Here is a 461373-nt window from a genome sequence, read left to right as displayed (position 1 = left end):
CAAAGTTTCCGGAGGAGCCATAGATGACCTTTAATTCACCCTTGTTTTCTTTCTGGAACTGATTCTGAATCTCAGAGAACGCATCTTTCATATTGGCAGCGACGACGACAAATGTCGCCTGAGCGTGTGTAAGCCCAGCAAAGAGAGAACAAGAAAGGATTAGTAGGATTTTACGAAGGCTCATGGAGTCAGCTGACGGATTTTGAAGAGCAAGGTGAGATTGATTTCAATAGTCAATATCTGTTCGATTAAAGTAGCTCGGGCTTTCAGATCGGCATCACCAATCAGTTGATTACGGTGGCATTGATATAACTTGAAAAACATATCCTCTGTAAGCCCAAATTGTTCCCAATCGAACATCATATTGAGTTGTGCTTCGCGAAGTGCCTTTTGGGCAGACCCTGAATCAGGATGGTTGGCCTGACTCAAGATGTGGTCTGAGTTTTGAAACAGAGTCATTTTGAGGTCCCCAAAGCGACGCTTGATGGCTTCATGCTGGGTCCGTTCTGCCTCATCCATATCGGCAAACAGTTGACGCGTAAATGCGTCAATCTCGCGGTACTTTGCTTCCAAGGTGTCGATCTTGGTGGAAGTTTGTAAATCATGTTCTTCTAAAAACATCGAATCGTCATCCGAGTTGCTTTACAAAGCGACCATCTTCCATCTCTGCCTTGGGTCTGACCCATAGCGTTTGGTTGCGCATCGCCTCATAGATATATACATCTTCGAGATTAGCTTCAATCTTACCCAGACCAATCACACGATAGAGTCCACCTGATTTCAAATGGATTAATTGATCGCCCGCCTGAAATTTCGCTGTGGTGTTCATCAGAAAATTATATGGATAGCCTATAAAATCCACACTTTACATGGAACTTAATAAAGGTTGGCAATGAATTTATTCACCCCCGTCACGCTTGGCTTACTCTCTCTTGAAAACCGAATCCTGATGGCACCCCTAACCCGGATGCGCGCGAGCGATGATGGGGTACCAGGACCATTGGCAGCCGAGTACTATGCGCAGCGTGCCTCTGCTGGCCTCATCATTAGTGAAGCAACGCAGATTTCGCCATTGGGTAAAGGCTATCCAGCAACCCCTGGAATTTATAGTGATGCGCAAGTGGCTGCATGGCGGACTGTGACCGATGCAGTGCATGCGCGGGGCGGCAAAATCGTTTTGCAGTTATGGCATGTTGGACGCATCTCTCACTCCTCACTTCATCCGGATGAAGGCTTGCCAGTCGCTCCCTCAGCAATACAGCCAGCAGGCAAGGTCTATACCGCATCTTGGTCCTTGGCCGAGTATGAAAAACCAAGAGCCTTAACGCTTGATGAAATTGAGAAACTAAAAGCTGACTATGTGCACGCTGCCCAGCAGGCTAAAGCCGCTGGATTTGATGGTGTGGAATTGCATGCAGCCAATGGTTATTTGTTAGACCAGTTTTTACAAGATCGTACCAATCGGCGTACCGATGTGTACGGTGGCTCGATTGCCAATCGCTGCAAGTTAGTGTTGGAAATACTAGAGGCCATCATTCCTATTTGGGGTAGTGGTCGTGTCGGAATTCGTTTATCGCCTTATGGCACATTCAACGATATTGCTGATTCCGATCCGAAAGGTTTATTTGCCTATTTGATTAACGCACTCAATCCATTCAATCTGTCGTATCTGCATTTGATTGAACCGCGCGCAACGACTGCAGGCGGCAATGATCAGCTGGTGGCTGATGCGCCTCGCACAGGTCAACTATTTCGTTCTTTATTTACCGGGAAGGTAGTATTGGCTGGCGGCTTTGACCAAGCTAGTGCTGAGAAAGCGATTGCCGATGGCGAGGCTGATGCGATTGCATTTGGCAGACTATTTATTGCGAACCCAGATTTACCAAAACGCTTTGAGTTAAACGCTCCATTAAATCCCTATCAGCGCGCCACGTTCTATGGTGGCAATGAAAAGGGTTATACCGATTATCCAGCGCTATAAGTCCATTCATTACAATGGATGGATTGATTCTTATATGCGAACACCCGAATAGTTATGGCTACCTATCAAACAGAGCGCGTACTCTCTGTCAAACACTGGAACGAAAGTTTATTTAGTTTTACAACCACCCGAAATCGTGGACTACGCTTTCGAAACGGCCATTTCTTAATGATCGGCCTTGAGGTGGATGGCAAGCCATTGGCTCGCGCCTATAGTGTGGTGAGTCCGAACTATGAGGAGCATTTGGAGTTCTTTAGTATCAAAGTACCCAATGGCCCATTAACTTCGCGACTACAGCACATTCAGGTAGGTGACCCTATTCTTGTGAGTGAGAAATCGGTTGGTACCTTGGTGATTGATGATCTTAACCCGGGAAAGCATTTGTATTTATTTAGTACGGGAACCGGCTTGGCTCCGTTTTTGAGCATTATTCGCGATCCAGATACCTATGAGCGGTTTGAGAAAATTGTTTTAGTTCATGGCGTACGCGTAGTGAGTGAGCTTGCCTATCAAGAGTACCTCACAAACGAATTACCCAATGATGAGTTTTTGGGCGAGTTGGTCCGCAATCAACTGATTTACTACCCCACCGTGACACGCGAGGCCTATTCGCATACGGGTCGATTAACTACCGCGATTGAATCTGGAAAACTATTTACCGATATTGGATTGCCCCCATTGGATCCCGCAGTGGATCGCGCCATGATCTGTGGCAGCCCGGGAATGCTGAAAGAAACCAGTGAGTTATTGGATCAACGGGGCTTTAAGGTCTCTCCATCCTCTGGAGAGTTGGGCGACTATGTCTTCGAGCGGGCTTTTGTCGAGAAGTAGTCCAAAAAAGAAGCCCCTTGCGGGGCTTAAATTCAAAGGAAATAAATCAGCCTCCATTTAAGAGCAAGGCTGTCAATTTCACTATACAGATTTATCAGTAATTAAAAACCCTAAGTTGGGCTCTGTGATTTTGGTGATAAACCACTAAAATTCAGTGATTATGCGCATTGAAGATACCGATCCAGCCCGTCATAACGCTATTGAGTACCCCATGGAGGTGGGTGCACCTAAATTTGCGCCGGTTCCCATTCGCGAGGAAAAAGATAAGGCCATCAATATCGCTCGGGCGCATGCTAATCAAGAATATGAACGCATCATGGAGCAAGCAGCCGTTTTGATGCGTCAAGCGAAAGCGCTACAAGCGCGTTTAGATGCAACCGAAATGGTTCATGCGGCTAAGTTTAGTTTCAGCCCGGTCTATGGCAAAAAATATTATTTGTATCAGGATGAAAGCGTCGGCTCTTATCGTTTGGTTCAAAACGCTCCAAGCGAGTGGAGTTGTGGTGTCCCAGCAGGCTGGTCCTTTTGCCAGGTCGTTCGTAAGTTGGGCGACAGCACTTGGGAAGTAGTGGAAGACTAAATCAACGGGGTGAGATATGAAAAAGTCGGATAGCCGTTGTTGCGGATCCGGTGTTTGCATTATTAATGACGCTGGAGAGTGCTGGTGTGGCCAAAAGTGGGATGGCGAAAAAATGGTACATATGCCATTAAATCTTGATGAGCCTCAAGACGAGGCCATGCAAGTCAAGCTTGCGAGTAAAAACGATCAGGCTTAATTAGTTCCCTTGACGCTTTTTATGCAGGTAGGAGATGGTCCGAAAGTGGGCATAGGCCATCACAATTGCCAAAATTGCAACGGAGTACTTCAGGGGAATCCGAAATAACATCTCCAAAACCAGCGCCAAGAAAAGTGCCCATGCCATCATGCTTAGGTACGAGATGGCAATAAAAAAATCCCGCAATTTTGATTGATCCAAAAGGCGTGAATAAACCATCCCAATGGGTATTAAGGCAATCAAAAGATACAAAACCATTCGCATGGGCGACCTCTCCTGTTGGGAAGAGTGTAAACAGTTTTTTCTTAAGATGAATTGTCGACGGGAAGTAAAACCCTTGCCGATTGATTCGGTTCTGATGGCTTGGACATCAAAGGGCAGTTCGTATCCAAGTCACAGCGGTTTTGGGCAGCGCAAACGGTAGCCGATTGCCTGGGATCTAAACGAGCACCCGTTTGCTCACAAAATAATATAAGTCGCATCTTTACCTCGAGTTGATCTCAGTCTAGCAAGAGATGAACAGGCCACTTTGCGCTAGATCAAAAAGTCAGATGGTTTTAGTAAAGTGAAGGTTTTATAACATTGAGATCTCTCCAATGCCAACATTAAGCTCCCTAACCGGCCCCTTTTCATTTATTGGGCTACTGATTCTATCGAATGTATTCATGACCTTTGCGTGGTATGCCCACTTGAAAGACTTAAGTGCCAAACCCTGGTGGATTGCTGTCTTTGTTAGTTGGGGAATCGCATTTTTTGAGTACGTTTTGCAAGTCCCTGCCAATCGAATCGGCTACGAGTATTTCTCTTTGGGCCAATTAAAAATAGCCCAAGAAGTGATTACCCTGAGCGTATTCATACCCTTTGCGATTTTTTATATGGGGGAGCCATTTAAGACCGATTACCTGTGGGCGGGGCTGTGTTTACTGGGCGCCGTGTATTTCATGTTCCGGGCTTAAGGGGTCGTTGGGTACTATTCCAATTCCTAAATCACTCTTATACTTATTTATCGATTACTGGAGGAGCCATGTTTTTAAAAACCATACTCAGTTGCGTTACCGTCGGAATCACCATTATTGGCTTATTAATATATTTTGATTCTCAAGATGCGACTGTATTTACCATCGGGATCATTAGTTACTTCCTGATTGCTTTATCCTCAAGCATCAAATGCAAGTGCTTGAATTCACTGCGTTCGTAATCAACCTCTTAGGAAAGAATATGAAGATTAAATTAGCAATGGGTGTAAGCGCAGTCCTTCTAGGATTGACTGCATGTGGCGGTGGCCCAAAGGTAATGACCGAGCGTATGCCCGAGTCTGGATTTTTGCCAAACTACAACGTGCTACAGGTGGTTGGTAATACACCTAAAGATATACGTGCTTGGCGCTATATCAAGCCAGGTATTCAAGCTTCGAGTTATACCGCCGTGATGATTGATCCGGTTTACTTAAATCAAACCGACTACACCAAAGAGATTACTCCTGAGGTGATTGCGCAAACCAAGAAAATTTTAGAAGAGGCGATGCGTCAAGCTGTACAAAGACGCTCCGATATTAAGTTAGTGGATAAGCCTGGACCGGGGGTAGCGCGCGTAGCCGTTGGTATCACTGGCGCTGAGTTATCTGCCGATGGTCTTAAGCCTTGGAACTTTACCCCGATTGGATTGGCTGCAAATGCAGCTGCATTTGCAACGGGGAATAATTCAAAAACGCCTGCTTTGGTGGTTGAAAATCGAGTGACCGATAGCCAAACCAAAGAATTTATTGCAGGCGGTATGGTTGCAGTGCAGGGTGAGCCATTCCGTCTCGGCTCAAGCTCAGTTGGTGCCTTTCAGGATATGACGCGGCGTATCGTCGTGTTTGCAATGGAGTCACCCTTAAAACCATTGCCTGGCTCTGCAATGAAGTAGTCGGGAGATCATTGATGCGTCCTTTCATCATTCAATGTTTGATTGTTTGCACCGGATTTCTATCCGGTGCAAGCCTTGCTCAACTACCACCCAGTAAGACGCAAGGGGATGCGACCTTCATCACAGGCGGTATTGGCAGTGATGAGTCAAGCGCAATGTTTGCCGCTGCCAAAAAGTGGTCACTACTCATCGAAATGTCGGAGATAGATGGTAGTGGGCGCGGCGTTTGGATTGCGGGTATTAATATCCGTGTGCTCAACTCGAAACAACAAACCATCTTAGAGACCGTATGCGATGGGCCCTTAATGCTTCTCAATGCCCTACCAGGGCAATACACCATTGAAGCAAGTTATCAAGGTAAATTACTGAAGCGCAGTGTGGTCCTCAAAGAAGGTGACTCACAAAAGCTAACCTTATTCTGGCGTCCTTAAGTCGCCCCTAAAATTGGGGGAAGGAGTTTAGTGAGGGTGGCCCGCTGACTCGTGGCTGATCCCGCTAGGGCAAAGCCGATAAGCTCAGATTGATCGTTATGAAAGAGCCCCTCCATTCCATTCTCTAACTCGTTGATCGACCATGAGCCAGAACTTCCTATCGGAGGAGGGGAAACGATTAAAGGTAATGCAGGCGTTTTGATCATCACCGGCATTGCTGGATAGACTAAGGATGCGTCTTGTCTGGCCAAAACCATTGCCAAGGTACGCGCAGCTTGCATGATTGGCATCACGTAAGGAAGAACCTGCCCCTCAACTTCTGCGCAATCACCCAAGCTATAGATATTCTGGATGCTAGTTTCTAGCTGACGATTCACAACAATTCCACGATGAACAAGAATTCCCGCTTCTTTAGCTAATTGAATCCTGGGGACCAGTCCTAAAGCTGATAACACTAAGTCTGCATGGATTATTTGACCATTCGTCAACATGACTTGAAGTTGATCACCATCGTGAGATACCGATTGAATACTAGTTCCTAAATGCCAAATAACATTAAGATCAGATAATTTTTGTTCTAACGCTTGCGCGATCAGCTTAGGTAATAGACGACTCAAAGCCTGATCCGCAAGATCAACTAATTCGACCTGATAACCACCCACTGCTAAATCGTTCGCAAACTCACAGCCAATTAATCCTGCGCCAAGAATCACAACTTTTTTCTTGCCATCGAGCCTTTTGCGAAATTCTGCATATTCATATAAATCATTGACCGACAAAATGGCTTCACTAGCGTCCCCATCGATCGGAACGCGGATCTGATCAGCACCAAGCGTAAGGACTAATTGGCTATAGCCAATATCAACTAATTGACCATCCTTAAGCGCTACAGAAATTTTTTGATGCGCCGGATCAATCTGCTTAACCGTTGCATGGGTATGAATAACAAGATTCAATTGCTCGGCCATTTTGGCTGCCGAGCTCGTGACGAGTTGCTCGGCAGATTTTTGACTAGCGATCGCAGTGGATAACATCGGCTTCGAATAAAAATCACCAGCCTCTTGGGTCACTAGAGTGATGGGGTGCTCCGCATTGATCTTGCGATACTCACGAATCAGCGTGTAGGCTGCTAGGCCACTACCAATAATAATGATGGGTTTTATCATACGATCTAGACTTTTCTTATGTTCTGTTAGAAAAAAGTATTGTGAATCACAACTGCATGGCCATCAAAAGCTAGTCATACATTACTGTGAAGTAATTCCTGAAATGATTGAATGGTCGTAATACCTTTGATCTGAGTTAGCTGTGGTGATTTGGGATCAATCACAAAAGCTCTATCAACCAACTTCAACATATTTAGATCGTTGAGATTGTCACCAATAGCCCAAACCTCTTTAAAACTAGGCTTGGATTTCTTGGTTAGGAAACGATTGGCCACATGACTCTTGCATGCCAGGGATCGGTCACCACTGGAATCTGGAAGAAAATCGGAGTTGATGCGTAATTGGCCAGTACAAATGTCGTTTTGGAAGTGGAGGACATGGGCGATTGCAAAGTCAGCAAAGATGCGGCGCCTCATAATTTCAGCGGCAATGAAATAGCTATCAGAAACAATCCCCACCATGAATCCTTGACGTTTCATTTCATTGACTAATTCAATGACCCCCTGACGAATGGGTAATCCCATCGCCACTTTTTCAAATTGATTACGGTGCGTGAACTTGAAAATCTCCGCTATTTTTTGACTGCGCGTCTCCGAATCATCTCGGGGGTTATCCAACAAAGCATTAAGGGTTTCAAGGGTGTTAGTAAATTTTGCCAAATCTACGACAAAGCGATTGGGAGTAATCGTGCCATCCATATCCAGAAGTAGCACCTTGTCACGATTTTTTTGACGCGAGATGATGAAATCAAAGGAAGCCGATGCTTGCCGTTGTATTTCATACATTTCACTAATTTGCTCGACATGTAGACGCCCAGCCTCTTTTGAATAGTAATGAATGACCCTAGCAACTTCATTGGCCATATACGTTAAATCATGTAACGGCTGACTCTCATGCTCTAGGGATCCAATATCCACCTCCGTGATACGCGCCCCTTTCTGAAAGGCTCCCAATAGAAGGCCAATGTCAACTCCGTAGCCATTTTCAAAGTGCAAGTTCTTTAGTAGACTTGCCTTAGCAGCAATAATGCCACCGAGCGGTTGGTTAATGTGGGCAAGTTCTGGAAAGAAAACTTTTAACATGGGTTTTGCTGTTAGCTCGGTGACCCGCCCCCCACCCCTACCGAACTTGGCTTTTACAAAATCGGCCCGATCTTTTTGCAGCGGTTCGAGCATTGCAGAAATTAGATTGTCATTCAGATCTTTTAAGTCACCATCAAGATAAAGAATGTATTCATGCTGGGCAAGCATCAGGCCATCATGCATTGATGCACCTTTACCTAGCATGGAACTACGAATCACTTGGGCTCCAGACCGCTTCGCTAGTTCAGCAGTTTGATCAATGGAGCTATCGTCAACCACAATGACCTCTTTGGTTAACTTATCTTTAAGAGCAAAAGTAATGACTGAAGAAATTTGTCTCTCTTCATTGAGTGCAGGAATAATGACACTCAATGAAAATGTATTGGGTTTGCTCGACTCTTTCTTATGGTCAGACTGGCTCAGTTTTGCTGGAAACAGACGTTCGCTTTGAACGCGAAGGTAGTGCTTGAATTGTCTCCATAGTCGCGTTAAGAAAATAAACATATTTTCTCCTGCTGATTTTTGGAAAGACAGTATACCGACATCTGTTGTCAATTACGCTTGACCGCGGATTAAAATCCAGAATGTATTGCTAAGTAAATGAATTTACTTAGATTTAAATTTCTTAAAGAGCTCTTTTAGAAAAATCCATAGAGCGGGTAAGCCAGGAATAATGATCATCGCTAGTGCCACGATCGAAAAATTACTCTTCACCCACGGATGCTCGCCAATCAAATAACCTAGTCCCGTTAAGCCACAGACCCAAATGATGCCCCCAATGATGTTATAGAAGATAAATACGGGGTAGCGCATCTGAGCAACACCTGCTACAAAAGGTGCAAACGTTCTGACAAACGGTAGGAAGCGACCGATCACGATCGTGATGGGTCCATATTTTTCATAAAAGGCATGCGCTTCATTGAACGCTTTCTTATTAAACCAACGAGAGTTTTCCCACGAGAAGACTTTATGACCCACAAACCGACCAACCGAGTAATTGACCGCATCGCCCAAAATAGCGGCACTGGTGAGTAAGATCATGAGTACCGGCAAACTCAAATCACCTGCAGCGGTCAGTGCTCCAGCAACAAATAATAGGGAGTCACCGGGGAGGAATGGCATGACCACCAAACCAGTCTCGATGAAAATAATTGCAAAAAGGAGAACATAAATCCAGGTACCCCACTCACTGGCAATCAGCGCAAGGTTTTTATCTAGATTGAGAAATAAATCGATGAGGTAGGAAAAGTCCAAGATCAGCCTTTAAGTATTGCTGGGATTGTAATGATATTGGTAGTAGCTTAAAAAGCTCTAGAATGTCGGCATGCAATATATTGTCATCGCCATCCAAGTCGCTCTCGCGCTTTGGTTGATTTTTAACGTTTATCAGTTTGGGGTTGCTTATCGTGATTGGCGAAATGATCCCAACCCCGATTACACATTTTTAGCCTTTTTGCTCGAACGCCTTGGTGCCCTGGGGAATTCCTTTGTCCAGGCTTTTGTGTACACCACACTCGCAATTGGGGCGGGCTACTTAATTTATGAATTTATTGCGATGCTAATGGAGTAGAACCAAGGTACGGTATCAGACCATCAAGATCGAAGCCAATATAAGTAGGCGCATGGCCAATCTTCTCAAACGGCAATTGGTAGCGATTGACCCAATAGGTATCGAAGCCAAACCAATTGGCGCCAATGATGTCCCAGGCATTGCACGACACAAATAAGATTTGATCTTTTGGGATTGGGTAATGATTCAGAACCAGTTGGTAACTACTGGGTGTAATTTTGAATTGACGGGCCTCTTCAATCGATATCACTCGGTCAAGGAATTGATCCAAGCCGCTTGACTGGTTTGCCCAAGACAGCATTTGAGGATTACCGTTTGAGAGAATGCACGTTTTAATACCCGTTGTTTTTATCTTTTCAAGAACCGCAGCAGACTCTGGAAAGGAATCAAGTTGAGCGTATTGCTTAAGAAGAGCTGATTCGTTCTCTGGGCTCAGGTCAAGTTTTAATTGGGCACAAGAAAAATGCAAGGCTGCAATTGTCAGATCCCAAAAGGATTGGTAATGTTGACTACCTAACGGATTGGGGTCTGCCAATGAAATGAGGCGCGTATATTCAAGTTGTTTATCGCGCCACAGCAGTGAAAGCGCTTTACCTTGACCAGGAAATAGCTTTTCAGCAAGTATGCCGATGGAATACACATCAAATAAGGTTCCATAGGCATCAAACGCAATTAGCTGATATCGCATCTTAAATAAAGCGGAAGGCAATAATCGCAACGAGGGTTGGCGGTAGTGCTGCAACAAAGAGGTAGAGAGCACTAATTGCGCCATCTTCAAAACTGGGTCGCAAAATGGAGTACCCAGCAGGATTGGGCGCGTTTGCGATCACGGTTAAGCCGCCGCCTGTAACTGCGCCAGCTACCAAGGCATATTTAAACTCATCGGATAAACCATCTACCAATGATCCAAGATAGGTCAGGGCTGCATTATCCGTAATGGCCGTGAGAGCGGTTGCGCCGTAGTAGACCGTATCAGCATCTAAATTAGCTAGCAGGGGCTGTAACCACCATTTTTGCTGCCCCCCAAGAACCACGAGGCCTGCCAAGAAAAACGCCACCATCAAACTCTCTCTGAAAATAAGTTTGTTTTGATAGCGCGCGTACGCTGTGGTGTAGCCAATAAAGAAGAGGAAAAGACCCATGAAAATAACTGAATGGTGTACAAAGACAACCACACCCAGTAAAAAGAGAAGATGGATCAGAATGACGCTAAACGGAATCTGATCAACCCCCTTGCCGGTGGGATTAGTCTCGATTTGTTCTAGCTGACGATAAAACAGGAGGCAAACAATCGTTGAATTGACAGCAACGGCTAGAGAAGAACGCCATCCAAATTCGTGAAGCATAAAAACAATATCCCAATTCCATTTGGCAGCAACCATCAAGATTGGAGGGGCGGCATAGGGAGTTAAGGTGCCGCCAATCGAAATATTGACAAATAAAACCCCTAATGCGGCATACATTAATTTTGGGGATATCTTCTTAGAGAAATAGTGATCCCTCAGTAATAAAGCAGCAACCGTCATGGCTGCTGGTTCAGTAATAAAAGAGCCCAAGAGAGGAACGAGAGACAGGGTGACCCAAAAGAAAGAAACTGATTTTTTGATTGGGATTAGTGCCGCAACGTGCGTTACTAGAAACAAGCAAAATTCCAAGACCGGTTTACTGGCAGCAATTACCATGATCACAAAGACAAACAAAGGCTCGGTAAAGTTCAAACTCTCTAAGTATTGAATGGTTGCCTGATTGCCGCTATAGAAGAAAAAGAAAGTGACCAGTACCATGGCCCAAAAACCAAAGACTGCCTCCACTTCGCCCAACAAATGCCAAACCCCCGCATGATTCGGTTGCTTATGTGCAAGATGCTCAAAAAATTTTGTTGAGAAGGTGTGGATGACTGCCAAAGCAAAAATTGCTGTACTAACAATATTGATTAGGGTTGGCGCCGTCGACATAGTTGTTTCCTAGTAGTTGACTAAAACAATCAGTAATATCCGCAATACCATCATTGTATTGATATCGAAATCTATAGTCATCATAATGAAATAACTCTTTATCGTTGATTTACATCGAGGAATCGAGATGATGGAATCTGGTAATCGTTCAAAAAAGCCTTCGATTTCGTATAGCCTAGTACAAAATTTGCGTCAGCAGTTGATGCGTATTTTGCCTTTTTCACAAATGGCAGAGGAAGACGTTGATTTTTTTCTTCGCTACTCAGTGGAATCGTACTTTGCTCCACAAGAAGTTATTCTTTCACCTGCTGATGGCGTTCCGAAAGCCTTGTATTTAATACGGCAAGGACGGGTATCCGGTCGGCGTTTGATACCTGGCTTTGAAGAAACTGGATTTGAGTTAGATCCTGGTGATCTGCTGGCAGTGAGTGCCTGTTACGCAGGGCTTCCAAGCACGGTGAAGTACTTTGCTATCGATGATTGTTTTTGTTTAGCCTTGCCATTAGAGCGCATGCATGAGCTTGCTAAGCGTTCCAAGTCTTTCAGCGACTTCTTAAATAACCGCATCTTGAAGCTTCTCGAGGAATCAAGAACGGCTTTGCGTAATAGTTTTGCATCTCAAGCATTAACCGAGCAATCCCTCGAGAGTCCATTACGGGATCTTCCTTTAAAGAAGCCAATCTCTGTTCGTCCAAATACTTTGTTGCAAGATGCGTTGCAGTTGATTCATGACAAAAAGGTAGGCTCCGTTTTGGTGGTCGACGAAGACGGGGGTATTGTTGGTATCTTGACCCGATACGATGTCTTAAGTCGCGTAACCCTCGCTCAAGTTCCTCTAAACACGCCTATTGAACAGGTCATGTCGCGATCCGTTAAAACTTTGTCGATTGACGATACCGCGGAGACTGCTGGTCTTACGATGTCGCGTTATCACATTCGCCATTTACCAGTGTTACGGGGCAAGGAACTGGTCGGAATCATTTCTGAACGCGATTTATTCTCTTTACAACGTTTATCGCTTAATAACATTAGCAGCGCGATTCGGTCGGCTGAGGATGTAGACACCTTAAAAGAATGTGCAAGCAATATTCGTAAATTTGCTCGTAATCTTTTGGGTCAGGGAGTGCAGGCAAGACAATTAACTGCTCTCATTAGTCATTTGAATGATGTGCTGACCGCACAACTTATTGCTATCTTTGCTAAACGGCATCATTTGAATTTAGAGAGTTTTGCCTGGATCTCACTGGGCTCTGAGGGGCGCAGTGAGCAAACGATTGCCACTGATCAAGACAATGCATTGATTTTTATGGACAGTGAAGGTTCTCATAAGGGCCACTATTTATCTTTTGCGAAGGATGTCAATCAAGCGCTTGACGCATGCGGCTACCCCTTGTGCAAGGGAAATATCATGGCGAGTAATCCAGAACTTTGCATTAGTCAACACGAGTGGCTGGAGCGTTTTGCACGCTGGATTGAGCAGGGTAATCCTCAGGATCTTCTTAATGCCAGTATCTTTTTTGACTTTAGGGCGCTTGCTGGGAATGAGTCTTTGCTAGAGCCATTACGCGACTACGTTATGAGGCGTGCCGAGGGTACGCCACGATTTATCAAATTATTAGTTGAAAACTCATTGCAATGGAAAGTGCCATTCAATTGGTTTGGTAGTTTAGAAACCAAAGACCTGGATGGTAAGCAAATCATCGATATCAAGATGCAAGGCACCGCAATCGTAGTTGATTGTGCCCGTATTTATTCGCTAGCCAATGGTATTAGTGCTGTGAATACACGCGAGCGATTAGCGGCGATTGGCCGTGCATTAAATCTGGATGAGGCCGAAAGCCTTGCATGGATTGCTGCGTTTGAGTATTTACAGACCTTACGGCTTGCTGCACAAATTGATGGTCATGCGATTGGTGGCAATCCCAACGCGGTCGATGTTGACAAATTGAATGCAGTCGATAAAACAATTTTACGGGAGTCTCTCTCCGAGGTCCGTAATCTACAGCAACGACTCGAACTCGATTATGTTCGCTAATCTATTAGCCCGTTTTGGAATTGGCCAATCCAGAATTGAACCCAGTCGTTGGGTGGTGTTGGATGTTGAGACGACGGGTTTGGATCCCAGTCGTGATCGCTTGCTTGCGATCGCGGCTATTGCAATTCAGGTTGGACCGGGCTTCACAAAGCCCACGATTGTGATTGGGGATAGTTTTGAAGCAGTCTTAAAACAAGATTTAGCGTCCAATAAAGACAATATTTTGGTTCACCATATTGGCGTAGGCGCACAAACAGCTGGAAGACCACCGGTTGAAGTATTGGAGGAGTTTCGACAATGGGTGGGAAGCTCCCCCTTGCTTGCATTTCATGCTCCGTTTGATGAGGGCATGATAACCCGCGCCTACAAGCGATTTGGTTTATCACCGCTGATAAATGATTGGATTGATATTGAACCGTTGGCTGCGGTATCAGGCATTCATCCGAAAGCACGAGCCTTAGATGACTGGTTGCAGTTTTTTGGTATTGAATGCAGCGTTCGCCATCAGGCTGCGGCGGACACACTTGCCACATGTGAATTACTTTTATGTCTCTGGAATTCGATTAAGCGAGAGGCTGATAACCTAACAGAACTGAAAGCCCTTGCGAAGAATGGCACTTGGATTCCTAGGTCGTAAAGAAAAGTTGACATACATAGAGTTAACCCTAAGTAACAAGAACTCTAGTTTGCGCAAATTAGGGTAAGCACCAATTTGGGTGTTTGGGTACCCCAACCATAATCCATTCTTGTTTTTGACTAAGTTTTATAAGGTTTTCGTGCTGTTATTTCTGAACATTGCTCAACTACTTCTTTACATTGGTGGCCTTGCCTTAATTGGGCAAGGATTGCTATTTGTTCTTTCTGGCCAAAAACGTGATTCAAATCTGTTTTATCAACTTTTTCAGATTATCAATAAGCCATGGACAGCGATGGCTCGTTTTGTAGCCCCAAAGCAAATTGCAGATCATCAAATTCCTTTTGTAGCTTTTTGCATTATTGGAGTTCTGTACATAGCGGTGACATTAGCAAAGATTGAGCATTGTGTAAGCATAGGCGTCCAGTTATGTCAGTGAAACGTGATTTTCGTTGGTATTTGCTTCGTTTTTATGCGGCCTCTTTTCTTGTGTTGGGCTTAAAGCGTAAGGCAATCGATACGTTTGAGGAGATGTTATCCCAGTATCCGAACGATCCTTACGTACTCTCTAGTTTGGCTTACTTGAAGACTCAAGATGGAGACAAGTTTGGTGCAATTGAAATGTACAAAAAAGTAGTACAGCGATCTGATGCTCCCGCCTATTCTTGGTACAACCTTGCTTATTTGCAAGAGGAAGTCGGTCAAATTGAAGATGCCGAATTTAGTTTTCGCAAGGCCTTAGCCCTTGACGAATCCATGGATCTTGCCTGGTATGGATTAGGACTTACCCTAATTCAGCAACATCGTTTTGATGAAGCCATCAAAGCTTTGAAGAAAAATACCCAGCTTCAACCCATGAGCCCCTATGGATGGTATCAATTAGCAAGGGTTTACGTGGATCGCCAAGAGCCCGAAGAAGCAGTAAAAATCATCAAGCATTTAAAAGAATTTGAACCGAAATTTGCTAAGCAGTTGGAACGGGAGACTGGTTTGACTGCTTAGCCTAATGAAGTAGTTGTTTGAAGTTTAAAGATGTTTTTGATAACCTAAGGAGAAACTGTTATGCAATTAACAGAATCGCACAAACAATATTGGTCTAAGAACCTACGAATAACAGCTATCCTGCTATTCATATGGTTCGTAGTGACTTATGTTGTTGGCTATAACGCACGTTCACTCGACTTTAATTTTTTTGGGTGGCCATTTAGTTTTTGGGTAGGAGCGCAGGGCGCATTGGTCATTTATGTTGCGATCATTGGCTACTATGCACATTACATGAATAATCTCGATCATGAATATGATTGCGCTGAAGTGGAGGAAGACTAATCATGGCCGGAATGACACCTGATACAGGCGGAAGTGTTTTTGGTGGCGGTGGAAGTAGTGCCGCTTTTAAGAAACAACTCAATAAAGTCTACGCTTGGTACGCTGGCGGTTTTGTTGCTTTCTGCGTAATCGTCGCAATTTTGGAGCAAATGGGCCTGACGAGAGAGTGGGTTGGATATCTCTTTTTAGGCGCAACCGTTTTGCTGTATGCGGGCATTGGTGTAATGAGTCGTACCAATGATGCTGCAGAATACTATGTCGCTGGTCGACGCGTGCCAGCTGTTTATAACGGTATGGCAACTGGCGCAGACTGGATGTCGGCGGCGTCGTTTATCGGTATGGCTGGTACTCTGTACCTCACAGGCTATGGTGGTCTTGCGTTCATCATGGGTTGGACCGGTGGATATTGCTTAGTGGCATTGTTCCTTGCGCCCTACTTACGTAAGTTTGGTCAATTTACGATCCCTGATTTCTTGGGCGCGCGCTATGATGGTAATCTACCTCGCTTTTTAGGAATTTTTGCTGCCATTTTGTGTTCCTTTACCTATGTAGTAGCTCAAATTTACGGTGTAGGACTAATTACAACCCGTCTGGCTGGTGTACCTTTTGAGATTGGTATTTTCATGGGTCTAGCCGGTATTTTGGTTTGCTCATTCTTAGGTGGTATGCGTGCGGTGACTTGGACACAGGTTGCTCAGTACATCATCTTGATTATTACTTACATGATTCCTGTGGTTTGGTTATCAGTGAAGCAAACTAACTTCCCCATACCGCAGCTAGTCTATGGTTACCAACTTGAAAAAGTCACAGCCAAAGAGTCTGAGTTAATTAAGGATCCTAAGGAGCTTGAGGTTCGAGCAATTTATAAGGCTCGTGCTGATGCTCTCGCTGAGAAACTGAAGGATGTTCCTGCTGCATTGGCTGCCGATAAAGCAGCTGCTGAGAAGAAAGTGGCTGATCTCAAAGCAGCAAATGCACCTGCGGCTGATATTGCTGCTGCTGAAAAAGCTCTCGCTGCTGTTCCAAAAGATGATGCAGCAGCCAAAAAAGCATGGACAGCTGGAAAGGCAGCAAACGATCGTTTGGCCGGACCGTTGAATGGAATGCCCAGACATGCTGCGCAGTTTGCTGGCGATCCAAATGGAGATGAGAAAGCTCGTGCTGCATTTGATACATCGCGCCGTAACTTCTTAGCACTGATCTTCTGCTTGATGGTGGGTACAGCTGCCTTGCCACACATTCTGATGCGTTTTTACACCACACCATCGGTGAGGCAGGCACGTCAATCGGTTACCTGGTCACTTTTCTTCATCTTCTTGCTGTACTTCACTGCTCCAGCTCTCGCAGTCTTGGTGAAATATGAAATCTTTACTGCGGTGGTTGGGACACCATTCTCCAACCTACCAGTTTGGATTGATGCTTGGAATAAGGTTGATCCTGCATTATTGTCAGTGGTAGATGTGAACAAAGATGGCATTTTGCAGCTTGGCGAGATGAAGATTGGTGGAGACATTATTGTGCTGGCAACCCCAGCTATTGGTGGCTTACCTTACGTAATCTCCGGCATGGTGGCAGCGGGCGGTTTAGCTGCAGCGCTGTCAACTGCTGATGGATTGCTCTTGACGATTGCCAATGCTTTGTCTCATGACTTGTACTACAAGATGATTGATCCTAACGCTCCGACCGCTCGTCGCGTGATGATTTCTAAGATCTTGCTATTAGTTGTGGCCTTGGCTGCTGCTTACGTAGCCTCCCAAAAACCGGCTGATATTTTGTTCTTAGTCGGTGCAGCATTCTCCTTTGCCGCTGCTGCGTTCTTCCCAGCCTTAACTCTGGGTATTTTCTGGAAGCGTGCGACTAAGGCGGGCGCATGCCTTGGAATCATTTTGGGCCTAGGTGTCACGTTCTATTACATGGCTACTACTCAGCCTTGGTTACGCGGAGTCTTTGGCGTCACCTCGCCGGTAGAGCTGTGGTGGGGTATTCAGCCAATTTCTGCAGGTATTTTTGGCGTACCCCTTGGCTTTGCAGTGATTATCTTGGTGAGCTTGGTAACCCCAGCTCCACGTAAAGATATTCAGGAGTTAGTCGATCACGTGCGTTACCCAACGCTGCGTGGTGATACGCTCAATACACAGGCAAACTAATTTAGCTTGCTGGAGTCAGAAACCCGCTCCTCGGAGCGGGTTTTTTTATTCCTCTTTGTGAAAAATTGGGTTTGTGCAAGGGTCACAAAACTCCTCTATGCTAAGTGGCATGAATTGGACTCCTATTCGTATCTTTTGCCTGGTGCTGACCCTCTTGGGGCCAGGCTGGCTATTTGCGAGTACCACTAGCGGAAAATCACCGGTTTATCGCTATATTGAGACTGCCAGCCTGCAAGGTCAGGGAAGACTCACATTTTGGGGTTTTGATGTCTACGATGCTCGCTATTACGTAGCTGATCCCAAGGGTCAAAACGGGTTTGCCTTGGAAATTCATTACATTCGATCGTTTAAGGGCGCTGATCTCGCTAAGCGCACGATCGATGAAATGACTCGCTTGGGCGTTTCTGAAAAGCAGCGAATGATTTGGTTGCAAAGTCTTGAGAAAATTTTTCCTGACATTGCTTCGGGGGACACCTTAATTGGTATTCACTTGCCCGATCGGGGTACTATGTTTTTACACAACGGCAAACCCGTTGGCGATGTTCCTGGCGACGCATTTGCGAAAGCCTTTTTTGGCATCTGGCTTGATGAACGAACTAGTGTGCCAAAGTTACGTTCTGCACTGATTGCCAGTCGTTGTCCACCCGCTTTAATTGCTGCAAACTGCCCTAATCCTTAATTCTTCCTTTGGTGCCCACTATGTTCACTAGACTCAAGCGTCTAACAACCATTTTTTTGGTTTCTCTCCTATCGATAGGGGTAATGTCGTGCTCCAGTCCAAGCGTGCAAATCTATAGCAAGGAGCAGCCAAAGCTCGATTTAGCGACTTACTTTAACGGTGAAATTGATGCGTATGGCATCTTTACCGATCGAAGTGGCGAAGTCGTTAAGCGCTTTAAGGTTCTGATTAAAGCGAAATGGGAAATGAAAGATGGGAAGCGCGTCGGTACCTTGGACGAAGATTTTGTTTACTCGGATGGCACCAAGCAAAAACGGATTTGGACGCTCACCGAGGTGGCCCCCGGCCGTTACAGTGGCACGGCCAGCGACGTGATTGGTGAAGCAGTGGGTGAATTAGCGGGTAATGCGCTCAACTGGCGCTACACCTTGGCTTTGCCAGTGGATGGGAAAATTTACCATGTGCAATTTAATGATTGGATGTACCTGATGGATGATAAGGTCATGCTCAATAAAGCCGAAATGAGTAAGTTCGGAATTTATTTGGGTGAAGTCACTTTAGCTTTCTATAAACGCTAGATTAATTAGTGTGAATCTGGCAATTACAAGGACTACTTGGCGCAAGATCTGGAATTTTGTTTTATTCCAGATTGGTTGGTTTGCTTGCATCCTAGGCGCTGCACATCAGCAACTTAGTTTGGCGATTACGATTGCACTCATTTGCATCGGGGTTTATCTCTGGTTGCATCAGAATGCACGCAGCGAGCATGAGTTGCTTCTCAAAGTCTTCATTTATGGCCTGATTGCGGACACAATTTTGGTTCAGCTCGGGTGGATTCGGTTTGAATCCGATGTTCCATTCGCGGCCATTTCACCGGTCTGGATGTGGGCGCTATGGCTGGTCTTTGCTACCACCCTGAAAGAGTCGATGTCTTGGCTACAAGGTAAAAACGGTTTAGCTGCGATTTTGGGGGCTATTGCGGGACCGCTATGTTACGAAGCGGGGGTGCGCCTCGGCGCCGCCAACTGGCCAAGCCCAGAGGATCGGGTTTTTGCATTGATTTACTTGGCGGTGGTTTGGGCGATTGCAATGCCAGTATTTCTATATTTTGCCAAAGAAAAATAATATTTGTATATAAATCAATACTTTATAAGTAAATAAGTACTTACTTAACTCAACATCAAGCTAATCATGCAAATAAATCAGAAATGCCTACTTGCAAACAATACTGTTTTTATATACAGTAACCGTACAGTATGAATTTCAGCAATTAAGCAAGTAAAACCGAACCGATATCTAGAAAAGGATGGCCATGGACGACAAGAAAAAATCAGCCTCATCAGAGTTTGCAGGGATGAGTGGCGAGAAGCAAAAAGCACTAACGGCTGCCTTGGCCCAAATTGAAAAGCAGTTTGGTAAAGGCTCGATCATGCGTCTTGGCGATGCTGAAATTAATCAAGATATTCAAGTGGTGTCGAGTGGCTCATTGGGCCTCGATATCGCCCTAGGCGTCGGTGGTCTCGCCCGTGGCCGTGTGATTGAAATCTATGGTCCAGAGTCCTCCGGTAAAACGACATTAACTTTGCATGCTGTGGCCGAAATGCAAAAGCTCGGTGGTACGTGCGCATTCATCGATGCCGAACATGCGCTTGATGTCCAGTACGCCGCTAAATTGGGTGTGGATGTCAATAATCTACTAATTTCTCAACCCGACACCGGTGAGCAGGCATTGGAAATTGCCGATGCGTTGGTGCGTTCAGGCTCGATTGATTTAATCGTGATTGATTCGGTGGCAGCCTTAGTTCCAAAGGCCGAGATTGAGGGCGACATGGGTGATTCATTGCCAGGCCTGCAGGCACGACTGATGAGCCAAGCCTTGCGTAAGTTAACTGGCACCATTAAGCGTACTAATTCCATGGTGATATTCATTAACCAAATTCGGATGAAGATTGGTGTGATGTTTGGCTCGCCAGAAACTACGACTGGCGGTAATGCACTCAAGTTCTATGCCTCAATGCGTCTTGATATTCGTAGGATTGGTAGCATCAAGAAGGGGGATGATGTGATCGGTAACGAGACCCGTGTGAAGGTGGTAAAGAATAAAGTCTCGCCACCATTCCGCGAAGCGATCTTTGACATCATGTATGGTTCAGGCATCTCCCGTGAAGGCGAAATTATCGATATGGGCGTTGAGGCTGAGATTGTTGAAAAGTCAGGTGCTTGGTATAGCTATAACGGCGATCGCATCGGCCAAGGTAAAGATAATGTGCGCGAGTTCTTAAAAGAGAATCCTGAGATTGCAAAAGAGATCGAAGCTAAGATTCGACAAAAGCTTGGCGTAAAGAGCGGCGGTACCCTCATTAGCGAGACCTTGGATGATGAGGAGATTGAATCCGCGAGCGCGTAATGCCAGGATTGAATCATGCTTCTAAACAAAGCCCGAGTCTCAAAGCTCGGGCTTTGCGTCTTTTATCCCGACGTGAATACAGCCGTCATGAACTTGCCCAAAAGTTACTGCGTTCATACGGTCAAGCAGAAGAGAATCCACCTGCTGACCTTGAAGAACAAATTAACCAGGTTTTGAATGACTTTGAGGTTCAGGGCTGGTTATCCGATGAACGGTATGCGCAGGCCCTCGTGCGACGGCGCAGTCAGCGCTACGGTTTGCGCCGCGTAGCCGATGAATTGCAGCGGGCTGGAATTGCGCCGGGTATGATTTCAGAGCTGAGTCATGAGCTTAGCTCCTCTGAATTTGAGCGTGCTCAGGCCTTATGGGCTCGTAAATTTGGTGAAATTTCCTCCGACCCAAAGGAGCGCGCCAAGCAGTACCGATTCTTGGTTTCAAAAGGCTTTCATCCAGAGCTTGTCGGCCGACTGATTAGCGGTCGGACCCCCTCGAAATAGCTAATTTGGTGCAGTGAAAATGTTAGACTTATGGGTCTTTTGAGGGCGTATTAAGCCTTTTTTGCCTTGATTTGGGTCAATGACCCAAGGGCCCTATCAAGGAAAATAGCTTTTGACGCTGGCGTTGAAATTTAATCATTCCAGGAGTTGCTATGAAAATTCATGAGTACCAAGGCAAGGAGATTCTGCGCCAATTTAATGTACCGGTACCCAATGGTATTCCAGCGTTTAGTGTTGATGAGGCCATCGAAGCAGCGAAAAAATTAGGTGGACCAGTTTGGGTGGTGAAGGCGCAGATTCATGCGGGCGGTCGTGGTAAAGGTGGTGGCGTGAAAGTAGCCAAGAGCATGGATGAGGTCAAGCAATACGCCAGTGCAATCTTGGGCATGCAACTAAAAACCCATCAGACTGGCCCCGAAGGACAAAAAGTGCGGCGCCTCTTAGTCGAGGATGGCGCTGACATTAAAAAAGAGTACTACCTCGGAATTTTGACCGACCGTGCCACCCAGAAGGTGGTTGTTATGGCCTCGAGCGAGGGTGGCATGGATATCGAAGAGGTAGCTGCAAAGACTCCTGAGAAAATCATTAAAGTATTTGTTGATCCCTTAACTGGTTTAACCGATGCGCAGTGCGATCAGCTGAGTAAAGGTATTGGGGTTCCGGAAGGTTCGCAAGCCCAAGCGCGTGAGGTATTGAAGAATCTCTACAAAACCTACTGGGATACGGACGCATCTCTGGTGGAAATTAATCCACTCATTTTGGAGGGCAACGGCAAGATTAAGGCTCTCGATGCAAAATTTAATTTTGATTCAAATGCGCTGTATCGCCATCCTGAAATCGTGGCCTATCGTGATGTGGATGAAGAGGATGCTGCAGAAATTGAAGCATCTAAATTTGATCTTGCCTATATTTCCTTAGATGGCAATATTGGTTGCTTGGTCAATGGCGCAGGTTTGGCAATGGCTACGATGGATACGATCAAACTATTTGGTGGTCAGCCAGCCAACTTTTTGGATGTGGGCGGTGGCGCAACTGCAGAGAAAGTGACCGAAGCCTTCAAGATCATGCTCAAGAACAAGAGCGTGAAAGCGATTTTGGTCAATATTTTTGGTGGCATCATGCGTTGCGATGTGATTGCCGATGGCGTAGTAACTGCGTGTAAGGCAGTGAATTTATCTGTTCCTTTGGTGGTTCGGATGAAGGGTACCAATGAAGAGTTAGGCAAGAAAATCTTGGCCGACTCGGGATTGCCCATCATCAGTGCTGATTCCATGGCCGAAGCGGCAACGAAAGTTGTGGCGGCCGTTCAAGGCAAGTAAGCGACCATCTAATTTGAGGAAATCACTATGTCAATCTTGATTAATAAAAACACACGCGTTATCACTCAGGGGATTACCGGTAAGACCGGTCAGTTTCATACGGAGAAGTGCCAGGAATACGCCAATGGTAAGAATTGTTTTGTGGCTGGCGTCAATCCCAAAAAAGCTGGTGAGTCAATTTTCGGGATTCCAATTTTCGGAACGGTTAAGGATGCAGCCAAAGAAACCGGTGCCACTGTCTCGGTGATCTATGTTCCACCCCCAGGGGCTGCCGCAGCGATTTGGGAAGCTGTTGAAGCAGATCTCGATTTAGTCATTTGCATCACCGAGGGAATTCCGGTTCGCGACATGCTTGAGGTTCGCAACAAGATGCTGCAAAAAGAAGCCAAGGGCGGCAAAAAGACTTTGTTGTTAGGCCCTAATTGCCCCGGTTTGATTACTCCCGAGGAAATCAAGATCGGCATCATGCCCGGTCATATTCACCGTAAAGGCCGGATTGGCGTTGTCAGTCGTTCCGGTACCCTGACGTATGAAGCCGTGGGGCAGTTATCTGCGATTGGTCTTGGCCAGTCAAGTGCGGTTGGCATTGGTGGAGATCCCATCAATGGCTTAAAGCACATCGATGTAATGAAATTGTTTAATGAAGACCCCGAGACAGATGCGGTCATTATGATCGGTGAAATTGGTGGTCCTGATGAGGTTGAGGCAGCACGTTGGTGCAAGACCAATATGAAAAAGCCAGTTGTTGGCTTTATTGCGGGCGTGACAGCGCCTCCAGGTAAGCGTATGGGTCATGCTGGTGCGTTGATTTCCGGTGGTGCCGATACCGCGGATGCCAAATTAGCGGTGATGGAAGAGTGTGGCTTTAAGGTCACCAAAAACCCCTCTGAGATGGCCGTCCTATTAAAAGGAATGTTGTAATTTAATACTATAAAGAGGATTTCATATGGATTTCACAGCATTCACTGATGCAAGTTTTTGGGCGGCCCTAGGATCAATCATGATCGTCAATATTTTGCTCTCAGGTGACAATGCAGTGGTTATTGCACTTGCATCACGAAATTTGCCCCCCCATCAACAAAAGAAAGCCATTTTTTGGGGGAGTGCTGCTGCAATCATTATGCGCGTTGTATTAACGATTACCGCAGTTAAATTGCTAACTCTACCGTACTTAAAATTAGTAGGCGGTATCTTATTGGTTTATATCGGCGTGCAATTGCTCGCAGATAGTGATGGCGATGAGGACATGAAGGCTGAGTCTAGTATTTGGTCAGCAATTCGAACTATTTTGATTGCCGACCTGGTAATGAGTCTTGATAATGTACTTGCCGTTGCCGCTGCTGCTCAGAGTGGCCCAGAAGAAACGAGGATGCTCTTGTTGATCATCGGACTAGCCTTATCCATACCATTAATTATTTTTGGCAGCAGTATGCTTTTAAAGTTGATGGATCGTTTTCCGATCATCATTACCTTTGGTGCGGGCCTACTTGGATGGCTTGCAGGGGGCATGATTGTGGATGATCCTGCCATCACTGAAAGTTTGCAAGCAATGTTTGGTGATATTCGATTGCTTGCTGAAATTATCGGCGTTACTATTGTGATTGCGCTTGGAATATATCTTAAAAGAAAAAACAGTCATCAATCTGAATAAGCTGCTTCACTTATCTTAAAAAGCTGGCATCAAAAACCAGCTTTTCTTACGGATGAGCATAGAGCTTTATAAAAAAATCCTGCGATGATTACTCTTTTAGAGAGGAAGATGATGAACGAACAGCATAATGATCAAGCAGGGTTTACATTAATTGAAGTGATGGTTGTGGTTGCAATCGTTGGTATTTTAGTGGCTGTGGCAGTTCCTCAATACCAGGATTATATTGCGCGTGGGAGAGTGGTAGAAGGATTGAATCTTGCATCGGCAGCTAAATTAGCCGTTACAGAAAGTTATGCCACGAAAGGTCCAAATTTGATGGATCAGTCAACCAGAGAGGCGTTTATTTTTAATCCCACCCAAAGCGTTAAAGAAATCGAGATTCTGCCTGATGGCACTATCGCAATTGATTATCAGAGTTCTGTTGCCGCCAATGGAAAAAATACCTTATATTTAATTCCAACTAACGAGCCTGATATCGGCAACCCTAGAAGTATCGATTTATCCCAATCCGGCATCAGTCAAACTTGGTCAGGTGGCTGGTCTTGTCGATCTGACAAGACTACCTTAGCTGCAAAACTTCTGCCTGCAGAATGCCGCTTGGCAAAACCTTAAGAATTTCATCTTTCAATTTTGCCCACATGATCTTCGATTAATGTGGGCGCCTCTTTTCGTACAAAATCCATAAATGCCCTAGAGACTGACGAGGTTTGTTTGCCGACGGGGTATACGAATTGCCACTGTTTTTCGATAGGGAAGCCTTGAACATTAAGGATGGAGAGTCGTGGCTCAAAGGTGTCTAGTCCTAGCGTGTATTGGGACAAAATGGAAATACCGAGCCCTGCAAGAATAGCTTGTTTGATGGCCTCATTGGTTGATAGTTCCATTTGAACATGAGGCTCTAGTCCATGATGATCAAACGCTTCATAAGCCACCATTCGAGTTCCAGAACCCGGCTCACGCATAATAAATTTCTCATTTTTTAATTGCTCAATAGAAATTTTTTTCTCGTGAGCTAGGGGGTGATCTTCGCGAGCAAAAACAACCATTGGATTCGGAAGAATCGGTTGTGTGACAATTTCAAAATCATCAGGCGGATTTGAGAATACATAGAGATCATCCTCATTTCGCGAGAGCCGATCAATTAAGGTATTGCGATTATGAATTTGAAGGCTAACTTCAATTGCGGGATGAAGTTTTACAAATTCGGCTAATAAACGGGGTACAAAATACTTACCAGTTGTGCTTACCGCTAAACGAAGACGTCCATGCTCTAAACCACGCAGATCAGAGAGGGACTCCTCAATATTACTTAGGGTTGTAAAAAGCAATTGACAGCCGTTATAGAGGTTTTCTCCAGCTGGTGTAAGGTAAATTCTTTTACCAATTTGCTCAAAAAGAGGGATTTGCAGGTTGTCAGCTAGTTTTTTTATCTGGGCAGATACGGTGGGTTGAGCTAAATGCAGCTCATCTGCTGCTTTTGTGAAGCTTGAAAGTCTGGCCACCGCTTCAAAAACGGCCAATTGAGGAAGCATTCCATGGCGGAGATAGCGTTTAATCGATGAATTGAGCATAACCTCTGTACCTTTTCAGGGTAAACAAAGGTCTTGCTCTGGTATTAGATAGGCTATCTAAAAAATACCCTCAGTAGGCCGGGGTACAAAATACCCGAAATGACGACCTAAAGACAAAGGACAGAATGTCCAGGAGCTACTCCCACTTTGCGATAAGTTGTTATTAAATCACAAATTTTTAGTATTTACAAGGAATAGTTCATTTATAAACATAATGGTAACCATTCCTTTTTGATTTAATAAATCATTAATTGTAATCATGAACATTATTAAAAACCATTATTCAAATAGAAAGAGGCTCGTAATAATGTTGAGAGAAATTAAAAATGAAAGGGTAATTTGTGGAACTATTTTCAGCTGAGTTTTTTTCGGCCCTACTGGCAATCATAGTCATTGATTTGGTTCTGGCTGGAGACAATGCGATTGTGATCGCGATGGCTGCGCGTAACCTGCCGGCTCATTTACAAAAGAAAGCAGTTGTTTGGGGTGCTGTTGGAGCGATTGTGGTTCGTAGTGCGATGACACTGGTTGTTGTTTGGTTACTAAAAATACCGGGACTCTTACTGATTGGCGGAGCTTTACTCGTTTGGATTGCATATGGACTACTAAAGCCAAAAGACGAGGATGAGAACCATGGAGAGGGTTCCTCATCTTTTTGGGGTGCTATGAAAACAATCATTATTGCCGATGCAGTAATGGGTGTAGATAACGTTTTAGCTGTTGCCGGTGCCTCGCATGGCAGCTATTTGTTAGTTGTTTTGGGCCTACTCATTAGTATTCCAATCGTCATTTGGGGTTCAACGTTTATTTTGCGATTACTAGAGCGCTATCAATCAATCATCTACATTGGCGCCGCAGTCCTTGCATTTACTGCAGCAAAAATGATGATGAGTGAGCCATTAATTAAAGATCTACCTGTTTTTGCAAATAACTTGTTTACATATTTAGTTTATTTGCTGGTTATTGGGGGAGTCTTGACCGCCGGATTTATCAAAAATCAAATGCATTTAGAAGCAAAAATACAAGAGCGTGCAGTACAAGACAAAGAGGCGTTTTTAATTTCTTCGCCTCAAAACACTTCAAGTCATGGAGGCTCATCAATGAAACGTATTCTTTTGCCAGTTGACGGAAGTAAAAATTCTGAATTTGCAGTCCGTCACGTTGTGAATCAGTTTATTCAGAATTCAGCGATGGAAATTCATTTAATTAATATTCAACCAAAACTGCCACGTCATATCGGTCGTTTTTTAAGTAAACAGAATGTTCAAGAATGGAACCAACAAAAGTCAAATCTTGCGCTTGCAAATGTCCGCAGGATTCTTGAATCACACGCTATTCCACATAGTGTCATCAGTAAAACTGGCGACCGCGCTAAGATTATTGCCGATGAAGCTCGTCGATTGCGTTGTGACCAAATTGTGTTGGGTACTGCTCGGAAGAACTCGTTTACACGAATGTTAGAAAATTCAACCACTAACAAATTGATTGAAATTACAAATATTCCAATTGAGGTAGTGTCTGGAGAGTCAGTATCACCCTTTGAGCGGTGGGGAATTCCCACTGCTGGAGCTGGAATTATCGCTACTTTGCTTGGGGTTATTCTCGACTAGATTGTTTTAAATGCGGTATATAAGTGGCCCTACTTGTTAGGGCCATTTTTTTTTGGATGGTTACTCAATCAATTTTGAGGCGATACTTTTAAATCGTTGCGGTGAAAAATCTGTTAAAGTTCGACGTAAATTAAATAAACTAAAAAAATTCGTAGTCAATATTTTTTCACCTAATTAGTTTGCAGATATTATCGCGAATGAACCTTATCGTTGCTTAATTTGTTGACATAAAAACTTAAAGCTAAAAGAGCAAATATGGAATTCTTAACACTAATTGATTGGTCTATTGTTATTCAAATTATCATTATTGACCTTCTTTTGGGGGGAGATAATGCGCTAATTATTGCCTTAGCATGTCGCAATCTACATCCTGACCAGCGCAAAAAAGGAATTATTTATGGTACCGCTGGGGCTATCATTCTTCGCGTGATTTTGGTTGCATTTGCAGTTACGTTATTACAAATTCCTTTTCTAAAACTAGTTGGCGCTATTTTGCTAATCTGGATTGGCTACAAACTCATTGCTCAGCAAGATGAAAATCAACATACTTTACAAGGGCCCAATCAACTATTTGCGGCAATCAAAACGATTATCGTGGCCGATATTGTGATGAGTCTTGATAACGTTCTGGCTATTGCTGGGGCTGCTGGACAGGTTAATAATCCGTCTCATCAAGTTGGATATGTCATTTTTGGCCTAGTTGTGTCTGTGCCTATCATTATTGCAGGCAGCAAAATGGTTTTATTTTTAATTGACCGCTTTCCATTTATCGTTACTGCCGGTGCTGGTTTATTGGGCTGGATTGCGGGAGGAATGATCGTTACAGATCCTGGTTTGATTAAGTATTTTGGTGAAGGCATTGCTAATTATGAAATTATCGCCGAAATTATTTCAGCAATTATTGTGATGGGGTCTGGAGAATTTGTTAAGCGATGGCATAAAAAAGCGAATCCGGCTTAATGGTCCACAAGACTCAGAAAATTAATTTAGTAGAAAAGATTTTAATTGGAGAAATACTTACTATCTAGTAAAAGCATCATGCTCTTTACTAAAGCAGCTGCTTAGCTCGCCTTCCAATCCCCCGATTTACCACCGCTTTTTTCAAGTAACTTAATGTCGCTCATGACCATGCCACGGTCTACGGCTTTACACATGTCATAGATAGTGAGGAGGGCAATTTGGGTGGCGGTGAGCGCTTCCATTTCAACGCCGGTGGGTCCGGTGGTCTCGGCTCTAGCTTGACAATAAATCGTGTGGCTGGATGGATCAGATTGAAACTCAATACTGACGTGGGTGAGTGCTATGGGGTGGCAGAGGGGGATCAGATCAGCGGTTTTCTTGGCCGCCTGTATTCCAGCGATTCGGGCAATGCCAAGGACATCTCCCTTTTTATGACCGCCCGACTCAATGAGTTGATAGGTGTTAGGATTCATTTGAATCCGGCCAGTCGCGATCGCTACCCGGTGGGTAGAGGCTTTATCGCCAATATCGACCATATGCGCTTGGCCACTGGAATCAAAATGCGTCAGTTTGTTCATATAAGAGGTTTTACCATATAGGCATGAGGAAGCAAACAAAACGAATCATTGCTTTGTTCTTAAGCGGGGTCTTAAGCGTCTCTTCCTTCGCCCAACAATCTGGGGTATCGGTCACCCAAGACAATGCAGCAAAGGAGAACCTTGGGCGCGTAATTCAGTCACCGGAAGCGCGCTCAGCCAATTTACCCTCCCGAAATACTTTGCAATCGCAACCCACTTTGGTCTTACCAGATATGGGTGATCCTGGCGGTGATGCCCTCAGTCCGCTTGATGAGCGTAAGATCGGCGAGCAGATCATGCGAGAGATTCGTAGGGATCGGGATTTTTCCAATGATTGGCCCATTTATGATTACCTCAATTCGATGGAGCGGCGTCTCATGCAAGCTGCAAAACGCTTGCAACTCGGTGGAGCGAATGCGCAAGGTAGTGCCGCATATGACTATGAGGTATTTGCAGTGAAGGATCCATCGATTAATGCATTTGCATTACCCGGTGGATTTATTGGATTTCATACAGGGCTTTTAATTACTGCGGAAACCGATTCAGAGGTCGCCTCGGTGATGGGTCATGAGATTGGTCATGTATTGCAACGCCACTTGGCGCGCTCTCTAGAACGTCAGGGTACGAACTCCATCATCGCGTTGGCTGGCATTGTGCTTGGAGCATTGGCCGCGGCTAGTAATCCCGGTGCTGCTGCCGGCCTAATTACGGGTGGCCAAGCGCTTGCGATTCAGAATCAACTCTCGTACTCGCGGGATGCGGAGCGCGAGGCTGATCGTATTGGTTTTCAGATCTTACAAGCAAGTGGTTACGATGTGAATGGCGCACCCGCATTCTTTCAGCGTTTACAAAAGGCTTACGGAATCATGGATAGTGGTGTGCCAGGATATTTGCGCACCCATCCCTTAACCACCGACCGAATTGCCGATATGCAAGATCGGGCAAGGACCGTCGCACAAAATCGAGTGCCCAGTGCGCTCGAGTTTTATCTCATTAAAGCTCGCGCTCGCGTCGAGCAAAGTGGGAGTACCAGCGGCTTATTTGATCTGCGTAATTTATTTGAGAGTTTGAGCAAACAAGCCGCCCCCGAAAAGCAAATGGAAGGTTTCTATGGTTTAGCTTTGGTTGCCCAGCGCCAGGGGCGCTTTGATCAGGCTGAAGGTTTTTTACAAAAGGCTCGGGCTGTGGCACAAAATGTCTTAGCTCCTGGCTCACCAGTTCAGCGTCAGAGTTTATCGTTTGATTACACGGCATCTGAGTTAGCGCTTGCTCGAGGTAAGCCAGAGGAGGCTTTGCAGTATGCCCAAAATGCGGCCAAGATGGATCCCTTCTCATTCTCTGCAGCCGTGGCGACAGTCAACGCGGAACTACGTTTGGGGCGGGTTAATGAGGCCATCACCTTGTTGCGCGCGAAGACCAAAGCACAGCCGAACGAGACGATCTGGTGGGATTTATTAGCGCGTGCGTATGACCAAGACAAAAAGATTGGTTTGCGGCATTACGCCCTTGCCGAAAAATTTGCAACTGAAGGAGCTTGGCCATCGGCGATTGAACAGCTCAAGATTGCACGCTCGGCCGCCGGCAATGATTTTTATCTGGGGTCCGTGATTGATGCGCGATTGCGCGTGTTTCAGAATCAGTATCGCGAAGAACAAAAAGAGCAAAAAAAGAGCTAGTGCAGTTCGTGCTGATCGCTCGGAAACTCAAAGTCATCATCGTGGGAACGACTGGCATGTAAATGGGCAATGCGCCAGCCTTTGCCGTCTTGCATGAGGACCAAGGTGATATTGATCATAAAGTCGGCTTCAATTTGGTTATTTTTAAAATAGACTGCTTCCGTTGAATCAAACACTGCAGCGCTCACAGTAATGTGTTCAATACAAGCGATCGGTTCTAAATAGAGGGGCCTTGCGAGCATGCGCTCCAGCCCTGCACGAATCTCCGCATGACCGCTTAAGCGGTTGCCCTCTGGTAGCACGCACGTAATCGAGTCGTCATCGAGCCATAAGGCAAGTGCTCCTTCGACATCCCCTTGCCGCAGGGTCTCACGCCAGGCATCAATCACCTCATCGGGATTCTGAAAAAGTTGTGCAAAGCGCGGCATAAGTTATTTATTGGGTCTTTAATGGTGTAAGCATACTGTAGACGCGTTGCGAATCGATCTGATTGAGGCAATTGAGATGCTCCAGTGGGCAGGTGCGTTGATAGCAGGGGCTGCAGTCTAATCCGAGCCAAATGATTTGGGCATTTTGGGATAAGGGCGGCGTATGCTCGGGATTACTTGAACCAAAAATAGCAATTTGTGGAATCGAAAGGGCTGCGCCAATATGCATGAGACCCGAGTCGTTGCTAATGAGGAATGTGCACTGTGCAATGAGTGCCATCGATTGGTCTAAGCGAATCGCACCGCACCAATTATGGATGCGATCAGATCGATTGGCAGCTTGCAGAATTTCTTGCCCAAGCGCATGATCGGCTTGGCTGCCAAGAATGATAATTTTCGCATCTAGATTGCCTTCCAAGATCTGATTCGCTAATTGCGCAAAGTGACTTGTTGGCCAGCGTTTTGCCGAGCCGTATTCGGCGCCAGGGGCAAAACCATAAAGAGGCGCGCCACCGATCTGATCGATTTTTTCTCTTGCCCATTGCGCAAGAGTTGGATCAATGCTTAATTTTGGTAATGGTAGATTTTGAGGATTGCTTGTTTGGTCTAGCGCGCCACCCAATAATCTTGCATAGTGTTCCATCATGGGCGTACGCGCTTGACGTGATGGGTTGGGTAAAGAGTGATTGATTAATCCAAACCGAAATTCGCCCTGGTAGCCAATCCGTTTTGGGATGCCTGCAAGCCATGGGATGAGTGCCGACTTCATGCTATTTGGTAATACAAATGCCATCTCATAACCTTGCTTCTTTAGTTCACGGGCGATTGATCGTCGTAAACTCCACTGCAGGGCACCATGCTGAAAATCACGCTCGATGATTGTTTCAACTACAGGACAGGCGCGATAGATAGGCCCTACCCATGGGGTGCACAGGACATCAATGCTGCAATTGGGAAACTTGGTATGAATGAGCGTGATGAGCGGCAAAGACATAACCGCATCCCCAATCCAATGGGGGGCGATAACGAGGATGCGTGGCATAGCGAAGCCCCGTTTCGGAGCGATATTAGTGGCCGTGGGGTTCGGTGCCAGGAATCAAGTGGTATTCAGTGCCGCAATAGGGGCATTTCACCTGACCGGTAGCCAGAATATCCAGGAAAACGCGCGGGTGATAGTTCCAGGCTGGGGTATCTTTCGTTGGGCAATGCAGTGGTAAGTCATTGCCGTGAACCATAACCGCATTTAATTCGTTTAAATCACTCATAGCAATCTAAATTAGACAGTGGTTAACCAAGCGCGATAACGGTCGTTACGACCATATACCGTATCGAAAAATACATCCTGAATTTGTTTGGTGATCGGACCGCGTTTGCCATCGCCAATGGTTCGGTCATCCAACTCCCGAATGGGAGTAACTTCAGCGGCGGTGCCGGTGAAGAAGGCTTCATCTGCTGAGTACACCTCGTCACGGGTGATGCGTTTTTCTCGAACCTCCAACCCTAAGTCTTTGGCAATGCGGATGATCGAGTCTCGGGTAATGCCATCAAGACAGGATGCGAGATCAGGGGTGAAGACGATGCCATTGCGTACCATGAACATGTTCTCGCCTGAACCCTCAGAGACGTAGCCTTCGGTATCCAATAGAAGGGCCTCATCGTAGCCATTGGCAGCCACCTCTTGATGTGCCAGGATTGAATTAATGTAGTAACCCGAGGCCTTTGCACGAACCAGAGAGGAATTTACGAAGTGGCGGGTAAAGGATGAGGTTTTGACCCGAATCCCTTTGTTAATGCCATCTTCGCCAAGGTAAGCACCCCATTGCCATGCTGCAATTGCCGTATGTACTTTATTGCCGGTTGGCGAAATACCTAATTTTTCTGAGCCAATAAAAATAATGGGGCGGATATAGCATGAGGCTAATTTGTTATCGCGCACGACTTGAAGAATGGCCTGTGCAATTTGCTCTTCGCTGTAATCGATTTTCATCTGAAAAATCTTTAGGCCGTTAAAGAGGCGCTTGACATGCTCGGCCAAGCGAAATACTGCCGTGCCATTTTCGGTCTTGTAGGCACGAATACCCTCAAAGATGCCCATGCCGTAGTGAAGGCTATGCGTTAGTACATGAATATTGGCATCCCGCCAGGGGACCATCTTGCCATCGAACCAAATAACTCCATCGCGGTCAGACATCGACATCATTAGCACCTTTATGTTGTGGCGGGCTTGCGGATTATTTATGCAATTTAGCCCTAAAGCCTTATTGTAGAGCAGAGGAATCGCTTGGTCTGCCGCCCAATTAGCCGGGCTTTCTATAATCAGCTCAACTATGGATTTCGCTCGCCTGACTGCTAAATTACCTTACTCGGGTTGGAGCCAGCAACAGCAATCCGCTTGGCGTGACGGATTGAAAACCATGTCACGCTCGGCTCTTGCCATTTTTAGTTGGGCCTTGGTGACCGGTCTCGCGATGGGTAAATCGGCCCTGACAACCGAGCAGGCACTGGCGATGAGTTTATTTGTCTTTGCGGGCTCTGCTCAGCTCGCCGCCCTTCCGCTCATTGGGGCTGGTTTTTCTGTCTTTACGATTTTGATTACTGCATTCATCGTGAACTTGCGTTTTGTGATTTTTAGCATCGGCGTGCAAGCCCACTTTTCTCATTTACCCGCTTGGCGCAGAGCCATCTTGGGGTATTTCACAGCGGATTTTGGGTATTTGATGTACACCAGCCGTTTTCCCGAAGTGCAAGCGGTGACCGAGCGTAAGAACGATTCCTATTACCGCACTTACTTCATGTACGGGCTTGCCACCGGCAATTGGGGCATTTGGCAAGCTGGTTCGATTCTAGGTATCTTAGGCGCGAGTCAAATCCCGGATGATTGGGGGCTGGAGTTTGCCGGGACCTTGGCCTTAATTGCGGTGATTGTCCCAATGCTGGATCACCGGGCAGCCCGCTGGGCGGGGATTGTTGCCGCGATGGTTGCCATCCTGACTTATAGCTTGCCGCTCAAGCTGAATTTGACCGTTGCCATTTTGGCAGCGATCGTGGTTGGGATCTTGGCCGACCGCTCACCCAAGGCAATGCGATGAGGCCAGACTCCTTAGGCTCTTTTGAGATCGCCTTACTGATTGGGGGCATGGCCCTCGTGACCCTTTTAACCCGGGCTTTCTTTGTGTTCTTGGGGGCGCGCGTTCAGGTGCCCGAGTTAGTTCTGCGAGCGATTCGCTATGCACCCTTAGCGGCGATTGTGGGTATTGTTGCGCCTGAGCTGCTTTTACCCCCAGGAGCTGTCGAAATTAGTCAAATGGACTGGAAATCCCCCAATCTTTGGGGTGGATTAGCAGGCTTCACAGCCTATTTCTGGACTCGTCAGATGCTACCAACCCTTATTTTGGGTATGACCGTGTTTAGTTTGGCACGTTACTGGCTCTAAAATGGAAGTCTCACTTCAAATACTCTAATTTCTCCAAATTCAACAGTCTATGTCCACCACCTTACTTCATGTAAAGCGCCTTAGTGATCTCGCAACATCTGGTCTGCTTAAAGGTAAGCGGGTATTCATCCGTGCGGATTTGAACGTGCCTCAAGACGAGGCTGGCAACATTACCGAAGATACGCGAATTCGGGCATCGATCCCAGCGATTCAGATGTGTTTGGATGGCGGGGCGGCAGTGATGGTGACCTCTCATTTGGGTCGGCCTAGCGAGGGGGTATTTAAGGCGGAAGATAGTTTGGCGCCAATTGCCCATCGCATTGCGGAGATCCTAAATCGCAAGGTTCCATTAATTAGCAATTGGGTTGACGGTGGGTTTGAATTAAACCCGGGTGACCTGGTCCTTTTGGAAAACTGTCGGGTCAATGTCGGCGAGAAAAAGAATGCGGATGATTTAGCCAAAAAAATGGCTGCCTTGTGCGATGTCTATGTTAACGACGCTTTTGGCACGGCGCATCGTGCGGAAGCCACGACGCATGGCATTGCCCGGTTTGCCAAAGTCGCATGCGCCGGACCTCTGATGGCTGCTGAGCTCGATGCCTTGAGTCGGGCTTTAGCAGAACCTAGAAGGCCCCTGGTTGCCATTGTGGCGGGCTCCAAGGTATCGACTAAATTAACCATTCTGAAGTCGCTTGCCGAGAAAGTCGATGAATTAATTGTTGGCGGTGGCATTGCCAACACCTTTTTATTAGCTAAAGGCATCAATATTGGTAAGTCACTGGCTGAGCCAGATTTAGTGAATGAAGCTAAAGAAATTATTGCGCTGATGGAAAAGCGTGGGGCGCGCGTCCCAATTCCTGAAGACGTGGTAGTTGCCAACGAGTTATCCCCACTGGCTAGGGCTAATCGGGTGCCAGTTGATGAAGTGGCGCCAGACGACATGATTTTGGATGTTGGTCCCAAAACAGCCGCACAACTATCGATGATGTTGGCGCATGCCGGCACGATTGTTTGGAATGGACCTCTAGGTGTTTTTGAAATCGATCAGTTTGGAGGTGGTACCAAAATGATTGCAGCAGCCATTGCCCACTCGCCAGCATTCTCGATTGCTGGTGGCGGGGATACCTTGGCCGCCATTGCGAAGTACGGCATCGAGAATCAAGTGGACTACATTTCAACCGGAGGCGGGGCGTTCTTAGAGTTTCTTGAGGGCAAAACCCTGCCTGCATTTGCCGTGCTTGCAGAGCGCGCGAAGGAGTAATCATGCAACGAGCTACCAAAATTATTGCCACGCTGGGGCCGGCGTCCGAGAAGCCTGAGGTCTTGCGCGACATGATTCGTGCGGGGCTCAATGTGGTTCGTCTTAATTTCTCACACGGAACCGTCGCCGATCATCAGGCGCGCTATGACCTCGTACGTCAGATATCCAAAGAGCTTGATCGTGAAGTGGGCATTATGGCCGATTTGCAGGGCCCGAAGATTCGGGTGGGCAAGTTCGAGAACGGAAAAGTCATTCTAAAAGAAGGTGCTCGCTTCATCCTGGATATCAATTGTGAGCTTGGCAATGAAGAGCGAGTGGGGTTGGACTATAAAAATTTACCGAATGATGTAGAGGCGGGCGATCGACTTTTACTCAATGACGGTTTGATTGTCTTGGTAGTCGACCAAGTCAAGGGCGGAGAAATTTACACCCGTGTTGAGAGTGGCGGCCCCCTATCAAATAACAAAGGCATTAACCGTGCTGGCGGTGGCTTGACAGCACCTGCTCTCACCGAGAAAGATATTGCTGATTTAGATGCTGCGATTTCCATGGGAATTGATTTCTTAGCCATTAGTTTTCCCAAGGATGGGGCCGATATGGCTTACGCTCGCAAGTTAGCCGATGCCGCAAGTACGAAACATGGCAAAGGCAAAGCCCGCCTGATTGCAAAAGTTGAGCGTGCCGAGGCAATCGTTACTGAAGCCCTGCAAAGCATTATTGATGAGAGCGACGGCATTATGGTGGCGCGGGGTGATTTGGCAATCGAAGTTGGTAATCCAGCAGTACCTGCATTGCAAAAGCGCATGATTCGGATGGCCTTGGATTCCAATAAATTTACGATCACTGCGACCCAAATGATGGAGTCGATGATTAGTGCTCCAGTACCCACTCGTGCCGAGGTGAGCGACGTAGCGAATGCAGTGTTGGATGGTACTGATGCTGTGATGCTCTCAGCAGAATCAGCCACCGGTCAGTTCCCAGTGAAAACCATTGAGCAGATGGCCGCTATTTGCATCGAAGCAGAAAAATCCGAAGTGGTTCACTTGGATACGGACTTCTTGGACCAGCGCTTTGAACGGATTGATCAAGCGATTGCCCTGGGTGCACTCTTTACGGCGCACCATCTCAATGCCACTGCTATCGCCGCTTTGACTGACTCTGGCTCAACGCCAATTTGGATGAGTCGACATAACATTCGAGTGCCCATATTTGCCCTGACCAGTCGCGTGGAAACGCAGCGCGCCTTAAGTACCTATCGCAACGTCAGGCCTTATAGTATCGGCAAAGGAGCTGATCGAGAAGCTGCCTTGCTTCAGGTTGAGGAGCGCTTAAAGAAGTTGGGGGTTGTGAAGTCAGGTGACACAATTGTTTTAACGATTGGTGAGCCAATGGATCAGCCTGGCGGCACGAATACTTTGAAAATTATTAAAGTACGTTAATCATGAATGCCTTACATACCACTTCGATTTCCTCGCTGCCATTAGTTTCGCGAGGTAAAGTGCGCGACGTTTATGCAATCGATCAGGATCGTTTATTAATGATTACGACTGATCGTATCTCCGCATTCGACGTGGTGATGCAAGAAGCCATTCCTGAGAAGGGTGTTGTGCTCAATCAAATGAGTAATTTTTGGTTTGCTCATTTAGCCCATGTCATCCCCAATCACTTGACTGGTATTGATCCTGCCACTGTTGTGAGTGCAGCCGAGGTGGATCAAGTGCGGGCTCGGGCTGTGGTTGCCAAGCGTTTGACGCCCATCTTGGTTGAAGCGGTTGTTAGAGGGTATTTGGCAGGTAGTGGCTGGAAAGACTATCAAGAGACGGGTTCAGTTTGTGGTATTGCCTTACCAAAAGGCATGCAAAATGCGCAAGCTCTACCAGAGCCTATTTTTACTCCTGCCGCCAAAGCGGAGATGGGTCATCACGACGAAAACATTTCTTATGCGGAGGTTGAGCGCCGCATTGGGGTTGAGTTAGCCAAAAAGATCAAAGACACCAGTATTCGGTTGTATACCGAAGCGGCAGACTACGCGCGTCGGCGCGGAATCATTATTGCGGATACAAAATTTGAGTTTGGTTTAGATGCAGAAGGACAGTTGGTGTTAATGGATGAGATCCTAACGGCTGACTCTTCACGGTTTTGGCCCGCCGACACCTATCAAGTCGGCTCCAATCCACCCTCGTTTGATAAGCAATTTTTGCGCGATTGGCTCGAGTCGGTCAGGATTGAAGGCCAGCCTTGGAATAAAGCTGCGCCTGCCCCTCATTTACCCGATGCGATTATTGGTAAAACCGCAGAAAAATATCGTGAGGCCTGGCAACGCCTAACCCAGTAATGGGTACCTAGATCCCCATAAAGACTGCGATAATACAACTTTAAGATTCTTGGAGTATTCATGACGAGTCCGGTCATCGTAGGCGTAGTAATGGGATCTAATTCCGATTGGGATACGATGCAGCACGCAGTCCAAATGCTTGAGCATTTTGGGATTGCTTATGAAAAACAAGTGCTGTCCGCCCATCGCATGCCCGATGAAATGTTTGCCTACGCTGAATCTGCGCAGGCGCGGGGCTTGCGCGCCATCATTGCTGGAGCAGGCGGGGCGGCTCATTTACCCGGCATGCTGGCATCCAAAACGATTGTGCCGGTGTGGGGCGTGCCCGTTCCCAGCAAATATTTGCGAGGAGAGGATTCCTTGTATTCGATCGCGCAGATGCCCAAAGGCATTCCAGTAGCAACGTTTGCGATTGGTGAGGCAGGTGCAGCAAACGCAGCCTTGCATATCGTTGGCATGCTAGCGCATTCGGATCCGGAGCTAGCAAAAAAATTGCTCGCGTTTCGTGCGGAGCAAACCCAAGCTGCCCGCGCAATGAAGTTACCTTAAGTTGCGCAATCCAAACGCATGATGAGTTCATCGCATAGTTCTAATTTGAAGCATCAATCGGCAATTCTTCCACCGGCATGGCTTGGTATTTTGGGTGGCGGTCAGTTGGGTCGCATGTTTGTGCACGAGGCGCAATCCCTGGGCTATAAGGTCTGTGTTTTGGATCCTGATCCCTTGAGCCCGGGAGGCGCTGTTGCTGAAAAGCATTTTTGCGCTAATTACGATGATGCAAATGCATTGCAAGAAATGGCTGCACTTTGCGCAACCATTAGTACTGAGTTTGAAAACGTTCCCGCTAAGACCCTGGATTATTTTGAAGAACAAGGAATCTTTGTGGCGCCCCGTGGCGCTTGTGTTTCGATTGCGCAAGACCGAATTGTAGAAAAGCAGTTTTTGGAACAATGCCAAGGTCTCTCCGGGATTGGTCCAGCTCCTTATGCAGTGATTCGTTCAGAAAGTGATCTTGCCCAGCTACCCGATCATTTATTTCCAGGGATCTTAAAGACATCGCGCTTGGGTTATGACGGCAAGGGACAGGTCACTGTTCATCAACATCATGATTTAGCGAAGGCTTGGCAGGATTTAGGGAGCGTGGCTTGCGTACTTGAAAAACGGATGCCACTGGCACTTGAAGTTTCAGCATTGGTGGTGCGCGGTCACGATGGACAATCTGTTGCGTATCCGATTTCGGAGAACGTGCATCGAAACGGGATTTTGCACACTAGCACTGTTCCATCCCCATCCCTTCAAACGAGCTTAGTACCTAAAATCATTCGCGCTAGTCAGTTGATTGCAGAAAGAATGGGTTACGTCGGCGTTTTGTGTGTGGAATATTTTGTGTTAGATGATCAAACAGTGATCGTTAACGAGATTGCACCAAGGCCCCACAATTCAGGGCATTACACCATGGATGCTTGTGTAACCAGTCAATTTGAGCAACAAGTACGAGCCATGGCGCGCCTACCCTTAGGGGATGTGCGTCTGTTAACGAATGTTTCCATGCTGAATATTTTGGGCGATGCGTGGTTTAGTTCTGGGACGGCGCAAGAACCCGCCTGGAATCAAGTGCTCGATCACCCCAGTGCTAAATTGCATTTGTATGGCAAGGCAAGTCCCAAGCATGGGCGCAAGATGGGTCATATTAATTGCTTAGGTCATACCATTGAGGAAGCAAAGCAGGCCTGTGCTGAGGTTGCCAACCATTTAGGGATTGATCCTTAAATTTGGTAATGACCAAGCCGAATTCGTCCTTAATCGATTGTGCTCTTGATGCAATTCGGACCGGGAAGCTCGTAGCCATCCCTACTGAGACCGTATATGGTTTAGGTGCTGATGCGACTAATCGTGATGCAATCCAAAAAATTTACCAACTCAAGGGCAGGCCCACCAATCACCCCTTGATTGTTCATGTTCAGGCGCCACCGACTAACAGCGAAGACCTTGAAAAAGAGTGGCTAACCATCTTAAGCCCCTGGACTCGGCACATTCCGGAGAGCGCACTTATTTTGATCAAGCACTTTTGGCCCGGACCTCTAACTTTGGTCTTTGAAAAAAGTAAATCGGTTTTGGATTCTGTAACTGGAGGACAGGCTACCGTGGCCATCCGTTCACCGGCTCACCCACTAACCCAAGAGCTATTGCGTCGTTTTGGGGGCGGTATTGCCGCACCATCTGCTAATCGTTATGGGCGCATCTCACCAACGTCGGCTGGCGACGTTGCTGCTGAGTTTCCAAATAATCCAGATCTATTGATTTTAGATGGCGGGTCTTGTGAGCATGGAATTGAGTCAACCATTTTGGATGTCTCTGGCGAAGGACCGCCTCAATTACTTCGTCCAGGATCAATTAGTCCATCCATGATTAGGGCAAGCACCGGAATTGATGTGGTGAGTGGCAGAAGTGCAGCGAGTCAGCCCCGAGTATCAGGTACTCATTTGGCTCACTACGCCCCCCATACTGCACTCTATCTCTATTCAGAATCTGGCATTGCATCGCAACTCGATTCCTTGATTCGTGAAGCACCTGAAGCTAAATTTGCTGTGCTTGTTTGGGAACAAGAGCATTCACACCATGAGGCTCTACTCAAAGCCTATTTGAATCATCTAACGTTTATAGCGCTTGCGATGGATCCCACATTACTTGCAAAGCAACTCTATCGCCTCTTAAGAGATCTTGATCAAGGCCAATACCAAGCCATTTTTATCCCAAGCCTCCCAAAGACCGAGGCGTGGGATGCGGTACGCGATCGGCTTCAGCGCGCATCTTTTGGATCTGGACCGTCCTCTAGCAACCACGTGAGCAGTTGATCATGCACCTCTTGCCCTCGATTGGCTTTGGGGTCATTGATGAACGAGGTTACCGCATAGATTCGACCCGATTTACTGAAGACATAGCCAGAGATAGTGCGCACATTGTTTAGAGAGCCTGTTTTGATGCGGGCCTCTGGTTTTTTCTTGAGGTGTAAAAATTTACGCAGTTGAGTAATCAAGCGATTTCGCATGGTTCCCTCGGATCCTGCGGCCGGTAAGGTAGCGGTAAAGGTCTCAGCGATTGGTAAGTTTTGGGCCGAAATCAAGAGGCTATTCAGATTTCGTGCGGAGATGGCTTCGTTACGGGATAGGCCCGAACCATTCTCAATCACGAGCTCCGGAAAATCCAATCCGCGCTGGTTCAGCCAAGCTTGCACCACACCTTTGGCCGATTCAATATCAGCAGGCTTACCAATTTTTTCAAGGGCGAGCGTCAAAAAAACCTGTCGGGCCATTACATTGTTTGAGAACTTATTAATATCTTTCGCAGCCTCCAAAAGGCTTAAACCTTCAACACTTAATAGGGGGCGGGCATACACAGGAACCGATCCAGCTTGGCCGCGAGGTGGTCGAACCCAAAGCCCCCCCGCTTCTTCCCACGCCGCTGTAAATCCCAGGGTTAAAAAGGTATCGGGATCAAACTTGACAACATTGAATGTAACGCCTTGACAGTTCTGAGCTAGCTCGCCAGTAAAAATAGCTTGCCACTGGATTGCCGATTTATTCTTTACTTGGGAACTTGCAAGCTCCAATGGGTTGGGAACCATCTCAAGGCGGAGATTACGCTTTGCCCCATCGCATGGAGCCGAGCTCATCAAAATATCATTTTGGATCGAAAGGCGGGCTAACTTCGGGGTATAACTAATCTGAAAGCCATCACCATTTTTATTTGGATTAATTTGAAAGGAGAGGGTGCGAAAGGCATACAACAACGGATCTGGTGGAACGTTATAGGCACGTAAGGTTTCGCCATCAATCGTGACCTCTTCCATCACTTGCTTGGCATACGCGCTTCGGTCAAAGACTAAATTGCCATCAATGCGTTGGATACCAAGAGCACGCAATTGTTTCGTTAAACGATCAAGCTCCTCCGGAATCCATTTGGGATCGCCATGGCCTACAAAATAGATGTTTCCTTTTAAGGTTCCATTTTTGATCGCACCATCGGTGAGAAGTTCGGTTTTCCATCGGTACTTTGGCCCCAAAATATCGAGGGCAACCAAGGTGGTGAGTAATTTAATAGTCGAGGCTGGGTTCATGGCCACTTCATCCCGCCAGTTCAAGATCGTGCGGGACTCGGGTTTTGGATTGGCTGACGAGGGGATTTCGCTGACCGCAATGCTGATCGAATCTTTTGGGATCCCACTGCGTTTAATGGCCTGTTCAATGCCCATGGGCAGTGATGATTGCGCTGCAGCACTATGACCAAATAATGGGGTGAGGCAAAAAAGTGCTAGTACTAACCCTAGATCCCGAGTTAAAAAAATACGACTTAGCCGACTAAAGTTCATAAATCCCATTATTTTTTTACTTTGTCTAAAAGTATTTACAGATTTTCTACATATCTTTGCTAGGATAAACGTGGAGATCCAGTTTAGCCAATTCATGGCAATCCGCTTCTCGACAAATAACACCCAATTAAAGGAAATTGATCATGACAAAAGCAGACTTAGTGGATGTGATTGCAGATGGAGCGGATTTAAGTAAAACCAAAGCAGAGGAGGTTCTTAATTTAGCTCTCGATGCGATCAAGGCGAGCGTTGCCAAAGGAAATACGATGCAATTGGTGGGCTTTGGAAGCTTTTCCTTGGGTTCACGCGCAGCCCGAATGGGGCGTAACCCAAAGACCGGCGAACCAATCAAGATTGCAGCCTCTAAGACGGTCAAATTTTCTGCTGGCAAGTCCTTTAAAGACGCAGTGAATAAACGCTAACCCTGATGCTAAAAGACCTAGATCAACGGATGAGCTTGTTTGGATTATCGAGGCGCGTTGATCTGTTTGTCTAGGCGATGATTGCTAGCAGTAAGACTTTCTTGGAAGGATTGCAGAAGTACCGATAGCTCAGCCTCTGATTTTTCTAAATGAACGCATTGGTCATAAAGTAATTGATCTTCACTGAGTAATGCTCCCCCTTTGATTTTATGAATCAAGCTCATTAGTGAGCTACGATCAACCTTCTCTTGAAGCAACTGCAGTGATTCGAGTTGAACTTTATATATCTCCTCCAGAATCAAGTGATTCATTGGTAGAGACGCGTCTGATAGGTTAATCGGTGTTCTGGTGGGACGTTGATGTAAATGTTTTAATAGTGCAGACTCAAGGCACTCTAAGCGGATTGGTTTAATCAGAACGCCATTCATACCTGATTGCATCAGTTTGTCCTGCGAGGTCTGAGCATAAATATCCGCTGTAATACCAATAATCACAATATCGTGATAACCCATCGATCGAATGGTGCGAGCTAAATCCGTACCATGCATTCCAGGCATTGAGTGATCTGTGAGGATCATGTCATAGGAATCCTCATGCAGACATTCGAGCGCTTCGGTAGCATTGGCGCACTGATCAACTTGAATACCAAGAGTTTGCAATTGCAAATAAAGGATATGTCGGCTAGCTGGATGATCCTCAACAATCAGCGCACGACGATTTTTAAGCAAAGGGTGGCCTGATAAATTCTGGGAGCGTTGCACGTTTTCAATCGGGTGACAGGTTCTAGAAAACGCCACGACAAAATGAATACTCGTTCCCAAATTGGGTGCGCTCTCTATGATCAATTGGCTCTGCATTAATCCAATGAGATGATTGGTAATGCTCAGTCCAAGCCCAGTGCCCGAGCCAGACTCGCTGTTCGTTGACAGGTGGGAACGAGCTTGCTCAAAGGGCATCTGTACCCGCTCAATGTCCTCTTTCGTCATTCCAATGCCTTGGTCAATCACCCGAAACTCCAACAATTGGCCTGCATGGTCATTGGCCAATATCCGAACTTCAAAAAATACGAGGCCGTGCTCGGTAAATTTAATCGCATTACTCAGGAGATTGTGAAGAATTTGACGAATACGCAAGGGATCAAGCAGTAATACATCGGCAATATTCGGATCAATAAAGCTCGCTAGATGAAGCCCTTTATTCTTGGCATATCCAAAGAAAGTTTGATTAATTTCAGAAAGAATTTGCTTTAAATCGACTGGCTCATGCTCAACGGTAAATTTACCCGCTTCAATTTTTGCCATGTCGAGTACTTGATTGAGCATTCCTAATAACGAAGCCGCCGACACGTGGGCACTTTGCAATAACTCGCGTTGATGCTGATTTAATGAACTATTTTTTAGTAACAGTTCCTGAGCACCAATGACCGCATTCATCGGTGTACGAATTTCATGGCTAACCGTTGCCAAAAATGCAGATTTAGCATCACTGGCATCTTTTGCTTCTTGAGCAATGCTTAATAGGTCGGATTCTGTTCGGAATTGCCTCTTACGTTGCCAAATATGGTGGCCAACCAGAAATGCAATGAATGCAAAAGAGCTAGCAATACCAAACCAGAGCCAGTTTGATCGATACCCCGATCGATTGGATGTTAAGGATGGCATCGCTAATAGTTCACCCATGAAAAAAGGATCCGCTTCATGTAGTGATTTTTGAACAATTGAGTTTAGGATGCGATCTTGCTCTGCAATCAGCCAGCGATAAGCAAATGGTTGGTGGCCTAAAGGCCGAATTTGTATTTTTTGAAGATTGAGTTGTTCGCTAAGATGCATCGCCATGCGTAGTGGCATCACTGCAAAGTGCGCCTCCCCAGCCAATAACTGTTGAGCGATCAATTCTGGTGAATTGATAAGGCGCGCTTCTTTTATTGGCTCCGAGAAGTCATAGCCACGATCAAAAAAGATGGTCTTTTCAATCCTGGGGTTCGTTGAGGATGTGATGTTAGATTGCATTGCTATCATCACATCGTGTCCCCAAAAAATTGGTTCTGTAAGTCGGCCAAGAACTGCTGATTCTAGTTGCCGATTGGGATCAATCACAAGGCTTACTTCGCCATTACGAATTTGATGAATGCCAGCCTCATCAGAGCTGCGCCACTTTGGTGAAAATTCGAGGCCTGAACAATCTTTTAACTTTGATAGTAGTTTGGGATAAATGCCGCCATCCCAGTAGGGGCGATACTTCTCATGAATGCTAAATTGAACGATTGGATGGGCTTTGATCCATTCTTGTTCTGCTTGGGTAAATTGGGGAAAGCCTCCTTGGGCGTGAGCGCATTGGAAGCAAAGCGCGATGCTTAGACCGAATAGCCACCCTAACAAAGAATGCATCGCGCTTCGCCCCAATCTTAGCCTTCAATAATGTGGTTATTACGGCAAAACAGAACTAGATCAGCGATATTGGAAATCCCTAACTTATCAAATAAACGATGCTTGTAAGTTGCAACCGTTTTGCTGCTGATATTGAGGTGGTCCGATATTTCTGCATTGGATTTTCCTTTACCCAGGTATTTCATGACTTGTAATTCTCGGTCAGAAATAGACGCCATCTTTTCGCTATCGGATAGGGCTGCATGGCCATTGCGTCCTGTTGAAAAGAAGGTGTAACCTTGTGAAACGGCAACGCAAGCTGCCAAAATAATATTGGCGCTAGCTGTTTTGTTCACAAAGCCATGGGCACCTAAAGAGCGTACTCGTCCTCCATACACTTGCTCGTCGAGGCTCGATAGGATTAGGATCCGAATGTTGGGGTAAGAGATTCCAATTTTTCGGATGACATCAAAGCCATCGGTTTTGGGCATATCCAAATCAAGAATCACAATGTCGGGTTGGACATTTTTTAAAACACTGAGGCACTCTTCGCCGCTTTGGGCTTGGGCCACCACTTCAAACGGCACTTGGTTTAACAGCATGGATTTCAGTGCCATCAACATGGCGGGATGATCATCAATCAACATCACTTTATTACGCATTACAGGTCTCCTTGTGGTTAAAGTTATTTTGATGTTTGAATAGAAAAAAGTGCCTTACCAATTCGACTATCTTGAATATGAATAATTTGATGCCGATTTACGGGTGAGAGCATGAGGCTGCCATAGCAATAATCGATACCGAGTTGATAAGCAAGTTCGTTATCACGGACAAAAGTTACGTTACTGAAATAGGTTTTGCAAGACCACTTCTTAAATAAGTGGATTTGGTCAATCAGTTGCGCGCCAGTCGACGAGTTCGTCTCGCGGATGTGCGACACATCAAAATGAACAGCCTCAAACTGAAATTGGCTAATTAATTTGATGGTATTGGGATTTCCATCAAACTGAAGAGCATGAAATAACACTCCCAAGCGCCTTAGCTTTGTGATGGCCGAAATTAATTCGTTATCGATCTCTTGATGATGTGTAAAGCCGATATTAATCAGGCCAATGGGTAGCCTTGAATTTAAGATCAGATCGCATAGTCCATCAACACATGATGCAATCTTTAGATCAGATACATTGATTGGAAGAATGAGAGGGATGATGCGATTGCTGCATTGCCAGTAATGAATAGCATCAATTCCTTCCATGCAGAGGCGCAATACCTCGGATGATCTGGCTGTTAATAGGGGCCGAAATAAAACCCCCTTAAGGGCGCTTCCCGAGCGATTGAAGATTGGTTCAAAATCAATCCCCCGATATGTGAATTCATCAACGGAGTTTCTTGGGAGACGATCAGTAAATTGTTCTTGATCTCTCGGGCTTTCCCAATATGGCTGTTCAATGTCACGCAATTCACGGAAGGGCTTGTTCTTCCATGCCATCACCAAGTTATAAAGCCGTGATTTAGGGCTCATGCTTTTCTCCAATTGAATATCAACGAGTCTATGCATGCCAACTGTTTTAAGTAAGGGCATAAAGATGATTTATGTGTAAGAAATTTCCTACGGCTGCCCGACGATGGTATGCATCATCCAAAACCCATTTTGGGGTTGAGCGGGCAGGCTCTTGAAAACAGCGAATGAAGACCTATATAATCAGCACTCACTACACGAGAGTGCTAATAGCGATTATAAATTATTTCATTTAATTGAAAATATTTATATAAATCAAACATTTAGCGCAATGTGCAGAGATAATGAGGCAGTATATTTTATTAGTTAATACTTACTAACATAGGAGAGGGAATGAATTTACGTCCTTTACACGATCGCGTGATTATTAAGCGCTTAGATCAAGAAACAAAAACCGCCTCTGGAATCGTGATTCCAGATAACGCAGCAGAAAAGCCTGATCAGGGCGAGGTATTGGCCGTTGGCCCCGGCAAGCGGGATGACAGTGGCAAATTAAATGCCCCCGATGTCAAAGTTGGCGATCGCGTTCTATTTGGAAAGTATGCGGGTCAAACCGTAAAAGTTGATGGCGACGAGCTTCTTGTCATGCGTGAAGAAGACATCATGGCCGTTGTTCAGAAGTAATTAGGCAACTAGAAAGGAATTTAATCATGGCAGCAAAAGATGTAGTGTTTGGCGATAACGCCCGCGTCAAGATGGTTGAGGGTGTCAACATCCTCGCAAATGCAGTCAAAGTAACCCTTGGACCCAAGGGTCGTAATGTGGTGATCGAGCGCTCATTTGGCGGCCCAACCATCACCAAAGACGGCGTTTCAGTGGCTAAAGAAATCGAGCTCAAAGACAAGCTCCAGAACATGGGCGCTCAGATGGTTAAGGAAGTTGCTTCCAAGACCGCTGATATCGCAGGTGACGGTACAACAACTGCAACCGTATTGGCTCAGTCGATCGTACGTGAAGGTATGAAGTATGTAGTTGCTGGCCATAATCCAATGGATCTCAAGCGGGGTATCGATAAAGCCGTAACCGCCGCGATTGAAGAGCTCAAAAAAATCAGCAAGCCTTGCACTACCACCAAAGAAATTGCACAAGTTGGTTCGATTTCAGCCAATAGCGACGAGAGCATTGGTAAGCGTATCGCTGAAGCGATGGAAAAGGTTGGCAAAGAGGGTGTGATTACCGTTGAAGATGGTAAGTCTCTTGAAGACGAGTTAGAAGTAGTAGAGGGTATGCAGTTTGACCGCGGCTACTTGTCCCCATACTTTATTAATCAGCCTGAGAAGCAAACCGCTGTACTAGAGAGCCCTTATATTCTCTTGTTTGATAAGAAGATCAGCAATATCCGTGATCTTTTGCCAGTTCTCGAGCAAGTTGCTAAGTCAGGTCGTCCATTGATGATTGTTGCTGAAGATGTTGAAGGCGAAGCCTTGGCAACCTTAGTAGTGAACAACATTCGTGGCATCTTAAAGACCTGTGCCGTGAAGGCTCCTGGTTTTGGTGATCGTCGCAAAGCCATGTTGGAAGATATTGCAATCTTGACCGGTGGCCAAGTGATTGCTGAGGAAGTTGGTCTGACCCTCGAGAAGACCACTCTTGAGCATCTTGGACAAGCCAAGCGTGTTGAGATTGGCAAAGAGAACACCACCATCATTGATGGTGCAGGGGATGCGAAATCGATCGAAGCCCGCGTTAAAAATATTCGCGTTCAGATCGATGAGGCTACCAGCGACTATGACCGTGAGAAATTACAAGAGCGTGTTGCTAAGTTGGCTGGTGGTGTTGCTGTGATCCGCGTCGGTGCCGCAACTGAAGTAGAAATGAAAGAGAAGAAAGCGCGTGTTGATGATGCATTGCATGCAACTCGTGCTGCCGTTGAAGAGGGGATTGTTCCTGGCGGCGGCGTAGCACTGATTCGTGCGAAGCAGGGCATTGCTGGTCTCAAGGGCGACAATCCCGATCAAAATGCTGGTATCAGCATCGTGTTGCGTGCGATGGAAGAGCCACTGCGTATCATCGTTTCCAATGCGGGTGACGAAGCTAGCGTAGTGGTGAATTCAGTTGCAGCCGGTAAAGGTAATCATGGTTACAACGCTGCCACGGGCGAGTATGGTGACTTAGTTGCTCAAGGTGTGATTGACCCAACCAAGGTAACTAAAACCGCGTTAGTAAACGCTGCATCGGTTGCTGCACTATTGCTAACCACTGACTGCGCAATTGCAGAGTCTCCAAAAGAGGAAGCAGCTGGCGGCGGTATGCCAGGCGGTATGGGTGGTATGGGCGGTATGGGTGGTATGGATGGAATGATGTAATTCAGATTTCGGTCCAAAACAAAGGGCAGCCAAGGCTGCCCTTTTTAATCTGAGGAGCAGTTAACTCATGATTCCAATTTGCCAGGGCACGAATTCATGGTCACCTAATCCTAGTTTCTCGCTCTTTGTTTTTTCGCCAGAGGCAATCTTAAGGAATAGCTGGAAAATTTGTTGCCCCATTTCTTGTACCGAAATATTGCCATCTAAAATTTCGCCACAATTGATATCCATATCCTCTTCCAGACGGTTGAACATAGGTGAGTTAGTCGCCAACTTGATGCAAGGCGCTGGCTTGGATCCAAACATAGAACCTCTTCCAGTTGTAAAGGCAATTAGATTTGCCCCGCCAGCTATTTGACCTGTTGCTGAAACGGGATCAAAACCTGGTGTATCCATAAAAACAAAACCTTTGGTAATGACGGGCTCAGCATATTTATAAACGTTCATTAACGGGCCCGTTCCACCTTTCATAGAAGATCCAAGAGATTTTTCAAAAATATTAGCTAACCCACCAATTTGGTTGCCTGGACTGACATTGCCATTAATTTGGACATCTCGATTAACTGAGTACTCATCTTTCCACCAACGAATACGTTCAATTAGTTTTTCACCAACTTCTTTTGATACTGCTCTACGTGTTAACGTATGCTCAACCCCATATATTTCGGGTGTTTCTGAAAGAATTCCAGTGCCTCCATGTCTAACTAAAATATCAACTGCAGCGCCCAAAGCAGGATTTGCAGTAATGGACGAGAATCCATCAGAGCCGCCACACTGCAAGCCAACACATAAATGACTTGCTGAAACGGCTGATCGTGTAGATAAATTCGCTACCGGAAGTAGATCTTTGACCGCTGAGATTCCTGCCTCAATCGTTTTTCGAGTCCCGCCAGTCTCTTGCATGATGAGCGTATGTAAACGCGAGTTTGGATTTAGACCTTCTTGCTCCAAGAGACCTTTTAGTTGATTGCGTTCACAGCCTAGACCAATGATTAGAGCTGCCGCAAGGTTTGGATGTCGCGCATAACCAGCCATGGTTCTTCTCAACAGTTGCATTGGTTCGCCAGTCATTTCCATGCCGCATCCAATGGAGTGAGAAAACGCAACCACACCATCTACATTTGGATATTCGGCCAGCTTCTCCGGGGTGAAGTACTCTGCAATCTTTTTAACAACTGTAGCCGAGCAATTTACTGTAGAGAGGATGCCAATGTAATTTCGGGTACCAACTTTTCCATCTTCTCGGACGATTCCTTTAAAAGTTGCTCTTTCTCCATCTGGAATAAAGTCAACCGGCTTGTATGCACTTGCATGAGCATAGTCTCTATCAAACTCTTTAAACTCAGTATTATGTGAGTGCACCATTGAACCAGCCTCGATATCCGAAGCTGCGAACCCGACAATTACGTTGTATTTAAGAATAGGTTCGCCCTTAGATATCTTACGAGCCGCAATTTTATAACCCGCAGGTACTTGACTGCGAATAGTAAATTGTTCATCAGGAACGCTCATGCCAATTGAGGCATCAATTCTCGCAACAACGACGTTGTCACTTGGGTGAAGTCGAATAACGGGCCCAATCACCCTTTTATTTGAGAGTTCAATCATGGTGCAATCCTAATAATCTCTAAATTAATCAGCTGTAGCACCAGACTTCTTAACAATCGGCGCCCATTTGGCAATTTCAGATTTTATGTAATCGCCTAGTTGATCTGGTGTACTAGTAATAACGTCAAATCCTTTTGAGTTAAGTTGAGACTTAATTTCAGGATTGTTTAATACCGAAATCAAACTTGAATTTAACTTATTGACGATATCTTTCGGAGTGCCAGCAGGGGCTACCATGGCATAAACAAGTTCAACTTCAAATTTAGGAAGCGTTTCCGAAATTGCTGGAATTTCAGGAGCATTTGATGACCGCTTCAAGCTGGTAACGCCGATCGCTGTAAGTTTTCCGCTTTTTACATAAGGTAAAGCGGCTGGAGTCCCCACCATTGCCGTCTGGATTTGGCCACCCAGAACATCTGTAAGGGCTGGCGCTGCACCTTTATAAGGGACATGTACTAGGTTAATGCCAGCTTGAACATTAAATAATTCACCCCCTAAATGTAAAGGTGTTCCAGTACCAGAGGATCCAAAGTTAACCTTACCTGGATTTGCCTTTGCATAAGAAATTAACTCGGTAACATTTTTAGCTGGCACACTAGGATTTGCTACTAACATCAGTGATGATGAAGCAACTAACGATATCGGTGCAAAATCTTTAATAGTATTGTAATTAAGTTTTTTGTAGAGAGATTCATTAATTGCCTGAGTGCCAACCATCATCAAAAATAATGTGTAGCCATCTGCTTTTGACTTTGCTACAAAGTCTGCAGCCAGATTGGTTCCTGCTCCTGGTTTGTTATCAATAATGATTGGCTGACCAAGCGATTCTCCCAATTTTTGACTAAAGCCTCTTGCTAAAACATCCGATGGTCCTCCTGCAGCAAAAGGAATAATTAATTTAATAGGTTGATTTGGATAAGTTTGAGCTTGTGAAATAGGTGATAAAAACACCCCAATCGCAGATAATGCAAGAATAAATTTACGCATAACATCTCCTTTTTTTATGATTTAATAAATATACTGATGAAAATTGTTCAAGCACAGATATACCCCTTATCAATTCCGTTGATTGACCCTATCAAAATGTCTGGGGAGACAATTAACGAAGCAAAAACAGTAGTCTTGCGTCTTATCGACGACAGTGGCTTTATCGGCTGGGGGGAGGCTTCAGTCGCGCCTCTTATGACAGGCGAAACTTTGGACAGCTTATTGGGTAATCTTCGATATTTACTGTTAAGAGTGCGAGATTTAGACTGGAAGAACCCGTGCGAGTTCAACGAATTATTTAATCGCGTTTTGTATGGAAACTCATCAGTTAAATCGTGCTTACAAATGGCACTACTGGATTTACATACAAAACATAAAGAAATACCTTTATGGAAATATCTTCGGGAATTATTTGATAAGCCTAGTTTAGAAAATCCCCCCATGCTACCGATTCTTCGGATGATAGGAGGGAGTCCAGAAAAAGAGCTTGCAGATGCCGCAATCCTTCGAAAAGAAGGGTATCGACATTGGAAAATTAAGGTCGGGCTTCTTCCCATAGAAAGTGATATTGACCGGGTTGAGGCATTGTGCTCAGTATTGCAGGGCGATGTTGTCTCGGTCGACGCTAATGGCGCTATGAATTTAGATAATGCAGTTAGATTCTGTACATCTGATAAAACTAAATTGCTTGCATTTGCTGAACAGCTGATTTCAGCTAAATCTTCAGTATGTGAATTTCGAGAGCTAAAAAAACAATCCAAGATACCGATTGGGCTAGATGAGTCAATCCATGGTGTTAATGAAATCGAGCGATTTATTGAGCTAAAAAGCTTTGATGGAGCAAGCTTAAAGCTAATTAAGACGGGCGGACTAATTGAGAGCATGGAATGTGCACAATTATTAGAAAAAAATGGGTTAAAAGTTAATCTAGCCTGCAAAGTGGCTGAAACATCAATAAGCGCTGCGGCAACTGCCGCTCTCGGCTTTGCTATGGGAAATATTCCTTGGGGCTTTAGCATGTCAAATCAATATCTCAGGTTTGATGTGTGCGAACAACCATTGAAGGCCAATCAAGGATTTCTTAATATTGAGCAATTAATTCCACTGGGAATAGGGATTGCTCCTGAGGACGAGATATTAGGCGCTTCCTTAGTCAAGGGGTATTCAATCATTTCATGTTGAGGACGTCAAATGCAGCTTTAAGCCTCTTCCCATAAGAGTCTGTAACTTCCTGAATCTCTTCCTTGGTCCATTTCTTAAAACCTTCCCCCGCTTTCATTCCCGTTTTCCCTTCATCCATTAATTTTTGTAACTTTTTCGAAAGGGTGCTGGTATTTGTTAATGACGGGTAAATTTCTTTTGCAGCATTTGCCATCCCATCCCACCCTGAAATTTCTTTTTGTGTCATTGGACCAACAGCAGCGTATCGAAATCCAAAACTAAACCGCACTGCATCATCAATATCAGCCGGGCTTGCAATCCCAGTTTCTACTAAAAAGAGGGCTTCACGCATTAATGCGTGTTGTATGCGATTAGCTAAAAATCCAGGGATATCTTTTTTAACTAGAACCGGTCTTTTTTCAATGCTACGGTATAACTCCATTATCTGATGCGCGAATTTCTCATCTGATTTTTCTCCGAGCACAATCTCAACCAGAGGAACAATTTCTGCAGGCATGAAGTAGTGGGCTCCAAGCATTCTGTTTGCTGTAGTAAGCCCAGCACTGATTTTGGTAATTGGAAATCCAGAGCTATTACTGCCGATTGGAATGTCAATCGGCACTATTTGATCAAGTTTTCTAAACAATTCTTGCTTGAGGATTAGGTTTTCAGATATCGTTTCAATGATCCATTGGGCCTCATCCCAGTTATCCCAGTTTTCGAAATTGTGAGCAATCTGAAGCTTTTTAATTTCATCAAATTGTTTATTGGCGTATTCCCGGCAAAAACCAAGTTTTTTAGCAAGCTCCATCGACTTATTTAGGCAGAATTCGGCCTTTTCTTTGCTTCTGCCAAGAATAACAATCGGAATGCCTTGCGAGATAAACCCCGCCGCGATTCCAGAGGCCATTGTGCCGGTACCAATTACAACTACAGACTTCATTTAAATTCCTCTTATACGTACAAGTTATAAATCTTTCTTATATATGACCTACCTTTATCATTAGCTTATCATTAATTATGATTAAATATGGCATATAAGGTGAATCTTATAATTTAAACTTGTACGTATAACTATGACTAGGAGTAATTAAATGTCGATGCACAACCCATTTCAGCCTGTAGAAAAGATAAAAACCGAAGTATTTATGTCGATGCCGGCAAAATTTCGCAAGAAATCTCGCACTAGCTGGTCTGATCCAAATCGACAAAATTCTGAAGTTGAATGTTTTCTTGAAGGGCCATCCTTTGATCGAGAAGGAAATTTATGGTTTGTGGATATTCCATTTGGCAGAATTTTTAGAATTACCCCTAAGGGAGATTGGGAGCTAATTACGCAATATGATGGATGGCCCAATGGTTTGAAGTTTCATAAAGATGGTCGTGCATTCATATGCGACTATAAAAAAGGCCTTCTGGTTATGGATCCCAAAACCGGTCAGTTGGAAACGGTCTTAGGCTCAATGTTTAGTGAGGCATTCAAAGGTTTAAATGATTTACATTTTGCTGCTAATGGCGATTTGTACTTTACCGATCAAGGGCAAACGGGGATTGCTGACCCCTCTGGAAGGGTATTTCGATTACGTGCAAATGGGCAACTAGATCGATTAGTACTTAATATTCCTAGCCCAAACGGGATTACTCTAAATACACAAGAAAAACATGTATTTGTTGCCGCCACGCGATCGCAGCAAATTTGGCGCTTACCATTAATGGCAGACGGTTCCATTTCAAAAACTGGAGTAGCTGTTCAGTTAACGGGAGGTGTTGCTGGGCCGGATGGAATCGAGATGGACTCTGAAAATGGATTACTTGTTTGTCATCTGGGTATTGGAATATGGCGCTTTGATAGCAATATGTTGCCAACACACCTAATCTATTCCGAAAATCCCCATCACCACCATTTGGCAAACCTTTGTTTTGGCGGTGAGGACGGTAAAGATTTATATATTACTGAGTCTCTATCCGGTGATATTTTGAAAGCTAGATTGCCTATTGCAGGAAAAAAATTATTTGGCCTAAGCTAATTTGAAAAGTCGCACGCCTTTATACCAATCTTTGGCAGCTTTGTTATCCCAGCGAATCCGCGAGGGTATTTGGCCTGTTGGCTCAAACTTACCCTCCGAAACTGTCTTATGTAGGACTTTTAATGCGAGTCGACATACTTTGCGTCATGCACTGCAAACGATAGAGTCAAGCGGGTTAATCCTCAGGCGTCAGGGTGCGCCAACTCAAGTGATTTCTAGAAATATTCCTAGAAAATTTACACAAAGCTTTAATTCTCCTGTTGATATATTGCGATACCCTAGTGATACATATCGCACGAATTTGGTTGAGGAATTCATTGAGCTTGATCAATTCCAAAGTAAGCTTGTGGGAGCTCCAATAGGCTCATCCTGGTATCACATTGGCGGAGTTAGAAAGCAAAAGGGATCTAATCAGATTATCGCTTGGACTGATATTTACATTCTTCCACAATTTGCATCGTTAACAAGCGATCCAGATCACTCACATTCCATGGTTTTTGAGCAGATTGAAAATAAATATGGAACCAAAATAGATCGAGCCGAGGTAGACGTATATGCAACCAGCGTTACAGCCGATAAAGCAAAGCACTTAAAAATTAAGGCAAGGGACCCATGTCTAGTCATTGTTCGTCGATATTACAACGCTGATGATGAATTATTTGAGTCAACCATTACTCACCATCCTCAAAATTTGTATACCTACAGTATGGTATTCAAAGGCGGTCGAAATGGAGAGAGTGCATGACCAGTATTTTAATTTCCGTATCTCAGGCAGAATTATTTATTAAAAAAAATTTCGTTGCTGTTGGGATGCCTGAGGTAGACGCTGAGTTGGTTGCCAAACTCATGATCCAGTCTGATTTGGCTGGCGCAGATGGGCATGGAATTTTTCGATTGCCTTCATATATAAAGCGAATAAAAGCTGGTGGAATTAATTTGCATCCAAAAATTCGCTTTGATAGAGAGCATGGCGCAACTGGTTTGTTAAATGGTGATAATGCCATGGGGCATTTAGTAATGGCAAAAGCAGTTGAAAAGGCGATTGAAAAAGCAAAAGAATATGGTGTTTGTTGGATCGGAAGTCATCATGGTAATCATTCGGGCGCAGCATCTGTTTATGTTCGCATGTTGGCTGAAGTAGGGTTGGTTGGAATTTATATGGCAGTTGGAAATGCCAACCACATGGCTCCTTGGGGAGGTATAGATTTATTACTTTCTACAAATCCAATTGCCATTGCAGTGCCGGCAAACCCTATTGTTTTACTAGATATCGCCACAACAGTTGCGGCATACGGTAAGGTTAAGTTAGCAGCACAAAAAGGAGAATTGCTTCCAGATGGCTGGATGATTGATAAGGGTGGAAATTCATTAACCAATCCGGCAGATGCTGAAAATGGATCGCTTTTACCAATTGGTGGTCATAAGGGTTATGGGCTAGCTTTAATGATTAGCCTTCTCGCAGGATCACTTAATGGAGCGGCTGTTGGAAAAGACACTATTAATTTCAATGTACATCATGATTTGGTTACAAATACTGGACAGGCCTTAATAGCTCTTGATCCAAGCGTATTTGGCAATCGGGAGGAATTTATTCAGCGTGTATCAACTGTAGTTAAGGATATTAAGAGTTCAAACAAATTACCTGGAGTTAATGAAATTCGAATTCCAGGTGAGGGGGCTAGTCAATTAATGAAAAAAAGAATGGAGCACGGAGTTCCAATCTCTAAAGAATTATTACTCGCATTAAATGTTTGTGCAGCAGAGGTGGGTGTTTCACCAATAAATAATGGTAATTAATAAGTAGTTTATAAGCTAAGGAGACTAAAAGTGAATTGGATTAGATTAGGTCGTATACAAAATATTGTTGGATTAATTTCAATGTTGGTGATTGGGCAAGCCATCGCGGCCTATCCAGATAAGCCAATCAAGATGATGATTGGATTCGCGCCTGGTAGTGCTACCGATATTGTTGGCAGAATTATTGCGAATGATTTAAGTAACGCACTCAAGCAACCAGTTGTTGTTGAAAATCGTGGCGGGGCGGCGGGAACAATTGCTGCTGATGTGGTTGCAAAAAGTGCGCCTGACGGATATACAATCTTATTTGCGCAAAATGGTTTAGCTATCAATGTTGCAGCAAATCCAAAATTACCCTTTAATGGGCAGAAGGATTTAGTTCCAGTGGTGGGTGTGGCGGCCACTCCCCATATTCTCATTGTTAACAATAGTTCTAAGGCAAAAAGTGTCGCCGACTTGATTGATTTGCTTAAGGCCAATCCTGGAAAAATGAGTTTTGCGTCCTCCGGCATGGGAAATTCAGATCATATGGCTGGAGAATTATTTTTATCAAGCACTGGCTTACGTGCAATCCATGTGCCCTATAAGGGAGGATCTCCAGCAGTAACAGATCTAATTGGGGGTCAAATTGATTTCTATTTTGCAGGGATGCCCGTGGGGTTACCTCTTTATAAGGGTGACAAAGTCAGGGCGCTTGCTGTAACAAGTAAGAATCGATTTTCTGGTGCTCCCGAGCTACCGACATTGCAAGAAGCAGGGGTAAAGGGCTATGAAATGACCTTATGGCAAGGCGTGTTCGTACCTGCAGGTACCCCAAAGGAGGTCATATCAACTCTTAACTCTACTATTTTGAAAATGTTAGAAACACCGGAGGTGAAAGAGCGATTTATCAAGGCCGGAGTTCAGATTGCCCCTATGAATACTCAACAATTCACTGAGCTATATAACTTTGATATTTCACGTTGGAAAGCTGTGATTGAAAAAGCAAAAATTCAATTAAATTAGTTTTTATCTTCCAATAAAAAAACGGGGCATATGCCCCGTTTTTAATAAGTAATAATGATCAATCCACCGCCTTGACCATATCCTCAACCACCTTCTTAGCATCACCAAAGACCATCATGGTTTTGTCCATGTAGAAGAGTTCGTTGTCTTTTTATAAGGCTTCTAGGGCGATTTATAGGTTTTCGTCAATTCCCTTAGATTGTTTATCAAGTCTATATTTAACCACTAATTTGGATTTAATTGGACAAGAAATGGACAGAAAATGGACAGAACTCCTGTCCTATCTCGCCTGATAGGGGGGGTAGGGTAAGATGTTGAAATCTTATTTATGGATACCGCTTCCCCTTACAAAAACTGCTTTAGAAAAGTCTACTTGCTTTTGAGCAAAATCCCTTTCCGGAAAAAGTTATAAATCCCAGATTGTCAGCGGGTGTGTAAATATCAAAAGAGCCATTAAATCTATTTAGTGATCCAGAAATAATTTTGTCCCCGTAGTAAGACCTTGTATTTGGGTTGGGGAACTTTAATAATCCCGAAAAGTTAATCCCACTATCGGATATCTTTGTTGGAGGATACACAGCATCAATTTGTCCAAGACCGGATATCTGAATTCGATTGTCTTGTAGTACTGTAACATTTACATTAAATGTTTTTGTTCCTTCAAAGCCAAAAAGAGGAATAACTCTACTCTCAAGTGAAGTTAATTCAACAATGCAATTAAGCGTTGTCTGGGCGCCTAAATTAGTGCTTAGAAAAAACAGTGCAAAGGTAAGTAAATTAATTAAGGACTTCAACTCTTTGCCACCCTTTTGCCAGTCTCGGAGTATTTGGTTACTTAAATATTAATATAAAGACAACCAATCCTAATACAGCATAAAAACCAGCAAAGATCTTGACATTCTTAATTAGCTCTTTCTTCTCAACTTTCTTGTATTTCCACAGATAGTAAGTATGAATAATCGGGGCGAGAAGAATGACAGTAAACTCAATAAGTAGCTCGATCTTTACTCCCGTCATCTTTGATGTACATCGCTTTTACTTATTTGTATTACTTTTGGGGCATGAAACTCTAAGCTCTTTACGATTAAAACCTCCAACTTCGGAAATAGTTCTATAGCCATTAGGACATATTTCATTAGCTTTTTGATAACAAATATTCCAACCAGTTGCAGCTCCACAGCCAATTAAAAACTCGCTTTCGCCATCAACCCTTTTAATTTCTTGAGAGGTTGTACAACCAACTAATAGAAATAGCAATGACAACAGTAAATATAATTTCTTCATTTCTTAGGCATCCTCCCGCCAGCCTTTAAACATTCATCCAAAGTCTTGTAAGGTGTGAAATTCTTTGTTTGATCATAGTATGTCGTATTTGGGGCATGACAAATGCCAGAATTACTCATTTTTACGGGTTTCCCCTGAGCAAATAACCCTGTAGATATAAGGATAGTAGCGAAAAAGGCTATAGCTTTAGATTTCATAAGTATTAGGCTAACATAAGAAAAAAAGGAAGTATTAAATGAGCTTAGCAACGCTAATGTATTTCTGCGGAATAGTTTCTTTAATCCTTGCACCGTTTACAGGAATTACTGTTGTGACTGCAGCAGCCTTTTTTGTCATTGGCTGGATTTTTGATCAAATTAGATAATTGATAATTAAATGAACTTCCTTAAACAAATCTTTTCAAATGATTCAAAAAAAAGTGTCGAGCAGAAATCAATTGAAAGAATGCAAGCCATAGCGAAGCAACTCAGAAAAAGAAAGGGTGGTGCAGTTTCATTATGTTATGAGTTTGTTGACTTGTGTAAGCAAAGCGCATCTTATGCAGAATTAGGAATATTAATTGAGTCTGAAATAGAAATTAAAAAGTTAGATGTTTTGGTTGCAGCGATTGTCTCTTTGAATATTTATAAAGATATCGAAGATGAACAAAAAGAATTAGTTTATGAAATGGCAAAGTTTTCTTACATCAAGGCGTCTTTAATACTTGACGATGATGAAATGAAAGAGGTCTTATTGGCGCCAGCAGATCAATTTCATAATTACAAAGAAGAAAGATTTAAAAAAGCTGAAGAAGCATGGAATCATTTACAAAATTCCGAGGAATTTCTCAGGCTATTTAGGTATTAGTAAATGGACATGGAATGAAATTAATTAAAGATGTTTTTGATGATTACCTAGTAACCTATAACTTAAATAATAGGGTTGCAAAGAATATAAATTCGTCCTCACAACTTGCTCTAAAAGTAGGTATTCCAAGTTTTTTTGAGTCGATAGTACGATCTTCGCAATTTCCAGTTGACCGATATAAGTTTCAAGGCTCATATGGCAATACTGGAATGACCCATACACCTTGGGTTGCTACTTTTGACACCAGAATCACAACATCAGCTCAAAATGGTTTTGATATTGTTCTCCTTTTTGCGAAAGACATGCAAAGTTGTGTACTTTCTTTGAATCAGGGTTACAAGGCGTTTACAGAGGAATTTAAAAAACATAGTCTCGCTCTTAAAAAGATTAAAGAGACTGCTGAAAAGGCAAGAGCATATTTAGAGCCAATTGCGGGGGCAACATATGGACCAATTGATCTAAAAGCAGAAACAGCAAATTCAAAGGGATATGAGTTGGGAGCAATAGCTAGTTTCGTTTATCCAGCATCCTCTTTACCAACTGAAGAGAAATTCGCAGAGGACTATAAAAAACTTCTTAATGCCTATCAAGAATTATTTAATTTGGCAGGACCAAACTTGATGTCGCTTCAGGCGTTGACTGATTCAGAATTTCAAAAAGAGCTAGAAGAAGAGCTGATAACTGAAGAAGAGACCAATCAGGAAGAGAGTATGGGACCGGAGAAAAAGCCATCTCCATTGCCATCGGTTGTAGGGGTCAAATACAAAAGAGATATTAAAAAGTCAAAAAAAGCTCTAAAGAACTCGAATTTTAATTGTGAGTACAACATTTCACACCAAAGTTTCATTTCTGGATTAACAGGGAAGATGTATGTAGAGGCTCATCATCTTATCCCAATGTCTGAGCAAGGAAAGTATGAAAATAGTTTGGATATTGTTGCCAATATCGTTGCCCTGTGTCCCAACTGTCATCGTCTAGTTCATCATGGAACTTTTAACGAAAAGTCTAAATTAATTGAAGTTGTTTATTCTATGAGACATGATTTATTAATTAAAAAGGGTATTGATATTTCCCTTAGTGACTTACTAAAAATATACAAAGTAACGGTTGAAGAAACTGATTAGAAAATAGCAATTCGACATGAACATAGCAGATGATGCTGAGGTATTAACTCCTTAAATATGCCTATGTTTTTAGCCTGATTTTTATCGACAATTCATCACATTTGTCTCTTGCTGTAAAAACTTAGTTTTGCAACTACTATAAAGACAACATCAATCTTATAGTTTTATGTAGCCTTTATAGGCTAAGTTATCTAAGTAGTAATTATTCTTATTATTTATACATTGAATAAAACTATAAAGACAACATAGTTGATGTTTATGTCGTCTTTATAGTTAATACTAAGTTATATCTCTATGTATATGTCTATATAGGAATGATTTCTATATAAATTATTACTACTTAGTTAAAAGCATCTTCATAGACTATATAGTCTATATAGGGGAGGGTAGCTTTAATTTACATTAGGGTGCTTTGTCGTCACATACATCGGTAATTGTCGAAATTAAACACAATTCGACATGAACATACCTTTGCATACTTACCCCTTAATTAGTCGTTTTTAGGTGTGTTTTTTGCCTGACTTTCTAAAGAAATTCCGGGGAAAAGACTCATCCCCAGATTTCCCTATTTGCTTTTCCTAAGTTTTGAAAAAAGAGGAGCAATATTCTTGTGATGAAGTGCATTCTCTTTTGCGCTGTTTCGCTCAAGATTACAAATCCGATTATCAGATTTAATCCCATTAATATGATTCACTTGATTACGGGCATTTCCATACCTATCAGAATCTGATGGTTCGAGCCAAGTGTCGGCAATTAAAATGTGACTCCAACATGAGATTAATTTCCCGTTAACTGTAAGCGTAGTTTTCATATAACCTGACTTTTGCTTACACTGTTTTAGCTTCTTAAATATTCGTCTCTTGGATGAATATATTTCGCCATGAGGATCGCAATAATAGCCTTGATATATTGGATGCTCCATCACTAGTATGTCGGAGCCATCAAAGCATATTAGTTTGGAATTAATGCGAGTATTTAGCTCCTTAATTTGCGCTCTCATTGTTGACTCCCGATACCGGATTCGCTATTTCTTCTATTGATCGCAGTTCTAACAGACTGGAAGTTCAGCTGCAATCTGTCGCCAATCTTTCTCCAAGACATGCCTTGAGATTTCAATTGAATTGCTTCATCAACTAATTCATCAGAAATCTTCTTGGGTTTGGATGGTCTTGATTCGCATGTCCAATCAGGATTCTTTTTTAAGTTATTCAGACTGTTTTGGTGGATTTTCCTCGGTCTATTGTCTTTTCCTCTACCTTTTCTAGGCTCTAAGAATTCCAAAAGTTCTTTGTTTGAGAATCTAATTGGGCGATCATGGGATTTGATTGCCCCGGAGCTAAGGCTGTCAGAGCTGTTTTCAGCATTTCGTATGAAATTAGCTTTAAATGGATTCTTGTAATTGCTCTGAATTCCAATTGCGTCAAAGTATTGAACATCATCGATTATTTCAACAATATTCTTAATTCGAGGTTTACTAAGGTCGATAAGATGTAAAAATGCGAAAGAGGGTGATGGCTTACAGATGTATAGATAAGGATGATTATTAGTCATTTGGATTCCTAGGTCGTAATGGGTTCACAAAGAAAACTATGAACGGCCTACGCTAGGAATCTGTAGTCAGGTCATTACCCTGATGTGTTCGCCTATGTTGGTTGCCCTTAAGGGCATTGCATAACCTCAACCTGTAGCAGCAGGTGTGTGCCAGTTTCTAGCACATTAATAATTTATTAGGCATCTTCAACTTTGTCAAGTTATTCATGCAATGAGTTATCTTTTTACAACAGTAGACAAAGCGGTAGTTAGTATTTTGAACGAGCTTATATGACTAATTTAGCTATTAGAAGATTTCAATTAAGCCAATAGCTTTTAAGATATTTACTAATCTATCTTCTTGATGGCGAATACCCCGTCCTATTGCCGCTGTTGTCAAAGAAGTTCGTTACCCCGCTGGGAGAGGTAGTCTCATATCCGATTCGGTTTCCTCGATTGTCATAAATCCCATTGTTCGAGTTGAAATTCAACGGGGAATTATCAAAGTTCAATGGAGAGTTCTTGAAATTCAACGGAGAATTATCGAAATTCAACGGTGAGTTATTGAAATTAAGTGGTGAATCATTGAAATTCGATGATGGATATCCCTGTGCTAATAGGTTGGCTGATCCGAGAATAAGAAAGCTGAGCAGAATTGAACGCATGCTGCACTCCTAAAGTATGTTGATTAATCTTCTGATTTCCTAAGGTTGTTATAGACAATAAAGCGTATCAAATCATCCGTTACTTTTTGGAGTTTCCTAAGGTAATCAAGCGTTTCGTTGATGTTTGAATATTTGCCGATTGATATATCCATTCCCGAGTTTCTAGACCCGAACATAGTTCCCATATCAACCCAGAAGTCACCGCTTTTGCGAACTCTTGCGTCTAAAGTCACATAGGCTTGAATATCAGGGAAAAACGCTGATTCTTTAAGGGAAGCCGTTATTGGGTCTAAAGGCTCAGGCTTGGGGAATGAATAGCAACCATTTGATTTATCTGGATTTATTGCAAACTGACTGGGTATATCGGACATATGAACCTCCTGTTAGGTTCACCTATAGCAAATTTAAATATGGAAAGTCAATAGCCTCAGTCTTTAAGTATGATGAATTTAAAGATTAAGTAATAACAAAATATGGACACAGAAAACAAGATGAGGTTAATTACCCAATCTGGAAGTTCTTTTTTGCGCTGGCTTGAGTATTGATGTGTATGACCGTGTTCTTTTGTGGCCTTTTCTTTCTCAAATTCATAATTCTCATACTTTTTTGGTTCGAAATAGTTTTCATCTTTTTTGATTGAGCTACCTAAAATTGAGTAAGCCTCATTAATTTCTTTCATTAATTCCGTATATTTGGCTTTTAATTCAGGAGATGCCTTGTCGGGATGATATTTCTGAGCCAAAGCCTTATATGCAGCACGAATTACGACCTCATCAGCTTCTTTACTAACTCCTAAAATTGAGTAATAGTCCTTCATAGGTCTTTTGTACAGTAAAAATCCCTGTGTAACAGATTTAGAACAGCAATGTCAATACTTTATTTCCTGCCCCGACTGTTCCTTAACTCAAATTCAACTGCCTCTTTAAACTGCTTGCTTAGCCTCTCTTTATCTTTGATGCGTTGCACTACTTCACGACCAGTAATCACTGATTGGTCACTTAGCAGCTCAGTCAAGGTCTTTTTAGGAATCTTGGTTTTCTTCTGCAACTCCCTCATACATCCTCGCACCACCACCAGTCCTTTTCGTCTCTTACATACTCAATTTCGGAGTCAAGTAGAGTTTTCTTTGATTCTCTGGATTGGAGTTGATCTAAATGCTTTTGATCATCCTTTAGCTTATGTTTAACAGGGCGATAAAGAGGTCTTCCAAGAATTTCAACATCACTCATAGAGCTTAATGATCCTTGTCGTTTGATCCACGGCTGCCAAAAATGATGATCAGTAATGTAGCTATTCCGACGCCTGAGAATATGAGTCCAAGCGTTACGTTAGTAATTTCCATGAATTTATCCTTTACTTAGTTATTGTTGATGGTCTAGATTAGCACTGTTGAGGGCGATTAGCTAAGCTACCGCCTTCTACGCTTCTTCCATGTATAGGTTTCACCATTTGGAAACTTGCCGTCTAGAATGCCATCTGCACCAAATTTCCCGACAGCCTCCATTCCATCAAACTCAATTCTGACAAATTCACCCAATTCTTTCGCCCAAGACATGGCTTGATCGAGGGTTTCAAACTTGTGGATTTCTGAGTTATGCTTTACGGTAATCATTTCATTTAGGCAATCTTATCTAACTTTCTTGCAATATCCTCAGCTCTTGGATGGTAATAGCGTTTAAGCATCGCAAGGCTTCGATGACCCGTTACTGAAGACAGCTCAATTAAGTTAGGTAGTTTCTCGGCAAGACTGGTTATTGCCATATGGCGTAAGTCGTGAAAATGAAAGTCATTAATATTTGCTTTAGTTCTTGCTCTTTCAATCGCTGCTGAGAGGGTGCAGTTAGTAATTTGAAAGACTTTCCCATTAATATTTCTTGGGAGATCTTTTAATATTTCAACTGCTTCGGAAGACAGCGGGACAGTTCTGCTATCACCATTCTTTGTTATAGGGACATATGCAGTTTTCTTATTGAGGTCAATATCAGTCCATTTCAAAGCCAATAGTTCCCCACGCCTCATCGCAGTAGCAAGGGCTAATTTAACTATTGGGAGAATCCAGTGATTTGCATTTTTAACTCTCGGTTTCAGGGCTTCATATAGCCTGCTTAGCTCTTCATTCGTTAGGATGCGACTTCTTCCCTTGGTGCTGGGCGGCTTTTTTACTAGCGGGATAGGATTATTAATATTGATGCCCCATTCCCTTCTGGCGTGATTAATGATGGAAGAGAAGTAACTCAGCTCCCGAATAACCGTACCATTACAGACTATCTTTAGTCGTTCATCTCGATATTCCGCTACTTTCATCGGCGTTAGATTTGCCATCGATTGTTTGGCAATTGGATGCCTTGCCAGAGCTTTTAGGCGATATGTATCCTCTCGCATGCTGCGAGTTTTGAGAGTTACCTCTTGGATGTATCGTTCGATGACTTCGCTAAACAGGGTACGCTCAGCCAAAACTAAATTGGTATAGCAACCCTTATCCATTTCGGATTCGAGCTGCCTTGCCCATTTTTCTGCATCTTGTTTATTTGAGAAGGACTTAGCGACTGCTTGTTGTCCTTTGCGGGTGATTCGGGCTTGCCATTTACCGTTACGGTTACGAATCGATGCCATTTTTCCTCTCCAGTTGGACAGGAATTGGACAAGCCCTTTTAAATCTCCCTTACAGCCTTATAACTATTGGTCTAGCTGTCTTAATCCACCGCTTTGACCATGTCCTCCACGACCTTCTTGGCATCACCAAAGACCATCATGGTTTTGTCCATATAGAAGAGTTCGTTGTCGAGGCCGGCGTAGCCAGCTGCCATCGAGCGCTTGTTGACGATGATGGTTTTGGCTTTGAACGCTTCCAAAATGGGCATACCGAAGATCGGGCTACCGGGCGTGCGTGCTGCGGGATTTACTACGTCATTGGCACCCAAAACGAGAACCACGTCAGCTTGTCCAAAGTCGCTGTTAATGTCTTCCATCTCAAAAACTTGATCGTAAGGAACTTCGGCCTCGGCTAATAGTACGTTCATGTGGCCTGGCATACGACCGGCAACAGGGTGGATCGCGTACTTAACCGTTACACCATGATGAATTAACTTCTCGGTGAGCTCTTTAAGCGCATGTTGCGCACGCGCTACCGCCAGACCATACCCTGGAACAATGATCACCGTATCGGCATTGGTCATCAAGAATGCAGCATCCTCTGCGGAACCCGTTTTGTAGTTCTTGGGGCCACCATCATCACCCCCAGCAGCGGCTTCAGCACCAAAACCGCCGAGTAAAACAGCAGTAATTGAGCGATTCATGGCCTTACACATGATGTAAGACAGAATTGCACCGGAGGAGCCAACGCAAGCACCCGCAATGATTAACACAGGGTTGTTGAGGGTAAAGCCAATACCAGCTGCCGCCCAACCAGAATAGCTGTTGAGCATGGATACCACCACCGGCATATCGGCGCCACCAATCGGAATAATCAAGGTGATACCGAGTACCAGAGCAATTGCACACATGATCAAGAATGCAGCGTGACTATCGGTGAGGAAGTATGCAACGCCAGCAGCGACCATCAAGATCGCCATGATCAAGTTGAGCAAATGCTGCCCTGAAAAGCTCACTGGTTTACCGCTGACCTTGCCGGAGAGTTTTCCAAATGCAATGATGGACGCTGTAAAGGTAATTGCTCCAATGAATGCACCAATAAACAACTCAATTTTTTGAGCACCACTATGGGTTTGGGCAGGATTAAAGACTGCAGCAATCGCAATCAATACCGCTGATAAACCTACAAAGGAGTGCATTAAAGCGACAAGCTCAGGCATCTTGGTCATTTGCACGCGTTGTGCTGCAATCGAGCCAATGATGGCGCCCGCGATGATTGCTCCCCCAATTAACCAATAAACCGGCTTAAAGCTTGGAATTAAGAAGGTGGTAACAACCGCAAGTGCCATCCCAACCATTCCATAGACATTGCCTTGACGCGAGGTGGTTGGGGACGAGAGTCCTTTGAGTGCCAAAATAAATAGCACGGACGAAATAAGATAAGAAATGGCTGTGAAGTTTGACATGATGTGCTCTCTTATTAGTGACCAGCCGATTCGTTTTTCGGAGCTTTTTTCTTGAACATCTCAAGCATTCGCCGAGTGACCATAAAACCACCAAAGATATTGATAGACGCTAGGAAAATAGCTAACGCTCCAATCACACTGGTTAGAGTAATTTCATCGCCATTGATGACTTCCGTTTGCAACATCGCGCCAACAATGATGATCCCTGAAATGGCATTCGTGACCGACATCAGCGGGGTATGCAAAGCAGGTGTGACATTCCACACCACGTGGTAGCCAACAAAAATAGCCAACACAAAAACTGTGATGTTTTGGACGGTTAATAGACTTTGAATAGCAGCAGCATCCATTTTGGTTCCCTCAATAATTAATTAGTGCGAATGGCTTGGCCATCACGGCACATCAAGCAGGCGGCAACAATATCGTCATCGGCTGCAGCTGGAATGGCAAGTTGCCCTTCCTTGTTAATGATGAGCTTCATGAAATCAAGCAAATTTCTGGCATAGAGGGCTGAGGCGTCGGCAGCCACCATGCTTGGTAAATTGGTATAACCAACGATCTTTACGCCGTTGTGATTGATTACCTGGTCTGCACGAGTCAGTGGACAGTTCCCCGAACCGTTCTCACCGCGCCCAGCGGCAATATCGATCACCACAGAGCCAGCTTTCATCTTCTCAACGGTATCGGTATGCAAGAGAACAGGGGGTTTACGTCCAGGAATTAAGGCGGTGGTAATCACAATATCAGCTTGTGCGGCACGCTCAGCCACGAGTGCTGCTTGACGCTTCATCCATGCCTCTGGCATGGGGCGGGCATAACCACCAACCCCTTGAGCAATCTCGCGTTCCTCATCGGTTTCATAGGGCACATCGACAAATTTGGCGCCCAGGGATTCAATTTGTTCTTTGGCAGCGGGGCGGACGTCAGAGGCCTCAATCACTGAGCCAAGACGCTTAGCGGTCGCAATGGCCTGTAATCCGGCTACTCCAGCACCTAAGATTAGGATGCGGGCAGCTTTTACGGTTCCCGCAGCGGTCATCAGCATGGGCATAAAGCGCTGATACTCATTTGCGGCCAACATCACAGCCTTGTAACCAGCAATATTGGCTTGGGAGGACAGGACATCCATACTCTGGGCACGAGTGGTCCGCGGTGCGGCCTCAAGGGCGAAAGCAGTGATTCCCTGAGCTGCCATGGCAGAAATTCCTGCATTATCAAAGGGATCGAGCATGCCAATCAGGACGGATCCCGCCTTGATCTGCTTTAGCTCATCGGTCTGGGGAGCACGAACCTTAAGAACAATCTCACAGGCAAATGCGTCGGCTGCAGAGCCAATACTGGCCCCAACGGCCTCATAGGCGCTATCGGGAAGGCTGGCGCCAACCCCTGCACTTGATTGAATAATGACTTGATGACCCTGGCTAATTAGCTTTTTAACGGTCTCAGCGGTCGCGGCAACCCGGGTCTCTCCGGGTCTGGTTTCCAGCGGCACTCCAATGCGCATGGCGTATCTCCAAAAGCAAGAATTTTTAAAAAAGGAACCATTTTAATTAATTAGCCATGCCTTGTGAGCTAGCCCGCCCAGTCTCCTGTATATCCCTTTGGCCAGAGCTTGACCGAGACTTTTACAATATGTGAGCTTGAAACAATTCCTGTATTTTCGCACTTTTTAATGGTTTCCCCTAATATTTCTATTTTTCATCCATGATCGCCACAGAATTCCAAAAAATTACACCCTCTGGCAGACCAAAGGTGGTGGTAGGCATGTCTGGGGGCGTTGATTCCTCGGTGGCCGCCTGGTTACTGAAAGAACAGGGCTACGAAGTGGTTGGCCTCTTCATGAAAAACTGGGAAGACGACGATCAGGATGAGTATTGTTCCGCACGACAAGATTGGATCGATGTTGTATCTGTCGCCGATCTCTTGGGGATCGATGTTGAAGCAGTGAACTTTGCCCAAGAGTATCGTGAACGTGTGTTTGCTGATTTTTTGAGAGAGTACGCAGCAGGTCGCACACCAAATCCCGATGTGCTTTGCAATGCTGAGATTAAATTCAAAGCGTTTTTAGATCACGCGATGCATTTGGGGGCTGACTTGATTGCTACTGGGCACTACGCCAGAGTTGAGCACCATACAGACCGTGTGCAATTACTGAAAGCTCGGGATCTCACAAAAGATCAGAGTTACTTCTTGCATCGTTTAACGCAAGCCCAATTATCCAAAGTGCTGTTCCCACTTGGCGACATCACTAAAAAAGAGGTTCGAGAGATTGCTGCAGATTTGGGTTTGCCCAACGCTCGTAAGAAAGATTCAACGGGGATTTGTTTTATTGGCGAGCGCCCATTTCGAGAATTTTTAAACCGCTATTTACCCATAGCTCCAGGCCCGATTTTGAGTGTCGATGGCAAGCAATTGGGCGAGCATATGGGCTTGGCATTCTTTACATTGGGGCAGCGCAAAGGAATTGGTTTGGGTGGGAGCCAAGACGGAACCGGTGATGCTTGGTACGTGGCCCGTAAAGACGTTACCAATAACACGCTCTATGTTGCACAAGGTCACGATCATCCTTGGCTGCTGAGTGAAACCTTGGCTGCGATGGATGCTTCATGGATCTCAGGGCATGAACCGCCGCTAGGTCAATACAGCGCAAAAACTCGTTATCGGCAAGAGGACGCACTCTGTGCAATCACTGCCGAACAAGGGGATTCCTTCGAGTTGCAATTCGAGGCAGCTCAGTGGGCGGTGACGCCAGGCCAGTCCGCCGTTCTCTATCAGGGCGATGTTTGCTTGGGCGGCGGAATTATCGTTCGCTAAGGATTACTGCGCTGGTGGTGCAGTTTTTTTGAACGAGGTACGATTCGATAGTTGTGCAAAATGCGCGGCAAGGTTTGGGTATTGAGTTTTCCAGTTAAGCTCAGGAAAGCGCAATTCAAACCAGCCAAGCGCACAGCCCAAGGCAATGTCGGCAAGGCTAAATTGATTGCCATGGCACCATTTTGAGTGCCCTAAACTCTTTGACATGGTCTCCATGCCCTGATGCACTTTATGCATTTGTCGCTCAAGCCACTTTTCGCTTTGCTCGCCATCATTTCGGAAGGTTTTTTCTAGACGCGCCAAAATACCGGCATCAATCACGCCATCGGCTAACGCTTCCCAGGTTTTAACCGCAGCACGCTCGCGCCCAGTCGCAGGAATCAGCCTACCCACGGGACTTAAGGTATCAATGTATTCAGCAATCACCCGCGAATCAAACATAGCCCCACCATCGTCCATGAGTAAGCATGGAACCTTGCTAAGTGGGTTGAATTCCGCAATGGAGGTGTCCGAATCCCAAACGTTTTCAAGTACGAGCTCGGCATCAATCTTTTTTTCTGCCATGACGATGCGTACCTTGCGAACAAAAGGGCTAGTTAGGGATCCAATAATTTTCATAAGGGCGAAGTATAGCAATCTATGAGGTCGGCCATAAACCCATTAAAATCAAGTTTTGATTACTTTGCAACGAGAACCCCTTGTCCACCCTATCTTCATTAACAGCACTATCGCCACTCGATGGCCGGTATGCAAAAAAACTCGATGCCCTGCGTCCTTGGCTATCTGAGGCAGCTTTCATGCAACAACGGGTGGTTGTCGAGATCCAATGGCTTTTGGCCCTGAGCGAGGCAAAGTTAGCCAATATTCCAAAGATTGATGCAGCTGATGAGGCTTTTCTCTTAAAACTAGCCAGTGATTTTTCAGAAGCAGATGCCCAGCGCATCAAAGATATCGAGGCAATTACCAACCACGATGTCAAGGCGGTTGAGTATTGGTTAAAAGAAAAAGTTGCGAAACGTCCAAAATTACTAAAGGCTAGCGAGTTCATCCACTTTGCATGCACATCGGAAGATATTAACAACACCTCGCATGGCCTGATGTTGCGAGGCGCGCGTGATCATGTATTGATCCCACAACTGCGTTTAATTTTGAAGGCCTTAAATGAGCTTGCAGTGCGGCATGCCACCATACCAATGCTCTCTCGAACCCATGGTCAACCTGCCTCGCCAACCACCTTGGGTAAAGAAATTGCCAATATGGCAAAACGCCTTGAGCGAGCGATACAAGCGATTGGCAATGTTGCACTGCTTGGCAAGATGAATGGCGCGGTTGGTAACTACAACGCTCATCTAGCAGCGTATCCAGAGTTTGACTGGGAGCAGTTTGCTAGAGGGGTTGTTGAAAAGCGACTTGGTTTGGAATTTAATCCCTATACGATTCAGATTGAGCCCCACGATGGTATGGCCGAGTTATTTGACGCGATTGCTCGTGCCAATACGATTTTGCTCGATATCGATCGTGATTTTTGGGCTTACATTGCGCTTGGCTACTTTAAGCAAAAAACGAAGGCAGGGGAGATTGGTTCTTCGACCATGCCGCACAAAGTCAATCCAATTGATTTTGAGAACTCCGAAGGTAATCTTGGGATTGCGAATGCACTCCTGCGTCACTTAGCTGAAAAACTGCCGATTTCACGCTGGCAGCGCGATCTGACCGACTCTACCGTTTTGCGTAATTTGGGCCCAGCATTTGGTCATAGCGTATTGGCCTATGACAGTGCCTTACGCGGACTCTCTAAATTAGAGGTCAATGTTGCGGCGATTGCATCGGATTTGAATGATTGTTGGGAAGTTCTCGCTGAGCCCATCCAAACGGTCATGCGCCGTTATGGGATTGAGAACCCGTATGAGCAATTAAAGGATTTAACCCGAGGCAAGGCGATTACACGCGATGTGCTGCAGCGTTTTATTAAGACCCTTGCAATTCCTGAGCCAGAGAAGAAGCGCTTGCTGAAAATGACCCCCGCTTCTTACACGGGCAAGGCCGCAGAGCTGGCATTGCGATTGAAGCCAAGTAAGCGTTGAGTCGATCCAATCGCCCGGCTGCGCATTACCCCTTTGGTCTCTATTTTTTGTATGAGGCAGTTTGGCATCTCTTAATACCCGTTGTCATTGGTCGGCTCTTGTGGCGCAGTCGTCACCATCAGGGTTATCGTCAGCATATTGCTGAGCGCTTTGGATTCTATGGGGCTAAGAAATTACAACCCCAGCCGGTATGGATTCATGCGGTCTCGGTTGGTGAAACGCATGCCACCCAAGCCTTAATCGAGACACTGCTCCATGAAGGCCACCCCATTCTTTTAACGCACATGACTCCCACGGGGCGTGAGGCGGGTAGAGCACTCTATTGGAAAGCGATTCAACAAGGTCGACTTGCGCAAGTCTATTTACCCTACGATATTTGTTGGGCGATTGAGCGTTTCCTCACCCATTTTCAGCCCCGACTGGGACTATTTATGGAAACCGAGGCATGGCCCGGCTTTGTATTACGGACGCGTCAACTAGGGATGCCCCTCTTTCTGATCAACGCCCGCCTATCCGAGCGTAGCTTTAAGCGTGTTCAGAGTTTTGGCAGAGCGGGGCAGGTACTGTTTCAGTCCTTTGCAGGTATTTTGGCCCAGTCAGCCCATGATGCAGAGCGTTATCACGCGCTTGGTGTCGAGAATGTCCAGATCGTTGGGAATATGAAGTTCGATATCGCCAGCCAACCTGAAACACTCGTCTTAGGAAAGCATTGGAAAAACGCTCTTCAAGCTCAGGGGCGCATAGTAGTTTGTGCAGCCAGCACCCGAGCTGGCGAAGAGGGAATGATTCTGGATGCCTGGAAGCATATTCTGAAGACCAACATTTGGTCCCATCCACCATTGCTGATTATGGTACCTCGCCATCCAGATCGCTTCTCTGAGGTAGCTGATCTTATTTATCAATCAGGATTAACCTTTGAGCGCCGCTCTGGATTTAGTGATCCGCGCTCCAGTGAAGAAATGGATCCGTCCTTGCATTGGGCAAAGATTGACGTTTTGCTTGGCGACTCCATGGGTGAGATGGCAGCTTACTATGCCGCCACTGATTTTGTGGTGATGGGCGGTAGTCTTTTGCCAACTGGCGGACAAAATTTAATTGAAGCGTGCGCAAACGGTTGCCCAGTGATTTTGGGCCCACATACCTATAATTTTCAGAAGGCTAGTGAAGACGCCATTGCTTGCGGCGCTGCCATCAGAGTAGCTGGCGATTCAGACACAGCGTTAACGGATGCCTTAGCAAAAGCGATTGAAAATCTTCTACTGAACACAGTGGAGCGAAAAGAGCGTGCCAATCAAGCACTTGATTTTGCTGCGGAACACCAAGGCGCAACCAAGCGAATCTTAGAGCAACTTAGACCTGCGCTCCAAAGTTAGGATCCTCGGGGCGATTATTTTCATTCGGCTTACGATCGGCCTTGATAAGGTCTTCGCGTTTGATACCAAGCCACATCGCAATAGCGGCAGCGACAAATACCGATGAGTAGATTCCAAACAAGATACCGATCGTAAGAGCAAGCGCAAAATAAAATAAAGTTGGCCCACCAAAAATTAGCATCGCGACCACCATCATCTCGGTACTGCCGTGGGTGATGACAGTACGGCTAATCGTACTGGTGATGGCGTTATCAATAATCTCGCGGGGACTCATTTTGCGCTGTTTACGAAAGTTCTCTCGGATTCGGTCAAAGATCACCACGGACTCGTTCACGGAGTAACCCAGAACAGCTAGCACTGCAGCCAATACGGAGAGCGAGAACTCCCACTGAAAGAAGGCAAAGAATCCCAGAATGATCACCACATCATGCAGGTTCGCCAAAATGCCAGCGACAGCAAATTTCCACTCAAAACGAAATGCAAGGTAAATCATGATGCCGATCACCACAAAGATGAGGGCCTTCACTCCATCAACAGCAAGCTCTTTGCCAACTTGAGGCCCTACGTATTCAACGCGCTGTAGCTTCGCCCCAGAATTATTCGCTTCGAGTACTTGCATGACCGCGCTGCTTTGCTGCGCGGACGGAATAACTTGACCGGTTTGATCACGTTGCAGAGGCAAACGAATCATGATGTCGCGTGAGCTACCAAAGTTTTGTACTTGGGTATCGGTGTATCCAACTTTGGCAATCTGATCACGGATTGAGTCAAGTGGGGCAGTTTGGGGATAGGTAATCTCCATCACGGTCCCACCAGTAAACTCAATTGAGAGATGCAAGCCCTTTTGCCAAATAAAAAAGATCGCCGCTAAAAATGTAATGAATGAAAATGCATTGAGCAGCAATGCATGGCGCATGAAGGGAATATCTTTGCGGATTCGGAAAAATTCCATGACTTATTTCCCCTGTGGCCGCCAGACTTGGCCAATCGAAATAGACTGCAATTTCTTTTGACGCCCATACCAAAAGTTGACCACGCCGCGCGCAAAGAAGACTGCTGAAAACATTGAGGTCAGAATACCGAGGCAATGGACAACTGCAAAACCTTTAACAGGGCCAGATCCAAAGGCAAGCAATGCAATACCAGCAATCAGCGTGGTGATATTGGAGTCCAAGATCGTGGCCCAGGCTTTATCAAAACCAATCGCAATGGCCGTCTGCGGAGCAGCACCATTCCGAAGCTCTTCACGGATCCGCTCATTGATGAGAACGTTTGAGTCAATTGCCATACCAATTGCTAATGCCATTGCCGCAATACCTGGTAAGGTGAGTGTGGCTTGTAGCATAGACAGCAAGGAAATCAAAAGAACTAAATTAACCCCAAGCGCAATGACTGAGAATGTGCCAAAGAGCATGTAATAGGCAATCATGAAAATGGCAATGGCTGCAAAGCCATAAATGAGGGAGGTAAAGCCCTTCTCAATATTCTCAAGACCTAGGCTCGGGCCAATGGTGCGTTCTTCAATAATTTCCATTGGGGCAGCCAAAGATCCTGCGCGAAGTAATAGAGCAAGATCATTCGCACTCTCAGTAGTGGGTTGCCCAGTAATTTGGAACTTCGAGCCAAACTCACCTTGAATCGTCGCAATGGTGAGCACCTCACCCTTACCCTTTTCAAACAGAATCATGCCCATTGGTTTACCAATGTTCTCACGCGTTACTTCTTGCATGACTCGTCCGCCAGCGGCATCCAGCGAGATATTGACGGAGGGGCGTTGGTTTTGATCAAAGCCAGCACTTGCATCGGTAATGCGATCGCCTGTGAAAATCACGGATTTTTTAAAGACGCCAAGACGATTTTCACCAAAACGAAATACATCGGTACCTGGTGGTGGGGTCTCATTGAGACCAATCGTTGAAGCGACTGGGTCGGCTAGGCGTGATTCAAGGGTTGCGGTACGACCAATAATATCTTTGGCGCGCGCAGTATCTTGAACGCCTGGAAGTTGCACCACGATGCGCTCGGCCCCTTGTTGTTGAATCACCGGCTCTTTGACCGCTAATTCATTGACGCGTTTATTGAGGGTAATGATGTTTTGTTTGACGGCATTTTCTTGAACTTCTTTCAGTGCACTAGCCTTAAATCGCCCAACCAGTTTGGCGCCATCGGCTGATTTCTCCAGAAGCCACTCTAGATCAGCTTGAGGGCCTGCTAGTGCCGCGCGGGCAGCATCTGCTTCTGTAGTCGATCCAAAGCGAATCGTAATGGCGTCGCCTGCGCGCTCAATGCCTTGATGACGAATCCCTTTATCACGCAGTTGTCCACGAATATCAGTCGCCAAGGAAGTCAGTTTCTTCTGGACTGCTCCTTGCATATCGACTTGCAATAAGAAATACACGCCACCACGAAGGTCCAGACCCAAAGGCATAGGAAGAGCATTAATTGAGCTAAGCCAATTGGGTGTATTGGAGAGAAGATTGAGCGCCACAATATAGTTGGGCTCTTTGGGATCCACATTGAGCTTCTGATTAATTAAATCCCGTGCTTTGAGCTGTGTATCGGTATTTTCAAAGCGAATCTTGATGCTACCGACATTCCCAGTGCGCTCAAAGAAAATCCCCGTGTTTTGAATACTTGACTCGTTCAGCAGTGATTCAATCCGAGATTGGGTAGTGAGATCGACCTTTATCGTGGGTTTGGCTGCGGAGATTTGAACTGCGGGTGCCTCACCAAAGATATTGGGTAAGGCATACAAAAAACCAATGACGAGAGCTACCCCAATAACAAGGTATTTCCAAAGGGGGTAGCGATTCATAGTGCTGGCTTAGTGGGCGCCAATACGGCACCCTGATTTATTAAACGGATTTAATCGTACCTTTGGGTAGAACGCTCGTTACCGCATTCTTTTGCATCTGGACTTCGGTACCTGGTATGAGCTCAAGCGTTACATACTGATCTTTGACGGCAGTGACTTTCCCCAAAATACCACCAGCAGTAATGACCTCATCGCCAGCGGCTAGTGCCTCGAGCATCGCTTTAGTCTCTTTCTGCCGCTTCATCTGTGGACGAATCATGATGAAGTAAAGCACCACGAACATGAGAATTAGGGGAATAAAACTCATCAATCCACCAGCATCTCCGCCGGCAGCGGGCGCGCTTTGCGCAAAAGCATTGCTAATCAACATCTTGGAGCCTCCAATTAATTACGACACGTAAGCCGCAATTCTAAACCGACTGGCTGTCGACTGGGATTTTGAGGCTTCCCCTAAAGCCTTAGTCTTGGTGGGGCTCAATTCCGCGTTGGCGTTGGCGATGGAACTGAACTTTGAATTGCGAGAAAGCCCCCTCTTTGAGGGCAGAGCGAATGCCTTCCATGAGCTCGAGGTAGTAATGAAGATTATGGATCGTATTTAACTGAGCCCCGAGGATTTCATTGGCTTTTTGGAGATGATGCAGATATGAGCGGGTAAAGTGCCGGCAGGTATAGCAGGCACATTGCATATCAATCGGTCGATCATCGTCACGGTAGCCGGCATTGCGAAGTTTGAGATCCCCAAAGCGGGTAAATAGCCAACCGTTTCGGGCGTTCCGCGTTGGCATCACGCAATCAAACATATCAATGCCCATGCTGACCCCAAGAACCAAATCTTCAGGGGTTCCAACCCCCATTAAGTAATGCGGTAAGTGTTTGGGTAGGCGCGGACCCGTATGGCTCAAGATGCGTTCAAATTCTGGCTTGGGTTCGCCAACCGATAGACCCCCAATTGCGATACCATCAAAGCCCTGATTGGCTACGCCGGCGAGTGACTCATCGCGAAGTTTTTCATACATGCCGCCCTGCACAATTCCAAATAGGGCATTACCAGTTTCTAATTCACGAAAGCGCTTGATCGAGCGCTCGCCCCACCGCAGTGACAGTTGCAGCGATTCGCTTGCAGATTTTTCGGAAGTCGGCTGTCCTTGAGTTTCATAGGGCGTGCATTCATCAAATTGCATTGCAATATCGCTGTTCAGCGTCGCCTGAATCTCCATGGACACCTCTGGCGACATAAATAATTTATCGCCATTAATCGGCGAAGAGAAGGTGACGCCATCCTCGGTAATTTTGCGAAGAGCGCCCAAGCTAAATACCTGAAAGCCTCCGGAGTCCGTTAGGATCGGCTTATCCCAGCCCATAAATCGGTGCAGGCCGCGATGTTTACGAATGACATCCAAGCCAGGACGCAGCCATAAGTGAAAGGTATTGCCCAAAATAATTTGGGCTTGCATTTCGTGTAGGTCACGAGGGGTGACGGCTTTCACAGTGCCATAGGTACCCACTGGCATAAAAATAGGGGTTTGAACCTCACCATGGGGCAGGCGCATTTTCCCAAGACGCGCGTGGCTATCGGTGTCGTTCTTGATGCAGGTGAATTCGAGTGGGCTCATACCCGCATTGTCTCAGGTTCGCCGCAGGAACATCGCATCACCATAGCTAAAGAAACGGTAGCGCTCGCGAATAGCATGTGCATAGGCGTAGCGAATCGCATCGACTCCAGCAAAGGCACTAACAAGCATGAGAAGTGTTGACTTTGGTAAATGAAAATTCGTGATGAGTGCGTCGACGATTTTGAACTCAAAGCCAGGCGTAATAAATAAATTCGTTTCACCTTCAAGTTGACCGGTGATGGCATAACTTTCAAGTGTTCGAATGCTTGTAGTGCCCACAGCAATCACCTTGCCCTGATTTTGTTTAGTCCGTTCAATTGCCTCGATCGTATTTTTCGGGATCGAGTACCACTCATAGTGCATTTGATGGAGCGTCAAGTCTTCATGCCGTACCGGAGTAAATGTCCCCGCGCCAACATGTAAAGTAATTGCTACTTGTTGTACCCCATGATCGCGCAGACGATTGAGTAAGTCCTCATCAAAATGTAAGCCGGCAGTTGGTGCTGCAACCGCTCCAGGTTTTTGAGCCATCACCGTTTGGTATCGATTCGCATCTTCCTCATCGGGTGTGTGGCTGATGTATGGGGGCAGGGGAAGCTCGCCATAACGCTCTAAGATAGCCATCGCATGATCGGGAAACATGATTTCGTAAAAATCACTATTACCACCAATGTTGACTCGACCATTCACTATGAGCGTTGGGGCATCATCGGCCGCGATGGAATCGGAATGGGCACGCAGTCTAATTTTGCCTCCATGTTTTGGAACCTTGGACGCCCGAATCTGAGCAATCGCTTGATTGGGCCCCGTGATTCGCTCAATCAAAACCTCAACCTGTCCACCGGTTTCCTTTTGGCCAAACAGGCGGGCCGGAATAACTCGGGTGTCATTAAAAATAAGGAGATCATTAGGGCCAATTAATTGGACAATATCGGTAAATGAACGATCAATGCACTCAGGTCTTCCATCCGCAGAATGCGCCAGTTCTAAAAGCCGGCTGGCCGACCGTTGCGGAAGCGGGTGCTGGGCGATCAGCTCAGGCGGGAGGTCGTAGTTGAAGTCGGATAATTGCATGGCATTACTATCGGTGTTGGGATTCTAACCATGAGAGCCAAGTCCAACACAAAAGCACCTAAAACACCGAGCCGTGAGGGGTCTCCTAATTTACTCGAGAAAATGGGGCTGACTACGCCTGCCGCATTGGCTCTTCATCTGCCTATTCGTTACGAGGATGAAACTAAGCTGTGGACGATTGACGAGGCCTGTGCATCTTCATTCCAAGGTCCCGTTCAAACCCAAGGGCGAGTGATTCGTAGTCAGGTGGTTTATCGACCCCGTCGGCAACTGTTGGTTACGATCGAGGACGATGCGGGTATCTTAAATCTGCGTTGGTTAAATTTTTACCCCAGTCAACAAAAGCAAATGGCAGTTGGGGTGCATGTACGGGTTCGGGGTGATATCCGGGATGGTTATTTCGGTCCTGAGATGGTGCACCCGACGGTGCGCGTGGTATCGCCTGATGCGCCCTTACCTAAAAGCCTAACCCCGGTGTACTCGGTGGTTGCGGGAGTGAGTCAGGCCAAAATTCGGAAGGCAGTACTCCATGCCTTGAAGGATCCCGGCTTGGAAGTGTGGTTGGCAAAAACAATTCCGCAGAGTGCTTTAAGTCCTGCTGCACAAAGCGTGATGCACTGGAGTCTGCGCGATTCCATCCATTATCTACACCAGCCACCAGTGGATGCCGATACGCAATCCATCATCGAACGAACCCATCCTGCTTGGCGTCGGGTACAGCTGGAAGAACTTCTTGCGCAGCAAATTTCTCTAAAGCAAGCGCATGCCAGTCGCAGAGCGCGCCCCGCACCGCCAAAACAATCGAACTCGCCTAAGGAATTAAAAAACCTTCCCTTACAACTGATGCGCTCCTTGGCATTCGAGCTGACTAATGCACAGCAACGAGTATGGTCGGAGATTACCCATGATCTATCCGAACCATTTCCCATGAATCGTCTTTTGCAAGGTGATGTTGGGAGTGGCAAAACGATCGTCGCAGCTCTCGCTAGTGCGCAAATGGTGGAGCGCTCGTTTCAGGCGGCCATTATGGCGCCTACGGAAATTTTGGCAGAACAACATTACTGGAAATTTAAAGAGTGGTTTGAGCCGCTTGGTGTTTGTGTGGTTTGGTTATCGGGTGGCATGAAAGGGAAAGAAAAAAAACACGCACAGGAAATGATTGCATCGGGCAAGGCTCAAATCATTGTGGGAACGCATGCGCTTATTCAGGACGCTGTTCAATTTGCTGCCCTGGGATTGGCGGTGATTGATGAGCAACATCGTTTTGGGGTTCGTCAACGCCTGGAGATCAGCCAACGCATCGGCTCAGAAACCTACTACTGTCACCAACTGATGATGTCTGCCACCCCGATCCCACGAACTTTAGCAATGACCTATTACGCCGATCTGGATGTCTCGGTCATTGACGAGTTACCACCCGGACGACAAGCAATTACCACCAAATTAGTTAAAGACGGCAGACGCCACGAGGTGATTGAGGGTTTGAAACAGTGGTTGCAAAAGGGCCTTCAGGCCTATTGGGTTTGCCCGCTGATTGAAGAGTCAGAAGCCTTGCAATTGCAAACAGCAGTTGCTAGTCATGCGGAGTTATCTGAACATTTATCCGAATACAAGTTGGCTTTAATTCATGGGCGTCTGAAGGCAGATGAGAAGGCGACCATTATGGCTGCCTTTAAAGCGGGTCAGATTGATGTATTGGTGGCAACTACGGTGATTGAGGTGGGGGTGGATGTTCCCAATGCCGCACTGATGGTGATTGAACATGCCGAACGCTTTGGTTATGCGCAGATCCATCAATTGCGAGGTCGTGTTGGTAGGGGCTCCAATCAATCGGCCTGCATCTTAATGTACTCCGAGCCCCTATCCTTGGCCGCCAAAGAGCGTTTACAGACTCTACGTGAGGTTTCTGATGGATTTGTGATTGCGGAACGCGATCTTGCTTTGCGTGGCCCTGGCGAGCTTTTGGGAGCCAGGCAGTCAGGAGAGGCTATGTTGCGCTTTGTTGATTTGCAGCGCGATGCCTGGTTAATTCAGGTTGCACAAGAGCTCGCCGAGCATTGGTTGCGCTCATACCCGGAGCTAGTCGAGGCGCATCTGGGACGCTGGCTAGGTTCGCGCACAGATTTTCTAAAGGCTTGATAATACGCACATGACCTTAACCGAACTTCGTTACATCGTTGCAGTTGCTCGTGAGCGCCATTTTGGACGGGCCGCCGAAGCCTGTCATGTATCGCAACCCACTTTGTCGGTTGCCATTAAAAAGTTAGAAGAAGAATTGCAAACCCAAATATTTGAGCGCACCAGTTCAGACGTGGCTCTCACAACCCTTGGTGCTGTGATTATTCAGCAGGCCCAACGGGTACTCGAGGAAGCCAACGCACTCAAGCATCTTGCAAAACATGGGCAGGATCCCCTATCTGGACCGTTGCGACTGGGTGCAATTTATACCGTCGCCCCTTATTTACTACCTAGTCTCGTTCGTGTGGCGCGCGACACCTTGCCGAAGGCCCCATTATTTTTAGAAGAAAACTTTACGGTCCGCTTGATTGAGATGTTGCGTCAAGGAGAGCTTGACTGCGCCATTTTGGCAGATCCATTTCCAAGTGCTGGCCTCGATTTTGTTGATCTCTATGAAGAACCCTTCTTAGTGGCGATCCCCAAGGGGCATGAATGGTCAGACCGAAAATCGATTGGCCAAAAAGAACTGAAAGAACAAAATACCTTGCTATTGGGTGCCGGGCACTGCTTTCGGGATCATGTGCTGGGTGTTTGCCCCGAACTCAATCGATTTGGCACAGGCCTAACTCTTGGAGAGCATCGTAGTTTTGAGGGATCCTCGTTAGAGACCATCCGACAAATGGTCGCCGGCGGAATCGGAATCACGGTCTTGCCGCGCACCTCAGTCAGCAATCCAAATGATCGCGATGGATTGATCCTCTATATCCCATTTGAATCACCTGAGCCAACGCGGCGCGTTAGTTTGGTCTGGCGAAAAGGCTATCCTCGGGTTGAGGCCATGAAGGCGATTGCTCGGACCATTCGAGCGTGCGATTTACCTGGAGCGAGGCTGCTCTGATCTCTGGGCGCTTGCAGTCGTATATCCAGCTGGTGCGCTTGGATAAGCCCATCGGTATTCTTTTACTCCTGTGGCCAACGCTTTGGGGCCTTTGGATTGCGAGCAATGGCTTTCCAAATCCAACCGTCTTATTAATCTTTTGTTTGGGAACGATCCTCATGCGAAGCGCCGGTTGCGCGATCAATGACTATGCTGATCGTCATTTTGATAAGCACGTAGAACGTACACAGCATCGCCCACTCACCAGTGGAAAAATATCCAAGTACGAGGCAGTTGTAATTGCCCTGATCTTGGCATTGATCTCATTTGGATTAATTCAGCCTTTCAATGGCTTGACCAAGCAGCTGTCGGTTGTGGCAGTTCTATTGGCAGCTATTTACCCCTTTACGAAACGCTTCTTTTCAATCCCTCAAGCAATCCTCGGCCTGGCATTTGGTTTTGGCATTCCCATGGCGTTTGCGGCAGTACAAAATGACGTACCACTGGAAGCCTGGATTTTATTTGCTGGTAATGTTTTTTGGGCGATTGCTTACGATACTGCCTATGCCATGGTCGATCGTGATGATGATGTACGCCTGGGACTAAAAACGTCTGCCATTACCTTTGGACGGTTTGATGTAACCGCAATCTCGATTTGCTATGGACTCTTGTTGGTCTCTCAAATTTGGGTGGCCGAAATGATTAAGCTAAGTTCTTGGTTCTATGTGGGTTGGTTCTTAGCGCTCGGTTGTGCTATCTATGAACTGCGACTGGTTGCCACTCGGCAACGCGAAGCATGCTTTAAGGCCTTCTTACATAACAACTGGTTGGGGGCCGCGCTCTTTTTTGGAATTGTGCTTGGGCTAGCGCTGCGCTCCTAGCCTAGGATTGCCCAAATTCTTTTGCCATGGCCGCTCCACGTTTTTGAGCGGCAAGTAGGGCGTCTTGCAAAATCGCTGCCCACCGCTGCTGATCAAGCACCTCGAGTGCAGCGGCAGTGGTTCCTCCTTTGGACGTCACTTTTTGACGCAGGCTCATGGGGGATTCTGAAGATTGGAGAGCCAGAGCAGTAGAGCCCATTAACGTTTGATAAGCCAATTCACGAGCGATCTCTGCAGTAAGCCCCATTTTTTCTCCGCCGGCTTGAAGGGCCTCCAAGAAGGCAAATACATATGCCGGGCCACTACCCGATAAGGCGGTCACCGCATCCATTTGGGATTCATTAGGCACCCAAATGACTTTACCAACAGCAGAGCCAATCGTTTGAGCGGATTGCCGTTGCTGCTCACTGACGCAAGCGGGTGCAAATAAACCGGTAATTCCTTGATTAATCAGGGCAGGGGTATTAGGCATAGCCCGGATGCATGCGGAGTATTCAAGCCAGCGTGACATATCAGCAATTTGGATTCCAGCTGCAATGCTGAGGATCGCAGGACCATGAGCAACGGCTTGCAAATGCTTGCTAAGTTCAGTGGCTGCGGTCTTAAAGTCTTGGGGCTTGATGGCTAAAACAATGATGTGTGCTGACTCAATCTTCTGACGCGCATTAGCCACAGCTGAATAGGTAGGAATCAAAAAATCATTCTCGAGAAGCTTGGCAGTTTGTGCTTGAGGTTCAATTGCGCAGATGGACTTTGGGTCGGCGCCTTGCTGCAAGAGGCCACCAATAATCGCTCTGGCCATATTGCCACCACCAATAAATACGGTATTCATCGGTTGGATATTCTTCATGACTCTATCTTAGCGCTTAGTTTGCGCTCCCCAAAAATTGCACTACCAACGCGCACCATCGTGGCACCCTCAGCAATCGCTGCCTCAAGATCATCGGACATTCCCATAGAAAGGGTATCAAAGTCTTCAAAACCAGCGACTTTTCCTGTTTGCATCCGAATATCCTCAAACAAGTGCCGCATCGCTGCAAAAGTTTCACGCTGCTCGATCTCGCTGGCACTCGGAGCTGGGATAGCCATTAATCCCCGCAATACTAAGCCTGGAAGTGAAGCTACGACCCTACACAGCTGTAAGGCTTCATTTGGCATCACACCCGACTTACTCTCTTCTTGACTGATATTGACTTGAACGCATGCCTGAAGAGGCCCTAGACGACTATGGGCTTGTCGTTGATCTGAGAGGCGTTGCGCAATTTTCTCGCGATCAATAGTATGGATCCAATCAAAGTGTTCGGCGATATCCGATGTTTTATTACTTTGCAGCGGACCAATAAAATGCCACTCCAGCCATGGACGCAGTTGCTCGAGTCGTTGAATCTTCTCGACTGCCTCCTGGACATAATTTTCACCAAAGGCTTTTTGACCGGCGTGCATCGCTTCCTCAATCGCACTCGTCGGAAACGTTTTGCTAACAGCAATTAATTCAATTGATTCTGGATCGCGACCGTAGTGTTCAGCAGCCGCATCGATGCGATGCCGAACAGTCATCAGGCGATCCGTAATTCGACTCATGGGTTTTTTGGCAATAATTGATCGATGATTTCAATCCAATGACGCACAGGCAGATCATCTTGATGCAAATGACTAATGCAGCCAATATTGCCAGAGACGATGGTCTTCGCTCCTGATTGCGCGCAGGCAGCCTCAAGATTTTGTAGTTTCTGAGCCCGTAATTGCTCAGAAAGATTGGCTTGCAAAATCGAGTATGTACCCGCGGAGCCACAGCATAGATGACTATCAGCACACAAATGAACTGAAATTCCTAGGCTCTCGAGAAGGCCCTCAACTTTTCCACGGATTTGTTGACCATGCTGCAATGTGCATGGGGGGTGGTAAACCACGCCAGGCTTTGGATTTGAGCCGATTTGATGAATGAATGCGTCTTTAAACTCAGGTAAGAGCTCCGAAATATCTTTACATAGTTGCGAGACGCGCTCCGCTTTCTTTGCATAGACAGGATCGTTCGCTAACAAATGACCATAGTCTTTGACCATGACGCCGCAGCCCGATGCATTTATCACAATCGCTTCTGCAGAATCCTTGCCATTCTCAATGAATGGCCACCATGCATCGATATTACGTTTCGCATCCGCTAGACCGCCCACTTGGTCGTTGAGGTGATACCGTAGTGCACCACAGCAACCCGCTTTGGGGGCGCTGATTAACTGAACACCTAGAGCATTAAATACACGCAGCGTAGCGAAGTTGATGTTGGGCAGCATGCCAGGTTGGACGCAGCCATCGAGCATTAACATTTTGCGAGCGTGCTGTTGATTGGGTCTTGGACCTGCTGGCAAGCCATTGGGTACCTTACGAGCAAGGGAGGTTGGCATCAGTGGCCGCATGATGCGACCGATACGCATCGCTGAATCAAACAAAGGTTTATTCGTTAATCCTTCTTTTAACAGCCAACGCGTCAACTTCTGCATAACCGGGCGTGATGCTGTCTTTTCTTCAGCCCACTTGCGGCCAATATCAACTAACTTGCCATACTCGACACCGCTTGGGCAGGTACTTTCGCAATTTCGACAGGTTAAACAACGATCCAAATGGGTTCTAGTCTTTTCCGTGGGAGCCTGACCCTCAGCCATTTGTTTGATCAAATAAATGCGACCACGAGGCCCATCTAACTCGTCACCTAATAGTTGATAGGTTGGGCAGGTTGCGGTACAAAAACCGCAGTGCACACATTTGCCTAATATACGTTTTGCTTCAATACCGTCCGCGGTATTGATGAACTCAGGGGCTAATTTTGTTTCCATACTTAAGGTAAACGCCCGGTTGTAAATACACCAAAGGGATCAAAGGAGTGCCGTAACCGTTTTTGTACGGCCTCTAAACCAGCGGTTAGAGGATTGGAATCGAACCGAGTAAAGCGTTCGAATGCGTGGGTACTTAATGATCGAAAGCAGGTTAAATGTCCGCCATGCTGGATCGCTAGTTTCTGTAACACGTTCGCTGTTGATTGATTGGCAGGACCTTGGATCCAACGCTCTTGTCCATGCCACTCCATGATAATTTGTGGTAAACAATCCTTAGGCAACTCAAGAACTGGGCAGTTGGCTGGCAAGGAGAGTCGCCAAAGCGCATGGTCATTTGGCATCTGGTTAAACCAAGCAAGTCGCTGTTCACGAAGATCGCGCCAAAATAGATCGGCCTCTGAATCATCAAGTGCGGTAGCGCCCAGTCGATCTTGCATCATTTGACTGGCAGAGGTGACCGCTGCCATGGCCCCCGCTAAACGAATGGTTAACTCACCCTCATCACGTGCATCACCAATCCAAGCGCTGGCATTGAGGGGTAAAGGTTGCCCTGCCCATTGATTGAGTATTTTTAATGCATCACTAGCACCCATCCTGCAGCGAAGACTCGCAGTTGCAGCAGGCTTTGGCAGTACTTTTACGGAGGCCTCTAAAAGTAGAGCAAGTGTTCCTAGTGAGCCAGGCAGAAGGCGCGAGACATCGTAACCAGCAACATTTTTCATGACCTTGCCGCCAAAGGAAAGGTCTTCACCGCGACCATCCATCAATCGGGTTCCCAAAACAAAGTCCCGTAAATTTCCAGCACTAATACGAGCAGGACCAGCTAGGCCTGCAGCAATCACCCCCCCAAAGGTTGCATCGTCACCAAAGTGAGGCGGCTCAAACGGCAGGATCTGATTCTTTTTGGCCAAGGTTGACTCGATTTCAGCAATTGGTGTACCAGCACATGCCGTGATCACCAACTCTTCGGGTTGGTAGTCCAATATTCCCTGATACGATGTCGTGCTCAAAATGGGAGATTGGCTTGGGTTGCCGTACCATGATTTTGTATTGCCACCTTGAATCGATAACACCTGATTCTGTTTACCAGCCTCAATAATTTGCTCACGAAACTGCGAGAGTACTGTTTCGTTCATGCCTAGAAGCGCTCCAGTTCGGGGTGGGGTAATACACCACCACTGACGCGCATCCGTCCATATTCGGCACAGCGATTGAGCGTTGGAATGGCTTTATCAGGATTTAAAAGACGATCTGGATCAAATGCTGCTTTAACACCCCAAAAACGCTCACGCTCCTGTTCGCCAAATTGAACGCACATTGAATTAATTTTCTCGATCCCTACACCATGCTCACCAGTAATGGTGCCCCCGAGTTCAACGCAGGCCTCAAGGATTTCGGTACCAAATTCTTCCGCCCGGTGCCATTCATCTGGATCGGCACCATTAAACAAAATGAGGGGATGCATATTGCCATCTCCTGCATGAAAGACATTGAGACAGCCCAAACCATATTTGGCCTCCATGCCTTTGATACGCTTGAGTAGAGTTGCAATATGGCGCCTTGGAATGGTTCCATCCATGCAGTAATAATCCGCTGCAATCCGCCCAGCGGCGGGGAAGGCATTCTTGCGCCCACTCCAAAAGCGCAAACGCTCCGCTTCACTTTCAGAGACTTGAATGCGACTAGCCCCTTGCTTTTCTAGCACGGCATTCATGCGTGCAATTTCTTCTTCGACCTCTTCGGGGGTTCCATCCGATTCGCACAATAAGATTGCTTCTGCGTTGAGGTCATAGCCGGCGTGTACAAATTCTTCAACGGCGCGCGTCGTTGGTTTATCCATCATTTCTAAACCAGCTGGAATAATCCCCGCAGCAATGATGGCGGCGACTGCATTGCCACCCTTTTCAATATCATCAAAGCTGGCCATAATGACACGCGCTAATTTTGGTTTGGGTACAAGCTTTACCGTAATTTCAGTGACAATGCCAAGCATTCCCTCGCTACCAATCAATACAGCGAGTAAATCCAATCCTGGTGAATCAGGTGCCATGCTGCCAAATTCCACCACATCACCATTCATGAGGACGGCGCGGACACGCAAAACATTGTGAAGCGTCAGACCATACTTCAAGCAGTGCACTCCACCTGAATTCTCATTCACATTTCCGCCAATCGAACAAGCAATCTGCGACGATGGATCGGGTGCGTAGTACAAGCCGTGCTTTGCAACCGCTTCTGAGATTGCAAGGTTTCGGACGCCTGGCTGCACGACTGCAGTGCGTGTAAAGGGATCGACCTGCAAGATCTTTTTAAACTTGGCTAAGGATAAAACCAACCCTTGCTCAAGCGGCATTGCGCCGCCCGAGAGACCGGTGCCCGAGCCGCGGGGTACCACAGGAACCCCCAGGGTTTTACAGGCCTTAAGGATCTTGACCACTTGGTCCTCATTCTCTGGAAGTGCCACTGCTAGGGGCATTTTGCGATAGGCCGCCAAGCCATCGCATTCATAGGGAATGGTGTCCTCGGGATGCCAAAGCAAGGCATCTTCTCCTAAAAATGGCCGTAAGGCATCGACCAAAATAGCCTGTTTAGCTTGCAGAGATTGGATTTCAGCAGAAGAAGCGGGGGCATTCATTCGTCTATTTTAGCCATTTACCTATAATCTGTTCATGGGAAATCGACTATCAAAAATTGCAACCCGAACTGGTGATGCCGGTATGACTGGCCTTGGTGACGGTAGCCGAGTTGAAAAAGATCATTTACGCATCTGTGCGATGGGGGATGTGGATGAGCTCAACTCCCAAATTGGGGTTTTGATGACCGAAGATCTCCCTCCATCAATTGCTTCTGATCTTCAGGCATTACTCCTGCGAGTCCAGCATGATTTATTTGATTTGGGTGGAGAGCTTTGTATTCCTAATTACACCCTATTAAAAATTGAGCAAGTCGAACAGCTCGATACTTGGTTAGCTCACTACAACGCCAATCTGCCTCCGCTAAAAGAATTTATCTTGCCAGGAGGAAGCCGTGCAGCGGCACAAGCGCATGTCTGTCGAACGGTTTGTCGACGTGCTGAACGCTCCATTGTTAAATTAGGTTGGGTCGATCCAATAGCTGATTCCCCACGTCAATACGTTAATCGTTTATCCGATCTTCTCTTTGTGCTTGCCCGAGTTTTAAACCAGGCTACTGGTGGTCAAGACGTGCTGTGGAAGAATCAAAACAAAGCACAAGACAACTAGAAAGAAAAAACGCGGCTTGAAGCCGCGTTCCTAATAAATAAAACATAACTAGGCGCGCCGCCGCTTGCGAACGGCTTGGGCAAGACGTTCAAGCACCTTCACAGAATCATCCCAGTTAATGCAGGCATCGGTAATACTCTTGCCATATTCCAGCTGTTTTGGATCATCCTTGCCAGGTGTGAACTTCTGAGCGCCGGCGTTTAGATGGCTTTCAATCATCACCCCAAAAATTTTACGGGATCCACGCTCGATTTGTTCAGCAACATTATTAGCAACATCGATTTGCCGTTGATGCTGTTTACTTGAATTGGCATGCGATAGATCAACCATCAAAGAGGCTGGTAACTTTGCAGCTTCTAGTTCAGCACACGCTGCCTCAACATACGTTGCTTCGTAATTGGGTTCTTTGCCACCGCGCAGAATCACGTGACAGTCTTTATTACCCTTAGTTTCAACGATTGCAACCTGACCATTTTTATGCACCGATAAAAAATGATGTGGCCGATGCGCTGCTTGAATCGCATCGGTCGCAATTTTGATATTGCCATCAGTGCCATTTTTAAATCCGATTGGCGCAGATAGTCCAGAACTCAGTTCGCGATGCACTTGACTCTCTGTCGTTCTGGCGCCGATTGCACCCCAGGAAATTAGATCGGCAATGTATTGAGGCGAGATCACATCCAGGAACTCACTACCGGCTGGCATGCCCAAGCGATTAATTTCCATGAGCACTTGGCGCGCAATACGCAGACCTTCTTCAATCTTAAAACTCTCATCGAGATAGGGGTCGTTGATGAGTCCCTTCCAGCCAACCGTCGTGCGGGGTTTCTCGAAATAGACGCGCATGACAATTTCTAGATCATCCGCTAAGCGAGTGCGCTCTTTCATAAGACGCTGGCAATACTCTAATGCTGCGGAAGGATCATGGATTGAGCAAGGGCCAATAATTACTAAGAGGCGATCATCTTTGCCATGAATTAGGTTCCGTATTTTGTCCCGAGTACGCCCGATTAATTTTTCAGTTGGAGTACCTACGATTGGAAAAAACCGAATCAAATGCTCAGGGGGCGGTAAAACAGTAATGTTACCGACACGTTGATCATCGGTCGCAGAGGTTTTATCTAAGCTTGCGTACCAGTTTTCTTGGGGGGTATGGGGTTTTGTACTCATACCCTCTATTCTAAAGCCTGATAGAAGTCAATGCGCTCTAATAGAAGCGTATGCAAATCAAGCTGTGCCCCCAACGGTCATTTCATCAATGCGCAAGGTTGGCTGACCCACGCCAACCGGGACACTTTGTCCCTCTTTGCCACATACGCCCACTCCACTATCTAGACGAAGGTCATTACCGATCATGCTCACTTGCTTTAAGGATTCTGGGCCATTACCAATAATGGTCGCCCCTTTGACAGGGTATTGGATCTTGCCCTTTTCCACCCAATAGGCCACCGAGGCAGAGAATACAAATTTGCCACTCGTGATATCGACCTGTCCACCCCCAAAGTTCACGGCATAGAGACCACGATCAATACTGGCCACAATTTCTTCTGGATCATAGTGACCGGATAGCATGTAGGTGTTCGTCATGCGGGGTAGGGGCAGTGAGGCAAAGCTCTCACGCCGTCCATTGCCTGTCAGCGGCATTCCCATCAAGCGCGCATTAAGACTGTCTTGAATGTAGCCTTTTAAAACACCATCTTCAATCAGGGTGGTGCACTGCGTGGGCGTGCCCTCATCATCCATATTGAGTGAGCCGCGTCGTCCACTGAGTGTTCCATCATCAACCACCGTGACACCCTTGGCAGCCACCCGCTGACCAATGCGTCCAGAAAACGCAGAGGATCCTTTACGATTAAAGTCCCCTTCGAGGCCGTGACCAATGGCTTCGTGAAGCAGTACGCCAGGCCAGCCCGGGCCCATGACAACGGTCATTGGACCAGCAGGTGCTGGACGTGAATCAAGATTCAGAAGAGCTTGATCAACCGCTTCATCGACCCACTGATCGATGCGCTGGGTATCAAAAAAACCGTAGTCGGCACGTGCTCCACCGCCGGCAGAGCCCGACTCTCGGCGACCGTTTTGCTCAGCAATGACATGGATGGAGACGCGCACGAGCGGTCGAATATCGGCGGCTAATAAGCCATTCGAGCGGGCCACCATGACAACATCAAATTCACCCGCAAGGCTAGCCATGACTTGGATGATGCGTGGGTCACGGGCCTTCGCGCGCTGCTCAATCCCCTCTAAGAGCGCAATCTTTTCTGGAGGCGTTAATGAGTCCAAAGGGTTGAGGGCACTGTATAGAGCTGGGTTGGTGTGCGTCGATGCCGAGAGCGGGGCGCGGACGTTGACTTTGCCACCCTTGGCGCCAATCACTCGAGTAGCATGCGCCGCCTTTAATAAAGCCTCAGAGCTAATCACATCCGAGTAGGCAAATGCTGTTTTATCGCCTGAGATCGCGCGAATACCAACACCTTGATCAATATTGAAACTACCGGATTTGACAATCCCTTCTTCTAAACTCCATTGCTCACTGCGCGTGTGTTGAAAATACAAATCCGCATCATCTAAGCGATGTGCATGCATCACCCCAAACAGTTGATCAAGGTCAGAAGGACTCAGGCCATTAGGCTTTAGTAAAAAAGAATGGGCAATATCGAGAGCCTCTTGCGGGCTTGCTGATGTTGCAATATGTGGGATAGCAAGTGAGTTCATGGTAGTTTTCAGACAAGCTTACGATGTTTTAGGGCGGGCAGCCTAGAGCGCACCTCCGCGAGTACAGTTAAGTCTAGCTCGCCGAGCACGCAGCCTTCTCCAGTGGCAAGTTCAGAGACGATCTTGCCCCAAGGGTCGACCAGCATGGATTGACCCCAAGTGCGGCGTTGATTTTGATGAAGGCCACCTTGGGCGGATGCCAGAAAATAGCATTGGTTTTCAATGGCCCGGGCGCGCAGCAAAATCTCCCAATGGTCCTTGCCGGTCGTATGCGTAAATGCAGCTGGAATTACCTGGCAGTCAACCTCGACTTGCTGTCGATATAACTCTGGGAAACGAAGGTCATAGCAAATGCTTAAACCAAACACCCACTCATTACCCTCATGCAAAATGCGAACTGTTATGGTTTGATTACCCGCTTCAATCGTTTCAGATTCTTGGTAGCGCTCATGCGACGTCTGAAAACCAAATAGATGAATCTTGTCATAACGAGCAATGCACTGACCCTCTGGATTAAATACTAAGCTTGCATTTAGAACCTTGAGTGGATCGCTTGCCTCGAGCGGGATGGTGCCAGCAATCAAAAAGACGTGATACTTTTGCGCAAAGCCTTGAAGCGCATCTTGAATGGGACCATGGCCAAAGGGCTCACGCACTTTGACTTTATCGGTATCGGCAAGACCCATTAGGCAAAAATATTCAGGCAGCGCAATGACTACCGCACCCTGGTCAGATGCATTTTTGATTAGTCGTTCAGCCGTGCGCAGATTGTCTGCCAAATTCGCAGATGAAATCATCTGAATTGCTGCCACCGTTAATTTATTTGCCATACCACTGAATACTAAAGCTTTAGTCGCTAATTGGCAGGTGCTGGAGTGCTTGGGGCAGGTTTTGTCTGGGTTGGAGGCATCTTTTGCTCGCGTAGCAGATTTCGAGAGCGAATGGTCTCGAGCACCTTTGGATCTAAAGGCTGGCCATTTTGGTCCAGTGGGATTACATCAGGCTTATCCCAGCTTCCCTGCACTAGGTAATCGGTCTGGAGTGTGCGATTTAATTGATTGCTAATTAAGTACTGACCAATGAGGGCGCTCGCTCCAATGATTGGATTGACTGCAAAGAGAGCAAGAGCACCAGCGGTTGCATCAATGGTTGGGAAGATGGTAATTCGTAAATCTTGGGTTTGCTTGGGAATATTCACGAGACCACTGGTGGCAACGCGAGCTTGATTGAGTTGCATCGTGAAATTCTGCGTTCGGGCAATACCGTTGCGCAAAATAAAGTCACCGGAAAGAGTGTTGAAGGCGGTTCCCGAGGTCACTACATTGCCAAGGCTGCCTTGAATGTCAAAGGTTGCGAATTTTAATAAGCTTTGCAAACTAAACACCCCAATAATTTTGGCAAAACCCGAGTCCACCTGAAGTAAGCGACCATTTTCTAGATTGATCTTCACATTGCCAGCCAGAGTATCAAAGGAAGGATCATAGGGAGGGCCGCTCCAATCCAATTTGGCATTGATTGTTCCCTTCCCACCTTCAACTGCTTTGGGATTGCCCCAATAGGCAACCACGGTTCCCAGATCCTTAACCTGTGATGTCGTATCGATGATGACGCGCTCATTATTGCCTTGGGCATCGCTTGTCCATTCGCCAGTGACCGTAGATGACGAACTTGGATTGTTAATTTTGAGACTCTCAATCGTGATGCGGTTTGTGCTATTTCGTGTCTTAATTGCGATCGCACCCGGTTTGTATTGATTGAAATTAAAGTCATCAATACTTAAATCAAGCTCAGGAATTGCAGTGAGCGATATCTCCTTGTCAGATGACGCTCTTGAATTCACCGGATTTGGTAATTTTGGAGGAATGTGCAAACGAAGCAATTTACCTTTTAAAAGATCGGCTTTTTCTCTCTCTTGATACTGAACATCGCCCTCAAGGTTGGGGGACTTTAAATTGACCTGCCATGCATTGCCCCCTAATTTGGCGCTTACAGCAAGATTGGGCCATGCGCGATTCATGGCAATCGCTTGATTGATGCGCGCTGTAAACACCTGAAGGCCATCAGCGTTATTCGTGGAGCCGGCCATGTTGGCAGCATCGGGTTTGCTATTTACTCCATCGTTTGAAAATAACAGGCGGTGCCAAGCATCAATATTGAGATCGTTTGCTTGCACATTGAGACCCAAACCACGTTCAGGGATGATGGCCGCAGCCCCCATCCCAATTCCTTGCGCAACAATGCCGTCTGCACCTTGTTTTCCTTGTAGCGTGATTGTTTTCCCAATTTGTGCTGACCATTGAGCGATTCGTTTGGGCGCCCCCTCACTAGCGTTCGACTGATATCGAAAAACCCCATTTAGTTTGTTTCCCTTCTTGATGCTTAGAGGTTCCGGAAGGGTGGTGCTTAGACCATTGAAATCTAAGTCGAGATTGAGATCCGTTGTGTTGCTGGTAATACCCAGCTTCCCTTTAAATCCAGCCTTACCATCCAATGCTTTCAAGAGTTGCAGAGATTGACGACCCACTTGATTGGCGTAGTGACGTTCAAGGCGGTCAAGATCAATTGTGCCATTGAGATCGTAGAGATCTTGTTTGGTTTGAGATTGCACCGTGCTTTGTCGAATGTTGACAGTGCCTCCAAAGAATTCAGCGCTTACCTGCTCAAAGCGGGGCAAGTCTTCGGTGATGCGAACAGTCCCTCGTACCTGATTAAATGGGGCAAGATCAGACCAAATGACGACATTGTTATCTAAGCTCAGTAAAGCGTTTAATTTGAGGTCATCCGTGTTTTGAAGAGGCAAAAGCATCTCTAAATCAAGTTTTGCGGGCCCCGATAATTTCAGACTTTTTGCTAATTCTGGACGAGTGAGAAGAACCGGTGTTGTTCTAAGATAGTCCATCATTTGATTGATCGGGCCCGTAATGTTTCCTTTGAGATTGAGGACAGGCTTTGCGCTAGAAACATTTGGAATTTCTGCATTGACATTTTGAATTTGCAGACCTTGGTAGCGAGCATCCTTGATGGCCACCATCAGTTTGGCTTGCTGCATAGAAACAACACCATTTACTTCCGTGAATTCAGGCCAAGCGCCTTTTGCAGATGGGAATAGAGGGGCTGGTCGAAAAACCGTTTGAGAAATCGGTAGATTTAATGCGAATTCGCCGGTGCCTGGAACATCATAAGGTGCCAAATTGGGATCCCCCTTCATTCTGAGGCGCCCGTTGCTAATGTCTCCAGCAATAAATGCTTTTTCAATATAGCTGCGTGCATCTTTTGACATTTCTGCAGGGAGATAGCGGTAGATTGTTTGCGCCTTTCCTCTAGGAAACTGAATATTGAGATCCAAAGTATCAGGCGCCTTCTCTTTGCCAATTAGGTAATTGCCATTCGCAATTAATGCGATATCCGGATTGTTGACCGAGAGCTGATCAAACCCAATTTGCCATTGCTTATTTTTTAATGACCAATTTAGTATTCCACTTGCGCTATCGAACTGCAAACGCGGCTCTGCTAAAAAATCAGCAATCACTAACCCTAAATTTTTTGAGTTCAGTTTGATGCTGCCTTGGTTTTGATTGGTGGTAATCGTGCCGCTTAAATTGGCAATGCTTGGGATAGTGTCCCGGTAAGCTTTGATGCCTACCTGATTAAGGGTGCCGGTAATGCTAAATTTCGGCCCTTGGCCGCTTAAGAGCCCACCAATCAGGGGAATATTGGATTTTGGTTCAGCCCAGGTGATTTCGACATCGATCAGATCACCACGCGGTTCGGTTTGCTCTAAGACCTGACGGATTCGATTGGGAATGGGCAGATTCATCGCAAACAGACTGAGGTTCTCAAGACTAATTTTTGCCGAGGAGAACGCAAACTTTTCCAGCTCGCCATCACGCTTGGGAGCCTGCCAGCCAATCGTCATGGGCGCCAGAGATTCCATCGGGGTTCCGGGCTTTTGATTCTTATTTAACCAGGCAAAGCGTTGTACGCCCAGCGAAATAAACTTCCCTGATGTGAATTGCTTTGCTTCCATTTCTAGGCGTCCAAATTCAAGCGCCTGATTGCTTTTTGATTGTTGAAAAACGGGCTGCTCGATCGCAAGTTTGAACTGTCCGCCATCAGGGATGCCCTTATTTAGGGCAATCGATCCCGAGGAGCTCAAAACTCCGCTTAGCTGTTTAAAGGGAATCTCAAAATCCCGGCTAAATTGCCCAAGATCAAGTTGCTCAACTTTCCACTGAAAGTCACCAATCCAATCCCGCCAATAGCCTGCTTGCCCGCCGAGACGATGAGAAAATTTTCCGAAGAGAGTTAGGGTGCCTTGATGCCATGGACTATCAATAGCGGCATCAAGTTCATGCTGCCGAATTCCATTTCGTAGTTGCATGGACTCGATGCGTAGATCTGCGGCATCTGCTTTGGACTTTGAGAAATCCTTCCAAAGAATATTGATATTAGAAATCTTTAAATCATCTTGTTTAAATAGCCAATTTTCGAGATGGAAATCATCGCTGCCATCACCCGCAAGAATGCCAGCCACATACAAACGTTTTTGCGAGTCACGTGTCACTTGAATTACTGCATCACTAGCGTGTAATTTCGTGAAATAGGGTTTGAGGTGATAAAACGATGACCAACTGAGTTCCCCTCGGATCTCAGCAATCTTCAGATGTGGTTTATTTGAGATGGCAGACGGATTACGTTTGGCATCAACCACAAATTCTAGGTCGCGAATATCAAAGACTGGACGGATCCCTTGCCAGTAGACATTGAGTTCATTGATTTTGACCTCAACGCCAATGCGCTGTGATAGTAACTTTTCGACAGCCGGTTTTGAGGTTTCAAGTTGCGGCCAAATGATGAATCGGATCACCAGATGCCCAAGAATCATGAGTCCGACTGTAATGAGAGCCAAAATTGCCAGACGGCGCGACCAACGTGACCATGAGGTGGCGTCGGGCCGCATCCTGAGGAGGTCTTTGAGGCGTAACGGATACTTTTTTTCGGTCATTGTTAGCCATTATCCGACACCCTCAATTGATTGGGCTAGTAGCGATTAAGATAAGGTATGGTTTCCAATCAAGACGCCCTTTCTTTTCTGGAGAAAAACTCCGTCTATGCAAATCGCTGGCTAAGTGCCCACGCGGATTGGCGCGCTTGGCTAGAGGAGCGCATACATACGCCGGTCGATGCCACGCAAATCGATGAGCTGCTCCTACCAATCAGCCAGGCTCTCGATCGTCAGGAGTTGGATGAGGCAGCACTTATGAGTGAGCTGCGGCTGGTTCGTCAACAGTTGATGCTTTGGATTGGTTGCCGAGACCTTAATGGACTGGCCCCTTTATTAGAGGTGACCCAGGCGCTCAGCTATTTTGCGGAGCAAGTACTTGGGCTAGTCGTGCGTTATCTTCGTACGGATCTCCAAGAGCGGTTTGGCCTACCTTGGGCTTGGACCGAAAACTACGAGCTGCCACTCATAATTGTGGGGATGGGGAAATTGGGTGGTCGAGAACTCAATCTTTCCTCGGATATTGATCTGATCTTCTTATACGAGGAAGAAGGCGAGACCCACTATGGGGCAAGCTCGATTTCAAACCACGAGTGGTTTACGAAGCTAGGCCGGCGCCTCATCAAAATGATTTCTGAGCATGATGCCCATGGATTTGTGTTCCGGGTGGATATGCGCTTACGACCTAATGGGGATTCTGGGCCCTTGGTTTGCAGTCTAGAAATGCTCGAAGAGTATTTGTTTGTGCAAGGGCGTGAATGGGAGCGTTACGCGTGGATTAAAGGCCGCATGATTTATCCGCCCATATCGCACCCTGATTATGTTCGATGCGAGAAGGGGCTTGAGCAAATTATTCGGCCATTTGTTTATCGTCGCCATTTGGATTACGGTGTGATTGCAGCCATTCGGGAGTTGCACGCGCAAATTCAGCGAGAGGCGGATAAGCGGAGTAATCAACGCAGCGGTCGATCACGCGATATTAAGTTAGGTCGGGGTGGAATCCGTGAAATTGAGTTTTTAGCCCAGATGTTTCAATTAATGCGCGGTGGTACCGATCCGCGCTTACGAATTCGTCCAACCCTTGAGGTCTTAGATCGACTGCAAGAGGGTGGACTGATGAGCGCAGAAGAAATTGAAGCGCTCAAATCTGCTTATGTGTTTCTGAGGCGTTTAGAGCATCGCATCCAGATTTGGGAAGACCAGCAGACCCATTATTTACCTGAGCAGGATGATGCGAGAGCGCAGTTGGCGCAAGCCATAGCTGGACCGAACCAAGAAGGGCGTCTCGAAGAGTTTATGCAAACGCTCACCGAGCATCAAAATCAGGTGGCACGTTATTTTGAAAAGGCGTTTGCCTTGGACGAAAGCGCCCGTTTGCAAATTGATGCAAACGACGCAACCTGGCAACCCAATGCTGCTTTATTTCCGAAGGCCAATGAGCGGTGGAGTGCCTGGCAGGAAAGCTCCCGCGCCAAATCACTGCCAGAGAAAAGTCGACTCACGATACGAAGTTTATTAAAAAAGGCCGCGAACGATATCGAGGCTGACCATCCAGACGATGCGGATCAAACCCTCTTGCGATTTTTTGATCTCCTGGAAGCGATTTGTCGTCGCAGCGCCTATCTATCGATTTTGGCTGAGAACTCCAATGCTTTGCAAAAAGTATTGATGCTCCTCAATGCCTCGCAATGGGCTGCTCAATATTTAGCAAGGCACCCTCATTTATTGGACGATCTGTTATCGGCCAATGCGCAATCTGAGTTGATTCATGATCCTGAGAGCTATTGGTGCAAAGTAAAGGCAAATCTTGATCTGCGTTTGGATGACGCCCTTGCGGATGGGGCGAGCCCAGATCATGCCATGGATATCCTGCGGGTAACGCATCACACCGAAACTTTTTTAATTCTTCTAGCTGATTTAGGAATTGGTGCTCCTGAAGGTCTGAGTACTGAGCGGGTGAGTGATCGCTTATCCGCGCTGGCCGATTTGATACTGCAGGCAACCTATGAACGCGTTTGGCCAGCGGTTGCGGAGAAGTTTGGTCTCAGTCCTCAACATCTACCACCATTTGCAGTGATTGCCTATGGCAAGTTGGGAGGAAAAGAGTTGGGCTATGCCTCCGATCTCGACCTAGTCTTTTTGTATGACGCATCGCCGACGGACTATGCAGCTCAGGAGATTTATTCGGTGTTAGGTAAGCGCATGATTAATTGGCTAACGACCTTAACTGCTGCCGGCACTCTATTTGAAATTGATACGCGCCTGCGCCCTAATGGAGCCGCAGGATTTTTGGTGACCAGCCTTGACTCTTTTCGACGCTATCAATTACGCGAAGGCGATAATGCTGCCTGGATTTGGGAGCATCAAGCCATTTCTCGGGCGCGGTTTGCTGCGGGCGATCCAAAGGTAGGAGCTCAATTTGAAGAGATACGCAAAGAAGTTCTCGCCCACGAACGAAATCATTCCGATCTCAAACATGAAATTATTGAGATGCGCCATAAGGTCCATGCCGGCCATCCCAATCCATCGACTGATTTTGATCTCAAGCACGATCCCGGTGGTATGGTGGATATTGAATTCATCGTTCAGTATTTAGTTTTGGCTTACGCTCGCAGGCACCCTGACTTATTGGGCAACTTAGGCAATATTGCCCTTTTAGGGATTGCCGCAAAACACCAGTTGATCTCTGAGATGGATGCGCTTGAAATCGGGAATGCTTACCGTATGTTCCGGGCCCAACAACATCGATTACGTCTGGACGGAGCTGAAAAAATTCGGGTATCCATCCATGAGCACCCTGATTTTGCCAAAGCAAGGGCGTGTGTGACAAAACTTTGGGAGCTAGTCTTTGGCGCTCCCTCGCAACCGGCTTAATTGATTTTAGGTTTGTCCTAGTAATTCTCTGGCGTGTCGCCGCGTGGTGTCAGTAATCGTTGTGCCACCGAGCATCCGAGCGATTTCTTCAATGCGTTCTTGACGACCTAAACTCTTTACATCGGAATGGGTTTTGCCATCCAATGCTTCTTTGCGAACCTTGAAATGATGATCGCCTTGAGCGGCCACTTGGGCTAGATGGGTGACACACAGGATTTGGTGGGACTGACCCAGTTGCCTCAAAAGTTCGCCAACCGTCTGTGCCACTGCTCCACCAATACCTGAATCTACTTCATCAAAGATCAGGGTTGGGGTAAAGCTCGCCTTACTGGTAATGACGCTAATGGCTAAGCTAATTCGTGCTAACTCTCCCCCAGAAGCAACCTTGGCTAGAGGTTTTGGGGTGCTGCCGCTATGAGCAGCGATCAGAAACTCAATTTGATCGATTCCATGACGACTGGCTTCGCTTGGGCTGACAAGGACCTGCAGCTGACCCCCTGCCATTGCGAGGTGTTGCATCGCATCGCTAACGGCTTGGCTAAGCTCTGCGGCTGCCTGATGACGACGCTTTGATAATTCCTTAGCAAGTTTTAGAAATTCAGCCTCTTGAACCTTGAATTTTTGACGCAAAGAATCGATATCTTGTGCTGCCGTGAACGCCGCCAATTTTTCTTGAGAGCTGCTCCAAAGTTCTGGTAATTGCTCGGGATTAACTTTGTATTTGCGAGCCGCGGTATGGAGGGCCTGCATTCGGGCTTCGAGCTCTGCAAGGCGATCTGGATCTAAATCCATTTTTTGTCGGTATCGATTTAATCCATGAATCGCCTCGTCAATCTGAATTTGAGCGTGACTGAGGCTTTCATTAATCTCATTCAAATTGGGATCATGCTTTACTAAATCATCAATCGCATGCTGCACCCGATGAAGTTGCGACTCAATGGAATGCTCAGCATCACTTAGGCCATCAATCGCGAGCTCAACCCCTTGAATAATCTTGGCAGCATTGGCCAGTCGAGCATGCGCTGTTTGGATTTCTCCCCATTCGTTTGCTTGTGGTGCAATTTCATTGAGTTCATCAAGTTGCCATTGAAGACGCTCTTGCTCGCGCTGTAAATCAGCGCCCGCTGCTTCGGCTTGTTGCAATTGCTTGGCGGTGGCATTCATGGATTGATAGGTTTGCGCCACAATTGCTGCTTGGTCTTGAAGATTGGCGTGTCGATCGAGGAGCTCGCGTTGTGCACCGGTCTTGAGAAGGAGTTGATGGGCGTGTTGCCCATGAATATCAACAAGACGTTCACCCAGTTCGCGTAATTGATTTAATGAGGCCGCGCCACCATTGATGTAGGCCTTGCTGCGACCCGAATGATCCATGCTGCGTTTAATCACAATGCGATGGTCGTCCTCAAGCGGGAAGTCCGCCGCGCGCAGCCATTCAGCAATTTCCTCCTGTAGACTCTCTTCGACCTGAAAAATAGCAGCGATCTCTGCGCGTTGGCAGCCCTCACGAATTTGACTGGTATCGGCACGCTCGCCCAGGGCGAGGGCGAGGGCATCGAGCAAAATTGATTTACCTGCGCCAGTCTCGCCAGTTAAAACACTAAAACCCGAGCCAAAATCAAGTTCGAGGTGATCCACAATCACAAAATCACGCAATGCTAATGATTGAAGCATGTTGATTTGCCCAGATTAAAACGTGGAAGGATACTCGTTCCAGTGCAACTTTTCTCTTAGGGTTTGGTAGTCACTGTGCCCCAGTGGGTGTAGGAGGGAGATGGATTTGTTCGAGCGCTTTACCTCAACCCGATCACCGATTTGTAATTTGGTTAATGATTGCATATCAAAGTTCACAATCACCTCTCGCCCGCCGGCAACTTCGATGGTAATTTGAGATTCTTGAGCCAATACGATGGGTCGATTGGAGAGGGCATGGGGAGCGATTGGTACCAGCACAATGCCTGGAACTCGGGGATGCAAAATGGGACCACCTGCTGAGAGGGCGTATGCGGTTGAGCCGGTTGGGGTGGACACAATTAGGCCATCGGAGCGCTGGTTGTACATGAAGGAGCCGTTGACATGCACCTTTAGCTCCACCATCCCTGAGAGTCCTGAACGATTCACGACAACATCGTTTAAAGCTAAACCCCGATGAATCTCTTGATCGTTACGCCATACAGTAGCCTCTAGAAGCGATCGTTCATCGATTTCATAATGGCCATCAATGATGGGCGGTAGGACCGTTTTGGCATCCTCAAACGGGATGTCGGTCATGTAACCCAAGCGCCCCATATTGATTCCCAAGAGTGGCACCCCCGTCCCGGCAATTTGACGACCAATGCCGAGCATGGTGCCATCACCCCCCAAAATAACCGCCAAATCGGTGGATTTCTGGAAATCCTGGAGTTGGATGATCTGCAAATTGGTCTTCGGCAAATGGGTGGCCGTGGACGCTTCAATGCTGAGCTCGCAGCCATGATTGGTGAGGATTTGGGCTAATTCGTGTAAATGCTGCCCAATACCGTCTGCTTGGTGCTTACCCACGAGGGTTACGCGCCTAAACTTCTTCTGCAGGGGTGTGCTTGATGGGCTTAACATATGACGATTAAACCATAGGCATAAAATTACTCCAATCATGGATGATCGCTCAAAAGTTCTGCTTAAAACCTTAATCGAGAGATATATTGAAGAAGGCCAGCCAGTAGGCTCGCGGACCCTGTCACGCTTTTCAGGATTGGATCTCTCGGCAGCGACGATTCGGAATGTGATGGCCGATCTTGAGGACCTTGGTTTGGTGACCAGTCCTCATACCTCGGCCGGACGCATTCCAACCCCTCGGGGCTACCGTTTGTTTGTCGACACAATGTTGACCATTCGGCCTCTAGAGGAGGTGGCCTCTAAACAGGTTGAGCAATCCCTATATCCCGATGCTCCCCAAAAGGTGATAAGTTCTGCAGCCCAGCTGTTATCTAATCTGACGCATTTTGCTGGCGTGGTCATGACCCCGAAGCGCTCTCAGATCTTTAAGCACATTGAGTTTTTGCGCCTTGGTGAAGGCAAGATTTTGTTAATTTTGGTGACCCCCGAAGGGGATGTGCAAAATCGCATCTTGCCGACCAATCAAGATTACAGTCCCGCACAGCTGACCGAGGCAAGTAATTTCATTAATGCTCATTTTTCAGGAAAGAGTTTTTCGGAGGTCCGCAGTCGCTTACGAGCAGAGCTGGATCATTTGCGTGGCGACATTGCTGGATTAATGGCACTTGCCCTCGAGAATGGTGTGAGCGATACAGGTTTAAATCACCCCGATATGGTGATTTCTGGAGAGCGCCACTTATTGGATGTGGGTGAGCTGAGCTCCAATCTAAGCAAATTGCGCAAAATGTTCGATATGTTGGAGCAAAAATCCCTGCTCATGCAATTATTGGACGTATCAAGCCATGCCGATGGCATTCAGATCTTCATTGGTGGCGAAAGTGAGCTATTGCCCTATGAGGATTTGGCGGTGATCAGTGCTCCGTATAGTGTGGATGGACAAGTAGTGGGAACACTCGGCGTGATTGGGCCCACTCGAATGGCGTATGATCGCGTGATTCCGATTGTGGATATCACCTCGAAGCTATTAAGCGGGGCCCTGAGCTCCCCTTAATGATTGGATCACTTTGAAAACGAACCCTCATTTAAGAACCTCCCGAACTGGCGTTTTGTTGATTAATCTGGGCACCCCAGAGGCGCCCACGCGCGCGGCGGTGAAAACCTACTTAAAGCAATTTTTGTCGGACCCTCGGGTGGTTGAAATTCCGCGCTTGATATGGTGGTTCATTTTGCATGGAATTATTTTGCCGATTCGCAGCGGCGCCTCGGCCAAGAAATACGCCTCGATTTGGCTAAAAGAGGGTTCTCCCTTGCTGGTTTATTCGCAGGCGCAGGCTCAAGGATTGCGGGATCGCTTCGCGGGCAAGGATTCCAATGTGATCGTGGATCTGGCGATGCGTTACGGTAAACCATCTATTCCTGAAGTGCTCAAACGTTTTCAGGAGGCAAATGTTGAGCGTCTATTGGTACTGCCTTTGTACCCTCAATATTCAGCGACCACGAGCGCCTCTAGTTTTGATGAGGTGTTCTCGGTCCTTAAAACATGGCGCAATCAACCCGAACTCCGAATCGTGAAGCATTACCATGATCACGGCTCTTACATTGAGTCGCTACGTCAGCAGATTGAGGCGTATTGGGCGCAACATGGTCGACCCGATTTTTCAAAGGGCGCCAAACTCATTATGTCTTTTCATGGCCTGCCCAAACGAAATTTGATGCAAGGCGATCCCTATCATTGCGAATGTTTGAAATCAGGCCGCTTGCTAGGAGAGGCACTGGGTTTGGAGCCAGCCCATTACCGAGTGACCTTTCAGTCCCGCTTTGGTCGCGCTGAATGGTTAAAGCCTTACACCGCTTTAACCATTGAGGAACTTGGGAAGGCAGGCTGCCCGCAAATGGATATTGTTTGTCCTGGTTTCCCGGCAGACTGTTTAGAGACTTTGGAAGAAATTGCCATGGAGGGTCAGGAGATTTTTCATGAGCATGGTGGCGAAGAGTATCGTTACATCCCATGTTTGAATGACGATACTAATTTCATTTCAGCTTTACACACAATTGCTTTAGAGCATATGCATGGCTGGTCAAAAGAGCTTGAGTCCCCTGTAGTTTTGGAGGTACGCAATCAGCGTGCGCAGGTAGCAGAAGCCGCGATTACTACTGGATAACGCTAGCCCCTTGAAATGGGTGATCATGAACCCCATATAAAATGCAGAAAACAAGGCGGAACGACTATGAGTGATCACAAATCTGAGCAGCAAGTAGCTGATAACACAACATCCGAAGTGAACGAACAGCCTCCCCTGAGCATCGAAGAGGAGCTAGCAGAACTCAAGACCAAGCTTGCTGAAATGCAAGATAACTTCTTGCGTGCCAAGGCGGAGGGCGAGAATATTCGGCGTCGCGCTGCTGAAGACATTGCAAAAGCCCACAAATTTGCCATAGAAAATTTTGCCGAGCACTTGATTCCAGTCAGCGATAGCTTATATGCCGCTTTAGCCACCGAGGCTGGCGATGCAAAAGCCTTTAAGGAGGGTCTTGAGATCACCTTAAAGCAACTCATTGCCGCCTTCGAAAAAGGCCGCTTGGTTGAGATTAACCCTGAGCCTGGCGCTAAGTTTGACCCGCACCAGCATCAAGCAATTTCTATGGTCCCATCAGACCAAGAGCCCAACACAGTGGTCTCGGTCTTGCAAAGAGGCTTTTTGATCGCCGATAGAGTATTAAGACCAGCATTGGTCACTGTTAGCCAAGCAAAATAAGTTAGGGCCAATCATTTCAAGGACTTAGAGCCCTTGAAATTACCGAACTTGCCCCCATCTAGTCATTATTCGAAACAACGCCTTACCATCATTTGGAGCCATTATGGGAAAAATTATTGGAATTGACCTAGGAACAACTAACTCCTGCGTCGCAGTTATTGAGAACAACGCCCCGAAAGTCATTGAAAATGCCGAGGGCGCTAGAACCACTCCATCCATCATTGCGTATATGGAAGACGGAGAGGTATTGGTTGGTGCGCCCGCTAAGCGACAGTCAGTCACTAACCCTAAAAATACCATCTATGCCGTCAAGCGCTTAATAGGACGCAAATTTACTGATGCAGAAGTGCAAAAAGATATTGGCCTAATGCCTTACAGCATCATTGCCGCAGACAATGGCGATGCATGGGTATCGGTGCGCGACAAGAAAATTGCCCCTCAGCAGGTATCAGCCGAAGTCTTGCGCAAAATGAAAAAGACTGCCGAAGATTATTTGGGCGAAGAGGTCACCGAGGCCGTGATTACGGTGCCTGCTTACTTTAATGATAGTCAGCGTCAAGCCACGAAAGATGCTGGTCGGATTGCTGGTTTGGAAGTCAAGCGCATCATTAATGAGCCTACCGCTGCTGCTCTAGCATTTGGATTGGATAAGCAAGACAAGACCGATCGCAAGATCGCTGTTTATGACTTGGGCGGTGGCACCTTCGACGTTTCAATTATTGAAATCGCGAATGTGGATGGAGAAAAACAGTTTGAAGTGTTATCAACCAATGGGGATACTTTTTTAGGCGGTGAAGACTTTGACCAGCGCATCATTGATTGGATCATTGCCGAGTTCAAGAAAGAACAGGGCGTTGATTTGAGTAAAGATGTCTTGGCATTGCAGCGCCTAAAAGATGCTGCTGAGAAAGCTAAGATTGAGCTGTCTTCCTCCCAGCAAACCGAAATCAACTTGCCTTATGTAACGGCCGACGCAAGTGGTCCGAAGCATTTGAACCTGAAGTTGACTCGCTCTAAATTGGAGTCTTTGGTTGAAGAGTTGATTACTCGTACCATGGGTCCATGCCAAGTGGCGATGAAAGATGCAGGGGTTTCTGCAGCAGATATTGATGATGTCATCCTAGTGGGTGGCCAAACTCGTATGCCGAAGGTACAAGAGCAAGTTAAGGCCATCTTTGGTAAAGAGCCCCGCAAAGACGTGAATCCCGATGAGGCGGTTGCGGTTGGTGCCGCGATTCAGGGATCGGTATTGGCCGGTGATCGTAAGGATGTCTTGTTACTTGATGTCACACCGCTATCGTTGGGTATTGAGACCTTGGGTGGTGTGATGACCAAGATGATCCCCAAAAATACGACGATTCCGACCAAGCACGCCCAAGTGTTTTCAACGGCTGAAGACAATCAGCCAGCGGTGACTATCAAGTGCTTCCAGGGTGAGCGTGAGATGGCCAGTGCTAATAAATTGCTTGGCGAGTTTAATTTGGAAGGTATTCCGCCATCACCCCGTGGCTTGCCACAAATTGAGGTGACCTTTGATATCGATGCCAACGGAATCTTGCACGTCACTGCTAAAGACAAAGCGTCTGGCAAAGAGAACAAGATCACCATCAAGGCAAACTCAGGCCTCTCTGAGGATGAGATTCAGCGGATGGTGAAGGATGCCGAAGCCAATGCTGAGGAAGATCGTAAATTGCTTGAGCTGGTCACCGTCCGAAATGCAGCCGATGCCTTAGCGCACTCGACCAAGAAAGCGCTTAATGAACATGGCGCAAGTCTGGACGCTTCTGAGAAGAGTGCAATTGAAGCGGCATTGAAAGAGTTAGAAGAAGCCATCAAGGGAAGTGATAAAGCAGCGATTGAGTCTAAAACGGAAGCATTGGCAAAGGCCAGTCAGAAGCTTGGCGAGAAAGCCTATGCTGCCGAGCAAGCAAAGGCTAACCCAGGCGCTGCTAATCCAGCAGGTGAGGCGAAAGCCAATAATGACGCTGAAGTAGTCGACGCTGACTTTAAGGAAGTGGATGACAAGAAGTAATTCTTAAAAAAGAATGATGCAAATTGGTGAGTCGGCCTTGTGCCGACTTCGCCTTTTGGGCCAAGAATAAGGAATGGGTTGTGGCAACTGGTAAACGTGATTTTTATGAAGTGCTAGGGGTTGGTAAAAATGCCAGCGATGAGGAGCTTAAAAAGGCTTATCGCAAATTAGCCATGAAATACCATCCTGATCGCAACCCTGATAATCCATCTGCCGAGGCAAAGTTCAAAGAGGCCAAGGAAGCCTACGAGACACTGGCGGACCCCCAAAAGCGCAATGCGTACGATCAGTACGGCCATGCTGGCGTTGACCCTAGCATGGGTGGATTTGGAGGCACTGCAGGGGGTTTTGCTGACGCCTTTGGCGATATCTTTGGCGATATCTTTGGTCAAGGAAGAAGTTCTGGTCCTCAGGTTTATAAGGGCGCCGACCTGCGCTACAACATGGAGATTACCCTCGAGCAAGCCGCTGAGGGTTACACCACCCAAATTCGAGTACCCAGCTGGAGTAATTGCAAAACCTGTAGCGGTTCTGGTGCTGAGCCAGGTTCAAAGATTGAGGAATGCCCAACCTGTGATGGCCGCGGTCAAGTCCGGATCGCTCAAGGCTTTTTCTCAATGCAACAAACGTGTCCAAAGTGTCGTGGGACTGGCCAATACATACCGAAGCCTTGTAAGACCTGCCATGGCAGCGGCAAGCTTAAAGAGCAAAAGACGCTTGAAATTAAGATCCCGGCCGGTATCGATGACGGTATGCGGGTGCGCTCCGTTGGTAATGGCGAGCCTGGGATTAACGGTGGTCCTTCGGGCGATCTCTACGTCGAAGTGCATGTCAAAGAGCACCCTGTATTTGAGCGCGATGGCAGCGATTTGCATATTCAAATGCCTGTTTCATTTGCGACCGCCACCTTGGGTGGTGATATTGAAGTCCCAACACTTGGTGGCAGAGTTGAGCTGACGATCCCTGAGGGAACTCAAACCGGCAAAACCTTCCGTCTGCGCGGCAAAGGAATTAAACAGTTGCGTTCTTCCCTATTGGGCGATTTGTATGTGCATGTCTTGCTTGAAACCCCAGTGAAGTTATCGGAGGAACAAAAATCATTGCTCTCTCAATTTGATGAGTCACTTCGAAGCGGTGGTAAAAAACACAGCCCCCAGCAAGAGGGTTGGTTTGATCGAATGAAGAGTTTTTTTAATTAAGAGGCAAAGCAGTGCTCAGGTCCGGGAAATTTTCCGGACTTGACTTCACGAACATAGGCTTTAATCGCCGCCTCAATCGAGTTGCTGCCGGCCATAAAGTCTTTCACAAACTTTGGCGCTTTTCCAGGACTAATTCCGAGTAGATCTGGCAGTACTAAAACTTGTCCGGAGCAATTTGGCCCTGCTCCAATCCCAATCGTCGGAATGTGGAGTGATTGGGTAATTTTTTCTCCGAGCGCCGATGGGATCGCCTCTAAGACAAGCATTTGAGCGCCTGCGGCTTGGCAGGCATGGGCTTGTTCAAACATCAGAGCGCTGGCATCTTTTGACTTGCCTTGGACTTTATAACCACCCAGCAAGTGCACAGACTGAGGTAATAGCCCCAGGTGAGCGCAAACTGGAACACTGCGCTCGACTAAAAATTGAATGATATCGACCTGCCAACCGCCACCTTCAAGCTTCACCATGTCAGCGCCAGCGCGCATCAGCTCAGCGGCGGATTCCAGTGCTTGCACGGGATCTCCATAGCTTGCAAATGGTAGATCGGCAATCAAGAATGCATGGTGATTGGCACGGGCAACGCATTGCGTGTGATAGGCCATTTCCTCAACGGTGACCGGAGTAGTGCTGCTGTGACCTTGGATCACATTGCCAAGCGAGTCTCCAATCAGAATCACTTCAACTCCACAGCGATTGAGAAGGGCACTCATGGTGGAATCGTATGCAGTAAGAACCGCAATTTTCTCGCCATCGGCATGCATGGCCAATAACTTCGTGATCGTGATTGGCTTATCGCCTTGTAAATAACTCATAAAGCAATTTTAAGCCTAATGCAGCTGTTGGTCGCAATCGCAGTGTTTGCAAGTGATGCGGGTGATGCGTTGGTGCGCAATATTCGGTAAAAGATTTTTTAAGGGGCCGTGGTTGGGTAAGAAAAAATCGGGGCAGATTTCAAGTAAAGGAAGGATCACAAATGAGCGTTCGGCAATGCGTGGGTGGGGAATGGTGAGCTCAGAGTGATTTTGCTCGATGCCTTCATAAAACAAAATATCGAGATCAAGGGTTCGGGGCGCATTCGCATAAGGACGTTCGCGACCAAACTGATGCTCGATCGATTGGCAGACATACAAAAGTCCATAGGGATTGAGTTCAGTATCAATTTCGACAACCGCATTGATGTAATCACCACCTACAGCATTCACAGGCGCACTTTGATAAAAGCAGCTTTTGTTAACGATATGAATTTGAATATGCTGCGCAAGGCAGACAATTGCATCGGTGATGCTCTGCCGAGCATCGCCAATGTTGCCACCAAATCCAATAAAGGCCTGCGCCATGAGTTCCCTACTAAGAATATGCGCTTACTTTACTGAAAATTAGTTAACTTTGCTTGGCGTCATTTGGTCCAGAATCAGGGGGAGCATTCAGGTTTAGCTTTGGCTTTTTTGGCCTGCGGCGCCTGTTCCTATTTGGGTTAGCTGGGGTTTTGCCAGAGGCCAAATCGTCAAGCTTGGCGCTTGCCAGCAAGGCTTCTCGTTCGGGTAAATCCGCATGATAAAAGTCTGTCCACCATTGCCCAAGGCTGGGTTTGCAGTACCCTGTTTGGCTGCGTAGAAGCATGAAGTCGTAGCCAGCCCGAAAGCGCGGAACCTCCAGCAGTCGCTCGGGGTAGCGCCCCACTCGTTTTTCAAAACGCGGTTGCATGGTCCAGATATCCCGCATATCACCCTCATGGCGGCGTTGAATGGTGATGCCGGTATGTGATGGGGCAACAACCGTATCAATTGCAGCATGGAGCGCTGCTACCGCTGGCATCCCAGTATTTCGAAGTACTTGCCACTCCTTCTCCAGATCAGGCCAAAGCAGGGCTGCAAACAGAAAACCCGGGGAAACCGATTTGCCCATTTGAATTCGTTCATCGGTATTGCGTAGGGCCTGTTCAATAAATTGAGCGGCTTGCGCATCTTCCAGTGCACGATCCATAAATGGCAAAAGCCCATGGTGCAAGTTTGCATGACGCAATGCCTGGATTCCAGCCCAAGCATGCCCCGACATGAGTAATTTCAAAATCTCATCGAATAGGCGAGCGCTTGGCACGTCATGGATTAATTGGCTAAGCTCATGAATCGGTGCGAGAGTCTTAGGTTCAATCTGGAAGCCTGTTTTTGCGGCAAAGCGAATCGCTCGCAACATACGGACCGGATCTTCACGGTAACGCTTTGTTGGGTTTCCGATCATACGAATCGTTTTAGAGCGGATATCCTCCATGCCACCGTGATAATCGAGCACCGTTTCTGTGCTGGGGTCGTAATACATTGCATTGATCGTAAAGTCACGGCGGGCAGCGTCTTCGGCATGCGTGCCCCAAACGTTGTCACGCAGAATGCGACCGCTCTCGGCAATATGCTCGCCCACGCTTTCTAATACGGCTCGAAAGGTAGAGACTTCAATGATTTCAGGACGCTCTTTACCAAAATAAGTGACATGCACAATCTGAAAGCGACGCCCAATCAAGCGTGAGCGCCTAAATAATTTTTGGACTTGTTCGGGGGTGGCATTCGTTGCCACATCAAAGTCCTTTGGGGCGATCCCCAAAACAAGATCACGAACTGCCCCACCCACGATATAAGCTTTATAGCCTCCCTGCTGTAGGGTATGAGTGACCTTGACCGCATTTTTTGAAAGCAAGGCAGGATCGATGCGATGGGTTTTCTTAGAAACCTTATGAGCTACTAGGGTGGCCCCAGATTGATCCGACTTTGGACGGGGGCCTCGACGCAATAAGCGATCGATGAATTTAGTGATCATGAGGATGCGCCAGAATCAATTTAATCAAATAGTTCTAAGATTGGCCAATTCCGCTTCTCGGCTTCTGTACGCAAGCGCGCATCTGGATTGGTAGCCACTGGATTCGTTACTTTTTCCAATAATGGCAAATCATTCATGGAGTCAGAGTAAAAGAAGCTTTGCTCAATGGATTCCAAACGCAATCCCAAGCCAGTTAACCAATCATTGACTCGAGTAATTTTTCCTTCTTTAAAGCTCGGAATTCCTGCAATGCTACCCGTGAAGTTCGCGCCCGGTTGATTATTCTCAGTCGCCGGTTCAGTAGCAACCAGATGTTCAATTCCAAAGGCGTTCACAATTGGGCGCGTAACAAAACTATTGGTGGCGGTTACTACGCAACACAAATCACCTGCTTCGAGATGCCGTTGTACAAGGGCAATAGCTTGCGGATGCAGACGTCCATCGATCTTCTCTTGCATAAATGCACGATGCCAGCCTTCCAATTGCGCACGTGGATTGTCAGCCAAGGGCCTTAAGGCAAAACGTAAGAATGCATCAATATCGAGCTTACCAATTTTGTAATCGGCATAAAACTGATCGTTGGCTTTAGCGTATTGCTCCCCATCGACAACACCTAAGCGCACCAGAAACTGCCCCCACTCGTAATCGCTGTCAAACGGTAAGAGGGTGTGATCCAAATCAAATAGGGCTAAACGAGTCATGGTGTATGTCCGGATATTTGTAAGAGCTCACGAACCAAGGGTAGGGTAATGGCGCGCTTGGTCTCCAAAGAATAGGCATCGAGTGCATCGAGTAATGCCATCAAACTTGGCATATCCCGATAGAAATGATGAATTAACCAAGGCAAAACCTCGTTGGATAAGATCAGACCCCGCTCTTTTGCAGCGCGCGACAGTGCCTCGATCTTCTCTGAATCAGATAGCGGATGAACTTCAAAGATTAGTCCCCAGCCAAGACGGGTGCGCAAGTCTTCTCGTAATTCCAATTGTGCAGGGGGCGCATGCCCAGATAGATACACAAACGAGTGTGGTGAGGCATGTACGAAATTGAGTAAGCGAAAAAGACTCGCTTGTTGATGCGTATCCAGTCGATCTATATCATCCAAGGTCATGATGATGGGTGCGGAGCTCACAGCAGCAGCAAGTTTGTGCTCAGCATTAACCCAGCCACTCGGTTCATTGGGGGATAGTTGAATCAAACCCACTTGATGTTGCTCAGCTTGGTTTGCCATAGCACTTAATAGATGAGAGCATCCAGCACCATCGGTCCCCCACCAATAAAACCAGCGCCCTTCAATCGAGTGAGAGGTGGTTTTAGGTGATGAGCTCCAACGAGCGATGGACTGATTCAGTGAATCAATCAGCGCTTCATTACCATTTGGTAAAAAATTGTGCAGTGAAGGCTTGGGGGCTTGATTGATATCGAGCGCAAATTGACGGGGCAGTGCGGATGAGGCCATTACTTTTGATACCAGCTACTTTGGGCGTATTGCGACCATGCAAAGCGGATTAATACCAATACAACCGCGCTAGCTGGGAGGGCAAGTAACACACCAAAAAATCCAAATAACTTAGCGAAGATTAGTAAGGCAAATAAAACCGCCACTGGGTGTAACCCAATTCGTTCGCCTACTAAACGGGGGGTTAGGAAAAACCCCTCGAGCACTTGGCCGATCCCAAACACGACCAACACAATCACGAGTTCAGGCCCAAGCCCGAATTGCAAAACGACCGATAGGACTGCCAGAATCAGACCTAGTGCAATTCCAATATAAGGAATCACAATCACCAAAGCAGTAAATACGCCAAGACCAAGCGCTCCATGCATGCCCGTCAAACTCAATCCAGCGCTGTAGAAAACCGCCATAATCAAAATCACCAGCATTTGCCCGCGCAGGTACTGCGATAGTAACAAGTCGGTTTCTAGTGCCAGTCTGAGCGCAGTATCTTGATAGCGAATGGGAAGTAGTTGCTTGAGTAATTCAAAGAAGTGCTGCCAATCAATCAGTAGATAAAAAAGGACGAAGAGAATCAACACAATATTGACGAGGCCGCCAAGCACAGAGCTACCAGAAGCCAAGATGGTCTCAAAACTCGTACTCAATATTTGGTTGGCGTTTGCAGAGAAATGGGCGGTCAATTTTTGGGTAATCGCATCCCGCAAGGCAAGCCAATCGATCTCAATATTGAGGCTGAGTAATTTGGGCCCCAGCCACGTTTGTAGACTTTGAAGCCAAATGGGTAGCTGTGCCTTAATGAGGGGGATTTCATAGCGCAGTAGATTGATCAGTAGTAATAGGATGATCAGGAAGACGCCAAGCCCGAAAAGCATACCGATACTGCTGGCAAAGGTTTTGCCAAGGCCTAGATTCTGAAGACGCAGAACTAGCGGCCTCAGAATGTAAGCCAAAATAAATGCAAATAGAAAAGGGGTAAAAATTTCAGCCATAGGCCTTCATACTCTAGAATTCAGAGATTCTAACGATGTAAATGACTGATCTGCAGGATTTACCCTTTTTTGAAGACCCATCTATGAATAATCCATCAAAAACCCCAGGCTTGTCTTACCGCGACGCGGGTGTTGATATCGACGCTGGGGATGCCCTGGTTGACCGCATTAAGCCGTTGGCAAAAAAGACAATGCGCGAGGGCGTTTTAGCTGGAATCGGAGGGTTTGGGGCCTTATTTGAGGTACCCAAACGCTACAAAGAGCCCATTTTGGTATCGGGCACTGACGGTGTTGGCACCAAACTAAAGCTTGCTTTTGAGTGGAATGCCCATGAGACGATTGGCCAAGATTTGGTAGCAATGAGCGTCAATGACATTTTGGTTCAAGGCGCCGAATCCCTTTTTTTTCTGGATTACTTCGCCTGCGGCAAGTTATCGGTTGATACAGCAACAACCGTAATCGCCGGAATTGCCAAGGGTTGCGAGTTGGCTGGCTGCGCCTTAATTGGGGGTGAAACTGCTGAGATGCCGGGCATGTATCCGCCGGGTGAATACGATTTGGCAGGCTTTGCGGTTGGTGTGGTTGAGAAATCCAAAATTATTGATGGCTCCAGTATTCGGCCGGGCGACGCGATCATTGGAATTGCGTCTAGTGGTGCGCATTCAAATGGCTATTCCTTAATTCGCAAGATCATTGAGCGAGCTGGCGCAAAACCGAGCGAGACGATTGAAGGTAAGACCTTGCAAGAATTAGTTATGGCACCCACTCAAATCTACGTGAAGCAACTTTTAAATGTGATGTCGCATCATCCCTTAAAGGGATTGGCGCATATTACCGGCGGCGGCTTGGTTGATAACATCCCACGCGTATTACCGGAGAACACCCAGGCGGTACTGCGACGTGATTCATGGACGATGCCACCGCTGTTTCGCTGGTTGCAAATGAAAGGCGGCGTTGCTGATGCGGAGATGGTACGTGTTTTCAATTGCGGCATTGGGATGGTGGTGGTCGTCAATCAACAAGAAGCCAAGGCTGTGATTACTAGCATTGAACAGCAAGGTCTAAACGCGTGGTTGTTAGGCGATATCACTCAGCGTCCACAAGGAGCGCCACAAACGATTCTTATTTAAAGGACGCTTGGAGAGTGGCCATCGCCACTGATTTTGCGGCTTGAAGTTCTTCTGAGTTAAATGGGTCAAACGCATGCCGCTGCATCGCTCTTAGCCAAGTCACCTGACGTTTACTAAGCTGTCGTGTGGCGGCGTATGCTTTTTGCTTCATCGTCGGGTAATCTACCTTGCCCTCTAAGTATTCCCACGCTTGGCGATAGCCCACTGAGCGAATTGCTGGCAAATTGGTATGCAAGTCGCCGCGCTCAAATAAGGTGCGCACCTCCTCGATGAAATTATTTTCCAGCATTTGATCAAAGCGCTCTTCGAGACGGACATGCAGAGCTTGGCGGTTGCTAGGCTCTAGAGAAATTACCTCAACATCGTGTTCGAGATGCTCCGAGTCGCGCCCTGTCGCACTTGGCGACTCTTCAAATAACTGGGATAAGGGCTGGCCTGTTAATGCATAGACCTCGAGTGCTCGCTGAATGCGTTGGCTATCGTTGGGCTGTAGTCGACTGGCAGTGATTGGGTCAATTTGAGCAAGCTTGGTATGCATGCCAGGCCAACCCAGTAAGGCAGCTTCCTCATCGAGTTGCCTGCGGGTTTGTGGATCTGCAGGCGGCAGTTTTGAGAACCCATAGACCCAGGCTCGCCAGTACAGCATGGTTCCACCCACTATCAATGGGATATGTCCCCGCACCTGGATCTCTTCAATTAATTGTTTTGCATCGCTGGCAAAATGAGCCGCCGAATAACTCTCGCTCGGATCACGAATATCAATCAAATGATGTACAACCTCGGCTTGCTCATTGGGGGTGGGCTTCGCTGTCCCGATATTCATTCCCCGATACACCAGGGCGGAGTCCATGCTGACGATCTCGATGTTCTGATGCTGCTGGCGACACTCCCTAGCCAACTCAAGCGCTAAATTACTTTTACCGACCCCAGTGGGGCCCACAATGGATAAAACCTTCGCCGGCATCCGCTCTGCTGAAATTAATGTTGACGCACTTGATGCTCAAGCGTGGCGATATGCTCCCGTATTTCATCGGCATCTGTGGCGTTGGGAACCTCGGTGAGGTATTGCTGCATATCATCGATGGCAGGGCGCAAATACTCTAATTGCGCATAGATTAAGCCGCGATCCCGAATCTCCTCTACGGCATCAGGCAAGAGGATCACAAGCCGCTGTTGAACCCCCAACAAGCGCTCCCAACGCTCATGTTCGGTATAAATGAGTTTCAGGTTACGCAAAAAGCGCGAGACGATCTCGCGGCAACTAGAAACTCGTAAAAAAATATTAAGCGGGAGTTGTAACTCGCCAACGTATCCCCGTGCCTCTAAATACGGATCGAGCATCTCTTGAAGTTCGTGCTTCGATAGGGATGCGCCAGTGAGCGGATCCATAATGATCTCGCCTTGCGGCAAGGAAACGCGCAACATGAAGTGATTGGGAAACGACACCCCACGGATTTTTAATCCAATCTGATTACCCAGCTCCATCATTAAGATCGCCAATGAAATCGGAATACCTCGACGACTTTGCAAAACATGATGCAGATAGGAGTTCTCGGGGGCATAAAAATCATTGGGGTTGGGACCAAATCCAAGCTCGGTATAAAAGAAATGCTTGAGTTGTTGGAGTCGCTGCACCGCAGAAGCATCAGCAGAAATTCGTTTTTTGAGTCGATCACCTAGCTGATCAATCTCATCGAGGGTATGCTGAACATCCAAATCAGGAAACGCATGCTGGGCTACCGCAATGCATGCCTCCGTTAGAGGAAAATGCTCGTCCTCAGCAACTAGGGTGGCAAAGTAGTCAAGTTGTTGAGTTGGCATATTTCCTATTTTGCATGACGCAGAAAATTTTGCCAGCGCAAACCGATGATCCACAGGCTAGCAAAATAAATGATTGCTGCGGCACCCAACCAAAGACCAAGAAGACCTATCCGAATCAAGGGGTTGACTTGTAAGGCAAGCCAATCGTGTGCCTGTGCACCATAAAAAAGCACCACACTCAGTGGTAATAAGCCAACAAGCAGTTGGCTAAAATATTTAAACCAGCCGACCGCGCTCGGAAGGGCGCCACGTCGACGTAGCCCAAGCCATAACAAAGCTGCATTTAAACAGGCTCCAAGACCAACGGATAGCGCAAGGCCAGCATGGGCAAAGAGTGGCACGAGCCCAATATTCGCGAGCTGGGTAAATACCAAGACCACCAATGCAATTTTGACGGGAGTACGAATATCCTGACGCGAGTAAAACCCTGGGGCTAAGATCTTGACCAAAATGAGACCAATCAGACCTACACCATAGGCAGCTAGTGCTTGCCGAGTCATTTCCACATCCATCGCATTAAATTGCCCGTAATGGTATAGAACAGCTGAGATTGGTGTGCCAAATATAAACAAAGCGATCGCGCAGGGCGCTGCCAGTAAAAAGGTTAGGCGCAAGCCCCAAATCAACAACTCTCCAGCCTGCGCAGTATCTTGGGCGGCATTTGCTTTGCTAAGGCTTGGTAATAAAACAGTTCCAAGCGCAACCCCCAGCAGAGCGGTCGGAAACTCCATGAGGCGATCGGCATACGAGAGCCATGAAACGCTACCGGTTTGCAAATGCGAGGCAATATTCGTATTGATGATCAGGGAAATTTGCGCAACGGAGACTGCAAATACAGCTGGCACCATGAGTTTTAAGACGCGGCGTGCATCGGGGTTTTGCCAAGCGGATTTGATTTTTCGGGGGAGCAGGCCGATTCGAGGCAATAATCCGAGTCGCATTAAAGCCGGAATCTGGATCACTAGCTGCAAGATGCCCCCAATCATGACCCCAATGCTTAGGGCATAAATCGGTTGTTCTAGGGTGGGCGCTATGAAAAGGGCGCCACCGATCAAGGAAAGATTAAGGAGTACGGGCGTGAAGGCGGGTACCGCAAAGCGTCCAAAAGTATTTAGGATGCCGGCCGATAACGAAACCATGGAAATTAGACCAATGTAGGGGAACATGACGCGCGTCATGAAGACAGTGGTCTCAAAGGCGGCCCCATCCCTAAGGCCCGCTGCAATGATAAAAACGAGGATCGGTGCTGCTAAGACCCCAATCATGACCGTGAGACTGAGGGCCCAAAACAGAATGGTGGCAATTGCGTCGATTAATGCTCGGGTCTGATCTTTTTCTCCCCGATTGGAGATTTCGCCCAGGATTGGCACAAATGCCTGCGAAAAGGCCCCTTCCGCAAAGAGTCGCCGCAAGAGATTGGGGAGCCTGAAAGCTACATTAAAGGCATCGGTCCACTCCGAGGCGCCAAAGCTTCTAGCGATCAAGGTTTCCCGAATCAATCCCGTAATGCGGGAAATCATGGTCAGGGAGCTTACCTTCGCTGCGGCAGAGAGGAGGTTCATGGCCTGATTTTCCCTTATTTAGGGGGAGGGGTGGGCATTTTGGGGTCTTTAAGGTAGAATGTTAGGTTTTCGAGATTGAATATTTGATCTCATGTAACGCTAATGAATTTAGCCCCGCTTTCTTTAAGGGACTGATTTCATTCTAATTATTTGTTTAGATAGGTTAATTGAATGGCTAATACTGCACAAGCTCGCAAGCGCGCTCGTCAATCTGTGAAGCTCAACGCTCACAACGCTAGTTTGCGTTCCAAACTCCGCACTTCCATTAAGGCAGTTCGCAAAGCGATTGAAGCTGGCGATAAAGATGCTGCAAAGAAAGTATTTGTTGCTACGCAATCGACCATCGATAAGATTACCGATAAAAAGATTGCCCATAAAAATACGGCTGCGCGCCAGAAGTCACGACTATCTGCTGCGATTAAAGCAATGGCCTAATTTTTTAGGCCTGTTGCGGGCCTAAGGAAGTACCGATTTTCTGACCCGCTCTCGTGTTGAGCGGGTTTTTGTTTAGTGGAGCGTTCTTTTGCACAATAAGCCGCATAACACTTCGATCTCATCAAGTACTCCATTTGCAGAGTTGGGGAATGGCCAATCACTCGCCAAGCCACAATCGCCTAACGTGCTCAGACATTACCTGCAATTTTCTGACTTTAGTCGTGATGAGTATGAGTACCTATTTGGCCGTGCCGCTTGGTTAAAGGAGCGGTTTAAGCGCTACGAGACATGGCACCCATTGCATGATCGTACTCTGGCCATGATCTTTGAAAAACACTCCACCCGCACCCGCCTCTCTTTTGAGGCAGGCGTTCATCAGTTGGGCGGTCATGCGGTTTACATGAACACTCGCGATACTCAGTTGGGTCGGGGTGAGCCGATCGAGGACGCCGCACAAGTGATCTCGCGGATGACCGACATCATCATGATTCGGACCTTTGAGCAAGAGACGATTGAGCGCTTTGCTGCCAACTCGCGTGTTCCCGTCATGAATGGTTTAACCAATCAGTATCATCCTTGCCAAGTATTAGCCGATATATTTACTTATGTCGAGGCACGCGGACCAATTCAGGGGAAAACCGTGGCATGGGTTGGTGATGCAAACAATATGGCGTATACCTGGATTCAGGCAGCTGAAAAACTGGATTTTGAATTCCGTTTCTCTGCCCCCGAGGGATATCAGTTGGAACGCTCCCGCCTGCAACCATCGGCCTTCAATCATCTCGTGGTCTGTGCGGATCCAAAGGATGCGTGCAAGGGTGCCGATTTAGTAAGCACTGATGTGTGGACCAGCATGGGATATGAGGCGGAGAACGCAACGCGGATGGCAGCATTCAAGAACTGGATGGTGACCGAGCAGTTAATGGCATTGGCCCATCCCGATGCGCTCTTTATGCACTGCTTACCTGCGCATCGCGGCGAAGAGGTTAGTGCGGGAGTAATTGATGGCCCCCAGAGTGTGGTTTGGGAGGAGGCTGAGAACCGGCTGCATGTCCAAAAAGCTCTGATGGAATTCTTGCTCTGCGGGCGCTTATAAAATCAAACTTCATCATTGCAGTGATTGCTTAACTTATTGAGATCGTAAACACTATGTCCGAAATTAAAAAAGCCGTCCTAGCCTATTCTGGTGGCCTTGATACCAGTGTGATTCTGAAGTGGCTTCAAGATACCTATGGCTGTGAGATCGTTACTTTCACTGCTGACTTGGGCCAAGGTGAGGAACTCGAGCCTGCCCGTGCCAAGGCGCTCAAATTCGGAATTAAGCCCGAGCACATCTTTATTGATGATCTGCGTGAAGAGTTTGTGCGTGACTTTGTGTTTCCGATGTTTCGGGCAAACACGATTTACGAGGGTGAGTATTTACTGGGAACGTCGATCGCTCGCCCCCTAATTGCAAAACGTCAAATTGAGATTGCGCGCCAGGTGGGGGCGGATGCAGTGTCCCACGGCGCTACCGGTAAGGGGAACGATCAAGTACGTTTTGAACTTGGTTACTACGCCCTTGAGCCTGGAATCAAAGTCATTGCTCCCTGGCGTGAGTGGGATTTGCTTTCCCGAGAAAAACTTCTGGCCTATGCAGAAAAACATGGCATCCCTGTGGAGATGAAACACAAACAAGGGGGCGCCCCTTATTCCATGGATGCCAACTTATTACATATCAGCTTTGAAGGAAGACATCTCGAGGATCCAAATGCGGAAGCGGAAGAGGCGATGTGGCGCTGGACTGTTTCCCCAGAGAAGGCCCCTGATCAAGCGCAGGTGATTGAAATCGAATTTAAGCAAGGCGACCCAGTCGCGATCAATGGAAAGTCTTTAAAGCCCCACGAGCTGCTGGCCGAGTTAAATCGTTTGGGTGGTGCGCACGGCATTGGTCGACTGGATCTGGTCGAGAATCGCTTTGTTGGAATGAAAAGCCGGGGTTGCTACGAGACCCCTGGCGGAACTATTTTGCTCAAAGCGCATCGTGCGATTGAAAGCATTACCTTAGACCGTGAAGTCGCTCATCTCAAAGATGATCTGATGCCACGCTATGCCGCGCTGATTTATAACGGCTATTGGTGGTCGCCTGAGCGCTTAGCATTGCAGACCCTAATTGACCATACTCAAAAGACTGTGAACGGGGTTGTGCGTCTCAAGTTGTACAAAGGTTCGGTTTCTGTATTGGCACGCGATTCAGCCAATACTTTATTTGATCAAAATATTGCAACGTTTGATGATGATGGTGGCGCATATAACCAAGCCGACGCCGGTGGCTTTATTAAACTTAATGCATTGCGGATGCGGATTGCTGAAATCGCAAAACGCAAACGTGCAAAATAATCACTAAATTACGGAAGAATTGATATGCAGTTCGATGGCGTTTCAGTTGGCAAAAAAGCAAATGTGTATTTTGACGGGAAGTGCGTATCGCATACGGTCACACTACCCGATGGGGTCCGAAAATCGGTTGGAGTGATCCTGCCCAGCACCTTGCGCTTTGATCTCAGTACCAAAGAGGTGATGGAAGTCGTTGAGGGCACAGCATATGTCAGCATCAATGGTCAGGCGGAGCAGACCTTTGCTGCTGGGCAATCATGGACCGTTGAGGCTGGCGGTTATTTTGTGATCCGAGCGGAGCAACCAGTGCACTACGTATGTCACTTTGGCTAGTTGCTAGCGTTTTGGCAGACCTGTAATCACCGTGCCGGGCCCAAGGGCACGTTGCGCAAACCACTTTTGATTCATTTCTAGGGCGAACCGAACCGGTGCTCGGGGGCAGTGGTTATTCTGGGTTTCAGGCTCCATATCAGAGAGATTCACAATCTTGCCATCATCGTCAATAAACGCGATGGTCAGCGACAACTTCGTATTACGCATCCAAAAGCAATGAATGGCTTTTTCTGGAAAAACAAAGAGCATTCCAGCATTAGTAGGCATAAACGTTCGGTACATTAAGCCAGTTTGCCGTGCTGCTGGAGTGTCAGCGAGTTCGGCCTCAATTCGGTGCATTCCGGCCTTGAGCTCAATGATTGGCAGGGAGGAGCCTTGGGCAACGGAATTTTCTGTGAGGATGCATAAAAAACAGGCCGCCAGAATGGTCAAGTATTTTTGGATCATAGGGCTCGGGGAATTAAAATAGTACATTTTCAGGAATAGGCAGTTTTGCCTCATGTGAAAATACCATATTCGTTAAACGGAGAAAGGCATCATGTACAAGCACATTAAAGTCCCAGCCGGTGAAAAAATTACGGTTAATCCAGATTTTTCAATCAATGTTCCTAATAACCCCATTATTCCGTTTATCGAGGGGGATGGTACTGGGATGGACATCACTCCAGTGATGATCAAGGTGGTCGACGCCGCAGTTGAGAAGGCTTATGGTGGTAAGCGCAAGATTTCTTGGATGGAGGTCTATGCTGGAGAAAAATCGACCAAGGTTTATGGCCCAGATGTTTGGATGCCTGATGAGACCCTCGATGCGGTCAAAGAATACGTTGTATCCATTAAAGGTCCCTTGACAACCCCGGTTGGTGGTGGCATTCGTTCTTTGAACGTTGCATTACGTCAATCCCTTGATTTGTATGTTTGCTTGCGTCCAGTGCGTTATTTCAAAGGGGTGCCCTCTCCCGTGCGTGAGCCCGAGAAGACCGATATGGTGATCTTTCGCGAGAACTCCGAAGATATCTATGCGGGTATTGAATGGGAAGCCGGCACCGAAGGTGCTAAAAAGATGGTGGATTTCTTGATTAAAGAAATGGGCGTAAAGAAGATTCGTTTCCCAGAGTCCTCCAGCATTGGTATTAAGCCCGTATCACGTGAGGGTACACAGCGTTTAGTTCGCAAAGCCTTCCAGTACGCCATCGATAATGACAAACCTTCGGTAACCTTGGTGCACAAGGGTAACATCATGAAATTTACCGAAGGGGGTTTCCGTGATTGGGGCTACGAGCTCGCCATGAAAGAGTTCGGAGCACAACTCATCGATGGTGGCCCATGGTGTAAATTTAAGAACCCCAAAACCGGCAAAGACATCATTGTGAAAGACGTGATTGCCGACGCCTTTTTGCAGCAGATCTTGTTACGCCCCAATGAGTACAGTGTGATTGCGACCTTAAATCTCAATGGCGACTATATTTCGGACGCACTCGCTGCTCAGGTGGGCGGAATTGGTATTGCTCCAGGCGCCAATATGTCCGATAGCATCGCAATGTTTGAGGCAACCCACGGCACAGCTCCCAAATACGCTGGTAAAGATTACGTCAATCCTGGCTCCGAGATCTTGTCTGCCGAGATGATGCTGCGTCATTTAGGCTGGACCGAAGCGGCTGATCTGATTATCTCTTCGATGGAAAAAGCCATTCTTTCGAAGAAGGTAACTTATGACTTTGCGCGCTTATTGCCAGGCTCGACTCAAGTTTCATGCTCGGGCTTTGGTCAGGTCATGATTGACAATATGTAATTCGCAGGAACTCCAAAAGAAAAACCCCAGGTTGAAGCCCGGGGTTTTTACTTGGGATCAGCTAGTGATCAGGCAGCTTGAATATTAGTTGCCTGTTTACCTTTTGGGCCTTGAGTAATGTCAAACGTTACTTTTTGACCTTCTTTGAGGGTTTTAAAGCCACTCATCGTGATTGCACTGAAGTGTGCAAACAACTCTTCTTCACCATCATCCGGTTTAATAAAACCGAAACCTTTTGCATCATTAAACCACTTAACAACTCCGGTCGCCATGCGAACTCCATTACAAAAATCTAAAGACAACCGTGAAGAGGGGAAATACCTTTTGATCAGTCTTACTCCGCAACACGCCTAATGCAGGTAAATCTCAAACGAGAAAAACACCACAGGGTTGATTGTTTGCCCTTTTTGAGGGGGTGTCAAGGAAATATGACTCAATATCATTAGGAAAAACCCTTTTTTTTCATAAAAACGGCCCAATATTACAAATATGCTTTGATTTTGAAGGGTTTTCGTCTGATGAAAACCTGATTTACGTGGATTTATTGCAGAGTTTTGCGGTGTGGTTAGAATGTTTCTCATGAGTCGTAATTCCAAAACACCCCCCGGAGGAAACCCAGTTACCCCATTTAAGGAAGACACGGTTTTGTTGGAGCGGCAGGCCGAAAAGGTCAAGGTACCCGCCATGTACAAAGTGATGTTGTTAAACGACGACTACACGCCGATGGAATTTGTGGTGATGGTGATTCAGGAATACTTTAATAAAGATCAAGAAACAGCAACTCGCATCATGCTGCAAGTGCATTTGGCAGGAAAAGGCGTCTGCGGTATCTATACCCGCGATGTGGCTTCGACCAAGGTCCATCAAGTCATAGAACGTTCCCGTGAAGCGGGTCACCCATTGCAGTGCACTATGGAGGAAGCATGATTGCTCAAGAACTAGAAGTAAGTTTGCATATGGCTTTTGTGGACGCTCGCGCAGCGCGCCACGAGTTCATTACGGTTGAGCACTTGCTATCCGCTTTATTGGATAACGCTACCTCGGTCGAGGTTCTGAAGGCCTGTGCAGTCAATATCGCTGAGTTGCGCTCCCAGCTGAAAAATTTCATTAATGACAATACCCCGGTGGTTCCTGGAACCGAAGAGGTTGATACCCAACCAACGCTTGGATTCCAGAGGGTGATCCAGCGCGCCATCATGCATGTGCAGTCGACCTCGAATGGCAAAAAAGAGGTGACTGGCGCGAATGTGTTGGTAGCTATTTTTGGCGAGAAAGATTCGCATGCAGTGTATTTCTTGCAACAGCAAGGGGTAACCCGCTTGGACGTGGTGAACTTTATCAGTCACGGTGTTCGTAAAGACAACACGGAACCCGCAAAAGCAGCTGAGGCGAGTCCTGATACTGAGGAGGCTGCAAGCAGTGGCAAAGAAAGTCCTCTCGATCAATTTACCCAAAACCTCAATGCTATGGCGCGTCAGGGCAAGATTGATCCATTAATTGGTCGTGAGGGCGAGGTCGAGCGCGTTATTCAGGTTTTATGCCGTAGGCGTAAAAATAATCCTCTTTTGGTTGGTGAGGCTGGCGTCGGTAAGACCGCGATCGCGGAGGGCCTGGCCTGGAGAATCACGAAGGGCGAGGTTCCAGAGATTTTGGCAAACGCGACCGTTTACTCCTTGGATATGGGCGCATTGCTGGCGGGGACAAAATACCGTGGTGATTTTGAGCAGCGACTTAAAAGCGTCCTGAAGTCATTAAAAGACAATCCACATGGCATCCTCTTTATTGATGAGATTCATACCTTGATTGGTGCCGGTGCTGCCTCTGGCGGAACCTTGGATGCGAGCAATCTGTTAAAGCCAGCACTATCGAGTGGCACGCTCAAATGCATTGGGGCAACCACCTTTACTGAGTACCGTGGCATCTTCGAAAAGGATGCAGCCCTATCGCGCCGCTTCCAAAAAGTTGATGTGGTAGAGCCCACCGTGGATCAAACGGTGCAAATTCTGCGTGGCTTGAAGTCACGCTTTGAGGAGCACCATGGTGTCAAGTACGCTGCCGCCGCACTCGTAGCCGCTGCTGAATTGTCTGCTCGTTACATTAATGATCGGCATTTGCCCGATAAGGCGATTGATGTGATTGATGAGGCAGGTGCCGCTCAGCGCATTCTCCCCAAATCAAAGCAGAAGAAAACCATTAACCGCCAAGAGATTGAAGAAATTGTGGCAAAGATTGCGCGTATCCCACCGCAATCGGTATCGGTCGATGATCGCAGCAAGCTACAAACCTTGGATCGCGATATTAAGAGCGTCGTCTTCGGTCAAGACCCGGCAATTGAGGCCCTTGCGAGCGCGATCAAGATGACTCGTGCTGGCTTAGGGAAGGTTGATCGACCGATTGGCTCCTTCCTATTTTCGGGCCCCACCGGGGTTGGCAAGACCGAGGTTGCGAAACAGTTAGCCTTCATCATGGGTATTGAGCTGCTCCGCTTTGATATGTCGGAATACATGGAGCGTCACGCGGTAAGCCGTTTGATTGGCGCACCTCCTGGTTACGTTGGTTTTGATCAAGGCGGCTTGTTAACCGAAGCCGTTTCAAAGAAACCGCATTGCGTTTTATTGCTCGACGAAATTGAGAAGGCGCATCCCGATATTTTCAATATCCTCTTGCAGGTGATGGATCATGGCACCCTGACGGATAACAACGGGCGGAAGACGGATTTTCGTAATGTCATCATCATCATGACCACCAATGCGGGTGCGGAAGCGATGCAAAAGTCGACCATGGGCTTTACCAATGCACGTGAGCAGGGTGATGAAATGGCAGACATCAAGAAGTTCTTCACCCCGGAGTTCAGAAACCGCTTAGATGCGATCGTGTCCTTTAAGGCTTTGGATGAGTCCATCATTATGCGCGTGGTGGATAAGTTCCTCATGCAGCTCGAGGAGCAATTGCATGAGAAAAAAGTCGATGCGGTCTTTAGCCCCGCCTTACGTTCTTATTTGGCTAAGCATGGTTTTGATCCGCTCATGGGTGCGCGACCGATGCAGCGAATTATTCAGGATACGGTGCGTAAAGCCTTGGCCGATGAATTGCTCTTTGGACGCTTAGCCCATGGTGGTTCGGTGCTGGTGGATATTGATGAGGATGGTAAGGTGCAGCTTCAGATTCAGTCCTCGAATCAGCCGCCGAGCAAATCGAGCAAGGCGAGTATCGAGCCAGTCGAAGAAATCTAAAGAAGTCCCTGGGCGCGGAGTTATCCGCGTCCAGTGCTCCCAAAGCCACCCGTACCCCGGGTACTACTCTCGAATTCACTAACCACTTTGAGTTCCACTTGAAGCACTGGAACGATTACGAGCTGCGCTAAACGCTCCATCGGTTCTAACCGAAACGCGGTAGAGCCTCGGTTCCAAGCACTCACCATCAATTGACCTTGGTAATCCGAATCAATTAATCCGACCAGGTTGCCCAACACAATCCCGTGTTTATGACCCAGTCCTGAGCGCGGCAGAATCATCGCAGCATAGCGGGGATCTTCAATATAAATTGCCAGACCTGTTGGAATGAGCTCAGTTTGACCTGGTACAAGCTCGATTGCCTGGTCAATGCAGGCCCGCAAATCCAATCCAGCACTGCCTGGGGTGCCATAGCTAGGCATTTGAGAGCGCATCCGCTCATCGAGGATTTTGACTTGAAGAACTTGCACGATTGATAGTCCTATTTAAGGTAAGCGGGAGCCAACGATGGCAATGAGTTTTCTGGCAAGTTCTAACTTGCTGGCACGTCCTAGGTTTTTACTGCCTTTTTCATCAACCACGAGGATCTCGTTGGTATCGAGACCAAAGGTCGTGGGGCCGATATTTCCCACAATCATTGGAATGCCCTTGCGAATTCGCTTCTCTTTGGAGTGTTTACCTAAACGATCAGTTTCAGCGGCAAAGCCAACACAGTATGGTTTTGATTTGCGCTTAGCCAACTTGGCCATATCGAGCAAGATGTCGGGGTTCGAACGAAACTCTAAATGCAGCCCAGACTGCTCTTGACGCTTTATCTTCTGAGGAGCGTGATTGGCAATTGTCCAGTCGGCAACGGCAGCAACCGCAAAAAATACATCGCAATTTGCAGAGGCGAGCGTGGCACGATGCATCTCTTCGCCCGTGATCACATTCGTCCGCTTAATTTTTCCGGTGCTTTGCAAAGGAGTGGGCAAATCACAAGGCCCGGCGATCAGGTGAACTTCTGCACCCGCTTCAACAGCCGCTTGGGCAATCGCAAATCCCATTTTCCCGGAGCTGAGATTGGTAATACCACGGACTGGGTCGATGGCCTCAAATGTTGGACCGGCTGTAATGAGTACCCGCTTTCCACTTAAAACTTGTGGCTGAAAAAATGCAACTAGTTGCTCACATAACTCGGAGGGCTCCAGCATCCGACCCATACCAACTTCTCCGCAGGCCTGGTCACCACTACCAGGGCCAAGAATGGTGACACCATCGTCTTGAAGTCGCTTGAGACTGCGTTGGGTCGCTGGATGGGCCCACATTTGTAGATTCATGGCGGGCGCAATCAAAAGAGGGCAATCGCGTGCTAGGCACATGGTCGTTAGCAGATCGTCCGCCAAGCCCAACGATAGTTTTGCCATGAGATCGGCGCTAGCAGGGGCAATCAGAATTGCATCAGCCTTACGGGATAGCTCAATGTGCGCCATGTTATTGCTAATCCGTGGATCCCATTGGCTACTAAAAACTGGTTTGCCGCTAAGCGCTTGCATGGTGACGGGCGTAATGAATTGCATGGCGGATTCTGACATCACAACCTGAACTTCGGCACCCTCTTGAATGAGCGCGCGTACCAATTCAGCGGATTTATACGCCGCAATTCCACCAGAGATTCCTAAAACAATTTTTTTGTTTGCTAACGAGGCCATGCGCGGGTTCCAAATCGATTTGACTTTAGGGGCGGTCTTTAATGGCCCGTCGTATTTCATTGATAACAATTAATGTAGCACCAATTGAGATCGCACTATCAGCAATATTGAAGGCTGGCCAGTGCCAACCGTCATAGTGCACATCAATAAAATCAACCACAGCGCCGTACAGTAAGCGATCTAGAACATTCCCGATGGCTCCACCAAGGATCAGGGAAAGGGCAAGGCAAAACGGACGATCGTGCGTATTTTTTTGTAAGAGCCAGATAATCACAACGGCAGCAACAATCCCAATGACGGTAAAGAACCAGCGTTGCCAACCATCTGCCTGAGACAGGAAAGAGAAGGCAGCACCCGGGTTATAAATTAAGAACCAGTTCAGAAAATCAGTGACCTTGATCGCCTGAGCCATCGGCAGGCTCATTTGGGCCCACCACTTGGTGATTTGATCAGCAATCAATACCCCAAGGGCTAGCAGTACATACCATTTACTTGAGCTTTCTTGGGAGGATGCTCGAGCCATGTTTATGCAAACAGACGAAGTTCACCGGCGCCATCGAGATTGCTAATGCAGCGTCCACAGAGATCGGGATGGTTTGGATGGGATCCAGTATCAGCTGTGTGATGCCAGCAACGCGCACATTTTTGGTAGGCGCTTGGCCTCACTGTGATCTGAATATTGCCATCGGTGGATTTTGCGATCTCCGCTTTTGAGGTAATCGTTACAAAGCGAAGATCCGAAGCAATCGATTGCAGTAACTCAAAATCAGTCGCACCCACTTGGATCAGCAACTCAGCTTGCAAGGAAGATCCAATCTTCCCGGCTTCACGTTCAAGCTCGATGGCTTTCGTAATGTCAGAGCGGATTTCACGAATGCGTTGCCATTTAGCAAGCAAGGATTGGGCGTCCTTAATTTCAGGAAAGGATCCAAATTCTTCGGTGAAGATCGATACGCTGTCGGTTGACTTGGCAAAGTGTGGGTAGCATTTCCAAGCCTCTTCAGCCGTGAAACTCAGGAAGGGCGATAGCCACTTAAGTAAGTGTTGGCTAATATGAAATAAGGCGTTTTGAGCAGAGCGTCGTCCGACCGAATTTGCAGGCATGGTGTAGAGACGATCTTTCAGAATATCTAAATAGAAGCCACCCAAATCCTCAGAACAAAACGCCAATATTTTTGAGACCGCTGGATGAAATTCATAATCACGGTAATGTGTTTCGATGGTGTTTTGTAAGTCAGCTGCCAGTGCAACGCTATAGCGATCGATCTCTAGCCAATCGGAGGCAGGTAGATGGTGCACCTGAGGATCAAAATCTGCGAGGTTTGCTAATAGAAAACGTAAGGTATTGCGAATGCGTCGATAGCTTTCAACAACCCGTTTCAAAATCTCATCGGAGATCGACATCTCTCCCGAGTAGTCTGTCGAGGCAACCCACAAGCGAATAATTTCAGCACCTAGTTTGTCAGCCACTTCTTGAGGCGCAATCACATTGCCCACTGACTTACTCATTTTGCGACCTTGACCATCCACCGTAAAGCCATGGGTTAAGAGGGCACGATACGGGGGTTTGCCATCGAGCATGGCACCCGTTAAGAGTGATGAATGAAACCAACCGCGATGTTGATCGGAGCCCTCTAAATAAAGATCTGCCCAACGACCTTCTGTACCCTCAGATTCCTGGCGATATAGTGCGTTGCGATGTGAGCCGCGCATGACATGCCAATGGGTTGTACCTGAGTCAAACCACACATCCAGCGTGTCACGATTTTTCTCATAGGCGCTTGCCTCGTCACCCAGCAAACTTTCAACCGTTAGATTCTGCCAAGCTTCAATCCCGTTTTTTTCAACCAATTGAGCGACTTGCTCAAGCAGTTCTGGAGTGCGGGGATGGGGCTCACCCGTTTCCTTATGAATCAAGAAAGCCATGGGCACACCCCATTGCCGTTGGCGGGAAAGAGTCCAATCGGGACGGTTGGCAATCATGCTGTGTAAGCGTTGTTTACCCCAGGCCGGATAAAAATGCGTACTCTCAACTCCCGCCAAGGCGGTTTCTCGCAATGAGGCCTTCTCGCCAGCTGGTTTCTTATCCATGCTCGCAAACCATTGCGAGGTCGCACGGTAGACGATCGGAGTCTTGTGTCGCCAGCAATGCATATACGAGTGTGTGTAGGACTTACTCTTCAGAAGGCTGCCGGCCTCACCAAGCGCTTTCACAATGTTTGGATTAGCTTTCCAAATATGTTGACCAGCAAAGAGCGGCAAAGAGGAGGCATACACACCATCGCCCATGACTGGATTGATGATGTCGTGATCAACTAAGCCGTGGGCCTTGCAGGATTTGAAGTCATCTTCACCATAGGCTGGCGCGCAATGCACTAGGCCTGTTCCCGTATCGAGTGTGACGTAATCAGCGCAGTAAATTGGAGCTAAGCGTTTGTATCCAGGGTCTAAATTAGCCAAGGGATGCCAAAAGGAAATTCCCTCAAGCGCCTTTCCCTTACAACTTGCTATAACCTTTCCCTCGAGACCATATTGCTCCAAGCAATCCTTCACACGATCTTTGGCCAGTAGTAGCAAGCGCTGATCGGTTTCAACTAGCGCATATTCAAGATCGGGGTGAACGTTTAAGGCTTGATTCGCTGGTAAGGTCCATGGGGTTGTGGTCCAAATCACTGCCATACCCGGTTTATTGGGTAGTTCTTTGAGACCAAATGCATTGGCAAGTTTTGCATTCTGATTGGAATCAAAGGCAAAACCAACATCAACCGCCGGATCCGTTTTATCTTGATATTCCACTTCTGCTTCGGCTAGGGCTGAGCCGCAATCAAAGCACCAGTTCACTGGTTTTAATCCACGAAAGACGTACCCCTTTTTCCAGATCTCACCAAGCGCACGAATCTCATCAGCCTCATTTTGAAAATCCATGGTGAGGTAGGGCTGATCCCACTCACCAAGAACCCCTAAGCGTTGAAAATCTTTTTTCTGCTTTGCAACTTGAGCCTGCGCATATTCACGAGCTTTGGCTTGTACCTCAGCAGTAGGTAGGTTTTTGCCAAATTGTTTTTCAATTTGAATCTCAATGGGCATGCCATGGCAATCCCAGCCTGGCACATAGACGGCGTCAAAACCCATTAACCAACGGGACTTGACGATCATATCTTTCAGAATTTTATTGACCGCATGACCAATATGAATATCGCCGTTGGCGTAGGGAGGGCCATCGTGCAAGATAAAACTTGGCTGGCCAGCGTGAGCCTTGCGAATCGCCTCATAGACCTTATTGCGTTGCCACTCTTCCACCCATTTGGGTTCTCGCTTGGGTAAATCACCGCGCATGGGAAAGCTGGTCTCAAGCAAATTGACCGGGTAGTTTGGAGATTTATCAGACATACGAATTTTTCTTTAGAAAGTATTGACGAGCCTTTTGGGCATCATCTCGAATAGCAGCTTGTAGGGTGGTTAGGTCCGGGTATTTTCGTTCTTCATGCAGTCGAGCTAGTAATTCTACGCAAACCACTTGACCATAGATGGATCGGTTGAAATCAAAGATGTGGGTTTCTAAAAGAACCTGACCGGTACTCTCGACGGATGGCCGCACTCCTAAGCTCGAGACTGCAGGTAAAGGCTTTTCCCCCAAGCCATGCACTTGACTCACAAAAATACCGCTCGTCACCGGTTTGGCATGCGGATGACGTGCGCAAACCGCTAAATTGATGGTAGGAAATCCGAGCGTGCGTCCCAGTTGCTTTCCATACAACACGTGACCCGAAATTGAAAAAGGGCGGCCGAGTAGTTCTGTGGCACGCTGCATATCACCCTGATCAAGAGCTTGTCTTAGTAGTGAAGACGAGATTCGCTCTTCGCTCTCGAGAATGCTTGGGATGCGACTAACTTCAAAACCATACTGCTTACCGGCGGCCACCAAGCTATCAAAATTACCAGCGCGTTTGGCGCCGTAACAGAAATCATCACCAATTAGCAACCATTTGGTATTCAGTTTTCGAATCAATATCTCACGCACAAATTCAGTGGGACTGAGTTGGGAGAAGGGTTGATTAAATTCTTCAATTGCAATCGAATCGACAGCATATTGACCTAAGGCCATCAATTTGTCGCGCAGATTCTGGATTCGGGGCGGCGCATCGTGCGGTGAAAAAAATTCTCGCGGGTGGGGTTCAAAGGTGAGTACGCAGGGGCTCAAATGACGCGCGCGCGCACCCTCCACCAACTGATGCAGTAGTGCTTGATGGCCGCGATGCACGCCATCAAAGTTACCTATGGTTAGGGCGCATGGTGCTTGGGTCGGGGCGGGCTTCAGTCTTCGAAATACCTTCACAGTTCGCTTTCAGGCTAGCCTTGAATTATATTGTTGGTCATGCATTCAATCGTTTCTTTAATTTCAGGGCGTGGCTCTAATTTCGAGGCAATTTACAAGGCCGCAAAAGCAAAATCATGGGATGTGCGATTTAGTGGCTTAATTGCCAATCAGCCCGAGGCCAAGGGACTCGAATTTGCAAAGTCGGTTGGCATTCCCACCGCGGTGATTCATCACCGGAGCTATTTAAGCCGGGAGGCCTTTGACGAGGCATTGATGCAGCAAATTGATGCCTTTGGTGCAGATCTCGTTGTTTTGGCTGGTTTTATGAGGATCCTAACCCCAGGGTTCATTGGGCACTATGAGGGGCGCATGATGAACATCCACCCCTCCTTATTGCCACGTTTTCCTGGTTTGCATACCCATGAACGGGCCTTGGAGGCCGGGGATCGGGTGCACGGTGCCACGGTCCATTTTGTCAGCGCTGGCGTAGATGAGGGCCCCATTATTTGTCAAAGTGAGGTCCCTGTTCTACCTACCGATACACCAAGCGAGTTGGCTGCGCGGGTTTTAAAGACGGAGCATCAAATTTATCCATTAGCGGTTGAGTGGTTTATTGAGGGGCGTTTACAGATTGCGGGTAATCGAGTGAGTGTTGACCCACCTGAGTTACAGTACATTCCTTTTCCATAAGAACGGCGAGTTCATGACGCGATTCTCCTCTAACACTTCAAAGCAGATTTCGAAAGAAAAGAAGTATGCAAAGAGTAAGGATGCCAAAGCGCCTGTATTGATTAATCCCCAAGGACAAAAAAATTACTCGCATGCAAAGGCATTACCGCAGCACGTTTTGCATCTCGAACAGTTGCTCCCCGAATTATTGCAATTTAATCAGCCTGCTGATCGGGTTGTTAGTCGTTACTTTCGGGCGCATCCTAAATTAGGTAATCGGGATCGTGCCTTAATCGCTGAGGCTGCGTTTTCTGTATTGCGCCGCAAGCAGGAGTTTTCTCAATTTGCAGCCAGTGGCTCTGGTTCCTTAGCTCGCCGCTTAGCCTTGCTGGGCCTGGTTTCAGCCTTATCCGAAGGGGGGCTTGGGACCGCAAATCGGCTAGAGAGCGCACTCGCTGATTTGGCCTTTGTTGTCCAAAAGGAGGAGTATGAATGGCTCAGTCGTTTTGGCCAAGTTGATCGTGATGCGCTGGGGCGATTGGTAAAACATAATTTGCCGGAATGGCTTTGGAACACGATGGTTCAGTCTTTTGGTGAGGAAGAGGCTGGTCGTTTGGCTGAGTCTCTTATGAAGCCGGCGCCACTGGATTTGCGTGTGAACACTTTAAAGACCTCGCGCGATCAATTACTGATGCAAATGAATCAAAGTGCGAATCGGTTTGAGGCCCACCCAACACCTTACTCTCAAGAGGGAATTCGTATTTTTGGGAAACCTGCTTTACAAAGCTCGACCTGGATGAAAGACGGCTTGTTTGAGGTCCAGGATGAGGGTAGCCAAATCTTGTGTCACTTGCTCGATCCCAAGCGGGGAGAAATGGTGGTTGATTTTTGTGCTGGAGCCGGTGGCAAGACTTTGGCCCTGGGTGCGATGATGCGCAATACCGGCCGCCTTTATGCATTTGATACCTCAGAGCGACGCTTAGCCAACTTAAAACCGCGCTTAGCGCGAAGCGGCCTATCCAATGTGCATCCCATGTGGATTGATAGTGAGAGAGACCCCAGAATTAAGCGCCTTGCAGGAAAAATTGATCGGGTCTTAGTGGATGCTCCTTGCAGTGGATTGGGGACCTTGCGACGCAATCCCGACCTCAAGTGGCGCCAAACGCCAACCGAGATCGCCAAATTAGCTCCTACCCAACTATCTATTTTGGAGTCGGCAGCCCGTTTGCTAAAGCCAGGGGGGCGACTGGTTTATGCCACCTGCAGCCTCTTAGATCAAGAAAATCAAGAGCTTGTGAACCTTTTCCTCGAAAAACATCCCGATTTTGAGCTTTTATCCGCTAAAGAGGTCCTCGGGCATCATTTTTTACATGATGGAATTCCGATTGGCACCAGTAAGGACAAGCCTTGGTGGCAACTTTTGCCTTCTAGGCATGGAACCGACGGATTCTTTGGGGCAATTTTGCAGCGAAAGCCTTAAAATTGAGGGTTAGAAGCATGATCGCAGTTAATCAGGGAGATTTATTTGGAGATGAGCGCCATTTCTAGTTTGCACGATGGATTGATCCAGTGGTTGGCCCACGGTTATTTGGACTGGGCTTGGTGGCAGATCGTGATCTTTACCCTGGTCATGACCCACATTACGATTGCCAGTGTTACGATTTTTTTACATCGTTGCCAGGCGCATCGAGCACTCGATCTTCATGCCATTCCCTCTCATTTCTTCCGGTTTTGGTTATGGCTCACTACTGGAATGGTAACTAAGGAGTGGGCCTCGGTTCACCGTAAACATCATGCGAAGTGCGAGTCCGTTGAAGATCCACATAGCCCGCAAGTTTTAGGAATCGATACTGTTCTTTTGCGCGGTGCAGAGCTTTACAAAGTCGAGGCAGCAAAGAAAGAGACACTGGAAAAATTTGGTCACGGTACTCCCGATGACTGGATTGAGCACAATCTCTATTCGCGCTTTACATGGCAAGGCGTTGGCCTGATGCTCATCATCGATTTATTTTTATTTGGTGCGATTGGCGCAACCGTTTGGGCTGTGCAAATGCTCTGGATCCCCATTACTGCCGCAGGCGTCATTAATGGAATCGGCCACTATTGGGGATATCGGAACTACGACTGTGAGGATGCATCAACCAATATCGTGCCTTGGGGTATCCTGATTGGTGGAGAAGAACTTCATAACAATCACCATACGTATGCAACGAGCGCCAAGTTATCGAATAAATGGTACGAGTTTGATATTGGCTGGGTTTACATATGCGCCTTGCGCTCACTCGGTTTGGCAAAGGTGAAAAAAGTCCCTCCCAAGCCCGTTCTTTCTGAAGTGCGTCCTGCGGATGATAAAACCTTAGAGGCTATTATTGCTAATCGCTACGAGATCATGGCGCGTTATAGCAAGACCCTAAAGCAGTGCATTGCAAATGAGTTTCAGCACATGCAGGAATTTGCATCGCACCTGAAGGATGCGCGCGATTGGCTTTATAAGGATGAAGCTAAATTGACAGTGCGTGAGAAAGAAAAACTCGAAGAACTTATGAAAACCAATTCTCAGTTGCGCAAGATGATTGAGATGCGTCGTGAGCTGCATGCAATTTGGGGGCGCTCAAACGCCACTCGTGAGCAATTGCTGGGACAGCTGCGTTCATGGTGTAATCGGGCCGAAGAGGCTGGTCCACACTCCCTCAAGGAATTTTCGCTTCGCTTGCGGCGCTACTCTAATCCAGCCTAATAAAAAACCCGTTCATATGAACGGGTTTTTAGTTTTGACGTTAAGACGAATTACTTAATCTTAGTTTCTTTATAAGCAACGTGCTTACGAGCTTTTGGATCAAACTTCATGATCTCCATTTTCTCGGGTTTGGTGCGTTTGTTTTTAGTGGTAGTGTAAAAGTGACCAGTACCTGCGGTCGACTCTAACTTGATTTTCTCGCGTGCGCCTTTAGCCATTACTCAGTCCTTAAACTTGTCCGCGGGCACGAAGATCTGCCAAAACAGAATCAATACCATTCTTGTCAATTAAACGAAGTCCGGCGTTGGTTAAGCGTAAGCTAACCCAACGATTTTCAGACTCAACCCAGAAACGACGATTTTGCAAATTAGGCAAAAAGCGACGCTTTGTTTTGTTGTTTGCATGGGAAACATTGTTGCCGACCATCGGCTTTTTCCCAGTGACTTGGCAAACTTTTGCCATGACACACTCCTTCAGTACGAAAAACATCGATTGTAGCAGGCATCTGGTCTTTGGCGCTAGAGTTTCCTCACTATTCCGACTGGATCACGGCAAAAAGTTAGTAAACACTCTCATTTATAGGCCTTTCTATTAAACCTGCATCCGAAAATGAGAAAAAACCATGCTTTGCCACGATGCAATGGTCCAGGAGCGCAATATTGACCCAGCGGAGTGCTTGCCTTAGTTCGTGGGTAATGGCCTCATCATTGGGGCTGGGAAGTGGGTTGCCCCCAGGGTGGTTGTGGGCAATCACCAGGGCGCTAGCATTTCGATTAAGACATTCTTTAATGATTTCTCTGGGGTAAATGGCGGTTTGATCAATCGATCCCCGAAAGAGCTCTTGGCACTCGATGAGGCGATTGCTGTTGTCTAAATACAGACAAAGAAATACCTCGTGCTCCAGTCTGGCAATTTTGGTTTGTAAAAACTCCCTGACTTGGGTTGAGGATGAGAATATCGCTTGTTGAGAGAGGCTTTCATGAAGGCAGCGTTTCACCAGCTCATAAGCGGCCTTGATTTGAGCCCATTTTGACGGCCCTATCCCATGGCAGCGGTAAATATCAGAAACAGGTGCGTTCACGAGGCCTTGCATCCCTCCGAATTGACTGAGCAAATCTTGTGCCAATGAAACAGCGCTTTTACCTTTAACCCCAGACCGCAGAAAAATAGCTAAGAGCTCAGCATCAGATAGGGAGGCGGCGCCTTGGCGGATTAATTTCTCACGGGGCTGTTGTGCTTTTGGCCATTGCGAGATTGGGTGATTCTGTGTCTCTCTGGCTACAATGGCAGCATGAGTGAGCCTACCGTTTCCCCCGATTCTTTCTTGACCATCAACTATCGATTGACCCTCCCTGGCGGGGAGGATTACATCAACACCTTCGACGATCGGCCGGCGACGATGCAATTGGGTACGGGTCAATTCGCCCCCTGTTTTGAGAGGGTTTTACTTGGCGCGAAAGTTGGTGAAATGCGCTCGGCTGTTCTAAGCCCGCAAGATGCGTTTGGGGAGCACAAGCCCGAGCTCATCCAGTGGGTGGGTATGGATGTATTGTTAGCCAATACCGATGAAGTTCCAGAATTTGCCCCGGGCGATATGATTGAATTTAATGCGCCTAGCGGTGCACAATATGCAGGTGTACTGCAATCCATTAATGAGGAGGGTGCGTGGTTTGATTTCAACCACCCTCTCGCAGGTAAGCAGTTAAGTTTTGAAGCAGAAATTATTGCCATTTTGTAATCAAGATCCATGCAAAGTAATCCTTTACCGTCTGAAAGTGCTGAAATACTCTTGGCGCAGCCCAGGGGATTTTGTGCCGGCGTCGATCGAGCGATCAACATCGTGAACGAGGCTCTCAGTCGTTTTGGTGCACCGATTTATGTGCGTCATGAAATCGTGCATAACAAATATGTGGTTGATGAATTGCGTGCGAAGGGTGCCATATTTGTTGACGAGATCGATGAAATTCCGCGTGGAGCGATAGTGATCTACAGTGCCCACGGGGTTTCCCAGCAGGTTCGCCAAGACGCTGCCGAGCGAGGCTTGCAAGTGTATGACGCAACCTGCCCCTTGGTGACCAAAGTGCATGTTGAAGTGGTGAAGTTGTGCAAAGATGGGTTTACGGTATTCATGATTGGTCATGCTGGCCACCCAGAAGTTGAGGGAACCATGGGACAGGTTGATAGTGGAATTGTTTTGATTGAAAACCTGACCGATGTAGAAAAACTCAATTTTTCTGCTGATGAGCGTTTAGCATTTGTGACCCAAACGACTCTTTCGGTGGATGAAACGAAAGAAATTGTGAATGCACTCACCAAAAAATTCCCCAAAATTATTCAACCAAAAAAGCAGGATATTTGTTACGCTACTCAAAATCGACAAGATGCCGTGAAATTCATGGCGCCCCAAGTTCAATTGGTGATTGTCGTGGGAAGTAAGGCGAGCTCGAATTCTAATCGTCTGCGCGAATTGGCTGAAAAATTAGGCGTACCGGCCTACATGGTTGATGCGCCCGATCAGCTTCGCCCCGAATGGTTTGAAGGTAAGAAGCGTGTTGGTTTAACCGCAGGTGCATCTGCACCAGAGAGTCTCGCGCAAGCGATCGTGGCTCGTATTCAAGAGTTTGGTCCACGTCACATTCGATCTTTGGATGGGGTTGTGGAGGATGTAACCTTCTCTTTACCAAAAAACCTGACGCATCCTGTTTAATCTCTATTCATTCACTTGGAGGATTTGCCCATGAAACCATATCAAAGGGTGTTTTCATATAGCGTACTTTCGCTTACAACAGTTGGATTATTAGCAGCTTGTGGAGGCAAGGCCAATGATGGCGACGTGAAGATTGGTCATGTGGCTCCACTGACTGGATCCATTGCGCATATGGGTAAGCAAAATGAAAACGGTGCAGTTTTGGCGGTTGAGGAAATCAACAAGGCGGGGCTAACCATCAATGGTAAGAAGGTGGTGCTAAAGCTAGTTCCGGAGGATGATGCCGCGGATCCCAAGACCGCTACTCAAGTTGCTCAAAAATTAGTTGATGCGAAAGTCGTAGCAGTGGTGGGTCACTTAAACTCTGGGACCACGATTCCTGCATCAAAGATTTACCATGATGCTGGCATTGCCCAAATTTCTCCATCGGCAACTAATCCTGAATATACCAAGCAGGGCTTCAAAACCGCTTTTCGTTTGGTGGCGACCGATGCGCAACAGGGCCCAGCTTTGGCCGATTATGTGGCCAAGAATTTAAAAGCAAAAGTGGTGGCAATCATTGATGATTCGACCCAATATGGCAAGGGCCTTGCTGACGAGTTTGAGAAAACGGTCAAAGCAGCTGGTATTAAAGTATTGCCCCGCGAGGCGACCAATGACAAGGCAACTGACTTTAAGGCCATTCTCACTAAAGTGAAGGCCGGTAAGCCTGATGTCATCATGTATGGCGGAATGGATGCCACGGGTGGCCCCTTAGCTAAGCAGGCCAAGGAGTTGGGGATCAAAGCCAAAATTGTGGGTGGCGACGGAATTTGTACCGATAAATTAGCCGAACTGGCTGGTGACGCAATTAACAACGTGGTTTGCTCAGAAGCAGCTATGGCTCTTGCAAAAATGGAAGCGGGCCCAGAGTTCCAGAAGAAATATAAAGAGCGCTTCAATATCGATGTCGATATCTATGCACCATTTTCCTATGATGCGGTTTATGTAATTGTGGATGCGATGAAACGGGCTAACTCAGTTGAGTCAGCGAAGATCCTGGCTGCTATGCCGCAAACGCAAATCAAGGGTTTGATTGGTAACATTGCTTTTGATGGTAAAGGCGATCTCAAAGAGAGTGTTATCACGCTGTACGATTACAAGGACAAGAAGAAGTCAGTCCTCGATATTATTAAGATCCAATAAGACAATAAGCACCCACTGCGGTGCTTATTTTTTATAGGCTGACTGTTGATGGATATTCTGCTGCAGCAGATTTTGAATGGCCTAGTACTGGGCAGTATCTATGCTTTGATTGCATTGGGCTACTCCATGGTCTATGGGATCTTGGGAATCATTAATTTTGCCCATGGCGAAGTTCTCATGATCGGAGCCATGGTATCGCTCACCCTGATTACGCTGATTACGCAATTACCACTGGGTTTGCCACCATGGGTAGTATTGGTTCTAGTTTTATTGATGACCATGGCCGTGTGCGCCATGGTCAGCTATTTGATTGAGCGTTTTGCCTATCGGCCGTTGCGCCATGCACCTCGTTTGGCACCATTGATTTCTGCGATTGGCGTCTCGGTTTTATTACAAACTTTGGCCATGATGATCTGGTCACGCAATCCCATGACCTATCCACAGCTATTGCCCTCAACACCTATCGATGTCTTTGGTTTAGGGGCAACCATTACGGGTAAGGAAATTGTGATTATTATTACGTCCTTTTCGGTCATGGCTTTATTGCTCTTGATTGTCCAAAAGACCAAGCTCGGACGGGCGATGCGCGCAACTGCTGAGCAACCGAATGTGGCTGCACTAATGGGCGTTAATCCCAACCAGGTCATTTCGATCACGTTTATGTTGGGGGGTGCACTTGCGGCCCTTGCTGGGATCATGATGGCAACTAATTACGGCAATGTGCATTTCTCAATGGGATTTATTCCTGGATTAAAAGCCTTTACGGCTGCAGTGCTGGGAGGCATCGGCAATATTCAGGGGGCGATGTTAGGTGGACTCTTACTTGGTCTGATCGAGGCAATTGGGGCTGGATACATTAGCGATTGGACTGGAGGTCTCTTAGGGTCTAACTATCAAGATATTTTTGCCTTCATGGTTTTAATCTTAGTGTTGGTATTTAGGCCTCGCGGTTTATTGGGTGAGCGAGTATCGGATCGTGCTTAAACAACTTTTTTATCGCACATCTCGTCGTGATCAACAACGATTTTGGGTTGTCAGTGCGATCATATTATTAGCGCTACCATGGATTGTGGGCTCGGTTGGCGGCAACTACTGGGTTCGCGTTTTGGATTTTGCCTTGCTGTACATCGTTCTCGCATTAGGCCTCAATGTGGTGATTGGTTTTGCGGGCTTACTTGATTTGGGCTACATCGCTTTTTATGCAGTAGGCGCCTATAGTTATGCTTTGCTGGCCTCGCCCCATCTCACCACCCAATTTCCTGCGATTGCCGCACTTTTTCCTGCAGGACTTCATTTTCCATTGTGGGGCGCACTCATCCTCTCTTTTGGCCTAGCTGCGATCTTTGGAGTGCTTCTAGGATTTCCAACGTTAAAGTTACGCGGCGATTATTTGGCGATTGTGACCTTAGGGTTTGGGGAAATTATTCGGATCTTCTTAAATAATCTGGATCGCCCCCTTAATTTGACAAATGGGCCTAAGGGGATTGGCAACATTGATCCAATTGACCTCTTTGGTATCAAGCTCTCAAAGCCAATCAGCATCTGGGGCCTAGAGATTCCTTCGCTGTATTTACTCTTCTATTTTTTCTTAATCCTTGCCGTACTGGTTGCTTTGGTTTGCTCACGTCTAGAGCATTCCCGCATTGGTCGCGCATGGGTAGCGATTCGTGAGGATGAGATCGCCGCGGAAGCAATGGGCATTGAGACTCGTAATATGAAATTACTGGCATTTGCGATTGGCGCAAGTTTTGCAGGTGCCGCAGGGGTATTATTTGCCGCCTTTCAGGGCTTTGTGTCGCCTGAGTCGTTCACCCTATGGGAATCCATTGTGGTTCTAGCCATGGTGGTGATGGGCGGTATGGGGCATATTCCCGGGGTGATTCTTGGGGCAATCTTACTCGCTGTTTTCCCTGAACTCTTGCGTAGCATCGCTGCCCCCATTCAGCAGTTTCTCTTTGGATCGGTCCTCGTCGATACCGAAATTATTCGTCAGTTACTGTATGGCTTAGCGCTGATCCTCATCATGCTCTATCGACCCAATGGCATTTGGCAAAAACCGGACACCTTGAAAGCCTCAAACGGATGAGCGATCTTTTAACGATTTCTGGAGTATCGAAGCGCTTTGGAGGCATTCAGGCGCTTGATGATGTGGGCATTCGTGTGCGCGCTGGAGCAATTGGAGGACTGATTGGTCCCAATGGAGCTGGCAAGACCACTTTCTTTAATGTCATCACCGGCTTATATCCGGCCGATCAGGGAACATTTGAGCTCCAGGGCCGGCCGTATTCTCCCCATTCAGTATCTCAGGTCACCCAAGCAGGTATTGCTAGAACCTTTCAGAACATTCGCTTATTTAAAGAGATGACTGCACTAGAGAACGTCATGGTGGGATGCCATTGCCGCTCCTCGATTGGGATGTGGGGCGCTATCTTGGGTACGCAATCCAATCGCCGTGAAGAGCGCGCTATCCGTGAAAAATCACTTGCCTTGCTCGCGTATGTTGGCTTGCAAGACTACACGCGGCATAAGGCTAAAAATTTATCCTACGGCTACCAACGACGTCTTGAAATTGCGCGCGCCTTAGCTACTGAACCGATTTTATTGGCTCTTGATGAACCGGCAGCCGGGATGAATGCAAGCGAGAAGCTGGAACTAAAAGAATTAATCCTAAAGATCCGAGCTGATGGCAAAACTATTTTGCTCATTGAGCACGATGTGCATCTCGTAATGAGTCTTTGTGATCATTTGACGGTGCTTGATTATGGCAAGGTGATTGCCGATGGATTGCCCGATGCGGTACGCAGTCATCCAGAGGTGATCCGAGCTTACTTGGGCGGGGCGGCAGCATGAGCACAACACCTCTTTTAGAGCTCAAGCATCTAAAGTTGTCGTATGGAGGAATTGCCGCCGTTAAAGGGATTGATTTTTATATTAACGCTGGAGAGTTGGTTACCTTGATCGGCGCAAATGGTGCGGGCAAAACAACGACGCTAAAAGTAATCGCTGGCCTTCTCAAGCCAAGCGCCGGATCGATTCAATTCTTAGGGCACGCCATAGGGGGGCGGCCGGCCTATGAGTTGGCCGAGCTTGGGATTGGATTGGTGCCAGAAGGCCGGGGGGTGTTCGCCAGAATGACCATTTTGGAGAACCTGCAAATGGGTGCGTACATCCGCCAGGGTTCTCAATTGTCGGAGAGTATTGACCGCGACATTGAGGTAGTACTGGCAACCTTTCCGCGCCTGCGCGAACGTTTGTCGCAATTGGCTGGCACCCTCTCTGGTGGTGAGCAGCAAATGGTAGCGATGGCTCGGGCCATGATGGCTAAGCCAAAGCTTCTCTTATTGGATGAGCCCTCGATGGGGCTGGCACCACTGATGGTAGAAACCATTTTTGAGGTGATTCAAAAGCTCAATCAGCAGGGCATGACGATTTTGCTCGTCGAGCAAAATGCCCGCTTGGCCTTATCCATGGCAGACCGAGCGTATGTGATGGAGAGTGGAGCGATTACCTTATCGGGATCAGCCGATCAGTTATTCAATGACGACCGGGTCCGTGAAGCGTATTTGGGTGTGGATATAAAAACTAAAGAGGCCAAAGAGACTTAAGTCAGTTTCTTTAGCAAGACCCGCAAGGTAGCACACATCGTGAGGATTTCCTCTTCGGTGACATTGAGTGCAGGCATAAAGCGCAGTAGATCGGGTCTAGGCGAATTAATCAGTAAGCCCTCGGGCTCGTAATCTCTTGCAAGCTCGACCAAGGAGGGGCCGATATCTTTACCGAGCATGAGAGCCCGAAGAAGACCTTTGCCACGCTCGCCTTTTAGCCCGAACTCAGAGCAAAGTTTCAGTAATTCACTTTGCAGGAATGCTCCTTTTTGAATCACTGAGTCCAAAAAGCCAGGAGCTAAGAGTTGTTCAATCACACTAATCCCGACCGCAGTCATCAAAGCATTGCCGTTGTAGGTACCACCTTGGTCGCCAGGCACAAAGCAGGCGACTGCATCGGTGCATAAAAGGGCCGCGAGTGGCACGCCTCCACCAATTCCTTTACCAAGGGTCATGATGTCGGGCTCAATCCCAAAGTGTTGGTAGGCAAACAATTTACCGGTTCTTCCAAAACCAGCCTGCACTTCATCAACGATGAGCAATAGATTGCGTTCTTTAGTGAGCTGGCGCAGTTCTTTCATGAAGGCATCATCAGCAGGAATGACGCCACCTTCACCCTGGACAGGCTCAAGCATGACGGCAACCGTTTGATCGGTGATGCAGCGCTTAACCGATTCAATATCATTGAGATCAGCCTTCGGAAAGCCTGGCACTTGGGGGGCAAAGAGAGTATCCCAGCCCGGCTTGCCCGATGCACTCATCGTTGCTAAGGTCCGCCCATGAAAACTATGATCAAAGGTAATAATTTCATAAGCACCGCCTTTGTGGATTTGCCCCCACTTTCTGGCAAGCTTAATAGCGCCCTCATTGGCTTCGGCGCCACTATTAGCAAAAAATACTTTGTTAAAGCAGCTATGGCTCGTCAGTAAATCGGATAACCGAATCATCGGTTCGTTATAGAACGCTGGACTAGGGTTAATTAATTTCTGAGCTTGCTCATTTAACGCAGCAACAATGCCAGGATTGCAGTGCCCCAAGCAATTCACGGCCCATCCTTGGAGGAAGTCCAAGTAGCGCTTGCCATTTTGATCAACCAACCACGAACCCTTACCCTCCATCATGATGATGTCGGGCCGCTTGGTGATATACATCACCGAATGGGCATCAACAGGACGGGGATCAGAAAGTTGATTCATAGCACAATCATACAAAAGATCGGTGTAAAAAGGGAATTCAGCCCAAAGATCATGGAATTAGGCATGCGCTAGATCAGCTTCGCTGGTAAACGAGTCAGCATAAAACTCATCCTCGGGCAGGCCGCATTGCTCTACAAAATCCGTTTGGGCCGATTGAATCACAATCGGGGCACCACAGGCATAGACTTGGAATGCACTGAGATCTGGGAAGTCTGCCATTACAGCGTGATGAACAAAGCCTGTCCGGCCGGTCCAGTGATCCTCAGGTAAGGCGTCGGCAATAACCGGAATGTAATGGAAGCGAGGCAGGGTGCTAGCAAACTCCTGGCAAAGAGTATCCATGTAGAGATCTTTGGGGCGTCGACCGCCCCAGTAGAAATAGATCTCACGATCAATTTTCTTTTCACGCATGTGTAGCAGAATGGATTTGATCGGCGCAAAGCCCGTACCGGATGCTAAGAAAATAATTGGTTTCTGAGTGTCTTCACGCAAGAAAAAACTTCCTTGGGGACCTTCAAAACGCAAGATATCTTTTTCTTTGATTGATTTTCCATCCGCCCCTTGACCAAAGAGGGGGTCAGTAAAGAGACCGCCTGGCAGATGGCGAATATGCAACTCAATGGGGCCCTCTTGATGCGGCGCGCTGGCAATCGAATACGCACGACGCTTATTGTCTTTAAGTAAAAACTCCAGATACTGACCGGCTAAAAATTGAAAACGTTCACTTGCAGGCAGTTGCAGTTGCAGAATTGCAACATCATTGCTTGGATATGTAATCACCTGAATCCGACAGGGTACTTTGCGCACAGGAATATCCCCTCCGCCCTGGATTTCGCGAACATCAATCAGCACATTGGATTTTGGGTGGGCACAGCACAAAAGGGTCGCCCCCGCGGTTTCGTCGAGGGCGCTCAGGGCACTTTGGCTGTGGTCTCCATGCTCCATTCGGCCTTCGAGCACTTTTCCCTTGCATGAGCCACAGGCGCCATTTTTGCAGCCATAGGGTAGTTGAACGCCCTGGCGGATGGCCGCTTCCAGAACAGTCTCATCCTCTTCCACTGTGAATGTTCTGCCACTCTTTTTTAGTTCCACCTGGTACTGCAATTCCACTTCTCCCAATAAATCATTACGATGTTAATTCTATGATGTCCAAATCCAGCCAATTTCGTCGTCCCCGTATCCTCATCATTGGATGCGGTGATATCGGTATTCGGGTTGCGCAGCAACTGCAAGGACATACGCTCGCTCAATCGCAAAGTCGACCCAAGATCTTCGCATTAAGCAGCAGTCCTGAGCGCTTTGCCGAGCTTCGAAAGCATGGCATCACACCCATTAAGGGAAATCTTGACCACTCTGAGACTTTATGGCGAATTGCCCATTTAGCAACAACGGTCATTCATCTAGCTCCACCAGCGCAAGATGGTGAGTTCGATCAACGCACCCGCAATTTAATACAAATTTTATCCCAGCAGGGGCGTTCTGTCAGACGTCTGGTCTACATCAGTACGACCGGAGTGTACGGCAATTGCAATGGTGATTTTGTCGACGAGACTAGTCAACTACAACCTACCAGTCTGCGGGCGAAGCGACGCGTTGATGCAGAGCAAACACTCCGTTATTGGGCAGCTTCACAAGGTGTTGCATTAACCATTTTGCGTGTGCCTGGAATTTATGGACCCAATCGCTTACCGATCGAGCGCTTAAAAAACAACACCCCTGCTTTGCAAGAGCCATTTGATGCGTATTCGAACCATATTCATGCGGACGATCTTGCTCGGCTCATCTGCGCGGCCTTATTTATCGGTAAACCGCAACGCGTGATTAATGCATGCGATGGTAGTGAGCAAAAAATGGGCGATTATTTTGATGAGGTTGCCAGCGCATTGCATTTGCCAAAGCCCCAGCGATTGCCGCCCGATGAAGTGCGTGCTCGGGTGGGCCCCATGATGTGGTCATTCATGGCTGAGTCACGGCGAGTGCGTAATCAACGAATAGGGGAACTAAAGCGTCCCCTGAAATACCCTCGGGTCAAGGACTATTTAAAAACCTTGTAATTATTTCCAGCTGTCTTTTAGACCAACGCTGCGATTAAAGACTAACTTTCCTGGTACGCTATCTTTGCGATCAACCACAAAGTAGCCATGCCGCTCAAATTGAAAGCGATCTTCAGGCTCGGCGCTCTGCATACTGGGTTCCACATAGGCCTGAATCACCTTTTTGGAATCCGGATTGATAAAGCTCAGAAAATCATTATCACCGCTATCGGGGTGTGGATCGGTAAATAAATGCTCGTATAAACGAACCTCAACGGGTACAGCTTCTTTAGCATTAATCCAGTGTATGTTCCCCTTCACCTTGTAATTATTAGAGTCCGGTGTACCACTTTTGCTATCAGGGAAATAGCGAGCATGAACCTCAGTGACCTTACCTTGGTTATCGAGTTTGACGCCAGTACACTCGATGACAAAGCCATGACGTAAGCGTACGCGCCCACCAGCAACTCCATCCTTGGGTGGGAAAAGACGGAAAAACCCTTTTTCTGGATTCATCTGAAAATCATCGGCTTCAATCCACAGCTCACGCCCAAAATGAAACTCGCGTTTGCCCCATTCGGGATGATGTGGATGCTTGGGAGCCGAACAGGGTTCTTTTGCGGCATCATCATAGTTTTCAATTACGAGTTTTAGTGGAGCTAAGACTGCGCTGGCGCGAGGAGCCCGCGCATCTAAATCATCGCGTAAGGCTTGCTCGAGAACACTCATATCAATCCAGCTATCGGCTTTGGATACGCCAATTCGCTCACAAAATAAACGAATACTTTCTGGCGTATAACCGCGACGGCGGATTCCGACGATGGTGGGCATGCGAGGATCGTCCCAGCCGTCAACGCGTTCTTCCTCGACGAGTTGCAGGAGTTTACGCTTACTCGTAATGGTGTACGTGAGATTGAGTCTGGCAAATTCGTATTGATGGGGTAAGGGACCGCCAAATACTCCGCACTCTTTCAGACTGTTGAGAATCCAATCATAGAGCGGACGATTGTTTTCAAATTCGAGAGTGCAAATTGAGTGTGAAACATTCTCAAGCGCATCTGAAATACAGTGAGTAAAGTCGTACAAAGGGTAAATGCACCACTGATCGCCGGTGCGATGATGATGAGCATGACGAATACGATAAATGACTGGGTCACGCATCACGATATTGGGGTGAGTCATATCAATCTTTAGACGCACCACATGACTGCCATCGGGGAACTCACCGGCACGCATTTTCTCTAAAAGCGCGATGTTCTCGTCAGCCGAGCGATCTCGATAGGGGCTATTAACGCCCGGCGTAGAAAAGTTACCGCGATTTTGATGAATTTCCTCTGCGCTTTGACTGTCGACATAGGCTTTGCCATGGCGCATCAAGATTTGCGCAAACTCATAAAGGCGCTCGAAGTAATCACTGGCGTAATACAAATGTTCGACGCCTTTGTGGTGCCAATCAAACCCCAGCCAACGCACCGCATCTAAGATGCTGTCGACATACTCCACATCCTCTTTGGTGGGATTGGTATCGTCAAGTCGCATATGGCAGCGGCCACCCGAAGGCAGTGAATCATAGTCTCTCGCTAGGCCATAGTTGAGGCAAATACTTTTGGCGTGGCCAATATGCAAGTAGCCGTTAGGCTCTGGTGGAAAGCGGGTGACTACGGCCGGTAGGGGCTTACCATTTGCATCAACGCGATTGGCATAGATACCTTTAGCCAAATCATGATCAATGATTTGCCGTAAGAAGTTAGAGGGCTCAACCGGGTTTGCAGATTGCGTAGACATCCCAGTATTGTAGAGAAGACCGCTTGACTAGTTCTGGATGTCAAAAAATAAGGCCCGCAACAGCGGGCCAGATAAATAAACAAAGTAAATTTTAGGAAAGTCCTATAACTCCTCAGTAAATACTTCTTCACGACTCTTTTTAATCGCTGGAAGAGTAACAATTATCAGTAAAAGAGCAGCTGCAATCAAGAGGCTCAAAGAGAGCGGCCGAGTGACGAAGGTTGTAAAGTCGCCACGAGATAGTAGGAGCGCGCGACGGAAATTTTCTTCCATCATGGGACCCAATACAAAACCCAATAACAGTGGTGCCGGCTCGCAACCAAATTTAAAGAACATATAGCCAATGATTCCAAAACTTGCGGTCACAAAAATATCAAATATCGAGTTATTAACTGTATAGACCCCGATACAGCAGAAGACCAAGATCGCTGGGTAGAGCATGCGATACGGAACCTTCAAAAGCTTGACCCAAATACCAATTAGAGGGAGGTTGAGGAGGATCAGCATAATATTGCCGATCCACATGGATGCAATCAGACCCCAAAATAGGGTCGGATTGCTCGTCATTACCTGAGGGCCTGGTTGAATGTTATGGATAGTCATAGCGCCAACCATGAGGGCCATCACGGCATTGGGTGGAATACCAAGTGTTAATAAAGGGATAAATGAAGTTTGTGCTGCAGCATTATTTGCAGCTTCTGGTCCAGCAACGCCTTCAATCGCCCCTTTGCCAAATTCATCGCTGTGCTTTGACGCTTTTTTCTCAACGGTATATGCGCCAAACGCAGCTAGGGCAGCTCCACCACCAGGCAGAATACCGAGTAATGAGCCAATCGTAGTACCTCGCAAAATCGATGGAACCATTCGTTTGATATCCGACCATGCAGGAATTAGACTTGTTACTTTATTTAGAAAGGATTCGTCCGCACCCTTTTTCTCTAAGTTGAGCATGATTTCAGCAAAGCCAAAAACACCCATTGCAACTGAAACGAAACCGATACCATCGGTTAGCTGAGGAATGTCAAAGGAGTAACGTGCAACGCCTGAGTTCACGTCGGTACCAATGAGGCCAAGCAGCAGGCCTAATAAAATCATGCCAACCGCTTTAACTAGAGAGCCAGAGGCTAAGACCACAGCGCCAATTAATCCAAGAACCATCAGAGAAAAGTATTCAGCAGGACCAAATTTAAATGCAACTTCCGCAAGGGGTGCGGCAAAACCTGCCAAAATTAAAGTAGCGACACAGCCAGCAAAAAATGAACCCATGCCCGCAGTAAACAGAGCAACTCCTCCGCGTCCGCGTTTAGCCATTTGGTAGCCATCAATCGCGGTTACCACTGAGGATGTTTCCCCAGGGATGTTGAGTAAGATCGCCGTTGTTGATCCTCCATATTGCGAACCATAGTAAATACCGGCCAACATAATGAGCGCAGCAATTGGAGGTAGGGCATAGGTTGCTGGCAAAAGCATAGCGATCGTCGCAATCGGGCCAAGACCAGGTAAGACACCAATTAGAGTACCAAGCAAGCAACCGATGAAGCAGTACATGAGATTCTGCATCGTAAATGCAGTCTCGAAGCCCAATGAAAGATTATTTATTAATTCCATTTGTTATTCCGTTCAATCGGTTATTCGAGAAAGGTTGGGAGTAAAGGAAATTGCAGGTTTAATCCCTGTACAAATGCAAGATATGTAAAAGTCACTAAGAAAATTGCATTTAGTACCGTACTTTTCCAAGTAAATTCATGGCTCGCGCTAGCAGAAACGAGTACCAAAATAAAAATAGATAACATAAAACCGAGCGTTGGCAATAGCAATCCATAAAGGGCTACCGATCCTGCAATCCAAATCACAATTTTCCAATTCCAAGTACCGATATCCTCTTTCGTATTTTTGGATGACATTGATTTCAAAATAATGAAAAAGCCGAGAGCGGTTAGTAGTGCCCCAAGCCAAAATGGAAAGTAACCTGGACCCATTTTGGCAGCAGTACCCATTTTGTAATTCAAGGCATTAAGCGCAAAAAATAAACCAAAGACCATGTACATGATCCCAGCGCCAAAATCCTTTTTATTACGAATATTCAAAATTTGTCTCCTTTGTAGCAATTGCTGCCTTTTCGTAAAGGGCTATTTTTAGTCGATTTGTGATTGTAAGGGATTGAGTATGGGCATCTTTAAGGGTTTGCCCTAATTCTGTGCCAATGCGATAATTCTGCGGATGAAAGTCTCCGAAATCCGCCAAGCCTTCCTCGATTATTTTGCCTCCAAGGGTCACCAAATCGTGGCCTCCAGCCCTGTGGTTCCAGGGGATGACCCCACCTTGCTATTTACGAATGCTGGGATGAATCAATTTAAAGATGTCTTTTTGGGGTTTGATAAGCGACCCTATCAGCGGGCAACTACGGCTCAAAAGTGCATTCGTGCTGGCGGCAAACATAATGATCTTGATAACGTCGGATATACCGCTCGTCACCATACCTTCTTTGAGATGCTCGGTAATTTCTCGTTTGGGGATTATTTCAAAGAGGATGCGATTGAATTTGCTTGGGAGCTCCTAACCCAAGTTTTCAAATTACCCAAAGATAAGTTATGGGTCACCGTCTATGCCGAGGATGATGAAGCCTATGATATTTGGGCAAAAAAAATTGGCGTACCGAAAGAGCGTATCGTGCGCATTGGCGATAACAAGGGCGCACGTTATGCATCAGACAATTTTTGGATGATGGGTGACACTGGACCCTGTGGGCCATGCACTGAAATCTTTTATGACCATGGTCCAGAAATTGCTGGTGGCCCACCGGGTAGCCCGGATGAGGATGGCGATCGTTTCATTGAGATCTGGAATAACGTCTTCATGCAATTTAATCGCGATGAGGCCGGTGAGATGCATCCCTTGCCCAAGCCCAGTGTCGATACTGGTATGGGCTTGGAGCGGATTGCTGCTGTTTTGCAGCATGTGCACTCCAACTATGAAATCGATTTATTTGTTCATCTTCTGCAAGCGGCAAAGGACGCGGTTGATCGCGCCGGGGCAAATGGTTGTGATCTAGACAGCCCATCGCTGAAAGTGATTGCAGATCACATTCGCGCTTGCAGTTTTATTGTGGTCGATGGAGTCATTCCTGGAAACGCAGGGCGTGGATATGTATTGCGGCGCATTGCGCGGCGTGCTATCCGTCATGGGTATAAGTTGGGTGCAAGGCAAGCTTTCTTTCATCAGTTAGTACCCGCCCTGGTCGCTGAAATGGGCGATGCATATCCAGAGTTGCGCCAAGCGCAAGCGCGGGTCATGGATGTGCTCAAACAAGAAGAGGAACGTTTTTTCCAGACCATTGCCAATGGTATGGAGATCCTAGAAGCTGCGCTTCAAAATAACCAAAAAGTCTTAGATGGAGAAACCGCGTTTCGTCTGCACGATACATTTGGGTTCCCCCTTGATCTCACGGCTGATGTTTGTCGGGAGCGCGGAGTCAGTGTCGATTCAGCTGGCTTTGAGGCGGCCATGCAACGCCAACGTGATCAAGCACGGGCTGCCGGTAAATTTAAGATGGCTCAGGGCTTAGATTATCGGGGTGAACCCACTCAATTCTTGGGATACGAGCAAGTATTGATTGAGGATGCTCGCATCACCGCTTTGTATCGTGATGGTAGCCCAGTCGACTCGATTCGGCCGGGCGAAAGTGCAGTCGTGGTCCTCAATCGCACCCCGTTTTATGCGGAGTCTGGTGGTCAAGTCGGCGATCGTGGCGAGTTACGAACTGAGCAATCGCAATTCATCGTAGCGGATACCTTTAAGATCCAGGCCGATGTGTTTGGACATCAAGGCGAGCTTCAAGAAGGCGAGTTAAAGCTTGGGGATGTGGTTGAGGCGCGTGTGGATACGGGCTTGCGTGCCAAAACGATGCGCAATCACAGCGCGACCCATTTACTACACAAAGCTTTACGCGAGGTCCTTGGTGATCATGTTCAACAGAAGGGCTCCTTGGTCGATGCGGAGAAGACTCGATTCGATTTCACGCATACTGCCCCCATAACAAAAGCAGAGATCACTCGCATTGAGCAGATGGTCAATCATGAGATTTTGACCAATACAGCAACCACTGCCAATGTGATGGCTCTGGAGGATGCACAAAAGACTGGAGCCATGATGCTCTTTGGCGAAAAGTATGGTGAGCGTGTGCGCGTACTGGAAATTGGTTCATCTAAAGAGTTATGCGGCGGAACCCATGTCAAGAGAACAGGTGATATTGGCAGCTTTAAGATTATTTCTGAGGGCGGAGTGGCCGCTGGTATTCGTCGGATTGAAGCGGTGACCGGTACAAACGTAATGGATTTTGTTCACGGTCTTGAATCGAAGATGCAAGAGGCAGCACAATTATTAAAGACGGCTCCTCATGATCTGCCGCAACGTGTTAGCCAGCTGCAAGATCAACTCAAACATGTCGAGCGCGAGCTGGAGCGTATAAACGCTAAATTAGCCGCTAGCCAAGGTGAGGATTTGATTAACCAGGCAAAAGATTTACAAGGTATCAAAGTTTTGGCCGCTCAATTAGATTCAGCGGATGCCAAGGTATTGCGCGACACGATGGATGCCTTGAAAGCGAAATTAAAGTCAGCCGCGATTGTTTTGGCCGCGGTTCACGATGGCAAGGTAAGCCTCATTGCTGGGGTGACCAGTGATGCGACCAATCGGATCAAAGCGGGCGAACTCGTGAATTTTGTGGCCCAGCAAGTAGGCGGTAAGGGTGGCGGTAAGCCCGAAATGGCCATGGCTGGTGGTAGCGATCCCAGCGGTTTAAGTCAAGCGCTCGCTGCTGTCGATGCATGGGTTGCCGAGCGGATTTAGTGATTCGTCGCTAAAATGGTGTGAATTAGGAGAATGAAATGAGTGAAGCAAGCTCGATTGTGGTTCATCGCGAAGTGGACGCCATTGGCATGAACTGCCCTTTGCCTATTTTGCGTACCAAGAAAACTCTCGCAGAAATGCAAACCGGTGAGGTCTTAAAACTCAAGGCAACTGATTCGGGCGCGACGCATGATATTCCTGCCTTTTGTAAGCAAACCGGTAATGAACTCATCGCCACAGATAATGAGGGCGACACAATGGTGTTTTACGTCAAGCGACGTTAAGACGACCGAGTACTTCGACTCAGCATTTTTCTAGTAGCCTCGATTACTTGACTGGGCTCCAGCAGGTCAAGGCATTCACTTTTGCTATTGGCCGTATCAAAGCAGCCTGCCTTTCGGCAGGGAACACAATCGCCCGGACCTTGCAAGATACATACCTTGCCTACAATTTGGGTTCGATCCCGAAGTTGATAAGGGCGCTCACCAATAAAGTCATTGGGCCACGGGCCAAAATTAGTGGGTGGTGTGGGTCCAAATAAAGCAATCGTTGGGATTTCGCAGGCGGCGGCAAGATGCGTTACTGATGTATCGACACCGATATATAAAGCCGCACCATCTATCAAGGTTTTAACTTGGGGCAAGTTGAGCTGCCCTTTACTATCAACAACCGATGGTACGGCCTCGCGGTCGAGCAAGGAAAGAATATCTCGGTTGAGGGAGAGATCCTGCTCTGCAGGCGATGCACTCAAGACCACTTGATATTTTTGGGCGACAAGCTCTTTAATCAATTGAGCCCAATACGCCAAAGGCCAGCGCTTATAGCCATTGAGCGGACCTGGATGCATAACCACATACGGATGACATAGTTGGCTTTGTATTACCGGGGTAAGGACTTGGCCGATGGGAGGAGTCACCGAGATTGGATTTGCAAAAAGGTCGAGACCCTTGGCGCGGTAGAAGGGCTCGAGAAGCTTGAGTTTTTCAATAATGACGTGCTGATCAAAATAATCGACGGGAACTGAGTGCATGCAGACAAAGCGCTTCCATGCACTTTTTTGTCGGCTCTTTGGAGTATCTTGCACCACCACGCCAACTCGGCGAAGCGCTGCGAGTGAACCGAAAAAATAGGCTCGATCACTAGGCTGGGTGATGATCGCTAGATCGTAACGTTGGAACAAACGGTTAAAGAGTTTGAGATATTCCCAGGGATTGGGATGCTCGGAGGTTTCAATCAGTTCACGAACTTCCGGATTGCCCCTGAGCATATCGAGCTTACCGCGATAACCCAAGAAATCAAATTGAGCCTTAGGCCAAATTCGGCGAGCCGCTTGGATTAGGGGTGTGGTGACCAGTACATCACCAATTTGTCGCGTGGCGATAAAAAGAACTCGGCTTGGATCGTTCATACCTTGATACCAGCCTTGGCCATGATTTTTTCACGGACTCGCTGTGCATTCTCAGCAGCCTTGGACTGATCAGAGATTCGGTGAAACAGATGAAATACTTCGGTTGACCATGCACCAGATTGACGTCGAATGCCAGCTTGTTGCAAACGAAAGACAAAATCAGCATCTTCGTGACCCCAGCCAGTCATAGACTCATCAAAACCACCAATTGCCAGTGCATCCTCTTTCCAGCATGCCATATTGCAACCTTTAATGCGGCGCCAAACAAATTTCTGATAAATGCGCCATGCACCCGAACCCAATTTCAGCACGATGGGCCAGAACTTATTAATTCCACCATTTAAGCGATAGCTAATTAAATTGCTTTTGAAGGCTGCGAAGTTCCACTGTGGCCAACTTAGGATCTTTTGGGTTAATGATTCGCTAAGAAGTACGCGACTGCCAGTCACCATTATTCGCGGCTTGGCAAGCTGACGGTGACGCTTTACAAAATCAGGTTGCACAATGCAATCACCATCTAAGAATATGAGGTATTCACCTTGGGCGGCCCGGATGGCCTGATTAAGAATCATCGTTTTCCGGAACCCTTGATCCTCTTGCCACATATGTTGAATCGAGTGCTTGGAGCGCTCCTTCATTGAATGAATTAGCGTTGCGGTCTCTGGTTTTGAGCCATCGTCGGCGATGATGATCTCAAAGTTTCGATCGGTTTGAGTTTCTAATGATTCGAGACAAAAACGCAAAGCCTCAGGCCAGTTATAGGTGGCAAGTAGGATTGAGATTTTGAACATAAACGATCTTAGACCTTTGGGTTATGGGTTCGGGCCATTTGATGGAGTCGCCAAAGTTTCATGTAGCGATAATACGTGCCTTGCGCATTGGAGCATGCCAAGGAAAAGCCTTGAGGGCCATCTAAAAATCCAGCCCGTAAGAAATACGTTCGAATAAATGACCAGGCTCCATGCAAGATGGCTTTGATTGGACTCCCTGTTTTGCCTTTGGCAAATGCCTGTTGGGCGGAGTCGGTGGAATAGCGCTCCATTTTTGCTCTAACCTGCTCGGCGTTCATGAAACTGTAATGAAGCATCTGATGCTTAAGTTTGAGAACTGGCCCCTGTGGGATTAAACGTTCATGCACCAAATCAGAGGAGAACCGAGCCGTCCCTCGCTTAAAAAGGCGGTCAACGTAGTCGGGCGTCCAGCCGGAATGACGCATAAAGCGTCCGCAGTACCACGATAGGCGTGGGATGGCATAGCAATTGGCTTGCGGTTGACTAAGAACCGTTTTGATCTCCGCACGTAGTTCGGGGGTCAGGCGCTCATCGGCATCAAGCGATAGGACCCAATCGGAGTTTGCTAAGTCAAGAGCTCGGTTTTTTTGGGGGCCAAAGCCGGGCCAATCGTCGGGGGAGCTGATTAGCGCCCCATGGGCTTTGGCAATCTCCAGGGTTTTGTCAGTGCTTTGGGTGTCTACCACTACAATTTGGTCAGCCAGCCCGTCTAAGGAGGTTAAACAATCCCCAAGATTGGCTTCCTCGTTCCGAGTGATGAGTATGACTGATAAGGTGGGCATAATTCATTATATGAATGCTTCAGACCGTCAAGCCCTAAATCGATTAATTGGCTATTTGCGCCCCCATATCCGCCTAATTGTTGGCTCTTTATTGGCCATGGCGCTGGTTGCAGCCTCGGAGACCTCTATCCCGGCTCTGATGAAGCCCCTTTTGGACGATGGCTTTTCAGGAAAGATGAATGATCAACTATGGTTGGTCCCAGTCTTCCTGGTGGGCCTGGCTATTGTGCGCAGCGGGGCCCAATTTCTCTCTAACTATCTGCTAACCAAGGTCATTAGCAATATTTTGTTGAAGCTGCGTGAACAAATGTTTGCCAGACTTTTGCGCGCTAAGACCGAGTATTACCAAAAAACCACGGCCTCGAACTTAATTAATGCGGTGGTCTTTGAGGTCAATAATGTCCTATCGATTATGGGCGGTATGTTGATCAGTCTTGTGCGCGATCTACTCACCGTCATTGGCTTGATGGGGTATTTGTTGTATTTGAACTGGCGCTTAACCTTGGTGGTCTTTGTGATTTTCCCGATCATTGCCTATTTGATGAGTAAGATCAATAAGCGCTTGCGTAGCCTCAATCGTCAACAGCAGAGTATGACTAGTGAGTTAGCGTATGTAGTTGAGGAGGCCGCAGCCGGTCATAAGATAGTAAAGGTGCATGGCGGTGAAGACTATGAGATGCGCCGTTTTATGGAGAAAGCCGAGCAATTACGCAAGTTCACACTCAAGGCAGCGGTTGCTGGCGGATTAAATCAGCCCATTACCCAATTAGTTGCCTCGATGGCTTTATCAGTAGTCCTAGTCATTGCCATCATACAATCAGCGAGCCAGGGCGTGACGGTTGGTAGTTTTGCGGCGTTTATTACCGCGATGCTGTTAATTGTTTCCCCGCTCAAGCACTTGGCCGACATTAACCAGCCTTTGCAACGGGGACTTACTGCTGCCGAGATGATTTTCCAGTTGATTGATCAGCCGATTGAGGAGGAGAAGACACAAACATCGAATCTCAAGCGGCTTGAGAAGGCGAAGGGTGAAATTACGTTTGAAGATCTTTCGTTCTCGTACAACCAGGACGAGGGTCGAAAAGATGCCTTACGTAACATCAATCTCACGGTTAAGCCTGGCGAGGTGATTGCCTTTGTAGGACCCTCAGGCGGCGGCAAATCAACGCTGGTTAATTTGTTGCCGCGTTTTTATCAGCCCAAATCCGGTCGGATTGTGCTCGATCAAATTCCAATTGAGGAGATTGTATTAACTGATTTACGCAAACAAATCGCCTTTGTCAGCCAAGATGTCATTCTATTTAATGACACGATTGCAGCGAATGTTGCATACGGCTCGAGCACCGGTGATGATATTGATCGTGGTCGCGTGATTGAGGCATTAGAGGCAGCTAATTTGTCTAATTTACTGTCTGAGCTACCTGATGGCATTGATACGCAGATTGGGGATAATGGCAATCGCTTATCCGGGGGCCAGCGTCAACGCCTAGCGATTGCGCGTGCGATTTACAAAGATGCACCCATCCTGATTTTGGATGAGGCTACGTCAGCCCTCGATTCAGAGTCTGAGCGGCAAGTCCAGGAGGCGCTTGATCGGCTCATGGCCGGTAGAACCACTCTGGTCATTGCGCATCGGTTATCAACCATCGAGCATGCTGATAAGATTGCAGTGCTCGACCATGGTGAAATCGTGGAATACGGCCCACATCGGGAGCTCATTGCTAAGAATGGCTTGTATGCCGGTTTGCATCGTTTGCAGTTTAGCGAAGCAGGCTAAGAAGGCGAATTAATTTAGGACAATATCGTATTGTTCTTGCCGAAATCCAGCTTCAGCCTGGAGTCGAATCGGCTTTTGAATAAAGTCACCTAGCATGGCTAAGAACTGATTTTCTTCCTCAAGAAATAAATCAATCACATCGGGTGAGGCAACAATGCGGAACTCTTTGGGATTAAATTGGCGGTGTTCACGCACAATCTCGCGCAAGATTTCATAGCAAATTGTCTGCGGTGTTTTCGTTTCCCCCTTGCCATTGCAAGACGAGCAGGGTTCGCACAAAATATGGGACAAGGACTCGCGCGTACGTTTGCGTGTCATCTCAATCAGTCCCAGTGATGAGAAATCATTCACATTCGTGCGCACATGATCATGCGCTAAATTCTTCTTGAGCTCGCCAAGAACTGCTTCTTGATGGTCGCTTTGTGTCATGTCAATAAAATCAATGATGATGATGCCGCCTAGATTTCGTAAGCGCAATTGACGGGCAATCGCTTGAGCAGCCTCTAGATTAGTTTTAAACACGGTGTCGTCTAAATTACGAGCCCCAACAAAACTTCCGGTATTGACATCAATGGTGGTCATCGATTCGGTTTGATCGATCATCAGATAGCCACCTGACTTGAGATCGACGCGTCGACCTAAGGCTTTATTAATCTCAGAATCAATATCAAAAAGGTCAAAGAGGGCGCGCTCACCCCGATAGAGTGTTAACTTGGAACTCAGTTGTGGCATAAACGTCTGTGCAAACTGAGTCAGACGTTCAAAGTTCTCGGCCGAATCAATCCGAATCTGGCTAGTCTCGGGGCCAGCCATGTCTCGCAATACCCGCTCGGCTAAATTGAGGTCTTGATGAAGAAGCGCGGGGGCCGCCTTTTCTTTGGCGCGTTGCGCAATTTGTTGCCAGGTGGCGCGAAGGTACTTCAGGTCAGAAATCAAGGTTTCATCGCTCACATGTTCGGCACTGGTGCGAACAATGATGTCGCCGGATTCATCTGCAGGAATCAGACCTTTCAGACGGTTTTTGAGTGCTTCGCGTTCCTCGGGATTTTCAATCTTTTGTGAGATGCCAATATGAATCTCTTGACCTAATGGCCGATGAATTTGTGGCAAATAGACCAAATTACGTCCCGCAATACTAATTTGGCGGGTGAGTCTGGCTCCTTTTGTTCCGAGGGGGTCTTTAAGTACTTGCACCAAGAGTGTCTGTCCTTCGAACAATACTTTTTCAATCTGACCACCAGTTTGCTGTTCGCCCAAATCATTAAAGTGAATGAATGCAGCACGTTCTAAACCAATATCAATAAAGGCTGATTGCATCCCAGGTAAGACCCGGGCCACCTTCGCCAAATAAATATTGCCCACAATTCCACGCTGGCGCGTACGTTCAATATGGAGTTCTTGAACGGCATTTTGCTCAATTAAAGCAACGCGTGTTTCTTGTGGGGTAATATTGATGAGGATTTCTTGAGTCATGATTGGGTTAAACCAAAACGTACATCTGCTACTCGTAGTAGTTGGGCAGTTTCAAATAAGGGAAGCCCCATGATACCGCTATAGCTTCCAGAAATCTCCTCAATAAACGTAGCGGCCATCCCCTGAATGCCATAGGCACCCGCCTTCCCAAATGCTTCACCGCTGCTGACATAGCGTTCAATTTGCTCATGGCTTAATGTCGTAAACCGTATCCTTGACTTTTGTAATACGCAGACCGGGATGCTTGTGGGCTCAGGGGTGATGGCAAGGGCTGTGTAAACCCAATGCGTCTGACCGCTCAAGACGTGCAATATCCGCATCGCGTCTTCTTGATCGTGCGGCTTTCCAAGGATTTCGTGATCGGGCGAGCCTGGAAGGCTTACGGTGGTGTCGGTGCAAAGTATTGGCGCCCAGGGAAGCTCAATTCCTGCTTTACGGCCTTGATGCCAACGCTTGAGAGCAGCGCTACTTTTAGCAATGGTTACGCGTTGTGTATAGTCTGCGGCGCTTTCGTTTGCAAGAGCGAGCTCTAAAGACTCAGCGTCCTCATCAGGCGTTGGAAGCAGTAACTGAAAGTCAACCCCAATCTGGGCGAGTAACTCCTGGCGACGCGGGCTTTGCGAGGCGAGGTAAATAAAGTCATACTTCATGTTAAATAATTTCCCATTTACTCACGATGATAGGGGTGGCCTTGCAGGATGGTCCAGGCACGATAGAGTTGTTCGATCAGCACTAGGCGAGCAAAGGCGTGTGGCAAGGTAAGGCTCGATAGTTTCCAGGTCAGACCACCATTTGTTTTGAGGCTCGGGTCAAGCCCATTTGCTCCGCCGATCAAGAACGCAACATCTTGACCATTTGCCCGCCAATTCTGGAGATGATCCGCAATCGCTTGGGTCCGCAGATCGATGCCATGCTCATCTAATGCAATGACGACCGCACCCTTCGGAATTGCTGCAATGATTTTGCTCGCTTCTTTAGCAGGATTAATATCCGGCTTTAGTTCTTTAAGCTCAATAACGCAGTCGCTGGGCATGCGTTTTTGGTATTCCTGGCATGCCATAGACACCCAGTCTGGCATTTTGTGACCAACCGCAATAATCCAAAGACGCATGACTTATTCGTCGCCAGCGTCTTCACTGGCTTTGACGAGCTTCTTGGTGCCGGACAGTTTGACCCGAACCGGTTTGTCACCCCAGATTCCTTCGAGTTGGTAGTAGGCTCTAAGCATGGGCTGCAGGATATGAACCACAATATCGCCGCAATCCACTAGAACCCATTCACCCGTCTCCAGGCCCTCGATTGAGATCACTTCACCCCCTTTTTCAAGAACCTTTTCTTTGACCGAGAGAGCTAAAGAACGGGTCTGGCGATTGCTGCTGCCAGTGGCAATGATCACGCGATCAAAAAGTTCGCTGAGTTTGCTGCTGTCATAGACACGAATATCTTGTGCTTTGACATCCTCGAGGGCGTCAATGATGGTGCGCTGTAGTTTTTTAATATCCATATGAGTGTCAGGGCTCATCTTACCTTGGATTGGTAGAGGCCTTTTTCTAAAATAATGCTCCAGACCGATTCTGGCAACCATTGTTGAATGGCATCAGCATCAGGATGCTGTGCCAGCAGAGGTCGCAGGCTGCTCGATGCTAAGTCAATGGAGAGCTCCTCATCTAAATAAATGAGTCCGCAGGATTGTTGACTAAGTTCTTGAGCATGCGTGGTTTGATGATCTTGATAATGAGCCAACAGGGGCGGATGGTCCTGTAATTGGATCGCAATCCGATACGGCGGGCGACTCGCTACCGCTAAATGGATGTAATGCAGTAAGTCGCGCCAATCATTCCAGGTGTAAAGCTGCAAAAAACTATCGGCACCCATGAGCCAAATTAAAGCGGTTTGCTCACCATAGAGCTGTCGTAGCGCTTTGGCGCTATCAATCGTATAGCTTGGCCCAGCGCGATCAATCTCCATGGTGTTGACAGTTACTTGAGTGCTTAGACCATCTTTTAGGAGATGGTCTTTTAGAACATTAGCCGCTGCCAGGGTCATGGCATAGCGATCAACCGCTGGAGTAATGTGCGCCCCTTTTTGCCATGGTTCACCGCTGGGTAACCACATGAGCTCATCGAGCTTTAGACGTTTAGCGAAATGCGCGGCAAGACGAATGTGGCCCCAATGTGGTGGGTCAAATGTGCCCCCTAGGATGCCGATGGTTTTATTCAAGAATAATTCGCCTTAAACCTCAGATAGCCAATCGCGTGGCTTGAGATAGCGGTCATAGAGGCGAGCTTCTGGAGTTCCTGGTTCGGGCTGCCAGTTGTATTTCCAGGTAACAACGGGTGGCATGGACATCAGGATGGATTCCGAGCGCCCACCCGATTGAAGACCAAAGATAGTTCCTCGATCAAAGATCAGGTTGTATTCTACATAGCGACCCCGACGGTATTCCTGAAAATCACGTTCTGCCTGCGTGTAGGGCTCTTGGTAGCGGCGCTTGAGAATTGGTAAATACGCCTCGATAAATGCATCTCCTACGGAGCGCATCATGGCAAAACTTGTCTCAAACCCTAGCTCATTGAAATCATCAAAGAAAATACCGCCAATGCCACGCGGCTCGTCCCGATGCTTGAGATAAAAATACTCATCGCACCATTTCTTAAAGCGTGGATAGAATTCGGCGCCAAATGGATCAAGAGCGTCTTTAGCGGTTTGATGAAAATGCTTACAGTCTTCATCCACACCGTAGTAGGGCGTTAGATCAAAGCCACCGCCAAACCACCAAACTGGATCTTCATTAGGCGCTTGGGCAATAAAGCAACGCACATTCATATGGGTTGTGGGTGCCTTGGGATTGCGGGGATGAAATACTAAGGAAACGCCCATTGCCTCAAAGGTACGCCCAGCAATCTCAGGACGATTTTGGGTAGCCGCTGGCGGTAATTGATTGCCGCTCACGTGCGAGAACCCGACACCCCCTTTTTCAAGGATGTTGCCATTCTCTAAAATGCAGGTTCGTCCTGAGCCCTGCAACTTACTGTCTTTAGGCTTTTCCCAGGCATCTATGACAAACGATTTGCCATCGACCTCGCTAGTTGCACTAGTAATGCGGTCTTGCAAGTCTAATAAATAATGTTTAACGGCCTGAGTATCAATTGTTGCTGCCATTCAATGTCCTTCACTTATTCTTACTTAATAGCACGGAAGCCAATATCGCTGCGGTACTGCATTCCATCAAAATGAATCTGATCAATCGCAGAATACGCCCTTTGTTGTGCTCCTTTGACCGTATCTGCTAGACCAACAACGCACAATACTCGGCCTCCTGAGGTGTGAAGCTCACCATCGTGGATTTTGGTGCCCGCATGAAAGGTTATTTGGTCATTGGTTTGTGCGGGGATTCCAGTAATTGCGTCACCTGTTTTTGGATTTTCTGGGTAGTTGGCAGCTGCCAACACTACTCCAAGGGCAATGCGCCGATCCCAAGTTAGTTCGACTTCATTTAGTTTGCCATCGATTGCTTTATCTAAAGCAAGCACCAAATCGCTCTCAAGACGCGCCATGATCGGTTGGGTTTCAGGATCGCCCATGCGGCAATTGAACTCTAGGGTTTTAATTTGACCATTAGGCTGGATCATGAGACCAGCATAAAGAAAGCCAGTGTAGGGAATTCCGTCGGCACGCATACCCTCTACGGTCGGCATGATCACCTCACGCATGGCGCGTGCATGTACTTCGGGGGTCACTACTGGGGCCGGTGAGTAGGCACCCATGCCACCAGTATTGGGACCTTGGTCGCCATCGAGTAAACGCTTATGGTCTTGGCTACTGGCCAGTGGCAAGACATTTTTGCCATCGACCAGCACAATGAAGCTTGCTTCCTCGCCCGTAATAAATTCCTCAATCACAACCCGTGCACCCGCATTGCCAAGCTTGTTGTCTGAGAGCATCATGTCAACTGCCATATGCGCTTCAGGCAAACTCATGGCAACCACCACCCCTTTACCGGCAGCTAGACCGTCGGCTTTGATCACAATCGGCGCACCTTTTTGATCAATGTAGTCATGTGCTGCTACAGCATTGGTAAAGGTTTGATAATCGGCCGTTGGAATACCATGGCGCTTCATGAATGCTTTGGAGAAGTCTTTGGAGGATTCTAGTTGTGCTGCTAATTGGGTTGGACCAAAAATCCGCAAGCCCTGATTGCGAAAGACATCCACAATTCCGGCAGCTAATGGTGCCTCAGGACCAACGACGGTTAAGCCAATTTGCTCACGTTTCGCAAAGGCGGCAAGCTCCTCAAGATCGGAGATGGGTAAATTTTCAATACCTGCATTTTTTTGATTCGCTGTGCCTCCATTGCCAGGGGCTACGAATACTTTTTGTACTTTTGGTGAGCGAGCGAGTTTCCAAGCCAAGGCATGTTCACGACCGCCTGAGCCAATTAATAAAATTTTCATGATGAGCTTTCTCGTAAGGCCCTAAAGGGTAGCATTGGTATAGACCGCTTGGACATCATCTAAATTCTCGAGTACGTCCAATAGTTTTTGCATCGATTCGGTTTGCTCTTGATTGAGATCGACCTCGGTCGAGGGCCGCATCGTCACCTCGGCTAACTCGGGTTTTAAACCTGCCGCCTCTAAGGCATTACGAATATTTGTGAACTCAAAGGGATCCGTAATGACCTCGAGTGATCCATCCTCATGCGTGATCACATCTTCCGCACCGGCTTCAAGCGCTAACTCGAGTAGTTGCTCTTCATTGGTTCCAGGAGCAAAGAGCAGTTGTCCGCAGTGTTTAAATAAAAAAGCAACGGAGCCTTCTGTGCCCATATTGCCCCCGTGTTTTGAAAAGGCATGGCGGACCTCGGCAACGGTGCGCGTGCGATTGTCCGTCATCGCATCCACAATCACTGCAGCGCCATTAATACCGTAACCCTCATAGCGAATCTCTTCGTAGTCAACGCCATCGGCAGCACCTGTTCCGCGCGCAATCGCACGTTGCACATTGTCGTTGGGCATGTTGGCATCTTTGGCTTTGTCGATTGCGAGGCGCAGACGCGGATTGGCGCTCAGATCACCTCCACCCAAGCGGGCAGCAACGGTAATCTCTTTAATGAGTTTGGTCCAAATCTTGCCACGCTTTTCGTCCTGGCGACCCTTACGGTGTTGAATATTGGCCCATTTTGAATGACCCGCCATGGTGGCAATCCCTCTTTGATGAATGAATAAATTTCGGCTTAGAACCGTAATTTTAGGCAAAATACGGGCTTGGCTTAAAAAATGACATCCCAAACATCGATTTCGATGATTTTGGAACAAGAACATTTAGGAGAAACCACATGTCAGTTACGCACACAAAAGCGATTCGGATCGATGAAGTTGGACCGCCCGAGGTCATGAAATACGTTGATGTTTCACTGGGTGAACCAGGGCCCGGAGAGGTTTTGATTGCACAAAAAGCGTGTGGCTTGAACTACATTGATATTTATTTCCGATCGGGCTACTATCCCCAGCCACTGCCAGGCGGTATTGGCATGGAAGCATCGGGCATTATTGAGAAAGTGGGCCCTGGTGTGACACATCTCAAGGCAGGCGATCGCGTTGCCTATGCAGGTAGACCAACAGGAGCCTATGCACAAGCTCGCATCATGCCTGCAGAGACAATTGTGCGGTTACCCGATGCGATCTCATTTGAGACCGGTGCAGGGATGATGCTGCAAGGCCTCACAGTGCAGTACCTTCTAAACGATACCTATAAAGTGCAGCGCGGTGACACGGTTTTATTTCATGCGATTGCTGGGGGTGTTGGCTTAATCGCTCTGCAATGGCTAAAGGCGATTGGTGCTACCGTGATTGGTACGGTAGGAAGCTCTGAGAAAGCGGCGCTCGCTAAATCCTACGGCTGCGATCATGTGATTCAATATCGCACCGAAGATTTTGTAACACGCGTGAAAGAGATTACCAATGGTAAAGGTGTGGCGGTTGCCTATGATGCAGTCGGTAAAGATACGTTCATGAAGACTTTGGACTGCATCGCCCCACGTGGCATGGCAGTGAGCTTTGGTAATGCCTCCGGATCGGTTCCACCGATCGATTTAGCAGTCTTGTCGAGTAAGGGATCCCTGAAGTTAACCCGACCTACTCTAATGACCTACGTGCACAATCGCTCATTGTTAGAGCCAATGGCCAAGGATTTATTTGAGCGCGTGACTCAGGGGCAAATTAAGATTGAGATTAAGCAACAATACCCACTGGCAGACGCTGTGCAAGCACACCGTGATCTGGAGGGACGTAAGACCACTGGCACGACGATCTTGATCCCTTAATCAGTCGATTTATGTGTTTTGGGTGTGAGGCGATGAGATTGGTTAAAATCATCGCTTCAATCATGATTGTTAACGATCCAACGTTAACGAACTTGCCTCGGTGATGGAATTGGTAGACGTGCCGGACTCAAAATCCGGTGCCGCAAGGCGTGTCGGTTCGAGTCCGACCCGAGGCACCATCAAATTTGATAATCGCTTGATTCGCTCGACATGGCCTGTTCCACAATTTTGCGTGTCAGCGTGGGTGAGAACAGCTCAATAAAGGTGAAGATAAACGAGCGCAGGTAAGCGCCTTGTTTGATGCCGATGTGCGTGACATTGGTGCCAAAGATATGTCCCACGGAGATGGATTTCAGTTGCCGATCGCGTTCGGGATCTAAGGCAACCCCCGCCACAATCCCAACTCCCATGCCATTCTCGACATAGGTTTTGATCACATCCGCATCAATTGCTTCCAAAATAATGTCCGGGGTTAGATTACGTTGAGCAAATGCCGCATCGATTTTGCTGCGCCCAGAGAATGCTTTCGCATAGGTGATGAGTGGATATTTGATTAAGAGCTCTAGGGTGATGGACTCATGATTGAGTAAGGGGTGGCCAGATGGCACTACGACTGCATGCTGCCATTGGTGACTCGGTAGGGCTAAGACCCCGGGAGTATTGGCAAGTCCCTCGGTGGCAATAGCTAGATCAGCACGATCCTCGAGTAGCATTTGAGCAATTTGACTGGGGTTGCCCTGCAATAGGCTAACGCGCACTTTCGGAAAGCGCTTCGTAAACTCACTCAAGACCTTAGGCAAAGCATAGCGGGCTTGGGTGTGGGTTGTAGCAATCACAAAGCTACCTTGATCTTGATTGGCGTAATCATTACCAACCCGTTTTAAGGTCTCCGCTTCCTCTAATAAGCGTTCAATCGAGACTAAGATGCGCTTGCCAGGTTCGGTTAACGAGCGAATTCGTTTGCCATGACGTCGAAAGATTTCAACGCCTAACTCATCTTCAAGTTCAATGATTGCTTTGGAGACGCCTGGCTGGGAAGTAAAGAGTGCCTTTGCAGCTGCAGTCAGATTAAAGTTCTGACGGACCACTTCACGAACAAAACGCAGTTGATGCAGGTTCATTCGAACATATCCTTAGGCACGGGATACCCACTTTAGAGCCGCAATCGCTAAGATTAAATATAGCAATGGTGGAAAGATTGCTGTAAACAAGGCGGGCAGTGCACCAAGCAAGCCAACGCTCGAGAACAAGGTATTAAATAGTTGAAAACTCATACCCAGCATGATGCCACCAAAGACCTTAATACCAACGCTTCCAGCCCGAACTTTCATGAACGCAAAGGGTAGGGCGAGTGCGAGCATCACAAAGATGATGAAGGGGTAAACGATTTTTTTCCAAAAGGCAATCGCGTGCCGCTGCGCATCTTGTTTGTTCTCTTGGAGGTGCAAGATAAATTGCCCCAAACTCATGATCGACATCTTCTCAGGGCTGATTAGCAGAACATTGAGGATCTGCGGGGTGACTTGCGATTCCAAACTTAGCTTCGGAATACTTTTGGTTTGGGCGGTGTAGACCGCATCTAAGGGATCGCTACTGCGTTTCTCAATAAATCGGGTTTCTGAAACGTCATTGAGTTCCCAAATACCCTCATTATTGAAGCGACCAGACGCAGCGCTACGAATCGAGAGAAGGCGATAGTTGGGATCAAACTCATACATCCGGATTTGCCGAATTTGATCATCTTGATCAATCGAGCCCACATTGACATACCGTACACCAGCCTTAACGGGTCCCGCACCATCCTGATCGCGTAATTGATCTTTGAGCCAAACGCCCGATCGAAATTGGGAGCTAAAGGTCGAGCCCAACGCGTCCATTCGAATCCGCTCCGAGAGCCTCTCACTGTATGGGCCCAAGCCCTCACTGATCGCTAGGGTCAATAGCACGATTGGTAAGGAGATTTTGGCCAGCGTGAAGAGGCTGCGTTTGATATCTAATCCCGCCACCCGGAAGATGGTGAACTCCGACTGACTGGCCATCATGGCAAACACATAAATACTGCCAATTAAGCCGGCGATCGGAATAATTTCAACCATACGGCTTGGTGCCTTGAGGAGCACATGGAGAAGAGCTAAAGGCAAGGTGTATTTGGAGTTGACCGACCCCAGTTCACTCAGAATGTCAAAAAATAGGAAGAGTGCTAGAAGGGCGAAGAGAATGAAGCCAAAGCTCGCATAGATTTGCTTCGCAAAGTAGCGTTCGTAAATTTTGGGGAAGAGCCAACTCATTTGCTTTGCCAGGCCCTTGGAAGTTGACGTTGCCACCATTTTAAGGATGGATTAATGCGATTGCGAATCAAAACAAAGGCTAAGCCAAATGCAAGTACATGAATCGGCCATAAGCCAATGAAGAAGTCGACACGTCCTTGCGCAACATAATTTTGGCTGAGATTTAATAAATTGCTGTACATCAGATAAATCAGGACGGCATAAAACATAGCTGTGTAGTTACCTAAGCGGGGATTGACATAGGCTAAGGGAATGGCAATCAAGACCAAACCAAGGGCCATGATGGGTAAGCCGATGCGCCAAAGCAGTTCACCAAAGTTAGCCCGCAGGATATTGGGATCGGTTTCTTGCATCAGCTCAATCACATTTTTTTCTCGATCACGCGGCGGCGGTTTACTGACCTCTTTGCTTAAGATCTTGGTCTCGTATTCATCAAACTCTAAGATTCTGAAATTGGCTTGGGTCGGCTGGCCTTCATAACGACGGCCTTTTAAGAGAACTACGTTTTTGTCACCGTTGGGCGTATTCTCGATATAGCCAGTAGCAGCCACCGCAACACTTAACTTTTGATTGCGCGTATCAGCTACAAAGATATTCTTAACTTCTCCTTTATCGACATCAATTTCTTCAATAAAAAAGACTCGCTCAGCTTTAGCCGATTCTTTAAATTGACCTGCTGCAACCATGGACACATCATCACGCTGTTGGAAGCGTTGACTAATCACGCTCGATTCGCGATTTGCCCATGGCCAAACAAAAGCGGCCAATACAGCAATGATGATGATGAGTGGAATCGCAAATCGCAGGATCGGGCCGATTAAATTTGTAATGCTCAGTCCACTAGCAAACCACACGATCATTTCGGAGTCTTTGTACCAACGGACCAAAACAATTAAAACGGCAATAAATAGTGAGACAGTTAATAGAACCGCAAAATAACCGAGGGTGGCTAGAGCGATTAGCACTACGGCATCTTCAGGATTAACCGAACCACTAGCCGCAAATCCCAAAATCCGGATCACGAGGGTGGTAATCATGATGGTGACCAAGACCAAAAACACAGCACCTGTGGTCATGCTGAGTTCGCGGCGGAGGGCTTGTTCAAAAATCATGGTGGCTGGGTCTAATTCTGCGACTTTAATTCGGTCGGTGGATAATGTAAAAAAACCCCTAATGGTGAAAGACGATGACGATTCAATTTAGCACGAAAGTTCTTGCCGATATCGATTTTAAAAGCCCCAAAGGCGCCGCTGCGGTTTGTGGCTTAACCAGCGATTGTTTGGTCTTGGCGTATCGCGCCGCGGAGCTCTCCCAGCTTCAGGCACTTGATGACCTCCTCGGGGGGGCAATTTCAGAGGCGCGCTCCGTGGGTGATCTCGATGGAAAAGCCGGCGCATGCACCTTGTTGCGCTCCACACGCGCCTGGGCCTTGAGTAAGGTGAAGCTCAAACGTGTTTTATTGGTGGGCCTTGGTGATAAAGAGTCTTTAGGGGATTTTGCCAAGATTGCGCGCTCCGCTCTCAAGGTATTGAGTGGCGGCTCGATTCAGTCAGTGCTTTGGCATACACCCAGCTTTAATAGTAAGCAAAAAGCCAATCAGAGTCCTAATGCAATTGCGGAGAGGATTCGTGTACTAGCCCAAATTGTGGGTGATCAAGTTTATCGATTTGGGGCTCGACAAGAACAATATAAGACCAAGCCGCAAGAAAAGGCTGACACCCTTGAGCACTTCACCTTGCTCGCGAATGTCAAGCAAGCTGCGCTCGTGAAAACAGCGATTCATGAAGGATCGGCTTTGGTTGAGGGAATGAACCTCACTAAAGATTTGGGCAACTTGCCACCTAATGTTTGTACTCCAACGTTTTTGGCACAAACTGCACTGAACCTCCCCAAGAAAACAAAGTTAAAGGTGCAGGTTTTCAATCAACAGCAAATTGAAGCGCTAGGCATGGGTTCATTTTTAGCAGTTGCTAAGGGTTCAGAGACCCCCCCACAATTCATCATCATGCGTCATGAGGGTGGGAAAGCGAATGAGGATCCGATCGTTTTGGTTGGTAAAGGCATTACTTTTGATACAGGCGGTATTTCGTTGAAGCCTGGCGAAGCAATGGACGAAATGAAGTACGACATGTGTGGTGCGGCATCGGTATTTGGCACCATGTATGCCGTATCTCTGTTGGGATTAAAAAAGAATGTGATTGGTGTAGTGCCAACCTGTGAGAACATGCCTTCAGGTCGCGCAACGCGTCCAGGTGATATTGTGAAGAGCATGTCGGGGCAGACCATCGAGGTTTTAAATACGGATGCCGAGGGTCGTCTTATTCTGTGTGATGCGCTCACGTATGTAGAGCGCTTTAAGCCTAAAGCTGTCATCGATGTAGCGACTTTGACAGGTGCTTGCATCATTGCATTGGGCCATGTGCACAGCGGTTTGTTCTCTGATGACGAGACCTTGGTGAAAGCTTTAAATAAGGCTGGTCATCAATCCTTAGATACGGTATGGCGCTTGCCTCTCGACGCGGCTTACCATGAGCAGTTGAAGTCAAACTTTGCGGATCTAGCTAATATTGGGGGGCGTCCTGCCGGGAGTGTGACCGCAGCTTGTTTCCTCTCACGCTTTGCTGAAAAATTCCGATGGGCCCATCTGGATATTGCTGGAACTGCATGGAAGAGTGGGGCGGCCAAAGGGGCAACAGGGAGACCCGTTCCGCTATTACTAAATTTCTTGCTCGATCAATAAGCACCCATTAATAGCGCGAATGGCCAGAATTGATTTTCATAGTCATGTCTCGGACAAATTACAGTATTGCTGTCGTTTAAGTCGCAAGATTCTGGCCAGCTCTCATCCCCAGGGGTTGCCACGCACGATCGTAATTACAGGGAGCGAGCAAGATCTCAAGGGGCTCGATGACTTATTGTGGACCTTTAGTAAAACCGATTTTTTGCCACATGCCTGGTTGCATCAAGAGGGTGCTCACGAAACTCCGATCTTGTTAGTCCATCGCTTATCCGAACTTGAGAACCAGGTATTGGCTCATCAGGATGTCTTAATTTATTTGCACCCCGAAGCCCCGCAAGATCTTGATACCTTGCTAGAACGCTTTCCTCGATGGATCGAAGTGGTTACCACGCAAGAGAATGAACTCAAGGCAGGGCGCGAGCGCTTTAAGGGTTATCGCGCCTTAGGCCATGAGCTTCACCATTTTGATCAAAGTAAGGCGGCGGCCTAATGTTGGTGCATCCCCAAATTGATCCGGTTGCCCTGCAAATAGGCCCGTTGGCGATCCATTGGTATGGCCTCATGTATCTATTTGCATTTGCCCAATTTTTATTACTGGGACGACTGCGCGTTCGCCAAGAACCATATCAATCGATGCGTTGGACTTTTAAAGATGTTGAGGACATTCTGTTTTGGGGTGTAGTGGGCGTGATTGTTGGGGGGCGCTTGGGGTATGTGTTCTTTTATATGCCCAGTTTTTATCTACAAAATCCAATCGCTATTTTTAAGCTATGGGAAGGGGGAATGTCCTTTCACGGTGGTTTATTAGGAGTCTTGATTGCTCTGGCATGGTTTGCAAAGCGTCGCCAGCTTTCTTATTTTGTAATTACGGATTTTGTGGCGCCACTCGTGCCACTGGGCCTTGCTTTTGGACGCCTCGGAAACTTCATTAATGGAGAACTGTGGGGGCGTCCCAGCGATTGGCCATGGGCGATGGTGTTTCCGATGGCAGACCAAGTGGCTCGCCATCCTTCACAGTTGTATCAGTTTGCTGGTGAAGGTCTTTTCCTAGCCTTGGTATTGTGGCTCTATGCAAGTCGGCCAAAACGAATGGGCCAAGTATCAGGCCTCTTTTTGCTTGGATACGGAGCACTTCGTTTTCTGGCAGAGTTTGCTCGAGAGCCCGATGCGTTTTTAGGATTACTCGGCTTGGGACTATCCATGGGTCAGTGGCTGTCGATACCCATGATTGGTTTAGGAATTTACTTAATGCTGCGAACGCCACGTCAATAAACCCTTTTGGCTGAATGATTTAAGCCCTCGTTACAAAATCTGGTTATGCTGTCAGCATGCTAGAGAAAATTGCCCAAACCCGTTATTTATCCCGAGCGACCAGTGCGGTTCGTCAGCTTGTCTCTGAGCGGGGTGAATCAAATGCTGTGAGCATGGCCTTGGATGTGATTTCAAGTTACCGCAAGCTCAATGCCGATCATCGTTCTAAATTTTTTATGATGCTGGTTGAACAATTCAATATTGATGCAGAGCAACTGACGAAGGCTGCTCAAAGTTTTGCAGCAGACCCAAATGCAAGAAATTACATTCGCCTGCAGAAGATTTCTGAATCCCCACGCCAAGAGCTGTTAAGACGTCTCAATCGAGCTCCTGGAGGCACCGCTGCAGTGGTTGAAATGCGTCGCGATCTTTTGACCCTGTTGAATAAGAAACCGGAGTTAATGAGCCTAGACTACGACATGCGGCATCTCTTGTCGTCTTGGTTTAATCCTGGGTTTTTGAAGATGCACCGTGTTGACTGGAAGTCACCGGCAGAGATTTTGGAGAAGATTATTGCCCATGAGGCCGTCCACGCCATTGATGGCTGGGATGATCTGCGCCGGCGTTTGCAGCCCGATCGACGTTGTTTTGCTTTTTTCCACCCCCAGCTGCCTGATGAGCCCTTGATCTTTGTGGAAGTTGCTCTGCTTCCCGAGATACCAATTGCCATCATGCCCTTGGTGGATAAGAAATCGATCCCTGTGGAACAAACCAACCAATTCAAGGTGGCCGCGTTCTACTCGATTAGCAACTGTGAGTCTGGACTCCGCGGTGTATCAATGGGCAACTTTTTAATTAAGCGGGTTGCTGAGCAACTGCATGCAGAGTTCCCGGGATTAAAAACCTTTGTGACCCTGTCCCCGATTCCGGGTCTCATGGAGTGGATTACCGACGGAGCGCATTTAGGTGACCTGCCAAGCCCTGAAAAAATGAAGCCAGCAATTCGGAAGGCCCGCGATGATGCACTAGAACTTTTGAAACTAAATGGAAGCAATTGGATGGATAAGCTCGGCAAGGCCTGGCATCCGGATCACTGCAGCGAGAAAGAAAAGGCCGCCATGATGGCCTTAGCTGCAATTTATCTGACAGTGGTCACCCCAAGCCGGGATGGCAACCCGGTAGCTAAATTCCATTTGGGTAATGGCGCCAAGCTACATCAAATTAACTGGGCGGGGGATTTGTCCAAGAACGGTTTACGCCAATCTGCAGGTTTAATGGTCAATTATCTGTATGATCTGTCGAGCGTTGAAGAAAATCATGAGCGCTTTGTCAATGGAGAAATTATTCATTCTCGCTCCGTTGGCAAGCTCATGAGTGCTTGAGTCCCGCAAGTCCTATATAAGACTTTTAGGGGTTTTGCCCGAGATTTAGAAGTTCGATTTAGAATGATGTTCGCAATCGTTTTGCCCTTTATAAGAATTGAAGAGGAGACCAATAATGGTATTAATTCAGAAGAAAAAAATAGCGAGCCTCGTGCTCAGCTTATTAGCAGTGGTGGGCTTATCAAGCACCGCTCATGCACAAGAGTGGCCAGCAAAAACCGTCACATTTTTGAACCCATTCCCAGCCGGTGGTGGAACGGACGCATTTGCCCGTCCCTTGGCCGCTCAGTTAACCGAGCAATTGGGCAAACAATTCATTATTGATAACCGCGGTGGTGCAGGCGGTACGGTCGGTGCATCGGTGGCAGCGAAAGCTGCACCAGATGGCTATACCTGGTTCATCGGCGCATCGCATCATACGATTGCTCCTTCCATGTACAAAAACTTGGACTATGACATTCAAAAGAGTTTCATTCCTGTTGCACTGCTAGCGAGTGTTCCACAGGTATTGGTGGTCAACCCTAATCGTGTGAGTGCTCGTAACTTAAAAGACTTCATTGCGCTCATGAAGAAGAACCCTGGTAAATATAACTTTGCTAGCGCAGGCAGCGGTACCGTGCATCACCTTGCTGGCGAGCTATTTAAGATACAGTCAGGCACCTTCATTGTTCATATTCCTTACCGTGGCGCAGGTCCAGCCATGAGCGATCTCCTTGCCGGTCAGGTTGATTTGGAATTCGACGGTTTGGGAACATCCGCTCCGCAAATTAATGCGGGTAAGTTGTTTGCGATCGCCGTTGCTTCCGATAAACGCAATCCAGCGATTCCAAACGTACCAACGTTTGTAGAGGCTGGCTTGCCTGACTATCGTGTATCGACTTGGTACGGCATGTTTGCTCCTGCTGGAACACCAAAACCAATCGTTGACAAGATGACTGCTGAAGTTCAAAAGGCCCTGAATTCACCAAAGTTGAAAGCGATTTGGGCTCAAAACGGTGCGGATAACCCAAATCTTTACGGCGAGGCATTTGGTAAGCAAGTTGCTTCCGACGTAACCCGTTGGGCTGAGGTTGTTAAGAAATCAGGCGCTAAGCTCGATTAATTTTGTACTTGTAGTTAAGGGTTTTGAGTGAACTTATACGCATTATTAGAGTCTGGCTTTCCTAAAAATCGCGAAGACTGTGCACTAGAAACCCATGAAGGACTGTACTACTCGTGGCGCGATCTTGATCGCGCCACGGCTATGATGGCAAATCTTCTCAAGAGCTTGAACCTACCTCAAGGCTCACGGGTTGCTGTCCAAGTTGAAAAATCCCCAGAAGCACTTTTTCTATACCTTGCTACCTTGCGTGCTGGGTATGTTTATTTGCCCCTGAACACGGCGTATCAAGAATCTGAGATTCAATATTTTCTTGAGAATGCAGAACCAGCAGTTGTTGTTTGTAGTTCCAAGAACTTCTCCTGGATCTCGAAAATTGCATTCAAGAGTGGTACCCAAAATGTATTTACTCTCGATGAGAATCGGACCGGTTCTCTTTTGGATCGCGCCGCTCAATATTCCGATCAATTTAAGACCGTTACAAAGACCGAAGACGATCTAGCCGCTATTTTGTACACCTCGGGCACAACAGGGCGTAGCAAGGGCGCCATGCTCACGCACGGTAATCTTGGTAGCAATGCCCAAGTGTTAAAAGAGTTCTGGGGCTGGAAAAAAGGTGACATCCTTTTACATGCCCTGCCCATTTTCCATGTGCACGGTTTATTTGTTGCTGCCCATGGTGCATTATTAAATGGCAGCAAAATGATTTGGCTGCCTCGTTTAGATACTGCGCAACTCATCAAGCACCTGCCGCGCTCAACGGTCATGATGGGCGTGCCGACATTCTATGTGCGCTTATTGCTCGACCCTAACTTTAACCAGAGCGTTTGTAAAAACATGCGTCTCTTTGTTTCAGGCTCCGCACCTTTGTTAACCGAGACCTTTAATAATTTCCAGAAGGTATCAGGACATACCATTCTTGAGCGCTATGGCATGAGTGAGACTGTCATGTTGGTCTCCAATCCGTACAAAGGTGCCAGAGTCGGGGGATCCGTTGGGGTGCCCTTACCAGGCGTTGAGGTCCGGGTCGTGAATGAATCTGGTTCGCTTTGTGGTGTCAATGAGATCGGCGCCATTGAAGTGCGCGGCCCAAATATATTTAAGGGCTACTGGCGCATGCCCGAGAAGACCGCTGAGGAGTTCACTAAAGACGGTTGGTTTAAAACCGGTGATGTAGGCCGCTGGGGTGGTGAAACCAGTGCTGGCAAGGTGCCTAACCACTATCTTTGCATCGTAGGTCGTAATAAGGATTTGATTATCTCTGGCGGCTACAACGTGTATCCAAAAGAGATCGAGAGTTTTATTGATGACATGGATGGGGTTGAAGAAAGTGCAGTGATTGGGATTCCGCACAAAGACTTTGGTGAGGCAGTCATGGCAGTTGTGGTTCCAAAGCCCGGAGCCAAACTTAACAATCAATCGATGATCGATGCACTCAAATCAAAGATTGCAAACTTCAAAGTTCCCAAGCGAATTGAAATTGTTGAGGACTTGCCTCGGAATGCAATGGGTAAGGTACAGAAGAACGTGTTGCGCCAGCAGTACAGTCATTAAGCGCTAAGCGCTTTATGGGCCTCATTGAACATAAAGAGCGCCAAGAACATCAGCATTACCCCAAAGACTCGCTTGAGCTGAACGACATTGAGTTTGCGAGCTAATTTTGCACCTAGTGGGGCGGTAAAAATACTGGTTGCTACGATGCAGGCCACGGCTGGTAGATAGATAAAACCAAAGGAGCCTACTGGTAAGTCAGGTCGATCAAAGCTACCAAAGACATACCCCAGGGTTGAGGCAAGTGCAATCGGAAATCCCAGCCCCGAGGAGGTTGCCATTGCAACATGAGGGCTCACGTTGCACCAAATCATGAACGGTACGGTGACAAAGGCGCCACCAGCACCCAGTAAGCTCGATAGTCCTCCAGAGAAGGCGCCATAGGAAAACAGGCCAACCTTACCAGGCAGTTCGCGTTCGGGCTTGGGCTTTTTGTTAATGAACATCTGAATCGAGGTGTACACAATAAAGACTGCAAAGAAGAGGGAAAGCCAGCCAGTATTGAATGCTTCAAACAGTTCACTACCCCCCAAAAAACTCCCAACAATAATTCCTGGGGTGAACCCTGCGACCAACTTCCAGTCAATTGAACCATGGCGATGATGCGCCCGAATGGCTGAGAGTGAGGTAAACAAAATGGTGGTCATCCCAGTCGCAATGGCCATATGAACAATGATGTCTTGGCTAAAGCCCTGGTGATTAAAGACAATGATCATGAAGGGAACCAAAATCATCCCCCCGCCGATTCCTAGCAGGCCTGCTAGGAACCCTGCACAGGCTCCGCAAACTAGCAGGATTGCGATATCAGTCAGAAACATAAAAGGATCCCCGCCTTGGTCGCTAGACCGTCATCCTGAACCCTAAAGTTCAAGGTGGCACGGTAGCAATACTTCGGGTGCATCAAATGACTCAGGGAGTATCGGACAAGCCCACACTGTAAATCGACCAGACGCTCGCGCCCATACTGCAATACCCGTTCCGTATGCTTACGCATCGGTTCAAGGAACTATTGGCCTTGGCGCACCAGGCAGGGAAAGTGTTTTGATCAGGGAATCGACTTGCTGTTCAAGTGCATTGACTTCCTGTTCAATCAAAGTCAGTTGTTCGGGATCAACCTTGGGGGCATTGGCTGCTTGTGCCAAAGATTGCTGAGCCTGAATCAGGTCACCCGCTAATTTAATAGCTGCCATCATGGCTGCCCGTTCAATACTCTTATTACCACTGGCGAGTGCCAACTTAATTTGTTCATCCACTAAGGAGCAAGCCTCACGCAGCAATGGCTCATGATCGCTTGACGTAGCAAGCATGATTTTGTGGCCAGCAAGACTTACTTCAATGCGTTGTTGGGTCATGGTCTTTATCAATGATTGCGTTATCACCCAGCAGGTTCATTTGACGAGAATCGCTTTGCTCTGGCAGGCGCTTTAGGATGTGCTCAATGCGCTTTTGGGCATCCTCAATTTTTGACTCAAGGGCAACGCGGTCGTTTCGTAATGCCTCAACGGAGGCATTCACCATTTTTAACTTCTCAGAAAGGCGTCGGAGCGTTTGCTCGATGGAATCTTGTGACATAGACAAGATCGTATCAGAACTAGGCCAATTTCTTCTTAGAGGTTCCAGTCACCAGATAGAACGCCAGCGAGGCAATCGCAACGTAGCAGAGGGTGAAGAATAAATTACCAAGGAAATAGGTTCCAAACAGTTCAGCAAATCCCGCAAGCGATGCATTGCTCTTTTGCAGATAAAAGGCCCCACTCGAGATTAGCTCGCAAATGGCAACACCACCAATTAGAGCTACAACAAACTGACCAATTTTGAAGCCTTGTTGTTCGTAGTGTTGCCGTAACCACCGACCAGCTAGCCAAAGTGCTAAATACGCAGGAATTAAAGCTGCGTAGGCAGCATTAAAGAGGTAATTACCCATCGCCAAGTAGTCGATCGCAAAAGCCTGAGCTAAAACGATCAGAAAAAGAATGGGGCTTAATAAAAAACCAAGCATGAAGGCAATAGCCCAAGTGGCATCTGGCAGGCTCATCATGGAGGCCATATGCTGCCCTCGCGTAGCCCACAAAATCAAGGAAAAAACGACTGCAATCCCTACGGTCTGTTTGGTCGAAAGATTAAACATGTTTCCTCCTTGAATAATGAGCCTATTTTAGACCTAAATTAGCACAAATCCCTTATTTCATAGCGTACCGAACCCCGATGAAAAGGTTCGAACCAGGGGTATTAAATCCATAGGACAACTGGTAATCCTTATTGAAGATATTGTTCCAACGACCAAAGACCGACCAGTCCTTCGCAAACTCGTAATTGCCATACAGGTTGAAGATGGCATAGCCGCCCATATAACCCGAGTTACCGGAGTTATAGCGACCACCTTGGAAAGTTCCCTCGGCACCCATATTCACTTTCCGATAGCGGTACTCTGCACCAAGGTTTCCAAATTGACGAGCACGTTTTGCTAGCAGAAATCCCGTAGTCTGATCAATTGGGTTTTGTTGATCATAAGATGCCTTTAAACGAAGACTTGATAACTTTGCAATGCCGCCAACCGACACACCAGAGATTTTTGCAACACCAGCGTTTCCAGCGCAACCATAGTTTGGACCATTGAGTTGTGCAATCGTGCATGGGGGAGCGGTAGTGGTGTACTGAATGAGGTTGGTGATAGTGCTATTAAAGCCAACTAAATGAAGATCTAATTTGCTGGATTCATAGTGCAGACCAATCTCGGTATTTTTACTCTTTTCCGCTTGCAAATTTGTATTACCGTAATCTGGAAAATACAAATCATTAAATGAAGGCGCCTTAAAGCCGGTGCCGTAATTAATATTGCCCCGAATTTGTTTGGAGAAAAAGTAACCATACGATGCGCTACCGGTTGTTTGTGGTCCATAGCCAGTAATGCTGTCATTGCGAAGCGCTAGGTTTGCTAAGTGAGATCCGCGCTTGAGTTGATAAGAGCCTGCCACCGTATTAGTATTTTGGTTTTGACTGACAATTCCACCATCATTCGAATACCCGTTTAAAGTTTTTCGCTCAGCAACGAGTTGCAATAAATCGCTGCCAATTTTGATATCGTTTTGCCAGGAATAAATCATCTGTTTTGTTTTATAAACAGGATTTCCGGTACTGTAGAGATTCTGTGAGTAATCATTGGATTGGGAGACTTGAAGCATGCTTTTCCAGTCTTTGTTGATTTGATTATTCGAAAACAAAGAAAAGATCCCCAAATTACTAATTTGGCTCCCAATCCCACCTCCATAAAAACTAGAGACAGGGTATTGATTGTCGAGTCGCGACGCTAAAAACTGAAATCCAAATTCTTGGCCACGATCCCATTCCTGAGCAATACGACCGGCGCCCCCACTCTTTGTATAGCCGGTTCGATTCATATTCAAACCATTGCCACAAAAATTTCCATTTAATGTCGCTCGTGACTGAGTATTGGGATTGCAAACGTTATTTGCTGCAACGGACGTAAATCCAGTAGAAATTTCTTGGGATCCACTAAGGGCATAACTTGTTGTCCTGGTATCTCCAAAGGAACCATAAAGGCTGGCATCCGTAATACTCGTGCCATAACTGCCATACCCTGTTGAGGCATTCGCCTGAAACGGCCCCGTTCCCTTTTTAGTGAATATTTGTATTACGCCACCAATAGCGTCAGAGCCGTACAGGCTACTCTGCGGTCCAAAAATGATTTCAATTCGATCAATGATGCCTAGAGGAATTGCTTGTAACGAAAATCCACCTGTTCCCGCGGCTTGACTGCGAACTCCATCAACTAATAAGAGCGCTTGATTCGAGTTTGATCCTCGCAAAAATACGCTTGCTGCTGATCCGGGGCCACCAATAGTAGAAATCTCCACCCCCCTTTGCCGCTGTAATAGCTCCACCAGACTGGTTTGTCCGGCATCAGCGATTTCTTCTGGGCCGATGTAGACGTAGTCAGCTAGCACATCGTTGGCTCGCGTGGGGGTGCGAGTTGCAGTGACAATCACCGGATCCATTGCATTATTGGCTGTGCTCACTGAGACATTGCCACTTTGAGCGAAGACAGTTTGGTTACTAAAAACGATGGTTGATGCTAGGGTAAGGATGGATAGGCGCCAACGATTGTTGACCCTCCAAGGGTTACGGCAAGGCTGCATGACAAATCCCAAGTTGTAATGCCTGCCAACCTCCCCGTTAGCGGGCGATACAGAATGCGGAATAGGGATGAGCGTCAATGAGGGCGAACAAGGACCCTTTATTGGCGCGCGAAGGTCCCCGTTCACGAAATTCCACCTGTCTTGGCCGGTATCCGGGCTGGTGAACTTTAGATTTGGCCTTCCCATGCATTGATACACAGTGGCTTATCAAACCATAGCGCTAAACAACTAGCGCATTCACTTACCGTTGCGGGGGCAGCACACGTTTGGGTAGTGTTTCCCGTTTAACCCAGATGTCATACATATGGGCACCACGACAACCTAATATTACCCTATTTGTGACTAGGAATAACCCGAATATCTGATATCGGAAGGCTTACAATGAGTGGTTCGAGTAAATATTTCAATGACCATACTAGACAGACACCCAGAGAAAAATCTAATTCGCTTACAGCTTAGCCAAAATATTGTTTTGCGCAATCTAGATCCGGGCAGCATGGCTGAATTAGAGAGCTCCTTAGAGATCTCGGATCTTAAGAAATCCGAGATCTTATTGCGCCAAGGTAACTATCAAATGGAGCAGTACTTTGTCCTTGATGGCATCTTAAAGCGTATTGTTTCTAGTGCCGATGCAAAAGAAATGATCTTGCGATTTGCCATTGAGAAAGATATTGAAACTAGTTATGCCGCTTGGCGCCTGCAGCGCGCAGCCCCATACAGCATTGCTTCAGTTACCAAGGCGAGGGTGGCACGCATGCCTCTTAAAAAATGGGCTGAGTTTTTAGAGAATCATCCAAAGTTGAAAGAGAGTTTTGAGTTTGAGGTGATGCGTCTCATGAGTGAAATCATGGCCCACACGATCACCTTGCATATGCTCGATGCCCCGGGTCGGGTCGAACGATTTTTGCGGAAGTATGAAAACTTGTTCGATGTCTTGCCCAAGAAAGAATTGGCCGCCTATCTGAATCTTTCGCCCGAAACTCTAAGTCGTCTAAAGAGCAAACACAAAGAGCTATTTATATAAAATAAAAGGGTTATTTCACGGATTGAGTAGGCTCTAACCCTAGGTTTTTATTGGATTTTAGGGGAAATTGACGAAAGTCAATGCTGAACCTATCCATGAGTCCTAAGATTTGTCTCAGTTCAACTGAAACCCTTTTATGGAGGCGATGTTGAATTCAATCAATCCCACGGAGAGAGACAACGTTATGTTGACAGCTACGAAAGAGCATTCTGCCAATGTCGCTGCAGAAGAGACCCCATTAACCGACGGTTTCCATTTGGTGATCGATGCCCTTAAGGCTAACGATATCGACACCATTTTTGGACTAGTTGGTATTCCAATTACCGATTTAGCGCGCTTGGCTCAAGCTGAAGGTATGCGCTTTATTGGATTTCGCCACGAACAGCATGCAGGGAATGCTGCAGCGATTGCCGGTTACATGACCCAAAAACCTGGTATTTGCTTAACCGTATCAGCGCCTGGATTCTTAAATGGTTTGACTGCTCTAGCAAATGCAACCACCAACTGCTTTCCCATGATCTTGATTTCTGGATCAAGCGAGCGTGAGATTGTGGACTTGCAGCAGGGTGACTATGAAGAGATGGATCAGTTAAATGCTGCTAAGCCCTATGCCAAAGCCTCCTACCGGATTAATAAGGCAGAAGACATTGCCATTGGTGTCGCGCGTGCGATTCGTGCTGCGGTATCGGGGCGTCCAGGCGGCGTGTACCTTGACCTACCTGCACAGTTGCTAGGGCAAAGTATTCCAGCTCAAAAAGGAAAAGAATCGTTATTCCGTGTGATCGACGCAGCACCAAAGCAAATTCCTGCTCCAGACGCCATCAAGCGTGCGATCGATGTTTTGAAAAACGCCAAGCGGCCTTTGATTCTGTTGGGTAAAGGCGCTGCTTATGCACAAGCTGATCAAGAGATCAAAGATTTGGTTGAGAAATCAGGCATTCCTTATTTGCCAATGTCGATGGCAAAAGGTTTATTACCCGATACCCATCCACAGTGCGCATCCGCAGCGCGTTCATTTGTATTGGCAGAAGCCGATGCCGTGATGTTGGTTGGCGCCCGCTTAAATTGGTTATTGGCTCACGGTAAAGGTAAAACCTGGGGCAATCATTTGAAGAAATTTATTCAGATTGATATTGCAGCAACTGAAATTGATAGCAACGTTCCAATTGCAGCCCCTGTCATTGGTGATGTTGGCTCCTGTGTGACCGAGATCTTGAAGCAAATTGGCAGCGTTCCCAAGCCCAGTGCTGAGTGGATGAATGCGATCAATGAGAAAAAAGATAAGAACATTGCCAAGATGGAGGAGACGCTCTCCAAGAATCCTTCCCCAATGAACTTTCACAGTGCATTGCGTGCCATTCGTGAGGTGGTGAAGGCTAATCCTGATGTCAATATCGTGAACGAAGGCGCCAATACCCTTGACTATGCTCGCAGCATCGTCAATATGTACAAGCCACGTAAGCGTTTTGATTCCGGAACTTGGGGCATCATGGGCATTGGTATGGGCTACGCCATCGGCGCAGCGGTTGTTAGCAAGCAGCCGGTGATTGCGATCGAGGGCGATAGCGCGTTTGGCTTTAGTGGCATGGAGCTCGAAACCATCTGCCGTTATAACTTGCCAATCATTACCGTGGTATTTAATAACAACGGTGTTTACCGTGGTACCGATGTGAACCCCACGGGTGGTGCCGATGTTGCTCCAACTGTGTTTGTGAAGAATGCCCGTTACGACAAGATGATGGAGGCGTTTGGTGGCGTTGGATACAACGTTACTACTCCCGAGGAGTTGACTGATGCATTGAACAAGTCACTCGCCTCTGGTAAGCCTACTGTTATTAATGCCGTGATTGACGAAACTGCCGGAACTGAGAGTGGTCGTTTAACCAATCTCAACCCAGCTTCTACTGCAACCAAGAAGTAATCATTAATTGATATAAAGAGTCCAAAGGAGATTCAAGATGAGTAAACCACTAGACGGAATTCGGATTATCGATTTCACCCACGTACAAGCAGGTCCTGCTTGCACCCAATTGCTCGGCTTTTATGGTGCCGACGTGATTAAAGTAGAGCGTCCTGGTTCAGGCGACGTGACCCGTAGTCAGTTGCGTGACATTCCGGATGCCGATGCCTTGTATTTCACGATGCTCAATGGCAATAAGCGTTCTTTAACCTTGGATACCAAAACTCCTGAGGGCAAAGAAGTGCTCGAGAAGTTGATCAAGGTTTCTGATGTGATGGTTGAGAACTTTGGCCCAGGCGCCTTAGATCGCATGGGATTCTCATGGGATCGCATTATGGAATTGAATCCCAAGATGATCTTGGCTTCCGTAAAAGGTTTCTCAGACGGTCACTCGTACGAGGATCTAAAAGTGTATGAGAACGTTGCTCAGTGCGCTGGCGGTGCAGCATCGACCACCGGTTTCTGGGATGGTCCTCCCACCGTATCTGCGGCTGCATTGGGCGACAGCAATACCGGTATGCACTTGGCAATTGGTATCTTGACCGCCCTGATGCACCGTCAAAAGACTGGCAAAGGCCAGAAAGTGGCTTGCTCGATGCAAGATGCTGTATTGAACCTCTGCCGTGTGAAGTTGCGTGATCAACAGCGTTTGGATCGTGTTGGCTACCTCGAAGAGTATCCACAGTATCCCCATGGCAAGTTTAGTGATGTCGTACCCCGTGGCGGTAACGCCGGTGGTGGTGGTCAGCCTGGCTGGGTCTTAAAGTGCAAAGGTTGGGAAACCGATCCAAATGCCTACATCTATTTCACGATTCAAGGTCACGCTTGGGAGCCAATTACCAAGGCTCTTGGCAAACCAGAGTGGGCAACTGATCCAGCCTATATGACTGCGCAAGCACGTCAAGACAAGATTTTTGACATCTTCGCAACCATCGAAGATTGGCTCAAAGACAAGACCAAGTACGAAGCCGTTGATATCTTGCGCAAGTTTGATATTCCATGTGCACCCGTACTCTCGATGAAAGAGATTGCCGAGTCACCTGATTTGCGTGCCAGCGGTTCCATCGTGGAAGTGGATCATAAAGTCCGCGGCAAGTACCTCACGATTGGTAGCCCCATTAAGTTCTCCGATCTGGAGATTGAAGTGAAGCCATCCCCAGTATTGGGTGAGCACACCGATGAAGTTCTATCGGATCTTGGCTACAGCAAAGACCAAATTGCTCAGTTGCATGCGGCAAAAGCGGTTTAATCGGATTAGCTGTTAAGCAATGGCGCCTGCGGGCGCCATTTGTTTTTCAGAGGAGGCAGAAACATGAAGTATGAAGTTGACCTTGATCAGCTGATTCAGGTGATTGGTGATGCTGTTGTGGTGTCCGATGTGGCAGGCAAAATCACGTTATGGAATCGCGCTGCCGAAGAGATGTTTGGATATACCGCCGCAGAGGTATTAGGACGAAACCTTGACATCATTACCCCTGAGCGATTCAGAGCGCGTCATTGGGATGGTTATCACCATTCCATGGAAACGGGCACTACGAAATACGGGAAGCAGACCCTGCGAGTACCGGCTATTCACAAAGATGGCCATACCTTGTCGATCGCATTTACGGTTGCCATGCTCCATGATGAAGACCGTCAAGTGAGCGGTGTCGTTGCGGTAATTCGAGATGAAACCGCTCGATTCTTGGAAGAAAAAGAGCTTAAAAAGCGCCTGCTCGAGCTGGAATCCAAGCCAGAGGCTTGATCCAACGGCTGCCTCGGATTGGGTCTGGATCATCATTTTTAGCCAATACCAGCACTGGTAAAATGGCTTTCATCATATTTTCATACTTTTTAGGACTTTTTTATGGCTAAAGCACTTGAGGGGATTAAGGTCCTCGACTTTACGCACGTTCAATCTGGGCCGACGTGCACCCAGCTACTCGCTTGGTTTGGAGCGGATGTCATCAAGGTGGAGCGCTCGGGCGAGGGCGATGCAACACGTAATCAACTCCAAGATATACCCGATGCCGATAGCTTGTATTTCACGATGCTCAATCACAACAAGCGCTCCATTACCGTGAATACCAAAACACCAGAAGGTAAAGATATTCTGGAGCGTCTGATTAAGCAGTGTGATGTCCTGGTTGAAAACTTTGCACCGGGCGCCCTCGATCGAATGGGATTTACTTGGCAACGTATTCAAGAACTCAACCCCCGCATGATCATGGCCTCGATTAAGGGATTTGGACCTGGGCCTTACGAAGATTGCAAGGTGTATGAGAACGTTGCGCAATGCGCTGGCGGGTCTGCATCAACCACAGGCTTTGATGATGGCCCCCCGATGGTAACGGGTGCACAGATTGGTGATAGCGGCACTGGTTTGCATTTGGCGCTTGGTATTGTGACCGCGCTTTATCATCGTACCCACTCTGGAAAGGGGCAAAAGGTCGATGCCGCCATGCAAGACGCGGTTCTCAATCTCTGCCGCGTCAAACTTCGTGACCAACAGCGCTTGGATCGTAATGGCACGATGCAAGAGTATCCACAGTTTCCTAACGGTAAGTTTGGTGATGCGGTTCCCCGTGCTGGTAATGCTTCTGGCGGTGGCCAGCCTGGCTGGATTCTAAAGTGCAAGGGTTGGGAAACCGATCCTAATTCCTATATCTATATTGTGGTTCAGGCTGCAGTGTGGGAAGCGATTTGTAAAGTGATTGGACGTGAAGATTGGCTTACTGACACCGATTACGCATCTCCTATGGCTCGTTTGCCGCGTCTCATGAGCATCTTTGCAGAGATTGAGAAATGGACCATGACCAAGACAAAGTTTGAGGTCATGAATACGCTCAATCAGTACGATGTGCCTTGTGGCCCAATTCTCTCCATGAAAGAGATTGCTGAAGAACCTGCCTTGCGTGCCACTGGTACGGTGGTGGAAGTCGATCACCCCATTCGTGGCAAGTATTTAACCGTTGGTAACCCGATCAAATTGTCCGATAGCCCTACCGAGGTTACCCGTTCACCACTATTGGGTGAGCACACCGATGAGATCTTGCAAGAACTTGGCTTTAATATCGATGATCTAATTGATTTACGACATAAGAAAGTCATCTAATGCGCGTTGCACTCATTGGCAGTCAGGATTTTGGTAAAGCCGCACTAGAGGCTTTTCTGGAGCGTGGAGATGAGGTGGTGGCAGTGTTCTGTCCACCCGATAATCCGAAGGCCACCAAGGCCGAGATCCTAAAAGAAACCGCTTTGGCTCGGGGCCTCAATATGCTCCAGTTTCCAAGTCTCAAAGGGCCCGAGGCTGCCAATGCGATGCGCGACAGCAAAGCGGATATTTGTGTGATGGCCTATGTATTGCAATTTGTACCGCAGGATTTAGTGAAGATCCCACGCTTTGGCACGATTCAGTATCACCCATCGCTATTGCCAAGATACCGTGGTCCTAGCGCCATCGGTTGGTCGATTGCATTGGGTGAGACCAAAACTGGATTAACCATCTTTAGGCCTTCCGATGGTTTAGATGAAGGCGAAATCATTTTGCAAAAGGAAGTACCAATTGGTCCAGATGACACCCTGGGTCAGGTGTACTTTAATCACCTCTTCCCATTGGGGATCAAGGCATTACTGGAGGCCGCTGACCTCGTAGCTGTCGGTAAGCATCAAGAAATGGTGCAAGATGAGTCGCAAGCGAACTACGAAGGGTGGTTTGATCAAGCCGCCGCTCGGATTCATTGGTCCAATCATGTGAGCCAAATCTATAACTTGATTCGGGCATGTAACCCAGCCCCAGGTGCATGGACTGCGCTCAACGGTGAGAAGGTTCAGATCTATGACGTGCGTAAGCATGTCACCCCGACCTTCGGATCGGTTAAAGGGAAACCTGGCGAAGTGGTTGAGATAAGCCCAGACTCATTTAAGGTCGCTTGCCATGGCGGGCAGATTGAGGTTCTGAAAGCCAAAGCAGGAAAAGGTTCTAAAGTTTCTGGTGCTGAGTGTGCCAGTGCGGCTGGTATTCAAGTTGGCCAGTTCTTTGACGCTTAAACCTTAGATCTCGAGATTATCAATCAGGCGGGTCTTGCCAAGTTTGGCAGCCGCCAAAATGACCAACTCTTTCTTCGCCAGTAAATCATCGTTGCTGGGCGCTAATAAATCAGTGCGCTTACGAATCGCGATGTAGTCGGGCTGCCAGCCGCGTTGTGTCAAAGTGTCTGCAGTCTTTTTCTCAAGCTCACGCAGGGATTCATCTAGAGGCTGACCGGCGCGATGAATGGCATCCAAAACATCTAGCCGAAGTTGTTGCAGACTGGCTTGCAAATGAGGGGCCTCCGCACGCTCGGTATCATTTAGATAGGCATTGCGCGAGGATAGCGCTAGCCCATCATCAGCGCGAATGGTTTCGCCTGCCACAATCTCAACGGGCAAAGCAAATTGATGGGCCATCTGCCGAATAATCATTAATTGCTGATAGTCCTTTTTCCCAAAGATCGCAACGCGTGGCTGTACGCATGAGAATAATTTCAAGACAACGGTACAAACCCCTTTAAAGAATCCCGGACGGAACTCGCCTTCCAAAATATCGCCCAATTGCTTGGGTGGATCAACCCGGTATTCCTGTGGCTCGGGATACAAGACCTTCTCAGTAGGGGCAAAGAGTACATAAACCCCTTCCTTCTCAAGCTTCTCGGCATCCGCCTCTAGAGTGCGCGGGTATTGATCAAAATCTTCATGAGGACCAAATTGCAGGCGATTCACAAAAATACTGGCAATTACTGGATCACCGTGCTGCCTTGCAATGCGCATTAAGGAGAGATGCCCTTCATGCAAATTACCCATGGTAGGCACAAAAGAGGCACGATTTTGGCCGCGCAACTGGTCGCGCAGTTCTTGAATATCGGTAACGATCTTCATGCGCTTGGGGTATAGGCCAGTCGGACGTATATGGGCGCGTAGGGCTCGGCTTGCGTGATTTCAATGAGGGATTCACGGGAGAGTTCAAGCATCGCAATGAAGTTCACCACAATCACTGGCACACCATTGCCTGACCGAATCGCATCCTCAAAGAGTTCGCTGAACTCGACAAAGCGGGTGTTTTGTAGGCGCCGCAAGATGCGCGTCATAAAGTCGCGAACCGATAACTGCTCGCGTGTAATGGTGTGGTGTTGATTGAGTTTGGCTCGATGTAATACGTCCCGCCAGGCCATTTGTAAATCCTCAAGGTTGACCTCGGGCCATGTGACTGCAACGCTGGTATCGACATAGCCATGAGCCACCTGAAAGTCACGACCCACCTGGGGTATGCGATCAAGCTCTTGAGCAGCCAATTTCATGCGCTCGTATTCCAGTAAGCGCCGCACCAGCTCGGCACGCGGATCTTCGACTTCTTCATCACTGTCTGCTTTTTTCATGGGCAAGAGCATGCGCGATTTAATCTCAATGAGCATCGCTGCCATTAGCAGATACTCGGCCGCCAGTTCAAGATTGTGATGACGGATTTGGTCGATATAACTGAGGTACTGCTGCGTGACCTCGGCCATTGGAATATCGAGGACATTGAAATTCTGTTTACGAATTAGATACAGCAGCAAATCCAGTGGACCCTCAAAGGCTTCTAGAAAAACCTCCAGAGCATCTGGCGGAATATATAAATCATTTGGTAACTGAAACAGCGGTTCGCCATACAGCTTGGCAAAGGCAGAGCTTAAGCCATCAATTTTTTCTTCTGATGGACCATTGGGGAGCGACTCGAGCTCCTCAGTCATTGCCATACACGTAAGCGCGTTGCTTGACTTTAGCCAGTTGGTTACGGCGGATCTCATCAGGACTCAATGCGGGCTTATCCCACAGAAGAGCACGACCTTCACGCTGCGCTTGTTCCAGTTGGGGATTTTGAGACTTGAGTTTTTCTAAAAACAAGGTCGCTTGAGATTTATATTTCTTCATAAAATCAATAACTTACATAATAAAATGAATTACAACACCCTTCATTATTAACGATTTTTAAGGGCGTCTCAGCGATTTAATTCGAGAAGCGTATCCACCTGTGTCGGCTCGACCCGGGTCATTAAATGGCGATAGGGTTGAATTGCAGAATTACTCTTTAATGATTTGCCGATATCCTGCCATTGCATTGGTGGAATGGACAAAAATTCTTCAACTTGAGTAACAAGATTTGGTAAGACAGGCTTTAAGTACAAACTCAAACGCCGAAAGGATTCTAGGATGACACTGCACACTTCATGTAGTTTGTTTGACCCTTGGGGATCCTTAGCAAGTTCCCAGGGCTTGTTTTCATCGACGTAGGCATTGACCAGGTCTGCGAGCTCCATAATTTGGCGTACCGCTTTTGCAAATTCGCGAGTTTCATATAGATCAGCAATCGAGTCACTCGCATTGGCAATCGATTCCAGTAATGGATGGGCCATCGCCGCATCGATGACTCGACCCTCAAAGCGCTTGACTAAAAATCCAGCGGTACGACTAGCAATGTTGATGTACTTTCCCAAGAGGTCGCTATTCACGCGTGCCACAAAATCGTGAAGGTTCAGATCAAGATCTTCCATAGTCGCATTTAACTTGGTCGCAAAGTAGTAGCGGAACCACTCTGGGTTCAGGCCCGCCTCAATCACACTGTTTGCAGATATGAGCGTACCGCGCGATTTACTCATCTTCTCGCCATCCACGGTTAAGAATCCGTGAGCATAAACATTGGTGGGTGTGCGATAGCCAGAAAAGTGCAAGGTCGCAGGCCAAAAGAGCGTATGAAAATACAAAATGTCTTTACCGATGAAGTGGTATTGCTCAGTCGTGCTATCAGGCTTGACCCAGTTTGCAAAATCAAGGCCTCGTTCCTTGCAATACTTTAGGAAGCTCGCGTAATAGCCAATGGGAGCATCAAGCCAGACATAAAAATATTTACCGGGCGCGTCGGGGATTTCAAAGCCAAAGTAGGGCGCGTCACGCGAGATATCCCAGTCCCCAAGTTTGCTATCACCCTCGGTACCCACCCACTCTTTCATCTTGTTCTTGGCTTCACTCTGAAGCGGGGTTTTCACCTGAGTCCAATCGCGTAAGAATGCTTCGCAGCGTGGATCCGAGAGCTTGAAAAAATAATGATCCGAGACTTTACGAACCGGCGTGGCGCCACTCACTACAGAGTATGGATTTTTGAGATCGGTGGGTGCATAGGTGGCACCACACTTTTCACACGAGTCACCATACTGATCAGCCGCTCCACATTTAGGGCAATTACCTTTAATGAAGCGATCTGGTAAAAACATTTCTTTGACAGGATCATAGGCTTGTTCAATGGACCGTTTTTCAATTAGTCCGGCATCCCGCAGCTTCAGATAAATATCCCGAGACAACTGCTCATTTTCAGGACTATCGGTGGTGTAGTAATGATCAAAGGAGATGAGAAAGTGATCGAAATCCCGCTTGTGTTCATGCCACACCTTATCGATCAGTTCTTTCGGGGTAATTCCTTCTTTTTCAGCTCGTAGCATGATCGGAGTACCGTGGGTATCGTCGGCACCGACGTAATGCACCTCATGGCCACGCATTCTTTGGAACCGAACCCAGATATCCGTTTGTACGTATTCCACGAGATGCCCAATATGGATCTGGCCATTGGCGTAGGGTAGGGCGGAGGTAACGAGCAGTTGACGCATATCAATCATTTTTATTAAACATTGATTTTAGACTGCGGTTAAAGTGTATGGTGAGATACCGCGGGGTATCGATGATGGCCAAGGATCAATCTGCTCATGAGTAGGACTTCACAATCAACTATTGCAATGACCAATGCCTCGGTACCGGTGGTTCATGAGGTAACGATTATCGATGAGTTAGGGCGTCAGAAAACAACCTTTATTCCAGGGGAGCGCTCGCTCACGATCTACTTAGATAAGCGCGAAGTAGTGACCCTCATGACCTTGGGTTCTGCCCCCGAGGCCTTGGTCTTGGGTTATTTACGCAACCAACGATTGGTGGAATCGGCTGAGGATATTGAGAGTATTCAGGTCGATTGGGACACCGATTCGGTGGCGGTCAAGACCCGCCGAAGCACCGTCGATATTGATGCGATTACCAGTAAGCGGGTGGTAACCACGGGCTGTGGTCAAGGAACCATGTTCGGTGGACTGATGGAGGACATGGCTCAAATTCGGCTGCCAGAGGGCCCCAAGCTTCACCAAGCGGCGATTGTGGATCTATTAGAGCAAATCCGGGCTCACGAAACCATTTACAAAAAAGCCGGCTCTGTACATGCCTGCGCCGTCTTTGAGCGCGCGGGAGACGATCGGGTCAGACTCTTGCATCTGATTGAGGATGTGGGGCGACACAATGCGGTTGATTCTATTTCAGGCTTACTCTGGTTGGCTAAGCGCCATGGTGAGGAACTCATCTTCTTTACGACCGGGCGCCTAACCTCTGAGATGGTGATCAAAGGGGCTCAGATGGGCATTCCCTTTCTGCTCACCCGTTCCGGAGTCACGCAGATGGGTTTGGAGTTGGCTAAAAAGACCCATTTAACCTTGCTCTCGCGCTGCTCCGGTAAGCACTTTGAGATTTACAACGCCCCGGAGCGTGTGGTTTTTCAGACACCTTAGACCTGAAAGCAGGGCTTTGTGCCCACTTGGGCGCGAAAGTCTTACAATCCCGCCATGACTATTAAATCTGACCATTGGATCCGCCGGATGGCCGAAGGGGGCATGATCAGCCCCTTTGAGCCTGGCCAAATTCGGACGAACGCCGCAGGGCAAAAAATTGTGAGTTATGGCACATCAAGTTATGGCTATGATATTCGATGCGCAAATGAGTTCAAGATCTTCACGAATATCAACAGCACGATTGTGGATCCGAAGCAATTTGATGAAAAATCATTTGTGGATTTCAAGGGTGATGTCTGTATCATCCCCCCCAATTCCTTTGCCTTGGCAAGAACGGTGGAGTATTTCAAGATCCCTCGCAATGTATTAACCATATGCGTAGGCAAGAGTACCTATGCGCGTTGCGGAATCATCGTTAACGTCACGCCATTTGAACCTGAGTGGGAAGGTTATGTCACCCTGGAGTTTTCGAATACCACTCCATTACCAGCCAAAATTTATGCTGGCGAGGGCTGTGCTCAAGTCCTTTTCTTTGAGAGCGATGAAGTATGCGGCACCTCTTACAAAGATCGTGGCGGTAAGTACCAAGGCCAACACGGCGTTACCCTACCCAAAACCTAAGCCATCATGAAATTTCGTTTCCCGATCATCATCATTGATGAAGACTTTCGCTCCGAGAACATTTCGGGTTCTGGTATTCGTGACCTTGCAGTTGCGATTGAGAAGGAGGGAATTGAGGTGATTGGTCTTACCAGTTATGGGGATCTCACTTCATTTGCGCAGCAAGCCTCACGGGCATCCTGCTTCATTTTATCGATTGACGATGAAGAATTTGATGCTGTTATCGACTCTGAAGACAGTGATCTACCAGCAATTACTAATTTGCGCTCTTTTGTCGTCGAAGTGCGTAAGCGCAATGAAGATATTCCGATCTTTTTGTATGGTGAGACCCGTACCTCGCGCCATATTCCGAACGATATTTTGCGTGAGCTGCATGGCTTCATTCATATGAATGAAGATACGCCGGAGTTCGTGGCGCGCCACATCATTCGTGAGGCGAAGGTCTATCTTGATTCTTTAGCGCCCCCATTCTTTCGGGCGCTCACCCACTATGCCTCTGAGGGTTCGTATTCATGGCATTGCCCAGGTCATTCCGGAGGCGTTGCCTTTTTGAAGAGCCCTGTTGGTCGCATGTTCCATCAATTTTTTGGTGAGAACATGCTGCGTGCCGACGTGTGCAATGCAGTGGAAGAGTTAGGCCAGCTCTTAGATCACACCGGACCCGTGGTGGCGAGTGAGCGCAATGCTGCACGTATCTTCAATGCAGACCATTTGTTTTTTGTCACCAATGGTACGTCGACCTCGAACAAAATTGTTTGGCACTCGACGGTGGCGCCAGGCGACGTAGTTCTAGTTGATCGCAATTGCCATAAATCCGTGATTCATTCGATCATGATGATGGGTGCGATCCCAGTCTTCTTGATGCCCACCCGTAATCACCTTGGCATTATTGGGCCGATTCCAAAGGAAGAGTTTGAGTGGGCCAATATCCAGAAAAAGATTGCGGCCAACCCCTTTATCAAAGATAAAAATGTTGTGCCACGGGTCTTAACGATTACTCAAAGCACCTATGACGGAATTGTCTATAACGTTGAGATGATTAAGTCGATGCTCGATGGTAAGGTCGACAGCTTGCATTTTGATGAAGCGTGGTTGCCACACGCCGCTTTCCATCCTTTTTATCAGGACATGCATGCGATTGGTCAGCATCGTAAGCGTCCGCAAAAGAGTTTATTGTTCTCAACCCAATCAACCCATAAATTACTCGCTGGCTTATCGCAAGCCTCGCAAGTCTTAGTGCAGGATGCGCAGGAGCGTAAGCTTGATCGAGATTGCTTTAACGAGGCCTACTTGATGCATACCTCGACCAGTCCGCAGTACGCGATTATTGCCTCATGCGATGTATCGGCAGCCATGATGGAGTCCCCTGGCGGTACCACCTTGGTTGAAGAGTCGATTGCGGAAGCCTTGGATTTTCGGCGTGCGATGCGTAAAGTAGATGAGGAATTTGGCTCTGACTGGTGGTTTAAGGTTTGGGGTCCAGATCATTTGGCTGAAGAAGGTATTGGAACGCGTGACGATTGGATTTTGGAGCCTAATGCGTATTGGCATGACTTTGGTCCTTTGGCCAAGAACTTTAATATGCTTGATCCGATCAAGGCAACGGTGGTGACGCCAGGTTTAGATATTGAAGGTAACTTTGGTGAGATTGGTATTCCGGCCAGTATTGTGACCAAATACTTAGCTGAGCATGGTGTGATCGTTGAAAAGACCGGGCTCTATTCCTTCTTCATCATGTTCACGATTGGTATTACCAAAGGACGTTGGAATACTCTGGTAACCGAGTTGCAACAGTTCAAGGATCACTTTGATAAGAACCAACCTCTGTGGAAGGTACTGCCTGAGTTTGTCGCCAAGCATCCCCGGTATGAACGGGTTGGGTTGCAAGAGATTTCTGCGCAAATCCATTCTTTTTATAAGAGCCGCGATGTAGCCCGGATGACTACCGAGATGTACCTCTCAAATATGGAGCCTGCGATGGTCCCTGGCGATGCCTGGAGCAAGATGGCGCATAAAGACATTGATCGAGTACCGATTGATGAGCTTGAGGGTCGCATCACCGCTATGCTGGTGACACCATATCCCCCGGGCATTCCGCTGCTGATTCCAGGCGAGCGCTTTAATAAAGCGATTGTGAATTACTTACGCTTTGCTCGTGACTTTAATCAGCAATTCCCAGGTTTTGAAACCGATATCCACGGCCTGGTTAAAAATGCCGATGGCAATAATGGTTACTACGTCGACTGCGTGCGCGCTTAAACGATTAATTACTTCTTTTTCAGAGCCGTGCGGGCGCGTTTGATCGCTGCAATGACCTGTTTGGGGGCGGTACCTCCCACATGATTGCGGGAATTGACTGAGCCTTTGGGGGTTAAGACCGCAAATACCTCCTGGGTAATTAATTTGGACTTCGGGCTTAATCCGCAAGCCTTAATGAGCTCGGCCAGGGTGAGATCGCTTAAGGCGCAATCTTTCTCGACGCAATGTTTGACCGCATGGGCAACTGCCTCATGCGCATCCCGAAAGGGTAAGCCTTGCTTAACCAAGTAATCGGCCAGATCCGTGGCAGTTGCAAAGCCCTCTTCTGCTGCATATTCCATGGCAGCCTGCTGAACCTTGATGTGCGGCACCATGTCCGCAAAAATTTGGATCGTTTGACTAACCGTATCGACGGCATCGAAGAGCGGCTCTTTATCTTCCTGATTGTCCTTGTTATAGGCAAGGGGCTGCCCTTTCATGAGTGTGAGAAGAGCAATCAAATCCCCATTCACCCGCCCGGTCTTACCACGAGCTAATTCTGGGACATCGGGATTTTTTTTCTGCGGCATGATGGAACTGCCGGTACAAAACCGGTCTGGCAAATCAATAAAACCAAAGCGGGGACTGAGCCACAAAATCAACTCCTCAGACAGTCTTGAGACATGCATCATGAGGATTGCAGCGCTTGCGCAAAACTCAATTGCAAAATCACGATCCGATACTGCGTCGAGGGAGTTTTGGCAGACTCCATCAAAACCCAGTGTTTTGGCAACGCGTGCCCGATCAATCGGGTAGCTGGTGCCAGCTAAGGCAGCAGCACCTAAGGGTAATTGGTTCACTCGCATGCGGCAATCGGCTAAGCGCTGGGAATCCCGGGTAAACATCTCATAGTAGGCCAGCAGATGATGTCCGAATGTGACGGGTTGAGCCACTTGCAGATGGGTGTGACCCGGCATGATGGTGTTGGCGTGTTGCTCCGCCAGGTTTAGGAATGCCGCGCGTAGACGTGTGAGGTCCACCAGAATCAAATCAATTTCACTTCTGAGCCATAAACGAATATCGGTGGCAACTTGATCATTACGTGAGCGGCCAGTATGCAGACGTTTACCTGCATCTCCAATCAATTTGGTAAGCCTGGCTTCAATATTGAGGTGAACATCTTCAAGGGCTAATTGCCACTCAAAGCGTCCAGACACAATTTCTTTTTCGATCTGCGCCATGCCCTTTTGGATGGCCATGAAATCAGCCTTCGAAATGATTTTCTGGGCAGCCAGCATCTCGGCGTGGGCCAATGATCCGGCAATATCCACTAGGGCTAGGCGCTGGTCGAAGGCCAGTGAGGAAGTGTAGTGCTGAACCAGGGAATCGACGGGTTCCGCAAAGCGGCCAGACCACGCTTTGGATTTGTTGGCTAAAGAATTTTTGGATGAGCTCATAAACACAGTATATTGTGTGTCGTAACAGTTTATTTTAATTCTGAAGTTGCCCTATGAGCCCAACGCGTTTAGTTATTGCCTCTCGTGAGAGTAGGCTTGCCATGTGGCAAGCCGAACATGTTCAAGCATGCCTTAAAAAGTTGTACCCCAGCTGCGAGGTCATCATTCTGGGGATGACCACCAAAGGCGATCAAATCTTAGATCGCGCCCTCTCCAAGGTGGGAGGAAAGGGCCTCTTTGTGAAGGAGCTAGAAACTGCCCTGGAGGATGGTCGCGCTGATCTTGCCGTGCACTCACTAAAAGACGTGCCGATGGTCATGCCAGAGGGCTTTGATCTGTCCTGCATCATGGTGCGCGAGGACGCGCGCGATGCTTTGGTATCCAATGACTATGCCAGCTTGGCTGAGTTGCCCGCAGGAGCAGTGGTCGGTACCTCAAGCCTGCGACGTGAAGCGATTATTCGGAGTCAATATCCTCATTTACGCGTTGAGCCATTGCGCGGTAATTTAGACACGCGCATGGCTAAACTTGACCGCGGTGAGTACCAAGCCATCATTTTGGCTGCTGCAGGCTTAAAGCGCCTGGGGATGGGTGCGCGCATTAAAGCTTTATTACCCTATGATCCCCACACCCCAGCGGCAGGCCAAGGGGCATTAGGTATTGAAACCTTGAGCGCACGCCCTGATGTGAAAGCTTGGCTAGCGCCTTTAAATGATTTACCAACTGCCCTTGCAGTAACCGCTGAGCGGGCGGTATCGCGTAAGTTGGGCGGCTCGTGTGAGGTGCCTCTGGCGGCACATGCACAATGGCAAAGTCCTCAAGAGCTCTCGATGCGTTCGTATGTAGCTAGCACTGATGGTCGGCAAATTTGTTTGGCATCTGGCTCGCGTGCGATCAGCAATTATCAAGAGGCGGAAGCGTTTGGCCTGGCGATTGCCGATGATCTGATTGCGAAGGGGGCGGCAGCCTTATTGCCGCACTAAATCCGTGAAGGCGTTTGAACCGGCGATCATCGTAACCCGACCGACCGGTCAAGCACGTCGCTTAACTGAACTAATCGAAGCAGCTACGCAGGCAGTTTATCCATCGGTGCGGATGGTGAGTCTTCCGTTACTGACGATTATTCCAAAAAATGATTTAGCGCTCTTAACGCAATTACGCACAGCCTTACACCGCGCAACACTAATCGTTTTTGTGAGCCCCAATGCGATTGAGTGCGCCATGCGAGCCGTTGATGATGCTAACTCGTCTTGGGAGCAATTAGTGAGCCCTGGGGTAAAGATTGGGGTGGTGGGGCAGAGCAGTCAAGAGGCACTGATCCGGCACGGCCTAACTAAAGAGTGCATCTTGGTTCCCGCCCAGAACGAATCGGATTCTGATGGTCTATGGAAGGTACTCCGAACCAACATCACCGACTGGTCCAAGGAATCCGTTTTGATCATTAAGGGTGAGGGAGGTCGTGAGACCCTGATCGAGCAACTTCGTTCAGTTAGCGCTGGGCTTGAGATTCTATCGATCTACTTGCGTGTTCCGTTAGATCTTGCAAGCCCAATGTGGCAGTCGTGCGCTGAACTTGATCTACGGCATACCTTATGGACCTTGACATCCTCTGAGGCGGTGCGGCATTTGGGTGAGCGCTGTAAGGAGGTCAACCGAATTCCAAGACTTGCGATTGAGAATAGCTCGGCCTTATGCAGTCATGCCAATATCGCAAACGCGGCACAGCAGATTGGTTTTAAAAATATCTCGGTTTGTGAGCCGCGGGACGAGTCGATTAGTCAGTCTGCTGCAGCTTGGCTAGCAGAGCAGGTAAAAAGATTTCCATGACTAGTAAAGGATGGCCATTGAGTTGGTAGAGTGTACGTCTGGCCCAAACGCGTTTGGGCAGATCTGCATAACGGCGCTGGCAGACTTTCCACTCTGGATGATGGTGGTCCAAACGAACAATTTGCCGAATGGGGCGAAAGCGTCCCTTGAGAACTTTGGCAAATAAAACGGCACCCAAGGGTTTATGACCCAATTTCAGAATCGTATGGTTGCTGCCAATCGAACTTGTGATGGGCAATACGCTCCGCGCCATCACAATCGGCTCACCCTGATCGCACAGCAAAATCTCACGAATCCGCGAGCGATTGATCGGGCGTCGAAAGAATTTCTTTTCGGATGCGACTAAATTTTGTTTGCAATCAGCAAGGATCTGTAATTCCAGGTGACGATCTTCGGGGTAGAGAAGCGCCTTCTCGAGTTTGCGTGTGAGCGAGCCGGTATCCCTTAACCATTCTTGTAGTGCCAATGGAGCACCTAAAGGTGCTCCATGGTTAAGTTGATGCCAGGTCGATGGGGAGCGAGACTTCCGCCACAACATACAAGGCGCTAATTAATGCTGACGTGTGCTATTTTGGAATGAGCCTGTACGGGAGCCAAAGCGCGGCCCTGAACTTTTGCGAGCCTGTCCCCCAAACTTGGGTTTACTGCGTTTAGCAGCCCCAGGGCGATGATTGGGTTTATGTGAGCTTGGTTTTTGTTGAGGCTCAAGACCTGCAATTTCTGCAGCAGCCATGGGTTGCTGGGTAAATCGCTCAATGGCTCTGATTTTCACGCGGTCACGATGCTCGGCCAATGTGATGGCAATGCCATTGCGTCCGGCACGACCCGTACGACCGATACGGTGGGTATAGTCTTCGGGTTTCATGGGAAGACCAAAATTGATCACGTGGCTAATCCGGGGCACGTCAATCCCACGCGCAGCCACATCAGTGGCGACCAAAATCCGGGTTTGACCTTTGCGTAATGAATCGAGGCGACGGTTGCGAACGGCCTGTGGCATCGCGCCATGCAAGGCGCTCGCTTGATAGCCATTGGCACGCAAGGTGTCAGCAATCTTTTCGCTTTCCACTTGGGTGCTCGCGAAGACAACTGCTTGATCGAGCTCGGGGTCGGAGAGCAGGTGCTCCAACAGACGATGTTTGTGCGCCATGTTGTCAGCCCAATGTAGTTTTTGGGCGATGTTGGCATGCGCTTCACCGGCATGGGCAAGCTCGATCCGCTTAGCATCTTTAGTTAGATTTGAGGCAAGGCTCATGATGCGTGGTGCGAACGTTGCTGAGAACATCAGGGTTTGAGAACGGCCTTTGCAACGCTCATCGATTGCCTCAAGATCTTCAGCAAAGCCAAGATCAAGCATGCGATCGGCCTCGTCGACGACCAGGCACTCAACTTGATCTAGGCGAATGGCACGCGAGTTAAATAAATCTAGCAAGCGACCCGGGGTGGCTACTACTAAGCTCGCACCCTTAATGGCTTGGATTTGTTTGCCATAGGGCATACCGCCCATGATGGTGGCAATCCGTAGGCTCTTAATACCGCGTGCCAGATTAATTGCATCGGTGGCAACTTGTTGAGCGAGTTCGCGGGTTGGGCACAAAACCAAGATCTTGGGCTGAGCGCGACCAGGCACAGGGCTACCATGGGGGTTGGCAAGAACGAGTTGATGAAGGAGTGGCAATAAAAAGGCAGCGGTTTTACCGCTTCCTGTTTGGCTGCTCACCAATAAATCACCGCCCTCGAGGGCCGCAGGAATAACCTGTGCTTGGACGGGGGTGGCTTGGGTATAGCCGAGCGCCTCAATGTTCTTGAGTAAAGGCGCCGCTAAGTTCAGTGAAGCAAATGAATGATTCGTAATTTCAGCAGAATGTGACATGCAATACCCATCCTCTTACAGGATGGTCTCCGGTTGTGCGCCATGTTTATGTAAAGGCGCGATGGTCAAGGGCATCGACCATCAGACAAGCGGCAGCGGGGTAAAAACCAAAACGCTGAAAAATGTGAATTGCTGGGGACGATGTTTCAAAAAGCCCTCCATTATGACACGTTTCCTGTTTATGATCTAGTCATGCTGGATTGGATGAATTTGACGCATGTGGGCGTCGTGCAGTTGCCGACCTATATTTTGGGCACCATTGCGATTGTTTTATTACCGGGCCCAAACTCCCTTTATGTCCTGACAGCCTCTTCCAAGCTGGGCTGGAGGGCCGGAGCGTGGGCATCATGCGGCATTGTGGTGGGCGATTCGATTCTGATGGTGGCCATTGTTTTAGGGGCCGCATCGCTCTTACAAAACTCTCCTGGCCTCTTTATGGCATTACGCTGGCTGGGGGCGATTTACTTACTATGGCTAGCTTCGGGCCTGATCCGAGCCGCTTGGAGTCGTTTGCAAAAGATTTCCCCACAAAATAGTTCGCAAACAAGCTCCATGCGACTCATGCAAATGCATCCATTTGTGGCTGCGCTTGGCTTATCCCTTACTAATCCCAAAGCCATTTTTTTCTTCATCTCCTTCTTTACCCAGTTTGTGGATCCACAGTTTGCCAATCCGGCCCTGAGTTTTTTATACCTCGCCATCATCTTGCAGGTGATTAGCATCACCTACTTAGGCGTATTGATTTGGCTTGGTGAAACTCTGGCTTATCGCATTGAGCGTCATCCACAATGGACAGCCGTGCTCTGGTTTGGGGTTGGCATCTTGTTTATCTATTTTGCGTTACGCTTACTCATGGGTAATTAAGATCACGAATGATTGGAGAGTATTTGTGGCAACGATGACGGAGAAAGCAATATTGGGTGGCGGGTGTTTCTGGTGCCTTGAGGCGGTCTATCAGCGGGTTCAGGGCGTTACGCATGTGATCTCGGGATATGCTGGTGGCCATGTTGCCAATCCAAGTTACGAGGCAGTCTGTTCAGAGTCAACGGGTCATGCCGAGGTTGTTCAAATTGAGTTTGATCCCACCATCATTTCGTATCGGCAGTTGCTAGAAATCTTTTTTGTGATTCATGATCCAACCACATTGAACTACCAGGGCAATGATGTAGGCACGCAATATCGCTCCGTGATTTATGCACTTAACGAGCAGCAATTACAAATCGCCAATGAGCTAGTTAAAGAGCTTGAGGAGCAAAGACACTTCTCTGATCCGATTGTTACCGAAGTGATCATGGCTCCTATTTTTTATCCCGCGGAGGATTATCACCAGAACTACTACCGCAATCACCCATTTCAAGGGTATTGCATGGCGGTCGTTGGACCCAAGGTCAGTAAGTTTAAAAAGACCTTCTCTTCTTTACTTAAAGATTGAGTAAATCCATTCTAAGGCGCTAGGCGACTAATGCGCCATGCCTCTTGAGCCTTGGTATACAAAATACGATCGTGCAAACGGGAGGGGCGACCTTGCCAAAATTCGATCTTCTCAGGCTTTAAACGATATCCCCCCCATTGGACTGGTCGCGGGGGGTTCTCTCCAAATTGTTCTTTAAACCGTAACTCTTCTTGTTCTAAAAAAGCACGACTTTCAATCTCTCGGCTTTGGGGTGAAGCCCAGGCGCCTATACGAGAGGCCGGGGGGCGTTGAAAAAAGTAATCATCACTCTCAGCCGCACTCAGTTTGGAGACAATCCCATTAATCCGTACTTGGCGTTCTAGCTCGTGCCAATGAAAGAGGAGTGCCGCTTGCGGGCGATCGGCGAGCTCTCGCCCTTTTTGGCTATCGTAATTCGTAAAGAAACAAAAATCGCCTTGGCTGATTCCTTTTAACAAAACCACCCTGGCAGACGGCGTACCTGATGCATCGGCTGTAGCAAGCACCATCGCATTAGGCTCTGGACACTCTGCCTGACTTGCTTGCTCAAACCAGCTTTCAAATAGGCTGATCGGATCTCCCGGCACCTCATGTTCCGAAAGTTGCCCTGCGGTATAGTTTTTCCGTAAATCGGCTAGGTTTTTACTGATTGAGCTCATGGATTGAGTATAAAGAGAGCCTATGGCAAACGAAAGAGTAGTTGACGATACCGCCTGTGAAGCTAATTCAACCGCAGATCGACGATTTGCAGGGGTTGCTCGCCTGTACGGCGAGGATGCGTTTACCGCTTTTGGTCGCACCACCGTTGTAGTGATTGGTTTGGGCGGGGTTGGCTCGTGGGCTGCTGAGGCCTTGGCGCGTTCCGCTGTTGGGCATGTGGTCTTAGTAGATTTTGATCACATTGCCCCAAGTAATATTAATCGTCAGTTGCATGCCATTGAGGGAAGTTTTGGGAAGGCCAAGGTGTTGGCCATGGCTGAGCGTCTTCAAGCAATTAATCCAAATATTTCGATCACTATGCACGATGTGTTTGCAGAGCCAGCCAATTTGGAGCAGATCGTTCCAATAGGCTCATTGGTATTAGATGCTTGCGATGATGTATCGGCGAAGGTAGCGCTTGCTAGTTTTTGTAAAAGTCAGCAGATTCCATTGGTGATGTGTGGAGCGGCAGGCGGCAAGGTTGACCCCACCCGAATTCAGATTGCCGACTTATCTAAAACTACCCAAGACCCTTTGTTAGCCAAAATCAGAGCCCAATTGCGTAAAAACCACTCATTTAGTAGGGATTTGAAGAAATCCATGGGAATTCAGGCCGTTTACTCATCCGAAGCCAGGAGGGGCGCAGCCGGTGGGGGTTTGGAATGCTCCGGATATGGCTCCGGGGTTACCGTCACTGCAGGGTTTGGATTTGCAGCCGCCGCAGCTTGCCTTGCCCAAATAGCCAACTTGCAAGCTTAATATTTTTGCTAAACTCCTGATTTACTTGAAATGATGTTCAGGTAATTGGTTTGTCAACCCTTTGTTTTTTAGAAGCGTTAATGAACTAACCTAATGAAAGCCATTCGTAGCTACATTGGTTTTCTTAGGCTGTTGTATTTCCGTAGGAGACTACGTTTATTAATTTTTACTTTGGAGTTTTACATGAAAAAGATCGTTGCTATGTTAGTTGCTGGTTTGTTCTCTGCTGGTGTTTTCGCTCAAGCTGCTCCAGCTGCTAAGAAAGATGACAAGAAAGACGCTAAGCCAGCTGCTGCTGCTCCTGCTGCTAAGCCAGCTGACAAGAAGTAATCCTTTTTGTCTCATAGAACCCCAGCTTGCTGGGGTTTTTTTTATCCAAAATTTGCCCAGATTGACTAGGGCTATCCCTGTAAGAATTTGTTGATTTTTCTGTAAGCAATTACTTTTATTATTGCAATATGCGTTGATTATTCAGCGGTTTCTCAAAATTGCTTAATTATTAATTTCATTCTTGATACTTCTATAGTTTTCAAGCACTAGTTTCAATCGTGTTCGCTCCATAGACTTTCATGCGGTGGCGTTGTGCCACCGTCATCATGAAAGGAGTTCCCTTGGAGAAGAATGAAGAAGGCCTAAAGCGCCATCTCAAAGTCAGACACATTCGCTTAATGGCTTTGGGTTCGACAATTGGTGTCGGATTATTTTTAGGATCTGCCACCGCAATTCAAATTGCAGGACCATCTATCTTGCTTGCCTATTTCTTGGCTGGCATGGTTGCATTTGTGGTTTTGCGAACCTTAGGTGAAATGGCTGTCCATGAACCGGTGACGGGATCATTTGCCACTTATGCCAATACCTATGTCAATCCCTTAGCTGGATATATGGTGGGTTGGGGATACTGGACCTACTGGGTGGTAGTGGCCATTGCAGAAGTTACGGCAGTTGGTATCTATATGGGTGTTTGGTTCCCAGACATACCGCAATGGATTTGGGCGCTATCGTCCATCATCCTCATGGGGCTCATTAATCTGATTGCTGTCAAAGTATTTGGTGAGTTTGAGTTTTGGTTTGCGCTCATCAAAATTATGGCGATTGTGCTGATGATTGCTCTGGGCTGCTCGGTCATCTTCTTTGGGTTTACCAATGATTGGGTACCGATGGGGCTAAGTAATCTTTGGCAGCATGGCGGATTCTTTCCTAACGGCTTTAGCGGATTTTTGCTCTCCTTGCATATGGTGCTGTTTGCCTATGTCGGCATTGAAATGATCGGCTTATCTGCGGGTGAGGCACAAAATCCAAAACAGACGATTCCGATGGCAATAGATTCGCTCATCTGGCGCATTCTGATTTTTTATCTGGGCGCACTGATGGTGATCTTAGCTATCTTTCCTTGGAATGAAGTCGGTCAACAAGGTAGTCCATTTGTGGCCATGTTTGAGCGCATTGGCTTGCGTGAGGCTGCAGGTATTATTAATTTCGTAGTCATTACCGCAGCCTTATCAGCCTGTAACGCTGGTGTATTTAGTGGCGGACGCTTGCTATACGCCCTGTCGGCTAATGGGTATGCACCAAAGCCTTTTGTAAAGTTATCCAACAGCGGTGTTCCGCATCGCGCTGTGATCGGAACGGTTTGCGTACCTATGGTGGGTGTCGTGTTGAACTATTTTGTCCCTGAGAAGGCATTCCATTACATGATGGCAGCCGTTACTTTTGTGGGCCTTATGGTTTGGATTTCCATTCTGTATACCCACTATCGTTTTCGGGCCAGCCTTAGCAAGGACCAACTTGCCCAACTATCGTATCGCGCTCCATGGTGGCCGTATTCCAGCTGGTTTGCCTTGGCCTTCATCGCGCTTGTCATTGTTTTGATGAGTTTTCATGAGGATGCACGTATGGCACTCATTGTGGGCCCGATCTTATTAACCATTTATTTGATCCTGTATTTCGTATTGGGGATTGATAAAAAACATGTACTTCAATTAGGAGAGCAAAAATGATTATTGGTATTCCAAAAGAAATTAAAAACAATGAGTTTCGAGTTGGCTTAACACCCAGTCTAGTCCATGGCCTTACCCGCCAGGGCCACGCGGTATTGGTCGAAAAAAATGCCGGTGCTCACATTGGGTTTATGAATGAGCAGTACCAAGCAGCGGGAGCAACGCTCATCGAAAATGCGCAAACAGTCTTTGCAGATGCTGAGTTGATTGTGAAAGTGAAAGAGCCGCAGCCACAGGAGTGTGCCATGCTTCACGAGGATCAAACCCTCTTTACCTATTTACATTTAGCCCCCGATCCAGTCCAGACACAAGCATTAATCGAGTCCAAAGCCATTTGCATTGCGTATGAGACGGTGACCTCATCGAGCGGTGCATTGCCACTGTTGGCGCCCATGAGTGAGGTGGCTGGGCGGATGTCCATTCAGGCGGGTGCGGCGCATTTGGAGAAATCCAAAGGAGGCTCTGGATTATTGTTGGGGGGCATTCCTGGGGTTGCTGCTGCAAAGATATTGATCTTGGGTGCAGGTGTTGTAGGACGTCATGCCTTACAAATTGCAGTTGGTATGGGCGCGCACGTGAGCATCATGGATCGCGACTTGGATCGATTGCGGCAGATTGATGCGCTCTACGGTAATCGGGTACAAACCTTATTCTCTGATCAACAGAGCATTGAGAATGCAGTTAGGGATAGTGATTTGGTGATTGGTGCAGTGTTGCTGCCAGGTGGCTCAGCTCCCAAATTAGTGACCAAGGACATGATCCGGCAGATGCGAGCCGGATCTGTTTTGGTCGATGTAGCGATTGACCAAGGCGGTTGCTTTGAGACCTCACGACCCACCACCCATGCAGAGCCTACTTATGTTGAGCATGGAGTGATTCATTATTGTGTGGCCAATATGCCGGGTGCTGTTGCTCGAACATCGACAATTGGTTTAACCAATGCGACCTATCCTTTCATTGAACAGATTGCCAACCTTGGGGTAATGGAGGCACTGCGCCTGAACTCACACTTGAGGAATGGGTTAAGCGTCTATCAAGGACAACTCACTTCTGCACCAGTCGCTCGGGCGCAGAAGCGGTCGTACGTCTCAGCAGATGAGGCTTTACTGCGCCCCGATTTAGTCGAGGTCTGTGACTAAGGAGGCGAGTGTTTCATGGGGGAGGGTTTCGACATGCATGGGGTATCCCTTGTGGTCGCAACCCACCATCATTTGAGCGCCGGCCTTTAGTGCCTCTTTCATGGCAGGTGTTAATGGAATGCGCAGGAAGTGCACGGCCGAGGTTTTCTCGGTCGTTGCTCGCTCTAAATCCTCGTCGGCAATCGCGTAGACCCGTGGCTGACCTTCAACTTCAATAAAGATCTGATCTTCAACGCCAACCAGCTTAGCAAGTGCTACGCGTCGATCGGCTTCATTAGGGTACTCAATCATCATGGTGATCTTGAAGTCTGAACCACTGGGTACCATTGGGTTGTAGGCATCTAATTCATCTTGAATGCCTTCGTCTTCAAAGGTTTTCTCAACGCGTAACATCTCTTGAATCTGGTAACGCATTAGGAACTCGTTTTCAAAAATCAGTGTGAGATGCTCGCCCAAGTGAACGGTGCGCAGTTTGCGTTCCGCAATGGCGCGCGCTCTCATTTCAGGGCGTGCTTTGTGATAAGCCTCCAGGCTTAATAAACTATTGCGAGTAATTTTTCCCATTTCAATTGATCCTGTTGTCATGATTTAGAGTCCGTATGCTTTGGCCATGAGAGTGAGTGGATGCGCCATGGCGGTCTTCGGCAAACCCAGTTCATCCATCCCTTGGGCAATATGGTGCCCAGCGAGCTGGCAGTCGGAGCTAATATAGTTCGGTGATTCTTCAGCCATGCTGCGGAACACTGGACGTCCAATCTTCATTGCCATCGCATGAAACTCTTTCTTTACCCCCCATGTTCCTGAGTGGCCTGAGCAGCGCTCAACCACATTCACTTCAGTCCCTGGAATAAGTTTCAATGCTTCAGCGGTCTTCTGGCCGACATTTTGTACGCGCGAATGGCAGGCAACGTGATAGCTGACATGGCCTAATTCTTCTTTGAAGTCTTGATTTAAGAGACCATCTTTGCTGCGAGCAATAAAGTACTCAAAAGGATCCCACATGGCATCTTTAACTACTTGCACATCGGCATCATCCGGGAACATTAATGGCAGTTCTTGTTTGAACATTAAGGTGCAGGAAGGAATTGGAGTCACGATGGCGTAGCCTTCACGCGCCAATTTGGCAAGTTTAGGAATGTTCTTTTCCTTGTTTTCCTTCACGGACTCAAGGTCACCCAATTCGAGTTTAGGCATGCCACAGCAGGCCTCTTTATCAACCAGCGCATATGGAATCTGATTGTGATTCAGAATCTTGATGAGGTCTTGACCAATACCAGGCTCGTTGTAGTTGATGTAGCAGGTTGCATAGATGGCTACCTTGCCAGGGGTCCGTTGACCATCTTTAACCGGAAATGCTGCCGATGCCTTCGCCAATTGTGGGAAGGTCTTAGCAGCATACTCAGGAACCCATGCTTTCTTATCAACGCCCAGGGCGCCTTCCATCATTAATCGAGTAACACCTAAATTATTGACGGCATTGACTGCTTGGGTCACGATTGGAATGCCTGCAAATTGACCTAGCTTGTCTGTGGATGAGAGCAGCTTGTCACGGAAAGTCGTTTTACCCTCTTTGAAGGCGACCGCTTTGGCGCGCAACATTAAGTGTGGGAAATCAATATTCCATGGGTGAGGTGGGGTATAGGGACATTTGGTCATATAACATACGTCGCACAGATAGCACTGATCAACCACCTTTTGATAATCTGCTTTCGCTACTCCCTCAACTTCACCTTCTTCGGTCGCATCGACAAGATCAAAAAGGGTGGGGAATGAGCCGCACAGGTTCACGCAGCGACGGCAACCATGGCAAAGATCGAACACCCGCTCCATCTCGGCTTCAAGCTTTTCGGTGTTGTAGAAGTCTGGATTCGTCCAGTCCAAGGGGTGTCTGGTTGGGGCTTCGAGATTACCTTCGCGTAAAGTCATGGGATTGCTTTCGAGGAAAAATTAAGATGAACGCAGTTTAGGGTTTTTTCCTATGATAGCCAAATTGTATTAATTAAAAATATTGATAGTTTTTATTTAAATTACTGATTTATATGGATTTTTATGGATTATTGATTTCCACTGGCGTCGTTGCCCTGGCGGAAATCGGGGACAAGACCCAGCTTTTATCGTTGATGCTCGCTGCGCGCTACCCTAAACATGCTTGGCCGATTATTTGGGGGATCTTGCTCGCAACCTTAGTTAATCATGCCCTGGCCGCCTATGTGGGGCATTGGGTTGCCGGGCTACTTAGCCCTGATTTACTCCGTTGGATTCTGGGAATTGGATTTTTAGCCCTTGGTGCTTGGCTACTGGTCCCCGATAAGCTCGATGAAGACCAAGCAGCAAAACCAGCAAAAGGAGCTTGGGCAATTTTTGTTTTGACCACTACTCTATTTTTCATTGCCGAGATGGGTGATAAAACCCAAATCGCCACAATTGCTCTGGGTGCGAAGTACGACAGTGTTGTGTCCGTAACTATCGGAACCACACTTGGCATGATGCTGGCAAATGCCCCGGCAGTTTGGCTTGGCAAACAATTTACTAAGCGCTTACCAATTACGTGGGTGCATCGCATTGCGGCTATGATTTTCATTCTGCTTGGAATGGTGACCCTAGTTTGGGGCGGGGATCTCGCGTAAGCGTCAAGTCAAGATCCAACTAAAATCATTTCATGCGAACTGATTCTGCAAAGCGCTTTTTGCGCCTTCATTACAAAGCCCCGGATTATCAATTTGGCCAAGTAGAACTCGATATTGAGTTAATGCCCCAACGTACCCTCGTGCATAGTCGCATTGAGGTGATCCCGAGTGAGGTAACGCAAACTACTAAAGACGAGCTTCCCCTCATCTTGGATGGCGAAGATCTTGAGTTCATTAGCCTGCGTATCAATGGCGAGACGCATCGTCATTTGGAGTTAACGCCCGGTCGCATGGTGATTCATAGCCTACCTAATCGAGGTAAGCAAAATTTTGTGATTGAAATCAAAACCGCATGCATTCCCGAGAAAAACACCTCATTGATGGGGCTATATGTTTCGCGCGGCAATTTCTTTACGCAGTGCGAAGCAGAAGGTTTTCGCAAAATCACGTATTTCCAGGATCGCCCCGATGTAATGGCACGCTACCGAGTGACCTTGCGAGCACTCAAAGCAGATTACCCAGTCTTGCTCTCGAATGGTAATTTGATTGCCAAAGAGGATTTGGCTGATGGTTGGCATAGCGCCATCTGGGAAGATCCATTTCCAAAGCCTTCCTATTTATTTGCCTTAGTGGCTGGCAAATTGGTTTGCTTAGAGGATGTCATTACGTCTTGTAGTGGTCATAAAAAACTGTTGCAAATTTGGGTTGAGTCCCGCGACCTCCATAAAACCCATCACGCGATGGACTCGCTAAAGCGATCAATTGTCTGGGATGAGAAACGCTTTGGGCTAGAGCTTGATTTAGAGCGTTTCATGATTGTGGCCGTAAGTGATTTCAATATGGGGGCGATGGAGAACAAGGGTCTCAATATCTTTAATACCAAATTTGTACTTGCGGATGCGCAAACGGCGACGGATACCGATTTTGCCAACGTAGAGAGCGTGGTAGCGCACGAGTATTTTCATAATTGGACGGGTAACCGGGTCACTTGTCGGGATTGGTTTCAGTTGTCGCTGAAAGAAGGTTTAACGGTCTTTCGGGATCAAGAGTTTTCAGCCGATCAAATGGGCACAGAGTCTGGCAGGGCCGTTAAACGCATTGATGACGTGCGTTTATTGCGCCAGTTGCAGTTTCCTGAGGATGCGGGACCCATGGCCCATCCGATTCGTCCTGACGAATATCAAGAAATCAATAATTTCTATACGGTTACTGTCTATGAGAAGGGCGCCGAAGTGGTGCGCATGTATCAAACGATGCTCGGCGTCGATGGCTTTCGTCGCGGTATGGATTTGTATTTCAGGCGTCATGACGGTATGGCGGTCACCTGCGATGAGTTCATCGCCGCGATGGCAGACGCCAATGGGCGCGATCTCAGTCAGTTTAAAAATTGGTACAGCCAATCGGGCACCCCACGGGTTCAAGTCAAGGAGCAATTTGATTCGCGCAAGCACGAGTACCGCTTGACCCTCAAGCAATCTTGCCCGCCGACTCCCGGGCAAAAGACAAAAAAGCCATTTCATATTCCATTGAAAGCCAGTTTGTTATTTGAACCAGGTACATCCATCAGTTCAAAAGAAGCTCAGTATTTTGGTCAAGAGGTATTGCTGGAGCTGACCCAGCCAGAGCAAACCTGGGCGGTAAAGCATATTCCTGCTAAACCCGTGCTGTCGATCAATCGGGATTTCTCGGCACCGATTGTGCTGGAGCATGAGCAAAGTGAGGCGGAGTTGCTTGCTCTCATGGCCAATGAAACAGATTCCTTTAACCGCTGGGAGGCTGTGCAAAAGTTAGCCCAGCAATTGATCTTGACAGACCGAGAGCCAGATCAGCGATTGCAAGAGGGCTACCGTGGATTGCTGGTTGATCCGCAACTGGACCCAGCATTTAAGCAACTTCTCTTTACTCTGCCAGCTGAAACTTATTTGTATGAGCAGGTTCAATCGGTTGATCCTCAGAAATTACATTGGGCGCGTAGAGGTTTTAAGTCAACTCTAGCAAATGCGCTGAAATCCGATTGGGAAAGAATCTATCGATCACTTCAAACCTCGGTCAAATACAGTCCAGATGCGAGGAGTATGGGTCGGCGCGCTCTCAAAAATGATGCGCTCACGATGCTTTTGGAAACCAAGGACGCTCAGTGGTATGAGGTGGCTGAAGAACAGTACGAGCTAGCGAACAACATGACCGATCGCTTTGCAGCATTACAGGCCCTTGTATTCGCTCACGCACCGCAGGCTGAGAATGCCTTAGCGGATTTTTATCAGCGCTTTGCCGATGATCCGCTCGTAGTTGATAAGTGGTTTGCTTTGCAAGCCACTCGACCTCCACAAACCAAGAGTCAGTCGGTGCTTGATCACATTCAGGCGCTTATGCGTCATTCTGCATTCCAGATGAATAACCCCAATCGGGTGCGTAGCCTCATTCATGCCTTTTGTTTGAGTAACCCAGGTGGATTTCATGGAGCCGAGGGCGTGACGTATGCCTTTTGGGCACAGCAGGTCATTGCACTTGATGAGATCAATCCTCAGGTAGCGGCACGACTCGCCCGCGGTTTGGACCGCTGGCGGCAGTTTGCACCGCGTTATCAAAGACCGATGAAAGTGGCACTGGAGACCGTAGCAGCAGCTAACCGCCTTTCTCCTGATGTTCGCGAGGTTGTCACCAAAGCATTGGTAATGCATACATCCTAGCTCCCGATCAAGGCATTGATTTTGCTAGGATAAAATTACAGGCTTCATGTAACCTTTTTCTCAAGGTTTATGCCGGAATAGCTCAGTTGGTAGAGCAGCGCATTCGTAATGCGAAGGTCGTAGGTTCGATTCCTATTTCCGGCACCAAGTTGCCCCTCAAATAAATGCCTAAAGTACGGGTTTTCACTAGTCAGTACGGGTTTTACTTATGTGAAAATTTTCGTTTGTTGATGTCTGTCAATTTTTGTCTAAAACTTTTATTGAAGAATTAGTCATCAAAGTTGCTACATGACAAAACTAATACTTTGAAAAACTTTTTGGAGGAGCAGCCATGCGTTTGAAATTCAAGTCAACAGTACTAAGTGTTGCCCTAATTGCCGGTTTTGCAGCTGCAACTACTGCACAAGCTCAGGCGAAATGGGAGCCAACTAAGCCAGTAGAATTTATTATCCCAGCAGGTCCCGGAGGCGGCGCCGATCAAATGGCACGGATGATTCAGGGAATTATTTCTAAAAATAATCTGATGAAGCAGTCGGTTATTCCTGTAAACAAGGGTGCGGGAGCTGGTGCGGAAGGTTTCTTGGCAATTAAAGAGGCTAAAGGTGACCCAAATAAAATTATCATCACCCTCTCCAATTTATTTACTACCCCCCTTGCAACTGGTGTGCCATTTAGCTGGAAAGAAATGACCCCAGTTGCCATGTTGGCACTTGACCAGTTCGTATTGTGGACTAACGCTGAAAAGCCATATAAATCTGCTAAGGAATATATTGATGCAGCAAAAGCAGCTGGTGCTGGCAAGTTCAAGATGGGTGGAACTGGTTCTAAGCAAGAGGACCAGATTATCACCGTAGCGCTTGAGAAAGCAACCGGCGCGAAGTTCACGTATGTTCCATTCGCAGGCGGTGGCGCAGTAGCAGTTCAGTTGGTTGGTAATCATATTGATTCATCGGTTAATAATCCAATTGAAGCTGTTGCTCAGTGGCGTGCTGGTAAGTTACGCGCTCAATGTGTGTTTGATACTGAGCGCATGCCATACAAGGAAAAAATCACCCCTACCCAATCGTGGAATGATGTTCCAACCTGTAAAGAGGTTGGTGTGAACACGGATTACGTCATGTTGCGCGGTATTTTTATGCCACCTGGTGTGACGCAAGCACAAGTCGATTTTTACATCGACCTGTTCAATAAAGTGCGTGCAACACCTGAGTGGAAGAAGTTTATGGCTGATGGAGCCTTTAATCAGACATTTATGACCGGTAAAGACTTTAATTCTTGGTTGGAAAAAAATGCCGCTCTCCATGCTCAGCTGATGAAGGAAGCTGGATTCCTGGCTAAGTAATTTGTTTGTTACTAAATAAGACCTCTGAACGGGGTCTTATTTTTTTAAGTTTGAATTAATTTTTATATAGAGCAAAGTATGTCTGATCACTCAAATCAAAATTCTGTAATTAGTATGCGATCGATGGAAATCATCATTGCCCTTTTATTTTTAGTCATCGGCTTTGTGGTGATGACTGGAAGTCTTAAATTGGGGGCAAAGTGGGGAAGTGATGGCCCAGAGTCCGGCTATTTTCCCTTCTATATCAGTCTAATTATTTTGGTTTCAAGTTCGATCACGTTATTCCAAGCATTTAAAAATAAAGAGCAGGCTGAAGAGGCTTTCGTTGATAAAGAGCCTTTACGCCAAGTTCTCTCAGTTTTAATTCCTGCAGCTTTATACGTCCTTGGCGTTCAATTAATTGGTATTTATGTAGCTTCAGCCCTTTACATCGCTATTTTTATGGTTTGGCTCGGCAAATACGCGCTCTGGAAAGCTGCTGCAGTTGGTTTGGGAGTCAGTGTCGCCTTATTCATGATGTTTGAATATTGGTTCCAAATACCATTGCCCCATGGATCCTTAATTAATCCACTGGCTATATTCGGATTGCAGTAATACAAGACAAAAATCAATAACGATAAAGATTTAATACTAAGGAGCTGACGTTGGAAGAAATTAACGCCCTATTTGGAGGCTTTGCTGTTGCGATGTCGCCATTCAATATTTTGTTGATGCTTGTTGGCGTCACCCTAGGCGTCATCATTGGCGTATTACCAGGGCTTGGCGGAGCAAATGGAATCGCAATTTTGTTACCTCTCACCTTCACGATGCCCCCAACTTCAGCGATTATTATGCTCTCCTGTATTTATTGGGGAGCTCTATTTGGTGGCGCAATCACGTCCGTCCTTTTTAATATTCCGGGTGAGCCCTGGTCCGTAGCAACCACCTTTGATGGCTACCCTATGGCCCAAGATGGCAAAGCTGGTGAGGCCTTAACCGGCGCATTCACCTCCTCTTTCGTTGGCGCATTCTTCGCAATCATTATGATTACCTTCTTGGCCCCACTAGTTGCCAAGTTCGCATTGCAGTTCGGACCCCCTGAGTTTTTTGCTGTCTATTTATTAACTTTCTGCAGCTTTGTGGGCATGAACAAGGGCTCACCCTTCAAAGTCATTTCTGCCATGATGCTTGGTTTTGCATTAGCTTCTGTCGGTATGGACACCGTTACTGGACAGCTAAGGCTAACATTTGGCTCAACTGAACTAATGCGCGGTTTTGATTTCTTGATTGCAGTAATTGGTTTATTCGGAATTGGTGAGATTTTGCAGTCCATGGAGGAGGGGCTTTCATTTTCCGGTAAGAGTGCCAAGATTCGTGCAAAAGTTGTTTTTGAAACATGGGCAAAGTTGCCAAAATATTGGGCAACATCCCTGCGTAGCTGTTTAATTGGTTGCTGGATGGGTATTACCCCTGGTGGAGCGACACCTGCCTCATTTATGAGTTATGGGGTAGCGAAGCAAATGTCTAAGAACAAAGACAAGTTTGGTAAGGGCGAGATGGAAGGTATTGTTGCCCCCGAAACAGCGGCGCATGCCGCTGGAACAGCGGCCCTTCTGCCCATGCTCTCTCTGGGTATCCCGGGTTCACCTACTGCCGCAGTTCTGTTGGGCGGTCTCCTCATTTGGGGTTTACAACCAGGCCCACTTTTATTTGTAGAGAAGCCAGATTTTGTTTGGGGCTTAATTGCTAGTATGTATTTGGGTAATATTGCCGGTTTGTTTGTAGTATTAACCTGTGTACCAATTTTCGCCTCAATTTTAAGAATCCCATTCTCAATCATCGCTCCAGTGATCATTGTGGTTTGTGCAGTTGGTGCATTTACAGTTCATAACGCGATGTTTGATGTATGGCTCATGTTAGGTTTTGGTGTACTGGGTTATCTCTTTAAGAAACTTGACTATCCGATGGCGCCGATGGTTCTCGCCTTAGTGTTGGGTGATCGCGCCGAAGACTCTTTCCGTCAAGCGATGCTAATCTCTCAAGGTAATTTGAACGTGTTCTTCTCAAACTACCTGGTTGGTAGCATCACCTTACTTGCAATCATCCTCTTGTTCTGGCCTTTAATTTCAAAATTAAGGCAGAAGAAAGCTTAAATTTTGAGCTTGATTCAAATAAAAAGGGGGCGCAAGCCCCCTTTCTTTATCCAAAGGTATTCTGGATAAAATAGCGATATGCATTTTCCCCATCAAAAATTGATTCACTGGCTATGCGCTATTGCCTTTTCATGGAGCGTTATTACTCCGTCGATGGCGCAAGCCTTTTTCCATTCGGCCAATACAAATTTTCTGACCATGGAACTGTGTGTGGTGGATGGTTCCAAGCAAACCGTTAATTTAGATACCGAAGCGCCGACTACGATGGCCAGCGACTGTCCCTACTGTGTCGTGCAATCAATGGCGCCACTGAACCTACTAACCAATCTTGGATTTGCAAGCCCTGCAATACCTATTTTGACTCCCAGTCTCTATTTGGAGTCTCCCAAAACTCTCTTTGCGTGGGTCAAACTCCCCTCTCAGGGGCCGCCTTCAAACTATTGCATCTGATTTCATCGGCAGGGGTTTGATTCGCCCCCTCATGTAATGCAGTTTTCATTTGAAGGATTCAGTATGAGCATCAACTTTTTACAAGCAGTGACAGCAAGCGCCTTGATCGCATTCTCAGGCTACTCTTTGGCACATAACGATATGAAGAATCCTGAGTATCGACTTGGACAACTCAAGATTGAGTACCCTTATGCGCGTGCGACGGCCCCTGGGCAAAAAGCTGCTGGCGGATTTATGAAGATTGAAAACAAAGGGGCTGCCGATCAATTGATTGCAGCAAGCTCTCCTGTGGCTGGCGAGATGCAATTGCATACTATGGCAATGGATGGCAACGTCATGAAAATGCGCGAGGTGAAGGCGATTGATGTACCGGCTAATGGCTCCGTGGACCTTAAGCCAGGTGGTTTGCATCTGATGTTTATGGATATCAAGACCCCATTAAAAGCAGGCGAAGCGGTCCCCGTTAAATTGAAGTTCCAGAAGGCCGGTGAAGTTGAAATCAAAGTCCCCGTGCGTGATATGAGCTCGGGTTCGGGCCACCTGAAGCACTAGTCAGACTCCCGGTCATACAGCCTGTCTCGCCGTGAGCGGTTCAGGCTGTATCGAGCGAAGTTCATTAATCTAGATTTCGGTCGGTAACAGCCCCTTTGCTGGCAGAGCTCGCTAAACGGGCATATTTGGCCAATAAACCGCGCGTATAACGGGATTTTGGCTGTTTCCAGGCGGCGCGCCGTTTGGCAATCACCTCGTCTGGCACATTGAGCTGGATTAGTAGCTTGTGCGCATCGATTGTGACCGAGTCACCCTCTTCAATGAGGGCAATCGTGCCGCCCACAAAGGCTTCAGGAGCTACGTGACCGACGACCATTCCCCAGGTACCGCCTGAGAAGCGCCCATCGGTAATCAGTCCGACGGTCTCACCAAGCCCCTGACCGACGAGAGCGGAAGTGGGAGCTAACATTTCTCGCATGCCGGGACCGCCTTTGGGGCCCTCATACCGAATCACGACCACATCACCATGTTTAATTTCCTGGGCCATGATGGCGGCCATCGCCTCGTCTTCGGAGTTAAATACTCGCGCAGGACCAGTAATCGATGGATTCTTGAGGCCGGTAATTTTTGCAACGCAACCCTCGGGCGAGATGTTGCCTTTGAGGATGGCGAGGTGACCTTGAGCATAAATCGGGTTATCTAAGGTCCGAATGACCTTCTGATCAGTTCGAGGTTTAGATGGAACATCCTTTAGAGTCTCTGCAATCGTTTTGCCAGTGATAGTCATGCAATCACCGTGGAGTAAGCCGCCATCTAGCAAAATCTTCATGACCTGAGGAATGCCCCCCGCTAAATGCAGATCGGGTGCCAAATAGGTACCCGAGGGTTTCATATCAGCAATCACAGGGACGCGTTTACGGATTCGCTCAAAGTCATCGATGGTCCAATCAATTTCCGCTGCGCTTGCAATTGCCAAGAAGTGCAAGACGGCATTGGTCGAACCACCCACAGCCATGATGACGCTCACCGCATTCTCAAGAGATTTTTTGGTAATGATGTCGCGCGGCCGAATATTATTTTTGATCGCTTGAACCAATACGCGAGCTGATTCGGCGGCGCTATCGACCTTTTCTTGATCAACATTGGACATGGTTGAGGAGTGGGGCAGACTCATCCCTAGGGCTTCAAACGAGGAGCTCATGGTATTGGCGGTATACATGCCACCACAGGAACCACTGCTTGGACAAGCATTTTGCTCAACGCCCTTGAGGTCCTCCTCGGTTAAGCGTCCGGAGGTAAATTCACCAACGGCCTCAAAGGCAGAAACGATATTGAGTTCTTTACCTTTGTAATGACCTGCTTTGATCGTGCCGCCGTATACATAGATTCCAGGGACGTTGGTGCGCGCTAGCGCAATCATGCCGCCTGGCATGTTTTTGTCACAGCCGCCAATGACCACCACGCCGTCTTGCCAAAGACCGTTGACACAAACCTCAATACTGTCCGCAATCACCTCGCGTGAAACAAGGGAGTATTTCATGCCCTCGGTGCCCATGCCGATGCCGTCAGAAACCGTGGGCGTACCAAATACTTGGGCCTTAGCGCCTGCTTTCTCTAAGGCATCGATTGCGGCATCGGCTAACTTTTGGAGACCGCTATTGCACGGTGTAATGGTGGAATGGCCATTGGCCACGCCCACCATCGGTTTCACAAAATCTTCCTCTTTGTAGCCCATCGCGTAGTACATCGATCGATTGGGTGCACGCGCAACCCCTTCGGTCACCATGCGGGAACGCTCATTCATACGTTTTGGGGCTTGTTTTTGGTCTGCCATTGATTCGATCTCCGCGATTAAATTGCCATCATTTCAAAGCTATCTTTTCCTGCGCCACAATCGGGGCAGGCCCAGTCGGCAGGGACATCGTCCCATTTAGTGCCAGGTGCAATGCCGTCCTCGGGCCGACCCGCTGATTCGTCATAAATAAAACCGCAAACAATGCAAAGATAGGTTCTCATAGAATTGTGATTCACTGATTGGGATAGAAAGGATATTTTAGGGATCTCCGGCAAAATTAGCCTCATGGCTAATAGCCAGCTCGGTTACGGGGCGTTACATTGTTGATCTATAAGTAATTTCAAGGTAATGATAAGCGATGACGCGATTAACCGGCACCATCTATCTCATCGATGATGACAACTCGATGAGGGATTCATTGGCGCGGATGCTGCGCGATGTTGGCTACATCGTTCAAGATTTTGAGAGTGCCACCTCGTTTTTACAAAATTCATTACCGGTTGCGCCCGCTGTGATTGTGCTTGATATGCAAATGCCGGATCTTAATGGTCTGGATCTGATGGAGCGATTGGAGAAGTTGGGTCGTAAAACCCCTATCGTATTCTTAAGTGGCCAAAGCCATCCCCAGCAGATCGTCAAAGGTCTTAAAAAGGGTGCGCTGGATTTTCTGTTTAAGCCCTTCAATATTGATGAGCTCTTGCAGGCTATCGATCAAGCCCTTGATTACGACCAGAAACAGCTCAAGCGTAATTTAAAAGATGGGGAAATTAAGCGTAACTTTAATACGCTGACTCCTCGAGAAAAAGAGGTGTGCACTTTGCTCGTGGAAGGCCTCAGGAATAAAGAAATTGCCGAACGCCTGGGTACGACCGATGCCACGATCAAGGTTCACAAAGCCAGGGTCATGGAAAAGATGCAAGCCCACTCCCTGCAGGATTTGGTGAAATTCTATTTGGAGGCTAATCTGGCCAAGTAAATATTAGCCTTGAAGTAAATAGCCAAATATGGGAATTTATGTAATATTTGCTATATAAATAGAATTTACGCTAAAAATATAAGGTATTGATTCTAATAAAAATAATAATAAAAATTAAATAAAAAGCGAGACGCATTTGGTGATGAATAAACGTGTTCCAGATGTTCGGGGAGGAGTACTCAAAAAGGCTCGCGAAGCCAAGGGACTCACTGTCTCTGAATTGGCGAGCAAGGTCTGCTTTTCTGTTAAACAAATTGAGCAGCTTGAAAATGGTGAGAAGAGCCATTTCTATTCACTAGCGATTAAAGCCAATGCCGCAAAACGTGTCGCCGATGAGCTAGGCATCAGTCATGAAGAGGTATTTGATTTTGGACCTGACTTGGTTGAGGCAGCAAAGGCTTCCCAAGAAAGCGTGATTGAAGCTGCAAAGGCATCTTCAAGACCTGAAGCGAAACCAAATGCTACTGAGGTTGTAGAGAAAAAAGAATCCCAGCAGAAACCTGCAGCAGTAAAAAAGAATGCCGAACAAAGAGTAGAGCAACTGGAGCGATTTGAAGAAACTCCTCCACCGGTCATTCAAAAAAATCGCAGTCTTTATTACTTTGGTGGCGCTGCCGTAGTTGCTGCGATTGCAATCGTGATTCTCAATATGAATGAGCCGCAGCCTATCAAGCCAACTGAGATTGCCAAGCTGCCATCGGAAACAATTTCAGCAGAGCCAAAAAAGGAGGAGGCGGCAAAACCCAACCCGACCGCTATTGCGCTCGCTCCTCAGCTTAATACTTCACAGGCAATCGATAGTTGCCCATCTGAAGATCCCGCCTCTAAAAGTTACCGCACGTCTTCTGCATCAAAGCCTGGCAATATGGTTCATGTGCAAAGCCGAAGTGCGCAAACAATCTGCGTAAAAGATGCAAGTGGCAAACTTGAGAAAAAGAGCTTAGAAGCAGGAGGCTCGTATTCCTTTTATGGAAAAGCCCCCTTTGTGGTCATGACCTCTAGCTTAGGTCAAACAGATCTATTTTTTCAGGGGTACAAAGTCAAAATTGATAATCTCAACTCCAAGAGCATTATCTTAGAGGAAGTGTCGTTTTAAACCGCAGCGTCGTCTACTTCGCCAGTCCGAATCCGAATGGCTTGCTCAACTGGGCTGACAAAAATTTTGCCATCACCAATTTTGCCAGTGCGCGCTGCTTTGATGATGGACTCGGTGACAGTTTCAACCAGGTTATCCGCCACGACCACTTCAACTTTTACCTTGGGTAAAAAATCGACCACGTATTCAGCGCCACGATAGAGTTCGGTATGACCCTTTTGACGACCAAAGCCTTTCACTTCGGTAACGGTGAGGCCTGTTACACCAACTTCGGCAAGTGCCTCGCGAACTTCATCAAGTTTGAAGGGTTTAATGATGGATGTGATTAGTTTCATAGTGTCTCCTTAGACTCAATCATACTCAAGGACGATGACTTACTCATTTCCCCATCTTTTTTAGGGCTAGAGTTTGGCGCCTGATGTAATCGGGTAGCGCCAATCACGTCCGAAAGCGCGTGCAGTGATGCGCACGCCTGGGGGTGCCTGACGACGCTTGTATTCATTGATTTGAATGAGGCGTGTAATTTTTTGCACTGCCGCAGAATCGTAGCCTGCTGCAATGATCTGCGCGCTGGATTGGTTCTGCTCCATATAACGCGCCAAGATCGCATCCAGAATTTCGTAAGGGGGGAGACTATCTTGATCGGTTTGATTGGGGCGTAATTCTGCGGATGGTGCGCGCGTCAGAATCCGCTCAGGGATCACTGGCCTGATTTGATTGCGATAGCGACACAATTGATAGACCAAAGTCTTGGCAATATCTTTAATCACCGCAAAGCCGCCGGCCATATCGCCGTAGAGGGTGCAATAGCCAACGGCCATCTCACTCTTATTGCCCGTGGTGAGAACCAAGCGACCGGTTTTATTAGAGAGGGCCATCAAGATGGTGCCGCGCACCCGTGCCTGAATATTTTCTTCCGTGGTGTCGCTCGGTAAATTGGCAAACTGGACTCGTAATGCATCTTCAAAAGCCTTTACCGGCTCCTGAATTGAAATCTCATCGTATTGCACGCCTAGATTGGATGCCAACTCACGGGCATCCAGCCAGGAAATTTCAGCGGTGTAAGGCGATGGCATCATAACTGCGCGCACTTGATCTGACCCGAGTGCGTCAACCGCAATGGCTAGCACTAAAGCAGAATCTACGCCACCCGACAAACCAAGAATGACTCCTGGAAAACGGTTTTTGCGAACATAATCACGCGTTCCCATCACGAGTGCGGCATACACTTGTGCTTCGAGCGTTAATGCAGGAGCAATCGCACCTCGTTGTGGTTCGCTTCCTACAGGCTCAATAAATCCGACTCCCTCCTGAAACTGCGACATGGCAAAAACCAGCTCGCCGTGAGAGTTCACAGCACAGGATCCACCATCAAAAACGAGTTCGTCTTGCCCGCCCACCATATTGAGATAGAGGATGGGTAAACCGCAGGTCTGACTTTGCTGTTTCAGTAGTTCGTAGCGTGTATGTTCTTTTTGCAGATGATAGGGCGAGGCATTGAGTACCACCAGCATTTGCGCCCCCGCATCCTTGGCTAGACGCGCTGGTTTTGAATGCCAAATGTCTTCACATAACAAAACGCCCAGTTTTAAACCATGATGCTCAAAAACGCAGGCATTTTCACCTGCCACAAAATAACGCTTCTCATCAAACACTTCGTGATTGGGTAATTCGTGTTTGAAGTAAGTAGTAATCACTTTGCCATTCGTAATTACTGATGCTGCATTACGCAGGCCGGCATCGGATTCGCAGGGGTGACCCACAATTACCGTTAATCCACGCAACTCTTGAAGTTGTTCGCACAGAGACTGAAGGACAGTCCGCGTTTCTTGAATAAATCCGGGGCGCAGTAATAGATCTTCTGGAGGGTAGCCAGTTAAAGAGAGCTCAGGTGTTAAAAGGAGACTGGCTCCATGTTGATGGGCAACGTGCGCCGCCTGAAAAATTGCCTGTGCATTAGCAGCGCAATCCCCTAAAAGAGGATTGAGTTGCGCCATTGCAATCCGCATGGGGGAATGAGTGCGCTGACTCATAACCTACACCATGCACGATTCATGCTTATGCCTTCTCTTTCTGATAGCGGGCCATGCCATCGGTAATCTCTTTGTGGGCATCGGCAATCGAGCCCCAACCTTTGACCTTGACCCACTTCCCTTTTTCCAGGTCTTTGTAATGCTCAAAAAAATGCTGAATCTGATTCAAACGCATTTGGTTGATGTCCTCGGAGCTCTCCCAATGGCTATAGATCGACAAAATGCGATCCTCGGGAACGGCTAATAACTTGGCGTCATCACCAGCTTCATCGTTCATCTGTAAAACACCCAGCGCACGGCAGCTGACCACCACGCCAGGGATCAACGGAAAGGGTGTAATCACCAAGACATCGACTGGATCGCCGTCCCCTGCAATGGTCTTGGGGATGTAGCCATAATTGCAGGGATAGTGCATCGCAGTACCCATAAAGCGGTCCACAAAGATCGCCCCGGTTTCCTTATCGACCTCGTATTTGATGGGGTCGGCGTTCATGGGGATTTCAATAATGACGTTAAAGTTCTCGGGAACCCGTTTTCCTGGGGTAACGTTATCAAGACTCATACATGCTCCAAATTAAATAAAAAACGGTCTGCTTAGTAGATACCCTGATCTTAGCAAAGTGGCAAATCACTAAATCTGTTGGATACTTTTGAAAGCGATTAAGTTGCTATTTTAAGCCTGCAAACAAATCGCTAGATTGTCGTATCAAAATTACATTGAATCCTCAACCAAGTAGGAGTGATTTAGCATGAGTGATGTGACTGTAGGTCTGTATTTTGCCTTAGCATGTGGTGTGATTGCCGTGGTCTACGGCTTTGTGATGCGCACCTGGATCTTGAAGCAAGACACGGGTAATGCCCGCATGGTCGAGATTGCGGAAGCGATTCAGCAGGGTGCGGCTGCTTATCTGGCGCGCCAATATAAAACGATTGCGATTGTGGGTGTGGTGTTGACCATCCTGATGGCGGTCTTCCTCGATTTGGCAACCGCGATCGGATTTGTGATCGGCGCTGTGTTATCGGGCGCCTGCGGATTCATTGGCATGAACGTCTCGGTGCGCGCGAATGTGCGTACTGCGCAAGCAGCCACTCAAGGCATGAACCAAGCATTGAATGTCGCTTTCAAAGGCGGCGCCATTACCGGCATGCTTGTAGTCGGTTTGGGTCTTCTTGGGGTCGGAGTGTTTTTCATGCTACTGGTTTCAATGGGTGGTGGTCAGGATCTCTCGGATGTGTTGCATCCCTTAATTGGTTTAGCCTTTGGCTCTTCCTTAATTTCGATCTTTGCGCGTCTCGGTGGCGGCATCTTTACCAAGGGCGCAGACGTCGGTGCTGACTTGGTGGGTAAAGTCGAAGCCGGTATTCCAGAAGATGACCCACGCAATCCCGCAGTGATTGCCGATAACGTGGGTGATAACGTAGGCGATTGTGCTGGAATGGCAGCCGACTTATTTGAGACCTATGCAGTGACCTTAATTGCAACCATGGTCTTGGGTGCACTCATGGTGATGAATGCCCCAGTTGCAGCGGTGGTATACCCATTGGTCCTTGGCGGCATTTCGATCATTGCCTCGATCATTGGCTGCTCGTTTGTTAAAGCAAGCCCTGGTATGAAAAATGTCATGCCTGCTTTGTACAAAGGCTTAATCATCTCAGGCGTCATCTCATTAGTGGGTTTCTACTTTGTCACAAAGTGGATTATTCCTGACGATGCCTTAGGGATTCCAGGTAGTCAGTGGCGCTTATTTGGTTCGTCGATTGTTGGTCTATTGCTCACCGCTGGCTTGGTCTGGATTACGGAGTACTACACCGGTACCGATTACAAACCGGTCAAACACATTGCCGAAGCCTCCACCAAGGGTCATGGCACCAACATCATTGCGGGCTTGGGTGTATCGATGCGCTCGACTGCATACCCAGTCATCTTTGTTTGCATTGCGATCTTTGCTGCGTATTACCTAGCAGGTCTTTACGGTATTGCAGTAGCCGCAACCGCTATGCTCTCACTTGCAGGGATTGTGGTGGCCCTCGATGCCTATGGTCCAATTACCGACAATGCTGGTGGCATTGCTGAGATGGCAGGTTTACCCGACTCGGTACGTGATATTACTGACCCATTAGATGCGGTGGGTAACACCACCAAAGCGGTGACCAAAGGTTACGCGATTGGCTCAGCGGGTCTCGCATCCTTGGTGCTATTCGCGGACTACACCCATGCCCTAGAGGAGATTGGTCAGCAAGTGACCTTTGATCTCTCCAATCACATGGTGATCATTGGCCTCTTTATTGGCGGCTTGATTCCTTACCTCTTCGGTGCCATGGCCATGGAGGCAGTAGGCCGTTGCGCCGGTGCTGTGGTTGAGGAAGTGCGTCGTCAGTTCAGAGACATCCCCGGCATTATGGAAGGAACTTCAAAGCCAGAGTACGGCAAGGCGGTGGACATGCTCACCTCGGCAGCGATTAAGGAAATGATTATTCCTTCGCTCTTACCAGTAGTGGTCCCCATTCTGGTGGGCCTCTTCTTAGGACCTGCCGCATTGGGTGGCCTCTTGATGGGTACGATTATTACGGGACTCTTTGTGGCAATCTCCATGTGTACCGGAGGTGGCGCTTGGGATAACGCCAAGAAATACATTGAAGAGGGTAACTATGGCGGCAAAGGTTCGGAAGCCCACAAGGCTGCCGTGACGGGCGATACCGTAGGTGACCCCTACAAAGATACTGCGGGCCCAGCAGTCAACCCACTTATTAAGATCATTAATATCGTGGCACTATTGATCGTACCGCTCTTACCGGTGGTTCGTTAATAGGAGCTCACCAAGACGAAGAACCCAGATTCATTCTGGGTTTTTTGTTTGACAATAGTAGTTCATTGAACTACCATAGGCAATGGACTTCGAATGGGATCAATTAAAAAGCGATGATTGTTATATTCAAAGAGGATTTGATTTTGAGGCTGTTATAGATGTCTTTCGGGATCCCTGTCGACTGGTAGAAACAGATGATAGGTGGGATTACGGTGAGGACCGTTTTCGATTAATCGGAAAGTTAGATGAAAAGTGTTTTGTTGTTATATTCACTCATCGATTGAATGTTATTCGAATCATTTCTGCCCGAAGAGCAAATGCTAGAGAGGTAAGAAAGTATGAAAAAAGTTCGAGTTAGTATTGATCTTAATGCGCCACGAAAAAAGGTTCGAGGGCGAATTAATCGAAAATTAATTGATGCAACAACCGAGATTGATATTGCGCGGCATAAAAAAAGTGATGATGCCATGGCAATGCGTGATGCTGGAAAATATGCGGCACGCGTTAGAAAGAAAATGGGCTTGTCCCAGCTAGAGTTTTCTCAAAAAATTGGGGTGCCACTCGAAACAATCCGCAATTGGGAGCAAGGCAAGCGCGCGCCTACGGGAGCTGCTCGAGCACTTTTGCGGATACTGGATCGCTCCCCCGAGTTGGCTTTAATTGCTTTAACGGCTTAACTGTCAAGGCCCTCTAAATAACGCTGCGCATCGAGCGCTGCCATACACCCCGTGCCTGCACTGGTAATGGCTTGACGATAGATGTGATCTTGGACATCACCAGCTGCAAAGACACCGGGGATATTGGTTGCCGTGGCATTGCCCTCTAAGCCCGAGTGCGTTTTGATGTAGCCATTGCTCATGTCAAGCTGACCTACAAATAAGTCAGTATTGGGTTTATGACCAATCGCAATGAAGGCGCCCGATACCGCAATTTCTTCCATGCTGCCATCCTGTTTTTTGATACGCACGCCCGTAACCCCTTTTTCATCACCCAAGACTTCATCGAGGGTGGCGTTGAGTTTGAGTTCGACCTTACCTTCAGCCACTTTCGCCATCAAGCGATCGTTCAGAATCGGCTCAGCACGGAACTTATCGCGGCGATGAATGACTGTCACTTTTCGGGCAATACCGGTGAGGTAAAGCGCTTCCTCAACGGCCGTATTACCGCCACCGACTACGCACACATCTTGACCCTTGTAAAAGAAGCCATCACAGGTTGCACAACCCGATACACCCCGACCCATGAACGCCTCCTCACTGGGGAGCCCAAGATATTGAGCAGAGGCACCAGTGGAGATAATGAGCGCATCACAGGTGTAAGTGCCTGAGTCGCCAACTAACCGAATCGGCTTTTCGGTGAGAGCCGCCGTATGAATATGATCAAAAATGATCTCGGTATTAAAGTGCTCGGCATGCTTTAAGAAACGATCCATGAGTTCAGGTCCCTGAACGCCATTGGGGTCTGCTGGCCAGTTTTCCACATCGGTGGTGGTCATGAGCTGGCCACCTTGGGCGAGCCCAGTAATTAAGGTGGGCTTGAGGTTGGCGCGGGCGGCATAGACCGCTGCGGTGTAGCCAGCTGGGCCGGAACCCAGGATCAGAACTTTGGAGTGTTTGGTCGTTGTCGTCATCCCTAAATTATAGAGTTCGAAGGCCAAGGCTTGTTTACAATCGGATGAACATGGCCCGTAGCTCGCTTCCACCCATTAAAACCCCGCTGCCTCCTGAGGGCGGCACTGGCAAGATGTCTCGCTTAATCGCTGAAGTGCGCTGGATGTTGATGCTTGCTATCTGCCTTGGCTTATTTGCGGTTCTGATCACCTACACCAAATCCGATCCGGCCTGGTCGCACGCTAGTTTTGAGGTTCCTAAAAATATTGGTGGGCGTATTGGGGCTTGGACCGCTGATTTGATGCTCTACATTTTTGGCGTCTCGGCATTTTGGTGGGTCGTATTATTTGGTCGGCGCGTGTATCAGGGTTGGCGTGAGCTGTGGAGCGTGCCATTACCGGTTGATCCAGAGGCTAGGCCAGAGTCCTTTTGGTCCCGTTGGTTCGGCTTTGCCTTGACCCTCACCTGCAGCATGGGACTTGAGTCGATTCGGATGCATTCCTTGCAATGGGAGCTGCCTAGACCCCCCGGCGGCATCTTGGGTGAGGTGATTGGGGACCCACTGCAAATGGCTTTTGGCTTTACGGGCGCCACTCTGATTCTGATCTTTGGCTTAGCAGCCGGACTTTCCCTCTTTTTGCATTTCTCGTGGCTCACGCTTTCTGAGCAAGTGGGACGATTTATTGAACTAAGTATTCGTCGTTTGCGCGAGAAGCGCGAAGAGCAAGAGGATCAAAAGATTGGCGAGCAAGCTGCGGTTGAGCGTGAAGAGCACGTCGAGGAAGTGCGGATTCGGGAAGAGGTCGCACCCAAGGTACAAATCTTTAATCAACCCTTAAAGATTGTGAAGAGCGAGCGAGTTGAGCGCGAGAAGCAACAACCGCTCTTTGTAGAAATCCCGGACTCGGAGTTGCCGCCACTCTCACTCTTAGATCCTGTTCCTGAGGCAAAAGAAACGATTTCGGCAGAGACCTTGGAGTTCACCTCCCGCTTGATTGAGCGTAAGCTCGATGATTTTGGGGTGCAAGCCAAGGTGATTGCCGCCTACCCAGGACCAGTAGTGACGCGTTATGAGATCGAGCCTGCTGTGGGTGTGAAGGGTAGTCAAATCGTAAACCTTTCACGTGATCTATCACGCTCACTCGGCGTGGTCAGTTTGCGGGTCGTCGAAACCATTCCCGGCAAGACCTGCATGGCGCTTGAGCTACCAAATCCGACGCGACAGTCAGTCTATCTATCGGAGATTTTGACCTCCCAAGTCTATAACGATAACCACTCCTTACTGACCTTGGCATTAGGCAAGGATATTTCGGGTAGCCCGATGGTTGCTGATTTGGTGAAGATGCCACATTGCTTGGTGGCAGGTACTACAGGCGCTGGTAAGTCGGTCGGAATCAACGCCATGATTTTGTCGATTCTCTTTAAAGCCAAACCGGATGAAGTGCGACTCATCATGATCGATCCGAAGATGCTGGAGATGTCGGTCTATGAGAAAGTGCCTCATCTATTGTGTCCCGTGGTGACCGACATGAAGCAAGCCTATAACGCCCTTAATTGGGCAGTTAATGAGATGGAGCGGCGCTACAAACTCATGAGTAAGTTTGGTGTACGTAACTTGGCAGGCTTTAATAAGAAGATCATGGAGGCCGAAGCCAAGGGCGAGAAGCTGACCAATCCATTTAGTCTTACCCCTGAGGATCCAGAGCCACTCTATAAGGCACCAATTATTGTGGTGATCATTGATGAGTTAGCAGATCTCATGATGGTCTCGGGTAAGAAGATTGAAGAGTTGATTGCGCGGATTGCGCAAAAGGCCCGTGCTGCCGGTATTCATTTGGTGTTGGCAACCCAACGCCCGAGCGTGGATGTCATCACGGGTCTAATTAAAGCAAATATTCCAACGCGGATTTCCTTCCAGGTAAGCAGCAAGGTTGATAGTCGCACCATCCTAGACCAACAAGGCGCCGAGACCTTATTGGGCATGGGTGATATGTTGTACATGCCACCGGGGACTGGATTACCGATCCGGGTGCACGGCGCATTCGTATCCGACGATGAAGTGCATCGTGTGGTTTCGTGGCTCAAAGAGAAGGGCGAAGCCAATTACATCGAGGGCGTCCTCGAGGGGGCCGATGAGTCCACCATGGACGCCTTAAATGGTGGCGGTAATGGCGGTGGCGAAGCCGACCCTCTCTACGATCAAGCTGTTGCTATCGTCCTTGAGAACAAGCGTGCTTCGATCTCTCTAGTGCAGCGGCATTTGCGCATTGGTTATAACCGCGCCGCGCGTCTCTTGGAGGATATGGAAAAAGCGGGCCTAGTCTCGAAGATGGGCGGCAATGGTAATCGTGAGATTCTGGTTCGCCCCAGCGAATAAGTCATCAAATCCTAAACAATGAAGCGTTTTATTTTCTGTTTCGCCGTCGCAGCATTGGCTATTCCAAATGCGATTCATGCACAACCGGCCGTACCATCTGGTATTGAACAACTGAAGCAGTTTGTAAAGACCGTGCGCTCTGCCCAAGGTGAGTTTGTGCAGCAACAAATGCGCATCCCTAAGCCGAATGAGCCACAAGATAAACCGAAAATGATTCGGCAAACCTCAGGGCAATTTATTTTTCAGCGTCCGGGGCGCTTTGTATGGGATACCCAAAAGCCGTATGAGCAAAAACTCATCATGGATGGTAAGCAACTCTTAATGTGGGATAAAGACCTCAACCAATTAACCATCCGATCAGCCAATCAGGCCTTAGCCGCCTCGCCTGCCGCCATCCTGTTTGGGGATGCCGCTCTTGATCAGCAGTTTGATTTAGAGGAAGCAGGCACCAAAACCAATTTGCAGTGGGTGAATCTCAAGCCCAAATCCAAACCTGGGCAGGGCGATCTACCCTATACTCAAATCGCGATTGGTATGGGCTCTGGATTACCCAAGGCCTTGGAGTTGACCGACGGATTTGGCAGTATGGTGCTCGTGATTTTTAATCAGATGCAAATCAATCCCGGTGTGGATGCTAGCCGCTTTCAATTTAAGCCTCCGCAGGGCGCCGAGGTCTTGCGACTAAACTAATGGCTTGAACCCGAAGGAATCGTATGCTGGACCCCCAACTGCTTCGTAAAGATTTAGAGAGCGTCAAGGCACGCTTGGCCACCCGCAAGTTCGAGTTGGATACCAACTTGTTTACCCAGCTTGAGAATGAGCGCAAACAGCTTCAAGCAGGTACTGAAGAGTTGCAAGCCAAACGCAATCAATTAGCCAAAGCGATTGGTATGAAAAAAGGTAAGGGCGAGAATGCGGATGCGGAACTTGCTGAGTCGGCGAGTGTTAACCAAGCTCTTGAGAAAAACTCTACTCGTTTATCGACCTTACAAGATCAAATCAAAGACTTGATGCTCAACATCCCGAACTTACCGGATGAGAGCGTGCCGGTTGGCATGACGGCCGAAGAAAATAAAGAGATGAAGGTTTGGGGAAAACCAACAGAATTTGATTTCACCCCCAAGGATCACGTCGATCTAGGCGCTCCTATTGGGCTAGATTTTGATGCGGCATCCAAAATTAGTGGCGCGCGTTTTGTGGTTCTCAAAGGCAACGCGGCGAAGTTGCATCGGGCGCTCGCGCAGTTCATGCTGGATGTACACACCGAGCAACATGGCTATCAAGAGGTTTATGCGCCGTATATGGTGAGCGCGCAAGCGATGCAGGGAACTGGACAGTTACCCAAGTTTGAAGCCGATCTATTTAAAGTACCGCGCAAGATGGGCGGTGAGCATCCGGATGATGGTGGCGAGCGGACTGAAAACTTTTATCTGATTCCGACTGCAGAAGTGCCGGTGACTAACTTAGTGCGTGACGCGATTATTAACGCGGATCAGCTACCACTCAAATATGTGGCCCATACCCCATGCTTTCGCTCGGAAGCAGGCAGTTATGGGCGCGATGTGCGCGGGATGATTCGGCAGCATCAATTTGACAAGGTCGAGTTAGTTCACATCAGCCATCCCGAGAAATCGATGCAGGCTTTGGAAGATTTGACTGCGCATGCGGAAAAAATTCTGGAGCTCTTGGAATTGCCATACCGACGCATGCTCTTATGCACTGGTGATATGGGCTTTGGAAGCACCAAGACCTATGATCTTGAAGTCTGGATCCCATCACAAAATGCGTATCGGGAAATTAGCTCGTGCTCCAACATGGGCGACTTTCAAGCTAGGCGCATGCAAGCACGCTATAAAGTCGGTCAGAGCAAACCCGAGCTACTTCACACTCTAAACGGCTCGGGTCTTGCAGTAGGCCGAACTGGCGTAGCACTGCTGGAAAACTATCAGCAAGCCGATGGCAGTATTCGGATCCCGAAGGTATTACAACCCTATATGGGCGGTTTAGAGGTGATTCGCTCGCTATAATTGAGCCATCGAGTATCGGAGAGGTGGCAGAGTGGTTGAATGTACCTGACTCGAAATCAGGCGTAGGTGCAAGCCTACCGTGGGTTCGAATCCCACCCTCTCCGCCAGTATCCTGAAAGCCTCGCATGCTTCTATTGATTACCTTCATATTCAATACACTAATTGCACTGTTGGCGATCGTATTTCATTATGAGATTTTGTACAAACTAAACAGAGCCATGCCGGCGATTAAGCATATTCATGCTCGCTATAAGGTATTAATTGCAGTTGGTGTGATTTTTATTGCACACATCATTGAGATTTGGATTTTTGCACTCGCTTATTACCTCATGCTGAAATTCCCCAATCTTGGAAGTGTGATTGGGGCCGCCTCTGATCATGGCTTGCTACTCGATAGTGCGTATTTATCGTTTGTCACATATACCACTGTGGGGTACGGTGACATTGTGGTGGACGGTTATCTTCGCTATCTAACCGGAATTGAAGCGCTCACCGGCCTGATCCTGATTACCTGGTCCGCATCTTTTCTATTTATAGAAATGCAAAAGTATTGGGGCTCACGCGAGCCAAAGTAATTTCAGTGCACTGCCTTCGAAATCACCTTCCCAAAAACCGAATAAAATAACGACATAGGGAGATTACTATGACTATTTTCTGGAGCTTACTGGGTATTTTTGCCACCATTGGCGGCATCATTGCGTATGTGACCACTCAAAATGTGATGTTCTTTGCGATTGGCTTTCTGATTCTGTTTTATCAAGCTTGGTTTCGTTCTAAAGATGAGGACGATATTAAAAAATACTTTTAAGTTGGTTCAAGTATCATTTTGATATGGTCAATACCGGCCTCGTTAAATACGGGGCCGATTGCCTTAAAGCCGTGGCGTTGATAAAAGTCAAGAGCAGTTGTCTGAGCGTGCAAAAAGAATTGCTTTATTCCTTCTTGACGGCCATAAGACACTAAAGTCTTTAGTAGTTCACTTCCAAGACCCAGACCGCGATACTCTTTCAGTATCGCTAAACGCCCAATCTTGCCATTCCTCAGTAAGCGACCGGTTGCAATCGCTTTGCTATGATCGAGTACAACAGCATGCCAGGCAGTTGGATCATCTTCATCGAGTTCCAGCTCCTCAGGAACCTGTTGTTCATTCACAAATACAGTAAGTCGAATCGGATAGGCTAAATGCCTTGCTTCCTCCCAGCGCATGATCATCATTTCTTGCATGAATAAATCATAAACTGCTATCGTTATGGCCTATGATTCGTATTACTGAGCTCCGCCTGCCAATTGATCATGCGCCAGAAACGCTTGAGGCAGAAATTCTGAAGAAGCTTGCCATTGCACCCAAAGATCTCGTGCGGTTTGAGGTCTTTAAGCGCAGTTACGATGCCCGTAAAAATAGTGCGCTGACCTTTAGCTACACCCTCGATGCATCGGTTCGGGATGAGGTCAGCGTTCTTAAAAAACATGCACATGACCCCCATGTGCGACCCAGCCCTGATACGTCGTATCACTTTGTTGTTCAGCAAAGTCATAACCAGTCAACAAAATCCCCATTGCGACCCGTTGTGATCGGCTTTGGCCCCTGTGGGATTTTTGCGGCACTCCTTTTGGCGCAAATGGGATTTAAACCGATTGTGCTTGAGCGTGGTAAAGCGGTGCGCGAGCGTACGCAAGATACCTGGGGGTTGTGGCGTAAAAAGATTTTGAACCCAGAATCCAATGTGCAGTTTGGTGAGGGTGGGGCAGGCACCTTTTCGGATGGTAAGTTGTGGAGCCAAGTGAAGGATCCCAAGTTCTATGGCCGTAAAGTTTTACAGGAGTTTGTGACAGCTGGCGCTCCCGAAGAAATTCTGTATGTCTCCAAACCCCACATTGGTACCTTTCGACTGGTGGGCATGGTGGAGAAGATCCGCCAAGAGATTATTGATCTGGGTGGTGAAGTGCGCTTTGGTCAAAAGGTGGTGGGCTTTGATATTAATGATCACGTCCTCAGAGGTTTGAAGTTGGAAAGCGGTGAGTATCTGGCGGCCGATCACGTCGTCCTCGCCCTGGGTCATAGTGCCCGCGATACCTTCCAAGAGCTCTTTGATGCAGGCGTCTATATGGAAGCCAAACCGTTCTCGGTGGGTTTTCGGATTGAGCATCCACAATCCGTGATTGATCGAGCGCGCTTAGGACCGCATGCTGGTCATCCACTCATTGGCGCAGCGGATTACAAGCTAGTGCATCACGCCAAGAACGGACGCTCGGTTTATAGCTTTTGCATGTGCCCAGGAGGAACGGTAGTGGCGGCAACCTCGGAACCTAATCGGGTGGTCACCAACGGCATGAGTCAGTATTCGCGCAATGAGCGCAATGCCAATGCGGGGATTGTGGTGGGGATCGATCCGAGTGATTATCCCGGTGGGCCGCTCGCCGGAATTGATTTTCAGCGGGAGTTGGAGTCCAGAGCTTTTATTCTCGGTGGATCCACCTATGAAGCGCCCGGACAGTTAGTGGGTGATTTCTTAAAAGGCAAGTCATCCACGGAATTTGGAAGCGTAATTCCATCCTATAAGCCCGGCGTGCATCTCACCGACCTCGCTACAAGCCTACCGAGCTATGCAATCGAGGCGATTCGGGAGGCGATTCCAGCGTTTGAGAAAAAGATCAAAGGTTTTGCGATGGCCGATGCAGTTCTTACCGGTGTAGAGACACGCACCTCATCACCCTTACAAATTAAACGTGGGCCTAACTATCAAAGTATTAATACTAAAGGCCTCTATCCAGCCGGTGAGGGTGCTGGGTATGCCGGTGGAATTATGTCCGCCGGAATTGATGGCATTAAAGTCGCTGAAGCCATTGCGCTCGATCTCGTGAGCGCCTGATTAGATTTCAATATTATCGAGTACGGAATCCGTGAGGTGACTGGTATCGCCCCAGCGCTCAATCGACCAGCTATTACCATCATGGACGATCCAATTGAGTGAGGTATTGGGAACCACGGCGACACGCTCCGCATCTAAGGTTTGCCCTGTGACGATGCGGTAGATCATATCGAGTGAGCCACCATGACTCACTGCCAAAATTTGTTCGCACGTATGTTTCATTAATAAATGATCGAGCATACGCTTCATCCGATCATGAAACTGCACAATGCTCTCACCGCCACCAAGATCAAAGTCTAAATCACGTGCTAGATGACGCTGCCACAATTCAGGTTCGAGCTGGGGTGCATCAGTAAGGAGCAGTCCTTGTAGTTTCCCCACATGGCGCTCGCGCAAATCAGCATGCATAGTAATTTCCATAGAGTGCGGCTGTGCAATTGTCTTAGCAGTATGAAAAGCGCGCTCTAAATCACTTGAGTAGATGTAATCAAAGCGATGACCGGTTCGTAGGAGGGCTTTGGCTAAGCGCTCAGCCTGCATGACACCGTGGGCATTGAGGGGGATGTCAGTATGACCTTGCATGCGTTTCTCAACATTCCAGTCGGTTTCCCCATGACGAACAAAACAGATTTTGGTCAGTTGCCTCATATGGTCAATTGTATTGCTCTCACCGTTTAGGTAGAAAAATCAGTATTGAGGAGGGTAAATTCAACTAATATAGTAAAAATATCTAAATCAACATTAGAGGCGATGATTTCGTGATCTGGCTACGACTAATCCTAAGCACGGTTTTATTGAATGCCGGTATTTGTTGGGCCCAGCCAAATACAACAGCATCCATTCGTTTGCAATTAGCATGGTCGCATCAAAGCCAGTTTGCTGGCGTCTATGTAGCCCAAATTCGTAAGCACTTTGAAAACGAAGGACTAGATGTGATTACATTTCCTGGGGGATCAGGCATTAATCCCCTACTAGAGCTTCAAAATGGTAATGCTGATGTGGCGATCTCCTGGTTTAACAACGCCTTTGAGCTCTCCAAGCCCGGTCAGCGCATTACTAATATTGCACAGTTGTTTTCAGGATCGGCGCTCAATATTATTTGCCGAATCAGTGCGGGCGTTTATGTGCCGAAGGACGTTCAGGGTAAACGTATTGGAGTCTGGGGTGTAGGGGATCAAGAGATCCTCTATGAACTTCTAGATCAACTCAGTATTCCAAGAAATTCAGTCGAAGTCGTAATGCAACGCTCCAATGGCGAGGATTTAATTGATGGGAATGTGGCGTGTGCGACTGCCATGTCCTACAACGAGTATTGGAAAATTTTGCACTCTGGCATACCAAGTGCAGATTTGGTGGTGGTGGATCCTCAAAAATATGGCACCACTAATATTGAAGACGGTTTATATGTGATGAGCGACCGCCTCGAAGACCCCATCTTTCGAGAGCAAATGGTTCGTCTAATTCGGGCACTACGCAAGGGGTGGTCTGAAGCCCGCATCGCCCCAACGCTTGCCGCCCAATCGGTGCAAAAAATTGCTCCCCATTTGGATCCTGCCCAACAGTTGCACATGTTACAAGTGGTATTAGATTTAATTCCCAAAGAGAACAAACAGTTTGGCTTATTTAACCTCGCCTATTTTGATAAGAGTGTGCGTCGCTTAAGTGCTGTGTCTAAAAATTCGGATTTAGATCCTCGTTCACTGTGGACGCATCAAATATGGAATCAAGTACAAAAAGAAGACGGCCGAAAACTACCGCTCACGGAGGCGACTCGCTTTTATGTCACAGAGATTGTGAAGTCCACTTGGTTTAAGTTACTCATTTATTTATCCGCATTTACTTTTGCCCTATCGGGAACCTTAGAAGGTATGAACCGCAACTACGATCTGTGGGGGCGGTTGGTGTTGGCCTTCCTTTCGGGCCTTGGCGGTGGAACCTTAAGAGACATCATTATTGGGGGTGAGCGCTTAGATTTCTTTTACGTGCGAGACGTCGTCTTCCCCACCGGTATTTTACTGATTGTTCTTACTGCTAGTCTCATTGGATTGCGTTATCGTGATTTTCATCATACCGAGACATTCAAGACTGTTAAAAAATACACCGACGTGATTGGCTTTGCCGGTTTAGCCACCTTGGGTGCGATGCTGGCTCTTGCTGCAGGAATGGCTTGGTTTTGGGCACCGATTTGTGCAGCGCTCTCCTGCGCTGGCGGGGGAGTCTTGCGAGATGTGTTGGTCAATCAAGAGCCGCATACCTTTAAAGGAGTGATTTATGAGGAAGCGGCAGTAGTAGGTGGTTTGGTACTCACTGGGGGACTCTTTATCGCCAATTACTATGAATCAAGCCCAATACCGGTTGTGCTGACTGTGGGGTTGACATTTATCTTCTTGGTTAGTCTACGACTAGCCATTTATCGTTATAAGCTACAGTACCCAGAGATCCTTGGGGGACCCAAAAAAACCAACTAAGCCTAGACTAAGCCAAAACTAAGCCTACTGAACGACTGACGGATTGTTTTAATGCGTAGATTTAATGCTTACATCTCAGTCTGATAAATGAGTCCTGCATGCTCACGAAGAGCATGAAACTCAATTTGTTCCCAGCGTTGCTGCGCAACATCGAGTTCGGACTTGTGAGCCGCTAAGAAGACCGAGGCGCCCACCACATCTTCAGCCATACGGTGACTGTTCTCGGTAATGAACTTCTTGAGCGCGACCGGATCCTCGGAAGTTACCCACCTTGCCATGGTGTAGCGCGCGGGTAATAGCCTCACCTCAGCGCCATATTCGGATTGCAAGCGATGTGCCACTACCTCGAACTGCAATTGCCCAAAAGCGCCCAAGAGCATCGTGCCGCCACTCATGGGGCGAAACACTTGAATCGCACCTTCCTCGCCGAGTTGTAAGAGTCCTGTGCGTAGTTGTTTATTTCGCATGGGATCCGCTGCCTCAACCATGCGAAAGATCTCCGGGGCAAAAAACGGTAGACCTGTAAATTGCAGCTCCTCGCCTTCGGTGAGCGTATCACCTAAATGCAAGAGTCCATGATTGGGTAAACCAATAATGTCACCGGGAAACGCTTCATCCAAGATATCGCGCCGCTGCGATAAAAACGAGAGGGCATTGTTCGTCCGAATCTCTTTACCATTGCGCACAATCTTGAGTTTCATGCCACGCTCAAAGTGACCCGAGCAAATGCGTAAAAATGCGACGCGATCGCGGTGTGCGGGATCCATATTGGCTTGGATCTTAAACACCACGGCCGTAAATTTTTTCTCATGCGGATCGACTTGGCGCTGCACGGCCTTGCGTGAACCAGGCCCAGGAGCTAAATCCACCAAGGTGTTCAAGATCTCACGCACACCAAAGTTATTAATCGCAGATCCAAAGAAGACCGGGGATTGCTTACCTGCCAAAAATGCCTCACGATCAAAAGCGGGCATAGCATTTTTGACAAGATCTACTTCAGCCAATGCTTCCTCTAGATCGGTACCAAAGCGCTCTTTAAGCATGGGATCATCTAAAGACACGATGAGGTTCGAGTCTTCGGTAATGCGATCCTCACCGGCTTTAAAGAGGCGCATTTGATTATTGATGATATCGATCACACCGGCAAACGATTTACCCATACCGACGGGCCAAGTAAAGGGGACTACCGCCATACCGAGTGCCGCTTCAATCTCATCCATCAGATCGAGTGGCTTTTTGACCTCACGATCGAGCTTATTGATAAAGGTTACTAAAGGGGTGTTCCGGGCGCGACACACATCAATTAGACGTCTGGTTTGCGGTTCCACACCGTTGGCTGCATCAATCACCATGAGGGCCGAGTCGACGGCCGTTAAGACCCGATAGGTATCTTCGGAGAAGTCTTGGTGACCTGGGGTATCTAAGAGATTAATGATGGCATTGCGGTATTCCATCTGCATCACCGAGCTTGCAACCGAGATACCACGTTGCTTCTCAATTTCCATCCAGTCGGAGGTCGCATGACGACTGGCTTTGCGGGCCTTCACGCTGCCCGCGATTTGAATCGCACCTGCATAAAGGAGTAATTTTTCAGTGAGTGTGGTCTTACCCGCATCGGGGTGCGAGATGATGGCAAAGCTTCGGCGGCGTGCAACCTCATCCAAGGTGGATAAGGTCGATGATGAATCGGGGGAGTTAATGGAAACACCTCAGGAAAAGCATCATTATAAGACGCTTAGACGAATAAACCGTTGATAATGATGGGTTATGGCACTGATTACTCTGACGGACGCCAAGCTAGCGTTTGGTCATCACCCCCTTCTAGACCGCACCAACTTTGCACTCGAAGAAAGTGAGCGTGTGGGTCTCATTGGGCGCAATGGCACCGGCAAATCCTCCTTACTAAAGATCCTTGCTGGAATTGAAAAGCTCGATGACGGTCTCATTCAAGTACAACAGGAACTACGCATTGCCTATGTGGCCCAAGAACCAATCTTAAATACGAAGAGCACAATTTTTGAGGCAGCTTCCGAAGGTTTGGCCAACATCAAGCAAATCCGATCTGAGTATGAAACGCTTGCGCAAGCGGATTGGAATGAAGCCAATCAAGAGCGCTTAGATGCCCTGCAATCCCAGCTCGATGCCACGCATGGCTGGAACTGGGAGCAGCGCGTCTCTGAAATCCTCAACCGTTTGCATCTCAATGCTGATCAAACCATTGGCACTCTCTCAGGGGGCACCAAAAAACGGGTAGCGCTCGCACAAGCCTTAGTTACTCAACCGGATGTGCTGTTACTGGATGAGCCCACCAATCACTTGGACTTGGATTCGATTACGTGGCTTGAAGGGCTTCTGAACGAGTACGCTGGGTCGATTGTCTTTATTACCCATGACCGCAGCTTCTTAGATCAAGTTGCAACCCGCATTGTGGAGCTCGATCGCGGGGTGCTACGCAGTTACCCCGGAAACTACAGTCGCTATGAGTTTGTCAAAGACGAAGAACTTAATGCCGAGGCACTTGCCAACGCACGAGCCGATAAATTACTAGCCCAAGAAGAGGTTTGGGTGCGCAAAGGGGTGGAAGCCAGACGCACTCGCAGTGTCGGGCGCGTGGCGCGTCTTGAGAAACTTCGAGAGATGCGAGCAGAGCGGCGCAATGCCATGGGCCAGGTGAAGCTCTCGATTGCCTCTGGTGAGCGTAGTGGAAAAATTGTTGCTGATTTAGTTACCATCTCCAAGTCCTACGAAAAACTGATTGTCAGAAACTTCACCGCCACCATTTTGCGCGGCGATAAGGTGGGCATCTTGGGGCCGAACGGCGCGGGTAAAACGACCCTACTGAAATTAATCCTCGGTGAGATTGCCCCCGATACCGGAGTCGCTAAATTAGGTACGCGTATTGAGGTGGCGTACTTTGATCAGATGCGCGAGAGCCTCAATTTAGAGGCGACGCTCGAAGACTTCATTAGCCCTGGCAGTGAATGGGTGGAGATTGGCAATCAGCGCAAGCACGTGAAGAGCTATTTAGGAGACTTCCTCTTTGCACCCGAGCGCACCAACTCACCCATCAAAACCCTCTCGGGTGGTGAGCGCAATCGCTTGTTACTCGCAAGACTCTTTGCCAGACCTGCGAATGTCTTGGTGCTTGATGAACCTACTAATGATCTCGATATTGATACGCTCGATCTCTTAGAACAACTCTTGCAAGACTATCAAGGCACTGTCTTTTTGGTCAGTCATGATCGAACCTTCTTAGACAATGTGGTCACCAGCATGATTGCCTACGAACGCGATGCGATGTGGCGTGAGTACGAGGGCGGATACGAAGATTACAAGGTGCAGAAAGAACGATCTAATACTTCAACTGTAAATAATCAAACAAAAGTGATTGAAAATAAGCCAAGCGTCAAATCATCAAATGCAATCAACGCACCTAAATCAAAGTTGAGTAGCAAAGAAAAAATCGAGTTAGAAAAACTACCCACTCAAATCGAGATTCTTGAACAAGAGCAAATGGGGTTAAGCGAGCAAATGGCAAATCCAGCGCTCTACAAGGGGGATCCAAGTATAAGCATTGCACTCAAGGAGCAAGCTCTCGCGATTGATACCCAGCTTAAAGTGTTGATGGCGCGCTGGGAGCAGTTATTGGAGCGGGAATTAGGCTAAACCGTTTCTGAGCGACTAATTAGGAACAAACTTCGTATCCTATTGAAAAAATTGAACTTTTTAAATTAGAATCCGAAGAATTTAAGGACTTTGAATGTTTGATCAGTCGCACCAATTGAGGGATGGATACGTTTCGAAAATACCCAAAAAGGCTTTAGAATCAACGCTTCACTACGGCGAACTATGACCATTTACCATCGCATTCTTTCCATTGTTGTTCTCGGTTGTGGGCTCCTGGGGTCAAGCCTCGTGATGGCACAACCCAATCAGCCCCCCGTTGATGCTGGCGCCTTGCAGCAGGGCCTTGAGCGGCAGTTACCCATGCCTTCTCCATTGCAGCTTCCCCAGCCTGCACCAGAGCCTGTAAAGCCAAGGGATCCTAAGGCTCAAGAAGTACGGGTCGATGTAAAACGTTTTGTGCTTGAAGGTATCAAAACCATTCCTGAAGAAAAAGTGCAGGCCATTCTGAAACCGTACCTCAACAAATCATTAACATTTGATGAGCTGCAAAAGGTATGTGACGTAATCGTGGATTTCTACCGACAAAACGGATTACTCGTGCAAGCCACCTTGCCACCGCAGCGCATTGCCGATGGTGTGGTTCGTATTGCCATTACTGAAGCGAAGTTAAGTGATGTGATTGTTGATACCACTAAGGGCACTACGCGTTTTAGTAAAGATAGCGTGCGTGCCTATATTACTGATGCGAATCCAATTGGTTCGCCACTCAATACCCAAGCGATTGAGCGAGCCTCTTTGATTCTGAATGAAACACCCGGTGTGATCGTCGAGAGCAAATTAGAGCCTGGTCAAAACCCGGGAGATACCGCCTTGCGCATGGACTTGGCCGATGGCCCACTCATACAGGGAAAGGCCGAGGCGAACAACTACGGTAGCCGCAGCACTGGCCAGAACCAAGGGATTGTGGCCTTTAACCTGAACAACCCCACGGGGATTGGTGATCAGGCTTCGGTCAATGGCATTTATTCCGAGGGCTCGCAATACATTCAGGGTGCATATTCATTACCAGTGACGCACACTGGTTTGCGTCTTGGTGCATCGGGCACTTACCTAAATTATAAAAACGTCAGTAATTACGGCTATCCCAATGGTGGATATGGTGATGCCTGGACCGCGGGTGTGAATTTAGCCTATCCACTGATTAGACGCCAAGGCACCAATGTGAACACGACCTTAGGTTATGACATCAAAAGTTACATGAACAAAAGTTTTCTGACCAATGCCGTGATTAGTGCGTATGACATCAAAAACATTACTTTTGGAATTTCTGGTAACCACTACGATGGGTTTGGTGGTGGGGCTATTAGTGCCGGCTCACTTGGTTTCGTGATTGGTAATTTAGCGATCTCACCCACCAGTGGCCAAGGCTATGGCTCCAATACGCCCACATCCTTTACGAAGATCACATTTTCCGCAAACCGGAATCAGCAACTCGGTAGCGCAACTGGAACTACTTTGTATGTTGGCATCTCTGGGCAAGTGGCATCGGTCAATCTGAACTCTGCAGAGCAATTTTATTTGGGTGGTCCTTATGGGGTACGCGCCTATCCGGTCGCCCAAGGGGGTGGCTCACAAGGGGGCTTGGGCACGATTGAGCTACGCCAGCAATTACCGTACAACGTATTGGGATCCGTTTTTTTTGATGCGGGCGTCGTCCAGCAATACAAAAATACCCCAGCCGGCAATTGGCAGGGGGCCACCAACGCGAATAACACCTATTGGCTAAAAGGCGCTGGATTTGGCGCCAAATGGAACTATGAGGGCTGGAACCTGGGCGCCATGGTGGCTTGGCAGGTCGGCCAGAACCCCCTCTATACCTATACCGGCCAAAAAGTGGCGGTCGATGGCACCACCACCAACCCCCGTGGCTGGGTCACCGCCAGCTACCAGTTCTAAAGTCCCCAAATGCGGTCAATCCGGACCTTTTTTCTGGTCTTTTTAGGCTGGTTTTTACCCGGTTTTGCACTCGCTCAAACCGCCTTCGAGCGCTGGACCCTGGAGTCAAAAGAAACCATCACCGAGGCATACACCACGAGTGAATCGAACACAACATTCGGAATTTTTTGCTCAGCGAATCAATGCATGTTTTATCTGCATCAACCCACAGCATGCTTACCGAATCAACGCTATCCCGCACTGGTTCGCAATCAAATTCAAGCGCAAGCTATCACCATGAAGTGCACACTTGTGGGTAATAAATTGTTCCTGATTTTGGAGCCATTTAATACGCTTTTGCAAGCAACGCAAATTGGCGAACAAATTAGTTTTGCTGTTTCGCTACAGTCAAGTGAATTCATCACGGCGCGTTTTAGTTTGTCAGGAGCTCGTCAAGCAGTGACGCAAGCCTTGCAAATTTCATCCCAAAAAGCGGTGCCAAAATTAGCGCCTCCTGTTCAACCTGCACCACCAAAAATACCGCAGCCGGTTCGACCCAATGCGAAAGATTCGGTTACATAAAACAACTCGTTTCTTCACAAAAAATAGCGTCAATTTTTGCCAATAATGAGGAGTAAAAATCGGTGCTTTTGATGCTTAATTTGCTTAAATTTTAAGCAGCTTTGATGGACTCGTTTTTACCCCTTTTTACAGAAATCAGTCTCATCTAAAAATCTCATAAATTCGCCCAAACCTGATATTGTAAGGCTTGGCGCTTACCCTCCTACTGGGATGGCTTTTTTCGTCGTATTTCTGTTAACCTGGTGGCCTAGTCCTAGAAGCTAGCAAGCCATATCCAGCTTAGTTTTACGGACAAAATTCACTGAGTTTTTTTAATCAAATTAATGATCAAAAAGTACGAATTATTTGAAGATAAATGTTGTAACTTTTCTGATGGAGACGTATCACTTTTCTCTGCGTAACGCGAGAGAGGCCTTCCTCTTTTTTTCTTCAAATAGTAGTCATTCATTCTCAGTAACAAATTTCACTTCATCGATTTCGATTTCCAAAAAACTCCAAAAAGAAATTTTTGTTGTTTTCTTAATCGGCTCACAAACGCATTTTGCGATCGCGCAAAATAATCCAAATACACTTCCCACCGGCGGAAAAGTTGTCGCTGGATCGGCAACGATTTCGCAAACATCGAATGCTACTTCGGCAACGATGAACATCAATCAAACTTCGCAACGCGCAGTGGTGAATTGGGACTCGTTTAATGTCGGCAGCAATGCGCAGGTGAACTTTAATCAACCGAACAGTAGTGCAGTTATTCTCAATCGCGTCAGCACTGGTGCGAGCCCATCCGTGATCGATGGTGCACTTAAAGCCAACGGTCAAGTGGTCTTGGTCAACCCCAACGGCGTAACCTTTGGTAAGGGTGCTCAAATCAATGCGGCCGGAGTGGTCGCCACCACCATGGATATGGCCAATAAGGACTTTATGGAGGGTAAATCCACCTATGCTGGCAATGGCAAGGGAAAAGTCCATAACCAAGGCACCATTAGTACCAATGACCCCAATGGCTATATAGCTCTCCTGGCGCCCGAGGTCCGTAACGAAGGCTATTTATTGGCCCAAAAAGGTCCCAATAACGCCATTGCCATGGCCGCGGGCGAGCAAATTACCCTGGATTTTCGGGGGGATCGCTTAATGCGGGTGTCCGTGGACATCCCTACCTATAACGCCTTGATCGAGAACAGGCGGGTGGTCGAGACGAAGGGCGGCTTAATCATTGTTGCCGCCGGATCTGCCAGAAACCTGATGAATTCGGTTATAAACAATAAAGGAGTCATTACTTCTAGTAATATGGTTGATAACGGCGGTGTGATCGAACTCGTCGCCGCCAACGTCACGCAAGCGGGCAGAGTCAGCGCTAATGGCAAGGGCGAGAACAGCACCGGTGGTCAGATCAATATCGTGGGTGAAAACATCACGCTTGCCGCTAATTCAGTAACCTCGGCAACCGGCAAAGCCGGTGGTGGTCAAATTGAAATCGGTGTAGGCAAAACGATTGCCACAAACACCACGAGCGCACCACAAGTACAAATCCAAACACAGTTAGCGAGTGCCGCTGCGAATAATGCAACAAACAATATTGCAAGCAACACTGCGAACACCACTGCAGTTGCATCTTCCTCTGTAACTGCAACTACAGCAGTAACACAATCACAAACACAAACACAAACATCACGCTTAGATCAACTCCAAGCAGCAGCGCTTGCAAAAGCACAAGCGAGTAGTGATGCCAAGCAAATTGCCAAGACCGTGACGATTGAAAGCGGTGCACGTGTTAATGCATCGGCAACCAACACCGGCAATGGTGGCTCGATTGTGATTTGGAGTGAAACCAAAACTGCCGTGGCTGGACTCTTACAAGCACTCGGTGGTAAGAATGGTGGTAACGGTGGCTTTATTGAAACCAGTTCTAAAGGTGAAGTGCTCTTAGGTAAAACCTTTACTGTTCAAACCAATGCAGCCAAAGGTCAAGCTGGTCGTTGGCTCTTAGACCCGATTGATCTCACGATTGATCGCACGGCCGCGAATGTCATTTCTGCCGCACTTACCAACAACAACGTGAGCATTGCCGTGAACGGCAATACCTGCCCAAGCTTAGGCAGCTGTACCCAAAACGGCTCTGGTAGCTTAACGCTCGCCAGTGGCGCAGACATTCTCAAAGAAGGTACAACACTCACGACATTAACGCTTACTGCATCCGGTATCTTTAATCTCAATGCCAACATCAGTGGTGCAAACCTAAACGTCATCATCAATAGCTCGATTGCATACCTGAACGTAGGCACAAGTATTGATGTCAATCAAGTGACCGTACAAGCACAAACGATTTATGCCAATGGCAATATCACTGCACGAGGTGCAAGTAATAGCAGCAACAGCATTCGTGCGGCGATTGAGCTCTTAGCGCAAGCGCTGTATATCTCGGGGCGTTTATCTACTACACAAACGAACACCAATACATCAAGCAATACCACATCGACTGCACTCACCATCAATGGTACTGTCGTGCGGCGTGAAGATCTACCGCAATACCTCACCCAACAAAACAACACATTCGATCTCAATGAGATTGTGTATGCCACGATTGCTGCGAATGATGCGAATATCACCAACACACACAGCAATGTGATTGATTTGTTCGCAACACAACACATTACTGTGACAAGTAGTGCAGAGATTCGTGCGAATGGCACAACTGGTGGTGCAATTAATTTTTCTGCACCACAAATTAACACCCAAAATGGGTCTTTAATACAGGCGCATGGCAATAATGGGCCGGGTGGCGTGATTGCATTTACCGGAAATCAAATCAACTTAGCGGGAACCACAACTGCCAATGGAAGCAGTGGAGGTTCTGTTGCCATTTCTGCCGATAGTGCAACACTTGATACTGCAACATTGATCCAAACCAATGGGGGTGCGGGTCCCGGCGGCACGATTAATGTCGATATTGAGAATCATTTGCAAATCAACAGTGCCCAATTACAAGCCAATGGCACCACCGATGGTGGATCTATTCGTGTTTTGAGTCGTGCGGGCAATATTAATCTCTACGACTCACTCATCCAAACGAATGGCGGCAGTGGTCGTGGAGGCACGATTGAAATTTCTGCAAATTCAAGCCATCTAAATTTTGATAGCACCATTTACTCAATCGGTGCAACTGTTGGCGGAACAGTTCAATTAACCGCAAAACATATTCTTCTTGATTCGAATTCAATTATTGATGCCACTGGTGACTTTGGCGGCGGCTCTGTATTAGTAGGCGGTGATTGGCAGGGCGCTGGTAGTGTATTTCAAGCGACAACAGTCACCATGAATCGCGGCGCATTGATTGATGCGAGTGCTGTTATTGATGGCAATGGCGGTAAAGTAGTTTTGTGGAGCGATATCCACAATCAAAACGCACTAACAAAAGTTGATGGCAGCATTTTTGCTAAGGGCGGTACAACTGGTGGTAATGGTGGTCAAGTTGAAACCTCCAGCCGATTCTTACAACTTGGTAATCATGTTTTAGTATCCACCAAAGCAGTAAATGGTATTAATGGTGAGTGGCTGCTTGATCCTGAACATTTATGGATTAGAGACCCAAGTTGGTCTGGTTATAACTATACGACTTCCGGAACCACGACGTATACAGCCCTGACAGCAAATCCACTAGCACCAATAATTGTTTCTGGGGCAGATACTAGAGATCGGGGTCCAACGGTCGACGGCGTTTTCTATCCAGGCGTTACCGTCCTTAGAACGGATACCATCGTTACTGCACTCAGTTCAGGAAACGTAAGAGTGGTTGCGACAGGACTTATTGATGTAGGGGCTTGGCAAGGGTCTGGGATTAGTAACTATTACATCAACTCCACTACGACTAATAAACTGACGCTTGAAGCGGGCACATCAATTTACTTTTATGGTACTGGAAATAAGTCAATCAACTTACCGAATGGAACCCTTGAGTTACTAGCAGGAACTACCATTGGGCAAGCTACAGCAGCTGATGGCAGCATTAATGCTAAAAATCTAATTTTAGGCAAATGCGGTACTTGTTCAGGTAATCCCTCTGCAACGCTTAACAATTCAAGTAATGAGATTGTCAACCTTACTTTAACTAATGCGTCGGGGACTATTGTTACTAACCAGTCTTTGACACTAAATGCAAGTTCGATCAGCGGCGATACATTGATTCGTACCTATGCTGCTGCTAAAGACATTACAGTGAATGGCGCTCTGACCTCCAGTGGAAATGGCACCACCCTATCTCTCTTTGCCTCACGGAATGTATTAATCAAAAACACGATTAGTGGTTCAAGTGGTAATGCTTTAAACGTCAATTTGTATTCGAATGTTGACAAAACAAGTCTTGGAGCTGTCAATATTGAGAGCGGGGATCACATCACCACCTTTGGCGGTAACATCACGATTCGAGGTGGCGCTGACGATCCGAGTGGTACTTGCGCGGCGACCTATTCCTGCGCGAATGGTTATGCCATCGGAAACAATAATCCACTAGCCTCAATGGGAATTTCTATTGCTTCTGCAACATTGAATGCCGGCGGTGGAAATATTACTTTGTTCGGTCGCGGTAACTCCACGGCGGGCACCGCCGGCGATGGGATTAAAACCTTTGGCGCGACCATATCAACTTCAGGCACGGGAACAATTTCAATTACGGGTCTTGGAACCGGTGGCTGGAATGGCGTTATTTTTGTACCAAGCGGAACAACGGGTACAACTATTTCGGGCGGTACTGGTGCCATTACGATTTCAGGCACTCCTGCATCTGGGAACACTACATTATTTTCGGGAATTCGTTTTGATGCCTATTCCACGTTAACTACGAGTGGTGACTTAACCCTTACAGGAACCAATAATGCGGTAAGCGGCAACTATCCGGCTGTATCAATTGGTTACGATTTATACGATGGCGCTGTTCTTGCAACAGCGGCAAGGCGCGTATTACTGACAGTGGGTGGTAATTTAACCGTCAATGCGACGGGTGGCACGCGGGGTTTTGTGATTGCCGGTAATTCGACCCGAGTGACGGTGACGGGCAATATCACGATTACTGCCACCTCGACTTTAGGAGCAACGATGTGGCTCATTGGTACGCCCCAACTAACCACATCAGCTGGTACCGTGAGCATTACTGCAACGGCAAGCAGTTCGGGTACTTATGGTCTTTATCAAGATGCCAGCAGTGTTATTTCCAGTTCCGGAAATGCTACGCTCAACGTCACCGGTAACTCCTATGAGGGTCTTTATCTTGAATCGAATGCTATTTTGCGCTCGACCAATGGAACCCTAAGCGTTACCGCCACATCAAGCTCGCAAAAGGGTATTTATCTTGGCACAAGCAGCACTTTATCGGGGTATGGCAATTCCACCATTAGCTCCACGGGAGCGGCTTACGGAATGTATCTCGATACCAGCAGTATTTTGCGCTCCACCAACGGCACATTAACGGTGACTTCCACCGCTTCGGTGACCGGAGGTTATGGCCTGGAGACAAGAAACAGCAGTCAAATCACTGCGAGCGGTAATTTATCGATTACCGCAATAGCCTATGACAGCTGGGCATTTGTGTTGCGTGCCAGTAATTTAATTGAGTCAACGGGAGGGACTCTCTCGATTACTGCGCGATCATCTACTTCCAGTGGTGGTGGTTTGTATATGGAGGGCAGCACAATCTTGCGCTCCTCAGGCGATTTGTCGATCTATGCCAATCAAGCCCCGTCGCAAGCCAATGGCGCTCTTTACTTCAATGGTAGTTCGTCGATCATTCGCTCGACTGCGGGGAATGTGAATCTAAATGTGATTGGTTCACGAGCAATGTGGTTTATCAATTCCACACCGTTAATTCAGGCGTACAACGATTTAGTGATCAATGGGGTGGGTACTGGCGGGACCTATGTTCATACTGCGGGTAGCTGTAGCGCCTCATGCGGTTGGATATCGGATACCGGAAATATCATAGCAAACTTCATTAGTGATAATGCCAGTGGCTGGAATCATTATGCGCTCTATGTGCGCGCCCCGATTATTGCTAATGGTACGGGTGCTGGTAAGGGGAATGTGACACTGGTTGGTGTCGGTCCTTGGGGTGGAATTAGTTTTGATAACAACAATGGTTACATCAGCGCCCAGGGTAATGCAAATGTGATTGGCTATGGCGGAGCTTCAGGAGGCCAGGGGATTTATGTCACTTCGGCTGGACCGACATTAACAAATGCAAGCGGTGGCACGATTCGCTCAGTCACTGGAAATGTAACCTTATCAGGCTATAGCGCCAATGAGGTCGGAGTGTATTTAGATAGCGACAGTATTAATATTGTTGCGACAGCGGGTAATATTGTTCTACAGGGCGCCTCACTGTCTACGAATTCTGGGGACGCATATACAAGTGCCAATACGGCTATTAGCACGGCGCGCACAAATATTTCTTCGGCGATTACGGGAGCGGCTAATCCGCTGACTGCATCGCCCAGTGGTTATGCTACAGCGAATGCGGCTATGGAAGCTTCTGGGAAGTTGTGGGGGATTTACTTTACTGGCGGTAATCTCTTGGCGGTCAATAATCCATCGACCGTTTTAACTGAAACGGCGCCAACTAGCGGTGGTAGTGTCAGTATGAGCGGTGCCGTCCTGTACGCGGGCTATGGCAGTACCAGTGCTTCGGATTCGGGGGCTGGAGTGGCCATTTTTGATGGCGCCAATATTCACTCATACGGTGCTGTGAGCATCACGGGGGACGCTGCACCCGCTGGTCTAAATTCAAGCTTTGGCGCTAATCATGGAATTAATATTTGGTCAACTACCACGACGATTCGCAGCTACAACAGCTCGGTGAGCCTCACCGGATATGCCAATGGACGGTATACAGCTGCAAACTTTACGACGAATTTAATTGCTGCTGGTATTTACGTTTACAGTGATCACAACACAATTCGCGCCAGAACCAACGTCACCTTAAGCGGAATTAATTTACCGGGAATTGGCGTCTGGCTCGATTCTGCGGGCAGCGGTTCAAATGGAATGACGGCAGATACTGGTGATATTACGATTCAAGGGATTAATAACAATACAACTTGGTTTGCCGTTTATGCTCGTCAATCTTTAACGGCCACTACAGGAAATATTACTGTTAGTGGTGCGGGAATTAACGGCATTAGTTTTGATACTTCGCAAAGTGGCGTACTAGCAGCTGGTAATGTTAATTTAATTGGTTATGCAACAACCCAGCATGGCGTTTACCTCAGTGCTGGGGTGACCGACACCATTCGTTCGACTGCTGGAAGTATTGTAGTTTCTGCTTATACCGGTGCAAGTAGTACGAGTTACTACGGTTACTATCAAAATTCAACGACAACCATTCGTGCGAGTCAAAATATTACTTTCCAGGGCGCCGCACTAGATGCCGCATCTTCTGGTTCCGGAATCATTATTAATGCCGCTACCGCAGCAACTCCTGTTTATGCCGCTGCAAATTCTTCGACCGGTGTGACTGGGCCAAGCGCAACCCGCGCTATTTATTCGGATGGCGCTATTACAGCCACGAGTGGCTATGTGCAATTTGCCGGGAATACCTCGGTGGCTGGTTTGGTTACTACGGGAGCGGGCGTGGCATTTAATGGTAATGCCACCTATAGCTTGACTAATGCTTCAAATGTGATTGGAACCATTGCGGCTAGTGTTGGTTCTGGATCATTTAGTCTAAGTTACTCCAATAATTTAAGCATCGGCACGGTCGGTTCAATTTCAGGAATCACCGCGGGAACTGTGACCTTGACACAAAATGCTGCTGATGGATCTGCCAATGTCACCACCATTAACGCAGCGATTAGTGCTAATTCTGGAGTTACCGTGAGTGGCGGTCAAATTGTGATTGGTGCTTTGGGCAGTGTTGCCACAACCACCGGAACGTTGACCTTACAGCCAGGGGCGAATAACGCGCTAGAAATTTTTGCACCAGGAACCGTGATTTCAACTACGTCGGGGGCAATTAGACTGGGTGGAAATGGCACCACCAACTCAAAGGGAACCTACTTTGCGGCCGCAGGGGCATCGCAAACAGTCTCCTCGACGGGCGGTAATATTAATTTTTATGGCGATATCTTAATTGCTAATGCTTCTGGCTTGACAGTCTCAACCACAGGATCGGGAACGATTACTTTTGGTGGGCGGGTTGACTCCGGTGACACCTATACCGCTATGGGAGTAGCGAGTTCGTGGAGCAATGCAATTAATGGTGCAACTTCAGCAGATCTGGGAACCAGCGTTGGCGGTACATTTTTAGCCACCCCAACTTCAGCACTTCAAAATGCATTATTAACCTATGGAACGGCTTCTCGAGGCGTTTCTGCCATGTATTGGATTGGCGCTAGAAAGTTGTGCAGTACGGCTGCTCAATGCACTGGCTCATTAACCAACGTGGTTGCAACGCCAGGTTCCACCACCGGAAATATTTGGGCTTGGGTGGTTGGACCTGCCGCTAATAATTCCAACGGGTATACCCATTTTTTCACACAGGGCACCGGCGCCGTATCCGGTTTCTATACCAATTGGTTCCCAGGCGAGCCCAATGGTACTAATTACGGAGAATACGTCGCCCAGATTCGGTCTGATGCTACTGGAACTTGGAACGACTTACCCAATGCCTATAGTAATGTTTATTACATTCAACAGACCAATAAAGCACTCGCATCTCTAAGCGTAACCACTGGCAGTGGATTGATTCAAATGAATGGTGCTGTGGGCAGTTTAAAACCGCTGTCTGGTTTAACTGTTAACGGCTCACTCACTCTTGGTAGCAGCGCCGATCGGATCGTAACGGCTGGCAATCAAACGGTGACAGGCACGCTAACGACCGGGGCAACTACTACGATTTTGGATTCACAAGGTAATGCAGCTAATGGCAGCACCATTGGTATTCCGGCTACTGCAGGAAATGGCACGATTAGTCTTGGAACGCTAAGTTCTAGCGCCCGTAATGTAACGATTTACACCGGTACAGCGACACTCGCTCTACCTAGCGTCACTGCGGCAGCACTTACGATTAATAGTGCAAATACCACCAGCTCTGCAGTGACGCAGACTGCCGCTTGGACCGTGAGCGGCACCCTAACTTTTGCCGGTAATGCCGCGGGTGTTTTAACTCTTTCAAATACTTCGAATGCCATTACGGGAACGGTAGCGGTGAATTCCGGTACCTTAGCCATTAGTGCCGATGCCAACTTAAGCGCAGCCCCTGCATCTGCTACGGCTGGTCTTCTTACGCTTAATGGTGGCACTTTAAAAACGACAACCAGCTTTACGCTTCACGCCAATCGCGGCATCAGCATTGGATCCTCAGGGGGGACCATTTCGACCGATAGCGACACCACCCTAACCTATGGCGGCATCATGGCAGGGTCGGGCAACTTTACAAAATCTGGTGCCGGCACCTTGACGCTTTCTGGCAATAGCACCTATAGCGGTGCCGCAACCATTAGTACCGGCACCCTACGGTTTGCTCCCTCGTCTGGATTTACCATGATTTTGAGTGGTAATTTTGCAAATAACGCAAACGTTGAGTACGAGGGAGCCAATACTTCTTCGCTATTTTTAGATGGCGCAATCTCTGGATCGGGAACATGGTTAATTAACAGCGCTAGTAGCAGTACGACAACATTTACTAATCGGTTTATTTTTAGAGGCAGCACCACAACATCAGGCCAAGTCACTGTCACCAATTATGGCAATTTCTGGCTTGAGGGTTCTTCAATTAATAGCACTTCGGCGATTTACCTAAACGGTACAGATACCTACCTGCGTCTCTATGGAGCAGCCGGAGTGACGATTCGAGCGGGCACTGTTACCGGAAACGGCACGATTGATTTTGCATCCGGCGGAGGTGGTAAAGCTCTTAGTCTGTCCTTGGGTAATGACAATGGCACTGGTTCTTTTAGTGGCGCAATTGCTAATTCAGCTACCACTGACGGCCCAACGGTACTGAGCCTAATAAAGGAGGGCTCTGGCACCTTAACGCTCTCCGGTACCAATACCTATACAGGTAGCACCACCGTTAATGCCGGAACCTTAGCGATTACCAATGCATCCGCTTTGGGAACAACTGCTGCTGGCACTACCATTGCAAGTGGTGCCACACTCGATATCCGTAATATCAGTGTAGGCGCTGAAGCATTCACCATTAATGGTGGCACCTTACTCACAAGTACGGGCACCAGTAGTCTTTCTGGAACTGTAGCTTTAGGTGGAAACAGCACCGTTACTGTGGATGGTACGCAACTCACATTGAGCGGAGTGATCTCCGGTAGTAACAACTTGACGAAATCCGGAACTGGTCTTTTGATCCTTAGTAACACCAATACTTACAGTGGTAGCACCACCGTTAATGCCGGAACCTTAGCGATTACCAATGCATCCGCTCTAGGAACAACTGCCGCTGGTACTACGATTGCGAGTGGCGCCACACTCGATATCCGTAATGTCAGTGTAGGGGCTGAAGCGTTCACCATTAATGGTGGCACTTTACTCACAAGCACTGGCACCAGTAGTCTTTCTGGAACTGTAGCTTTAGGTGGAAACAGCACCGTTACTGTGGATGGTACGCAACTCACGTTGAGCGGAGTGATCTCCGGTAGCAATAATCTGACCAAATCCGGAACTGGTCTTTTGGTCCTCTCTGGTACCAATTCCTATAGTGGCAACACAGTGATCAGTGCGGGCACTCTTCAAATTAGCGGCTCTGGTCAACTGGGGTCCGGAGCTTACTCCGGCTTAATCACAAATAATGGCACACTTTTGTATTCATCAAGTGCTGATCAGATTCTGTCGGGCGCCATCAGTGGGACGGGCGCCTTAACCAAAGACACAGATTCAAGTTCAACGCTGACACTATCGGGCCTCAATACCTATAGTGGTACAACGACGATTTCTACGGGGTATTTAGCATTAGGTGCGAACAACGCACTTTCTTCCGCGAGTGATTTGGTGCTCAATGGCACCCTCAATCTTGCTGGTTATTCGGCAACAGTTGGATCGCTATCAGGCACTGGGACCATCACCAACGCTCTAAATATTTCTATGAGCAGTTTGATTTGGTATTTTGACGCTGGTAATCAGCAATCATATTCAGGCTCTGGCAGTACATGGACTAATTTGAGTAGTGCTGGATCCAATGGCACGATTTCTGGTACCCCTCTCTATAACGCTTCGAATAAGACGATCACTTTCTCGGGCGATGATTTTGTAACGGTAGGCGGAACTGGTCTTTCAAATTTTGCCAATGGTATGACGGTATTTGCAAAAGCTAATCTGGGGGCTGTAAACGATTGGGAACGAATTATTGATATTGGCAATGCCAATCAAAGTAACAATATTCTCTTGGCACGCGCTGGTACATCAGATAATTTAGCGTTCCAGGTGTATAACGGTGTTAATCAGCCGCCGAGCATGAACTACTACATTAATAATGGAGTAGTTAATGATTCGCTTGCAACTTATGCTGCCACACTAACCTCTGCTGGAGCGCCTGCCGCGTTCGTGAACGGTACATCAGGCGGATCGATTGTAGGTGGGGCTAATACAGTACCGACTAATATTGCCAGAAGCTCAAACTTTATTGGAAAAAGTAATTGGTCGGCCGATTCTCTATTAATAGGTGAGGTCGGAGCCGTCTTACTCTATGCTAGACCGTTATCCGCTGCACAAATTTCTGCGTTGAATACCGAAGTCAATCGTACGATTTCAGCATCTACGCTGACAGTTGGTACTTCGTCGAGCACCACTTTTTCAGGCGTCATTAATCATGCGGTCGCTGAAATTGCAATTGTTAAGCAAGGCTCTGGCACCTTAACGCTCTCCGGTACCAATACCTATACAGGTAGCACCACCGTTAATGCCGGAACCTTAGCGATTACCAATGCATCCGCTTTGGGAACAACTGCTGCTGGCACTACCATTGCAAGTGGTGCCACACTCGATATCCGTAATATCAGTGTAGGCGCTGAAGCATTCACCATTAATGGTGGCACCTTACTCACAAGTACGGGCACCAGTAGTCTTTCTGGAACTGTAGCTTTAGGTGGAAACAGCACCGTTACTGTGGATGGTACGCAACTCACATTGAGCGGAGTGATCTCCGGTAGTAACAACTTGACGAAATCCGGAACTGGTCTTTTGATCCTTAGTAACACCAATACTTACAGTGGCGGCACCACCATCAGCGCCGGTACTCTCAGAATAAACTCGGCTACCGCGCTTGGTAATTCCAGTGGCGCCGTATCGATTACTGCAGGCGCAGCACTGGATCTCAATGGTCAAACCATGACCAATACCAATGCGTTAACTGTTAATGGCACTGGTATTAGTGATGCTGGAGCAATTACCAACTCAAGTTCTTCAACTGGAACGTATGCTGGCGCAGTTAGCTTAGGAAGCGCATCAGTAATCGGAAGTACTACTGGAGCAATCACAATCGCAGGCGCAATTTCTGATAGTAGTAATTTCGGCTTGGGTTTCGTTGGTAATCAAGCGATTACGCTTAGCAATACAAGCAATACTCTTGCCACGATTGCATCGGGATCCTCCCTGGGCGCCTTAACGATTGTGAACGCTGCAAACCTAAGTATCGGATCAGTCACTGCAAATAGTGTTACCTACAATGGAATTAATTCTACGGGCATAATTTCAATTCAAACAACGCGTGATTTAACTATTTCTCAGAATGTAGTAACAACGAGCACATCAGCAGTTGCAGCCACCCCAGCATTATTGCTAGCAGCCGGAAGTGCCGATGGTGTTGGTAATGTCACATACAACATCAAATTGAGTGGTTCACCAATCCTCACGGTTGGTTCTGGCGGCATCGCCAACCTGTATTCAGGTGGTACAGATGAAAGCACTGGCTTATCAACCTACATCGATACCAGGACACCTAAGTCATATACCTATAGTGCGACCTTATCAACACAACCAAGTAGTGCTGGATACAACGTGATTTACCGTGGTAGCCCGCCTGTGATTTACCTCACGATTGTGGATGGGCAAAGCGGTACCTACGGAACGGCCAGCGCTCTAAGTTTCTGGTACTCCTCAAGCCCAACCCTTTATGGTGAGAGCTATGTACCAAGCTCTCTTTCTGCCTACAATACTGTTCAAACCTTTACAGCAGGGCAAAGCTCTATTTCGCTCACTGGCAGTTTAAGTGGCACGATTGCCATTAGTACTGCGCTGACAGCGACCACGAGTGCGAATACCTATAGCCTGACCTTAACACCAACACTTGCTCTTTCAGGTTCAACTACATCATTCCAGGCTGGCACAGCAAAGAACTTTACTGTCAATCCTAAAGCCTTGAACATTAGCATCACCAAGGCGTACGATGGAACCAATAGTTATACCAATGCCCATTCCTACACCTTAACGGGAATGGCCAATAGTGAGAGTGCGCCTACGATTAGTTCGGGATCAGCCACCATTAATACGGTCAATGTAACGAATACACCCGTTACCTCGTTTGATAGCAATACGTTTGCGTTAAGTAATAGTAACTACACCTTAACAGGTGGTTCGGTCAGCGCTGCCATTACCCAACTTGCCTCGGTAACGTACACGGGCGCAAGCGGTGGACTCTGGTCCTCGGGTGCGAACTGGACGGTGACCGGCGGTGTAGCGACCGGGGCTAGACCGACCTTGGGTAACGTCGCCACGGTAGTCATTCCCAGTGGTGCATCGGTGACTTACAGTGATGCAATGGCTGGCTTGGCACCAACCAGTGCAACTGCGATTACCAATAATGGATTAGTTACCTTCACAAACACCAGTGCGGTCACCTTGCCCAGCGCGATTTCTGGGACTGGGCAAGTCACACTATCTAATAGCGCACCTTTAATTTTGAGTGGTAGCAATTCGTATAGCGGCGCTACCACGATTAATGCTGGCTCGACCTTAAGGGCAGGAAGCGCCGATGCACTCTCTAGTAGTTCCGCGTATGTGGTCGACGGTACCTTAGATCTAGCAGGCTACTCTGTATCTGCTGGATCAATTGCAGGGGCGAGTGGTGGCGTGATTACTAGTTCTGCTGCCGGCACGCCAACCTTAACCGCAGGTGGTGATAATTCCAGTACCATCTTCTCGGGAGTCATTCAAGATGGATCGGCAAGCAGTGTGGCGCTCACCAAAGCAGGAACTGGTGTTTTCACACTTGCTAATGCGAATACCTACAGTGGCCTTACCACCATTAACGCGGGTACGCTAAAAATTACCGATGCTGCTGGCCTGGGCTCTACGACTGGTGCCACGACCATTAACTCAAGTGGTGTGTTGGATTTACATAATGTGGCGGTGGGCGCCGAGGCCGTTACACTGGCGGGCGGCACGCTCAAGGATGTCACGAGTAGCCTCGCGGGAAACATTACCCTAACTGCTAACAGCACTATTAGCGCGACCAATGCCGATGACACACTCACCCTAAGCGGGGTTATTTCCGGTGATTTTGGGATTACCAAATCCGGTTTGGGTCTCGTGGTTCTTACCAATGCAAATACCTACACGGGTGCCACCACCATTAGCACGGGCACATTGAGTCTTTCGGGTAGTGGCTCCATTACCGACTCTTCAGTGGTGACCGCAACAGGCACCTTCGATATCAGCGGTACAACTACTGGCGCAAGTATTAAGAGCTTAGCTGGTGCTGGCTTAGTTACTCTCGGTGCTAAATCATTATCACTTACAGCAGCTAACAGCGATAGCTTTAGCGGTTCGGTGAGTGGCTCGGGCGGTAGTCTCACTTTAGTATCCGGTACCCAAACCCTCTCTGGTACTAGCACCTACACAGGGGGCACCACCATTAATGGCGGTACCCTGATTGTGACCGGTGCTTCTGCGTTAGGGTCTTCCGCTGCAGCACTTACCATGAGCGCAAGTGGTGTTTTGGATCTTCGTGCAGCACTCACTGTCGGTAGCTTGACCATGGCCTCAGGCAATACTGTGATTAATACCTCCGGCGCCTCGAGTCTCATAGTAAGTGGTGCGGCGACTCTGGGAAGCGCAATCACAACGTCGGGATCGCAAACCTACAGTGGCGCTGTGACCTTGATTACAAACTCCAGTCTCAATACAACAGCGAGCTTGATTAGTTTTGGCTTAACGCTCGATGGCGCCTATACATTGAATACTAGCAATGGCAGTGGGTCAATAACGCTTGGTGCAGTAGGGGCGACAACGCCACTGACTGGACTCAGTCTTGCTGGAACCGGGGCCAATACCCTCAATGGGGATCTGGTGGTTGCAGGCAATGTGGATTTGAGAGGCACTTCACGGTCTTCGACTTTCTCGGCGGACCGCACCATCACTACGAGTTCTGCTAACGGAAACCTCACGCTTGGACTTGTCAATAGCGCATTTGGCCTTACCATTGCTTCGGGAAGTGGAGCGATTAACAGTTTGGCAATTGGTACCTCTACACCACTTGCGTATGTCACATTCACTGGAACGGGCTCCAACACAATTGGCGGCAATATCAGCAGTACGGGAGCCATTGATTTAGGTAGTGTCCGAACCAGTAACGTGGGTGCAAGTTACACAATTAGTGCTGGCGGAGACTTAACTGCAGGACTAATGAATCTGACAGCAGGCTCAACTCTGACCTTAGATGCAAGTGCTGGCAATATTGCTGTAACTAGCATTACGGGACCGGGCTCAGGAAGTAATGCCAATGTAACCTTTAGTAACAGCGGTAACGTGACCGTGAGTGGTGACATCACCACGCGCATTGGTACTTTATGGCTTAATAAAACTGCGGGTAGTGTGAGCTTTGCTGGATCCTTGCAAATCTCGCAACTAAAGACCGATGCAAGTTCAAGCTACAACATTAGTATCACCGGTTCGACAAACTCCATTACGAGTTTCTCTACAAGCACGCCCTTTGAAACCAGTGGTACGCTCACCATTGGTGACTCAGCCAGCGACACCTTTACATATGCCGGTGGTTCATTTGCACTAACATCGCCTTCGTCCTTGAGTTTGGGCGGTACCATCACAACCAGCACGAGTTCAGCGGGAGCAGGTAGCATCACTCTAGGAAGTTCTACCCCCGTTACCCTGAATGCAGATTTAACGCTTAATAGCAGCGCTAGTAATGGCGCAATCACTATTGCAAGGGTAATTGCCGGTGGCGGAAAAGGACTTACTTTAAATTCTGGAACTGGCACCATCTCAATTACCGCAGCTTTATCTGGAATGGGTGACCTGACTTTTATTGGTAATGAGATAAATTGGAGCGCCTCGATTGCGGGAACGGGCAGCTTAAGCCTAAAGCCAACTACGGCTACTTATGTTATCAATGTCGGCGATGTAAGTGATGCTGGCGCAAGTACATTAGATATTCTGACTAGTGAGATTGCGCTGTTAGGCAGTACTTTCAGCAGTGTGACGATTGGTGGCAGCTCTCAAGTTGGCGATATTGCAATAGTCGGTAATTCAACTTTTGTTAACACCACTACACTACAAACCTCTGGCGGAACGTATCTCTCTGCAAATATTTCTGCTACTGGATCTGCCAACATAACTATATCTGGAGCACTCTATATTTCTGGAGGCGATCGCTCAATTACAACAGATACTGGAAATCTTTCTCTTTCAACTGTAGATAGTTATGGCACGAGTGCTGGTGGAAATACTACGGCAACCATCACATCTACCGGTACATGGACTGTACCAACTGGTGTAACTAGTGTCACTATGTATGCTCTTGGGGGCGGGGGCGGTGGCTCAGGTGATGCTGCGGGTGGCGGCGGTGGTGGTGGGGCCGCAATTAGAACAATAACGGTTAGTGCAGGTCAGGTTGCAACCGTTACTATTGGTTCGGGTGGCTCGGGAACTACTGGCGGCAGTGCTAATAACGGCGGTAATACATCCATAGTGCTTAATGGAACAACCATCACTGGCGGCGGAGGCAGGGGTGCGGTTGGCGGAACCGGTGGTGCTGGTGGTATAGGATCGGGAGGAACCACGAACTTATCTGGCGGTACTGGTTCTAACTTTAGTGGTGGTAGCAGTGTGAATGGCAATCCAGGGGCTAGCTCTGGAGCTTATGGTTCTGCCGGTGGTGGCGGGGGTATGAAAGATGGCGGAACATCAAGTAACTTTACCCTTGGCGGCGCGAGTGGCGGTGGCATTGCTGGAGCAGGTGGTAATGGCGCACCACAGTATCCAACGAGCTCAGTCGGTCAAAATGGCGCAAATTATGGCGGCGGCGGCGGCGGCGGCGGTAACTATTCTGGTAGGGGTGGAAATGGTGCAGCAGGCGTAGCCACCATAACGTATTCAAGCAGTACTTTGGCTAATTACGGTTTGACCCTCACTACTGGCAGCGGTGTAATTAGTGTTGGTAACGTTGGCACCTCTCAGGCACTTAGTACTTTTATTACATCATCTGGTGGAACCACGAGTCTCGCTGGCAGTACTGTAACTACAGTAGGAGCGCAAACCTTTAACAACGCTGTGACTCTAGCTGCTAATACTAGCTTTGCTACCACTAATAGCGCTATTGTATTTGGTGGAACAGTTAATAGCGCTACAGCAACACCACGCAATTTAAGTGCTAACGTAGGTAGCTCAAACATTACCTTCACTGGTGCTATTGGTGGTGCTCAAGGCCTGGGAAATATCGATTTAACTAGTACGGGTATTACAACGATTAGTAGCACAATCAATTCAAGTGCGCTCACCCAGAATTCTTCTACGGGCACAACAAAAATAAACGGCGGCAGCATTACAACATCTGGCGCACAAGCCTTTGGCAATGCGGTTACCCTTGGCGCTGCAACAACACTATCAACTACAAATAGCAATATTACATTTAGTAGCACTCTAAATAGTGATACTTCCTCTAAAGACTTAACAATAAACGCTGGCTCTGGAGCAATTAGCTTTGGCGGTGTAGTAGGGGGCTCCATTGCTCTATCCTCACTAAACCTGACTACTAGTCATACCACTGGGATTACGCTAAGTAGTAGCATCACTACTTCAGGCGCTCAGGCTTATAACGGTAATGTAGTTCTGACTGCAAACACAACTTTAGCAACGACTAATAGTGACATAAGCTTTAGTGGCACACTTAATGGCAATACTGCTGGTAGAGCGCTGACGATTACTGCCGGTACTGGTGAGATAAGCTTCACTGGAGCAGTCGGCGGTACTCATGCCCTAGGCGCAACTGCAATTACAGCGGCAAGCGCAAGAAATAGCTCAACCTGGGTAGGTAACAACACTTTAGCCATTACTGCTAATGCCGTAGTTAATGGTGCTATTTCGGGCATCACAACATTTAGTGCCTCTGGAACTACGAGTCTTGCGGCCGACATCACCACCACCGGTACCCAAACCTATACCGGTGCAGTAACCTTAGCCGCTAATGCAACGTTGGCAACCACCAATAGCGCGATATCGTTTAGTAGTACGGTCAATAGCGATAGCAGTACCCCACGTAATCTCACCGCCAATGTCGGCTCTAGCAACATCACCTTCACCGGTGCGGTGGGCGGTGCACAAGGCCTAGGAAACATCTCCTTAACCAGCACCGGCACCACCACCTTTAGTTCCACCGTCGCCGCTAGTACGGTGGTACAAAACTCCAGCAGTGGTACCACTGCGCTTAATGGTGGCTCGATTAGTACCAGTGGCGTACAAACTTTTGGAAATGCCGTCACTTTAGGTGCAGCCACCACGCTAACTAGCTCGGCTTCGGGCAACATCACCTTCTCCTCGACTGTCAATGGCGCTTACGCCTTAACCGTGAACACCTCCGGTGCCACCGTATTTGCCAGCACCGTAGGAGCCACCACCAATCTCACCTCGATTACCACCGATGCGGGTGGTACGGTCTCCTTCGGTGGCAACATCACCACCAGTGGGGCACAAACCTATAACGATGCCGCATCACTCACAGCGGCTACTACCTTATCGGCTTCTGCGATCACCACCGGCTCGACTCTGGCCGCAAGTACTTTTGCTCTTACGCTCACTACCGATGCGGTTGCTCTGGGAGGCAATGTCAGTGGTAGTGGCGCTTTGGTCATTCAACCGAAGACAGCAACGACCACGATTGGCTTGGGTACCTCCGCCAGTGGTAGCTTGCACCTCAGTGATACCGAGCTTGCTTATTTGCAAGACGGCTTCTCGTCCATCACCTTGGGTAGTGCAAGTGGTACCGGTGCAATGGCTTATACCCTCGCAGGCAGTTACACCTTTACCGATCCGCTCACCATCCGTAGTAGCTCAGGCACCATCACTGCCACGAGCACGCTTAACACCGGCACTAACAGCTTAACAATTAGCAGTGGTGGAGCAGTCACCTTAGCGGCCATTACCTCCGGCACCTTAGCGGTCACCGGCACGGGTATTACCCTCAATGGTGATATCACCACGAGTGGTACGCAAACCTATACCGGCGCAGTGACCTTAGGCGCTTCGATTACTGCCGCATCCACGGGCGCATCTTCTACTGGAAACAATATCTCGTTTAGTAGTACGGTCAATGGCGCTAGAGCACTTACCATTACCGCCGGCACCGGCAGCATCACCTTGAGTAGCACGGTGGGTAATAGCACTGCACTAACTAGCCTTGAAACTACCTCAACGCATGCTTCTGGTACGACCATCAACGGCAATATCACTACTACGGGTACGCAAACGTATACGGGTAATTTAACGCTAGGTGCGAATGCTACTTTGACAACAACCAATAATGATGTGCTATTTGGTAGCACGATTAATGGCGCACGCGCACTTACGATCACTGCGGGTGCAGGCAGTATCACCTTCAGTAGTACAGTCGGTAATAGCACTGCATTAACTAGCATAGCCACCACCTCCACCCACGCCGCGGGCACTACCATCACTGGCAACATCACCACCACCGGTACCCAAACCTATACCGGTGCAGTAACCTTAGCCGCTAATGCAACGTTGGCAACCACCAATAGCGCGATATCGTTTAGTAGTACGGTCAATAGCGATAGCAGTACCCCACGTAATCTCACCGCCAATGTCGGCTCTAGCAACATCACCTTCACCGGTGCGGTGGGCGGTGCACAAGGCCTAGGAAACATCTCCTTAACCAGCACCGGCACCACCACCTTTAGTTCCACCGTCGCCGCTAGTACGGTGGTACAAAACTCCAGCAGTGGTACCACTGCGCTTAATGGTGGCTCGATTAGTACCAGTGGCGTACAAACTTTTGGAAATGCCGTCACTTTAGGTGCAGCCACCACGCTAACTAGCTCGGCTTCGGGCAACATCACCTTCTCCTCGACTGTCAATGGCGCTTACGCCTTAACCGTGAACACCTCCGGTGCCACCGTATTTGCCAGCACCGTAGGAGCCACCACCAATCTCACCTCGATTACCACCGATGCGGGTGGTACGGTCTCCTTCGGTGGCAACATCACCACCAGTGGGGCACAAACCTATAACGATGCCGCATCACTCACAGCGGCTACTACCTTATCGGCTTCTGCGATCACCACCGGCTCGACTCTGGCCGCAAGTACTTTTGCTCTTACGCTCACTACCGATGCGGTTGCTCTGGGAGGCAATGTCAGTGGTAGTGGCGCTTTGGTCATTCAACCGAAGACAGCAACGACCACGATTGGCTTGGGTACCTCCGCCAGTGGTAGCTTGCACCTCAGTGATACCGAGCTTGCTTATTTGCAAGACGGCTTCTCGTCCATCACCTTGGGTAGTGCAAGTGGTACCGGTGCAATGGCTTATACCCTCGCAGGCAGTTACACCTTTACCGATCCGCTCACCATCCGTAGTAGCTCAGGCACCATCACTGCCACGAGCACGCTTAACACCGGCACTAACAGCTTAACAATTAGCAGTGGTGGAGCAGTCACCTTAGCGGCCATTACCTCCGGCACCTTAGCGGTCACCGGCACGGGTATTACCCTCAATGGTGATATCACCACGAGTGGTACGCAAACCTATACCGGCGCAGTGACCTTAGGCGCTTCGATTACTGCCGCATCCACGGGCGCATCTTCTACTGGAAACAATATCTCGTTTAGTAGTACGGTCAATGGCGCTAGAGCACTTACCATTACCGCCGGCACCGGCAGCATCACCTTGAGTAGCACGGTGGGTAATAGCACTGCACTAACTAGCCTTGAAACTACCTCAACGCATGCTTCTGGTACGACCATCAACGGCAATATCACTACTACGGGTACGCAAACGTATACGGGTAATTTAACTATTAGCAATGCAGTGACTCTATCGGCCACTAACTCAAGCATTCAGATTACTGGTACTGTTAATGCAGATACTTCCGTATCGGGTGATCCTACTGCCACTTTCTATACTGGATTAAGTGGTACTGGTACCGCTAATACGTATACCGGTCAAAAACCAGCGGGTACTTATGTGAGTGGTAATAGTTGCGATATGTGCGCATGGGGGGTTAATGATGCAGTTCAGTCCGTAAGCGTTGGTGCTGGATCGGTAATGACGATGTATCAGCATGGTGGTTTGGGTGGCTGGTCCCAAGTTTTTGATAATTCAGCAGGTGCTAGCGCAACCTTATACAACTTACCATACGGCAGTGCTCGTGCAAACGATGCAAGTAGTTTTACATTATCGGGTGGCGGCACAGCTAAATCCTTAACAGTTACGGCTGGCTCTGGACAAATTATTTTTGGTAGTACCATCGGGGCGACAAATGCTTTTGCTACTTTAGCCACCACCTCCACCCACGCCGCGGGCACTACCATCACTGGCAACATCACCACCACCGGTACCCAAACCTATACCGGTGCAGTAACCTTAGCCGCTAATGCAACGTTGGCAACCACCAATAGCGCGATATCGTTTAGTAGTACGGTCAATAGCGATAGCAGTACCCCACGTAATCTCACCGCCAATGTCGGCTCTAGCAACATCACCTTCACCGGTGCGGTGGGCGGTGCACAAGGCCTAGGAAACATCTCCTTAACCAGCACCGGCACCACCACCTTTAGTTCCACCGTCGCCGCTAGTACGGTGGTACAAAACTCCAGCAGTGGTACCACTGCGCTTAATGGTGGCTCGATTAGTACCAGTGGCGTACAAACTTTTGGAAATGCCGTCACTTTAGGTGCAGCCACCACGCTAACTAGCTCGGCTTCGGGCAACATCACCTTCTCCTCGACTGTCAATGGCGCTTACGCCTTAACCGTGAACACCTCCGGTGCCACCGTATTTGCCAGCACCGTAGGAGCCACCACCAATCTCACCTCGATTACCACCGATGCGGGTGGTACGGTCTCCTTCGGTGGCAACATCACCACCAGTGGGGCACAAACCTATAACGATGCCGCATCACTCACAGCGGCTACTACCTTATCGGCTTCTGCGATCACCACCGGCTCGACTCTGGCCGCAAGTACTTTTGCTCTTACGCTCACTACCGATGCGGTTGCTCTGGGAGGCAATGTCAGTGGTAGTGGCGCTTTGGTCATTCAACCGAAGACAGCAACGACCACGATTGGCTTGGGTACCTCCGCCAGTGGTAGCTTGCACCTCAGTGATACCGAGCTTGCTTATTTGCAAGACGGCTTCTCGTCCATCACCTTGGGTAGTGCAAGTGGTACCGGTGCAATGGCTTATACCCTCGCAGGCAGTTACACCTTTACCGATCCGCTCACCATCCGTAGTAGCTCAGGCACCATCACTGCCACGAGCACGCTTAACACCGGCACTAACAGCTTAACAATTAGCAGTGGTGGAGCAGTCACCTTAGCGGCCATTACCTCCGGCACCTTAGCGGTCACCGGCACGGGTATTACCCTCAATGGTGATATCACCACGAGTGGTACGCAAACCTATACCGGCGCAGTGACCTTAGGCGCTTCGATTACTGCCGCATCCACGGGCGCATCTTCTACTGGAAACAATATCTCGTTTAGTAGTACGGTGAATGGGACGAGTGCCAACACCCAGGGACTTACTCTTAATAGCGGCTCTTCTGGAACGATCGCCATCAGCAGTAGTGTTGGAGCCAGCACATCCTTATCGTCCTTAACGATCACGAATTCTGGTGGCACCACGTTTACTGGAAGTGTTACCACGGGGACGAGCGTTGTGATTACAAACAGCTCGTCGGCTACCTTAGTCACGTTTAATGACAACCTCACAACCGCGACATTCACCGTGAGTGGTACTGCTAACACCTACAACGTTCGTCTCATTGGCGCTACGAATACAGTTACCAACGCTGTTACTTTTGCCAATACTGGAACCTTGGTTTTGGGTGATGCGGCAAGCGACAGTTTCACCTTTAGCGGTGGTATTACTGCCACGGCGCCAAGCAGCATTACCTTAGCCGGAAGCTTTACCAGCGGTAATACCTGGAGTGTTGGTGATAGCAATACAGGCGTGACCTTAGCAGCTAATACGTCGATTACTACCGCTGCAGCAAATGCAAATTTAACCTTAGGCGGTGCGGTGACGGGCGCCACTTACACACTGACCCTCAATGCTGGTACAGCCACTATCACATTTGGTAGTTCGGCCTCAGGCTTAGGCAATACCTCGTTAACAGCGAATGAAATTAATCTCTCCGGCAGCTTTGCAGGTAGCGGAACACTCACGATCGTGCCTGCCACACTATCGCGGGATATTTATTTAGGTTCTGCCGATAACACAACCAATACCTCCGTTCTAAACTTAACCACAACCGAACTGGGGTATTTAGCAGACGGATTCTTGGCGATTACGATTGGTGGTGCTAGCTATACAGGTAATTACAGCTCACAAGCCAACTTAAGCTTTAAAGATCCGGTTACGTTCACCTCATCAGGAACCTTTACCTTAAGTCATAACCTTGCTGCTGCCTCTTCAACCAACGCAGCATTTACGATCAATGGACCGCTGACTTGGAACGGCGGGGACATTACAACCAGTTCTGGCTTGATTAGCCTCAACGGTAATATTACTTTGGGTGGTTCGGGTACCCGGACAGTTTCAAGTACCAGTGGGGTTGTAACTGTCGGAGATTCCATAAGCGATACAGTCACAGGAAACACTACTAATCTGACGATTAATAGTGGGAGTGCAGTCACCACAATAAATGCTGCTTTGAATGATATTGGCGCATTGGGATTGGGCACCAGCTCACAAACGGGAGCGATTACAAGTAATGGAGTCATTAGCGCACAAAGCCTAACAACCGGTAGCACAGCTTATAACTTAGTCTTTAATACAGGAACGGGTGGAACAACGACCATTGGAACCTCAGGATCTAATTCCTACAGTTTGGTCTTTAATAATACGGGCACCGTGACACTTAATGATGCAGCGGCAGATAGTTTTGTAGTTTTAGGTTCCCTGACAATATCAGCACCAAGTGCTGTTAATCTCAGCGGTACTATTTTGACAGCCAACGCCATTACTATTGGCAGTGCGATAACATTAGTTTCAAACACAACGCTCAATACGACAGCGAGCAATACCGGCATCAGTGGTGATGGAGTGGGCGCCAACATCACAGTCTCTGCTACTGTGGCCACCTCTAATAGTAGTACCTTAACCGTTTCTGCCAAAGCTGGAGCAATTTCATTTACCAACACCGTTGGTGGTAGTGGTGTGAATGGCGGCTTTGTCCTAGATGGTAATCAATATTTATATCTGGATTATGCAGAGCCAACAACAGCCATTACCCGAGAAATTACTTTCTCATCTACTACGCCAGGTAATTACATTATTTTTGTAGTTCAAAATGGTGTTAATTGTGGTGGCGGTTGCGATCGTCAAATCGGTATTAATAGTTCAGATAGCACTATTTACACTCGGGTTTGGAGCAATCAAGTAAGTTATTTCTCCTATGCCTCTAGCGGTATTAATCCATTTGACGGCAATACACATCGCCTGGTCTTTACCTTGGGCACCAATGGAGGGACCAAAATTTACCTAGATGGTGTCTTAATTGGTACTAATACGTTTACAAGCTCTGCATTTAATTGGAATAACAAAGTCTTTATTGGTGGAGGTCAAGTAGAGGACAGGGCAAGTTCTTCTTTTGTTGGCACGATTAGTGGCTATAAAATGTGGAATAGTGAGGCTAGTGCAGTATCAATTCTTTCCTCAGGTGTAACTCTTGCAAGCCCAATCTTAAATATTGCTTCCAGTGCAGGGTCGGCCGTTAATACCGGATCTAATTCTGCAGCAGTTAATTTATCGTCTGGGGTGACTCAAACGGCTGGTACCAGTGGTGCAATCTCGAGCCTGACTGTAAGCAATACACAATCTGGAGCCGTTTCATTTTCGGGTAATACAACTATTACAAGTTTTAACTCAGGATCGGGTTCTTACAACTTGTCATTGGTGGGCGCTAACACCACGATTACAAATGCCACAACCTTTAGCAATACTGGTACCTTAACGCTTGGAAATTTAGCCACCAATACATTGACATTCTCAGGCGGCTTTACTGCAACAGTTCCTAGCTCAATTAATATTGCTGGAACCATTACCAGTAATGGAACAACGTCAATTGGTGATGGCGATAGCGCAATTACCTTAACTGCGGCCACCACGATTAATACTTCGGGTGGTGCGGTCGGTTCGCGTAACCTTACTTTGGGCGGCGCGGTCTCGGGTGGGACCCAATCCTTAACACTCACCTCAGGTACTGGGGTCTTGAGTACTGCAGCGATAGGGGACGCCTTCGCAGGATTAGGCACAATCACCATCACCGCAGATGAATTTAATCCGACCGCATCTATTTACGGACGTGATGCGGCAATGATTGTGCGCCCTTATACCGCTGGTAATACGATGGTACTTGGAGATTTGGATAGTACCAACAACAATTCCGATAGCAAGCTCGATCTTACGGTGACTGAATTGGGTTACCTCAATACGTTTGGGTATCTCAATGGAACATTTAGTGGGGTCACCTTCGGCTCATCGACGACGGGAGCAATTAGTACCGTATCGAACCTTTCTTTTAGAAGTCCCGTGACCTTTGATACCAATGGCACTGCAGCTGTATATTTGGGCGGCAATCTAACAGGTACCGATACATCATCGTTTGCATTTAGTGATAAGGTAGTCATCACCGCTACAACTGTTACAGTACAAACAGCTGATCAGGCAGTTACTTTTAATAGTACCCTTGACGGCACAACCCAATATGGTCAGAGCTTAACCCTAAGTGTTGGTTCGGGAAGCGTCACCTTTAATGGTGCAATTGGCAGTACATACGATTTGAATATCTTTACCTTAGAGGGTACCGGAACATATACGATTAATGCCCCAGTGAATACGGCATCGATCAATACTGGAGTTGGCGGTACGACGGTAATTGATACGCCAACGGTTGCAACGGTTGGCTCTCAAAGCTATAACAATGCCTTATTAATTAAGCAAAATACTACAATTTCAACAACCGATTCGGCCATCACTTTCGGTTCTACAGTTAACACACACTCGCTCGCCACCACGCCAACGCTCACGATTAATTCTGGTTCAGCGACTACGACCTTTAATGGCGCTGTTGGTGGCGTGAAAGTACTGGGTACGACCTCAGTAACCGCCAGCTCCGTAGTAACCGGGGCGGGTGGCACGATTGCGATGGGCGCAAGTGCACTCTCAATTACCACTGATGCAATTAGTCTCGGTGCCAATATTTCAGGTAGCAATACGCTCACGATTGCGCCGAAAACGGCTGCCACGACTATTGGTTTAGCGGGTGCTGCGGGAACCCTAAATCTCACCACCACCGAACTGGACTTTATTCAAAATGGCTTCTCGGCCATCACGATTGGTAGTGCGAGCGTGACGGGCAAGCTCACCGTTGGTGCCTACACCTTTAATGATTCACTTACACTAATTAATGGCGGCGCCACTTCAAACGGTGGCATGCAATTTACAGGCGCTATTTCCGTGCAAGGTGGGGTTGGCGGTACCACAAATACCTTGACCCTTCATTCGCGCGGTACCGTCACCCAAGATAGCGGTGCCAGTATCACGGCGTATGGCTTAGAACTCTTGGGCGCTGGCGCTATCTACACCTTAACGGATAGTGCGAACGCCATTACCACCTTGGCCGGTAGCACCGGTACCGTATCGTTTACCGAGAACTCGGGCTTTGCGATTGGCACCGTCAATACCGTAGGTCTTACCACCAGCGGCAATCTGACATTGAGTAGCACTGGCACCGTCACACAAAGTCAAGCCATTAGTGCGAACGGTCTCGAACTCCTAGGTACGGGCGGAACTTACACCCTCACCAACACCAGTAACGCAATTACTACCTTAGCAGGTAATACGGGAGTGATCTCCTTTACCGAGAACTCGGGCTTTGCGATTGGCACCGTCAACACCGTAGGTCTCACCACTACTGGTAACTTGACTTTAAGCAGCACGGGTAGCGTCACACAAAGCCAAGCCATTAGTGCTGCGGGTCTCGAACTCTTAGGTACCGGTGGAACTTACACACTGACCAATACTAGTAACGCCATTACCACCTTGGCCGGAAGCACCGGTACCGTATCGTTTACCGAGAACTCGGGCTTTGCGATTGGCACCGTCAATACCCCAGGACTGACCACCACTGGTAACCTGACCCTAAATAGCACTGGTACCGTCACACAAAGCCAAGCTATTGGTGCGAGTGGTCTCGAACTCTTAGGTACGGGCGGAACTTACACACTGACCAACACCAGTAACGCCATTACCACCTTAGCAGCCAACACCGGCGAAATAACGTTTACCGAAAACTCAGGCTATACGGTAGGGGTTGTCAATACCACTGGCATAACCACTGCTGGTAATGTGAGCTTGAGCAGTACCGGTGGCATCACGATTAGCAAGAACATCACCTCCGGTGTAGGTACTCAGACTTATACCGGCCCCATCACGCTATCGACTGGAAGCATCACACTCACTGCGACCAATGCGAACATTACCTTGAGTGGCTCGACCACTACCATCAATGGGGCACAGGCTCTCACGATTAATGCCGGATCGGGGACGGTTCAAATTGATGGGGTGATAGGCGCAACTACACGACCACTATCGTTAAGTATTCCCGGTAGTGGCTCGATTATTTTGAACGCCAACATTTCAACGACTGGCGATCAAACTTATAACGGACCTGTTCAGTTAAATAGCAATGTAACGTTAACCACCAGTGGCGCAACCTCTACGACCTATGACTATTCATCCTCGGTGCAAGAAATCACCATTAGTGGCAGTTCATTTACCGTGACTTTAGTCGGTGCCGCCGGGGGTAAGGGTGGCAATGATGGCAATGTTGGAATGAATACGGGCGTTGCTGGTTCTTACACAGCCACGGTCACGGTTGATCCAGGAACCGTAATTCAGATTGCACCCGGTGCTGGTGGCAGCAGCGGTGGTTCATGCTCCAGTTCCTCGTGTGCTGGTGCTGGTGGAACCAATGCGCTGGGAATTGGTAGCGGCGGTTCAGGCGGTGGTGCAGGACCCTCTGGCTCCTCGGGTGGCGGTGGTGGTGGTGGTGCAGCCTCAGTGGTTCGAATTGGCAATACGGGAACGAAATATATTTTTGCCGGTGGTGCAGGTGGTGGTGCTGGGGCGAATAATACAGGAGGCGACGGTGAAACCGCCGGAGCAGATGCCGGAAATTATTTAAGTGCTGGAACCTATAACGGTCAAATTGGCCCAGGCGCGGGACAAACTTCCTCCTACACTATTACTAGTTGCTGTTACGACGGTGGTGGAAGTGGTGGTGGTGGTGGTGGATTACAAGGTGGTGCAACCTCATTTGGTTCTAGACCCTCTGGTGAATGGCGAGGCTTAGGGGGTAATCGAGGCAGTAATGGTGTTACGACTGGAGTTGTCGTGAGCGGTATCACCGATACAACCACCACGGTAACGAATGGTGCACCGGGCACGATCATTATTTCATTGCCCAATGGAAATATTACGTTCAATAGCACGGTCAATAGTGATAGTGGACAGACTCGAAATCTAACCGTGAACTCCAGTTCCTCGAACATCACCTTTACGGGCGCAGTCGGTGGTGCTCAAGGACTTGGCAATATCTCCCTAACTAGTACCGGAACTACTACGTTCACCAGCACGGTCAATGCGGCGAGCGTTGTACAAAATGGCGCATCGGGAACCACCGTCCTCAATGGAGGAAGTGTTAGCACCACGGGAGGCGTACAAACCTATGGCAACAATGTCACCTTGGGTGCGGATACAGCGATCGCAGCGAGCACCGCCACGTTTAATGGCACGGTCTCCGGGGCTTATGCCTTAGCGATTACTGGTAATGCGGTATTCGGGAATGCGGATGCGGATACGGTATCCCTCACAGGTACGGCTAAAAATCTCTCCATCAGTGGCACGACCACGATTAACACCAATGCAATCACGACTTCGGGTTCACAAACCTATAGCGGTGCTCTGACCATTGGTACCAACACCACGCTCACGGCGAGTAATGCCGATATTACTTTTAGCTCAACCGTCAATAGCGCAACAAGCACTGCCAAAACCTTCACAGTAGATGCGGGTTCAGGAACAGTCAGCATGAACGGCGCCGTTGGTGGTACGAATATTTTGAGCACCACCTCCATTACCGCCAGCTCCGTAGTAACCGGGTCGGGTGGCACGATTGCGATGGGAGCGAGTGCACTCTCAATCACCGCTGATGCAATTAGTGTGGGCGCCAATATATCGGGAACTAACACTCTTACCATTGCTCCAAGAACCGCATCAACCACCATCGGTTTGGCGGGCGGAGCAGGTGATCTAAATCTCGATACAACCGAGCTCAACTTGATTCAAGATGGCTTCTCAGCCATCACCATTGGTAGTGCTGCTGCCACTGGCAAGATCACAGTGGGTGCTTATACCTTTAAAGATTCCTTAACCCTGATAAATGGTGGCGCGACTTCCAATGGCGGTATGCAATTTACCGGAGCAGTTTCTGTCCTGGGGGGCACTAGTGGCACTACTAATAACTTAACTCTCAATACCCGCGGCAGTGTTACCCAAGATAGCGGGGCGAACTTGACCGCCGCTAGCCTCGAACTCTTAGGCACTGGTGGAACCTACACCCTCACCAATACTGGTAATGCAATTACCACTTTAGCGGGCAATACCGGCACCGTATCGTTTACTGAGAATGGTGATTTTGCGATTGGCACCGTCAATACCGTAGGTCTTACCACCAGCGGCAATCTGACATTAAGTACTGCCGGAACAATTACGCAGAGTCAAAATATTTCTGCGAATGGGTTACGCTTACTAGGAACGGGAACGCATACTCTAAGCCGAACAAGTAATTCTATTAGTACCTTAGCGGCCGATACTGGTGTCTTAACGTTTGCCCAAAATACAGCGTACACCGTGGGCACCGTGACTACCGTGGGTATCACCACTACCGGTAATTTAACTCTGAGTGGTACGGCTGGCTACACCATCGCACAAAACATCGCATCGGGCGGCACGCAAACCTACACCGGCCCGATTACCCTGTCTACAGGAGCCATTACTCTGACGGCGAGCGATACCACCATTACCTTTAGCGGTTCGACCACCACCATTAATGGCGCACAAGCGCTCACCATTAATCCTGGTTCTGGAGCGATTAGTTTTGGTGGTGTTGTGGGCGGTACCACTGCCATTAGTTCCCTTACCTTACAGGGAACGGGGGTCAATACCTTACCGAGCGCAATCACCGCAACTGGTGCGATTAATCTGAAAGGTACATCACGAACCAATACCCTGGTTGCGGCCACAACGCTAACCAGTAATTCGGCTGGAACCATTACATTGGGTGATACCAATGGCGCCTTTGCGTTTAGCATTTCTAACGGGGCAGGTATCATTGATTTGGCGAATGTGGGTAACAGTACAAGCCTTGCTAGCCTGACCTTATTGGGTACCGGTATTAATCAGTTGCGTGGCAGTCTGACTACCACCGGCGCGATTGACTTAAAGGGCGCATCACGCTCCACCCAACTGTTCTTTAGCCCAACGATTACCACCACCAATGCCAATGTCACGACGGGCACGATTGATGGTGGTACCGGAACAGCGGCTGGTACTTACTCATTAACCATTGCCAACGGTTCTGGCACCATTACGCTTGGAAATGTTGGTGGCACGATCGCGCTCTATGAATTAACCCTTACCGGCACAGGCAACACGGTGGTGGGAAGTATCGATACCACCTATCGCTATAACTTGGGTGCTAGCCGTGGCTTGACACTTAGCGCTGATACCACCTACATCAATCCATCGGATGCCGTTGTTCTTGGAAACATTACTCTGGCCGATGGTGTGACGATCACCCTGGGGAATGGTGGACCCGCAACCATTACGATTAATTCGATTGCAGGTACTGCTGGCGGTACCGCATCGTACGTCGTGATTAATTCAATAAGCACGGTTGGAATCACCACCACGATCGGGACTGACATTGGGTCGATCACGATTACCAATTCAGGTGGTACGACCTTTAGTGGGGCAGTGAGTGCCGCCTCCTTCATTATTACGAGTACTACGGCCGGTAATGCAGTCACCTTCTCGGGCAACCTAACTCTAAGCACTGGCATGACCGTCGGTGCTGGCTCTGCTGCATATAACGTTGTACTCAATGGTTCAAGTAATAGCATCGCCGGTGCAACCACACTTGCTAATACCGGTACGGTGACCCTAGGCAATGGTGGTGATACGACTGCGTTTACTGGCGGTGTTACCGCAACGGCACCAAGTCGTATTTTCCTTGGCGGCACGGTCAGTGCTGCTGGCACCAGTGTGATTAACCTAGACGTACCGATTACTGCTAATTCAAACACGACGGTGGGTGGAACCTCCACCGGCACCATCACCCTAGGCGCCACTACGCTCGCTGATGGTGTGACCCTCACCATTGGTACGGGCATTGCCAACGCGATTAGCCTCTCCTCAATTGCGGGTACTGCAGATGGTACGAGTTCGAACCTGACGATTAATACCACCGGTGCTGTCACCGTCTCGAGCACGATTGGCACCGATATTGGTACGCTTACCATTACCAACTCGGGTGGCACTTCGTTGAGTGGTTCGGTAAGTGTCGCAACACTTACCATCACTAGTACTTCCGCTACAAACACCATCACCTTCAGTGACAACCTCACCGTTGGCACCGGCATGACCGTCGGTGCTGGCTCTGCGGCTTACAACATCGCACTCAATGGTTCAAGTAATAGCATCGCCGGTGCAACCACCTTTGCCAATACCGGTACAGTGACCTTGGGTAATGGCGGTGATACCACTGCGTTTACTGGCGGCGTCACCGCCACGGCTCCTAGTGCAATTACTGTGAACGGTACAGTGAGTGCAGCCGGTACTGGCGTCATTACCTTGGGTGATAGCAATACGGCACTGACCATCGGTGGTACCTCCACCATTGGCGGTACTTCGACCGGTCAAATTACCACCGGTGCGATTAATCTCAATAACAATCTGACGATCGGCGCTGGTGCTGCCACGCCGATTAGCCTCACCACGGTCACTGGACCATCGAGTGGTAGTGCAAACCTCACCATTAACACTACGGGCGCAGTCACTGTCAGTGGTGCCGTTGGTACCAACATCGGCACACTCACCATTACCAACTCGGGTGGCACCACCTTTAGTAGTACTGTTGGCGCCACCACCGTCACCTTGACCGACACCACCGGTGCGATCACCTTCAATGGTGCACTCACCGCGACCACCCTGAACACCAATAGTGCAGGGTACAACCTGGCGCTCAACGCTACCACCGGCACGATCACCAATGCGGTGACCTTCAGTAACACCGGCACCTTAACCTTAGGTGCGAGTGGTGGCACCTTAGCCTTCACCGGTGGTTTAACAGCGACCGCACCAAGTTCAAGAACACTCAAAGGAACCATTAGTAGCACCAATGGGGCCATGAGCTTTGGTTCCATTACCTTAGGTGCTGCGACGACGCTCAATACGAATGCCACCACCAACGTCGCCGATCTCACCATCGGTGCAGTGACTGGTGCAACATATAACCTCACCTTAGTAACTGGCGGTGTAGCTGGCGCAGAAATTAGTGGCTCGTCGGTCTCTGATGTGGGAACGCTCACCATCACCAACTCGGGTGGTACGACTTTTAGCAGTACGGTGAGTGCCACCACCGTCACGCTCACCAACACTGTTGGTACGATTGCGTTCAATGGTGCATTGACTGCCACCACACTCAATACTGCTGCTCAAGCGTATAACGTAGCGCTCAATGCCACGAGCGGTACGATCACCAATGCGGTGACCTTTAGTAATACCGGCACCTTAACCTTAGGTGCGAGTGGGGGAACCTTAGTCTTTAGTTACGGCGTCACGGCCATCGCACCAAGTACCAAGTATTTATCGGGAACGATTTCGATTACCTACGGTACCAGCGCGCTCAATTTGGGCACGACCCCAGTGAGTGTTTTGGCCAATACGGCATTGGGAGGGGGATCCACCGGCACCATCACCCTAGGCGCCACTACGCTCGCTGATGGTGTGACCCTCACCATTGGTACGGGCATTGCCAACGCGATTAGCCTCTCCTCAATTGCGGGTACTGCAGATGGTACGAGTTCGAACCTGACGATTAATACCACCGGTGCTGTCACCGTCTCGAGCACGATTGGCACCGATATTGGTACGCTTACCATTACCAACTCGGGTGGCACTTCGTTGAGTGGTTCGGTAAGTGTCGCAACACTTACCATCACTAGTACTTCCGCTACAAACACCATCACCTTCAGTGACAACCTCACCGTTGGCACCGGCATGACCGTCGGTGCTGGCTCTGCGGCTTACAACATCGCACTCAATGGTTCAAGTAATAGCATCGCCGGTGCAACCACCTTTGCCAATACCGGTACAGTGACCTTGGGTAATGGCGGTGATACCACTGCGTTTACTGGCGGCGTCACCGCCACGGCTCCTAGTGCAATTACTGTGAACGGTACAGTGAGTGCAGCCGGTACTGGCGTCATTACCTTGGGTGATAGCAATACGGCACTGACCATCGGTGGTACCTCCACCATTGGCGGTACTTCGACCGGTCAAATTACCACCGGTGCGATTAATCTCAATAACAATCTGACGATCGGCGCTGGTGCTGCCACGCCGATTAGCCTCACCACGGTCACTGGACCATCGAGTGGTAGTGCAAACCTCACCATTAACACTACGGGCGCAGTCACTGTCAGTGGTGCCGTTGGTACCAACATCGGCACACTCACCATTACCAACTCGGGCGGCACCACCTTCAGTAGTACTGTTGGTGCCACTACCGTGACCCTGACCGACACCACCGGTGCGATCACCTTCAATGGTGCACTCACCGCGACCACCCTGAACACCAATAGTGCAGGGTACAACCTCGCACTCAACGCTACCACCGGCACGATCACCAATGCGGTGACCTTCAGCAACACTGGTACGTTGACGCTCGGCGCGAGTGGGGGCACCTTAGCCTTCACTGGTGGTTTAACAGCGACCGCACCAAGTGCACGCACCATTAGTGGCACTATTAGTAGTAGCAATGCGGCGATGAGCTTCGGTGCGATTACCTTAGGTGCTGCGACGACGCTCAATACCAATGCCACTACCAACGTCGCTGATCTCACCATCGGTGCAATTACAGGTGCCACCAATAACCTGACACTCGTCACTGGTGGCGTAGCGGGCGCAGAAATTACTGGCTCATCGGTCTCTGGTGTGGGTACGCTCACCATTACCCACTCCGGTGGCACAACCTTTAGCGGTGCCGTAAATGCAACGACGGTAACGCTTACTAATACTGTTGGCACGATCGCATTTAATGGTGCGTTGACTGCATCCACACTCAATACCGCAGCCCAAGCGTATAACGTAGCGCTCAATGGCACGAGTGGCACGATCACCAATGCGGTCACCTTTAGCAACACCGGTACCTTAACGCTGGGTGCGAGTGGGGGGACGCTCAGTTTTGGTGCTGCTTTAATTGCTACTGCACCATCGGCTATCACGCTGGCCGGAACCATCAATACCGATAGTGCGGCAGTTTCCATTGGTGCAACGGCGGTCACCACGACCTTAGCAGCGAACACCATGATCAATACCTATGCCAACTCAGGGGCTGGTGCAGCGATTACGATCCATGGACCTATTCAAGGAACTACCGCTGGGGTTGAGACGCTTACCCTTAAATCCAAAGGTGGAGTGATCACGCTCTCTGGTGTGATCGGGTCTTCCACCCGAATTGGTGCTCTTACAGTGGGAGACGGTAGTCAGACTGGAACCATTACGGTCAATGGCACCATCGTTGCGCAAGCCTTGATCGTTGGTGCAAGTAGCGGTTCCAATGCTTTTGCCATTACGCTAAACAATATTGCCTCAGCAGTTGGTGCTACAACTATTACAACAACTGCCACGTTCTACAACACGGGCACGATTCGTTTGGGTGACTTTGCGACAGATACCTTTAGTTTTGTGGGTGGCCTATCGATCGCCAATGCCTCTGCGGTCACGATTAAGGCCCAGACAATTTCAGCTACTGCCAGTGAGTTGTTTATCAATGTGCCAGTACGCTTTGAGGTAAGCACAACACTAAGCCCCACCACGGGCCGAATTACCTTAGGGGCGGTGACCTTGGATGATGGCGCCACCTTGACGCTTGGCGCTGGCGCGGCCACACCCATGACCTTAAGCTCGATTTCTGGAACCGCCGCTGGTGCTAAATCGCACATCACGATCAATACGAGCGATGTGGTTACTTTGAGTGGCAGCATTGGCACGGATATTGGTACCCTCACCATCACTAACTCTGGCGGCATTACCTTTGGTGGTTCGGTCGGCGGGGCTGGTGATCGCATCTCAACGCTTGCATTGACCACGAGCTCCGGCACTATTGAATTTAGCAATAACCTCTATGCCGGCGCTATGAGTAACGCTGGCGGCACGGCTAATATTAAGTTCTTTGGTTCGGTGACCGATGTGACGAGTGCTGTGACTCTGAGTACCACCGGTGATGTGTACTTTGGCGATAGCACGAGCGATACCTTAACCTTCTCACGCGGTATTACACATACCACGGGGAATAATATTCTTGCGGGTACCTTCACTGCGGGCGATCCCACACAATGTACTAGTAGCGTGAACTGCTCGTTCAATATGGGCGGAACAACAAGCTTCCTCAATCAAACCAGCACCTTTGATTTTGGTACCTCATCGATCACGCTCAATAATGTGATCTTGGGTGACGGTGTCACACTCAATTTAGGCGGTGGTAATTCGGGGGCGATTACGGTGGCCTCGATTACGGGCACAGCGGGTGGATTGCCTTCAAATGTTGTAATTAATACGACAGGTGCAGTAAGCATTACCGGGGCGATTGGCACCGATATTGGCACTCTCACTCTGACCAATTCCGGTGGCGGAACCTTCGGTGGCAATGTCACCGTCACGAGTGGCGTCGTGATCAGCGCAACCACTGGAACGGTTGCCTTTAATGGTGTATTAAGTACACCATCCTTAAGCGTTGCTGCGGGAAGCTACAACCTTGCATTAAATGCAAGTGATACAAGCGTAACCAACGCGGTGGTATTTAACAATACCGGGACACTCGCCTTGGGCGCATCCGGTGGCACACAAACCTATGCCGGTGGAATAACTGCAACGAGTCCATCGGCCACGACCTTAAAGGGAACGATTAACAGCACCAATAGCCCGATGACCTTCGGTGCTGTTACCTTGGGCGCAAATACCGTTCTTAACACCAATGCAAGCGCTGATACAGCCGGCATTACCTTGGGTGCAGTCACTGGCTCATCCTATAACTTAACCCTGTCAACTGGAAGTAGTGCGGCAGGCGCAAGTGTGACTGGTACCAGCTTCTCGGGCACTGGAGCCTTAGCCCTTGAGAACATTGGTGGTACAACGAGCTTTACAGGAGGCATCACTGCACAAGCTCTGACTGTGGCAAGTAGCGTTAATAATCTTGAGTTATTAGGAGCTACTGGCACGATTACGGATACGGTGACCTTTGGTAACACTGGTGCGCTGACATTGGGAGCAAGCGGTGGTTCGCAAACTTACAGCAATGGTTTGACAGCAGTCGCACCTTCGGGCATCACCGTCAATGGCAGTCTCGTACTGGGCGGAACCAGTTCGCTGGGTGATAGTAATACCGCGATCACCTTGGGTAGTGCTGCGACTCTCAGTGTGAACACTGGCGGCACACTCACCATTGCAGGCGCAGTGGGTGGCAGTGACAAAAATCTGACCATCGGTGGTGCGGGCAACACCACGATTAGTTCAAGTATTGCCACCGGCAGCGGTACCTTGACTAAGTCGGGTGACGGTACCTTAACCTTGAGTGCGAACAACAGCTTTACCGGAGCAACCACCATTAATGGCGGTATCGTGGTGATTCATGCTGATGCTGCACTCGGTACGATTAGTACGTTGAATGCGGCTGCGATCACACTCAACAATGGCGCTTTACAAGCCAGCGAAACATTTACCTTAGATAGCAATCGTGGCATTACGCTGGGAACTTCTGGTGGCGGACTCGCGGCAAGTGCGACAAAGACCTTAACCTACGGCGGCGTGATTACTGGTAACAATCCGCTCACGATCAATGGCGCCGGTCAAACGGGCACCGTGATCTTAACGGGCACCAATGGCGCGAGTACGATCACCATTGGTGGCGGTACTTTACAAGTAGGCAATGGTGGCAGTACCAACTCCTTGGGCACGGGTGCGATTACGAATAATGGCAACCTCGTCTTTAATTTAGCGGGCGCACAAACCATTAGTCGCGCGATTTCTGGAACGGGTACGGTGGAGTTTGCTGGATCTGGAACCTATACCCTGTCGGGTACGAACTCCTATCAAGGCTTAACGACGCTCACATCGGGCACGCTCATCGTAACCAATGCTTCTGCCTTAGGTTCCAGCGGCCAAGGCATTACCGTGAATGGTGGCATCTTGGATCTGCAGGCGGATGTTGGTGCAGAGCCGATTATTCTCAATGGCGGATCGCTTGCGACCTCCTCGGGGTCGGGCGCATTCTCGGGAGCCTTAACGCTTTCAACGAATACCACCTTTGATGTGGCGAGCGGTACCTTGACAATCTCTGGCGTGATTAGTGAAACGGGTGGTAGTCGCTCCGTCACCAAAACGGGTAGTGGTATCTTAGTGCTAACGAACGCCAACACCTACTCGGGCGGCACCATCGTATCCGCGGGTACTTTGCAAGCGGGCGATAACTCAACGGGATCGCCTGTCACCAGCGGTCCATTTGGAACGGGCCTCATTACCGTTTCCGGTGGCGGTGCAATTGATCTCTATGGCAAGACGATTGGTAATGCACTCAACTTATCGGGTAGTTATGGTGCCATTGGTGCGCTTACCAATTCCGTAACGAGCGCAGAGGGTGTGGCTAGTGGCACGGTGACCTTAGCCGCCAACGCCTCAGTCGGTGGCGCTGGCAACATTCTCATGAGTGGCGCGTTAACGGGTTCGGCTAACTTGACGCTCATCGGCTCTGCCACTGTGACCCTGAGCGCTGCAAACGATAGCTCTTTCTCGGGTGCAATCACAGTCGATAGCGGAGTGCTCTCGGTGGGCGCTGATACCAACCTCGGTGCTAGTGCCGGTCGCCTTACCTTAAACGGTGGCGCACTTTTAGCGAATGCAAGTTTCACCTTGCATGCCAATCGTGCACTCACGTTGACCGCTGCGAGTGGCTTGCAAGCGGCTTCTGGAGAGACGCTCACCTACTTAGGTGATATTACGGGTGGTACTTATGCCCTCACTATCAACGGCAACAGTCAAACTGGCACCGTAGTGCTTGGGGGCAATAACACCTATGGCAACACCATCTTAAGTAGTGGCACAGTACGCATCGCTGCAAACACCGCACTAGGTAGCACCGGTACGATCTCATTTGCTGGCGGTACCTTGCAATACACCGCAAGCTACACCGCTGATCACTCGGCACGCTTTAGTAATGCGGCCAATCAAGCCTATGCGATTGATACCAATGGTGAGACTGTGACCTTAGCTACTGCGCTCACCAGTTCCGGCGGCACCTTGGTGAAAACCGGTACCGGCAACTTAATCTTTGCCGCCGATCAAACCTATACCGGCAGCACCACCATTAGTGCTGGAACGCTCACATTGGGTGCGGGCGGTACTGTTGGCTCTGTGGCCGGTCATATTGTGAACAATTCAGTGTTGCAATTGAACCGCTCGGATAGCCAAACGTATACAGGCAATATCAGTGGCACCGGTTCTGTGAGCAAACTCGGTAGCAATACGCTCACCTTAACCGGTAGCCAAACCTATTCAGGAGCCACGACAATTAGTGGTGGTGCACTCATTATTCGTAACAATGCCCCAAGCTTATCCACCAGTACGTATTCGGGTTCAGGTAGTCTCACAATTGAACCAGTCGGTACCAGCTTCAGTGGCACCCTGACCGTCAGTGGCATCACCTTTGATAGTACCTTGGCGGGCGTAACCCTCGGTAAGAGTTCGAATACCTCGAACCTGACCCTCTCGAGCGCCATCAATATTACCGGTCCAGTGACGCTCTATGGCGACACCATTACCGTTAACAGTGCCATTAGCACTCAGAGTTCGAATGCCATTAATGTAGTGGCTGCCACAACCGTTGATTTGACCTCCGGTGCAAGTCTCACTAGTAGCAGTGGAGCGATTAACGTCACGGGTGGCACGGGATACATCTATATTCGCAGTGGCTCTGGCGATATAGCAAGTTCGACCAACGGCACGATTACCTTCACAGCTGCGCCCAATGGTAATTTATCGAACGACCATCTGAAGTTTGCTAATCGCGGTGTGACCGCCCCCAACATCACAGTTTCAGTAGGACCCTGGAACGTTCTCTTGGGACTTAAATACGACGATACAGTCGGTTTGTACTTGAGCGATCTGCGTAATTTACGTGCGAGCAATACCTTGACCTACGGTTGCCTAAGCGATTGTGGTGAAAACAGTTTTATGCAAGTCACTCATAACATCGCGATTGCGGCGACCGACGTGCTTGGCAACTTGACCCTCGCACACTCGACGATCTATATGTACAGTGGCACATCGATTACCTTGGGTACGGGTAAGGTACTGACCTTCCAAACGAATAAGGCGACATCAACCAGTACGATGGAAGGTAGCATTGGCGGTGCGACTTCACTCGCAAAAACAGGCCCAGGTACTTTACGTATCGACACCAATAACGCCTACACTGGAACCACAACCATTAGTGCTGGCACCTTGCAAATCAGTAACGCCAGCACCACCGGCACCTTAGGCAGTGGCGCTGTTACCAATAACGGTACCTTGACCTTCAATCGCAGCAATGCGATGACGGTAGCCAATGCGATTAGTGGTAGCGGTAGTGTGGTGCAGGCTGGTACCGACACCGTGACCTTGACCGCAGATAACAGTTACGGTACCACCACGATTAACAGTGGCGCTACCCTCCAAATCGGCAACGCCAGTACCACCGGTACCTTAGGCAGTGGCGCCGTTACCAATAACGGTACCTTGACCTTCAATCGCAGCAATGCCATGACGGTAGCGAACGCGATCGGTGGTACAGGTGCCGTCAATCAAACCGGTAGTGGTAGCACCACCTTCTCGGTCGCCAATACCTATACGGGACTCACCACCGTGAGCGCGGGTACTTTAGTCGTTACCCATGACAACGCCTTGGGTGGTACGGGAACCGGTACCACCGTGAGTGGCGGTATCTTGGATCTCCAAGCCAACATCGGGTCTGAGCCGATTACCCTCAGTGGCGGTGCCTTACAAACCACCGCCGGTACGGGTGCGATTGCTGGCACCATCACCCTCAGTAGTGATAGCACCATCACTGCTGATGGTACCTTAACCCTCTCGGGTGCCATCGGTGGTGCGTATAGCCTCACCAAAGCCGGTAGCGGTACTTTGAACCTCACCGGTGCCAATACCTACAGCGGTGGCAGCACCACCATCAATGCCGGTACGGTGGTTGTGAGTGGTTCCGGTAGCTTAGGTGCCAGCACGAACAATCTCACCTTGAGTGGCACGGCATCGCTGGATCTACAAAAGAGCCTCACGGTGGCGAATCTGGTGCTCGCTAGTGGCAACACCATCACCAATAGCACTGGTACATCAAGCCTCACGGTCAATGGCACATCGAGCCTAGCCGGCACGATCACCACGAGTGGTGATCAAACCTATACCGGTGCAAGCACCTTACTGGCGAACACCAGCCTCATCTCCAATAGTGGTGCTGGCAATGGCACGATTACCTTTAGTAGTACGGTCAACAGTAATAGTGGCAACAACTACAGCCTCACTACCACTACCGGTACTGGTAGCACCACCTTCAGTAGTACGGTAGGTGCTACCCAAGCTCTAGCAAGCCTCACCACCAGTGGTGCGACATCGCTCGCTGGTAATGTGACCACCACGGGTGTTCAAAACTACGGCGGCAATCTCACACTCACTGGAGCAGACATCAACCTTAACACCACCAATAGTGCGGTGACGGTGGGGGGTAATGTGATTGCCACACTTGCTTCATCTGGAACGGTTTCAGTGACTTTGTATGATGGTTTAAATCAAACCGGTAATACCTATGTCTTTACTGGTGCTGGCAGTTACGACTACAACCCATACTTTGATCGTCCTGTATCTGGAATTGTTTGGAATGATCGCGCTCAGTCCATCAGGGTATCGAATGGCTCAGCAACCGTGTGGGAGCATCAAGTTACCGTAGGTCGTAGTGAAACCTTTACGAGCGGTTCATTTAATATCTCTTCGGGTATTGGTGGGGTGAGCTCAATCGTGTTAACGGGTGGCTCAGCGACATATGGCAATTTAGGTATCCAAACAGGTTCTGGTGCGATCACCATGAGCGGTACGGTTGCGAATGTTGCAACACTTACCATGAACTCGTCGAGCACCTCTAACCAAATCGTTGGGGCAATTAGTGGCAGCACCAATGTGGTCAACAATGGTACTGGTACCGTAACCCTCACAGGCGTGAACACCTATACCGGCACTACCACCATTAACGCCGGTAGAGTCGTTCTCTCGGGCAGCGGTGTCTTGCCCACGGGTGGTAATGTCACGATTGCGGGTGGTGAATTGGATTTGGGTACAACCAACCTCAACGCGGGTAACCTCACGATTAGTGCCGGTGAAATCCTAAGCACCTCGGGCGTATTAACGGGTACCGCCTTCACCATTAACAACAACGTAGCTAATCCAATCACAATTGGCGCCATCTTGGCAGGCACATCCGCAACCCTCACAAAATCGGGAGCAGGCACGCTCACGCTTACCAATATCAATACTTTTGATGGCGCCACCACCATCAGTGATGGTACTTTAGCGCTGTCGGGATCGGGAAGTATTGCAAGCTCGAGTGGCCTCACCAATAACGCCAACTTTGACATTAGTGCGAGCACATCCGGCGCCACTGTGACGAGTATTGCGGGATCCGGTACCACTACGCTCGGTAGCAAGGTTCTGACTATTGCTAGTGCAAGTGGATCACTCAGCGGTGTGGTCAGTGGTAGTGGCGGCATCGTGCTTACTGCTGGAACACAAACCTTGGCGGCTAACAATACCTATACCGGTGGTACCACTGTTAATGGCGGAACGCTCAAGGCTGGAGTTAGCAGTGTGATGAGTGGTGGCTCGATTAGCACCAGCGCGTTTGGTACCGGTGCAATTACGATTGCTAGTGACGCCACTTTAGATTTAGCAGGGTATACCGTTGCGAATAATCTCAACTTGATTGGTACTGGCACCAGTGCCACGGTTGGCGCACTCACCAGCACCAGCGGCACGACCGGTGTGGCAAGCGGTAGCCTCACATTCACGGGGCATACGTCCTTGGGCGGTACCCACGACTTCACGATTAGTGGCGCAATTGGTGATGGTGGCAATGCGTACAACTTGAATAAAGTGGGCGCAAATACTGTAACTCTCACGAATACCAATACGTATACCGGTAGCACTACGATTACTGCAGGTACTCTGAGCATCAGTGGCAGTGGCTCGATCACCAACAGTACGGTCAATAACAATGCAAACTTCGATATCAGTGGTGCGAGTGGCTCGGGCATTACGGTGATTAGTCTGACTGGCAATAGCGCAGGCACTGTTGCCTTGGGCGCAAAAACCTTAACCCTGAGCAATGCTGCCGGAACATTTGCTGGCGCAATTGACGGTACTGGTGGTGCTCTCGTGATTACTTCAGGCACTGAATTATTTACTGGAACCAATACCTACACCGGTACCACCACCATCAATAGTGGCGCTACATTACAAATCGGCAACGCCAGCACCACCGGCACCTTAGGCAGTGGCGCCGTTACCAATAACGGTACCTTGACCTTTAATCGTAGCAATGCCATGACGGTAGCGAACGCGATTAGCGGTAGCGGTAGTGTGGTGCAGGCTGGTACTAATACCGTGACTCTGACCGCAGATAATAGCTATGGCACCACCACGATTAATAGTGGCGCTACCTTGCAAATCAGTAACGCCAGCACCACCGGCACCTTAGGCAGTGGCGCTGTTACCAATAACGGTACCTTGACCTTCAATCGCAGCAATGCGATGACGGTAGCCAATGCGATTAGTGGTAGCGGTAGTGTGGTGCAGGCTGGTACCGACACCGTGACCTTGACCGCAGATAACAGTTACGGTACCACCACGATTAACAGTGGCGCTACCCTCCAAATCGGCAACGCCAGTACCACCGGTACCTTAGGCAGTGGCGCCGTTACCAATAACGGTACCTTGACCTTCAATCGCAGCAATGCCATGACGGTAGCGAACGCGATCGGTGGTACAGGTGCCGTCAATCAAACCGGTAGTGGTAGCACCACCTTCTCGGTCGCCAATACCTATACGGGACTCACCACCGTGAGCGCGGGTACTTTAGTCGTTACCCATGACAACGCCTTGGGTGGTACGGGAACCGGTACCACCGTGAGTGGCGGTATCTTGGATCTCCAAGCCAACATCGGGTCTGAGCCGATTACCCTCAGTGGCGGTGCCTTACAAACCACCGCCGGTACGGGTGCGATTGCTGGCACCATCACCCTCAGTAGTGATAGCACCATCACTGCTGATGGTACCTTAACCCTCTCGGGTGCCATCGGTGGTGCGTATAGCCTCACCAAAGCCGGTAGCGGTACTTTGAACCTCACCGGTGCCAATACCTACAGCGGTGGCAGCACCACCATCAATGCCGGTACGGTGGTTGTGAGTGGTTCCGGTAGCTTAGGTGCCAGCACGAACAATCTCACCTTGAGTGGCACGGCATCGCTGGATCTACAAAAGAGCCTCACGGTGGCGAATCTGGTGCTCGCTAGTGGCAACACCATCACCAATAGCACTGGTACATCAAGCCTCACGGTCAATGGCACATCGAGCCTAGCCGGCACGATCACCACGAGTGGTGATCAAACCTATACCGGTGCAAGCACCTTACTGGCGAACACCAGCCTCATCTCCAATAGTGGTGCTGGCAATGGCACGATTACCTTTAGTAGTACGGTCAACAGTAATAGTGGCAACAACTACAGCCTCACTACCACTACCGGTACTGGTAGCACCACCTTCAGTAGTACGGTAGGTGCTACCCAAGCTCTAGCAAGCCTCACCACCAGTGGTGCGACATCGCTCGCTGGTAATGTGACCACGACGGGAGTACAGAGTTATGGGGGCGAAGTTTCTGTGACGGGTGACGCTAGCTTGCAAACCTCGAATTCCGACATTAACTTTAATAGCAATTTAGTTTTGAGTGCGAGTCTCACAGTCAACGCTGGAACAGCTAATGTAAATGTTTTAGGTAATATTTCTAAGGGAAGTGGTGTGGTGGCCAGCCAGGCTTCATACGAGGCTGAGGTATTAAGCAGTAATCCGTTAGTGTTCATACCGCTCACCGATGCAATTAATTCGAGCACAGCAACCAACTTAGGAACTTTAGGCGGCAACGGTACTTATTTCATTGAGAGTTCCGCAGGTGGCCCAGGAAGAACAGCCGGATTGTTTGCTGATACCACTGCGATGTATGTGCCTGGATCGAGTTACTTAACTTATCCGAATCAGGCGACATTAAATCCGGGTTCAGGCTCATTCACGATGGTTGCCTGGGTGAAGAACAATGCCGGCGGTAATGGCATGATCATGAATAAAGAAAATCAATACGAGATTGCAATCCAAGGTAATCGTATTGAGTGGGCTATTGCAAACTCCAGCCCAGGCTGGGCTTGGATTAACGCCAATAACTATTTACCGGCCACTGGTTCATGGACACAGATCGTCTTGACGAGCAATGGTTCGCAACTTAATGTGTATGCCAATGGATCGGCGATCCAAACAAACTATCCAATATCTGGAGCGGTATCCACAGGGGCTGGTGCAGCACTGATGGTGGGTAATAGGACCTATGGCCCACAATACTTTAATGGCGGTATTAGTAATGTGGCTTACTACAATACAGTTCTCACGCCAGCGACAATATTGAGTCAGTATCAGGCTGCAACCAGTGGCGTTAATGTGAGTGCAAGTTTATCCGTGACTAGCGCAACACTAAATATCAGCGGATCGGTTTCGAATCTGGCAACACTGTCGGTCACCACTACCAGCGCCTCCAGTAGCGTAGCTGGTGTAATTTCAGGAACGGGTGGTGTTGCCAAAACCGGTACCGGCACCTTAATCCTCTCCGGCAACAACACCTACACCGGTACTACCACCATTGATGCGGGTACCTTAAGTGTCACCGGTACCTTATCGGATAGCACGGCCGTGACAGTCGCCAGTGGCGCCACGTATAACGTCGCCGCCAATGACACCATCGCTTCCTTGGCTGGCGCTGGTGCTGTTAACCTCAATACCTCCTTCACCCTCACCACCGGTGATAGTAATAGCACTACCTATAGCGGTGTGATGAGTGGGGCGGGTAACCTCGTGAAGGTCGGTAGCGGTACCTTGACCCTCTCGGGCAACAACACCTACACCGGTACAACGACGATTAATGCCGGTACGGTCGTAGTGACCCACAACAATGGTTTAGGTAGCACCGCTGGCGGTACCACCATTGCCAGTGGTGCAACACTCGATCTGCAGAATGTAGCCGTCGGTGCGGAAGCAATAACCTTAAGTGGTGGCACTCTCAAAGATGTCACTAGCTCCCTAGCTGGTAATGTCACCTTAACCGCCGATAGTACGATTAGTGCTACTAATGTTGGTGATCAGTTCACCTTAAGTGGCGTAATCTCAGGACCTTACAGCATCACCAAGGGTGGTTTAGGAACCGTGATCTTCAGCGGCAACAACACCTACACCGGTACTACCACCATTGATGCGGGTACCTTAAGTGTCACCGGTACCTTATCGGATAGCACGGCCGTGACAGTCGCCAGTGGCGCCACGTATAACGTCGCCGCCAATGACACCATCGCTTCCTTGGCTGGCGCTGGTGCTGTTAACCTCAATACCTCCTTCACCCTCACCACCGGTGATAGTAATAGCACTACCTATAGCGGTGTGATGAGTGGGGCGGGTAACCTCGTGAAAGTCGGTAACGGCACCTTCACCTTGAGTGGCACCAACACCTACACCGGTACCACCACCATTAATGCCGGTACTTTAGTGGTTGGTGCAGATACCAACCTAGGTACCGCACCTGGATCGGCGACCACGGGTCAACTAGTTCTCAATGGCGGTACCTTAAATACCACCGCTAGCTTTACGCTCAATGCCAACCGCGGTATTACCCTTGGTAGCTCGGGCGGCACCATCGACACCAATAGTGCCACCACCTTAACGTATGGCGGCATCATGGCCGGTACTGGAGCCCTCACTAAAGCAGGCACCGGCACCTTAATCCTATCCGGCAACAACACCTACACCGGTACTACCACCATTGATGCGGGTACCTTAAGTGTCACCGGTACCTTATCGGATAGCACGGCCGTGACAGTCGCCAGTGGCGCCACGTATAACGTCGCCGCCAATGACACCATCGCTTCCTTGGCTGGCGCTGGTGCTGTTAACCTCAATACCTCCTTCACCCTCACCACCGGTGATAGTAATAGCACTACCTATAGCGGTGTGATGAGTGGGGCGGGTAACCTCGTGAAAGTCGGTAACGGCACCTTCACCTTGAGTGGCACCAACACCTACACCGGTACCACCACCATTAATGCCGGTACTTTAGTCATTACCAGCACTGGCACCCTTGGTGCGGCGACAAGCAACCTCACCATGAGTGGTAATTCGATCTTAGATTTGCAAACGGCAGTAACAATCAATAATCTTGTGATGGCCTCTGGCAACACGATTACCAATAGCGCCGGCAGCTCAAGCTTAACCGTCAATGGCACCTCCACCTTAGCTGGTGCGGTTATCACGAGCGGTAATCAAACCTACACTGGTGCAACAACCTTGGGGGCTAACACCACGCTCAACTCCAGTGCTGGAAATGGCACGATTACCTTTAGTGGTACAGTCAATAGCAACAGTGGTAATAACTATAGCCTGACCACCACCACTGGCACTGGCAGTACTACCTTCAGCAGCACTGTAGGTGCCACCCAAGCCCTCTTGAGTCTTACCACCAGTGGTGATGCTTCCTTAGATGGCAATATCACCACCATCAGTACACAGAATTATGGCGGCAATCTCACCCTTACTGGAACAGATATCAATCTCAATACCACTAATAGTGCAGTCACAATCAGTGGTGGGGTGAGTGCTAGCAATGGTACAACCACGACTTATTTAACTGGCGGTACCACATGGACAACCACTCAAAATGGTAGCAATCCATACACTATTAATAGTATTAACTTAGGCCAAAGTTGGACGTATCAAGCCGATTATCTCGTTGGCGCTATGTCTGGTGATGGATTGAATACGATCCTCTCGTATGGTGATTACAGAGACGGTGTCTTAGTTCGTACGCAAGGAAGGGGTGACAGCCTCTATCTAAAGGGTACTAACTATGGTGCGATCGATTTATTTGGTAATGGCAACAGCGGAACTGCTGGTATCTATCGAACAGTAAAAGTCACATATACAAACCCGAGCGGTATTGGAACACTAAGCGTCTTTACCGATAATGTTCTCAAAGCCAGCATGAGCGTTGCTGGAAACTTATCGCCCGCAAATCAAACTTTGTATATTGGCCGCGCAATTCACGCCTGGGGTGAAGGATTAAATGCCACCATTAAAAATATTAGTATTACTGGTGGCGCAACTGGCTCTGCACTCACCATTAATAGCGGAACTGGTATAGCCCTTATAAATGGTGCCGTCTCAAATCTCACCACCTTATCTGTGAATTCAGCATCCGCAACCAATGAGGTTGTTGGTGTGATTAGTGGCTCTACTAATCTTGTGAAAGCAGGCACCGGCACCTTAATCCTATCCGGCAACAACACCTACACCGGTACTACCACCATTGATGCGGGTACCTTAAGTGTCACCGGTACCTTATCGGATAGCACGGCCGTGACAGTCGCCAGTGGCGCCACGTATAACGTCGCCGCCAATGACACCATCGCTTCCTTGGCTGGCGCTGGAAATGTCAACCTCAATAGCTTCACCCTCACCACCGGTGATAGTAATAGCACTACCTATAGCGGTGTGATGAGTGGGGCGGGTAACCTCGTGAAAGTCGGTAACGGCACCTTCACCTTGAGTGGCAACAACACCTACACCGGTACTACCACCATTGATGCGGGTACCTTAAGTGTCACCGGTACCTTATCGGATAGCACGGCCGTGACAGTCGCCAGTGGCGCCACGTATAACGTCGCCGCCAATGACACCATCGCTTCCTTGGCTGGCGCTGGTGCTGTTAACCTCAATACCTCCTTCACCCTCACCACCGGTGATAGTAATAGCACTACCTATAGCGGTGTGATGAGTGGGGCGGGTAACCTCGTGAAAGTCGGTAACGGCACCTTCACCTTGAGTGGCACCAACACCTACACCGGTACCACCACCATTAATGCCGGTACTTTAGTGGTTGGTGCAGATACCAACCTAGGTACCGCACCTGGATCGGCGACCACGGGTCAACTAGTTCTCAATGGCGGTACCTTAAATACCACCGCTAGCTTTACGCTCAATGCCAACCGCGGTATTACCCTTGGTAGCTCGGGCGGCACCATCGACACCAATAGTGCCACCACCTTAACGTATGGCGGCATCATGGCCGGTACTGGAGCCCTCACTAAAGCAGGCACCGGCACCTTAATCCTATCCGGCAACAACACCTACACCGGTACTACCACCATTGATGCGGGTACCTTAAGTGTCACCGGTACCTTATCGGATAGCACGGCCGTGACAGTCGCCAGTGGCGCCACGTATAACGTCGCCGCCAATGACACCATCGCTTCCTTGGCTGGCGCTGGTGCTGTTAACCTCAATACCTCCTTCACCCTCACCACCGGTGATAGTAATAGCACTACCTATAGCGGTGTGATGAGTGGGGCGGGTAACCTCGTGAAAGTCGGTAACGGCACCTTCACCTTGAGTGGCACCAACACCTACACCGGTACCACCACCATTAATGCCGGTACTTTAGTGGTTGGTGCAGATACCAACCTAGGTACCGCACCTGGATCGGCGACCACGGGTCAACTAGTTCTCAATGGCGGTACCTTAAATACCACCGCTAGCTTTACGCTCAATGCCAACCGCGGTATTACCCTTGGTAGCTCGGGCGGCACCATCGACACCAATAGTGCCACCACCTTAACGTATGGCGGCATCATGGCCGGTACTGGAGCCCTCACTAAAGCAGGCACCGGCACCTTAATCCTATCCGGCAACAACACCTACACCGGTACTACCACCATTGATGCGGGTACCTTAAGTGTCACCGGTACCTTATCGGATAGCACGGCCGTGACAGTTGCGAGTGGTGCAACGTATAACGTCAATACTGCTGACAGTATCGCTGCTTTGTTGGGCGCTGGAACGGTAGCACTTAATGCCAACTTAACGATTGGTGGTACCAATTTAGATAGCAATTTCACAGGACCCTTGGGCGGCACTGGATCACTCATTAAGACAGGCTCCGGTGAGTTGACCTTGTCGGGTGCGAATACCTATTCGGGTAATACCGTGATCAATAATTCTGTCTTGAATCTTGGTAATGCCGATGCCTTAGGTAGTGGACTCTTGGTAATCGATGCTGGTCAGCTCAAACTGGCGGATGGCGTAACGCTCACCTCATTGCGGGTGAGTGGTTCGATCCGTATTCGCAAGGATATCCGCACCACTGGAGCCCAACTCTATGACGGCAATGTAGTAATTGATCCGGAGACTGGTTCGACGATTTCGCTCACGAGCTCGAATGCCAACATTACTTTTAATGGATTATTAGACGGCACTGCGAAAGTAACGTCTAGTAACTTGACGGTGAGTGCGGGTACCGGAACCGTCACGCTGGGCGATAGCGTGGGTTCGATTAATCCTTTAGGTCGATTGGAGGTGCGTGCTGGTCAAATTATCATCAAGGGCGATGTGCTTACGCTCTTGCAGCAACTTTATTTTGGTGATGTCACGATTAGTGATAATGGTCGTGAAGGATTCTTGTACGACTCGTTTACAAGAAATACGAAGCCGGTTGAACAGTTCCGTATGATTTCACGGGTGAAGACACGCACCTTTATGTCGATGGATCCTCTTGTTGAATTTAATAATAAGGTCGATGGCGATGCCAAAGATGTTTACTCGCTCTTAGTAGCCTCGATCTTTAATGGTTTTGCAGAAACTGATGCGGATCCAAATTACCCAATTGTCAGCTTTAATGGGGCTGTAGGATCGATTAATCCCTTCTACTCGGCTAACATTCAGACTTTGCAATTTAGAGATCGCTTAAGCACCAGCTTGGACATTGGCGGCATTATTAATGTCACCAGCGGTGTACAAACCGCTACTGATCAAAACTACAGTACCGATCGCATGAATATTGTGGCTGATTCCACAACGCTCGCAACCACCTTTAAATCATCGCAAACGGGAATGATTAACTTTGATATATCGCAGGTTGGCGGACAATTTAATGTGAATGGCACGGGTCGCATGATCATTGATGGCGAAACAAACTTTACAGGCTCTGGCATTGGATTAACCGGAGTGAGCTTCCCGGTACAAGAGGCTCGTGCCGCTGCCGCTGCCGCAGCAGCCGCTAATAAGAGTGCCTTAACAACCACCTTAAAGGTTAATAAACTGTTCAGACTCAATGAGGATACTGGGACAACAGGCGAAGTGGTAGTTGCCATGGATGAATCTGTTCAAGTGAGAGATCAGCTGGCCAATGGTGAAGAGTGCGAAGAAGGGTCGACACAACTCGCTTGTGCGCGATAATCGATCTCATACAATTGAGAGATTTCTAGATGAAACAATTCATACGCTTGCTTTGCTTTGTGGGCCTTACTAGCTATTCCTTTTTAATAAACGCTCAGAATAAGAGTGAATTAGCCTTTGTTGCTTCTGTTAATAGCACCCCGATTTCACAACAACTCTTTGACATGGCACTTAAAAATGCCATCGAACGGGGTGCTAAAGATTCGCCCGAACTGCGGCAAGCTATTAAGGAGGAGCTCATTAATCGCGAGCTCCTAGTCCAAGAAGCCAAGAAAGAGGGTCTTGAGAAATCCCCTGAATTCATTACACAGGTCGATCAATTTGAGCAAACTCTCTTATTGCAACTCTATATTGATCAACACTTTCAAAAAAATCCCATCACGGACGAGCAATTAAAAACTGAGTATGAGCGCCAAAAGAAATTAATTGGGGATACGGGGGGCGAAGTGCAGTACCGCTTTAGCCAGATTGTGACTGCTAAAGAGAGCGAAGCGATGCTACTCATGAGTCGCTTACAAAAGGGCGATTCCTTTGCCCAGTTGGCGCGCGAGTTCTCAGCCGATGCAGCCACAAAAAAAGAGGGGGGTAGTGTGGGGTGGGTTAATGCTTCGCAGATGAATGCGAATGTTTTACAAACTCTGCGCCTTCTCAATAAAAACGAGTTTGCCAAAAAGCCCATTCAGATTGGGAGCGCCTGGGTGATTGTGCGCTTGGATGATAAGCGTGCCATGAAGATCCCGACCCTTGAAGAATCCAAACCCCAATTGCGTCAAGCGATTGTGCAGCAGTATTTGACGGAGACCGTGCGGCGCTTGCGTCAAAACGCCAAAATTGTGATGTAAGGGTGGTATGAGTTTTCAGTTTCAGACTCGCCTTGGACTGGGCACCTGGCAAATGGGTGAGGGCGCTCGCTCTGAAGCCCAAGAAATTGCCGCAATTGCATCAGCCATTGAGATGGGCTATCAACTCATTGATACTGCCGAGATGTATGGTTCCGGTCAAGCCGAAATCCTCATTGGCAAAGCCTTGCAACGCGTCGGTAAAAGCGTACGCGACCATCTCCAAATCGTGAGTAAGGTTTTGCCTAGCAATGCGAGTACCAAAGGCACCATCACCGCTTGCGAACGTTCGATCCAGCGCATGGACTGCGAGTATCTGGACTGCTATCTCTTGCATTGGCAAGGCTCTTATCCCTATGAGGCGACACTCGAGGGATTCATCAAACTTCAAGAGCGAGGCCTGATTCGTAGTTATGGCATCAGTAATTTTGATACGCCTGATCTACGTGATTGGCTCGCAGCGGAACGTAATGTGGGCAGTTCCTACCAAACCGTATGTAACCAAGTCTATTACGCCTTGAATGCCCGAGGGGTTGAATACGACCTCATTCCACTCATGCAGGAAAAGAATATTGCATTAATGGCCTATTCGCCCTTGGGTGCTGGAGCTCTGATGCGCCATCCCAAATTGATCGTACTGGCAACAGAAGTGGGTTTGACCCCAGCCCAAGTTGCGCTTGCGTGGATCTTGCGCCAACCCCATGCGGTGGCGATTCCGAAAACGATACACCCCGAACGCCTGAAAGAAAATTTAGCAGCTTCTAAATTGGTGCTCGATGCTGCTGTATTGCAAGCACTTGATCAAATTTTTGCCCCACCCATTCAGAAAAAACCGCTAATGGTAATTTAAGGGGTAGTGGGATTACCCAGCGCGCTGCATGGCAGGATTTTCGAAGACGCCTTCCAGGCGATCTTCGAGTTCTTCGCTGGCTTGCTTCATCGCAGCGCGCATCTCATCATCAGGCTGCCAGTAATTGCGATTGGATGCTTCCATGAGACGATTGGCCATGCGGGCAGACGCGGTGGGATTGAGTTGCGCTAAGCGCTCACGCATCTTCGGATCCAGAATAAACGTCTGGGTGAGTTGCTTATAGACCCAGGGTTGCACTTGCCCCGTTGTCGCGGACCAACCCATGGTATTGGTGATGTGAACCTCAATCTGCCGCACACCCTCGTAGCCGTGTTTCAACATCCCCTCAAACCACTTAGGATTGAGCATGCGCGTGCGGGTCTCGAGCGACACTTGCTCGGAGAGCGTTCTCACCACCCCTTCGCCTTGGGTTTGATCCCCGATATACACTGGGATCTCTTCACCGCCCTTAGCGCGTTTCACGGCCTTGGTAATACCGCCTAAGGTATCAAAGTAGTTATCGATGGTAGTCACCCCGAGTTCCATCGACTCCAAGTTCTGATAACTCATGCTGACATCGGCTAAGACGCTCTTCAGAAGTGCGTTATTGCAAACCGGTTTACCGGATTTGCCATAGGCAAAGCCCTTGCGGCGCATATAGGTCTCGGCAAGTTCATCGTCCTCTTCCCACACGCTGTGCTCCACCAAGTGGTTCACATTTGCCCCATAGGTACCATCGGCATTGCCATAGACCCGCAGTGATGCAGTTTCAAGATCGCAGCCGTGTTCTTGCATATAAGCGAGCGCGTGTTTGCGAACAAAGTTTTGTTCGATCGGCTCATCCGCAGCAGCTGCGAGATATGCTGCTTCAGCCAAGAGCTTAATTTGTAAGGGCATCAGATCGCGAAAGATCCCTGAGAGAGTAATGACCACATCAATACGTGGGCGTCCGAGTTCTGCGAGTGGAATGAGGGTAGCGCCCGCAAGTCGTCCATAACCATCAAAGCGCGGTAGTGCTCCTAAGAGGGCTAAGGCCTGACCAATTTGCCCACCTTCGGATTTGAGGTTGTCGCTGCCCCACAGCACTAAGGCGATGGATTCAGGGAGGGCTTGGGCATCATCGATATGCCGTTGCAAAATTTTCTGGGCTTGCTTGGCGCCATCTTTGACTGCAAAGGCACTTGGAATGCGGAAGGGATCAAAGCCGTGTAGATTGCGCCCTGAGGGGAGAACCTCGGGGTTACGCATTACATCGCCACCGGGTGCAGGACGAATAAAGCGACCATCAAGCGCTTTGAGAATACTTGGGATCTCGGTCTCTTCTTGGATCTGCTGATCCCAGTGTTGGAGTTTCTCCAAGATCGCAATTGCTTCTTCCCGAGCGAGCTCTTGAAGATCTTTATTTTTATTCACGATGGTTTGAATGGGCTTGCCTTGCACCAATTGCGTAATCGCTGAATTGGGTAAGGTTTGACTAAACGAACCAATTGCCATGGCACTCAGTAAATCGACACGCTCGGATTCACTGGGGGTGGAGCCAACCACATGCATGCCATGCGGGATTAAGGTGTACTCTAATTCCAAAATCTGCTCATAGAGCTTAGTAATATGCTGTTGGGTAAAGTCGGCGTTTTGCACATCCCATAGCGGTTCCGCCTGACACAAATCCATCTGTGCTGCCTGCGCCTGAATGAGAGCCGCTAAGTCATGATCCTCTTCTTCGCCACGTTGCTCGGGCGAGAGACCTCGCCAGCGCTCAATCGAGGTTTTGAGATCGGCAAGTCCTGCATAAATCCCTGCCTGGGTCACCGGTGGTGTGAGGTAACTAATGAGTGTGGCACCTGCGCGGCGTTTGGCCAGTGCGCCTTCGGAAGGATTGTTTGATGCATAGAGATAAAAGTTGGGCAGATCGCTAATCAAGCGATCGGGCCAGCACGAACCACTCATACCTGCTTGCTTGCCCGGCATAAACTCAAGCGCACCGTGGGTGCCAAAATGCAGAACCGCATTCGCCGCAAAGTCTTCCCGCAAGTAACGATAAAACGCAGAGAACGCATGCGTTGGCGCAAAGCCTTTTTCAAAGAGAAGGCGCATCGGATCACCCTCAAACCCAAAGCCCGGTTGCACGGTCACTAAGACATTGCCGTATTGTTTACCCAAAATAAAAATCCCCGAGCCATTACTCCATTGCTTACCGGGAGCCGGTCCCCACTGCGCTTCAATCTCGCCAAGCCAACGCTCACGTTTGACATGATCATCCGCGCTAATGATGGTGTGCACATTGGCTTCGGCCCCATATTGCTGAGCGTTGCCTTCAATAATTTCTTTACGTAAGGCTTCTGGAGTTTCTGGTACGGTCAGTGTGTAACCATCGGCTTTGAGTCCCAACATGGTTTGGTGCAAAGATTCAAAAACGTTGAGGTAAGCGGCGGTACCGGTATGCCCTGCATTCGGTGGGAAGTTAAAAATGACGAGACCCACTTTGCGATTGGCTTTGTCCGAGTTGCGCAGATCCACCAGCTTGGCAGTACGTGCAGCTAACATCGCAGTGCGCTCAACACAGGTGAACATGTCTTGCGGGTTATGGTCTTCGGTAAAGGTGCAGCGTTGATGGCAACCCGTGCAGGTCGTGCCTGCCGCACCAGGTCGACCGCCATACACCATCGGCTGGGTTGCACCATCCAACTCTGGAATCGCCACCATGATGGTGCTCTCGACTGGCATCAAACCACGATCGGAGCCGCCCCATTGGGTAAGTGTTTGGAACTCCACGGGGTGGGCTGCGATGTAAGGCACATCAAGCGTAGCAAGCACTTCCTCAGCTGCTTTGGCATCGTTGTACGCTGGGCCACCAACTAAGGAGAAGCCGGTCAGTGAGATCACCGCATCGACCGTCACCTGATTGTTTTTCATGAAATAGGTATCAATGGCAGGGCGCGCATCAAGACCCGCAGCAAAAGCGGGCACCACTTGCAAGCCATGGGCTTCTAATGCAGCAATCACGGGATCGTAGTGACCACTGTTGCCAGAAACTAAATAGGAGCGCAGTAATAAAAGACCAACCCGACCACGACGTTTGTTATCGGAGATTACTTTAGGAAGGTCAGAGAGTTTTTCACTCAGACGATTTTTCATGCGCGGGTGATAGACACCCAGATCGGGATACTCCACGGGATCGGTGGGCTTTGCCAAACCACGCAGGACTTCCCGCGGACCGGAGGCGTAACGGTTGATGAGGTAACTAAAGAGATTGAATAAGTTTTCTTCCGAACCACCCAACCAATACTGCAGGGTTAAAAAATACACCCGCACGTCTTGTGCCGTCCCCGGAATCCATTTGAGGATTTGCGGAATGAGTCGCAATACCTTCATTTGTTTGGCGCCCGAACTGGTTTGCTTCTCGCCCTCGGTCTTGGGTTTGGGGCGCAGTTTCTTGAGGATTGCCATCGGCCCACTGGCGGGCTTACTCATATCAAGCTTACCAATCTTGGTGAGCTTCACCACATCCCCAGCTGACATAGCGCAGACCAGCGCATCGCAATCGTCGCGCCTCGCTTTTAAAGCTTCAAACACTGGAAGGTAGTGATCTTCCATGAATAACATGGTGGCGAGCACAATATCGCCATGGGCAATGTCGTGCACTGCCTTCTCAATTAACTCAGGATTGCCGGTAAATTCACTAGCGGCATGAATCTGTAATGACAGACCTGGAATGACTCGTTGAAGCTGAAATTGGGCGCGTCGTGCCGCACTATTTAAGTGCGTGTCCATGGTCACCAATACCAAACGAATGGGAACGGCTTCCTTCTTGGACTTGGATTGAACGGCCATAGCTGCCTAACTCGGGTGGGACTCCTCTTTTTATATTGAATTGTGCTAAATGTGTCAACTTATATTGACACTTAGTTCTGTATTACCCATTAAAACTAGGGTTAACCCTTAAAAGTAAACATTCATGGCTTGATACCCCTGAAGGATCTATAAAGAAACTGTACGCAACGACGCAAAAAATAGGCCTGATTTTCAGTGCAGCTTGGCTAGCCTAAATGGAAGCGCCACAGATAGAAAATCGGAGAACGCATGCCTCTAAGGCGATATGCAGGCCTCATTAAGGAAAAATTATTTTCCAAAAGTGAGGAGCAACAAAAGGTCAACCCCCAAAGGGCTGAATGGGATGCCTGTGCAGAAGATAACCTAAGTCATTCTCACGATCAGCGCGTCAAGCAATTAGCGGTCGATATTGGAAATCAGCCATTAAGTCTCAAAGCAGGTCCGCAGGAACATCTGGATTGGTTGATGCAAACCATTGAGACCAATGTGATCCCACGTCTATTGGTGGCTCACAGCAGTGCGATTGAGGCCAATCGTTCACCGCTGATGAATGTTCGACTCAATGATCCCCTACGGGTTGATGAGCTTACGCAGTTAGTATTGCGTGACGATGCAACGAAAGCCGCTGAGTTCGTGCAAGCTCTCTACGAACAAGGTGTGCCCCTTGATGAAATCTACCTTCGTTTATTAGCTCCAGTCGCGAGACGTTTAGGCGTGATGTGGGTGGAGGACAGCGCTAGCTTTACTCAAGTGACTACTGGTATTTGGCGTATCAAGCAATTGATTTATGACTTTAGTCCGCTCTTTCAGGAGTTCGCGCGCACCGACGATCAAGCACCACATGCGGTATTGGTTCCATTGCCCGGATCGCAGCATACCTTAGGACTCTTTATGGTTTCAGAGTTTTTTCGAAGAGCCGGATGGAAGGTGTGGGGTGAGTTAGCGGCAACGCAAGCCGATATCGTTGTTGCCGTGAAGACGCAGCATGTCGATTTAGTTGGGCTCTCAGTCAGTACCGAGGATCAACTACCGGCCTTACATCGGTTTATCAACTTACTCAAAGCCGAATCGCTGAATCCAACGATTGGGGTGATGGTAGGCGGCCCCATTTTTAATGCAAGACCCGAGCTCAAACAGGAAGTGCAGGCCGATATTGTGGGCTTGGATGCGGAGGAAGCCCTAGCGCAAGCCGAGTTTTTCTTGCAGAAATCAAAGCACTAATTAATCCGCATCACACCATAACTTACCACCGGTCGCCCAGTCTTCTTTCTTCACATCGGTGATGATGATGTCGACCGATCCAGGGCTGCATCCTAAGGTCTCACAGGTGACGCGGGTTACTTCGGCAACAAAGTTGCGCTTTTGCTCGACCGTTCGTCCTTCAAACATTTGCACATTAAATGTGGGCATATAGGTTCCTTATTCGTTATTTAGTTAATTAATCTTTATAGCTCTCATCAAAGCGATCGAGCATTCGCAGTAGCGCAGGCCATTCGAGTATTCCTTCTTCAGCACCGCTGTCATGTAATTCATCGGCAGCTTTTTGGATCACACTTTGCTTGGGTAGATGCAATTGTGGACTCGATAGAGCAGCAATTTGAATCTCGCAGGCTTTAATTAGAGTGGCCATCACCATATAGGCCTCACCGATCGTACGACCTACGGTGAGTGTTCCGTGGTTACGCAATAGCATGGCAGGGTGTTTACCGAGGGATTGAGTAAGGCGTTTTCCTTCCGATTCGGTGAGTGCAACCCCTTCGTACTCATGGTAACCAAGATGCCCCATAAAGCGCATGGCATGCTGCGAGAGTGGTAATAAACCATTCTCCTGGGCTGATACTGCAATCCCAGCGGTGTTATGCAGATGCATCACACAGTTCGCATTAGGACGGGCGCGATGCACTGCTCCATGGATTGCAAAGCCCGTAGGATTGACGCGGTAAGGTGAGTTAGGATCCACAATCTCGCCCTTAGTATTGACCTTGACCAAATTAGATGCGGTGATTTCATCAAACTGGTAGCCAAAGGGATTGATGAGGTAATGATTGGGCTCGCCGGGAACGGTCGCTGAGATGTGGGTATAAATGAGATCATCCCAGCCCTCAAATGCACATAAGCGGTAACAGGCCGCTAAATCAATCCGCGTTAGCCGCTCGGCAGGACTCACATTTATTCTCCGCCGTGTTGATCGGGCTTACTCGGAAATTTATTAGAGGCATAGCGAACGAGTGCATTGGCGAGCGCTAAGACCAAAATGGTTAAGCCCATTAGCAAGATGCCCATATCCGCCTCATGCTTCGTACCAACCAGATCAATAATGAGGCGCGTGACTGCGGTAATGGCAATGTAGATCAAGAAACGTACAGGCATGTGATTGGTCTTAAAGTAAATTCCGACCATCGCACCAATTTCTAAATAAATAAAGAGAAGGAGTAAATCTTGGACCGAAGCATAGGGCTTTTGCATCATTTCAAAGAAACTCATCCCAGCTGCCCAAACCGTAGCCGCCCCGATTGCAAATAAGGCAATTCGATGAAATAAAGAAACAAAGAGATTGCCCGTGGGAATGAGCCAAGACTCAATCCGATGCTCCACGTTTTTAATGTCTTTTGGCTTGTTATCGCTCATCGTTTTCCTCAATTGGACTCATTGCCCGTTAGATGCCTTATATTTAACCTTAATTTAGCAATAAATCGTTAAAGTTTATTGAAGGAGCGGTTGCATGACCCGTAATTACCCATTCTCAGCCATTGTGGGCCAAGAGGATATGAAACTCGCCATTTTGGTGGCCGCACTCGAACCGAGCGTGGGGGGTGTCTTGGTGATGGGTGATCGAGGGACTGGTAAATCGACGGCAGTTCGTGGACTGGCAGCATTGCTACCAATGATGACCGTTGTCAAAGACTGTGCGTATGGCTGTGACCCCAAAGCCATGGCAGGTCTCTGTCCTATTTGTGGTGCGGGAGCAAAAGCTAAGCCCAAAACGGAGCAGCGCCCCGTCCCGGTCATTGATCTTCCTTTGGGCGCGACCGAGGACCGGGTGCTGGGTGCGTTGGATATTGAAAAAGCCCTAACACTTGGTGAGAAGGCCTTTGAGCCCGGCTTGTTGGCAAAAGCCAATCGTGGATTTTTGTATATCGATGAGGTTAATCTGTTAGACGATCACTTGGTTGATCTACTCATTGATGTCGCAGCCTCGGGACAGAATGTGGTGGAGCGTGAGGGTTTAAGTGTGCGCCATCCCGCCCGATTTGTATTGGTGGGCAGCGGCAATCCCGAGGAGGGCGAGTTGCGCCCCCAACTCTTAGATCGCTTTGGTCTAGCCGTTGAAGTCAAAACTCCAACGGATATGCCCAGCCGTGTCGAGATCATTAAACGACGCGATGCCTTTGAGCGTAACCCCGAGGCCTTCATGAAGATCTGGGATCAAGAAGATGCGAAGATTCGGGTGATGATGGCAAGTGCGCGTAAGAAACTCGCGAGTGTGAAAGTTGATGACAAATTACTACACGATGCGAGTACGCTCTGCGCCCATCTGGGTACCGATGGCCTACGCGGCGAGCTCACGCTCTTGCGCGCCTCGCGTGCAGTTGCTGCGCTCGATGGAAAGAATAAAGTCACGCGCGATCATCTCAAGCGCATTGCAGTACCCGCACTCCAGCATCGCTTACGTCGCAATCCTCTCGACGAATCGAGCTCAGCAACGCGTGTGCAACGGGCACTTGATGAGTTGTTTTCCTAAAGCATGAACCCTTACTGGTTGACCTGTTTACAGGTTGCACAGTTAATCACACTTGCGCCCCATGTGTTTGGTGGGGTGATCGTACACGCACGCTCAGGATCTGTCCGAGAGCGGTGGTTACAAACACTTGAGCAACTTGCACGCCATCATGGTTTAGTAACACCCATACGAAAGATCCCCAGCGGTATCTCGGACGAGAACTTACTCGGTGGCTTGGATATTGAGGCTACCATCATTTCTGGTAAGCCAATCTTTCGACCGGGGCTCTTAAGTCACTGCGATCAAAGTCTCGTGATTCTGCCAATGGCTGAACGCCTCGAAGCAGGAACAGTAGCCCGTATTGCGACTGCCCTCGATCATGGCGCCATTCAGGTTGAGCGTGATGGACATGGAGAACGCATCGCATGCGCCATGGGTGTAGTTGCCCTTGATGAAAGTATTGAAGAGGACGAGAGTGTGAATCCAAAATTGATCGAGCGCTGCGCGTTTTATATTAATTTAGATTCAATCGCATGGCATGACCTACCAGACGTCAAACTCGATGCGGAGTTCATTGATCTCGATCGCACATCGATTCAAGAGCGGGCTGAACAAATCATGCTCAGTGATGAGCAATACGCCGCCCTCGTCGGAATTGCGGCGCAGTTAGGCATTATTTCCTTGCGTGCGGTGCAATTTACAGTCAGAACTGCGCGGTACTTGGCAGCCATGGATCTCGAGTGGCATGAGAGAGAGCCCAGCCAAGAACATCTTGAGCGCGCGGTGACCCTGGTGTTATTGCCAAGAGCAACCCAATTACCCAATGCGACCGACGAGACTCAAGCTGAGGATGAGCCCAATCCTGAACCAACTCCTGAACAAAACGAGGAAGCGAATTCAGAAGAGACTCAATCTCAGAATCAAGAGACTGAAGTTCTTGAAGATCAAGTATTAGATGCGGCGCAAGCAGCGATCCCTCGTGAGCTGCTTGATCGACTCACTCAACTCGCGTTGGTACGACAAAAAAATCATTCTGCTGGCAAGGCAGGTACCAGCCAATTAAGCAGTCAACGCGGTCGACCAATGGGTTCAAAGCCTGGTATGCCCTCTGGCAATCAACGACTGAGTTTGATGGACACCCTGCGCGCCGCAGTACCCTGGCAGCGGATTCGTCAAGCCCAACTTAAGAGTAGTCAGAATCCGTATCAGCCAAAAATTCTCATTCGCAAGGATGATCTACGCGTCAAGCGCTATCGACAACGCAATCAAACACTCACAACCTTTGTGGTTGATGCTTCTGGGTCTTCGGCGATTAATCGACTAGCCGAAGCAAAGGGTGCGGTTGAGTTGTTGTTAGCGGAGTGCTATGTGCGACGCGATCAGGTGGCACTGATTAGTTTTCGGGGAAGCGAAGCAGAACTTTTGCTAAGCCCAACTCGTTCCTTGGTCAGAGCGAAGCGCTCTTTAGCATCACTACCCGGTGGTGGCGGCACACCACTAGCCCTTGCGATTGATACGGCCTTTGCACTGGCGAAGGGATCGCTCAAAAAAGGGATGACCCCCACTTTGGTATTCCTAACCGATGGCCGCGCCAATATTGCACGTGATGGCACACCGGGGCGAACTCAAGCGCAAATCGATGCGGAGCAATCCGCTAAATTAGCATCGCAGATGAAGGTACGCAGTTTATGGATTGATACCTCGCCGCAAGCGCGCGAGGAGGGTCAACAGATTGCCCGACTGATTGGTTCGTACTATTTACCTCTACCGCATGCGCGCGCACACGAACTCTCGCAAGCGGTTTTAGGTGTCCTGCACACCTGAATCCAATTACTTCTTAAGCGCTCTTAGTTCACTCAAGATTAAATCAGCGGTCTTGGTCGTTTCCACTTCGTGCATGATATGACCGCCTGACCAATGGATCACGGTTGATTTCGGAAAGTATTGCTTGATGATTTTCTTCAAGCCATTTTCTGGAACCCACTGATCGCTCTCACCAATCACCCAAATTAACTTGCTTGGAAGGTTTGCACCTGCTTTGAGTACTTGATCAATATTGGCTGAAGCCATAAAGTTCATGGCGCCGCGCACATGCTCAGGGGATTGAAACAGGCGTCGATAGTAGTTGCGATTTGTTTCAGGCAAATTGGTATTGGTGGAATCTAGTAATCGATCGGTCATGCCTGAGAGCGGTGCAAGCTTTGCCAGAATCGATGCCAGAGTAGCCGATTTAGTGACTGGTCCCAACATGGGTCCAAAAAATTGGGTGTAGCTCGGCGGCGGCGGAATCAGTGAGGGATTGAGACCAATAATGACTTGTGGTTTAGTGGGTGCCAGATTAGCAAAGGCGAGTGCTAGGGGAGCGCCAGCAGAATGACCAACGACCATGGTTGGCCATGCCATTTTGAGTTCGCCAATCAATGCAATCAAATTACTTGCGATCTGCTCGAGTCGTAAGGAATCCACTGAAGCTCCCAGAGTAAAGGCGTGCCCTGGTAAATCGACGCTAAGAACTTGCGCCTCTTGATTGAGTAAAGGCGTGAGCTCGCCCCAAGAGTGTGTGGAGGAACCGGTGCCATGCAGTAACAAAATTACCGGCCCTTTGCCTGAGATTTGGGCATGCCAGGTGAGATCGCCCACGGTGACGGAGCGGCTAATTTGGCGGTTTGGCCAGTCGTAGGGAATGCGATTAATGGAGCTCATTAGGGTTTTCCCTAGATATGATTGATTGACCCTCTTGCATTAGCTGACTATATTCATCATCATGATAAGTGTAAAAAAATATTTACACTTTTTTACCCGTATTGCGACCCGATTAACTCTGAAAGCCGGTCATGAGCTCAAAAATCAGCCCCAGTCACGCGATGCAGCAGCGTATTGAAAAGGGCTTGCATCAAGCGCTTGCCATCGCAGAGTCTAAGACAGCCCCACAAAATTTACAAAGGGCTTTGCATCATGCGGTATTCCCAGGTGGAGCACGGATTCGGCCGCAACTATGTTTAGCGGTCGCCGCCGCCTGCGGGGATGATGATCCGGATTTATCGATTGCGGCCGCAGGCGCGATTGAACTTTTGCATTGCGCATCACTAGTGCACGATGACTTACCCTGTTTTGATAATGCGATGGTGCGTCGTGGGCAGCCATCCGTACACGCTGCATTTGGTGAACGCATTGCCGTGCTTACGGGTGATGCGCTGATTGTGTTGGCATTTCAGTACATGGCTTCGTGCAGCATGCGCTCACCACTGCGCTTAGCACCACTTCTAAAAACGATCGCTGCCTCGGTGGGTGCGCCGCACGGGATTGTGTCGGGTCAAGCCTGGGAGTGCGAATCCAAAGTCCAACTGTCGCAATACCAAAAAGAAAAAACCGGTTCACTCTTTGAGGCTGCAACCGCAGCAGGCGCGCAAGCCGCAGGAGCGGATGCTGATACTTGGAAACCACTCGGTGAGTGGTTGGGTGAAGCCTATCAAGTGGCCGATGACATTCGCGATGTATTAGCTGATCAAGCAACGATGGGTAAACCACAAGGCCAAGATTTAGCCCATGATCGACCAAGCTCTGCGCGAGATCTTGGATTGGTGGGCGCAGTTCAGCATTTTGATGAGTTGGTATACAAAGCAATTCATTCGATACCGTCGTGTAAAGGCGAGAAGATGCTACGCGCTCTGGTCGCAAAAGAGGCAGAACGCTTGATTCCCGAAGCATGGTTTATCAATACGAGTCGACCGCTGCATCACCATGCCACTGTCTGAGCGTGTGTCCGAAGACACGCAAACCCATCACCGCTCATTGAAAGACACCTTCGCCGATTGGCGAAATAGTGTCATTGCCTCACCCCGATTTCAGCGCTGGGCTGCGCGCTTTCCATTGACACGCTGGGTCGTGCGGCGTCAAGCCTCTGCACTCTTTGATGTAATGGCGGGCTTTGTGTACTCCCAAATTTTATTGGCCTGTGTGAAAGTCAATCTTTTTGAATTGCTCGCAAACGGCTCTTTGTCTAAAGCACAATTGCAAGAGCGCATTGCGTTACCGCCCGCAGGCCTCAATCGTTTACTCGACGCAGCAGTTGCCATTCGTCTTTTAACAAAACGCGACAACGAGCACTATGCACTTGGCATGCTAGGAGCGCCTTTAGTTGGTAATCGTGCACTCGTCGATATGATCATTCATCACGGCGATTTCTATCGTGATCTGCAAGATCCGTTAGCACTCTTGCGCGGTGATATTTCTGGGAAAGCGGCGATGGCCGAGTATTGGCCCTATATCGATCACGCCCACGATCCCAAACCAGAATCATTATCGGCCGAGCGCGTTGCGAACTATTCAAAGCTGATGGCGCACACCCAACCTTTGGTCACTGCCGAAGTGATCGATGCCTACTCATTTACTAAGCACCGTCATTTACTGGACATTGGTGGTGGACAGGGCGCGTTTGCGACTCAACTTGCAAGACTTTACCCGCAGTTGCGGTGCACGATTTTTGATCTTCCTGGCGTTGCTGAGTTAGCGAGTACTCAGATTGCCAAAACAGATCTAACGAATCGCATCGAAGCGATTGGTGGAAATTTTTTCGATGGGGCGTTACCCAAGGGTGCGGATGTTGCTACGCTCATCCGAGTCATTTTTGATCACGATGACTCCCGGGTCAAAATCCTATTACGTAATGTTTTCAATGCTTTAGAGCCGGGAGCAAGTCTAATTCTGGCTGAGCCGATGGCCGATACCCCAGGCCAAGAGGCAATGGGGGATGCGTATTTTGGCTTCTATCTGCTGGCGATGGGGCGGGGAAGGCCCCGTTCGCAAGCCGAAATTACCCAAATGCTGATCGAGGCCGGCTTTGAGGCTGTTCGCCTATTGCCATCCGCTATCCCCTTGAATGCACAGATCTTGCATTGTAAAAAGCCAATGATTTCAGTGGCTTAGAGTCTAAAAGTCGATTTTTGCCCAAAAAGCCTTGTAAATACTAGGGGTCATCAGTAGAAACCCCTAGATAAATTATCCCCAAAGTGGTGAAGAATGAGTCATGTAAATAAATATTTACACATAAAATATGTAAATAAGAAATGACACTATGAACACAATCTATCAAGCAAAGGCCATCGTGCTCGAGAAGCCCGAGAGCGTTGTCTTGAGTGAGCTGAAGTTATCACCCGTCACAGAGACGGATGTTGTGGTTGATATTGAATGGAGCGGTATTAGTACAGGTACTGAAAAACTTCTATGGAGTGGGCGCATGCCCCACTTCCCGGGCATGGGTTATCCACTGGTACCGGGCTATGAGTCGGTCGGCAAAATTTATCAAGCAGGAATTCGGTCTGGGTATCAGCCTGGCCAACGCGTATTTGTTCCAGGGGCGCGGTGCTTCGGTGATGTGAAAGGCCTCTTCGGCGGCGCGGCATCACGCGTGGTTGTGCCAGCAAGTCGAGTGATTGGTGTGGACAACAAGTTAGGCGCAGAAGCCGTTTTGTTTGCCTTAGCAGCGACAGCGCATCACGTCACATCGGCTGAATGGAGTCAACAGCCTGATTTGATTATTGGTCACGGTGTTTTAGGTCGTCTCATTGCGCGCATTGCGGTGCTTGCCGGCAAAACACCAGTGGTTTGGGAAACCGATGCCGATCGCCGCACTGGAGCAATTGGCTACGAGGTAATTGACCCAAAAGCAGATCAAAAGCGCTATTACAAAACGATTGTCGATGTGAGTGGTGACGCAGCGCTACTCGATACCTTGATTTCATGTTTGGCTCCTGGCGGTGAGATTGTCTTGGCGGGTTTTTATGACGCGCCAATGACATTCTCATTTCCGCAGGCGTTTATGCGTGAAGCACGGATTCGGGTGGCAGCGCAATGGCAGCCTAAAGATTTATTGGCTGTGAAACACTTAGCCGAGTCGGGTCGGCTCTCATTAGATGGATTGATTACGCATCATGCCTCACCAGCACATGCGGATAAAGCCTATCGCCAAGCGTTTAGCGATAAAGATTGTTTAAAGATGGTCCTTGATTGGAGAACCTTGCAATGAGTCCAGCAACCGCAAAATTAGAAGGTGTGCCAGCCGAAGCAACGGTGCAATTTGTCAATCTCAAAAAAGAGGCTGACATGGAACCGGATCCAGTCCACAAAGGACCCGTCACCAAAGAAACACAAATTATTGCCATTTATGGCAAGGGCGGAATTGGGAAAAGTTTTACCCTCGCTAATCTTTCATACATGATGGCCCAGCAAGGTAAGAAGGTATTGCTGATTGGTTGCGATCCAAAGAGCGATACCACCTCCTTATTGTTTGGAGGTAAAGCATGCCCCACTATTATTGAAACCTCCTCGAAGAAAAAGTTATCGGGTGATGCAGTTTCGATTGGTGATGTGTGCTTCAAACGCGATGGTGTATTTGCGATGGAGCTCGGTGGCCCCGAAGTAGGGCGCGGTTGCGGAGGGCGCGGCATCATCCACGGTTTTGAAACCCTTGAGAAGTTGGGATTTCATGACTGGGGTTTTGATTACGTCTTGTTGGATTTCTTAGGCGATGTGGTGTGTGGTGGATTTGGATTGCCGATTGCACGGGACATGTGCCAAAAAGTGATTGTGGTGGGTAGCAATGATTTGCAATCCCTCTATGTAGCAAACAATGTTTGCTCCGCCGTGGAGTATTTCCGTAAGTTGGGCGGCAATGTCGGTGTGGCTGGAATGGTGATCAATAAGGATGACAGCACCGGCGAAGCTCAAGCCTTTGCAGAAAAAGTTGGCATCCCAGTCTTGGCTGCCATTCCTGCGCACGAAGATATTCGTCGTAAAAGTGCTAGCTATGAAATCATCGGCCGCCCTGGTACGCAGTGGGGCCCACTCTTTGAAGAGCTGGCGACCAATGTTGCAGATGCACCGCCGGTGCGACCCAAGCCACTGAGCCAAGACGATCTCTTAGGACTTTTCTCATCGGACATTACCGGTCGCGACTACGTTCTTGAGCCCGCTACCGAAGTCGACATGATGGGCAAAGACGCGGTGGTGAAGAAAACCCTTGAAGTGGTGTACGACAAAGTTTAAGTTCATGAGTAAGCCCATCATTCCCATCGTGCCAGAGCAGTTGGTCAACGATCCGTCCAAAGGCGATGGATTGGGATGTCATGCGGGTGAAAAGCAAATGATGGATGCGGCGAAATCATCGGGCAAGGGCGAGGTATTGCAACGTTATGCCCAGGACTATCCCAAGGGTCCGCACGATCAACCACAGAGTATGTGCCCAGCCTTTGGATCATTGCGTGTTGGTTTGCGCATGCGCCGCACCGCTACGATTTTGTCAGGCTCTGCCTGCTGTGTTTACGGCTTAACGTTTACATCGCATTTTTATGGGGCACGACGCAGCGTTGGTTATGTGCCATTTAATTCTGAGACCTTGGTCACTGGAAAACTGTTTGAAGATATTCGGGATTCGGTGCACGAACAGGCGGATCCCAGTAAGTACGATGCGATTGTCATTATTAATTTATGTGTCCCCACTGCCAGTGGTGTACCACTGCAATTACTTCCTAAAGAAATTAATGGCGTACGCATTATCGGTATCGATGTACCTGGATTTGGTGTGCCAACCCATGCCGAGGCAAAAGATGTCTTAGCCGGCGCCATGTTGCAATACGCTCGCCACGAAATTATGGCGGGTCCCGTGCAAGCACCTCGCACTGGTGTGCAAACCAAACCCACCATCACCCTTTTGGGTGAGATGTTCCCAGCCGATCCCGCAGTGATTGGTGCGATGTTGGAGCCCATGGATCTTGCAGTAGGCGCCACAGTACCAACCCGCGAATGGCGTGAGCTGTATCAAGCGCTCGATTGCAAAGCAGTGGCTGCGATTCATCCGTTTTATACAGCCAGCATTCGGGAGTTTGAAGCCGCAGGTCGTCCGATTGTTGGATCTGCCCCGGTTGGATATGAAGGCACTGCGGCATGGTTGGAAGCAATTGGTAAAGCAACCAACACACCGCAAGACCGAATCAATGCCGCCAAACACAAAATCTTGCCAGCAATTAAAGCCGTCCTTGGCGCAACCCCGATTAAAGGTCGCATTACCTTAAGCGGTTACGAAGGGTCCGAACTCCTAGTCGCACGCTTACTAATTGAGAGCGGTGCGGATGTTCGCTATGTTGGATCCGCCTGTCCACGTACTGTGTGGAGTGATGCGGATCGGGAATGGTTAGAAGCAAAAGGTGTACAGGTGCAGTTTCGTGCGTCGCTCGAACAGGATTTGGCGGCGATGGCCGAGTACCAACCCGATTTGGCGATTGGCACAACGCCGGTGGTACAAGCTGCCAAGCAAGCATCGATTCCCAGTCTGTATTTCACAAACCTCATTTCTGCGCGCCCCTTGATGGGTCCTGCAGGCGCTGGATCACTCGCTCAAGTGATTAATGCCGCCATTGGAAATCAAGCGCGCTTTGATGAGATGAAAGCCTTCTTCGGTGAGGTTGGTGCTAGTCACAATGCGGGTGTTTGGGAAAGCGTTCCCAAAGATCGCCCTGAGTTCAAAGCCGAGACCCGTCGCAAGCTTGAGAAGGCAATCAAAAAACGCAAAGCCGAGGAGATGATCTGATGTACGTCATTGATCACGATCGTGCCGGCGGCTATTGGGGAGCCGTATATGTGTTTACGGCTATCAAGGGATTGCAAGTGGTGATCGATGGACCGGTGGGTTGTGAGAACTTACCCGTTACCTCAGTCTTGCACTACACCGATGCTCTGCCACCGCATGAGTTACCGATCGTGGTCACCGGATTGGCTGAAGAACAATTGGGACGTGAGGGCACCGAAGGTTCCATGAAACGTGCCCACGCTACTTTGGATCCCGATTTGCCAGCAGTGGTGGTGACCGGATCAATTGCTGAGATGATTGGTGGGGGTGTTACTCCCGAAGGAACCGCAATTGCTCGCTTCTTACCACGCACCATTGATGAAGACCAATGGCAGTGCGCTAATCGCGCCATGTATTGGTTGTGGTCGGAGTATGGCATTAAGAATGTGCCGGCACGTAAACCTCGTAAAGAAGGGGAGAAGCCCCGCGTCAATATTATTGGACCAGCGTATGGCACGTTTAATATGCCAAGCGATTTGGCGGAGATCCGCCGCTTGGTCCAAGGAATTGGTGCTGAGATTAATATGGTGTTCCCACTCGGTAGCCACTTAGCCGATGTATCGCGCTTGGTCGAAGCCGATGTCAACATTTGTATGTACCGTGAGTTTGGTCGCATGCTCTGCGAAGCTTTAGATCGCCCTTATTTACAGGCGCCCATTGGTCTGCATAGCACGACTAAGTTTTTGCGTAAATTGGGTGAGTTATTGGATCTTGATCCCGAGCCATTTATTGAGCGTGAAAAGCACACCACGATTAAACCGATTTGGGATCTATGGCGCTCGGTGACTCAAGACTTTTTTGGTACCGCAAACTTTGCGATCGTTGCAAACGAGACCTACACGCGCGGGATTTCGCATTTCTTCAGTGAAGAGATGGGATTGCCCTGCAGCTTCGCCATTTCCCGTAAGCCTGGTCAGAAAACGGATAGCGAGGAAATTCGAAGGTTAGTCAAAGAAAAGGCACCTCTTGTCCTCTTTGGAAGTTACAACGAGCGGATGTATCTAGCCGAAGCGGGTGGCAAGGGAATGTATATCCCCGCATCGTTCCCTGGCGCAATCATTCGGCGTCACACCGGTACGCCATTTATGGGATACGCCGGTGCAACCTATTTAATCCAAGAGTTTTGCAATGGACTCTTTGATGCTTTATTCCATATCTTGCCTCTGGGTACGGAGATGGATAAGGTCGACTCCACTTTGGCACGCGGTCAAGCGGCGAATGCCTTTATGTGGGACAGCGACGCGCAAACCATGGTCGCCAATTATGTTCAGAAGCAACCTGTACTGGTACAAATCTCGGCTGCTAAGCAATTGCGTGATCGTGTCGAGCGCGATACCGAATCCTCTGGAGAGGCGCGCGTAACCGCAGAGCGCGTTCGTCTTTCCTGTCCAGAGATTATGCAAGAGAAAGTACCTAACCCGATATCGGAGAAAGTATGAATATGACTACTTTCATCCATCCCCAATGTGGCAGTTCACTGCCATATGCCCTTGTCGCGCGGGCTTTGCGCGGTGCTAGCCGAAAGGCTAATTTTGAAGGAGGGATCTCGAATGAGTGATCACAGAGGCTCTATTTCTGGTCTTACCGACGACGAGGCGAAAGAATTTCACCAGTTTTATGTCCAAGGTTTGGTCGGGTTTACTGCAATAGCGGTCATTGCTCACATTTTGGTGTGGGCTTGGCGTCCTTGGTTCTACTGAAATCGGAAGTAACAACGTAAAGGTAACGATATGAAAGATATCCATTTAAACCACTCGGTACAAGAGATCGCTAAGAACGATTCAATCACGTTCAAGACGATTTTTGTCTTGTGTTTTGTGGTGTGTTTTGTACTCGCACTCTTTACTGTGTTCCTACCGGGTCAGTGGAGATCCTGGTTACCAGGATCCGAAGAGAAGTCAATGATCGACGGCGTAAGGTCTGCAGTTTATAGCTTTATGTCGTATTTAACTTAGGAGAAATACCATGTGGAGAATTTGGAAACTATATGACCCATTACGGGCTATGGCTATTCAAGGAATCTTCCTGTTCGGTTTAGCAGCAATGATTCATTTGATTTTGCTGAGCACCGTGCGCTTTAACTGGTTAGATGGTTTAAGTCAAACCCAGTACAAAGCAAAAACAGGTACGGGTTCTGCAACCCCACCAGCAGCACCAGCAGCAAAGTAGTACGCATCATGAAAACCGTGGTGGATAAGACTTGACCACGCATCGAGTCTTATCTACCAATTTAAGGAAGGACTAAAAAATGGCCATGCTCAGCTTTGAACGAAAGTACCGAGTACGAGGGGGAACCCTGGTTGGCGGAGATTTATTCGACTTTTGGGTAGGCCCTTTTTATGTCGGATTTTTTGGTATCACCACGATCTTCTTTGCCTTTTTAGGTACTGCGCTCATTTTGTGGGGCGCATCGCAAGGGCCAACATGGAACTTGTGGCAAATTAATATTGCCCCACCCGATTTAAAGTATGGCCTGGCACCCGCTCCACTCATGGAAGGCGGGCTGTGGCAACTCATTACGATTTGTGCCTTAGGCGCATTTGGGTCTTGGGCGCTGCGTGAAGTGGAGATCTGTCGCAAATTGGGTATGGGTTTTCATGTACCGTTTGCCTTCTCCGTCGCGGTCTTTGGTTATTTCACACTGGTTGTGATTCGCCCCGTATTGATGGGCGCTTGGGGTCATGGGTTCCCATACGGCATCTTGAGTCACCTTGATTGGGTCTCAAACGTTGGTTATCAATACCTACATTTTCATTACAACCCCGCGCACATGATTGCGATCACCTTATTTTTCACGACAACCCTCGCGCTTGCCATGCATGGCGCCCTGGTGTTGTCGTCAACGAATCCGCAAAAGGGCGAGTTTGTGAAAACCCCCGAACATGAAGACACCTTCTTTCGGGATTTGATTGGCTACTCCGTCGGCACTTTGGGTATTCACCGACTCGGCTTGTTCTTAGCCTTAGCTGCAGTATTTTGGAGCGCAGTTTGCATTGTCATTAGTGGACCATTTTGGACTCGTGGTTGGCCAGAGTGGTGGGGTTGGTGGCTAAACCTCCCCATTTGGTCATAAGAAGAATCGAGGGATAACGATATGGACTATCAAAATTTATTCACTCAGGTTCAGGTTGTCGCTGAACCGCATCATGGCTCACCGCTTAATCCCAGAAAGGATGAGCGTGAGCGTATTGGCAAACCATTTTTAGTCCATTTATTTGGGCGTTTAGGGAATGCCCAGATCGGCCCGATTTATTTAGGAACGATTGGGATTGCTTCCTTATTCTTTGGCATGATTGGCTTTCAGATTATTGGCTGGAACATGTTGGCCTCGGTCAACTGGGATCCTATCCAGTTCATTCGCCAACTGTTTTGGTTATCGCTCGATCCTCCGTTACCTAAGCACGGCTTGAGTTTAAATATGCCACTTGCTGAGGGTGGTTGGTGGATGATGGCTGGTGCATTCTTAACCGCATCGGTCTTGTTGTGGTGGTGGCGCACCTACCGACGCGCAGTTGCGCTTGGTATGGGTACGCATATCGCATGGGCATTCCTTTCTGCCATTTGGTTGTTCCTAGTCTTGGGATTCTTAAGACCGCTATTGGTTGGTAGCTGGAGCGAAGGCGTACCTTTTGGTATCTTCTCGCACCTCGATTGGACCGCTGCATTCTCTTTGCGTTACGGTAATTTGTTTTACAACCCATTTCATATGCTCTCCATTGCCTTCCTTTATGGATCAGCGTTGTTATTTGCCATGCACGGCGCCACTATCTTAGCGGTTGGTCGCTATGGTGGTGAGCGCGAGATTGAGCAAATTGTCGATCGCGGTACTGCATCGGAGCGTGCCGGACTGTTTTGGAGATGGACCATGGGCTTTAATGCCACGATGGAGTCCATCCACCGTTGGGCCTGGTGGTTTGCCGTATTGGTACCACTGACAGGTGGCATCGGAATTTTATTAACGGGTACGGTGGTGGATAACTGGTACTTGTGGGCAGTCAAGCATGGGGTTGCACCCGCATACCCTGATGTGTATAGCATCCCCACGGTTGATCCAGCAGCGACATTCGTGCCACCTCCACCCGTCGCCAAATAAGGAGCCATCATGAACTCAATTCAACGCATATTGAGCATTGCTGCTCTGATTGGCACCACATTATTATTGACCGCGTGTGAGCGCCCACCCATCGAATCGGTGCAGAATGGATTCCGGGGTACGGGTATGGCAATGGTTTATAACCCACGGACGCTAGAGGCGCAGGCCGAAAAGAATGAGGTCCCCGCAGGGATTCCTGCTGACCCTAATGGCCCCAAAGCAGGAGCCGTTTATAAGAACGTCAAAGTCTTAGGAAACTTGAGTGTTGCCCAGTTTACGAACTTTATGGTGGCAATGACCAGTTGGGTCGCGCCTGAGCAGGGCTGTGCGTACTGCCATAACGTCGCAAATTTTGCAGAGGACGCCAATTACACAAAAATTGTCTCGCGCAAGATGATCCAGATGACCCAACGCATTAACGTTGAATGGAAATCACACGTCGCAGAGACTGGAGTCACCTGTTATACCTGCCACCGCGGTAACAATATTCCACAAAACGTTTGGTTTACCGATCCAGCCAAGCCGCAGGGTAGTGGATTCTTGAGCGGTAAGAATGGTCAAAATACGCCTTCCGCATCGGTTGGTGGGAGTGATTTACCCTATGACCCATTTACCCCATACTTATTAAAAGCGGAAAACATTCGTATGAATGGGCCCACCGCTTTACCGACAGGCAATAAGAACAGTATTCAGGATACCGAAAAGGTATTTGGCTTGATGGTGCATATGTCGACCTCGTTGGGAGTGAACTGCGCTTATTGCCACAATACCCGCTCGATGCCCGAGTGGTCACAAAGTCCACCGCAGCGGATGACCGCATGGTATGGCATTCGCATGGCACGTGATATCAATAACAATTACATGGTGCCCATCACCAATGTATTTCCGGCCCATCGATTGGGGCCTGAAGGGGATGTAGCGAAGGCGAATTGCGCAACCTGCCATCAGGGAGCTTATAAACCTCTCTATGGAGTTTCGATGCTTAAAGATTATCCATTCTTGACAGGCACGCCAGCACCACGCGTCGCTCCAAAGCCTGCCGAGAAGAGCAATACTGTCGCGATGAAGTAAGGAATGATGTAACCGGTACTTATGGCGTCCTTCGTGGCGCCATTTTTTTCTAAATTAGGAAGTCATGCTCAAACGAACCTATCTGCCCAGTGATGACCGCCCGATTGCGGTGGTGATTGGGAGTGGTTTTGGTGGCTTAGCCGCAGCCATTCGACTTTCTCATAAAGGGTATCGGGTTAAGGTATTCGAGAAGCTCGATAAGCCGGGTGGTCGCGCTTATGTGTATGAGCGTGATGGCTATACCTTTGATGCCGGGCCCACCATCATTACCGCTCCCTTTCTTCTCGAGGAGTTATGGGAGCTATGCGGTGAAAAACTCGAAAATGATGTGGATCTACGACTGATGGATCCGTTTTATCGGATTCGGTTTGACGATGGCAGTCATTTTGATTACACCGGTGATCTTAAGCGCATGCGTGATGAGGTTGCTAAGTTCAGTCCAGCCGACTTACCGGGCTACGATCGCTTTCTAGCGGAGGCCGAGAAATGCTATCAACTGGGCTTTGAAGAACTTAGCAATGTCGCCTTTGACTCCCTAAGTGATTTATTCGAGGCCTTTCCATCCATGGTGAAAATGAAAGCTTGGGAGAGCATCTACACACTGGTTGCAAGGCATTTAAAGAATGACAAGTTACGCCAGGTGATGAGTTTTCATCCACTGCTGATTGGTGGTAATCCGTTCTCGGTAACCGCAGTGTATTCACTGATTAATTCCTTGGAACGTAAACACGGCGTGTTCTCAGCCATGGGCGGAACTGGATCATTAATTAAGGGCTTAGTTCGTCTATTGGCTGATTTAGGGGTGGATGTGCAATGCAATCAGGAAGTAAAGCGCATCGAGGTGCGTGATGGTAAAGCCGTTGGAATCACGCTAGAAGATGGTAATTTTGTACCAGCGGATATCGTCGTTTCAAATGCCGATGCCGCCTGGACCTATCAGAAACTGATTGAACCACAGCATCGCAAAGTATGGACTGATAAAAAAGTAGCACGTAGCAAATATTCAATGAGTTTATTTGTTTGGTACTTCGGAACGAATCAGCAATACCCGGATGTACCACACCATATGATTTTGCTGGGCAAGCGTTACCGCGAGTTGCTGGAAGATATCTTCAAGCGCAAAGTGCTCGCCAAGGATTTCAGTCTCTATTTGCACCGACCCACCGCGACCGATCCGAGTCTTGCACCTGCTGGCCATGACACCTTTTATGTCTTGTCACCTGTGCCGAATTTAGACAGTGGCACGAACTGGCAAGAGACTGCCGAGCCATATCGACAAGCCATTGCAGAGTATCTCGATCAATCGGTATTACCTGGCTTTCAAAAGCATCTCACCACCTCGTTTTGCACCACCCCACAGGATTTTCAGGATCGGTTGTTATCGGTCAAAGGGGCGGCCTTTGGCTTTGAGCCACTCTTGTTACAAAGTGCGTGGTTTAGACCCCATAACCGCAGCGAGGATGTCAAAGGACTTTATATGGTGGGAGCCGGCACCCATCCTGGGGCCGGAATTCCGGGTGTTTTGTCGTCGGCGAAGGCCTTAATGTCAGTAGTTCCGCATCCAATTAATGTGGCCAAGGGGTATGCACAATGAATCGCAGCTCCAAGCGCTTTGATGAGGATCTCAATGAATGCGTAGAAACCATGCGCGATGGCTCCAAATCTTTCTTTGCTGCCTCGCGCGTATTACCAAGTCGAGTACGCGATCCCGCTACGGCTCTCTACGCATTTTGTCGGATCACGGATGATATTGCTGATGCAGCAGACGCAACTGAGCAATCCATCATCACGCTTCAAGAGCGATTAGATGCTATCTACCTAGGTCAACCCATTGATGAAGCGGCAGATCGGGCTTTGGCAGAGGTGGTGCGCGCCTTTGATATTCCCAAAGAATTACCACTCGCATTGATTGAGGGGTACGCCTGGGATACGCAATACCGAACTTACGAGACCTTTGATGAGTTACTCGATTACTGCTCACGCGTTGCAGGTACGGTTGGCGCCATGATGTGTTTGATCATGGGAAAACGTGAGCCAGAGACCGTGGCGCGCGCCTGTGAGCTCGGACTCGCGATGCAATTAACCAATATTGCTCGTGATGTCGGTGAAGATGCGATGAACGGCCGGATCTATTTACCCATCGAGTGGATGCGCGAAGAGGGACTCGATCCCAGCAAGTGGTTGGCAAACCCGCAATTTAATGAGGCAATCTCGCGCGTCGTGGCGCGGCTTCTCAAAGAGGCCGATAAACTCTATACCCAAGCAGAGATCGGGATCAGTGACTTGCCGTGGGACTGTCGCCCAGCGATTGCTGCAGCACGTCTCATTTATGCAGAGATTGGTCGTGAAGTCGAGCGTCTCAACCTTGACTCGGTGTCGGTCCGTGCAGTGGTCTCCAAGCAGCGCAAACTGGTCTTATTAACCCATGCCACTTCAGCCATCATTGCGAAGTTCTCGATCCGACGCTTTAACCCACAAGCACATCCCTCGGTTCAGTTCTTAATTGAGGCGGTGAATAAAACGCCGCACATCCGTCATTACGGTGGAACGATCCACGAGAGACTTACCTGGGTTGTTGACCTGCTCGAGCGTGTGGAAGAGCGAAAGCGAGAGGCAGAAATGACCGTGGCCGATCGTTTTATTCAACCACTTCGTTAATCACGAATTAATTACCTAACCCTCGGCATCCGCCACGGCAACATAAACTGCACGGCCCAGGATGAGAGCCGGGGTACATCAAGCGTCTCATGAAATGAAGTCACGCGCTCACCGAATAGTTCACTACTGAGAACTGAGCGTGCATAAAAGGGCGTATCTTCTAGAGTTTCCAATATCTTTAGTTGGGCATCCTTGGGGTTGCGCATTTGCCTCTGAATCCGCCAACCAGTTTTGGGTAAGGCTTGGCGAGGAGGGGGTTCAAAATGTTCAATGCGACCATCGGGAGTAAAAATCAACCCCAGCACCCGCTCCACCCCATTACGTTGGCGAACATCATAAATGACTGCAGTACGCTCTCCACTTAACTGAGCGCGCGACCAATCCCAATCCTTAAACGGAATTGCAATCGGTTCGTCCCCCTCATTGGAATCAAAATATGCATTCCCCTGCCACTTGATGTTGGGAGATTCCAGTTCAACCTCAATCCGAGCAGCAGGAGCCAAGGGTCCCCAACGATGCTTGTGCTGATCATCCAGATGGGTCGAGAAATTAAATAATTGTTTTGGGTATAGTTTGAAGTGCCCAACGACGCGTTGACCAAAGGGAACAGCGCGTTCCACAAAATCAACCCGCAAATGGTCACCATTCCAATGGAGGCTGCTAGGTCCAATCACAAACTCAGTTTGATTGCGAGAAATACTCGCTGCGCTACGCTCGGTCATGGTCCAGCGTTTATTACCCGGACTGTAGATCGCTAAATTAATCGCGCAATGATTTTCTGGATTGACTTGGGTGTGGCGACGGCGTGCTAAGGCATAGTAGGGAGAGAACACGCTCCCTACAAACGCAATCATCACCAGACCATGCTGGCCATCATCACTTAAAGCGTCGACGTACCACCAGAGATAAGCACCCGACCCGACCGCTTGGTCAAACCGAGGTGACCCATCAGGGTTGCGGCCGCCATACGACCTGATAGGGCTGCCATGGGTACTCCCGCTCCCGGATGCGCGCTGCCCCCCGCTAGATAAAGACCCGGTATTGCTGTTTGGGCTGCTGGCCGTCGAAAGGTATCCATCCAGCCGTGATTGGCTTGGCCATAAAGAGCCCCACCCGTTGCTGGAAAGAGGCGATGAAACTCCTGAGGCGAAGTGCGTGTCACCGTTGCATCCGCCAAGGAGAGATTGAGGCCACAATGTTCGAGTAGGGAAAGGGATTTTTCTTGACATGATTCAATCTCAGATAAAGTGGGTTGTTGGTGATCGCCAGTGGCTGGTGCATTGACTAAACACAAGAGTCGCTCTCCATCCGGATGCGAAAGATGACGATCGGTTTGATCTTGGGCGCAAATGTAAACCGTTGGCTTTTGTGGCAAACGCTTGCGGTAGAAAATATCCGTGAACTCGCTATCGTAGTCTGAGTCAAAGAATACGTTGTGCCGAATTAGAGGAAAACCGTGTGGCTTTGCGTACATTGACCAGGTAATCGCAGAGAGTGATCGAGTGGTTTGGGTAATTGGGGAAGCGTGACGATTGGCCTTACCCAATAAGCCAGTTTGCAGGGCCATCGCATCACCATTAAAGATAACCGCTTGCGTTTGAATCGTCTCACCATTGCTTAAGCGCACTCCTGAGACCTTCCGGTTTCGTTGCAAAATCTCATCGCAGTTAACACCGCAGATAAAGCGCACACCTTTGGCGCGTGCTAGATCAGTGAGTGCTTGCGTAATAGCAATCATGCCGCCTTGCACAGCCCACACTCCTTGCATTTCTACATCTGCGATGAGCATCAGGGTTGCAGGTGCTTGAAACGGTGAGGAACCGCAATAGGTGGCGTAGCGACCAAAGAGTTGATGTAAGCGCGGGTCTTTAAAGTAACGACCTAAACTTTTCCAAAGATCATTAAATAGACCAATCTCATAAAGAGCCTTCGAGCCAGTCGGCCCTAAATCGCTCATCATGCCCATCATAGAGGGGCGTTGCGACAACATATACGGCTTTTCCAGGGCGCGATAGAGTTTGCGGGTTTGCTCACAAAAATCAAGGAAGCGTCGTGCCTCTGCAACACCAGCAAAATCCTCAATCGCTTTGGCCGATTGCTCGCGATCTGCAAAGAGATCCAAGTGCTCGGATTTGCTCCAGGCATGGCGGGCTAAAATTTTGAGAGGCTCTATTCGTAGCACATCTTCTAGTCGTGTGCCTGCATTGGCAAAGATGCCATCAAAGACCCAGCGCATAGTAAATACCGTAGGCCCGGAATCCACTCCATGACCGGCACAGTCAATTTGCCGAATCTTCCCCCCGAGCTGCTGCTCTTTCTCAACCACGATGACCTCAAGACCCGCACAAGCAAGCTCAAGAGCACTTACTAAGCCACCGATGCCGCCACCGATCACCACAATGGGTTGATTACCAAGGGATTTAGGCAAGCGTTCTTCCTTTCCATGAACCGGTTGCGTCAAATGGTTGAAAGCGCACAAACATGGATTCAGAAAAGTATTGGCCTTGCATGGCCGATTTGATCGCAGCTAAATGAGCACCAGAGCGGGCATAGGCGTCCATAGCGGCTTGCGATTCCCAGATCGTAAAAGTCGCTTGCCGCAAGATCGGTGCCTCACCTACACCTGCAGAAATCAAGCAGCCATCGGTATGCAATAAATCGACTTCGGCAGGTGGTGCTTTCGTCCAAAACGAGACCGCTTTTGAGGGTTTAATCGATGCGCGCGTGAGCGAAGCAATCGGTCCCGAGCTTGGTGGCGCAATGGATTCACTTAATTGATGGCCAGACCATTGGCCTTTAACTGAATAAGCACGCAGTTTGACGGTAAATAGTTCATGGGCATGGTCTTGATACCACTTGAGCAAAGGCGATTCGCAAATAAATACATTCGCATGCTCTAAAGAATCAAAGAGGCTGAATAGACCCTGATGAGTCCCACTGGGGCTCACGGAGAACCCTGCATTTTTGCCAGACCCCATGTGCTTTTGTAGGACTAAGCCTTTGGGTCGATAGGTGCTAAATCGATTAAACATGAGCCGGGCAATACCAGCGAGTTTGGCTTGCGGTTGGATGCTGACCAAGCTCATGACCGCTACCTGTGATGACATCTTATTCCTCGATGTCGCTATCTTTGCTTTGATCGCTCAGATTGTATTTACGTAATTTGATGTAGAGACTTTGCCGTGACAAGCCCAGCATCTCTGAGGCTGAGACGCGATTACCACGTGTGAGCTCCAATGCAGCTTTAATGCAAAGCTGCTCAATCAAATCAGTGGTCTCATTAATAATTTCTTTTAAGGGTAAACGCCCAACCAGTTGCGTGAGTTCCTCGCTCGAACGGGTAATGGATTCTTCGGGTTGGATCTTCGAGCGAATCCGTGATCCAACCTCGCGAATCGTAAATCCTAAGCAGGAATGTGGGTAAGAGACTGATACAGCGGAGATCTCAACCGGATGCAGGGTACCAAAGGAATCGCGAATCGATGTTGCAAATAACTTAATCGATCCTTTTTCTTGAAGATTGGAGAGCATGACACGCAAATCGACGCTCGAACGCTCGAGCCAGCGCTCGAGGGGCTCATTTAAGATTTGGTCGAGCTTATCCGCCATGATCAAGCGTAAAAAGGCTTGATTAGCTGTTAGTATTTTTCCTGCTGAGTTTGTCACGATAAAGCCATCGGGTGCATTCTCAAGCGCTTGGATGACTAATGATTGTGCGCTAGCGTCTTGACGGTCAATGAATTCACCAGAGCGCTTAATCGTAATTAATAGCAAAGATTGATTTTCATTGCGAAATGGTGCAGCCGATAAAAATGCCTCTTGGCCATTCAGTAATTTAGTATTTAAATCAGCGGCGGTATTGGTATAGGCAACCTTGCTCAACAAAGACTGCGCCTGAATCCGATCACCTTTGGCTAAATAATCAATTAGAGAACGACCATTGAGTTTTTTAATGGATTCGCTCAATAAATCAGCAGCTCGTGGATTCGCCTCAACAATCTTGAAGGTGTTCGCATCAAGAACGAGTACGGCCTCTGAGGCCATTTCGAATAAAACTCGATAGCGGGTTTCGAGTTGACGTAGGCGAGTGTAATCACGTTCAATCGCTTGCTGAGCGTCGACTAGACGTTGTTGTAACAGAGAGATTTCTCGTAAATCCCTAGCGAGCGCAATGATTTGACCTGAACTACCGATTTTTAGTGTTGCGCAGAGTAGGGGCAAATCACTCGCCCCAGGCATTGGAACATTAATTTGCCGAAAACGTGAGAGCGAGGATTCATTGGCATCTGTTAAGAGCGCCTGAATCTTCGGACGGCTCTCTACCGTGACCATATCAATCCAGGATTTACCAACCCAGTTTTCTAAATTCGGACTTCGTAGATCTGGGTTACCAAAGGCAATACTCTGAATCACGCCCGCTGAATTGAGTGTCAGTGAGATGTCTGCCGAGGCCTCGACGAGATTGGCAATCTCCTCGGGGTTTAACTGCCCAAAAGTGTGGGCGGTGCTGGCAATATTGGTCACGGACTTAGTCTTTTAATGGTTTTTCTCAAACACGCGATTTTAAGATATTCTCAGCGGCAATTACTGCATCTGGGGCACTCAAGGTACAGATATCAGCGTTGCACTGATTTATTAAATCTGGCTTTGCATTAAAGAGCGCACCCCCGGCCATAATCCCAATTTGCGAATTAGCCGAACATTGCCGGATTGCTTTGACTAATTCCTGCATGGCATCCCATTGCAGCTCATATGAAATCGAGATTCCAACAATATCAAATGCTTGCTCGCGGCATAGCGACAGGATTTCTTCGCTGGAGGGGTTGGCTACTGTTGTGACATCCCAACCTGCTTGGATAAAGAACTCGCTCAACATCAATACACCCATGGTGTGTTGAGAGTGGGGCATTGCAAATAACAAGGCCTTCCCTGAGTGGGTCTTGTATTCACTTTCATTATTTCGAAAGTCCGGACTAAGTTCTTGCATGATTCGCTGAACCCGACCGAGGGCGAGGGTCACGGTTGTAAAACTTTGCTCATCGAGCTCCCAATAGCAACCTAGGCGTCTTGCCGCAGGTGCAATTAAGTCGAGATAGATCTCATTTAAGCCCCGACCTTCAAGACGCAAGACTTGAATATATCCAAGGCAAATATCGTTTGAGCTATGGATGAGCAATTCGGCAAAGTGTTTAACCTCATCGCTGGATATTGGCATCCCAGCTTTCTTAGAATCAGCCTCAGGACGATTCAGACCATGTTGCATGAGGAGGCGGGGAATGATTTGTGCCTCTATGGTTTTGTTGAGTAGATTGGTGAGCTCATGGGTGCTGGGCGAATCCATTTTTTTGGAAATCTCGGTATTGAAGCGTGGTTTTCTGTGCCATGTTTGGCCTTCCTTGCCTTCTGCTGCCTGATTACCGTTTCTCGGTAGATTAAATTGATCCACTCTTAACCCCTAAGCCATTTACATATGTTGCGATGCAATATTTATTGCACTCCAAGCACCTTTTTTTAGGTAATTCTTTCTAGAAATCCAACTAAAAATAGGCTAGTGCAGGCCAAAAACCTTCCTTTTTTGACCAATTTCCATAAGGTTTACCACTAGGATCCTAAACTGTCAAAATAATTTGACACTAATAAGGGTTTATTCCTAGATTTGTCTACATAAAAAAGCGTAAACTTAGGTTTACATATTTATATAGGAGCCAGGCTGCGTAAGGAAAAAAGCACATGGCAAGTCAATTTCACCCCCTTTATACACCTGAAGAGCGAGTGCGTCGTGATCGTTCGAAATGGACATTGGTTCAGGGAATCTTGGCGCCTGTGCAATTTGTCATTTTCTTGGTGAGTCTGTATTTGGTGATTCGATTTTTAACTACGGGGCAGGGTGAGTTTGCCGCCAATGTCTCGATCGTGATCAAGACCTTGATTCTTTACACGATCATGATCACTGGCAGCATTTGGGAGAAAGAGGTATTCGGTAAGTATCTTTTTGCACCCGCTTTTTATTGGGAAGACGTGTTTAGCATGCTGGTTTTGGCATTGCACACCGCTTATTTAATTGCATTAACGTTTGGGTTTTTAGAGCCTCGCGCACTGATGGCATTGGCCTTATCGGCGTATTTGGCGTATGTGATTAATGCCGCCCAGTTTCTATGGAAGCTGCGCCAAGCTCGCTTGCAAGAGTCAAGTCAACGCTCCGATCAGGTGATGGCATGAACCGCGTGATTCCTTTGCAGCCCACAACCGATACGTGTGACTCGGCTGATCGCGCGATCCTCAAAGAGCGTGGTCAACGCGAGGTGTTTTGTGGTCTGACCGGCATCATTTGGCTACACCGCAAAATCCAGGATGCATTTTTCTTGGTAGTTGGTTCTCGCACCTGCGCTCACTTGGTGCAATCCGCTGCGGGCGTGATGATTTTTGCAGAACCACGTTTTGCCACAGCGATTATTGACGATCATGATTTAGCTGGACTAGCCGATGCCAATGAGGAACTTGATCGGGTAGTTAATCAACTCCTCACTCGCAGACCCGATATCAAAATGCTCTTCTTGGTGGGTTCGTGCCCGTCCGAAGTGATCAAACTAGATCTCTCACGCGCAGCTGAGCGTTTAAGTAAAACGTATACACCCCGCGTGCGCATTCTCAACTACTCGGGTAGTGGAATTGAAACCACCTTCACACAAGGTGAAGACGCTTGCCTTGCCGCGCTTGCCAAAGAAATTCCGCAACATGCAAAGCTGCATCCGACAGAGAGGGAGGTAGACCTCTTGATCGTTGGTTGCTTGGCCGATATTGTCGAGGATCAGTTCTCCCGTATCTTCAATGATCTGGGAATTGAATCCTATGCATTCTTCCCACCAAGACGATCGGGCGATATTCCGCGCCTAGGACCGAATACCCGGTACTTGCTGGTGCAACCATTCTTAACCGATACCGCGCGCGTCCTCGATGATTTGGGCGCAAAGCGGATTCCGGCTCCATTCCCACTTGGTGTTGAGGGGACAGAGGCGTGGTTTGCTGCCGCAGCTAAGGCATTTGGAATCGATCCGAATCGCGTTGAGTCAGTCATTGCGCCGAAGCGTCAACGTGCAAACTTGGCGCTTGAGCGCCAACGGCAAGTACTCAACGGCCGCTCAATCTTTTTCTTTCCAGACTCGCAATTGGAAATCCCACTGGCGAGATTCTTGCACCGCGAACTGGGCATGCAGCTGACCGAAATTGGGATGCCCTATATCCATCGCCAACATCTGGCGGAGGAACTGGCGTTATTGCCAACCGAAGTGAGCCTATCCGAAGGGCAGGATGTGGAGAAGCAATTGGATCGCTGCCGTACTTATCGCCCCGACATGGTGGTTTGTGGCTTAGGTTTAGCAAATCCACTCGAGGCTGAAGGGCTGACCACGAAGTGGTCGATTGAATTGGTGTTCACACCGATTCAAGGATTTGATCAAGCAGCGGATCTGGCCGAACTCTTTGCGCGGCCATTGGTGCGCAGAACTAAATTGGCGGCTTAGGGGAGCTCATGAAATTAACGCTCTGGACCTACGAAGGACCTCCGCACATTGGCGCGATGCGCATTGCTACTGCGATGGAGGGAGTGCATTACGTCTTGCATGCACCGCAAGGTGATACCTATGCGGACTTGCTCTTTACCATGATCGAGCGCATGAACAAGCGCCCACCGGTGACCTACACCACCTTTCAGGCTCGAGACCTTGGTGGGGATACCGCTGAGTTGTTCAAAGATGCGGCACGTTCTGCATATGCACGCTTTAAGCCAGACCTACTTATGGTTGGTGCATCGTGTACCGCTGAATTGATTCAGGATGATCCGGGTGGATTAGCAGCTGCACTGCAGTTATCGGTTCCTGTATTGCCATTGGAATTGCCTGCCTACCAAAAGAAAGAGAACTGGGGCGCAGCGGAAACTTTCTATCAAATGGTGCGCTTGTTAGGTAAAGATTACGTTTTACCTCCAGGAGAGAAGCGCAAACCACGAGCCCCTGGATTGCCACCGAGTTGCAATATCTTGGGGCCAACTGCTTTGGGATTTCGGCATCGCGATGATTTGGTGGAAATTCGGAAGCTACTACGACAGATTGGTGTGAGAGTCAATGTTGTCGCACCCTTGGGTGCTAAACCTGAAGACATTTCACGCTTGCATGAGGCAGACTTTAACGTGGTGCTCTATCCCGAGGTGGCTAATAGTGCAGCCCAGTGGTTAAGTAAAAACTTCGGGCAACCCAGTACGAAAACCATCCCAATCGGATTTAATGCAACACGAGCTTTCATTGAGGAAGTGTGTACGCTTGCACAAATCCATTGTGATATCGAGGAGCTGACTAAACGTTCGCGTGCTCGCTGGTACGCCTTGTCGGTTGACTCAACCTATTTAACCAATAAACGCGTCTTTATTTTTGGTGATGCAACCCATGCAATTGCAGCTGCAAAAGTCGCGTCGCAGGAAATGGGCTTCCAAGTCGTTGGTCTTGGTACCTATAGTCGAGAGTTAGCTAGGGAAGTACGAGAGGCTGCAAGTCAGTACGGTATTGAAGCCTTGATTACAGATGATTACCTAGAGGTCGAGCAGCGTATTACCGAATTACAGCCCGAGTTGATTTTGGGTAGTCAGATGGAGCGCCACATTGCAAAACGTCTGAAGATTCCGTGTGCCGTCATCTCAGCACCAATTCATGTGCAGGACTTCCCGGCACGTTATTCGCCACAAATGGGGTTTGAGGGGGCCAATGTTCTCTTTGATACCTGGGTCCATCCATTAATGATGGGCTTAGAGGAGCACTTGATTGGTATGTTCCGTGAGGACTTTGAGTTTCATGATGGCGCAGCCCCGTCACACTTGGGCCATGGACATCAGCGCACTCCTGCGAATGAAGCGAATGTCGCGTCTGAACCCACACCGGTTCCTGAGGTAGCGGTTGCTAATGGCGCACCAGTCACAGAGAGTGTGTGGGAGCCAGAGGCACAGAGAGAATTAAATAAGATCCCATTTTTTGTGCGCGGTAAGGCAAAACGCAATACCGAGCGCTTTGCGATTGAGCGCGGTTTACCAACGATTTCTTTAGAAACTTTGTACGACGCAAAAGCCCATTTTGGACGCTAAGCGCACTGGAGCCATGTTATGAACGTAGTCAATATTCCCGTAAGTGAGATGAAACCACGGCGAGCGGACGGAGAGGGTAGTGTTCAAGTCCAACTTGACCCCAATTTAAAGATTGGGAAAGCAAAAGTTTTTGCGGTTTATGGGAAAGGCGGAATTGGCAAGAGCACTACTTCCTCGAATCTCTCGGTAGCCTTCTCCAAATTAGGTAAGCGTGTGATTCAGATCGGCTGCGATCCAAAGCACGATTCCACCTTCACGCTCACCAAAAAATTGATGCCTACCGTGATTGATGTCTTAGAGAAGGTCGATTTTCATTCGGAAGAGTTACGCGTCGAGGACTTTGTCTACGAAGGCTATAACGGTGTCATGTGCGTTGAAGCCGGTGGCCCTCCAGCAGGAACTGGCTGCGGTGGATATGTGGTGGGACAGACTGTCAAATTACTCAAAGAACATCACTTACTTGACGATACCGATGTGGTCATTTTTGATGTACTGGGCGATGTAGTATGCGGTGGTTTTGCAGCACCCTTACAGCATGCGGATCGTGCCCTGATCGTTACGGCTAATGATTTTGATTCAATCTTTGCGATGAATCGTATTGTGCAAGCGATTGGTGCTAAAGCTAAAAACTATAACGTGCGCTTAGGCGGTGTGATTGCTAATCGCAGTGCCGGTACCGATCAGATTGATAAGTTCAATGAAAAAGTGGGCCTCAAAACGATGGCCCATTTTCCAGATTTGGATGTGATTCGTCGAAGCCGCTTAAAGAAATCAACGCTCTTTGAGATGGAGCAATCGCCAGAGCTCGACAAAGTACAGCAAGAGTACCTGCGTTTAGCAGCAGCCCTCTGGGCTGGCGCAGATCCTCTGCCAGCAGTACCTATGAAGGATCGTGACATTTTCGATCTCTTGGGATTTGATTAATTAGGGGCTCGCCATGCAGGAGCATTCGTATCTTGAAAAACGCAGTCAGTTGCAGCAGTACTTTGACCGTACTGCGTTTGATGCCTGGGCAAAATTAACCTCCACTGCACCAGTCAGTGGTATTCGTAAAACCGTACGGGCAGGGCGCGATGAGATGCGCAATGTCCTTCTAAGTTACTTGCCTAATGACCTCCATGGACAGCGGGTTTTGGATGCGGGTTGTGGGACCGGTGCACTCGCGGTCGAATTGGCCAAGCGCGGTGCGCAAGTGATGGCCACCGATATCTCGCCAACCTTGATTGACTTGGCACGCGAGCGCTTACCGACGGACTTGGGTCAGGGCTCAATTGAGTTCTTTGCTGGGGACATGTTAGACCCGTCCTTGGGTGATTTTGATCACGTGGTTTGTATGGATTCCATGATTCATTACCATCGCCGCGATATTACGACGGCGCTTGCAGGACTCGCGCAACGGACTCGGCAACGTATTGCATTCACGTTTGCACCTAAGAACCCATTTTTATCCACCATGATTGCCGTAGGACGTTTATTTCCACGCGGTGATCGTGCACCTTTTATTGAGCCAGTTGCTGAGCAAACGCTGGCGAAGTTAATTACACGCGAGCCTGATCTGAGTACCTGGAAGATTGATGCGACCCAAAAGATTGCACGCGGGTTTTATATTTCGCAGGCGATGGTACTAAGTCGATGATGCGAGTGATGAACCTTAATCTTTTCTCGGCCTGGCGACGAATCTCGCCACGGTTCATGCCTTTTTCTGATGTGGCAACCAAGGATTTACCTTTAAGTAAATGGCTTCGTTTGGCATTGTTCCAAGTATCAGTAGGGATGGCGACTGTAATGCTGATCGGTACTCTCAATCGCGTCATGATCGTCGAGATGGGCGTGCCCGCAAGTCTCGTCGCGTTGATGGTGGCACTCCCTTTATTGTTTTCACCATTTCGCGCACTAGTGGGATTTAAGAGCGATCACCACCGCTCCTTTTTGGGTTGGAAGCGCGTTCCGTATATTTGGCTAGGGAGTTGGTTACAGTTCGGCGGTCTTGCCATCATGCCATTCTCTTTGATCTTATTGTCTGGCGATTCTAATTGGCCCCACTGGTTTAGTTACATTGCTGCAGCACTGGCGTTCCTATTGGTTGGTGCGGGTATGCAAATTACCCAAACGGCAGGCTTAGCGCTGGCCTCCGATTTAGCAACGACGGAATCCCGTCCTCGAGTTGTGGCCCTGATGTATGTGATGTTCCTAGTCGGTATGGTCTTCAGTAGCGTGATATTTGGACTATTGCTAACGAACTTCTCACCACTGCGTTTGATTCAAGTGGTGCAGGGCGCCGCAGCCCTGACGATGGTACTAAATCTGATGGCGCTGTGGAAGCAAGAGGCGCGCCAGCCGAAGACGAAGGAGCAGCTCCGTCAAGAGCCAATCACTTGTTTTAAAGAATCTTGGAATCAATTTGCCAAGCAAGACAAGGTCATTCGTTTCTTGATTGCTTTAGGGATGGGAACCGCAGCCTTTAGCATGCAAGACATCATCTTAGAGCCTTATGGGGCCGAAGTGCTTCATCTGTCGGTGAGTGCTACCACCTTGTTAACCGGCTTGACCTCAATCGGGGCCTTATTGGCATTTATGTTGGCAGCCAAGGTCCTAAATCGTCAAATTGATTCGCACCGCTTGGCTGCGATTGGCGCTCTGTGTGGGATCTTTGCTTTTACCTGTGTCATCTTCTCTGAGCCACTACTCGCACCTAATTTATTTCGAGTTGGCGCATTCTTGATTGGTTTTGGTGGCGGATTATTTGCTGTTAGCACCTTAGCAACCGCGATGAGTTTTGATTCCTTAGGAATGAATGGTCTAGTTATTGGTGCCTGGGGTGCAGTGAGTGCTACTGCAGCAGGTTTAGCGATTGGTTTGGGTGGAGTGATTCGGGATGTGGTTTCCAGCTTAGCTGTATCGGGATCGCTTGGATCCGTTTTAGTTTCACCAGGAACGGGTTATAGCTTTGTGTATCACATTGAACTATTTTTGTTGTTTGCAACTTTAGTTGCGATTGGTCCTTTGGTCATGATGAAACGTTCAAAGCCAACGCTATCGGATTCGAAGTTTGGATTAGCGGAGTTTCCAAGCTAATTCATTGTTAAAGAGGGGAGTACGTTATGGGAACTGGAGCAATTACACAATACGTGGATGTCGCGCAATTAGCCCTGTATGCATTTTGGGTTTTCTTCGCTATCCTCATTTATTACCTCACCATTGAGAGTAAACGCGAGGGATTTCCGCTTGAGTACGATCAGGCGGGTAAGGTGCGTCGTGCCGAAGGCATTGCGGCGATGCCTAAGCCAAAAACCTTTAAGACCCAATTCGGTGGCGATGTCACGGTACCCCGTGATGAACCCTTAGAGCGTTTGGCTGCTAGACCAGCGAATGGGATGAATGGCGCTCCGATTGAGCCAACTGGTAACCCAATGCTCGATGGCATTGGCCCAGGCGCATACGCCAATCGTGCTGATGTACCCGATCATATGCCAGAAGGTGGTCCTCGCATTCTTCCAATGCGCTTGTTGAGTGACTTTAGTGTGGCCAGACAGGATATTGATCCGCGTGGTCTCAATGTAGTGGGCGCCGATGGTGTCCGCGGTGGAACCATTAAAGAGATTTGGGTTGATCGTCTGGAGATGATGATTCGGTATCTTGAGCTCGAGACCACCCCAGAAGCAGGTGCTCGTCGCGTACTGTTGCCCATGAACTTTGCTCGGGTCGGTCGCAATCAGGTATCTGTGAAAGCGGTCTTAGGTAAGCACTTTGCCAATGTACCCGCGACCAAGAGCATGGAGCAAATCACCCTGCTCGAAGAGGAGAAAATCATGGCGTACTTTGGGGCGGGTACTTTATATGCCACCCCTGAGCGCAGTGAGCCATTGGTGTAATTGGAATGAGTACGATCTACCAATCCCCGGAGCACGAGTTCGAGGCACAGCCCGGATTACCTGAGCCTTTACCTCAGAACGAGCGTATTCTGTGGCAAGGAAAGCCAGACCTCAAATCATTTGCACTTCATGCGGCGCATTTGCAATGGTTTGCGCTTTACTTTTCTGCCATGGTGGTTCTCAAGATCATTGCGATTAGTCGCTCTACGGGTGGCTGGGCTGAGGAATGGCCTGGCTTTGCTTGGGCCTTGGGATTGTCGCTTTGCGCATTGACTTTATTAGCCTTGCTTACTTATTGGTCAGTGAATGCAACGATGTATACCTTAACCAATCGGCGTTTGGTGATGCGCATTGGGATTGTGCTGACGATTACATTTAATTTACCCCTCAAACGTTTGGCCCAAGCGGGTGTTCATATTTATCCTGATGGTAGTGCGGATATCCCCATCAAGCTCAATGCCGATGACAAAATCCCGTTCTTGCATCTGTGGCCACATGCCCGCGCCTGGAAGTTAGCCCACCCCGAGCCGATGTTGCGCTGCGTACCAGAGGGTGCCAAGGTGGCTAAGTTATTTGCAGATACTTGGGCGACGATGAATCAAGTTGAACTCCGCCCCCAGCCCATCGGTCAGTCCGAGTCACCAGTTAGTTCGTATGGGCAGGGTATGGCGATTGCAAAGGTTTCTCAATCACGCACATGAGTCGTTCATCATCGTCCTTAATGACTAAAACGAGTGTTCTCGCACTCGCACTTGGAGCGCTTGTTGTATTCGCTACTTGGGTAACGCAGCAGTCCCAACAGATGGTGCGGTATCCCGATGCGCCCGCAGCACTCATCAAACAATTACGGTTTGAAGATCGCGCTGATGGCTCAATTACAGTAGTGGATTATCAAACGAAGCAGCAAGTCGATGTCATTACTGGAGAGGCAGGCTTTGTGCGTGGGGCTTTAAGAACCCTAGCGCAAGAGCGCAAGCGTCGTGAGATCGGAAGCGAACCTCCATTTGAGCTAATTGCCCGTCAAGATGGGCGCTTGACCCTTTCCGACCCCAGTACAGGACGCATGATTGATTTGGAGTCCTTTGGGGTGATTAATTCGCAGCATTTTGCACGCCTTCTTCGGACGGATGCAAATCAAATCCAACAACGTTGATATTGGAGAAATACATGGAGTCCGCAGAAAGCCTATTACGAGATCAAATTCCAGTGGCCCCGCAAATTAATGATTCAACCAAGAGGGCATTGCAAGATGCCATGTTGAGTCCACGGTTTTACACCACCGACTTTGCCGAAGTGGATCGCACCAACATTGATGCATTGCGCTCGGAATGGAATGTTCTGATGGCTGAGTTTGCAGCCGATATTAATTCAGATCATTTTCAGCGACCTGCTGATATGAGTAAGAACTATTCCAATGTGGATCCCGAACTCTATGACGAGTTTGTTGATTTCTTAATTAGCTCCATTACCTCGGAGTTTTCAGGATGTATTTTGTATGCCGAGATTAAGCGTAAGGTCAAAAATGAGGATATGAAGTTGCTCTATGGCTATATGGCTCGTGACGAGTCGCGCCATGCGGGTTTTATTAATCAATGGCTCAAGGATTTTGATATTGGGATTGATCTCGGATTTTTGGCAAAGGCAAAAAAATACACATATTTCAAGCCAAAATTTATTTACTATGCAACCTATCTCTCCGAGAAGATTGGATACGCCAGGTACATCACGATCTTTCGGGAGCTTGAGAAAAAACCAGAGCTCCGTTTTCATCCGATCTTTTTGTGGTTTGAGAGGTGGTGCAATGATGAGTTTCGTCACGGCGAAGCCTTTGCATTAATCATGCGTGCTAATCCCCATTTATTAACGGGGCTTAATAAATATTGGATTCGGTTCTTTTGCTTAGCGGTCTATAGCACGATGTATGTCCGCGATCATTCACGACCACAGTTATATAAAGCAATGCAAATCTCACCTACTGACTATGACAAAAAGGTCTTGCGGATTACCAATGAGATTACCAAACAGGTATTCCCCGTCACCTTGAACTTAGATGACCCTCGGTTTTACGAGTGCATGAACCGTATGCTGGCTTTATTCCAAAAAATGGATGTGTATAAAGCCCGTGGTGGTCTCTTGGCAAAAGTCATGGTACCGCTCTTAGGAGTGCGGGCCGGTTTGGTCTTTGCACGCGCTTATTTCTTACCCGTGCACAACCATGAGTTACCCCGTAATGTTCGCTTGGTCCCCAGCTGGTAACAAACGATGAGCGTGAGTAGCTTTCTCTTTCCGATGCTCTACACCATCTTTTTATGGTGGTTTGGTACGGGAATCATTTTGTTACTTAATCAACGTCCACGCTCGACCCATCAGGCAACTTTTTGGATGAGCGGCATGGTTTTGCTCTTTGCCTTGGTTGGTCTAAAGACCAGTTCTAATCTCAATACAGTGGCTGGAGCGTATTGCGGATTTACTTGCGCTTTATTGGTTTGGGCTTGGCAAGAGATTGGATTTTTATTGGGGTACGTCACTGGCTCCAGACGCACCCCATGCCCAGCTGAGTGCAGGGGTGTGCGTAAGGCTTTTTATGCGTTTCAGACCATCTCGCATCATGAATTGGCTCTAATTGTTCTCGGAGTTGCCGTAGCAATCGCAACGTGGGGTGGCAGTAATTTAGTGGGCTTATGGACCTTCCTCATCCTCTGGGCAATGCGGCAAAGCGCTAAGCTCAATGTGTTTTTAGGGGTGTTGAATCTAAACGAGAAGTTCTTACCCGTGCATCTTCAATACATGCATAGTTACTTCACCAAGCGAGCGATGAACCCCTTATTACCAATTTCGATTCTTTTGGCGTGTTTGGCGGCATTACCTCTTTGGCAACACGCATTTGCTGCGAATGCCAATGCATATCAAATTGCGTCGTCGACCATTTTGGCGACTTTACTATCGCTTGCAATTCTCGAGCACATCATGATGGTCTTACCATTTTCAACGGATGGATTATGGAAATGGGGACTTCGGTCTTAAACCAATCTTCTCAACGGTCCTGGCCAACTCCATTGGCAATCTTGGAGTTGCTCAAGCCCATTACGTGGTTTCCACCCATGTGGGCATTTGCCTGTGGAGTCATTGCAACCGGTGTGGCAATGACAGAGCGTTGGCAGATCTTACTCGCCGGTGTTCTGTTAGCCGGCCCGATGGTATGCGCCACTAGCCAGGCAATTAATGATTGGTTTGATCGACATGTTGATGCGATTAATGAGCCCAATCGTCCGATTCCGTCAGGACGCATGCCGGGACGCTGGGGCCTATACATTGCCATTCTTTGGACCAGTTTATCGCTGCTCGTGGGATGGTGGATTAGCCCCTGGGCATTTGTTGCTACCTTGATTGGCCTGCTCTTAGCTTGGGCATATAGTGCACCACCGTTGCGCCTCAAACAAAATGGCTGGTGGGGGAATGCAGCTTGCGGATTATCGTACGAAGGCCTTGCATGGTTTACTGGTTCTGCAGTGATGTTGGGGGATGTATTTCCATCAACTGCATCGATAACCTTAGCACTGCTTTATAGCATTGGCGCGCACGGCATTATGACCTTGAACGACTTTAAGTCGATTGAGGGCGATCGCCAAATGGGCGTGCGTTCATTGCCCGTGCAATTGGGTATTAACGGAGCAGCATGGAATGCCTGCTTGATGATGATCGTCCCGCAATATTTGGTGGTTGGATTCTTATACTGGCATGGCAGCTCATTTCATGCATTGGCTATCTTAGTCTTAATCATTGCGCAATTGCTCATGATGAAGTATTTCCTAGAAGACCCGGTCAAGAGGGCCTTATTCCTCAGCGGCTTTGGGGTCCCATTATTTGTGAGTGGCATGATGATTAGTGCCTTTGCGGTGGGTCGATCAGTATGACTCAACATTCGACCACCCTCAATTGGTTTGGGATTGCTCGTTTAGGGCTTGTACAAGCCTCCTTAGGCGCAGTCGTGGTTCTGACCACATCGGTTTTGAACCGAGTGATGGTGATTGAGCTCGCGCTTCCTGCCTTACTGCCTGGATTACTAGTAGCAATGCATTATCTAGTGCAATTTATTCGACCCCGCATGGGTTTTGGATCGGATCGCAGTGGCCGTTCAACGCCCTGGATTCAGGGTGGGATGTTAGTACTGGCGAGCGGTGGAGTGTTAGCGGCAAGTGCAGTAGCTCTAATGAGTCGTGATGTCAGTTGGGGTATTAGCCTTGCTTTCATTGCCTTCATGATGATTGGTTTAGGAGTAAGCGCAAGTGGTACGGCTTTACTGGTACTCCTAGCAAAACGCGTGGACGAAAAGCGCAAAGCCGCCGCCGCAAGCTGTGTTTGGCTCATGATGATCTTTGGCTTTGCCATGACAGCGGGGATTAGCGGAAAACTACTCGACCCATTTTCCTTTGAACGCCTCATTATGGTTTCGCTTGGGGTGTCGTGCTTAGCCTTAGTCGTCAGCTTCATTGCCCTGCATGGGCTTGAGCCTAAATCGTTGGCGCAAGCAGCACAAAACGCCAATGAACCTAAACTGCGCTTTAAAGAGGCCTTAGCGGAAGTATGGCAAGAGTCCCGGGTACGGCGCTTTACCGTATTTGTCTTTATCTCAATGTTGGCATATAGCTCGCAAGATCTGATCTTGGAGCCATTTGCAGGTACCGCATTTGGTTTAATGCCTGGAGAAACGACGAGCCTATCGGGCCTTCAACACGCGGGCGTACTTTGTGGAATGCTTTTGTGTGGATTTGTTACGAGTAGAAGTAAGAATCCCAATTTATCGTCCCTGCGGATGTGGACGGTGGGCGGTTGTATTGCCTCATCGCTCGCCATGTTGAGTTTGGTGATGTCTGGATTAGTGGGCCCCGGTTGGCCATTTTTTAGCACGGTATTTATATTGGGTTTATCCAACGGCGCGTTTTCAATCGCAGCGATTGGCTCCATGATGCAGTTTGCCGGCATGGGCAGGGAGCGTCGCGAGGGTGTTCGCATGGGCGTTTGGGGCGCAGCGCAAGCGATTGCCTTTGGTCTCGGTGGTATTTTAGGGACCGGAGCAAGCGATCTTGCGCGCTATTTATTGGGTGACCCAGTGACAGCCTATGCAAGTGTGTTCTTCATTGAAGCTATTTTATTTATGGCTGCTGCCATCCTGTCGTTTTATATCCGACCCATTGAACGTATTTCCAAATCCCAGTCGCTTGAATCATCAATCCCTTGTCAGCTTATTTCCCGTGGAGGATCATCATGAGTACCCTAGAAACCTTTGATGCAGTGGTCGTTGGTGGTGGGCCCGCAGGGGCCACTGCCGCAGGCGATCTTGCCAAAATGGGACACACCGTCTTATTGCTTGATCGTGCAGGGCGAATCAAACCCTGTGGTGGCGCAATTCCTCCGCGTCTGATTAAAGACTTTGGGATTCCTGATGAGTTATTGGTGGCTAAAGCCCGTTCAGCCCGTATGATCTCACCAAAAAATAACCAAGTAGATATCCCGATTGATGGCGGCTTTGTGGGAATGGTCGATCGTGATCAATTTGATGAATGGTTACGCGTTCGTGCGGCCAATGATGGCGCCACACGTCGTACTGGTATTTTTGAGAAGATCACACGCGATACCGATGGTACTGCCATTGTTCACTATCGAATTCACTCAGCCAATCGATCGGAGCCAGAGAAGACTGGGGCGGTTCGTGCCAAGACCATTATTGGCGCTGACGGCGCGAAATCGGGTGTAGGTCGCCAAGCAATCCCAGGGGCTAAAGACGTCGATTACGTATTTGCTTATCACGAGATTGTTCGAGTACCTGAGGCACCGCCTCAGGGTTATGACGGATCACGGTGCGATGTGTTTTATCAAGGAACGCTATCCCCCGACTTCTATGGCTGGATCTTTCCTCATGGCAATACCATGAGCATTGGCACTGGCAGTGCGGACAAAGGGTTTTCATTACGCAGTGCCGTTGGCCAACTCAAGAAATTGACTAATTTAGAAAATACTGAGTTACTCCGTCATGAAGGTGCACCGTTGCCCATGAAGCCTCTTAAAAAATGGGATAACAATCGGGATGTGATTTTGGCTGGCGATGCCGCCGGAGTTGTTGCTCCCGCATCTGGAGAGGGGATTTATTACGCCATGGTGGGCGGTCGATTAGCGGCTGAGTCGGTGCATGAGTTATTGGTGACCGGGAATGTCAAAGCCTTAGCCCAAGCACGCAAGCGCTTCATGAAAGAGCACGGTACAGTATTTCTGGTTCTGGGGATCATGCAACGCTTTTGGTACGGCAACGATAAGCGGCGTGAGCGTTTTGTCAAAATGTGCGAAGATAAAGACGTTCAACGTTTAACCTTTGAGTCGTATATGTATAAGAAATTAGTTCGCAAAGACCCCATGGCCCACATCAAAATCTTCTTTAAAGACATGGCCCACCTTTTGGGTATGGCGAAGGTATGAGTGCAGAATGGTTTGCGCACTATAAGCCAATCATTTTTGCTGTTGTTTGGGGTTTAGTACTTGCATTAGCTGGAGCATGGGCAACCGATATTGGTGAGTGGTACAAAAGCCTCCAGCAGCCGGCCTGGAAACCGCCCGATTGGGTATTTGGTCCCATGTGGTCCACCATTTTTATTCTTGCAGGTGCTGCATTCGTGATGGCGTATCATCGCGCGCCCAATCAAGAAACTATTCGCATGTTGGTCATTCTCTTCATCGTGAATGGCCTATTCAATTTCATCTGGAGCGTGCTTTATTTTCGGATGCAGCGACCAGATTGGGCTTTGATTGAAGCGGTTGGGCTATGGCTCTCGGTATTAGCGATTGTGCTCGCTACCCGCTCATACTCACCCATCTCAAGCCTCTTGATGCTGCCATACCTCGCCTGGGTGTCGGTGGCTATGCTTCTTAACTGGACCACGATTCAATTAAATGGCCCATTCGGTCGGGGCTAATAAAAAAGCCAAGCAGAATTGCTTGGCTTTTCCAAAGGCAGGTGGTTGATTAACCCAGGCTGTCTGCCCAAATGTTGCGAGCCCAACCCCAGGCATAGACTCCCTCGAGCTTAGTCGGGGCTGGTGATAGACCGCCGGAGCCGGGAACGGTCTTGAAGGTCTTATCTTTGGCATCGTACTGATGGACGCTAGCAACGTGAACCACCTCATCGGCATTAACGAAGCTATAACAGGTATTGGTGAGCACAGGCGCTTGATTAATTTCAAAGCCACCGAGCTCAGCAACCACAGCCGCTGCCGCAACCTTTGCATGCGAGTTCGCCATATGGCCTGATTTAGGCATGAGTGGCGCAACCTGAATCGAGTCACCAAGAACATGAATGTCTTTGGCGGCAGTGGATTCAAAATTGATGTAATTGACATTCACCCACCGGGCATTCGAGTTGGCTATGCCAGTCTTTATGGCAATGTCACCAGCGCGCATGAGAGGAAGTACGTTTAGAACGTCAGCCTTGACATCATCCTGAACATCAAATTTCAGTGTTTTAGTCTTGGAATCAATTGCAATCACGTTGTGCTTGGGACGGTATTCAATCATGCCGGGGTACATCGACGCCCAGGCTTTCTTAAATAGGCCACCTTTGGAGGTCACGTCATCGTTGGCATCCAAGATTAATACCTTGGATTTTGGCTTAAATTGCTTAAAGTAACTGGCGACTTGGCAGGCCCGCTCATAAGGTCCGGGAGGGCAGCGATACGGTGCCATCGGAATGGAGATGGCATAAACGCCACCATCTTTCATGGACTCCAGTTGTTTGCGAAGCAAGACGGTTTCAGCGCCCGCTTTCCATGCTTGGACCGTAACCCCTTCTTGGTTAGCCTTATCCAAGCCTTTGATGGTATCCATCATGAGACCAATACCAGGTGATAGGATGAGCTTGTCATACTTCATTGAGCCGCCAGAGGCAAGACGAATAGTCTTTTGCTTCGGATCAATGGAGGCCACCATATCCTTCACAATCTTAATGCCGTGACGCTTTGTTAAGTTGTCATAGGGGGTCGAGATATTGGCAATGGTGGTGTGGCCACCAACGACTAGGTTCGACAATGGGCAAGAAATGAACTCAGGATTGGGTTCAATTAAGGTAACTTGAGCAGTATTGTTTGAGAACATCCGCACATACTTAGCGGCTGTTGCTCCACCATAACCACCGCCAACGACCACCACATTGGCTTTGCTGATATTGACAGGAGGACTGCTTGCGCAACCAGCTAACACACCGAGAGAAGCAGCTGAACTAACACCTAGAAAGTGACGACGATCCATTTTTTTATCCTCAATTATTTTTTGCCAAGCACATTGGCAATGGTTTGGAGTTGCTCATCGGTATAGCCTTTAGTTAATTGGTGCATGATCGTTCCCGAACGAGCACCGCTCTTAAAGGCTTTGAGTTGAGTCAACATCGCATCGGGCGTTAAATGATTAATTTGTGGCATCCCTGCATTTGGAACGCCAACCCCATTCGTGCCATGGCAATTGGCGCAGGTAGCCGCCAAGGAAAGTTGATTGATATTGGCTGGACTGGTTTGGCTAACCGCCAAGCTACTAAGAGATAGTAGACCTAAGGTGCCGATGCTAAGCCCCATGACTTTGAGCTTATGTGCAGATGGAAAGTGCATTTTGATAATCTCCATTGGTTTTCATGCGAACAACAAAAAGCTTTTGTGATATTAAATGATGGATAGGCAATTTTTTGGGGAATGTCTCATCTATTTAATACCTATTAGTCATAATGATATAACCCAGAGGATGTCCTGGGATTAAGGTTTTCCCTAGTTTTAATGCAAATATATTCAGGAATTCAAGAGTCCTAAATGGTAGGCTAATAAACTATCGGCTATGCAAGCGCCCATCTCCATTCCTTCGATTCTGTTTGGACTTGTTTTGGCGTGCGTTACCTATTTTTATGGGGTCGATAGTCGTTTCGCGCCCAAGAATGGCGATGAGTACCCCTACGCCCATATTGTCCGTATGACCAATGCATCCGATGCATGGTTGCCGCTGCAGTCAGACATGGTCGGTATCAAAAATACTAAGCCACCATTGTTGTTCTGGCAGGGGATGCTCTCAACCGATCATGGCAAGGCATGGTCGCTCTTCAATTTGCGTTGGCCAAGTTTGTTGTACACCGCACTTACTGCCCTCCTAATTGTGTTGAGTGCAGTCGCAATGAGTAAAAATCTCTCGGCTGGAGTATTGGCAGGGGTTATTTGGCTTGCCTTCTTTAATACCTATCGTTATGGGCGTCCTTATCTAGCCGAACCCCCAGAGATTTTTTGGCTTTCTCTCCCATTTTTTCTGCTACTGATTAATGGTAAGCGGCTCACTGAGTCTAAATTGGTATTTCCTTTCATTACAGGGTTTGCCTTTGGTTGCGCACTACTCTATAAGTCGGTGGCGTATATTGTTCCTGCCTGCCTGGTATTAACTCTCTGGTATTGGCAATGGCGCGATCGTCGGGTGATAGAATGCATCCAGCGCGACCTTCTCAAAGTGATTTCGATCAGCCTGATTGCATTGGGTTTATTTGCTCTGTGGTTTGTATTCGATCCCGATCCCTTGGCGATCTGGAATGAATTCGTGATTGGTGAGAATGCAGGTAAGTTTGCTGCCAGGAATACGAGTTACCTGAAAGACTTTGCCTGGGGTGGGGATAGCGTGGGCATGCTCTTAGTGACTGGGGTAGCAAATGCCGGATTTTTAGCATTCGCCGTATTTAATCTTTTTTATCTGGCAATCCGTGATCGCAAGCCAATCAGCACTGAAGAAAAGTTGCTGTGGATTTGGATCGCGGTGTTCTTCATTATCTTTTCTCTACCAAGTCAACGTTCTGGTCGATATTTGTTGCCGATCATGCCAGCGATTGCCATCTTATTGGCTATACATTGGCAGCAACTTAATCGCTGGACCTTCTGGATTGGCTTGCTATTGCAGGGTATTGTCTTGGTGGCTCTAGCATGGCTCTCTTGGAATATCCATCTTTGGTCCTATCCAATATGGCATTGGTTCTTGCTTCTCGGTGCAATTGCCATTGTTTTGCTTGGGCTATTTCAGATTCGTTTTACCAAAACAGCAACGCTGCTAGCTTGTTTTCTTACCGTTCTATCTTTAAGTAGTAGCATCATGCCACTCGATGGAGCCGCAGGGCGCTTTGATACGAAAACCATTGCCGCACTTCAAGGTAAAACGGTATGGTTCCCTTGTGACTTTCGGGCCAAGGATGAGGAGTACCGCTTTTTGATTCCAGGTGCTGAAATCAAGGGCTATCCTGCAAGTGAAGCTAAAAACCTCACCCAGCTAGCCAATCGCTATGCCTATTTTGCAGTCCAGGCTCCGGTGAATGCTAAGTTTGTCCCTTGCCCCGATTGCGAGGTGATTGGTGAGCGCCTTGAGATGCGTGCCCGACACTCATCCGATGAGATCAAGGCGATGCTATTGGGTCAAGTGAGCGACAATCTCTTCGTGAAAGAGTACATCTTATTTGCCCCGTTTAATATCGGTAAGGATACCGGCACAGAGAAAGATGCATGCCGATGATGCGGGTACTTGCATTTGTATTCCTAATCGTGGCAACCGCAATGGCGTATTTTCAGTTGGATGAGCATCCGGCCTGGGCGGATTTTCAGGTGCCGGTTGAAGAAACTAGCAAAGACGTAACTAGTGTTGCTAGCCCATCGACACTTAAAACGAAGCCGGCCTCAACCCCCCTTATATTGCATGGATTGACGGAGTGGTTGCCTGACACGACTAGACCATCGGTGCATGCGGCGAGCGTCATTCCGTTAAAGGATGGAAACTGGCGCGCGTTTTGGTTTGCAGGTTCCCGAGAGGGTGCGGCCGATGTGGTGATTCTGAGTGCGGTGTGGGATTCGATAACCAAGCAATGGGGGCCAGCGAGCGTGGTCCTTGATCGAGAGGGCGCGCAAGCAAGTCTCGGACGATACATTGCCAAACTTGGTAATCCTGTGCCCATGCGTAATATCAACGGCCAACTGCAGCTTTATGTGGTGGCAGTATCGATCGGTGGTTGGGCCGGTAGCTCCATCAGTGTGATGCATTCTGATGATGATGGATTGACTTGGACTGGACCCAAACGACTCATTACCACACCCTTAGTCAACCTCAGTACTTTAGTGAAGGGTTCTGGGTTTTTGTTTGCGGACGGCACCATGGGAATCCCGGTCTATCACGAGTGGATCGGTAAATATGGTGAGTTATTGCGGCTTAATCCGTCCGGTCAGATGCTGGACAAACGACGGATGACCTCGGGTCGCGGTACTTTACAGCCCATTGTCTTTATCGATGATGGCAAGCATGCGAGCGCTTATTTTCGTCAAGCCCGCCGCACGGGGGCTAAGCAAATACCCGTGAGCTACACCGCTAGCGCTGGTGAGCGCTGGGAGTTGGCGCCTGATTTAAGTCTACCCAATCCCAATGCAGCTATCACCGGCGTGGAGCTATCGGATCGAACCCGTTTGATGGTCTTTAACGATTTGGAACATGGACGTCATCGCTTGGTCCTTGCGGCATCATGGCCCAGCCAGACTCAAATGGATAGCAGTCAGCCGGCAAAGAGCAATTACTCGCCCTGGAAGACGATTGCGGTGCTTGAGGATGAGACCGCCTCAACGACCAATCCCAAGGAGGAGTTTTCATATCCCTATATGAGTTTGAATCAACAAGGTCAAGTCCTACTGGTCTATACCTGGAATCGCAAGCGAATCAAGTCAATTCTTTGGGATGTTGGTAATTTACAGTCGTATCTCCAGCATATAAAAGTAGAAACGGATCAGACCCCATGACCTTCTCCACCTTGATTCATCAACTACCGCTTATTGAGATTAGTCTCATTACCAGCATTATTTTTTTGCATCTGATTCGAGCCACTCTCAATATCGGCCATGGGTTTATTTCAGGACTTCTCTTGGTGAGCATTGCATCACTCGTTTTACTTGCCCCGTTTGCAGCAATTGGCGCCCCATGGAGTTTGCCATTTGCTGCCTATATTCGGGGAGTAACCGGTGATTTGAGTATTTTGAGTCTACTACTAATCGTATTGACATGGACCGGGTGGAATGCATTTCGAATTACAAGCATTACTCCAATTCTGATTGCAGTGGTAGCTATCCTCTTTTATCCCTTTGCTTTGGGATTTACTATGTTTGATCCCTATGCGTGGGGCTATCACTCCAGCGTTTTCGTAGGAACAGTTTTGTTAGTTGCTGCAATTTATTTCTTTGCCAAGCACTCTTGGGAGGCCCTGATGTTATCGATTGCCGTGATTGCCTGGTCCATTCACTGGCATGAGTCGATGAATTTATGGGATTACCTCTTGGATCCATTTCTTGCAGTCTGGGCAATTGGACTGAGTATTCGATGGGTGATTTGGGGCAGACCTCAAGCAGAGGATGCAGATGGATGGGGTATTGATGCAAGTTTGATGGCACGTCGCAAACGCGGTCGGATGTTTGACTAATTCCCAAATAAAAAGGCCGGTTTGCACCGGCCTTGGATTCATTGAAAGCGCAACAAATTAATCAGGAATGTTGGCTTTACGAATGATTGGACCCCAACGGTTGATTTCAGCATCCAAGTGAGATTTGAGTGACTCACCATTTTGCTTAGCAACTGGAACGATATCAATGTTCGAAGAATCCAAGCGAGCCTTCAGATCAGGATCGGTCAATGCCTTCTTGAGGGCAGCATTGAGTTTCTCGAGAACAGGTTTTGGTGTGCCAAGGGGTGCATAAATACCATGCCATACCTTCACATCAAAGCCTTTCATGCCTTGCTCATCCAAGGTTGGAACATTGGGGAGGGCAGAAAGACGCTTGGGAGTAGTTACGCCATAGACCTTAACCTTGCCGTCTTTGATGAACGGAATGGTTTGGGTAGTTTGGTCGCACAAAATGTTCACTTGACCGCCAACTAGGTCAGTCAATGCAGGACCAGTACCTTTATAAGGAACGGTTGTCACACGCACACCTAAACGGCTCTGGAAAATCAGTCCGCACAGTTGGGACACGGCACCTGGACCTGCATTGGCCATCGTTACCTTGTCTTTGTTAGCACGAATGTATGCCTCAAGTTCTTTGAAGTTATTCGGTGGGAAGTTTTTGCTACCCAAGAGCACCATTGGCACATCAGCTACTTGACCGATGTACTCAAAATCTTTGAGTGGATCGTAGGGCAACTTGTCATATAAAGCTTGAGCGGTGGCCATACCCATGTGGTGGATGTAAATGGTGTAACCATCGGGTTTGGATTTAGCAACTTTCGCAGAAGCAACGGTACCACCAGCACCGGGAACGTTTTCAACGATCACGGATTGACCCAAGGATTTACTCATTTGGGTTGCCAGTAGACGAGCAATCGTATCGGTTGGACCACCAGCAGCAAACGGAACCACTAAGCTAATTGGCTTATCAGGGTATTTTTGTGCGTTTGCAGTGCCGGTCAATAGCAAGCCAGCACCCATCACTGCAGCAAGTAATGTGTTTAAAGGTTTTTTCAAGTTCATTCAAAAGTCTCCGTAAGGGATAAAGCAAACGCCATTTTGCCACGGATTTTTAGCGAAAAACTTAGGGATTACCAGCCAAACTTTGGATACGGCGCGCCAGCATGACAACCGGCCGATCGATCATTTTCCCATCCACTTTGGCGGCTTGCCCTCCAGAGGCCCTATCTGCAGCAATCACCCGCTGGGCCCAGTCAATCTCTTGGGGAGTGGGAGTAAACGCTTGTTTTACAACGGGTATTTGCTTTGGATGAATGCATAACTTAGCGCCAAAGCCAAAGCGCTTGGCTTTTTGTGCATGTGCAAAAATTTTCACTCCATCGTCCATTGCGGGGGTAACCCCATCGATGGGCGGGGCTATTTGCGCTAATTTGGAGGCCAAAGTCATCATGAATCGGGCGGTATCCAATTCAGTTTCATGCTCATCGCAGCTAATTCCAAGCTCAACTTGCATGTCAAAGTTACCCAGCGCAAGTCGTAAGACCTGTTGCGAACTCGCGATTTCATTTAGATGATGCAGTCCAAGCGGGGTCTCGATCATGGGAATGAATGCAGTATTAGCTAGCTCTTCAGCAGCGCCATTGATATGATCGCGCGTCTCCGTTTTGGGAATCATGAGACAGGGCACTTGCAGCTCTTTAATTAATATCAAATCCGCCGCATACAATGGTGAGCCTGGCGCATTGCAGCGAACTACAAGCCGTTGTTTATCAGAGTCTGAAATTGATGACCAATGCTGTTTGAGTAAATCACGTGCCTTCGGTTTGTCATCTAGACCAACGGCATCCTCTAAATCAATAATCACGCCCTGTGTTCCACTTGCGAATGCTTTGCTGTAACGCTCGGGTTGATTTGCTGGAACAAACAAAAAGCAACATGCATCACTTAGTGGTAAGTGGGGAAGGTTCATGGCAGCAATCCTTATTTAGAAAAGATAAACGGGACAGCACTTGCCCGACGAATATCAAATAGCAATGCAATGGCTTTGCGCATTTCAGGTTCGGTAGCGCCACCACTAAACGCAGCTAATCGCAGGGCTTTCTCTTCGATTTCAGCGCGCGATAGCGTATTGCCTGGATCACCTTTGGGCTCATCGACGCGGCCTTCATAAACGCGACCATTTTTAAGGTACACCTTGACCTTGCCAATCCAGCGCTGCGGGTAAGCCTGATCAACCTCGGGATCCAAAACCATGCTCACCCGATTGCGCAGCGCGCAAATCTCGGGATCATTAAAGTGTTTGGCGAACTCATCGAGACCAGCAAATTCAAATTTGCAGATCAATGCAAGAACCGTGCCCATTGAAAATTTGGATTGGTGCAAGGTCGTCGCATCACTAGCGGGCCCAAGAACATCGATGGCGCCTTGATGCACTAGGGTCTCAATGCGGTCAATCTCATCCATCTTCACAGCGTGTTTCTGAATCACCTGCAATAAGGCATCGGCTGCAGGATGAGTATGACGACACGAGGCGTGATACTTAAAGGAGGTCTCCGCCAAACACCAACGTGAACCCAAGCGATCAATTAATTTTTCTGGGTTGGCATCGGTCGATGTTCCTGCCGCGAGGCCTTGTGCGCCCTCGAGTATTTTCTGGGCACCAGTAAATCCGGCTTGTGCCAAGTAGGCAGACATCAGGCCAGTGGCGCTGGCGTGTGCAGTATGCAGTTGCTTGGAATCCGCTGCATCACGCAAGAACTCCCAAAGGCCAGCTGATTGTGTACCAGCCGAACCAAAGGCATGCAGCATTTGCTCCGGACTCAATTTGAGTAAACGACCAACGGTTGCTGCAGCCGATAGGGTGCCAGCGGTCCCCGTGGTGTGAAAAATCTTGTAGTGGGAGCGGCCCAAGAACTCACCAACACGAATGCCGACCTCATAGCCAACCACTGCAGCAGTTAAGAACTCGCGACCACTGAGTTGCTTGGCTTGGGCAAGTGCCAATGCTGCTGGAAAGACGATGGTTCCTGGATGAAATACCGAACCATTATGAACATCATCTTGTTCAACCACGTGCGATGCCGCAGCATTGGCTAAGCACGCCAGAAATGGACTTGACATGGAGCGCGACACAATGATTTCAGCAGACCCGGCAATTGCAGGTTGCGATACCGGTCCCATCGATTGCGCAAATTGCGTGATGATTTCAACCGGTTTTGCACCTTTGCCACCAATGGCAGAGGCAAACCAATCAACCAATAAATCTTCTGCCCGTGCAATGACATCTTCCGGAATATCCTCAAATTGCAATTGGCTTGCGAAGCGCGCTAGCTCAGCAGAGTAATGAATGCCCATCGTCATGGACTCAATATTGCTTTGGCTTGCATGGTTAGCCAGCCTTCATGATCTTCTGCCCAGACCCGCAAGGTTTGGCCGCTAGGATCATTACCATCTAACGCGGCGTTGACTTTCATGCGATGGATATCAAAGGTCGGACGAATTGCTCTGAACTCAAAGGATTGCAGTTTTCTGCCGGGATGATGTTCTCTAACCAGATCCACTAAGAGTGTGGCGATCAGGGGACCGTGCACGATCAAGCCTGGGTAACCTTCCTCTTGCGTGACGTAACTGCGGTCGTAATGAATGCGGTGCCCATTAAAGGTGAGTGCTGAGTAGCGAAATAAAAGAACCGGACCAGGGTTAATCACTTTAGTCCACTGCGCATCGCGAGGAGCGGGTGTTGGAGCCGGCGGTTTCTCATCAGGACTTGGGGCTGCGCGGTACACAATGTCATGCTCTTCGGTTAAAGCAAGCCCCTTTTGATTGGAGATTTGATGCTCAACCAAGACAAACAGTAAATCACCGGTGCGCCCTGATTTGTGAGTGACCGACTTGATCGTGGATACGCGTTCGATCGCATCACCAATTTGCAGTTCACCCACCCAACGCAGTCGACCACCGGCCCACATGCGACGTGGAAGTGGAACAGGCGGCAAGAAGCCACCTCGTTTTGCATGACCATCCGAACCGATTTCGGATTGCTGGGGATGCGGCAAGAAATACAACCAGTGCCATAACTCTGGCAGAAAGACCCCCGGTTTGGGCTCGGGACCATTACGGTCAAGGGTTGCGGAAAGAGCACGGTAAGGTGCAGCGGTCACTTGATCTGGATAACGCTCGGATTTACCAATCCACTCTTGAAGGTGGGATAGTGTGGCTTCGTCAATTCTCATGACGTCATTATGCCAAGTTTGGCACAAGGCTTATCGATCAAACCTTAGGAAAACAACACACCATTAGTTGCAAAAAGAATGCCCAAAAGTCCTGCTAGACCTAAGATACGAATCACACCCCACTGGAATCGAAGCATGAGAACTAAGGACCCCAAACAGATGAGAAGTGCAAATACCGATAAGCCGCCTGAGAAACCCTTGGGAAAAAATACCTGATATGCAAAGAACACACCCAGGTTGGCAATCACACCAACCACTGCTGCGCTGATTGCGGTCAGTGGTGCGGTAAACCGTAAATTACCGTGGGTTGATTCAATCAAAGGGGCACCCAGAAAAATAAATAGGAAGGATGGCAAAAAAGTAAACCACGTTGCCACCAAGGCACCGAGTGCGCCACCCCAAAATCCCAAACCACCGAGAACCGTGTCATTGGCAAATCCTGCTAGAAAGCCCACAAAGGCGACCACCATGATGAGGGGTCCTGGTTTGGTCTCGCCCAAGGCCAAGCCGTCCATCATTTGTGGGGCAGTTAACCATTGGTAATGTTCGACAGCGCCCTGAAAGACGTAAGGTAAAACTGCATACGCACCCCCAAAGGTCAGGAATGCTGCTTTAGTAAAAAACCACGCTATCTGTGGATAGAGGGACTTCCAACCCTCAATCAGAATCAAGACCACGATTGGGATTAGCCATGACAGAGCGCCAATACTCAGGTGTCGATAAAGGCGTGTCGCGTCATGACGAGCATGCTCTGGTGTCGGAGTGTGATCATCGATGAGCGCTTTGATCGAGGAGTCACCGTGATGCGATGGCATATGGGCCGGTTGCACAAACAGGGTTGGATGGCGCTGACCCAACCAAAATCCAATCAATCCAGCACTCACAATAATGAGTGGGAACGGAACATTAAAAACAAAAATGGCGATAAAGGATAGAAACGCAAGCCAAGCCAGTATGGCGTGACGAATACTGCGTTTTGCAATGCGGATGACCGCCACGATCACAATCGCGGTCACCGCCGGTTTGATTCCCTCAAACAGTGCAGCAATCAAAGGGGTTTGACCAAACTCGAGATAAATCCATGAGAGTGCAATCAGAATTAAGAGCGAAGGCAAAATAAATAAGGTGCCCGCCAGGATGCCGCCCCAGGTTCGATGCATCAGCCAACCCAAGTAGGTAGCTAGTTGCTGAGCCTCAGGGCCAGGAAGCAGCATGCAGTAATTAAGGGCATGTAAAAAGCGACGCTCGGAGATCCAACGTTTTTTCTCGACCAGCTCATCATGCATCATGGCAATCTGAGCGGTTGGTCCGCCAAAACTAATAAACCCGAGTTTGAGCCAGTACGCTAGCGCCTCTCGCAGCGGTATTTGTGGTTGGGTTTGATTCGAAGAATCGATTTCTAAACCTCGTCCATGCCACCAACGACTTGGCTAAAGCCGTTGTCGACATAAATAATCTCAGCGGTGATACCGCTGGCTAAGTCGGATAGCAAGAATGAGGCGGCATTGCCGACATCATCCACCGTGACATTGCGTCGTAGAGGAGCCGTTTTTTCAACCGCATCCAGAATTTTTCCAAACCCTTTAATTCCGGAGGCGGCCAGAGTTTTAATCGGACCAGCTGAAATACCATTGACCCGAATGCCTTTGGGTCCCAGTGAGCCTGCTAAATATCGAACCGATGCCTCGAGGGATGCTTTGGCTAGCCCCATGGTGTTGTAGTTGGGAACGTTACGCATTGAACCTAAATAAGTTAGGGTCAGAAGGGCGGCATTCGGGCTTAACATGGGGAGCGCTTCTTTTGCCATTGCTGGAAAGCTATACGCTGAGATATCGTGAGCAATCTTGAATGCTTCCCGACTCAAACCCTCCAGAAAATCGCCAGCAATTGCCTCGCGAGGCGCAAATCCAATTGAGTGCACAAAGCCGTCAAATTGGGGCCAGGATTTTCCAAGATCCTCAAACAGAGCATGGATCTGCTCGTCGCTACCCACATCGCAATCAAAAATGAGTGAGCTATTGAATTCTTTAGCAAATTCTGTGATGCGGTCTTTAAAGCGCTCACCCACATAAGTAAATGCCAGTTCTGCACCCTCGCGGTGGCAGGCCTTAGCAATGCCATAGGCGATTGAGCGGTTGGAGAGGAGTCCGGTAATGAGGATGCGTTTACCGCTTAAATAAGCCATGATGAGTCCTTTACTTCAAAATTGATTTGCTATCTACAATTGTTGCATATGCTAAGCCAATTACCCCTGCGATCATTGCCAAGCCAGTTTGGGGCGTATTGGCGGTTCATAGCGATTACGCTACTCTCCTGGCTGCTCATTTTCCCTCTGGGAGTCGAGGCCGCTCAGGGCATCGCGCAATATGGCAAACCCAAATATGCCGATGGTTTTGCCCATTTTGACTATGTCAATCCGAATGCGCCACGCGGTGGAACACTCACGCTACCCAATCCAGACCGCCGCACCAGTTTTGATAAGTTCAACCCCTTCACCTTGCGGGGTGTGACTGCCCCTGGCATCGGTGCTTTGATGTTTGAGTCATTGGCGGTGAGCAGTGCAGATGAGGTCTCGAGTGTCTACGGCTTAATCGCCGAAGATATAAAAGTAGCGCCAGATCAGATGTCGGTGACCTTTCGTTTAAGACCTGAGGCGCAGTTCTCCGATGGCAGCCCAATTTTGGCGGATGATGTCAAACACAGTTTTGATACGCTCATGAGCAAGCTTGCCAATCCGCAATACCGCACCATTTATGCCGATGTGAAGCAGGCGGTGGTGGTATCGGAGCGTGTAATTCGGTTTGACTTTAAGACCCGCAACAGCGAGTTGCCTCTGATGGTCGGCGGCATACCCGTTTTCTCCAAGAACTGGGGCAAGAAAGCTGATGGCAGTCACACTCCCTTTGACAAGATTACCTTTGAGCATCCAATCGGTAGCGGCCCATACGTGATTGAATCGTATCGTGCAGGCAAATCCATGATCTATAAGCGTAATCCGAACTACTGGGGCAATAAGGTCAATGTGCGGGTGGGATTCTTTAACTTTGATCGGATTGTCTACAAACTCTACAGCGATGATGCAGTGCGCTTAGAAGCATTTAAAGCAGGCGAGTTTGATGCGCTCGTGGAGTACCGCGCTAAAAATTGGGCGAAGAGTTATGTGGGCCCTAAATTTAACAATGGCACTCTGATTAAAAAAGCGTTTCCGAATCACAACGGTGCTGGGATGCAGGGTTTTGCGATGAACTTGCGTCGTCCTATCTTTCAAGATGTGCGAGTTCGAAAAGCCCTTGGATATGCATTGGATTTTGAATGGCTCAATCGCCAACTCTTCTACGATCAATACAGTCGGATTGAAAGTTATTTTCAGAACAGTGATTTGAGTGCTAACTACGAGGGTGAGACCGTGCCCACTGCTGCCGAACTCAAACTCCTAAAGCCCTTGCAGGCGAAGTATCCCCAATTGGTACCCGAGGCGGTGTTTGGGGCAATGCCGCCAGCGCCCAGCACTGCGCCGCCCAGTAGTTTGCGTAGCAATCTTCGCAAGGCCAAAGAGTTATTGGCAGAAGCCGGGTGGACCTATCGCGATGGCGCGCTCCGTAATGCAAAAGGGGAGGTATTTCGTTTTGAAATCGTCGAAGATGGGCCGTTCTTTTTGCGGATTCTGACCGCGTATGTGCGCAATCTTGAGAAGTTAGGGATCAAGGTGGATATCCGCACCAGCGATTTTGCGCTTCATCAAAAACGCATGGATGACTATGATTTTGATATGACCACCATTCGCTTTCCGGACACCCAAAGCCCAGGGAACGAGCTCTACGATCGCTATGGAAGTGCGGCAGCCAAAGAGAAAGGTTCCGATAATGTCATCGGTGTGCAATCACCGGTCGTGGATGCGCTGATTGATGCAATTGTGCGCTCTGAAACCAGGGAGCAGTTGCAAGCCGCAACGCGCTCACTCGATCGCGTGCTGTGGAACAGCTACTATGTTGTGCCGCACTGGTATAGCCCAACCCATCGAATCGCATACCGCAAAGAAATGGGCTACCCCAATCCGCCTTTGTATTACTCCGCCGAATCATGGATTTTGTCAACCTGGTGGTTACAGGAGGTACGCAAATGAACTCCGAGATTCTGATCTACATCATCAAGCGGATCTTGCTCATGATCCCCACCTTGCTTGGGGTTCTAACCCTGACCTTCGTGGTGGTGCAATTTGTTCCTGGCGGACCTGTGGAGCAACTGATGCTTGAGCTCAAAGGCAAGGGTGATGCAGCTGTCGGTGGTGAGTCCTCGGGAGGTGGCGTGACGTATCGCGGGCGTCAGGGAGTGGATGCGGAGCGGCTTGAGCAAGTAAAGGCCTTGTACGGGTTTGATAAACCACCGCTTGAGCGCTACTTCATGATGCTCAAACGCTTTGCCCAGTTTGATTTGGGGCAAAGCTATTACCAACACAAAAGCGTTTGGGATTTGGTGATCTCAAAGCTACCTGTCTCGATTAGCATTGGCCTTTGGACTTTCTTTATCAGTTATTTAGTATCGATCCCCCTGGGGATTGCCAAAGCAGTGCGAGACGGCACGCGTTTTGATCGCGTCACCAGCACGATGATTTTGGTGGGCTATGCGATTCCGGGCTTTGTCCTGGGGGTATTGCTCTTGGTGCTCTTTGGCGGAGGAAGCTTTCTGCAAATCTTTCCTCTGCGTGGTTTGACATCCGATAACTGGAGTGAGCTGAGTCTGATTGGCAAAGTATTGGATTATCTGTGGCATTTGGTCTTGCCCATCACCGCATCCGTGCTAGGAAGCTTTGCGGTGATTACGATGCTTACCAAAAATTCTTTTTTAGAAGAGATTCGTAAGCAGTATGTATTGACCGCCCGAGCAAAAGGGGTGAGTGAGAACAAGGTGCTGTGGAAGCATGTCTTTCGGAACGCCTTAATTCCGCTGATCACTGGATTTCCTGCGGCATTTATTGGCGCCTTCTTTGCTGGCTCACTCTTAATTGAGACCTTATTTTCTTTAGATGGCCTAGGTTTACTTTCCTATGAAGCAGTGATGCGCAGAGACTACCCCGTAGTGTTTGGCACACTGTATCTGTTTACCTTAATAGGCCTAATTACAAAGTTAATTTCTGATCTTTGCTATGTGCTGGTCGATCCCCGTATCCAATTTGGCTCTGGGGGTGGATCGTGAGCAAATGGCTGCGCTTTAAAGCGAATCGCTTGGGCTATGTCAGCTTATGGATATTCTCGATCCTGTTTGGTTTGAGTTTATGCGCAGAGTTGATCGCGAATGACAAACCTCTGGTGGTGCGCTACGAGGGTAAGTTTTATTTCCCATTGGTAAAAAATTATCCAGAGACCGTCTTTGGTGGCGACTTTGCGACGCGCACCGATTATCTCGATCCGGATATTAAAAAGAATATTACCGATGGATCGAACTGGGCCATTTACCCCCTCATTCCCTATAGTTTTGAGACCCTCAATTACTTTGCCAAAGAGCCTAATCCAGCAGCACCCTCGGCGGAGAACTGGTTGGGTACCGATGATCGGGGGCGTGATGTATTGGCACGCCTCATCTATGGATTTCGTTTATCCATTCTGTTTGGCATCGCGTTGACTGCAGTGGGTGTGGTGGTTGGAGTGCTCACCGGCGCGCTGATGGGATTTTTTGGTGGACGCTTTGATCTCATTACCCAACGCATCATTGAGATTTGGTCGGCGATGCCCGAGTTGTATCTACTGATTATTTTTGCTTCGATCTTTAACCCTAGCGTTCTCCTTTTGATTATTTTGTTAGCGGCATTTGGGTGGATGGGTTTATCCGACTATGTGCGCGCCGAGTTCTTTCGTAATCGTGCTCTTGAGTATGTACGCGCGGCCAAAGCCTTGGGGCTAACGAATGCTCAGATTATGCGGCGTCATATCTTGCCAAACAGCTTAACCCCCGTTATTACCTTTTTGCCATTTCGGATGAGTGCAGCAATTTTGTCGCTTACCAGTTTGGATTTCTTGGGTTTAGGAGTACCACCCGGAACCCCTAGCTTAGGAGAGTTGCTATCGCAAGGCAAGGCAAATCTAGATGCCTGGTGGATTTCCGTATCGACCTTTGTTATGCTCGGGGGCACCTTGCTCTTATTGACATTTATGGGCGAGGCATTGCGAGATGCATTTGATTCTCGCAAGAGCAATCCATTAACGGGCGCGCGCGTATGAGCTTATTGCGCTACGAGCAACTCTCGATTTCATTCGGTGCTGGGCGGCGAGAGAAGTATGCCGTTCGTGAACTCGATCTGAGCATTGCGCCGGGTGAGCGGATTGCCTTAGTTGGTGAATCCGGCTCCGGAAAAACACTCTCTGCATTGGCACCTTTGCGCCTCACCCCAGAAGGGGCTCATTTGCAGGGCCGTATTCTCTGGCAACGCGAGGACGGCAAAGAAGAGAATCTCTTGGACTTATCGATTGAACGGATTCGGGAGATTCGTGGGCGTGAGATTGCGATGATCTTTCAAGAGCCGATGACTGCGCTCAATCCCCTATTTACGATTGGCAATCAAATTGTTGAAGCGGTACAAGTGCATGAACCTTTGATGCCGATGGAGGAATGCCGCCATACTGCCATCGCACTCCTCAAGAAAACTGGGATTCCGCAACCCGAAGAACGTTTTTATGCCTATCCCCATCAGTTGTCGGGTGGTCAACGTCAACGCGCCATGATTGCGATGGCGTTGGCATGTAAACCTCGTTTGCTGATTGCCGATGAGCCAACTACCGCCTTGGATGTGAGTTTACGTCTCCAGATTTTGGATTTGCTGCGCGATCTGCAAGAGGAAGCGAAAGAGCGAGGCGGCATGGCGATTCTATTAATTACCCATGACCTTAACTTAGTGAGGCATTTTGCAAATAGGGTAGGGGTTTTAAATCAGGGGTGCTTAGTGGAGACTGGGGCAACCCATGAGGTTTTCTCAAACCCCACCAATCCGTATACCGAACAATTGGTGAACAGTCAGCCTGAGCGCGAGCTACTCCCAGTTGTACCGTTGGCTCCCGTCCTATTAACTGCTAATGAATTGAGTGTCTCGTACCCGCAATCCAATTTTGCCAATGGCGGCATGCGCTGGCGAGATTGGTTCACCAAGACTAAGCGCCAACGGGTACTCAAGCCCTTAAGTCTTAAACTCAAACAAGGCCAAACGATCGGCGTGATTGGGGAGTCTGGTTCCGGGAAAACAACCTTAGCGATGGCTATTTTGGGATTGCTCGGTGAGACAACTGCTAAGGTGGAGGGTGATGTCTGCGTCTTGGATCAATCGTGGTCATCCTTGACTCCGATCGAGCGTCGTGCGATGCGCGCTCATTTGCAGGTCATCTTTCAGGATCCCTTTGGTTCTTTATCCCCACGCATGACCATTTTTCAGATTGTGTCGGAGGGTTTGGATGTCCATCAACCACATTTGTCGCACGGCGAACGCGAGACTAAAGTGGTTGAGATCTTGCGGGAGGTTGGTTTGGATCGCTCTGCCATGCAGCGTTACCCCCACGAGTTTTCAGGTGGGCAGCGCCAACGGATTGCGATTGCGCGCGCACTGATTCTGAAGCCACAAATTTTGGTTCTCGATGAACCCACTTCGGCCCTGGACGTTTCGATCCAGAAACAGGTCTTAAAGTTGCTCAGTGAACTTCAAAAGAAGTACAACCTAGCCTATCTCATCATTAGTCATGATCTCGCGGTGATTCGGGCGATGTCGCATGAGCTCATGGTTTTGCGAGCCGGTGAGGTGGTTGAGTATGGCGAGACCGAAGCCATGGTTCGTGACCCCAAAGAGCCTTACACCAAAGGATTGTTTAAGGCCGCTGAACTGACTTAGAAACAAATAATCATATAAAACAGATACTTAAGCATCAATATTCGGGATTGACTTGCTTTCCCTTTTGCCCTAGTTTTGCTAGAATACCTGCATGCCTATTCGTAAGCACATGATCCGTTTACCTTTTCAATTCCTGACTGCCATGGTTTTAGGCGGGTTTACATTGATTGCTGGTGCCAATACAGGTGCTGAAGCAGCAGCCAAAGAGGCCTCAAAACCAGAGGTTCAGGTTGAGGGTGCCTCTTCCTACTTTGCTCGGTTTACCCATCAAGTGGTTGATTCAGTATCCACCAAAACTGAAGTCCTCATTAATGAAGCGATGCAATTAATTGGGGTACGATATCGCTGGAATGGCGATCTGCCGCAATCCGGTTTAGATGCAAGTGGTTTCGTGCGATTTGTGTTTAGGGATAAATTAGGTTTTTTACTTCCACCCAAGTCATCGCAAATGAGTAAAGTGGGCAAGCCCATTTCTCGGGAGGAGTTGGAGCCCGGTGATTTAGTGTTCTTTAATACGATGCGCTTAACTTTCTCCCATGTCGGCATTTATGTGGGCGATAACAAATTCATTCACTCCCCATCCAAGGGTTCTGCGGTCCGGGTTGATGATTTGGCAAGCGCTTATTGGGATAAGCGCTTTGATGGCGCTAGACGTCTAGATGGCAGCGATGATTTAAGCAATGCGGAGCGCAATGCCTTAATTCAGGAAGCAAAAAAGTTACGTGCCCAACCACGTAAGCTTTAATTCCTTTTTAATTCCCGAAGCTTTTCTTTAATCTCACCCACTTTTTCTTGGGTGGCAAGCTCGCCAGCAAGAATAGCGGCATTCCGTGCTCTAAAGTCAGCGCTCCCCATCTGCTTGAGTTGAGGGGTAATCACAATATCTGCCTTTGCTAACTCGTATTGATTGATGCTCTGCTGCATGATGCTGATGGTCTGTTGTAATAAACCAAGCGTGCCCGTGGCATTAAATGCGCTCGCATCGGAAGAGATATTGACGGCAATCACAAAAGTGGCACCCATCTCATGTGCATAACGGACTGGCACGGGAGCAACTAATCCGCCGTCGACATATTCACGTCCTTGAATCAGTGCAGGCTGAAAGACCCCGGGCACAGCGCAGGATGCACGCACTGCTAAACCGGTATCGCCTCGACGAAACAGAACACCGTTACCGGTTTGTAATTCCGTGGCAACAATTCCGAGGGGCATGGTCATTTGTTCGATGGTTTTATTTTGGACCTCGCGATTCACCATGCTTTGCAATGCATCGCCTTTGATTAATCCACCAAAGCGTCCAGCAAAGGGGTAGGCCCAGTCCGCAAGGGCTGCCTCATCCAAATTGAGCCCAATCCGATTGAGCTCGAGACCGCTATAACCAGAGGCGTACAAAGCGGCAATCACGCTTCCAGCGCTCGCTCCTACCACCAGATTTGGACGAACCCCCTGGGCCTCAAGGGCCTTGATCACTCCAATGTGGGCAAAGCCCCGGGCAGCGCCAGAGCCAAGAACCAGTGCAATGACCGGAGGTTTGGGACTCTCACGAAACAAGCCGCAGGCGGGCAGGGTGGCGATTCCAGCAAGACCTAGGCCTTGCAAAAACACACGACGATTTGGAGAAAATAGCGACATTTGGCTATTGTATTGACCCTACCCTATAATGGAGGGACAGGTGTAAATTGCTTCGCAAGCGACTTGACCTCCTTGGATGGCTGGCCTTTTCCCATAATAAGAATTGCTGTGAGTGATGCCCGCGCAGTCCAGAAACACCCCAACCTTTTTTGACGATTGTGAATAAGCCTCTCAATAGCTAGGCTGTTTGATACAACATATGGATAACGATCACTACAAGCGCGTCATCGAGACCGCCTTAATTTGCGCCCAAGAACCATTAACGGTAAATGAGCTAAGCCGACTCTTTGTGGATCCACCTTTGGCTAATGCAGACCTGCAGAATATCTTGTTAGAGATTCAGAGGGAATGGCAAGAAAAAGGGATGGAGCTTGTCAGCATTGCAACCGGCTGGCGTTTTCAAAGCCGTCTGCAGATGCGCGAGTATTTGGACCGTCTCACCCCAGAAAAGCCGCCTAAGTATTCCCGGGCGGTGCTTGAGACCTTGGCGATCATCGCCTATCGCCAGCCTGTGACTCGTGGAGAAATTGAGGAAGTGCGTGGCGTGGTTGTGAGCAGCAATGTGATGCGTCAGTTGGAAGATCGTGGCTGGGTGGAAGTGGTCGGCCACAAGGAAACAATTGGTCGACCGGGTCTCTACGCCACCACCAAACAATTTCTAGACGATTTGGGTTTAAAAGATTTACAAAGTTTGCCCATGCTCGAGGATGGCTCCATCTCCGCAGAAGCATTAGGACAAGCTGTAATTGAGTTTGATGCCGATGCCACGGTGGAGACCGTCATTCCGCTTGAGTCGCCCACTGAGAGTTCTGAGAATGACAAGTCCTGAAAACGATTCTTCCCAAGTTGGTACGAGTCCAGATACAGCCGATGGTTCCACCTCACGAGATGATGGGGCTGAGCAACGCAAAGATCGAGGTCCGCGGCGGTTTAATAAATTCAATAACAAATCCCGTCCAGGCAAGTTCAATAAAAATAAGCGTCACTCCGGAGGTTCCGCAAATGAAAATCCGAGGGCATCTGCATCAGTCTCTCCTGAGCTAATCGCCGAGACCGAAGCTTTGTTTGCAGCCGTAGTCTCCGGTGAGTTTGATGCTGCTCTAGAGGCTCCTGAACCTGTTGAGGCCGTTCGTGATGATCCTGCAGAGATATCGCATGAGGCTGGTGTTGAGCGGCGCGCCGGTAAGGCGGGCGAGGAAGAATCCGAGGAGCCCGAGTCCTTAAGTGATCTTGAGCGTTTGCAATTTGCGAGCGTCGATGAGTTACCTCTGAGTTTGCGCGACGAAGTCTGGTCGGATCTCGATGGTTTAGATGATGATGCGGATGATGAGGATACGGTTAAGCTTCACAAGGTTTTGGCTGACGCAGGAATGGGATCACGTCGTGAGATGGAAGACCTGATTATTCAAGGTCGTGTGTCAGTGAACAGTATGCCGGCCCATATTGGACAGCGTGTTGGCCCGAGCGATATTGTTCGCATCAACGGTAAGGTCGTGCACCGCAAGATCCCAACAAAACCACCTCGTGTGATTCTGTATCACAAGCCCGCTGGAGAAATTGTGAGTCAGGCTGACCCCGAAGGGCGACCCAGCGTGTTTGATCGCTTACCAAAACCGCGCCAAGGTCGCTGGATTGCTGTGGGCCGTTTGGATTTCAACACCGAGGGATTGTTACTCTTCACGACCTCGGGTGAACTCGCCAATCGCTTGATGCACCCACGCTATGGAGTTGAGCGTGAATACGCAGTGCGTATTTTGGGTGAGCTATCGGCTGAGTCTGCCGAACAATTAAAAACAGGTATCACGCTGGATGATGGACAAGCGCGTTTCTTGCGCTTGAGTCAAGGCGGTGGTGATGGCGCGAATCGTTGGTACTCGGTTGCATTGACCGAAGGACGTAATCGCGAAGTGCGTCGGATGTTTGAGGCAACTGGTCATGTGGTGTCACGTCTAATTCGAACCCGTTATGGCATTTTTATGTTGCCACCACGTTTGCGTCGCGGGAAGTGGGAAGAAGTGCCCATGGAGAGCGTGGCGCAGCTGATGCGTATGGCTGGTCTGAAGCTGCCCCAAAACATGGCAAAAGATAAGGGTCAGTCTCAGGGTCGATCATCGCGAATGGACCCGGCGAGCGATCCCAACTTTCAGCCTGATCCAATGCAAACCTCGGTGTCGTATTGGGGATCCAAGGAGGCGCTCACGCTAGCCACTCACCATGGACATGGGGTATCGCACTTACCCGGTCAAGGTCGAGGCGCAAATGGTGGCGGAGGGCGTGGTGGCTTTGGGCAAAAACCCTCGCACTCCAAAGGAGGCAAACCGGGCTCTCCCCGCTCGAAGGGTCAAAAGGTTCATCATGCCAGCGGCTTTAGCGCCCCAGCGGGCAATGGCACGGGGGGTCAGCGGCGACCCAATAAGGGTAAGCCGTTCAAGGGCCCTCGCAAGCCCCGAAATTCAGGCGAAAGTTTCTGATTTCTCAGTGATTTTTCTGAATCAGGTATAATCCACACATACACCGGCTGATGTTGACATCAACGTAAGCTGGCCTGTTCTGGTAATGAGGAATATGGGCTTGTAAGCCCATTTTTTTTTGCCAAATGCGTTGTAAATGCGGTTTTATAACAGCGGTTGATTTGTGGGGAAGATGTGAAGGAACAGCAGATTATTTCTGCCGAGGTGCGCAATTTGGGCTACTCGCTCGTTGATATCGAGCGGGAAGGCCGTGGTTTATTGCGAGTCACGATTGAGAATCCCGACTATGAGCGCATGATTACTGTTGAGGATTGCGAGAAGGTGAGTCATCAGTTGACCTACACCTTCGCGGTTGAGAACGTGCCGTACGAGCGACTCGAGATCTCGTCACCCGGGTTAGATCGGCCAATTAAGACCGGTGATGATTTTATTCGGTTCGCAGGTTTAGAGATTGAGCTGAAGTTGCGAATTGCAGTAGGTAATCGAAAGAATTTTAAAGGAGTGTTGCAAGGCCTAACATCTGGGGCTATCAACACACCGGATGCAAAGTTTAGTTTGTTATTTGAGGCGAGTGATGGATCTCCGGCCGAACTGGAATTTAGTTTGTCTGAAGTAGAAAAAGCTCGTTTGGTCCCTGTTATTGATTTCAAAGGAAGAAAATCATGAGTCGTGAAGTTCTCATGTTGGCAGAAGCCCTGGCCCGTGAAAAAAATGTTGATCGTGAGATCGTGTTTGAAGCGCTTGAGTTGGCGCTTGCCTCGGCAACGAAGAAACGGTATACCGAAGATGTTGATATTCGGGTTTCGATTGATCGCACCAGCGGTGAGTACGAGACCTTCCGACGTTGGTTAGTTGTCCCTGATGAGGCTGGTTTACAAGAGCCCGATAAGGAAATTTTGCAATTTGAGGCCAAAGAGCAAATCTCCGATATTGAGACCGGTGATTACATTGAAGAGCAAATCGAATCCTTAGCCTTTGGCCGGATTGGCGCCCAAGCAGCCAAGCAGGTGATCTTGCAACGTATTCGTGATGCCGAGCGTGAGCAGATTTTGAATGACTATCTGGAGCGCGGTGAAAAAATTATGACCGGCACGGTCAAGCGGGCTGACAAAAATGGCCTGATCGTGGAATCGGGTCGAGTCGAAGCATTGCTGCGTCGGGATCAAATGATCCCCAAGGAGAACTTACGCTCTGGCGATCGTGTGCGCGCCTATATTCTGAAAGTGGATCGTGAGGCACGTGGCCCCCAAATTGAACTTTCGAGAACATGCCCTGATTTCTTGATTAAGTTATTTGAGAACGAAGTGCCTGAGATCGAGCAGCGTTTGCTAGAAATTAAGGGTGCTGCTCGTGATCCCGGTATCCGAGCCAAGATTGCTGTGGTGACCCATGACAAGCGCATTGATCCAATCGGTACCTGCGTTGGCGTGCGCGGTACGCGTGTGACTGCAGTTCGTAATGAAGTCGCGGGTGAGGCTGTTGACATCGTTCTATGGTCTGAAGATCCAGCCCAATTTGTGATTGGTGCATTAGCGCCGGCGCAAGTGTCATCGATCGTGGTGGATGAAGAGCGCCATGCCATGGATGTGGTGGTGGATGAAGAAAACTTAGCGATTGCGATTGGTCGCAGTGGTCAGAACGTTCGTTTAGCCAGTGAGTTAACTGGCTGGCAAATTAATATCATGACCCCAGAAGAGTCTGCCGAGAAGTCTGAAAAAGAATCCGTGGCTGTGCGCCAACTCTTTATGGACAAACTCGATGTGGACCAAGAGGTTGCTGATATTTTGATTGAAGAAGGCTTTAATTCGCTTGAGGAAGTTGCCTACGTGCCGCTTTCTGAGATGCTAGAGATCGACGCATTTGATGAAGATACCGTTAATGAGTTACGGACTCGTGCGCGTGACTCCTTGCTGACCATGGAGCTGGCAAAAGAAGAGCGTCTTGAAGAAGTTTCTCAAGATTTGCGGTCGCTTGACGGCCTCTCCACCGAATACATTGCAACCTTAGCCGAGAATCACGTGCATACGCGCGATGACCTGGCTGGATTGGCTGTAGATGAGCTCGTTGAGATGACGGGTATGGATGAAACAGCAGCCAAAACGCTCATTATGAAGGCGCGCGAACATTGGTTTAATGCATGAGGGGAAGCGCATGGCGACAACAACTGTAAAAGCATTAGCCGAGGAGCTCAAACGCAGTCCCGCTGATTTATTGGAACAACTCAAGGCCGCTGGAATCGATAAGGAATCCGAGGCTGACAAGATCACCGATAAAGATAAGACCGCGTTACTGGCTTACCTTCAAAAAGCACACGGCAGTGCTGAGCCTGGTGTGCGCAAAAAGATCACTCTTACCAAGCGCGAGACCAGCGAAATCCGTCAAGCCGATTCGGCGGGGCGAACCCGCACCGTACAAGTTGAGGTACGTAAAAAGCGTGTTTTAGTCAAACGTGATGATGCTGGTAAGGCAGATGAGCCGATTGAGGCAAAGCCAACTGCAGCAGTTGAGGCCAAGCCTATTCTTTCCGATGAGGAGTTAGAAAAGCGTGCCGCGGAGGCTGCTCGTCAAGCCGAACTCTTGGCGCGACAAGAAGCCGAAATGAAAGCGGCAAGCGAGGCAAAGCAAAAGAAGGTAGAGGCTGAGCAAAAGCCAAGCAAAGTGGAGGCTGAGCAAGAGGCTGCTAGTAAAGAGCAGGCCAAAAAAGAGTTGGCTGAACTGCAATCACGCCGTGCTGCAGCGGAGGCCGAGGTATCTGCGATTCGGGACATGATGAGTACCCCGGCGCGCGTGCTCAAAGCTCCCAGCGAGATCGCGAGTGAAGAGGCTAAAAAAGGCACACTCCATAAGCCAGTTAAAGCAGATGGTGCTGATGATAAGAAAAAGCCAACTAAGGTTGGCGGCAAGCTGATTAAGTCCTCCGAAACTTCCTCTACCTGGCAAGAAGAGGGTGCAAAGCGCAAGGTTGGCCTAAAAACACGCGGTGACCTTACGGGTGGCTTAGGCGGTGGCTGGCGAACAGGCGGCGGTCGTAAGAAACAGCAGCATCAAGAGGATAACCCCGCGAGCAATTTCCAGGTTCCCACGGAGCCGATTGTTCGTGATGTGCATATTCCGGAGACCATTACCGTAGCGGATCTAGCCCACAAAATGTCAGTCAAAGGTGCCGAGGTCATCAAGTTACTCATGGGCATGGGTCAGATGGTGACCATTAACCAGGTACTGGATCAAGATACTGCAATGATCATCGTGGAAGAGATGGGCCATAAAGCCCATGCGGCTAAATTGGATGACCCTGAAATTGATCTTGGTGCGGCGGCAGAAGATGCTCCATTGATGCCAAGACCGCCGGTTGTGACTGTGATGGGCCACGTTGATCATGGCAAAACTTCGCTTTTGGATAAGATCCGAGTTGCCAAAGTGGCAGCCGGTGAAGCGGGTGGTATTACACAGCATATCGGTGCGTATCACGTCGAGACCCCGCGTGGCGTTATCACCTTCTTGGATACCCCAGGTCACGAAGCCTTTACAGCGATGCGTGCACGCGGTGCAAAGGCAACGGACATTGTGATTTTAGTAGTCGCTGCTGATGACGGTGTGATGCCGCAAACGCGTGAAGCGATTCATCATGCGAAAGCCGCCAATGTGCCCTTAGTGGTAGCCATCAATAAGATCGACAAGCCTGAAGCGAACCCCGATCGCGTTAAAACTGAACTGGTGAGTGAAGAGGTGGTGCCCGAAGAGTATGGCGGTGATTCGCCATTTATTGGAGTATCCGCAAAGACTGGCGAAGGCATTGATACCTTGCTGGAAAACGTATTGTTACAAGCTGAGGTGTTGGAGCTCAAGGCCCCTAAAGAAGCGCCTGCTCAGGGTATCGTGATTGAGGCTCGCTTAGATAAGGGCCGCGGTCCGGTCGCTACCGTATTGATTCAATCTGGCACATTAAAGCGTGGCGATATGTTATTGGCTGGTCAGTCCTATGGTCGTATCCGTGCGATGTTGGATGAAAACGGCAAATCAACTAATGAAGCAGGACCATCGATTCCGGTTGAGATTCAAGGTTTATCGGAAGTACCCGATGCCGGAGAATCGTTCCAGGTAGTCGCTGACGAGCGTAAGGCCCGTGAGATTGCACTATTCCGTCAAGGCAAGTTCCGAGACGTCAAGTTGGCCAAGCAACAGGCGGTCAAGTTAGAGAACATGATGGAGACCATGGGCGAGGGTGCCGTCGAAGCTAAGATTTTGCCGATCATTATTAAAGCTGATGTGCAGGGTTCGCAAGAGGCGCTATCACAGTCTCTACAAAAGCTTTCTACCGATGAGGTGAAAGTGCAGATCGTGCATGCCGCCGTTGGGGGCATTACTGAAACCGATGTCAATCTCGCGATTGCCTCGAAGGGGGTGATTATTGGATTTAACGCGAGGGCTGATGCGGTAGCGCGTAAGCTTGCCGAGAGTAATGGTGTGGACATTCGCTATCACAATATTATTTATGACGCGGTCGATGAGGTGAAAGCAGCCTTAAGTGGCATGTTGACACCAGATAAGAAGGAAGAAATTACCGGCTTAGTTGAGATCCGTCAGGTCTTCCTCGTTTCCAAGGTTGGAGCCATTGCAGGTTGTATGGTGCTCGATGGAGTTGTGCGGCGTAACTCACGCGTGCGCTTATTGCGCGATAACGTTGTCGTGTGGACCGGTGAACTCGACTCCTTAAAGCGCTTCAAAGATGATGTGAAAGAAGTGAAAGGTGGATTTGAATGCGGACTTTCCTTGAAAAATAACAATGACATTCAAGAGGGCGACCAACTTGAGATTTTTGAAGTAACTGAAGTAGCCCGAACCCTTTAATCATCATGCATAAAACAAGCCCTCATCGCCATCAACGTCTTGCGGATCAAATTCAGCGTGATCTTGCAGAGTTGATTCCCCGGGAACTGCGTGACCCCTTAAATGGTTTGATTACCATTCAAGCGGTGGAGCTTTCGCCTGATCTCGCGCACGCGAAGGTGTATTTCACGGTTTTGGGGGGCGATCCACAGTATGCGCTGGGATCCTTACAAGAAAAAGCCGGATATTTGCATTCTCTCCTCTTTAAGCGGATGCATACCCATACCGTACCCACTTTGCATTTTGTGTTTGATACCTCGATAGAGCGGGGCGCAGAGATGTCGCGATTAATTGATCAGGCCTTGGGCTCAAAGCCCAATTAATTGTGATGGCGCACCGAATTGATGGGGTGGTTTTGCTAGACAAACCCAATGGCATGAGTTCGCAAGGCGCGGTCACTGCGGTTAAGCGCTATTTTCAGGCAGAAAAGGCTGGTCATACAGGCACCTTAGATCCGATGGCGACTGGTTTATTGCCCGTTTGTTTGGGTGAGGCCACCAAGTATTCGCAAGATCTTTTGGATGCCGATAAGACCTATATTGCAACTTTGCGCTTTGGGATCGAAACCGACACGGGTGATGCTGAGGGGCAAATAGTGACCGAGCGATCGACTGCTGAGGTAGTCGATGATTTGATGGCCAAAACCCTCCTGGAGGCAATCTTGCCGACATTCATGGGTGACATTGAGCAGATTCCACCGATGTATTCCGCATTAAAACGCGATGGCAAACCCCTTTATGAATACGCGCGTTCAGGTATGGAAATTGAGCGTGAGCCCCGAAAAATTACCATTTACTCGATTCGTCTAGTCGCTATTCATTGGCCGCATGTCGAGATCGAAGTCCATTGCAGTAAGGGAACGTATATCCGGGTCTTAGCACAAGATATTGGCAATTCATTAGGCTGCGGTGCACATTTGAGTGCATTGCGACGCACCAAGGTAGGTCACCTCAGTTTGGAGCAAAGCTGTACCCTGGAGACCCTTGAAAATACTGCCAAGGTATTACTTCCAGTCGATGCTTTATTACAAACCTTACCTGAGTTAACAGTGGATGACCAACAGGCCAAACGTCTGGAAATGGGTCAGCGTGTGCCATGCGCACTCAATCGTGCAAGCCAATGGGCTAATTCTTTATTTCGGATTTATCGCAGCCAAGCCTTGCCGCAAAACTTTATTGGAACGGCGGATTGGCGCAGTGGGGTCTTACACCCCCGACGATTTATCGCTCAACGACTTTTGAACCAAAACTAATTGATCTTTTTGTAAAGTAACTCATGACCAAACGCGCACTTCGTAATATTGCTATCATCGCCCACGTTGACCACGGCAAAACCACTCTGGTTGATCAGCTCTTAAGACAATCTGGAACCTTTCGCTCGAATGAAAAGATCTCCGAACGCATTATGGATTCCAATGATCTCGAGAAAGAGCGTGGTATCACCATCTTGGCTAAAAACTGTGCCGTAGAGTACGAGGGTACCCATATCAATATCGTCGATACCCCAGGGCACGCAGACTTTGGTGGTGAGGTTGAACGTGTTCTCTCGATGGTGGATGGCGTATTGCTACTAGTGGATGCCGTTGAGGGCCCGATGCCGCAAACCCGTTTTGTGACCAAGAAAGCGCTGGCCTTGGGTTTAAAACCTATCGTTGTGATCAATAAGGTCGATCGCCCTGGAGCCCGATGTGATTATGTGATTAATGCGACCTTTGAGCTCTTCGATAAATTGGGCGCAACCGAGGAGCAGTTGGACTTCCCAGTCATTTATGCCTCTGGCTTAAATGGCTATGCAGGTACGGATGAGAATGTGCGCTCTGGTGATATGCGCCCACTCTTTAATGCAGTGCTAACGAATGTTCCAGTGCGCGATGATGAAATCGATGCCCCATTGCAGTTGCAGATCTCATCGATTGATTACAGCAACTACGTTGGCAAAATTGGAGTGGGTCGGATTCGGCGCGGCAAAATTAAACCCGGTACGGATGTAGTTTGCGCCAATGGACCGGATGGTACGCCCTTCAAGGGCCGTATTAATCAAGTACTGAAGTTCAAAGGTCTTGAGCGGGAAGTGGTTGATGAAGCCATTGCCGGCGATATTGTCTTAGTAAATGGGATTGAAGATTTAGCGATTGGTACCACGATCTGTGCGCCCGATCAGGTTGATGCCTTACCGATGCTGAAGATCGATGAGCCAACCCTCACCATGAACTTCATGGTGAACACCAGCCCTCTCGCTGGGCGCGAAGGGAAGTTTGTGACCAGTCGGCAAATTCGGGAGCGCTTAGATCGTGAACTCAAATCCAATATGGCATTGCGGGTGCGTGATACCGATGACGATACCGTGTTTGAAGTATCGGGTCGGGGCGAGCTCCACCTCACGATTTTGGTTGAGAACATGCGACGCGAGGGTTATGAGTTAGCTGTGTCACGACCCCGTGTGGTATTTCATGAAGAGGATGGTGTGAAGTTAGAGCCCTACGAGAACCTTACGGTGGATGTGGAGGATACGACGCAGGGTGGGGTGATGGAAGAGTTGGGTAAGCGCAAAGCTGAACTCCTAGACATGGTGAGTGATGGTAAAGGCCGTACTCGTCTTGAGTATCGAGTTCCAGCGCGAGGCTTGATTGGATTTCAGGGGGAGTTTATGACCCTCACCCGTGGTAATGGACTCATGAGCCATAACTTTGATTCCTATGGTCCTATAAAAGAGGGTATCTTGGGTGAGCGCCATAATGGTGTATTGATTAGCCAAGATGATGGTGACGCAGTTGCTTATGCGCTGTGGAAACTGCAAGATCGGGGTCGCATGTTTGTATCGCCTGGCGATCCTCTCTACGAAGGCATGATTATTGGAATTCATAGTCGAGACAATGATTTGGTGGTGAATCCCATCAAGGGAAAGCAACTCACCAACGTGCGTGCCTCAGGAACCGATGAGGCAGTGCGTCTTGTACCGCCCGTTCAACTCACCTTGGAATACGCTGTGGAATTTATTGCCGATGACGAGTTAGTGGAGGTGACCCCCAAGAGCATCCGCTTACGCAAGCGCTTTCTGAAAGAGCATGAGCGCAAGAAAGCCTCGCGCGAGGAAGTGTAAGCTTTTCATTCCCCTCAGGAAAATGTAGTAACATTGCTACATTTAATGGATTGTGGGGAATGAAATGCCCAAGACCTTATCAAGCCGAGAATTTAATCAAGACAGCAGCGGTGCCAAGAAAGCCTGCCAATCAGGCCCGGTATTTATTACGGATCGAGGCAAGCCCTCGCATGTTTTGATGCGCTATGAAGACTACCAACGCGTGATTGGTCAACAAAAAACCATCCTTGATCTTGTGGGTATGCCTGGATTGGCCGAGATTGAGTTCGAGCCTGCGAAAATAAAACGCTTTACGAAGCCAAGCGATCTTTCCTAATGTACCTTCTCGACACCAATGTCATCTCGGAGCTCAGAAAAGCAGGTACTTCCAAGATTAATCCACAGGTTCATGCTTGGGCACTATCGATTGCCCCAACCCGGATGTTTCTCTCGGTGATTAGTATTCTAGAAATCGAACAAGGCATTCTGTCCGTAATGCGCCGAGATAAAAAGCAGGGTCAGTTATTAAAAAAATGGCTGATGCAAATGATTCTCCCGGTATTTGCTGATCGGATTATTCCAATCGATGTTCCAATCGCACTCCGCTACGCTGATCTCCATGTTCCCAATCCATCTTCGGAGCGGGATGCCATGATTGCAGCGACTGCGATTGAGCATCGCCTGACTTTAGTTACGCGCAATACTAGCGATTTTGATCCAACTAAATTGAAGTTGACCAATCCTTGGGACTAATTGCATGAGTCCCAAGCGCTTAGCTGTTGCTCCCATGATGGAGTGGACCGATCGTCATTGCCGGTCATTCCATCGAATGCTAACTAAGCGTGCCGTGCTCTACACAGAGATGGTCACTACGGGGGCGCTTTTATACGGTGACCAGCCACGGCATTTGGATTTTAGTCAGGAAGAGCACCCGGTGGTTTTGCAACTCGGCGGCAGCGATCCGGCTGAGCTCGCTCAGTGTGCAGCACTTGCCCAACAATGGGGCTATGATGAAATCGATCTCAATTGCGGTTGCCCCTCAGAGCGGGTCCAAAAAGGGGCTTTTGGGGCCTGCCTCATGGCTGAACCCGAACTCGTTGCTAAGTGTGTGAGTGCGATGCGTGCTGCTTGTGATCTACCGATTTCGGTGAAACATCGCTTGGGGCTCGATCAAATGGATGCAGCCCAATCGCCGCGCGACTATCAATTTATCTTGGACTTTGTACTGGCAGTCGCGGCTGCAGGAGCAACCCAGGTCACGATTCATGCACGCAATGCGGTCTTGAAAGGTCTATCGCCTAAAGAGAATCGCAGCAAGCCTCCATTACATTATGAGGTTGCCAAGCAAATCCGTCGCGATGCACAAAAGCACTATCCAAATCTAAACGTATTACTTAATGGTGGCTTAGAGTCCAATCACGATATTGCGCAGCATTGGTCTGATTTTGATGGTTTTATGATTGGTCGTGCTGCTTATCATTTTCCGGCCATGCTATTGGGTTGGGATGATCTTATCGAAAGCGATGGCGATGCAGTAGGTTATCTCTTTAGCGAGGCAGACTGGCATCGAGTTCAAATTGGCTTGATTGCATACAGTCAAGCATGGCTGGCTCAGTGCAATACGCATCGCAAAGACTTCTATTTGGGGGCGATTACTCGGCACATCATGGGTCTAGCTCACGGTCGTGCGGGATCGCGCCGTTGGCGTCAACGATTATCCGATCATCACGCCTTGGCAAAGGTTAAAACATCCGATGCCATCGAAACCTTCTTTTTGGAAGCCAGCATGGAGTTGGGTGATTGGGCGCTATTTGAACCCCCATCAATCGGTTTCGGGGCATAGTCGTTATAATGCGTTTGTAGCAATGGTGGACGTAGCTCAGTTGGTAGAGTCCCAGATTGTGATTCTGGTTGTCGCGGGTTCGAATCCCGTCGTTCACCCCATTCGCTACTGGCTTGGCCTTACGTCAATCACTTCAATAATCGTAGTATTACGATCCGCTTCCCCGATAATGAGTTCACTGCGGTCCTGAACGGTTGGGATCACAATTTCTTCACAAATTGGTTTAGAACTAAAGACGTTAAAGAAACTGCAATCCTTTTTGGTTGCGGCAGATGTGGCGTGTTCGAGGGGCGAGCGTCCGGTAGTTACGGTTGATGTAACACTTACCGCGGTCATGGGGCTTGCTGCTGCTGCAGATCCAGCTGCGGTACCAGCACTACTGGCGGCAGCCATCAGAGGTGCTGCGCAGCCTTGTAATCCGGTAAGGCCAATCAAGGTAATAAAAAAACAGAGTAGGTTGAGCAGCCCTTGGTTGCTGATTGATCGCTTGATTGGATTAGTTTGTTCGACACGCAAGGTTATAGACTCCTGCTGGCCAATCACCACTCACGATCGCCTCAAAACTACTATCGGGGGTCTTGATTTCATCAACCACCTTACCTTCACCCCGCTTGCCCGACATAAATTTGACCTCTAAGGGGCGGTATTGAACCTTCCCGCAGTGGTATTCGTTAAGACCAATGATGGAGTTCACAGGTAATTTGGTTTTAGGTTCAACCCCAGGCTTCTTCAGATCGAGCATGGATAGAACCTGTACCTTGTCCCCGGATTTCTTGATACTGGATTTATCAATCAAAATCGTGATGAACTCATTACTTCCCAGCTCATCCCAGGCGGCTAACGCAAAATTGGAGGAAAGAGTAAAGATCGCAACGCTGAGAAGTTGAAGAATGATTTTCATAATGATCCTGTTTAATTTCTAAGCATTGTAATGGGTCAATACCGCAACTCAAAACGACTTAGCTTTTAAGACCAATTCACGTCGGACTTGTTTGGGCTTCATTGCTAATGGGATTGCTTGATTATTTGCCCATGCAGTGCTTAGATTGCGATAGCGTTGACTTTGAACCCAACCGGACTGACCCGTCGGAAACATGAATGCCGATTGCTCTGGATCATTTAGGTCATAGACTGCTCGAAGACTGGGTGCATGATTGGCCTGAAAAGGCGCTTTGGGATTATTGAGTACAGGGCGCCCAACGTTGACCGTAAAGGCATCCCCTGGAAATGGAACGCTGACATTAAAGAGTCCCGATAGAAAGGGAATGTTTTTGAATGGGCGATGCTCGGAAACGGCGTGATGCGCAATTCCCCAACGCCAATCATTGGTTGATTTTCCATAACGGTGACTTAAATCAGATAAGGCTCGTTGCAGGGCAAGATTGGCGGCATCCTGGCAATTTTCACGCTCTACAGTCGTGTGCACATCGCACCAAGGACTATCGGGATTACTAATTTGATTGATGACCGCCCCCCGAAAATGGCGTCGGCCATATTCTTCGGTGAAGGACTCACCTAGACGGGAGAATAGAATCCGTGTTAATTGATCAACCCAGGCATTAAAGACCAAAGCCGCTACCGAATCCGTACTCATGCTTCCATTAAAACTATCCATAGCTGCCTGAATGTTAGGCTGCAGAGCATGACCTGAGCGCGCATTCTTAAATAAAGGTAAGAGCGGTTGAGCTCCCAAGGAAAGTACATCGCCCTGCATGGCCTGCATAGAAGTACGATCATGTTGGTCTTTTGCCCTAATCATGGCTGCGATGCGATCGTATCGAAAGGGAAGATCCCAATCGCCAGTCAGCGGATTGGAATTTGTCGTAGAAACAATTTCTTGATTGGCGCTTGCCAGCCACTCTGAGGCTGGATTCGAATAGCTGGGTAGTTGTTCAAATGGTAGGTAGGCTGTCCAATCAAATTGGCGCTCCCACCCTAGCGCCGGTGCAGCCCCATACAGGCCTTGGTGCAATTGCCGGCGTGGTGCTATTCCAGCAACTTGCAAGGCAATATTGCCTTGAGTATCTGCCATGGCAACGGTTTGCATGGGGGCATAGTGATGACGTAAGGCAGCCTTCAACGAGTCAATTGAATCGGCACGATTCATGAGAATGCCACCCATCAACGTTTGGTTCTCGATATCTAACGCAGTCCAGCGTAGGGCTAGGGCATAGCGCTTCGTATCAATCACTTTTTTAGCTCGGGCATGACTGTCCGAGATGATGGGGCCGTGGCGACTTTGCTTCACCACAAACCGTAGGGGCGGTTTATCTTTAATCTGAATAATCTCCTCGCGCGCCAAAAAGGAGAGCGGACCGTCGGGGCCAATGTACTGATTGGGATTGGTAGGATCAATCTTTTCTAGATAAAGATCTTGCACGTCTGGGCCCGTATTGGTAAATCCCCAGGCAATTTTGTCAGTTCTGCCCAAAACAATCGCTGGGATACCTGGCAGGGTAGCCCCGATTACATTTAAGCCTGGAGCTTCGAGGTGTGCAAAGTACCACGTGGAAGGTGCGCTTAGACCCAAATGGGGATCGTTGGCGAGTAAGGGTTTGCCTGAAATTGTTTTTTTACCCGTAAGCACCCAATTGTTAGAGCCCAAGCCTTCTTGCTGGTCACTTAGCCATCCCACCGTATCCGCATGCTTTAGTAAGTAAGGCTCGCTATTACGCGATGTTTGAGCCATGGATTGAGTGGGCCTAAAAACCTGATGTTCGCGATATAGCTTGGCAAAATCGATGTTGGTGACTGGATTAGTTCCGGGATAGGGTGGCATCACCTGCCAAATCTCAGTCGTGCTGAGATATTGCGAGAGCTCTAAGCGAAATAATTCTTTTTGCCAGTTATCACCCAAATCTAACGCCATCATTAAAGACCAGGCAACGCTATCTGAGGGAGACCAATGGCTGGGTTTGGAGCCAGTCAAAAAATACTCGATTGGTAAGGCCCAGCCTAGTGATTGATTGCCAGCATTGACACCATCGGCATAAGCTTGAACCAATTGCTTGATTTCTGCTGGATAGCGCTCAAACTGTTTCTCAGCTGCTTGTTTAATGCCTAGGGTACGTATAAAGCGATCGAGCGAGACGGTGCGCTCGCCTAAAATTTCAGAAAGACGCCCTGAAGCCAAGCGCCGGCTGATCTCTAGTTGCCAGGAGCGTTCGGTCGCATGTACAAATCCCAGAGCATAAAATGCATCGCGTTGAGATTTTGCTTTGATGTGTGGCACATCACTCTCATCGAACTGAATTTGTACCGTATGACCAAGGCTGCCGCTAAGAACGGTTCCGGAGAAATTCGACTTCGCGCTTACCCAGTAGCCGACCAAAACTAAAGTAATCAATGCGATCAAAACTACAAACGCAAATATAAAGAAGCGTGAAAAGCGCGACAGTTTCATCATCGATCTAGAGGATTTCATTAGAACTCAAGACATCATAAAAAACCCCGCCGAAGCGGGGTTGAAATCGCAGATCATTATTTATATAGAACCCCGGGCAGCCATAAACCAATCTGCGGGAATACATATAGCAAGACAATGGCAATGACCTGAATGCCCATGAATGGCAGCATCCCCATGAAAATCTGATTTAAGGTCACGTGCGGAGGTGCAACGCCTTTGAGGTAGAACGCCGACATTGCAACTGGAGGTGAGAGGAAGGCAGTTTGTAAGTTCAAAGCAACCAATAAACCAAAGAACAATGGATTGATACCAAAGTTATCAAGCAATGGTACAAAGATTGGCATGAAGATCACGATGATCTCGGTCCACTCCAGTGGCCAACCCAATAAGAAAATGATGACCTGAGACAGAATCAAAAACTCAATGGAACTTAGGCCGAGGGATAAAACCCATTTCTCAACTAAATCTTGGCCACCCAATAGGGCAAAGGCTGCAGAGAAAATCGATGAACCTACAAAGAGCCAGCAGACCATCGCACCCGTCTTCGCTGTAAGGAAGACAGATTCTTTAACCACCGTAATGTTCAGTTGCTTATAGGCTGCGGCCAAAATAAAACCACCAATCGCACCAACAGCCGCTGCCTCCGTAGGAGTTGCCAATCCAAAAACAATTGAGCCCAATACGAATAGAATCAGCACGGCGAGCGGGAAAAACGATCCCAACAGCATCCTGAAGATCTCAAGACGAACCCAGGTGAGGAGGGCGTAGTAGATCAACAGAATCGCCCCAAGAATGCCAGTCAGGATCCAGAACCACAATGGCGCATCGACCGGCTTAGGCGGTTCTGCAGCTTTAGTAGGCTCGGCGGCTGTCGTTGCTTGAGCTGCCGCAGGTTTTTCTTCTTCAGCACCCGGTGGCAGGGAAAGACCGGTTCCAGAGGATTCTTTTTCAGCACCAGGCGGTTCATTTAGGCCTGTAGAGCTAGATTCACTCGAATAATCTGAACCACTTCCCGCAAATCCCATGGGCATGATATCCATCTCGATCACCTCAGCGGGTTTGGTCGCGATTTGATACATAGACCCCGTAAAACCAATAAACACGATTAAGGGTAAAAGGGCAATGATGAGGGATTTGGCAATCTCTTTACTGCTGACATTGAGATTACGCTTGCCTTTTAGGGCCATTAAAAGCGCCGGAATAACTTTTTGGCTTAATTTTTCTCCGAGCTCGGTATAGCTCATTGGTAATAGAACTTTGCGTTCAGCCTCTGAAAGCGGTGGCATCAGATTAGGCTTCAGCTTGGCTAGGATCATGACATAGCCGATATACAAGCAAGCGAGCATAATCCCTGGAAAAAAAGCACCCGCGTAAAGCTGTACAACCGATACTCCGGCAGTTGCTCCGTAAACAATCAAGAGCACGGATGGAGGGATTAAAATACCTAAACAGCCACCTGCGGTAATGCATCCAGCAGAGACCCGGGTGTCATACCCAGCCTTTAACATCGGTGGCAAGGCAAGAAGACCCATCAGGGTCACTACTGCACCCACAATACCGGTTGCTGTAGCAAATACAGCACACGTAAAAATGGTTGCCACAGCAAGTGAGCCTGGAAGACGGACGAGTGCTAGATGAAGTGACCTAAATAGTTTTTCAATAAGATTGGCGCGCTCGACCAAATAACCCATGAAAACAAATAGCGGAATCGAAATGAGTACATCATTGGTCATTACCCCATAGGCTCGTTGGACCATGAGCATCAAGGTATTTTGAAGCGCTAAATCGGGGTTCTGAAAGCTGTAAGCGATGAAGGTAAAAATCATGCCCATACCCATGAGGGTAAAAGCGGTTGGAAAGCCCAACATAATGGCAACTACCACTAAAGAGAGCATTAATAGGCCAATGTGACCGCTTTCAATGTTTCCCCATGGCATGAAAATTAGAGTAGCCATGACCACCAAGGCCATGATGGAGAAACCAAATAATAGTTCTTTACGCATGTTGATTATTCCTTATCTTTGCCAACCATGGCTTTGAGTGCATCAACATCGACTTCCTCAACGTCTTGCTCTCGGGAGGGCCATTCACCCTCGCGGATGCATACCACGCAGCGCAAAATTTCAACGACGCCTTGGAGCAAAAGAAATACTCCCGCAATCGGAATAATTGTTTTGAATGGGTAAATAGGAGGGCCATCCGCAGTGATGGACGAGTGCTCCAAAATTCTCCAGGAGTCAGCGGCAAAAATGTAGCCCGCGTAAGCTAACGCAATGATGCCTGGAATAAAAAACACCACATACAAAATTAAATCAAAAATTGCTTGGGTGCGAGGCTTCAGGAAGCCGTACAGAATATCGCCGCGTACATGTCCATTTTTAGCAAGGGTATACGCTCCAGCCATCATAAACATCGTGCCATAAAGCATCATTTGGGCATCAAAGGCCCATGGATGCGGATCGTTAAGTACATAACGTGAGAAGACTTCAAAACCGATTAGTCCGGTTAAGCCAATAACCAACCAGGAAAAGAAATGACCGACAAATGTGGATACTTTATCGACGGTTAGGAATAAGTTTTGCATAACGATATCCTTGAAACTAATATAAGAAATGGGATGGTTAGTGCCTAACCATCCCATTGATTACTACAACCGGTATTCTATCAAGAAAACCGGTTTTACCTAGCCTGTATTAGGCTTTTTTGGCTGGCTGACCAAAATAGTGGTCATAAGCCATACGGCGCTGTACGTTGGTATCTAAGTCCCACTTCACTGCGCGTTTGGCGAAATTACGCTGTGAGTCAACAATTTTCTTGAAAATTGGGTTCTCTGCGGATTTCTTGGCAACCACATCATCGAACACTTTGAGCTGGGCACGCAATACCGAGTCAGGGGTCTTGAAGAACTTAACACCTTGCTTGGTTTGCATGTCTTCATAAGCAGAAGAGTAGCGATCCACAGCCTTCCAGGACATATCAGCAGAAGAAGCTTCTACTGCATAGTCAAGGATGTTGCGCAGCTTTGCGGGCATTGCGTTGTACTTGGTGCCGTTAAAGAGGATCTCAAACTGCTCGGCATTTTGGTGGTAGCTTTGTAACATGCAAACCTTCGATACGTCTGGGAAGCCCAATTGACGATCGGAGGAGGCATTGTTGAACTCAGCTGCATCCAAAAGGCCGCGATCCATGGCAGGAACGATCTCGCCGCCAGGAAGTGCGTTGACTGATACGCCCATGGCAGTGAACATATCAATCGAGATACCAACGGTACGGTACTTGAGGCCTTTCATGTCCTCAATTTTGGTGACAGGCTTTTTGAACCAGCCGAGAGGCTGAGTAGGCATTGGGCCGTATACATAGGATTTGACGTTGGCGCCAACGGTTTTGTAGAGCTCATCAAGCAACTCTTTACCGCCGCCGTATTTGTGCCAGGATAGGAGCATGTTTGCGTCCATACCGAAGGATGGACCTGATCCCCAGAGTGCGAGGGCTGAGTTTTTACCGTAGTGATAAACCACCACGCCATGGCCACCATCTAAGGTACCCTTCGAGACAGCATCTAATAAACCAAAAGCAGGTACTACTGCACCAGCGGGTAGAACTTCAATCTTGAGTTCGCCACCGGTCATATCATTTACTTTTTTCGCGAAGTCGAGTGCGTACTCGTGGAAGATATCCTTCGCTGGCCATGTGGACTGGAAGCGCAAACTTTGTGGCGCTGCCTGACCTTTGGAAATCATTGGGAAGCTAAGAGCAGCTGCTCCAGCGCTACCGACTGCTGCACCTTTCAGAAATTTACGACGTGGTGCTTGTTTTTTGGTTTCGGACATTCATATCTCCTAGTTAATATCAATTTAATACTGCGTGTAAAGCAGAAGGAAATTGTAGGATTATTGGACGGAATGAGATATGGGGTAAACCCTTTGTTTGCATGGCTTCATGGTTATTTAAAAAGGGTGTTCGGTAAGATTGTCTTACCCTCTCGTGATACGATTTCACATAGTTCCCATTGTTGCAACGCATCACCATGCGTAAAGTTTTTATTACAATGATGGATTACGTTTGCCCGAGTGGTGAAATCGGTAGACACAGCAGATTTAAAATCTGCCGCTCATAAAAAGGGCGTGCCGGTTCGATTCCGGCCTCGGGCACCAATTATGGATTTCGTACGCAGCGAAATCCGATGTAGACCACTACAGTGTTTTCAGGCTTGGTGGCCACATTACCCTCCATTTGTTGCTCAGGACCATACCACCAAGAAGCCCCGCGGGTAATGCGCTCACTGTTAACTTTGGTTGACGTCCATTCCCATACATTGCCGCCCATATCCGAGATGCCATTGACGCCTGGCTGAGTGGTCCCAGCCGCCACATGACCATCGCCACGGAGCAAACTTCCCGCCGGAGCCAGGCCTTTGTAGTTCCCACAGGCTGAACTTAGACAATGGGAACCTTTGGGGGTACTACCGTTTGGGTAGGGGTAGCGTTGCCCCCGCTGAAAACCGGCCGGCGGGGATTTGCGTTGCTCTACGAATGCCGCCTCAACCCATTCTTTATCGGTGGGCAAGCGTTTGCCAAAGAATTCGCAGATCGATTGAGCCTCAAAGGCATTCAGGTGAACTGCTGGTTCATTATCTCCAGCTGCTACACCATAAGGCGTACGCCAAGTCCACCCAGGTTTTTTCACAAAGCCTAATTCATACGAAGTGCCACCACCAGCTTTCTCTGCTGCACTTTGAAAACCAGTCGCAGCGGCATAACGTTTGACCTCGCCAATCGTCATCTCATGCTGATCCCAAAGAATGCCGTGCACCTCAAGACTCGGGATGGTTGATTTCACAGGCTGAGCGTGCACATGAAAACCAAAAGTCAGGAATGAAAATATGCAAATTTTGCTAATTGTGAGAATATTCATATAAGTTTGTTCATCTCAATTGTGATAACAAGCATTTTTGCTGAATTCCAAATCTTTTGCATCACGGAATTTTTGAGCAACCAAGCCCATGAAAAAATACACCCTCATTCTTCTTAGTGCGCTGTTCTTGGTCCAAACGGTTTGGGCCAATCCAGAGCCGACTAAAAATACCCGAGAGACTGCAAAAGCGGATGCACCAATCACTGCAGAGGTATTGGCAGTCTTTTTTACTCCTCCGACGGGAGCGGCGCGTGGATTAATTCGGTATTTGGATGGCGCTAAGAAAAGTATTCAGGTGATGACCTATAGCTTTACCTATTTGGAGATTGCAGAGGCGCTTGCTAGGGCAGCTAAACGCGGCGTGGAGGTGCAGGTGATTCAGGATGGGCCAACGGCTGCAAATAACTTTGATGTGATCCCGGTATTGCTTAAAGGGGGTGTATCAGTGCGCGGTAATAAGGCCCATCGTATTTTTCACCATAAGGTGATGATCATTGATGGCGAGATTGTGGTGACTGGAAGTTATAACTTCACCAATAGTGCCGAGAAAAGCAATGCGGAGAATATGATTATTTTGCGCTCAACACCATTAGCGCAGCAGTATTACAAAAACTTCATTTCGCATTGGGAGCGCAGTTATCCAATTACTACACCGCCTGAGCGTAAGGCAGCCAAACCTAATTAATCAGGCTCAGTTACAAACCCTAATTTTGTTAAGCCCGCGCGCCGTGATGCGGCAAGCACCTGAGCAACTGCATCGTAGCGCACCGATTTATCAGCCCGTAAGTTAATCTCGGGTTGGGGATCTTTCTTAGCAGCTTTATCCGCATACGCGGTAAAGGTTGCCAAGTCGATCGGTGTGCTATTCCAAAAGATTTGACCTTTGCCATCAATGGTCAACTGAACCGACTCAGGCTTTACTTCATTACGTACGCTATTGGCTTTAGGTAGTTCGACCTTCACCGCTTGCTGGACGACGGGCAGGGTGATCATAAAAATGATGAGCAGAACTAACATGACATCCACCATGGGCGTCATGTTGATCTCGGCCATCAGGCCATCTTCTTGCTGATCGTTTGAGGGATTGCTAAAGGACATGATTAATCTTTCTGGGCAACGCGTGCGCCAGTGACAAAGTAAGCTAAGAGATCATTAGCAAAGCGATTGAGGTCAGCCACAACTAAACGATTCGAGCGATTAATGGTGTTGTAGCCAAGCACTGCTGGAATGGCAACGGCGAGACCAAAGGCGGTCATGATGAGCGCCTCTCCAATGGGACCGGCGACTTGATCGATTTGCGCACTGCCTGAGCTGCTAATCGCAATCAGGGCGTGATAGATCCCCCAGACCGTACCGAACAAACCGATAAATGGTGCGGTCGCACCGGTGGAAGCTAAAAACGTTAACCCTTTTTGCAATTGAGCGGTCGAGGAGTCGACCCCATTTTTTAAACTACGTGCCATCCATTCGGAGTAATTGAGGGTTTGAAAGAGTTCACGATGACTAGCACTTTGGTTCTGATGGTGAGCTGAGGCTTCATTACCAGTCTTTGCAACTATGAAGAAGGGGTTGATTGCCTGATTGCTAAGACTATTGAGTCCTTCATCAAACGAGCGAGCTCGCCAGAAGGAATCCAATTCACCTTTGAGACGTTTGATATTACGTAAACCCCATAGGCGACTGATCAAAATGACCCAGGTCACAATCGACATCAACAAAAGTAAAAGGGCAACAAAGTGAGTGACAAAGTCCCCTTGGGTCCAAAGATGGTGAAGGCCAAATGCATTGTTCATATTAGGGGCTCTTTAGGTTGAATTTAATTAATAGATTGGTTGAGATTTTAGTGGGACTGCCATTAATGGTGTAGGGCTTAAATCGATACCGCTTACCAATTTCCATTGCAGCCCGATCAAGCCTGGGGTAGGAGCTGGACTGTAATAAGCGCGCCTCTTCCACTTCGCCGGACTCGCTAATGATGAGCCTGACCACTACTTCGCCTTGCTCGCCTGCCCGCTTTGAGAATGAGGGGTAATACGGATCGGCATCGGGCTGGTAGACCACCACTAATTTACCAATATCCGTTTGGATGGGGGTGCCGCTCACTCCACCGCCACCCGTAGGCGGGGCCACGGTCGCATTCTGTGGACTCTCGCTAGGTTTGGACGTTGCTGTTTCTGCTGGAGCAGGTGCTTTTTGTGCGGGTGTGGGGCTTGGTGCGGGAGCAACGGATTTCTCTGGTTTTTTAGGTTCCGGCTTGGGGGTGGGTTTGGGTGCCTCAGCCGCCATCTTAGGGGCAGGGGGTGCGGCCTTCTTGGCTGGCGCCTGTGGGGTCTCTGGCGCCACCAGATTTGCCATGACCCGCTCGTCATTTTGATAATCCGGCGGCTTTGGGCTTAAACCAAATTGAAAGGGAACGACCAATGATACGTGCACCAGAATGACCAGTACGATGATGATGCGTTCATCCCGTGAGAAAGGAAGACGCCAATGTGCGGAACTTGCAGAGGCCATGCTCAAATCATCAATGATCGTTTGTCGACGCTACGGAATGACAAAGGAGTTCGCAATAAACGCTCTGCCATGGCCTGTAATGTATCCCCATTTGCAGTACTCAGCAACTTTAATGATGTAACCCCTGCTTCTTCAGCTAGGCCGTGTTGCTCAAGCTGCCGACCCAACTGACGAACCACGGCATCGCTTGTGTCTACGATGGTGACCGATGCACCCATGAGTTCCTTAATCTGATTTTTTAGAAAAGGGTAATGCGTACAACCCAGAACCAAGGTGTCTGCTTGTGCCTCAATGATTCCATTTAAGTGTGTTTGTAATAGAGTACGTATGGCGGGAGATTCAATTTGTCCATCCTCGATGAGCGGCACTAAGCCAGCGCCCGCTTGCTTAATAAAGCGACAGTGACTGGGTAATGTGGCTAAGAGCGCATTGAACTTATCGCTATTGAGGGTTGCCTCCGTAGCAAGCACACCTACAACGCCATTTTGGGATTGCATCGCTGCTGGTTTAATACCGGGCTCGACACCAATGATGGGTATTTGAAGCTCAGAGCGGATTTGGGCAATCGCTTCTGCGGTTGCGGTATTGCATGCCACCACAATGGCATCGCAACCTTGATCAACCAGGTAGCGACACAACTGCAAACTACGCTTGGCAATCCAAGTGGCGGATTTTTCTCCGTAGGGTGCGTTGGCAGAATCGGCCAAGTAAATGTAATGATGTCGTGGGAGTTGCTTGAGTGCCTCATCCAAAATGGATAGACCACCAACCCCAGAATCAAATACGCCGATCGTTGCCAACGTTGCTTACCAGCTTAATCTACTAAGCGACGCTAACTGGAATCTTGCCAATTTTCATTTGCCACTCTTTAGGACCCGTTTCATGCATGGAGATCCCTTGAGAGTCAACCGCTACAGTCACTGGCATATCGACCACATCGAATTCGTAAATCGCTTCCATGCCTAAATCTTGGAATGCAACGACTTTGGCATGGGCAATTGCTTTGGATACTAGATAGGCTGCACCACCGACTGCCATAAGATACGCGGAGCGATGCTTCTTGATCGACTCGATCGCCACCGGGCCGCGTTCAGCTTTACCAATCATGGCGATTAAGCCGGTTTGTCCTAGCATCGTCTCGGTAAATTTATCCATTCGAGTGGCGGTCGTTGGACCTGCTGGGCCGACCGCTTCACCACGCACGGGGTCAACGGGCCCAACATAATAGATCACGCGATTCTTAAAACTCACCGGTAATGACTCGCCTTTGGCCAGCATGTCAGAAATGCGTTTGTGAGCGGCATCACGACCGGTGAGGATCTTGCCATTGAGTAATAAAGTTTGACCCGGTTTCCAGCTAGCCACTTCCTCGGGAGTCAACGCATTGACATCAATACGTTTGGATTGTTTGGTGTCTGGTTGCCATGCGACGGCAGGCCAATCGTTAAGCGACGGAATATCAAAATGAGCCGGGCCGCTACCATCAAGGTGAAAGTGCAGGTGTCGTGTGGCCGCACAGTTCGGAATCATTGCCACTGGTAAAGAGGCGGCGTGTGTGGGGTAGTCCATGATCTTCACATCAAGAACGGTCGCTAGACCGCCAAGACCTTGAGCGCCGATCCCTAATTGGTTGACCTTTTCATAAATCTCAAGGCGTAACTCGTCGATACGATTCTTGGGACCACGTGCAATCAGCTCTTGAATATCAACAGGCGCCATGAGCGACTCCTTGGCAAGAAGAGCCGCTTTCTCCGGCGTGCCACCGATTCCGATTCCAAGAATGCCGGGAGGGCACCAGCCAGCACCCATGGTTGGAACGGTTTTCATGACCCAATCCACAATGGAGTCCGATGGATTAAGCATCACCATCTTTGCTTTATTCTCTGAGCCACCGCCCTTAGCTGCACAAATCACTTCGAGATCATCGCCTGGCACAATTTCATAGTGAATGACCGCAGGCGTGTTGTCACCCGTGTTCTTGCGCTTACCAGCCGGGTCAGTTAACACTGAGCCACGCAGAGGATTGTCGGGGTTCATGTAGGCACGCCGCACACCCTCATTGACCATGTCAGCAACACTCATGGTGGCGCCACTCCAATTGATGTTCATGCCTACCTTCAGAAAGACCACTGCAATCCCGGTGTCCTGACAAATTGGTCGCTTACCCTCGGCACACATTTTGCTATTGGTCAAAATTTGAGCAATCGCATCTTTTGCTGCCGGGCCTTGTTCAAGCTCGTAGGCACGCCCCATGGCTTGAATGAAATCCCGAGGATGGTAGTAGGAAATAAACTGAAAAGCGTCCGCAATGCTTTGAATCAGGTCTTCTTGGCGTATCGTAGGCATAGAAATATTTCAATAAGTGGAATGAAATACGCATTTTAAGGGTTTGCCATAGGGCAAATCAGGACTTAATTCACTTATCGTCATATGAAACGATAGACCAATTGTTTGTTCTGTTGTCACTATAAGTTCGAAGAGAGGGTGTTATTCGTATGGAACCACTAATGCAAGAAAACCGGATTTTTAATCCACCTGCTGATTTTGTAAAAAACGCCGCCATTTCAGGAATGGATGCGTACAAAAAGCTGTGCGCAGAGGCAGAGAAAGATTACGAGGGATTTTGGGGGCGCTTAGCCAAAGAAAATCTTCATTGGAAGCAGGTATTCACGAAAGTACTCGATGAGTCCAAGGCACCTTTTTATAAATGGTTTGAGGATGGCACAACGAATGCCTCCTACAACTGCCTTGATCGTAATTTGCAAAATGGCAATGCCAATAAAACCGCCATCATTTTTGAGTCGGATGATGGCAAGGTAACGAAGGTTACCTATCAAGAGTTACACGATCGCGTTTGTCAATTAGCGAATGCGTTGCGTAAACGCGGTATTAAAAAGGGCGATCGCGTCATCATTTATATGCCGATGTCAGTCGAGGGCGTGATTGCCATGCAAGCCTGCGCTCGCATTGGTGCCACACACTCCGTGGTATTTGGAGGCTTCTCAGCAAAATCCTTGCAAGAGCGCATTATTGATGCGGGTGCGGTTGCAGTAATCACCGCCGATGAGCAAATGCGCGGAGGTAAAGCATTGCCTCTGAAAACGATTGTCGATGAGGCCTTAGCGCTTGGTGGCTGCGAGAACATTAAAAACGTGATCATCTACAAGCGTACGGGCGGCAATATTCCCTTTAAGGCTGGCCTTGATTCATGGATGCATGAAGTGACTGCGAGCGAAGCAAAAACCTGTGATCCAGAATGGGTGAGCGCTGAGCATCCTTTATTTATTTTGTACACCTCAGGATCAACCGGTAAGCCAAAAGGCGTGCAGCATTCCACCGGTGGTTATCTATTGTGGGCCATCCTCACGATGAAGTGGACCTTTGATATCAAGCCAAGCGATATCTTCTGGTGTACGGCTGACATTGGTTGGGTCACTGGGCACTCCTACATTGCCTATGGACCATTGGCAGTGGGTGGTACACAAATCGTGTTTGAAGGTGTACCAACTTTCCCGAATGCTGGCCGTTTTTGGGAGATGATTCAAAAACACAAAGCCACGATTTTCTATACGGCACCGACTGCAATTCGTTCTTTGATTAAGGCATCGAATACGGATCCAAGTGTGCACCCGAAAAATTACGATCTCAGTTCATTGCGTCTCTTGGGATCGGTGGGTGAGCCAATTAATCCTGAGGCGTGGATGTGGTATTACGAGAACATCGGCGGCTCGCGTTGTCCGATTGCCGATACCTTCTGGCAAACCGAGACCGGTGGTCATATGATTAGCCCATTGCCTGGCGCAACCCCCATGGTTCCCGGTTCTTGCACCTTGCCATTGCCAGGCATTATGGCCGCGATTGTGGATGAGACTGGTAACGATATGCCCAATGGTCAGGGCGGTATCCTAGTGGTGAAGCGTCCATGGCCATCGATGATCCGTACGATTTGGGGTGACCCCGACCGCTTTGTCAAAGCGTATTTCCCAGATGAGTTCGGTCGCAAACTCTACTTGGCAGGTGATGGCGCAATTCGGAACAAAGATACCGGCTACTTCACCATTACTGGCCGTATCGATGACGTTCTCAACGTTTCAGGCCATCGCATGGGCACCATGGAAATTGAATCGACCCTGGTTGCCAATCCACTAGTCGCCGAAGCTGCTGTTGTAGGGCGCCCTGATGACATGACCGGTGAAGCAATTTGCGCTTTTGTGGTTCTTAAGGGTAAACGTCCCGAAGGGGAAGAGGCCAAGAAGATCGCAACTGAATTACGCAATTGGGTAGGCAAAGAAATTGGTCCGATTGCGAAACCAAAGGATGTGCGCTTTGGTGATAACTTGCCAAAGACCCGCTCTGGAAAGATTATGCGCAGACTCTTACGTGTGATTGCGAAGGGCGAGGATATTACACAGGATACGTCGACGCTTGAGAATCCAGCGATCTTGGAACAATTAAAGAAGTCGCTATAAGCTCATAAAAGCTACAGAAAATCATCCGCCACTCCTCGAACCGTATAATGAATGGTTTCGGAGAGGTGGATGAGCGGTTTAAGTCGCACGCCTGGAAAGCGTGTGTAGGTTAATAGCCTACCGCGGGTTCGAATCCCGCCCTCTCCGCCAAACGGCAGACATGCCTTTAATCCCGATCCATCTTCCAGCTTTCAGGTCACTCAGTTAAATTATCTGTATGCATCCTCATGTGAACAAAAATCGGCTTGGTGAAGAGATTAAAAAAATACTGATCTTGTTCATCTATTTTTCAATCTGGTTCTGCGCGCTTGCATTTCTGAGTTTCTCGGTTGAACGTTTGCAAGGCTTTCCTTATGTCCATATTAGCTTGGCTTTAGTGAAAGCATTGTTGTGTGCCAAGTTCATGCTCATGGGCCAGATGCTTTATCCAATTCAGAGTAAGCGTGATAGACCGCTCATTGGGCAAATCTTGCCTCGTTCAATTGTCTATGTAGGCGTCGTTGTTTTGTTGAGCGCTGTCGAATCCGCTTTAGAGGGTTGGATTCATCATCGAGGCTTCATTAGTTCGTTGGCTAGTTTTGGAAATGGTGACCCGATTCATATACTGGCACTTAGTTTGATCTATTGGTTAATTGTGTTGCCTTACCTCACATTTATGAGCTTGCAATCGGTCATTGGGTCGTCGGAGATGAAAAAGATTTTTTGGGGTTAATTGCAAATCGATGCGATTACCCAGTCATCGACCCCTCCGTATCACTCTCACGTCTGGCGTGGTACTGGCGATCTTGGCCAGTCTATATTGGGTGATCGGAGTCACGTGGGCGCCCACATGGATCAAAAAACAAATTGAAGGGCATAGCCAGCAACTCGGTTATTCCGTTCAGATTCAATCCATCAGCGTCAAACCTTTTCAATTAACTGCTCAGGTGGAAGGCCTGCGCCTTCAACAAATTCAAGGTAAGCAATTGCTTAGCTTAGATGCAGGTCTGATTCGCCTGCATTGGAGCAAATTAATGACTGGCGAGTTGGGGATTCGTGACCTACAACTCACGAATCCATCGATTTTGCTTGAGCGTGCAGCAGGCGCTGGATCGAAGTGGAACTGGATGCAACTGATTGAGACAATCAATGCCCAAAAGCCATCATCGACTGATGCTAAACCAAAGGCAATCAAAGTATCGGTCGATCGTCTAGCGATTCAGGGGGCGCGCCTGCAATTTCGGGATGGGCAATCTAAGTTTGCAGATGATCTAGGACCGTTTTCTCTGAATCTCAAACAACTCAGTAATTATCGGAAAGCCTCCGATGAGCCTGGCGTGGAGGGTTTATACGAACTCGATTTGGGCAAGGTTGATCTGCTAATTCCATCGCTCAATAAGATGGTCGTGTTTGATAAGGTTCAGGCCTCGGGAGGAATTAGCAGCCCTGAGCCTGATCAGCTTCTCGCTAAGTTAAACCTTAAACTCGATGCGGGCGTATTGGATTTCCTCTTTCATCTGGAGCCTAAACAAAATTTAATCAAGATCGATGTGGCCATTGATAACCTGTCTGTTATCCCAATCATTACTTTATTGCCAGCTAACAATCCTTTGCAGACCAACTCAGGGATCATGGCTGGCAAGTTGGAATATCAAGCTCGCCAAGGACTATGGTCAACCGTGGGTGAGTTAAGCCTTAAGAATATTGAAATCACGGAAGGTAAGCCACGGCAGCCCTTCATGAAATGGCGCCAAGCCGATCTCAAGCAAATTGATCTGCGTAAATTGGCGAGTGGCAAAACTTCACTTACGATTGATGAGATTTTGTTGGATCAGCCCGACTTTAAGTATGACCTTGATGAGCAAGGGTTCTCCAACATTCGTCGAATGTTTTCTAAACCCGTCCTAAGCCCAGCTTCGGCGTCAGAGCCTTCAGCAAGCGTGGCAGAGGCAAAGCCATCGAATTTTGAGCTCGATATTAAGGCCATCAAATTACGAAATGGCATCGTGCATTTTGCTGATTTGGGGGTGGTGCCGCAGTTACAAACGGATATTCGTAAACTGAATGGCTCCTTGCTTGGCGTTAGTAATGTTCCAGGCCGCTATGCGGCGATCGCTCTTGACGGGTTGATTGCGGATCGCGGGAGCTTTCGGGCAAAAGGTCAGGCAGCGTTTGACGACCCGCGACGCAACCATGATGTGTTATTTGAATTTAAGAATGTTCCTCTGAAAACTACCAATGCATATTTCATGAAATACGCTGGCTATGCGATTCAAGATGGACGCTTGGATCTCATATTGAACTACAGGGCAAAAGACGCTGAGCTGGTTGGTCAAAATCGTTTCGTTATCAAAGATATTGAACTCGGGGAAGAGGTGCCTAATTTTCAGGGTCGGCGTTTACCCTTGCGGCTAGCGATTGCCTTACTGGAAGACTCCGATAATGTGATTGATATTTCACTGGGGATCAAAGGGAATGTTGATTCTCCCGAGTTCTCCGCAACGGGCCTCGTCTGGCAAGCGATTCGTACCGTCCTCACCAATATTGTCACTGCACCGTTTAGGGCATTGGCATCGTTATTGGGCCTCCAAAGCGATACGCCGATTCATGCGGTATTGGGCGAGAGCTCTTATTTACCAGTTGATCAGGAGAAGCTCGATAAATTAGCAGGGGTCTTAGTAAAACGCCCCCATGCCACAATAGAGTTTGTTGGCGCCTATGATCCCAATGCCGATAAAGCAGCCTTAGCTAGGGCGCGCGCTGATCGAGCCATTTTGAACGCCGCTGGATTTAAATTGAGTCCTCAGGATCCTCTCCCAACCCCCAGTCTTTCCGATCCCCGGGTCCAATCTGGAGTGAAATCTGCGTATGGGCAACAAGTTGGCCGAATTAAGTTAGCGCAGCGTTTGATTTCACTGCCTGATAATGAAGCGCGCTATCAGCAACTGCGCAATGAGCTCATTCAAAGTTATGTCATTGGCGAGGCGGAGCTTATACAGTTGGCAGGCACACGAGCCAATCGCGCCAAAGAGTTGATGGTTGCGCAGCAGCCCAATTTAGCTGAACGAATTACCATAGGAGTACCTAAGGCGGTCAGTGCTGATCAAGAGGGTATTCCACTGGGCGTTTCCTTGGGTAGTAAAAAATAACACGAACAAAGTACATTTATTTTTGAGTTAATTAGCCCCGTCTCATTTATTGCCGCTTGCACGATTGTGTTGGTGGCGTACTTCATTTTTGGAGTGACCGGTTTTGGGTCATCGATTATTTCGGTACCGGTGCTCGTATTATTCTTCCCCTTGCAGGTCGTCGTGCCGATTATGGTGATACTCGATCTGTGTGCGGCATTCTATTTGGGCACAAAGTCCTTTGATGCAGCCGACAAGAAAGAACTCGCCTGGTTACTGCCATTTAGTTTTATCGGTATGGTGATTGGGATCACCTTGCTGTTGAAGGCTCCGCCGGAGCCTCTGCTGATCACTTTGGGCGCCTTTGCAGCATTCAATGGCTTGCGAGTTTTGACCAAGAAAAAATCCGCTCCCGTCCAAACCATTTCACAATATTGGTCAATTCCATTTGGTATTGCAGGGGGGATTTTTACAGCTTTGTTTGCTACAGGTGGACCCATTTATGCATCCTATTTAGCAATGCGTTTTAACCAACCCAACACCTTACGCGCAACCATGGCCTTTGCCATTCTGATCTTCGTATTCTTGCGTCTGATCTTTATGCTAGTGACGGGCCTGATATTGAACTGGGAGGTTTTGGGTCTCGCATTATTTCTGGTGCCCTGCATGGTGATCGGTCTTTGGGTTGGCTCAAAAACCCATCGACGCTTGAGTATTCATCATATGCAATTGGCCTACGGCAGTATTTTGCTATTTGCAGGATCGGTCCTGTTAATCAAGCAACTGGTTTAGGTGATAGACTCAAACGATGACAATAAAAGTGATGATTGCTGGATTAGCCGTTGCCAGTACTTTTGGCTTATCAGCCTGCGGCACGGTCCAGTCGGCCGCTCAAGCTGATTGCACGGCAGTGGGCTTGCGGGTTGGGACCCCCGACTTTGATGCGTGTTTTAAAGCCCGTGTCCGGGAAAGGGAAATGGACTATAGCAATACCTTTTTGCCTAGTTCCAATTAATCTAATCCGCAGAAACTAAGCTTCCTGCCGAAACTAGGGTTAACCCTGATTCCGGAGATCTTGAGCCATATCAATTACTTACATGGGTAGATCAATTACATTGATTTCAACCACTAAAAGGCTATGTAGTACGACCTTTTAAATAACTATTTATATTCTGACTGAGAGACTAAAACAGCATGAATCACCCTAAGCCTTCCAACGAAATCAAAGCGGTTGCCATTGCAAGCGCGGATGACCTTCGTGAGCGAATTCGGCAAAAAAGTAAATTAAAAGGGCGACAGGCGGACGATGCATCCTTGGCCGAAGTAAAAAAACTCATCGGTGATGGTCCGTATCGTCGCGACCTGCTGATTGAGAATCTGCATTTGATCAATGATGCTTACCGCGCTTTGCATGATCGTCATCTGACCGCCCTTGCCAAGCTGATGAACTTGCCCATGGCTGAGGTGTATGAAGTAGCGACCTTCTATCATCACTTTGAAGTCGTGCGCGGTAATGATCCAGTTGCTGATATTACAGTGCGCGTATGCGATGGATTGTCATGCGAGTTAGCAGGTGCTAAACAGTTATTAGAGCGCTTGCCAACGATTCTGGGTAATGTCAAGACCAAGGTGATTGCGGCTCCATGCGTAGGTCGCTGTGAGCAAGCCCCAGTCGCGGTGGTGCATCAATACCCTGTATTGTTTGCCGATGCAGAAAAAGTATCGAAAGCGGTTAAAAATCGTCAACTAACACATCCCAAGGCAAAGGATGATGCTCAATTTGAGCCCGCAGACTTTGCGCAGCAGGCAGTTAGCCCAGAACAAAAAGCTAATGAGGTGTCGCCCGCTTATGTGGGCTATGAGGCATATTGCGCAAAAGGTGGTTACGCCTTAGTGAAGGAGTTTGATAGCGGTCAACGTGAGCTCGAGTCCATCATTAAAGCGATGGAAGATTCTGGTTTGCGCGGTCTTGGTGGTGCTGGATTCCCAGCCGGTCGTAAATGGCGGATTGTGAAAGATCAGCCAGCGCCTAAGCTTATGGCAATCAATATTGATGAGGGTGAGCCTGGAACATTCAAAGACCGCACCTATCTAGAGCGCGATCCTCATCGCTTCCTTGAGGGAATGTTGATTGCTGCCCGCGTGGTTGGGATTGATGCTTGTTACATCTACTTGCGTGACGAGTACCACGGCTGCCGTGAGTTGCTTGCTGCTGAGATTAAAAAACTTCAAGCAAATGCATCGTTTAAGTTACCGCTGATTGAGTTGCGCCGAGGGGCAGGTGCTTACATTTGCGGTGAAGAGTCCGCCATGATTGAGAGTATTGAGGGTAAGCGGGGCGAGCCCAGAATGCGCCCCCCCTACATTGCGCAAGTTGGTTTATTTGGTCGACCCACGCTTGAGCATAATTTTGAAACCCTATATTGGGTACGCGACATCATCGCACGCGGACCGCAATGGTTTAGTTCGTTTGGTCGCCATGATCGCAAAGGCTTACGGAGCTTTAGCGTGAGCGGTCGAGTGAAATATCCTGGTGTCAAACTTGCACCAGCTGGCATCACTATTCAGGAGCTGATTGATGAGTATTGCGGTGGTATGCAAGAGGGCCACACCTTCTATGGCTATTTGCCAGGCGGTGCCTCAGGCGGCATCTTGCCTGCGACCATGAATACCATCCCATTGGATTTTGATACCTTGCAGCCTTATGGGTGTTTTATTGGCTCTGCCGCTGTGATGATCTTTAGTCATCAAGACAAGGCGCGCGATGCAGCGCTAAACGTGATGCGCTTCTTTGAGCACGAGAGTTGTGGTCAGTGCACTCCCTGTCGGGTTGGAACCAGTAAAGCTGCGCAATTGATGCAAGCACGTACATGGGATCAGGCTACTTTGGAGGATCTATCCACGGTGATGGTGGATGCCTCTATTTGTGGTCTTGGGCAAGCGGCCCCAAACCCCATTCGTTGCATCCACAAATATTTTCCCCACGAAATTGCATAACCGCTTAGATAGGGAGCTTAAGGCGTGAACGCACCAGTCAATCCGCAAGAATTAGCATTGCAAACCGTTGAGTTCAAACTCGATGGTAAGACGATCGTTGCCTATGATGGCGAGACCATCTTAAAAGCAGCCAAACGCCATGGGGTTGATATTCCCCATCTGTGCTTTAAGGATGGCTATCGTCCTGACGGCAATTGCCGTGCATGCGTAGTTGAGATCAATGGCGAGCGCACTTTGGCGCCTAGTTGCTGTCGTGCCGCGACGGCTGGTATGGAAGTTAAGGCCAATAGTGAGCGCGCTTTAAAGAGTCAAAAATTAGTGTTGGAGATGTTGCTCTCCGATATGCCCGATGAAGGCTATAAATGGGTCGGTGATAGCGATGCTGAGCGTGAACGTCAACAGCACGGGGAGCTCAGTGAGTGGGCCAATCGTCTTGACGTAACAGTGCGGCCTGAGCTCAAAGCCTTGCGCCGTCATCAACCAACGGCTGATTTGTCGCATCCTGCGATGGCAGTTAATTTGGATGCCTGTATTCAGTGCAACCGTTGCGTGCGCGCTTGCCGTGAAGAGCAGGTGAACGATGTGATTGGTTATGCGATGCGTGGTGCACATAGTGAGATCGTTTTTGATTTGAACGATCCAATGGGTACCAGTACGTGTGTTGCGTGTGGCGAATGCGTACAAGCCTGCCCAACGGGTGCTTTAATGCCTAAAACGCATATTGGTTCACAAGCCGTAGATCGGAAGGTGGATTCGGTGTGCCCATTCTGCGGGGTGGGCTGTCAAATTACCTACAACGTGAAAGACGAAAAAATTGTGAGCGTGGATGGTCGTGATGGTCCTGCAAATCATAGCCGTTTATGCGTGAAGGGCCGATTTGGGTTTGATTATGTGCACAATCCCCAACGCTTAACCAAGCCGTTGATTCGTAAACCCGGGGTGCCAAAGGATGAGAACTCGATTGAGTCTGCAGGTAAAAATCCGGAGGATTGGAGTGAAGTCTTCCGTGAAGCTACTTGGGAGGAGGCTTTGGATCTTGCTGCCGGCAAGTTAAAGGCCTTACGTGATCAACATGGTAAGAAAACTCTAGCAGGATTTGGTTCGGCCAAAGGTAGCAATGAAGAGGCTTACTTGTTCCAAAAGCTAGTGAGAACTGGTTTTGGTAGCAACAACGTCGACCATTGCACCCGCTTATGCCATGCATCGAGTGTTGCCGCCTTACTTGAAGGTGTTGGCTCTGGGGCAGTGAGTAACCAGGTCAACGATATCGAGCACTCCGGCTTAATTCTGGTGATTGGCTCCAACCCAACCGCCAATCATCCTGTGGCTGCAACTTGGATGAAAAATGCCGCCAAGAATGGTACCAAGATTGTGTTGGCCGACCCGCGCGTGACGGATATTGGTAAGCACGCTTGGCGCACCTTGCAATTTAAGCCTGACACCGACGTCGCCATGCTCAATGCCATGATCTATACGGTGATTGAAGAGGGCTTATGCGATCAACACTTTATTTCCCAGCGCGCTTCAAACTTTGAGGCCCTCAAAGAGAATGTAAAAGGTTACAGCCCTGAGGCCATGGCACCCATTTGTGGCGTACCGGCAGCAACCCTGCGTGAGGTAGCGCGCGAGTTTGCTAAATCCAAAGCCTCAATGATCTTGTGGGGGATGGGTGTTAGCCAACACGTTCATGGCACCGATAATGCCCGTTGCTTGATTGCTTTGGTTAGCATTACCGGTCAAATTGGTAAGCCAGGCTCTGGTCTACACCCACTACGTGGACAGAACAATGTTCAAGGCGCCAGTGATGCCGGACTAATACCGATGATGTTCCCCAACTATCAGCGCGTGGATAATGCCCAGGCGCATGAGTGGTTTGAGAAGTTTTGGAACACGCCCTTAGATAAAAAGCCTGGATATACCGTGGTTGAGATCATGCATAAGATCACTGCGCCAGATTCCGATCCTGACAAGATTCGGGGAATGTACATCATGGGCGAGAACCCTGCTATGAGTGACCCCGATCTAAACCATGCGCGCCATGCTTTGGCATCGCTTGATCACCTCGTCGTACAAGATATCTTTATGACCGAGACCGCGTGGTTAGCCGACGTTATCCTGCCAGCAAGCGCATGGCCTGAGAAAACCGGCACCGTGACCAATACTGACCGCATGGTGCAGCTGGGTAAGCGCGCTCTCAATCCACCTGGTGATGCAAAGCCTGATTTGTGGATTATTCAGGAGCTTGCTAAGCGCATTGGCTTGCAGTGGGGTTACCAAGGCGAGGAGTGCGGTGTTGCTGAAGTCTATGACGAGATGCGTCGTGCCATGCATGCCGTGATTAATGGAATTACGTGGGATCGCTTGCAGCGTGAGTCATGTGTCACTTATCCATGCTTAAGCGAGGAAGATCCCGGTCAACCGATTGTGTTTGATGAGAGTTTCCCAACTCCCGACGGAAAAGTAAAACTGGTCCCTGCCGATATTATTCCGGCCAATGAGCGACCCGATACAGAATATCCTTTTGTATTAATCACGGGCCGCCAGCTCGAGCATTGGCACACTGGAAGCATGACCCGGCGCGCAGGTGTTTTGGATGCGATTGAGCCCATGGCGACTGCTTCGATGTGTGGTGAGGATATGGCGAAGTTGGGTCTGAACCCAGGTGATGTGATTACCGTGCAGTCCCGTAGGGGCGAGGTTGGCATTCATGTTCGCAGGGATGATGGCACACCAAGTGGGGCTGTATTTATGCCGTTTGCTTATTACGAGGCGGCTGCTAATTTAATGACCAACCCAGCGCTGGATCCTTTTGGCAAGATTCCAGAGTTTAAGTACTGCGCTGTAGCGATTCAAAAGGGCGGTAAGCCAGCACAGCACATTGGTTATGACCTAACGGTAAACGATGCTATGCTCATTCAATGAGCGTAGCGCATGACCATCATCCTGTATTAATCATTGGGGCCGGCTTAGCCGGCCTTACTGTTGCCCTTCACCTTGCAGACCGACAACCGGTGATCTTGATGGCCAAGCGCCGTCTCAGCGAAGCGGCAACCGCTTGGGCGCAAGGTGGGATTGTTGGGGTTCTCGATCAAGAGGACAGTATTGAATCGCATGTGGTCGATACGGTCAATGCTGGAGCAGGACTCGTTGTTGAGTCCGTAGCGCGTTATGTTGCAGAGCAAAGCGCAGAAGCGATTCATTGGTTGGTTGAGCAAGGCGTACCGTTTACCCCCGATCAATCTGGGCCCGAAGGATTGCACTTAACCCGTGAGGGTGGGCATAGTCATCGACGCATTGCCCATGCCGCCGACGCAACGGGCAAAGCAATTCATGAGGTATTGCTGGATAAAGCCAAAGCGCATCCCAATATCCGGATTCTTGAGAACTGGATTGCACTCGATCTCATCACCAATAAACATTTACAAATGCCTGCGAAGTACAAATCCAATCGCTGTTATGGGGCGTACGCACTCGACATTGAGAAAGGTCGGGTGGAAACGATTCTGGCCAAGGCTGTGGTACTCGCAACCGGTGGCCTAGGAAAGGTCTATCGCTACACCAGTAACCCCGATACAGCCACTGGCGACGGAATTGCGATGGCATGGCGCGCAGGCTGCCGGATTGGCAATATGGAGTTCGTGCAATTTCATCCGACCTGTTTGTATCACCCAAGCGATCGTACCTTCCTGATTACCGAGGCGATGCGCGGGGAGGGTGGAATCTTGAAGTTACCGAATGGCCATCGCTTCATGCCAGAGCATGATGAGCGCAGGGAACTTGCTCCACGTGATATTGTGGCGCGCGCAATCGACTTTGAGATGAAAAAACATGGCTTGGATTATGTGCATCTCGATGCAACGCATCTTGGGGAATCATTCATTCGGGAACACTTCCCCATGATTTACTCACGCTGTCTCGCCCTTGGTATCGACATTACTAAAGAACCAATTCCGGTAGTACCCGCTGCACATTACACCTGCGGAGGGGTTGTCACCGACCTTAAGGGGCGTACTGATTTGACAGGTTTATATGCGGTTGGTGAGGCGACTTACACTGGATTGCATGGTGCCAATCGCTTGGCGTCTAACTCATTACTTGAATGCGTGGTGATTGGTAAGGCTGCTGCAGCCGATATCCTAGAGCAGGGTGGCATTGAGCAGCCCCCGGTACGGCTGTGGGATGAAAGTAAGGTTGAAGACGCTGATGAGCAAGTGGTGATTGCGCATAACTGGGATGAGCTACGCTCCTTGATGTGGAACTACGTTGGTATTGTGCGAACCACACGCAGACTCGAGCGCGCCTTACATCGGATTGAGCTTTTGCGTACTGAGGTCCAAGACTACTATGCTAATTTTAGGGTGAGCCGAGATTTAATTGAGTTACGCAACTTACTTGAGTGCGCTGAACTGGTAGTGCGTTCGGCTTTATTACGCAAGGAGAGTCGAGGCTTACACTTTAGTCGCGATTACCCAAAAACCTGGTCGGTTTCATATCCAACCATTCTGACCCCGATTCAAACCCAGCAATCTAGCTGATGCGATCAATGCGCATCGAGTAATCGATTGCCTGAATGTCCTTCGTCAATTTGCCAATCGAGATTCGGTCGACACCCGTTGCTGCAATGGCACGGAGTTGATCTTGGGTGACGCCACCAGATGCCTCTAAGAGAGCTCGGCCGCTGGTGAGCTTTACAGCCTCGCGCATTTGATCGAGGCTAAAGTTATCGAGCAAAATGCTTTTGGCACCATGATTGATCGCTTCCTGCAGTTCTGTAAGGTTTTCTACTTCAATTTGTACATCCACCCCTGCGTTGAGTCGATTGGCAGCAGCCAATACCGCAGTAATACTCCCTGCTGCAGCAATGTGATTCTCTTTAATCAAGATGCCATCCCACAGGGCCATCCGTTGGTTCTGACCATGACCCACTCGAACCGCGTATTTTTGGGCTTGACGTAACCCCGGAATGGTTTTGCGGGTATCTAAAATGGCGCAACCCTTCGGATTAGGGCTGGCATCTGCAATCGCTTCAACGTAGCGGCGGGTGGTGGTTGCAGTTGCGGAGAGGGTCTGCAAGAAGTTCATGGCAGGGCGCTCGGCACTCAGAAGGGCGCGGGCATTTGCGGTAATTTCACAGACCAAACTATCGGGCGCCATCCAATCGCCCTCAGAAAATAACCAATCAACCTGTGCCTGAGAATCAAGCGACTGAATCACCGCATCAAACCATGCGGTTCCACACAGCACAGCTGGCTCACGAACAATTAATCTGGCATGCGCAGTTTGATCACCAGGAACCAGATTGGCAGTCCAGTCCCCACGACCCAGATCTTCATAGAGGGCATCGCGCACATTGCGAGCAATGGCCTGATCTAAGGTTTCATTCTCGGAAAACATATCCAAAGCAGCTTATGCAGCGCCAATATTTTTAATGAAGCCATGCTGGGCTTTGGCTAATAATTCTGGGTGGGTAGAGGTAAAGTCCAGCATGCGTTCAATACACCCAAGTGCTTCAGAGCGAATGGGCTCTTTCACTTCAATCTCGCCAGAGTCATGCTCCAAGCAATGTAAGATACCCCGTAAGCCATTCATTGCCATCCAAGGGCAGTTGGCACAGCTCTTGCAGGTGGCACTTTCACCCGCGGTGGGTGCGGCAATTAGCTTTTTGTGGGGTGCGAGTTGACGCATACGATGCAAGATGCCCTGATCAGTGGCTACGATGTATTCAGAGGCGCTACCTTCTAGTACCGCTTTGATCATCGCCGAGGTTGAGCCAACCACATCTGCTTGATCAACAACGTGTTGTGGTGACTCTGGATGGACAAGAACCATGGCATTGGGATGCTTTGCACGCATTGCCGCGAGTTCAGTTGCTTTAAATTCATCATGCACAATGCATGCGCCATTCCACAAAATCATATCAGCGCCGGTTTGCTCTTGAATGTAACGCCCTAAATGCCGGTCGGGCGCCCACAGTATCTTTTTGCCTTGCTGATCCAAATGGTGCACGATCGCTAGCGCGCAAGAACTGGTCACCATCCAATCCGCCTGTGCTTTCACTGCCGCACTGGTATTGGCATACACCACACTGACTCGATCCGGATGGGCAGACTTGAACTTCCGAAAGTCATCCGTGGGACACCCTAAATCAAGTGAGCAGGTTGCCTCAAGATCTGGCATGAATACGCGTTTTTCAGGACTCAGAATCTTTGCGGTCTCACCCATGAATCGCACACCGGCAACGATCAAATTCTGAGCAGTATGATTTTTACCAAACCGAGCCATCTCTAAAGAGTCAGAAACAAAGCCCCCAGTTTGCATCGCAAGGTCTTGAATATCACCATCGACGTAATAGTGCGCCACAATGACCGCATCTTTTTCCTTTAACAAAACCTTGATCCGCTCGATTACATCCTGCTTTTCTCCCAAAGCAAGGGGTGCAGGCGTTTTGGCCCACGCCTGCGCAATACAGGTAGCTCCCGATGCATCTTGCTGGGGATAATCATAAAAACTACCGGTCGAAAGTGATCGATTCATTGTGCTCATCCATCAATCTTAACTCGCAATCACTTTCGCGATAGAATCCCATCCTTAAAGGGGATTTCTATGAAACGAATCATGTTATTGGCTAAGTTACATCGGGTGGTCGTGACCGAGGCCGATTTGCATTATGAGGGTTCTTGTGGGATTGATGAGAATCTCATGGATGCCGCCGATATGCGTGAATACGAAAAGATAGAGCTCTACAACATCAATAATGGCGAGCGATTTTCCACCTACATTATTAAGGCACCCAGAGGTTCCGGTGCGATCTCCTTGAATGGTGCCGCTGCTCGTAAGGCCCATGTGGGTGACCATCTTATTATTTGCACTTACGGACCCATTGACAACGCCGAGTCTAAAACCCATAGCCCCAAAATTGTTCTAGTAGACGAGCAAAATCGGATTAAAGAAATTAAAAAGATTTAAGTGGATCTGCTAAAACGGTAATTTTGCATCCGGCTTGACAGCCAAAAGAGCCGCTTTGAATTCTTGCTGGATTCGTTGAATCGCTTCTTCAGAATCAGCCTCAAATCGGAGAACCACAATCGGTGTTGTATTCGAGGGGCGAGCTAAACCAAAGCCATCGGCATACTCAACCCGCACACCATCAATCGTATTAATCGATTGAGAACTTGGGAACTTGGGATTGGCTTTAATCTTTTCAAGCAAGACAAAAGATTCACCCTCGGCACATGGAAGTTGTAACTCAGGGGTGCAAATTGCATTCGGTAGTGCGTTCAATACTTCACTTGGATTATCAAATTGACTGAGGATTTCTAGCAATCGAGCGCCGGTGTAGAGGCCATCATCAAAGCCAAACCAACGGTCTTTAAAGAAGATATGACCACTCATTTCCCCGGCTAGGGGAGCGCCAGTCTCTTTTAGCTTGGCCTTGACTAAAGAGTGGCCAGTCTTCCACATGAGGGGCTCGCCACCATGATCACGGATCCACGGGGCGAGGTTGCGCGTACATTTGACGTCATAAATGATTTGGCCCTTGGGATTGCGACTGAGTACATCCTTTGCAAACAGCATCATTTGCCGATCCGGAAAAATTACCTCGCCATCTTTGGTTACAACACCAAGTCGATCGGCATCGCCATCAAAGGCAAGGCCCAGCTCATTACTAGTGGTTGCAAGGTTGTGAACTAGGTCTTGAAGATTCTCAAGGTGGGCAGGGTCTGGATGGTGATTGGGAAAATGCCCATCAACCTCACAAAAGAGCTCTTGCACCTCACAGCCCAGAGCTCGGAATAACTCTCTAGCAAACGCGCCACCCACACCATTGCCACAATCGACGGCGATCTTCATGGGTCTAGCTAAGCGAATATCACCAACAATGGTTTGCAAATATTGGGGGAAGATATTGAAGCTGGAGCGTTTTCCATTGCCTTGTCGAAAATCATCTGCTTCAATCTGTTGTCGCAGCCCCTGAATCTGATCGCCATAAATCGCCGCTCCACCGAGCACCATCTTAAAGCCGTTGTAATTGGGCGGATTATGACTACCCGTAATCATGATCCCAGATTTGGGTTGGCAATTTCCAATGGTCTGATGAGTAGCGAAGTAAACCATTGGCGTGGCGACCATCCCAAGGTCAATCACATTAATACCGGTCGATAGCAAACCCTCGGTCAGCGCTTTAATTAGAACTGGGCCCGAGAGTCGACCATCGCGACCAATAACAACGTCCGTTTCACCCAAATCGCGCATTTGACTACCAAAAGCTTGGCCAATTGCTCGAGCAATCTGTGGATTGAGAGTTTCATCAATAATGCCGCGGATATCGTAGGCTTTAAAAATTGAGGCAGGAACATTCATGAAATTATTTCTGGAAGTAATGGATTCTGGCAGCAGTGATGGAGTCAAATTCAGCACTGGAACCATCTTTTTCTTGAAGAGCGCGCTCTATGGGTTTGGCTAGCACCTTGCCGAGCTCAACCCCGGGCTGATCAAAGCTATTAATACCCCATAGCGCTCCCAAGCAAACGGCACGGTGCTCGTAAAGGGCAAGTAAAGCACCCAAATGATAGGCATCAAGTTTAGGCAGCACGATTAAATTACTAGGACGCTTTCCAGGATAGCTGAGATTGGGGTCGCTAGCATCACGACCTAAGGCTAAGGCTTGAGCTTGTGCCAAGCAATTGGCTAAGAGAGCATGGTGATGATCTTTGGCTTCTGGTAAAGCGCTCATCGGCTCCTTAATGGCAATCAGATCAACAGGAATGCATTCTGGGCCTTGATGCAGTAACTGAAAATACGAATGCTGCGCATTGGTGCCGGCGCTACCAAAGACGACGGGGGAACTTAGTGACACCGGCTTACCCAGGCGATCGACTTGCTTACCATTGCTTTCCATATCCAATTGCTGCAACCAGTACGGGAAGAGTTCTAAGGCATGGGCGTATGGAATGACAGCATAGGCTTTGGAATGATGTTTGGTTTGCTGATAGTACAAAGCCAATGCCATTAGGATCGGAAGATTTTGCTCTGGACGAGCACTAATCGCATGGCGGTCCATGTGATTAGCTCCCAACAAAAATTGTTTGAAGGTATCAAACCCGTATTGCAAAGCAATCGGTAGACCAACGGCAGACCATACGGAGAATCGACCACCCACCCAATCCCAAAATGGAAAGACATGCTCCGCTTGAATGCCAAAGTCTTCTGCCGCTTGGACATTACTGGTGATTGCAAATAGAGAGTTTTGGATCTGCGAGTTGGTGAGGTTCTTCGCTTTGAACCAATTCAGAACAGCGCGTGCATTCATTAAGGTCTCAGCCGTCCCAAATGATTTGGACACAATCAATACCTTAGTACTATTCGCCTGAGCACGTTCTAATACATGACTCAGCTCAGCGCTATCCACATTGGCCACAAAATGAACCCGCATACCGCGATTTAGCTTATTCGCTGAATGGGCTAGCGCTTGTACAGCAAGGCGTGGGCCAAAGTCTGAGCCCCCAATCCCAATATGAATTAAATCCGTGACGCCCACCCATTGATTGGATAAGCCCTCGATTCGCTGCCAGACCTCGGCGATCTCTGCCATCACATCGTTGCCATCGACCAGAATCGGGTTTTTATCAAGATTGCGCAGCGCCGTATGAAGTGCAGGGCGATGCTCACTGGTATTGACGTGCTCGCCAGCAAAGACAGCGTTTAAATGATGACGGACCTGCGCTTGCTCTGCTTTAGAAAATAGCTTCTTCCAATCCTCGGGCTCAATCCCCTGATAGGCGAGATCTAGAACGATGTTCGCTGCTTGCAGGGAACCAAAAACCGCAGTTGAGGGGTTGTCAAATGATTCTGCGTTAGAAGATGCGGTCATATATAGATTCTATCAATAAGGGCTTAAAAAGCATCAGGATTGAATTTCGGTGAAATGGTACGATTTGGCATCAAAAAATAACAAATCACTATGGATAAGCTAGATTGTGTCGTCGTTGGGGCGGGAGTCGTGGGCTTGGCTGTCGCCCGAGAAATGGCATTACAAGGTCATGAAACCGTATTGCTGGAGCGCGAAGCATCGTTTGGAACCATTAGCAGTTCCAGAAATAGCGAAGTCATCCATGCCGGTATTTATTACCCCAAGGATTCGTTAAAAGCAAAACTGTGCGTTGAGGGTAATCGCATGCTCTATGAGTATTGTCGCGACCATCAGGTGGGAACCCAGCGCTACGGTAAATTAATTGTGGCAAGCGATCCACAGCAGGTTGATGATCTGCACGGGATTTTCTATCGTGCTCAGCAAAATGGGGCACGCGAAATCAGTCTCATCACAGCTAAAGAAGCCAATGCGTTAGAGCCCGACCTGCGCGTTGCGGCAGCGATTTTGTCTAAAACGACTGGCATTGTGGATAGTCATGCCTATATGCTCTCACTGCTTGGTGGTTTTGAGGATGCAGGGGGAATGGTTGCTTATTTGTCTCCCTTAAATCATGCGCGCGTCATTCCTGGAGGTTTTGAGCTAGAGGTGGGCGGTGCCGATGCGATACAACTGCAAACTAAGTATCTAATTAATTGTGCGGGTATGAGTGCGCCGGCCGTAGCGCAACGCATTCATGGAATATCGGCCGAGCACATTCCCAAAGCCTATTTTGCAAAAGGCAACTATTTCTCCTTAGCAGGTAAGTCACCATTTCGACATTTAATTTATCCCGTCCCAGAGCCGGGCGGATTAGGGGTGCATTTGACCCTCGATATGGCGGGGCAGGCTAAGTTTGGCCCCGATGTGGAATGGCTTGATATCGATGCGGAAGATCAAATTAATTACGCAGTCGATCCCACTCGCGGTGAGCGATTCTATGCAGCCATCCGACAGTACTGGCCAGGTCTTCAAGACGGAGCGTTGCAGGCCGATTATTCAGGCGTACGCGCCAAGATCGTATCGAAAGATCAACCCGCAGGGGACTTTCGGATCGATGGGCCCAATGAGCATGGAATTGAAGGTCTCTACAACTTCTTTGGCTTTGAGTCACCCGCACTCACCTCAAGTTTGGCAATCGCGAAGTATCTAAAGGGTTTGCTTAATCCTTAGGCCTCAATTCTTCATCCAAGCTTCAACTCCCCTATAATTGCTCCTTCAGAGGAAGCGTGGCAGAGTGGTTGAATGCACCAGTCTTGAAAACTGGCGAGGATGAAAGTCCTCCGTGAGTTCGAATCTCACCGCTTCCGCCATCATCTATTTCAAGAACAATTCCTGCAGGTCATTGAGATAGCGCATGCCCAGTGGGCTAGCTTTGAGTCGCATTGGGTCCTCGTCCAAAAGGCCCTTGCGAAGAGCGTCTGTAATCGATTTGCTAATCGCATTGAGCCCGAGACCCGTTCGCTCCGAGAACATTGCTGTTGGCACCCCATCAATCAGTCTTAATGCTCCTAACATGAACTCAAAGGGCAAATCGTCTTGCGTGAGTAAACGGTTTTCAATGACAGCATGACCTTGTTCAATCATCTTGCTCATATAAGTCTCAGGGTGGCGCTCACGAATCTGCCGTGTCACTCGATCCGGATATGAGATCTTGCCATGTGCACCCGCACCAATACCAATATAGTCACCAAACTCCCAATAGTTGAGATTATGTTTGCACTGTTGCTTGGTCTTGCTGTACGCCGACACCTCATATCGAGCATAGCCATTTGCCGCAAGCGTCTCTAGAGCGGATTCAAACATGGCATCGCTTTCATCCTCGTGCGGAAGCACAGGTGGGTGACTCGCAAAATAGGTATTTGGTTCGAGTGTTAGGTGGTAGAGCGATAGATGCGAGACATCAAATGAGATGGCTTCTTGAAGATCAGCCTGGGCCTCGCGCAGGGTCTGCTTGGGAAGGGCGTACATCAGATCAATATTGATGCGTTCAAAATGATTGTGTGCGATTTCAATGGCACGGCGCGCATCATATTCATTATGGATCCGCCCCAATGCCTTGAGATGATCTGAGTTAAAGCTCTGTATTCCTAAGGACACACGGTTGATGCCGATACTAGCAAATTCAGCAAACTTGCTCGACTCGACTGAACCCGGATTGGCCTCGAGTGTAATTTCAGCGTGAGGCTCGATGGGGATGAGTGCTCTTACATGCGATAAGAGATCATCAAGACCCTTGGGGGATAAGAGGCTGGGAGTGCCGCCCCCAATAAAAATCGTATGGACTCGACGACCCCATACATTGGGAAGTTCGGTTTGGAGATCGGCCACCAGCGCTTCAATGTAACGGCCCTCATTAAATCCGCCATCCTTGACCTGATGCGAATTAAAGTCGCAATAGGGGCACTTACGCTCACACCATGGGAAGTGGATATAAAGCGAGAGAGGAGGAAGTGCAGTCAATGCTATACCAGAGTTAATCATTAGGCTTTTGAAAAAACGGATCTTTCTCTAATTGCTCCATGAGTTGAGCCAGCGCCTGCCCTCGATGGCTAATGGCATTCTTACGCTCGGGACTGAGTTCTGCTGCGGTCATCTGTAGTTCAGGGAGATAAAAGTAGGGGTCGTAGCCAAAGCCATGTTTGCCGCGAGCTTCGTCGATGATCTGACCATCCCAGCGAGTTTCAACAATGATGGGATTGGGATCATCGGCCTCGCGAACCACCACCAAGGCACATACATAGTGTGCCCCACGATTTACCTCGCCTGCGAGTAAAGACAGTAGCTTTTGGTTGTTATCCAAATCCGAGCAGTGCTCACCGGCAAAGCGGGCTGAGCGCACACCGGGTGCACCGCCTAAGGCATCCACACAAATGCCGGAGTCATCGGCAATGGAGGGAAGACCGCTGGCCTTGCTGGCATGCCGTGCCTTCGCTAGGGCATTATCAATAAAGCGGTCAAAGGGCTCCTCTGCTGCGCCAATCCCAAGTTGTCCCTGAGGAATGAGTTCAATTGCAAAGGATTTAAACAGTTGTGAAAACTCTCTCAGCTTCCCAGCATTATTCGAAGCCAAGACCAAACGTTGACTCATGCGGCTAAGGCATTTTTCTGAATGCGTGTTAGTTCCTCAATGCCTGCTTGGGCAAGATTTAATAATGCCTCGAGCTCGGAGCGTGAGAATGGAGCACCTTCAGCAGTTCCTTGCACTTCAATCATGCCGCCACGACCGGTCATGACCACGTTCATATCGGTATCGCAGTCTGAGTCCTCGGCGTAATCGAGATCGAGGACCGGAACGCCCTGATAAATACCCACTGAGATTGCTGCAACGCTATCAATGATCGGGTCGGAGGCGATCGTCTTCTGATGAAGTAAATGATTGACCGCATCGCGGGCGGCAACATAAGCACCAGTTATCGCTGCGGTGCGTGTCCCACCATCGGCTTGTAGCACATCGCAATCGAGATGAATGGTGCGCTCACCGAGTCGTTTGAGGTCAAAGACACTGCGCATGGCGCGACCAATCAGCCGCTGAATCTCTTGAGTACGCCCACTTTGCTTACCCCGGGCGGCCTCACGATCGGAGCGAGTGTGGGTGGAGCGGGGCAACATACCGTACTCAGCAGTAACCCAACCCTCACCAGAGCCTTTTTGATGAGGCGGTACCTTTTCAAGAACGCTCGCGGTACAAAGAACCTTGGTATCCCCAAATTCGATTAAGACCGAACCCTCTGCGTGTTTTGTAAAGGAGCGGGTAATGGTAATGGGCCGTAGATCGCGTGCTTGGCGTTGGCTGGGACGATTCATGGGGGAACTCCTTTTTTGCAATTTACAATGCCTACATGATATCGAGCATGACCGGCTATGGCAGCGCCTCCCATCCCATTGAAATGGGCGAGGGGAGTTATGCCAATCTGCAGGTCGAGATCCGGGCGGTTAATAGTCGCTTTTTGGATCTGAGCTTTCGGATGCCCGATGAGTGCCGTGCTGCCGAAGGCGCTTTGCGGGAGCTCCTCAATAAACATTTAAAGCGCGGTAAGGTTGAGTTTCGGGCAGCTTGGCGGCAGAGCTCGAGCGAGCATACTCGCTCCCAAACCATCGCGATCGACCCAGCCAAACTGATGGCCTTAAAAGAAGCGCAAACCAAGATTCAGGGGCAATTTCCTTCGGCCGAAGAGTTACGTGTCGCCGACATCCTGCGCTATCCAGGCGTAGTGGTAGATTCTGAGACCGCAGAGGATCAGTGGCAACAAGTAACCCTTCAAGCAGGCGAAGAGGCCTTGCGCCAGCTGCTGCAATCGCGGCAGGTTGAGGGCCAAGCGCTAGCCAAGGTTTTAACGAACGCTCTCGATGCGATGCAAGGCATGGTGACCAAACTTGAGCCCCGTATTCCAGAGATTGTGACCCTCTACCAAAACAAATTAGTGGGACGGATTGAGGAAGCCTTGGGTGTGCATGCAACGCAAGCCAATATCCCCTTTAATGCCGATCTGATGGAGCGCATTCGGCAAGAGGTCGTCTTGTATGCAGTTCGCATTGATGTCGCCGAAGAATTGGCTCGTCTCAAAACGCATATTCAGGTGGCAAGGACCGCGATTGCAGAGGGTGGGGCTGTGGGCAAGCGTTTAGACTTCTTGATTCAGGAGCTCAATCGCGAGGCCAATACCCTTGGATCCAAAGCGGTTCATGAGGATTGCACGAACACCGCATTGGAGCTCAAATTATTGATTGAGCAAATGCGCGAGCAGGTGCAAAATTTGGAGTAATGACGATGAGTGCTCCAAATACCTACCAGGGCAGTATGTGGATGATCGTGGCTCCTTCGGGGGCTGGCAAATCCTCTTTAGTGAATGCGCTACTCGAGTCCGATCATCGCTTACAACTATCGCTGTCGTGTACCACGCGTGCACCGCGCGCCGGTGAGCTAGATGGCCGTGATTACTCCTTCATTACAAAAGAGGCATTTTTGGCTAAACAGGCCGCCGGTGATTTTCTGGAGTCTGCGCAAGTGCACGGTAATCTCTATGGCACTTCGCGTTCCTGGATTGAGGGCCAAATGCAACAAGGCCAGGATGTGATTCTGGAAATCGACTGGCAGGGTGCTCAGCAAATTCGTAAGCTAATCCCCCAGGCGATTTGGGTATTTATCTTCCCGCCATCGATTGAGGCTCTTGAGGAGCGTTTACATAAACGGGGCCAGGATGACGAGCTCACGATTGCAAAACGTGTCGCAGCCGCCCACATTGAGTTGCAACACGCCCATGAGGCCGACTTCATCGTGATTAATGAGGTCTTTGCAGACGCCCTAAGAGACCTGCAGGCGATTGTGGCTGCCAGCCGGTTGCGGACGGGGCCGATGATGGCCCGATACCCAGCCTTGGTCAAGCGTCTTGGGGCATGATCGGCAGTCATCGGGTATCCTATCGGTATTAATCTAAATAAGTGAGTTCAGAATGGCCCGTATTACTGTAGAAGATTGCTTAAAAACCATTCCCAATCGTTTTGAGTTGGTCCTTGCAGGCACCTATCGCGCCCGCCAATTGGTTCAGGGTCACGCAGCCCGAGTCGACGCAAAAGATAAGGCAACCGTCGTTGCATTGCGTGAGATTGCTGTTGGGGTAACCGATCGGGATATGCTGACCAAAGTACCTCTCTAATCCGAGGGTCCCGCTGTGGCGTCAACAGTCACCACAACGGGTTCGCTAGACGAAGTCTCGTCTAGCCAGACACGCACAAGCAAGTCTTTACCAAGCGCCAATCCCGCTCAAAGCGTGATTGCATCCCTACTGGAGCAATCCAGCCGCCATCTCTTTGGCCCCACCTCGCAACCGACCTTACCGCCTAAGCAACAGGTTGTATCGATTGCGAGCTTGACCGAGAAGCTTCAGTATTTGAAGCCCGAGGAAATTAACCAAATTAAGAGAGCCTTTCAGTTTGCGGATGCGGCGCACTTGGGCCAATATCGCCATAGCGGGGAGCCTTACATTAGCCATCCGGTCTCGGTCGCTGAGCTCTGTGCAACCTGGCGCTTAGATGCCCAAAGTATCATGGCCGCTTTGCTACACGATGTGATTGAGGATTCTGGTTGCACCCAGACTGACCTCGTGAATCAGTTTGGCGCGAAGGTGGCTGAGCTGGTTGAGGGCTTAACCAAACTCGATAAATTAGAGTTCCAGAGTCATGCTGAGGCCCAAGCCGAGAGCTTTCGGAAAATGTTTATGGCCATGGCCCGTGATGTGCGGGTCATCTTGGTCAAGTTAGCTGACCGAACCCACAATATGCATACCCTTGATGCGGTACCGATTGAAAAACGGCGCCGGGTTGCATTGGAGACCATGGAAATCTACGCCCCGATCGCACACCGTCTGGGACTCAACTTAATCTACCGTGATTTGCAAGACATTAGCTTTAAACACTCGATGCCCATGCGCTTTCGGGCCATTGAAAAAGCAGTGAAGAAGGCGCGGGGCAATCGCCGCGAGATGGTGGACAAGATACTGGATGCGGTGCGGATGCAATTTGCCAAGGCTGGCATTGAGGTTGATTTGCAGGGTCGTGAGAAAACCTTATTCAGTATCTACAACAAAATGCGTAGTAAGCATTTGAGCTTCTCGCAGGTCTTAGATGTTTATGCTTTCCGAGTCACGGTACGAACCGTGGATGAATGCTACCGGGCCCTTGGTATTTTGCACTCCATCTATAAGCCCATGCCTGGGAAGTTCAAGGATTACATCTCGATTCCTAAACTCAATGGCTACCAGTCCTTGCACACTACCCTAGTAGGCCCATCCGGAGTGCCGGTGGAGTTTCAGGTGCGTACAGCGGATATGCATGCTGTAGCTGAGTCTGGAGTAGCAGCCCATTGGGCCTATAAAGAGGGCTCACCCGAACTGAGTGAAGTGCAAAACCGCGCTCACCAATGGTTACAGTCCTTGGTTGATATTCAGGATAACAGCGGTGACTCGCAAGAATTTTTAGAGCACGTCAAGATTGATTTATTCCCCGACGCTGTTTATGTGTTTACCCCGAAAGGACAAATACGTGCCTTGCCACGGGGCGCGACCGCCCTCGACTTTGCTTACTCGATTCATAGTGATCTTGGTAATACCTGCGTGGCGGTCAAGATCAATAATTTGCAATTGCCACTGCGCACCGAACTCAAAAATGGGGATATTGTGGAAGTGATCAACTCTACATCCTCGCAGCCCAATCCAGGGTGGTTGGAGTTTGTACGCACCGGTAAAGCCCGTGCGGCCATCCGACATTCATTAAAGACCAAGCACTATGCCGAGGCACTGCAATTGGGCGAACGTTTATTGGCGAGCGCGCTGCGACAGCAAGGCGTTGATGCGGGGCTCCTCACCCCCGAGATTTGGGAAAAGTTACTCCATTGGACGGGTGATAAATCGCGTGAGGAGGTCTGCGTCAATATTGTGCTGGGTCGACGTACTGCTGCCGAGTTGGCTACCCGTCTAAAGATTCTGATTGGTGAAGATGGCGGGGCTGAGCAAATGCGCTTGGGCTCAAATGATTGGGGTAGCTCAGATCAAGAGACACAAACACAATCTCTGGTGGTCGATGGGCGTGAGGGCATGTCCGTGAGTTTTCAAAGCTGCTGTCACCCGATTCCGGGTGATGACATCATGGCCTACCTTGGTAAGGGTGAGGGTTTACAAATCCACACTCAGGACTGCAAGGTCGCTCATCGCATGCTGTCCAAAGATAGTGATAAGTGGGTTGGTGTGCAATGGAGTAAGGATACCAACCGAGAGTTTGATGTGGCCATTACGGTCGATACCAAGCAAGGAAAAGGGGTGCTGGCACGTGTTGCCAGTTCGATTACCTCAGCTGACTCCAACATCCTCAATGTCTCAATGGACGATAAATACAAAGAAGACTCGGTGACGATGCGCTTTACGATTCAGGTGCTAAACCGGTTGCACCTCTCGCGCGTATTGCGGGGCTTGCGCGCGAATGCTGATGTGTTTCGGGTAATCCGTAATAAAAGCGTTTAGCAGTCTTCGTAACGCACATCCAGAATATCAATTTCTTTGGCACCCGCTGGTGTTTGAATACGGACCGTATCACCTACCTTGGCTTTGATTAATGCTTTAGCAATTGGTGAGATCCAGCTCACATAACCTTTTTCAAGATCAACTTCATCGACGCCAACAATCCGAATTTGGGTATCAACCCCATCGCTATCACTATAAAAAACCGTTGCCCCAAAGAAAATCTGTTCCGGATCACCGCCATTTGCAATGCGTTCTTGGTTATTGACCACAACAGCATTCTCAAGGCGTTGATTTAGGAAGCGAATGCGCCGATCGATCTCACGCAAACGTTTCTTACCGTAGATGTAATCGCCATTTTCTGAGCGGTCTCCATTGGATGCCGCCCAATGCACCACCTGCACAATTTCAGGACGCTCATGGTCCAAAAGCTGCAAAAGCTCGGTTTTTAGAGCCTCATGCCCAGCAGGTGTGATGTAGTTCTTCGTATCCATGGCATAATTCTGCCTGATGCGGCTGTAGCTCAGTTGGATAGAGTACTTGGCTACGAACCAAGGGGTCGTGGGTTCGAATCCTGCCAGCCGCGCCATATTCCAAGATTTGCCCCAGCGGCAAATTGTTTCTAAGTCACGATTCTTTGCTTTAATAGTCAGAATATGGCTTCTTTCACCACCACTTCACAAGCCCCAGTTGCAAACTGGCAAGTATCCGGGCTGACTGCTTATGTCACCCTGTCCGGTCGCATCAGTGCCGATACCTTGGGCCAAACCTGGCAAGACGTTCGAGATCGTCAAATGCAATGGTTGGGGCAGGGGCGTGAGAACAAAACGCTACAAATTAATGGTGCAGCCATTGATTACATTGATGGTGCAGGCCTGGCATTTATCATCGATCTGCAACATGCCCAAGCACTAAATGGTGGAACAACCGAACTGCAAGGATTTAGTACTACCCATCAAAATCAATTAAAACGCTTTGCACCGTTTGAAAAATTATTTCCAAAGGAAGATGCGGTTCCCGATGAGGGGATGCTGGTTAAAACTGGCAAGGCAGTGATCTTATTTTGGAACGATATCCGGGGCATTATCTTTTTTACCGGTCAGGTTGCTAGCGAACTCGCTTGGGCTGCACGCAACCCCCTGAAAGTCCGTTGGCAAGATTTTGCCAGCGTTGCTGTGCAAGCGGGTCTCGCTGCGATGCCAATTGTTGGCTTGGTGGCATTTCTGATTGGTGTGATTTTGTCCTTTCAGTCAGCCATCGGCATGGAAAAGTTTGGAGCCATTACCTTTGTCGGCCCGCTTGTTTCCTTAGGGATCTTTCGGGAGTTGGGGCCCCTCATTACTGCCATCCTATTAGCAGGACGATCGTCTGCCGCATTTGCAGCTGAAATCGGTACCATGACCGTCAATAGTGAAGTGGATGCCCTTGTAACTGCTGGATTAAACCCCATTCGTTTTTTGGTTCTACCCCGGGTCTTAGCGGGTTTGGTGGTGGCACCCATCTTGACCATTTATGCCGACCTGGTGAGCGTCTTTTCATCCTCACTCACGATGATGATCTATGGCGTACCCTTAGTGAACTTCTATGAGGGCGTCTTAAATACCGTGGTACTTGAGGATATTTTTTCTGGATTAACGAAAGCCACCCTATTTGGCGTCGTGGTTGCGAGTGTGGGCTGTTTGCGGGGTATGCAAACGGGCACTGGAGCAGCAGCAGTAGGTATTTCGACCACCCGAGCGGTAGTAAGTAGCATTGTGATGATTACGGTGGTGGATGGTATTTTTGCCTATGTCTCGTATCGAACAGGTTTCTAATGAATCCAATTGAGGTCAAAAATCTAACCGTCGGTTATGGCAGCAAAGTACTGTTACAGAACCTCAATTTCTCGGTAGCCGATGGCGAGATCTTTATTATTCTTGGTGGATCTGGTTGTGGTAAGTCGAGCTTACTTAAAAATCTCTTCGGGCTCTATCAACCCCTTGCAGGCGATGTTTGGATTGAGGGCATGAACATTACCCAGGCGATTGGTCAGGAACGCCAAGACATCATGACGCATTTTGGGGTGATGTATCAGCAGGGTGCATTATTTGGTTCGATGACCCTCCTTGAAAACGTTCGACTCTTTATGGAGGAGTACACCGAACTCAGTGATGATGAGATGGATCTGTTAGCGCGTTGCAAATTGGATCTGGTGGGCTTACTACCGTATGCCAACTATATGCCAAGCGAGATTAGTGGAGGGATGCAAAAGCGTGCGGCGATCGCGCGCGCGATGGCCTTAGACCCGAAAATTTTGTTTCTAGATGAACCGTCCGCTGGCCTTGACCCGATTACATCCGCTGATTTAGATCAGACCATCCTCGATTTGGCAAAAAATTTGGGTATCACGTTTGTGATCGTGTCACACGAGTTAGCTAGTATTTATGCAATTGGGGATCGGGTGATTATGCTAGACAAAGATACAAAAAGTATTATTGCGCAGGGCGATCCTCGGGTCTTACGAGATACCAGTACCGATCCTAAAGTGCATCAATTTTTTAATCGCGTTATGTCGAAGGAAGCAGCATGAGTCAATCAAATCCAAATTACTTTCGCTTGGGATTATTTGTGTTTGCGGGCTTTGCTGCCATTCTTGCGTTGGTTCTGGTGTTTGGAACCGGTCAACTGTTTAAGAAAACAACGATGGCAGAGACTTATATTGAGCAATCGATTACGGGATTGGATGTGGGGGCACCAGTACGTTTTCGGGGGGTGAAAGTGGGGCAGGTGACCTTTATTGGTTTATCAGGAAGCTTGTATGAATCCAATGAACCCTTTCCTAAGCGCAAAGAATATGTCGTGGTTCGAATGCAAATTGATGGCGATGAGAATGAATTATTGGGACCCGATAAAAAATTACCCAAAGACTTGCGCGCTCGAGTGAAAAGTCAGGGCATTACCGGGGTGAATTACGTCGAACTTGATTACGTACGCGATATGAACAATTACAAGGCTCTACCCTATAACTGGAAGCCAGAGTATTTGGTGATTGATTCTTTACCCAGCCAGACTGACATATTCTTCTCAGGGATTCGTAAGGTATTGGATAACTTGGGCGAGATGAATTTAGCTGAGACTCAGAAAAAATTTGATGTGCTACTGACCAATCTCAACACCATCATCGGTGGTGATGGCAAAGACAATGCCGGGATTGCTAAATCGGTTGAGCGCTTGAATATATTGCTTGGCAGAATCGATGAAGTTGCCAATAAGACAGAGCTGGAGCTCTTAATGCGCGAAGTGATTGCGACCACAGTGATTCTTCGTCAAACCTTATCGAGCATGCAAGGCGACACCATTACCTCAATCGATAATCTCAAGCAAATTACCGATCAGTTGAATGATTTTGCCAAAGTGGCTAGTCGTTATCCGAGCAGCATGGTTTGGGGAGAGCCCCCACCACGCATTACCTTGCCCCAAACTGGAGTTCAAAAATGAGCATTGCATTGCGTCGTGTTACTCAAACCTTGGTGCTGTTGACCAGTATTTCCATCTTGGCGGCCTGTGCCCCCACCCGACCCAATCTTGAAACCAGCACTTGGTTGATTGATCCAAAACGAACTGGGGAGCCTCGTAAACCGAATACCGATTTTTGGTTAAAGGTGGGGCCGGTATCGGTCAATGGACCATTTGATGGTAAATCGATGGTGTATCGCTTATCCGATCAGCGCTATGAGAAGGATTTCTATAACGGGTATATTTCGAATCCAGCGGAGATGGTGGGGAGTGCGACGCGTCAATGGATTAGCGATGCCAATATCTTTAAGGCAGCCGTTAATCAAAGCAATACTTTCTTCCCGTATTACACCCTGCAGATCAATGTCACCGAGTTTTATGGGGATTATCGCAATCAAGCAGAAGCGGTTGTTAGCATTGAGTTCTATTTGGTCGTTTTATCCTCGGGCTCGCAAAACCCCATCTTGATGAATAGCCGTTACACACAGCGCGTTCCTTTAAAGGATAATCATCCAGGTACGCTAGCCAATGGTTTGCAGCAAGCGTTTGCCACCATCTTGCAGCGGTTTGAAGCCGATTTGGATGCTGGCACAAAGAACCTGCCAAAACCATTGACTCAGACGAAGTCAGTCAATAAATAAAACAAGGAATAAGGGGATACACGATGGATTTAGGAATTAAAGGAAAGACTGCGTTAGTGCTGGCATCGAGCCGCGGCTTGGGACAGGCAATGGCCTACGCGTTGGCACGCGAAGGTGCAAACGTTGCGGTGACCGGCCGCAATGCCGAAGGTCTCGCACAAACGGTCAAGATGATTGAATCGGTTGGCGGCAAGGCGCTCGCCTTAAATTGGGATCTCGCTGATCTCAATGCGATTGATGGTCATGTTCAAGCGGTTGAGAGCCAACTGGGTCCAATTGATATCTTGATCAATAACACTGGTGGACCACCACCAACAACGGCAAGCGGTCAAGATCCACAGTTGTGGCAAAAAAGCTTTCAGGAGATGGTGCTCTCTCTCATGAAAATTACCGATCGGGTCCTGCCGGGCATGCGTGAGCGTCGATGGGGCCGGATTATTACCAGTACCACTTCTGGAGCCATCGTGCCGATTCGTAATTTAGCGATTTCGAATACGCTTCGTGCCGCGTTACTAGGTTGGTCCAAAACCCTGGCTGCCGAGGTGGCAGCCGATGGTGTGACTGTCAATGTGGTCATGCCAGGTCGCGTGGCCACTGATCGCTTGCGCCAACTCGATGAAGCGCGTGCCAAGCGTGAGAACATCTCCTACGAAGCGGTCGTTAGTGCCAGTCTGAAGACCATTCCCGCAGGTCGTTATGGTGATCCAAAAGAGTATGGCGATACCGCTGCATTCTTGGCGAGTCAAAACGCTTCCTACATTACGGGGTCAGTAATACGGGTAGATGGCGGTCAGGTGCCTAGCATTTAATATCGATGCAGATGCTCTTGAAGGAGCTGCGCGCGAAGGAGCTCTTTTGGCTCTTTGTGGCCCTTGTGCTCTCAGTGGCGGCACTCTCCAGCGTTAGCTTTCTGGCTGATCGGCTCCAGCGCAGCTTTGAAATCGATGGCCGCACACTTCTCGCCGCTGATGTATTAATTGCTGCGGATCAGCCGATCCCGTCTGCGTTGATCGAGGAGGCGAGGGCCAAGAAACTAAACATTGCCCAGACGGTGGTATTCCCCAGCATGGTGAGCTATGGTGGGGAAAGTAAATTAAGTTCATTAAAAGCGGTGAGCGCTCTCTATCCTCTCAGAGGGCAATTGCAAATTAGTCGTCACATGAATGACGGCAGGGTCGATGAACGATCGATTGAAGAGGTCACCGGAATGCCTCCCAAAAATACGGTTTGGGTCGACCCCGCCGTATTAATTTCCTTGCGTGCAAAGTTAGGCGATTCACTGAGCATTGGTGATCGCCAATTTCGGATTGATGCAGTGATTGTGCGGGAACTTGATCGTGGCGCAGCCTTTATGAACTTTGCGCCCCGAGCGATGATTGGTATCGATGATTTGGCAAGCACTGGACTGATTGGCTTTGGGAGTCGCGTTACCTATCGCTTGCTGGTGTCTGGAACGGATCGCCAAATTCGGGACTATCAAGATTGGGCCATCAATCACATTGAACAACAAAAACTACGTGGTATTCGGGTTGAGTCCTTGGAGAATGCACAGCCTGTGATGCGTAAGACCTTGGAGCGCGCAGAGCGCTTTCTATCAATCGTAGCCTTAATGACAGCGCTGATTTGCGCCTTAGCGATCGCGCTTGCAGCCAGGCGTTATGTGCTCAAGCAAGCCGATAGTTGCGCGGTATGGAAATGCTTTGGTGCGAGTCAGGGTCAGATTCTGCGCAAGCAACTGTTTGTCCTTGCATTAATTGGCGTTGCGGCTACCATTCTTGGGGGGCTGATTGGTTGGTTTGCTCAAGAGGCCCTGATGCAGCTATTGGGTGGTCTGATTCAGACTCGTCTGCCATTACCCTCGGTTTGGCCGGTCGTTTGGAGCATTGCATTTGCTCTATTACTTCTCTTTGGTTTTGCTGGGCCACCGATCTTGACCTTAAGTCAGATCTCCCCGTTGCGCCTAGTGCGCCGAGAGTTTGGCAAAGTGCCGTTAGCCGCCAAATCGATCGCACTGTTTGGTTTCCTTAGTTGCATAGCTTTGGTGTTTTGGGCAACCCGCGACCTAAAGTTGCTGGTTTGGGCGACCAGTTCATTTGGGATTGGTGCTTTACTCTTTGCCGGGCTTGCTTGGCTTGGCTTGTGGGGTCTCGAGCGCTTTAGTCAATCTCGCTACCTAGCGAGGATCGGCTTTGTGACCCGCTTTGCAATTAGTACGCAATCGCGCCGCGCTGCCTTTGCCATGATTCAGGTGAGCTCTTTAGCGTTAGCCATCATGGCGCTCCTGCTGATCTTTTTGTTACGCCAAGACTTATTGCAAAGTTGGCAAGCCAATGTGCCTGATAACGCCCCAAATCGTTTTTTGATCAACATCCAGAATGATCAAAAGACAGACGTGCAGCGCATGTTAAATGCCGGCGGTATTAGTGAGGCGCAACTTTATCCCATGGTTCGGGGTCGACTCACGCACATTAATGAGCGTGAGGTGATGCCCGACAACTACCAAACCGATAATGCACGCCGTTTAGTCGATCGTGAATTCAATCTCTCGTATACCAATCAATTGCCAAACGACAATCAATTGCTTGCTGGTCGATGGTTTGGCAATTCGGTCACTCCACAAATCTCGATTGAGAGCGGTATTGCGAAGACCCTCAATCTTCGTATGGGTGATCTAATGAGTTTTGATATTGCTGGTCAAAAAATTACTGCACCCATTACCTCGATGCGCAAGCTCGATTGGGGATCCATGCAGGTTAATTTCTTTGTGATCTTTCCTCCGAAGGCCTTGGATGATTTCCCTAAATCTTGGATTACCTCGTATCACCAACCCAAAGAACGTGAGAACTTGGATCTCAAGTTGGCCCAGACCTATCCTAACTTAACGATTGTTGACATTGAGAACTCGATTCGTCAAATTCAGGAGGTCTTAAATCGGCTGGCGAGTGCCTTGGGCTTGCTATTGGTATTTACCTTGTGCGCTGCTATTTTGGTGCTCTTTGCTGCGATTGGATCCACGCAAGACGATCGTTTTCGGGATGCGGCTCTGCTCAAGGCAGTGGGGGCCTCAAAACGAACCTTAGCGCAGCTCGTGGTGATTGAACTGACCACCATCGGATTTCTATCGGGTTTATTGGGTGGCTTGGCAGCGAGTGCAACCACGTGGGCCCTGGGCCGCTACTTACTGGAAATCGAGTTCTATTCCTTTGGAACGGCGATTGGACTCGGCATTGTTCTCGGTGTGTGCGTCAGTTTGCTGGCGGGCTTTCGCTTACAGCAAAAGATCCAGACCGCGAGCACGATGGAGTGCCTGCGCGAGGTCTAGTCAGTCTTTGGAGCAGGAGTCGCAGAGGCCTTTGATTTGGGCGGCAACTGAACTAATTTAGTTTGTGCCATGTGATCCGGTACGCCTTGACGATGTTTGCGGTCTAGAAACATACTGAGCGGCCATAGAAAAAGAGAAACCGTAAACAGTAGCCCAATGATTTGCCAGCCCCTTAGCGGATAGATGGCATGAACGATTAGGCAGGGGACAATCCACAGTGAGCCATAGACATAACGCCAAATGGCTTGATTTTTGGCTAGCAGCCCACCATTCTCAGCCACGATTTGCATGCGCCAGGTTTGCATAGCCAAAGTTTGTCCATTACGTCGCCAGTACCAAACAAAATAAAACCCCAGCACACCATACAGGTAGAAAAAACTGAGCCAACTGGGAATCGCGATACCAAATAAGACTCCAATTAATAAATTAGGGACCATAAAGGTGAGCGCTAGAACCCCAACGAGAAGCAGTTGTTCATAAAGATTACAAAACACGCGTCGCCAAAATCGGGGGGCTGGTAAGGCATTAAGCTCTGCGGGGTTCATCCCCAGAGTTTATTTGATTGTGGAGTTTGGGGTGGGCCCAGAAGGGGGGTTGATGACCGCGCGCGGTTGGATTGCGGGTGCCGTAACCGCCCCCGACTTTCTTTTATTGAGTTCCTGCTGGGCAAGTTTTTGCTTTTCTTCTTCAGAGAGTTGTTGATAGGCTTCCCAGGCAGCCACTTTTTGCTCCGCTGGAATTTGCAAACTCGATAGATAGTTATCGCGTGCGATGCGCCGATCCTTTTGGGGTAGCTTTGCCCAATCGGCCATTCGCCCCTGAAGACGTTCTTGCTCGGGCGCGGTCATATACGGGTAGCGATTGGCAACCCGCAACCATTTTGTTTTACGGTCATTACTCAAGGTTTGCCAATCATTCTCCAATGGTGCGAGTACGGTTTGCTGCAGAGGGTTTAATTGATTCCAAGCGAGCTTATCGACTTTTTTACTAGCAGCCTTAGCGGGCGCGCTTGGTTCAGAAGTCTGTGCATAAACCCCAAAGGTCGACAGTGCGACGAAGAGAGCGAGAAGGGCTGGTGCCAGAAGTCGGACTTGCATTACTAAATTTTTTCTTCTTCGGACTTTTGCTCATCCGTCTCTGGTTTGGCGACGGTCTTCAGTTTTAAGAATGCCATAAAGCCGTTATCAACAAATGCATCGGGTGGCACATCATCGGTGAGTAGGGCAATATCCACATTGGCGATGTCATTGATGCGCAAGTCTTCTTGCCATTCGGTGATGGCAATTAAGCCAAGGACTACGACAGCGACAGGGACCAGCCAACCAGTAAATGACCAAATGGGTTTATTCCAAGATGAATTCCGAAAGCTGCGATGGGTCGTTTGGAATTGTGCAACAAAGACGGGTTCCGCCTTCGTGCGACTAATGGCAGTGGCGCGCGCATCTCGTAAGCGCAATTGGACATCACTGCTGAGATTCTCAGATTGAGCACTTAATAAACGGGTTACCCGTTCCCCAAACTCTTGCTCGACTAGATCCAAATTTTGTTGATTGGCATTCATCATCACAACACAATTCCTCTGGCCTTCAAAGCAGCTGCCAAAGTGTGGGCGGCTCGGGAGCAATGGGTTTTAACGCTTCCCTCGCTGCATCCCATGGCAAGGGCCGTTTCAGAAGTACTGAGTTCATCCCAATAACGCATGAGGAAGGCCTCTCGTTGACGACTTGGCAGTTTTGATATTTCTGCCTCAAGGATAGCCAATAACTCTTGATTAGCAAATGCCGCACTAGCATCCTGGGGTATTGGGCCGCCATCCCGTATCTCAATCAGTTCCAAGGGATCAAAGTCTTCCTCACCATCATTACCCGTCCCCAAAGCTGAGAAGGGGGTCTCGTGGGCGAAGCGCACTTTTTGGCGACGAAACCAGTCATGGATCCGATTTTGCAGAATTCGGGTAAAAATCAGTGGCAGCTCTGCGGCCGGCCGATCGCCGTATTTTTGAGTCAAGCTAATCATGGCATCTTGCACCACATCAAGGGCAGCGGCCTCATCCCGAACCGCATAGACGGCCTGTTTGAAGGCTTTTTTCTCAACAGCTGCGAGAAATTGGTCAAGTTCTTGGGCAGATGCCATGTGCTTTGCTACGAATAAATAAGCGTTGTTTGTGTGGTTTCGTTGCTAGGATTGGACCCAAAATATGGCCTGAACTCGCTCATTCTAGGCGATTGCTTTACAATGGAGGGCTTACCGCAAAGAGACCATCCAAGAAGTGGCAGTCTTTTTTCTTTGCGGCAGTGCCGTTCGAACCCGGACCATAAGTAAGGGACAGAGCAGCCTAAACAATTTTTTGCCGAAAATTGCAAAGGAAAATGACAATGAATACAAGTAACGCTGAATTTTTAGCCACCAAAGGTGGTCAGGCCGCAACCGGTCCCCAATCCGACTCCAACCAAAGTCCCACAAAACAATCTGCCCCTGAAATGATTGGTGCCGAGATGTTGGTGCATGCTTTGCACGCTGAGGGCGTCGAATACGTATGGGGTTATCCCGGCGGTGCGGTTCTCTTTATTTACGACGAGATCTTCAAACAAGATAAGTTCGAACACATTTTGGTTCGTCACGAACAGGCCGCGGTTCATGCAGCCGATGGCTACGCGCGAGCCACTGGTAAGGTGGGTGTGGCATTGGTCACTTCCGGCCCTGGAGTAACGAACGCTGTTACTGGAATTGCGACTGCTTATACCGATTCCATTCCGATGGTCATCATTACCGGTAACGTTCCAACCTACGCAATTGGTGAGGATGCCTTCCAAGAGGCCGATACCGTGGGCATCACGCGACCCATCGTCAAACACAATTTCTTGGTCAAAGACATTAATGACCTTGCGGCCACTCTTAAAAAAGCATTTCATATTGCACGTACTGGTCGTCCAGGACCCGTGTTGGTAGATATTCCAAAGGACATTTCGGCAACTAAGGCGCCCTTTGTTTACCCCGATAGTTTGAGCATGCGCTCCTACAATCCGGTGATCAAGGGTCATAGCGGCCAAATCCGCAAAGCCGTCTCCTTATTGCAAGAGGCTGAGCGTCCTTATATTTATACGGGTGGCGGCATCATCATGGCGGAAGCCGCCAAAGAGCTTAAAGAGTTTGCCGAACTCTTGGGCTATCCCGTAACCAATACGCTCATGGGCTTGGGGGGATTCCCAGGTACGCATGAGCAGTTTGTGGGTATGCTTGGAATGCATGGCACCTATGAAGCCAATATGGCCATGCAGCACTGCGATGTGTTGATTGCAATCGGCGCCCGTTTTGATGATCGTGTGATTGGTAACCCGGCACACTTTGCAAGCCATCCGCGTAAGATTGTTCACATTGATATTGACCCCTCAGTGATTTCAAAGCGGGTCAAGGTAGACGTTCCGATTGTGGGCGATCTTAAAGAGATTTTGGTGGATATGAGCGCTCAACTGAGAGCGGCACCAGCCCGCAAGAATCAAGCGAAGGTGAAGGCGTGGTGGGATCAGATTAATGAGTGGAAGAAGCGCGATTGCCTGAAATACGATCGTGACTCACAAATCGTGAAGCCTCAATACGTGGTTGAGAAGCTTTGGGAGTTGACTAAGGGCGATGCCTTTGTGTGTTCAGATGTTGGCCAACATCAGATGTGGGCGGCCCAGTTTTATAAGTTTAATGAACCGCGTCGCTGGATTAACTCGGGTGGTTTAGGCACCATGGGTGTTGGTTTGCCCTATGCCATGGGAATTAAAAAGGCGTTCCCGGATCAGGAGGTCGTCACCATTACCGGAGAGGGCTCGATCCAGATGTGTATTCAGGAGCTTTCAACGCTCACTCAGTACAACACACCGATCAAGATCGTTTCCTTAAATAACCGGTATTTAGGCATGGTGCGTCAATGGCAAGAGTTGACCTATAGCAAACGCTATTCCAGTTCGTACATGGACTCACTACCCGATTTTGTGAAGTTGGCTGAAGCCTATGGCCATGTGGGGATGCGCATTGAGACCAAGGCCGATGTTGAGCCAGCGTTGAAAGAGGCACTTAAATTAAAGGATCGCACTGTATTTATGGATTTCCAGATCGATCCACAGGAAAACGTTTGGCCCATGGTGCAAGCGGGTAAAGGCATTAGTGAGATGCTGCTTGGAAGTGAGGATCTCTAATGCGTCACATTATTTCTGTTTTGCTCGAGAACGAGCCAGGAGCGCTCTCGCGCGTCGTTGGTTTGTTCTCAGCGCGCGGTTACAACATTGAGACATTGAGCGTTGCGCCGACCGAAGATCCGTCTTTATCGCGCATGACCTTGGTGACCATTGGCTCAGATGATGTGATTGAGCAAATCACCAAACACCTTAATCGTTTGGTCGAGGTGGTGAAGGTCTTTGATTTAACCGAGGGCCCTCATATCGAGCGCGAGCTCATGATGATTAAGGTGAGGGCGGTCGGTAAGGAGCGTGAGGAGTTAAAACGCACTACGGATATATTCCGAGGCCGCATTATTGATGTGACCGATAAAAGTTACACGATCGAGCTAACCGGTGTAAGTAGTAAGTTAGATGCATTTATTAGCGCAATTGATCGCGCATCGATTCTGGAAACTGTCCGCTCTGGCGGTTCAGGAATTGGGCGCGGAGAACGCATTCTCAAAGTTTAGTTTTAATCACTCTTTATTTAATTTAAGGAAATCGTATGAAAGTTTTTTATGACAAGGACGCCGATCTGTCCCTGATCAAAGGTAAAAAAGTAACCATTATTGGTTACGGCTCGCAAGGCCATGCTCACGCCCAAAACTTGAATGACTCTGGCGTGAAGGTCACCGTTGGTTTACGTAAAGATGGTGCCTCATGGAAAAAAGCAGCCAATGCTGGTTTGCAAGTGAAAGAAGTTGCTGAGGCAGTGAAGGATGCGGATGTGGTCATGATGCTGTTGCCTGATGAGCAAATTGCCGAGGTTTATAAGAATGAAGTGCATGCCAACATCAAACAAGGCGCCGCTTTAGCATTTGCCCATGGCTTTAATGTGCATTATGGCCAAGTGATTCCTCGTGCGGATTTGGATGTCATCATGATTGCTCCCAAGGCACCTGGTCATACCGTGCGCAGCACATACACCCAAGGTGGTGGTGTGCCCCATTTGATCGCGGTTTATCAGGACAAGTCGGGCTCTGCACGTGATTTAGCCCTTTCGTATGCAACTGCCAATGGTGGTGGTCGTGCTGGTGTAATCGAGACCAATTTCCGTGAAGAGACCGAAACCGATTTGTTTGGTGAGCAAGCCGTGCTGTGCGGCGGTACCGTGGAGTTGATCAAAGCCGGATATGAGACCTTGGTTGAGGCCGGTTATGCCCCTGAGATGGCTTATTTTGAGTGCTTGCACGAGTTAAAGCTCATCGTGGATCTCATTTATGAAGGTGGTATTGCTAACATGAACTACTCCATCTCAAACAATGCAGAGTACGGTGAATACGTCACTGGCCCACGAATTGTGACTGAGGAAACCAAGAATGCGATGCGCAAGGCCTTGCACGATATTCAGACGGGTGAGTACGCCAAGAGCTTCATCCTTGAAAATCGGGCTGGTGCGCCAACCTTGATTTCACGTCGTCGCTTGACTGCTGATCATGAGATCGAAGTTGTGGGTGCGAAGTTGCGCGCCATGATGCCTTGGATTGCGAAAAACAAGCTCGTTGACCAGTCGAAGAACTAAGTTCAGAAGGTAAATCATCTGATGATGTATCCACACCCCATCATTGCCAAAGAGGGCTGGCTCTATCTGGTTGTGATTGGGGCCTTCGCTTTTGTGGTGCATCGCTACGCAGGTTTTTTCTGGTCATGGCCATTGTGGCTATTCTTTATCTTCACCTTGCAGTTCTTCCGTGATCCACAACGAATCGCCCCCTTAGGGAAAGATCTTGTTTTATCGCCAGCCGATGGCCGTATTGTGGTGGTTGAGAAAGCCCATGACCCCTATGCCAATCGGGAAGCCTTAAAGATTAGTGTGTTTATGAACGTCTTTAATGTGCACTCCAATCGCTGTGCCGTGAGTGGCCTTGTTAAGCAGGTCACCTATTTCCCAGGCAAGTTCTTTAATGCCAGTATTGATAAGGCCTCGACGGAGAATGAGCGTAATGCGGTCGTGATTGACGCTAATGGTAAAACGGTCACCTTAGTGCAAATCGCAGGTTTGGTTGCACGACGAATTTTATGCTACATCCGCGTCAACGACCGTGTGAAACGCGGCGAACGTTATGGATTTATCCGCTTCGGATCGAGGGTAGATGTGTATTTGCCTTTGGAGGCCGAGCCCTTAGTGAGTGTTGGCGAGAAGGTCTTTGCTACCAATACCGCGCTTGCTCGTTTACCGGGATTGGATTAGGCCATGACCCCGCGCAGTAAGTTCCGTACGGACCGCTCGCGTTTTCTGCGGAGTAAAAATACGCGACGCGAGGAGTGGGATTCTGCGGAGGATTTAACGGAGGATGATCTTGTCGTCGAGCCGCCTCGTCCTCGGAGCAAAGGTATTTACTTATTACCGAATTTATTTACGACGGCGGCATTGTTCTGCGGGTTCTTTGCGATTGTGAACGCGATGAACCATCGTTTTGAAGTTGCGGCCATCGCCGTCTTTGCTTCACTAGTGCTTGATGGCATGGATGGTCGAATCGCGCGGATGACCAACACGCAAAGTGCATTTGGTGAGCAATACGATTCTCTGGCTGACATGGTCTCATTCGGTGTGGCTCCAGCCTTAGTGGCGTATGAGTGGGTCTTAAAAGATCTGGGTAAGTGGGGTTGGTTAGCAGCATTTACCTACTGTGCCGGCGCCGCACTTCGATTGGCGCGCTTTAATGCCAACATTGGTGTGGTGGATAAAAAGTTTTTCCAGGGCCTGCCAAGTCCAGCGGCTGCAGCGCTCTTGGCGGGTTTTATTTGGTTGGCTGACGATAACAAGATACCAGTCAAGGACTCTGCGATTCCGTTGGTAACCTTCTTCATTACGATTTATGCAGGACTCACCATGGTTTCGAACGCCCGTTTTTACAGTGGCAAGGCCTTGGATATTCGGTATCGAGTACCGTTCTGGGCCATGGTTCTTTTGATCCTCGGTTTTGTATTGATTTCTTCGAATCCACCCTTGACTCTATTTGGCCTCTTTGTGGTGTATTCCCTGTCTGGCTATGTATTGTGGATGTGGGAGCGGGCGATGGGCCGTCGGATTGGTGGCGAAACCACAGTCTCGGCCAAGTCCGAGTAAATGCGGTATAGTATTTACATGATGAATCAATTAAGTGCATTTCTACTTCTTCTAGCACTGGGCCTTCGGCTCGGGGCGGGTCGCGCTTAGACACATGAAGTAAGGCACTAAGTTCGCAAACCAGCCCCAGCCAAACCGCTGGGGTTTTTGTTTTAGAAAACAGAGTATTGGATTATTAAAGAAGGAATCAATGATGAGTGACCGATTAATTATTTTTGATACCACCTTGCGTGATGGTGAGCAGTCACCTGGTGCATCGATGACCCGGGATGAGAAAGTACGGATTGCTCGTCAACTTGAACGCTTACGGGTCGATGTGATTGAGGCCGGCTTTGCGGCTAGCTCAGAGGGTGACTTTGCAGCAATCTCTGCCGTTGCTGCAGCGGTGAAAGACTCGGTAGTGTGCTCACTCGCACGTGCCAATGAGACTGATATCACGCGTGCTTCCGATGCCTTGAAGGCAGCCAATGCAAAACGGATTCATGTGTTCTTGGCAACCAGTGCGTTGCACATGGAAAAGAAATTGCGCATGACCCCGGAGCAGGTGTATGAGCAGGCCAAAAAATCCATCCGCTTTGCCAGAAACTTGGCTGGGGATATTGAGTTCTCTCCTGAGGATGGCTACCGTTCGGACATAGACTTCTTGTGCCGGGTCTTGGAAGCGGTCATTGCAGAAGGTGCGAGCACGATTAATGTTCCTGATACGGTTGGCTATGCCGTTCCTGAACTCTACGGCGAGTTCATTAAAACCTTACGCACTCGGATTCCGAACTCGGATAAAGCAATTTGGTCCGTGCATTGCCATAACGATTTAGGGATGGGCGTGGCCAACTCCTTAGCTGGTGTGCACATTGGCGGCGCCCGCCAGGTGGAGTGCACGATTAATGGTCTTGGCGAGCGCGCGGGCAATACGTCCTTAGAAGAAATTGTCATGGCGGTACGAACTCGGAAGGATTTCTTTCAATTGGATGTGGGCATTGATACCAAACAGATCGTGCCAGCCTCTAAGTTGGTTTCGCAAATCACAGGCTTTGTGGTGCAACCAAATAAAGCAGTGGTTGGCGCCAATGCCTTTGCCCATGCATCAGGTATTCATCAGGACGGCGTATTGAAAGCGCGCGATACCTATGAAATTATGCGTGCCGAAGATGTGGGCTGGGCGACCAACCGCATCGTGCTGGGTAAGTTGTCTGGTCGCAATGCCTTTAAGCAACGCATTGCCGAGTTGGGGATTGTGTTGGAGTCGGAGAGTGAACTCAATGATGCATTTGCACGCTTTAAAGCTTTAGCCGATCAAAAGGCCGAGATTTTTGATGAAGACATTATTTCTTTAATGTCAGACTCTTCAGTGGCTGATCAGAATGAGCACTTCAGTTTCATTTCCTTGAACCAACATTCTGAGACCGGTGAAAAGCCATCGGCGAAGGTGGTGTTCAAGATGGGCGGTCACGATGTGCATTCGGAGGCCGAAGGCAATGGTCCAGTCGATGCCACCTTGCATGCCATTGAGAACAAGGTGCAAAGTGGTGCCGAACTTTTGCTTTACTCGGTGAATGCCATTACGTCGGGTACGGAGTCGCAGGGCGAGGTCACAGTGCGGCTCTCCAAAGGGGGGCGGATTGTGAACGGAGTGGGCATGGACCCCGACATCATTGCCGCCTCGGCCAAGGCTTATTTGGCAGCTTTAAATAAATTGCACGATCCAAGCGCCATCAAGCTCAATGCCCAGATGGCACCCTAAACCATAACTTATTGATTTATATAACTTTATTAACTAGCAGACCGCATTGCTCACAATCGGAGGATGCGGTCTGTTAGAATGCTGAAGCTTTGATTTATAAAGCTTTTTATTAACACGGCATATCAGGTGCAAGCTTGAGTGACCGCACGTATGGAGTATGAAAATGGCAGTTGCAGACATTAATAAGGCGGAAATCGTCAAACAAAACGCGCGTGGCGCAAACGATACGGGTAGCCCCGAAGTTCAGGTGGCATTATTAACCGCCCGTATCAATGAACTTACCCCCCATTTCAAGGCAAATGCAAAAGATCATCACAGCCGTCGTGGCTTGTTGAAAATGGTCTCGCGCCGTCGCCGTCTCTTGGATTACCTCAAGAGCAAGGATCTGGACCGTTATCGCGCGCTGATCGACAAACTAGGTTTACGTAAGTAATTTTTTGTTTTTGTCAGCATTGCAATGAAGTAGGGTATTGCCAAACGGGCAAGGCTCTACTTTGAGTGGTTCAAGATGTCCGGCTTCTAGGGATCGTGTCATTCCAATGCACTTCTTTCTAAAGAGGTGCACTGGAATGGCATCCCAATTGGGTTCATCAACCAATCACTCCAGTGATACCGCGGCGCTGTGGATCCGCGGTGTGTATGTTTGGAGAAAAAAAGATGTCAATGTTTCATAAAGTTGTGAAAACGTTTCAATGGGGCCAACACACGGTCACGATGGAAACTGGTGAGATTGCTCGCCAATCGAGTGGTGCGGTGCTCCTCAATATGGATGACACCGTGGTGCTTGCCACAGTAGTCGGTGCCAAAACCGCCAAAGAGGGTCAAGACTTTTTTCCCTTAACGGTTGACTACATCGAGAAGACTTACTCGGCAGGGAAGATCCCTGGTGGATTCTTTCGTCGTGAGGGACGTCCGTCGGAGGGTGAGACTTTAATCTCACGTCTGATTGATCGTCCGATTCGTCCATTGTTCCCAGAGGGTTTCTACAACGAAGTCCAGGTGGTCGTGCATGTCATGTCGATTAATCCTGATGTGCCAGCCGATATTCCAGCCTTAATCGCATCGTCTGCAGCCCTGGCTATTTCAGGTATTCCATTTAATGGTCCAATGGGTGCAGCGCGCGTTGGTTACCGTGACGGTCAGTATTTACTCAACCCCAATCGTAGCGAGCAAGCGACGAGCGAACTCGATTTGATCGTGGCAGGCACCCAAGCCGCAGTATTGATGGTGGAGTCCGAGGCGCAACAGTTATCTGAATCTGTCATGCTGGGCGCTGTTGTATACGGTCACGAGCAGTCACAAATCGCAATCAATGCCATTCAAGAACTGGTTCGTGATGCTGGTAAGCCCGAATGGGATTGGAAGCCGGCAGCGAAGAACGAAGCCTTAATTGCCAAATTACAAAGCTTGGCAGAGGGCCCATTGCGCGATGCGTATCAAATTCGTCAAAAGCAAGCTCGCTCCACCAAGATTAAAGAAGTGGTTGCAAATGTCATGACCCAGTTGGCCGCTGACGGAGAAGTGGATGAAGTAGAGGTTGGTAATCTCTTGTTCGAGATCGAAGCAAAGATCGTACGTAGCCAAATTCTCAATGGTGAGCCACGCATTGACGGCCGCGATACTCGCACTGTGCGCCCGATTGAAATTCGCAACGGCGTATTGCCACGCACCCACGGCTCTGCACTCTTTACCCGTGGTGAGACTCAAGCCCTGGTGGTTGCAACTCTTGGAACTGCGCGCGATGAGCAAATCATTGACGCGCTCGAAGGTGAGTACCGCGATCGCTTTATGTTTCACTACAACATGCCTCCATTTGCAACGGGTGAGACCGGTCGCGTTGGCACACCCAAGCGTCGCGAGATTGGTCACGGCCGTTTAGCAAAACGTGCCTTAGTGCCGGTATTGCCAAGCATGGAAGAGTTTGCGTACAGCATTCGTTTGGTTTCTGAGATTACGGAGTCCAATGGTTCATCCTCGATGGCTTCGGTCTGCGGTGGTTGCTTGGCCCTGATGGATGCCGGTGTTCCAGTGAAGGCGCATGTGGCCGGTGTTGCCATGGGCCTCATCTTGGATGGCAATCGCTTTGCAGTGTTAACCGATATCTTGGGTGATGAGGATCACTTAGGCGATATGGACTTTAAGGTAGCTGGTACTGCTAATGGGATTACCGCCTTGCAGATGGATATTAAGGTTCAAGGCATCACTAAAGAAATCATGCAGGTTGCGTTGGCCCAAGCCCAAGAAGGCCGCTTGCATATTTTGAGCAAGATGCAAGAAGCCATGGGCTCTGTGCGTACAGAGTTATCGGAGCATGCACCACGCATGGTGAGCTTTAAGATCCATCCAGACAAGATTCGTGAAGTGATTGGTAAGGGCGGCGCAACGATTCAGGCGCTCACCAAAGAAACCGGTTGCAGCATTGATATTAAAGATGATGGTACGGTCACGATCGCCTCAACTAGCGCAGAAGGCATGGCGCAAGCAAAAGCCAAGATTGAAGGCATTACCGCTGAAGCCGAAGTTGGAAAGGTCTATGAAGGCCCCGTAGTGAAGTTGCTCGAGTTTGGCGCTCTCGTCAATATTCTCCCAGGTAAAGACGGACTGTTGCACATCTCTGAGATTTCAACGGAGCGCGTGAAGGATGTCAAAGATTTCTTGCAAGAGGGTCAGATCGTGCGCGTGAAATTACTCGCAGCCGATGAGCGCGGTCGTTTGCGTTTATCGATGAAAGCTCTGTTAACCCCGGAGTCTGGTTCAGCAGATACGCAGGCAAGCGATAGTCCCAACGAGACCGTTTAAGTAGGAGTATAGGTATGCGTGTCATGGAGATTCGGGAGTATGGCGCTCCAGAGATGTTGGTCAAAGCGGAGCGCCCAGATCCTGCTATACCAAGCGCAAGCTCAGGTGAGGTCTTAATTCGGGTGAAGGCAGCCGGCATTAATCGTCCGGATGTCTTGCAACGAAAAGGGCATTATCCCGTTCCTCCAGGCGCATCCGATATCCCCGGCCTTGAAGTGGCCGGAGAGATTATTGGCGGCGATCTCGTGCATGCTGATAACACCTTTGGTTTAAAGGTGGGCGATAAAGTGTGTGCACTCGTGCAGGGTGGCGGATATGCGGATTTATGCACCGCCCCAATTGCTCAGTGCTTGCCTTATCCAAAAGACTTCACAGATATTGAGGCAGCGTCTTTGCCAGAAACCTTCTTTACCGTATGGAGCAATGTATTTCAGCGGGGACGTTTGAGTAAAGGTGAGACTTTGCTGGTGCAGGGCGGCTCAAGTGGTATTGGTGTGACTGCGATTCTTATCGCTAAAGCTTTTGGCCATCGGGTATTTGTGACCGCAGGAAGCGATGAGAAGTGCGCAGCTTGCACGCAATTGGGCGCGGATCTAGCGATTAATTACAAAACCCAAGACTTCGTAGAAGAAATTAAGAAGGCTACCAATGGTAAGGGTGTGGATGTCATTTTGGACATGGTCACCGGCACGTATTTGCAGCGCGAGATTGATTGCTTGGCCGATGATGGTCGCATTGTGGTGATCGCCATCATGGGAGGCTCAAAGGCCGAAGTGAATACCGGTCAGATACTGCGTCGCCGATTAACCATTACGGGATCGACCTTGCGTCCTAGACCGGTTGCCTTTAAACATCAAATTACCAAAGAGTTGTATCAAACGGTTTGGCCCTTGCTGAACGCCGGTCAACTAAAGCCAGTCATTTATAAAACCTTTTCCTTAGAGCAAGCCGCCGATGCGCATCGATTGATGGAATCGAGCGAGCATGTCGGAAAAATTGTTTTAACGGTGTAAGAGAGTTGCTATGCGCGCATTGACGGTCATCGGTAATTGGAAGATGAATGGCAGTGTTCGTAGTAACCGGGATTGGTTGCAAACGGTCACTGCAGAGATACAGCAGGGAATGCCGGCAGGTCGGCGTTTTGCTGTCTGTGTGCCCTTCCCGTATTTACAAGAATGCAGTCATTATTTAGGAAGTTCGCAGCTTCAGTTGGGAGCTCAGGATGTATCAGCCTATGCATCTGGCCCATATACCGGTGAGGTGAGCGCGAGCATGTTGCAGGAGATGGGTGTGCGCTTTGTGATCGTGGGCCATTCGGAGCGTCGCATGCAATATGGCGAGGCTAATGAGAGCATTGCCCTCAAAGCTGAGCAGGCTTTAGATCATGAGCTGACCCCAATCATTTGTGTTGGTGAAACAGCGGATGAGCGAAATTCTGGGCGTGCAGTCGAGGTGGTGAGGCGACAGGTTGCCAGTCAGGTGAGCACTCTGCAGGACCGCTTGGTGGATTGCTTGATTGCATACGAACCGATTTGGGCAATTGGTACAGGCAAGGTTGCGAGTGCGCAAATGGCCCAAGATATGCACCGGGCGATTCGGCTGCAACTGGCTGAGTTTGATGATGATGTGGCGTCTCATATTGGGATTGTTTACGGAGGCAGTGTCCGGGCCGATAACGCCACGGAGCTTTTTGCCATGCCCGATATCGATGGGGCGTTAGTTGGTGGCGCATCGCTAGATGCTAAGGAGTTTTTAGCAATCTGTCGGGCCTGATGGATTGCATGATGAATGACGATATGGAGAACAGAAATGGAATGGCTTAAAACTTTATTCGTGGTCCTGCAAGTAGTTTCTGCATTGGCTATTATTGGCTTGGTCTTGATTCAGCAAGGCAAGGGCGCTGATATGGGCGCTGCATTTGGCTCAGGCTCCTCAGGCAGTTTATTTGGGGCAACCGGTTCCTCAAACTTCCTCTCGCGCACCACCGCTATTTTTGCAGTAATCTTTTTTGTGAGCACCCTAGGAATTACGTGGTTGGGTACTAAAAAGCCTGTTGAGTCAGGGGTTTTATCTAACTCAACCTTGCCGACCGTGGCCCCTGCCCAGCAAGGTGGCGCGACCCCAGCAAATGGAGCAAGTTCGGAACCCGGTAAACCGGTTGTACCTCGCTAATTTGCACCTTTTTGGAGGGTGCAATGCGGTAGAATTGAAGGTTGTTGTAGGGCTTTTCCAAGATGCCGACGTGGTGAAATTGGTAGACACGCTATCTTGAGGGGGTAGTGGCTTAGGCTGTGCGAGTTCGAGTCTCGCCGTCGGCACCAAAGTGGATTAGTTTGGTCGGGAATTCTTGTCTTATTGCTGTAAATCAAGAGTCCCAAAATGAAAGTCGTTGATAATTCGAACGTTTGGAAATCTGACACAGGATAGAAGAAGTTGAACCTTTCAAATTACTTCCCAGTACTGTTGTTTATTCTTGTCGGTATCGGCGTCGGTCTTGCTCCCATTGTTTTGGGAAAAGTGTTAGCCCCCTCCAAACCTTATTCAGAAAAAGATTCTCCTTACGAGTGCGGCTTTGAAGCCTTTGAAGATGCTCGTATGAAATTCGATGTGCGCTACTACCTAGTCGCCATTCTCTTTATCCTATTTGATCTCGAAACCGCTTTTTTATTTCCTTGGGGCATTGCCTTGAGGGATATTGGCTGGGAAGGTTACATTGCGATGGCAATTTTCCTCCTCGAATTTATCGTTGGTTTTGCTTACATCTGGAAAAAGGGCGCCCTGGATTGGGAGTAGACGTCGATGGCACTTGAAGGTGTTCTAAAACAAGGTTTTGTAACTACCTCGGCTGACCAGTTAATTAATTGGACCAGAACCGGATCGCTTTGGCCGATGACCTTTGGTTTGGCCTGTTGCGCAGTTGAGATGATGCATGCGGGCGCATCGCGTTACGACCTCGATCGTTTTGGGGTGGTGTTCCGTCCCTCGCCTCGTCAATCGGATTTGATGATCGTGGCGGGCACCTTATGTAACAAAATGGCCCCCGCTTTACGTAAGGTCTATGACCAGATGCCAGAACCGCGTTGGGTGATATCGATGGGTTCATGTGCTAACGGTGGTGGCTATTATCACTACTCTTATTCGGTGGTCCGCGGCTGTGATCGTATCGTTCCAGTGGATGTGTATGTTCCTGGTTGTCCACCAACGGCCGAAGCCTTGATCTACGGCATCATTCAATTGCAGGCCAAAATTGGCCGTACCAGTACCATTGCGCGGAAGGGTTGAGATGAGCGATCGCCTCGAACAACTTCGTTTGCAATTGGATCGTGTTTTAGGCAACCGTATTCAGAGTGCCACGATCGATCATCGTGAGTTGACCATCGTCTTGCATCACGCAACGTATGCTGAGTCAGCTAAGTTATTGCGAGACGATCCCAGCTTAGCGTTTGAGCAGCTCATTGATTTATGTGGAGTTGATTACAAAGACTATGCCGATGGCACTTGGAGCGGCCCCCGCTTTGCGGTGGTTAGCCACTTACTGTCGATCAAGCATAACCAACGTCTGCGCATTCGGGTATTTGCCCCAGACGATGACTACCCCTTGGTGGCATCGATGGTTCCTATTTGGAACTCGGCCAATTGGTTTGAGCGCGAGGCCTTCGATCTCTTTGGCATCCTGTTTGATGGCCATGAGGATCTGCGGCGCATCTTGACCGACTATGGCTTTATTGGCCATCCATTCCGTAAAGATTTCCCAATCTCCGGCCATGTTGAGATGCGCTATGACCCGGAGTTAAAGCGGGTGGTGTATCAGCCAGTCACGATTGATCCGCGTGAAGTGACCCCACGCGTGATTCGTGAAGAACAATACGGTGGCTTAGCAAATGGCTGAGATTAAGAACTACACCCTCAACTTTGGTCCCCAGCATCCTGCGGCTCACGGTGTATTGCGTTTAGTGCTTGAGCTCGATGGCGAAGTGATCCAACGCGCCGATCCGCACATTGGCTTATTGCATCGTGCGACCGAGAAACTCGCCGAGACCCGGACTTGGATTCAGAGTGTGCCATACATGGATCGTCTTGATTACGTATCGATGATGGTTAACGAGCACGCCTATGTCATGGCCATTGAGAAACTCTTGGATGTGGACGTGCCAGTGCGTGCTCAATACATCCGCGTGATGTTTGATGAGCTCACCCGTCTACTCAATCATTTGCTCTGGGTTGGCTGCCATGGTCTTGACGTTGGTGCGATGGCAATCTTCTTATATGCCTTCCGTGATCGCGAAGATATTTTTGATATGTATGAGGCAGTATCCGGTGCGCGTATGCATGCAGCCTACTATCGTCCCGGCGGGGTCTATCGCGATTTGCCTGAGAAGATGCCTCAATACGCCAAGTCAGCGATTCGGAGTGAGCAGGCCGTGAAGCGCTTAAATGAGAGCCGCAGCGGATCATTATTGGATTTCATTGAAGACTTTAGTAATCGCTTCCCAGCGAATGTGGATGAGTACAACAATTTATTGACCGATAACCGCATTTGGAAGCAACGCTTGGTGGGTATCGGCGTAGTCTCGCCTGAGCGAGCTCTACAGATGGGCTTTACTGGCCCGATGTTGCGTGGCTCTGGTTTTGCCTGGGACTTGCGCAAGAAGCAGCCTTATGAAGTCTATGATCAGTTGGATTTTGATATTCCGGTGGGCGTGAATGGCGATAGCTATGATCGGTATTTAGTGCGCATGGAAGAGATGCGTCAATCCAATCGCATTATTCAGCAGTGTGTGAAGTGGTTGCGTGCCAATCCAGGCCCAGTAATGAGTGATAACCACAAAGTAGCCCCACCCAAGCGCGTTGATATGAAAACCAATATGGAAGAGTTGATTCATCATTTCAAGCTCTTTACCGAAGGGATTCATGTACCAGCGGGTGAAGCCTATGCAGCGGTTGAGCATCCCAAGGGCGAGTTTGGTATCTATGCGATCTCGGATGGCGCTAACAAACCCTACCGCTTAAAGATCCGAGCACCTGGTTTTGCCCATTTAGCAGCCATGGATGAGATGTCACGGGGTCATATGATTGCCGATGCGGTCACCATCATTGGGACCCAAGACATTGTGTTTGGTGAGATCGATCGATAAATCATGATGACAACCCAATCCCTTTTTTCTGCTAAGACCCGCGCATCGATGGATCGCAATATTGCGAAGTATCCGCCAGAGCAAAAACAATCGGCGGTGATGGCATGTCTAATTGCCGCACAAGAGGAGCATGGTTGGGTTTCTCCCGAGATTATTGCGGAGGTGGCGCATATTCTGGAGATGCCCAAGATTGCAGTTGAGGAGGTAGCAACCTTCTACAACATGTATGAGACCAAGCCGATTGGTAAATTCAAACTTGTGATCTGCACCAATTTACCTTGTCAACTTACGCACGGTGAAGAGGCTGCCGACTATCTCAAGAAAAAACTCGGAATTAATTTCAATGAGACCACGCCATGTGGAACCTTCACCTTAAAAGAGGGTGAGTGCATGGGCGCTTGTGGCGACTCACCTGTGATGTTGGTGAACAACCACCGCATGTGTAGTTTTATGAGCCAAGAAAAGATCGATGCCTTATTGGATGAGTTAAATGCGCAAGCAAAACGGGGGAGCGTATGACCAGTTTGCATAGTCGTCACATCAAGCCCTTAATCTTGGCTGGCTTGGATGGCAAGAACTGGCATCTCAAAGACTATGAGGCGCGCGGCGGTTATCAACAACTGCGCCGGATTCTCAATGAAAAGATTACCCCGGATGCCGTGATTGCCGAAGTCAAAGCATCGTCACTGCGTGGCCGTGGAGGCGCTGGATTTCCAACGGGCTTGAAGTGGAGCTTCATGCCTAAGAACTACACTGGCAATAAATATCTGGTGTGCAATAGCGACGAGGGCGAACCCGGTACCTTTAAAGACCGCGACATCATGCGCTATAACCCCCATGCATTGATTGAAGGCATGATCATTGGCGCCTATGCCATGGGGATCTCAACCGGATACAACTATATTCATGGCGAGATCTGGGAAGTCTATGAGCGCTTTGAAGAGGCCCTTGAGGAAGCGCGTGCGGCTGGCTATCTTGGAGAGAAGATTTTAGGAACGGAATTTAACTTCCAGTTGCATGCCGCCCCAGGCTTTGGTGCCTATATTTGCGGAGAAGAGACTGCGCTCTTAGAGTCGCTTGAAGGCAAGAAAGGGCAGCCCCGCTTTAAGCCACCCTTTCCAGCGAACTTTGGTCTATATGGCAAACCAACGACCATTAACAACACCGAGACCTTTGCAGCCGTGCCATTTATTCTGGCCATCGGTGCGGAGGCCTACCTTAAATTGGGTAAGCCCAATAATGGCGGCACCAAGATCTTCTCCGTATCAGGTGACGTTACCTACCCAGGCAACTATGAGGTTCCACTCGGAACGCCCTTTGCAGAGTTATTGAAGTTGGCAGGTGGAATGCGCAATGGCAAACAGCTCAAAGCAGTGATCCCTGGTGGATCATCGGCGCCGGTCTTGCCTGCCAAGATCATGATGGATATCACGATGGATTACGACGCAATCTCCAAGGCTGGATCGATGCTTGGTTCTGGAGCGGTGATTGTGATGGATGAGACCCGTTGCATGGTGCGCTCACTCTTGCGCCTCTCGTATTTTTATCACGAAGAGTCGTGTGGCCAATGTACCCCATGCCGTGAGGGGACTGGTTGGCTCTGGCGCATCGTTAATCGCATTGAACACGGTCAAGGTCGCCCAGAGGATTTGGATCTTCTCAAAGACGTTGCCGGAAATATTCAAGGGCGGACGATCTGTGCTTTAGGTGATGCCGCTGCGATGCCGGTCCAAGGAATGCTCAAACACTATATGAATGAGTTTGCTTACCACATCGAGCATAAGCATTGCATGGTCTCTTCATTTGCCAAGGCCGCCTAATCATGAGTACGGTGAACATGATTGAGATCCATGTCGACGGTAAGCCTGTTGAGGTTCCACAAGGCTCGATGGTGATGCATGCCACCAATAAGTTGGGGACTTACGTTCCTCATTTTTGTTATCACAAGAAACTGAGCATCGCAGCAAACTGCCGCATGTGTTTGGTTGAAGTGGAGAAGGCGCCTAAGCCATTGCCGGCATGCGCAACCCCCGTGATGGCCGGTATGAAGGTGTTTACCCATTCGGCCAAGGCAGTTGAGGCTCAAAAATCCGTGATGGAGTTTTTGTTAATTAATCATCCCTTGGATTGCCCGATCTGCGACCAAGGTGGCGAATGCCAATTGCAAGATTTAGCCGTTGGATATGGCAAATCCAGCTCTCGTTACAAAGAAGAGAAGCGCGTGGTCTTTCATAAAAATGTCGGACCACTCATTTCCATGGAAGAGATGTCGCGTTGCATTCACTGCACCCGTTGTGTGCGCTTCGGACAAGAGGTTGCTGGTGTGATGGAGCTTGGCATGATTAACCGTGGCGAGCATTCGGAGATCACGACCTTTGTGGGCCAAACGGTTGACTCTGAGCTCTCGGGCAATATGATTGATATCTGCCCGGTGGGCGCCTTAACGAGTAAGCCATTTCGGTATGCCGCGCGTACCTGGGAGTTGGTCCGCAAGCGCTCGATCAGTCCACATGATGCCGTCGGTGCCAACACTACCGTACAAACGAAGGCCAATCATGTGATGCGGGTTGTAGCCCTCGAGAACGAGGCCATCAATGAGTGTTGGATTAGTGACCGCGATCGCTTTGCGTATGAAGGCCTAAATAGCCCTGATCGTTTAACCACCCCGATGGTGAAACAAAATGGGCAGTGGTTAGAGACCGATTGGCAGTCCGCCCTCGATTACGTCGTGCACTCATTAAGTGATATTCAGAAGCAGCATGGTAGTCAGGCGTTAGCGGCATTGGCTCACCCCATCGCAAGCGCTGAAGAACTTTACCTCTTGCAAAAAGTGATGCGCGGTCTAGGAAGTCAGCAAATTGAGACGCGCTTGCGCCAAACCGATACCCGCGGAGCTGCAACGCTTCCTTGGTTAGGTATGCCAATTGCCAAGCTCGGTGAACTCAAAAGTGTTCTAGTGATCGGTAGCCATTTGCGTAAAGATCTGCCGCTGATCGCTGCTCGGATGCGCACGGCGACCAAGCAGGGCCTCAAGGTTTATCGACTCGATGCAGGTGGAAACGATTGGCTCATGCCGATTGCTGCCCATCTGAAATCCAAGCCCAGTCAGTGGGTGGATCAATTAGGTCAAATTGCTCAAGCGATTGCGCAAGCAAAATCCGTTCAGTCTCCCGCTGGCCTCTCTGCGAAAAGTGTTTCTCCACAGGTGCAAGCGATTGCAGATCAATTACTCAGCAATGCCAAACTTGAGAGCCCTGAGCCGCAGGCAATATTCTTGGGATCCTTAGCGATTGATCATCCCAACGCCTCCGATTTACATGTTCTCGCCGAGTTTATTGCCAAGCATACGGGATGTACCTTTGGGTTCTTGTGCGAAGGCGGTAATTCGGTTGGGGCGCAAATGGTTGGCGCAACGCAAGGTAACCAAGGCAGCATTGATACGGTATTACAAAGTAAGGCGCGCGCCTATGTGATGTTACACGTCGAGCCACTTCAGGATTTACCCAACCCACAACAAACCCGAGCTGCGTTACAAGGCGCCGATACCGTAATTGCGATGAGCGCCTACACGAGCCCCGATTTGCTTGAGTTAGCCGATGTGATTCTGCCAATCACTCCCTATACCGAAACGGTTGGAAGTTTTGTGAACTTAGCGGGGCAGGTGCAAACGATTCAGCCTTCCGTTCGACCCTTGGCCGATGCCAGACCGGCATGGAAGGTGCTGCGTGCACTCGGAAGTCTTCTAAACCTTGAGGGCTTTTTGTATAAGCTCCCGGAGGAGGTTTATGCCGATGCGTTTGCGAAGCCTGTACAAGACCAACTCAACAATCGCTTCACAGCTAGCCCTGAGATCCAAGAGCAGGTTCAGATTACCGCATCACTCGAGCGCCTCGCCGATCAAGCGATTTATTCAAGTGATGCGATTGTGCGCCGCGCCCCTGCATTGCAACGCACTCGTGATGCAAAGGATGCCAATATGGTTGGAGTGGGGGAGACCCTTTGGACTCAACTAGGTTTACAGGCCGGTGATCGCGTGGCGCTTACCCAAGCTGGCCAGACAGTTGAAGTAGGCGTTCAATTACAACCCGGCTTGGCCGAAGGTGTAGTGCGCATTGCAACAGCCACGGAGCTGAGTGGTCATCTAGCAGCGATGTTTGGTGAAGTAGCTCTTTCTAAATTAACGGTGAGCGCTTAAGTTAGCTATGGGCAACTGGATCGATCTCATTACTAGCCATGGTGAACAACTGTTTGGTTCGTTCTGGCCTTTGGTTTGGAGCCTAGCGAAGATCCTGATCATCGTATTACCCATCTTTGGTGCAGTCGCTTACCTCACGCTGTGGGAGCGCAAGTTGATTGGCTGGATGCACATCCGCTTAGGCCCTAATCGGGTTGGTCCCCTTGGTTTACTCCAGCCAATCGCGGATGCATTAAAGCTCCTGATGAAGGAAATCGTCTCTCCAACACGAGCAAGCCATACCCTCTACATCATTGCCCCATTGATGGTGCTAACCCCTGCGCTTGCTGCATGGGCAGTGGTGCCATTTCAGGCAGACTTGGTTCTAGCGGATGTAAACGCGGGTCTCCTATATGTCATGGCTATTACCTCGGTGGGTGTGTATGGCGTGATCTTGGCAGGGTGGGCTTCAAACTCGAAGTACCCATTCTTAGGTGCCATGCGTGCTTCTGCTCAAATGATTTCTTACGAAATTGCCATGGGTTTAGCTTTGGTCACCGTATTAATGGTGGCCGGCTCATTAAATCTCAGTAACATCGTGCGCTCCCAAGAAGTTGGCATCTTCGCCGACATGGGCTTGAATTTCTTGTCGTGGAACTGGCTGCCTTTGTTGCCGATGTTTGTGATCTATTTCATATCTGGGGTTGCAGAAACCAATCGTCATCCATTTGACGTTGTGGAAGGGGAGTCTGAGATTGTTGCGGGCCATATGGTGGAGTACTCCGGTATGGCCTTTGCCTTATTTTTCTTGGCCGAATACGCCAATATGATTCTGATTGCTGCCCTAACCTCGATTATGTTTTTGGGCGGTTGGTTGCCAATCCTTGATCTACCCATCTTACGCGACATCCCAGGATTCTTTTGGTTATTTGCGAAGATCTTTTTTGTGCTCTCGTGCTTTATTTGGTTGCGAGCTTCATTGCCGCGGTATCGCTATGACCAAATTATGCGTTTGGGCTGGAAGATCTTTATTCCGCTAACTGTGGTTTGGGTATTGTTGGTTGGGGCCTGGATTTTGTCCCCCTGGAACATTTGGAGCTAATCACTATGTTCAAGCGCGCCTCTCAGTTTCTCAATAGCTTAATGCTCAAAGATGTTCTTAAAGGAATGTCGATTACTGGGCGTTATTTATTTAAACCCAAGATTACGATTCAGTATCCGGAAGAGAAGACCCCATTGTCACCCCGTTTTCGTGGCTTACATGCGCTGCGTCGCTATCCCAATGGGGAAGAGCGTTGCATTGCATGCAAACTGTGTGAAGCCGTTTGCCCGGCTCTGGCAATCTCGATTGAGTCTGATCAGCGTGAGGATGGTACCCGCCGAACAACGCGCTATGACATCGACCTTACTAAATGCATTTTCTGTGGCTATTGTGAAGAGGCTTGTCCGGTAGACGCCATTGTTGAGACGAATATTTTTGAGTATTTCGGCGATAAGCGCGGTGATTTGTATTTCACCAAGGAGATGTTGCTGGCAGTCGGTGATGAATACGAAAAGCAAATTGCAGCCAACCGAGAGGCGGATGCGCCATACCGTTGATTGATTTATGACCCTCGACCCTAATTTCATCTTCTCAGCTTTTTTTTACGCCTTCGCGGCACTGTTGGTGATTTCCGCATTGCGGGTCATTACGGTTCCCAATCCTGTGCACGCAGCCTTATTCTTGGTTTTGGCATTCTTTAGTGCCTCGGGTATCTGGATGTTACTCAAGGCCGAGTTCTTGAGTCTGATTCTGATCCTGGTCTACGTAGGTGCTGTGATGGTGCTGTTCTTATTCGTGGTGATGATGCTCGATTTGGATCTTGCGCATCTCCGACGTGATTTCAAGAAGTATCTACCACTCGCCATGCTAATTGGTGTGGTGATCATCTTGCAACTCTCGATCGTATTAATCCGCGGCTTTATTGGGACTACCGCACCCGTGAATGTCTTGCCCGATGTAGTGGCAGCAAATAATACCCAAGCCCTTGGTTATTTAATGTTTACAGAATACATTTATGCCTTTGAGGTCGCAGGCATTGTCTTATTGGTCGCCATCATCGCAGCTGTTGCCCTCACACTGCGCAAACGCAAAGATGTCAAAGGGCAAAATATTGCAGATCAAGTTGCAGTTTCCGCTAAAGATCGGATGCGGATTGTCTCGATGGATGCTGAGCGTGATGCCAAGCAAGACCTCAAGTCTCGAACCAAACCAGGTGATCCAGCATGACCATCACCCTTGCTCATTATTTAGTTCTCGGCGCCATTCTGTTTGCAATCAGCGTCGTCGGCATTTTCCTGAATCGACGTAACGTGATCATCCTCTTGATGGCAATTGAGTTGATGTTGCTTGCTGTCAATATGAACTTTGTGGCGTTCTCCCATTACTTAGGTGATATGGCCGGTCAGGTATTTGTATTTTTTATTCTGACCGTAGCTGCAGCAGAGGCTGCAATTGGTTTGGCAATCTTGGTGGTTCTATTCCGCAAAGTTGACACAATTAATACCGAAGATCTCGACCATCTCAAAGGCTAGTTGACATGACCACTGCTTTAACAACTGCCCATCTTTGTGCGATTCCACTAGCCCCGCTAGTGGGAGCGGCGTTTGCAGGACTATTAGGCACGAAGTTCTTTGGCAATCGGATTGGTCAAGTGGCATCCCAATCGATCACCATTTTGGGGGTCGCAATTGCATTCTTGCTGTCGTGCTGGGTTTTATATGAGGTAATGAACGGCTATTACTTCGATGGTAGCGTCTACACCTGGATGAAGATTGGCGAGTTGAGTTTTGATATTGGTTTTCTGATTGATCCATTGACCGCCGTGATGATGGTGGTGGTGACCTTTGTCTCTCTGATGGTTCACATTTACACCATTGGCTATATGGCAGGTGAGGAGGGCTATAACCGTTTCTTTGCGTACATCTCCTTGTTCACCTTTGCGATGTTGATGCTCGTTATGAGCAATAACATGCTGCAGTTATTCTTTGGCTGGGAGGCGGTTGGCGTTGTTTCTTATCTGTTGATTGGTTTCTATTACGATCGGCCTACCGCGATTTTTGCCAACATGAAGGCCTTCTTGGTCAACCGGGTGGGCGACTTTGGGTTCATCTTGGGGATTGGGCTATTACTTGCGGCCACTGGCTCGATGAACTACGCCGATATCTTTGCCCAAAATACTGTCTTAGCAGCGCAGACTGTCCCAGGAACAAACTGGAATCTGATCACTGCCGCTTGTATCTGTCTATTTATTGGGGCAATGGGTAAGTCAGCGCAGTTTCCATTGCATGTTTGGTTGCCGGATTCGATGGAAGGTCCAACCCCAATATCTGCGTTGATTCATGCGGCGACGATGGTGACCGCGGGTATTTTTATGGTGACCCGCATGTCGCCATTGTTTGAGCTCTCCGATGTTGCCTTGAGCTTCATTCTGGTGATGGGCTCAATCACCGCACTCTTCATGGGATTCTTAGGAATCGTGCAAACCGATATCAAGCGTGTGGTAGCGTATTCAACGCTCTCGCAATTGGGCTATATGACCGTTGCGCTCGGCGTCTCTGCCTATCCAATTGCTATATTCCATTTAATGACCCATGCCTTCTTTAAGGCCTTGCTGTTCTTAGGCGCGGGTAGTGTGATCATTGGAATGCATCACGAGCAGGACATGCGCAAGATGGGCGGCCTCTGGAAATACATGCCAATTACCTGTTTGATGATGTTGATTGGTTCCTTGGCATTGATTGGCACACCATTCTTCTCGGGCTTTTACTCCAAAGACTCGATTATTGAGGCGGTGGCAGCAAGCACCATCCCTGGATCGGGCTTTGCATACTTTGCAGTGATGGCGAGTGTCTTCGTGACCGCTTTGTATTCCTTCCGCCTCTACTTTTATGTCTTCCATGGTAAAGAGCGCTTTGGTCATGATCATGGCCATCACCATTCGCATGATGCGCACGATGAGCATCATCATGGTCTTGCACCAGGCGAGAAGCCTCACGAGTCACCCTGGGTGATCACCTTGCCGTTGATTGCATTGGCAATTCCTTCGGTGATTATTGGTTACTACACCATTGATCCCATGTTGTTTGGTAGTTTCTTTGGGGACGCGATCTATATTGATGAGGCTAAGCATCCTACGCTCGCAATGTTTGCATCCCATTTCCACGGGCCAGTGGCGATGGCCTTGCATGGCTTTACGACCCCCGTGTTTATTTTGTTGGTCTTGGGTGTCTTAGTAGCAGCCATCTGCTACCTGTGGGCTACATCCTTGCCCGAGAAAATCGCTAAGACCTTTGCCCCGATCAAGACCCTATTGGATAACAAGTATTACCTTGATGATTTGAATCAATGGATTTTTGCAAAGGGCGCGCTGCTGATTGGTGGCGGCTTATGGAAGCAGGGCGATCAACGAGTCATTGATGGTTTTGTGGTGAACGGTAGCGCTCATTTGGTTGGTAAGTTCTCTGGGGTGATCCGTCATTTGCAGTCAGGTTATCTCTATCACTATGCCTTTGCCATGATCGTCGGTTTGATTGGCTTAATGGCCTGGATTTTGTATACCCATATTTACATTGCTTACTAAGTACACCTGGTCATGATTCTTTCTTACGCGATTTGGATTCCGATTGTTTTTGGCCTGATGATTTTGGTCTATGGCTCTGAGCGTCCATCTGCCGGCGTGAAGTATTTGGCCTTGTTTGGGGCTATTTTGGGCTTTATTGCCACCTTACCCCTAATCGCTAACTTTGACATTGCCAATGCTGGCATGCAGTTTGTGGAAAAGAATAGTTGGATTCCACGCTACGACATTAACTATCACTTGGGTGTGGATGGTATCTCGGTATGGTTTGTGGTCTTGACCGCCTTTATCAACATCTTTGTGGTGATCGCTGCTTGGGAGGTGATTACCGAGAAGGCCTCGCAATACTATGCCGCCTTCATGATTTTGTCGGGCCTCATGATTGGGGTGTTCTCGGCGCTTGACGGCCTGCTGTTTTACATCTTCTTTGAGGCAACACTTATTCCGATGTACATCATCATCGGAGTATGGGGTGGACAAAACCGCATCTATGCCGCATTTAAGTTCTTCCTCTATACCCTGTTGGGATCATTATTGGCACTGGTCGCCATTTTGTATCTCTACAACCTAACCAATACCTTTGACTTGCTCACCTGGCACCGAGCAAAGTTGGATATTGTGGAACAGGTACTGATCTTTATTGCTTTCTTCATAGCCTTTGCCGTGAAGGTACCGATGTGGCCTCTGCATACTTGGTTGCCCGATGTTCACGTTGAGGCACCGACCGGTGGCTCGGTGGTGCTGGCGGCCATTATGTTGAAGCTCGGTGCTTATGGATTCTTGCGGTTCTCGTTGCCGATTGCGCCAGATGCCAGCATCCTTTTAGGACCGATCATTATTTTCTTATCCCTAGTGGCGGTGATCTACGTTGGTTTGGTGGCACTGGTTCAGCAAGATATGAAGAAGTTGGTGGCGTACTCCTCAATTGCGCACATGGGTTTTGTGACCCTAGGGTTTTTTATCTTCAGTCCTCTCGGTATTGAGGGCGGCATTATTCAAATGATCTCGCACGGATTTGTATCGGGCGCGATGTTCTTAGCCATTGGCGTTTTATACGACCGTATGCACACTCGTCAGATCGCCGATTACGGTGGTGTGGTGCATCGGATGCCAAAGTTCTCGGCATTTATGGTCCTCATGGCGATGGCCAATTGCGGTTTGCCAGCAACCTCGGGTTTTGTGGGGGAGTTTATGGTGATCCTGGCCGCCGTTGATTACGACTTCATGATTGGTCTGCTGTCAGCGACCGCATTAATCCTTGGCGCTGCTTACTCCCTATGGATGGTTAAGCGCGTGATCTTTGGTGCGATCACTAATCCAGAGGTCGAGAAGCTTGAAGACCTCAACGGCCGCGAGTTTTTTATGTTTATTGTTCTATCGCTCTGCGTGATTGGCATGGGCGTGTATCCCAAACCCTTTACCGACATTATTCATCCGGCAGTGATGCAATTGCTCGAACATGTCGCGATTAGCAAACTCTGAGTAAGGTTACTGAATGGATACTTTTGACCTCATTGCGATTGCTCCTGAACTGATTTTGGCCTTTGTCGCCAGTGATTTATTGTTGACCAGTGCCTTTATTAAAGAGAAGAGGGATCATATCGCCAGTGATGTATTTCATACGCCACGGGCAGCATCCTTTGTGTATTTCTGTTCCTGCTTACTCTTAATTGGCTTGGGCATTGCGTTTTTAAGCAGAATGATTGATCTGCCGTACTTTGCCATGGCCGGTCTGTTCCAGTCCGATCCAATCGCCAATCTACTCAAAGCAGGGTGCTGCTTTGCGCTACTGATTAGCCTGATTTACTCCAAGCAGTATTTAATTGATCGAGGGCTCTTCCGACCCGATTTCTTGGTCCTCACCTTATTTGCCTTATTAGGGCAATTGGTTTTGATCTCCGCATCAAACCTCATTACTTTGTATCTGGGTCTTGAGCTGATGGCTCTATCAACCTATGGTTTGGTAGCGATGCGTCATTCCAGTGGCCTATCCTCCGAGGCGGCGATTAAGTACTTTGTATTAGGCGCCTTGGCATCCGGATTCTTGCTCTATGGCATGTCAATGATCTACGGTGTGACCGGATCACTGGATCTCTTGGAGATCTTACGTTCACTCCTTGATCCCCGCATTAATCATCTCATCATGGCGTTTGGCCTGGTCTTTATTGTGGCTGGCGTCGCCTTTAAGTTTGGTGTAGTGCCATTTCATATGTGGGTACCCGATGTTTATCAGGGTGCTCCGACCGCAGTCACCTTGTTAATTGCGGCGGCTCCAAAGCTCGCTGCCTTTGCCCTCCTGTTCCGCCTGCTGATCAATACCTTATTACCGTTGATCTCTGATTGGCAGCCGATGTTGATGATTCTTGCGGTTCTATCGTTGGTGATCGGTAATATTACGGCGATCGCTCAAACCAATATCAAGCGGATGTTGGCGTACTCAGCGATTGCGCAGATGGGCTTTGTGCTGCTTGGCATGCTCTCGATTTTTGATGATCACGCCTTTAGTGCCTCGATGTTCTACGTGATTGCCTATGTGATCACCACCTTAGGCACTTTCGGCTTGTTGATGGTTTTATCGCGCAAGGGCTACGATTGCGACACCCTGGAAGGTTTGAAGGGTCTCAATCGCAAGCACCCATGGTATGCCTTTATTGGCCTCATTATGATGTTCTCCCTAGCTGGAGTACCTCCCACCTTGGGCTTTGCAGCCAAACTCTCTGTTTTGGAAGCATTGGTTGATGCTGATTACATTGCACTGGCTGTGATTGCGGTGATCGCATCGCTGATTGGTGCTTTTTATTACCTGCGCGTAGTGAAGGTCATGTATTTTGATGAACCAAGCCATGAGCATTCGGTAACTGGTTCAGGGATTGTAAAAGGGGTATTGGGTCTCAATGGCTTAATGGTTCTCCTGTTAGGCGTATTCCCGGCAGGCCTTATGGCCCTTTGCCTCAATATCATGCGCAATACCCTCATCGGTTCTTAATGGTGTTGGTATGAGCGAGAAATCGTTTCAAGATCTCGCGGATACCGATGATCATTTAGTCGAGAAGCGCGTATCGGGTGAGGATGTTTACACTGGCATCTTTTTAAAGATGAAGCGCGATACGGTGTTGCTACCAGACGGGCAGCAAGCCCTGCGGGAGTATCTCGAGCATCCGGGCGCGGTTGCTATTTTGCCAATCTTGAAGGACGGACGAGTCGTGGTAGAGCGTCAATACCGCTATCCCATTGAGCAAGCCGTGATTGAGATTCCGGCGGGTAAGCTTAACTTAGGGGAGGACCCCTTACTCTGTGCACAACGGGAGTTGCAAGAGGAAACTGGCTACGTCGCAAAACGATGGAGCAAGATTCGGCGGATTCATCCAGTGATTTCATATTCCACCGAGTTCATCGATATTTACCTGGCAGAGGGTTTAACCGCCGGCCCAGCGCGTCTTGATGCCGAAGAGTTTTTAGATGTTTTTGCTGCGCCCCTTGAGGAGTTGATCGAGTGGGTAGAGAACGGCACGATTACGGATGTGAAGACCATCATCTCGCTGTACTGGCTCGATCGCCAACGGCGACTGCGTTAAGGGCTTAAAATGGCAATATCGACAAATATGTCATGTTGCTATTGAATATCCAACCTTCATCCCCATCTGTTCTTCATGAAAGTCTATAACTTAGCCTGCGATCTCGAGCATCATTTTGAGGGGTGGTTTGCCTCCGAGCATGACTTTTTATCGCAACAAGTCAGTGGCAAATTGTGCTGCCCGGTCTGTGATAGTGCACATGTTAGTCGCTTACCATCGGCCCCTCGTATTGGCGGTAGGGTAAGTTCTGAAGAACCGTCGGCCGTTGAACCAAGTCAAAGCATTGCTTTATCCAATGCGGATCATGGACAGCTTGAGCGTCAGATCCAAGCAACCTTCATGAAAGCGATGCGGGAGTTGGTTGGTAAATCGGAGGATGTTGGTGCAGCCTTTGCCGAGGAGGCCAGGAAGATTCATTACAAAGAGTCGCCCGAGCGCAGCATCCGGGGGCAGACCAGTGCCGATGAGGTGATGGCATTACGCGAAGAGGGAATTGATGTCCTTGCACTCCCTGAAATGCCGGTCCTCAAAAATACTTTGCAATAATTACTCCTTCTTCACAATCGATTAAAAGGGCTCCATGGAAGAGCTAGGTTTTTGGGTAGGCATTATTGCTTCCGCAGCCTTTGCGGTTACCGGCGTTTTAGCAATCTCTGATCGAGGCGTGGATCTCTTTGGCGTTTTGGTGCTTGGCATCATCACTGCGATTGGTGGCGGCACGATTCGGGATGTGATTCTGGGAGTGCCCGTGTTTTGGGCAGATGCCCCCATCTATATTCTGGTGGCAGCGATTGCCAGCATCATTACCTTCTACGCAGAATCCACTTTATCTCAGCCTCAACTGTACAAGGCCATTCTTTACATCGACGGCTTAGGAGCGGCTCTGTTTGGTATCCAAGGCGCCGATAAGGCTTGGCATTATGACTTTGTTGGATCGGCAGCAGCGATCATTCTAGGCGTGGTCACCGCCATTGGTGGGGGACTCATTCGCGATGTATTAGCAGGACGCAAAACCTTATTGATGTCCTATGAGCTCTATGCGATCCCCGTATCACTCGGTTGCATGCTTTATGTCTTGCTCTTGAACTACTTTCCTGAGCATGCGATGGTCGGATCGATTGCCTGCATCGTACTGATCTTTGCGTTTCGCTCGGCTGCGATCTACTGGAACCTGAAAGTTCCAGTGATGTTCATCTCACGCAAGAAGTAAACGACTCGTTTTATTTGGAGGTGGGCATCACAAACTCTGCCCCCTTGGAGATACTCTCTGGCCAGCGTTGCATCACACTCTTTTGCTTGGTGTAAAAACGCACACCTTCTTTGCCATACGCATGGGTGTCGCCGAATAGAGAACGCTTCCAGCCACCAAAACCATGCCAAGCCATTGGTACTGGAATGGGCACATTAATCCCCACCATGCCAACCAGAACGCGCCGTGCAAATTCACGGGCGATATTGCCATCGCTGGTAAAGCAGGCTACGCCGTTGCCATATTCATGGGCATTAACCAGCTCAAGCGCTTCACTAAAGTTGGCAACCCGTACACACGACAAGACTGGCCCAAAGATTTCTTCTTTGTAGATGGTCATCTCTGGGGTGACCTGATCAAAGAGTGTGCCCCCGAGCCAGAATCCATTCTCATAGCCAGGCACTTTGAGCCCACGACCATCAACCAATAGCTTGGCGCCACCACTGACGCCCTTATCGATATAGCCAGAAATGCGCTCGAGCGCAGCCTTGGTCACAATCGGACCCATTTCAGCATCGAGCTCTAGGCCATTTTTTACTTTGAGGGTCTTGGTGCGCTCAATGAGTTTAGGCATGACTTTCTCAGCCGCATCGCCAACGAGTACGGCAACCGAGATGGCCATGCAACGCTCACCCGCGGATCCGTATGCCGCGCCAACTAAGGCATCCACCGCTTTATCAATATCGGCATCGGGCATCACTACCATGTGGTTCTTGGCGCCACCGAGGGCCTGAACGCGTTTACCAAAGTGGGCACCACGCTCGTAAATGTAATTAGCGATTGGTGTGGAGCCTACAAAACTCACTGCACGGACATCGGGATTTTCTAAGAGAGCATCAACTGCCTCTTTATCGCCTTGCACCACATTAAATACGCCATCGGGGAGACCCGCTTCTTTTAGGAGGCGTGCTAAGAGTAAAGAAGCCGATGGGTCAGTTGGACTCGGCTTGAGGATGAAGGTGTTGCCGCAGGCAATCGCAACGGGGAACATCCACATTGGTACCATCACCGGAAAATTAAAGGGCGTAATGCCTGCGACCACACCTAAGGGTTGGCGCATCACCCAGTTATCAATATCGGTTGAGACCTGTTCGGTGTAATCGCCCTTGAGGAGTTCAGGAATGGCAGTAGCAAATTCCAGAATCTCAATTCCACGGGTGACTTCCCCTTGGGCATCGGTGAACACTTTGCCGTGCTCAGCGGTAATGATGGCAGCCAGTTCATCGCGATGACGATTTAAGAGCTCTAAGTATTTAAACAAGATGCGCGCGCGCCGCAGTGGGGAGGTGTTTGCCCAGGCTGGGAAGGCGGCTTGTGCAGAAGCCACCGCTTGATTGACATCGGCTTTGCTGGCCAATGCCACGCGGCGCGAGATGCTCCCCTTGGCAGGGTTATAGACATCGGCAAAGCGGCTACCTTGGGGCAAGACCATTTGGCCACCAATGTAATGAGCAATATCTTCTTTAATTTCAAAGGCTTGGGGAGCATTCATGGTATGGGTGTCTCTTGAAAGTGGGTGGGTGGTAATCGAATGGCTTACCAACGCATTGGTTATCAAAGCTATTGGTATCATTTTAATCGTTTCAGATAAACCCGTAAGCGGGTCACTTCCACACCCTAATCCAACACACCGCCCATGAGCCTCCTCTTTTCTCCTTATTCACTTTCAGCCCCCAAAGGATCTCTTACATTAGCTAATCGGGTGGTGGTAGCGCCGATGTGTCAATACTCTGCGCAGGAGGGTCAGGCGACCGATTGGCATCTGATGCATTGGGGTAATTTACTTAATAGTGGCGCCGGACTTTTTATCATCGAGGCTACTGCAGTGAGCCCTGAGGGCAGAATCACTCCCTATTGCTTGGGGCTATGGGATCAAGCAACTCAAAGCGCGCTACACAGCACCTTAGAGCGCGCCAAACAATTGGCACCCAAGACCCCAGTGTTCATCCAACTGGCCCATGCTGGCCGCAAAGCATCGAGTGCAGCCCCATGGCAGGGCGGTCAGCTATTACCAATCACTCAAGGTGGCTGGGAAACCCAAGGGCCTTCCGATATTCCGCAATTGGAGGGTGAGCGACCACCGCATGCCTTGAAGGTGGAGGAGATTGAGCAGATCATTCATGAGTTTGCGATTGCCGCCAAGCGCGCAGAAGAAATTGGTATCGATGGAATCGAACTTCATGCTGCTCACGGATATCTACTTCATCAATTTCTATCGCCGATTGCCAATCAGCGCCAAGACCAATACGGTGGATCACTTGAGAACCGGATGCGTTTTGTCTTGGAATTATTTGCAGCAGTCCGCGCTCAGTGGCAGGGTGTGTTGGGCGCGCGTCTCTCGGCCAGTGATTGGATCGAGGGTGGCTGGTCGCTTGATGAATCCATCGAGCTCACAAAACAACTGAGCGCATTGGGCTGCGATTACATCCATGTCTCTTCGGGAGGAATTTCTCCGAAGCAGCAAATTAAGTTAGGCCCAAACTATCAAGTGCCATTTGCGAAAGCGATTAAAGCAGCAACTGGGATGCCAACCATGACCGTTGGTCTCATTACCGATCCAAAGCAAGCTGAGACCATCCTCGAAAACCAAGAGGCTGATTTAATTGCACTGGCTCGCGCATTCTTATACAAGCCCCGTTGGGCGTGGGAGGCAGCAGCCGCCTTAGGAGGGCAAGTGAGTGCCAGTCCACAATACTGGCGCTGCTTACCGAGGGAAGCGCAAAGCGTCTTCGTGGAAGCAAAGATGGGGCAGCGTTAGAATGAAATTCATCATAACTACAAGAGGAGACTGCGATGACCACAAAAAGAGTACTTAAGACGCTCGTCGTTACCATATTAGGTATTGTTCTGGGTTTTGTTGCACCCTATAAAGCGATTGCTCAAAATTTTCCGGATCGAGCGATCACGATCGTCGTCCCAGTTCCTCCGGGTGGTTTGGTTGATGCATCAGCACGTTTATTGAGTGAGCCATTAGCACGTGTGATTGGCCAATCGATTGTGATTGATAATCGCCAGGGAGCGAGTGGCAATATTGCCTATCAATACGTTGCCCGCAGCAAACCGGACGGCTACACCTTGCTAGCCTCTTACTCCGGGTACCACGCAGCCAATCCTCTTCTCATGGATAAGTTAAATTGGGATCCCTTTAAAGACTTTACGCCAATTGCTTTATTAACGGTCGCTATGAACGTCATTGCGATTCATCCCTCGGTTCCTGTGAACAACCTAAAAGAATTTATTGCGTATGCCAAAGCAAACCCAGGGAAGTTGAACTACGCCTCTCAAGGAAATGGCTCGGTCTCGCACATTGGAACTGAGATTTTTGAGCAAGCAACGGATATCAAATTAACTCACATTCCCTATAAAGGGTCTGGGCAAGCGATTCAGGATGTATTGGCTGGACAAGTGCAAGTCTTTATCACGACCCCGCCCTCGGTCATGGGCCACATTCAAGGCGGTAGGTTAAAGGCGCTAGCAGTTACTGGTAAAGCCCGGCACCCAATGATGCCCAATGTGCCAACGGTTGCTGAGGCAGGATTGCCAGGATTTGAGCTGGAGTCATGGGTTGCGCTATATGCTCCCGCAGGAACCCCAACGCCGATTGTGAGCAAATTAACGCAGGATGTAAAAAAAGCCTTAGAACTGCCAGAAGCTAAACAACGGGCAGATGCCGCAGGAATTGAGCTACGTTATTTAAATCCACAGGCAACCGATGCCTTGCTAAAAAGAGAAATTGCGTTAACGCAAAAAGCGATTAAAGCAGCAAACATCAAGATTGATTAATTGCAAATGGATCCGAGAGTTGTTGGGCGAGAGCGCTTGCAGCGCTGAGCAATAGGCGATCTTGCCCGGGTCCCGCAACCAGCGTGACTCCAACTGGTAGACCATTAGGTCCGGCAGTAACTGTCAGATTTATGCACGGCAAACCAAGTAGGGTCCAGCCGCGACTAAAAATGGGATCGCCGGTTTGCTCCAAGGTCTTTGGGGCCTCACCGGGTGCGCTTGGTGCAATCAAAATATCAACCTGATCCTCAAAGAGTTGCTTGATGGCAGCTCGGGCTAATTTAGCCTTGAGGAGTGCGTCATGGTATTGGTCATACGCAATCGCATCGCCGCGCTCAATAATCGCTTTGAGGGTTGGGCTAATTTGATCAAAATGATTGAGCTTTTCAAAGGTAAAACTTTTGGCCATCTCAAAAAGCATGATCGTGGTTTGGGTCTCACTCAGCTTGGTGCAATCCATCGGTAGGGTAATTTCTCCAACACCGCCTTTGGCAAACCCCTTCGCTGCAAAACCAGCGAGTGAGAGGGCGGCAGCAGTTTCAGCCTGAGCATGAGCAAAATCATCGGTCTTGCAAATCCCAACGCGGATCTTGGACTCTAAGGGAGCAATGTTCATCAGATCATGATCAGCCGACATCGCAGCAACGCCTAAAGCCACATCCGATACGATGCGGCCAAAAACACCAAGCGTATCGAGGGATACCGATAGGCTCTTGACCCCACCAATACTAATCTTGCCGTAGCTGGGTTTATAGCCAACTACACCACAGTAACTCGCTGGCCGAATAATCGAGGCGGCCGTTTGGCTCCCTGTCGCAAGAGGGACCATACAATCCGCAACCGCTGCAGCAGAGCCGCTCGAAGATCCACCGGGAGTGTGATCAAGATTACGTGGATTGCGGGTGGGGCCTGGTTTGAAGCTGGCAAACTCGGTGGTGACTGTTTTACCCAGAACAATTGCGCCAGCCTCACGCATCAGCGATACCGAAACTGCATCGCAGACCGGATGATTATTGCCATAGATGGGCGAGCCGTAATTGGTGGGTAGATCGTGTGTATCAAATAGATCCTTCACGCCAATAGGGAGGCCGTGCAATATCCCTTGAATCGGTCCACGATCCAGTTCACGGGCTTGGGTTTGGGCATGTATCTTGGCAAAACTTACCCACGCATGCACCTCAGGCTCACGTATCCCAATTTGATTTAAGCAATCATTGAGGAGATCCTCAGCCTTGATTTCGCGTTGGGCGAGTGCTTTTGCGGCTTGAGTGGCGCTGAGGTTAGCTAGATTTTTAAAGGATGTCATCGTTTGGGCTTAAATGCGTTTATGCTCGTGGTTTCGTTGATTGACCCTTTTAGAATACCCCATTTACCTTTTCATCCCCCACTTATTGTATGAGTCAAAGTAATTCCTCTCACAGCACTCGTGAAGCCTGGTTGCAAGACGGCGTTCGTTATCTAGAGCCTATTTTTGCTAAGGCTGGCTATGCGATTCCGCCAGTGCGGGTTTCGTGTGGTTTTCCAGCATCGAGCAGCCCACGAACCACCTTAGGCCAATGCTGGCCGCGCGAGCGCTCGGGCGGTGGTGTTAATGAGATCTTTATTTCTCCGAAGTTAGATGACCCCGTTACGCTTCTCGATACGCTTTTGCATGAGCTATGCCATGCAGTGGATGATTGCCATAGCGGTCACGGTGAGGATTTCAAGGGAATTTGCCAAGCCGTTGGTCTTGAAGGGCCTGCACGCATGGCGCATGCATCGGAGGCCTTGCAAGTGCGCCTCATGACCATTAGTCAAAAGTTAGGCCCTTATCCTCATCAAGCGATTGTGTTTCCCCCGCCACGAGCCAGTAATCTCAGTCGCAATAAGGCCAAGTGCCCACAATGTGGCTATGAGGTGACGCTCTTAAAGCGCTGGGCCAGTTATGGTGCACCCATTTGCCCCAAAGATAACCTTCGCATGGAAGAGCTCGCATTATCAATTCCGTCGGTCGATATCGATGAGGAAGCCAAGGAAAAAGAGCGCCAGGCAGAGCGCGAAATCCGCCGAGCCATCAGCTAGTAAAATCATTTTTTTAATCAATGAGACATGATTCATGAACACAAGAAAGAAAATAACCAATCCTAAAATTGCCGTGATTCCAGGTGATGGAATCGGTAAAGAGGTGATGCCGGAGGGCGTGCGTGCTTTAGAAGCGGCTGCCAAAAAGTTTGGTATTCAGTTTCAGTTTGATCATTTTGATTTCGCTAGCTGCGATTACTACCAACAGCATGGCAAGATGATGCCGGATAACTGGTTTGATACCCTCATGAAGTACGACGCCATCTTCTTTGGGGCTGTGGGAATGCCTAATATCTTGCCTGACCATTTATCCTTATGGGGCAGCTTGATCCAATTCCGTCGTGGCTTTGATCAGTATGTCAATCTGCGCCCAGTCCGTTTATTGCCTGGTGTACCATGCCCACTAGCGAACCGTAAACCGGGTGATATCGACTTCTTTGTGGTGCGCGAGAACACCGAAGGGGAGTACTCAGCGGTTGGCGGCAAGATGTTTGCTGATACCGATCGCGAGATTGTGGTTCAAGAGTCAGTATTCTCGCGTCATGGCGTTGATCGAATTCTGAAGTTTGCTTTTGATCTCGCTCAGAGTCGCCCCAAAAAACATTTGACCTCCGCAACCAAATCCAATGGGATTGCGATCACGATGCCATATTGGGATGAGCGTGTCGAAGCAATGGCTAAAAACTATGCCGATGTGCGAACGGACAAGTACCACATCGATATCTTGACCGCTCAGTTTGTAATGAACCCTGATCGCTTCGATGTCGTGGTTGCCTCTAATTTGTTTGGCGACATCCTCTCTGATTTAGGGCCCGCATGCACCGGTACGATTGCCGTTGCTCCGTCGGCCAGTATTAATCCAGAAGGGAAGTTCCCATCCCTCTTTGAGCCTGTGCATGGTTCAGCCCCGGACATTTATGGCAAAAATATTGCCAATCCCATTGGTCAAATCTGGAGCGGTGCTCTCATGCTGGATCACTTAGGCTACCCAGAAGCAGGCGCACGTGTGTTTGCAGCGATTGAGTCAGTGTTATCTGCTGGTCCTGCGCATGCTCCCCTCACACCAGACATTGGGGGCAAAGCGAGTACCCAAGACTTAGGTAAGGCGATCGCTGCGGCGATCTAGAGTGAACTAGAGACCCCAAATTAGGGTCTTTTTACTGGCTTTCTCGATAGCCTCTAAAACTTTTTCATGCTCGGCGCAATCGAGGTCACTCGCTTTGAAGTAGATCAAATCGCTGGGTAGCGGGGCCTTTGATATGCCATCTTTCCCTGCGACACTGTAATCAATTAAATCAATGGTGAGGTCATCCTGACCTCGGGTCATAGCTAAGTACACCTCGGCTAGGAGCTGAGCATCAAGTAAGGCGCCATGGAGGGTGCGGTGTTCGTTGCTGACTGCAAAACGTTCACATAAGGCATCCAGAGAATTGCGTTTACCTGGAAACATACGGCGCGCATCCACTAGGGTATCGGTAATTTTTGCGGCAAGCTCTGAGAAATTAGGGCGCTTGAGTAAGGCGTACTCATTGTTGAGAAACGATAAATCAAAGGGCGCATTATGAATAATTACCTCAGCCCCAGCAATGAACTCAGTGAGCTCATCAACAATCACTCCGAAGACGGGCTTATCGGATAAAAACTCTCGCGATAGACCGTGTACTGCAAATGCACCCTCGGCAATATCGCGTTCAGGGTTGATGTAATGATGAAGGGTCTTGCCGGTTTGGCGGCGATTGATTAACTCAATACAGCCAATCTCGATGATGCGATCACCGGTGGCTGGATTAAGCCCCGTAGTTTCAGTATCCAGAATGATTTGGCGCATACCCAATTGTAAAACGCTTAGGTATCTTGGAGATCTTCTGGGGGTATCTCAAGGGGTCCGCGCCCAGCATAGCGATCTAGATACAGATATATGACAGGGGTGATGAATAAGGTCACAAATTGTGACAAGATCAAACCGCCGACGACGCTAATACCAAGGGGTTGGCGTAGTTCAGCGCCAGCACCAAGGCCGAGCGCAATCGGCAAGGCGCCCATAATTGCAGCGAGGGTGGTCATCATGATGGGTCGGAAGCGCAAGATACATGCGGTCCGAATAGCCTCGGTGGGACTCATTTTTTGTTTACGTTGCGCGTCAAGGGCGAAGTCAATCATCAGGATGGCATTTTTCTTCACAATGCCAATCAACATCAAAATACCAATCGTGGCAATGATGGTGAGTTCCATCCCAAACATCCACAGAGAGAGCAGAGCTCCAATCGCTGCGGACGGTAAGCCAGCCAAAATGGTGATGGGGTGGATATAGCTCTCATAAAGCACCCCAAGCAAAATATAGATTACCGCTAGAGCGGCGATGATCAGAACAAATTGCCCAGTTTGATTGCCTTTAAAGACTTTGGCATCTCCGCCATAGCTGGTAATGATGGAGGGCGGTAAGTTAATTTCTTTGACATACTTTTCAATCTTGTCAGTCGCCTCACCCAAAGCGACATCAGGCGCTAAGTTGAATGATAGAGTCACTGCCGGAATCTGCCCTTGATGGTTGACCGCGGTCGGGCCAATGGTGCGTTTGAAACTTGCGAGACTCGATAACGGAATTAATTGATTGGTCGCGCGGCCCCGCAAGAACACTTTATTGAGATCGGTCTCAAACTGGCGTTGATCCTCTGCTGTCTCTAAAATAACGTAATAGGTATTGACGCTTGTGTAAATGGTAGAGACCTGGCGCTGCCCAAAGGCGTTATACAAAGCTTGACGAATATCCGCGATTGTGACCCCTGCCTGCGCGGCTTTATCACGATTGATATCAATTTGTACGTTAAGACCTTTCATTTGCGAGTCAGAGGTGACGTCCCTAAAGATTGGATCAACTCGTAATTTTTCGAGCAATTTCTCTGACCACTCATTCACCCCCTCAAAACCAACGCTTTGCAGAGTAAATTGATAGCGACTTTTACTGGATCGTCCACCGAGTTGCAAATTTTGGATGGGACGCATAAACACTTGCAAACCTGGAACGTCCCTGAACTTTGCACGCAGACCCTCAAGAACTTTGGTCATGGATTCGCGTTCATCGCGTGGCTTGAGAACAATAAAAAAGCGACCCGTATTACTACCTGCACTGAGGCCGCCACCTAATATGGAAACAAAATTTGCGACATTCGGATCGTTCGCCACGATCTGCGCAGCGCGGTCTTGTAACTCCAGCATGGCCTTAAAGGAAATATCCTGATCCGCCTCGGTCGTTGCGGTGATCTGTCCAATATCTTCCTCTGGAAAGAATCCCTTTGGCGTATAGACAAACATGGCAATTGTGATCACGAAGGTAGCCACTGCTAGCCATAAGACTTGTTTACGCTTTTGTAAGGCAATATCCAAATAATGCACATAGGTCTTTTGCGTCCACTCAAACCAACGATCAAAGTGACGATTGATCGCAAATTCGCGGGCATGCTGACCGGGTTTGGGTAGGTAGCGACTGCAGAGCATGGGTACCAAGGTGAGTGAGACCACCGCCGACACTACGATCGCCAAGGAGACGACCACCGCAAACTCACGGAATAAAAGACCGATTGGACCTTCCATGAAGAAGATGGGAATAAAAACAGCCACTAAGGAAAGTGAAATGGAGAGAATGGTGAACCCAACCTCGCGACTGCCTTTGAGAGCGGCTTTTAACGGACTCATGCCCTGATCGACATAGCGTACGATGTTCTCTAAGACCACAATAGAATCATCAACCACTAAGCCCACCGCCAAGGTAATCCCCAAGAGCGATACGTTATCTAAGCTGTAGCCCATGAAATAGAGCAAGAAGAAGGCGCCAATCAGAGAAATAGGCAGACTTAGGGATGGAATGATGGTGGCTGAGAGGTGTTTGAGGAACAGGAATATCACCAGCACCACCAAAGCCACAGTTAACGCTAGAGTGAAATTGACGTCAGCAATTGCCTCCCGAATTGAGGAAGAGCGATCATTGATCAGTGTGAGTTTGATCGAGGCTGGTAGCTGCTTCTCAAACTGTGGGATCATCGCCTTGACCGCATCCACTACCTTGACCGTATTGGCATTGGGCTGGCGCTGAATCGCTAGCGCAATCGAGCGCTCACCATTGGTGGTGGAGAGGGTGCGAACATTCTCATAACTCTCAACCACGTCGGCTACATCACGTAGATAGATCGGTAAGCCATTTTTTTGGGCAATGACGAGGTTGGCAAAATCTGAAGCACTCACTAATTGCTTATTGGCATAAATAGTGAGTAGCTGCCGTGGGCCCTCTAAAACACCCACGGGGGTATTTGAGTTCGCTTTATTGATGGCGATCGAGAGATCTTCCATCGTGAGGTTATGGGTTGCTAGGGAGTCAGGTCGCGCTTGTACGCGGATGGCATAGCGCTTAATGCCATACACAATAATTTGAGCAACCCCATCAATCGTGGATAGCGTTGGAGAAATCAGGTTCTCGGCGTAATCGTTGAGCTCTGATAAATCCATCGACGGCGAGGTCATGCCAATGATGAGGACCGGTGCATCGGCAGGATTAACCTTGCGATAGGATGGCGGTACGGTCATCTCGATCGGTAAGCGGCGCTGGGCGCGCAACAGTGCTGCTTGCACATCAACTGCAGCTTTGTCAATGTCGCGATCGTTATTAAATTCGAGGGTGATATTGGTTGTTCCCAAGAAATTGGTGGAACTGATCACCGTAATGCCATCAATGGTCGAGAACTCCTTCTCGAGAGGCAGGGCAACCGAAGACGCCATATTTTCGGGAGAGGCGCCTGGCAATGAGGCTGATACAGAAATGACTGGTGTATTAAAACTAGGCAAGGCCGCAACCGGAATACGGGTGTACGCTACTGCGCCAGCAATGACCGTCACTACTGAGAGCAGGACGGTCATAACAGGCCGTCGGATACAAAGCTCAGAGAGCGTCATTTTTTGTCAGCAGGTTTGGATTCAGGTTTGGGGGCGTCAGCAGGTTTGGGAGCAGTAGCGGGCTTACTCTCTCGAATTTTGCTGCCAGGGCGTAGATTTTGTTTACCTTCGATCACCACGCGCTCACCAACCTCAACACCAGTAATCGCCGCTTTGCCCTGATACTCATAGCTCACTTTAATGGGTTTGAGGCTGACCTTATCCTCGGCGCCCACCACATAGATAAAGCGCCCACGCGGATTAATCACCACCGCTTGGGATGGAACCAAAATAGCGTCCTTTAAGGTATTGGCTTCGAGTTTGACCCGAGCAAATTGTCCAGGTAATAAGGTGCGTTTGTCATTAGCAATTTGTGCTTTCACTCTTACAGCCCCGATCGCCGGATCGACTTGATTATCAATCACTAAGACCTTACCCTCGTAGACCTGGGTGCGGTTATCGCCTACGGTAACCGACACCTTCAAGTTGGCAGAATCCGTTTGCATCAACAGCGGGATATTGTCCTCGCCCACAATAAATTGAACATTGATGGGATCTAGCTGAGTGATCGTCACCATCGCACCCAAGGCGGTGGTTGCGGTGGAGCTGGAGGCTGTGGTCACAATATTGCCTGGTGCCACCAAGGAGCCAGGGAATACATTAATAATGCCCGCACGCCCATCAATCGGTGCGCGAATGTAATCAAAGGAGAGTTGTACTTCAGCAGCACGTGCAGTAGCGGCAGCGGATTTGGCATTGGCTTCGGCCGTATCTAAGCCCGCCTTGGAAATAAAGTTTTGAGCCACCAGCTCTTTGGCACGTTGTAGTTGACGTTGTGCATCATCAGCTACAGCTTTGGCTTTATCGTAATTCGCGCGATCATTGCGATCGTCTAAGGTGAAGAGGAGTTGCCCCTTCTTGACCTCTTGACCTTCTTTAATATGAATCTCTTTGACCACGTTGCTCACCTGCGGACGGACATCCACAATATTGGCTGCCACAACGGTTCCAGTTGATTCAATAATGATGGGGATGTCTTGTTTTTCGAGGACCAGGGTGGTGACTGTCTGTGGTCCACCACGTTTACTTTCGGGTGGGAAAAAATGATCGTAGGCTTTATTGCCTGCATAAACCAAAACTACAATTGCAACGACCCACCATTTGCGCTTGATCAGAAACGCCGCAAATTGCTTGAGGTCAATTTTCTGGAGTCGGGTGACCAGTTGGCAACCCCAATCCATGATGGTTTGTTTGACTCGAGCTAAAAAGGATGGAGGTTTGGTCACAGCGCTAGTCTAAATTGCTTTGTTATTTAAAGAGTTAAAGCATTCTCTCATAAGCCCAAGCGGGGTGCAGTTCAGCTCTTGGATAGGTAGGCTTCCACGCCTTGATTGGCGAGTTGATCGGCCAGCTCATTTCCAGGGTGGCCGTTATGGCCGCGCACCCAGTGCCACTGAATCTCATGGAGAGGTAAAAGGGCGTCGAGCTCTTGCCAAAGGTCGACATTCTTGACCGGAGATTTGTCTGCTGTCCTCCATCCCCGCGCCTTCCAACCGGCAAGCCACTCACTTACTCCTTTTTGGACGTATTGGGAGTCGGTATAGAGATCAACCACGCTGGCTTGCTTGAGGGCTTTGAGTGCGTGGATCACCGCACTAATTTCCATGCGATTGTTGGTGGTGTCATGAGCGCCCCCATGCAAGTGTTTCTCATGCGCACCCGATCGCAGCACCACTCCCCAGCCACCAGGGCCGGGATTACCTTTGCAAGCACCATCGGTATAGATCGTGATGTGGGGTTTGCTCATGGACTCTTTATACCTCTTCGGTAACTTTGTGGGAAGTTTGCTGGGCAGCGGGGTTGAGTTGTGGAAGCGCCAAAGCTTGTTTGGGAACGCGCCCCACCAAACGGGTGCCCGGATGGCGCTTAATGGCTGAGATTAAAAAGACCGAACCAAAGATCGGCCACCAGCGATTACCCATTTTTTCGAGGAAGGCCATGCGGACCATATTTTTCTCTTTGCGCAACGGTAGGCGATAGCATGCAAAGTGACCACGATCAAGGGAGTAGTCGAGTAATTTCAACCAATCCTTTACACGCAGCAAACTTAAGAACTGACCCTCACGCGGTAAATAGTTTTTACCAATTAAGCGCCCTGCATATTGCCGCAAGCCCCAAAGACTCGCCGGATTAAAACCGGAGATCACAACGCGGCCCTCGGGCATTAAGACACGATCGACCTCGCGCAGAATCTGGTGCGGATCTTGGGCAAACTCCAAGACATGGGGCAGTACCACTAAATCAATGGATTGATCAGCAAATGGTAATTCCTCCGGAATCCCTTCAATCGGTTGATAGGGCAGATCGCCATCGGCTTTCGCAATCCCATGGGGAAGCAACATGAGTTTCAGTGAAATCCGATTTTCTGCGAGGGTATTGATTTGCGGTAAACCAATTTGCAAGGCGTAATAGCCAAACACATCGACAACCGCTTGATTAAAGAGCTCTTGCTCCGATTTAAGAATATATTGCCCTGGAGGCGATTGCAGCCACGTCTCCCACGAACTCTCGGGCGGAGTATCGGTCTGCACGTTCGGTGGGGTCGTTGGTATCATAGACGGATTATCTTGTGTCCTAAGGTGTTGCCATGGTTTCAAATTCCTTATTACAAGTGTGGCCCATACCTGCCTTTACCGACAACTACATCTGGTGCATTCACGATCAACAGTCGGCTATTTTGGTTGATCCTGGTGAAGCAAAGCCAGCGATTGATTATGTTACTCAACAGAACTTGCGCCTTACCGGAATTCTAATCACTCATTACCACGCTGACCATATTGGTGGATTACCGGAGATCCTCGCGTGGGCAAGCCAAGGTGGCCTCTCGGTCCCAGTGTATGGCCCTGCTGGCGAGGATATTGCCTTGCGCAGTCATGCACTCTTTGAGGGTGATACCGTAACATTTGATGCACCTAAGATCCAACTCCAGGTCTTGGAGGTCCCAGGGCATACCTTGGGTCACATCGCTTATGTAGCGCGCAGCGAGGATAACGCTGGACAGACCCCAAAATTATTCTGTGGCGACACACTC

At 48.6% G+C, this 461373-nt stretch carries 394 protein-coding genes, 9 tRNA genes, 1 other RNA gene, 4 pseudogenes and 1 riboswitch (2 of these 409 only partly in view); of the genes and pseudogenes, 244 read left to right on the top strand and 164 right to left on the bottom strand.

What is annotated here, in order from left to right; genetic code table 11:
* The 3 genes in view from modA to QUE61_RS08365 are tightly spaced (at most 7 nt apart) and all read right to left on the bottom strand, a layout consistent with a single transcriptional unit that may run on beyond the window.
* Positions 1-184, bottom strand: partial view of a molybdate ABC transporter substrate-binding protein gene (gene modA, locus QUE61_RS08375; protein WP_286306774.1) — the beginning only. Its footprint begins 572 nt before the window's first position; the window shows 184 of its 756 coding nt (coding positions 1-184); its start codon is at positions 182-184; its stop codon lies beyond the left edge, outside the window.
* Positions 181-621 (bottom strand): hypothetical protein, encoded by a 441-nt coding sequence (locus tag QUE61_RS08370; RefSeq protein ID WP_286306773.1) that lies wholly within the window; start codon positions 619-621, stop codon positions 181-183. The genes modA and QUE61_RS08370 overlap by 4 nt, the downstream gene beginning before the upstream one ends.
* A gap of 7 nt (positions 622-628) precedes the next feature.
* Positions 629-829, bottom strand: coding sequence for a hypothetical protein (locus tag QUE61_RS08365; protein WP_286306772.1), 201 nt, complete (start codon positions 827-829; stop codon positions 629-631).
* A gap of 63 nt (positions 830-892) precedes the next feature.
* Here QUE61_RS08365 and QUE61_RS08360 point away from each other — a divergent pair, with 63 nt between their 5' ends.
* The 4 genes from QUE61_RS08360 to QUE61_RS08345 all read left to right on the top strand — a co-directional run bounded on the left by QUE61_RS08360 (position 893) and on the right by QUE61_RS08345 (position 3588).
* Positions 893-1981, top strand: a complete 1089-nt coding sequence (locus QUE61_RS08360) for an alkene reductase (protein WP_286306771.1) — start codon at positions 893-895, stop codon at positions 1979-1981.
* Between the two features lie 54 nt (positions 1982-2035).
* Positions 2036-2812: a ferredoxin--NADP reductase gene (locus QUE61_RS08355; RefSeq protein WP_286306770.1), complete on the top strand. Its 777-nt coding sequence runs from the start codon at positions 2036-2038 to the stop codon at positions 2810-2812.
* 160 nt (positions 2813-2972) lie between these two features.
* On the top strand, positions 2973-3392 hold the full coding sequence (locus tag QUE61_RS08350) for a DUF2452 domain-containing protein (protein ID WP_286226660.1): 420 nt from the start codon (positions 2973-2975) through the stop codon (positions 3390-3392).
* A gap of 16 nt (positions 3393-3408) precedes the next feature.
* A complete protein-coding gene (locus QUE61_RS08345) occupies positions 3409-3588 on the top strand; it encodes a hypothetical protein (protein WP_286306769.1) in 180 nt (59 codons plus the stop codon).
* On the opposite strand, the gene QUE61_RS08340 is transcribed toward QUE61_RS08345, so the two are convergent.
* Complete coding sequence (locus QUE61_RS08340) at positions 3589-3852, bottom strand: hypothetical protein (RefSeq protein ID WP_286306768.1); 264 nt, start codon at positions 3850-3852, stop codon at positions 3589-3591.
* 332 nt (positions 3853-4184) lie between these two features.
* Here QUE61_RS08340 and QUE61_RS08335 point away from each other — a divergent pair, with 332 nt between their 5' ends.
* The 3 genes from QUE61_RS08335 to QUE61_RS08325 all read left to right on the top strand — a co-directional run bounded on the left by QUE61_RS08335 (position 4185) and on the right by QUE61_RS08325 (position 5927).
* Positions 4185-4544, top strand: a complete 360-nt coding sequence (locus QUE61_RS08335; RefSeq protein WP_286306767.1) for a DMT family protein — start codon at positions 4185-4187, stop codon at positions 4542-4544.
* 262 nt (positions 4545-4806) lie between these two features.
* Entirely contained in the window at positions 4807-5496 is a 690-nt protein-coding gene (locus tag QUE61_RS08330) for a DUF3313 domain-containing protein (RefSeq protein ID WP_286306766.1), read from the top strand.
* 14 nt (positions 5497-5510) lie between these two features.
* A complete protein-coding gene (locus QUE61_RS08325) occupies positions 5511-5927 on the top strand; it encodes a carboxypeptidase regulatory-like domain-containing protein (RefSeq protein ID WP_286306765.1) in 417 nt (138 codons plus the stop codon).
* Here the strand turns inward: QUE61_RS08325 and QUE61_RS08320 are convergent.
* The 3 genes from QUE61_RS08320 to QUE61_RS08310 all read right to left on the bottom strand — a co-directional run bounded on the left by QUE61_RS08320 (position 5924) and on the right by QUE61_RS08310 (position 9429).
* Positions 5924-7093, bottom strand: a complete 1170-nt coding sequence (locus tag QUE61_RS08320) for an FAD-dependent oxidoreductase (RefSeq protein WP_286306764.1) — start codon at positions 7091-7093, stop codon at positions 5924-5926. The two genes, QUE61_RS08325 and QUE61_RS08320, sit on opposite strands and share 4 nt — an antisense overlap.
* A 74-nt stretch (positions 7094-7167) precedes the next feature.
* Positions 7168-8679, bottom strand: a complete 1512-nt coding sequence (locus tag QUE61_RS08315; RefSeq protein WP_286306763.1) for a glycosyltransferase — start codon at positions 8677-8679, stop codon at positions 7168-7170.
* 102 nt (positions 8680-8781) lie between these two features.
* Positions 8782-9429: a VTT domain-containing protein gene (locus QUE61_RS08310; protein ID WP_458574713.1), complete on the bottom strand. Its 648-nt coding sequence runs from the start codon at positions 9427-9429 to the stop codon at positions 8782-8784.
* 70 nt (positions 9430-9499) lie between these two features.
* Between QUE61_RS08310 and QUE61_RS08305 the strand changes: the two genes are divergently transcribed.
* Positions 9500-9745 carry a hypothetical protein gene (locus QUE61_RS08305; protein WP_286306762.1) on the top strand — a complete coding sequence of 82 codons (246 nt, stop codon included), beginning with the start codon at positions 9500-9502 and terminating at the stop codon, positions 9743-9745.
* Here the strand turns inward: QUE61_RS08305 and QUE61_RS08300 are convergent.
* Positions 9723-10433: a haloacid dehalogenase type II gene (locus QUE61_RS08300; RefSeq protein ID WP_286306761.1), complete on the bottom strand. Its 711-nt coding sequence runs from the start codon at positions 10431-10433 to the stop codon at positions 9723-9725. The genes QUE61_RS08305 and QUE61_RS08300 overlap by 23 nt on opposite strands.
* 1 nt (position 10434) lies before the next feature.
* Positions 10435-11700, bottom strand: a complete 1266-nt coding sequence (locus QUE61_RS08295) for a putative Na+/H+ antiporter (RefSeq protein WP_286306760.1) — start codon at positions 11698-11700, stop codon at positions 10435-10437.
* A gap of 127 nt (positions 11701-11827) precedes the next feature.
* Here QUE61_RS08295 and QUE61_RS08290 point away from each other — a divergent pair, with 127 nt between their 5' ends.
* The 14 genes from QUE61_RS08290 to QUE61_RS08225 all read left to right on the top strand — a co-directional run bounded on the left by QUE61_RS08290 (position 11828) and on the right by QUE61_RS08225 (position 25007).
* Positions 11828-13735: a DUF294 nucleotidyltransferase-like domain-containing protein gene (locus QUE61_RS08290; RefSeq protein ID WP_286306759.1), complete on the top strand. Its 1908-nt coding sequence runs from the start codon at positions 11828-11830 to the stop codon at positions 13733-13735.
* Entirely contained in the window at positions 13725-14372 is a 648-nt protein-coding gene (locus QUE61_RS08285) for a 3'-5' exonuclease (RefSeq protein WP_286306758.1), read from the top strand. The genes QUE61_RS08290 and QUE61_RS08285 overlap by 11 nt, the downstream gene beginning before the upstream one ends.
* A gap of 426 nt (positions 14373-14798) precedes the next feature.
* Complete coding sequence (locus QUE61_RS08280; protein WP_286306757.1) at positions 14799-15371, top strand: tetratricopeptide repeat protein; 573 nt, start codon at positions 14799-14801, stop codon at positions 15369-15371.
* 60 nt (positions 15372-15431) lie between these two features.
* A complete protein-coding gene (locus QUE61_RS08275) occupies positions 15432-15695 on the top strand; it encodes a DUF4212 domain-containing protein (protein WP_286306756.1) in 264 nt (87 codons plus the stop codon).
* Positions 15696-15697: 2 nt separating this feature from the next.
* Positions 15698-17842, top strand: coding sequence for a sodium:solute symporter family protein (locus tag QUE61_RS08270; protein WP_286306755.1), 2145 nt, complete (start codon positions 15698-15700; stop codon positions 17840-17842).
* A gap of 109 nt (positions 17843-17951) precedes the next feature.
* Entirely contained in the window at positions 17952-18521 is a 570-nt protein-coding gene (locus QUE61_RS08265) for a chalcone isomerase family protein (RefSeq protein ID WP_286306754.1), read from the top strand.
* 20 nt (positions 18522-18541) lie between these two features.
* Entirely contained in the window at positions 18542-19099 is a 558-nt protein-coding gene (locus tag QUE61_RS08260) for a DUF3833 domain-containing protein (RefSeq protein ID WP_458574712.1), read from the top strand.
* Positions 19100-19109: 10 nt separating this feature from the next.
* Positions 19110-19646, top strand: a complete 537-nt coding sequence (locus tag QUE61_RS08255; protein WP_286306752.1) for a DUF2878 domain-containing protein — start codon at positions 19110-19112, stop codon at positions 19644-19646.
* Between the two features lie 187 nt (positions 19647-19833).
* Positions 19834-20928, top strand: coding sequence for a recombinase RecA (gene recA / locus QUE61_RS08250; protein ID WP_234409737.1), 1095 nt, complete (start codon positions 19834-19836; stop codon positions 20926-20928).
* Complete coding sequence (gene recX, locus QUE61_RS08245) at positions 20928-21425, top strand: recombination regulator RecX (protein ID WP_286306751.1); 498 nt, start codon at positions 20928-20930, stop codon at positions 21423-21425. The genes recA and recX overlap by 1 nt, the downstream gene beginning before the upstream one ends.
* Before the next feature lie 152 nt (positions 21426-21577).
* Entirely contained in the window at positions 21578-22744 is a 1167-nt protein-coding gene (gene sucC / locus QUE61_RS08240) for an ADP-forming succinate--CoA ligase subunit beta (RefSeq protein ID WP_286306750.1), read from the top strand.
* Between the two features lie 27 nt (positions 22745-22771).
* Positions 22772-23665, top strand: a complete 894-nt coding sequence (gene sucD, locus QUE61_RS08235; protein ID WP_286306749.1) for a succinate--CoA ligase subunit alpha — start codon at positions 22772-22774, stop codon at positions 23663-23665.
* Between the two features lie 25 nt (positions 23666-23690).
* Positions 23691-24395 (top strand): TerC family protein, encoded by a 705-nt coding sequence (locus tag QUE61_RS08230; RefSeq protein WP_286306748.1) that lies wholly within the window; start codon positions 23691-23693, stop codon positions 24393-24395.
* Positions 24396-24479: 84 nt separating this feature from the next.
* Entirely contained in the window at positions 24480-25007 is a 528-nt protein-coding gene (locus tag QUE61_RS08225; RefSeq protein ID WP_286306747.1) for a pilin, read from the top strand.
* Between the two features lie 5 nt (positions 25008-25012).
* On the opposite strand, the gene QUE61_RS08220 is transcribed toward QUE61_RS08225, so the two are convergent.
* Positions 25013-25966: a LysR family transcriptional regulator gene (locus tag QUE61_RS08220; protein WP_286306746.1), complete on the bottom strand. Its 954-nt coding sequence runs from the start codon at positions 25964-25966 to the stop codon at positions 25013-25015.
* Between the two features lie 341 nt (positions 25967-26307).
* Between QUE61_RS08220 and QUE61_RS08215 the strand changes: the two are divergent.
* The 3 genes and pseudogenes from QUE61_RS08215 to QUE61_RS08205 form a co-directional block, all read left to right on the top strand.
* Positions 26308-26958 (top strand): annotated as a pseudogene (locus QUE61_RS08215) (TerC family protein); the annotation flags it as partial.
* A gap of 9 nt (positions 26959-26967) precedes the next feature.
* Positions 26968-27576, top strand: a complete 609-nt coding sequence (locus QUE61_RS08210; RefSeq protein ID WP_353506511.1) for a universal stress protein — start codon at positions 26968-26970, stop codon at positions 27574-27576.
* A 255-nt stretch (positions 27577-27831) separates the two neighbouring features.
* The gene (locus QUE61_RS08205; RefSeq protein WP_286306745.1) at positions 27832-28536 is read left to right on the top strand and encodes a TerC family protein; all 705 of its coding nucleotides are present in this window, start codon (positions 27832-27834) and stop codon (positions 28534-28536) included.
* Between the two features lie 101 nt (positions 28537-28637).
* Here the strand turns inward: QUE61_RS08205 and moaC are convergent, their stop codons facing one another.
* The gene (moaC, locus tag QUE61_RS08200; RefSeq protein WP_286306744.1) at positions 28638-29114 is read right to left on the bottom strand and encodes a cyclic pyranopterin monophosphate synthase MoaC; all 477 of its coding nucleotides are present in this window, start codon (positions 29112-29114) and stop codon (positions 28638-28640) included.
* 23 nt (positions 29115-29137) lie between these two features.
* Here moaC and QUE61_RS08195 point away from each other — a divergent pair, with 23 nt between their 5' ends.
* Positions 29138-30790 carry a beta-barrel assembly-enhancing protease gene (locus tag QUE61_RS08195; protein ID WP_286306743.1) on the top strand — a complete coding sequence of 551 codons (1653 nt, stop codon included), beginning with the start codon at positions 29138-29140 and terminating at the stop codon, positions 30788-30790.
* Here QUE61_RS08195 and QUE61_RS08190 read toward each other — a convergent pair.
* Genes QUE61_RS08190 through QUE61_RS08175 form a run of 4 tightly spaced genes read right to left on the bottom strand, consistent with a single transcriptional unit; the run spans position 30787 to position 33415 of the window.
* Positions 30787-31218, bottom strand: coding sequence for a nuclear transport factor 2 family protein (locus QUE61_RS08190; RefSeq protein WP_286306742.1), 432 nt, complete (start codon positions 31216-31218; stop codon positions 30787-30789). The two genes, QUE61_RS08195 and QUE61_RS08190, sit on opposite strands and share 4 nt — an antisense overlap.
* A gap of 7 nt (positions 31219-31225) precedes the next feature.
* Positions 31226-32260, bottom strand: a complete 1035-nt coding sequence (waaF, locus tag QUE61_RS08185) for a lipopolysaccharide heptosyltransferase II (protein ID WP_286306741.1) — start codon at positions 32258-32260, stop codon at positions 31226-31228.
* A 25-nt stretch (positions 32261-32285) separates the two neighbouring features.
* Positions 32286-32483, bottom strand: coding sequence for a zinc-finger domain-containing protein (locus tag QUE61_RS08180; RefSeq protein WP_286223486.1), 198 nt, complete (start codon positions 32481-32483; stop codon positions 32286-32288).
* Between the two features lie 11 nt (positions 32484-32494).
* Entirely contained in the window at positions 32495-33415 is a 921-nt protein-coding gene (locus QUE61_RS08175; RefSeq protein ID WP_286306740.1) for a branched-chain amino acid transaminase, read from the bottom strand.
* Positions 33416-33545: 130 nt separating this feature from the next.
* Here QUE61_RS08175 and QUE61_RS08170 point away from each other — a divergent pair, with 130 nt between their 5' ends.
* From QUE61_RS08170 to QUE61_RS08135, 8 genes are read left to right on the top strand one after another with little or no spacing between them, the layout of a single operon-like run.
* Positions 33546-34307, top strand: a complete 762-nt coding sequence (locus QUE61_RS08170; RefSeq protein WP_286306739.1) for an AzlC family ABC transporter permease — start codon at positions 33546-33548, stop codon at positions 34305-34307.
* Positions 34304-34651, top strand: a complete 348-nt coding sequence (locus QUE61_RS08165) for an AzlD domain-containing protein (protein ID WP_286306738.1) — start codon at positions 34304-34306, stop codon at positions 34649-34651. The genes QUE61_RS08170 and QUE61_RS08165 overlap by 4 nt, the downstream gene beginning before the upstream one ends.
* Positions 34652-34700: 49 nt before the next feature.
* Complete coding sequence (locus QUE61_RS08160) at positions 34701-35912, top strand: phosphoglycerate kinase (RefSeq protein WP_286306737.1); 1212 nt, start codon at positions 34701-34703, stop codon at positions 35910-35912.
* 2 nt (positions 35913-35914) lie between these two features.
* On the top strand, positions 35915-37351 hold the full coding sequence (pyk, locus tag QUE61_RS08155) for a pyruvate kinase (protein ID WP_286306736.1): 1437 nt from the start codon (positions 35915-35917) through the stop codon (positions 37349-37351).
* A gap of 2 nt (positions 37352-37353) precedes the next feature.
* A complete protein-coding gene (locus QUE61_RS08150; RefSeq protein WP_458574711.1) occupies positions 37354-38247 on the top strand; it encodes a phosphoribosylaminoimidazolesuccinocarboxamide synthase in 894 nt (297 codons plus the stop codon).
* 60 nt (positions 38248-38307) lie between these two features.
* On the top strand, positions 38308-38796 hold the full coding sequence (purE, locus tag QUE61_RS08145) for a 5-(carboxyamino)imidazole ribonucleotide mutase (protein WP_286306735.1): 489 nt from the start codon (positions 38308-38310) through the stop codon (positions 38794-38796).
* Positions 38797-38817: 21 nt separating this feature from the next.
* Positions 38818-40017, top strand: coding sequence for a 5-(carboxyamino)imidazole ribonucleotide synthase (locus tag QUE61_RS08140; RefSeq protein ID WP_286306734.1), 1200 nt, complete (start codon positions 38818-38820; stop codon positions 40015-40017).
* 8 nt (positions 40018-40025) lie between these two features.
* Positions 40026-41102: an L-threonylcarbamoyladenylate synthase gene (locus QUE61_RS08135; protein WP_286306733.1), complete on the top strand. Its 1077-nt coding sequence runs from the start codon at positions 40026-40028 to the stop codon at positions 41100-41102.
* Here the strand turns inward: QUE61_RS08135 and dacB are convergent.
* The gene (gene dacB / locus QUE61_RS08130) at positions 41048-42616 is read right to left on the bottom strand and encodes a D-alanyl-D-alanine carboxypeptidase/D-alanyl-D-alanine endopeptidase (RefSeq protein WP_286306732.1); all 1569 of its coding nucleotides are present in this window, start codon (positions 42614-42616) and stop codon (positions 41048-41050) included. The two genes, QUE61_RS08135 and dacB, sit on opposite strands and share 55 nt — an antisense overlap.
* A 143-nt stretch (positions 42617-42759) precedes the next feature.
* On the opposite strand from dacB, the gene QUE61_RS08125 reads away from it, so the two are divergent.
* Positions 42760-43038: an HU family DNA-binding protein gene (locus QUE61_RS08125; RefSeq protein WP_286306731.1), complete on the top strand. Its 279-nt coding sequence runs from the start codon at positions 42760-42762 to the stop codon at positions 43036-43038.
* Between the two features lie 44 nt (positions 43039-43082).
* Here the strand turns inward: QUE61_RS08125 and QUE61_RS08120 are convergent, their stop codons facing one another.
* From QUE61_RS08120 to QUE61_RS08110, 3 genes are read right to left on the bottom strand one after another with little or no spacing between them, the layout of a single operon-like run.
* Positions 43083-45425 (bottom strand): response regulator, encoded by a 2343-nt coding sequence (locus QUE61_RS08120; protein WP_286306730.1) that lies wholly within the window; start codon positions 45423-45425, stop codon positions 43083-43085.
* A 17-nt stretch (positions 45426-45442) separates the two neighbouring features.
* The gene (locus QUE61_RS08115) at positions 45443-46066 is read right to left on the bottom strand and encodes a response regulator transcription factor (protein ID WP_108509008.1); all 624 of its coding nucleotides are present in this window, start codon (positions 46064-46066) and stop codon (positions 45443-45445) included.
* Positions 46067-46089: 23 nt separating this feature from the next.
* Complete coding sequence (locus QUE61_RS08110) at positions 46090-46926, bottom strand: diguanylate phosphodiesterase (protein WP_286306729.1); 837 nt, start codon at positions 46924-46926, stop codon at positions 46090-46092.
* 330 nt (positions 46927-47256) lie between these two features.
* Here QUE61_RS08110 and groES point away from each other — a divergent pair, with 330 nt between their 5' ends.
* Together groES and groL are read left to right on the top strand one after the other, a co-directional pair.
* Positions 47257-47547, top strand: a complete 291-nt coding sequence (gene groES / locus QUE61_RS08105; protein ID WP_108509006.1) for a co-chaperone GroES — start codon at positions 47257-47259, stop codon at positions 47545-47547.
* 26 nt (positions 47548-47573) lie between these two features.
* On the top strand, positions 47574-49229 hold the full coding sequence (gene groL, locus QUE61_RS08100; RefSeq protein ID WP_286306728.1) for a chaperonin GroEL: 1656 nt from the start codon (positions 47574-47576) through the stop codon (positions 49227-49229).
* 60 nt (positions 49230-49289) lie between these two features.
* On the opposite strand, the gene QUE61_RS08095 is transcribed toward groL, so the two are convergent.
* Entirely contained in the window at positions 49290-50837 is a 1548-nt protein-coding gene (locus QUE61_RS08095; protein WP_286306727.1) for a UxaA family hydrolase, read from the bottom strand.
* Between the two features lie 24 nt (positions 50838-50861).
* Complete coding sequence (locus QUE61_RS08090) at positions 50862-51824, bottom strand: Bug family tripartite tricarboxylate transporter substrate binding protein (protein ID WP_286306726.1); 963 nt, start codon at positions 51822-51824, stop codon at positions 50862-50864.
* Positions 51825-51860: 36 nt separating this feature from the next.
* Between QUE61_RS08090 and QUE61_RS08085 the strand changes: the two genes are divergently transcribed.
* Positions 51861-53006: a mandelate racemase/muconate lactonizing enzyme family protein gene (locus tag QUE61_RS08085; RefSeq protein WP_286306725.1), complete on the top strand. Its 1146-nt coding sequence runs from the start codon at positions 51861-51863 to the stop codon at positions 53004-53006.
* On the opposite strand, the gene QUE61_RS08080 is transcribed toward QUE61_RS08085, so the two are convergent.
* Entirely contained in the window at positions 52993-53928 is a 936-nt protein-coding gene (locus tag QUE61_RS08080; protein WP_286306724.1) for a 3-hydroxyacyl-CoA dehydrogenase NAD-binding domain-containing protein, read from the bottom strand. The two genes, QUE61_RS08085 and QUE61_RS08080, sit on opposite strands and share 14 nt — an antisense overlap.
* A 157-nt stretch (positions 53929-54085) precedes the next feature.
* Between QUE61_RS08080 and QUE61_RS08075 the strand changes: the two genes are divergently transcribed.
* From QUE61_RS08075 to QUE61_RS08060, 4 genes are all read left to right on the top strand, one after another.
* Complete coding sequence (locus QUE61_RS08075) at positions 54086-55012, top strand: SMP-30/gluconolactonase/LRE family protein (protein ID WP_286306723.1); 927 nt, start codon at positions 54086-54088, stop codon at positions 55010-55012.
* 1 nt (position 55013) lies between these two features.
* Positions 55014-55757: a GntR family transcriptional regulator gene (locus tag QUE61_RS08070; RefSeq protein ID WP_353506489.1), complete on the top strand. Its 744-nt coding sequence runs from the start codon at positions 55014-55016 to the stop codon at positions 55755-55757.
* On the top strand, positions 55754-56809 hold the full coding sequence (locus QUE61_RS08065) for an Ldh family oxidoreductase (protein WP_286306722.1): 1056 nt from the start codon (positions 55754-55756) through the stop codon (positions 56807-56809). The genes QUE61_RS08070 and QUE61_RS08065 overlap by 4 nt, the downstream gene beginning before the upstream one ends.
* Positions 56810-56890: 81 nt before the next feature.
* Positions 56891-57814: a Bug family tripartite tricarboxylate transporter substrate binding protein gene (locus tag QUE61_RS08060; RefSeq protein ID WP_286306721.1), complete on the top strand. Its 924-nt coding sequence runs from the start codon at positions 56891-56893 to the stop codon at positions 57812-57814.
* Between the two features lie 359 nt (positions 57815-58173).
* On the opposite strand, the gene QUE61_RS08055 is transcribed toward QUE61_RS08060, so the two are convergent.
* From QUE61_RS08055 to QUE61_RS08045, 3 genes are read right to left on the bottom strand one after another with little or no spacing between them, the layout of a single operon-like run.
* Entirely contained in the window at positions 58174-58608 is a 435-nt protein-coding gene (locus QUE61_RS08055) for a hypothetical protein (protein WP_286306720.1), read from the bottom strand.
* A gap of 37 nt (positions 58609-58645) precedes the next feature.
* The gene (locus tag QUE61_RS08050; RefSeq protein WP_286306719.1) at positions 58646-58831 is read right to left on the bottom strand and encodes a hypothetical protein; all 186 of its coding nucleotides are present in this window, start codon (positions 58829-58831) and stop codon (positions 58646-58648) included.
* 18 nt (positions 58832-58849) lie between these two features.
* Positions 58850-59098 (bottom strand): hypothetical protein, encoded by a 249-nt coding sequence (locus tag QUE61_RS08045; RefSeq protein WP_286306718.1) that lies wholly within the window; start codon positions 59096-59098, stop codon positions 58850-58852.
* A gap of 235 nt (positions 59099-59333) precedes the next feature.
* Between QUE61_RS08045 and QUE61_RS08040 the strand changes: the two genes are divergently transcribed.
* The 3 genes from QUE61_RS08040 to QUE61_RS08030 are packed head-to-tail and all read left to right on the top strand — an operon-like array spanning position 59334 to position 61068.
* The gene (locus tag QUE61_RS08040; RefSeq protein WP_286306717.1) at positions 59334-59462 is read left to right on the top strand and encodes a hypothetical protein; all 129 of its coding nucleotides are present in this window, start codon (positions 59334-59336) and stop codon (positions 59460-59462) included.
* Between the two features lie 11 nt (positions 59463-59473).
* Complete coding sequence (locus tag QUE61_RS08035) at positions 59474-59944, top strand: hypothetical protein (protein WP_286306716.1); 471 nt, start codon at positions 59474-59476, stop codon at positions 59942-59944.
* 14 nt (positions 59945-59958) lie between these two features.
* Complete coding sequence (locus QUE61_RS08030; protein ID WP_286306715.1) at positions 59959-61068, top strand: MrcB family domain-containing protein; 1110 nt, start codon at positions 59959-59961, stop codon at positions 61066-61068.
* 996 nt (positions 61069-62064) lie between these two features.
* Here QUE61_RS08030 and QUE61_RS08025 read toward each other — a convergent pair.
* The 8 genes from QUE61_RS08025 to QUE61_RS07990 all read right to left on the bottom strand — a co-directional run bounded on the left by QUE61_RS08025 (position 62065) and on the right by QUE61_RS07990 (position 68825).
* Positions 62065-62619 (bottom strand): hypothetical protein, encoded by a 555-nt coding sequence (locus QUE61_RS08025; protein WP_286306714.1) that lies wholly within the window; start codon positions 62617-62619, stop codon positions 62065-62067.
* Between the two features lie 667 nt (positions 62620-63286).
* Positions 63287-63634 carry a hypothetical protein gene (locus tag QUE61_RS08020; protein ID WP_286306713.1) on the bottom strand — a complete coding sequence of 116 codons (348 nt, stop codon included), beginning with the start codon at positions 63632-63634 and terminating at the stop codon, positions 63287-63289.
* 56 nt (positions 63635-63690) lie between these two features.
* The gene (locus tag QUE61_RS08015) at positions 63691-64080 is read right to left on the bottom strand and encodes a J domain-containing protein (RefSeq protein WP_286306712.1); all 390 of its coding nucleotides are present in this window, start codon (positions 64078-64080) and stop codon (positions 63691-63693) included.
* 591 nt (positions 64081-64671) lie between these two features.
* Positions 64672-64875: a hypothetical protein gene (locus tag QUE61_RS08010; protein WP_286306710.1), complete on the bottom strand. Its 204-nt coding sequence runs from the start codon at positions 64873-64875 to the stop codon at positions 64672-64674.
* A gap of 5 nt (positions 64876-64880) precedes the next feature.
* On the bottom strand, positions 64881-65876 hold the full coding sequence (locus QUE61_RS08005) for a tyrosine-type recombinase/integrase (RefSeq protein WP_286306709.1): 996 nt from the start codon (positions 65874-65876) through the stop codon (positions 64881-64883).
* A gap of 80 nt (positions 65877-65956) precedes the next feature.
* The gene (locus QUE61_RS08000) at positions 65957-67321 is read right to left on the bottom strand and encodes an NAD(P)(+) transhydrogenase (Re/Si-specific) subunit beta (protein ID WP_286306708.1); all 1365 of its coding nucleotides are present in this window, start codon (positions 67319-67321) and stop codon (positions 65957-65959) included.
* Positions 67322-67335: 14 nt separating this feature from the next.
* Positions 67336-67671, bottom strand: coding sequence for a proton-translocating transhydrogenase family protein (locus QUE61_RS07995; RefSeq protein WP_286306707.1), 336 nt, complete (start codon positions 67669-67671; stop codon positions 67336-67338).
* A 17-nt stretch (positions 67672-67688) separates the two neighbouring features.
* Positions 67689-68825, bottom strand: coding sequence for a Re/Si-specific NAD(P)(+) transhydrogenase subunit alpha (locus QUE61_RS07990; RefSeq protein ID WP_286306706.1), 1137 nt, complete (start codon positions 68823-68825; stop codon positions 67689-67691).
* Positions 68826-69025: 200 nt separating this feature from the next.
* Between QUE61_RS07990 and mnmA the strand changes: the two genes are divergently transcribed.
* Complete coding sequence (gene mnmA / locus QUE61_RS07985) at positions 69026-70135, top strand: tRNA 2-thiouridine(34) synthase MnmA (RefSeq protein WP_286306705.1); 1110 nt, start codon at positions 69026-69028, stop codon at positions 70133-70135.
* Positions 70136-70138: 3 nt separating this feature from the next.
* Here mnmA and QUE61_RS07980 read toward each other — a convergent pair whose 3' ends face one another.
* A complete protein-coding gene (locus QUE61_RS07980; protein WP_286306704.1) occupies positions 70139-70753 on the bottom strand; it encodes a glutathione S-transferase C-terminal domain-containing protein in 615 nt (204 codons plus the stop codon).
* Between the two features lie 80 nt (positions 70754-70833).
* Here QUE61_RS07980 and purB point away from each other — a divergent pair, with 80 nt between their 5' ends.
* Positions 70834-72219 carry an adenylosuccinate lyase gene (purB, locus tag QUE61_RS07975; protein WP_286306703.1) on the top strand — a complete coding sequence of 462 codons (1386 nt, stop codon included), beginning with the start codon at positions 70834-70836 and terminating at the stop codon, positions 72217-72219.
* On the top strand, positions 72216-73592 hold the full coding sequence (locus QUE61_RS07970) for a 3-deoxy-D-manno-octulosonic acid transferase (RefSeq protein ID WP_286306702.1): 1377 nt from the start codon (positions 72216-72218) through the stop codon (positions 73590-73592). The genes purB and QUE61_RS07970 overlap by 4 nt, the downstream gene beginning before the upstream one ends.
* Here QUE61_RS07970 and secF read toward each other — a convergent pair.
* The 5 genes from secF to queA all read right to left on the bottom strand — a co-directional run bounded on the left by secF (position 73570) and on the right by queA (position 79094).
* Entirely contained in the window at positions 73570-74544 is a 975-nt protein-coding gene (gene secF, locus QUE61_RS07965) for a protein translocase subunit SecF (RefSeq protein ID WP_286306701.1), read from the bottom strand. The two genes, QUE61_RS07970 and secF, sit on opposite strands and share 23 nt — an antisense overlap.
* A gap of 3 nt (positions 74545-74547) precedes the next feature.
* On the bottom strand, positions 74548-76407 hold the full coding sequence (gene secD / locus QUE61_RS07960) for a protein translocase subunit SecD (RefSeq protein WP_286306700.1): 1860 nt from the start codon (positions 76405-76407) through the stop codon (positions 74548-74550).
* Positions 76408-76447: 40 nt separating this feature from the next.
* Positions 76448-76777, bottom strand: a complete 330-nt coding sequence (gene yajC, locus QUE61_RS07955; protein WP_286306699.1) for a preprotein translocase subunit YajC — start codon at positions 76775-76777, stop codon at positions 76448-76450.
* Between the two features lie 88 nt (positions 76778-76865).
* On the bottom strand, positions 76866-78020 hold the full coding sequence (gene tgt / locus QUE61_RS07950; protein ID WP_286306698.1) for a tRNA guanosine(34) transglycosylase Tgt: 1155 nt from the start codon (positions 78018-78020) through the stop codon (positions 76866-76868).
* A gap of 12 nt (positions 78021-78032) precedes the next feature.
* Positions 78033-79094: a tRNA preQ1(34) S-adenosylmethionine ribosyltransferase-isomerase QueA gene (gene queA, locus QUE61_RS07945; RefSeq protein ID WP_286306697.1), complete on the bottom strand. Its 1062-nt coding sequence runs from the start codon at positions 79092-79094 to the stop codon at positions 78033-78035.
* Positions 79095-79124: 30 nt separating this feature from the next.
* Here queA and recG point away from each other — a divergent pair, with 30 nt between their 5' ends.
* Genes recG through ubiA form a run of 3 tightly spaced genes read left to right on the top strand, consistent with a single transcriptional unit; the run spans position 79125 to position 83030 of the window.
* Positions 79125-81233, top strand: coding sequence for an ATP-dependent DNA helicase RecG (recG, locus tag QUE61_RS07940; protein WP_286306696.1), 2109 nt, complete (start codon positions 79125-79127; stop codon positions 81231-81233).
* A gap of 10 nt (positions 81234-81243) precedes the next feature.
* Positions 81244-82170, top strand: coding sequence for a LysR substrate-binding domain-containing protein (locus tag QUE61_RS07935; RefSeq protein ID WP_108508992.1), 927 nt, complete (start codon positions 81244-81246; stop codon positions 82168-82170).
* The gene (gene ubiA, locus QUE61_RS07930) at positions 82170-83030 is read left to right on the top strand and encodes a 4-hydroxybenzoate octaprenyltransferase (RefSeq protein WP_458574738.1); all 861 of its coding nucleotides are present in this window, start codon (positions 82170-82172) and stop codon (positions 83028-83030) included. Before QUE61_RS07935 ends, ubiA begins: the two co-directional genes overlap by 1 nt.
* A 1-nt stretch (position 83031) precedes the next feature.
* On the opposite strand, the gene proC is transcribed toward ubiA, so the two are convergent.
* Genes proC through QUE61_RS07905 form a run of 5 tightly spaced genes read right to left on the bottom strand, consistent with a single transcriptional unit; the run spans position 83032 to position 88496 of the window.
* On the bottom strand, positions 83032-83880 hold the full coding sequence (gene proC, locus QUE61_RS07925) for a pyrroline-5-carboxylate reductase (protein ID WP_286306694.1): 849 nt from the start codon (positions 83878-83880) through the stop codon (positions 83032-83034).
* On the bottom strand, positions 83877-84611 hold the full coding sequence (locus QUE61_RS07920) for a YggS family pyridoxal phosphate-dependent enzyme (RefSeq protein WP_286306693.1): 735 nt from the start codon (positions 84609-84611) through the stop codon (positions 83877-83879). Before QUE61_RS07920 ends, proC begins: the two co-directional genes overlap by 4 nt.
* Entirely contained in the window at positions 84608-85861 is a 1254-nt protein-coding gene (glcF, locus tag QUE61_RS07915; protein WP_286306692.1) for a glycolate oxidase subunit GlcF, read from the bottom strand. Before glcF ends, QUE61_RS07920 begins: the two co-directional genes overlap by 4 nt.
* Before the next feature lie 2 nt (positions 85862-85863).
* Positions 85864-86997, bottom strand: a complete 1134-nt coding sequence (gene glcE / locus QUE61_RS07910; protein WP_286306691.1) for a glycolate oxidase subunit GlcE — start codon at positions 86995-86997, stop codon at positions 85864-85866.
* Positions 86998-86999: 2 nt separating this feature from the next.
* Complete coding sequence (locus QUE61_RS07905) at positions 87000-88496, bottom strand: FAD-linked oxidase C-terminal domain-containing protein (protein WP_286306690.1); 1497 nt, start codon at positions 88494-88496, stop codon at positions 87000-87002.
* 34 nt (positions 88497-88530) lie between these two features.
* On the opposite strand from QUE61_RS07905, the gene QUE61_RS07900 reads away from it, so the two are divergent.
* Positions 88531-89103, top strand: coding sequence for a cob(I)yrinic acid a,c-diamide adenosyltransferase (locus QUE61_RS07900; protein WP_286306689.1), 573 nt, complete (start codon positions 88531-88533; stop codon positions 89101-89103).
* A 48-nt stretch (positions 89104-89151) separates the two neighbouring features.
* On the opposite strand, the gene QUE61_RS07895 is transcribed toward QUE61_RS07900, so the two are convergent.
* From QUE61_RS07895 to QUE61_RS07880, 4 genes are read right to left on the bottom strand one after another with little or no spacing between them, the layout of a single operon-like run.
* A complete protein-coding gene (locus QUE61_RS07895) occupies positions 89152-90273 on the bottom strand; it encodes a 3-deoxy-7-phosphoheptulonate synthase (RefSeq protein WP_286306688.1) in 1122 nt (373 codons plus the stop codon).
* 57 nt (positions 90274-90330) lie between these two features.
* A complete protein-coding gene (tldD, locus tag QUE61_RS07890) occupies positions 90331-91818 on the bottom strand; it encodes a metalloprotease TldD (RefSeq protein WP_286306687.1) in 1488 nt (495 codons plus the stop codon).
* A gap of 8 nt (positions 91819-91826) precedes the next feature.
* Positions 91827-92648, bottom strand: a complete 822-nt coding sequence (locus tag QUE61_RS07885) for a carbon-nitrogen hydrolase family protein (RefSeq protein WP_286306686.1) — start codon at positions 92646-92648, stop codon at positions 91827-91829.
* Positions 92649-92674: 26 nt separating this feature from the next.
* Positions 92675-96823 (bottom strand): YhdP family protein, encoded by a 4149-nt coding sequence (locus QUE61_RS07880; protein ID WP_286306685.1) that lies wholly within the window; start codon positions 96821-96823, stop codon positions 92675-92677.
* Positions 96824-96880: 57 nt separating this feature from the next.
* On the opposite strand from QUE61_RS07880, the gene glnE reads away from it, so the two are divergent.
* A complete protein-coding gene (gene glnE, locus QUE61_RS07875; protein WP_286306684.1) occupies positions 96881-99694 on the top strand; it encodes a bifunctional [glutamate--ammonia ligase]-adenylyl-L-tyrosine phosphorylase/[glutamate--ammonia-ligase] adenylyltransferase in 2814 nt (937 codons plus the stop codon).
* A gap of 6 nt (positions 99695-99700) precedes the next feature.
* On the opposite strand, the gene recN is transcribed toward glnE, so the two are convergent.
* Together recN and QUE61_RS07865 are read right to left on the bottom strand one after the other, a co-directional pair.
* Positions 99701-101365 carry a DNA repair protein RecN gene (gene recN, locus QUE61_RS07870; protein ID WP_286306682.1) on the bottom strand — a complete coding sequence of 555 codons (1665 nt, stop codon included), beginning with the start codon at positions 101363-101365 and terminating at the stop codon, positions 99701-99703.
* Positions 101366-101380: 15 nt separating this feature from the next.
* A complete protein-coding gene (locus tag QUE61_RS07865; RefSeq protein WP_286306681.1) occupies positions 101381-102286 on the bottom strand; it encodes an NAD kinase in 906 nt (301 codons plus the stop codon).
* A gap of 34 nt (positions 102287-102320) precedes the next feature.
* On the opposite strand from QUE61_RS07865, the gene hrcA reads away from it, so the two are divergent.
* From hrcA to dnaJ, 5 genes are all read left to right on the top strand, one after another.
* Positions 102321-103337: a heat-inducible transcriptional repressor HrcA gene (gene hrcA, locus QUE61_RS07860; RefSeq protein WP_286308336.1), complete on the top strand. Its 1017-nt coding sequence runs from the start codon at positions 102321-102323 to the stop codon at positions 103335-103337.
* A gap of 7 nt (positions 103338-103344) precedes the next feature.
* Complete coding sequence (hemH, locus tag QUE61_RS07855) at positions 103345-104448, top strand: ferrochelatase (protein ID WP_458574737.1); 1104 nt, start codon at positions 103345-103347, stop codon at positions 104446-104448.
* Between the two features lie 66 nt (positions 104449-104514).
* Positions 104515-105042 (top strand): nucleotide exchange factor GrpE, encoded by a 528-nt coding sequence (gene grpE / locus QUE61_RS07850; protein WP_286306680.1) that lies wholly within the window; start codon positions 104515-104517, stop codon positions 105040-105042.
* Positions 105043-105145: 103 nt separating this feature from the next.
* Complete coding sequence (dnaK, locus tag QUE61_RS07845) at positions 105146-107074, top strand: molecular chaperone DnaK (RefSeq protein ID WP_286306679.1); 1929 nt, start codon at positions 105146-105148, stop codon at positions 107072-107074.
* A gap of 80 nt (positions 107075-107154) precedes the next feature.
* Positions 107155-108273 (top strand): molecular chaperone DnaJ, encoded by a 1119-nt coding sequence (gene dnaJ, locus QUE61_RS07840; RefSeq protein ID WP_286306678.1) that lies wholly within the window; start codon positions 107155-107157, stop codon positions 108271-108273.
* Here dnaJ and panB read toward each other — a convergent pair.
* The 6 genes from panB to QUE61_RS07810 are packed head-to-tail and all read right to left on the bottom strand — an operon-like array spanning position 108270 to position 113529.
* Positions 108270-109085: a 3-methyl-2-oxobutanoate hydroxymethyltransferase gene (gene panB, locus QUE61_RS07835; RefSeq protein ID WP_286306677.1), complete on the bottom strand. Its 816-nt coding sequence runs from the start codon at positions 109083-109085 to the stop codon at positions 108270-108272. The genes dnaJ and panB overlap by 4 nt on opposite strands.
* Before the next feature lie 15 nt (positions 109086-109100).
* Positions 109101-109610 carry a 2-amino-4-hydroxy-6-hydroxymethyldihydropteridine diphosphokinase gene (gene folK, locus QUE61_RS07830; RefSeq protein ID WP_286306676.1) on the bottom strand — a complete coding sequence of 170 codons (510 nt, stop codon included), beginning with the start codon at positions 109608-109610 and terminating at the stop codon, positions 109101-109103.
* A 43-nt stretch (positions 109611-109653) separates the two neighbouring features.
* The gene (gene pcnB / locus QUE61_RS07825; RefSeq protein ID WP_286306675.1) at positions 109654-111081 is read right to left on the bottom strand and encodes a polynucleotide adenylyltransferase PcnB; all 1428 of its coding nucleotides are present in this window, start codon (positions 111079-111081) and stop codon (positions 109654-109656) included.
* A gap of 20 nt (positions 111082-111101) precedes the next feature.
* The gene (locus tag QUE61_RS07820; protein ID WP_286306674.1) at positions 111102-111782 is read right to left on the bottom strand and encodes a histidinol-phosphatase; all 681 of its coding nucleotides are present in this window, start codon (positions 111780-111782) and stop codon (positions 111102-111104) included.
* On the bottom strand, positions 111779-112540 hold the full coding sequence (gene hda / locus QUE61_RS07815) for a DnaA regulatory inactivator Hda (protein ID WP_286306673.1): 762 nt from the start codon (positions 112538-112540) through the stop codon (positions 111779-111781). The genes QUE61_RS07820 and hda overlap by 4 nt, the downstream gene beginning before the upstream one ends.
* Entirely contained in the window at positions 112540-113529 is a 990-nt protein-coding gene (locus tag QUE61_RS07810) for an AI-2E family transporter (protein ID WP_286306672.1), read from the bottom strand. Before QUE61_RS07810 ends, hda begins: the two co-directional genes overlap by 1 nt.
* An 83-nt stretch (positions 113530-113612) precedes the next feature.
* On the opposite strand from QUE61_RS07810, the gene purM reads away from it, so the two are divergent.
* Positions 113613-114659: a phosphoribosylformylglycinamidine cyclo-ligase gene (gene purM / locus QUE61_RS07805; RefSeq protein ID WP_286306671.1), complete on the top strand. Its 1047-nt coding sequence runs from the start codon at positions 113613-113615 to the stop codon at positions 114657-114659.
* On the opposite strand, the gene miaA is transcribed toward purM, so the two are convergent.
* Genes miaA through murJ form a run of 3 tightly spaced genes read right to left on the bottom strand, consistent with a single transcriptional unit; the run spans position 114652 to position 118042 of the window.
* Positions 114652-115623, bottom strand: coding sequence for a tRNA (adenosine(37)-N6)-dimethylallyltransferase MiaA (gene miaA / locus QUE61_RS07800; protein WP_286306670.1), 972 nt, complete (start codon positions 115621-115623; stop codon positions 114652-114654). The genes purM and miaA overlap by 8 nt on opposite strands.
* A gap of 14 nt (positions 115624-115637) precedes the next feature.
* Positions 115638-116480, bottom strand: a complete 843-nt coding sequence (locus QUE61_RS07795) for a SirB1 family protein (RefSeq protein WP_286306669.1) — start codon at positions 116478-116480, stop codon at positions 115638-115640.
* A gap of 5 nt (positions 116481-116485) precedes the next feature.
* Entirely contained in the window at positions 116486-118042 is a 1557-nt protein-coding gene (murJ, locus tag QUE61_RS07790; protein ID WP_286306668.1) for a murein biosynthesis integral membrane protein MurJ, read from the bottom strand.
* A 171-nt stretch (positions 118043-118213) separates the two neighbouring features.
* On the opposite strand from murJ, the gene rpsT reads away from it, so the two are divergent.
* The 4 genes from rpsT (at position 118214) to ppnP (ending at position 121186) form a co-directional block, all read left to right on the top strand.
* Positions 118214-118477 (top strand): 30S ribosomal protein S20, encoded by a 264-nt coding sequence (gene rpsT / locus QUE61_RS07785; protein ID WP_286306667.1) that lies wholly within the window; start codon positions 118214-118216, stop codon positions 118475-118477.
* Between the two features lie 184 nt (positions 118478-118661).
* Positions 118662-119573 carry an ornithine carbamoyltransferase gene (gene argF, locus QUE61_RS07780; RefSeq protein ID WP_286306666.1) on the top strand — a complete coding sequence of 304 codons (912 nt, stop codon included), beginning with the start codon at positions 118662-118664 and terminating at the stop codon, positions 119571-119573.
* A 53-nt stretch (positions 119574-119626) separates the two neighbouring features.
* Positions 119627-120856, top strand: a complete 1230-nt coding sequence (locus QUE61_RS07775; RefSeq protein WP_286306665.1) for an argininosuccinate synthase — start codon at positions 119627-119629, stop codon at positions 120854-120856.
* Positions 120857-120880: 24 nt separating this feature from the next.
* Positions 120881-121186: a pyrimidine/purine nucleoside phosphorylase gene (gene ppnP / locus QUE61_RS07770; protein WP_286306664.1), complete on the top strand. Its 306-nt coding sequence runs from the start codon at positions 120881-120883 to the stop codon at positions 121184-121186.
* A gap of 3 nt (positions 121187-121189) precedes the next feature.
* Here the strand turns inward: ppnP and QUE61_RS07765 are convergent, their stop codons facing one another.
* Positions 121190-121633, bottom strand: a complete 444-nt coding sequence (locus QUE61_RS07765; RefSeq protein ID WP_286306663.1) for a DUF192 domain-containing protein — start codon at positions 121631-121633, stop codon at positions 121190-121192.
* Between the two features lie 91 nt (positions 121634-121724).
* Between QUE61_RS07765 and icd the strand changes: the two genes are divergently transcribed.
* On the top strand, positions 121725-122975 hold the full coding sequence (gene icd, locus QUE61_RS07760) for an NADP-dependent isocitrate dehydrogenase (RefSeq protein ID WP_286306662.1): 1251 nt from the start codon (positions 121725-121727) through the stop codon (positions 122973-122975).
* A gap of 68 nt (positions 122976-123043) precedes the next feature.
* Here the strand turns inward: icd and QUE61_RS07755 are convergent, their stop codons facing one another.
* Complete coding sequence (locus QUE61_RS07755; protein ID WP_108508961.1) at positions 123044-123247, bottom strand: cold-shock protein; 204 nt, start codon at positions 123245-123247, stop codon at positions 123044-123046.
* A gap of 307 nt (positions 123248-123554) precedes the next feature.
* Between QUE61_RS07755 and clpS the strand changes: the two genes are divergently transcribed.
* Positions 123555-123902 carry an ATP-dependent Clp protease adapter ClpS gene (clpS, locus tag QUE61_RS07750; protein WP_371817053.1) on the top strand — a complete coding sequence of 116 codons (348 nt, stop codon included), beginning with the start codon at positions 123555-123557 and terminating at the stop codon, positions 123900-123902.
* Positions 123899-126208: an ATP-dependent Clp protease ATP-binding subunit ClpA gene (gene clpA, locus QUE61_RS07745; RefSeq protein WP_286306660.1), complete on the top strand. Its 2310-nt coding sequence runs from the start codon at positions 123899-123901 to the stop codon at positions 126206-126208. Before clpS ends, clpA begins: the two co-directional genes overlap by 4 nt.
* Before the next feature lie 20 nt (positions 126209-126228).
* On the opposite strand, the gene dut is transcribed toward clpA, so the two are convergent.
* The 5 genes from dut to QUE61_RS07720 are packed head-to-tail and all read right to left on the bottom strand — an operon-like array spanning position 126229 to position 132235.
* Entirely contained in the window at positions 126229-126678 is a 450-nt protein-coding gene (gene dut / locus QUE61_RS07740) for a dUTP diphosphatase (RefSeq protein ID WP_286306659.1), read from the bottom strand.
* A 15-nt stretch (positions 126679-126693) separates the two neighbouring features.
* Positions 126694-127899: a bifunctional phosphopantothenoylcysteine decarboxylase/phosphopantothenate--cysteine ligase CoaBC gene (coaBC, locus tag QUE61_RS07735; protein WP_286306658.1), complete on the bottom strand. Its 1206-nt coding sequence runs from the start codon at positions 127897-127899 to the stop codon at positions 126694-126696.
* A 25-nt stretch (positions 127900-127924) separates the two neighbouring features.
* Positions 127925-128422 (bottom strand): signal peptidase II, encoded by a 498-nt coding sequence (lspA, locus tag QUE61_RS07730; protein WP_286306657.1) that lies wholly within the window; start codon positions 128420-128422, stop codon positions 127925-127927.
* 2 nt (positions 128423-128424) lie between these two features.
* Positions 128425-131289: an isoleucine--tRNA ligase gene (gene ileS, locus QUE61_RS07725; RefSeq protein WP_286306655.1), complete on the bottom strand. Its 2865-nt coding sequence runs from the start codon at positions 131287-131289 to the stop codon at positions 128425-128427.
* Complete coding sequence (locus QUE61_RS07720) at positions 131282-132235, bottom strand: bifunctional riboflavin kinase/FAD synthetase (RefSeq protein ID WP_286306654.1); 954 nt, start codon at positions 132233-132235, stop codon at positions 131282-131284. The genes ileS and QUE61_RS07720 overlap by 8 nt, the downstream gene beginning before the upstream one ends.
* Positions 132236-132274: 39 nt before the next feature.
* On the opposite strand from QUE61_RS07720, the gene purN reads away from it, so the two are divergent.
* The 3 genes from purN to QUE61_RS07705 are packed head-to-tail and all read left to right on the top strand — an operon-like array spanning position 132275 to position 135623.
* Positions 132275-132907, top strand: a complete 633-nt coding sequence (gene purN / locus QUE61_RS07715; RefSeq protein WP_286306653.1) for a phosphoribosylglycinamide formyltransferase — start codon at positions 132275-132277, stop codon at positions 132905-132907.
* A gap of 13 nt (positions 132908-132920) precedes the next feature.
* On the top strand, positions 132921-134366 hold the full coding sequence (locus QUE61_RS07710; protein WP_286306652.1) for an RsmB/NOP family class I SAM-dependent RNA methyltransferase: 1446 nt from the start codon (positions 132921-132923) through the stop codon (positions 134364-134366).
* 51 nt (positions 134367-134417) lie between these two features.
* Complete coding sequence (locus tag QUE61_RS07705; protein ID WP_286306651.1) at positions 134418-135623, top strand: DesA family fatty acid desaturase; 1206 nt, start codon at positions 134418-134420, stop codon at positions 135621-135623.
* Between the two features lie 50 nt (positions 135624-135673).
* Here the strand turns inward: QUE61_RS07705 and rpmG are convergent, their stop codons facing one another.
* The 3 genes from rpmG to radC form a co-directional block, all read right to left on the bottom strand.
* Complete coding sequence (rpmG, locus tag QUE61_RS07700) at positions 135674-135841, bottom strand: 50S ribosomal protein L33 (protein ID WP_108508949.1); 168 nt, start codon at positions 135839-135841, stop codon at positions 135674-135676.
* Positions 135842-135851: 10 nt separating this feature from the next.
* Positions 135852-136085: a 50S ribosomal protein L28 gene (gene rpmB / locus QUE61_RS07695; protein WP_108508948.1), complete on the bottom strand. Its 234-nt coding sequence runs from the start codon at positions 136083-136085 to the stop codon at positions 135852-135854.
* A 97-nt stretch (positions 136086-136182) separates the two neighbouring features.
* The gene (gene radC / locus QUE61_RS07690; RefSeq protein WP_353506510.1) at positions 136183-136878 is read right to left on the bottom strand and encodes a RadC family protein; all 696 of its coding nucleotides are present in this window, start codon (positions 136876-136878) and stop codon (positions 136183-136185) included.
* A 36-nt stretch (positions 136879-136914) separates the two neighbouring features.
* On the opposite strand from radC, the pseudogene QUE61_RS09555 reads away from it, so the two are divergent.
* From QUE61_RS09555 to QUE61_RS07655, 8 genes and pseudogenes are all read left to right on the top strand, one after another.
* Positions 136915-137082: pseudogene (locus QUE61_RS09555) on the top strand (peptidylprolyl isomerase); the annotation flags it as partial.
* 9 nt (positions 137083-137091) lie between these two features.
* On the top strand, positions 137092-137361 hold the full coding sequence (locus QUE61_RS09550; RefSeq protein WP_353506513.1) for an FKBP-type peptidyl-prolyl cis-trans isomerase: 270 nt from the start codon (positions 137092-137094) through the stop codon (positions 137359-137361).
* A 9-nt stretch (positions 137362-137370) separates the two neighbouring features.
* Entirely contained in the window at positions 137371-138330 is a 960-nt protein-coding gene (gene ispH, locus QUE61_RS07680; protein WP_286306648.1) for a 4-hydroxy-3-methylbut-2-enyl diphosphate reductase, read from the top strand.
* 30 nt (positions 138331-138360) lie between these two features.
* Positions 138361-139515 carry a branched-chain amino acid ABC transporter substrate-binding protein gene (locus tag QUE61_RS07675; protein WP_286306647.1) on the top strand — a complete coding sequence of 385 codons (1155 nt, stop codon included), beginning with the start codon at positions 138361-138363 and terminating at the stop codon, positions 139513-139515.
* Between the two features lie 48 nt (positions 139516-139563).
* The gene (locus QUE61_RS07670) at positions 139564-140499 is read left to right on the top strand and encodes a branched-chain amino acid ABC transporter permease (protein WP_286306646.1); all 936 of its coding nucleotides are present in this window, start codon (positions 139564-139566) and stop codon (positions 140497-140499) included.
* On the top strand, positions 140492-141601 hold the full coding sequence (locus tag QUE61_RS07665) for an ABC transporter permease subunit (protein ID WP_286306645.1): 1110 nt from the start codon (positions 140492-140494) through the stop codon (positions 141599-141601). The genes QUE61_RS07670 and QUE61_RS07665 overlap by 8 nt, the downstream gene beginning before the upstream one ends.
* Complete coding sequence (locus QUE61_RS07660; protein WP_286306644.1) at positions 141598-142365, top strand: ABC transporter ATP-binding protein; 768 nt, start codon at positions 141598-141600, stop codon at positions 142363-142365. The genes QUE61_RS07665 and QUE61_RS07660 overlap by 4 nt, the downstream gene beginning before the upstream one ends.
* On the top strand, positions 142362-143120 hold the full coding sequence (locus QUE61_RS07655) for an ABC transporter ATP-binding protein (RefSeq protein ID WP_286306643.1): 759 nt from the start codon (positions 142362-142364) through the stop codon (positions 143118-143120). The genes QUE61_RS07660 and QUE61_RS07655 overlap by 4 nt, the downstream gene beginning before the upstream one ends.
* Here the strand turns inward: QUE61_RS07655 and QUE61_RS07650 are convergent.
* Both QUE61_RS07650 and QUE61_RS07645 read right to left on the bottom strand, forming a co-directional pair.
* Positions 143117-144316: an acetylornithine transaminase gene (locus QUE61_RS07650; protein ID WP_286306642.1), complete on the bottom strand. Its 1200-nt coding sequence runs from the start codon at positions 144314-144316 to the stop codon at positions 143117-143119. The genes QUE61_RS07655 and QUE61_RS07650 overlap by 4 nt on opposite strands.
* A gap of 57 nt (positions 144317-144373) precedes the next feature.
* Positions 144374-145420, bottom strand: coding sequence for a CDP-6-deoxy-delta-3,4-glucoseen reductase (locus QUE61_RS07645; protein WP_286308334.1), 1047 nt, complete (start codon positions 145418-145420; stop codon positions 144374-144376).
* 38 nt (positions 145421-145458) lie between these two features.
* Here QUE61_RS07645 and QUE61_RS07640 point away from each other — a divergent pair, with 38 nt between their 5' ends.
* The gene (locus tag QUE61_RS07640) at positions 145459-146370 is read left to right on the top strand and encodes an SDR family oxidoreductase (RefSeq protein WP_286306641.1); all 912 of its coding nucleotides are present in this window, start codon (positions 145459-145461) and stop codon (positions 146368-146370) included.
* Here the strand turns inward: QUE61_RS07640 and QUE61_RS07635 are convergent, their stop codons facing one another.
* From QUE61_RS07635 to QUE61_RS07625, 3 genes are all read right to left on the bottom strand, one after another.
* Positions 146371-148134, bottom strand: coding sequence for a glutamine--tRNA ligase/YqeY domain fusion protein (locus QUE61_RS07635; protein WP_286306640.1), 1764 nt, complete (start codon positions 148132-148134; stop codon positions 146371-146373).
* 102 nt (positions 148135-148236) lie between these two features.
* Positions 148237-149742 carry a tripartite tricarboxylate transporter permease gene (locus QUE61_RS07630; protein ID WP_286306639.1) on the bottom strand — a complete coding sequence of 502 codons (1506 nt, stop codon included), beginning with the start codon at positions 149740-149742 and terminating at the stop codon, positions 148237-148239.
* A 20-nt stretch (positions 149743-149762) separates the two neighbouring features.
* Positions 149763-150221 carry a tripartite tricarboxylate transporter TctB family protein gene (locus QUE61_RS07625; RefSeq protein ID WP_286306638.1) on the bottom strand — a complete coding sequence of 153 codons (459 nt, stop codon included), beginning with the start codon at positions 150219-150221 and terminating at the stop codon, positions 149763-149765.
* Between the two features lie 133 nt (positions 150222-150354).
* On the opposite strand from QUE61_RS07625, the gene alaS reads away from it, so the two are divergent.
* Both alaS and QUE61_RS07615 read left to right on the top strand, forming a co-directional pair.
* A complete protein-coding gene (gene alaS / locus QUE61_RS07620; RefSeq protein WP_286306637.1) occupies positions 150355-152982 on the top strand; it encodes an alanine--tRNA ligase in 2628 nt (875 codons plus the stop codon).
* 56 nt (positions 152983-153038) lie between these two features.
* Positions 153039-153266, top strand: coding sequence for a sulfurtransferase TusA family protein (locus tag QUE61_RS07615; protein WP_108509395.1), 228 nt, complete (start codon positions 153039-153041; stop codon positions 153264-153266).
* Here the strand turns inward: QUE61_RS07615 and QUE61_RS07610 are convergent.
* Genes QUE61_RS07610 through QUE61_RS07600 form a run of 3 tightly spaced genes read right to left on the bottom strand, consistent with a single transcriptional unit; the run spans position 153263 to position 155963 of the window.
* The gene (locus tag QUE61_RS07610; RefSeq protein WP_286306636.1) at positions 153263-154390 is read right to left on the bottom strand and encodes a glycosyltransferase family 9 protein; all 1128 of its coding nucleotides are present in this window, start codon (positions 154388-154390) and stop codon (positions 153263-153265) included. The genes QUE61_RS07615 and QUE61_RS07610 overlap by 4 nt on opposite strands.
* Positions 154387-155181, bottom strand: a complete 795-nt coding sequence (locus QUE61_RS07605; RefSeq protein WP_286306635.1) for a glycosyltransferase family 2 protein — start codon at positions 155179-155181, stop codon at positions 154387-154389. The genes QUE61_RS07610 and QUE61_RS07605 overlap by 4 nt, the downstream gene beginning before the upstream one ends.
* 8 nt (positions 155182-155189) lie before the next feature.
* The gene (locus tag QUE61_RS07600; RefSeq protein ID WP_286306634.1) at positions 155190-155963 is read right to left on the bottom strand and encodes a glycosyltransferase family 2 protein; all 774 of its coding nucleotides are present in this window, start codon (positions 155961-155963) and stop codon (positions 155190-155192) included.
* A gap of 10 nt (positions 155964-155973) precedes the next feature.
* On the opposite strand from QUE61_RS07600, the gene msbA reads away from it, so the two are divergent.
* A complete protein-coding gene (gene msbA, locus QUE61_RS07595; RefSeq protein WP_286306633.1) occupies positions 155974-157740 on the top strand; it encodes a lipid A export permease/ATP-binding protein MsbA in 1767 nt (588 codons plus the stop codon).
* Positions 157741-157749: 9 nt separating this feature from the next.
* Here msbA and rng read toward each other — a convergent pair whose 3' ends face one another.
* The 8 genes and pseudogenes from rng to QUE61_RS07555 form a co-directional block, all read right to left on the bottom strand.
* Positions 157750-159213, bottom strand: a complete 1464-nt coding sequence (gene rng / locus QUE61_RS07590) for a ribonuclease G (protein WP_286306632.1) — start codon at positions 159211-159213, stop codon at positions 157750-157752.
* Positions 159210-159863, bottom strand: coding sequence for a Maf family protein (locus QUE61_RS07585; RefSeq protein ID WP_286306631.1), 654 nt, complete (start codon positions 159861-159863; stop codon positions 159210-159212). The genes rng and QUE61_RS07585 overlap by 4 nt, the downstream gene beginning before the upstream one ends.
* 17 nt (positions 159864-159880) lie before the next feature.
* Entirely contained in the window at positions 159881-160324 is a 444-nt protein-coding gene (rlmH, locus tag QUE61_RS07580; RefSeq protein ID WP_286306630.1) for a 23S rRNA (pseudouridine(1915)-N(3))-methyltransferase RlmH, read from the bottom strand.
* Positions 160325-160330: 6 nt separating this feature from the next.
* A pseudogene (gene rsfS, locus QUE61_RS07575) lies at positions 160331-160717 on the bottom strand (ribosome silencing factor); the annotation flags it as partial.
* Positions 160718-160731: 14 nt separating this feature from the next.
* The gene (locus tag QUE61_RS07570) at positions 160732-161433 is read right to left on the bottom strand and encodes a nicotinate-nucleotide adenylyltransferase (RefSeq protein ID WP_286306629.1); all 702 of its coding nucleotides are present in this window, start codon (positions 161431-161433) and stop codon (positions 160732-160734) included.
* A gap of 12 nt (positions 161434-161445) precedes the next feature.
* A complete protein-coding gene (gene hemF, locus QUE61_RS07565; protein ID WP_286306628.1) occupies positions 161446-162375 on the bottom strand; it encodes an oxygen-dependent coproporphyrinogen oxidase in 930 nt (309 codons plus the stop codon).
* A gap of 20 nt (positions 162376-162395) precedes the next feature.
* Complete coding sequence (gene purD, locus QUE61_RS07560) at positions 162396-163667, bottom strand: phosphoribosylamine--glycine ligase (protein WP_286306627.1); 1272 nt, start codon at positions 163665-163667, stop codon at positions 162396-162398.
* Between the two features lie 21 nt (positions 163668-163688).
* Entirely contained in the window at positions 163689-164408 is a 720-nt protein-coding gene (locus tag QUE61_RS07555; RefSeq protein WP_286306626.1) for a YebC/PmpR family DNA-binding transcriptional regulator, read from the bottom strand.
* Between the two features lie 140 nt (positions 164409-164548).
* Here QUE61_RS07555 and QUE61_RS07550 point away from each other — a divergent pair, with 140 nt between their 5' ends.
* On the top strand, positions 164549-165535 hold the full coding sequence (locus tag QUE61_RS07550) for a quinone oxidoreductase family protein (RefSeq protein WP_286306625.1): 987 nt from the start codon (positions 164549-164551) through the stop codon (positions 165533-165535).
* 94 nt (positions 165536-165629) lie between these two features.
* Positions 165630-165714: transfer RNA gene (locus QUE61_RS07545), tRNA-Leu, on the top strand.
* On the opposite strand, the gene QUE61_RS07540 is transcribed toward QUE61_RS07545, so the two are convergent.
* From QUE61_RS07540 to lptF, 3 genes are read right to left on the bottom strand one after another with little or no spacing between them, the layout of a single operon-like run.
* The gene (locus tag QUE61_RS07540) at positions 165715-166656 is read right to left on the bottom strand and encodes a CysB family HTH-type transcriptional regulator (protein WP_286306624.1); all 942 of its coding nucleotides are present in this window, start codon (positions 166654-166656) and stop codon (positions 165715-165717) included.
* A 12-nt stretch (positions 166657-166668) separates the two neighbouring features.
* Positions 166669-167823: an LPS export ABC transporter permease LptG gene (gene lptG, locus QUE61_RS07535; protein ID WP_286306623.1), complete on the bottom strand. Its 1155-nt coding sequence runs from the start codon at positions 167821-167823 to the stop codon at positions 166669-166671.
* Positions 167820-168935 (bottom strand): LPS export ABC transporter permease LptF, encoded by a 1116-nt coding sequence (gene lptF / locus QUE61_RS07530; RefSeq protein WP_286306622.1) that lies wholly within the window; start codon positions 168933-168935, stop codon positions 167820-167822. Before lptF ends, lptG begins: the two co-directional genes overlap by 4 nt.
* Positions 168936-169015: 80 nt before the next feature.
* Here lptF and QUE61_RS07525 point away from each other — a divergent pair, with 80 nt between their 5' ends.
* From QUE61_RS07525 to QUE61_RS07500, 6 genes are all read left to right on the top strand, one after another.
* The gene (locus tag QUE61_RS07525; RefSeq protein WP_458574736.1) at positions 169016-170563 is read left to right on the top strand and encodes a leucyl aminopeptidase; all 1548 of its coding nucleotides are present in this window, start codon (positions 169016-169018) and stop codon (positions 170561-170563) included.
* A 19-nt stretch (positions 170564-170582) separates the two neighbouring features.
* Complete coding sequence (locus QUE61_RS07520) at positions 170583-171053, top strand: DNA polymerase III subunit chi (RefSeq protein ID WP_286306620.1); 471 nt, start codon at positions 170583-170585, stop codon at positions 171051-171053.
* A complete protein-coding gene (lgt, locus tag QUE61_RS07515; protein WP_286306619.1) occupies positions 171053-171835 on the top strand; it encodes a prolipoprotein diacylglyceryl transferase in 783 nt (260 codons plus the stop codon). Before QUE61_RS07520 ends, lgt begins: the two co-directional genes overlap by 1 nt.
* 56 nt (positions 171836-171891) lie before the next feature.
* Positions 171892-173196, top strand: coding sequence for a malonyl-CoA decarboxylase (locus QUE61_RS07510; protein WP_286306618.1), 1305 nt, complete (start codon positions 171892-171894; stop codon positions 173194-173196).
* 115 nt (positions 173197-173311) lie between these two features.
* Positions 173312-174298, top strand: a complete 987-nt coding sequence (locus tag QUE61_RS07505; RefSeq protein WP_286306617.1) for a Bug family tripartite tricarboxylate transporter substrate binding protein — start codon at positions 173312-173314, stop codon at positions 174296-174298.
* 27 nt (positions 174299-174325) lie between these two features.
* Positions 174326-175849: a malonate--CoA ligase gene (locus QUE61_RS07500; RefSeq protein WP_286306616.1), complete on the top strand. Its 1524-nt coding sequence runs from the start codon at positions 174326-174328 to the stop codon at positions 175847-175849.
* Here QUE61_RS07500 and QUE61_RS07495 read toward each other — a convergent pair.
* The 6 genes and pseudogenes from QUE61_RS07495 to QUE61_RS07475 all read right to left on the bottom strand — a co-directional run bounded on the left by QUE61_RS07495 (position 175846) and on the right by QUE61_RS07475 (position 179883).
* The gene (locus tag QUE61_RS07495) at positions 175846-176664 is read right to left on the bottom strand and encodes a sulfite exporter TauE/SafE family protein (RefSeq protein ID WP_286306615.1); all 819 of its coding nucleotides are present in this window, start codon (positions 176662-176664) and stop codon (positions 175846-175848) included. The two genes, QUE61_RS07500 and QUE61_RS07495, sit on opposite strands and share 4 nt — an antisense overlap.
* A gap of 3 nt (positions 176665-176667) precedes the next feature.
* Positions 176668-176883: non-coding RNA, 6S RNA (ssrS, locus tag QUE61_RS07490), on the bottom strand.
* An 84-nt stretch (positions 176884-176967) separates the two neighbouring features.
* Positions 176968-177153: pseudogene (gene zapA, locus QUE61_RS09545) on the bottom strand (cell division protein ZapA); the annotation flags it as partial.
* Between the two features lie 25 nt (positions 177154-177178).
* On the bottom strand, positions 177179-177418 hold the full coding sequence (locus tag QUE61_RS07485; RefSeq protein ID WP_108508911.1) for a hypothetical protein: 240 nt from the start codon (positions 177416-177418) through the stop codon (positions 177179-177181).
* A 19-nt stretch (positions 177419-177437) separates the two neighbouring features.
* Positions 177438-177974 (bottom strand): hypothetical protein, encoded by a 537-nt coding sequence (locus tag QUE61_RS07480; protein ID WP_286306614.1) that lies wholly within the window; start codon positions 177972-177974, stop codon positions 177438-177440.
* A 52-nt stretch (positions 177975-178026) separates the two neighbouring features.
* Entirely contained in the window at positions 178027-179883 is a 1857-nt protein-coding gene (locus tag QUE61_RS07475) for a TonB-dependent receptor domain-containing protein (protein ID WP_286306613.1), read from the bottom strand.
* 246 nt (positions 179884-180129) lie between these two features.
* A riboswitch (cobalamin riboswitch) is annotated at positions 180130-180334 on the bottom strand.
* 75 nt (positions 180335-180409) lie between these two features.
* Between QUE61_RS07475 and QUE61_RS07470 the strand changes: the two genes are divergently transcribed.
* The 6 genes from QUE61_RS07470 to QUE61_RS07445 all read left to right on the top strand — a co-directional run bounded on the left by QUE61_RS07470 (position 180410) and on the right by QUE61_RS07445 (position 187016).
* Positions 180410-181027, top strand: a complete 618-nt coding sequence (locus QUE61_RS07470; RefSeq protein WP_108508908.1) for a Crp/Fnr family transcriptional regulator — start codon at positions 180410-180412, stop codon at positions 181025-181027.
* 184 nt (positions 181028-181211) lie between these two features.
* Positions 181212-182948 (top strand): oxalyl-CoA decarboxylase, encoded by a 1737-nt coding sequence (oxc, locus tag QUE61_RS07465; RefSeq protein ID WP_286306612.1) that lies wholly within the window; start codon positions 181212-181214, stop codon positions 182946-182948.
* A gap of 37 nt (positions 182949-182985) precedes the next feature.
* Positions 182986-184236 carry a formyl-CoA transferase gene (gene frc / locus QUE61_RS07460; RefSeq protein WP_286306611.1) on the top strand — a complete coding sequence of 417 codons (1251 nt, stop codon included), beginning with the start codon at positions 182986-182988 and terminating at the stop codon, positions 184234-184236.
* 63 nt (positions 184237-184299) lie between these two features.
* The gene (locus QUE61_RS07455; RefSeq protein WP_286306610.1) at positions 184300-184731 is read left to right on the top strand and encodes a PAS domain-containing protein; all 432 of its coding nucleotides are present in this window, start codon (positions 184300-184302) and stop codon (positions 184729-184731) included.
* 102 nt (positions 184732-184833) lie between these two features.
* Positions 184834-186081, top strand: coding sequence for a formyl-CoA transferase (frc, locus tag QUE61_RS07450; protein WP_286306609.1), 1248 nt, complete (start codon positions 184834-184836; stop codon positions 186079-186081).
* Positions 186081-187016: a methionyl-tRNA formyltransferase gene (locus QUE61_RS07445; protein ID WP_286306608.1), complete on the top strand. Its 936-nt coding sequence runs from the start codon at positions 186081-186083 to the stop codon at positions 187014-187016. The genes frc (QUE61_RS07450) and QUE61_RS07445 overlap by 1 nt, the downstream gene beginning before the upstream one ends.
* Before the next feature lie 3 nt (positions 187017-187019).
* On the opposite strand, the gene panC is transcribed toward QUE61_RS07445, so the two are convergent.
* The 4 genes from panC to metG all read right to left on the bottom strand — a co-directional run bounded on the left by panC (position 187020) and on the right by metG (position 190642).
* The gene (gene panC, locus QUE61_RS07440) at positions 187020-187883 is read right to left on the bottom strand and encodes a pantoate--beta-alanine ligase (protein ID WP_286306606.1); all 864 of its coding nucleotides are present in this window, start codon (positions 187881-187883) and stop codon (positions 187020-187022) included.
* Positions 187880-188734 (bottom strand): segregation and condensation protein A, encoded by an 855-nt coding sequence (locus tag QUE61_RS07435; RefSeq protein ID WP_458574735.1) that lies wholly within the window; start codon positions 188732-188734, stop codon positions 187880-187882. The genes panC and QUE61_RS07435 overlap by 4 nt, the downstream gene beginning before the upstream one ends.
* Positions 188727-188915 carry a DUF3460 family protein gene (locus QUE61_RS07430; RefSeq protein ID WP_286306604.1) on the bottom strand — a complete coding sequence of 63 codons (189 nt, stop codon included), beginning with the start codon at positions 188913-188915 and terminating at the stop codon, positions 188727-188729. The genes QUE61_RS07435 and QUE61_RS07430 overlap by 8 nt, the downstream gene beginning before the upstream one ends.
* Before the next feature lie 68 nt (positions 188916-188983).
* Entirely contained in the window at positions 188984-190642 is a 1659-nt protein-coding gene (metG, locus tag QUE61_RS07425; RefSeq protein WP_458574710.1) for a methionine--tRNA ligase, read from the bottom strand.
* 126 nt (positions 190643-190768) lie between these two features.
* On the opposite strand from metG, the gene QUE61_RS07420 reads away from it, so the two are divergent.
* From QUE61_RS07420 to QUE61_RS07410, 3 genes are read left to right on the top strand one after another with little or no spacing between them, the layout of a single operon-like run.
* The gene (locus QUE61_RS07420; protein ID WP_286306603.1) at positions 190769-191581 is read left to right on the top strand and encodes a formate dehydrogenase accessory sulfurtransferase FdhD; all 813 of its coding nucleotides are present in this window, start codon (positions 190769-190771) and stop codon (positions 191579-191581) included.
* Positions 191582-191635: 54 nt separating this feature from the next.
* Positions 191636-192202 carry a dCTP deaminase gene (gene dcd / locus QUE61_RS07415; RefSeq protein WP_286223373.1) on the top strand — a complete coding sequence of 189 codons (567 nt, stop codon included), beginning with the start codon at positions 191636-191638 and terminating at the stop codon, positions 192200-192202.
* A gap of 6 nt (positions 192203-192208) precedes the next feature.
* Positions 192209-194461, top strand: a complete 2253-nt coding sequence (locus tag QUE61_RS07410; protein ID WP_286306602.1) for an arginine/lysine/ornithine decarboxylase — start codon at positions 192209-192211, stop codon at positions 194459-194461.
* Between the two features lie 8 nt (positions 194462-194469).
* On the opposite strand, the gene argH is transcribed toward QUE61_RS07410, so the two are convergent.
* Complete coding sequence (gene argH, locus QUE61_RS07405) at positions 194470-195897, bottom strand: argininosuccinate lyase (protein WP_286306601.1); 1428 nt, start codon at positions 195895-195897, stop codon at positions 194470-194472.
* Positions 195898-195950: 53 nt separating this feature from the next.
* On the opposite strand from argH, the gene hemC reads away from it, so the two are divergent.
* Positions 195951-196880, top strand: a complete 930-nt coding sequence (gene hemC, locus QUE61_RS07400; RefSeq protein ID WP_286306600.1) for a hydroxymethylbilane synthase — start codon at positions 195951-195953, stop codon at positions 196878-196880.
* 4 nt (positions 196881-196884) lie between these two features.
* Positions 196885-197724 (top strand): uroporphyrinogen-III synthase, encoded by an 840-nt coding sequence (locus QUE61_RS07395; RefSeq protein ID WP_286306599.1) that lies wholly within the window; start codon positions 196885-196887, stop codon positions 197722-197724.
* Here the strand turns inward: QUE61_RS07395 and QUE61_RS07390 are convergent.
* Positions 197672-198262, bottom strand: coding sequence for a chorismate--pyruvate lyase family protein (locus tag QUE61_RS07390; protein ID WP_286306598.1), 591 nt, complete (start codon positions 198260-198262; stop codon positions 197672-197674). The genes QUE61_RS07395 and QUE61_RS07390 overlap by 53 nt on opposite strands.
* 12 nt (positions 198263-198274) lie before the next feature.
* Positions 198275-199597, bottom strand: coding sequence for a DEAD/DEAH box helicase (locus tag QUE61_RS07385; protein ID WP_286306597.1), 1323 nt, complete (start codon positions 199595-199597; stop codon positions 198275-198277).
* Between the two features lie 192 nt (positions 199598-199789).
* On the opposite strand from QUE61_RS07385, the gene leuE reads away from it, so the two are divergent.
* The gene (gene leuE, locus QUE61_RS07380) at positions 199790-200461 is read left to right on the top strand and encodes a leucine efflux protein LeuE (RefSeq protein WP_286306596.1); all 672 of its coding nucleotides are present in this window, start codon (positions 199790-199792) and stop codon (positions 200459-200461) included.
* Positions 200462-200495: 34 nt separating this feature from the next.
* Positions 200496-201029, top strand: coding sequence for a peptide-methionine (S)-S-oxide reductase MsrA (gene msrA / locus QUE61_RS07375; RefSeq protein ID WP_286308329.1), 534 nt, complete (start codon positions 200496-200498; stop codon positions 201027-201029).
* Between the two features lie 11 nt (positions 201030-201040).
* Here the strand turns inward: msrA and pdxH are convergent, their stop codons facing one another.
* Positions 201041-201688 carry a pyridoxamine 5'-phosphate oxidase gene (gene pdxH / locus QUE61_RS07370; RefSeq protein ID WP_286306595.1) on the bottom strand — a complete coding sequence of 216 codons (648 nt, stop codon included), beginning with the start codon at positions 201686-201688 and terminating at the stop codon, positions 201041-201043.
* 22 nt (positions 201689-201710) lie between these two features.
* Here pdxH and QUE61_RS07365 point away from each other — a divergent pair, with 22 nt between their 5' ends.
* The 4 genes from QUE61_RS07365 to ald all read left to right on the top strand — a co-directional run bounded on the left by QUE61_RS07365 (position 201711) and on the right by ald (position 205623).
* A complete protein-coding gene (locus QUE61_RS07365; protein WP_286306594.1) occupies positions 201711-202487 on the top strand; it encodes a tRNA threonylcarbamoyladenosine dehydratase in 777 nt (258 codons plus the stop codon).
* A 183-nt stretch (positions 202488-202670) separates the two neighbouring features.
* Positions 202671-202817, top strand: coding sequence for a hypothetical protein (locus QUE61_RS07360; protein ID WP_286306593.1), 147 nt, complete (start codon positions 202671-202673; stop codon positions 202815-202817).
* 266 nt (positions 202818-203083) lie between these two features.
* Positions 203084-204484: an amino acid permease gene (locus QUE61_RS07355; RefSeq protein WP_286306592.1), complete on the top strand. Its 1401-nt coding sequence runs from the start codon at positions 203084-203086 to the stop codon at positions 204482-204484.
* The gene (gene ald, locus QUE61_RS07350) at positions 204481-205623 is read left to right on the top strand and encodes an alanine dehydrogenase (RefSeq protein ID WP_286306591.1); all 1143 of its coding nucleotides are present in this window, start codon (positions 204481-204483) and stop codon (positions 205621-205623) included. Before QUE61_RS07355 ends, ald begins: the two co-directional genes overlap by 4 nt.
* Here ald and QUE61_RS07345 read toward each other — a convergent pair.
* Both QUE61_RS07345 and QUE61_RS07340 read right to left on the bottom strand, forming a co-directional pair.
* A complete protein-coding gene (locus tag QUE61_RS07345; RefSeq protein ID WP_286306590.1) occupies positions 205603-206208 on the bottom strand; it encodes a DUF3501 family protein in 606 nt (201 codons plus the stop codon). The two genes, ald and QUE61_RS07345, sit on opposite strands and share 21 nt — an antisense overlap.
* A 3-nt stretch (positions 206209-206211) precedes the next feature.
* Positions 206212-207549 carry a heterodisulfide reductase-related iron-sulfur binding cluster gene (locus QUE61_RS07340; protein WP_286306589.1) on the bottom strand — a complete coding sequence of 446 codons (1338 nt, stop codon included), beginning with the start codon at positions 207547-207549 and terminating at the stop codon, positions 206212-206214.
* A 113-nt stretch (positions 207550-207662) separates the two neighbouring features.
* On the opposite strand from QUE61_RS07340, the gene QUE61_RS07335 reads away from it, so the two are divergent.
* From QUE61_RS07335 to QUE61_RS07300, 8 genes are all read left to right on the top strand, one after another.
* On the top strand, positions 207663-208250 hold the full coding sequence (locus QUE61_RS07335) for a TMEM165/GDT1 family protein (protein WP_286306588.1): 588 nt from the start codon (positions 207663-207665) through the stop codon (positions 208248-208250).
* Positions 208251-208282: 32 nt separating this feature from the next.
* Positions 208283-210940, top strand: coding sequence for an aminopeptidase N (pepN, locus tag QUE61_RS07330; RefSeq protein ID WP_286306587.1), 2658 nt, complete (start codon positions 208283-208285; stop codon positions 210938-210940).
* Positions 210941-211011: 71 nt separating this feature from the next.
* Positions 211012-211087, top strand: a tRNA-Thr gene (locus tag QUE61_RS07325).
* 184 nt (positions 211088-211271) lie between these two features.
* Positions 211272-212282 carry a Bug family tripartite tricarboxylate transporter substrate binding protein gene (locus tag QUE61_RS07320; protein ID WP_286306586.1) on the top strand — a complete coding sequence of 337 codons (1011 nt, stop codon included), beginning with the start codon at positions 211272-211274 and terminating at the stop codon, positions 212280-212282.
* Positions 212283-212360: 78 nt separating this feature from the next.
* Positions 212361-212876, top strand: coding sequence for a tripartite tricarboxylate transporter TctB family protein (locus QUE61_RS07315; RefSeq protein WP_286306585.1), 516 nt, complete (start codon positions 212361-212363; stop codon positions 212874-212876).
* Between the two features lie 50 nt (positions 212877-212926).
* Positions 212927-214414, top strand: a complete 1488-nt coding sequence (locus QUE61_RS07310) for a tripartite tricarboxylate transporter permease (RefSeq protein ID WP_286306584.1) — start codon at positions 212927-212929, stop codon at positions 214412-214414.
* A 78-nt stretch (positions 214415-214492) separates the two neighbouring features.
* A complete protein-coding gene (locus tag QUE61_RS07305; RefSeq protein WP_286306583.1) occupies positions 214493-214864 on the top strand; it encodes a DUF2946 family protein in 372 nt (123 codons plus the stop codon).
* Positions 214865-214927: 63 nt separating this feature from the next.
* Positions 214928-215416, top strand: coding sequence for a copper chaperone PCu(A)C (locus QUE61_RS07300; protein ID WP_286306582.1), 489 nt, complete (start codon positions 214928-214930; stop codon positions 215414-215416).
* 64 nt (positions 215417-215480) lie between these two features.
* On the opposite strand, the gene ilvD is transcribed toward QUE61_RS07300, so the two are convergent.
* Together ilvD and QUE61_RS07290 are read right to left on the bottom strand one after the other, a co-directional pair.
* Positions 215481-217160 carry a dihydroxy-acid dehydratase gene (gene ilvD, locus QUE61_RS07295; protein WP_286308327.1) on the bottom strand — a complete coding sequence of 560 codons (1680 nt, stop codon included), beginning with the start codon at positions 217158-217160 and terminating at the stop codon, positions 215481-215483.
* A gap of 47 nt (positions 217161-217207) precedes the next feature.
* Entirely contained in the window at positions 217208-217372 is a 165-nt protein-coding gene (locus QUE61_RS07290; protein ID WP_108508877.1) for a rubredoxin, read from the bottom strand.
* Positions 217373-217509: 137 nt separating this feature from the next.
* Between QUE61_RS07290 and QUE61_RS07285 the strand changes: the two genes are divergently transcribed.
* Both QUE61_RS07285 and QUE61_RS07280 read left to right on the top strand, forming a co-directional pair.
* Entirely contained in the window at positions 217510-218127 is a 618-nt protein-coding gene (locus QUE61_RS07285) for a response regulator transcription factor (RefSeq protein WP_286306581.1), read from the top strand.
* 142 nt (positions 218128-218269) lie between these two features.
* Positions 218270-219223 (top strand): helix-turn-helix domain-containing protein, encoded by a 954-nt coding sequence (locus QUE61_RS07280; protein WP_286306580.1) that lies wholly within the window; start codon positions 218270-218272, stop codon positions 219221-219223.
* On the opposite strand, the gene QUE61_RS07275 is transcribed toward QUE61_RS07280, so the two are convergent.
* From QUE61_RS07275 to ppa, 3 genes are all read right to left on the bottom strand, one after another.
* The gene (locus tag QUE61_RS07275) at positions 219220-219558 is read right to left on the bottom strand and encodes a P-II family nitrogen regulator (protein ID WP_286306579.1); all 339 of its coding nucleotides are present in this window, start codon (positions 219556-219558) and stop codon (positions 219220-219222) included. The two genes, QUE61_RS07280 and QUE61_RS07275, sit on opposite strands and share 4 nt — an antisense overlap.
* Before the next feature lie 66 nt (positions 219559-219624).
* Entirely contained in the window at positions 219625-221256 is a 1632-nt protein-coding gene (locus QUE61_RS07270) for an NAD+ synthase (RefSeq protein WP_286306578.1), read from the bottom strand.
* Between the two features lie 25 nt (positions 221257-221281).
* A complete protein-coding gene (gene ppa, locus QUE61_RS07265; RefSeq protein WP_215369759.1) occupies positions 221282-221818 on the bottom strand; it encodes an inorganic diphosphatase in 537 nt (178 codons plus the stop codon).
* A gap of 187 nt (positions 221819-222005) precedes the next feature.
* On the opposite strand from ppa, the gene QUE61_RS07260 reads away from it, so the two are divergent.
* The 3 genes from QUE61_RS07260 (at position 222006) to QUE61_RS07255 (ending at position 224740) form a co-directional block, all read left to right on the top strand.
* Positions 222006-224063: a sodium-translocating pyrophosphatase gene (locus QUE61_RS07260; protein ID WP_286306577.1), complete on the top strand. Its 2058-nt coding sequence runs from the start codon at positions 222006-222008 to the stop codon at positions 224061-224063.
* A gap of 82 nt (positions 224064-224145) precedes the next feature.
* A complete protein-coding gene (locus QUE61_RS09540) occupies positions 224146-224421 on the top strand; it encodes a BrnT family toxin (RefSeq protein WP_353506487.1) in 276 nt (91 codons plus the stop codon).
* Positions 224402-224740, top strand: coding sequence for a helix-turn-helix domain-containing protein (locus QUE61_RS07255; RefSeq protein ID WP_286306576.1), 339 nt, complete (start codon positions 224402-224404; stop codon positions 224738-224740). Before QUE61_RS09540 ends, QUE61_RS07255 begins: the two co-directional genes overlap by 20 nt.
* Here QUE61_RS07255 and trxB read toward each other — a convergent pair.
* Entirely contained in the window at positions 224737-225693 is a 957-nt protein-coding gene (gene trxB, locus QUE61_RS07250) for a thioredoxin-disulfide reductase (RefSeq protein WP_286306575.1), read from the bottom strand. The two genes, QUE61_RS07255 and trxB, sit on opposite strands and share 4 nt — an antisense overlap.
* Before the next feature lie 50 nt (positions 225694-225743).
* On the opposite strand from trxB, the gene QUE61_RS07245 reads away from it, so the two are divergent.
* The 6 genes from QUE61_RS07245 to QUE61_RS07220 all read left to right on the top strand — a co-directional run bounded on the left by QUE61_RS07245 (position 225744) and on the right by QUE61_RS07220 (position 230885).
* The gene (locus QUE61_RS07245) at positions 225744-228050 is read left to right on the top strand and encodes a DNA translocase FtsK (RefSeq protein WP_286306574.1); all 2307 of its coding nucleotides are present in this window, start codon (positions 225744-225746) and stop codon (positions 228048-228050) included.
* 18 nt (positions 228051-228068) lie between these two features.
* The gene (gene lolA, locus QUE61_RS07240; protein ID WP_286306573.1) at positions 228069-228740 is read left to right on the top strand and encodes an outer membrane lipoprotein chaperone LolA; all 672 of its coding nucleotides are present in this window, start codon (positions 228069-228071) and stop codon (positions 228738-228740) included.
* Positions 228741-228763: 23 nt separating this feature from the next.
* On the top strand, positions 228764-230077 hold the full coding sequence (serS, locus tag QUE61_RS07235) for a serine--tRNA ligase (protein ID WP_286306572.1): 1314 nt from the start codon (positions 228764-228766) through the stop codon (positions 230075-230077).
* A gap of 17 nt (positions 230078-230094) precedes the next feature.
* Positions 230095-230184: transfer RNA gene (locus QUE61_RS07230), tRNA-Ser, on the top strand.
* 18 nt (positions 230185-230202) lie between these two features.
* The gene (locus QUE61_RS07225; RefSeq protein ID WP_286306571.1) at positions 230203-230652 is read left to right on the top strand and encodes a potassium channel family protein; all 450 of its coding nucleotides are present in this window, start codon (positions 230203-230205) and stop codon (positions 230650-230652) included.
* A gap of 68 nt (positions 230653-230720) precedes the next feature.
* Positions 230721-230885, top strand: a complete 165-nt coding sequence (locus QUE61_RS07220) for a hypothetical protein (RefSeq protein WP_286306570.1) — start codon at positions 230721-230723, stop codon at positions 230883-230885.
* Here QUE61_RS07220 and QUE61_RS07215 read toward each other — a convergent pair.
* A complete protein-coding gene (locus tag QUE61_RS07215; RefSeq protein ID WP_286306569.1) occupies positions 230882-231301 on the bottom strand; it encodes a GNAT family N-acetyltransferase in 420 nt (139 codons plus the stop codon). The two genes, QUE61_RS07220 and QUE61_RS07215, sit on opposite strands and share 4 nt — an antisense overlap.
* A 32-nt stretch (positions 231302-231333) precedes the next feature.
* On the opposite strand from QUE61_RS07215, the gene QUE61_RS07210 reads away from it, so the two are divergent.
* Positions 231334-232947 (top strand): NAD(P)/FAD-dependent oxidoreductase, encoded by a 1614-nt coding sequence (locus QUE61_RS07210; RefSeq protein WP_286306568.1) that lies wholly within the window; start codon positions 231334-231336, stop codon positions 232945-232947.
* Here QUE61_RS07210 and QUE61_RS07205 read toward each other — a convergent pair whose 3' ends face one another.
* Entirely contained in the window at positions 232948-233595 is a 648-nt protein-coding gene (locus tag QUE61_RS07205) for a histidine phosphatase family protein (protein WP_286306567.1), read from the bottom strand.
* A gap of 110 nt (positions 233596-233705) precedes the next feature.
* Between QUE61_RS07205 and QUE61_RS07200 the strand changes: the two genes are divergently transcribed.
* Positions 233706-235415, top strand: coding sequence for an ABC transporter substrate-binding protein (locus QUE61_RS07200; protein WP_286306566.1), 1710 nt, complete (start codon positions 233706-233708; stop codon positions 235413-235415).
* 68 nt (positions 235416-235483) lie between these two features.
* Here the strand turns inward: QUE61_RS07200 and QUE61_RS07195 are convergent, their stop codons facing one another.
* Positions 235484-237079 carry a peptide chain release factor 3 gene (locus QUE61_RS07195; RefSeq protein ID WP_286306565.1) on the bottom strand — a complete coding sequence of 532 codons (1596 nt, stop codon included), beginning with the start codon at positions 237077-237079 and terminating at the stop codon, positions 235484-235486.
* 103 nt (positions 237080-237182) lie between these two features.
* Between QUE61_RS07195 and QUE61_RS07190 the strand changes: the two genes are divergently transcribed.
* The 3 genes from QUE61_RS07190 to QUE61_RS07180 all read left to right on the top strand — a co-directional run bounded on the left by QUE61_RS07190 (position 237183) and on the right by QUE61_RS07180 (position 241559).
* Positions 237183-239081 carry an ATP-binding cassette domain-containing protein gene (locus QUE61_RS07190; RefSeq protein WP_286306564.1) on the top strand — a complete coding sequence of 633 codons (1899 nt, stop codon included), beginning with the start codon at positions 237183-237185 and terminating at the stop codon, positions 239079-239081.
* A 183-nt stretch (positions 239082-239264) separates the two neighbouring features.
* A complete protein-coding gene (locus QUE61_RS07185) occupies positions 239265-240998 on the top strand; it encodes a ShlB/FhaC/HecB family hemolysin secretion/activation protein (protein WP_286306563.1) in 1734 nt (577 codons plus the stop codon).
* Between the two features lie 9 nt (positions 240999-241007).
* The gene (locus QUE61_RS07180; protein ID WP_286306562.1) at positions 241008-241559 is read left to right on the top strand and encodes a hypothetical protein; all 552 of its coding nucleotides are present in this window, start codon (positions 241008-241010) and stop codon (positions 241557-241559) included.
* Positions 241560-241999: 440 nt separating this feature from the next.
* On the opposite strand, the gene QUE61_RS07175 is transcribed toward QUE61_RS07180, so the two are convergent.
* Positions 242000-242209, bottom strand: a complete 210-nt coding sequence (locus QUE61_RS07175; protein WP_286306561.1) for a hypothetical protein — start codon at positions 242207-242209, stop codon at positions 242000-242002.
* Here QUE61_RS07175 and QUE61_RS07170 point away from each other — a divergent pair.
* Genes QUE61_RS07170 through QUE61_RS07160 form a run of 3 tightly spaced genes read left to right on the top strand, consistent with a single transcriptional unit; the run spans position 242202 to position 294677 of the window.
* On the top strand, positions 242202-292988 hold the full coding sequence (locus QUE61_RS07170) for an autotransporter-associated beta strand repeat-containing protein (RefSeq protein WP_286306560.1): 50787 nt from the start codon (positions 242202-242204) through the stop codon (positions 292986-292988). The genes QUE61_RS07175 and QUE61_RS07170 overlap by 8 nt on opposite strands.
* 29 nt (positions 292989-293017) lie before the next feature.
* Positions 293018-293830 (top strand): peptidylprolyl isomerase, encoded by an 813-nt coding sequence (locus QUE61_RS07165; protein WP_286225072.1) that lies wholly within the window; start codon positions 293018-293020, stop codon positions 293828-293830.
* Positions 293831-293837: 7 nt separating this feature from the next.
* Positions 293838-294677 carry an aldo/keto reductase gene (locus tag QUE61_RS07160; RefSeq protein WP_286306559.1) on the top strand — a complete coding sequence of 280 codons (840 nt, stop codon included), beginning with the start codon at positions 293838-293840 and terminating at the stop codon, positions 294675-294677.
* Between the two features lie 12 nt (positions 294678-294689).
* On the opposite strand, the gene QUE61_RS07155 is transcribed toward QUE61_RS07160, so the two are convergent.
* The gene (locus tag QUE61_RS07155; protein WP_286306558.1) at positions 294690-298508 is read right to left on the bottom strand and encodes a magnesium chelatase subunit H; all 3819 of its coding nucleotides are present in this window, start codon (positions 298506-298508) and stop codon (positions 294690-294692) included.
* A 249-nt stretch (positions 298509-298757) separates the two neighbouring features.
* On the opposite strand from QUE61_RS07155, the gene QUE61_RS07150 reads away from it, so the two are divergent.
* A complete protein-coding gene (locus QUE61_RS07150; protein ID WP_286306557.1) occupies positions 298758-299729 on the top strand; it encodes a cobalamin B12-binding domain-containing protein in 972 nt (323 codons plus the stop codon).
* Here the strand turns inward: QUE61_RS07150 and QUE61_RS07145 are convergent, their stop codons facing one another.
* From QUE61_RS07145 to QUE61_RS07135, 3 genes are read right to left on the bottom strand one after another with little or no spacing between them, the layout of a single operon-like run.
* Positions 299730-299918 (bottom strand): 4-oxalocrotonate tautomerase, encoded by a 189-nt coding sequence (locus tag QUE61_RS07145; protein ID WP_286306556.1) that lies wholly within the window; start codon positions 299916-299918, stop codon positions 299730-299732. It abuts the gene before it with no gap.
* Between the two features lie 28 nt (positions 299919-299946).
* Positions 299947-300675 (bottom strand): class II aldolase/adducin family protein, encoded by a 729-nt coding sequence (locus tag QUE61_RS07140; RefSeq protein WP_286306555.1) that lies wholly within the window; start codon positions 300673-300675, stop codon positions 299947-299949.
* A gap of 2 nt (positions 300676-300677) precedes the next feature.
* Positions 300678-301136: a phosphate-starvation-inducible protein PsiE gene (locus QUE61_RS07135; RefSeq protein WP_286306554.1), complete on the bottom strand. Its 459-nt coding sequence runs from the start codon at positions 301134-301136 to the stop codon at positions 300678-300680.
* A gap of 94 nt (positions 301137-301230) precedes the next feature.
* Here QUE61_RS07135 and bchI point away from each other — a divergent pair, with 94 nt between their 5' ends.
* Both bchI and QUE61_RS07125 read left to right on the top strand, forming a co-directional pair.
* On the top strand, positions 301231-302250 hold the full coding sequence (gene bchI / locus QUE61_RS07130; protein WP_286306553.1) for a magnesium chelatase ATPase subunit I: 1020 nt from the start codon (positions 301231-301233) through the stop codon (positions 302248-302250).
* A gap of 3 nt (positions 302251-302253) precedes the next feature.
* Entirely contained in the window at positions 302254-304053 is a 1800-nt protein-coding gene (locus QUE61_RS07125) for a magnesium chelatase subunit D (protein ID WP_286306552.1), read from the top strand.
* A gap of 6 nt (positions 304054-304059) precedes the next feature.
* On the opposite strand, the gene bchO is transcribed toward QUE61_RS07125, so the two are convergent.
* On the bottom strand, positions 304060-304932 hold the full coding sequence (bchO, locus tag QUE61_RS07120) for an alpha/beta fold hydrolase BchO (RefSeq protein ID WP_286306551.1): 873 nt from the start codon (positions 304930-304932) through the stop codon (positions 304060-304062).
* Positions 304933-305063: 131 nt separating this feature from the next.
* Between bchO and QUE61_RS07115 the strand changes: the two genes are divergently transcribed.
* The 14 genes from QUE61_RS07115 to QUE61_RS07050 all read left to right on the top strand — a co-directional run bounded on the left by QUE61_RS07115 (position 305064) and on the right by QUE61_RS07050 (position 318674).
* Positions 305064-305984: a polyprenyl synthetase family protein gene (locus QUE61_RS07115; protein WP_286306550.1), complete on the top strand. Its 921-nt coding sequence runs from the start codon at positions 305064-305066 to the stop codon at positions 305982-305984.
* Positions 305971-307155 carry a methyltransferase gene (locus QUE61_RS07110; protein WP_286306548.1) on the top strand — a complete coding sequence of 395 codons (1185 nt, stop codon included), beginning with the start codon at positions 305971-305973 and terminating at the stop codon, positions 307153-307155. Before QUE61_RS07115 ends, QUE61_RS07110 begins: the two co-directional genes overlap by 14 nt.
* A gap of 148 nt (positions 307156-307303) precedes the next feature.
* Positions 307304-308254 (top strand): chlorophyll synthesis pathway protein BchC, encoded by a 951-nt coding sequence (gene bchC / locus QUE61_RS07105; protein ID WP_286306547.1) that lies wholly within the window; start codon positions 307304-307306, stop codon positions 308252-308254.
* Positions 308251-309273, top strand: coding sequence for a chlorophyllide a reductase iron protein subunit X (locus QUE61_RS07100; RefSeq protein ID WP_286306546.1), 1023 nt, complete (start codon positions 308251-308253; stop codon positions 309271-309273). The genes bchC and QUE61_RS07100 overlap by 4 nt, the downstream gene beginning before the upstream one ends.
* A gap of 4 nt (positions 309274-309277) precedes the next feature.
* Positions 309278-310813 carry a chlorophyllide a reductase subunit Y gene (bchY, locus tag QUE61_RS07095; RefSeq protein ID WP_286306545.1) on the top strand — a complete coding sequence of 512 codons (1536 nt, stop codon included), beginning with the start codon at positions 309278-309280 and terminating at the stop codon, positions 310811-310813.
* Complete coding sequence (gene bchZ, locus QUE61_RS07090; RefSeq protein ID WP_286306544.1) at positions 310813-312291, top strand: chlorophyllide a reductase subunit Z; 1479 nt, start codon at positions 310813-310815, stop codon at positions 312289-312291. The genes bchY and bchZ overlap by 1 nt, the downstream gene beginning before the upstream one ends.
* Before the next feature lie 111 nt (positions 312292-312402).
* A complete protein-coding gene (gene pufB / locus QUE61_RS07085) occupies positions 312403-312552 on the top strand; it encodes a light-harvesting antenna LH1, beta subunit (protein ID WP_108508840.1) in 150 nt (49 codons plus the stop codon).
* 30 nt (positions 312553-312582) lie between these two features.
* Positions 312583-312807: a hypothetical protein gene (locus QUE61_RS07080; protein WP_199908496.1), complete on the top strand. Its 225-nt coding sequence runs from the start codon at positions 312583-312585 to the stop codon at positions 312805-312807.
* A 10-nt stretch (positions 312808-312817) separates the two neighbouring features.
* A complete protein-coding gene (pufA, locus tag QUE61_RS07075; protein WP_215369554.1) occupies positions 312818-313021 on the top strand; it encodes a light-harvesting antenna LH1, alpha subunit in 204 nt (67 codons plus the stop codon).
* Between the two features lie 79 nt (positions 313022-313100).
* Positions 313101-313925, top strand: coding sequence for a photosynthetic reaction center subunit L (pufL, locus tag QUE61_RS07070; protein ID WP_286306543.1), 825 nt, complete (start codon positions 313101-313103; stop codon positions 313923-313925).
* A 21-nt stretch (positions 313926-313946) separates the two neighbouring features.
* Positions 313947-314945 carry a photosynthetic reaction center subunit M gene (gene pufM / locus QUE61_RS07065; RefSeq protein WP_286306542.1) on the top strand — a complete coding sequence of 333 codons (999 nt, stop codon included), beginning with the start codon at positions 313947-313949 and terminating at the stop codon, positions 314943-314945.
* A 9-nt stretch (positions 314946-314954) separates the two neighbouring features.
* Positions 314955-316016 carry a photosynthetic reaction center cytochrome PufC gene (gene pufC / locus QUE61_RS07060; RefSeq protein ID WP_286306541.1) on the top strand — a complete coding sequence of 354 codons (1062 nt, stop codon included), beginning with the start codon at positions 314955-314957 and terminating at the stop codon, positions 316014-316016.
* A gap of 64 nt (positions 316017-316080) precedes the next feature.
* Positions 316081-317610: a phytoene desaturase gene (locus QUE61_RS07055; protein WP_286306540.1), complete on the top strand. Its 1530-nt coding sequence runs from the start codon at positions 316081-316083 to the stop codon at positions 317608-317610.
* Positions 317607-318674, top strand: a complete 1068-nt coding sequence (locus tag QUE61_RS07050; RefSeq protein ID WP_286306539.1) for a phytoene/squalene synthase family protein — start codon at positions 317607-317609, stop codon at positions 318672-318674. Before QUE61_RS07055 ends, QUE61_RS07050 begins: the two co-directional genes overlap by 4 nt.
* A gap of 11 nt (positions 318675-318685) precedes the next feature.
* Here QUE61_RS07050 and QUE61_RS07045 read toward each other — a convergent pair whose 3' ends face one another.
* From QUE61_RS07045 to QUE61_RS07025, 5 genes are read right to left on the bottom strand one after another with little or no spacing between them, the layout of a single operon-like run.
* Positions 318686-319528, bottom strand: a complete 843-nt coding sequence (locus QUE61_RS07045; protein WP_286306538.1) for a carotenoid 1,2-hydratase — start codon at positions 319526-319528, stop codon at positions 318686-318688.
* A gap of 26 nt (positions 319529-319554) precedes the next feature.
* Entirely contained in the window at positions 319555-321102 is a 1548-nt protein-coding gene (gene crtD, locus QUE61_RS07040) for a 1-hydroxycarotenoid 3,4-desaturase CrtD (protein ID WP_286306537.1), read from the bottom strand.
* Entirely contained in the window at positions 321095-321781 is a 687-nt protein-coding gene (locus QUE61_RS07035) for a spheroidene monooxygenase (RefSeq protein WP_286306536.1), read from the bottom strand. The genes crtD and QUE61_RS07035 overlap by 8 nt, the downstream gene beginning before the upstream one ends.
* Before the next feature lies 1 nt (position 321782).
* Positions 321783-323198, bottom strand: coding sequence for a transcriptional regulator PpsR (gene ppsR / locus QUE61_RS07030; protein WP_286306535.1), 1416 nt, complete (start codon positions 323196-323198; stop codon positions 321783-321785).
* Between the two features lie 25 nt (positions 323199-323223).
* Positions 323224-324120: a cobalamin B12-binding domain-containing protein gene (locus tag QUE61_RS07025; protein WP_286306534.1), complete on the bottom strand. Its 897-nt coding sequence runs from the start codon at positions 324118-324120 to the stop codon at positions 323224-323226.
* Positions 324121-324404: 284 nt separating this feature from the next.
* Between QUE61_RS07025 and bchF the strand changes: the two genes are divergently transcribed.
* Genes bchF through QUE61_RS06950 form a run of 15 tightly spaced genes read left to right on the top strand, consistent with a single transcriptional unit; the run spans position 324405 to position 338638 of the window.
* Positions 324405-324893 (top strand): 2-vinyl bacteriochlorophyllide hydratase, encoded by a 489-nt coding sequence (gene bchF / locus QUE61_RS07020; RefSeq protein ID WP_286306533.1) that lies wholly within the window; start codon positions 324405-324407, stop codon positions 324891-324893.
* Positions 324890-326194 carry a ferredoxin:protochlorophyllide reductase (ATP-dependent) subunit N gene (locus QUE61_RS07015; protein ID WP_286306532.1) on the top strand — a complete coding sequence of 435 codons (1305 nt, stop codon included), beginning with the start codon at positions 324890-324892 and terminating at the stop codon, positions 326192-326194. Before bchF ends, QUE61_RS07015 begins: the two co-directional genes overlap by 4 nt.
* Positions 326195-326202: 8 nt before the next feature.
* Complete coding sequence (gene bchB / locus QUE61_RS07010; protein ID WP_286306531.1) at positions 326203-327801, top strand: ferredoxin:protochlorophyllide reductase (ATP-dependent) subunit B; 1599 nt, start codon at positions 326203-326205, stop codon at positions 327799-327801.
* A gap of 18 nt (positions 327802-327819) precedes the next feature.
* The gene (gene bchL / locus QUE61_RS07005; protein ID WP_286306530.1) at positions 327820-328725 is read left to right on the top strand and encodes a ferredoxin:protochlorophyllide reductase (ATP-dependent) iron-sulfur ATP-binding protein; all 906 of its coding nucleotides are present in this window, start codon (positions 327820-327822) and stop codon (positions 328723-328725) included.
* Between the two features lie 13 nt (positions 328726-328738).
* Positions 328739-329437, top strand: coding sequence for a magnesium protoporphyrin IX methyltransferase (bchM, locus tag QUE61_RS07000; protein WP_286306529.1), 699 nt, complete (start codon positions 328739-328741; stop codon positions 329435-329437).
* An 8-nt stretch (positions 329438-329445) separates the two neighbouring features.
* Positions 329446-330876: a BCD family MFS transporter gene (locus QUE61_RS06995; RefSeq protein WP_286306528.1), complete on the top strand. Its 1431-nt coding sequence runs from the start codon at positions 329446-329448 to the stop codon at positions 330874-330876.
* Between the two features lie 26 nt (positions 330877-330902).
* Positions 330903-331673: a photosynthetic reaction center subunit H gene (puhA, locus tag QUE61_RS06990; protein ID WP_286306527.1), complete on the top strand. Its 771-nt coding sequence runs from the start codon at positions 330903-330905 to the stop codon at positions 331671-331673.
* Between the two features lie 5 nt (positions 331674-331678).
* On the top strand, positions 331679-332374 hold the full coding sequence (gene puhB, locus QUE61_RS06985) for a photosynthetic complex putative assembly protein PuhB (RefSeq protein ID WP_286306526.1): 696 nt from the start codon (positions 331679-331681) through the stop codon (positions 332372-332374).
* On the top strand, positions 332371-332826 hold the full coding sequence (puhC, locus tag QUE61_RS06980) for a photosynthetic complex assembly protein PuhC (protein ID WP_286306525.1): 456 nt from the start codon (positions 332371-332373) through the stop codon (positions 332824-332826). The genes puhB and puhC overlap by 4 nt, the downstream gene beginning before the upstream one ends.
* A gap of 14 nt (positions 332827-332840) precedes the next feature.
* On the top strand, positions 332841-333929 hold the full coding sequence (gene acsF, locus QUE61_RS06975) for a magnesium-protoporphyrin IX monomethyl ester (oxidative) cyclase (protein WP_286306524.1): 1089 nt from the start codon (positions 332841-332843) through the stop codon (positions 333927-333929).
* Positions 333930-333935: 6 nt separating this feature from the next.
* A complete protein-coding gene (puhE, locus tag QUE61_RS06970) occupies positions 333936-334697 on the top strand; it encodes a putative photosynthetic complex assembly protein PuhE (protein WP_286306523.1) in 762 nt (253 codons plus the stop codon).
* Complete coding sequence (gene chlG, locus QUE61_RS06965) at positions 334673-335587, top strand: chlorophyll synthase ChlG (RefSeq protein WP_286306522.1); 915 nt, start codon at positions 334673-334675, stop codon at positions 335585-335587. Before puhE ends, chlG begins: the two co-directional genes overlap by 25 nt.
* Positions 335584-336942 (top strand): BCD family MFS transporter, encoded by a 1359-nt coding sequence (locus tag QUE61_RS06960; protein ID WP_286306521.1) that lies wholly within the window; start codon positions 335584-335586, stop codon positions 336940-336942. Before chlG ends, QUE61_RS06960 begins: the two co-directional genes overlap by 4 nt.
* Positions 336939-338144 (top strand): geranylgeranyl diphosphate reductase, encoded by a 1206-nt coding sequence (locus tag QUE61_RS06955; RefSeq protein ID WP_286306520.1) that lies wholly within the window; start codon positions 336939-336941, stop codon positions 338142-338144. The genes QUE61_RS06960 and QUE61_RS06955 overlap by 4 nt, the downstream gene beginning before the upstream one ends.
* Positions 338141-338638, top strand: a complete 498-nt coding sequence (locus QUE61_RS06950) for a TspO/MBR family protein (protein WP_286306519.1) — start codon at positions 338141-338143, stop codon at positions 338636-338638. The genes QUE61_RS06955 and QUE61_RS06950 overlap by 4 nt, the downstream gene beginning before the upstream one ends.
* A 49-nt stretch (positions 338639-338687) precedes the next feature.
* Here the strand turns inward: QUE61_RS06950 and QUE61_RS06945 are convergent, their stop codons facing one another.
* Both QUE61_RS06945 and QUE61_RS06940 read right to left on the bottom strand, forming a co-directional pair.
* The gene (locus QUE61_RS06945; protein ID WP_286306518.1) at positions 338688-339965 is read right to left on the bottom strand and encodes an NAD(P)/FAD-dependent oxidoreductase; all 1278 of its coding nucleotides are present in this window, start codon (positions 339963-339965) and stop codon (positions 338688-338690) included.
* A gap of 14 nt (positions 339966-339979) precedes the next feature.
* Positions 339980-340318, bottom strand: coding sequence for a c-type cytochrome (locus QUE61_RS06940; RefSeq protein ID WP_286306517.1), 339 nt, complete (start codon positions 340316-340318; stop codon positions 339980-339982).
* Positions 340319-340538: 220 nt separating this feature from the next.
* Here QUE61_RS06940 and QUE61_RS06935 point away from each other — a divergent pair, with 220 nt between their 5' ends.
* The 3 genes from QUE61_RS06935 to QUE61_RS06925 are packed head-to-tail and all read left to right on the top strand — an operon-like array spanning position 340539 to position 344175.
* A complete protein-coding gene (locus QUE61_RS06935) occupies positions 340539-342236 on the top strand; it encodes an ArnT family glycosyltransferase (protein ID WP_286306516.1) in 1698 nt (565 codons plus the stop codon).
* The gene (locus QUE61_RS06930; RefSeq protein ID WP_286306515.1) at positions 342227-343501 is read left to right on the top strand and encodes an exo-alpha-sialidase; all 1275 of its coding nucleotides are present in this window, start codon (positions 342227-342229) and stop codon (positions 343499-343501) included. Before QUE61_RS06935 ends, QUE61_RS06930 begins: the two co-directional genes overlap by 10 nt.
* The gene (locus QUE61_RS06925; protein ID WP_286306514.1) at positions 343498-344175 is read left to right on the top strand and encodes a hypothetical protein; all 678 of its coding nucleotides are present in this window, start codon (positions 343498-343500) and stop codon (positions 344173-344175) included. The genes QUE61_RS06930 and QUE61_RS06925 overlap by 4 nt, the downstream gene beginning before the upstream one ends.
* Before the next feature lie 57 nt (positions 344176-344232).
* On the opposite strand, the gene QUE61_RS06920 is transcribed toward QUE61_RS06925, so the two are convergent.
* The 6 genes from QUE61_RS06920 to fabI all read right to left on the bottom strand — a co-directional run bounded on the left by QUE61_RS06920 (position 344233) and on the right by fabI (position 350574).
* Entirely contained in the window at positions 344233-345219 is a 987-nt protein-coding gene (locus QUE61_RS06920) for a Bug family tripartite tricarboxylate transporter substrate binding protein (protein ID WP_286306513.1), read from the bottom strand.
* Between the two features lie 61 nt (positions 345220-345280).
* Positions 345281-346126 (bottom strand): HpcH/HpaI aldolase/citrate lyase family protein, encoded by an 846-nt coding sequence (locus QUE61_RS06915; RefSeq protein WP_286306512.1) that lies wholly within the window; start codon positions 346124-346126, stop codon positions 345281-345283.
* 11 nt (positions 346127-346137) lie between these two features.
* Positions 346138-347517, bottom strand: a complete 1380-nt coding sequence (locus QUE61_RS06910; protein ID WP_286306511.1) for an MmgE/PrpD family protein — start codon at positions 347515-347517, stop codon at positions 346138-346140.
* The gene (locus QUE61_RS06905) at positions 347514-348389 is read right to left on the bottom strand and encodes an HTD2 family dehydratase (protein ID WP_286306510.1); all 876 of its coding nucleotides are present in this window, start codon (positions 348387-348389) and stop codon (positions 347514-347516) included. The genes QUE61_RS06910 and QUE61_RS06905 overlap by 4 nt, the downstream gene beginning before the upstream one ends.
* A gap of 44 nt (positions 348390-348433) precedes the next feature.
* Positions 348434-349750, bottom strand: a complete 1317-nt coding sequence (gene chrA / locus QUE61_RS06900; RefSeq protein WP_353506509.1) for a chromate efflux transporter — start codon at positions 349748-349750, stop codon at positions 348434-348436.
* A gap of 38 nt (positions 349751-349788) precedes the next feature.
* Positions 349789-350574, bottom strand: a complete 786-nt coding sequence (gene fabI, locus QUE61_RS06895; RefSeq protein WP_286225033.1) for an enoyl-ACP reductase FabI — start codon at positions 350572-350574, stop codon at positions 349789-349791.
* A 48-nt stretch (positions 350575-350622) separates the two neighbouring features.
* On the opposite strand from fabI, the gene QUE61_RS06890 reads away from it, so the two are divergent.
* The 5 genes from QUE61_RS06890 to QUE61_RS06870 all read left to right on the top strand — a co-directional run bounded on the left by QUE61_RS06890 (position 350623) and on the right by QUE61_RS06870 (position 357001).
* Positions 350623-352512 (top strand): extracellular solute-binding protein, encoded by a 1890-nt coding sequence (locus tag QUE61_RS06890; protein WP_286306509.1) that lies wholly within the window; start codon positions 350623-350625, stop codon positions 352510-352512.
* Between the two features lie 8 nt (positions 352513-352520).
* Positions 352521-353582 (top strand): microcin C ABC transporter permease YejB, encoded by a 1062-nt coding sequence (locus tag QUE61_RS06885; RefSeq protein ID WP_286308324.1) that lies wholly within the window; start codon positions 352521-352523, stop codon positions 353580-353582.
* Positions 353579-354604, top strand: a complete 1026-nt coding sequence (locus QUE61_RS06880) for an ABC transporter permease (protein WP_286306508.1) — start codon at positions 353579-353581, stop codon at positions 354602-354604. Before QUE61_RS06885 ends, QUE61_RS06880 begins: the two co-directional genes overlap by 4 nt.
* The gene (locus tag QUE61_RS06875) at positions 354601-356256 is read left to right on the top strand and encodes an ABC transporter ATP-binding protein (RefSeq protein WP_286306507.1); all 1656 of its coding nucleotides are present in this window, start codon (positions 354601-354603) and stop codon (positions 356254-356256) included. Before QUE61_RS06880 ends, QUE61_RS06875 begins: the two co-directional genes overlap by 4 nt.
* A gap of 91 nt (positions 356257-356347) precedes the next feature.
* Positions 356348-357001, top strand: a complete 654-nt coding sequence (locus QUE61_RS06870) for a C40 family peptidase (protein WP_286306506.1) — start codon at positions 356348-356350, stop codon at positions 356999-357001.
* Here the strand turns inward: QUE61_RS06870 and QUE61_RS06865 are convergent.
* Complete coding sequence (locus QUE61_RS06865; protein WP_286306505.1) at positions 356998-357888, bottom strand: patatin-like phospholipase family protein; 891 nt, start codon at positions 357886-357888, stop codon at positions 356998-357000. The two genes, QUE61_RS06870 and QUE61_RS06865, sit on opposite strands and share 4 nt — an antisense overlap.
* Positions 357889-358087: 199 nt before the next feature.
* On the opposite strand from QUE61_RS06865, the gene scpB reads away from it, so the two are divergent.
* The 12 genes from scpB (at position 358088) to QUE61_RS06805 (ending at position 370268) form a co-directional block, all read left to right on the top strand.
* Entirely contained in the window at positions 358088-358717 is a 630-nt protein-coding gene (scpB, locus tag QUE61_RS06860; RefSeq protein ID WP_458574709.1) for an SMC-Scp complex subunit ScpB, read from the top strand.
* A complete protein-coding gene (locus QUE61_RS06855; protein WP_286306504.1) occupies positions 358704-360359 on the top strand; it encodes a pseudouridine synthase in 1656 nt (551 codons plus the stop codon). Before scpB ends, QUE61_RS06855 begins: the two co-directional genes overlap by 14 nt.
* 174 nt (positions 360360-360533) lie before the next feature.
* Positions 360534-361025: a ribosome maturation factor RimP gene (gene rimP, locus QUE61_RS06850; RefSeq protein ID WP_286306503.1), complete on the top strand. Its 492-nt coding sequence runs from the start codon at positions 360534-360536 to the stop codon at positions 361023-361025.
* The gene (nusA, locus tag QUE61_RS06845; RefSeq protein WP_286306502.1) at positions 361022-362500 is read left to right on the top strand and encodes a transcription termination factor NusA; all 1479 of its coding nucleotides are present in this window, start codon (positions 361022-361024) and stop codon (positions 362498-362500) included. The genes rimP and nusA overlap by 4 nt, the downstream gene beginning before the upstream one ends.
* A 10-nt stretch (positions 362501-362510) precedes the next feature.
* Positions 362511-365207: a translation initiation factor IF-2 gene (gene infB / locus QUE61_RS06840; protein ID WP_286306501.1), complete on the top strand. Its 2697-nt coding sequence runs from the start codon at positions 362511-362513 to the stop codon at positions 365205-365207.
* 5 nt (positions 365208-365212) lie between these two features.
* Positions 365213-365569, top strand: a complete 357-nt coding sequence (rbfA, locus tag QUE61_RS06835; protein ID WP_108508795.1) for a 30S ribosome-binding factor RbfA — start codon at positions 365213-365215, stop codon at positions 365567-365569.
* Between the two features lie 5 nt (positions 365570-365574).
* A complete protein-coding gene (gene truB / locus QUE61_RS06830) occupies positions 365575-366498 on the top strand; it encodes a tRNA pseudouridine(55) synthase TruB (protein ID WP_286306500.1) in 924 nt (307 codons plus the stop codon).
* Positions 366499-366521: 23 nt separating this feature from the next.
* Complete coding sequence (gene typA, locus QUE61_RS06825; RefSeq protein WP_286306499.1) at positions 366522-368345, top strand: translational GTPase TypA; 1824 nt, start codon at positions 366522-366524, stop codon at positions 368343-368345.
* A gap of 64 nt (positions 368346-368409) precedes the next feature.
* Positions 368410-368661, top strand: coding sequence for a type II toxin-antitoxin system Phd/YefM family antitoxin (locus QUE61_RS06820; protein ID WP_286226450.1), 252 nt, complete (start codon positions 368410-368412; stop codon positions 368659-368661).
* Entirely contained in the window at positions 368661-369077 is a 417-nt protein-coding gene (locus QUE61_RS06815) for a type II toxin-antitoxin system VapC family toxin (RefSeq protein WP_286306498.1), read from the top strand. The genes QUE61_RS06820 and QUE61_RS06815 overlap by 1 nt, the downstream gene beginning before the upstream one ends.
* 4 nt (positions 369078-369081) lie before the next feature.
* The gene (dusA, locus tag QUE61_RS06810) at positions 369082-370167 is read left to right on the top strand and encodes a tRNA dihydrouridine(20/20a) synthase DusA (protein WP_286306497.1); all 1086 of its coding nucleotides are present in this window, start codon (positions 369082-369084) and stop codon (positions 370165-370167) included.
* A 25-nt stretch (positions 370168-370192) separates the two neighbouring features.
* A tRNA-His gene (locus QUE61_RS06805) sits at positions 370193-370268 on the top strand.
* 4 nt (positions 370269-370272) lie between these two features.
* On the opposite strand, the gene QUE61_RS06800 is transcribed toward QUE61_RS06805, so the two are convergent.
* The 6 genes from QUE61_RS06800 to QUE61_RS06775 all read right to left on the bottom strand — a co-directional run bounded on the left by QUE61_RS06800 (position 370273) and on the right by QUE61_RS06775 (position 377403).
* The gene (locus QUE61_RS06800) at positions 370273-370683 is read right to left on the bottom strand and encodes a hypothetical protein (protein WP_286306496.1); all 411 of its coding nucleotides are present in this window, start codon (positions 370681-370683) and stop codon (positions 370273-370275) included.
* A complete protein-coding gene (locus tag QUE61_RS06795; RefSeq protein WP_286306495.1) occupies positions 370664-371068 on the bottom strand; it encodes a surface-adhesin E family protein in 405 nt (134 codons plus the stop codon). Before QUE61_RS06795 ends, QUE61_RS06800 begins: the two co-directional genes overlap by 20 nt.
* 48 nt (positions 371069-371116) lie before the next feature.
* Complete coding sequence (locus QUE61_RS06790) at positions 371117-373573, bottom strand: penicillin acylase family protein (protein WP_286306494.1); 2457 nt, start codon at positions 373571-373573, stop codon at positions 371117-371119.
* Between the two features lie 74 nt (positions 373574-373647).
* Positions 373648-375576 (bottom strand): TRAP transporter large permease, encoded by a 1929-nt coding sequence (locus tag QUE61_RS06785; protein ID WP_286306493.1) that lies wholly within the window; start codon positions 375574-375576, stop codon positions 373648-373650.
* Positions 375577-375581: 5 nt separating this feature from the next.
* Positions 375582-376157 carry a TRAP transporter small permease subunit gene (locus QUE61_RS06780; protein ID WP_286306492.1) on the bottom strand — a complete coding sequence of 192 codons (576 nt, stop codon included), beginning with the start codon at positions 376155-376157 and terminating at the stop codon, positions 375582-375584.
* Between the two features lie 109 nt (positions 376158-376266).
* The gene (locus QUE61_RS06775) at positions 376267-377403 is read right to left on the bottom strand and encodes a TRAP transporter substrate-binding protein (RefSeq protein WP_286306491.1); all 1137 of its coding nucleotides are present in this window, start codon (positions 377401-377403) and stop codon (positions 376267-376269) included.
* 234 nt (positions 377404-377637) lie between these two features.
* Here QUE61_RS06775 and QUE61_RS06770 point away from each other — a divergent pair.
* Positions 377638-377727: transfer RNA gene (locus QUE61_RS06770), tRNA-Leu, on the top strand.
* A gap of 1 nt (position 377728) precedes the next feature.
* On the opposite strand, the gene QUE61_RS06765 is transcribed toward QUE61_RS06770, so the two are convergent.
* Complete coding sequence (locus tag QUE61_RS06765; RefSeq protein ID WP_286306490.1) at positions 377729-378487, bottom strand: formylglycine-generating enzyme family protein; 759 nt, start codon at positions 378485-378487, stop codon at positions 377729-377731.
* Between the two features lie 88 nt (positions 378488-378575).
* Between QUE61_RS06765 and QUE61_RS06760 the strand changes: the two genes are divergently transcribed.
* The gene (locus tag QUE61_RS06760; RefSeq protein WP_286306489.1) at positions 378576-379172 is read left to right on the top strand and encodes a phospholipase D family nuclease; all 597 of its coding nucleotides are present in this window, start codon (positions 378576-378578) and stop codon (positions 379170-379172) included.
* On the opposite strand, the gene QUE61_RS06755 is transcribed toward QUE61_RS06760, so the two are convergent.
* Genes QUE61_RS06755 through QUE61_RS06735 form a run of 5 tightly spaced genes read right to left on the bottom strand, consistent with a single transcriptional unit; the run spans position 379169 to position 383344 of the window.
* Positions 379169-379585: an ExbD/TolR family protein gene (locus tag QUE61_RS06755; RefSeq protein ID WP_286306488.1), complete on the bottom strand. Its 417-nt coding sequence runs from the start codon at positions 379583-379585 to the stop codon at positions 379169-379171. The genes QUE61_RS06760 and QUE61_RS06755 overlap by 4 nt on opposite strands.
* Before the next feature lie 2 nt (positions 379586-379587).
* Positions 379588-380280 (bottom strand): MotA/TolQ/ExbB proton channel family protein, encoded by a 693-nt coding sequence (locus tag QUE61_RS06750; RefSeq protein ID WP_286306487.1) that lies wholly within the window; start codon positions 380278-380280, stop codon positions 379588-379590.
* 1 nt (position 380281) lies between these two features.
* Positions 380282-380998, bottom strand: a complete 717-nt coding sequence (locus tag QUE61_RS06745; protein WP_286306486.1) for an energy transducer TonB — start codon at positions 380996-380998, stop codon at positions 380282-380284.
* A gap of 2 nt (positions 380999-381000) precedes the next feature.
* Entirely contained in the window at positions 381001-381798 is a 798-nt protein-coding gene (gene murI / locus QUE61_RS06740; protein ID WP_286306485.1) for a glutamate racemase, read from the bottom strand.
* Between the two features lie 22 nt (positions 381799-381820).
* Positions 381821-383344, bottom strand: coding sequence for a fumarate hydratase (locus QUE61_RS06735; protein ID WP_286306484.1), 1524 nt, complete (start codon positions 383342-383344; stop codon positions 381821-381823).
* 149 nt (positions 383345-383493) lie between these two features.
* Here QUE61_RS06735 and acs point away from each other — a divergent pair, with 149 nt between their 5' ends.
* From acs to nadB, 9 genes are all read left to right on the top strand, one after another.
* Positions 383494-385467 carry an acetate--CoA ligase gene (gene acs / locus QUE61_RS06730; RefSeq protein ID WP_286306483.1) on the top strand — a complete coding sequence of 658 codons (1974 nt, stop codon included), beginning with the start codon at positions 383494-383496 and terminating at the stop codon, positions 385465-385467.
* Between the two features lie 59 nt (positions 385468-385526).
* A tRNA-Ser gene (locus tag QUE61_RS06725) sits at positions 385527-385617 on the top strand.
* Positions 385618-385696: 79 nt separating this feature from the next.
* The gene (locus QUE61_RS06720; RefSeq protein ID WP_286306482.1) at positions 385697-386179 is read left to right on the top strand and encodes a hypothetical protein; all 483 of its coding nucleotides are present in this window, start codon (positions 385697-385699) and stop codon (positions 386177-386179) included.
* Between the two features lie 10 nt (positions 386180-386189).
* The gene (locus QUE61_RS06715; RefSeq protein WP_286306481.1) at positions 386190-388595 is read left to right on the top strand and encodes a DUF748 domain-containing protein; all 2406 of its coding nucleotides are present in this window, start codon (positions 386190-386192) and stop codon (positions 388593-388595) included.
* Positions 388596-388667: 72 nt separating this feature from the next.
* On the top strand, positions 388668-389366 hold the full coding sequence (locus tag QUE61_RS06710; protein ID WP_286306480.1) for a sulfite exporter TauE/SafE family protein: 699 nt from the start codon (positions 388668-388670) through the stop codon (positions 389364-389366).
* 16 nt (positions 389367-389382) lie between these two features.
* Positions 389383-389589 (top strand): hypothetical protein, encoded by a 207-nt coding sequence (locus tag QUE61_RS06705; RefSeq protein ID WP_286306479.1) that lies wholly within the window; start codon positions 389383-389385, stop codon positions 389587-389589.
* A gap of 179 nt (positions 389590-389768) precedes the next feature.
* On the top strand, positions 389769-391571 hold the full coding sequence (locus QUE61_RS06700) for an NAD(P)H-dependent oxidoreductase subunit E (RefSeq protein ID WP_286306478.1): 1803 nt from the start codon (positions 389769-389771) through the stop codon (positions 391569-391571).
* A 24-nt stretch (positions 391572-391595) separates the two neighbouring features.
* The gene (gene fdhF / locus QUE61_RS06695; RefSeq protein WP_286306477.1) at positions 391596-394493 is read left to right on the top strand and encodes a formate dehydrogenase subunit alpha; all 2898 of its coding nucleotides are present in this window, start codon (positions 391596-391598) and stop codon (positions 394491-394493) included.
* A complete protein-coding gene (gene nadB / locus QUE61_RS06690; protein ID WP_286306476.1) occupies positions 394490-396106 on the top strand; it encodes an L-aspartate oxidase in 1617 nt (538 codons plus the stop codon). The genes fdhF and nadB overlap by 4 nt, the downstream gene beginning before the upstream one ends.
* On the opposite strand, the gene nadC is transcribed toward nadB, so the two are convergent.
* Together nadC and nadA are read right to left on the bottom strand one after the other, a co-directional pair.
* Positions 396099-396965 carry a carboxylating nicotinate-nucleotide diphosphorylase gene (gene nadC / locus QUE61_RS06685; RefSeq protein WP_286306475.1) on the bottom strand — a complete coding sequence of 289 codons (867 nt, stop codon included), beginning with the start codon at positions 396963-396965 and terminating at the stop codon, positions 396099-396101. The two genes, nadB and nadC, sit on opposite strands and share 8 nt — an antisense overlap.
* 12 nt (positions 396966-396977) lie before the next feature.
* Entirely contained in the window at positions 396978-398105 is a 1128-nt protein-coding gene (gene nadA, locus QUE61_RS06680; RefSeq protein WP_286306473.1) for a quinolinate synthase NadA, read from the bottom strand.
* A 69-nt stretch (positions 398106-398174) separates the two neighbouring features.
* On the opposite strand from nadA, the gene panD reads away from it, so the two are divergent.
* On the top strand, positions 398175-398537 hold the full coding sequence (gene panD, locus QUE61_RS06675; protein WP_286306472.1) for an aspartate 1-decarboxylase: 363 nt from the start codon (positions 398175-398177) through the stop codon (positions 398535-398537).
* Positions 398538-398546: 9 nt separating this feature from the next.
* Here the strand turns inward: panD and QUE61_RS06670 are convergent, their stop codons facing one another.
* Both QUE61_RS06670 and pgi read right to left on the bottom strand, forming a co-directional pair.
* Positions 398547-399932 (bottom strand): phosphomannomutase/phosphoglucomutase, encoded by a 1386-nt coding sequence (locus tag QUE61_RS06670; RefSeq protein ID WP_286306471.1) that lies wholly within the window; start codon positions 399930-399932, stop codon positions 398547-398549.
* A 4-nt stretch (positions 399933-399936) separates the two neighbouring features.
* Positions 399937-401442, bottom strand: coding sequence for a glucose-6-phosphate isomerase (gene pgi, locus QUE61_RS06665; RefSeq protein ID WP_286306470.1), 1506 nt, complete (start codon positions 401440-401442; stop codon positions 399937-399939).
* 90 nt (positions 401443-401532) lie between these two features.
* Here pgi and QUE61_RS06660 point away from each other — a divergent pair, with 90 nt between their 5' ends.
* Both QUE61_RS06660 and QUE61_RS06655 read left to right on the top strand, forming a co-directional pair.
* Positions 401533-402651, top strand: coding sequence for an NAD(P)/FAD-dependent oxidoreductase (locus QUE61_RS06660; RefSeq protein WP_286223229.1), 1119 nt, complete (start codon positions 401533-401535; stop codon positions 402649-402651).
* Between the two features lie 50 nt (positions 402652-402701).
* Positions 402702-402791: transfer RNA gene (locus QUE61_RS06655), tRNA-Ser, on the top strand.
* A 4-nt stretch (positions 402792-402795) separates the two neighbouring features.
* Here the strand turns inward: QUE61_RS06655 and hemW are convergent.
* The 3 genes from hemW to rph are packed head-to-tail and all read right to left on the bottom strand — an operon-like array spanning position 402796 to position 405285.
* On the bottom strand, positions 402796-403962 hold the full coding sequence (gene hemW, locus QUE61_RS06650; protein WP_286306469.1) for a radical SAM family heme chaperone HemW: 1167 nt from the start codon (positions 403960-403962) through the stop codon (positions 402796-402798).
* A complete protein-coding gene (gene rdgB / locus QUE61_RS06645; protein ID WP_286306468.1) occupies positions 403955-404569 on the bottom strand; it encodes an RdgB/HAM1 family non-canonical purine NTP pyrophosphatase in 615 nt (204 codons plus the stop codon). Before rdgB ends, hemW begins: the two co-directional genes overlap by 8 nt.
* Positions 404566-405285, bottom strand: a complete 720-nt coding sequence (rph, locus tag QUE61_RS06640; RefSeq protein ID WP_286306467.1) for a ribonuclease PH — start codon at positions 405283-405285, stop codon at positions 404566-404568. Before rph ends, rdgB begins: the two co-directional genes overlap by 4 nt.
* Positions 405286-405320: 35 nt before the next feature.
* Between rph and QUE61_RS06635 the strand changes: the two genes are divergently transcribed.
* The 4 genes from QUE61_RS06635 (at position 405321) to QUE61_RS06620 (ending at position 409493) form a co-directional block, all read left to right on the top strand.
* Positions 405321-406244 carry a YicC/YloC family endoribonuclease gene (locus QUE61_RS06635; RefSeq protein ID WP_286306466.1) on the top strand — a complete coding sequence of 308 codons (924 nt, stop codon included), beginning with the start codon at positions 405321-405323 and terminating at the stop codon, positions 406242-406244.
* 5 nt (positions 406245-406249) lie between these two features.
* A complete protein-coding gene (gene gmk, locus QUE61_RS06630) occupies positions 406250-406879 on the top strand; it encodes a guanylate kinase (protein ID WP_458574708.1) in 630 nt (209 codons plus the stop codon).
* Positions 406880-406931: 52 nt separating this feature from the next.
* Entirely contained in the window at positions 406932-407135 is a 204-nt protein-coding gene (gene rpoZ / locus QUE61_RS06625) for a DNA-directed RNA polymerase subunit omega (RefSeq protein WP_108508758.1), read from the top strand.
* 114 nt (positions 407136-407249) lie between these two features.
* Positions 407250-409493 (top strand): RelA/SpoT family protein, encoded by a 2244-nt coding sequence (locus QUE61_RS06620; protein ID WP_286308322.1) that lies wholly within the window; start codon positions 407250-407252, stop codon positions 409491-409493.
* Here QUE61_RS06620 and greB read toward each other — a convergent pair.
* Positions 409490-409984, bottom strand: a complete 495-nt coding sequence (greB, locus tag QUE61_RS06615) for a transcription elongation factor GreB (RefSeq protein ID WP_286306464.1) — start codon at positions 409982-409984, stop codon at positions 409490-409492. The genes QUE61_RS06620 and greB overlap by 4 nt on opposite strands.
* Positions 409985-410002: 18 nt before the next feature.
* Here greB and QUE61_RS06610 point away from each other — a divergent pair.
* The 7 genes from QUE61_RS06610 (at position 410003) to QUE61_RS06580 (ending at position 416948) form a co-directional block, all read left to right on the top strand.
* Positions 410003-410079, top strand: a tRNA-Arg gene (locus QUE61_RS06610).
* Positions 410080-410146: 67 nt separating this feature from the next.
* A complete protein-coding gene (locus QUE61_RS06605; protein ID WP_286306463.1) occupies positions 410147-411304 on the top strand; it encodes an ABC transporter permease in 1158 nt (385 codons plus the stop codon).
* Positions 411304-412059 carry an ABC transporter ATP-binding protein gene (locus QUE61_RS06600; protein ID WP_286306462.1) on the top strand — a complete coding sequence of 252 codons (756 nt, stop codon included), beginning with the start codon at positions 411304-411306 and terminating at the stop codon, positions 412057-412059. The genes QUE61_RS06605 and QUE61_RS06600 overlap by 1 nt, the downstream gene beginning before the upstream one ends.
* The gene (locus QUE61_RS06595; RefSeq protein WP_286306461.1) at positions 412056-412967 is read left to right on the top strand and encodes an MlaD family protein; all 912 of its coding nucleotides are present in this window, start codon (positions 412056-412058) and stop codon (positions 412965-412967) included. The genes QUE61_RS06600 and QUE61_RS06595 overlap by 4 nt, the downstream gene beginning before the upstream one ends.
* The gene (locus QUE61_RS06590; RefSeq protein WP_286306460.1) at positions 412964-413626 is read left to right on the top strand and encodes an ABC-type transport auxiliary lipoprotein family protein; all 663 of its coding nucleotides are present in this window, start codon (positions 412964-412966) and stop codon (positions 413624-413626) included. The genes QUE61_RS06595 and QUE61_RS06590 overlap by 4 nt, the downstream gene beginning before the upstream one ends.
* Before the next feature lie 23 nt (positions 413627-413649).
* Positions 413650-414435, top strand: a complete 786-nt coding sequence (locus QUE61_RS06585) for an SDR family oxidoreductase (RefSeq protein ID WP_286306459.1) — start codon at positions 413650-413652, stop codon at positions 414433-414435.
* 5 nt (positions 414436-414440) lie between these two features.
* Positions 414441-416948, top strand: a complete 2508-nt coding sequence (locus QUE61_RS06580; protein WP_286306458.1) for an ABC transporter permease — start codon at positions 414441-414443, stop codon at positions 416946-416948.
* On the opposite strand, the gene QUE61_RS06575 is transcribed toward QUE61_RS06580, so the two are convergent.
* From QUE61_RS06575 to QUE61_RS06560, 4 genes are read right to left on the bottom strand one after another with little or no spacing between them, the layout of a single operon-like run.
* Positions 416945-417493 (bottom strand): RDD family protein, encoded by a 549-nt coding sequence (locus QUE61_RS06575; RefSeq protein WP_286306457.1) that lies wholly within the window; start codon positions 417491-417493, stop codon positions 416945-416947. The two genes, QUE61_RS06580 and QUE61_RS06575, sit on opposite strands and share 4 nt — an antisense overlap.
* Positions 417494-417502: 9 nt before the next feature.
* Positions 417503-418045, bottom strand: a complete 543-nt coding sequence (locus QUE61_RS06570; protein ID WP_286306456.1) for a DUF3106 domain-containing protein — start codon at positions 418043-418045, stop codon at positions 417503-417505.
* A 2-nt stretch (positions 418046-418047) separates the two neighbouring features.
* The gene (locus QUE61_RS06565) at positions 418048-418512 is read right to left on the bottom strand and encodes a DUF3619 family protein (protein ID WP_286306455.1); all 465 of its coding nucleotides are present in this window, start codon (positions 418510-418512) and stop codon (positions 418048-418050) included.
* Positions 418512-419081: an RNA polymerase sigma factor gene (locus QUE61_RS06560; RefSeq protein WP_286306454.1), complete on the bottom strand. Its 570-nt coding sequence runs from the start codon at positions 419079-419081 to the stop codon at positions 418512-418514. The genes QUE61_RS06565 and QUE61_RS06560 overlap by 1 nt, the downstream gene beginning before the upstream one ends.
* A 347-nt stretch (positions 419082-419428) precedes the next feature.
* Between QUE61_RS06560 and QUE61_RS06555 the strand changes: the two genes are divergently transcribed.
* From QUE61_RS06555 to QUE61_RS06415, 29 genes are all read left to right on the top strand, one after another.
* Positions 419429-421132, top strand: coding sequence for an acetolactate synthase 3 catalytic subunit (locus tag QUE61_RS06555; RefSeq protein ID WP_458574734.1), 1704 nt, complete (start codon positions 419429-419431; stop codon positions 421130-421132).
* On the top strand, positions 421132-421623 hold the full coding sequence (ilvN, locus tag QUE61_RS06550; RefSeq protein WP_108508744.1) for an acetolactate synthase small subunit: 492 nt from the start codon (positions 421132-421134) through the stop codon (positions 421621-421623). Before QUE61_RS06555 ends, ilvN begins: the two co-directional genes overlap by 1 nt.
* A 35-nt stretch (positions 421624-421658) precedes the next feature.
* On the top strand, positions 421659-422675 hold the full coding sequence (gene ilvC / locus QUE61_RS06545) for a ketol-acid reductoisomerase (RefSeq protein ID WP_286306452.1): 1017 nt from the start codon (positions 421659-421661) through the stop codon (positions 422673-422675).
* A gap of 21 nt (positions 422676-422696) precedes the next feature.
* Positions 422697-423344, top strand: coding sequence for a phosphatidylserine decarboxylase (locus tag QUE61_RS06540; protein ID WP_286306451.1), 648 nt, complete (start codon positions 422697-422699; stop codon positions 423342-423344).
* Positions 423345-423347: 3 nt separating this feature from the next.
* Positions 423348-424223, top strand: coding sequence for a CDP-diacylglycerol--serine O-phosphatidyltransferase (gene pssA / locus QUE61_RS06535; RefSeq protein WP_286306450.1), 876 nt, complete (start codon positions 423348-423350; stop codon positions 424221-424223).
* Positions 424224-424416: 193 nt separating this feature from the next.
* Positions 424417-425964, top strand: a complete 1548-nt coding sequence (locus QUE61_RS06530) for a 2-isopropylmalate synthase (protein WP_286306449.1) — start codon at positions 424417-424419, stop codon at positions 425962-425964.
* Positions 425965-426127: 163 nt separating this feature from the next.
* Positions 426128-426397 (top strand): 30S ribosomal protein S15, encoded by a 270-nt coding sequence (gene rpsO, locus QUE61_RS06525; protein ID WP_108508739.1) that lies wholly within the window; start codon positions 426128-426130, stop codon positions 426395-426397.
* 224 nt (positions 426398-426621) lie between these two features.
* Positions 426622-428763: a polyribonucleotide nucleotidyltransferase gene (gene pnp, locus QUE61_RS06520; protein WP_286306448.1), complete on the top strand. Its 2142-nt coding sequence runs from the start codon at positions 426622-426624 to the stop codon at positions 428761-428763.
* 14 nt (positions 428764-428777) lie between these two features.
* A complete protein-coding gene (locus QUE61_RS06515) occupies positions 428778-429776 on the top strand; it encodes an NAD(P)H-quinone oxidoreductase (protein ID WP_286306447.1) in 999 nt (332 codons plus the stop codon).
* A 10-nt stretch (positions 429777-429786) separates the two neighbouring features.
* Positions 429787-430536 carry a triose-phosphate isomerase gene (gene tpiA / locus QUE61_RS06510; protein ID WP_286306446.1) on the top strand — a complete coding sequence of 250 codons (750 nt, stop codon included), beginning with the start codon at positions 429787-429789 and terminating at the stop codon, positions 430534-430536.
* Between the two features lie 36 nt (positions 430537-430572).
* Positions 430573-430935: a preprotein translocase subunit SecG gene (gene secG / locus QUE61_RS06505; protein ID WP_108508735.1), complete on the top strand. Its 363-nt coding sequence runs from the start codon at positions 430573-430575 to the stop codon at positions 430933-430935.
* Positions 430936-430999: 64 nt separating this feature from the next.
* Positions 431000-431084, top strand: a tRNA-Leu gene (locus QUE61_RS06500).
* Between the two features lie 112 nt (positions 431085-431196).
* Positions 431197-431556 carry an NADH-quinone oxidoreductase subunit A gene (locus tag QUE61_RS06495; protein WP_286223203.1) on the top strand — a complete coding sequence of 120 codons (360 nt, stop codon included), beginning with the start codon at positions 431197-431199 and terminating at the stop codon, positions 431554-431556.
* A 6-nt stretch (positions 431557-431562) separates the two neighbouring features.
* A complete protein-coding gene (locus QUE61_RS06490) occupies positions 431563-432045 on the top strand; it encodes a NuoB/complex I 20 kDa subunit family protein (RefSeq protein WP_108508733.1) in 483 nt (160 codons plus the stop codon).
* A gap of 1 nt (position 432046) precedes the next feature.
* Positions 432047-432652, top strand: a complete 606-nt coding sequence (locus QUE61_RS06485; protein ID WP_108508732.1) for an NADH-quinone oxidoreductase subunit C — start codon at positions 432047-432049, stop codon at positions 432650-432652.
* On the top strand, positions 432645-433898 hold the full coding sequence (locus tag QUE61_RS06480; RefSeq protein WP_108508731.1) for an NADH-quinone oxidoreductase subunit D: 1254 nt from the start codon (positions 432645-432647) through the stop codon (positions 433896-433898). Before QUE61_RS06485 ends, QUE61_RS06480 begins: the two co-directional genes overlap by 8 nt.
* A gap of 6 nt (positions 433899-433904) precedes the next feature.
* Entirely contained in the window at positions 433905-434417 is a 513-nt protein-coding gene (gene nuoE, locus QUE61_RS06475) for an NADH-quinone oxidoreductase subunit NuoE (protein WP_286308320.1), read from the top strand.
* A complete protein-coding gene (gene nuoF / locus QUE61_RS06470; protein ID WP_286306444.1) occupies positions 434414-435718 on the top strand; it encodes an NADH-quinone oxidoreductase subunit NuoF in 1305 nt (434 codons plus the stop codon). The genes nuoE and nuoF overlap by 4 nt, the downstream gene beginning before the upstream one ends.
* Positions 435719-435735: 17 nt before the next feature.
* Positions 435736-438093 carry an NADH-quinone oxidoreductase subunit NuoG gene (gene nuoG / locus QUE61_RS06465; RefSeq protein ID WP_286308318.1) on the top strand — a complete coding sequence of 786 codons (2358 nt, stop codon included), beginning with the start codon at positions 435736-435738 and terminating at the stop codon, positions 438091-438093.
* A gap of 7 nt (positions 438094-438100) precedes the next feature.
* Entirely contained in the window at positions 438101-439174 is a 1074-nt protein-coding gene (gene nuoH / locus QUE61_RS06460; protein ID WP_286306443.1) for an NADH-quinone oxidoreductase subunit NuoH, read from the top strand.
* A gap of 5 nt (positions 439175-439179) precedes the next feature.
* The gene (gene nuoI, locus QUE61_RS06455) at positions 439180-439671 is read left to right on the top strand and encodes an NADH-quinone oxidoreductase subunit NuoI (protein WP_108508728.1); all 492 of its coding nucleotides are present in this window, start codon (positions 439180-439182) and stop codon (positions 439669-439671) included.
* Positions 439672-439678: 7 nt separating this feature from the next.
* Entirely contained in the window at positions 439679-440341 is a 663-nt protein-coding gene (locus tag QUE61_RS06450) for an NADH-quinone oxidoreductase subunit J (RefSeq protein WP_286306442.1), read from the top strand.
* Positions 440338-440646 (top strand): NADH-quinone oxidoreductase subunit NuoK, encoded by a 309-nt coding sequence (nuoK, locus tag QUE61_RS06445; RefSeq protein WP_108508726.1) that lies wholly within the window; start codon positions 440338-440340, stop codon positions 440644-440646. Before QUE61_RS06450 ends, nuoK begins: the two co-directional genes overlap by 4 nt.
* 5 nt (positions 440647-440651) lie before the next feature.
* Positions 440652-442694 (top strand): NADH-quinone oxidoreductase subunit L, encoded by a 2043-nt coding sequence (nuoL, locus tag QUE61_RS06440; protein ID WP_286306441.1) that lies wholly within the window; start codon positions 440652-440654, stop codon positions 442692-442694.
* A 12-nt stretch (positions 442695-442706) separates the two neighbouring features.
* Positions 442707-444173: an NADH-quinone oxidoreductase subunit M gene (locus tag QUE61_RS06435; RefSeq protein ID WP_286306440.1), complete on the top strand. Its 1467-nt coding sequence runs from the start codon at positions 442707-442709 to the stop codon at positions 444171-444173.
* 13 nt (positions 444174-444186) lie between these two features.
* On the top strand, positions 444187-445677 hold the full coding sequence (gene nuoN, locus QUE61_RS06430; protein ID WP_286306439.1) for an NADH-quinone oxidoreductase subunit NuoN: 1491 nt from the start codon (positions 444187-444189) through the stop codon (positions 445675-445677).
* Positions 445678-445687: 10 nt separating this feature from the next.
* On the top strand, positions 445688-446266 hold the full coding sequence (locus QUE61_RS06425; protein ID WP_286306438.1) for an NUDIX domain-containing protein: 579 nt from the start codon (positions 445688-445690) through the stop codon (positions 446264-446266).
* A gap of 75 nt (positions 446267-446341) precedes the next feature.
* Positions 446342-446812 (top strand): DUF1178 family protein, encoded by a 471-nt coding sequence (locus tag QUE61_RS06420; protein WP_286306437.1) that lies wholly within the window; start codon positions 446342-446344, stop codon positions 446810-446812.
* 34 nt (positions 446813-446846) lie between these two features.
* Entirely contained in the window at positions 446847-447476 is a 630-nt protein-coding gene (locus QUE61_RS06415; RefSeq protein WP_286306436.1) for a trimeric intracellular cation channel family protein, read from the top strand.
* A 10-nt stretch (positions 447477-447486) separates the two neighbouring features.
* On the opposite strand, the gene QUE61_RS06410 is transcribed toward QUE61_RS06415, so the two are convergent.
* Positions 447487-449007 carry a CoA-acylating methylmalonate-semialdehyde dehydrogenase gene (locus tag QUE61_RS06410; RefSeq protein WP_286306434.1) on the bottom strand — a complete coding sequence of 507 codons (1521 nt, stop codon included), beginning with the start codon at positions 449005-449007 and terminating at the stop codon, positions 447487-447489.
* 144 nt (positions 449008-449151) lie between these two features.
* Here QUE61_RS06410 and QUE61_RS06405 point away from each other — a divergent pair, with 144 nt between their 5' ends.
* Complete coding sequence (locus QUE61_RS06405; protein ID WP_286306433.1) at positions 449152-450273, top strand: NADH:flavin oxidoreductase/NADH oxidase; 1122 nt, start codon at positions 449152-449154, stop codon at positions 450271-450273.
* 35 nt (positions 450274-450308) lie between these two features.
* On the top strand, positions 450309-451298 hold the full coding sequence (locus QUE61_RS06400; protein WP_286306432.1) for a Bug family tripartite tricarboxylate transporter substrate binding protein: 990 nt from the start codon (positions 450309-450311) through the stop codon (positions 451296-451298).
* On the opposite strand, the gene QUE61_RS06395 is transcribed toward QUE61_RS06400, so the two are convergent.
* Positions 451285-452604, bottom strand: a complete 1320-nt coding sequence (locus tag QUE61_RS06395; RefSeq protein WP_286306431.1) for an amidase — start codon at positions 452602-452604, stop codon at positions 451285-451287. The genes QUE61_RS06400 and QUE61_RS06395 overlap by 14 nt on opposite strands.
* An 89-nt stretch (positions 452605-452693) precedes the next feature.
* Here QUE61_RS06395 and QUE61_RS06390 point away from each other — a divergent pair, with 89 nt between their 5' ends.
* The gene (locus QUE61_RS06390) at positions 452694-453359 is read left to right on the top strand and encodes a SprT-like domain-containing protein (protein WP_286306430.1); all 666 of its coding nucleotides are present in this window, start codon (positions 452694-452696) and stop codon (positions 453357-453359) included.
* Between the two features lie 52 nt (positions 453360-453411).
* Positions 453412-454485 carry a tartrate dehydrogenase gene (locus QUE61_RS06385; RefSeq protein WP_286308316.1) on the top strand — a complete coding sequence of 358 codons (1074 nt, stop codon included), beginning with the start codon at positions 453412-453414 and terminating at the stop codon, positions 454483-454485.
* Positions 454486-454491: 6 nt separating this feature from the next.
* Here QUE61_RS06385 and dnaQ read toward each other — a convergent pair whose 3' ends face one another.
* From dnaQ to QUE61_RS06360, 5 genes are all read right to left on the bottom strand, one after another.
* Positions 454492-455187 (bottom strand): DNA polymerase III subunit epsilon, encoded by a 696-nt coding sequence (gene dnaQ, locus QUE61_RS06380; RefSeq protein WP_286306429.1) that lies wholly within the window; start codon positions 455185-455187, stop codon positions 454492-454494.
* A 17-nt stretch (positions 455188-455204) separates the two neighbouring features.
* Positions 455205-458303: an efflux RND transporter permease subunit gene (locus QUE61_RS06375; RefSeq protein ID WP_286306428.1), complete on the bottom strand. Its 3099-nt coding sequence runs from the start codon at positions 458301-458303 to the stop codon at positions 455205-455207.
* Entirely contained in the window at positions 458300-459568 is a 1269-nt protein-coding gene (locus QUE61_RS06370) for an efflux RND transporter periplasmic adaptor subunit (RefSeq protein WP_286306427.1), read from the bottom strand. Before QUE61_RS06370 ends, QUE61_RS06375 begins: the two co-directional genes overlap by 4 nt.
* Positions 459569-459639: 71 nt before the next feature.
* On the bottom strand, positions 459640-460089 hold the full coding sequence (gene rnhA / locus QUE61_RS06365; RefSeq protein ID WP_286306426.1) for a ribonuclease HI: 450 nt from the start codon (positions 460087-460089) through the stop codon (positions 459640-459642).
* Positions 460090-460096: 7 nt separating this feature from the next.
* Entirely contained in the window at positions 460097-460897 is an 801-nt protein-coding gene (locus QUE61_RS06360) for a class I SAM-dependent methyltransferase (RefSeq protein WP_286306425.1), read from the bottom strand.
* A 32-nt stretch (positions 460898-460929) separates the two neighbouring features.
* Here QUE61_RS06360 and gloB point away from each other — a divergent pair, with 32 nt between their 5' ends.
* Positions 460930-461373, top strand: the 5' portion of a protein-coding gene (gene gloB / locus QUE61_RS06355) for a hydroxyacylglutathione hydrolase (protein WP_286306424.1). The gene runs 375 nt beyond the window's last position; only the first 444 of its 819 coding nucleotides appear in the window; its start codon is at positions 460930-460932; its stop codon lies off the right edge, out of view.

The organism is Polynucleobacter sp. HIN5 (assembly GCF_030297555.1).
Lineage (GTDB): Bacteria > Pseudomonadota > Gammaproteobacteria > Burkholderiales > Burkholderiaceae > Polynucleobacter.
Note: the sequence above shows the minus strand (reverse complement) of the source record. Positions and strands in the feature narration are given on the sequence as shown.

Coding starts and splice junctions, on each gene's coding strand:
- hemW (WP_286306469.1), bottom strand. CDS start 403,962: ATGATTAACTCTGGTATAGCATTGACTGCACTTCCTCCTCTCTCGCTT.
- QUE61_RS08320 (WP_286306764.1), bottom strand. CDS start 7,093: ATGATAAAACCCATCATTATTATTGGTAGTGGCCTAGCAGCCTACACG.
- QUE61_RS08335 (WP_286306767.1), top strand. CDS start 4,185: ATGCCAACATTAAGCTCCCTAACCGGCCCCTTTTCATTTATTGGGCTA.
- pufM (WP_286306542.1), top strand. CDS start 313,947: ATGGACTATCAAAATTTATTCACTCAGGTTCAGGTTGTCGCTGAACCG.
- QUE61_RS08110 (WP_286306729.1), bottom strand. CDS start 46,926: ATGAGCCCTAAATCACGGCTTTATAACTTGGTGATGGCATGGAAGAAC.
- QUE61_RS06605 (WP_286306463.1), top strand. CDS start 410,147: ATGGCTTCTTTCACCACCACTTCACAAGCCCCAGTTGCAAACTGGCAA.
- QUE61_RS08045 (WP_286306718.1), bottom strand. CDS start 59,098: ATGAAGAAATTATATTTACTGTTGTCATTGCTATTTCTATTAGTTGGT.
- rpsO (WP_108508739.1), top strand. CDS start 426,128: ATGGCAGTTGCAGACATTAATAAGGCGGAAATCGTCAAACAAAACGCG.
- nuoE (WP_286308320.1), top strand. CDS start 433,905: ATGACAACCCAATCCCTTTTTTCTGCTAAGACCCGCGCATCGATGGAT.
- pcnB (WP_286306675.1), bottom strand. CDS start 111,081: ATGATCACTAAATTCATCGATCGCTTATTGCGTCGAGGCCCCCGTCCA.
- QUE61_RS07015 (WP_286306532.1), top strand. CDS start 324,890: ATGAACCGCGTGATTCCTTTGCAGCCCACAACCGATACGTGTGACTCG.
- QUE61_RS07880 (WP_286306685.1), bottom strand. CDS start 96,823: ATGACCGAAAAAAAGTATCCGTTACGCCTCAAAGACCTCCTCAGGATG.
- lptG (WP_286306623.1), bottom strand. CDS start 167,823: ATGAGTTGGCTCTTCCCCAAAATTTACGAACGCTACTTTGCGAAGCAA.
- QUE61_RS08330 (WP_286306766.1), top strand. CDS start 4,807: ATGAAGATTAAATTAGCAATGGGTGTAAGCGCAGTCCTTCTAGGATTG.
- panC (WP_286306606.1), bottom strand. CDS start 187,883: ATGAAGATCGTTACCGATATTCAAGAACTGCGCGACCAGTTGCGCGGC.
- puhC (WP_286306525.1), top strand. CDS start 332,371: ATGAGTCGTTCATCATCGTCCTTAATGACTAAAACGAGTGTTCTCGCA.
- QUE61_RS06420 (WP_286306437.1), top strand. CDS start 446,342: ATGAAAGTCTATAACTTAGCCTGCGATCTCGAGCATCATTTTGAGGGG.
- QUE61_RS08180 (WP_286223486.1), bottom strand. CDS start 32,483: ATGAGTGATTTAAACGAATTAAATGCGGTTATGGTTCACGGCAATGAC.
- QUE61_RS07455 (WP_286306610.1), top strand. CDS start 184,300: ATGAAGTATGAAGTTGACCTTGATCAGCTGATTCAGGTGATTGGTGAT.
- QUE61_RS08370 (WP_286306773.1), bottom strand. CDS start 621: ATGTTTTTAGAAGAACATGATTTACAAACTTCCACCAAGATCGACACC.
- QUE61_RS07755 (WP_108508961.1), bottom strand. CDS start 123,247: ATGGCGACCGGAGTTGTTAAGTGGTTTAATGATGCAAAAGGTTTCGGT.
- QUE61_RS07555 (WP_286306626.1), bottom strand. CDS start 164,408: ATGGCGGGTCATTCAAAATGGGCCAATATTCAACACCGTAAGGGTCGC.
- QUE61_RS07220 (WP_286306570.1), top strand. CDS start 230,721: ATGACTATTTTCTGGAGCTTACTGGGTATTTTTGCCACCATTGGCGGC.
- alaS (WP_286306637.1), top strand. CDS start 150,355: ATGAAAGTCTCCGAAATCCGCCAAGCCTTCCTCGATTATTTTGCCTCC.
- ispH (WP_286306648.1), top strand. CDS start 137,371: ATGCAAAGTAATCCTTTACCGTCTGAAAGTGCTGAAATACTCTTGGCG.
- QUE61_RS06995 (WP_286306528.1), top strand. CDS start 329,446: ATGAACCTTAATCTTTTCTCGGCCTGGCGACGAATCTCGCCACGGTTC.
- metG (WP_458574710.1), bottom strand. CDS start 190,642: ATGCGTCAACTGCTCGTTACCTCCGCCCTACCCTACGCCAATGGCCAG.
- QUE61_RS07035 (WP_286306536.1), bottom strand. CDS start 321,781: ATGTCATCACAGGTAGCGGTCATGAGCTTGGTCAGCATCCAACCGCAA.
- QUE61_RS07865 (WP_286306681.1), bottom strand. CDS start 102,286: ATGTTAAGCCCATCAAGCACACCCCTGCAGAAGAAGTTTAGGCGCGTA.
- QUE61_RS07190 (WP_286306564.1), top strand. CDS start 237,183: ATGGCACTGATTACTCTGACGGACGCCAAGCTAGCGTTTGGTCATCAC.
- QUE61_RS08225 (WP_286306747.1), top strand. CDS start 24,480: ATGATTACTCTTTTAGAGAGGAAGATGATGAACGAACAGCATAATGAT.
- QUE61_RS08340 (WP_286306768.1), bottom strand. CDS start 3,852: ATGCGAATGGTTTTGTATCTTTTGATTGCCTTAATACCCATTGGGATG.
- QUE61_RS08020 (WP_286306713.1), bottom strand. CDS start 63,634: ATGTCCGATATACCCAGTCAGTTTGCAATAAATCCAGATAAATCAAAT.
- QUE61_RS07275 (WP_286306579.1), bottom strand. CDS start 219,558: ATGAAACTAATCACATCCATCATTAAACCCTTCAAACTTGATGAAGTT.
- QUE61_RS07605 (WP_286306635.1), bottom strand. CDS start 155,181: ATGTTCAAAATCTCAATCCTACTTGCCACCTATAACTGGCCTGAGGCT.
- QUE61_RS06555 (WP_458574734.1), top strand. CDS start 419,429: ATGATTGGTGCCGAGATGTTGGTGCATGCTTTGCACGCTGAGGGCGTC.
- QUE61_RS08305 (WP_286306762.1), top strand. CDS start 9,500: ATGCAATATATTGTCATCGCCATCCAAGTCGCTCTCGCGCTTTGGTTG.
- QUE61_RS06920 (WP_286306513.1), bottom strand. CDS start 345,219: ATGAACTTGAAAAAACCTTTAAACACATTACTTGCTGCAGTGATGGGT.
- rpsT (WP_286306667.1), top strand. CDS start 118,214: ATGGCTAATACTGCACAAGCTCGCAAGCGCGCTCGTCAATCTGTGAAG.
- lgt (WP_286306619.1), top strand. CDS start 171,053: ATGTTGGTGCATCCCCAAATTGATCCGGTTGCCCTGCAAATAGGCCCG.
- QUE61_RS06960 (WP_286306521.1), top strand. CDS start 335,584: ATGACTCAACATTCGACCACCCTCAATTGGTTTGGGATTGCTCGTTTA.
- QUE61_RS06930 (WP_286306515.1), top strand. CDS start 342,227: ATGCCGATGATGCGGGTACTTGCATTTGTATTCCTAATCGTGGCAACC.
- QUE61_RS06785 (WP_286306493.1), bottom strand. CDS start 375,576: ATGCGTAAAGAACTATTATTTGGTTTCTCCATCATGGCCTTGGTGGTC.
- QUE61_RS07810 (WP_286306672.1), bottom strand. CDS start 113,529: ATGGCTGAAATTTTTACCCCTTTTCTATTTGCATTTATTTTGGCTTAC.
- infB (WP_286306501.1), top strand. CDS start 362,511: ATGGCGACAACAACTGTAAAAGCATTAGCCGAGGAGCTCAAACGCAGT.
- QUE61_RS06375 (WP_286306428.1), bottom strand. CDS start 458,303: ATGACGCTCTCTGAGCTTTGTATCCGACGGCCTGTTATGACCGTCCTG.
- nuoK (WP_108508726.1), top strand. CDS start 440,338: ATGACCATCACCCTTGCTCATTATTTAGTTCTCGGCGCCATTCTGTTT.
- waaF (WP_286306741.1), bottom strand. CDS start 32,260: ATGCCACGCATCCTCGTTATCGCCCCCCATTGGATTGGGGATGCGGTT.
- QUE61_RS08060 (WP_286306721.1), top strand. CDS start 56,891: ATGTTGGTGATTGGGCAAGCCATCGCGGCCTATCCAGATAAGCCAATC.
- bchL (WP_286306530.1), top strand. CDS start 327,820: ATGAACGTAGTCAATATTCCCGTAAGTGAGATGAAACCACGGCGAGCG.
- ilvC (WP_286306452.1), top strand. CDS start 421,659: ATGAAAGTTTTTTATGACAAGGACGCCGATCTGTCCCTGATCAAAGGT.
- QUE61_RS07280 (WP_286306580.1), top strand. CDS start 218,270: ATGAATAAACGTGTTCCAGATGTTCGGGGAGGAGTACTCAAAAAGGCT.
- chlG (WP_286306522.1), top strand. CDS start 334,673: ATGGAAATGGGGACTTCGGTCTTAAACCAATCTTCTCAACGGTCCTGG.
- QUE61_RS08140 (WP_286306734.1), top strand. CDS start 38,818: ATGAGTTCATCGCATAGTTCTAATTTGAAGCATCAATCGGCAATTCTT.
- queA (WP_286306697.1), bottom strand. CDS start 79,094: ATGCAATTATCCGACTTCAACTACGACCTCCCGCCTGAGCTGATCGCC.
- lspA (WP_286306657.1), bottom strand. CDS start 128,422: ATGGCTCGAGCATCCTCCCAAGAAAGCTCAAGTAAATGGTATGTACTG.
- dcd (WP_286223373.1), top strand. CDS start 191,636: ATGACTATTAAATCTGACCATTGGATCCGCCGGATGGCCGAAGGGGGC.
- pufB (WP_108508840.1), top strand. CDS start 312,403: ATGAGTGATCACAGAGGCTCTATTTCTGGTCTTACCGACGACGAGGCG.
- QUE61_RS07245 (WP_286306574.1), top strand. CDS start 225,744: ATGGCCCGTAGCTCGCTTCCACCCATTAAAACCCCGCTGCCTCCTGAG.
- QUE61_RS07080 (WP_199908496.1), top strand. CDS start 312,583: ATGAAAGATATCCATTTAAACCACTCGGTACAAGAGATCGCTAAGAAC.
- QUE61_RS06705 (WP_286306479.1), top strand. CDS start 389,383: ATGACAATAAAAGTGATGATTGCTGGATTAGCCGTTGCCAGTACTTTT.
- QUE61_RS09540 (WP_353506487.1), top strand. CDS start 224,146: ATGGACTTCGAATGGGATCAATTAAAAAGCGATGATTGTTATATTCAA.
- nuoF (WP_286306444.1), top strand. CDS start 434,414: ATGACCAGTTTGCATAGTCGTCACATCAAGCCCTTAATCTTGGCTGGC.
- QUE61_RS06715 (WP_286306481.1), top strand. CDS start 386,190: ATGCGATTACCCAGTCATCGACCCCTCCGTATCACTCTCACGTCTGGC.
- frc (WP_286306611.1), top strand. CDS start 182,986: ATGAGTAAACCACTAGACGGAATTCGGATTATCGATTTCACCCACGTA.
- QUE61_RS08115 (WP_108509008.1), bottom strand. CDS start 46,066: ATGCGTAATAAAGTGATGTTGATTGATGATCATCCCGCCATGTTGATG.
- QUE61_RS06940 (WP_286306517.1), bottom strand. CDS start 340,318: ATGCACTTTCCATCTGCACATAAGCTCAAAGTCATGGGGCTTAGCATC.
- rpmB (WP_108508948.1), bottom strand. CDS start 136,085: ATGGCAAAAGTTTGCCAAGTCACTGGGAAAAAGCCGATGGTCGGCAAC.
- ilvD (WP_286308327.1), bottom strand. CDS start 217,160: ATGAATGAGCGTTCCCGCATGGTGACCGAAGGGGTTGCGCGTGCACCC.
- QUE61_RS07900 (WP_286306689.1), top strand. CDS start 88,531: ATGGGAAATCGACTATCAAAAATTGCAACCCGAACTGGTGATGCCGGT.
- QUE61_RS08015 (WP_286306712.1), bottom strand. CDS start 64,080: ATGAAGGACTATTACTCAATTTTAGGAGTTAGTAAAGAAGCTGATGAG.
- QUE61_RS06560 (WP_286306454.1), bottom strand. CDS start 419,081: ATGGCATCTGCCCAAGAACTTGACCAATTTCTCGCAGCTGTTGAGAAA.
- QUE61_RS06425 (WP_286306438.1), top strand. CDS start 445,688: ATGAGCGAGAAATCGTTTCAAGATCTCGCGGATACCGATGATCATTTA.
- QUE61_RS07255 (WP_286306576.1), top strand. CDS start 224,402: ATGAAAAAAGTTCGAGTTAGTATTGATCTTAATGCGCCACGAAAAAAG.
- QUE61_RS06580 (WP_286306458.1), top strand. CDS start 414,441: ATGCAGATGCTCTTGAAGGAGCTGCGCGCGAAGGAGCTCTTTTGGCTC.
- nusA (WP_286306502.1), top strand. CDS start 361,022: ATGAGTCGTGAAGTTCTCATGTTGGCAGAAGCCCTGGCCCGTGAAAAA.
- oxc (WP_286306612.1), top strand. CDS start 181,212: ATGTTGACAGCTACGAAAGAGCATTCTGCCAATGTCGCTGCAGAAGAG.
- nuoN (WP_286306439.1), top strand. CDS start 444,187: ATGGATACTTTTGACCTCATTGCGATTGCTCCTGAACTGATTTTGGCC.
- trxB (WP_286306575.1), bottom strand. CDS start 225,693: ATGACGACAACGACCAAACACTCCAAAGTTCTGATCCTGGGTTCCGGC.
- QUE61_RS07345 (WP_286306590.1), bottom strand. CDS start 206,208: ATGACAACAGGATCAATTGAAATGGGAAAAATTACTCGCAATAGTTTA.
- QUE61_RS08000 (WP_286306708.1), bottom strand. CDS start 67,321: ATGTCAAACTTCACAGCCATTTCTTATCTTATTTCGTCCGTGCTATTT.
- pyk (WP_286306736.1), top strand. CDS start 35,915: ATGCAACGAGCTACCAAAATTATTGCCACGCTGGGGCCGGCGTCCGAG.
- QUE61_RS07610 (WP_286306636.1), bottom strand. CDS start 154,390: ATGAACGATCCAAGCCGAGTTCTTTTTATCGCCACGCGACAAATTGGT.
- QUE61_RS07160 (WP_286306559.1), top strand. CDS start 293,838: ATGAGTTTTCAGTTTCAGACTCGCCTTGGACTGGGCACCTGGCAAATG.
- dacB (WP_286306732.1), bottom strand. CDS start 42,616: ATGAACTTTAGTCGGCTAAGTCGTATTTTTTTAACTCGGGATCTAGGG.
- QUE61_RS08290 (WP_286306759.1), top strand. CDS start 11,828: ATGATGGAATCTGGTAATCGTTCAAAAAAGCCTTCGATTTCGTATAGC.
- QUE61_RS06865 (WP_286306505.1), bottom strand. CDS start 357,888: ATGTCGCTATTTTCTCCAAATCGTCGTGTGTTTTTGCAAGGCCTAGGT.
- QUE61_RS06750 (WP_286306487.1), bottom strand. CDS start 380,280: ATGAACAATGCATTTGGCCTTCACCATCTTTGGACCCAAGGGGACTTT.
- QUE61_RS08165 (WP_286306738.1), top strand. CDS start 34,304: ATGAGGCCAGACTCCTTAGGCTCTTTTGAGATCGCCTTACTGATTGGG.
- QUE61_RS06575 (WP_286306457.1), bottom strand. CDS start 417,493: ATGAACCCCGCAGAGCTTAATGCCTTACCAGCCCCCCGATTTTGGCGA.
- QUE61_RS08265 (WP_286306754.1), top strand. CDS start 17,952: ATGAATTGGACTCCTATTCGTATCTTTTGCCTGGTGCTGACCCTCTTG.
- QUE61_RS06395 (WP_286306431.1), bottom strand. CDS start 452,604: ATGACATCCTTTAAAAATCTAGCTAACCTCAGCGCCACTCAAGCCGCA.
- QUE61_RS07920 (WP_286306693.1), bottom strand. CDS start 84,611: ATGAGTCGAATTACGGATCGCCTGATGACTGTTCGGCATCGCATCGAT.
- QUE61_RS06635 (WP_286306466.1), top strand. CDS start 405,321: ATGATATCGAGCATGACCGGCTATGGCAGCGCCTCCCATCCCATTGAA.
- bchB (WP_286306531.1), top strand. CDS start 326,203: ATGAAATTAACGCTCTGGACCTACGAAGGACCTCCGCACATTGGCGCG.
- rlmH (WP_286306630.1), bottom strand. CDS start 160,324: ATGCGTCTTTGGATTATTGCGGTTGGTCACAAAATGCCAGACTGGGTG.
- fabI (WP_286225033.1), bottom strand. CDS start 350,574: ATGGCTTATTTAAGCGGTAAACGCATCCTCATTACCGGACTCCTCTCC.
- QUE61_RS06915 (WP_286306512.1), bottom strand. CDS start 346,126: ATGAACCTTCCCCACTTACCACTAAGTGATGCATGTTGCTTTTTGTTT.
- murJ (WP_286306668.1), bottom strand. CDS start 118,042: ATGAACCTCCTCTCTGCCGCAGCGAAGGTAAGCTCCCTGACCATGATT.
- QUE61_RS08260 (WP_458574712.1), top strand. CDS start 18,542: ATGTTCACTAGACTCAAGCGTCTAACAACCATTTTTTTGGTTTCTCTC.
- ppa (WP_215369759.1), bottom strand. CDS start 221,818: ATGAGTCTTGATAACGTTACCCCAGGAAAACGGGTTCCCGAGAACTTT.
- QUE61_RS09550 (WP_353506513.1), top strand. CDS start 137,092: ATGCGCTCGGCTGTTCTAAGCCCGCAAGATGCGTTTGGGGAGCACAAG.
- pufA (WP_215369554.1), top strand. CDS start 312,818: ATGTGGAGAATTTGGAAACTATATGACCCATTACGGGCTATGGCTATT.
- gmk (WP_458574708.1), top strand. CDS start 406,250: ATGAGTGCTCCAAATACCTACCAGGGCAGTATGTGGATGATCGTGGCT.
- QUE61_RS06955 (WP_286306520.1), top strand. CDS start 336,939: ATGAGTACCCTAGAAACCTTTGATGCAGTGGTCGTTGGTGGTGGGCCC.
- acs (WP_286306483.1), top strand. CDS start 383,494: ATGGAACCACTAATGCAAGAAAACCGGATTTTTAATCCACCTGCTGAT.
- QUE61_RS07100 (WP_286306546.1), top strand. CDS start 308,251: ATGAGTCCAGCAACCGCAAAATTAGAAGGTGTGCCAGCCGAAGCAACG.
- QUE61_RS08350 (WP_286226660.1), top strand. CDS start 2,973: ATGCGCATTGAAGATACCGATCCAGCCCGTCATAACGCTATTGAGTAC.
- QUE61_RS08040 (WP_286306717.1), top strand. CDS start 59,334: ATGAGCTTAGCAACGCTAATGTATTTCTGCGGAATAGTTTCTTTAATC.
- glnE (WP_286306684.1), top strand. CDS start 96,881: ATGGTTTCCAATCAAGACGCCCTTTCTTTTCTGGAGAAAAACTCCGTC.
- bchZ (WP_286306544.1), top strand. CDS start 310,813: ATGTACGTCATTGATCACGATCGTGCCGGCGGCTATTGGGGAGCCGTA.
- QUE61_RS07055 (WP_286306540.1), top strand. CDS start 316,081: ATGCTCAAACGAACCTATCTGCCCAGTGATGACCGCCCGATTGCGGTG.
- QUE61_RS07125 (WP_286306552.1), top strand. CDS start 302,254: ATGAACCCTTACTGGTTGACCTGTTTACAGGTTGCACAGTTAATCACA.
- nuoI (WP_108508728.1), top strand. CDS start 439,180: ATGTTCAAGCGCGCCTCTCAGTTTCTCAATAGCTTAATGCTCAAAGAT.
- nadA (WP_286306473.1), bottom strand. CDS start 398,105: ATGAATCGATCACTTTCGACCGGTAGTTTTTATGATTATCCCCAGCAA.
- rdgB (WP_286306468.1), bottom strand. CDS start 404,569: ATGAGTCAACGTTTGGTCTTGGCTTCGAATAATGCTGGGAAGCTGAGA.
- QUE61_RS07430 (WP_286306604.1), bottom strand. CDS start 188,915: ATGAAGAAATATAAATCTCAAGCGACCTTGTTTTTAGAAAAACTCAAG.
- QUE61_RS07050 (WP_286306539.1), top strand. CDS start 317,607: ATGAATCGCAGCTCCAAGCGCTTTGATGAGGATCTCAATGAATGCGTA.
- QUE61_RS07205 (WP_286306567.1), bottom strand. CDS start 233,595: ATGAGGCAACTGACCAAAATCTGTTTTGTTCGTCATGGGGAAACCGAC.
- QUE61_RS06910 (WP_286306511.1), bottom strand. CDS start 347,517: ATGACGATGGGCATTCATTACTCTGCTGAGCTAGCGCGCTTCGCAAGC.
- ileS (WP_286306655.1), bottom strand. CDS start 131,289: ATGTCTGATAAATCTCCAAACTACCCGGTCAATTTGCTTGAGACCAGC.
- hda (WP_286306673.1), bottom strand. CDS start 112,540: ATGGCCTCATCCGCACTGCCCCGTCAATTTGCGCTCGATATCAATCAA.
- pgi (WP_286306470.1), bottom strand. CDS start 401,442: ATGACCGCATCTTCTAACGCAGAATCATTTGACAACCCCTCAACTGCG.
- pufC (WP_286306541.1), top strand. CDS start 314,955: ATGAACTCAATTCAACGCATATTGAGCATTGCTGCTCTGATTGGCACC.
- clpS (WP_371817053.1), top strand. CDS start 123,555: ATGAGTCGTAATTCCAAAACACCCCCCGGAGGAAACCCAGTTACCCCA.
- QUE61_RS08175 (WP_286306740.1), bottom strand. CDS start 33,415: ATGTCGATGTCTGACCGCGATGGAGTTATTTGGTTCGATGGCAAGATG.
- QUE61_RS08050 (WP_286306719.1), bottom strand. CDS start 58,831: ATGACGGGAGTAAAGATCGAGCTACTTATTGAGTTTACTGTCATTCTT.
- ilvN (WP_108508744.1), top strand. CDS start 421,132: ATGCGTCACATTATTTCTGTTTTGCTCGAGAACGAGCCAGGAGCGCTC.
- folK (WP_286306676.1), bottom strand. CDS start 109,610: ATGGCGCAGGCCTTTATTGGATTTGGTGGCAACATTGGCGATGCTCGG.
- QUE61_RS06570 (WP_286306456.1), bottom strand. CDS start 418,045: ATGCAAGTCCGACTTCTGGCACCAGCCCTTCTCGCTCTCTTCGTCGCA.
- miaA (WP_286306670.1), bottom strand. CDS start 115,623: ATGCCGGCGAAGGTTTTATCCATTGTGGGCCCCACTGGGGTCGGTAAA.
- QUE61_RS08150 (WP_458574711.1), top strand. CDS start 37,354: ATGAATGCCTTACATACCACTTCGATTTCCTCGCTGCCATTAGTTTCG.
- QUE61_RS07365 (WP_286306594.1), top strand. CDS start 201,711: ATGGCAAACGAAAGAGTAGTTGACGATACCGCCTGTGAAGCTAATTCA.
- QUE61_RS06400 (WP_286306432.1), top strand. CDS start 450,309: ATGACCACAAAAAGAGTACTTAAGACGCTCGTCGTTACCATATTAGGT.
- QUE61_RS08075 (WP_286306723.1), top strand. CDS start 54,086: ATGCACAACCCATTTCAGCCTGTAGAAAAGATAAAAACCGAAGTATTT.
- pdxH (WP_286306595.1), bottom strand. CDS start 201,688: ATGAGCTCAATCAGTAAAAACCTAGCCGATTTACGGAAAAACTATACC.
- QUE61_RS07550 (WP_286306625.1), top strand. CDS start 164,549: ATGTCAGTTACGCACACAAAAGCGATTCGGATCGATGAAGTTGGACCG.
- QUE61_RS06360 (WP_286306425.1), bottom strand. CDS start 460,897: ATGATACCAACGACCCCACCGAACGTGCAGACCGATACTCCGCCCGAG.
- QUE61_RS08160 (WP_286306737.1), top strand. CDS start 34,701: ATGTCCACCACCTTACTTCATGTAAAGCGCCTTAGTGATCTCGCAACA.
- QUE61_RS06600 (WP_286306462.1), top strand. CDS start 411,304: ATGAATCCAATTGAGGTCAAAAATCTAACCGTCGGTTATGGCAGCAAA.
- QUE61_RS08275 (WP_286306756.1), top strand. CDS start 15,432: ATGCAATTAACAGAATCGCACAAACAATATTGGTCTAAGAACCTACGA.
- hemF (WP_286306628.1), bottom strand. CDS start 162,375: ATGGCAGCAACAATTGATACTCAGGCCGTTAAACATTATTTATTAGAC.
- QUE61_RS08080 (WP_286306724.1), bottom strand. CDS start 53,928: ATGAAGTCTGTAGTTGTAATTGGTACCGGCACAATGGCCTCTGGAATC.
- QUE61_RS07340 (WP_286306589.1), bottom strand. CDS start 207,549: ATGACTTTACGCGAAGGTAATCTCGAAGCCCCAACCAGACACCCCTTG.
- nuoG (WP_286308318.1), top strand. CDS start 435,736: ATGATTGAGATCCATGTCGACGGTAAGCCTGTTGAGGTTCCACAAGGC.
- QUE61_RS06870 (WP_286306506.1), top strand. CDS start 356,348: ATGCCTATTCGTAAGCACATGATCCGTTTACCTTTTCAATTCCTGACT.
- bchO (WP_286306551.1), bottom strand. CDS start 304,932: ATGAGCTCCATTAATCGCATTCCCTACGACTGGCCAAACCGCCAAATT.
- QUE61_RS06410 (WP_286306434.1), bottom strand. CDS start 449,007: ATGAATGCTCCCCAAGCCTTTGAAATTAAAGAAGATATTGCTCATTAC.
- hemC (WP_286306600.1), top strand. CDS start 195,951: ATGAGCCCAACGCGTTTAGTTATTGCCTCTCGTGAGAGTAGGCTTGCC.
- QUE61_RS06565 (WP_286306455.1), bottom strand. CDS start 418,512: ATGATGAATGCCAATCAACAAAATTTGGATCTAGTCGAGCAAGAGTTT.
- QUE61_RS08270 (WP_286306755.1), top strand. CDS start 15,698: ATGGCCGGAATGACACCTGATACAGGCGGAAGTGTTTTTGGTGGCGGT.
- QUE61_RS08005 (WP_286306709.1), bottom strand. CDS start 65,876: ATGGCATCGATTCGTAACCGTAACGGTAAATGGCAAGCCCGAATCACC.
- QUE61_RS06765 (WP_286306490.1), bottom strand. CDS start 378,487: ATGAATATTCTCACAATTAGCAAAATTTGCATATTTTCATTCCTGACT.
- QUE61_RS07660 (WP_286306644.1), top strand. CDS start 141,598: ATGAGCGATCTTTTAACGATTTCTGGAGTATCGAAGCGCTTTGGAGGC.
- QUE61_RS07705 (WP_286306651.1), top strand. CDS start 134,418: ATGAGCGCCATTTCTAGTTTGCACGATGGATTGATCCAGTGGTTGGCC.
- QUE61_RS07355 (WP_286306592.1), top strand. CDS start 203,084: ATGAAAGGAGTTCCCTTGGAGAAGAATGAAGAAGGCCTAAAGCGCCAT.
- clpA (WP_286306660.1), top strand. CDS start 123,899: ATGATTGCTCAAGAACTAGAAGTAAGTTTGCATATGGCTTTTGTGGAC.
- QUE61_RS08315 (WP_286306763.1), bottom strand. CDS start 8,679: ATGTTTATTTTCTTAACGCGACTATGGAGACAATTCAAGCACTACCTT.
- msbA (WP_286306633.1), top strand. CDS start 155,974: ATGAATGCTTCAGACCGTCAAGCCCTAAATCGATTAATTGGCTATTTG.
- QUE61_RS07315 (WP_286306585.1), top strand. CDS start 212,361: ATGTCTGATCACTCAAATCAAAATTCTGTAATTAGTATGCGATCGATG.
- QUE61_RS08120 (WP_286306730.1), bottom strand. CDS start 45,425: ATGCATTCTTTGTTAGGGTGGCTATTCGGTCTAAGCATCGCGCTTTGC.
- QUE61_RS07505 (WP_286306617.1), top strand. CDS start 173,312: ATGGTATTAATTCAGAAGAAAAAAATAGCGAGCCTCGTGCTCAGCTTA.
- pnp (WP_286306448.1), top strand. CDS start 426,622: ATGTCAATGTTTCATAAAGTTGTGAAAACGTTTCAATGGGGCCAACAC.
- QUE61_RS08035 (WP_286306716.1), top strand. CDS start 59,474: ATGAACTTCCTTAAACAAATCTTTTCAAATGATTCAAAAAAAAGTGTC.
- QUE61_RS07675 (WP_286306647.1), top strand. CDS start 138,361: ATGAAACCATATCAAAGGGTGTTTTCATATAGCGTACTTTCGCTTACA.
- QUE61_RS08085 (WP_286306725.1), top strand. CDS start 51,861: ATGAAAATTGTTCAAGCACAGATATACCCCTTATCAATTCCGTTGATT.
- QUE61_RS08010 (WP_286306710.1), bottom strand. CDS start 64,875: ATGATTACCGTAAAGCATAACTCAGAAATCCACAAGTTTGAAACCCTC.
- QUE61_RS07995 (WP_286306707.1), bottom strand. CDS start 67,671: ATGGATGCTGCTGCTATTCAAAGTCTATTAACCGTCCAAAACATCACA.
- dnaK (WP_286306679.1), top strand. CDS start 105,146: ATGGGAAAAATTATTGGAATTGACCTAGGAACAACTAACTCCTGCGTC.
- QUE61_RS07935 (WP_108508992.1), top strand. CDS start 81,244: ATGACCTTAACCGAACTTCGTTACATCGTTGCAGTTGCTCGTGAGCGC.
- QUE61_RS07215 (WP_286306569.1), bottom strand. CDS start 231,301: ATGCAAGAAATGATGATCATGCGCTGGGAGGAAGCAAGGCATTTAGCC.
- QUE61_RS07135 (WP_286306554.1), bottom strand. CDS start 301,136: ATGAGCGATAACAAGCCAAAAGACATTAAAAACGTGGAGCATCGGATT.
- QUE61_RS07480 (WP_286306614.1), bottom strand. CDS start 177,974: ATGTTTAATCTTTCGACCAAACAGACCGTAGGGATTGCAGTCGTTTTT.
- QUE61_RS08300 (WP_286306761.1), bottom strand. CDS start 10,433: ATGCGATATCAGCTAATTGCGTTTGATGCCTATGGAACCTTATTTGAT.
- QUE61_RS07520 (WP_286306620.1), top strand. CDS start 170,583: ATGGCCAGAATTGATTTTCATAGTCATGTCTCGGACAAATTACAGTAT.
- QUE61_RS07630 (WP_286306639.1), bottom strand. CDS start 149,742: ATGGAATTAATAAATAATCTTTCATTGGGCTTCGAGACTGCATTTACG.
- QUE61_RS07420 (WP_286306603.1), top strand. CDS start 190,769: ATGACCAATGCCTCGGTACCGGTGGTTCATGAGGTAACGATTATCGAT.
- nadB (WP_286306476.1), top strand. CDS start 394,490: ATGAGCGTAGCGCATGACCATCATCCTGTATTAATCATTGGGGCCGGC.
- QUE61_RS06480 (WP_108508731.1), top strand. CDS start 432,645: ATGGCTGAGATTAAGAACTACACCCTCAACTTTGGTCCCCAGCATCCT.
- QUE61_RS07635 (WP_286306640.1), bottom strand. CDS start 148,134: ATGTCTACGCAATCTGCAAACCCGGTTGAGCCCTCTAACTTCTTACGG.
- pepN (WP_286306587.1), top strand. CDS start 208,283: ATGCGAACTGATTCTGCAAAGCGCTTTTTGCGCCTTCATTACAAAGCC.
- QUE61_RS08355 (WP_286306770.1), top strand. CDS start 2,036: ATGGCTACCTATCAAACAGAGCGCGTACTCTCTGTCAAACACTGGAAC.
- puhE (WP_286306523.1), top strand. CDS start 333,936: ATGAGCGTGAGTAGCTTTCTCTTTCCGATGCTCTACACCATCTTTTTA.
- QUE61_RS08190 (WP_286306742.1), bottom strand. CDS start 31,218: ATGCCGCGCTTTGCACAACTTTTTCAGAATCCCGATGAGGTGATTGAT.
- QUE61_RS06530 (WP_286306449.1), top strand. CDS start 424,417: ATGAGTGACCGATTAATTATTTTTGATACCACCTTGCGTGATGGTGAG.
- QUE61_RS06775 (WP_286306491.1), bottom strand. CDS start 377,403: ATGTCCGAAACCAAAAAACAAGCACCACGTCGTAAATTTCTGAAAGGT.
- QUE61_RS07820 (WP_286306674.1), bottom strand. CDS start 111,782: ATGACTCGTTTAGCCCTATTTGATTTGGATCACACCCTCTTACCGTTT.
- QUE61_RS08280 (WP_286306757.1), top strand. CDS start 14,799: ATGTCAGTGAAACGTGATTTTCGTTGGTATTTGCTTCGTTTTTATGCG.
- QUE61_RS07045 (WP_286306538.1), bottom strand. CDS start 319,528: ATGATTGCGTTTGTAGGGAGCGTGTTCTCTCCCTACTATGCCTTAGCA.
- QUE61_RS06745 (WP_286306486.1), bottom strand. CDS start 380,998: ATGGCCTCTGCAAGTTCCGCACATTGGCGTCTTCCTTTCTCACGGGAT.
- QUE61_RS06935 (WP_286306516.1), top strand. CDS start 340,539: ATGCAAGCGCCCATCTCCATTCCTTCGATTCTGTTTGGACTTGTTTTG.
- tgt (WP_286306698.1), bottom strand. CDS start 78,020: ATGAGCCCACTCGAATTCACCTGCATCAAGAACGACACCGATAGCCAC.
- QUE61_RS07225 (WP_286306571.1), top strand. CDS start 230,203: ATGCTTCTATTGATTACCTTCATATTCAATACACTAATTGCACTGTTG.
- sucC (WP_286306750.1), top strand. CDS start 21,578: ATGAAAATTCATGAGTACCAAGGCAAGGAGATTCTGCGCCAATTTAAT.
- bchM (WP_286306529.1), top strand. CDS start 328,739: ATGCAGGAGCATTCGTATCTTGAAAAACGCAGTCAGTTGCAGCAGTAC.
- QUE61_RS07110 (WP_286306548.1), top strand. CDS start 305,971: ATGCCACTGTCTGAGCGTGTGTCCGAAGACACGCAAACCCATCACCGC.
- QUE61_RS06905 (WP_286306510.1), bottom strand. CDS start 348,389: ATGAGAATTGACGAAGCCACACTATCCCACCTTCAAGAGTGGATTGGT.
- ald (WP_286306591.1), top strand. CDS start 204,481: ATGATTATTGGTATTCCAAAAGAAATTAAAAACAATGAGTTTCGAGTT.
- recA (WP_234409737.1), top strand. CDS start 19,834: ATGGACGACAAGAAAAAATCAGCCTCATCAGAGTTTGCAGGGATGAGT.
- argH (WP_286306601.1), bottom strand. CDS start 195,897: ATGAGCTCATCCAAAAATTCTTTAGCCAACAAATCCAAAGCGTGGTCT.
- QUE61_RS07600 (WP_286306634.1), bottom strand. CDS start 155,963: ATGCCCACCTTATCAGTCATACTCATCACTCGGAACGAGGAAGCCAAT.
- QUE61_RS07320 (WP_286306586.1), top strand. CDS start 211,272: ATGCGTTTGAAATTCAAGTCAACAGTACTAAGTGTTGCCCTAATTGCC.
- QUE61_RS08325 (WP_286306765.1), top strand. CDS start 5,511: ATGCGTCCTTTCATCATTCAATGTTTGATTGTTTGCACCGGATTTCTA.
- proC (WP_286306694.1), bottom strand. CDS start 83,880: ATGAAGAATATCCAACCGATGAATACCGTATTTATTGGTGGTGGCAAT.
- QUE61_RS08065 (WP_286306722.1), top strand. CDS start 55,754: ATGACCAGTATTTTAATTTCCGTATCTCAGGCAGAATTATTTATTAAA.
- QUE61_RS07470 (WP_108508908.1), top strand. CDS start 180,410: ATGACCATACTAGACAGACACCCAGAGAAAAATCTAATTCGCTTACAG.
- rnhA (WP_286306426.1), bottom strand. CDS start 460,089: ATGAGCAAACCCCACATCACGATCTATACCGATGGTGCTTGCAAAGGT.
- QUE61_RS07445 (WP_286306608.1), top strand. CDS start 186,081: ATGCGCGTTGCACTCATTGGCAGTCAGGATTTTGGTAAAGCCGCACTA.
- sucD (WP_286306749.1), top strand. CDS start 22,772: ATGTCAATCTTGATTAATAAAAACACACGCGTTATCACTCAGGGGATT.
- QUE61_RS07170 (WP_286306560.1), top strand. CDS start 242,202: ATGAACATCAATCAAACTTCGCAACGCGCAGTGGTGAATTGGGACTCG.
- scpB (WP_458574709.1), top strand. CDS start 358,088: ATGGATAACGATCACTACAAGCGCGTCATCGAGACCGCCTTAATTTGC.
- rph (WP_286306467.1), bottom strand. CDS start 405,285: ATGAATCGTCCCAGCCAACGCCAAGCACGCGATCTACGGCCCATTACC.
- QUE61_RS07885 (WP_286306686.1), bottom strand. CDS start 92,648: ATGGCAAATAAATTAACGGTGGCAGCAATTCAGATGATTTCATCTGCG.
- acsF (WP_286306524.1), top strand. CDS start 332,841: ATGGAGTCCGCAGAAAGCCTATTACGAGATCAAATTCCAGTGGCCCCG.
- yajC (WP_286306699.1), bottom strand. CDS start 76,777: ATGTTGATTAGCAATGCTTTTGCGCAAAGCGCGCCCGCTGCCGGCGGA.
- QUE61_RS06890 (WP_286306509.1), top strand. CDS start 350,623: ATGCTAAGCCAATTACCCCTGCGATCATTGCCAAGCCAGTTTGGGGCG.
- QUE61_RS07540 (WP_286306624.1), bottom strand. CDS start 166,656: ATGAACCTGCATCAACTGCGTTTTGTTCGTGAAGTGGTCCGTCAGAAC.
- QUE61_RS06485 (WP_108508732.1), top strand. CDS start 432,047: ATGAGCGATCGCCTCGAACAACTTCGTTTGCAATTGGATCGTGTTTTA.
- msrA (WP_286308329.1), top strand. CDS start 200,496: ATGACGGAGAAAGCAATATTGGGTGGCGGGTGTTTCTGGTGCCTTGAG.
- QUE61_RS06490 (WP_108508733.1), top strand. CDS start 431,563: ATGGCACTTGAAGGTGTTCTAAAACAAGGTTTTGTAACTACCTCGGCT.
- tpiA (WP_286306446.1), top strand. CDS start 429,787: ATGCGCGCATTGACGGTCATCGGTAATTGGAAGATGAATGGCAGTGTT.
- QUE61_RS08090 (WP_286306726.1), bottom strand. CDS start 51,824: ATGCGTAAATTTATTCTTGCATTATCTGCGATTGGGGTGTTTTTATCA.
- QUE61_RS07155 (WP_286306558.1), bottom strand. CDS start 298,508: ATGGCCGTTCAATCCAAGTCCAAGAAGGAAGCCGTTCCCATTCGTTTG.
- QUE61_RS06595 (WP_286306461.1), top strand. CDS start 412,056: ATGAGTCAATCAAATCCAAATTACTTTCGCTTGGGATTATTTGTGTTT.
- dusA (WP_286306497.1), top strand. CDS start 369,082: ATGAGTCCCAAGCGCTTAGCTGTTGCTCCCATGATGGAGTGGACCGAT.
- QUE61_RS07285 (WP_286306581.1), top strand. CDS start 217,510: ATGACGCGATTAACCGGCACCATCTATCTCATCGATGATGACAACTCG.
- QUE61_RS08025 (WP_286306714.1), bottom strand. CDS start 62,619: ATGACTAATAATCATCCTTATCTATACATCTGTAAGCCATCACCCTCT.
- moaC (WP_286306744.1), bottom strand. CDS start 29,114: ATGAACAAACTGACGCATTTTGATTCCAGTGGCCAAGCGCATATGGTC.
- QUE61_RS06590 (WP_286306460.1), top strand. CDS start 412,964: ATGAGCATTGCATTGCGTCGTGTTACTCAAACCTTGGTGCTGTTGACC.
- panB (WP_286306677.1), bottom strand. CDS start 109,085: ATGAGTTATTTACAAGGCGATAAGCCAATCACGATCACGAAGTTATTG.
- recG (WP_286306696.1), top strand. CDS start 79,125: ATGAGAGCCAAGTCCAACACAAAAGCACCTAAAACACCGAGCCGTGAG.
- frc (WP_286306609.1), top strand. CDS start 184,834: ATGGCTAAAGCACTTGAGGGGATTAAGGTCCTCGACTTTACGCACGTT.
- QUE61_RS07640 (WP_286306641.1), top strand. CDS start 145,459: ATGATGTCCAAATCCAGCCAATTTCGTCGTCCCCGTATCCTCATCATT.
- QUE61_RS06405 (WP_286306433.1), top strand. CDS start 449,152: ATGAGCCTCCTCTTTTCTCCTTATTCACTTTCAGCCCCCAAAGGATCT.
- QUE61_RS07710 (WP_286306652.1), top strand. CDS start 132,921: ATGACGCGATTCTCCTCTAACACTTCAAAGCAGATTTCGAAAGAAAAG.
- nadC (WP_286306475.1), bottom strand. CDS start 396,965: ATGTTTTCCGAGAATGAAACCTTAGATCAGGCCATTGCTCGCAATGTG.
- QUE61_RS07795 (WP_286306669.1), bottom strand. CDS start 116,480: ATGCCAACTCAACAACTTGACTACTTTGCCACCCTAGTTGCTGAGGAC.
- QUE61_RS06795 (WP_286306495.1), bottom strand. CDS start 371,068: ATGAAAATCATTCTTCAACTTCTCAGCGTTGCGATCTTTACTCTTTCC.
- QUE61_RS06515 (WP_286306447.1), top strand. CDS start 428,778: ATGCGTGTCATGGAGATTCGGGAGTATGGCGCTCCAGAGATGTTGGTC.
- nuoL (WP_286306441.1), top strand. CDS start 440,652: ATGACCACTGCTTTAACAACTGCCCATCTTTGTGCGATTCCACTAGCC.
- QUE61_RS07510 (WP_286306618.1), top strand. CDS start 171,892: ATGCTAGAGAAAATTGCCCAAACCCGTTATTTATCCCGAGCGACCAGT.
- QUE61_RS07390 (WP_286306598.1), bottom strand. CDS start 198,262: ATGTTGTGGCGGAAGTCTCGCTCCCCATCGACCTGGCATCAACTTAAC.
- QUE61_RS07435 (WP_458574735.1), bottom strand. CDS start 188,734: ATGACTGAGGAGCTCGAGTCGCTCCCCAATGGTCCATCAGAAGAAAAA.
- rng (WP_286306632.1), bottom strand. CDS start 159,213: ATGACTCAAGAAATCCTCATCAATATTACCCCACAAGAAACACGCGTT.
- purN (WP_286306653.1), top strand. CDS start 132,275: ATGCATTCAATCGTTTCTTTAATTTCAGGGCGTGGCTCTAATTTCGAG.
- QUE61_RS08095 (WP_286306727.1), bottom strand. CDS start 50,837: ATGATTGAACTCTCAAATAAAAGGGTGATTGGGCCCGTTATTCGACTT.
- recX (WP_286306751.1), top strand. CDS start 20,928: ATGCCAGGATTGAATCATGCTTCTAAACAAAGCCCGAGTCTCAAAGCT.
- QUE61_RS07360 (WP_286306593.1), top strand. CDS start 202,671: ATGAAAAAGATCGTTGCTATGTTAGTTGCTGGTTTGTTCTCTGCTGGT.
- QUE61_RS07305 (WP_286306583.1), top strand. CDS start 214,493: ATGCATTTTCCCCATCAAAAATTGATTCACTGGCTATGCGCTATTGCC.
- QUE61_RS06540 (WP_286306451.1), top strand. CDS start 422,697: ATGATGTATCCACACCCCATCATTGCCAAAGAGGGCTGGCTCTATCTG.
- greB (WP_286306464.1), bottom strand. CDS start 409,984: ATGGATACGAAGAACTACATCACACCTGCTGGGCATGAGGCTCTAAAA.
- QUE61_RS08230 (WP_286306748.1), top strand. CDS start 23,691: ATGGATTTCACAGCATTCACTGATGCAAGTTTTTGGGCGGCCCTAGGA.
- secD (WP_286306700.1), bottom strand. CDS start 76,407: ATGAATCGCTACCCCCTTTGGAAATACCTTGTTATTGGGGTAGCTCTC.
- QUE61_RS06660 (WP_286223229.1), top strand. CDS start 401,533: ATGGATAAGCTAGATTGTGTCGTCGTTGGGGCGGGAGTCGTGGGCTTG.
- QUE61_RS08365 (WP_286306772.1), bottom strand. CDS start 829: ATGAACACCACAGCGAAATTTCAGGCGGGCGATCAATTAATCCATTTG.
- QUE61_RS06760 (WP_286306489.1), top strand. CDS start 378,576: ATGAAAAAATACACCCTCATTCTTCTTAGTGCGCTGTTCTTGGTCCAA.
- QUE61_RS06755 (WP_286306488.1), bottom strand. CDS start 379,585: ATGTCCTTTAGCAATCCCTCAAACGATCAGCAAGAAGATGGCCTGATG.
- serS (WP_286306572.1), top strand. CDS start 228,764: ATGCTGGACCCCCAACTGCTTCGTAAAGATTTAGAGAGCGTCAAGGCA.
- groES (WP_108509006.1), top strand. CDS start 47,257: ATGAATTTACGTCCTTTACACGATCGCGTGATTATTAAGCGCTTAGAT.
- pssA (WP_286306450.1), top strand. CDS start 423,348: ATGACCCCGCGCAGTAAGTTCCGTACGGACCGCTCGCGTTTTCTGCGG.
- QUE61_RS08125 (WP_286306731.1), top strand. CDS start 42,760: ATGACAAAAGCAGACTTAGTGGATGTGATTGCAGATGGAGCGGATTTA.
- QUE61_RS07495 (WP_286306615.1), bottom strand. CDS start 176,664: ATGTTTCTGACTGATATCGCAATCCTGCTAGTTTGCGGAGCCTGTGCA.
- QUE61_RS07210 (WP_286306568.1), top strand. CDS start 231,334: ATGATTCGTATTACTGAGCTCCGCCTGCCAATTGATCATGCGCCAGAA.
- puhB (WP_286306526.1), top strand. CDS start 331,679: ATGAGTACGATCTACCAATCCCCGGAGCACGAGTTCGAGGCACAGCCC.
- QUE61_RS07260 (WP_286306577.1), top strand. CDS start 222,006: ATGAGTGATGTGACTGTAGGTCTGTATTTTGCCTTAGCATGTGGTGTG.
- QUE61_RS08220 (WP_286306746.1), bottom strand. CDS start 25,966: ATGCTCAATTCATCGATTAAACGCTATCTCCGCCATGGAATGCTTCCT.
- QUE61_RS07670 (WP_286306646.1), top strand. CDS start 139,564: ATGGATATTCTGCTGCAGCAGATTTTGAATGGCCTAGTACTGGGCAGT.
- QUE61_RS06945 (WP_286306518.1), bottom strand. CDS start 339,965: ATGGATCGTCGTCACTTTCTAGGTGTTAGTTCAGCTGCTTCTCTCGGT.
- bchI (WP_286306553.1), top strand. CDS start 301,231: ATGACCCGTAATTACCCATTCTCAGCCATTGTGGGCCAAGAGGATATG.
- QUE61_RS07335 (WP_286306588.1), top strand. CDS start 207,663: ATGGATTTTTATGGATTATTGATTTCCACTGGCGTCGTTGCCCTGGCG.
- QUE61_RS06390 (WP_286306430.1), top strand. CDS start 452,694: ATGAGTCAAAGTAATTCCTCTCACAGCACTCGTGAAGCCTGGTTGCAA.
- QUE61_RS07385 (WP_286306597.1), bottom strand. CDS start 199,597: ATGTCACATTCTGCTGAAATTACGAATCATTCATTTGCTTCACTGAAC.
- QUE61_RS07145 (WP_286306556.1), bottom strand. CDS start 299,918: ATGCCCACATTTAATGTGCAAATGTTTGAAGGACGAACGGTCGAGCAA.
- QUE61_RS06450 (WP_286306442.1), top strand. CDS start 439,679: ATGACCCTCGACCCTAATTTCATCTTCTCAGCTTTTTTTTACGCCTTC.
- QUE61_RS07980 (WP_286306704.1), bottom strand. CDS start 70,753: ATGAAAATTATTGGATCCCTAACTAGCCCTTTTGTTCGCAAGGTACGC.
- QUE61_RS07300 (WP_286306582.1), top strand. CDS start 214,928: ATGAGCATCAACTTTTTACAAGCAGTGACAGCAAGCGCCTTGATCGCA.
- recN (WP_286306682.1), bottom strand. CDS start 101,365: ATGCTTCAATCATTAGCATTGCGTGATTTTGTGATTGTGGATCACCTC.
- QUE61_RS06435 (WP_286306440.1), top strand. CDS start 442,707: ATGATTCTTTCTTACGCGATTTGGATTCCGATTGTTTTTGGCCTGATG.
- QUE61_RS06415 (WP_286306436.1), top strand. CDS start 446,847: ATGGAAGAGCTAGGTTTTTGGGTAGGCATTATTGCTTCCGCAGCCTTT.
- QUE61_RS06700 (WP_286306478.1), top strand. CDS start 389,769: ATGAATCACCCTAAGCCTTCCAACGAAATCAAAGCGGTTGCCATTGCA.
- QUE61_RS06925 (WP_286306514.1), top strand. CDS start 343,498: ATGACCTTCTCCACCTTGATTCATCAACTACCGCTTATTGAGATTAGT.
- purD (WP_286306627.1), bottom strand. CDS start 163,667: ATGAAAATTTTATTAATTGGCTCAGGCGGTCGTGAACATGCCTTGGCT.
- QUE61_RS07290 (WP_108508877.1), bottom strand. CDS start 217,372: ATGAGAACCTATCTTTGCATTGTTTGCGGTTTTATTTATGACGAATCA.
- QUE61_RS07765 (WP_286306663.1), bottom strand. CDS start 121,633: ATGATCCAAAAATACTTGACCATTCTGGCGGCCTGTTTTTTATGCATC.
- QUE61_RS08210 (WP_353506511.1), top strand. CDS start 26,968: ATGCATTTAGAAGCAAAAATACAAGAGCGTGCAGTACAAGACAAAGAG.
- QUE61_RS07185 (WP_286306563.1), top strand. CDS start 239,265: ATGACCATTTACCATCGCATTCTTTCCATTGTTGTTCTCGGTTGTGGG.
- QUE61_RS06950 (WP_286306519.1), top strand. CDS start 338,141: ATGAGTGCAGAATGGTTTGCGCACTATAAGCCAATCATTTTTGCTGTT.
- typA (WP_286306499.1), top strand. CDS start 366,522: ATGACCAAACGCGCACTTCGTAATATTGCTATCATCGCCCACGTTGAC.
- QUE61_RS06735 (WP_286306484.1), bottom strand. CDS start 383,344: ATGCCTACGATACGCCAAGAAGACCTGATTCAAAGCATTGCGGACGCT.
- QUE61_RS07895 (WP_286306688.1), bottom strand. CDS start 90,273: ATGAGTACAAAACCCCATACCCCCCAAGAAAACTGGTACGCAAGCTTA.
- puhA (WP_286306527.1), top strand. CDS start 330,903: ATGGGAACTGGAGCAATTACACAATACGTGGATGTCGCGCAATTAGCC.
- QUE61_RS08360 (WP_286306771.1), top strand. CDS start 893: ATGAATTTATTCACCCCCGTCACGCTTGGCTTACTCTCTCTTGAAAAC.
- icd (WP_286306662.1), top strand. CDS start 121,725: ATGTACAAGCACATTAAAGTCCCAGCCGGTGAAAAAATTACGGTTAAT.
- bchF (WP_286306533.1), top strand. CDS start 324,405: ATGGCAAGTCAATTTCACCCCCTTTATACACCTGAAGAGCGAGTGCGT.
- coaBC (WP_286306658.1), bottom strand. CDS start 127,899: ATGGCCTCGTTAGCAAACAAAAAAATTGTTTTAGGAATCTCTGGTGGA.
- glcE (WP_286306691.1), bottom strand. CDS start 86,997: ATGAACGAAACAGTACTCTCGCAGTTTCGTGAGCAAATTATTGAGGCT.
- mnmA (WP_286306705.1), top strand. CDS start 69,026: ATGATCGCCACAGAATTCCAAAAAATTACACCCTCTGGCAGACCAAAG.
- QUE61_RS08030 (WP_286306715.1), top strand. CDS start 59,959: ATGAAATTAATTAAAGATGTTTTTGATGATTACCTAGTAACCTATAAC.
- rpmG (WP_108508949.1), bottom strand. CDS start 135,841: ATGGCTAAAGGCGCACGCGAGAAAATCAAGTTAGAGTCGACCGCAGGT.
- QUE61_RS07270 (WP_286306578.1), bottom strand. CDS start 221,256: ATGAGTCAGCGCACTCATTCCCCCATGCGGATTGCAATGGCGCAACTC.
- QUE61_RS06815 (WP_286306498.1), top strand. CDS start 368,661: ATGTACCTTCTCGACACCAATGTCATCTCGGAGCTCAGAAAAGCAGGT.
- QUE61_RS08285 (WP_286306758.1), top strand. CDS start 13,725: ATGTTCGCTAATCTATTAGCCCGTTTTGGAATTGGCCAATCCAGAATT.
- QUE61_RS08135 (WP_286306733.1), top strand. CDS start 40,026: ATGACCAAGCCGAATTCGTCCTTAATCGATTGTGCTCTTGATGCAATT.
- QUE61_RS07650 (WP_286306642.1), bottom strand. CDS start 144,316: ATGAATCAACTTTCTGATCCCCGTCCTGTTGATGCCCATTCGGTGATG.
- QUE61_RS07115 (WP_286306550.1), top strand. CDS start 305,064: ATGAGCTCAAAAATCAGCCCCAGTCACGCGATGCAGCAGCGTATTGAA.
- QUE61_RS07410 (WP_286306602.1), top strand. CDS start 192,209: ATGAAATTTCGTTTCCCGATCATCATCATTGATGAAGACTTTCGCTCC.
- pufL (WP_286306543.1), top strand. CDS start 313,101: ATGGCCATGCTCAGCTTTGAACGAAAGTACCGAGTACGAGGGGGAACC.
- QUE61_RS07655 (WP_286306643.1), top strand. CDS start 142,362: ATGAGCACAACACCTCTTTTAGAGCTCAAGCATCTAAAGTTGTCGTAT.
- QUE61_RS07180 (WP_286306562.1), top strand. CDS start 241,008: ATGCGGTCAATCCGGACCTTTTTTCTGGTCTTTTTAGGCTGGTTTTTA.
- QUE61_RS07990 (WP_286306706.1), bottom strand. CDS start 68,825: ATGCGCATTGGAGTGCCGCTGGAAACCAGACCCGGAGAGACCCGGGTT.
- bchC (WP_286306547.1), top strand. CDS start 307,304: ATGAACACAATCTATCAAGCAAAGGCCATCGTGCTCGAGAAGCCCGAG.
- tldD (WP_286306687.1), bottom strand. CDS start 91,818: ATGAACTCACTTGCTATCCCACATATTGCAACATCAGCAAGCCCGCAA.
- QUE61_RS06780 (WP_286306492.1), bottom strand. CDS start 376,157: ATGCAAAACTTATTCCTAACCGTCGATAAAGTATCCACATTTGTCGGT.
- rpoZ (WP_108508758.1), top strand. CDS start 406,932: ATGGCCCGTATTACTGTAGAAGATTGCTTAAAAACCATTCCCAATCGT.
- QUE61_RS06855 (WP_286306504.1), top strand. CDS start 358,704: ATGACAAGTCCTGAAAACGATTCTTCCCAAGTTGGTACGAGTCCAGAT.
- QUE61_RS08170 (WP_286306739.1), top strand. CDS start 33,546: ATGGATTTCGCTCGCCTGACTGCTAAATTACCTTACTCGGGTTGGAGC.
- lolA (WP_286306573.1), top strand. CDS start 228,069: ATGAAGCGTTTTATTTTCTGTTTCGCCGTCGCAGCATTGGCTATTCCA.
- leuE (WP_286306596.1), top strand. CDS start 199,790: ATGCTGGATTGGATGAATTTGACGCATGTGGGCGTCGTGCAGTTGCCG.
- QUE61_RS08295 (WP_286306760.1), bottom strand. CDS start 11,700: ATGTCGACGGCGCCAACCCTAATCAATATTGTTAGTACAGCAATTTTT.
- secF (WP_286306701.1), bottom strand. CDS start 74,544: ATGGAATTTTTCCGAATCCGCAAAGATATTCCCTTCATGCGCCATGCA.
- QUE61_RS06875 (WP_286306507.1), top strand. CDS start 354,601: ATGAGCTTATTGCGCTACGAGCAACTCTCGATTTCATTCGGTGCTGGG.
- lptF (WP_286306622.1), bottom strand. CDS start 168,935: ATGATTTTTGAACAAGCCCTCCGCCGCGAACTCAGCATGACCACAGGT.
- panD (WP_286306472.1), top strand. CDS start 398,175: ATGAAACGAATCATGTTATTGGCTAAGTTACATCGGGTGGTCGTGACC.
- QUE61_RS07165 (WP_286225072.1), top strand. CDS start 293,018: ATGAAACAATTCATACGCTTGCTTTGCTTTGTGGGCCTTACTAGCTAT.
- nuoH (WP_286306443.1), top strand. CDS start 438,101: ATGGGCAACTGGATCGATCTCATTACTAGCCATGGTGAACAACTGTTT.
- QUE61_RS07150 (WP_286306557.1), top strand. CDS start 298,758: ATGCCTCTAAGGCGATATGCAGGCCTCATTAAGGAAAAATTATTTTCC.
- QUE61_RS07585 (WP_286306631.1), bottom strand. CDS start 159,863: ATGAAGTATGACTTTATTTACCTCGCCTCGCAAAGCCCGCGTCGCCAG.
- secG (WP_108508735.1), top strand. CDS start 430,573: ATGGAATGGCTTAAAACTTTATTCGTGGTCCTGCAAGTAGTTTCTGCA.
- groL (WP_286306728.1), top strand. CDS start 47,574: ATGGCAGCAAAAGATGTAGTGTTTGGCGATAACGCCCGCGTCAAGATG.
- purM (WP_286306671.1), top strand. CDS start 113,613: ATGAATAATCCATCAAAAACCCCAGGCTTGTCTTACCGCGACGCGGGT.
- QUE61_RS06585 (WP_286306459.1), top strand. CDS start 413,650: ATGGATTTAGGAATTAAAGGAAAGACTGCGTTAGTGCTGGCATCGAGC.
- QUE61_RS07485 (WP_108508911.1), bottom strand. CDS start 177,418: ATGTCACAAGATTCCATCGAGCAAACGCTCCGACGCCTTTCTGAGAAG.
- dnaQ (WP_286306429.1), bottom strand. CDS start 455,187: ATGCGCCAAATCATTCTGGATACTGAAACTACGGGGCTTAATCCAGCC.
- QUE61_RS08205 (WP_286306745.1), top strand. CDS start 27,832: ATGGAATTCTTAACACTAATTGATTGGTCTATTGTTATTCAAATTATC.
- QUE61_RS08195 (WP_286306743.1), top strand. CDS start 29,138: ATGAGGAAGCAAACAAAACGAATCATTGCTTTGTTCTTAAGCGGGGTC.
- rbfA (WP_108508795.1), top strand. CDS start 365,213: ATGCATAAAACAAGCCCTCATCGCCATCAACGTCTTGCGGATCAAATT.
- purE (WP_286306735.1), top strand. CDS start 38,308: ATGACGAGTCCGGTCATCGTAGGCGTAGTAATGGGATCTAATTCCGAT.
- QUE61_RS06820 (WP_286226450.1), top strand. CDS start 368,410: ATGCCCAAGACCTTATCAAGCCGAGAATTTAATCAAGACAGCAGCGGT.
- QUE61_RS06790 (WP_286306494.1), bottom strand. CDS start 373,573: ATGATGAAACTGTCGCGCTTTTCACGCTTCTTTATATTTGCGTTTGTA.
- truB (WP_286306500.1), top strand. CDS start 365,575: ATGGCGCACCGAATTGATGGGGTGGTTTTGCTAGACAAACCCAATGGC.
- QUE61_RS07775 (WP_286306665.1), top strand. CDS start 119,627: ATGTCCGAAATTAAAAAAGCCGTCCTAGCCTATTCTGGTGGCCTTGAT.
- QUE61_RS07905 (WP_286306690.1), bottom strand. CDS start 88,496: ATGAATGCCCCCGCTTCTTCTGCTGAAATCCAATCTCTGCAAGCTAAA.
- grpE (WP_286306680.1), top strand. CDS start 104,515: ATGAGTGATCACAAATCTGAGCAGCAAGTAGCTGATAACACAACATCC.
- QUE61_RS08345 (WP_286306769.1), top strand. CDS start 3,409: ATGAAAAAGTCGGATAGCCGTTGTTGCGGATCCGGTGTTTGCATTATT.
- ppnP (WP_286306664.1), top strand. CDS start 120,881: ATGCAGTTCGATGGCGTTTCAGTTGGCAAAAAAGCAAATGTGTATTTT.
- glcF (WP_286306692.1), bottom strand. CDS start 85,861: ATGGAAACAAAATTAGCCCCTGAGTTCATCAATACCGCGGACGGTATT.
- QUE61_RS06670 (WP_286306471.1), bottom strand. CDS start 399,932: ATGAATGTTCCTGCCTCAATTTTTAAAGCCTACGATATCCGCGGCATT.
- QUE61_RS07175 (WP_286306561.1), bottom strand. CDS start 242,209: ATGTTCATCGTTGCCGAAGTAGCATTCGATGTTTGCGAAATCGTTGCC.
- bchY (WP_286306545.1), top strand. CDS start 309,278: ATGAGTAAGCCCATCATTCCCATCGTGCCAGAGCAGTTGGTCAACGAT.